We start from the raw sequence: 461373 nt of genomic DNA on the forward strand, positions 1-461373 counted from the left end.
CCGGACTATCAGCAAGGCAACAGCTTTCGCATCATCTATATTCACGTGCCTGCCGCGATGCTCGCTCAGTCGATCTACGTGATGCTCGCGGTGTGCGGTGTGGTCGGGCTGGTGTGGAAAATGAAACTGGCCGACGTCGCCCTGCAATGCGCCGCACCGATCGGCGCGTGGATGACCGCCGTGGCGCTGGTTACCGGGGCGATCTGGGGCAAACCGACCTGGGGTTCGTGGTGGGTCTGGGACGCGCGCCTGACCTCGATGCTGATTCTGCTGTTTCTGTATTTCGGCGTGATCGCGCTGGGCAATGCCATCAGCAACCGCGACAGCGCCGCCAAGGCCTGCGCGGTGCTGGCCATCGTCGGCGTGATCAATATCCCGATCATCAAATACTCGGTGGAGTGGTGGAACACTCTGCACCAGGGCGCGACCTTCACCCTCACGGAAAAACCGGCGATGCCGGCGGAAATGTGGCTGCCGCTGTTGCTGACGGTACTGGGCTTCTACTGCTTCTTTGGCACCGTGCTGCTGTTGCGCATGCGCCTGGAAGTGCTCAAGCGCGAAGCCCGCGCCAGTTGGGTGAAAGAAGAAGTGCAGCACAGTCTGGAGGCCGCTCGATGAGTTTTGCTTCATTCGGCGACTTCCTCGCCATGGGCCATCATGGCCTGTATGTCTGGTCGGCCTACGGCATCTGTCTGGCGGTGCTGATCCTCAACGTGGTGGCGCCGATTGCGGCCCGCAAGCGCTATTTGCAACAAGAGGCGCGTCGTCTGCGCCGGGAGAACGGCAAGTGAATCCGCTGCGCAAGAAACGTCTGATCATCATTCTGGCCATTCTGGTCGGGGTCGGCGCTGCCGTCGGCCTGGCCCTCAGCGCCCTGCAGCAGAACATCAATCTGTTCTACACCCCGACCCAGATCGCCAACGGCGAAGCGCCGCAAGACACGCGCATCCGCGCCGGTGGCATGGTCGAGAAGGGTTCGCTGCAACGTTCGCCGGATTCGCTCGACGTCAAATTTATCGTTACCGACTTCAACAAATCCGTGACCATTACTTATCGCGGCATCCTCCCGGACCTGTTCCGCGAAGGGCAGGGTATCGTCGCCCTTGGCAAGCTCAATGCCAACGGCGTGGTGGTGGCCGATGAAGTGCTGGCCAAGCACGACGAGAAGTACATGCCACCGGAAGTGACCAAAGCCTTGAAAGACAGCGGTCAATCCGCACCAACGCCTGCGAAGGAGGGTTGATCGATGACGTCGACGATTTTTATTCCTGAGCTCGGTCATCTGGCGATGATTCTGGCATTGTGTTTCGCGCTGGTGCAGGCCGTGGTGCCGTTGGTTGGCGCCTGGCGCGGTGACCGTTTCTGGATGAGTCTGGCGCAGCCAGCGGCGTGGGGCCAATTTGCCTTTCTGCTGTTCGCATTCGGTATTTTGACCTACGCGTTCATGACCGATGACTTCTCCGTCGCGTATGTGGCGAACAACTCCAATACCGCGTTGCCGTGGTATTACAAATTCAGCGCGGTGTGGGGCGCCCACGAAGGTTCGTTGCTGTTGTGGGCGTTGATCCTCGGCGGCTGGACCTTTGCCGTGTCGGTGTTCTCGCGGCAGTTGCCGCAAGTCATGCTCGCTCGTGTACTGGCGGTGATGGGCATGATCAGCACCGGTTTCCTGCTGTTCCTGATCCTCACGTCCAACCCGTTCAAACGCATCCTGCCGCAAATGCCCAGCAATGGCGCTGACTTGAATCCGTTGTTGCAAGACATCGGCCTGATCGTCCATCCGCCGATGTTGTACATGGGGTACGTTGGTTTCTCGGTAGCGTTCGCCTTTGCCATCGCCGCGTTGATGGGCGGTCGTCTTGATGCGGCGTGGGCACGCTGGTCGCGTCCTTGGACCATCGTCGCCTGGGCGTTCCTCGGCATCGGTATCACCCTCGGTTCGTGGTGGGCGTATTACGAACTCGGCTGGGGCGGCTGGTGGTTCTGGGACCCGGTGGAAAACGCCTCGTTCATGCCTTGGCTGGTCGGAACCGCGCTGATCCACTCGCTGGCGGTCACGGAAAAACGTGGCGTGTTCAAGAGCTGGACGGTGCTGCTGGCGATTGCCGCGTTCTCGTTGAGCCTGCTCGGGACCTTCCTTGTGCGTTCCGGCGTGCTGACCTCGGTGCACGCGTTTGCTTCGGACCCTGAGCGCGGCGTGTTCATTCTGATCTTCCTGTTGTTCGTTGTGGGTGGCTCGCTGACGCTGTTCGCCCTGCGTGCGCCAGTGGTGAAGAGTCAGGTTGGTTTCAACCTGTGGTCGCGGGAAACCCTGTTGCTGGGCAACAACCTGGTGCTGGTCGTCGCCGCTTCGATGATCCTGCTCGGCACCCTTTACCCACTGATTCTCGATGCCCTGAGCGGCGCGAAGATGTCGGTTGGCCCGCCGTACTTCAACGCGCTGTTCATTCCGTTGATGGCGTTGCTGATGCTGGTCATGGCGGTCGGCGTGATCGTCCGTTGGAAGGACACTCCGGTGAAATGGCTGGCCGGCATGCTCACGCCAGTGCTGCTCGGCAGCGTCGCGCTGGCGGTGGTGGCCGGTGTCGCTTACGGCGATTTCAACTGGGCAGTGATCGCGACTTTCCTGCTCGCGGCGTGGGTGTTGCTTGCCGGTGTGCGTGACATCGTCGACAAGACTCGCCACAAAGGTCTGATCAAAGGCCTGCCGACGCTGACTCGCAGCTACTGGGGCATGCAGATCGCCCACCTCGGCATCGCCGTGTGCGCCTTGGGCGTGGTGTTGTCGAGCCAGAACAGTGCCGAACGCGACCTGCGTCTGGCGCCGGGCGAGTCGATGGACCTGGCCGGTTATCACTTCATCTTCGAAGGCGCCAAGCACTTCGAAGGACCGAACTTCACCTCCGATAAAGGCACCATTCGGGTGATTCGCGACGGCAAGGAAATCAGTGTGCTGCACCCGGAAAAACGTCTGTACACCGTGCAGGGTTCAATGATGACCGAAGCCGGCATCGACGCCGGTTTCACCCGTGACCTTTACGTTGCCCTCGGCGAGCCGCTGGACAACGGCGCGTGGGCGGTGCGCGTGCACGTCAAACCGTTTGTGCGCTGGATCTGGTTCGGCGGTTTGCTCACCGGCTTCGGTGGGTTGCTGGCGGCGCTGGATCGGCGTTATCGGGTCAAGGTGAAAGCCCGTGTGCGTGAAGCGCTGGGCATGACGGGAGCGGCTGCATGAGACGTTGGTTGATGCTGGTGCCACTGGCGATTTTCCTGCTGGTGGCGGTGTTTCTTTATCGCGGTCTGTACCTTGATCCTGCGGAGCTGCCGTCGGCGATGATCAACAAGCCGTTCCCGGAGTTTTCCCTGCCCAACGTGCAGGGCGACAAGAGCCTGACCAAGGCTGACATTCTCGGCAAACCGGCGCTGGTCAATGTCTGGGGCACCTGGTGCATTTCCTGCCGGGTCGAGCATCCGGTATTGAATAAGCTCGCCGAGCGCGGCGTGGTGATCTACGGCATCAACTACAAGGACACCAACGCCGATGCCTTGAAGTGGCTGGCCGAGTTCCACAATCCGTATGTGCTGGATATCCGTGACGACGAAGGCTCGCTGGGCCTGAACCTCGGCGTCTACGGCGCTCCGGAAACCTTCTTCATCGACGCCAAGGGCATCATCCGCGACAAATACGTCGGGGTGATCGACGAGCAGGTCTGGCGCGAAAAACTCGCGGCCAAGTATCAGGCGCTGGTCGACGAGGCCAAACCATGAAGCGCTTTCTGGCTACGCTGGTTTTGGGCTTGAGTCTGGTCGGTGTGGCTCATGCGGCCATCGACACCTACGAGTTTGCCAAAGAAGGTGATCGCGAGCGTTTCCGCGAGCTGACCAAGGAACTGCGCTGCCCCAAGTGCCAGAACCAGGACATCGCCGACTCCAACGCACCGATTGCCGCTGACCTGCGCAAAGAGATTTTCCGCATGCTCGGCGAGGGCAAGGACAACCAGCAGATCATCGACTTCATGGTGGATCGCTACGGTGATTTCGTCCGCTACAAACCGGCGCTCAACACCAAGACCGCACTGCTGTGGTTCGGCCCGGCCGGTCTGCTGCTCGGTGGTGTCGTGGTGATCGCAGTGATCGTCCGCCGTCGTCGCGGCCAGCGTGCCGAAACTCCGCAAGCGCTGTCCATCGAAGAGCGTCAGCGCCTCGACCAACTGTTGGATAAAAACCAAGAATGATTGATTTCTGGCTTGCCGCAGGGCTGTTGCTTCTGGTCGCCCTGAGTTTTCTGCTGATCCCGGTTTTGCGTGAGCGTCGCGCCCAGCGTGAAGAGGATCGGACTGCCCTGAACGTCGCGCTGTATCAGGAGCGTGTCGCCGAGTTGCAATCGCAACAGGCTGAAGGCGTGCTCGACGCCGCGCAAATGGACAGCGGCCGCGCCGAGGCGGCGCGTGAATTGCTGGCGGATACCGAAGGGGTTGCCGCGCCGCGTGTGTCGAAACTGGGTAAACCGTTGCCACTGTTGGCAGCAGTCTTGGTGCCGGTGTTGGGTCTGGGTCTGTATATGCACTTCGGCGCTGCCGACAAAGTCGAGCTGACCCGCGAATTTGCCCAGGCACCGCAGTCGATGGAAGAGATGACCCAGCGTCTGGAGCGCGCCGTCGCGGCGCAACCGGATTCTGCCGAAGGTCTGTATTTCCTCGGCCGGACCTACATGGCGCAAGAGCGCCCGGCGGACGCGGCGAAGATGTTTGAGCGCGCTGCCAATCTGGCCGGTCGCCAACCGGAACTGCTCGGCCAGTGGGCTCAGGCGCAGTATTTTGCTGACGGCAAAAAGTGGTCGGCGAAGATTCAGGCGCTGACTGACGAAGCACTGAAGGCGGATCCGAAAGAGGTCACCAGCCTCGGTCTGCTTGGCATCGCCGCGTTTGAGGGCGAGCGTTATCAGGAAGCCATCGATTACTGGAACCGTTTGCTGGCGCAATTGCCGCCGGACGACAATTCCCGCGCCGCGCTGCAAGGCGGGATCAAACGCGCTGCCGAACGTCTGGAAGCCAGCGGCGGTAAGGTTGCTGCGGCCCCGGTCGCCGCGAAAGCCGCGCTGTTGAAAGTCAGCGTCGATCTGGCCAGCGAACTCAGAGGCAAAGTGCAACCGGGCGACAGCGTGTTCATCTTTGCCCGCGCCACGTCCGGCCCACCGGCACCGCTGGCGGCCAAGCGCCTGACCGTGGCCGATCTGCCGGTGACCGTCGAGCTGGGTGACGCCGACGCCATGATGCCGCAGTTGAAACTGTCGAACTTTCCTGAAGTCCAACTGGTTGCGCGCATCTCACGGGCTGGTCAACCGACCACCGGTGAGTGGGTCGGTCGCAGCGGCCCGCTGGCCAGCAGCACCACCGCGCTACAGAAACTGACCATCGACAGCCCGGACAAATAACCGGACACAACAGGAAAGCACCGCCATGCACACCATCGCCCGAATCACAGTCCTCACACTGGCCCTGGGCTTGAGTGCATGTGCGGTGCAACGACCGGAACCGACCACCAACCTGCCGCCGATCCCGCCGTCACAGCCGAGCCCGACCCCGTCGACCTCACCGACACCGGGCAAAAGCATCCCCGCCAAACCGGCCAAACCGGTTCCTCGCACCTCGGCCAGCTTCGCCCCGCCACCGGGCGGCAACAGTCACTGGGACCAGAAACTCGGCGTCTACGTCCTCGACGATCAGACCAACACCTTCTACCGCCAGCGCACCTACTATCGCTGGAACAACGGCTGGAGCCGCTCGATCAGCCCTAACGGCCCGTGGGAAGACACCAACATCCACGGCGTACCGCCGGGGTTGGGCAAGCAATTCGGGCAATGAATGAAAACGGCGATCTTTGGATCGCCGTTTTGCTGTCTGTCGTTTGTGCTGAGAGCTTCAGAGAATGGCGCGATAACCTTCAAGCGCTTGGACCGACTGGGTCAATCCTTGTCTTTGCAGTAAGCGCAAAAACGACTCGACATCCATCGCTGGCGTTTTCAGTTGTTTTCGCTGCTTTTGGGCGGCAGAGACAACTGCTGCCGAATCAAGATGGAACAGGTTTTCGACGAACTCATCGGGATGCTGTGCTTCGATACCAAAAGGGGCGAGCTGCGTATCGGGAAAGTCTTTCAAGTTGAACGTCACGATGACGCCTGCGCCACAGCGAATGGCTGCCGCCAGTACATGACGGTCATCCTGATCGGGCAATGACAGTCCGTTGACCAGTTCTTCGTAGTCGCAGACGCAAGCTTCGGGGATCGCGCGGTCCATCAATTCAGACGTACGATCCAGTTGTTCCATGGTCAGGTCAGTGCGGTTCTTCAATAGATTGCGTTTCCATTCGCTGTGAATCTCCTTGCTCCATCGCGCCCGGAACCGCCCCGAGAGGGCAAGCCACATCAGGAAGTCTCTCAAAGGGGCGGGGTACAAAACACATGCATCGTATACAGCTGTGAAAGAGGAATGCCTCACTCGTATCCTGTCCTTAATGCCTGAGCCTGCTCTGCGAGTAGCGCCATCGCCTGTTCGCTGGCAGTCTCTCGCCGGGTCTTATAGTCCATCAAATCGGCAAAGCGCACACGTCGGTGCTTGCCGGTTTTGTGGTAGGAAATCTCGCCACTTTCCAGCAGTTTAATCATGTGCGGGCGTGAGACATTGAGCAGGTCAGCGGCTTCCTGAGTGGTCAGTTCGGCATGAATCGGCACGACCTTGACGGCATTGCCTTCAGCCAATGCCGCGAGAATGTCGGTGAGAAGTCGCAAGGCCGAGGTGGGCAGTTCGATGCTGTGAGCTTCGTTTTGCTCATCGAAAATCTGGATGTGCTGAGTTTCAAACTGAGTCGCGAGGTAAGCGGCCAAGGCGCGTTGGCCTTCGATGGCGGCTTTGACTTCGCGCTCTACAGGTAGGTTGATTGGTGAATGGGTAATGATCGACATGAGGGAGTTCCGACATTCTCAATAGGGATGTCAGGAAGTTATTCGAATTAAACGAAAATCGCAATAAACGAAACATGAGGCCTCAATGTTCGCTGACGAACAACCCCTGAACATACTCAACAAACGCCCGCGCCTTGGCGCTGGCCATCCTTCCCGTTGAAACACTGACCCTCGCCCGGTTATGTGATTCAGCGCATCGATCGTTATGTGCGCGAACACAACATCAAAAGCCGCTCCTCCTTTCTGGCGGATGCGGCAATGGAGAAACCGGTTCGGTATTGAGTGTTCTCGCTCCCTCAGGTCAGCGAATACCCTGTGGGAGCGAACCTGCTCGCGAAGCTTTTGACGCCTTATGCCGTCGCCAATGAACCACGCTGCGAAACACTCAAAAACCGCAACAACGCCAGCAGCGGAAACGCACTGCCGACAATCACGATCCACAACCAGCCGCCATGTTCATACACCGCACTGGCCACCGATGAGCCGAATGCGCCGCCGATAAAGATGCTGGTCATGTACAGCGCGTTCAGGCGACCGCGGCTTTTGGCGTCCAGCGAATAGACCGCGCGTTGGCCAAGCACCATGTTCATCTGTACGCAGAAGTCCAGTACCACGCCGGTCACGGCCAGGCCGATGACGCTGTAGGCCGGGTGAATGAAGGCAGGCAGGAAGCTAAGGCTGGCGAACAGCATGGCCAGCAGCGAGGCGATGCGGGTGTGACCGGCGTCGGCGAGACGGCCACTGATCGGCGCGGCGATGGCACCGATGGCGCCGACCAGGGCGAAGATGGCGATCTCGCTCTGTGACAGGCCATGGTTGCGCGCCAGTTCCAATGGCACGGCGGTCCAGAACAGGCTGAAGGTAGCGAACATGCAGCCTTGATAAAACGCGCGCTGGCGCAGTACCGGTTGCTGGCGCAGCAGCGTCCATAACGAGCCGATCAATTGACCATATGTAGCGCTGTGATCAGGCTGACGCTTGGGCACGGTCAACGCCAGCACCACGCTGATTGCCGCCATCAGTGCAGCGGCAATCATGAACATTGCGCGCCAGCCCAAATGGTCGGCCACCACACTCGACACCGGCCGCGCCAGCAGGATGCCCAGCAACAAGCCACCCATGATCCCGCCGACCACGCGGCCACGGGATTCTTCCGGCGCCAGATGCGCGGCCAGTGGAATCAGAATCTGCACCGACACCGAACTGAAACCCACCAGGAGCGAGATCAGCAGGAACACATTCGGCTGATCGGTAAACGCCGCCGCCAACAGGCTGGCAATCGCCACCACGGTGGTGATGATCATCAACCGGCGGTTCTCCAGCAGATCACCCAGCGGCACCAGAAAGAACAGGCCCAGCGCATAACCGATCTGCGTCAGCGACACGATAAAACTGGCCATGGTGTCGGAGAGACCAATGTCCGGCGCGATCAGGCCGATGATCGGCTGTGCGTAGTAGATATTGGCAACGATGGCGCCGCAGCAAAAAGCGAACAGCAGAACCATGCCCCGGGTCATTGCGTGAGTTGTGGCGGTCATAAGAATTCTCGATCCAGCGAAAGGGAGTGCAGTGAGGCTATGGGACAAACCGGCAGGGCAGAAGACGCCGTCGGTTGATATCAGTTATTCCATTGCGCAATTAACAGGAGCGCTCGGCATGTCATCCATCGGCGAACCTTGCGTCCGACCGTTGCGGGTCGATGATACATTCACTTACATCCTGCTCGATAGCGTGCTTATGTTTGCATTGGCTTGTTCAACATTCATGACCGGAGGATTGCAATGTTTCGTCAGACGCTTCGCCATACCGCAACGATTGTTCTGATCAGCCTGCTGAGCGCAACGAGCGTGCAGGCCGCCGATGCCCCCGGAATGCGCATTGGCGTGCGCGGCGAGATCACCGGGGTCAGCGCCGACACCCTGAAAGTCCACGTCAACAGCGGCGAGAACGTGGTGATCCAGTTGACTGGCGAGACCAAGGTCCGCGCCGTAACCCTGGCCAATATCGAAGACATCAAACCCGGCAGCTACATCGGTTCGGCGGCGATGCCGCAGGAAGATGGCACGCTCAAGGCGCTGGAAGTGCATGTGTTTCCGCCGGAGCTGGCGGGCAGCGGTGACGGCCATCGGCCGTTCGATCTGGCCAAGGGCAGCAGCATGACCAATGGCAGTGTCGGTGATCTGGTGGTGAGCAACGGGCGGGTGCTGACGGTGAACTACAAGGGTGGGCAGCAGAAGATTCTGGTGCCGGAGGATGTGCCGATCGTTAATCTGGTGCCGGGGGATCGAAGCTTGCTGAAGGTTGGGGTGAAGATCGTTGCGTTCGTCACGCAGAGTGCGGACGGCACGCTGACGGCGCAATCGATTTCCGCCGGTAAGGATGGGGTGACGCCACCGATGTAAAAGCCCCTCACCCTAGCCCTCTCCCAGAGGGAGAGGGGACTGATTGGGGGATGCATGAGAGGTACGCCGACCTGAACTTGCTGTGGTGAATCCATAATCGATAAGGTCTTTCAGGTCGATGTAACTCGCCAGACACCTCGGTAGGCTCCCTCTCCCTCCGGGAGAGGGCTGGGGTGAGGGTAAAGCGGTCACAAAAAAAGGCGACCTTAGTGGGTCGCCCTTTCGTATCTGCTTAAACCTTACTGCCCACTGTAAATCTGATCGAAAACCCCACCATCATTGAAGTGCGTCTTCTGCACCGTGCGCCAGTCACCAAAGGTCTTTTCCACCGAAAGGAAATCAACTTTCGGGAAACGATCGGTGTACTTCGCCAGCACCGCCGGATCACGCGGACGCAGATAGTTCGCCGCGGCAATCTCCTGACCTTCCGGCGACCACAGGTATTTCAGGTACTCATCCGCCGCTGCACGCGAACCTTTCTTGTCGACCACTTTGTCGACCACGGAAACCGGTGGCTCGGCTTCAGCGGAAACGCTCGGGTAGATCACTTCGAACTGATCGCGACCAAACTCGCGAGCAATCATTTCCGCTTCGTTTTCGAAGGTCACCAGCACGTCGCCGATCTGGTTGGTCATGAACGTGGTCGTCGCCGCACGGCCACCGGTGTCCAGTACCGGCGCTTGCTTGAACAGTTTGCCAACGAAGTCTTTGGCTTTGTTCTCGTCACCACCGTTCTTCAGCACGTAACCCCACGCCGACAGGTAGGTGTAGCGGCCGTTACCCGAGGTTTTCGGGTTCGGCACGATCACTTGCACGCCGTCCTTGAGCAGATCCGGCCAGTCTTTCAGGGCTTTCGGGTTGCCCTTGCGGACGATGAACACGGTGGCCGAGGTGAACGGCGCGCTGTTGTTCGGCAGGCGCGTGACCCAGTTTTCCGGCACCAGTTTGCCGTTGTCGGCGAGGGCGTTGATGTCGGTGGCCATGTTCATGGTGATGACGTCAGCCGGCAGGCCATCGATCACCGAGCGCGCTTGCTTGCTCGAACCGCCGAAGGACATCTGCACGGTGATGTTTTCGTTGTGCTCGGCTTGCCAGTGTTTCTGAAACGCAGTGTTGTAGTCCTTGTAGAAATCGCGCATCACGTCGTAGGAAACGTTGAGCAGCGTCGGGGCTGCCTGAGCGATGTTGGCCAGGGCCAGGCCGGCGGCGAGAAGTGAGGCGCCAAAGAGTTTTTTCACTGCGCATTCCTTGTTGTCTATGTATGTGCAGGAGCTGCCGCAGGCTGCGATCTTTTGATCTTGAGCTTATAAAACCAACATCAAAAGATCGCAGCCTGCGGCAGCTCCTACAGGGGGGTGATGTTCAATTGCCACTGACTATAACGGCGCGCGCATAGTCGTTTAAAGATTAAAAAGCTCTTTGCTTATTCCAGTTTCTTAAACAGCGCATTGCCGCAACGCGAGCAAAACGCGGCGCCATGTTCATGGCTGTTTTTCTTGCACACCGGGCAGTCGTGTTGCAGTTGTTCACCGCGCATGGCGTTCGCCAGCTCGGCGGTGAAAATACCCGTGGGGACAGCGATGATCGAGTAACCGGTGATCATCACCAGCGACGAAATCACCTGACCCAGCGGCGTCTTCGGCACGATGTCGCCAAAGCCCACGGTGGTCAACGTGACGATAGCCCAATAGATGCCTTTGGGAATGCTGGTGAAGCCATGTTCCGGGCCTTCGATCACGTACATCAAGGTGCCGAACACCGTCACCAGCGTGCAGACGCTGACCAGAAACACAACGATCTTCTGCTTGCTGCCACGCAGTGCCGACATCAAGTAATTGGCTTGCTTGAGGTACGGGCTGAGCTTGAGCACACGGAAAATCCGCAGCATGCGGATGATCCGGATGATCAGCAGGTACTGCGCATCGCTGTAATACAGCGCAAGGATGCCGGGCACGATTGCCAGTAAATCCACTAGCCCGTAAAAGCTGAAGGCATAGCGCAACGGCTTCGGTGAGCAATACAGACGCAGGATGTACTCGCCGAGAAAGATGATCGTGAAGCCCCACTCGATGTACGCCAGCACATCGGCGTAGTTGCGGTGAACGCTGTCGATACTGTCGAGCATCACGATCACCAGACTGGCGAGGATGATCAACAGCAAGATGCCGTCGAAGCGCCGCCCGGCGAGGGTGTCACTCTGGAAAATCATGACGTAAAGCCGTTCACGCCAGTTGCTGCTGCTGTCCATGGAAAACGCCTGAATCAAAGATCAGCGCAGCCTAGGTTGATTCTCCCCGTGAGCGCAAGGCGTACGCTCGACCGTGGCCTTGCCGAGCATCTGGAACCCGGCGCGGATCAGCCAGCCGGCGAGGATGAAGGGCGCGGTCAGGGTCGCAAGGCCAACCGCTGCGAACAACGGCGTAACCAGCAACGCGAGAACGATGCCAAGCAGCGGCAACCACGGTTGTTGACGTTGTGAAGAGAAGGCGAGGGCGGCGAGCACGGCGTTGTAGCTACCGAGGCCAAATAGCGCAGCACTGGTTTCGTGGTGCAGCAGGCTGGAGCCGAGGCCGATCGCCGACGCCAGCAGCGCCCAGCAAAACGCGCGGCGATCAGCGATCAGCAAACCGATGGCGATCAGGGCGCCGGCCAGTGGGTGCCCCAGAAACATCACCTGGCCCAGGCCCCGCAGTTCGGCTGCGAGCAGGTTCAGCGTGCTCATTTCGATAGGTGCTATCGGCGCGGACGGTTCGGCGAACATCAACAGAACCCAGCTCATGGCCACAAACGGCGAGGTATAGGCCGGAATCGATCGGCTGCTGTAGACATGTTTGAGCCATTGCTGGGTGACCATCGCGCTCAAGCCGCCGGCGGCGAGAATCAGCGGCGGCAGCATCGGCGACCACGGGAAGTACAGGCTCAGCAGCAGGCCGAGCAGCACGCCGTTGTAGCTGAACAGTCCGGCCTGGCGATCAGCCTTGGCGTAGTTGCGCCGTTGCGCGGTGAGCAATCCGGCGACGGCACCGAGCAGCGCTCCGGCGAACAGCACGGGCGCCGTCAGCAGAATCGCCAACAGGCACAACAGGCCGCACAGCGGATGGCGTTGGAGGAATATTTGACTGAAACCGTTGAGCAAAGCCTCGGCCCAGTCGGGGCAGTGGGTGTTGAAATGATTGGCAGGCATGTTGAGAAAATCTGGGCAGTTGGAAAATCAAAAGGTCTTGCAAATAACTGTGGCGAGGGAGCTTGCTCCCGCTGGGTCGCGTAGCGGCCCCAAAATGGGTTGATGCGGTTCTTCTGTGAAAACCGTCATGCCCTAAAAGCGACGACTGCTGTGCAGTCGAGCGGGAGCGAGCTCCCTCGCCACAGGTTGTGTAGCTTTCTTTAGATCAACGTTTCGATACGCAGCGAGTTAGTCGAACCCGGCTGGCCGAACGGCACTCCCGCAGTGATCAGCAGCGTGTCGCCACGCTCGGCCATGCCTTGGGCCTGGGCGATTTCCAGCGCCGTCGAGCAGACTTCGTCGACCTGACGCAGGCGATCGTTGACCACCGAATGAATGCCCCATGCCACGCTCAAGCGCCGCGCGGTCTGCAGGTTCGGCGTCAGGTTGAGGATCGGCGCTTTCGGCCGTTCCCGCGAAGCACGCAAACTCGAGGCACCCGACTCGCTGTAGTTGACCAGCACCGCCACTGGCAGCACGTTGCTGATGCGGCGGATCGCGCAACTGATCGCATCGGACACAGTCGCTTCAGCCTTCGGCCGGCTGACATCAAGCTGAGTCTGATAATCCGGGCCGTTTTCCACCTGGCGGATGATCTTGCTCATCATCTGCACGGCTTCCAGCGGGTATTCGCCGGAGGCGGTTTCCGCCGACAGCATCACCGCATCGGCCCCTTCGGCCACGGCGTTGGCAACGTCGGTCACCTCGGCGCGGGTCGGGGCAGGGGAGAAGCGCATCGACTCGAGCATCTGCGTCGCCACCACCACCGGTTTGCCCAGTTCGCGGCAGGTGGTGATGATGTTTTTCTGGATCTGCGGCACGCTTTCGGCCGGCACTTCGACGCCGAGGTCACCACGGGCCACCATGATCGCGTCGCTCAGTTCAGCGATTTCACGCAGCTGTTCAACGGCCGAAGGCTTCTCGATTTTCGCCATCAAAAAGGCTTTGTCGCCGATCAGTGCGCGGGCTTCGATGATGTCTTGCGGACGCTGCACGAACGACAGCGCGACCCAGTCCACACCCAGCTCCAGACCGAAGCTCAGGTCACGGCGATCCTTGGCGGTCAGCGGGCTGAGGTCGAGCACCGCTTGCGGCACGTTGACGCCTTTGCGGTCCGACAGTTCGCCGCCGTTGAGCACGGTGGTGTCGATCGCGTCAGCGTATTTGGTCACCACCCGCAGACGCAGTTTGCCGTCGTCGAGCAGCAGATCCATGCCCGCTTCCAGCGCGGCGATGATCTCCGGATGCGGCAGGTTCACTCGGCGCTCATCGCCCGGCGTTGCGTCCAGATCCAGCCGGAACGCCTGACCGCGATGCAGCTGCACCTTGCCGTCAGCGAACTTGCCGACGCGCAGTTTCGGCCCCTGCAAGTCCATCAGAATGCCCAGCGGGTAGTTGAGCTGGCGCTCGACTTCGCGGATCCACTGATAGCGCTTGGCGTGGTCGGCGTGATCGCCGTGGCTGAAGTTGAGGCGGAAGATATTCACCCCGGCCTCGACCAGTTCACGGATGTCTTCGATGCCATCGACAGCAGGCCCGAGGGTGGCGAGGATTTTGACCTTTTTATCAGGCGTCATGATTTGCAGCTCTCAAGGATCAGAATGGCGCGGAAGTCGTTGACGTTGGTGCGGGTCGGCTCGGTGACGATCAGCGCATCGAGCGCCTCGAAATAGCCGTAGCCGTTGTTGTTATCCAGTTCATCGCTGGCGCTCAGGCCGAGGGCGGCGGCGCGGGCGTAGCTGTCCGGGGTCATGATCGCACCGGCGTTGTCTTCCGAGCCGTCGATACCGTCGGTGTCACCGGCCAGGGCGTAGACGCCGGGCTGGCCTTTGAGGCTGTCGGTGAGGCTGAGGAGAAACTCGGCGTTGCGTCCGCCACGGCCATTGCCGCGCACGGTCACGGTGGTTTCGCCGCCGGAGAGAATCACGCACGGCGCTGCCAATGGCTGGCCGTGATTGATGATCTGCCGGGCGATGCCGGCGTGGACCTTCGCCACTTCGCGCGACTCACCTTCGAGGTCGCCGAGGATCAGCGTGCTGAAACCGGCCTGGCGGCATTTCACCGCGGCGGCATCCAGCGATTGCTGCGGGCGGGCGATCAACTGAAAGTGGCTGCGCGCCAAGGATGGATCACCGGGTTTGACGGTTTCCGACTCAGGGCTTTGCAGCCAGGTGCGTACCGACGCCGGGATCTCAATGCCGTAGCGTTTGATGATCGCCAGGGCTTCGGCCGAGGTGCTCGGGTCGGCCACGGTCGGGCCGGAAGCGATGACCGTGGCGAGGTCGCCCGGTACATCGGAAATCGCGTAGGTGTACACAGTGGCCGGCCAGCAGGCCTTGCCGAGGCGGCCGCCCTTGATCGCCGAGAGGTGCTTGCGCACGCAGTTCATCTCGCCGATGGTCGCGCCGGATTTGAGCAGGGCTTTGTTGATCGATTGCTTGTCGGCGAGGGTGATGCCTTCGGCCGGCAACGCGAGCAGGGCAGAGCCGCCACCGGAGAGCAGGAAGATCACCCGGTCGTCTTCGCTCAGATTGCTGACCAGTTCCAGCACGCGTTTGGCCACGGCCAGGCCGGCAGCGTCCGGCACCGGATGGGCAGCTTCGACCACTTCGATTTTTTCGCACGGGGCGCCGTGACCGTAGCGGGTCACTACCAGGCCTGTGACTTCACCTTCCCAGCAGCGTTCGACCACTTGCGCCATCGCGGCGGCAGCTTTGCCGGCACCGATGACGATCACCCGGCCGGTACGATCGGCAGGCAAATGGGCTTCGAGGACCTGGTTCGGATGGGCCGCGTCGATGGCTGTGGCAAACAGCTCGCGCAGCAGTTGTTGCGGATCGACCGACATGGCGGGCTCCCGGAATTCTTGTTATTCGAAAGGACAACTCAGATCCCTTGTGGGAGCGAGCCTGCTCGCGAAGAGGTCCTGACATTCAACATCCATGTTGGCTGACACACCGCTTTCGCGAGCAGGCTCGCTCCCACAGGATTTTGTGCAGGCTTTATTTGTTGTCGCGAATCGAGAAGTTGGCCATGTGTTCCAGACCTTTGATCAGCGCCGAGTGGTCCCAGTTGCTGCCACCGATGGCTGCGCAGGTGCTGAACACTTGCTGGGCGTTGGCGGTGTTCGGCAGGTTGATGTTCAGCTCCTTGGCGCCTTGCAGGGCCAGGTTCAGGTCCTTCTGGTGCAGGCTGATGCGGAAGCCTGGATCGAAGGTGCCTTTGATCATGCGCTCGCCATGCACTTCGAGGATCTTCGAGGACGCGAAGCCGCCCATCAGTGCTTCACGCACCTTGGCTGGGTCGGCGCCGTTTTTCGAAGCGAACAGCAGGGCTTCAGCGACGGCCTGAATGTTCAGGGCAACGATGATCTGGTTCGCGACCTTGGCCGTTTGACCGTCGCCATTGCCACCGACCAGGGTGATGTTCTTGCCCATGGCCTGGAACAGCGGCAGTGCGCGTTCGAAGGCATCGGCGTCGCCACCGATCATGATGCTCAGGGTCGCGGCTTTGGCGCCGACTTCACCGCCGGACACTGGCGCGTCGAGGTATTGCGCGCCTTTCTCATTGATCTTGGCAGCGAACGCTTTGGTGGCGGTCGGCGAGATCGAGCTCATGTCGATGACGATTTTGCCTTTGCTCAGGCCAGCGGCAACGCCGTCGGCGCGGAACAGTACGTCGTCGACCTGTGGGGTATCCGGGACCATGACGATGATGAATTCAGCTTCCTGCGCGACTTCGCGCGGGTTGGCCAGGGCGACGGCGCCGGCGGCCACCAGGTCGGCTGGAGCGGCGTCGTGGTGCGCCGACAGGAACAGGCTGTGACCGGCTTTCTGCAGGTTCGAAGCCATTGGGTGGCCCATGATGCCGGTGCCGATAAATCCGATTTTAGCCATGAGAAAATCCTCTTGTTTTTGTATGTCTCCCTGTAGGAGCTGCCGCAGGCTGCGATCTTTTGATCTTGATCTGTAAAAACAAGATCAAAAGATCGCAGCCTTCGGCAGCTCCTACAGGGTCATGTATTTGTCAGATTGCGTTGTGGGTCTTCAGCCAGCCGAGGCCTGCTTCAGTGGTGGTCAGCGGCTTGTATTCGCAGCCAACCCAGCCCTGATAACCGATGCGATCGAGGTGTTCGAACAGGAAGCGGTAGTTGATTTCGCCGGTGCCTGGTTCGTTGCGCCCCGGGTTGTCCGCGAGCTGCACGTGGTTGATCTCGCCCAGGTGCGATTGCAGGGTGCGGGCCAGATCGCCTTCCATGATTTGCATGTGATAGATGTCGTATTGCAGGAACAGATTGGCGCTGCCGACCTGCTCGCGAATCGACAGGGCTTGCGCCGTGTTGTTCAGGTAGAAGCCCGGGATGTCACGGGTGTTGATCGCTTCCATCACCAGTTTGATGCCCGCCGCTTGCAGCTTGTCGGCGGCGTATTTCAGGTTGGCGACGAAGGTCTTTTCCACGGTGGCATCGTCGACGCCTTGCGGGCGAATACCGGCCAGGCAGTTGACCTGGGTGTTGCCCAGCACTTGTGCGTAGGCAATCGCCAGATCGACACCGGCGCGGAATTCTTCGACCCGATCCGGCAGGCACGCGATACCGCGCTCGCCCTTGGCCCAGTCACCGGCCGGCAAGTTGAACAGCACTTGGGTCAGACCGTTGGCGTCGAGCTTGGCCTTGATTTCAGCGGAGCTGAAGTCGTACGGGAACAGGTACTCGACACCGCTGAAACCGGCCTTGGCGGCGGCGTCGAAACGGGCAAGGAAATCCTGTTCGGTGAACAGCATGGACAGGTTGGCTGCGAAACGCGGCATGGTGGTCTCCTAATAGCGGATGTGACACGGTTGGTCAGACTGAACGCGATCAGTCCCCTCTCCTGGGGGAGAGGGTTAGGGTGAGGGGAAATCTTGAGTTTGATCCCGATTTTGCGGTGCTCGCAAAACCTTTCCTCACCCCAGCCCTCTCCCAGAGGGAGAGGGAGCTAAAAGCGATCAATCCAGCAGCGAAATCGCCGTTGGCGCATCGTTGCCGACCAGCGCCAGGTCTTCGAATTCGTTGACGGCGTTGATCTCGGTACCCATGGAGATGTTGGTCACACGCTCCAGAATGATCTCGACGATCACCGGCACCTTGAACTCTTCGATCATCTGTTCGGCCTTGCGCAGGGCAGGGGCGATTTCCGACGGTTCGAACACACGCAGTGCCTTGCAGCCGAGGCCTTCGGCCACTGCGATGTGGTCAACCCCGTAACCGTTGAGTTCCGGCGCGTTCAGGTTATCGAAGGACAGCTGCACGCAGTAGTCCATTTCAAACCCGCGCTGTGCCTGACGGATCAGACCCAGGTACGAGTTGTTCACCACGACGTGAATGTAAGGCAGTTTGAACTGAGCGCCGACCGCCAGTTCTTCGATCATGAACTGGAAGTCATAGTCCCCCGACAGGGCCACGACTTTGCGGCTCGGATCGGCCTTCACCACGCCCAACGCTGCCGGAATGGTCCAGCCCAACGGGCCTGCCTGGCCACAGTTGATCCAGTGACGCGGTTTGTAGACGTGCAGGAACTGCGCGCCGGCAATCTGCGACAGACCAATGGTGCTGACGTAGCAGGTGTCTTTGCCGAACACCTGGTTCATTTCTTCGTAAACGCGCTGTGGTTTCACCGGCACGTTGTCGAAGTGGGTCTTGCGATGCAGGCTGGCTTTGCGCTGCTGGCAATCCTGCAACCAGGCGCTGCGGTTTTTCAGCTTGCCGGCGGCTTGCCATTCACGAGCGACTTCGATGAACACGGTCAGTGCTGCAGCAGCGTCGGAAACGATGCCCAGATCCGGCGTGAACACACGACCGATCTGCGTGCCTTCGATGTCAACGTGAATGAACTTGCGGCCTTCGGTGTAAACGTCAACCGAACCGGTGTGACGGTTGGCCCAACGGTTACCGATACCCAACACGACGTCGGATTTCAGCATCGTGGCGTTGCCGTAGCGGTGCGACGTCTGCAGACCGACCATGCCGACCATCAACGGGTGATCGTCCGGGATGGTGCCCCAGCCCATCAGGGTCGGGATAACCGGGATGCCGGTCAGCTCGGCGAACTCAACCAGCAGATCGCTGGCGTCGGCGTTGATGATGCCGCCACCGGCCACCAGCAATGGACGCTCGGCCTGATCGAGCAGGGCCAAGGCCTTCTCGACCTGCAAGCGGGTCGCGGTCGGCTTGGCCAGCGGCAGCGGCTGGTAAGCGTCGATGTCGAATTCAATCTCGGCCATCTGCACGTCGAACGGCAGGTCGATCAGCACCGGGCCTGGACGGCCGGAGCGCATTTCGTAAAAAGCTTTCTGGAACGCGTAAGGCACCTGGCCCGGTTCCAGAACAGTGGTCGCCCACTTGGTGACTGGCTTGACGATGCTGGTGATGTCGACCGCCTGGAAGTCTTCCTTGTGCATACGGGCGCGGGGTGCCTGGCCGGTAATGCAGAGGATTGGAATCGAGTCGGCCGAGGCGCTGTAGAGCCCGGTGACCATGTCGGTACCGGCAGGGCCGGAAGTCCCGATGCACACGCCGATGTTGCCGGCCTTGGTGCGGGTGTAGCCCTCGGCCATGTGCGAGGCGCCTTCAACGTGGCGAGCAAGGACGTGATCGATGCCACCGACTTTCTGCAAGGCGGAGTACAGCGGGTTGATGGCTGCGCCCGGGATGCCAAAAGCGGTATCAACCCCTTCACGGCGCATCACCAGAACGGCGGCTTCGATTGCTCTCATTTTGCTCATGGTTTTGTGCCTCTTTACGTTTTGTAATTGTATACAAGTGGCTTTGCGCAGAGTGTATTCACGGCGGACGGCGCAGGTCAATCCATTTTCTCAAGCGCCTGTTTCATTCGTCGGAAGCCTCTGTGACTGTGGCTTTTCGTCGCATGTGGCGCTTTTCGAGAATTATTGTATACAAAAAAATAATTCATTGTGTTCTATTTGTTGCATCGGCCTGCGGCACGAAACCGCAGTCCCACGACTTTCCCTATAACAAAATGAGGACGGCACCATGAGCGCTTTAACCTTGAAAGTCGCAGTCAACCTGGTCAACGAAGCCATCAGCGCCGGGCGAGGCATCAATGCCGCGCCGCTGACCATCGCGGTACTCGATACCGGCGGCCACCTGATCACCCTGCAACGCGAAGACGGCGCCAGCCTGCTGCGCCCGCAAATCGCCATCGGCAAAGCCTGGGGCGCCATCGCCCTGGGCAAAGGCTCACGCCTGCTGGCGCTCGACGCGCAACAACGGCCGGCGTTTATTGCTGCGCTGAACAGCATGGGTCAGGGCAGCGTCGTGCCGGCACCGGGTGGTGTGTTGATTCGGGATCAGGCGGGGAACGTGCTGGGCGCGATCGGGATTAGCGGCGATCTGTCGGATATTGATGAGCAGGTGGCGATCAAGGCGGTGGAGGCGTTGGAGTTGCGGGCGGATGCGGGGGTGGCGGCTTGATCTGTAGCGTCTGATTAACCGCCTTCGCGAGCAGGCTCGCTCCCACATTGGATTTGTGCTCAGACACAAAATGTCTGAATACCCCAAGCCCCCTGTGGGAGCGAGCCTGCTCGCGAATACGATCTCAAAAACACATCTTCCTAAAAACCTGACACTTGCTCCCACATTCACAGAACTAACCTTTTCATGATCAGGATATGAAAAGGCAAAGGAATGCGGGATCTATCTGCTTCAAATCGTTTGCGCATCGGTCGTTACTCCGAACACAACCGCATCTACCTGCTGACAACCATTACGGCGGGAAGGCAGCCTGTTTTCAGCGACTTTGCACTGGGTCGATTGGTCGCCAGCCAATTTCACGTCGCAGAGGAAATGGGCATTGCCAGTACGTTGGCCTGGGTAGTCATGCCAGATCATTTTCATTGGCTGATTGAATTGAAGCGTGGTTCGCTTGGCGAATTGATGCAGCGAACCAAATCTCTAAGCACCAAAGCCGTGAAACTCGCGACCGGTCGACAGACCAGCCTTTGGCAATCAGGCTTTCATGATCGTGCATTGCGCAGAGAGGATGATCTGGTGAAGTTGGCTCGGTATGTCGTGGCTAACCCGTTGCGGGCTGGTTTGGTCAAGAAGCTTGGCGACTATCCGCTGTGGGATGCGATTTGGGTTTGAGCGTTATTCTGTGTTGCCGCCATTCGCGAGCAGGCTCGCTCCCACAGGGGATTTGTGAACGCCACAGATCCAATGTGGGAGCGAGCTTGCTCGCGAAGCGGTTACCGCGGTGTTTCAGTCCGGCTCACACCCCTTCAGCACCAACCGGATAATCGTCTGTGCCGCCGCTTCATAATCCGCCTCGTCCAGCTTGTCCTTCCCCGTCACGGCAGAGATCTGCCAGTCGAAGTCGGCGTAGGTCTGGGTTGCGGCCCAGATGCTGAACATCAGGTGATTAGGGTCGATCGGGGCGATCTGCCCGCGGTCGATCCAGCTCTGGATGCAGTCGATGTTGTGTTTGGCCTGGCCGTTGAGCTGCTCGACCAGGTCGGCGCTCAAATGTGGCGCGCCGTGCATGATTTCGCTGGCGAACACTTTCGAGGCGAAGGGCAGGTCGCGGGAGATGCGGATTTTCGAGCGGATGTAACCGCTCAGCACTTCGCTCGGTACACCGTCCGGATTGAACGGGGTGGAGGCCTGCAAAATCGGCACGATGATGCTTTCCAATACCTCGCGGTAGAGGTTTTCCTTGGACTTGAAGTAGTAGTAGACGTTGGGCTTGGGCAATCCCGCCTTGGCGGCGATGTCGCTGGTTTTGGTCGCAGCGAAGCCCTTGTCGGCAAACTCCTCACTGGCGGCACGCAGGATCAGTTCTTTGTTGCGCTCGCGGATTGTGCTCATAAACCCGGTGGTTCCTTGCCTGTTCTGGCGGTTGCGCATGGTAGCACCGGCCTCGCGCAGCGCTCAAGAATGCCCCGTGTGGTCTGTGGTCGCGTTATGCTTCGCACCATTCATACATAAAAGGAAACAGGATTCATGGCAGGAAGCAGTTTGCTGGTGCTGGTCGACGATATTGCCACCGTGCTGGATGACGTGGCGTTGATGAGCAAAATGGCCGCCAAGAAGACTGCCGGCGTACTCGGCGATGATCTGGCGCTCAATGCCCAGCAGGTCTCCGGGGTGCGTGCCGAGCGGGAAATCCCGGTGGTCTGGGCGGTGGCCAAGGGCTCGTTCGTCAACAAACTGATTCTGGTGCCGTCGGCGCTGGCGATCAGTGCGTTCGTGCCGTGGCTGGTAACACCGTTGCTGATGGTGGGTGGTGCGTATCTGTGTTTTGAAGGTTTCGAGAAGCTCGCGCACAAGTTTCTGCACAGTGCGGCCGAAGATGAGGCCGGACATGCGCAACTGACAGAAGCGGTAGCCGATCCGGCGACCGATCTGGTGGCGTATGAAAAGGACAAGATCAAAGGCGCGATCCGCACCGACTTCATTCTCTCGGCAGAAATCATTGCCATTACCCTGGGCACGGTGGCCGATGCCTCGTTGACTCAGCAGGTCATCGTGATGTCCGGCATCGCGATTGTGATGACGGTGGGTGTTTATGGTTTGGTGGCCGGCATCGTCAAGCTCGACGACCTCGGTCTGTGGCTGACGCAAAAGCCTGGGCAGATGGCCAGGAAAATCGGCAGCGGCATCCTCAGTGCAGCGCCATACATGATGAAAACCCTTTCGGTGGTCGGTACGGCGGCGATGTTTTTGGTCGGCGGCGGCATCCTCACTCACGGTGTGCCGGTAGTGCATCACTGGATTGAAGGTGTTGGCGCAGCGGCGGGGAGTGCCGGGTTTGCGGTGCCGATGTTGCTCAATGGTGTGGCGGGGATCATCGCTGGTGCGGTGGTGTTGGCGGTGGTTTCCGTCGTCGGCAAAATCTGGAAGGCCCTGAAAAACTAACCAACAACACGAAACCTTTGTAGGAGTGAGCCTGCTCGCGATAGCGGTGTGTCAGTCGCACAATCATGACCTGACACACCGCTATCGCGAGCAGGCTCACTCCTACAGTTTGATCTTTGTGGTGCCATGAAAAAGGGCCATTCGACTCGCATCGAATGGCCCTTTTTTGTACCCGCCGAAATTACTCGGCAATCTGCAACTTGCGCGCCTCGGTGTACACGTAACGCACTTTCTCGTACTCGAACGGCGAATTCATCTGGCCGTAGCGGAAGCTGGTCTGATAACGCTTGTCGACCGCACGCAACGCCCAGATTTCCGGGTGGTTGGAGCTGACTTCCGAGACGTTGAGGAAGTTGATCGCCGATTCGGCGGTGTAGTCCACGGCCAGGCCTGCGGTGTCGCGGATATTCGACGGGCCGAGAATTGGCAGTACGAAGTAGGCGCCGCCCGGTACACCGTAGAAGCCCAGGGTCTGACCGAAGTCTTCGCTCTGGCGCGGCAGGCCCATGGCGGTGGCCGGGTCCCACAGGCCGGCGATGCCGATAGTGGTGTTGAGCAGCAGGCGCGCCGTGGTTTCCATCGAGCGCTGGCCCTTGAACTGCAACAGGCTGTTGACCAGGTTCGGCACGTCACCGAGGTTGTTGAAGAAGTTGCTCACCCCGGTGCGCACGAAGCTTGGCGTGATGTAGCGGTAGCCATCAACCACCGGCAGGAACACCCACTGGTCGAAGCGGTAGTTGAAGTGGTAAACCCGGCGGTTCCACGACTCCAGCGGATCGTAGACGTTCAGCGCATTGAGCGTCGAGCGCTCGAATTCGCGTTGGTCCAGCCCCGGGTTGAATTTGAGTTTGGACAGCGGCTCCTTGAAGCCGTCGCTGTCGACGACTACCGGCGCGTTGGCTTTACTGTTGTCGGCCTGGGCCACGCCTGCGCAGAGCAGCGCTGCCATCAGCAGGAGATATTTAGCCACGGAAGAACTCCAGCATGGCGTCGCTGTTGACGCGGTAGTTAAGGTTGCCGCAATGGCCGCCCAGAGGGTAAACGGTCAGGCGATCACCGAAGGTCTTGCGCAGGAAACCGAGGTCGCCCGGGCCGAGGATCACGTCGTCGGCGTTGTGCATCACGGCGATTTTCGGGCTGTCGTGCAGGTAATCCTTGAGCGCGTACAGGCTGACCTGGTCGATCAGTTGCAACAGGCTGCCGCCGTCGGTGCGCGCACGCCACATCGGAATCACCTGATCGGTCAGGTAGCAGTCGAAGTCGCACTGCAGCGCTCGCTTGAGGAATGGCGTGAGGCTGGTGCCTTCGGTGATCGGGAATTTCGGTGGCGTGATCAGGCCACGGCGGTTGATCAGGTCGGACGTGAAGGCAATGTCGGCCGCCGAGAAGCGGAAGGAGGTGCCGATCAGCATCGCCATCTGTTCGTTGGTCAGGTGTTGCTTGGACTGCTGGAAGTCGTAAAGCAGCGCGTCATTGAGGTCGATGTAGCCTTTCTGCTGGAAGTAGCGGGTCAGCTTGGACAGTACCAGCTCATAAAATGTCGTGCTGTTGTTGATGCCTTTGACTTCGGTTTGCACCAACTTGTCGAGGTTGGTGATCGAGGTGTAGAGGTTGACCGGCGGATTGAGCAGCAGAACTTTCTTGAAGTTGAAGCTGCGGCGCGTTTCGTCCAGGTGCGCAACGAAGGCGGCATCGAGGGCGCCGAGGCTGTAGCCGGTCAGGTAATACTCGGTGACGGGCAGCTTGGGATTCTGCGCGCGTACGGCCTGCATCACCCGGTACATGTCTTCGGCGTCTTCCTTGGTCACGCCCGGGGTGGCGAAGCGCGAGGCGGCGCTGATGAAGTCGAAACTGGTTGGCGAAGACAGCTGCACGACGTGGTAGCCGGCCTTGTAGTAGAGCTTTTTCAGGTACTCGTTGAGCGTGCTGTCATAGCGTGCGCCGGTGCCGGCGATCAGGAAGATCAGCGGGGCCGGTTTGTCCTGGGTGGCGATGCGGTAGGTGAGCTTTTTCACCGCCCAGAAGTTGTCCGGCAGGATGAACTCGCGCTCCGGGCGCAACGTCAGGCTGCGGTCCGACTGATTGATGTCGTCGTCGAGCGGCAATTCCGGGCGCAAATCCGGCGGCGTCGTGGCGATGGTCGCCTCGAACGGGTTGGTCAGGGGGTAGCCATAACTGGCGGCATCGATATCTACCGCCAGTGCGGACGCACTCAAAATAAGGCCGCTGAACAGCGCGGCGAAGCGCAAGGAACGGAGCATGACTAGATCCCTTAGAGGAAGGTGCCGAATGAAGTTCGCAGGCTATGACCACCGGGGTTGCGCCAAAGTGCCATGCTGCGGCACCAAACAGGCAGAATTCGGAGTAATAGTAGCTGGACGATACACGTTGCACGCCCTGAATGAACAGTTAACAGTTGTTAGTTCTTGCACACGGCTGGCGGCAGATTAAGCTGGCCGCCGATTTCCGAAGATTGGAGTGTTTCATGTCCCGCCGTTTGCCCGTGATTTTGCTGCTCGTTCTATTGCCGTTGTGGCTGGCCGCCAGTTATGGCGCGCGTTATGGCTTTATGGAAGACGGAAAGTGGGTGGGCATCTGCGTCGACGAGGCCAGCCGTTGGGAGTGTCAGCTGCGCTCGAACCTGGGGCTGATGATTCACTTCAAGGTGCTGGGCTGGACGGCGCTGGGCGCGGCACTGCTCGGTTTTGCTGTGCCGGGGCGGGCAGGGTGGTGGCTGGCGGTGCTGGCACTGGTGTTCGGAGTGCCGGCGCTGGCGTTGTACAACACCACGTTGGCGGTGTTTGCGCTGGTGATTGCCGGGTTGCGGTTGGTCCGTAAGTCCCGCAGCGTCTGATCGTCAGCTATCGCGAGCAGGCTCACTCCTACAAGGGGAACGCATTCCAACCTGTAGGAGTGAGCCTGCTCGCGATTAAGCATTTCAGCCAATGAATATTAAATCTTGTGAACGCGCAGGCAGCGCCACAACGCAACCACCATCAACCCACTAACCAACGCCCAACCCCACGCCTGCTGATTCTGCAACCCTTCCTCATACAACTGCGGCGCAATTCCCGCACCGATGATAAAGGTCAGCAGAGCAATCTCGCGACGCGGCACGCTGACCGGCCGGCACAGGTAAACCAGCGCCGGCAGCACAAACGCCATGCTCGCAAAGCTGCGATAACGCGCATCGAACACCATTTCCAGCATCATCACCGCCGCTGCAAAACCGGCGGCTACCACCAGCCACCCGGCACGACGCTCAAGCAGGTTGAAGGCTTTTTCACGCCAGCCAGTACGAGCGCTCAATGTCAGCGCGGCATGTGCAAGCACCAATAGATTCAGTGCCGTCAACAACCCGACCCACAGCCACTCGCTGGCAAACCGTGTGGTGACTCGCGCCAGATCGCCCCAGGCGCCAATCGAACAAGCGGCGAGGGCGCCCAGCAGCGGCAAGATCAGTGCCGAACGGGTCGTGCGAACCCGGCCGCCGAGCATCAGCGTGCCAAGGAAGATCAACCCCCCGACCGCCAGCCATTCCTTCCAGTACGGCACATTGGTCACCGGCCCGGCCAGCACACCCTTGTCCTGACGATCGGCGTCAAACAAGCCCCAATACCCACCGACCGCGCCTTCACTGCCGCGCTTCCACGGCTGGTCAAACGCTTCGATCAGGTTGTAATGCCAGCCTTCCTTCTCGGCCATCGCGACAAAACCACGAATGAACTTGGCCTCGTTGACCCGGCTCGGCAGGGCGGTCTCGCGCTGGCGGCCTTCGCTCGGCCAGCCGGTTTCGCCAATCATCACGTCTTTCGGTGCGAATTTATTGCCGAACACCTGACGCACATCCGCGACATGTTGCAGGGCGACATCAATGTTCGACGGATCATCCTCCCAGTACGGCAGCAGGTGGATAGTCAGGAAATCCACCGCTGGCGCGACTTCCGGATGCTTGAGCCAGAACTCCCAGACATCGGCATAGGTGACCGGTTGCTTGACCTGGCTCTTGACCTTATTGATCAGCTTCGCCAGTTGCGCGCCCGTGACTTCCTTGCGCAGCAGCGCTTCGTTGCCGACGATCACCGCGCTGACCACGTCCGGGTTGGCGTTGGCCGATTTGATCAGCAGGTCGACTTCTTTCTCGGTGTCCACCGGGTTGCTGTTGACCCATGCGCCGATCATCAATTTCAAACCGTGTTTGCGCGCCAGATCCGGCAGTGCTTCCAGGCCTGTCATCGAATAAGTGCGAATGCACTCAAAGCGTGTCGTCAGCAATGCGAGGTCGGCGTCCATGCGCTCCGGACGCAGCTTGAAGGGCACGTCGAACGGCGACTGGTCTTTGTCGAATGGGGTGTAGGAGGCGCATTGCAGCTTGTGCGTCGGGGTCGCTGCGTCCGGCAGGATCACCGGTTGGCCGAGGCCGTACCAAAAGCCAGCGAGTGCAAACAGCCCTAGCAGGCAGGCGAAGAGATAAGGCAAGAAAGGGAAACGGGAAGTCGCGGACATGGTCAGGCCGAGTGGCTGCAAAGCGACGCATGTTACCTGCATTTATAGAGGGGTTGGTGGCCCGCATGATTTTGACATGCAAAGTTCGGGCGGATTGTCTGGCGCCAAATATCCGCACGCAGTTAATGGCCTTCTGATGTCGTTTCTCGTTGTCTTGAGGTCGCTGACAGAGCAGGTCGCGTGCGGCGTGAGGTTGATGATCAAAGCGTCAGCACTCCACTGATGTTCCAGCGAGTTTGCGGTCAGGCGTGATGGGGGCGCTGTGCACCATAACAATACGTTGATACCGCCCGTCATCCGTCGGGCGCAGCATTTCGGGGAAGTAACGATGAAGATGCGACGACTTTTAAGCGCAGGTGCCGCTCTGGCGCTTGCGATGGGCGCAACACTGGCCAGCGCGGAAACCAAGACCCTGAACATCGGTTACGTTGACGGCTGGTCCGACAGCGTTGCGACCACGCACGTGGCAGCCGAGGTCATCAAGCAGAAACTCGGCTACGACGTGAAGCTGCAAGCCGTCGCCACCGGGATCATGTGGCAGGGCGTTGCCACCGGCAAACTCGACGCCATGCTCTCGGCCTGGCTGCCCGTGACCCACGGCGAATACTGGACGAAGAACAAGGATCTGGTCGTCGATTACGGCCCGAACTTCAAGGATGCAAAAATCGGCCTGATCGTGCCGGAGTACGTCAAGGCCAAGTCGATTGAAGACCTGAAAACCGATGACACCTTCAAGAATCGCATCGTCGGCATCGACGCCGGTTCAGGCGTGATGCTCAAGACCGATCAGGCGATCAAGGACTACGGTCTCGACAAATACAGCCTCAAAGCCAGTTCCGGCGCCGGCATGATTGCCGAGCTGACCCGTGCCGAGAAGAAAAACGAATCCATCGCTGTCACCGGTTGGGTGCCGCACTGGATGTTCGCCAAGTGGAAACTGCGCTTCCTTGACGACCCGAAAGGCGTGTACGGCGCAGCAGAAACCGTAAACAGCATCGGCAGCAAAGAACTCGCTACCAAAGCACCGGAAGTGGCCAAGTTCCTGAAGAACTTCCAGTGGGCGTCGAAAGACGAGATCGGCGAAGTGATGCTGGCCATTCAGGACGGTGCCAAACCTGAAGCAGCGGCCAAGGATTGGGTGGCCAAACACCCGGATCGCGTGGCTGACTGGACTAAATAACCGCCACACCGCCATACCCCTGTAGGAGTGAGCCTGCTCGCGATAGCGTCCTGTCAGTTGATGAAAATGTCGACTGATCAGACGCCATCGCGAGCAGGCGCACTCCTACAGTTGTTTTGGGGTGTACCGGAGAATGGCAAATACGTCATGGCGTTCTACTACTAAGGTCGTCTGTTACCGCTCTCGCAGCCGCATACATTAGCTATGTTCCAACAATAATCTGTGCTGCGAGGATAAAAACAATGAACGACAGCATTTACCTCTCGATTCAAAACAGTCCCCGATTCAAGGAGCTGGTCAAGAAAAGGGAACGATTCGCCTGGATTCTCTCGGCAATCATGCTCGGGCTGTACTCCGCATTCATTCTGTTGATCGCATACGGGCCGCAAGTGCTCGGGGCGAAACTCAGTCCTGGATCTTCGATTACCTGGGGCATTCCGATCGGTGTCGGCCTGATTATCTCGGCCTTCGTCCTGACCGGTATCTACGTGCGCCGTGCCAATGGCGAGTTTGACGACCTGAACAATGCGATTCTCAAGGAGGCTCAGCAATGATCCGGCGTCTACTGGCTCTTCTGAGCATCTCGGCGTTTGCGCCAGCCGTCTGGGCCGCTGACGCCCTGACCGGCGAAGTCCATAAACAACCGCTCAACGTCGCTGCGATCGCCATGTTCGTGGTGTTCGTCGGTGCAACCTTGTGCATCACTTACTGGGCGTCCAAGCGCAACAAGTCGGCTGCCGACTACTATGCGGCGGGCGGCAAGATCACCGGTTTCCAGAACGGTCTGGCGATTGCCGGTGACTACATGTCGGCGGCGTCCTTCCTGGGGATTTCCGCGCTGGTGTTCACCTCCGGCTACGATGGCCTGATCTACTCGATCGGCTTCCTGGTGGGCTGGCCGATCATTCTGTTCCTGATCGCCGAGCGTCTGCGTAACCTGGGTAAATACACCTTTGCCGACGTCGCGTCCTACCGCCTCGGGCAAACCCAGATCCGCACGCTGTCGGCCTGTGGTTCGCTGGTGGTGGTGGCGTTCTACCTGATCGCGCAAATGGTCGGTGCCGGCAAGCTGATCCAGCTGCTGTTCGGTCTCGATTACTACGTGGCGGTGATTCTGGTAGGGATCCTGATGTGCATGTACGTGCTGTTCGGCGGCATGCTGGCGACCACCTGGGTGCAGATCATCAAGGCGGTGCTGTTGCTGTCCGGTGCCTCGTTCATGGCGCTGATGGTGATGAAGCACGTCAACTTCGACTTCAACATGCTGTTCTCCGAGGCGATCAAGGTTCACCCGAAAGGTGAGGCGATCATGAGCCCCGGCGGTCTGGTGAAAGATCCGATTTCGGCGTTCTCGCTGGGCCTGGCGCTGATGTTCGGTACAGCTGGCCTGCCGCACATTCTGATGCGCTTCTTCACCGTAAGTGACGCCAAAGAAGCGCGTAAGAGCGTGCTCTACGCCACTGGCTTCATTGGTTACTTCTACATCCTGACCTTCATCATCGGCTTCGGCGCGATCCTGCTGGTCAGCACCAACCCGGCCTTTAAAGATGCGGCGGGCGCTCTGCTCGGTGGCAACAATATGGCGGCGGTGCACCTGGCTGACGCGGTGGGCGGCAGTATCTTCCTTGGCTTTATTTCGGCGGTAGCGTTTGCGACCATTCTGGCAGTAGTGGCGGGTCTGACCCTGGCCGGTGCTTCGGCGGTGTCTCACGACCTGTATGCCAGCGTGATCAAGAAGGGCAAGGCCAACGAGAAGGATGAGATTCGCGTTTCGAAGATCACCACGATTGCGCTGGGTGTGTTGGCTATCGGCCTGGGCATTCTGTTCGAAAGCCAGAACATTGCGTTCATGGTGGGTCTGGCGTTCTCGATCGCGGCTAGCTGTAACTTCCCGGTGTTGTTGCTCTCCATGTACTGGAAGAAATTGACTACCCGTGGCGCGATGATTGGCGGGTGGTTGGGGCTGGTGAGTGCGGTGGGGCTGATGATTCTTGGCCCGACCATTTGGGTGCAGATTCTGCATCATGAGAAGGCGATCTTCCCTTACGAGTATCCGGCGCTGTTTTCGATGATCATTGCCTTTGTCGGGATCTGGTTCTTCTCGATTACTGACAAGTCGGCGGCTGCGGATAACGAACGGGCGCTGTTCTTCCCGCAGTTTGTGCGTTCGCAGACGGGGTTGGGGGCGAGTGGGGCGGTTTCGCATTGATGGTTTGATGGTTTTGTAGTGTTGTGCTGAATGCCCCGGTTGAGAGATCGGGGCATTTTTTGTGGGCGGTTATCGAGCAGGCTGTGTTTTTTGTGCGGATCGTGTGCATATCCGTTGCTGCGGTAACGGCTTCTTAGGGTTCCGCCCTTACGGCGGGTCACTTTTTACAGACGCCGAAAAAGTAACCAAAAAGGCTTGCTCCTACGTGCGGCCCGCTCGCTAGGGCTCGGGGTCCCTTCGCTCCGGGATCGATCCGGGCGCAGCGCCTACGGTTTGCTTCGCTGCACCTCCTCTCGCTGTGTTTGGCTTCGCCAAACGGTCGCTGCGCTCCCACACCCGGATCAATCCCTTCACTCAGCCTTCCGACGTCGCCTTACAGATCAAAAGCTGCAGCCGAGCTAACGCTCATCCTGTTGAGTGGTGAAGAGCGGGTGTTCGGCTTTGGTTTTGTGGTGGATTCGCCCCTCATCGGAACGCCGCCCGCCCAGCCCTCTCCCGAGGGAGAGGGAGCCGATTTGTGGGCTTTTCAAGATCTGAGTTCAACGCGGTATCGCACGTCGGCGTATCTCCCCAAACACCGCGATCAGTCCCCTCTCCCTCCAGGCGTGGGAGTGGGAGGGCGGGCCGATTTGTGTGCTTTTCAAAACCTGAGTTCAACGCGGTATGGCACGTCGGCGTAGCTCCCCCAAACACCTCGATCAGTCCCCTCTCCCTCGGGGAGAGGGCTAGGGTGAGGGGCTCTTGATCTGGCTTGTGATCTTGCTTTGGCTTTGGCTTTTGACTTTTTGCCCCATCGGCAGGCCGAGCGAAGGTGTTCATCCGGGGGGTAGGCGCGCAGCGCCGTGCGGCGCAGCCGCATACATCGAGAGGAGGTGCAGCGAAGCAAACCGTAGGCGATGCCCCCGGATGGACACCGTAGCGAGGGAACACTGAGCCTCAGCGAAGTGCCGTACGCCAGGGGCATGAACGGGACAACCACATAGATAACAGTTAAGTTCAGGCACATGGGTAACACCTGATCACTTATTTTTGATTACTTTGAGCGTCAGATAACCATCCTTAGCGTCTCGTTCATCAACACGTCCCAGTAGAACAGGCCCAAAGATGATGTCCCAAACACCCTCGCTGATGCTCTCCAATCCGACTATCTGATGTTTCAGGACATAGCCCACATAGATTCTGAGCCTTCCTTTGTTCACTACGCCGTTGGAGTCCGTTCGGTATGCCTCAACATGGCTGGGGTATTTCATCTCCGGCAACTTTCTCGGAAATACCCGTGAAGAGCTGATGTAGCAAGAGGCCGGGGTTTTCTGCCCCAATGCCTCATGAAAACGCTCATGATTATAGTGCTGCATGAACAGATCAAAATGCTTCTGCTGAGCTCCCCACTCAATTTCCGGCGGTCTTGGCAATGTACTTTTAAGCGTGCGGTGCATGCGTTCATGCCGTCCGTTTTGCTCAGGTCGCCCAGGTTGAGTCCGCTCATGAATGATGCCTAGACGAGCCCACCAAATGGATAATTGTGATAACCCCGCACGCCCGCCGCTGGCAAAAGGGACACCGTTATCAGTGCGGATCCGCTCAGGCATCCCATACGTCTTAAATAACCGTTCGAAGGTGGCTTTGGCGTCCTTGAAAGTCGTGCTCGGCATACTTTCACAAGCCAGTAAAAATCGACTGGCGTGATCCATTACCGTCAACGGGTAACACCAGACACCGTCTCCTGTCAGGTATTGGCCTTTGTAATCAGCGCTCCAGAGCTGATTAGGAAGGTCGGCTTTCTGGAGTGGTTTTGGATAGACAGCGACACGCTGACGCAACCGTCGAGACACCACTAGCCCCGCTTTTTTAAGCACGTTGTAGATCGTGGTTTTGGAGGGCGGCGGCTGATCTGGAAACCGCTCTTGCAGGGCTGTCTGGATCTTTTTCGGGCCCGGCGTGGTTTGACCTTGGCGCCGCAGCTCAAGAATGGCTTCTTTGACCGCAAACGGCACAGCCTGTGCTTGAGAATGACGCTTGCGACTGCACTCCGCCAAGCCATTGATGCTGTCCGCGTTGTAGCGGGCCACCCACTTGTAGCCAGTCTTGCGACTGATGCTGTGAGCCGCACAGAGTTGACTGAAGTTGAGCCGACCGGACAGATAGTCGGCGATGAACATCACTTTAAGGTCCATAGGTTTCAGCTCTCGCCACGGCATGGTCAGATCCTCGGAATCGACCAGTGCCAGTTAAAAACTGTTACCTATGTGCTTGAACTGTTTTGTTACCTATGTGGGTGAGTCATACCGGCAAAGCCTTTTGGTTCCTTTTTGGCGTTTGAAAAAGGGACTCGCTGTAAGAGCGAAACCGCCAGCGGCAGCACCCGCAGCAACGGATATGCCCCCAAACCCCGAAAGCCAGTCGGCCCACAGGCCGCTGAGACCCCACAAACAAAAACGGCCTCCATATAAATAGAGGCCGTTCTCGTTACAAACTTAAGACGTCATCGCAAGACAAGTCTTATTTGCGGTCTTCCAGCTTGGTAATGTCACGCGACTCGTAACCAGTGTACAACTGGCGCGGACGGCCAATCTTGTACGGGCTGGAGAGCATTTCCTTCCAGTGGGAGATCCAGCCAACAGTACGTGCCAGTGCGAAAATCACCGTGAACATACTGGTCGGAATACCGATCGCCTTGAGGATGATCCCCGAGTAGAAGTCGACGTTCGGGTACAGCGAGCGTTCGATGAAGTACGGGTCAGTCAGCGCGATCTCTTCCAGGCGCATGGCCAGTTCGAGTTGCGGATCGTTGTTGATGCCCAGTTCCTTCAGTACTTCGTCGCAGGTCTGCTTCATGACAGTCGCGCGCGGATCGCGGTTCTTGTAAACGCGGTGACCGAAGCCCATCAGTTTGAACGGATCGTTCTTGTCCTTGGCCTTGGCGATGAACTTGTCGATGTTCGAAACATCACCAATCTCGTCAAGCATGGTCAATACGGCTTCGTTCGCACCGCCGTGGGCAGGGCCCCACAGTGCAGCGATACCGGCGGCGATACAGGCGAACGGGTTGGCACCCGAAGAACCTGCCAGACGCACGGTGGAAGTCGACGCGTTCTGCTCGTGGTCGGCGTGGAGGATGAAGATCCGGTCCATGGCCTTGGCGAGTACCGGGCTGATCGGTTTGATCTCGCACGGGGTGTTGAACATCATGTGCAGGAAGTTTTCCGCGTACGTCAGGTCGTTGCGCGGGTACATCATGGGTTGGCCCATGGAGTACTTGTAAACCATCGCTGCCAGGGTCGGCATCTTGGCAACCAGACGGATCGCGGAGATTTCGCGATGCTGCGGGTTATTGATGTCGAGGGAGTCGTGGTAGAAGGCCGAGAGGGCGCCGACTACACCGCACATGACGGCCATCGGGTGGGCGTCGCGACGGAAGCCGTTGAAGAAGGTTTTCAGCTGCTCGTGAACCATGGTGTGGTTTTTCACGGTGCTGACGAACTGGGCCTTTTGTTCTGCGGTCGGCAGTTCGCCGTTGAGCAGCAGATAGCAGGTTTCCAGGTAGTCCGATTTTTCAGCCAGCTGTTCGATCGGGTAGCCGCGGTGCAACAGAATGCCGTTGTCGCCGTCGATATAGGTGATCTTCGACTCGCACGAGGCGGTCGACATGAAGCCTGGGTCGAACGTGAAGCGGCCCGTGGCCGTCAGGCCCCGAACATCGATTACATCGGGACCAACGGTGCCGGTTAAAATGGGCAGCTCGACGGGGGCTGCGCCCTCGATGATCAACTGCGCTTTTTTGTCAGCCATGTGGCCTCCTATTTATGCTTGAACCATCAGACAGACCCCCCACGCAGGGCCCGCACCACTATAGTGAGATAAATTCGAATGTCAATTTGCCTAAAGTCTTGCTCCAGAAGGCTTTAAGCGCACTTTTTCCTCGAAATTGACTGCCATTTACGCCTTTTATACGACTTGTGCAATCAGCTATTTGGGGTAGGTGATTGCGTTGTCATTAGTAACCTAACTGTCTATACTCGGCCACCGACCGCCAAGGGCTTTTGGGCCAGCTTTGTTGGGGGTCGCATCCCTGGGTGGTGGTTACCTGACCAGTGCACTCCCCAACAACTTTGCCCTGATTGTTAGGGGCTCTTCAGTGTGAAAAAAAAGCCGTGAAAAGCCAACGACCTGTAAACCTAGACCTAAGGACCATCAAACTCCCCATCACCGGCGTTACGTCGTTTCTTCACCGTGTTTCCGGCATCATCCTCTTCCTGGGTATCGGCTTCATGCTTTATGCATTGGGCAAATCTCTGGGTTCCGAGGAAGGTTTTGCCGAAGTGAAGGCATGCTTGACCAGCCCGCTGGCCAAGTTCGTAGCATGGGGCCTCCTGTCCGCTCTGCTGTATCACCTGGTAGCCGGTGTGCGCCACTTGATCATGGACATGGGCATCGGTGAGACGCTGGAAGGCGGCCGCCTGGGCTCGAAAATCATCATCGCCATTTCCGTGGTGCTGATCGTTCTGGCAGGAGTTTGGATATGGTAACCAGCGTTACGAACCTTTCGCGTTCGGGCCTCTATGACTGGATGGCGCAACGTGTGTCTGCGGTTGTTCTCGCGGCTTATTTCATCTTCCTGATCGGATACCTTGCAGCGAATCCGGGCATTGGCTACGACCAGTGGCATGGCCTGTTCGCTCACAACGGGATGCGTATTTTCAGTCTGCTGGCCCTCGTTGCCCTTGGCGCTCACGCCTGGGTCGGCATGTGGACCATCGCGACCGACTACCTGACGCCAATGGCGCTGGGCAAGTCCGCGACTGCAGTACGTTTCCTTTTCCAGGCAGTATGCGGCATCGCGATGTTCGCTTACTTCGTCTGGGGTGTGCAGATTCTCTGGGGTATCTGAGTCATGGCTAACATTCCAACGATTTCTTTCGACGCCATCATTATTGGTGGTGGCGGTGCCGGCATGCGCGCTGCGCTGCAACTGGCGCAGGGCGGTCACAAGACTGCCGTGATCACCAAGGTTTTCCCGACCCGTTCGCACACTGTGTCCGCCCAGGGCGGCATCACGTGCGCAATCGCGTCCGCTGACCCGAACGATGACTGGCGCTGGCACATGTACGATACCGTCAAGGGCTCCGACTACATCGGTGACCAGGACGCTATCGAATACATGTGTCAGGAAGGCCCGGCTGCGGTTTTCGAGCTGGACCACATGGGTCTGCCGTTCTCGCGTACCGAGCAAGGCCGTATCTACCAGCGTCCGTTCGGTGGTCAGTCCAAGGACTACGGCAAGGGCGGTCAGGCTGCACGTACTTGCGCCGCGTCCGACCGTACCGGTCACGCACTGCTGCACACCCTTTATCAGGGCAACTTGAAAGCCGGTACCACGTTCCTGAACGAGTACTACGCTGTCGACCTGGTGAAAAACCAGGAAGGCGAATTCGTCGGTGTGATCGCCATCTGCATCGAAACCGGCGAAACCACCTACATCCGCGCCAAGGCCACCGTACTGGCTACCGGCGGTGCAGGGCGTATCTACGCGTCCACCACCAACGCCCTGATCAACACCGGTGACGGCGTCGGCATGGCTCTGCGTGCTGGCGTGCCGGTACAAGACATCGAAATGTGGCAGTTCCACCCGACCGGCATCGCCGGCGCCGGTGTACTGGTTACAGAAGGTTGCCGTGGTGAAGGTGGTTACCTGATCAACAAGCACGGCGAGCGTTTCATGGAGCGTTATGCTCCGAACGCCAAAGACCTTGCCGGTCGTGACGTGGTTGCCCGTTCGATGGTTAAAGAAATCATCGCCGGCAACGGTTGCGGTCCGAATGGCGACCACGTAATGCTCAAACTCGACCACTTGGGCGAGGAAGTGCTGCACAGTCGTCTGCCAGGCATCTGCGAACTGTCGAAGACGTTTGCTCACGTTGACCCGGTTGTTGCGCCGGTTCCGGTTGTTCCGACTTGCCACTATATGATGGGCGGCGTTGCCACCAACATTCACGGCCAGGCGATCACCCAGAACGCCGAAGGCGTGGATCAGATCATTCCTGGTCTGTTCGCGGTAGGTGAAGTGGCTTGCGTATCGGTGCACGGTGCCAACCGTCTGGGCGGCAACTCGCTGCTCGACCTGGTGGTATTCGGCCGCGCTGCCGGCCTGCACCTGGAAAAAGCCCTGACCGACGGCATCGAATACGACGACGCTACCGAAGCCGATATCGAAGCTGCCCTGTCGCGTCTGAACGCGCTGAACAGCCGTACTGATGGCGAAGACGTAGCAACCCTGCGTCGCGAGCTGCAAAGCTGCATGCAGAACTACTTCGGCGTATTCCGTACCGGCGAATACATGCAGAAAGGTATCGCTCAGCTCGCTGACCTGCGTACCCGCATCGCCAACGTGAAGATCAACGATAAGTCGCAGGCGTTCAACACTGCCCGTATCGAAGCGCTGGAACTGCAAAACCTGCTGGAAGTGGCTGAAGCTACCGCCATCGCTGCCGAAGTCCGTAAAGAGTCGCGCGGCGCTCACGCCCGTGAAGACTTCGAAGATCGTGACGACGAAAACTGGCTGTGCCACACCCTGTACTTCCCGGGTGACAAGCGCGTCACCAAGCGTGCCGTGAACTTCTCGCCGAAGACTGTTCCGACTTTCGAACCTAAAGTCCGGACTTATTAAGGGTGACCGCCATGTTGCAAGTCAGTGTTTATCGCTACAACCCTGATCAGGACGCTGCGCCGTTCATGCAGGAATTCCAGGTCGATACCGGTGGTAAAGACCTGATGGTGCTGGACGTGCTGGCCCTGATCAAAGAGCAGGACGAGGGTTTCTCCTACCGTCGCTCTTGCCGTGAAGGCGTCTGCGGCTCCGACGGCATGAACATCAACGGCAAGAACGGTCTGGCGTGCATCACGCCGCTGTCCGCCGTTGTAAAAGGTAACAAGTTGATCGTTCGTCCGCTGCCAGGTTTGCCGGTTATCCGTGACCTGGTCGTCGATATGAGCATCTTCTACAAGCAATACGAGAAGGTGAAGCCTTACCTGCAGAACGACACGCCGGCTCCGGCCATCGAGCGTCTGCAGTCGCCAGAAGAGCGTGAAAAGCTCGACGGTCTGTACGAGTGCATCCTGTGCGCTTGCTGCTCGACCTCTTGCCCGTCCTTCTGGTGGAACCCGGACAAGTTCCTGGGTCCAGCTGCGCTGCTGCAAGCTTATCGCTTCCTGGCAGACAGCCGTGACACCAAGACCAACGAGCGTCTGGCTTCGCTCGATGACCCGTTCAGCGTCTTCCGCTGCCGGGGCATCATGAACTGCGTCAACGTATGTCCGAAAGGCCTGAACCCGACTAAGGCCATCGGTCACATCCGTAACATGTTGCTTTCGAGCGGCGTGTGATTCAGCTGCTGTAACCGCTGTACCGTAGAGGCTGTGGCGCGGGCTTCAACCCGCGTCATGGCTATAACCAGAGCAGTAGCCACAAGCTGCCGCTCTTATTTTGAAGAAATGAGACAAGCAGGGGCATCCGGGCTGGTACCCGGACTATCAGTGTGATCCTAAGTGGCTTGTTTTAGTCGCTGCATTCGGACTTCTGCAAGTTTGCTCGGTGTCGACATCGATGGTGTTCCCCTAACCGAGGGTGACCAAGCATGCAAGAAAGCGTGATGCAGCGCATGTGGAACAGCGCCTACCTTTCAGGTGGAAACGCTGCCTATGTGGAAGAGCTTTACGAGCTCTACCTGCACGACCCTAACGCTGTGCCAGAAGAGTGGCGCACCTACTTTCAGAAGTTGCCTGCCGACGGCAACTCTGCCACTGATGTTTCGCACTCCACAATTCGCGATCATTTCGTGCTGCTGGCAAAGAACCAGCGCCGCGCTCAACCGGTTTCCGCCGGGAGCGTGAGCAGTGAGCACGAGAAGAAGCAAGTTGAAGTGCTGCGATTGATCCAGGCCTACCGTATGCGTGGCCACCAGGCAGCCCAGCTTGACCCGCTGGGGCTGTGGCAGCGTCCTGCACCTGCAGACCTGTCGATCAATCATTACGGCTTGACCAATGCCGATCTTGATACGACCTTCCGTGCCGGCGACCTGTTCATCGGCAAAGAGGAAGCGAGCCTACGCGAAATTCACGAAGCGTTGCAGCAGACATATTGCCGCACCATCGGCGCTGAATTTACGCACATCACCGATTCCGAGCAGCGCCAGTGGTTCCAGCAGCGTCTGGAGAGCGTGCGTGGTCGTCCGACGTACTCCGCCGACATCAAGAGCCACCTGCTTGAGCGCGTGACTGCCGGTGAAGGCCTGGAAAAATACCTGGGCACCAAATACCCGGGCACCAAGCGTTTCGGTCTGGAAGGCGGCGAAAGCCTGATTCCGATGCTCGACGAACTGATCCAGCGTTCCGGTTCCTACGGCACCAAGGAAGTCGTCATCGGCATGGCCCACCGTGGTCGTCTGAACGTGCTGGTCAATACCTTCGGCAAGAACCCGCGCGAGCTGTTCGACGAGTTCGAAGGCAAGAAGAAGGTCGAGCTGGGTTCCGGTGACGTTAAATACCACCAGGGCTTCTCGTCCAACGTGATGACCGCCGGCGGTGAAGTTCACCTGGCCATGGCGTTCAACCCGTCCCACCTGGAAATCGTTTCCCCGGTGGTAGAAGGTTCGGTGCGCGCCCGTCAGGATCGTCGTAACGACCCGACCGGTGAGAAAGTTCTGCCGATCTCCATCCACGGTGACGCTGCATTCGCAGGTCAGGGCGTGGTCATGGAAACCTTCCAGATGTCGCAGACCCGCGGTTTCAAGACCGGCGGTACCGTGCACATCGTGATCAACAACCAGGTCGGTTTCACCATCAGCAACCCGCTGGACTCGCGCTCCACCGAGTACGCCACCGACGTTGCCAAGATGATCCAGGCGCCGATCCTCCATGTGAATGGTGATGATCCGGAAGCCGTGTTGTTCGTGACCCAGCTGGCCATCGATTACCGCATGCAGTTCAAGCGTGACGTCGTCATCGACCTGGTCTGCTACCGTCGTCGCGGCCACAACGAGGCCGACGAGCCAAGCGGCACCCAGCCTCTGATGTATCAGCAGATCACCAAGCAGCGCACCACCCGTGAGCTGTACGCTGATCGTCTGACCCAGGGCGGTGTTCTTGACGCAGAGCGTGTTCAGGCGAAAGTCGACGAATACCGCAACGCGCTGGACAACGGTCTGCACGTAGTGAAATCGCTGGTCAAAGAGCCGAACAAAGAGCTGTTCGTGGACTGGCGTCCGTATCTGGGCCACGCCTGGACTGCGCGTCACGACACTCGCTTTGATCTGAAGACCTTGCAAGAACTGTCCGCCAAGCTGCTGGAAATTCCGGAAGGCTTCGTGGTTCAGCGTCAGGTCGCGAAGATCTACGAAGACCGTCAGAAGATGCAAGCCGGCGGCCTGCCGATCAACTGGGGTTACGCCGAAACCATGGCGTACGCGACCCTGGCGTTCGAAGGTCACCCGATCCGCATGACGGGTCAGGACATCGGCCGCGGTACGTTCTCGCACCGTCACGCTGTGTTGCACAACCAGAAAGACGCGGGCACCTACATTCCGCTGCAGCACCTGTACGACGGTCAGCCACGCTTTGACCTGTACGACTCGTTCCTGTCGGAAGAAGCGGTACTGGCATTCGAATACGGTTACTCGACCACCACGCCGGATGCGCTGGTGATCTGGGAAGCCCAGTTCGGCGACTTCGCCAACGGTGCACAGGTTGTCATCGACCAGTTCATCACCAGCGGCGAGCACAAGTGGGGCCGTCTCTGCGGTCTGACCATGTTGCTGCCACACGGTTACGAAGGTCAGGGCCCTGAGCACAGCTCGGCACGTCTTGAGCGTTACCTGCAATTGTGCGCCGAGCACAATATTCAGGTTGCCGTACCGACCACGCCAGCACAGATCTACCACTTGCTGCGTCGTCAGGTGATTCGTCCGCTGCGCAAGCCGTTGATCGTGCTGACGCCGAAGTCGCTGCTGCGCCACAAACTGGCCATCTCGACCCTGGAAGATCTGGCCGAAGGTTCGTTCCAGACCGTGATCCCGGAAATCGATGCACTGGACCCGAAAAAGGTCGAGCGCGTTGTTCTGTGTAGCGGCAAGGTCTACTACGACCTGCTGGAAAAACGCCGTGCCGAAGGCCGTGAAGATATCGCCATCGTGCGTATCGAGCAGCTGTACCCATTCCCTGAGGACGACTTGAAAGAAGTCCTGGCTCCGTACACCAACGTCAAAAATGCCGTTTGGTGTCAGGAAGAGCCGATGAACCAGGGCGCCTGGTACTGCAGCCAGCACCACTTGCGTCGCAGCATCGGGAACCTCGACAAGTCTCTCGTACTTGAGTACGCGGGCCGTGAGGCTTCTGCTGCCCCAGCTTGTGGTTACGCATCGATGCACGCCGAGCAGCAGGAAAAACTCCTGCAAGACGCGTTTACCATTTAACGCCTTCGCGCACCTGAAACCGAATTTAAGGAACCACAGATAATGGCTATCGAGATCAAAGCCCCCACTTTCCCGGAATCGGTTGCCGATGGCACCGTTGCCACCTGGCACAAACAGCCGGGCGACGCTGTCAAGCGCGACGACCTGATCGTCGACATCGAAACCGACAAAGTCGTACTGGAAGTTCTGGCTACCGCTGATGGCGTGCTGGGCGCAATCGTCAAGAACGAAGGCGACACCGTTCTGTCCGACGAAGTCCTGGGCTCCATCGAAGCGGGCGGCGCTACTGCCGCTGCTCCAGCCGCCGCTGCTGCTCCGGCTGCTGCAGCCGCCGCTCCGGCTGCCGCTGAAGGCGAAGATGATCCTGTTGCTGCACCGGCTGCGCGCAAGCTGGCTGAAGAAAACGGCATCAACATCGCTTCCGTTGCCGGCACCGGCAAAGGCGGTCGTGTGACCAAGGAAGACGTGGTGGCTGCCGTTGCTGCCAAGAAAGCCGCTCCGGCTGCCGCGCCTGCCAAGGCTGCTGCTCCTTCGGCTGCCGCTCCTGTGTTCGCCGCTGGCGACCGCATCGAGAAGCGCGTACCGATGACCCGCGTTCGTGCCACCGTGGCCAAGCGTCTGGTTGAAGCACAGTCGAACATGGCGATGCTGACCACTTTCAACGAAGTCGACATGACTGAAGTCATGGCTCTGCGTTCGAAGTACAAGGACCTGTTCGAGAAGTCCCATAACGGCGTACGCCTGGGCTTCATGTCGTTCTTCGTGAAAGCCGCTACCGAAGCGCTGAAACGCTTCCCGGCTGTCAACGCGTCGATCGACGGCGGCGACATCGTTTACCACGGCTACGCGGACATCGGCGTTGCCGTTTCCAGCGACCGTGGCCTGGTTGTTCCGGTTCTGCGTAACGCCGAGCTGATGAGCCTGGCTGAAATCGAAGGCGGCATCGCCACTTTCGGCAAGAAAGCCCGTGACGGCAAATTGTCGATGGACGAGATGACCGGTGGTACCTTCACCATCACCAACGGTGGTACCTTCGGTTCGATGATGTCGACCCCGATCGTCAACCCGCCGCAGGCAGCGATTCTGGGCATGCACAACATCATCCAGCGTCCTATGGCCATCAACGGTCAGGTCGTTATCCGTCCGATGATGTACCTGGCACTGTCCTACGATCACCGTCTGATCGATGGCAAAGAAGCTGTGACCTTCCTGGTGACCATCAAGAACCTGCTGGAAGATCCGGCGCGTCTGTTGCTGGATATTTGATAGAAGCAGCTGCAAGTCTCAAGCTGCAAGCTGCGAGTAACCGCAGTTTGGCTTGAGGCTTGCGGCTTCACGCTTGCTGCAAAAAAGAGGATTTTTGAATGTCGCAGAAATTTGACGTAGTAGTGATCGGTGCTGGCCCTGGTGGCTACGTGGCGGCCATCAAGGCGGCGCAGCTGGGGCTGACCACTGCCTGCATCGAGAAGTACACCGACGCCGAAGGCAAGCAAGCCCTGGGCGGCACCTGCCTGAACGTCGGCTGCATTCCTTCCAAGGCGCTGCTCGACAGCTCCTGGAAATACAAGGAAGCGAAAGAAAGCTTCAACGTTCACGGTATCTCGACTGGCGAAGTCAAAATGGACGTCGCTGCGATGGTTGGCCGCAAGGCTGGCATCGTCAAGAACCTGACCGGCGGCGTTGCGACCCTGTTCAAGGCCAACGGCGTTACTTCGATTCAGGGCCACGGCAAACTGCTGGCTGGCAAGAAAGTCGAAGTCACCAAGCCAGACGGCTCGGTTGAAGTCATCGAAGCTGAAAACGTCATCCTGGCGCCAGGTTCGCGTCCGATCGACATTCCACCGGCTCCGGTTGACCAGAAAGTCATCGTTGATTCGACTGGCGCTCTGGAATTCCAGACCGTACCTAAGCGTCTGGGCGTGATCGGCGCTGGCGTGATCGGTCTGGAACTGGGTTCGGTGTGGTCGCGTCTGGGCTCCGAAGTCGTTGTTCTGGAAGCGCTGGACACCTTCCTGATGGCAGCGGACACCGCTGTTTCCAAGGAAGCACTGAAAACCCTGACCAAACAAGGTCTGGACATCAAACTGGGCGCTCGCGTAACCGGCTCGAAAGTGAACGGCGACGAAGTCGTTGTGAACTACACCGATGCCAACGGCGAACAGACCATCACGTTCGACAAGCTGATCGTAGCCGTTGGTCGCCGTCCGGTGACCACTGATCTGCTGGCTGCCGACAGCGGCGTGACCCTCGACGAGCGCGGTTTCGTGCACGTTGACGATCACTGCGCGACCACCGTACCGGGCGTTTTCGCCATCGGTGACGTGGTTCGCGGCATGATGCTGGCTCACAAGGCATCCGAAGAAGGCATCATGGTTGTCGAGCGCATCAAGGGCCACAAAGCCCAGATGAACTATGACCTGATCCCTTCGGTTATTTATACTCACCCGGAAATCGCGTGGGTTGGCAAAACCGAGCAGGCCTTGAAAGCTGAAGGCGTTGAAGTTAACGTCGGCACCTTCCCGTTCGCCGCTTCCGGCCGTGCCATGGCCGCCAACGATACCGGTGGTTTCGTCAAGGTCATCGCTGATGCCAAGACTGACCGCGTATTGGGCGTGCACGTGATTGGCCCGAGCGCTGCAGAACTGGTTCAGCAGGGCGCGATCGGTATGGAATTCGGCACCAGCGCTGAAGATCTGGGCATGATGGTTTTCTCCCATCCGACCCTGTCTGAAGCCTTGCACGAAGCTGCTTTGGCTGTGAATGGCGGCGCCATCCACATTGCCAACCGCAAAAAGCGTTAACAGACAATAAGAAACCACGGCGGTAACGGCCCGTCGTGAGCCTTGCGAGCAAGTCTCACCGCGGAATGTCCGCTGGACGCAGTCTTGCGTAGCTCAGCTACGCAAGCAGCAGTCACAGGTGGCGCGGCACTCAAACGAGCGCAGCGCCGAATGCGCAGTACCTAACGAAGACGGTAAAAAGCATGAATCTTCACGAGTATCAGGGTAAGCAGCTGTTCGCTGAATACGGCCTGCCAGTTTCCACTGGTTACGCAGTAGACACCCCGGAAGCAGCAGCAGAAGCTTGCGACAAAATCGGCGGCAGTGAGTGGGTTGTCAAAGCCCAGGTCCACGCCGGTGGTCGCGGTAAAGCGGGCGGCGTCAAGCTGGTTCGCAGCAAAGAAGACGCCAAAGCCTTCGCACAGCAGTGGCTGGGCAAGCGTCTGGTGACTTACCAGACTGACGCCAATGGCCAGCCAGTCACCAAGATCCTGGTTGAATCGTGCACTGATATCGCTAAAGAGCTGTACCTGGGCGCTGTCGTTGACCGTTCGAGCCGTCGCATCGTGTTCATGGCTTCCACCGAAGGTGGCGTGGACATCGAGAAAATCGCTCACGACACTCCAGAAAAAATTCTCAAAGCCACTATCGATCCACTGGTTGGCGCTCAGCCATTCCAGGGTCGCGAGCTGGCATTCCAGCTGGGTCTGGAAGGCAAGCAGGTTGCTCAGTTCGCCAAGATCTTCGTAGGTCTGGCCAAACTGTTCAAGGATCACGACCTGGCTCTGCTGGAAGTGAACCCGCTGGTGATCAAGGCTGACGGCGATCTGCACTGCCTGGACGCCAAGATCAACATCGACGCCAACGCAATGTACCGTCAGCCTAAGCTGAAGACTTTCCACGATCCGTCGCAAGACGATCCGCGCGAAGCGCACGCTGCCAAGTTCGAACTGAACTACGTAGCTCTGGAAGGCAACATCGGCTGCATGGTCAACGGTGCTGGCCTGGCCATGGGTACCATGGACATCGTCAACCTGCATGGCGGCAAGCCAGCCAACTTCCTCGACGTAGGTGGTGGCGCTACCAAAGAACGCGTAACTGAAGCGTTCAAGATCATCCTGTCCGACACCAACGTCGCTGCAGTACTGGTCAACATCTTCGGCGGCATCGTTCGCTGCGACATGATTGCCGAAGGCATCATCGGCGCTGTGAAAGAAGTCGGCGTGAAAATCCCGGTTGTTGTTCGCCTTGAAGGCAACAACGCTGAGCTGGGCGCTAAAGTACTGGCAGAAAGCGGTTTGAACATCATCGCTGCTACCAGCCTGACCGACGCTGCTCAACAAGTTGTCAAAGCTGCGGAGGGCAAATAATGAGCGTCCTGATCAATAAAGACACCAAAGTTATCTGCCAGGGTATTACCGGTTCGCAAGGTAGTTTCCACACCCAGCAAGCCATCGAATACGGCACCAAGATGGTTGGCGGCGTAACTCCTGGCAAAGGCGGCACCGAGCACCTGGGTCTGCCAGTGTTCAACACCGTCAAAGACGCAGTAGCGGCCACTGGCGCTACCGCCAGCGTGATCTACGTTCCGGCTCCTTTCTGCAAAGATTCGATCCTGGAAGCGGCATTCGGCGGCATCAAGCTGATCGTCTGCATCACCGAAGGCATTCCTACCCTGGACATGCTGGACGCTAAAGTTAAGTGCGACGAGCTGGGCGTAGTCCTGATCGGCCCTAACTGCCCAGGCGTGATCACCCCAGGCGAATGCAAGATCGGCATCATGCCAGGTCACATTCACTTGCCAGGCAAGGTCGGTATCGTTTCGCGTTCCGGCACCCTGACCTACGAAGCTGTTAAGCAAACTACTGACGCCGGTTTCGGTCAGTCGACTTGCGTCGGCATCGGTGGTGACCCGATCCCGGGTTCGAACTTCATCGACATCCTGAAGCTGTTCCAGGAAGACCCGAAGACCGAAGCGATCGTGATGATCGGCGAGATCGGCGGTTCGGCTGAAGAAGAAGCGGCTGCCTACATCAAGGCACACGTGACCAAGCCGGTTGTTTCCTACATCGCTGGTGTGACTGCTCCTCCGGGCAAGCGCATGGGCCATGCTGGCGCAATCATCTCTGGCGGCAAAGGCACTGCAGACGAGAAATTCGCTGCGCTGCAAGACGCGGGCGTGAAAACCGTGCGTTCGCTGGCAGACATCGGCAAGGCCCTGGCCGAGCTGACCGGTTGGGCTGTCAAGTAAGCCTCGCGCTTAGCTGACGCTTTACCAAACAAAGGCCACCTTCGGGTGGCCTTTGTCGTTCAAGAGCAGCTGCAAGCCGCAAGTTTCAGGCGACAAGCTTTTTTCTTGCAGCTTGAAACTTTCAGCTTGCAGCTGCTTTTCATACATAAACGCGACACAGAAACGTCGCGTATCGGATAGTTCGCCCTCTAACAGTGCGTTTGCAGGCCAAATTCGTTAGGCTAGCAGCCATTTTTGCGTCTGCCGCCCACAAGGCATGCAACGCGCTTTAAGGGTCAGTCCCATACGGATCGACAGCATTTCCCTAATTACACAGGGCAATCCCCCTCTAAATTCCGATTCAGTAGTGTGGTATTACCTTAATGAAAGTTTTGAAAGGTCAGGACATCCTGGCACTTGGCTTTATGACATTTGCCCTGTTCGTTGGGGCTGGCAACATCATCTTCCCGCCTATCGTTGGCTTGCAGGCCGGACCTCACGTCTGGATGGCCGCGCTGGGCTTCCTGATCACTGCGGTGGGTCTGCCGGTGATCACCGTCGTTGCACTGGCCAAGGTCGGTGGGGCGATGGATGCGCTGAGCAGCCCGATCGGCAAGATCGCCGGCGGCATACTGGCGGCTGCCTGCTACCTTGCGGTCGGTCCGTTGTTCGCCACCCCGCGTACCGCGACCGTGTCGTTTGAAGTGGGCCTGGCACCGTTGACCGGCGAAAGCCCGTTGGCACTGTTCCTCTACAGCTCGGTGTACTTCCTGCTGGTGTTCTTCATCTCGCTCTACCCTGGGCGTTTGCTGGACACCGTCGGCCGTTTCCTCGCGCCGCTGAAGATCATCGCGCTGGCTGTGCTCGGCATCGCCGCATTCGCCTTGCCGGCAGGTGACATCGGCCACGGCACGCCGGAATACGTGGCGGCACCGTTCTCCCAGGGCTTCATCAATGGTTACCTGACCATGGATACCCTCGGGGCGCTGGTGTTCGGTATCGTTATCGTCAACGCGATCCGCTCCCGTGGTGTCGAATCGCCGGCGCTGATCACCCGTTACGCGATCATCGCTGGCCTGATTGCCGGTGTCGGCCTGGCGCTGGTGTATGTCAGCCTGTTCCGCCTGGGTTCCGGCAGCCACGAAGTAGCTGCGGGCGCGACCAATGGCGCGGCGGTATTGCATGCTTATGTGCAACACACCTTCGGTTCGCTGGGCAGCGGTTTCCTCGCGGTGTTGATCTCGCTGGCGTGTCTGGTGACGGCGGTCGGTCTGACGTGTGCGTGTGCCGAATACTTCAGCCGGGTGCTGCCACTGTCCTACAAGACCCTGGTGATCATTCTGGCGGCGTTCTCCCTGCTTGTGTCCAACCTGGGCCTGACCAAGCTGATTGCCTTCTCGATTCCGGTGCTGACCGCGATCTATCCGCCGTGCATCGTGTTGGTGGCACTAAGCTTCTGCAAAGACTTCTGGCATGAGCACGGCCGTATCCTCGGTCCGGTGATGTTGGTGTCGTTCATCTTCGGCACCATCGACGCGCTGAAAGGCGCCGGTCTGGCCGGCTGGATGCCATCGCAGTTGTCCAACCTGCCGCTGAGCGAGCAGGGTCTGGCGTGGCTGGTGCCGTGCGTGATGACGCTGGTGGTTGCGGTTGTTTGTGATCGCATGCTCGGCAAGCGTAGCGAAGCGGTTGCCTGACGTTGCCTGACTCGCCAAAAGCGGGTCTTCAACGCTTAAACAGAAATGCCCCGTATCAATCGATACGGGGCATTTTTTATGCGCGTCAGGCAGTGTCTTTTTCCCTGACCTGACGTCGAAGGGTTGCCGAAATCTTAATGTGGGTTTCCGATTTACCGCTGCTCATCACAAGGAATTGCATGTCGTTCATCCAAGCCAACCTGATCCACCTGCTCGCCGCCGTCTGGTTTGTCATCTGCTGGGGCGGATACACCCGTTATGCCGGCTGGAAGGCCCGCGACACCGCGTGCCTGGCCAGCGTCCTGCATCTGTACCGCGAAGACTGGATGCGCCGCATGTTGCTGCGTGACAACCGCATCGCCGACGCCAGTGTGATCGGTAATCTTGAGCGCAACGCCTCGTTCTTCGCCTCCAGCACACTGATTATTCTCGCCGGCATTCTCACCGTACTTGGCGCGTCAGAGCGCGCGGTGTCACTGCTGGCGGATATTCCGATGGTGCAACAGGCGTCGCAGGGCATGTCGGAAATCAAGTTGCTGTGTCTGGCGATGGTGTTTGTTTACGCGTTTTTCACCTTCAGTTGGTGCATGCGCCAGTACAACTTTGCCGCCGTACTGGTGGGATCGGCGCCAATGATCGGTGAGCGGCAAGTTTCCGAGCAGGAGCGTAAAGCCTTCGCGTTGCGGGCGGCGCGGGTGATTTCGATGGCGGCCAACCAATTCAACTTCGGGCTGCGCTCTTACTACTTCGGCATGAGCATGCTGGCGTGGTTCGTCAGCCCGTGGCTGTTCATGCTGATGAGTGCCGGTGTGGTCGTGGTCTTGTATCGCCGCGAGTTTCATTCCGACGTTCTCGATGTAATGGTCTATACCCCTACAGAGGCGCCCATCCCCGAGGCGAACAAAGAGGTCGTTTGATGAGTATTCCGTTCTGGTGTGTGTTTATCAGTGCGCTGTTGATTTACATCGCGCGTATGCCGGTGGGCAAGGCGATGAAAGAGCAGGGCGGTTACAACAACCACCTGCCGCGCCAGCAGCAGGCGCAGCTGACCGGTTACGGCGCACGGGCGCTGGCGGCGCATCAGAACAGCATCGAAGCGTTCATCCTGTTCGCCGTGGGTGTGCTGATGGCGTACACCACGCAAACACAAGGATGGTTGATCGACGCCTTGGCGATCATCTTTGTGATCGCGCGAATTCTCTACCTGTGGTTCTACCTGGCTGATATTCCGAAACTGCGCAGTCTGGTCTGGCTGGTCGGCTTAGTGTGTTCTCTGCTGCTGATGATTAGTCCGACTTTTAGAACGGTCTTGCTCTAAGTCGGTATGAGCGTTAAATCGCAGGCAAAAGAAAACCCGCACTTGGCGGGTTTTCTTTTTCTGCATCAAGTCGCAATTATTGCTTCTTGGCAGCTTCTTCCTGAGCAGCTTGATTCGATTCAGCCTGAGCTTTGGCAGCTTCGGCGTTTTCTTTTGCTGCGTCGTTCACTTTATCCTGAGCTTTGTTCATGTCTTGCTGAGCTTGTTCAGCATGTTGGTTGGCATCTTGAGCTTTGTCCTCGGATTTTTTATCGCAGGCAGCGAGACCGAGGGAAGCGGTCAACATCAAGGCAATAGCAAAAGTCTTACGCATGGGGTGTTTCTCCTTATGGAAAATAACTACTGGCCTTAAGAACTCGGCGCTGAGGGTTAAGTTCCTCATTTCTTTCAGATATATAAGTTTGTTTTTCAGTGGAACTTTTGCGCCATTTCTTACTACTGGCAAAAGGCTCTAACGAGAGTAATTATCAAATGGTCGAAAACCCCGTTTTTGAGCGTGCGACGCGATTTCTATCAGCATTGCGTCACTGTCAGGTACTCGGATTGCGCGTGCACAGTGCGTCCAGCGAAGGGCTTACGGTGATCCTCCCGTACAGCACGAAAATTGTCGGTAATCCACAGACCGGCGTGATCCACGGCGGCGCGATTACTTCGTTGATGGATACCGCCTGCGGGATGTCGACGCTGTGCGTTTTGCCGGAATTCGAGGTCTGCCCGACGCTCGACCTGCGCATCGACTACATGCATGCCGCCGAACCCAATAAAGATGTGTATGGCTTCGCTCAGTGCTACCGGGTGACCACCGACGTGATCTTCGCTCGCGGTTTCGCCTATCAGGACGATCCCGAGCAGCCGATCGCCCATGTGGTCGGTACGTTCATGCGCATGGGCAAGGGCCTCAAAGGCACCAAAGGCTTTGGCGGCGCAATCAAGGGAGAAGGGCAATGAGCGATGACCTCAAACAGCAATTGCTCAAGGCTCACGCGCAGGGCGATTACGCGCCGCTGTTGCAGTTGATTCCCTACGCCGGGCTGATCGGCATCGAATGCTCACGCGTCGGCGATGAATTGCTGTTCAAGCTTCCTGCGAACAAGGACAACATTGGTAACCCTTTATTGCCGGCGATTCACGGCGGGGTGATTGCCGGGTTCATGGAGCTGGCTGCCGCCCTGCATCTGTTGATTTTCACCGGTGCGCCCGGGGTGCCGAAGATTATCGACTTCTCCCTCGATTACCTGCGTGCCGGGCAGTTTCGCGATACTTGGGCCAAATGTCAGGTCTGCCGCCAGGGGCGTCGCGTCGCCAACGTCGCCATCACCGCTTGGCAAAGCACCGAAAGCGAACCGATTGCCACCGCGCGTGCGCACTTCAAAATCGATGAGCCCTTGAAATCCTGAACAGCGCCCCAAACTCACAAGACAACCCGCCGCCGACCATTTCGGGTCGCGGCCACTGCCATCTGATTGGAGTTTGATGACCATGAGTGTGGAAACTCAAAAGGAAACCCTGGGCTTCCAGACCGAGGTAAAGCAGCTGCTGCACCTCATGATCCATTCGCTGTATTCCAACAAGGAAATCTTCCTTCGCGAATTGATCTCGAACGCCTCTGACGCTGTCGACAAGCTACGCTTCGAAGCCCTGGCCAAGCCAGAATTGCTCGAAGGTGGCGCTGATTTGAAAATCCGTGTGAGCTTCGACAAGGACGCCAAGACCGTCACCCTCGAAGACAACGGTATCGGCATGAACCGTGACGATGTGATCACTCACCTGGGGACCATCGCCAAATCGGGCACCGCCGATTTCATGAAGAATCTCTCGGGCGATCAGAAAAAAGATTCGCACCTGATCGGCCAGTTCGGTGTGGGCTTCTACTCTGCCTTCATCGTTGCCGACCAGGTTGACGTGTACAGCCGTCGCGCCGGCACTCCAGCCAGCGAAGGCGTGCACTGGTCGTCGAAAGGCGAGGGCGAGTTCGAAGTCGCCACCATCGAAAAACCTGAGCGCGGCACCCGTATCGTCCTGCACCTGAAAGCTGCTGAAGACGAGTTCGCCGATGGCTGGCGTCTGCGCAACATCATCAAGAAGTACTCCGACCACATCGCTTTGCCGATCGAGCTGCCGAAAGAAGCAACCGCAGCCGAAGGCGAAGAGGCTCCTGCCGTTGAATGGGAAACCGTCAACCGCGCCAGCGCCCTGTGGACCCGTCCGCGCACTGAGGTGAAGGACGAGGAATACCAGGAGTTCTACAAGCACATTGCTCACGACTTTGAAAACCCGCTGGCCTGGAGCCACAACAAAGTCGAAGGCAAGCTCGAATACAGCTCGTTGCTGTACGTTCCGGCCCGTGCACCGTTCGACCTGTACCAGCGTGAAGCGCCGAAAGGCCTGAAGCTCTACGTACAACGCGTGTTCGTGATGGATCAGGCCGAGTCGTTCCTGCCGCTGTACCTGCGCTTCATCAAAGGCGTGGTCGATTCCAACGACCTGTCGCTGAACGTGTCGCGCGAAATTCTGCAGAAAGACCCGATCATCGATTCGATGAAGACCGCGCTGACCAAGCGCGTGCTCGATATGCTGGAAAAACTGGCGAAAAACGAGCCTGAGCAATACAAAGGCTTCTGGAAGAACTTCGGTCAGGTCATGAAAGAAGGCCCGGCAGAAGACTTCGCCAACAAAGAGAAAATTGCCGGTCTGCTGCGTTTCGCATCGACCAATGGCGACGACGGCGAGCAGATCGTCGGTCTGGCCGACTACCTGGCACGCGCCAAGGAAGGTCAGGACAAGATCTACTACCTCACCGGCGAAACCTACGCGCAGGTCAAGAACAGCCCGCACCTGGAAGTCTTCCGCAAGAAAGGCATCGAAGTGTTGCTGCTGACCGATCGTATCGACGAGTGGCTGATGAGCTACCTGAGCGAATTCGACGGCAAGACTTTCGTTGACGTGGCACGTGGTGATCTCGATCTGGGCAACCTGGACTCGGAAGAGGACAAGAAAGCCGCGGAAGAAGTCGCCAAGTCCAAAGAAGGTCTGGTTGAGCGCCTGAAAACCGCGCTGGGCGATTCCGTAGCTGAAGTGCGGGTTTCCCATCGTCTGACCGATTCGCCGGCCATTCTGGCCATCGGCGAGCAGGATCTGGGTCTGCAAATGCGTCAGATCCTCGAAGCCAGCGGGCAGAAAGTGCCAGATTCGAAGCCGATCTTCGAATTCAACCCGAGCCACCCGCTGATCGAGAAACTCGATGGCGAGCAGAGCGAAGAGCGTTTTGGCGACCTGTCGCACATCCTCTTCGATCAGGCAGCCTTGGCTGCCGGCGACAGCTTGAAGGATCCGGCGGCTTACGTACGCCGTCTGAACAAGCTGCTGGTTGAACTGTCGGTTTGATCACGTTGTAGGAAAAACCCGCTTCGGCGGGTTTTTTCATTCTGGTGTTTTACAAATCAGGAGTCAGAAATGAGCCAAATCACTGTACGTTCCGTGGTCTATCAGATTGATGGCCAACCTTATGAAGGTCGTCTGGCGTTCGACGCCGAGCAGAAAGGCGCGCGTCCGGGTTTGTTAATGGCGCCAAACTGGATGGGCGTCAGCGCCGGTGCCGAAGAGATTGCCAAGTCGGTAGCGGCCAAGGGTTATGTGGTGTTGATCGCTGACGTTTACGGCCAGGCCGTGCGCCCGCAAAACGCTGATCAGGCCGGCGCGGCAATGATGCCGCTGAAGAATGACCGTGCGTTGTTGCGCAAGCGTATGCAGGCAGCGTTCGAGCAGTTGCAGAAGCAGGGCGAAGCGGCGGTCGATACCTCGAAACTGGCGGTGTTCGGTTTCTGCTTTGGCGGTTGCTGTGCGCTGGATCTGGCGCGTACCGGTGCGCCGGTGAAGGCGGCGGTGTCGTTCCACGGCACGCTGGACTCGCCGAACCCGGCGGATGCGCAGAACATCAAAGGTTCGGTGCTGGTGCTGCACGGTGCTGCCGACCCGTTGGTGCCGAAAGAGCAACTGCCGGCGTTTGAAGACGAAATGAACGCGGCGAAGGTCGATTGGCAGTTGCTGAGCTACGGCGGTGCGGTGCACTCGTTCACTGACCCGCATGCCAATGTGCCGGGCAAGATGATGTACGACGCGAAGACTGCCAAGCGCGCGTTCAAGTCGATGCATGACTTGCTGGATGAAGTGTTCAAGGGCTGAAAAGCGAAAAGCCCCTCACCCTAACCCTCTCCCGGTGGGAGAGGGGACTGATCGGGGGATGCTTGAGAGTTACGCCGACCTGAAAGGGCTGTGCTGAATCCATAATCGCCAAGACTTTTCAGGTCGATGTATGACGGCAGACACCTCGGTCGGCTCCCTCTCCCTACGGGCGGTACGACGTTTCGGGAGGGCTGGGGTGAGGTTCGCTGTTCAGCGCGGCAATTCAATCCGTTCTCTTTCCCCCGGCACCGTCGGCCAATCCCCGGCCGCCCATTTGCGCCGTGCCTCATCGATCGCCGCCGGATCGCTCGCCACAAAATTCCAGTTGATCCGCCGCGGCCCGTCCAGAGGCGCACCGCCGAACACCACGGCGTGCACATCGCTTTCGGCAAACAGGCTCATTTCTTCCCCGGCCGGCAACACTACCAGCGCATGCGGCTCAATCGCTTCGCCATTCAACTGCGCGTCCCCGCTCAACACATACACCGCCCGTTCTTCATGCTCGGTCGGGATCAGCAGGGTGGTCGCCGTTTGCATCTTCACTTCGGCATACAACGTAGGAGAAAGCACCGGTACCGGCGATTCGAGGCAAAAGCCTGACCCGGCAATCATGCGAATCTGTACGCCGAGGTTATCGCTGACCGGCAACGTCGCCGCCGGGTGATGGCTGTAGTGTCCGCGGCCTTGTTCGTGATCCTTGGGCGATGCCAGCCAGATCTGCAAACCGTGCATTGTGAAGCTCTGGTCCCACAACGGTTGCGGCGTGCGCTCGACGTGTGCAATCGCGCTGCCGGCGGTCATCCAGCTGACGTCGCCGGCGCTGACCACCTGATCCGAGCCAAGGCTGTCCTTGTGCTGGATCTGCCCTTCGAACAAATAGGTGAGGGTCGACAGACCAATGTGCGGGTGCTGTCGGATGTTCATGCCTTTGCCCGTCGGATAAACCGTCTCGAGCATGTGATCAAAAAACACGAAGGGCCCGACACTGCGGCATTTGGCTGACGGCAGCGGGCGCAGAATCGGCTGGCCTTCGACGTCTTCGGCGCGCGGGCGGATGATCAGAGGTTGCGTGTCCATGGTGCATTCCAGGCTGAGCGGGCGATGCCAGAAGCATAACCCGCCGCTGGCATGAGGAGGATTACTGGCTGTCGAAGCCTTGCGGGGCGTGGGTTTCGATGGTGACTTCGCTGGTGGTCATCAGCTTGTGGATCGGGCAACGGTCGGCGACACGCAACAATTCCTCGCGCTGGGCGTCAGTCAGTACGCCTTTGAGGGTGAGGGTGACGTGCAGGACGTATTTACCTTTCTGCTCTTCGCTGTTGTCGCGTTTGACGTCGACCCCGACGCCGGTCAGCGGGATGTCTTTCTTCTTCGCGTACATCTTCAGGGTCAGTGCCTTGCAGGCGCCGAGGGCTGCGTCGAAGTAATCGTGCGGCTCAGGTGCCGAGCCTTCGCCGCCGGCCGACTTCGGCACATCGGCAAACAGTTCGTGGTCATCAATCTGTACGGTGTGACGAAAACCTTCAGCGGAGACGGTATTGACGGTAACGGTCATGGGAACCTCACTGGCAGTAGGAAAAGTCGTTCGATCAAAAAAGACCTTGCAGTTATAGAGCATTCCCACCGGCACGCGTTCCACTTTCCTGCGGGATGAACCCTTGTCGTCAGGGCGGGGTCTAGGCTATGCCTACTTGCCGGAGATTACTTGTGTCCCTGTATCGTTTGAGTCTTGCCTGCCTTCTGCTGTTTGCCGGTAACGTCAGCGCGCGCGAATACACCTACAGCGATGCGCACCTGCATTACGTGGATTTTTTCCAGGAAAGCGCAGGCATGGCGAAACTGCTGACGGCGATGAAGGACGGTTCCGTCGAACATGTGATGATTTCTGGCATTCCGGTGGCGAAAAAGTGGCACGAGGACGAACCCAAGCGTCCGCGTTATTACGCCGGGGATGACGCCGATGCCTATTGGTACAGCGCAACCGACGTGATCGTTGCCGATGCGGTGCAAAAGCTGTCAGCCGAGCAGCGCCCGTACTTTCATCCCTTTCTCTCGGGCTTCAACCCCAACGACAAGAACTCCGCCGCCCATATCCAGCGCATGCTCGATCTGTATCCGGGGCTGTGGCAGGGCATTGGCGAGGTGTTCACTCGGCATGATGACCTCACGGCGCTGACGTCCGGCGACACGCCGCGCGCCAACAACGAGGCGATGACCAGGATCTACCATTTGGCCGCCGAGAACGATCTGCCGGTGATGCTGCATTCCAACATCACCTCCAAGCGTGAGAAAAATCCGCTGTACCTGAAGGAAATCGAAGAGCCGCTGCGTAATCACCCGCACACGCGATTTATCTGGGCGCACGCCGGGACCAGCGCTGAAATCCATCGCCATCAAACGCAGCTGAAGTTCTTGCTGCCCACCCTGACGCGCATGCTCGAGGCGTATCCGAATCTGTTCATCGACCTGTCATGGAGCATGCTCACGCCGTATTTGCTGGATGAGCAGGGCAAGCCTCGTGCGGAATGGCTGGCGCTGGTCGAGAAATACCCGCAACGCTTCATGCTCGGCTCCGACGTGGTAGGGCGATTCAACAAACTCGGTGAGGAAATGCGCAGCTTCAAGCCGTTCCTTGATGCGTTGCCCGAGGACGTTGCGAAAAAAGTCGCTCGGGATAACTTCCTGGCGATCTTGCCGCGAACAGAGCTCAAGTCCGGCAAAACCACGCTGAATCGTTAATGCCGACGGTTCGAAGGATCAAGGCCTTTTGATATCGCCTTTTCGTCTTACGCATTTTTCCGCCGGGCCGATACCTTCTTAAGCAACCAGCTGCAGGGTTGATGCAGCGCTTTTGGAAGGAACCAGAGCAATGAGTATCCGTAGTCTCAATATTGCCCCGCGCGCCGGCCTCGGTTTTGGGCTGTTGGCGCTGATGGTGTTTGCCCTCGGGGCGTTCGCTTTGCTGCAAATGTCGAACATGCGTGCGCAGTCCGACGAGGTCGACAACAATTGGCTGCCCAGCGTGATGGCTGTTGGCGAGATGAGTCAGGACATGCTGCGCCTGCGCGCGCTGACCATGCGGCTTTTGCTCAATCGCGATCCGCAGGCGCTGGAGCAGAATGTGGTCAAGCTCAATGAGCTGCGCGGGGTGCTAAGTGAGGCTCAGCAGCGTTACGACGTGCTGATCGTACTGCCCGAAGAGCGCAAGCTGTTTGATCGCTTCAAGGTTGCCGAGCATCAGTATCTGGAGTTTCAGGCGCAGGTCATGCAGTTGTCTGCGCAGAACCGCGTGGAAGAGGCTGCAACAATCCTCAACGGCCAGATGAGTCCGCTGGCCGACGAAATCGCGGTGGTGCTGCGCGAACTGGTCGAACTGAATAAACACAACGCCAATCTCGCCACTGAAGCGGCGCGAATGGTTTTTATCAATTCACGGGTGTGGGTCGGGGTGATGATCGGCGTGACCGCGCTGATCACCATCGGCCTGGCCCTGTTGCTGACCCGCAGCATCGTGCTGCCGCTGGCGCAGTCATTGGGCGTGGCCGAGGTGGTCGCCGGTGGCGATCTGACGGGTGATATCAGCATCAGCGGCAAGGACGAACCGGCGCGCTTGTTACAGGCGCTCAAGAGCATGCAGCACAACCTGCGCGACACGATCCGGCAAATCTCCGAGTCTTCCAGCCAATTGGCCTCGGCGTCAGAGGAGCTGAGTTGCGTCACGGAAGACGCCACGCGCGGGCTGCATCAGCAGAGTCTGGAAATCGAGCAAGCGGCTACGGCGGTTAATCAAATGACGGCAGCGGTGGAGGAGGTGGCAAGCAATGCCGTGGCCACGTCCGAGGCCTCTCGTGAATCCGACCGCATTGCCCAGCATGGCCGCGAACAGGTACATCAAACGGTGTTGTCCATCGAATCGCTGGCCGATGACGTAACGGCCAATGCGAGCCAGGTGGAGGATCTGGCGCAAAAGGTCTACAGTATCAGCAAAGTCCTGGAGGTGATTCGTTCGATTGCCGAGCAGACCAATCTTTTGGCGCTGAATGCTGCGATTGAAGCCGCGCGGGCCGGTGATGCCGGGCGTGGGTTTGCGGTTGTCGCGGATGAGGTGCGGGCGTTGGCCCATCGCACGCAGCAGTCGACCCAGGAAATCGAGCAGATGATCGGCGGAATTCAGCAGGGCACCGATTCGGCGGTCAGTTCGATGCAGCAGAGTAATGTGCGCGCGCGTTCGACACTGGAGTTGGCCAAGGCTGCCGGGACTGCACTTGAAGAGATCGCTTCGGCGTTCACGCTGATCAATGAGCGCAATCTGGTGATCGCCAGTGCCTCGGAGGAGCAGGCAGCGGTGGCGCGCGAGGTGGATCGCAATCTGATGAATATTCGTGATCTGGCGATGCAGACCTCGGCGGGGGCGAATCAGACGAGTGCGGCGAGTCAGGAGTTGTCGCGGTTGGCGGTAGATTTGAACAATATGGTGGCCAAGTTTTCGGTTTAAGTTTTGTCTTCAAAGCCCCTCACCCTAGCCCTCTCCCCGGGGGAGAGGGGACTGACCGTGGGGAATTAAAGAGCTACGCCGACCTGATATTTCTTTGGAGAATCCATAATCGACTCGATCTTGCAAGTCGATGCATAGCGCCAGACACCTCGGTCGGCTCCCTCTCCCTCGGGAGAGGGCTGGGGTGAGGGGCAAGGTTGGCACAAAAAGTCGGGCTAAAGCAGACAAAAAAAGCCCCGCATTTCGCGGGGCTCTTTGTTCTGGCGGCGGATCAGCTGCCTTTAACGGTTTTGCCGTTGACGGTGCCTTCCTGGAGCATGATGTTGTACTCCTTGCCGTCGGTTTCAACCTGTTGCAGGCGAACCAGCAGGTAATCCCAATCCTTGGCGAACCACAGGACGGTGATGCGCTTGCTTTGTGTCGGGTCGCGTACGCGCTCGACCTTGATCGCATCGATCTTGCCAGCCTTGGTCTCGACTTTTTCCGAACCCAGCACGCGGAAGTCATAGGTATCGACTTCGCCGTCATCGACCACTTGATAGCTCATGGTCTTTTTGCCAGCAGCCACATCATGTTGCAGCGCCAGTTGATAGGTGGACTTGTCGACCATGCCACGGTTCAGCGGGATTTTCACCGCGTCGCCACGGTCGGTGCCGGTGACCATTTTGCTGTTCCAGTCGAAATCCAGATCAGCCTTTTTCGCTTTGCCCAGACCGCCACGTTCAAAGTGGTAGGACTGCGGCAGCAGGGTATCCTTGTCCAGGGTCAGGGTGCTTTCTTCCGTCAGGCTGGCGATCATCATCGAGGCCTTGAAGCTGAGCTTCCAGGCGCCGTTGGCTTCCTTGACCAGACTGCGCTCGGCGGTACCGCTCATGGGCAGTTGCTTCCAGTCGGCGGTATAGCTGGCGGAGAACGGTTGAAGGTCCGCTGCCTGCGCGAAAGGCAGGGCGAGCAGAGCGCAAGCGAAGAGCAGGGCGCGACGCATAAAATCTCCTAGTGTCGAATCAAGTGGCCGCTGGCCGCGAGTAACTGGCCATCCAGTAAAGCACCGTCTTCCCCGAGTGCCAGCCTGCCTTCGGCAAACCAGCGAACTGCCATCGGGTAGATCAGGTGTTCCTGAACATGAACTCGCTGCGCGAGACTCTGCGGCGTGTCGTGCAACTCTACCGGTAATACTGCCTGTACGACCAGTGGTCCGCCATCGAGTTCCTCGGTGACGAAGTGCACGGAGCAGCCGTGCTCGGTGTCTCCGGCCTCCAGCGCGCGCTGATGAGTGTGTAACCCTTTGTATTTGGGCAGCAGCGACGGGTGGATGTTGAGCAGGCGACCCTGGTAGTGGCGAACGAAATCAGCGCTGAGAATGCGCATGAAGCCGGCCAGCACCACAAGTTTCGGATTGAATTCGTCGATCAGTTCGATCAGGGCAGCATCGAAGGCCTCGCGGCCTTCAAATGCCTTGTGATCCAGCGAGCGGGTAGCGATACCCGCATCACTGGCGCGTTGCAGGCCGTAGGCGTCGGCGCGATTGGAAATCACTGCAGCGATGCGGACCGGGTTGTCGCCGGTCCGCGTGCTGTCGATCAGAGCCTGCAAGTTACTGCCGGTGCCGGACAACAGCACCACGACATCACAGGTTGCGGACATTAATGAGCCTTAAGGTTCTGCAGATCAACCTGAGCAGCGCCTTCGGCAGCGGCAGCGATCTGACCGATGACCCAAGGCTGTTCGCCGGCGTCACGCAGGGTCTTCAGCGCCACTTCAACGTGTTCCTGAGCCACACAGATGACCATGCCAACGCCGCAGTTCAGCACGCGGTGCATCTCGGTTTCGTCAACGTTGCCTTTTTCCTGCAGCCAGTCGAATACGGCCGGGCGAGTCCAGCTAGCCACGTCAACCACGGCCTGAGCGCCTTTTGGCAGAACGCGCGGGATGTTGTCGAGCAGGCCGCCACCGGTGATGTGGGCCATGGCTTTGACGGCACCGGTTTCTTTGATCAGCTTGAGCAGCGGCTTCACGTAGATGCGGGTCGGGGCCATCAGCAGGTCGGTCAGCGGTTTGCCGTCGAGCTGGATGTTTTCGATGTCGGCGCCGGACACTTCGATGATCTTGCGGATCAGCGAGTAGCCGTTTGAGTGCGGGCCGGACGATGGCAGAGCGATCAGCGCGTCACCGGTGGCGACTTTCGAGCCGTCGATGATTTCAGCTTTTTCCACGACGCCGACGCAGAAGCCGGCCAGGTCGTAGTCTTCGCCTTCGTACATGCCAGGCATTTCAGCGGTTTCGCCGCCAACCAGCGAGCAACCCGACAGTTCGCAGCCAGCGCCGATGCCGGTCACCACTTGGGCCGCGGTGTCGACATTAAGTTTGCCGGTGGCGTAGTAGTCGAGGAAGAACAGTGGCTCGGCGCCGCAAACGACGAGGTCGTTCACGCACATGGCAACCAGGTCGATGCCGATGCTGTCGTGCTTGTTCAGGTTCAGCGCCAGACGCAGCTTGGTGCCGACGCCGTCGGTGCCGGAAACCAGTACAGGCTGCTTGTAGCCGGCCGGGATTTCGCAGAGGGCGCCGAAACCGCCCAGGCCGCCCATGACTTCCGGGCGCGCAGTGCGCTTGGCGACGCTCTTGATGCGTTCGACCAATGCTTCACCGGCGTCGATGTCTACACCGGCGTCCTTGTAGCTCAGGGAGGGTTGCTTGCTCATGATCCAGGCCTTTAGGGGAGGGGATTCAGGGGTAACGACCGAGTTCAGCGGGAACTTCGAAATCGACGGGGCGATGGCCTCACGCGAGTTTCGAGGTGCCCGGCTGTTGCCGGTCTGCGAAGGCGCGCGATTTTATCAGGCTTGAGGGGCAGCGGCCATCCTCGCACCGACGGGCAGGGCCATATCAGCGGAAATTTTTTGCAATTGAGGCGTATGAACGCCTGTATAAAGTGTGGCGATTAACCGTCTATCGTTATCACTGTGCAAAAACTTACCGCTGTCGTGTGAATGTTTGGTGCTGGCAGATTGTCACAGCCTTGCTTAACCGGTTCACGCGGCCTGTTCCAGCCGCTCCTGTCGACGGGAATTTTCCATGCGTTTTTGTAAATTGTTGTTTGTGGGTTGTTTGTCTCTGATCAGCCTGGCGAGTCACGCCGAAAACCTCAAAGGCCTCTATCAAGTACGTGAGCCGGTCAACGGCCAGGCACCGGAAGAGCGTGATCGCGCCACGCAGGCGGCGCTCGATACGCTGGTATTGCGTTTGACTGGCGATCCGAAGGCTCCCCAAAACCCGGGGCTGGCGGCGATTCGCAAGGATCCGCAGCAAATTATCAGTCAGTTCGGTTTTGATGCCGGGCCACCGGAGGTGCTCAAGGTTGATTTTGATCCGGCGACCACCGAGCAGGCGCTGCGGCGTGCCGGGTTGTCGGTGTGGGGCGCGAGTCGCCCGTCGATTCTGAGCTGGTGGCTCAACGATTCGGCTGAAGGTTCGAGTCTGGTCGGTGACGGTCAGGCCTCTGCCGCGCCGTTGCGCACGGCCGCTCAACATCGCGGCTTGCCGCTACGTTTGCCACTGGCTGATCTGAGTGAACAACTGGTCGCCACTGCGCCAGCGCTGGAAGGCACGGATCCGGCACCGTTGCGCGGCGCCTCTGAACGCTACAACGCTGATGCCTTGCTGGCAGTGCATGCCCGTGAAGAAGGCGGGCAGTGGCAGGCCAAGTGGCATTTGTGGCTGGGCGATCAGAAAGAGGCGGGCAGTGTGCAGGGCGCCGATCAGGCTGCGGTCGCTGACGCGGTGATGCTGGCGGTGGCCGAGCGGCTGGCGCCACGGTTTGTTGCCAAACCGGGCGCTGCGGGACAGCAGACTCTGGAAGTGCAGGGCATGACCCTGGAGCATTACGCGACGCTGTTGCGGTTACTCGAACCGTTTGGCGTGCGTCTGCAAAGTGTCGATGGCGATCGCATCGTCTATCGGGTCAATGGCAGTGCCGATCAAATGCGCGCGCAATTGTCGCTGGCGAAGTTGCAGGAGTTGCCGGCTGAAGCGCCGGTGCCGGTCCCGGCACCACAACCTGCGGTTGCGGGCGCAGCCCCTGTCGTGGCTCCGGCCCCGACACCGGCAGCACCTTCGTTGCGGTTTCGCTGGTAAGTCTTTCCTTATATAGAAGCATCAGGAGTGGTACATGGCCGATACGCGGCGTTGGTTCTGGCTCGGTGGGGTAGTCCTGCTGTGCGCGTTTGTATGGTTGTTGCACCCGATCCTCACGCCGTTTCTGGTGGCGCTGTTGCTGGCTTATCTGTTCGATCCGCTGGTGGATCGCCTGGAAAAACTCGGGCTGTCGCGCACGTGGGGCGTCATCGCGGTATTTGCCTTGTTCACCCTGATCGTCACCGCGCTGTTACTGGTGTTGGTGCCGATGCTCGCCAAGCAGTTGCTGCGCTTGTACGAACTGGCGCCGCAAATGCTCGACTGGCTGCAACACACGGCGTTGCCGTGGGCGCAGGCGAAGCTGGGTCTGTCGGATGGTTTCTGGAAGTTCGACAAGGTCAAGGCAGCGATCAGCGAACACATGGGCCAGACCACCGACATCGTCAGTGTGGTGCTGAGTCAGGCGACGGCGTCGAGCCTGGCGCTGATTGGCTGGCTGGCGAATCTGGTGCTGATCCCGGTGGTGAGTTTCTACCTGCTGCGTGACTGGGACGTGATGATGGCCAAGATCCGCAGCCTGCTGCCGCGCGATCGAGAAGAGCGTGTGGTCGCGTTGGCGGGCGAATGTCATGAAGTGCTGGGCGCGTTCGTTCGCGGGCAGTTGCTGGTGATGCTGGCGCTGGGTGTGATTTATGCGGCGGGCCTGATGATTGTCGGACTGGAGCTCGGGCTGTTGATCGGTCTGATCGCGGGCCTGGCAGCGATCGTGCCGTACATGGGCTTTGTGATCGGCATCGGTGCTGCGTTGATTGCCGGGTTGTTCCAGTTTGGCGGCGACCTGTACCCGATGGTAGGCATTGTCGCCGTGTTCATGGTCGGTCAGGCACTGGAAGGCATGGTGCTGACGCCGTTGCTGGTGGGTGATCGCATTGGTCTGCACCCGGTGGCGGTGATTTTCGCGATTCTGGCGGGCGGCGAGCTGTTCGGTTTCACCGGTGTGCTGCTGGCGTTGCCAGTGGCGGCGGTGATCATGGTGCTGGTGCGCCATGTGCACGACTTGTATAAGGACTCCGAGATCTACAGTGGCGTTGACGATCCGCAACTGTAAGGGCGAAGGGTGACCCGGCGAATAGCCGGGTTGGCCCGTGTCCTGCAGGCGCTGGCGCCAAAGAATCTGTCATAAAACCAGTGCATTAACGCAAACCTTTGATTTTGCTTGGACTCTGTCGCATTGTGCGCTCAGCTTCACGGGTATAAACTTCGCAAACTTTACACAGAGGCCACTAACGGTTCCTTGAGAACTGTTCAGTCAGCATGAAACCGATTCAGCTGCCCCTAGGTGTGCGTCTGCGTGACGACGCCACCTTCATCAACTACTACCCAGGCGCCAATGCCGCTGCACTCGGCTATGTCGAGCGTCTATGCGAAGCCGACGCCGGTTGGACAGAAAGTCTGATCTACCTGTGGGGTAAGCACGGCGTAGGGCGTACGCATCTGCTGCAGGCGGCGTGTCTGCGATTCGAGCAGATGGGGGAGCCGGCGGTGTACTTGCCGCTGGCCGAGTTGATGGATCGCGGTGTCGAAATCCTCGACAACCTCGAACAGTACGAACTGGTATGCCTGGACGACTTACAGGTGATCGCCGGCAAGGCTGACTGGGAAGAGGCGATGTTTCATCTGTTCAACCGTCTGCGTGACAGCGGTCGGCGTCTGCTGATCGCCGCTTCCACTTCTCCGCGTGAATTGCCGGTCAAACTGGCTGACTTGAAATCGCGCCTGACCCTGGCGCTGATCTTTCAGATGCGCCCACTCTCTGATGAAGACAAATTGCGCGCCTTGCAATTGCGCGCATCGCGTCGCGGTCTGCACCTGACCGATGAAGTCGGGCATTTTATTTTGACGCGCGGCACTCGCAGCATGAGTGCGCTGTTTGACTTGCTTGAACAGCTCGATCAAGCCTCGTTACAGGCTCAGCGCAAGCTGACCATTCCCTTCCTGAAAGAAACGCTGGGCTGGTAACGGCGCGGCTTTCAGCGTGTTTTGGCATATTTCAGGCGCCAGAAAATTCGCTTTCCTGCACGGTATGCAGGCCGCGTATCGGTTCAAATGGGCTTAAGCGCTTAGATGTAAACGAGAAACCGAGAAGTCACAAAAAGATCGATTGAATTTGCAAATGAGGCTGATAGCGGGCATAGTCTCGGCTTCTTTACAACTATCAGCCACGGTCGTGCCCATGCTAAAGCGCTTCGCACCCCTCGTGCCTCTCGCACTCGTCACCCTGTTGTACGGTTGCGCTGCTCATTCTCCAGTTCAAGAGCAGCCTCAGCAGGTTAAAAATTCTGCCACGGCCCAGTCTTCCGTTATTTACCAGGAAGAGCTGGACACCGAAAAAGAACTCAACGAATTCAATGGCAAGAAGCCTTATCAGCTTCCTGTTCTGGCTGACAGCATCCTTGAACGCGGCATGTCCCTGATCGGTACCCGTTACCGTTTCGGCGGTACCTCTGAAGCCGGTTTCGATTGCAGCGGTTTCATCGGCTACCTGTTTCGCGAAGAAGCTGGCATGAACCTGCCGCGCTCGACACGCGAAATGATCAACGTGGATGCGCCGCTGGTCTCGCGCAGCAACCTTGAGCCGGGCGATCTGCTGTTCTTCGCCACCAACGGTCGTCGCGGTCGTGTCAGTCACGCCGGGATCTACCTCGGTGACAACCAGTTCATCCACTCCAGCAGTCGTCGCAGTGGCGGTGTTCGCATCGACAGCCTGGGTGACAGCTACTGGAGCAAGACTTTCATCGAAGCGAAACGCGCTCTGGCCAACGCTCCGACTGTCGTCACTGCTCGCAAGTAATTCCCCCGTTGTCGCTGCGTTCGCGGCGACAATCTGGCTTCCGGCAACGGAGTAGACCTAGACTTTACAAGGTGAAGTTAAAGTCTTACTTGAAGTTTGCCGCGTAGCCGCTAGAATCCTGTATCTATATTGATGGCAAACCGCCTGCGTGCTCACGCAGGCGGTTTTGTTTTCTGTCCTCCGGCAGAAAAAGCCGCAGCCAGATCAGGATGTTCTGCTTATGACGATGTCGGCCCGCCTCACTTTGATCTTCTTCGCAGCGCTGCTCAGCGCCTGCGCCAGTCGCACACCGCCTCCTGCGCCAGTGGTTCGCGCGCCGGTCGTGTTCGGCCCCTCCCAAGCTTTTTCGCCTGCGGCTGAAGACGTGCTGTTCCGCGCGCTCGGCCTGGTCGGCACACCTTATCGTTGGGGCGGCAACACGCCGGATTCGGGTTTTGATTGCAGTGGGCTGATCGGTTTTGTCTACCGTGATGCGGCGGGCATCTCGCTGCCACGTTCGACGCGCGAGATGATCGTCATGCAGGCACCGAATGTCGGCAAGGAAGGTTTGCAGACCGGCGATCTGATCTTCTTTGCCACCAATGGCGGCTCGCAAGTCAGTCATGCGGGGATTTACGTCGGTGAGGGGCGGTTCGTGCATGCGCCGGCCACGGGCGGCACGGTGAAGCTCGACAGTCTGTCGAAGGCGTATTGGCAGAAGGCGTATCTGAGCGCCAAGCGGGTGCTGCAGCCGGAGCATCTGGCGCATAACCCTTAGGCCCGGTTGCACAAATCCATTGTAGGAGTGAGCCTGCTCGCGATAGCGCCGTATCAGTCGACATCATCATTGACTGATACGGCGCTATCGCGAGCAGGCTCACTCCTACAGTTGTTATGTGTCAGGCGGAAAGTTATTTGGCAGAAGACACCCGCCACACCTTGTTGCCGACATCATCCGCCACCAGCAAGCCACCCTGCTGGTCGATCACCACGCCCACCGGACGACCGAGTGCATTCTCGTCCTTGTCGAGGAAGCCGGTCAGCACATCCACCGGTTTGCCACTAGGCTTGCCACCGGTAAACGGCACGAAAATCACTTTGTAGCCACTGTGCGGTTTACGGTTCCATGAGCCATGCTGGCCGATGAACGCGCCTTCCTTGAACTGCGCCGGCAGGTTATTGCCCTCGGCGAACGTCAGGCCCAATGACGCGGTGTGCGGCCCGACCGCGTAATCCGGCGCAATGGCTTTGGCCACAAGGTCCGGATTTTGCGGCGACACACGCACATCGACATGCTGACCGTAGTAGCTGAACGGCCAGCCATAGAAACCACCGTCCTTCACGGAAGTGATGTAGTCCGGCACCAGATCACTGCCGATTTCGTCGCGCTCATTCACCGCTGTCCACAGTGCACCGCTGGCGGGTTCCCAGGCCAGGCCATTGGGGTTGCGGATGCCTGAGGCGAAGATGCGGTGATTGCCGGTCGCCCGATCGACTTCCCAGATCGCCGCGCGGCCTTCTTCTTTATCCAGACCGTTTTCGCCGACGTTGCTATTCGAACCGACCGTGACGTACAGCTTGCTGCCGTCCTTGCTGGCGATGACATTTTTGGTCCAGTGATGATTCAGCGTGCCGCCCGGCAGATCGACTACCTTGATCGGCTGCGACTTGATTTCGGTGGCGCCCGGTTCGTAATGGAAGCGCAGCAGGCGATCCGTGTCGGCGACATACAGATCGTTGCCGACGAGGGTCATGCCGAAGGGCGAATTGAGGTTCTGCAAAAACACCGTGCGGGTTTCCGCGACGCCATCGTGATCGGCGTCGCGCAGCAGGGTGATGCGGTTCGGGCTCGGCACGCCGGCGCCGGCCTTGCCCATGACCTTTTTCATTACCCAGCCACGAATGCCACTGCTATCGTCAGGTTTCGGTGGGGCGTTGGTTTCCGCCACCAGTACATCGCCGTTGGGTAACACATACAGCCAACGGGGATGATCGAGTCCTTCGGCGAACGCTGCCACCTGAGTGCCGGCCGCCGCTGTCGGTTTGCTGCCCTCGGGCCAGCCGATCGCGGGGGCGATGTTCACCGTCGGGATCAGGGTTTTGTTCGGTTCGGGCAACTTCGGTGACGGGCCGGTGCCGTCGGAGACTTGCAGGCTGGAGGATTCACCGCAGGCGGCGAGCCCTCCGGCGAGGGCGATGATGAAAACGAGCTGGGGCTTGCGCATTGCTGATCTTCCCTATGAATGCATTCCTAATCATAGAGGAGGGCGCAAGCCCGATGGTTCAACTGCTCAGCCGCGGGCTTCCTTGAATAGCACGGCGATGCCCGGGTGATAATTGCCCGCCTCGCTGCGCAACTTGCGGTAGGCGTAAGGGAAATACCAGGCGACCGCGCAGGTGTGTTCCTTTTGCAGGTCGTCGACCATGTCCTGCAGCTCTTCGGGGCTGGCGCTGTGCTGGGCTTTTTGCGGTGCGACGAACAGGCAGCCGAGCTTGAGATCGCTGGCATAGCTGATGCGCCTGGCGTCGTTGGTGATGTCGAGCAGGGCTTGGGTCAGGTTGAGATTGGTAACCCGTGGCCAGCGCTGAGTGGCCTGAATAAAGGCGCGGTCTTCGGCGCCGGCGAGAAACAGATCGGCGCGGGCATTGCGTTCGCCCTCTTCGTTCTGTTTGCGCGTGGCAGTGTCGTTCAGCGTGACCAGCTCGGCCATCCACGCCGCCGCTGTGAGCAATCCGAGATTGGCTTTCTCGTCATGCCAGTAAGGTGTGTCGCTGTCGCCGCGCACGGTGTTGTAACGGTCGATACAGTCAAACCAGCGTTCAAGCACCGGGCGCAGGAATTCCAGGCGCGGGTTGCTGATGATCATGCCTTGCATCGTCATCATCCTTTATTGTTGTGGTGGGCTTTTCGGGAAAAGCATGGCTCTTTGATATCATTTGTATCAGTGTGGCACAAGATTGGCGTCAGATAGTTGATCGACGGCAGTTATTCGCCCGATGGCCCCCTCTTCAATTGACGCTCCACCCCCAACCCTCTAACCTTCGCGGCTTGTTTCAGGTGCTCTGTGACCTGCGTCGACAGAGTGAAACAGGGAAGCCGGTGAGGGTTGTCTTCAAGCGAAGATCGACCACGATCCCGGCGCTGCCCCCGCAACGGTAAATGAGTGAACACTGCGTCAAATGCCACTGCTCAAAGCGGGAAGGCGCGCAGTCTGGCGAACGCCGCTCATGAGCCCGGAGACCGGCCTGATCCATCCAGCGGCATCACGGTGGGCGATGCCAGGCTTTTTGCCGTCTATTCTTGTGCCTGCCCGCCGTTATCCAGCCTCAACGGAGAGCTCCCCCATGACTGATTCCCCCGAGCGCGACGAACGCCATCTGGCGCGTATGCAGCGCAAAAAAGCCGTGATCGACGAACGCATCGCCAACTCGCCTGACGAGTGCGGCCTGGTGCTGGTGCTGACCGGCAATGGCAAAGGCAAAAGCAGCTCGGCGTTCGGCATGCTCGCCCGCGCCATGGGCCACGGCATGCAGTGCGGTGTGGTGCAGTTCATCAAGGGCCGCAACAGCACCGGCGAAGAGCTGTTTTTCCGCCGCTTCCCCGAGCAGGTGCGCTTCCATGTGATGGGCGAGGGCTTCACCTGGGAAACCCAGGACCGCCAGCGTGACATCGCCGCTGCCGAAGCCGCGTGGGCAGTCTCTCGCGAGCTGCTGCGTGATCCATCGATCGGTCTGGTGGTGCTCGACGAATTGAACATCGCCCTCAAGCACGGTTATCTCGATCTCGATCAGGTGCTCAGCGATCTGCAGGCGCGTCCGCCGATGCAGCACGTGATCGTCACCGGTCGCGCGGCCAAGCCGGAAATGATCGAGATGGGCGACACGGTCACCGAAATGGGCATGCTCAAACACGCCTTCCAGGCCGGCATCAAAGCGCAGAAAGGCGTTGAACTTTGAATCAACCACGTCACTGCCCGGCGGTCCTTATCGCCGCGCCGGCCTCCGGTCAGGGCAAGACCACCGTCACCGCCGCGCTCGCCCGTTTGCATCGCAATCAGGGGCGCAAGGTGCGCGTGTTCAAATGCGGCCCGGACTTCCTTGATCCGATGATTCTCGAGCGCGCCAGCGGTGCGCCGGTGTATCAACTGGACATGTGGATGGTCGGCGAGCAGGAAAGTCGTCGTCTGTTGTGGGAAGCCGCCGCCGAGGCGGACCTGATTCTGATCGAAGGCGTGATGGGCCTGTTCGATGGCACGCCGTCCAGCGCCGATCTGGCGCGGCACTTCGGTGTACCGGTGCTTGGCGTGATTGACGGGACGGCCATGGCGCAGACCTTTGGCGCGTTGGCGCTGGGTCTGGCGAAGTATCAACCGGATCTGCCGTTTGCCGGTGTGCTCGCCAATCGCGTCGGCACCTTGCGTCATGCGCAATTGCTCGAAGGCAGTCTCACGGAAGGGCTGCGCTGGTACGGTGCGTTGTCCCGCGAAACGGGTATCGAACTGCCGAGTCGCCACCTCGGCCTGGTGCAGGCCAGTGAACTGAATGATCTCGATGTGCGTCTCGACGCTGCCGCCGATGCACTGGCCAGCAGTTGCGAGGTAGCGCTGCCACCGGCCGTTGGGTTCGCAGCGCCGGACGTCATTGCGGTAGAGCCGCTGCTGAAGAATGTGCGGATCGCCGTCGCCCGTGATGAGGCGTTTGCCTTTACCTATGGCGCAAGCCTCGATTTGTTGCGCGCGATGGGGGCTGAGTTGAGCTTTTTCTCGCCGATCCGCGATACGCAATTGCCTGAGGCGGACAGTCTGTATTTGCCCGGTGGGTATCCGGAATTGCACCACGTTGCGCTGTCGCAGAACACCGCGATGCTCGACGCAATCCGTGCGCACCATGCGGCGGGCAAACCGTTGCTCGCCGAGTGTGGCGGGATGCTGTATCTGCTCGATTCTTTGACTGACGTTGAAGGTGCGCGCGCCGAACTGGTCGGGTTGCTCAAGGGCGATGCGGTGATGCAAAAACGTCTGGCGGCGTTGGCGTTGCAAGCTGTGGATCTGGCGGAAGGGTCGTTGCGCGGGCACACGTATCACCATTCGCTGACCACGACCGACTTGACCCCGATTGCGCGTGGCTTGAGCCCGAATGGTGGGCGCGGGGCTGAGGCGGTTTATCGGGAAGGGCGGATGACGGCGTCTTATGTGCACTTTTACTTTCCGTCGAACCCAGTGGCTATCGCAGCGCTGTTTGCGCCTGACTCCGACGCCGCCTTCGCGAGCAGGCTCGCTCCCACAGTTGAAGCGGTGGTGACTGAAGAAATGCGATCCCTTGTGGGAGCGAGCCTGCTCGCGAAAGGGCCATGACCGACAACGCATTTACTGAGGCCGAGCGCCAAGCCGTCTATCGAGCCATCGCCGAACGCCGCGACATGCGCCACTTCACTGGCGGCACAGTCGAGCCCGAATTGCTGCGCCGTTTGCTCGAAGCCGCCCATCAGGCCCCGAGCGTCGGTCTGATGCAGCCCTGGCGTTTCATCCGCATCAGCGATCGCAACCTGCGCCAGCAGATCCAGCATCTGGTGGAAGAAGAGCGCGTGCGCACAGCCGAAGCCTTGGGCGAGCGCAGCGACGAGTTCATGAAACTCAAGGTCGAAGGCATCAACGATTGCGCCGAAGTGCTGGTCGCCGCGCTGATGGATGATCGCGAAAAGCACATCTTCGGTCGCCGCACGCTGCCGGAAATGGACATGGCCTCGCTGTCCTGCGCGATCCAGAATTTGTGGCTGGCCTCGCGTGCCGAAGGCTTGGGCATGGGCTGGGTCTCGCTGTTCGAACCGCAAGCACTGGCCGATCTGCTGAAGTTGCCGCAAGGCGCCAGGCCCTTGGCCGTTTTGTGTCTGGGCCCGGTCAAGGAATTCTATCCGGCGCCGATGCTGGTACTCGAAGGGTGGGCGCAGGCGCGGCCGCTCAATGAGTTGCTGTATGAAAATTATTGGGGAGTGAGTCAATGAGTGTGGCGTTGTTGAGTGTCGCCGCAGTGGCGCTGGATGCGCTGTTGGGTGAACCGAAACGCTGGCATCCGCTGGTGGCGTTCGGCAATTTCGCCGGGCGCATCGAGCAACGCTTCAACGCTGGTGGGCGGGGCTGGCGCAGCCATGGCGTCACTGCGTGGGTGATCGCGGTGCTGCCGCTGACCTTGCTCGCCACCGCGTTGTCCTGGGCGCCGTACGTGGGCTGGGTCGTCGAGATTTTTGCGCTGTATTGCGCCCTCGGCATGCGCAGCCTCGGCGAGCATGTGGCGCCGGTAGCCGCCGCGTTGCGTGCGGACGATCTGGACGAGGCGCGCAAGCGTGTCGGCTATCTGGTCAGCCGCCAGACCGATGAACTCGACAGCACCGCCGTCGCCCGCGCCGCCACTGAGTCGGTGCTGGAAAACGGCAGTGATGCGGTATTTGCCGCGCTGTTCTGGTTTGTCGTCGCCGGTGCGCCGGGTGTGGTGCTCTATCGCTTGAGCAATACGCTGGATGCGATGTGGGGTTATCGCAACGAACGCTTCGAGCGTTTCGGCTGGGCGGCGGCGAAAATCGACGACGTGCTGAACTACATTCCTGCGCGTCTGGTGGCGTTGACCTACGCACTGCTGGGCAAAACCCGACTCGCCTTGAAATGCTGGCGTGCGCAGGCACCGAAATGGGACAGCCCCAACGCAGGCCCGGTGATGGCTGCCGGGGCCGGTGCCTTGGGCGTGGAATTGGGCGGCCCGGCGATTTATCACGGCGAGCTTCACGACCGTCCGCAACTTGGCGAAGGGCAACCGGCCGACGCCGATTCCATCGACCGTGGCTGGCAATTGGTCCAGCGCGGCGTATGGTTATGGCTGCTGATTCTCTGCGTGGGGGCCGAATTCTATGCTTGAGCACGGTGGCCGGCTGCGCAAGGCTGCACTCGATTACGGCATCGCCGAGGCGGACTGGCTCGACCTGTCCAGCGGCCTCGCGCCGTGGCCGTTCCCGATCCCGGATATCCCGCTGCGCGCCTGGGCACGCTTGCCGGAAACCGATGACGGGCTTGAGCAAGCTGCGTGTGATTACTACGGTGCCGCGCAAGTGCTGCCGGTTGCCGGTTCGCAGATGGCCATCCAGTTGCTGCCGCGTTTGCGTCGCGCCGGCAAGGTCGGTGTGTTGTCGCCGTGTTATGCCGAGCATGCCGAAGCGTGGCGGCGCAGTGGCTATATCGTGCGCGAAGTGCTGGAGCAGGAAGTCGAGTTCTTTCTCGACAGCCTCGACGTACTGGTGGTGGTCAACCCGAACAACCCGACCGGCCTGAGCCTGACCCCGGCACGCCTGCTCGACTGGCATGCGCGGCTTGCCCGGCGCGGTGGCTGGCTGGTGGTCGATGAAGCCTTCATGGACAACACGCCGCAGTTGAGTCTGGCGCCGCATGCCCATCAAGTCGGGCTGATCGTGTTGCGTTCGTTCGGCAAGTTTTTCGGTCTGGCCGGGGTGCGTCTGGGCTTTGTCCTGGCCGAGCGCAAGTTGCTCAAGCTGCTCGCCGAACAGGTCGGGCCTTGGGCGGTGAGCGGACCGACGCGGGTGCTCGGGCAGGCGTGTCTGCAAGACACCGAAGGACATACACGCCAACGGATTCGCAGCGATGAAGCCAGTGAGCGACTGGCAGCGCTGCTTGAACGCTACGGTTTCAAGCCGCAGGGCGGTTGCGCGCTGTTCCAGTGGCTGATCACCGAGCATGCCGAAGCGATGCACGGGTTCATGGCCCGTCGCGGCATCCTCCTGCGCATCTTTACCCACAACAGCAGCTTGCGCTTTGGCCTGCCCGCCAATGCAGCTGAAGAGGCGCGTCTGGAACACGCTTTAAGCGCTTTTGCCAAGGATCACCCATGACCACCCTGATGGTGCAAGGCACCACCTCCGATGCCGGTAAAAGCACACTGGTGACGGCGCTGTGCCGCTGGGCGACGCGTCAAGGCGTGGCGGTCGTACCGTTCAAGCCGCAGAACATGGCGCTCAACAGCGCTGTGACTGCCGACGGCGGTGAGATCGGCCGCGCGCAAGCCGTGCAGGCGCAAGCGGCATTTCTCGAGCCGCACACTGACATGAACCCGGTACTGCTCAAGCCCAACAGCGACACCGGCGCGCAAGTGATCATCCATGGTCGCGCGGTGACGTCGATGAATGCCGTGGCATATCACGACTACAAAGCCATCGCGATGAAAGCGGTGCTCGCGTCCCACGAGCGGCTCAGCGCTGCGTATCCGCTGGTGATGGTCGAAGGCGCGGGCTCGCCGGCGGAGATCAATCTGCGCGCCGGCGACATCGCCAACATGGGTTTTGCCGAAGCAGTGGATTGCCCGGTGCTGCTGATTGCCGACATCAATCGCGGCGGGGTTTTCGCGCACCTGGTCGGCACCCTGGAGTTGCTCTCGCCGAGTGAACAGGCGCGGGTCAAAGGTTTCATCATCAACCGTTTTCGCGGCGACATCGCCTTGCTGCAACCGGGCCTCGACTGGCTGGAACAGCGCACCGGAAAACCGGTGGTTGGCGTGCTGCCCTATGTGATGGATCTGCATCTGGAGGCCGAGGACGGCATCGATCAGCGCCAGACCGACAAGGCCGAACAAGTGCTGAAAGTGGTGGTGCCGGTGCTGCCGCGCATCAGCAATCACACTGACTTCGATCCGCTGCGTTTGCATCCGCAGGTCGATCTGCAATTTGTTGGCCCGGGACAGGCGATTCCTGCCGCCGACCTGATCATTCTGCCGGGGTCGAAGAGTGTGCGTAGCGATCTGGCCTACCTGCGCGCCAATGGCTGGGATGCGGCGATCTCTCGGCATTTGCGTTACGGCGGCAAACTGCTGGGGATTTGTGGCGGTCTGCAGATGCTCGGTGAGCAGGTGCATGATCCGCTCGGCCTCGAAGGTGCGCCGGGCACGAGTGCCGGTCTGGGCTTGCTGGCGTTCGACACCACGCTTGAAGCCGAGAAGCAGTTGCGCAATGTGCGCGGACGATTGGCACTGGAAGATGCCGACGTCAGCGGCTATGAAATTCATGCCGGCGTGACCAGCGGACCGGCCTTGGAAAACGCGGCGGTGCATCTGGATGACGGCCGTTGCGACGGCGCGCAGAGTGCCGACGGACAAGTGTTCGGCACGTATCTGCATGGCCTGTTTGAATCGCCGACGGCGAGTGCGGCGTTGCTGCGCTGGGCCGGGTTAAGCGATGTGCAGGAGGTGGATTACCACGGCTTGCGCGAGCGCGATATCGAGCGGTTGGCGGATCTGGTGGAGAAGCATTTGGACAACGATCTGTTGCGGCAGCTCTGTGGGATTTGAATTGCTTGTGCCGGCTTCTTCGCGAGCAAGCTTGCTCCCACAATGGACCTGTTGCTCTTAGATTTTGTTTACACCCCATAACCCTGTGGGAGCGAGCTTGCTCGCGAAGGGGCCAATTGTTTCAACACATAATTCTGTGGATGAACCCATGCTCCAACTGATCCTCGGCGGCGCCCGCTCCGGCAAAAGTCGCCTGGCGGAAAAACTCGCCAGCGATAGCGGCCTGGCCGTGACCTACATCGCCACCAGCCAACCCCTCGATGGCGAGATGAGCGACCGCGTCGCCCATCACCGCGCCCGCCGTCCCGCCGACTGGGCACTCATCGAAGAACCCTTGGAACTGGCCCGGGTCCTGCGCGAATCCGCCAGCGCCGAGCGTTGCCTGCTGGTCGATTGCCTGACCCTGTGGCTGACCAATCTGCTGATGCTCGACGACGCCGAACGCCTCGCCGCCGAGCGCGAAGCCTTGCTCGATTGCCTGGCGTCCTTGCCGGGTGAAATCATTTTTGTCAGCAACGAGACCGGAATGGGTGTCGTGCCGCTGGGCGAATTGACTCGCCGCTACGTCGATGAAGCCGGTTGGCTGCATCAAGCTCTGGCCGAGCGCTGTCAGCGTGTTGTCCTGACCGTCGCCGGCCTGCCCCTGACTCTGAAAGGACCTGCGTTATGACTCAAACCTGGTGGCTGAACCCGTGCAAACCGGTCGACATTAATGTCGTTGAACAAGCGGCGGCGCGGCAGCAGCAACTGACCAAACCGGCGGGTTCGCTCGGTCGACTGGAATCGGTAGCGGTGCAACTGGCCGGTCTGCAAGGCCGGGTCAAACCGACGCTGGCGCAGGTGTGGATCGCGATTTTTGCCGGCGATCACGGCGTGGTGGCTGAAGGGGTTTCGGCGTTCCCGCAAGAAGTCACCGGGCAGATGCTGCTCAACTTTGTCAGCGGTGGCGCGGCGATCAGCGTGCTGGCGCGTCAGCTCGGCGCGCAGCTGGAAGTGGTCGATCTGGGGACGGTGAATCCATCGCTGAACCTGCCGGGTGTGCGCCATTTGAACATCGGCGCGGGCACGGCAAACTTCGTGCAGGGCGCGGCGATGACTCAGGCCCAGGGCGAGCTGGCCTTGCAGGCCGGTCGCGACAGTCTGCTGCGAGCGAAAGTGGCGGGCGCGCAGTTGTTCATCGGTGGCGAAATGGGCATTGGCAACACCACGGCGGCGAGTGCCTTGGCCTGCGCCTTGCTCGATTGCCCGGTGGCACACCTGACGGGTCCCGGCACCGGACTGAATGCCGAAGGTGTCAGCCACAAGGCGCAAGTGATCGAACGTGCATTGGCGTTGCATGCAGCGCAGCGTGGCGATGCGTTGCAGACCCTGTTCAACCTGGGTGGTTTTGAAATCGCCGCGCTGGTCGGTGCGTATCTGGCGGCGGCGCAAGAAGGCGTGGCGGTGTTGGTCGACGGCTTCATTTGTACGGTCGCCGCGTTGGTCGCCGTGCGCTTGAATCCGGGCTGTCGCGAGTGGCTGTTGTTCGGTCACCGGGGCGCCGAGCCGGGCCATCGCCATGTGCTGGAAACCCTGCAGGCTGAGCCGTTGCTGGAACTCGGCTTGCGTCTGGGCGAGGGCAGTGGCGCTGCGCTGGCGGTGCCATTGTTGCGTCTGGCCTGCGATCTGCACGGGCAGATGGCGACATTCGCCGAAGCAGCGGTGGCGGATCGTCCGGCATGACATTGCATCTGGATCTGCTGCGCCACGGTGAGACTGAACTGGGCGGTGGCCTGCGTGGCAGTCTCGACGATGCGCTGACCGAAAAGGGCTGGGCGCAGATGCGTGCGGCGGTGGTCGAGAGCGGGCCGTGGCAGAGGATTGTCAGTTCGCCGTTGCAACGTTGTGCGCGGTTTGCCGCTGAATTGGGCGAGCAAATCAACCTGTCCGTGCATCTCGACAAGGATCTGCAAGAGCTGCATTTCGGCGCGTGGGAAGGGCAGAGCGCAGCGGCGTTGATGGAGACGGATGCCGAGGCCTTGGGGCTGTTCTGGGCCGATCCGTATTCCTTCACGCCACCGCAGGGTGAGCCGGTCAGCGAGTTTTCCTCCCGAGTGTTGGCGGCCGTTGCACGCCTGCACAGCGCCTATGCGGGTGAGCGAGTTCTGCTGATCAGTCACGGCGGGGTGATGCGTTTGTTGCTGGCGCAAGCACGAGGGTTGCCGCGCGAACAACTGCTCAATGTCGAGGTTGCTCATGGTGCACTGTTTGCGCTGACGATCGAGGCCGACGGTTCACTCAAGGAAGGTTGCTGACATGTTGCCGTTGTGGATCGCCCTGCAATTTCTCAGCAGCCTGCCGATTCGCTTGCCGGGGATGCCCGAGCCGGAACAGCTTGGCCGTTCGCTGCTGTTTTATCCGCTGGTGGGGCTGCTGTTCGGGGCGATCCTGTGGGCGTTGAATCTGGCCTTGAGCGGCGCGCCGTTGTTGCTGCATGCAGCGTTGCTGTTGACGGTTTGGGTGCTGCTCAGCGGTGCGCTTCACCTTGATGGTCTGGCCGACAGCGCCGATGCCTGGCTTGGCGGTTTTGGTGATCGCGAGCGTACGCTGACGATCATGAAGGATCCGCGCAGCGGGCCGATTGCGGTGGTCACGCTGGTGTTGGTGTTGCTGCTCAAGTTCGCGGCGTTGCTGGCGCTGATCGAGCAAGGGCATGGGCTGGCGTTGATCATCGTGCCGTTGCTCGGGCGGGCGGCATTGTTGGGGTTGTTTCTGACCACGCCGTATGTGCGCGCGGGCGGGTTGGGGCAGGCGTTGGCGGATCATTTGCCGCGCAAGGCCGGGTGGTGGGTGCTGGGCTTGAGTGCGCTGGCCTGCGTGTTGATCGCCGGATTCAGTGCCCTCGTTGCGCTGCTGATCGCTGTCGGGGTGTTTGTCTGGTTGCGGCAGGTGATGATGCGGCGGTTGGGCGGGACGACGGGGGATACGGCGGGGGCGTTGCTGGAATTGCTGGAGATGCTGGTGTTGGTTGGATGGGTTTTGGTCTGAAGTCTTTTATCGGCCATGCTGGCCCCTTCGACTTGCTAACGAAGGCAGCCACGCCGGCAGCAAATGTTATGGGTAAATTCATCTGTAACTTGATTTAACATAGTCGCGGGTATATACACGCATCATGCTTCCTTCTCAGTGTTTGTGCACTAACCTGCGTCGCGCCGCTCGTGGCGTCAGCAGGCATTACGACGGCGCTCTCGACGGCTTCGGGATCAACGTTGCCCAGTATTCTTTGCTGTGCAACCTGCAGCGTCTCGATCAACCCAGCATCTCGGAACTCGCCGAGGCGATGGGCCTGGACCGCAGCACCCTCGGACGCAATCTGCGCGTGCTGGAAGGCGAGGGGCTGGTGGCACTGGCCGAAGGCGAAGACATGCGTAACCGCATCGTCAAACTCACCGAGACCGGCGTGCAACGCCTGGCAGCGGCACTGCCAGCCTGGGAAGCGGCGCAACAACGGTTGATCGACCGGCTCGGCGCCGAAAAGCGTGAAACCTTGCTCAGATTGCTGGATGAACTGGCCTGAGGCCGGTTTTTTCCAAACTCAAGCGGGTATATACCCGCAAGCGGAGAACAACAATGACATCGATGTGGCGTACGTGCGGTTGGGTATTGGTGGGGAGTGCGCTGATCCTGGCGTTGTCATTGGGCGTGCGGCACGGTTTTGGCTTGTTCCTGTCACCGATGAGTGCGCAGTTCGGTTGGGGCCGTGAGGTGTTCGCCTTCGCCATTGCTCTGCAGAACCTGATCTGGGGTCTGGCGCAGCCCTTCACCGGCGCACTGGCTGACCGTTTCGGCGCGGCAAAAGTGGTACTCGTCGGTGGGATTCTCTACGCGGCGGGCCTGGTGTGCATGGGCCTGTCTGATTCGGCGGTGACGCTGTCATTGAGTGCCGGTCTGCTGATCGGTATCGGTCTTTCGGGCACTTCGTTTTCGGTAATTCTGGGTGTCGTGGGTCGTGCCGTGCCGCCAGAGAAACGCAGCATGGGCATGGGTATCGCCAGCGCCGCCGGTTCGTTCGGCCAGTTTGCCATGTTGCCGGGCACGCTGGGCCTGATCGGCTGGCTCGGCTGGTCGGCCGCGCTGCTGGTGCTGGGCCTGCTGGTGGCGCTGATCGTGCCGCTGGTGAGCATGCTCAAGGACAAGCCGCTGCCGGTGCTCGGCCATGAACAAACCTTGTCCGAGGCCCTGCGCGAAGCCTGTTCGCATTCGGGTTTCTGGTTGTTGGCGTTCGGCTTTTTTGTCTGCGGTTTTCAGGTGGTGTTCATCGGTGTGCACTTGCCAGCGTATCTGGTCGATCAGCATCTGCCCGCCAGTGTCGGCACCACGGTGCTGGCGTTGATCGGGCTGTTCAACATTTTCGGCACTTACACCGCCGGCTGGTTGGGCGGGCGCATGTCCAAACCGCGTCTGCTGACCGCGTTGTACCTGTTGCGCGCGGTGGTGATTGTGCTGTTTCTGTGGCTGCCGGTGACGACCACGTCGGCCTACCTGTTTGGCATGGCAATGGGTTTCCTGTGGCTGTCGACGGTGCCATTGACCAACGGTACGGTGGCGACCTTGTTTGGCGTGCGCAATCTGTCCATGCTCGGTGGCATTGTGTTCCTGTTTCATCAGCTCGGCTCGTTCCTGGGCGGCTGGCTGGGCGGGGTGGTGTATGACCGAACCGGAAGTTATGACTTGATCTGGCAAGTGGCGATTCTCTTGAGTCTGCTGGCGGCCGCGCTGAACTGGCCGGTTCGCGAACGACCGGTCGCCCGCCTGCAAGCCGCTGCGAGCGCCACATGAGTCGACTCTGGCCGCGTATCGTCATCATCGCACTCGGCGCCGCATTGCTGGCGCTGGTGTGGTGGGGCTGGCATCAGGGCGGTCTGGCGCTGATGCAGTTGGGCATGAGCATTTGCTAGAACGAGGCGTGGCGAGTAACGTCGAAGTCTGACGATTGCTCAAGGATGTTCGACATGCTGATGCGCTGGTGTGCTGTTCCCGCGTTGCTGATGGCATTGACTGGCCTGGCCCAAGCGGCGGACTGTCCCGAATTGCTGCAAGGCTCGTTGCCCAAGCTGCGAGCCAAGGATTCCATTGATCTGTGCCAGCAGTACGCCGACAAGCCGTTGGTGGTGGTCAACACCGCCAGCTTCTGCGGTTTTGCCCCGCAGTTTGAAGGCCTTGAAGCGCTGCATAAGCGCTACGAAGGGCAAGGGCTGGAAATGCTCGGCGTCCCCTCCAATGACTTCAAGCAGGAGTCCAAGGACAGCGCCGAGACCGCCAAGGTTTGCTACGCCAACTATGGCGTGACGTTCAACATGACCGAGCCGCAAAAGGTTCGTGGCGATGACGCTACGCATCTGTTTCAGGTGCTGGCGGCACAGAGCAGCGCACCGAAGTGGAATTTCTACAAATATGTGGTCGATCGCCAAGGCAAGGTGATCGCCAATTTCTCCAGCCTGACCAAGCCGGATGATCCGGAGTTTATTGCCGCGATCGAAAAGGCTATCGCCTCGAAACCGCTGAAACCCTGATCTCTAGGAGCGGCGGCACGCTGCGATCTTTTGATTTTAAAAAAACAGATCAAAAGATCGCAGCCTCGTTGCATTTGACAGCTCCTGCAGATCGCACAAATTTCAGGCATAAAAAAGCCCCGCCTCTGTAAAGAGCGCGGGGCTTTTTTGTCGGCGAGGGGTTAGCCTCGCCATGCAGCATCAGAAGCGGTAGGTCGCGCCGACACCGAAACCGTTTGCCGAGTTTTCATACTTGGCGTCGTAGGTCTGGCCACGATCGTTTTCGTTGCGGATCTTGACCGACTCTTCCTTCAGGTACGAGTAGGCAACGTCGATGGTCAGGTCTTCGGTCGGGCTCCAGCCGGCACCGATGCTGAAGATGGTCCGGTCGCCGGTAGGAATACGTGGCGAACGGTCGACGTTGTTGGTCGGCGACTGGTCGAAAGTCAAACCGGTACGCAATACCCATTCCTTGTTCAACTGGTACGAAGTGCCCACGGCGTAAGCCCAGGAGTCGTGCCAGTTCTGGTCTTCGGTGATTTCACCGAACTGACCGGCCAGCAAAGGCTGTACACCAGAGTTCTTGACGGTGATTTTTTCCAGTTGGCTCCAGCGGGTCCAGGTCGAACCGGCGTAAACGTTCCAGCGATCGTTGATCGCCTGGGTGACCGAGAAGTCGATGGACTCAGGCGTGGTGATCTTCAGCGAAGCGTCGTACTTCTGGTTGGCGCCCAAGCCGATTGCACCCAGCACACCGTAGTTGACCTTGGTGTTGCCTTCGAGCTTGTAGTCGACTTTCGAGTGGTAAGTCAGGCCCAGGCGAGTGGTGTCAGTGGCTTGTACCAGCACACCGATGTTGTAGCCCAGCGCAGTGTCGTCACCCTTGATCTTGACCTTGCCATCCGGCGCGGCCTGAGTGATCGACAGGTTGGATTCCAGCGTGCCGTCGATGCGGTTGATGGTCGGACCGAAACCGATCGATACCTTGTCGTTGAAGGCGTAGCTGACGGTTGGCTGGAAAGTGATCACTTGTACTTCGGATTTGCTGCCGAAGTAACGGCCGGCAAAGCCTTTTTCGTAGTCGGTAATCAGACCGAACGGCACGTAGACGCCGAGGCCGAATGCCCAATGATCATCGATCGGTTTGACGTAGAAGCCCATAGGTACAGAGGTGAAGGGCACCATGTCGCCTTTGTTGCTGCCGCCGTTAGGGCTGGAGCTGGCATCGCTGATATCGGTTTTTGCATCGAGGAATGCAACGCCGCCAGTGACTTGTTCGCGCTTGAGGCGCGACATGCCGGCAGGGTTGCCATAAACAGTGCTTGCGTCGTCGGCAGAAGAGGATCGCCCAGCGTAACCAGTGCCCATCCCGCTGATGCTGTGTTCGTTGATGGCAAAGCCAGCTGCGAAGATCTGGGTGGATGCCATGGTAACGGCGAGGCTAAGGGTGGTTTTGAGCATGACTTTTTTCATTATTAGAACTCCTGGTGATCACCGGGGCGAAAATTACCAACATTTTCGTCCCAGCGCTATAGTCCGTATGCCTTGAGTTAGAGCGGTTTTGTAGGACAATCCGACCAGATTCGCGACCTGTTGGCAGATCTTCTGCAACCTGGCAGTCAACAAGCGACCTGATTCACCGTTGAAACACAGGTGTGCCAGGCATAAGTGAAGTCGCGTAGACGACCTTGGGGTTGAAAGGTCTGGCGCCAGATACGCGCCATTCCCAGCAAATCGTTGGAATCGGGGAGGGTGGGGTTTTGTTCTTCCACCAGCAGCCAGGCGATGGCCGTGGCGTAACGCAGATTGACCGTCAGTTCCAGGTGTGGACCGCTCAGGAAAGCGTGTTGACTGGCGAGGCCGCGCACCAGGCTGGCGCGTTCCGGGTCGAGCGCCAGATAATCATCCCAAAGGGCCTGATGGCGATGCTCGGCAATGCGGTAGAGGCCGTGCCCACGGCGGTCATGCAGGGCGGAACCCAGGGCTGACTGGCTGGCGGCGATGCCCAGCAGCAAAGATTCGGCAGTCGCGCTGTGACGTCCCAGGTAGATCAGCGTAGGACGGATCACGTAGCGGCACAGTTCGCTGGCAGCGATACCCATAAAACCCTCGGTTCTTGTTATTAATGGCGAGTCCTGAAGGGGGGGCTTGGCAGCTGTGGATCGGTTCAGGCTCGCCGCAAGCGGATCACGCCGCTTGAGTTGAAGTGTAGTGTCATATTCGCGACGTAAAGGCCTGTTTTTAAAATATTTCCCGCTGCAGGGAATATCCGTTATATCCGATGGTGCTTAGCCGTTGAGGGGTAAAAGCGAAACATCGGGCAATAAAAAGCCCCGCATTTTGTGCGGGGCTTTTGCTTTTGCAGCCTTTTCGGCTTTCAGGCAACCAGTGCCTGACGGGTACGATCGATCACGGCCTGCAGCGGTTCGGCGCTGGAGTACTGATCGGGGTACAGACGCTCGCTGTGGCGGGCGATACCGTGTTCGTTGACCAGTGTGAAGCTGAAGCAGCCTTTGCGAGCGGCCATGATCAGGCAGTTCATTGGTGCAAAAGCGTTGGTTAGGGTGCGAATGGCATCCTGAGTATGGATTTGAGTAGACATAGTTATTAGGTGTTCCTACAAATGACACGGATAAGAACCGTGCAACGTTAAAACGTTCCAGTAACGTCGACCACCATTGGTCGAACGAAGAACCCGACTGGAACAAAGCAGCCAGTTTGAAGCGCTGATAAGTTGGCGCGCTTGGGCTGGCAGGTAGGTACTTAGGAGGGCAGGCATCACAACGAGGGCAAAGGTTCTGGGCCCGGGGTGAAGATCCTGATCAATTTGCAGGTTGGTTCGGTCAGAGTAAGTGCTCTTGGTAACACCCTTCGCAATTCGAAGGCAGTGTCGTCGCAAGATTTACCTGGAAACCATCGAGGGGTCGTTCCCGCTTTTTTCGGTACGGCTTCTTGGTAGAAGGCTGACCGTGGGGATGTGTTCGACCAGAATTGACTTTCAGCTTGGTACTAACGCCGCGGATACTAACGGATCGAAACGGGTAAAGCAAACTTCGTGTAGAAAAACATGGCGGCCACCGAATGAGTCTGCCTGGCCGGTTTACTGACGTGCCCCGTAATGGGCGCATTTTTTGACCGTCGGTCGGTGAAGATATTTTCATCAAGGCGCGCGCCAGACGGGTTTATCCCCAGACCGACTGCCAAAACGACCCGAAAAAGCGCAGCGATATAACCAGGTAACAGGTACTTGTGCACATTAGTTGCGCAGGCTGTAACAGCGCTGTCATACCAATCCTGACCCCGGTGGCTGCCTGCAACGAAAGTTTAAGTCAATGAAAAACATCGCTTTTTTTTGTTGGTGAAAAAATCGTCAGTTTGACTGCGAGCCCCATTCCATAAGGCTTTGCGAGGGTTGGAGGGCGGTTGTCCACTGAGTTATCCACAGCTTCTGTGGATTGTCCCGAGCGCTTGCTCTAGGACGGGCGTGCCGGGTTGTTTTTCGACTTTACCTGTAAGAAAAAGAGAGTAGAGTGGCGCGCCTTCCGATTCGTCCCACAGTGCTTTATGAAGTTTCGCTCAGTATCAGACTCTGTTACCTCACAGCCTTCTCCTGTTACCCCGCCCAAACGCTTTTCCGTTCGCGTTGCCGAATGGCTGCTCGACAGCCCGCGCCTGAGCGACAGTCACAATGCCAAACACCTCGCTGGCCGCCTGCTCAAACAACCGGCGCGTGATGGCGTGGTGGTTGCGCAAAGCCGTCTCGGTCAATTGATGTGCCGCGAATGCGGTAACGCACGGGACCGTCGCATCGGTCAGGATCTGCTGCGCCAGGCCGCCCGCGCCGGTGATCGTCGCGCGCAGCAGGAACTCGGTCTGCTCGAAGACTGAGCTGTCCAAGACCTGACACCTTGGTTAACCTTCAGGCTTTATAAGATCGGCGGGAGTGGCTATGGCTATGGACTTGACCAGCGTATTGCTGGGGCTTGCAGCGGCGGGATTACCACTGCTGGTGCTGGCCTGGCAGCTGCAACGCCGGGCGAGCAATGGGCAGGCCGAGGTGGCTCTGCTCGAAGAGCGTCTGGCCATGGCGCAACTGGCACAGGACGGGCTCAACGCGCAGCTCGACGCCAGTCGCGATGAAGTCGCCGATCTCGGTCAGGCCAATGCCGCCAAGCAGGCTGATCTGGCGGCTCTGCGCCGGGAAGTCGAGCTGCTGCAGATCGAACGCGACGACGCTCGCGATGCCTCCCACGCCTGGAACCTCGAACGTGCGAACAAGGAAGCCGAGCTGCGCCGCCTCGACGCACAGGCCGCCTCACTGAACGCCGAACTGCGCGAGCAACAGGAAAGTCACCAGCAACGCCTCAACGACCTGCAAGGCTCGCGCGATGAGCTGCGTGCGCAGTTTGCCGAGCTGGCCGGGAAGATCTTCGATGAGCGCGAGCAGCGTTTCGCCGAGACCAGTCAACAACGGCTCGGTCAGTTGCTCGATCCGCTCAAGGAACGCATTCAATCCTTCGAAAAACGTGTGGAAGAAAGTTATCAGGCCGAGGCCCGCGAGCGTTTCTCGCTGGCCAAGGAGCTGGAGCGCTTGCAGGCGCTCAACCTGCGTCTGAGCGACGAAGCCACCAACCTGACCCGTGCCCTCAAAGGCCAGAAAACCCAAGGCAACTGGGGCGAGTTGATTCTTGAACGTGTGCTCGAACACGCCGGTCTGGAGAAGGGCCGCGAGTACCAGACCCAGGTCAACCTCAAAGGCCCGGATGGCGAGCGCTTCCAGCCTGACGTGATCATTTACCTGCCGGGCGACAAGCAAGTGGTGGTGGACTCCAAGGTGAGTCTCACCGCGTATCAGCAGTACGTGGCTGCCGACGACGACACTCTCGGGCAGATCGCGATCAAGCAGCACGTCCTGTCGTTGCGCAATCACGTCAAAGGCCTGGCCGGCAAGGATTACAAACGTCTGGAAGGCCTGCACAGCCTTGATTTCGTTTTGCTGTTCGTGCCGATCGAAGCGGCGTTTTCGGCGGCGTTGCAGGCTGAGCCATCACTGTTTCAGGAAGCCTTTGACCGCAACATTGTCATCGTCAGCCCGACCACATTGTTGGCGACTTTGCGCGTGATCGACAGTCTGTGGAAGCAGGAGCGGCAGAGTCAGAATGCTCGGGAAATCGCCGAGCGCGCCGGGTGGCTGTACGACAAGTTCGTGCTGTTTATCCAGGATCTCGACGAGGTCGGCAATCGACTGCAACAGCTGGATAAAGCCTACAGTTCAGCGCGTAACAAGCTGACAGAGGGGCGCGGCAATCTGGTCAGTCGCAGCGAGCAACTGAAATTGCTCGGTGCGCGGGCGAGCAAGAGCTTGCCGGCGGACTTGCTGGAGCGAGCGATGACCGATGTCGATGGCCTCGTCGAACTCCCTGAATAAAAATCAAAAGATCGCAGCCTGCGGCAGCTCCTACCGGATGTACGCGATCCCAATGCAGGCGCTGCCGGAGGCTCGGGCCGCGTTCGGACGATCTTTTGCTTTTATAGCGGCAAATACCGGCTCAACAACGCCCGCAGCGCCGCCGGCTTCACCGGTTTAGGCAAATAATCCAGCCCCGCCGCGTGCACCTGCGCGATCATCTCCGGACGCCCGTCAGCACTGATCACCACCCCCGGCACCGGTTCGCCGAGACGCGTGCGCAACCACGCCATCAACTCGGTGCCGGTATCCCCGTGATCGAGGTGATAGTCGACCAGCGCCAGTTGCGGTCGCACGCCGTCACTCAGCAGTGCCGCACATTCTTCACGATTGCGCGCCGTCCACACCTGACAGCCCCAGCGGCTCAGCAGGCTGTTCATGCCGATCAGAATGCTGTCTTCATTGTCGATGCACAGCACCTGCGCGCCGCTCGGCAACTTGCCATTCAATTCAGCGGCGGCGCTGGCCGGCACGACTTGCGAGCGAGCCAGCGGCACGCTGACGCTGAACACACTGCCGCGCCCCGGCCATGAGCGCACACGCAGGGTATGGCCGAGGACACGGCACAAACCATCGGCAATCGCCAGGCCCAGCCCGAGGCCTTTTTCAGCGCGGGTCTGATGGCTGTCGAGGCGTTTGAACTCCTCGAAAATCACCTGCTGTTTATCTTCCGGGATCCCCGGCCCGCGATCCCACACTTCCAGGCACAGCTCGCCGCCGCGTCGGCGCACGCCCAGCAGCACCGGACCTTTGGCATAGCGGAATGCGTTGGTGAGAAAGTTCTGCAGAATCCGTCGCAGCAATTTGATGTCGCTGTCGATGCGCAAATGACTGCCACGCACGCGGAAGGTCAAACCTTGTTCCTGTGCCAGCGCCTTGAACTCGGCGCCGAGAATGTCGAACAGCTCATTGACGGCGAAAGGCTTGCGGTCGGGGTTGATCTTGCCGTTTTCCAGTCGGGAGATATCCAGCAGATCGCTGATCAGATCCTCGGCCGAGCGCAACGAGCTGTCGAGGTGCTGCACCAGTTTCTGCGCCTCGCTGCTCAAGCCATCATCCTGATGCGAGAGGGCGGCAGAGAACAGTCGGGCAGCGTTCAGTGGTTGCATCAAGTCATGGCTGACTGCCGCGAGGAAACGGGTTTTCGACTGGTTGGCCGCCTCGGCAGTACCCTTGGCTTCGGTCAACGCGAGGTTGAGCTGCGACAGTTCCTGGGTGCGTTCGCTGACCCGTTGCTCCAGCCCTTCGTTGGCCTCGGTCAGCGCCTGTTCGGCCTCGCGGAACGCGGTGATGTCGGTGAAACTCATGACAAAACCGCCACCTGGCATCGGGTTGCCGATCAACTCGATCACCCGGCCGTTGGGGAACAGCCGCTCAGACGTATGCGCACGGCCCTGACGCATCCAGTGCAGGCGCCGGGCAACGTGGACTTCCGCTTCACCGGGGCCGCACAAACCGCGCTCGGCGTTGTAGCGAATGATGTCGGCAATCGGTCGGCCGACGCTGATCAAACCGTCGGGGTAGTTGAACAGTTCCAGATAACGCCGGTTCCACGCCACCAGTTTCAGCGACTGGTCGACGACGCTGATGCCCTGGGTAATGTTCTCGATTGCACCCTGCAACAGGGCGCGGTTGAACTGGAGGACCTCCGACGCTTCATCGGCGATTCGGACTACATCCTCCAGTTGCATTTCCCGACCTTCGATGGCGGCTTTTACCACGGCGCGCGTCGAAGAAGCGCCAAGCACACCGGCCAACAAACGCTCGGTGTGGGCGATCCATTCGCCGTCGGCATTCTGGTTCGGGTTGAAGCCTTTGCCCTGGCGATAGGCGAAGCGGATAAAGCTTTGGCGCGCACGTTCTTCACCGACAAAGCGCGCGGCCAGTTGCAGCAAGTCGTCGATCTGCACCGCCAGCATCGAGCGTGCACTTGGCCGTGCGCTGATCTCCTGTCCGATGAAGCGCCCGGCCTGCCAATGCTCCGACACGCGCGTGCGTGACAACACCGAAACCCAGGCAAACAGTGTGAAGTTACCGGCCAGCGACAGCACTACACCTTGGGTCAGCGGCGTAATCGGCAGGTTCAGCGGATTGCTGTGCAACCACGCAAGGCCGGGGAAGCTGCTCAGCGACCAGCCCAGGCTGTGCGCGGCAATCGGCAGGATCAACGTGTAGAACCACAGAAAAGTACCGGCGGCCAGACCTGCGAAAACACCACGACGGTTGGCCTGTTTCCAGTACAGCGCGCCGAGCATCGCGGGTGCCAGTTGGGTCACCGCAGCGAAGGCAATCTGGCCGATGGTCGCCAGACTGGCAGTAGAGCCGAGCAAGCGATAGCTGACGTACGCCAGCAACAAAATCACCACGATGCTCACGCGCCGCACGGACAACATCCACTGGCGGAACACTTCAAACGGGCGCTCGGCGTTATTGCGGCGCAGCAACCACGGCAACAGCATGTCGTTGGAGACCATGGTCGATAACGCCACGCTGGCGACAATCACCATGCCGGTCGCCGCTGACGCGCCACCGATAAACGCCAGCATCGCCAGTGCCGGGTGCGCCTGAGCCAGTGGCAGGCTGATCACGAAGGAGTCGGGCAGTACGTCACTCGGCAGCATCATCTGACCGGCTAAAGCGATCGGGACTACAAATAAAGCAGCCAGTGCGAGATACGCTGGAAACACCCATTTGGCCAGGCGCAGATCCTGCGGATCAATGTTCTCCACCACCGTGACGTGGAACTGCCGGGGCAGGCAAATGATCGCCATCATCGCCACACCGGTCTGCACCACCATCGACGGCCAGTTGATGGTTTCTTTCCAGTATTCCTCAAGCCGCGGGGCGAGCATGGCCTGATTGAACAAGTCATCGAAACCGTCATACAGGCCATAGGTGACGAAGGCGCCGACGGCGAGAAACGCGAACAGTTTGACCAGCGATTCGAAGGCAATCGCCAGCACCATGCCACGGTGGTGTTCGGTGGCATCGAGGTTGCGCGTACCGAACACGATGGTGAACAGCGCCAGCACCAGCGACACGATCAGCGCGGTGTCCTGGGCGCGGGTGCCCATGGCGTCGGCACCGGCACCGATCAACAGGTTCACGCCGAGGACAATGCCTTTGAGTTGCAGGGCGATATAAGGAAGGACGCCGACCAGACAGATCAACGCAACGACCACCGCCAGCGATTGCGATTTGCCGTAACGCGCGGCGATAAAGTCAGCGATGGAGGTGATGTTCTCCTGCTTGCTGATCATCACCATCTTCTGCAGAACCCACGGCGCGCCCACCAACAGCAGGATCGGCCCGAGGTAAATCGGCAGGAATGACCACAGTTGTTCCGCCGCCTGACCGACTGCGCCGAAGAACGTCCAACTGGTGCAGTAAACCGCCAGCGACAGGCTGTACACCCAGGCACGCATGCGCGGCGGCAACGGCGCGCTGCGACGGTCGCCGTAGAAGGCGATGGCGAACATGATGGCCATATAGGCCAGGGCGACGGCGGCGATCAGCCCGGTGGACAGCGACATGCAACACTCCCGACAAAAGACTCCCCGGCACTCCTGCCCGGGCGGACAGTCTCGCATGCGCGGGGCGGTTAGTCAGTGTCGACCAAGGTCGTGGCGTGGCGGGGTGTCGCAGGAGGAGAGTCGGGTGGTTTTTGCGGTGACGTTGCCGAACACAAAACCCTGTAGGAGCTGGCGAGTGAAACGAGGCTGCGATCTTTTGATCTTTGCCATCAAGATCAAAAGATCGCAGCGTGCCGCAGCTCCTACATGGAAATCGGTGTCAGTCCTGTTTCAGTGCAATATCGATCAGACGATGAAGCTCATCCACCTCGAGCGCGGCTGCAGAAAACAGAATCCGGAACACCACCGGCGCCACCACCAGATTGATCAGCCGATCAACACTCGGCGCCGCTTCATCCGGATGTCGCTCGATGATCGTCTGCAACTGCGCGCCAAGGATCGTCACGCAATACCCCGGCGTCGCGCTCGCTTGCACGTCACGCATCATGTTGCGACCGGGCTCGGAGCTCATTTCGTCGAGATACTGCTCGGCCCACGCACGAATATCACTGCGCAAGCTGCCGGTCTGTGCCGGTTCGCTATCCGGGCGCATGCGGGCGAGGGCGACGTCGGCCAATAACGCCGACAGATCACCCCAGCGCCGGTAAATCGTTGACGGTGTAACGCCTGCGCGCGCGGCGATCTGCGGGACGGTCACGGTCGAGCGCTCCTGCTCCTGCAGAAGTGCGCGAACTGCCGAATGAATTGCATCTTGCACCCGGGCACTGCGGCCACCGGGGCGTAAACCTTCTTTAATAGCCATGCGGCAGACCTTAACACAAAGAATTTGCTTTAAGCGTGGGGCAGTAGCACACTCCGCAAAAGCAAAAAATTAGCTTTTGCGGAGTGTGCACATGAACAACCTTGCTTCCAACCGTTCCAGCCTGTGGTTTCTGGCGATCACCTTACTCAGTTTTCTTGCCGCATCCACTGCACCGACGCCGTTGTATCACCTGTATCAGGATCAACTGCACTTCTCGGCCGCCGTGCTGACGCTGATCTTTGGCGTGTATGCGCTCAGTCTGTTGGCCGCGCTCTTAACGGTGGGCTCGCTGTCCGATCACCTCGGACGCAAGCCGGTGATCTTCACCGCCGTGCTGCTCAACGCGTTGGCGATGCTGCTGTTTATCTACGCCGACAGTGTGACCTGGCTGATCAGTGCGCGTGTACTCCAAGGTTTTGCTACCGGCATGGCCACCGCCGTTTTAAGCGCGACGTTGCTCGACACCGACCGTCAGCAAGGCCCGTTGATCAACAGTGTGGCGCCGTTGCTCGGTATGGCCCTGGGCGGCATGGGCTGCGGTTTGTTGGCCGAGTTTGCGCCGGCGCCGTTGCAACTGACCTACTGGTTGCTGCTCGCCCTGTTTGTGTTGCAAGGCATTTATGTATGGCGCTTACCGGAAAGCGTCACTGCGCAAGCGGGGGCGTGGGCCTCGTTGCGGCCGACACTGCACGTACCGATTCAAGCGCGGGCCACCTTGTGGCGCGTGTTGCCGCTGAATACGGCCACGTGGGCGCTCGGCGGTTTCTACGCCTCGTTGGCACCGTCATTGGTGCGCACCGCCACCGGTTCGACTTCCAATCTGATCGGCGGCGCAACCGTGGCGGCCCTGACAGTGACCGGAGCATTGATGATTTTCACGCTGCGCAATCGTCCCGCGACCAGGGCGTTGCAGTTGGGGGCGAGCCTGTTGCCAATCGGCCTGGTGTTGATTCTGCTGGGTGTGCACAGCGCCAGTCTGTCGTTGTTTTTCCTCGGCACGCTGGTGGCCGGTTGCGGCTTTGGATCGGGATTTCTCGGTGCGGTGCGCAGCCTCGTGCCGCTGGCCTTGGCCCATGAGCGCGCGGGGTTGATGGCCGCGTATTACGTGCTCAGTTATCTGGCGTTCTGCCTGCCGGCGTTGCTCGCCGGGCACTTGTCGCGCAGCTACGGTTTGCTGGCGACCACCGATGGTTACGGGGCGATTTTGATCGTATTGGCTGTCGGCGCGTTGTTGCTCAGCCTGCGTCCTGCGCCAGCCAAAGTGTGCCGCGCTCCATAACCGGCGCGCTTTCGGTTAGCCTTGCCCGGCCTTCTTTTCACGGATCGACTCATGAAGATTATTCGCAGTAAAACCTTCACCGCCGAGCGCGCCTGGGGCGCGCTGGACATCGCCACCATGAACGGCATCACCACGCGCCTGCACTGGACCGATCAGCCGTACAAATGGCACGTCAACGACGGCGAGGAAGTGTTTGTGGTGCTCGATGGCCAAGTGCTTATGCATTACCGCGAGCAGGGCGAAGAAAAACAGGTGCAGCTAGATGTCGGCGACATCTTCTACGCGAGCGTTGGCACCGAGCACGTCGCCCATCCGCAAGGCGCTGCGCGGATTATGGTGATCGAGAGCGAAGGCAGCGTCTGACTGCTTATTGGTAAAATAGATAACAGTTAGAGAAATTACCCGTTATATAGATATTCGATTCGGTTCTACCATGGACTCAACCTCACCAGAGGAGAGGAGTTCATGATGATTTGCCCCAACAGTGCCAAACCCGGTATCAAGCCGTTCAGCCAGCTTCAGCATCCGCGCGAAGTGATCCGCCAGTTCACCCCGAACTGGTTCGCCGCCACCATGGGCACCGGTGTGCTGGCGCTGGCGCTGGCGCAACTGCCGTTGGCCATTCCAGGCCTGCATGCCATCGCCGAAGGTTTGTGGTTGTTCAACATTCTGTTGTTCACCCTGTTTACCGCTGCCTACGCCGCGCGCTGGATCTTGTTCTTCGATGAAGCGCGACGGATTTTCGGCCACTCCACGGTATCGATGTTCTTCGGCACGATTCCCATGGGCCTGGCGACGATCATTAACGGTTTTTTACTGTTTGGCCTGCCGCGCTGGGGCGACGGCGTGATTCATCTTGCCGAAATGCTGTGGTGGATCGATGTGGCCATGTCGCTGGCCTGCGGTGTGTTGATTCCGTACATGATGTTCACCCGTCAGGAACACAGCATCGACCAGATGACCGCCGTTTGGCTGCTGCCGGTCGTGGCGGCAGAAGTGGCGGCGGCCAGTGGTGGTTTGCTCGCACCGCATCTCAGCGATGCTCACTCGCAACTGGTGGTCCTGACGACAAGTTACGTGCTTTGGGCTTTTTCCCTACCGGTAGCGTTCAGCATTCTGACGATTTTGCTGCTGCGCATGGCCCTGCATAAACTGCCCCACGAAAACATGGCCGCCTCGAGCTGGCTGGCCCTCGGCCCGATCGGCACCGGTGCGCTGGGGATGTTATTGCTCGGTGGTGATGCGCCAGCGATCTTCGCGGCGAACGGTCTGCCGGGGATTGGTGAAATCGCTGCGGGTCTGGGTCTGGTGGCCGGTATTACGCTGTGGGGCTTCGGTCTGTGGTGGATGTTGATGGCGTTGCTGATCACCGTGCGTTACCTGCGCGACGGCATCCCGTTCAACCTCGGTTGGTGGGGCTTCACGTTCCCGTTGGGGGTGTATTCGCTGGCGACGTTGAAGTTGGCAAGCACCCTGAACCTGACGTTTTTCAGCGTCGTCGGCACGGTGCTGGTGATGTTGCTGGCGGTGATGTGGCTGATTGTCGGCAAACGCACCGTGCAAGGTGCCTGGCGTGGCGAGCTGTTTGTCTCGCCGTGCATCGCAGGTTTGAAGAAATAACCTGAAAAGTTTAGGTAAGGTGTGGCCTGGATCGCGGTTCGAGAATCCAATAAGCAGTATCCAGGCCTCTCTACCTTACACATCAGGGAAACACGGAAGATGAGTCACCCCTCACAGTTCAACCTGCTGCGCACGCGGCGCTTCTTGCCGTTTTTCATCACGCAGTCACTTGGCGCGTTTAACGACAACGTGTTCAAGCAATCACTGATCCTCGCGATTCTCTATCGGCTGACCATCGAGGGTGACCGTTCGATCTGGGTCAACCTTTGCGCGCTGCTGTTTATCTTGCCGTTCTTTCTGTTCTCGGCATTGGCCGGGCAGTTCGGGGAGAAGTTCGCCAAGGACGCGCTGATCCGTCTGATCAAGCTCGCGGAAATCGCGATCATGGCCGTAGGATCGGTCGGTTTCCTCTTTGATCACTTGTCGCTGATGCTGGTGGCGCTGTTCGCCATGGGCACGCACTCGGCGCTGTTCGGGCCGGTGAAATATTCGATCCTGCCGCAGGCGCTGCGTGAGGATGAATTGGTCGGCGGAAACGGCCTGGTGGAGATGGGCACGTTTCTGGCGATTCTCGCCGGGACCATCGGCGCCGGGGTGATCATGTCATCGACCCATTACGCACCTCTGGTCTCGACCGCCATTGTCGGTATCGCCGTGCTGGGTTATCTGGCGAGCCGCAGTATTCCTCGTGCCGCCGCTGCGTCGCCAGAGATGCGCCTGAACTGGAACATCTTCAGCCAATCCTGGGCCACGCTGAAACTCGGTCTGGGCCAGACGCCCGCCGTGTCGCGCTCGATCGTCGGCAACTCGTGGTTCTGGTTTGTCGGGGCGATTTACCTGACGCAGATTCCGGCCTATGCCAAAGAGTGGATGCACGGTGATGAAACTGTTGTAACGCTGATTCTCACGGTGTTCTCGGTCGGTATTGCACTCGGCTCGATGCTGTGCGAGAAGCTGTCCGGGCGCAAGGTCGAGATCGGCCTGGTGCCGTTCGGCTCGTTTGGTCTGACCGTGTTCGGTTTGTTGCTGTGGTGGCATTCCGGTGGAATCCCCGATAGCGTCACCGGCCATAGCTGGATTGAAGTGTTGGGCTTCGTGCACACCTGGGCGGTGCTGATCGATATCCTTGGCCTTGGCATCTTCGGTGGTTTCTACATCGTGCCGCTGTACGCATTGATTCAGTCGCGCACTGCCGAGAACGAGCGGGCGCGGGTGATTGCCGCCAATAACATTCTCAACGCGCTGTTTATGGTGGTCTCGGCCATCGTCTCGATCGTGCTGCTGAGTGTGGTCAAGTTGTCGATCCCGCAATTGTTCCTGGTGGTGTCGCTGCTGAACATCGGTGTCAACGCCTACATCTTCAAGATCGTCCCCGAGTTCAGCATGCGCTTCATGATCTGGCTGCTCAGCCATTCCATGTACCGCGTCGAACACCGCAACCTTGAGGCGATTCCGGACGAGGGTGCGGCGCTGCTGGTGTGCAACCACGTGTCGTTTGTCGATGCCTTGCTGATTGGCGGTGCAGTGCGTCGGCCGATTCGCTTTGTCATGTACTACAAAATCTACAACTTGCCGGTGCTGAACTTTATCTTCCGCACGGCGGGGGCGATTCCGATTGCCGGGCGTAATGAAGACATCCAGATTTACGAAAAGGCTTTCACCCGTATTGCTCAGTATCTGAAGTACGGTGAGCTGGTGTGCATCTTCCCGGAAGGAAAATTGACTGCCGATGGCGAGATGAACGAATTCCGGGGCGGGCTGACGCGGATTCTCGAGGAGACGCCGGTGCCGGTGATTCCGTTGGCGTTGCAGGGGTTGTGGGGGAGTTTCTTCAGTCGCGATCCGAACAAGGGCGTGTTTCGCCGGTTGTGGTCGCGGGTGACGCTGGTGGCGGGTGCGCCGGTAGGCGTTGAAGTGGCAGAGCCGGCGCAGTTGCAGGCGTTGGTCGGGGAGTTGCGCGGGGCAGTTAGATAATCTGTGACTGTGTGGGCCTCACTCCTACATTTGAAATGCGATTCCCTGTAGGAGTGAGCCTGCTCGCGATTGCGGCAGATGCCTAAGCGCTGACCTTGAGGCCAATCAACCCGGTAATGATCAACGCCACACTGGCCAGCCGAATCAACGCCATCGACTCGCCAAACAGAATGATCCCGGCAATCACCGTACCCACCGCGCCGACACCGGTCCAGATCGCATAAGCCGTACCCAGCGGCAGTTCCTTCATGGCAAGACCCAGCAGGCCAAGGCTGATGGCCATGGCCGCAACGGTCAGTACGGTGGGCAGCGGGCGGGTGAAGCCGTCGGTGTATTTCAGGCCGACGGCCCAGCCGACTTCGAACAGGCCGGCGAAAAACAGAATGATCCAGGACATGCAAGACCTCCATCGATAGACGGGGTCGTCCCCAGATTAATGACTCGATCGAGCCGCAGGGGCGTCCCCGCGTTGCGCGCTAGTTTGACGAGCATCAACCCGAGGATCAAGTTCCGAGGTCAGTCGGCCGCTTGCTGCGCCAGAGCCTCGCGATCTTCCTTTTCACTCATGCGCCGGAAGTACGTCGACAGCAAAGCTCCGGAAATATTGTGCCAGACGCTGAACAGCGCGCTCGGCACCGCCGCCAAGGGCGAAAAATGCGCACTGGCCAAGGCCGCGCCCAGTCCAGAATTCTGCATGCCAACCTCCAGCGCCAGCGACTTGCGCTGGGCCAGCGGCAATTTGAACAGGCGCCCGGTGAAATAACCCAGCAGGTAACCGAAGCTGTTGTGCAGCATCACCACGGCCATGATCAACAGACCGGATTCGGCGATTTTTGCCTGACTGGCCGCCACTACGGCGGTGACGATGATCACGATGCTGACCACCGACACCAGCGGCAACACATCCACCGCATGGCGCACCTTGTCACCCAGCAAACGCTGGGCAACCACACCGAGAATGATTGGCAGCAACACCACTTGCAGGATCGACCAGAACAGCTCCATGAACGACACCGGCAGCCATGACGAAGCCAGCAGCCAGATCAGCGCCGGGGTCAGCAGCGGGGCGAGGAGGGTGGTGACGGCGGCGATGGCCACCGACAACGCCAGATCGCCACGAGCCAGCCAGGTCATCACGTTGGACGAAGTGCCACTCGGGCAGCAACCGACCAGAATCACCCCGACGGCGATTTCCGGCGGCAGGTGAAACACCTGGCAAAGCAACCACGCCACACCGGGCATGATCACGAAATGTGCAACCACGCCCAGCGCCACGCGCCACGGATGGCGGGCGACGGCAGCGAAGTCGTCAAGTTTGAGGGTCAGGCCCATGCCGAACATCACCAGGCCCAGCAGCGGCACGATTGCGCTCTTGAGGCCGAGGAACCACGCCGGTTGCAGGAACGCAATCACGGCGAAAATCAGAACCCAGTAAGCGAAGGTATTGCCGACAAAGCGGCTGAGTGCAGCCAGTGCGCGCATGGCTTGTTCCTTATTATGTGAAAGCGTTAGGAAGCTAAGCATACGGTGCTTGCAAAAAGATCGCAGCCTTCGGCAGCTCCTACAGGAAAATGCATTCCATCTGTAGGCGCTGTCGAAGGCTGCGATCTTGGCTTTTCAGGCACCCCCTATAAAGAAGAGGGCACCTGCTTAAGGTTTTAGATACCTTGCGGAGTCTCTTCCCCACCCAACGCTTCCACCAGCGCCGGCAGGAAATCGCCGAAGGTCAGCATCATCAGGGTGAAGCTGGCGTCCAGTTGCCCCAGCGCCTCATCGCCACCGTCCTGCTCCGCCTGATCCTGCAACAGATCTTCGAACTTCAGACGTTTGACGGTCATCTTGTCATCGAGCATGAAGGACAGCTTGTCCTGCCAGGCCAGCGACAACTGCGTAACCACTTTGCCAGTGCTCAGGTGCAGCTGGATTTCTTCGCTGGTCAGATCCTGACGCTTGCAACGGACGATGCCGCCGTCTTCGTGGGTGTCGCGCAGCTCGCATTCGTCCAGAACATAGAAGTCGTCGGCAGCTTTCTGCGTGGTGACCCATTCGGTCATGGTCGCGGTTGGCGACATTTTTACGGTCAGCGGACGGACGGGCAGGGTGCCGATCACTTCACGCAGGGTCGACAGCAGGTCTTCGGCGCGTTTCGGGCTGGCCGAGTTGACCAGGATCAGGCCCTGTTTCGGCGCGATGGCGGCGAAGGTCGACGAGCGACGGATAAAGGCGCGCGGCAGGAACGCCTGGATGATTTCATCCTTGATCTGATCGCGTTCCTTCTTATAGACCTTGCGCATCTGCTCGGCTTCGATCTCTTCGACCTTCTCCTTGACCGCGTCGCGCACGACGCTGCCCGGCAGAATGCGTTCTTCTTTACGCGCAGAAATCAGCAGGAAGTCACCGCTGACGTGCACCAGTGGCGCATCTTCGCCTTTGCCGAACGGCGCGACGAAACCGTAGGTGGTCAACTCCTGGCTTGCACATGGACGCGCCAGTTTGGTGGCCAGTGCAGTTTCCAGCGCCTCGGCATCGACAGGCAGGTCTTGGGTCAGGCGATAGATAAGCAGGTTTTTGAACCACATGGGGTGAGTCTCTCCTTTATACAAAGGGGGGCATTATTGTCTTCGCCGTCTCATAGGCCAACCCTTCTCTAAGCCTTTGGAAGGCCTGAGAAAATTATTTAAAAAAGTGCTTGCCAGAGGTAGGGTCGCTCCGTAGAATGCGCGCCACACCGAAGCGAAGGGTGATTAGCTCAGCTGGGAGAGCGTCTGCCTTACAAGCAGAATGTCGGCGGTTCGATCCCGTCATCACCCACCATTCGTTTCAAGTGTTTAGCGCAGCGGTAGTTCAGTCGGTTAGAATACCGGCCTGTCACGCCGGGGGTCGCGGGTTCGAGTCCCGTCCGCTGCGCCATATTCGGTAACCTGGAACACTGAACGCCAGGTCACCACGGAAAAACCCGCCAAGGCGGGTTTTTTTCTGCTCCAAGGTTGTACCCGCGGGATGTGTCGTTTTACCGGTTTTCGGATTTATTTGAAAAAAACTTCAATTAAATCAACACTTTACGAAAACTTGTGGCATAATGCGTCCCGTAACGAAGCGAAGGGTGATTAGCTCAGCTGGGAGAGCGTCTGCCTTACAAGCAGAATGTCGGCGGTTCGATCCCGTCATCACCCACCATTCGTTTCAAGCGTTTCGCGCAGCGGTAGTTCAGTCGGTTAGAATACCGGCCTGTCACGCCGGGGGTCGCGGGTTCGAGTCCCGTCCGCTGCGCCATATTCGGAATCTGGAACACTGAACGCCAGATTCCACAGAAAGCCCGCCTAGTGCGGGCTTTTTGCTGTCTGGCATTTGAGTATTTTTTGCTGCATATATCTATGTAGTGCCTGCCAGCCAAGCCGCTTTCGGACAATGGCAACGTTGTTCATGACTCATTTCGCGTCATGAACCCGTTCAATTGCTTACCGAGAGACTGAATTCATGAGTGATCCCCTTCCAGCAAAACCTGCCGAAAAATCGGTGGACTTAGCGTTTCTGGCTCGTAAACCGACATTCCTTGAATGTGATGACGCCGCCGCCTTTCTCCATGGCATGAAGTTCGAGGAAAACACCGAGGTTCTCTGGTTTATCCTGAAAAATAGCCAAGGACGGTATGTTTGTGCCGAGTTCTTGAAATCAGACGCACCGGAAGTGAGTAACGACAGCGACCCACTCGAAGATCCACTTTTCGTGTCCAAGTGTGCGAGGGGGCAATTGTGCGTTCCTGTCGGATATACCGTCGTCGCCAGTTTCCATTTACATCCACGCGCAAAGCCGGGCCCGACCGAAACATCGGCGGAGTTTTCTTATCGCAATCGCTTTTTTTCGTGGTCCGATCTGTGGGCCGTAATGAACCGACGGCGCCAGTACTCCAGGTGCTATCTGTCCACAGGCGAGGACGGTCTTATTTCATACACTTCAAATGCATCGGATTTTGAGGCTGACCTGGCCCGGCAGATTGCGAAAAATACAGACAAAAGCGCCGGTTTGATTCAGCGCTTGTATGAAGGAGGCACTTTTCCGGCCAGCATCTGGATTCTGCTGGCTATCGGGGCCGGTGAACTCCAGGTGGTAGTCAATTGCGTCGCTAAAAGCGCGTTATGGTTTCGCCGAGGCGCATTGAATGCCAATTGGAAATGGTACGTTGACCCAAATAATCGGAAAAAGAAGCGCTCGATCGAATTGATGCCGATTTTCAGCCCCGTGTTCCATGACATCGCAGGCGTTGCGTCCTACTGGCGTATCAGGCAGCCCAATTCATCCGAGGGGCAAACAGTGGGTGTGATTCTCAAGCATAACCACCGGGATGAGTTTATTGCCACCGCTGCCCATTTCAGTGATTACGTAACCTTTGACTTGCCTATGCTCTTCCCCAAGGATCGGCACGGCAACCTCCAGTTTCCCGAGGGGTTCCGGGTCTATGGTTTCTATCATTCGAGCAAGCCGTCGCTTCCAGACCTTTTGCCCGCAGCGGACACCGAACGCTTCAAGAACTTTTTTTCCCCTGCCGATATGAAAGTCGGACTGGATCGATTGGTCGCGGCTCCTCATCACCACTTGTTCATGATCACGCCTGATGAGGCGGTCTTGAGCTTTTCGCAACCCGGTATTCCAGTCAGAGCGTTGATTGTTGAGTTGACGACGGACTTTGAACGGAAGTTGGTCTCGGGTGAAACCACCACACAGATGTATGTCGACAAAGTCGCGGCGGCCGGAAACCTGAGCGTGCTCTCGCCGAGCAAGACATGGCCGACTGTCGGTAGGGTCAGGCCGTCTGCCGAGTTGATAGCGCGGATTCCCGAGCCTGCAGAGTAATCAATCGCCATTACGCTGGTGACGATAGTCGCTGATCGCTTCGTACACAGCCTTGCGCAGTCGGTTGATCCCACCGATCGGGCGGTGCGCTTCAATGCCAAACCACGGGTTGAACGACAGGTTATCGCATTGCAGATTCAACGCGGGGGTATCGAAATCCTGCGGCGGCAGGGTGATCCGCGCGACCGTTTCGAAGGGCGAGTCCTGCTCGCGCCATTCGATGCTCGTGTCCTCGATCGGCATGTATTTGTGGGCATCCTGGCGCTGGATCTGCAGCACGAAACAGGCCGGCACTCGATCCGTCGACAATTGCTGATTCAACGCGCTGCGCAGGAAGTTCGGCAGGTCGTGGTTCTGTTTGGGTAATGTGTACGCGGGGCAGTTATCCGGATCGGGTGCTACGCGAAACTTTGCATTCGCCTCGCCGAATTTGTAGGGCGAAACCGAAAAGTACGTCGTCGTGGTCGGGCTGTCCGGCGGTGGCGACAAGGTTGCCAGCGCGATAAACAAATGGCGGATTTGCCAGGTGCGCGGGTCCCATCCGGGGAAAAACGCCATGACCTTCTTGCCGTCAGCCTGCGCCGCCACATTCTGACGATACTCGGCGACATCGCTGACAAAGAAGTTCGGGTGGCTGAACATCACGAAATCCTGTTCAGACTGTGCCTGGCGGTTGCCGAGCAGTTGCTTTCCCGGAACGTCCAGCAGTTTGATCGCCATGCCTCGGGCGTCGCGGATGCTGTCGAACTGTGGGTAGGCATTGCCGTTGGAGAGGCGAATCATCGCTTGCCAGGTTTTGCCTGGTTCACTGAACACGCCTTGTCGCAGCGACTGCGCCAGTTCCGGCAACACCTGTACCTGAGCTTTTACACAACCATGCGCCTTGGCATGGGCGTCGCGCAGATACCGTGTGCTTTCACGGTGTTGATCGACGATGCGTACGGCGGTCTGGATCACGTCCTGGGTCAGCGCCGCTTCGCCGGTGGGAATCTGCTCCTGCGCCGACACCGGGCCACGGTGCTGCCAGGCAAACCATGCCGTGGCAATGGCCCAGCAGAGCAGGCCGATGGCGAGCATTATCAACAGGGCCTTGCCCAGCAAACGTCCCAGCCACAACCAGATTCTGCTCAGCAGCGACTGTTCTTTCTTGAAGGTCGAGATCATGGCAATTGCGCCTCCAGTGGGCCGCCGAGGACTTTCAGGTACTCGAGCAACGCCCAGCGTTCTTCGGGCTGCAACAGCCGGCCAATCACGCCGTTGCCGCGTTCGCCGGCGCGGAACTCATGGCCGCTGTTGTGGTTGCCGGTGATGCGCGTGTCGAACAGGAAGCCATTGGTAAATGCTTCGGTGCGATAGCCCAGATGTCGCGGATCGTATTCAAAGGTGCCTTTGAAGAAGGTGGTGGCGCGTTCATCCTGCGGCGACAGCAACTGATAAATGCTCGGCACTGAACCGTTGTGCAGAAACGGCGCGGTGGCCCAGACACCGGCCAGCGGGCGAGCCTTGTAAGCGATTTTTTCGCGAACGCCGATCGGCAGGCCAAAGCCGTCCATGCGTGGTTTTTCCTGTAGCGTGACGTTGGCTTCGCGGTAGGCGCGGTCTTCGACAAAAGCGGTGACGTAAGCCAGCCCCTTGGCCACTGACAACTGGCTCAGATCCAGTGGCTCCTTGGGTGTCGGATGCAGTTTGACGTCCATTTTTTCCAGCTCCTTCAGATCCCACTGCAGGGCGGTCAGGTCGAAACGATGGCTGGCGATATTGTTGGCGGCGGTCGGGTCGGTGCCGATGACATCCACCGGCAGCATGTGCAAATGCTGCACCCAGCGCTCACCTTCCTGCGTCTGGCGCGGTATGTGACAACCGGCGCAATTCTCGGTAAACAGCGTGCGCCCTTTGGCTGCCAAAGGCTTGTCGATGACGCCAAACAGATCTTCTGGCCAAGTGGGCGGCTTGAGCTTTTGCAGGGTTTCTTCGATCTTGTGCAGATCGCGCACGCGCACGCTGGAGGCATAGCGAGCAGCGCCTTGCAGCGGCTGGCCGTTGCCATCAAAGAAGTTCAGGGTCGCGCCAACGCCCAATGCCTCGCCGATATTGCGCGCCATCGGCTGCTGCGCCGAACCGTTCCACTGCACCCAGTCGAACGTCCACATGTCCCAGAGCTGCGGGTAATCCACCGGGGCATTGGCCACGCGGTAGTTGGCGGGGGAAATCGCATCGCCAAACGTTGCGTTGGCTATGCGTCCGAAGGCATCGGCGCGACCGGGGCCTTCTTCGGTTGGATAGAGACCGCGATGGGTATCGTTCCAGGCGACCTTGAGGAATGTGTTCAGAGAGGTTTTGAAGTCTTTGCGCAATTGCTCGTGGCGGGCGTCGTATTCGTCGCCCAGTACGGTTCTGGCGAAACGCTCGAATTTCCATGGGTTGTAGTAAGTCGCGGTCAGACTTGCCACCAATGCCTGTCCGAAACTGCCGCCGCGCAAAGTAGGAACACTGGAAGGCAGCACATGTTGCGCGGTCCCGCCGTCAATCCGTACGGCCTGACCTTTGAAACGCAATTCGCCGGTGTGGCAGGCGGCGCAAGTGATGTCCAGATATTGCTCGGTGCTGCCGGGATTCTGATGTCGGGCAAACCCTACGGGGAGGTTGCCGGGGTTGTTCGTTGTGGCTTTCTGTTGTGGATCGATCAGAAAACCAAAACGCGCCAGGTAATCGGGCGAGGCAAAACGTTGCGCCGAGAAGGGCAGTTCCAGCGCCTGGAACCACTCATAGCGCAGGCCTTTGACCTGCGTGCCCTGTGGCGTGAAATAGTAGGTTTGCCGATCTTCATCACTCCATTGATTGAGGTAATGCACCTGCCCGGCGGGCGTGTAGAAGGGCAATTTCGGGTTGGCGACGTAGTACAGCACCACTGCGAGAACGAGTCCCAGCAGCACGACGATCAGGGTCAGCACACGGAATAGAAGGCGCAAGATAAACATCCTTGTCGAATTGTTCCGCTGTTATGCCTGAGCACGGCCCCATGCGGCAAGTGGCCATTACGCCAGATGATGCAAGAAGGAACGAGGCTGATTGTCGGGACAAGATGACAGAAGCTTCATCGTCGCTTCGCCTCAATGCGTTTTAATCCCTGAACTTATCGGAAGATTCCTGCTCTCATGCCGGTAGCCATTGGTCGTGGCGGCCTGATAAGCTCGCGGCTTTACTCGATTGCCCTTTCGGCGCATGAACAAGGAAATAGCATGAAACAGCATCGGTTGGCGGCGGCGGTTGCCCTGGTTAGCCTGGTCCTCGCGGGTTGTGATTCGCAGACCAGCGTAGAGCTGAAAACCCCGGCGCAAAAAGCTTCCTACGGTATCGGCCTGAACATGGGCAAGAGCCTGGCTCAGGAAGGCATGGATGATCTGGACTCCAAAGCGGTAGCCCAGGGCATCGAAGATGCCGTCGGCAAGAAAGAACAGAAGCTGAAAGACGAAGAACTGGTCGAAGCCTTCGCCGCGCTGCAAAAGCGTGCTGAAGAGCGCATGGCCAAGATGAGCGAAGAGTCGGCAGCCGCCGGCAAGAAATTCCTCGAAGAAAACGGCAAGAAGGCGGGTGTAACGACCACTGCTTCGGGTCTGCAGTACGAAGTGGTCAAGAAAGCCGACGGCCCACAGCCTAAGCCGACTGACGTAGTGACTGTTCACTACACCGGCAAGCTGACCAACGGCACCGTATTCGACAGCTCCGTCGAGCGCGGCAGCCCGATCGATCTGCCAGTGAGCGGCGTGATTCCGGGTTGGGTTGAAGGTCTGCAGCTGATGCACGTTGGCGAGAAGTACAAACTGTACATCCCTAGCGATCTGGCTTACGGCGCCCAGTCGCCAAGCCCGGCAATCCCGGCCAACTCGGTTCTGGTCTTCGACCTGGAACTGCTGGCCATCAAGGATCCAGCCAAAGAAGCTGCTGCTGCCAAGTAATCGGTAACGGCTCGACAACAACGCCTCGCTTATGCGGGGCGTTGTTGCATCTGGAGTCTGGCAAGGGTAAACAGAGCGAACCGATGGCGGTCGGGAGAGTCATAGCCAGTGAGGCTGCCCGCGCTAGCCGCCCTGAGCAGCCAAGTCAATGAAATATTGGTGTTTTTTATGTGAGTAAAAAACGCCCGATCTGAGCGCAGCCCTTATGAAACGGGGCTTGCAGCGCTGAAATGCAGCTCTGTTCACAAGGTTATCCACAATTTGTGTGGATAACATTTCAACGGGAGGAATAGATGAAAGCTCCGTGGAATTTCGCTCGATTCCTGCCCTTGGCCGGCCGCCTGCTGGCGCGTGGACGTTTGCCGACCTTATTGTTTGCGGTCGCCAGCAAAGGCGCCGCGCAAGGCAATCGCCTTGGTAAACTCAAGGACGATTTACGTTTGCTCCAGGCACTGTGCCTGGCCTACTGGCGCGGCGAGTATCGGGCCATCAGCGGCAAGGCACTGGTTTCGGTCGTGGCGGGTTTGATGTACTTCCTCAGCCCGGTGGATGCGATTCCGGATTTTATCCCCGTGTTCGGCATGCTCGACGACATCGCGGTTCTCGCCTGGCTGATGAAAACCCTCGACGATGAGCTCAATGCTTTTCGCTTGTGGCGCAATCGTCAACAGCCGGAAAAACTGGCAGTCGTCGAACGCCTGCCGGATACCCCCGAGCAACTGCAACTTCAGGGGCCGAAAAAGCCCTGATTCATTAAGTCTTCCTGTAGATAGATACCCCCCGCGACCTTGGCCGCTGTTAGGATTACACTTCTAGGGAAAAGTGCCGACTCGCTAAGTGTTGTTGTCCTACGGGGTAGTCATGGATATTCAGATAATTGCACGCGATGGCGAACCCGAATACGCGGTTCTGCCGTGGGCTCAGTATCAGGCTCTACTAAAAGCAGCAGGCATCAACGAAACACCGTCGCGTCCGGCCCCCACGCCGCTCGCGGCGACACCAGACCCGATTCTTCCAGGTCTGGATCAACTACGCAGTTTGCGCGAAGGGAAGGGCATCGCCATTGAGGCGCTGGCCCGCACGGTAGGCATCAGCCCGTCTTATCTGGCCATGATCGAAAGTGGTGAGCGTCAGCCCGACGCCGCGATTCGCCGCAGCCTGGCCTGGGAACTGACGGTGCCAGGGTGGAGGGATGAATCGTGAGCGTACGCATCAGTCGTCAACATTGGGACGGATTGCTGGGAGAACTGGATCAGGCGCGCCGGCAGCGCCATCTGCTGACCTATCGGGCGCTGCTCGAGCGGTTGCAATTGCCGACACCGGCAATGCAAACCTTGACCGCCGCGCTTGAACATCTGGCGGCACTCGACGCCAAAGCCGAACAACCGTTGCGCAGCTCGCTGGTGATCAGCCAGGGCGCCAGTCGTTTGCCGCGCACCGGTTTCTTTGAGTGCGTTGAACGTCTGGGGCGTTTTTCCGGGCCGTCCGATGGCGTTGCCGCAGCCTCTTGGCATGCCTCGGAAGTCGTTCGCGTTTTCGAATACGAGTACCCGGAATCGGCGGAGGCCTGAGTGTTTTTACGACTCAAGGCGCGGGCCAGTTACTGGCTGGCCCGCAGGCTGTTTCACTGGTCATGGTTCGTTCGACAACCGCGTGGCTGGCGCTGGCTCGAAGGTCAGTTTGCGCGCATGGCCAACCTTGGCGATGTCGGCGCGCAGAGCTTCTATGGGCACATCCTGACCTTTCGCGGTGTCGGCCTGGGCGCGCGGGAAGAAGGCGTGCGACTGTTGCGTCTTGCGGCATTGGCCGGCGATGGCAAAGCGGCTTATCAGGTCGGCGTGATCAGCCTGGCCGGGACACCAGGCAAATCGCCGGACCCTGTCGAAGCCGCCCGCTGGTGGAACATGGCTGCCAAGGCCGGGCACCCGTTGGCTGAGCTCAAATTGAAAGAGCTGAGCGCTGGCGACTCAACACTGTAAATCCATTTATGTCCGCTCAAATAAACGCGGCGTGAGGTTTTCCTCACGCCGCGTTTGCGTTTTCGCGCACATGTTTATTTCTTGTCGACGCTTTACAGATAAGTCCTACAGTCATCGCCTACTTGCCTGACTTCTTTCCTGATTGATCCCCCGCACAGTTCCCGCGCCTAATTTTTTTGCGCGAGGGAACGCTCATGTTTGACCCGCTTATTCAGTCCACTTCGCACACTCGCGTGCGCTGATGGAAGCCGTCACTCGCATCGAGCAAGCACTCGACAGCTTTCCCGACACCCTCAGCCTTTACCGCGAACAGCTCAAGCATTGGGCCAGTCGCGCGGCGGACGAGGTCAGTCACGCTGCAGATCTGCCGTCGCTGATGGGCATGGAGCGGATCATTCGCTTCGGTTCCGCCAGCACTGCCGTCAGCAGCAGCGACAACGAATTTTTCTCCGGAGTCGTGCAGTGCCCCGAGAGCGGCCCGATGCTGATCGAAAGCAAATTCGAGTCGGTGTACGACATCCCGCTCGGCAACATCGTGGTCGATGTGATCGCCATGGACGGTGGCGAAACCACGCCCATCACCCTTGATGCGCAAGGCAAGGGCTCATTCAACGGAATACCTGGCAAGTTCTACCGGGTGCTGGTGCACGGCGATGTCACTCCGGATCAGGTCGAGGATCTTTTCAAAGCCTATAACGGCCTGACCGCTGTGCTGGATGGCTGGCTGCGCAGTGAATGGCAGGGTTTCAAGCCGCAGTGGTCGCAGTCGGTGGTGACGGCGGTGGGCAACGGCATGCTCGCCGGGAGCTGGGCCGCCATCGAGGGGGTGTGGGACAGCATCGGTTTGCTCTCGGACATTCTCAAGGATCCCGGCAAGTTTGCTGAGCGCTTGGGCAGTGGCGCGGCGGATCTGATCGAACTGGCGAAAACTGCGCCCGAGGTCATGGAGAAGCTGCAACTGCTGGTCAGTGACGAAGCAGCACTGTGTTTATTACTGCGCACTGCCAGCCTTTGGCTGGAGATGCTCCCGCCCAGCGAAGTCGCCGGCAAAACCGCTGAAGCGGCGTCGATGATGATGGTGCAATTGCTCATCGATGTGCTGATCAGCGTCGTTTTGACGTTCGTCAGTGGTGGTGCAGGCATCGCTTATCTGACGCTGCGTCTGGCGGACCGCGCCGTTCAATTGCTGTCGGCGGTGAAACGTCTGGTGAAGGCGATGTTCGGCATCGTCGAAGGGTTCATCAAATACGTCGATCAATACAAAACCGTTGCCGCCCGTGGCATCGCCGCCGGGGTGAGAAAGGGCCGGATGCAATTGCGCTGGGATGCGCAGCGCAACACCTTGCTGAAGAAAGACGAGCATCACGACGATTCGCCGGATCAGGCGAAAAACCCCAACGGCGACAGCGCCGATTGCGTGCCGCTGACTTGCACCAACGGTTGCCCGGTGTCGATGGTCACCGGTGAGGAATTGCTGACCCTGACCGATGCGGTGCTCGATGGCGTGTTGCCGTTTGAGTTCACTCGGTTGTATCGCTCCAGCGCCGTCGAGATCGATGTTGGACTGGGGTTTGGCTGGAGTCATTCGCTGGCGCATCGGCTGGCGTTTGAGGGCGACTTTGTTGTCTGGGTCGACCATGAAAACCGCCGCACTCGCTTTCCGTTACCGAGTAGCGAGCGACCGGCGATCCACAACAGCCTGTCGCGGGCGGCGATCTTTCTGGGTGATGAGCCGGAAGAGCTGATCCTCGCGCTGGCCGGTGAAACGGCGCGGTTCTATCACTTTCGTGCGGGGCGGCTGACGGCGATCAGTGATGCCTATGGCAACCGTCTGACGGTGCAGCGCGATCGGTCTGACCGGGTGCAGCGACTGGACAACGGCGCCGGGCGTTCGCTGCTGTTGCGGTATGAGCGGACGCAGTTGCTGGGTGTCGATTACCAGGTGTTTCGCGATGGTGCCTGGAGCACCGAACAAGCGCTGGTCAGTTACCGCTACGACGCTTATCAGCACCTGATCGAGGCGACCAATGCCGTCGGTGACAGCGAGCGCTACGACTACGACGACGCCCACGTGATCCTGCAGCGGCAACTCGCTGGCGGCGCGAGTTTCTTTTGGGAGTGGGAGCGTTCCGGCACGGCTGCGCGTTGTGTACGCCACTGGGCGTCGTTTTCGCAGATGGACACGCGCTACGTCTGGAACGATGACGGCAGTGTCGCGGTGCATTACGTCGACGGCACCGAAGAGGTTTACGTTCACGACGAGCGTGCGCGGCTGGTGCGCAAGGTCGAGGCGGATGGCGGTGAGCAGCTCAAAGCCTATGACGACGCGGGGCGCTTGATCGCCGAGCAGGATGCGTTAGGCGCGATCACCGAATACCGCTACGACGAGGTCGGACGACTGATCGCGCTGATTCCACCGGATGAAGCGCCCACGTCCTACGAGTATCGCAACGGTTTCCTGCACAAACGCTCGCGTGGCGACGCGGTGTGGATCTACCGGCGCAATGCCGAAGGCGATATCACCGAAGCGGTCGACCCCGAGGGTCAGGTCACCCATTACTACTACGACACTCGGGGCCAGTTGCTGTCGATCCGCTACCCGGACAGCAGTCGGCATCGGCTGGTCTGGAATAGCCTTGGCCAGTTGACCGAAGAAACGCTGCCCGACGGTGGCGTACGGCGTTTTTCCTACGATGCGCTGGGGCGGCGGACCACCACCGCCGATGAACACGGTGCGGTCACGCGTCAGCATTGGGACGCCGTCGGCCGACTGATTCAGACGACATTTCCTACCGGCAGCACCCGCGCCTACAGCTACGGCGCCTACGGTCAGGTCACCGCCGAGCGTGATGAGCTGGGGCGCATCACCCGTTATGAATATGACGACGATCTGCATCTGGTCTCGCGGCGGATCAACCCCGACGGCACGCAGGTGCAGTACCGCTACGACCATGCGCAACTGCTGCTCACCGAGATTGAAAACGAATCGGGGGAAAAGTATCGGCTGGACTACACGCCGACCGGGCTGATTCGTCAGGAAGTTGGTTTTGACGGTCGCCGTACCGCGTACGCCTACGACCTCAACGGCCATCTGCTGGAGAAGACCGAGTTCGGTGATGACGGCTCGCAATTAGTTACTGCGTATGTGCGCGATGTGGCCGGGCGTCTTCTGGTCAAAACCCTGCCCGACGGCATCAAGGTTTCTTATCAATACGACCGCCTCGGCCGTTTGATTGGGGTCGACGACGGCCAGCAACATCCGTTGGCCTTCGAGTACGACCGTCAGGACCGCTTGATCACCGAACATCAGGGCTGGGGCACTCTGCGCTACCGCTACGACGCCTGCGGCCAGCTCAAGCGCATGCGCCTGCCGGACAACAGTCTGCTCGACTACCACCACGCCAAGGGCGGCGCGCTGACCGGCATCGACCTCAACGGCGCACCGCTGACCCGCCACGTCTACCAGTGCGGACGCGAACTGCAACGCCAGCAGGGTTTGCTGCTCAGCGAATATTCGTACGACGAACAGGGACGATTACTCGCCCACGCCGTAGGCCATCAGCGCGCTGCGCTGTATCGCCGCGATTATGCCTACAACGCCAACGGCAATCTCGCCCACATCGCCGACAGCCGCCACGGCCAGCGCACCTACGGCTACGACGCCCTCGACCGCCTCATCCGCGTACGCCACTCGCGCGACGAACTGCCGGAATCCTTCGCCCATGATCCGGCCGGCAACCTGCTGATGCAGGACCGCCCCGGCCCAAGCCAGATCCAGGGCAACCGCCTGCTGATGCAGGGCGACCGCCACTACGACTACGACGCCTTCGGCAACCTGATCCACGAACGCCGCGGCCGCGCGCAAACCCTCATCACCGAATACCGCTACGACTGCCAGCACCGCCTGATCGGCCTGACCCGCCCCGACGGCCAGACCGCCAGTTATCGCTACGACGCCTTCGGCCGGCGCATCAGCAAAACCGTCGACGGCGAAACCACCGAATTCTTCTGGCAAGGCGACCAACTCGTCGCCGAAAGCAGCGAACGCGAATACCGCAGCTACATCTACGAACCCGGCACCTTTCGCCCCCTCGCGTTGCTCGACGGCAAAGGTCCGCAAAAAGCCTGCCCCTTCTACTACCAACTCGACCACCTCGGCACCCCGCAGGAACTCACCGACTACAGCGGCGACATCGCCTGGTCCGCGCAATACGACGCCTACGGCAAAGTCGCCACGCTGACCCTGGCCGGCGAGGACTACCTGAACCAGCCGCTGCGCTTTCAGGGGCAGTATTTCGATGGCGAAAGCGGACTGCATTACAACCGCCATCGGTATTACGACCCGAGGCTGGGGCGGTATCTGACGCCGGATCCCGTCAAGTTGGCGGGTGGGTTGAATCAGTACCAGTACGTGCCGAATCCGACGGGGTGGGTGGATCCGTTGGGGTTGACGTCGAACTGTCCGCCACCGAATAAGCCTGGGTGTGAGGTGCCGGGTGGGATTGGTGGGGCTAAGGTTGATGAGGGTGAGCCAGCGCTGCCGAAGATGACGGTGCAGGAGCGTAGGGCGAGGATTGACGAGTTAGCGGAGGAAAATGCTCATAGGCGTTTGGATGAAATGGAGAAGTCTTCACAAGGCGCACATTTTTTAGAAAAACATGGCAAGCAGACCACGCTGGCTTCTCAGCAAGAACGTTCAGTTACTGGACGAAATCCCACAACGGGAGTTATTGAAGTTTATACCAAGGGGAAAAAAGCTGGGCAGCCCAAAGTCCCCAGTGCGGCTACTCATTTTTTAAGTCATAGAGACCAGTTAAACGCCATTCATCGTGCACAACTTATTTTCAGGCGCACTGATTTGATGACGTCAAGAAACCCCATGAATATGGGTAAAATTATAGGAGAGGGGTATAAAAAAGGAGGCGTGATCTATGGGCGACAGACACACGCTGTTGTTGTTTTAAACAGTCAAGGGCAGCCTTTTACATCTTATACGGAGTTTCTAAAATGAAGCGCAAGCCAGAAATGTATGTTGTGCGTAGTCTGCTTTTTATATTTGATATAGATTATCCTTGTGATGAGGCGCGCGAGAGTTTTATCGTATCCAAGAATGTCAACGATGAGAAAGAGCTTACTGAGCTTTTCGATGAATTTATGAAAGGTGAGTTTCTTATCTATACCTCGCCTGAAAGGGAGTGGTGTATTGAAACGCTACGTTATTTTTTAGACTTGGATGATGATTTTGATGAGGTGTTTTCAAGAATTACAACCTATTTTGATGATGATGTAATTGAGCCTAAAAAGTTCATGAAGACATTGCTGGATTGTTTGATTCGGTATCACGTCGAAAGCTCAACAAGTGAAGTGCATGATGGTTGAGGTTGTAGGCGGAAGGTGGATCTACGAAGAAGTTGTTTTATGGTTTTTTGAGGTTTTTTTGCTTCGGTCGAGATCTGCTATTTGGTTCTCTAAAACTTTAAGTATTGAAAAACGTGGTAGTCGGCATTAGAAGCAGAACCTAGAGTGTCTGTACTGACTTCTTCGCGAGCAAGCCCGCTCCCACAGAAATTTTGTTGTGTTGGGATATCAGCGTTGGCCCATAAGTTTTGGGGTATGGAGGTCAGGAGCGGCGAGACTATCAATCACATGCACGCTATACCCGGGAACATTCTTCGCATGATGCTTCGCCTGCGATGCCATTTCCGCGAGTTGACTGGCGTCGAGTTGTGCGCAGGCCTCAGGGTGTAGATGCACCACGCCGATGGACAGTGACAAAAGCGGAAACTCCTGCCGCACGCCCTGGCGATTCGGGGCGATGAAGCATCCAGCCTCAAGATGCTCGGGGCGGTAGAACCGTCGGCATTGGCTCTGGAAATCATCAAGCAATTGATTGAGTCGTTTGCGCCAGTCTTCCGGGCCAAGAACGAGGAGGAAGTCGTCCCCGCCGATATGGCCGACGAAGTCGCGGCTTGGGTCGACGCGTTCGTTGAGGCATTGCGCCAGGCACAGCAACACTTCGTCACCACGCCCATAGCCGTAGATATCGTTGAAAGGTTTGAAGCTGTCGATGTCGACGTAGCAAATGACAGACTCACGCCCCTGCTGCAGCAACCGCGTCAGGCATTGCTGAATCGGCACATTACCCGGCAGCAAGGTCAGCGGGTTGGCATACCGAGCCTGCTGGATCTTCAGTTCGGTGATCAGTTTGAGCACGTCGATCACCCGGCCAAGACCCAGGTAGCCTCCGTTAAGGGTGATGATGAAGTCTTCCTCGATGCGCTGGCGGGCGCGGCTGGTGATCAGGCGGCTGACCTGTTGCAGCGACTGGCTCATTTCCACGGCGAGGAAGTCGTCGTTCATCAAACGGCTGATCGGTTTGCGCGCGAACAGGTCGGTGGCGAACGGTTTGAGCAGGGCATCCGACAACGAATGGCGGTGGACGATGCCGCAGGGTTGGCCTTGTTCGTCGAGTACCGCCAGTGAGTTGAGGTTGGCCTGACGGCGGAAAGCCTCCAGTACGTTGGCGGTGGGTGTGTCGCGATGCACGGCCGGTTGGTCGTTGAGCAGGGCGCTGAGGTCGCTGCCTTCGTCGTTCAGCGCAACGCTACTGCTGTCGTGTTTGGGCATCAAGGCGCGGGCATCGCGGGGCGGATGTTCTTGGGGACGGCTGAGCAAGTAACCCTGCACCAGATCGACACCCATTTCAGTCAGCACCGCGAGTTCTTCCGGCAGCTCGATGCCTTCGGCGATGACTTGCGCGCGAGAGGCTTTGGCGATTTGCAGGATCGAGCCGACGAACTCGCGCTTCAGCGCGTCCTGATGAATGCCATCGATGAAGTGCCGATCGATCTTCACGTAATCCGGGCGCAGTTCCGACCATAACCGCAGGCTGGAATAGCCGGCACCGAGATCATCCAGCGCAATGGAAAACCCCATCGCCCGGTAGTGATGCAAGGCGGTTTGCAGCAACTGGAAATCGTCGATGGGCGTCTGTTCGGTCAGCTCGATGACCACCTGACTCGGCGGAATGCCGAAATCCTGCAGCAACTGTAACGTGCGCCCCGGTTGATGCGCGGCTTCAAGCAAGGATTCCGGCGAGACGTTGAGAAACAGTTTGCCCGGCAGTTGCTGTTCGTTGAAGCGACGGCAAGCGCTTTGCCGGCAGGCGATCTCCAGTTCGCTCAATCGCCCGGCCTGACGTGCCACAGCGAACAGCGCGATCGGCGAGTGAAGAGGGCTGTTGGAAGGGCCGCGCGTGAGGGCTTCGTAGCCGAGAATGCGGCGTTCGGAGAGAGAGATGATCGGTTGGAACAGGCTGTGTAATCCGCTTTGAGTCAGGATCGAGCTCAAGGCACTCAGCTGTTCGGTCGTGGTCATGGCAATCTCTGGCGATAAAAAAAGGACTGGGAGCGCTCTCGATGAAGAGAGTGGCTCCCAGTCCTTTATTGCACGACAGAATGATGACTGTTTGATGACGATCCGGGGATCGTCAGCATTAAATTGCCATCACCTTACTTCTTGGCCACCTGATTGCTCAGCTTCAGGTAATCCAGCAATACGCGCCCGGTTTCGCTCAGGTAGGCATCGTCTTCTGGTTTGACCTTGTCCGGCTCGGCGGCCGCGAGGGCGTCGTCGTCTTCTTTCTTCAGCTCTTTGAGCGGCTCTTCGCCTTTGGCCTTGCGACGGATGTTTTCCATCGTCAGCTGTTTGGCGTCGATGTCGGCGTGCTGGGCACGACGATCGGCTTCGTTGAGGCTGACGGTTTTTTCTTCCATCAGTTTCTGCGCCAGAGCCAGCTTGTCACGAATGAACACGAACTCGGCATCTTTGGCGGTGCGCGTGTCATGCTCGGACTTGAGCTGAGCCAGGTATGGCTTGAACGGATCGGCCGCCGGTTTGATGGCCGCGCGGATGGTGTCCCACGGCATGGCTTCCGGCAGGGCGCTTTCGCCGATTTCCTTGGTGTCGATCAGCGACGGGTAGTCGATGTCCGGCAACACGCCCTGATGCTGGGTGCTCTGACCGGAAACCCGGTAGAACTTGGCCAGGGTCAGTTTCAGTTCGCCATGGTTCAGCGGCTGAATGGTCTGCACGGTGCCTTTACCGAAGGTCTGGCCACCGATGATCAGTGCGCGGTGGTAATCCTGCATGGCGCCGGCGAAAATCTCCGAAGCCGAGGCGGACAAGCGGTTGACCAGGAGTGCCATCGGACCTTTGTAGAACGCGCCCGGGTTTTCATCTTCGAGTACGTCGACACGGCCATCGGCATTGCGTACGAGTACGGTCGGGCCTTTGTCGATGAACAGGCTGGTCAGCTCGGTGGCCTCCTGCAGGGAACCGCCGCCGTTGTTGCGCAGGTCGATGACCACGCCATCGACTTTGTCTTTCTGCAGCTCGGTGAGCAGCTTCTTGACGTCGCGGGTGGTGCTCTTGTAGTCCGGATCACCGGCACGGAACGCCTTGAAGTCGAGGTAGAAGGCTGGAATCTCGATCACGCCGAGCTTGTAGTCCTTGCCGTCCTGTTTCAGGTTCAGGATGGACTTTTTCACGGCCTGGTCTTCGAGCTTCACCGCTTCACGGGTGATCGGCACGATCTTGGTGGTCTGGTCGTTCGGGGCATTACTGGCCGGAATCACTTCCAGACGCACCACGGTGCCTTTCGGACCACGGATCAGTTTGACCACTTCGTCCAGACGCCAGCCGACCACGTCGACCATTTCTTTGTTGCCTTGGGCAACGCCGATGATCTTGTCAGCCGGGGCAACTTGTTTGGTCTTGTCGGCCGGGCCTGCCGGCACCAGACGCACGACTTTCACCTGGTCGTTGTCGCTCTGCAACACGGCACCGATGCCCTCGAGGGACAGGCTCATGTTGATGTCGAAGTTTTCCGCGTTATCCGGCGACAGATAGTTGGTGTGCGGATCGTACGACATGGCGAAGGTGTTGATGTACGCCTGGAAGATGTCTTCCGGACGGGTCTGGTCCAGGCGCGCCAACTGGTTCTTGTAGCGCTTGGTCAGGGTTTCCTGGATCTGCTTCGGCTCTTTGCCGGCGATCTTCATCCGCAGCACTTCGTCCTTGACGCGTTTGCGCCACAGGTCGTCGAGTTCAGCGGTGGATTTGAGCCAAGGGGCGTCCTTGCGATCGATCAGCAAGGTTTCCTTGGTGGTGAAGTCCATCTTGTCGACGCCTTTGTTCAGCTCGCCAAGGGCGAAGTCCAGACGCGACTTGACGCGGTCCAGATAGCGCTTGTAGATGGTGAACCCGGCGTTGAGGTCGCCGCTTTTGAGGAAGTCGTCGAACTGGGTCTTCCACTTGTCGAATTCGGTGATGTCGCTGGCCATGAAGTAGCTGCGCGACGGATCCAGCAGCTTGAGGTAGCTGTCGTAGATGATCACCGAGCGCGCATCGTCGAGCGGCGGCTTGCTGTAGTGATGACGCTTGAGCAACTCGACGACGTTCAGGCTGGCGATGACTTCATCGCGATCAGGCTGCAATTTGTCCCAGCTGTTGGCTGCGAATGTATTGCCCGACACCGGCAACAAACCGATACCGATGAAAAGAGCGAGGGCGGTGCTGGGGAGCAAATGCTTCATGCTGATTCGACGCGGGGACAATTGATAACGCATATTAGGCCGTCTTTGAAGTCGCCGGTTCTACGAGAGCCGGTCGCATAATGCAAAAAGCCCGGCGCTACAGCTTCGGGCTCAGTCCAGACTCACTATGGAGGCACTGTGAAGGCATTGCAAGGCGTTGACGGTCAAGTGGCATGGGTTGAAGAGCCGAGTCCTACGTGCGATGTAGGACAAGTCCGCATCCGAGTGGCGGCAGCGGGCCTCAATCGCGCCGATTTATTACAGAAAGCAGGGCTCTATCCGCCACCGCCAGGGGCCAGCCAAGTGCTCGGTCTTGAGTGTTCCGGGGTGATCAGCGAGGTCGGCGCGGGCAGTGCGTGGCAGGTCGGCGATCGGGTTTGCGCCCTGCTGGCCGGGGGTGGCATGGCCGAAGAGGTGGTCGTCGACGGGCGGCACGTGCTGCCGGTTCCCGAAGGCGTCTCACTTATTGAGGCCGCGGCATTGCCCGAGGTTTATGCAACAGTCTGGCTGAATGTGTTTCAACTTGCGGCGCTCAAACCGGGTGAGAAAGTTCTCTTGCACGCCGGCGCAAGTGGAATCGGTTCAGCCGCCATTCAGTTGTGCAAGGCGTTCGGTAATCCCTGCTGGGTCAGCGTCGGTTCGGCCGAGCGTTTGGCCTACTGTGAGGCGCTGGGCGCGCAGGGCGGGGTAGTGCGCACGGATGATCTGGAAAGTCTGCGCGATTTCGGGCCGTTCGACGTAATCCTCGATCCGGTCGGTGGCAATTATTCGGCGCTGAACCTCAAGTTGATGGCGCTGGACGGGCGTTGGGTGTTGATTGGGCTTATGGGCGGTCGCGAGGCGAAACTGGATCTGGCGCAGGTGTTGGCCAAGCGCGTGCAGTTGCTCGGCTCGACACTGCGTAGCCGTGACGATCAGTTCAAGGCGGATCTGTTCAGCGACCTGAGCCAGCATGTCTGGCCGCTGTTTGCCGAAGGGCGGATGAGTCCGCAGTTGGCCAAGGCTTTCCCGGTGAAAGACGCCGAGGCGGCGTTTGCCGAGCTGGCGAGCAATACCGTTTCGGGGAAACTGGTGTTGGTGATTGACGACAGTCTGAGCTGAAAGAAAGACCAGATCAAAAGATCGCAGCCTTCGGCAGCTCCTACAGTGGAATGTGTACACCCTGTAGGAGCTGCCGAAGGCTGCGATCTTTTGCTTTTACTTCCAGAGATGAATTGGCCAGCCGGCTTTTTCGGCGTGCTCAAGCAGCACTGGATCCGGGTTGACCACGTGCGGAAAATCCACCTTCAGCAACAGCGGCAAATCATTGCGTGAGTCGGAATAGAAACTCGCGCCTTCCAGATTTTCTTCCTCGGCATCCAGCCATTCCAGCAATCGGGTGATCTTGCCTTCGCGGTAGGTCAGGGTGCCGACGGTGTGGCCGCTGTAAACGCCATGGGCGACTTCAAGTTCGATGCCGAGAATTTCATCAATGCCCAGTCGATCGGCAATCGGTTTGACCAGGTGCGTGCCGGACGCCGAGATCACCAGAATCCGGTCTCCCGCCTTGCGATGGGCGGCGATCGTCTTGGTGGCATCGCTGAAGATGATCGGCTCAATGAAGTCTTCCACCCACGGGCCAACCAGATGCTCAACTTCTTCCGGCGTGCGGCCGATGAGCGGTTCGAGGCTGAACTCCATGTAGTCTTCCATGCGCAATTTGCCATGGCTGTAGGCGTCCATCAGTTCGTTGTTCTTGCGCATGAACGATTCAGGATCGACCCAGCCCAGGCGCCCCATCTGCTCGCTCCAGAGGGTGGCGCAGTCGCCGTGGATCAACGTTTCGTCCAGATCAAAAATTGCCAGGGCCATCAGTTCTCTCCGAGAACAGCTGCGAGCTACAAGCTTCGAGCTGCAAGAATTGGAATCAGCTGCGCCGCAGTCTACAACTTGAAGCTTGTAGCTCGAAGCTTGCAGCTGCTTTTAAGCGACTTCACACAGGGCCGTCGGATCGATGGAAAGCGCCAGACGCTGACCGTCGGGATGCAGATCGGCTGCCGAGCGGTTGAGCACATCCACCACCAGTTCCACGCCACGGGCTTCGATCCGGTAACGGATGACGTTGCCGAGCAGGCTGTGGCTGCGGATCTGCGCGTCGAGTTCGCCGTCAAGGCTCAATTCGATGGCTTCCGGGCGAATGGCGATGCGGTGGTTGATCGGGCGCTGCAACAGCTTCGATGCGTCTTCGGCATCGAGCAGGTTGTAGTTGCCGATGAAGCCGGCGGCGAACACATCGACGGGTGCGGTGTAGAGGGTTTCGGCGTCGCCGCTTTGTACGATTTTTCCCTGATTCATCAGGAAAATGCGATCAGACATGGTCAGCGCTTCTTCCTGATCGTGGGTGACGAAGATCGTCGTCAGGCCGAGTTCGCGTTGAATCTGACGGATCTGTTCGCGCAGGTGTTTACGAATCCGTGCGTCGAGCGCCGACAGCGGCTCGTCCAGCAGCAATAGACGCGGGCGGGTCACCAACGAGCGGGCGAGGGCAACCCGCTGGCATTGACCACCGGATAACTGATGCGGATAGCGGTTGGCGAAGTCGTTCAGTTCAACGAGTTTCAACACCTCCGAAACGCGTTTATGGCTGTCGTCGGCATTGACTTTCTGCATGCGCAAACCGAATGCGACGTTCTGCTCCACAGTCATGTTAGGAAACAGCGCATAACTCTGGAACACCATGCCGATCCCGCGCTTTTGCGGACTCAACGGCACGATGTCGACGCCGTCGAGCAGGATTTTGCCGCCATCGACTGGCGTCAGACCGGCAATGCAGCGCAACAGGGTGGATTTGCCGCAACCGGACGGGCCGAGCAGGGTGACGAACTCGCCTTTATTGATTTCACAATTGATATCGCTGAACACCGTGGTGCCAGCGTAGTTTTTCTGCAGATGTTGGACGCTGACATAGCTCATTCGCTTTTGTCCTTGTTCAAGATGTTGGCGATCCAGGTCAGGACCAGCACGAAAAAGAAATACGAGATGACCAGCGCGCTGGTGAAGTGACCGCTGCTGTTGCGCATGTTGTTCAGGTAAACCTGCAGGGTTTCGTAACGCGTGCCGACGAGGATGTTGGCAAAGACGAACTCCCCGAACAGGAACGAGAACGACAGCAGCAACGCGACCATGAGGCCTTTGCGCAGGTTGGGCAGCACCACCAGAAACGCCGCCTGAAAGGTGCTGGCGCCGAGCAATTGCGCGGCGTCCATCAGGTCGCGCAGGTTGATTGCCTGCAAATTGTTGGTGATCGCCCGGTACATGAACGGCAGCGCCACGGTGAAGTAGCAACCGATCAGGATCCACGGCGTGCCGACCATCGCCATCGGCCCGGAACCGTAGAGCTGCAACAGACCCACCGAGGACACCACCGGCGGCACTGCGAAGGGCAGCAGGATCAGGATGTTCATCAGCGCATCGAGCTTCGGGAAGTGGTAATGCACCACGAACAGCAGCGGCAAAATCAGCACCACAGACAGCACCAGCGCACCGACGCAGACCAGCAATGACTGGCCGAAGGCGTGAAGGAAGCGCGGGTCGCTCCACAACTGGATGTACCACTTGAAGGTGAAACCGCTGGGCAGGACGGTCGCCGACCAACTGCTGGCGATCGAGTAGACCAGCGTGCCTGCCAGCGGCAGCAAGAGGATGGCGAACAGCAGATAAACCACGACGCGGTGGTAGAGGCCGGCCGGGCCGGAGTCAGCGCGAGACATGGTAACTCCTCTTCAACAGCAGTTGATGCACGACGGTGACGATGGTCATCAGTGCCACCAGCACCACGGCCAACGCGCTGGCCAGATTCGGATCAAGGGAAATGTCGCCGGAGACCATTGCCGCAATACGGATCGGCAGCACGTTGAAATTGCCGGTGGTCAGCGCATAGACCGTGGCGTAAGCGCCGAGGGCGTTGGCCAGCAGAATCACGAACGTCCCGAGCAACGCAGGCGTCAGCACTGGCAAACCAATATGCCGCCAGAACTGCCAGCCATTGGCGCCGAGCAATGCGGCGGACTCGCGCCAGTCTTCACGCAAAGCGTCGAAGGCGGGGTAGAGCAGCAACACGCCGAGGGGAATCTGGAAGTAGGTGTAGAGGATGATCAACCCGGTTTTCGAGTACAGGTTGAAGTCCTGAATGATCCCCGATTGCTTCAACATGATGGTGATGCTGCCGTTGAAACCGAGCAGGATGATGAATGCGAACGCCAGTGGCACGCCGGCAAAGTTGCTGGTCATGTTGGCGAAGGCGTTCACAAAGTTGCGCAGTTTCGAGTCGACCCGACGCAGGGAATACGCACCGAGTACGGCGATGATGATACCGAACACGCTCGACCAGAAGCTGATCTCGAGGCTGTACTGGATCGCCTGCAAATAGAATTTCGAGCTGAAGATCTTGCTGAAGTTGGCGAAGCCCCAGCCGAACTCTTCCGATTGCAGGCTGTTGATCATCACCCAGACCAGCGGGGCAATTTCAAAGACGATAAAGAACAGCGCAAAGGGCACCAGGCACAGCGCCGCCAGCCATTTGCCGCGAGTCATCGAGTTCACTTGAGTAACCCCCGGCATACAGGTTTGTCGTGGGGCGCGCCGAGCAGTTCGCAGACGATGCCGCAGATTTCCGTCTGTTTCGGCGCGGCATCGGCGTCGAGGCTGAAGGCGTCACCGAGGACGAACAGCGGCACCTGACGTTCTTCCGGCAACAGGCCGTTATGCGAGCGATCGTTGTTCATGCCGTGGTCGGCAGTCACCAATACCTGATAGCCAGCGTCGAGCCAGTTTTGCAGATAGTCGGCAAGGATGATGTCGGCGAAGCGCGCGCTGTTGCGATATTGCGAGGAGTCGAGGCCGTGCTTGTGCCCGGCGTCGTCGATGTTCATCGGGTGAATCAACAGGAAGTTCGGATCGTGGCGCAGGCGCAGGTTTTCCGCGTCGGCGAACAGGTGCGAATCCGGGTAGTGATCGCTCCAGTAGAAATGCCCGTGCTGGATCGGCAGTGACAGATTGTCGGTGTGACGGTCGCGTGCGGCTACGAACGGAGAGCGGTTGTACAACTCGCTGACCCAGTGATACGCCGCAGCAGCGGTTTTCAAACCGGCATCGCGGGCGTAGTGATAAATGCTGCGCTGGTTGGACAGGCGCGAGACATTGTTGTGAACGATGCCGCTGTCGATCGGCGGCACGCCGGTGAGGATGCATTCATAAAGCGGTCGGGACAGGGCCGGCAGCTCGCACTCCAACTGGTAGAGCGCGGCGCGTCCTGCGCCAACATAAGCCTGCAGATGCCCCATGGCGTGACGCGCGACCTCGTAATTGAGGCCGTCGAGCACGACAAGGATGACGTTGTGCTTCATAGGGGCAAAAACTCCGAAAACAAAACTGGAACCAACCCCTGTAGGAGCTGCCGCAGGCTGCGATCTTTTGATGTTGCTTTAAAGGGCAAGATCAAAAGATCGCAGCCTGCGGCAGCTCCTACAGATGAAGGATTACTTCATCTCTACGATGACTTCTTCGTTCCACTGCTGTGGCAGGGCTTTGGAAGTCTTTTCCCAGGCATCGGCATCCTTGATCGGGGTGACCTTTTTGTACTGCTCGTTCGGCAGCAGTTTGGCCTTCACGTCTTCCGGCAGTTGCAGGTGCTCGGCGCGGATCGGACGGGCGTTGCCACGCGCCAGGTTGGTCTGGCCGGCGTCGCTGAAAATGTATTCGCGGGTCAGCTTGGCGGCGTTAGGGTTTTTTGCGTACTTGTTGATGATCGTGGTGTAGCCGGAAATCACCGAACCGTCGGATGGGATCAGCACGACGTAGTCATCCGGGTTGGCCATCTTGGCTTTGTAGCTCAGGCCGTTGAAGTCCCAGACCACGCCGACTTCGATCTCGCCTTTTTCCATGGTGGCGATGGTCGGGTTGGCCATCGACAGGCGACCTTGCTTGGCAATGTCTGCAAACAGCAGCAGGGCGGGTTTGATGTTTTTCTCGTCGCCACCGTTGGCCAGTGCCGCCGCGAGAACGCCGTTGGCCGCTTGAGCGGCGGTGCTCACGTCACCGATCGAGACCTTGTATTTGCCGCCCTTGAGGTCAGCCCATTTGGTCGGTACTTCGGAACCGTGCAGCAGCTTTTTGTTGACGATGAACGCGATGGTGCCGGTGTAGGCCAGTGCCCAGTTGCCGTCCTTGTCCTTGGCCCAGTCCGGAACCTGATCCCAGGTGCTTGGTTTGTACGGTTGCACCACGCCTTGCTTGACCGCGATCGGGCCGAAGGCGGCACCGACGTCGCCGATGTCGGCGGTGGCATTGTCTTTCTCGGCGGCGAACTTGGCGATTTCCTGAGCCGAGCTCATGTCGGTGTCGATGTGCTTCAGGCCGTAGGTCTTGGCCAGGTCTTCCCAGGTGCCTTTCCAGTTGGCCCAGTCATCGGGCATGCCGACGCTGTTGACGGCGCCTTCCGCTTTCGCAGCGGCTTCGAGGGTTTTCAGATCGGTGCCGGCCGCCATGGCGGAGGTGCACATTGCAATGGTCGAGCCTAACAGTGTTGCCAGGAAAAGCTGTTTCATTCCGAAGCTCCTTGGTCGTGTTCAACGCTGCGATTGCGGTGTGTGTTGGTCTAGGTCAGCAATACCTGAGCCAATTTAAGGGGGGTGGATGACACTTTGATGTCGGCGGCCTTGCGGCGGGCCTTTTATTTGCCCGGTATTAGCGGCTGCCAGATAAGCGTAGACCATGCTCAAAGGCCCGGAGCGCAAGGGACTTGGCCGATGTATTGCAAGTCGTGAAGACGACCGTTGGGGAGTTTTGTCATCTCTCGGTCATCTGCACTGCCTAGGCTTGCAACATCAGGAAGCGGCGCGATTGCCGTGCGGTTTTGCCCCGAAACAGTGCTGGTCTAGTCCAGATAGGTAACGTTGATGCGCGATGAGGCAACAAAAGCGGTGACAGCGATTGGCCAGGTGTTGCAGGAACAACTCGATCACGGGTTGTTGGCAGCGGGCAGCAAGTTGCCGGCCGAGCGCAAGCTCAGTGAGTTGTTCGGCACCACACGGATTACCGTGCGGGAGGCGTTGTTGCAATTGGAGGCGCAGGGGCAGATTTATCGTGAGGAACGGCGGGGCTGGTTCGTGTCGCCACCGCGTCTGGCCTACAACCTGATGCAGCGCAGTCACTTTCACGCGATGGTCAGTGCGCAGGGGCGGGTGCCGTCGACCGAAGTGATTTCTGCGCGGTTGCAGCCGGCTTCGGCTGCGGTCTGTGCCTGGTTGCAGTTGCCGGCGTTGTCGAGTGTGATTCAGATTTGCCGGTCGCGGCGCATTGATGGGCGGTTGGTGTTGTACGTGGAGCACTATTTGAATCCGCAGTTTTTTCCGGGGATTCTTGAGTTTGATTTGAATCAGTCGATCACCGAGTTGTATGCGCGGCATTACGATTTGCACTATGGGCGGGTGCGCTTTGAGATTGTGCCTACGTCACTGTCTGTGGATGCGGCGGCGGCTTTGCGGGTGTCGGTGGGGAGTCCGGGGTTGAGGATTGCTCGGGTTAATTATGATCAGCATGAGCGGTTGATCGATTGTGATCTGGAGTTTTGGCGGCATGATGCGATTCATGTCGGGGTTGATGTTGTTTGAGCTTTGAGCTTTGGGCTTTGGGCTTTGACCTTGGCGGCCTGTGGGCCGACTAGGTTCTTGGGGTTTTGGGTGTATATCCGTTGTTTCGGGTGCTGCCGCTGACGGTTTCGCTCTTACAGCGACTCACTTTTCCAGACGCCGAAAAGTAAGCAAAAGGCTGGGCCCCGGCGTTCGGCCCGCTCGCTGGGGCTCGGGGTTCCTTCGTTACGGGATTGATCCGGGGGCAGCGCCTACGGTTTGCTTCGCTGCACCTCCTCTCGCTGTGTTTGGCTGCGCCAAACGGTCGCTACGCTCCCACCCCCGGATCAATCCCGGAACGAAGCCTGCCGATGGGGCCGGCACGGCAAGATCAAGAGCTGCAGCCGAGCTAACGCTCATCCTGTTGAGTGGTGAGGGGCAGAAGCGGTGCGGGGTGGACGCTGCTTTGCTTTTGCTTTTCTGTGGGCTTGCCAGCGATGGCGGCCTGACAGCCGACCTGTTTCTGACAGGCTGCTCACGGTCCAAACGTGGGAGCGAGCCTGCTCGCGAAGGCGCCCCCACAGTCACTTCAAGTTTATTTGCCTGTCCCCGCATTGGCATACAGATAATCCGTCGCCAACGCAGCCAATGTCCTCACGCCTACCACCAGCGCCGATTCATCCACAAAGAACCCCGGATTGTGATTCGGCGCGGCCTTGCTCATGTCTTGATCCCGCGGCGTTACGCCCAGAAATACAAACAGTCCCGGCACTTCCTTGGCATAGAACGAAAAGTCTTCCGCGCCCCCCACCAGCGGGGCATTGACCACGTCGTCCTTGGCTGCCCACTTCAATGTCGGCAGCATTTTTTCGGTGAGCGCCGGGTTGTTAATTGTCGGGTCGTATTTTTCGATGATGGTCACATCCGCTTTCGCGCCACCACTTTCGGCGATTTTTTCCACGGTCTGGCGTACGTCGGCATGCAGTTTCTGGCGAATGCCATAGTCGTAGGAGCGGATCGTCCCGGTCATGTCGACGGATTCGGGAATGATGTTGTAGCGCGTGCCGCCGTTGATGGTGCCGATGCTGACGACTGACGGATAAGACGAAATATCCGTGCGGCGGCTGACCACGGTTTGCAGGCCAACGATGGTTTGTGCGCCGACGGTGATCGGGTCGATGCCGTCCCAGGGGCGGCCGGCGTGGGTCTGTTTGCCGAGGATTTTGATGCGCAGGTCGTCGGAGCTGGCGAGGGTGGCGCCGGGGCGGTAGGCGATCTGGCCGGCGGGGACGCCGGCCCAGACGTGCAGGCCGAAGACGGCGTCGGGTTTCGGTGATTTCATCACGCCTTCCTCGACCATCATTTTCGCGCCCCAGGTGTTTTTGCCGTCGGGGATGAAGTCGCTTGGGCCTTCTTCGGCGGGCTGGAAGTAGAACACCACGGTGCCGGGCAAGGTGTCGCGCATGCCTGTGAGAATTTTCGCCGTGCTGAGCAGGATCGCGGTGTGCGCATCGTGGCCGCAGGCGTGCATGACGTCGACTTCTTTGTCGAGGTAGCGGCCTTTGGCTTTCGAGGCAAATGGCAGGTCCGAGACTTCCTTGACCGGCAGCGCATCCATGTCGGCGCGCAAGGCCACGGTCGGGCCGGGCAGGGCGCCTTTGAGAACGGCGACGACGCCGGTGCGGGCGACGCCGGTTTTCACTTCAAGGCCCATGGCCTGCAACTGCTTGGCGACCAGTTCGGCGGTGCGTTTTTCGGTGTTGCCAAGTTCCGGGTGGGCGTGGATGTCGCGGCGGGTTTCCAGCAGTTGCGGTTCCAGCTTTTGGGCCTGTTCGGCGATCGTGGTACGGGTGCTTTCCAGCGTTGCGGCGCCGGCGTGGCTGGCGAAGCAGCTGAGCAGAACGGCTTGGGCAATGCGCGTCAGTTGCATCGGGTTCTCCTTGATTATTGTTGTTCGGGCTTCCTTGCCTGTGACTGCAACCGCGCGCGTGAGTGCTATTCCTTCGGTTGTCCGCCACCGGCAGTGATCACTTGCACGCTCATGCGCGGCGTTGCCAGATCCAGCCCGGCTTCGTCCAGGTGACGTTTGAGCGACAGGTTGAAGGCCCGCGAAACTTCCCACTGTTTGATCGGCGCGGTCTTGAAGCGCGCGCGCAGGATCGCGCTGCCGGATTCGAAACTTTCCACGCCCTGAATCTCCAGCGGCGACCAGATGTTGCGCCGCTGCAACGGATCGGTGCGCATCTTCTGCCCGACTTCGCGCATCAGTTTGATCGCGTCGTCGATTTCCATGTTGTACGGCACCGCGACGCGGAAGATCGCGTAGCCGAATTCCCGTGAGTAGTTCTTGATGCTTTTGATTTCGCTGAATGGGATGGTGTGCACGATGCCGTCGATGTCGCGCAGGCGCACGGTGCGGATGGTCAGGCCTTCGACGGTGCCGAGGTGGCCGCCGACGTCGACGTAGTCGTCGATGGCCAGTGAGTCTTCGATGATGATGAACAGGCCGGTGATCAAGTCTGCGACCAGCGACTGAGCACCGAAACCGATGGCCAGACCGATCACACCGGCACCGGCCAGCAGTGGCGTGACGTTCATGCCCATGTTCGCCAGGGCGACGATCAGCGCGATGATGAAGATCGCCACGAACAGCACGTTGCGGATCAGCGGCATCATCGTTTGCGCACGGGCATTTGCCAGGCCTTTGCGTGAGCGGGTGAGGGCGTGGTGCACGGCGGTGTCGGCGAGGATCCAGATCAGCCAGGAGAAAATCAGCGTGCCGATCAGGCTGAACAGTTTGACGCTGACATCATGCCCTTCGCCCTCGGCAAAACCGATCAGCGACTCGCCCCACACGCGCAGGCCGAGTTCGATAAAGACCAGCCAGACCACCAGGTGTGCGAGGGTGTAGAAAAAGCTTTTCAGGCGTTCGGAGTAGAGCGCGTGGCGTTTTGGCCCGCGTTGCGGCTTCAAGGAGTGCCGGCGGACGAGGCCGTTGATCACCATGCACATCACCAGCAGCACGGTGCAGATCAGCGATTGGCGCAATGCTGTGCTGGTGTCGCCGGCGGAAACGAACGTGGCGAACAGCGAGATGCCGACCAGTACCAGCGCCGGCACGTACCAGAAGGTGCCGAGGATTTCGATGGTGTCGCTGAGGGCGCGGCGGGTCAGGCGTCGCGACAGCGGCTGGTTGCGAATCAGATGCGCAATCGGTCGGCGGAAGCGCAGGATAAACAGGCCGGTCGACAATGCGGCGAGGACATTGGCGATGGTTGCAGCGGTGTGGGCCAGATGCACGCCGAGGCTTTCGCTCAGGCGCGGATCATTCAGCGCTTCACCGAACGCGGCGAAGCTGCCGATCAGCCACAACGGCCGGAAAGCCTGATGCCGCAGGATGTACAGCGCACGATGGCGGTGCGGGCCATCGAGCAGGGAAAACGCGATCACGCAGATTGCCGAGAAACAGGTGCCGACCACCAGCGCATAAGCCAGCACCATCGCCAGGCTTTTACCCAGTGACGACGGCAGCGCGTAGCTCATGTAGACGGTCATCACCAAGGCGATCAGCCACGGCCCGAGCTTGCGCAACGCAAAGCGCAACATGTCGAGGGCCTTGGGGTGTTGCGGCAGTTCTTCGGTGAGACCGAAGCGCATGCGCACCCGATGGCCGAGCCAGATCAGCGCGGCGGCGAGCAGGCTCCAGACCATCAGGATCATGGCGAAACCGAAAATGATCGGCAGCCACTCGTTGGCCGGCAGCATCATGCCGCTCAGTTCGTCCTTGGCCAGTTCGAACTCGTCGCCCCAGCGGTTGAGCGGGCTGTCGGCGCCGGTGAATTGTTTTTCGAAGTTGGCAAGGGTGCCGCCGATCAAGCCCAGTACGCCTTCTTCGGGACTGGCTTGGGCTTTTTTGGTGGCATCGCGCAGCTTCTTCAGATCGGTCAGCAACTGTGCGCGTTGCTTGTCGTTTTCCAGCGACTTGATGACTTCGTCGAGGGACTGGCCGAGCGGTTCCTGGGCTTCGGGTTGCGCCTTGTTGGTATTAAGCAGACCGGGCAAGCCGACCGCGTGGGCGGGCGCCAGCGGCAGCAGCGTCATCAGGCAGACGAGGAACAGACTGGGCAAAGCAAAAAGACGAGCAAACACTAGGCGGTCAACCTCGCAAGGGGCGGATTCGCTGGAGTGTACGAGGCCCACTAACGCAATGCGAGCCGGGCGCGGATTTATTCGTTGAGTTTGGCGAGGATCTTGTAGACCACGGTGGCGAGGATCATCAGCATGCCGATCCACATGGCCAAGACGCCAGCGTTCTTGTCGCGGAAGTTGAAGCCGATGGCCAGCAGGATCATCCCGCTCAGGATCGGGACGAGCATGGCGTGGAACGAAGACATCGAGATCATGGAGACTGCCTTGTCGAAATGATTGATGTAAGTCTAGGCCGGTTTGGGCTGACCGGTATTGATCTGAGTAGGAGCTGCCGCAGGCTGCGATCTTTTGATCTGGCTTTTGATTTACAAAAAACAAAGATCAAAAGATCGCAGCCTGCGGCAGCTCCTACAGGGGCGTTACGGCAGTTCGCGGCTTGCGTAGAACGCGCTCAGCACTTTCACCAGATGCGCCAGGTCGTGGCTGCCGCACAGTTCGCGGATCGAGTGCATGGCGAAGGTCGGCAGGCCGATGTCGACGGTGCGCACGCCCAGGTGGCTGGCGGTGATCGGGCCGATGGTCGAGCCGCAGCCCATGTCGCTGCGCACCACGAAGCTTTGCACCGGCACTTCTTCGGCCATGCACAGATGGCGGAAGAAGCCTGCGGTTTCGCTGTTGGTGGCGTAGCGCTGGTTGCTGTTGACCTTGATCACCGGGCCGGCGTTGAGTTTCGGGCCGTGGTTGGCGTCGTGCTTTTCCGCGTAGTTGGGGTGTACGCCGTGGGCGTTGTCGGCCGAGACCAACAGGGATTTCTGGATGGTGCGGACGAACTCGTCACCTTCCGGCAGCAGGCGACGCAGGGTCTGTTCGAGCATCGGGCCGTCGGCACCGCAGGCCGAGCAGGAACCGACTTCTTCGTGGTCGTTGCACACCAGCACGCAGGTTTCTTCGGTTTCGGCGGTGAGCAAGGCTTGCAGGCCGGCGTAGCACGACAACAGGTTGTCGAGGCGCGCACCGGCAATGAAGTTGCCATTGAGGCCAATCACTGCAGCACTTTGCGTGTCGTAGAAACTCAGCTCGTAATCCAGCACGACGTCGGCGTTCAGCCCATGTTCGCGGGCCAGTTGATCGGTCAGCACGGCGCGGAAATCGACGCGCTCGTCACCGGCAAATTGCGCGAGGATCGGCGGCAGCTCGGTCTGCGCGTTGATCGCCCAGCCTTGATTGGCTTCACGGTTGAGGTGAATGGCCAGGTTGGGAATGATGGCGATCGGTGCCTTGAAGTCGATCAACTGGCTTTCGACTTTGCCGTCGCGACGGAAAGTGACGCGGCCGGCCAGCGACAGGTCGCGGTCGAACCACGGTGCCAGCAGCGCGCCGCCGTAGACTTCAACGCCCAGCTGCCAGAAGCCCTGACGCTGCAGCTCCGGTTGCGGCTTGACCCGCAGGCACGGGCTGTCGGTGTGCGCGCCGACCAGACGGATACCGCCGTGCAGTGGCGAAGTGCGGCCCATTTTGATCGCGACGATCGAGGAGTCGTTACGGGTGACGTAATAGCGGCCGTTCGGCTCGGTGGTCCATGGCTCGCGCTCGTCGAGGCGCACGTAACCGGCGGCCTCCAGACGCTGAACCAGACTGGCAGTAGCGTGGAACGGGGTAGGGGAGGCCTTGAGGAAGTCGATCAGGCCTTGGTTCAACTCTTCGCGCATAAGAAACTCCAGACAGCAATGGGCGGGAGTTTAACGCATTGAACAGGGAATTGGATCTGAACCGGGTTCCTGTAGGAGCTGCCGAAGGCTGCGATCTTTTGACCCTGTGTTTCTTTACATCAAAAACAAGATCAAAAGATCGCAGCCTTCGGCAGCTCCTACAGAGGCAATGTCAGAACGGTGCCGGGCACTCGAAGCGCAGGCGTTCGCCGGTTTGCGGATGGGTGAAGCTGAGCATGCTCGCGTGCAGGCACAGGCGTGGCCATGCCGCCAGCGCCTGCTCATGGGCGTAGAGCCCGTCACCGAGCAGCGGATGCCCGATCGACAGCATGTGCACGCGCAACTGGTGCGAACGGCCGGTGATCGGCGTCAACTCAACGCGACACCAGTCGCCGCAACGCTCCAGCACGCGCCAGAAGGTCAGCGCATGTTTGCCGAATTCGTGATCGACCACATGGCGCGGTTTGGTCGGCGGGTCGTAACGCAGCGGCAAGTCGATGCTGCCACTGTCGAGTTCCGGCTGACCCCAGGCCAGCGCGGTGTAGGCCTTTTCGGTTTCGCGGTCGTGAAACTGGCGCGACAGTTCGCGATGTGTGTCGGCGTCACGGGCGAGCAGAATGATGCCGGAGGTTTCCCAGTCCAGGCGATGAACGATGCGCGCTTCCGGGTAGCCGTTTTCCTGCAGGCGGGTGATCAGGCAGTCCTTGTTGTCGTCGGCCCGACCGGGCACCGAGAGCAGCAACGTCGGTTTGTCGACCACCAGTACGGCGGCGTCCTGATGGATGATGCGGATGTTGGACAACGGCATTAAAACAGCCTCGTAACAAATGCCAACGGCGGCTCGGGACTGTTGATAACCCTGCAGGAGCTGCCGAAGGCTGCGAGATCAAAAGATCGCAGCCTTCGGCAGCTCCTGCACGAGCATCAACAGCCCGAGCCGCCGTAGCGACTACCGGATCGACTCAGCGATCAGGCAGGGTGATGTTGAGTTCCAGAATCGAGCAACTGCCCTGGCTTTCCAGTGCAACATGTACGTCGTCGTTGCCGATGTTGACGTACTTGCGGATCACGTCGACCAGTTCCTTCTGCAAGGCTGGCAAGTAATCCGGCGTGCTGCGCTGGCCGCGCTCATGCGCCACGATGATCTGTAGACGCTCTTTCGCTACCGAGGCGGTACTTGGCTTTTTGTTGGCACGAAAGAAGTCAAAAAGGTTCATTACCTACCTCCAAACAGGCGCTCGAAGAATCCCTTCTTCTCGACATCGAGGAAACGGTGGGCTTTTTCTTTGCCCAACAGGCGGTCGACGGTATCGCTGTAAGCCTGACCGGCATCGCTCTGGTCGTCGAGAATCACCGGCACGCCCTGGTTGGATGCCTTGAGCACCGCCTGGGATTCCGGGATCACGCCGAGCAGGGTTACCGAGAGGATTTCCTTGACGTCTTCAACGCCAAGCATCTCGCCCTTTTCCACACGCTCTGGATGGTAGCGGGTGATCAGCAGGTGTTCCTTGATCGGGTCTTCGCCACGTTCGGCACGACGCGATTTGCTCGCCAGCAGGCCGAGCATGCGGTCCGAGTCACGTACCGAGGACACTTCCGGGTTGGTCACGACGATCGCTTCATCAGCGAAGTACATGGCCAGGTGGGCGCCTTTCTCGATGCCGGCCGGGGAGTCGCAGACGACGAACTCGAATTGTTCCTTGAGCTCCATCAGGACTTTTTCCACGCCTTCGACAGTCAGCGCGTCTTTGTCGCGGGTCTGACTGGCGGCCAGTACGTAGAGGTTTTCCAGGCGCTTGTCTTTGATCAGCGCCTGTTGCAGGTTGGCTTCGCCGTTGACCACGTTGACGAAGTCATACACCACGCGGCGCTCGCAACCCATGATCAGGTCAAGGTTACGCAAGCCCACGTCGAAGTCGACGATCACTGTTTTGTGGCCGCGCAGAGCGAGGCCGGTACCGATAGCGGCGCTGGTGGTGGTCTTACCCACACCACCCTTGCCGGATGTAACCACGAGAATCTTGGCCAAGGTGTTTCACCCCTAAGGAAGAAGGACTTTTTAGCCCCTGAAAAACATCTCTTGAAAACTACTGCAGTCGGACAGCCTTGGCTGGAATTCGGCGTTGAGCCTTTTTCCTACTTCGTTTGAGCCGTTTTCGCTACGTTTTAGAGATGCTTGGAAAATGCGGCAGTATCCGTTAAAGCCGAATGATGTTCAACACGTCGCCCGACAGGCTGACCTGTACGCCCGAGCCCCACATCGGGTCGCGGCGCAAATCTTCGGAAACCTTGTAATGGCCGGCGATGGAGATCAGTTCAGCGCTCAATTGCTGACAGAAAATCCGTGCCTTGGTATCACCCTTCACGCCGGCCAGCGCACGGCCACGCATCGGGCCGTATACATGGATGTTGCCATCGGCGAGAAGTTCCGCCCCCGGGCTGACCGAAGACACCACGACCAAATCGCCACCCTGGGCATATATCTGTTGGCCACCACGCACTGGCGTAGTGATGACACGGGTCGGTTTGATGGTCGGTTCAGGCGGTTTTTCCGGCTTCTTTTTAACTTCGGCTTCCGGTGTTTCCAGCGGTCGCTCACGGGCACCTGACGGCGGCAACACCGGAATGTCGATGGCAATGGCGGCGGCGATATCTTCGATGCGGCTGGCGCGTATCGCCAGGGTGCGCAGGCCATGTTGACGGCAGACGCGCATCAGGCCCGGCAGATCGACGGCGCCTTCGCTCGGCGGCAGTTTGTCCAGCGCCAGAACCAGTGGCGCGTTGCTGAAGAAGTTCGGCGCCTGGGCGACTTTGGCGGCCAATTGCCGATCGAGGCTTTCGAGGTCGTTACGGGCCAGTTCCAGCACAGTAATGGCCAGCATGCTGCCCTTGAGCTGGAATACGGGATCTTGGTCTAACGGTTCGGTTTGGCTCATGTCGGCATACAACGGCTTGTCACTAAAAGTGCCGAGACTTATAACGAGAACGCCCGCGAGCCGCAAGCCGGGTCGAACGATGTAGAATGCGCGGCCACTGTATTTACGGAAGCTTTAATGGATCGCCCGCGTTTTCGAAAAGCATTTTTATCGCCACGCTTCTGGCCGCTCTGGTGCGGTCTGGGGCTTTTGTGGCTGATCGTGCAGTTGCCGTATCCGGCCTTGCTGACCATCGGTCGAGTTTTAGGCGCTTTGATGTATCGCGTGGCCGGCGACCGGCGGCGCATTGCCAAGCGCAATCTTGAGCTGTGCTTCCCGGAAAAGTCGGCCGCCGAGCGCAAACGCCTGCTCAAGGAAAACTTCGCCTCCACGGGCATCGCCTTTTTTGAAATGGCCATGAGCTGGTGGTGGTCGCGCGAGCGCCTGGCCAAACTGGCCCACGTCGAAGGTCTGGAGCATTTGCAAAAAGCCCAGCGTGAAGGCAAAGGCGTGATCCTGATGGCGGCGCATTTCACCACGCTGGAAATCGGCGCGGCGTTGCTCGGTCAGCAGCACACCATCGACGGCATGTACCGCGAACACAAAAATCCGCTGTTCGACTTCGTCCAGCGTCAGGGCCGCGAGCGGCACAACCTCGATTCGCTGGCGGTGGAGCGCGACGACGTGCGTGGCATGCTCAAATTGCTGCGCTCCGGTCGCGCGATCTGGTACGCACCGGATCAGGACTATGGCGCCAAGCAGAGTATTTTCGTGCCGCTGTTTGGCATTCAGGCGGCGACCGTGACGGCGACGACCAAATTCGCCCGGCTCGGCAAGGCGCTGGTGGTGCCGTTCACTCAAGAACGTCTGGCCGACGGCAGCGGTTATCGCTTGGTGATTCACCCGCCGCTGGAAGACTTCCCCGGCGAAACCGAAGAAGCCGATTGCATCCGCATCAATCAGTGGGTCGAAAGCGCCTTGCGTGCCTGCCCCGAGCAATACCTGTGGGCGCATCGCCGCTTCAAGAGCCGGCCACCGGGCGAGCCGAAGCTGTACGCAAAACGCGGTTGATTCCCCCATCCTTTTGAGCACCATGGAGTGTTGCGATGAGCCCAGCTGAACCGGTCACAGGTTTGATTCTTTCCGGCGGCGGGGCTCGAGCGGCATATCAGGTGGGGGTGCTGGCGGCAATTGCCGAGTTGCTGCCGTTGGGCGCCGACAACCCGTTTCCGGTAATCGTCGGCACCTCGGCCGGGGCGATCAACGCCGTCAGCCTCGCCAGTGGCGCCAGCGATTTTCGCGCCGCCATCGAACGTCTGACCTTGTTCTGGCAGGGCTTTCGCAGCCATCGCGTGCTGCGCAGTGACTGGCCCGGCGTTATCCGTCAGGCCAGCCGCTTTGTCAGCCACAGCCTGCTCGGCCTCGGTCGACAGTTGCCGGTGGCGCTGCTCAACAGTTCGCCGCTGCGCGATCTGCTCAATGAAAAACTGCACATGCCCGGCATCGCCGAATCGATTGCGCGCAAGCAATTGCACGCGGTGGCAGTGACCGCGTTCGGCTACGAGTCGGGGCAAGCGGTGACGTTCTATCAGGGCGGCGGCAAGATCGATTCATGGCTGCGACATCGACGTATTGGTGTGCCGACGCAGTTATCGGTTGAGCATCTGTTGGCCAGTTCGGCGATTCCGTTGTTGTTCGCGCCGGTGAAAATCGGTGATGAATATTTTGGCGATGGCGCGGTGCGGCAATCGGCGCCGATCAGTCCCGCATTGCACTTGGGCGCGAGCCGGGTGCTGGTGGTGGGCGTCAGCGGCAACCCGCGCGGGTTTGATCCGCAGCAGCCGCTGGAGCGTGCCTACACGGGGCAACAGCCGACGTTGGCGCAGATTGGCGGACACATGCTCAACAGTACGTTCATTGACAGTCTCGAAAGCGATATCGAGTTGCTGCAGCGTCTCAACCAGTTCAGCCATCTGATGCCCGCCGGCACGCCAACGCGCGAGTTGGGTGTGGCGCCGGTGGAGGTCTTGGTGATCTCGCCGAGTCAGCCGATCGATGAGATTGCGGCGCGGCATCGCCAGGAGTTGCCGGCGGCGTTGCGTTTGTTTCTGCGTGGGCCAGGGGCGACCAAGACGAGCGGGGCAGGGGTGTTGAGTTATCTGTTGTTCGAGGCGGGGTATTGCAGCGAGTTGATTGATCTGGGACGGCGCGATGCGTTGGCCAAGCGTGAGGAGTTGCGCCGGTTTTTGGGCTTAACTTCCTAAAGGCGAAAGATCGCAGCCTGCGGCAGCTCCAACATTGGAATGCGCTATCCCTGTAGGAGCTGGCGAAGCCTGCGATCTTTTGATCTTTATCAGAAGTGGAACTTCACCAGGAAGCTGGTCACGTTCTGATTGGTGGTGAACGCACGGGTGTCGTCGATCCCGTATTTGTCTTTCCAGTAGTCGTACTCAACACCGACGTACAGCTGCTTCTCGCCGAAATTCAGCGCCTTGCCCAAGTCGTATTTGACCTGTGGGTTGAAGTGCAGGTTGGCGTGGTATTCGCCACGGTTGTTGACGTCGTTGTCGACGACCCAGTCCATGTAACCATCGATCAGCACGTTCGAGTCGCCAACCGGGATGGTGTAGGACCAGACCGGGGTGATCTGCCAGACGTTGTCACCCGGGCGCGAGCCTTCGGTGTGGCGCTGGTAGAAGTTCAGCTGGAAGTAGTCGAAACCCGGGATGGCCAGGTCGAAGCCTGGACCGATCAGGTAGGACTCGGTGTCACCCTCGCCGAACTCGTAGGTCATTGCCAGCAGGACGTCTTTGATCGGGCCGAACTCGATCTTTTGATCGAGCACCTTGCCCAGCGAGATGCGTGGCTGGAACTCGCCGTAGTAGGTGTTCGGACCATTGTTGAAGTCCTTTTCACCGTTGTAGAAGATCTTGTCGACGAACAGGAAGTTATCCCCGTACTTCCAGGCATCGGCGTGCTCGAAGGTGACGGTCTGCTGGATCGCAGGGTTGACCTTGAAGTCTTTACCGTAGAGATAGGTCAGGCTGTTGTTCTGCCACTGCAGCAGACCATCGGCCATGGCCTGGCCGCCGGCCAACATCGATCCCGCGAGCATCAGGCTGGTGCACATACGTTTCATTCGGTTGCTCCCAAAGTAGGTGTTCCACGTTTATTTTTTTTAAGATCGGCGCTCTGGTGTGGCGCCTTTTTTCGTTGCTGCAAAAAGTCATCCGATCGGTCAGCTTCGTTGCTGTTAGCAAGAGCTGAGCCAAGGCTTTCGAAAAGCAAAAAAACGCCCTCTCGGCTGCTGAAAAACAGTCGATTGAGCGTGTTTTCGGGATGCCTCGGTACTGACCGGGGCCGGGATAAGTTGGCCCGTCGGTCAGGAATTAAATCCGGGCTTTTTTTTAGACCGAATTCAGGTGGCCGCGGAGAATACTGACTCAACGGCCAGGTCTCAAGTGCCCCGCAACAGAGCACCGACGACAGGCATGGGGCACGGTTGCGGGCCATCTTAGAAATGCACCTTGACCAGCAGGCTGGCGGTGTTCTGGTTGGTGTCGAAGTTGTGGGTGCTTTCGACGCCGTATTTGTTTTTCCAATAACTGTATTCGGTGCCCACATACAGCTGCTTCTGGCTCCAGCCCAAGGCTTTGCCCAGGTCATATTTGATCTGCGGGTTGATGTGCAGGTTGGCGTGGTAGGTGCCGCGCGCGTTCTCATCGTTGTCGACGACCCAGTCGAGGTAGCCGTCGATCAGCACATCGGAATTGCCCAGGGGAAAGCTGTAGGACCAGCCGGGGGTGATTTGCCAGACGCCATCGCCGGGGCGCGGGCCTTCGGTCTGGCGGCGGAAGATATTCAGGGTGACGTAGTTGAAGCCGGGCACCTTGAGGTCGAAGCCGGGGCCGATCAGGTAGGCCTCGCTGTCGCCTTCGCCGTACTCGTAAGTCATCGCCAGCAGCACGTCCTTGATCGGGCCGAACTCGAGCTTCTGGTCGAAGATCTTGCCGAACGAGAAGCGCGGGGTGAATTCGCCGTAGAAGGCGTGGGGGCCTTTGTTCGTGTCTTCTTTGCCGTTGTAGAAGATCTTGTCGACGAACAGGAAGTTGTCGCCGTACTTCCACTTGTCGGCGTGCTCGAAGGTCAGCGTCTGCTGGATCGACGGGTTGATCGCGAAATTCTTGCCGTACAGGTAGCTGAGGCTGTTGGTCTGCCACAGCAGTAAATCGCCGGCCATGGCCTGACTCGCGGCCAGCAGGCCGCCACTCAACAGAACATTGGTTTGCGTGCGAATCATCTGTTGCTCCCTCTTGTTTTTATTGTTTGAGGCGCAGAACTGTTGCGTGCTCTTGTGGGAGCGAGCCTGCTCGCGAAGAGGGTGTGTCAGTCGCCATCACTGTTGAATGACACACCGCTTTCGCGAGCAGGCTCGCTCCCACAAGGTTTTGTGGTGACTTCGTTAGTGCTGGTGCGCGTGACAGTCGTTGATCGCTGCGCGCTCTTTGCCGCCGAGAATGTTGAACAGCAGGTTCAGCGTCAGCGCACTGAGCGTGGCCATCGCGATGCCGCTGTGAGTAATCGGGCTCATCCACAACGGCAGATGCGCGAAGAACTCCGGACGTACCACGGGGATCAGGCCCATGCCGATGCTCACCGCCACCAGCAACTGGTTGCGCCGGTCACCGATGTCGGCTTCCTGGAGAATCTTGATCCCGGTCGCGGCAACCATGCCGAACATCGCAATCGCCGCGCCGCCGAGTACCGCCGGTGGAATCGACGCCACCAGAAATGCCGCTTTAGGCAACAGGCTCAGAACGATCAGCAGGCCACCGGCGACGATGGTCACCGAGCGGCAGCGCACGCCGGTCATCTGCACCAGACCGATGTTCTGGGCGAACGAGGAGTGGGTGAAAGTGTTGAAGAAACCCGCGACAAACGAGGCGCCGGCATCACACAGCAAGCCGCGACGCAGCATGCGCGGGCAGACTTCCTGACCGGTGATCTTGCCCAGCGCGAGGAACATGCCGGTGGATTCGACGAAGATGATTACCACCACCAGACACATCGACAGGATCGGTGCCAGTTCGAATTTCGGCATGCCGAAATGCAGCGGGGTGACGAACTGAATCCATGGCGCGTTGGCCATGCCGCTCAGGTCGACCATGCCGATCGCACCGCACAGAACGTAGCCGATGCACATGCCGATCAACACGGAAATATTCACCCAAAAACCGCGCATGAAGCGGTGAATCAGCAAAATGGTGCCCAACACCAGGGCGGCGATGGCCAGATAAACCGGTGAACCGAATTGCGCCGCGGCGGCACCGCCACCGGCCCAGTTCACGGCCACGGGGAACAGCGACAAACCGATCGAGGTGATAACCGTGCCAGTTACCAGCGGCGGAAAGAAGCGCACGACCTTGGACATGAACGGCGCGATGAGCATGCCGAAGAACCCGGCGGCGATCGTCGCGCCGAAGATGCCTTGCAGGCCGATACCGGGCATGCCAGCCATGGCGACCATGCTGCCGACCGCGGCAAAACTGGCGCCCATCATCACCGGCATGCGAATGCCCATCGGGCCGATGCCCATCGATTGCACGATGGTGGCGACACCCGCGACCAGCAGGTCGGCGTTGATCAGGAAGGCAATTTCTTCACGACTCAGGCCAGCGGCCTGTCCAATGATCAGCGGCACCGCGATGGCACCACCGTACATCAGCAGAACATGTTGCAAACCGACCAGAATCAGTTGCAAAAGGGGCAATCGCTGAATGGCGGGTGCGTCGGGGATGCGCGCTTTGGACAGCTCGGACATGCAACACCTCGGATCTTTTTATTCTTGTGATTGAACAGCTGCCGGGTTGCTCACAGCTGTTTCTGTGCATCAGGTAAAACCGCGTCAAGGCGATTCGCGAGCAGGCTCGCTCCCACAGGAAATGCGCGATCTCTGTGGGAGCGAGCCTGCTCGCGAAGCTTTGTTGCTTAGTTGGTCTGTGCTCCCTGGGCGATCCATGCACCGATCAGGTCACGTTCCTGCTGGGTCATCTGCGTGATGTTGCCCAGTGGCATGATCTGCGTGGTGATGGCTTGCGCCTGGATGCGCGCCGCGTTCTGGCGGATCTGCTCGGGGGTGTCGAACATCACACCCGCGGGTGCAGCGCTGAACAACGGGCTGGTCGGTTTGGCCGAGTGGCAAACCGCGCAACGCTCTTGAATCACGTTGTGCACTTTGTCGAAGGCCGGACCTGCATTGGAGGCTTGCGCCGGTGCTGCGGCAGGCGCTGCGGGTGCAGCAGGTGCCGCCGCTTCAGCCGGTTTCGCGCCACCACCCAGTGCCGTTTCCGGCAGCGGTTGGTACTCGATTTTCGCTGGCGCCTTGGCCACTTCCGGAGCGGTCGACATCGGTGCAGGACCGGTGACGTACGCCAGAGTGATCATGCCCACCGCTGCCACCGGCAACGTCCAGGCAAACTTGTGGCTGTCGTGACGGGTGTTGAAGTAGTGACGCACCAACACTGCCAACACTGCGATCCCGGCCAGGATCAACCAGTTGTACTGGCTGCCATAGGTGCTCGGGAAGTGGTTGCTGATCATGATGAACAGCACCGGCAGGGTGAAATAGTTGTTGTGACGCGAACGCAGCAAGCCTTTGGCGGGCAGCGCCGGGTCCGGCGTACGGTTTTCGGCAATCGCCGCGACCAGTGCACGCTGCGCCGGCATGATGATGCGGAACACGTTACCGACCATGATGGTGCCGATGATCGCGCCGACATGCAGGTACGCACCACGACCGCTGAACACTTTGCTGAAGCCATACGCTGCGCCGATGATCAGCACGAACAGGATGAAGCCGAGCAAAGCAGGGCGTTTGCCCAAGGCCGAGTCGCAGAGGAAGGAGTAGATGAACCAGCCGAGGAACAGCGAGCCGATACCGATGGCCACGCCTTCAGGGCCGCTCAGTGTGCTGCCCGGAGCCAGCAGGTAGAGCGTTGGATTGGAGTAGAACACTACGCACAGCAGCGCGATACCCGACATCCAGGTGAAGTAGGCTTCCCATTTGAACCAGTGCAGGTTCTCCGGCATCGACGGCGGGGCCAGTTTGTATTTTTCCAGGTGATAGATACCGCCGCCGTGGATCGCCCACAGATCACCGGCCAGACCGGTTTTCGGATTGACGCGGTTGAGGTTGTTCTCCAGCCAGACGAAGTAGAACGACGCGCCGATCCAGGCCACGCCAGTAATCATGTGAACCCAGCGCACGCTCAGGTTCAGCCATTCCAACAGATGTGCTTCCACAGTCTTTACCTCTCGCCTGTCACTCTTGTTGTCGAGTGATCAGACCTTCTCTTATTGGTGGGGGGCGAGGATCAAACGCTCATCCTCTTTGAAAAAATGCTCATCGCAGTTATTGCCTGTGCCACTGCGATCAACCACCAGGAAGTCATCCCGCTTTTCGATCGTCAGCACCGGGTGGTGCCAGACGCCGCGATGGTAATTAATGCCCTGCCTGCCGTTGGTGACGAAGGCGCGGACCAAGCCTGATACAGGTTCATCGCCAAGTGGCGCGACCACGATCAGAAAGGGGTTGCCGAGCAGCGGTATGAAAGCCTGGCTGCCCAGCGGATGGCGTTCCAGCATGCAAACGGTCAGCGGCATGTCCTGCGCGTCGGCGCGGAAGATGCTGATGATCGCGTTGTCCTCAGGCTGAGCGGTTTCGACCGTCGCCAGTTTATGGAAGCGCATGGTCGAACCGTTGTTGATCATGAAGTGATCGCTGCCGTCGGTTTCGATCACGTCACCGAAAGGGGCGAAGGCTTCTTTGGTCAGCGGTTCAATCTGTAGTGTGCGCATGCTGTTCTTCTTATCCGAATTCGTTGTCTGTTCACTGCATTTCTCTGTAGGAGCTGGCGAAGCCTGCGATCTTTTGACCTTGCTTTTAAAATCAAAATCAAAAGATCGCAGCCTGCGGCAGCTCCTACAGACTCAGCATTACTTCGCGACCTTGCCCAATACGCGCAGGCGACTCACACCACCATCCGGGAACACGTTCAGGCGGATGTGGGTGATCGGGCCCAATGCCTTGATCTGCTCGACGAAGGTGTGTTCAGCGTGCATTTCCAGCTTCTGGCTCGGCAGCAGTTCACGCCAGAACAGCGACTGGGTTTCGATCTGGCTGTCAGTACCGCCCTTGACGAACGCGCCCTGGATCGAGCAGGTGTCCGGGTAGTTGCCTTTGAAGTGCAGGGTGTCGACGACGATCTTCTCGATCTCGCCCGGGTGGCCCAGCGCGACGATGACCCAGTCATTGCCCGGCGTGCGACGACGTGCAGTTTCCCAGCCGTCGCCCATGTTGATGCCACGGCCCGGGTTGAGGATGTTGCTCATGCGGCCGAAGTGTTCGTCGGAGCAGGCGAGGGCGCGGCCACCATTGAGGGCTGCTGCCAGATCGACTTGCTCGTTGTCGCCAACCGCCGACCAGTCGCGGAACGGAATGCCGTACACGCGCAGACGGGCGACACCGCCGTCCGGGTAGATGTTGAAGCGCAGGTGGCTGAACGCTTGGTCGTTGCTGATTTCATGGTAGTGGTGGCTGTTGCCCTGCAGCTCGACGGCCGACAGCACTTCAGTCCACTGGGTGTTTTCATCAGGCTCGCCCGAGGCCAGGAAGCACGCTTCCAGAGAGGCCGATGGCGGGAAGTTGCCGGTGAAGAATGAAGTGTCGATGTCCACGCCTTTGATCGAGCCCGGTACACCCAGACGGATTACGGCGCTGTCGAAGCCTTCGAAGCGCTTGCGGCGCGACTCCCAGCCGTCCATCCACTTGCCGTTGTCATCGAACACGCCCTCCTTCCACACGGCCGGGGTCGGCTGAAACAGACGATTGGCGTCTGCGAACCAGTCATCGGTGACCGAGATGATTTTGGTGCCCAGACGGGCATCGGCCAGGTTGACGAACTTCTCGAAAGGTACGGCGTAAGCTTTCATTCTTCTTGTCTGCCTTTAATAAGTTGGCTGGGGATGCTTGCTAGGCCCTGGGCATTCTCCGCGTCTGACATGCTCGGGCCAGGCTTGCTAAAGAGTCAGTAAACGGAACAGGGCGATCTTGTTGATCTCCGCCAGCGCGCATTTGAATTCGGTGTCGACCGAATTGTGAATGCGCGTTTCGAACGCCGCGAGGATCTGATGCCGGTTGCTGCCTTTTACCGCCATGATGAAGGGAAACTTGAACTTGGCTTTATAGGCGTCGTTCAGCTCGGTGAAGCGCGAAAACTCTTCGGCCGTGCATTGGTGAATACCGGCGCCAGCCTGTTCATTGGTGCTGGCTTCGGTCAACTGGCCCTGGACGGCAGCTTTGCCGGCCAGGTCCGGGTGAGCGTTGATCAGGGCAAGCTGGCTTGCATGATCGGCGCTCAACAGGATGTCGCTCATGCGCTGGTGCAGGGTTTCGATCTCGTCGATCGAAGCGTCCACACCCAGGTCGTAGGCCTTCTCGGCCACCCATGGCGAATGTTCGTAGATGTCGGCGAAGGCTTTGACGAAAGCGTCGCGGCTCAGGGTCGACGGTTGCAGAGTTTGAAAGCGGCTCATTTGGCGGCCTCTTGGTACGGGTGGGTTTCGTGCCAGTGACGCGCGATGTCGACGCGACGGCTGAACCACACCTGTTCATGACTTTTGGCGTATTCGATAAAGCGCTTGAGCGAAGCGAGGCGACCCGGACGGCCGATCAGGCGGCAGTGCAGACCGATCGAGAGCATTTTCGGCGCTTCGGCACCTTCGGCGTAGAGCACGTCGAACGCGTCTTTTAGGTACTCGAAGAAGTCGTCACCCTTGTTGAAACCCTGCACTTGGGTGAAGCGCATGTCATTGGTGTCGAGGGTGTACGGGATCACCAGATGCGGCTTGCCGGTCGGGTTGTTCGGTTCCCAGTAGGGCAGGTCATCGTCGTAGGTATCGCAGTCGTAAAGAAAACCACCTTCTTCCATGACCAGGCGACGGGTGTTCGGGCCGGTGCGACCGGTGTACCAGCCCAGTGGGCGCTCGCCGGTGATTTCGGTGAGAACGCGGATCGCTTCGAGCATGTGCTCGCGCTCCTGCGCTTCATCCATGTACTGGTAGTCGATCCAGCGGTAGCCGTGGCTGCAGATCTCGTGGCCGGCATCGACCATCGCGCGGATCACGTCAGGGTGACGCTGGGCGGCCATGGCGACGGCGAAGATGGTCAACGGAATGTCGAATTCCTTGAACAGTTTCAGGATCCGCCAGACACCGGCACGGCTGCCATACTCGTAAAGCGATTCCATGCTCATGTTGCGCGCGCCTTGCAGCGGCTGAGCGGCAACCATCTCGGACAGGAAGGCTTCGGATTCTTTGTCGCCGTGCAGGATATTGCGCTCGCCGCCTTCTTCGTAATTGAGTACGAACGACAGGGCGATGCGGGCATTACCCGGCCAGTGTGGGTGAGGAGGGTTACTGCCGTAACCGATCAGGTCGCGTGGGTAGTCAGCGCTCACTGCAGTCTTCCTTCTTATTCGTTGACAGATTTGTGTGGCGGCCTGGCAGGCTGGCGTCACAGCGATGGACTGATTGTATACAACTTTATTCGCAATTTGTAAGCCTGAATTTTCGCATTTTTCACCGACTGTCATCTTTTGCTGCTATTGGCGTCAGCCTGCAAGAAACCTGCCTGACCAGTCAGCTAATGGATAGGAGGTTCAATGAATAGGCGTGTTGCTGGCAGAACACGAGGAAACCCCCGAATGGCGGGGGTAAGGTGAAAAATGTCGTTTTTATTGTGTACAATTTTTTTGAAAAGTGTCTTAATCAATCGCTCGCCGCAGCTTTTCGTGCTCCGAATCGGTGCGGTCTCCTTTTCAACTGACTTCGGGAGGCGCGAAGTCTGACTGCTTCCACGCAGGCAGGCGCGCAGAATCAATGGGACGTTTGACAACACACGTTTTGGACGCTGCACACGGTTGCCCGGGCAGTTCGATCAAGGTCGAGCTGTACCGCGTTGAAGGTTCGCACCTGGAATTGGTCGCCAGTGCGGTCACCAACAGCGATGGCCGGGTCGATGCACCGCTGCTGCAAGGCGATGACTACCGTACCGGCGTTTATCAGGTTCAGTTCCATGCGGGCGACTACTACCGCGCCCGTGGCGTTCAGTTGCCGGAACCGGCGTTTCTGGACGTGGTCGTGCTGCGTTTCGGCATCTCTGCCGAACAGGATCACTACCACGTACCGTTGCTGATCTCGCCTTACAGCTATTCCACGTACCGGGGCAGCTGACCCCCAAGCAGCTGCCCCCACCGGGAAGCGACTGCGCATATAGCTTCTTTGGTCTTTCGCCCGCTCACACTGCGGGCTTTTTTTCGTCCGGCAATTCTTTAGAATTCCCGCACTACAATCACCCCAGGTGCCGAGCCCGGTGGTTGTTCCTTGGCGCCGATCAGGTAAATGACGCTTTTCTGGTCGATATGCTTGAGGAGCAACTGTTTGTCGGCAGAGCCCAACTGCCGCAAGAAGGCTTCCCGGCGAACACTCTGACTGGGAGGCCCGAAAGGTCCTCGGGCAATGGCATCATTTTGAATATCCGCGAATCGCATGAGGTAAATCGATTCGGAGCCTTCTCGAGAAAACAGCAGCCAGTCTTTCTCTGAGGTGCGGAATGTCTCTGAAACCTTGTAGCCGTCACGCCTCAAGGTGCCGTTGAACACATCCCACAGGTTGAATGTTGCAGGCGAAGCAGAATGCTGCGCCCACTCCAGAGGAAAGTGCTGCGGGTCATAGCTTAGGCGGCTGCTGCGGGATGACGTGCGGGTCACCTTCTCCAGCCGGTGGGGTTTTTCCAGGATCAGCAACATGGGGTCCAGCAAGTCCGGGCGCGGCGAGAGTTGGCTGTTCTTGTAGGTCCAGTGATGGAAAACTTCAAACAACGTATGCAGCCCCATGCTGTGCACCAGATCCCCCGAATTCGCCTCACGGAACATGCGCCTGGCGACGGTATCGACGGAGTCGGCCGATAAGGACGGGTACGTGTCGGCGACGTAGCGGGTAAACGATTTTTCAAACGGCAGGCGATTGTCCAGCACCGTCCAGTTGCCGTTGTTTTTGACCACCCCCATTGGCTGCCGTTGTGGTGTGGTTTGCAGCATCTGTTCGAAGTCGTTGTAACTCGTCGGGCTGTAGTCTGGATGCTCAATAAAGGCGAGGTGATGATCCGATTCCATCCACTGGCGGACGATCTGGTAATGCTTGCCGTCTATTTCGATCGACTCTCCCCATGGCTTGCTGTCTTTTCCCCACGCTCGCCATTGCCGGGTATCGAGGTGTGGCGCAGGATCATTTTCTGCTTGCAGACGGGGCCGTTTACTCGGACCCGCTATTGGCTCCTGAGGCTCGGGAGCGGGGCGCCGAGTGTTCTGCGACGCAGGCTCCTGAGGCTTGATTCGCCAGAGCGAGGTTTGCGCAATCCGCTCGAAGCGTATGTGGGGTGAGTCAAGCCCGTTCGCAGAGGCCTGGTGATACCCTTCCGGGTCTTTACGCACCATCACGGTTCCGTCTGCCGTGTCGACAAAGGAATGTTTCAGTTTGTTGTAGCGAATGGCATCCGGCGAAAGCTCCGGTCTGGAAAGTCTGGCGGCCAGCTGCGGTTCGAGAAAGGTGGGTGTTTGCAGGGGGGCGGGCTGCGTCGAATACCAGTCTGCCTCGACCTGCCAATGTGGCTGGCCTGCGACTTTTTTCAACAACGGCGCCGTCACGCCCGGGACGGCAGGCCAGGGAATCTGATAATCGCCATGGCTGTCGAGTTCGGCCCTTACATACCTGCCTTCCTCCAGAAAGGCATAAATCCGCCCCTTGGCATCTACATGAAACCCCTCAATGGACGCGTGTGGCTTTAGCAGGTGCGCCTGCTCAACCGGCCAGGAAATTTCCTGCAGGTTTTTTGCTGCCAACGATGCAACAGAATCACTGATAACTCTGACTTCCATAGTGGGCTGGACAGCGCTTTCATTGTGTAAAACAGTGGTCGGAGGTATACCGACAGGTGCGTTTGTATCCGGTAGAAAGACGCCGGAGGTGCCCGGTCTTATCCTGTTCGAGCCTGGTAACTCCGGGGTGCTTCTTATTGTTGCAGACGTATCGACAACGGTTGTGCCCGAAGATACTTTCGGTGGTTTGGCCATTTTTTCTTCATCCATTAAGTAAAAAACAGTGGGTTCGGGGGAGAACATCAATATCAGTTATCAGGCAATGACAGCTTGAACATGTCCGGCGCCTGGTGGTTGCAACGGCCCACAACTTTCAGTTGGTCATAGGTAATATCCCGGTATTTGTTGCTGTCCAGCATCCACTTGCGGTTCGGCATGCTGAACTTAAGCCGCCCTCGAGTGCCATCGCGCATCACAATATTTTTGACATCGAGTTCTCGGTGCTTGATGTCGGAAAACTCTTCGGGCAAAGCCAATTCCAGAAAAAACGAATGACCTTGTTTGCCTCAAAATGTTTTCGCAGGGCGATTTTTCATTAATTTCAACTTTGGTTGAAAAGCAACTGAATGTTCTCCCTGAGCATTCAGGGAGAACAAGCTCTGGATCAGTTTGTTTCTTCTGGTTCAACTTTACTGGTGTTTTCAGTCAGTGTCGGCTTGAATAAGCCCGCTGTCATGTGGTCACAGCGCCCAACGATATGCAATTGTTGGTAGGTGATGTCCCTGGAGGTCGTTGTACCTTGCGGCGTGGTACTTTGCACCGTCCACTTGCGGGCTGGCATGTTGTACTTCACCACCCCTCGGGTGCCGTCGATCATTACGATATTTCTGACTTCGAGCGTCATATCGGCAATGGCGGAGAATTCGCCCAGTGCACTATCTTTGGCATTGGCGGGCGGCTCAAAATACCGGGCATCCAGATAGGAAATATCAACCGTATCAACGGAAAGATTCACACGTTTAACCACACCCTTGGGCCCAATCACGAAAACGTCATCGACAATATCGTCCGGCCCGTACTCAGGAACAAAGATCATCGCTGTTCCCACGTACAACGTATTGTTCGCCAGTGTGATGCTGGAATCTGCCAGGTGCGAAGCGTCGAGCTGCCAGGTGGAGGCGCGGTTCAGCCTGTCCGCGGAGGTCGCCATGCCGCGCGGTGTGACAATTCGCAAGATCCTTTTTTCGCGCAAATGAACAAGACAGACTCCTCCACCGCCGTGCAGGGTATCAATAGCGGTTTGCGCGGGGAGCAGCGTCGGGAGGATGCACGTCGGAACTTGATCCAGCTTGACCGCTGCAGTATGGGGCAGTTCAAAAACGGCATTGTGATCCATTCGCAGGTATGGAATGGGGAAAAAATGTCTGCAGGTCATGCTTTTAGTTACGTTATGTTTGTAGCCTTGCGGAGGCGTGGAATACTGCTCTTCAAGGATAAGTGTGTGGGCTTTGCCGTCCCGGAATACCAACATGTAGCCATGAGTGGAAACATTGGCTGCGATATTTTTCAGTGCAGACTCTAGCGTCGTTTCTTTGTATTCCCCAACGCCTTCGATTTCAATCCATCTGTCAGCGCCAAAGTGAAATACAAATTTGCAGGAGACATCAACCTTGTCTTTGTCTGCCGCGTTGTTCAATTTAATGGAGGGGACCGTGCGAAACGCTGCATGCGCCAGGGTCAACTCGGAGGAATCATAGTCCAGAAATATTCGAGTGCCGTAAAATGAGTCGGGGTTGCTCCCGGTCAAGAATTGGACGTGCTTATTGACTCGCGGCACATAATAGTGAGTGTTCTGGTTGGTGGGTACTTGGCATACCATGTCGTAAACCATGGTTGTGTGTTCTGGATGACCGTCGCCAATGATATCGGCCTTTATCCTGACGACTCCGTCATGTTCTATTTTTTCAGGAAGGTCGAGTCTTAAACGATAGCGATCCCTGGTCACGATGATGATTTTGTTATTGACGCAGACACGTTGATTGTCAGATTTCTTGTAGACGTCCTCAATACATATGGTGCTTCGACGTCCATAATGAAAATCAAAATTCAAACAAATATGGAGTTGATGCCTATGTAACTCGATTTTTTCGATGTGGTCCATTCGCCAGTTCAGCGAGATGTAACTTTCGTCAACGCCATCTTCCGTAATGGTGACCCACCCCTGTGGTATTGCGACATAGTACCAATCCATTCCAGGTCCGCCTGAAGCCTGGGCCCCTTGGTGAAGCAGATTAATCGTGTCGTTGCCCGCGCCGGCGTCGATCTTGTCCCTGCCTCTTGATGTGATCACATTGGCTTCAGCGGTGCCGGTGACAATACTGTTTCCGTCAGTATGCGTCTCGACGTTTTCAATACTGTCGAGCACTGCCTTGGTGGAATACTGTTGTCCGTCGTCAATCCACGGATCCGGGCGAGGTGAGTAGACTTGCAAAGTGCCCGCCTCCAGATCGATAGCATAACTTCGGTCCCTGGCGAGAAAGGTTTGTTTGCCCGCCAATACCAGCGTATCGCTGCCGGCGCCACCCTTCAATTTTGAGAGTTCGGTGATCCCGTAATTGTTATCGATGTCAGTTGCCGCGTTCTGGGCAACGAACTTGTCATTTTTTTCCCCCCCGGTCAGATCTTTTACGCCTTCCCCGTAATAGAACGTGTTGGGTTTTTTCGCGTCACCAATGATCGTGTCCTTGCCTTCGCCAATCATCCACATGACACCCTTGTCTTTACCGGGGGTGCCAAGCACTGCACCGGGTGTGTCCGCCGTGACACCATCGCGCGCATCAATCGTATCGTCCAGTCCCACAACTTCAGGGATGTGCACGATTGGCATGGTCATAACGCCAAAACGTTCTACGGGTACTCTTCTTTTTTTCAGTCTGTTCTTGAAGCGACCGTGTACAACGGCTTCTATAGTGTCCTTGTGCGTTTCGTTGAGTATTGTGTTGGACATCTTTGCCAGCCAGTTTACGGTTTCGACTCTGGCCTTTTCGATTTCGGCTTTCGTCTTGGCGGCTTCATAGCGATCCTTGATGTCTTTATCGATGTCGAAAAAAAAGCTGAACGCTTCCAAACCAGTGCGTATACGTTCCCAAATGGTGAGTTCAATGTAGTCGTCGATTTCATCGACCATACGTACTGCGCCGTAGATCTGTGACCCCACAATCATCACCAGACCGATGATCAGACCGACCGGGCCTGCCTGGGCGACCCCTGCCATGGCGGCAGCCCCGAGTAATACGGTCATGGCGGCACTGGCGACGTTCAAGCTACCGGCGACGTAATGATCCATGGCTTCTTTGCCGGTTGTATTGCTGGCGGCAGTGAACTCTCGGTGAGCGCTGTAGACATCGAAGGGAATTGTCAGAATTCCGCCGACAAGTCCGCCTGAACGACCCAGCCTGATGCCGACTCGGGTCCTGGCGAAATCTCTCATCGCGCCATTGGCGGCACTGATCATGTGCTGGCCGGCTTTGGTGACGGCGACGTCGATGGCAATCGAACCGAGTTCCGTACCGACACCTACGCCGTTGTAAATGACTTCAACCGCGTCATTGTTTTTCACCGCATCCAAAATGCCCCTCAAACCCATGAATATTCCGAAACCCTGCATACCCAAACCTGCACCGGTCATGACATTGGGTGAAATCCAGAGAGGAGGCTTCTTTTTCGAATAACTGGTACGTAAATCAAGCTGTTGTGCCGAATTCAACAGACGCGTCATCTTCTTGTAGTACCCGCCTTCATCCACCTGCACTGTGCTTTCTTCTCTTATCACCGGAGGGGCGGCAGGCGGACGTATGCTCGACATCTCGAACAGCAGGGAAGGCAGACGATAGTCATCGCCGAAAGTCGACACCTTCATGCGCTTTTCAATTTCGGGGTAGCTCAACTGCAGGGCATTGATGAACGATCGGCTGGGTGTCCGAAAATTAGTGTTATGGCCGGTCAACGGTTGACCATCAATGGTTGCCCCCAATGCATCCAGGCCTCGGCGAGTGATGGTATAGGGGCCGATTTTCAGCGGGCCATACAGGTCGTCGAGTATCTTGAGCTGGCCGGGTTTGCGTTGGCTGCTTTGTGCAGTTTCAGTTTTTACTGAGTCATCGACGGATTCTGTTTCGAAGTCGATGGTCTCGGAAGTACGTTCGTTGGAATGAAACCCGATGTCAGAGACTACGAGGGTGTCAGCCTGTATATGGCTGGATTCAACAACTGAGGGTGTAGACATCTAAACTTCCTTGTTTGGTGTCGGAGCGCTAGAGCGCAGAAGGTTTATTAAAATCAGGTTGTGTATGTTTTGTCAGACTTTTGGAAGGGTGCTGCTTTTTAAACGGCTCACTGTATTCTGCTGATAACAAAATTGCCCTCGCTGAGCGTATGCGCATCCACGTCACCATTTAAATAAATGATCCTGTTCTGGGCGAGATGTTCTTTCAGTAACGTCTTGTCGTGAGGCTCGATTATGTTCATAAAAGCCCTTTTCTTGAGCCATGTCGTCGGGTCGATACTATGTGATTTTCCCGAATTGAAAGCTTTAAAAAACATTATGAATACGGTGTTGAGCCCTCGACGCTGAATCATCAACGCATCTTTCTGGTTTTCACGAAAAGAGTGAGAAACCTGGTAGCCTTCATGACTCAGAACATCTCTGAATGATTCGCGACGTTGGTAGGAAGTACTGATCACTGATTCTTTCCACTGCTCGGGAAAACGTCGTGAATCGAAATCTATTCGTTGTAGTCCTTCGGCGAAAGCCGGTGGCAGGATCATATAGTTGTCTGCATCCTTCGCCAGCGGACTCAGCAACGAAAAGGGATCTAGCAGATCCTGCCGGCTGGGTTTCTCACCCCCGATATGTTTGTGCCGCGTTGACCAGTATTGAACAGTGTCAAATAAATCATTGAAGCCATAACCATTGAGCTCTTCGGCGTGATTGGCCCGGATGAACATGGCGCGTGCAACCTTGCTCGCTGAGTGATCCGCCATGTAGGGGAACGTGTCGGCGACGTATTGAGTCAATGTTTTCTTGAATGGCCGTTCACCCAGGATTTGCCACTTGTCACCGCCAAGGCCTGTCCATTGGTTCGTCAACTTCACCGCGCCCCGTGGTTGCAATTGCGGGGTAGTGAGCAACATCTGCTCGAAAGCCTCAAAACGATCGGCGGAATACTGGGGATGTCTTATGAAGGCCAGTGAGTCATTCGCGTAGTTCTGCTGAGTGAGGATTGGATAGTGCTTGCCGTTGATTTCGATCGTGTCGCCGGCTTGCGGTTTTGTCGCGGTTCCCCAGGATTGCCAGTTTCCGAAGTGTTCAAGGGGAACGACGGGATCGGCGTCGGTTTGTGCGTCCAGCCGTGGACGCTTACTCGGATTTGCGGCAGATTCGTCGGCATCCCTGGGCGGGCGACGATTGCCTGAAAGCGTGGTTTCTTGTGTGTTCGCGCCGTCCTGCGACTTGAGGCGCCAGCGTGGGGTTCGTGGAATCCGCTCAAAGCGGATGTGTGGTGAGTCAGGCCCTGTTGCGGACGCAAGGTGATACCCAGCCGCGTCCTTACGCACCATGACGGTTCCGTCGGCCGTGTCGACGTAAGCATGCTTCAATTTGTCATAGCGGATTGCATCCGGCGAATGCACCGGCCAGGAAAGTGCAGCTGCCAGTTGCGGATCGAGAAAGGGCAGTGTTTGCGCTGTTGTGAGCGTTGCGGTGGTTGTCGAACTGCCAGGTGCGGGCTGCGCCGAGTACCAGGCGGCCTCGGGACGCCAACGAGCCTGGCCTTCGACTTTTCTCAATATCGGGGGTGTCACGCCCGGAGCCTCGGGCCAGGGAATCTGGTAGTCACCGTTGCTGTTGAGCTCGGCTCGGTAATAGCCACCTTCTTCCAGGTGGGCATAGATTTCATTTTTGGGGCTCAGGTACAGGCCTTCAACAGATTCATGGGGGCGCAGCAAGTGAGCCTGCAGGCCCGGCCAGGAAATTTCACGGAGTCGCGAATTGAGTTCCGTGATCACAGGATCTGTTATGCGCGTCACCGTGACATTCGGCTCAGGAAGGGCATTCCCCGGCACACTGAGCGTGGAGAGGCCGGGTAGATCGATGCCGGGTGTAATCGTGTCGGAGCCGCCTACATTCCAACGGATGCCCGGCGACGGACCCGGCAAAGACGAGGAGGGGGTGTCCGACGTGGAGTGGGGGGTGTCCGTCGTGGAGTGGGAACCTACCCTTTTTGGTGGTTTGGCCATTGAAGTTGTCTCAAGTTATGTATCGTTTAAAAGAATAATTAAGGTGTTGAAATAACTGTCAGGGTGTTTTTGTTTGTTGTTAGTGTTTGGTTGTAACTTGACGGGTGCTGGCGACTACGGCAGTTAAAGCGTATGGATAGACGAAGAGCAGCGCGTCCGTAGCCGCGTACGCTGTTTATTTATTAAGTAATCTGGAGCTGTGTAACAGAAGTCAGGCGCTGTGATCGTTAACTATTTCGATTGCTGCTCAATATTGTTCAGCTCTCCCTGAAAACAAAGAGAGTGGTCTGCCCCAGCGCATCCGTTTGCACGCCCCCCAGCAGATAAACAACTTTGTCAGCAATCAAGTAGCTGACCAGCGGCTGCTGTTGCTGGCCGATCAAAGTCTGCAACACGGGACCGGTAAGTTCCGCACCCGGCTGTTCGGAACGATGTAGCCTGCCGTTGATGAGGGGAGGAAGTTTCAAGACGAATACCGCGTCAATGGTTTTCCGGTGAAACAGCAGGGTGTCCTCACCGAGCGTATGCGATGCGGAACTTATGACGTAGCCATCGTCTTCCAGCACATCGCTGAACATCTTTCGCAGGTTGGGGAGCGTTGGAGCCGTTGCATATTTATTCCAGTGATAGGGGAATCGCCCGGGGTCGAGATCCAGGCGCTGCAAGCCTTCTCCCACTGATAAGGGAATCGTTGATGTGTCCCGTTCGCCGGAAAGATTGCGCAAGGTTAATAACGGGTCGGCGAGTTCTGCACGTGGGGGCTGTTGGTAGTTCCTGGCTTTCCAGTAACGAAACGTCTGAATCATCACCGACAATCCATGACCGGTGATGACCTCGGACCTGTTCGCCTGATTGAACAAGGCTCTGGCCAAGGAGCTGACGGATGAGTCGGATAAGTGTCGGAACGTTCTGGAAACGTATTGAGTAATGGGCATTTCGAAGGGGAAGCCACTGTCCAGAACCGTCCACTGATGTTCGATTTTAATCGCCCACTTCGGCTGCAATGACGGGTTGTCTCGAAGCATGTATTCGAAGGCGTCATACAGTGCAGGCGAAAACAATGGATGTTGCACGTAGACGAGGCGCGAGTCGGCATCCAGGAGCTGTGGCACGATGCGGTAATGAAGCCCTTCTATTTCAATATGCTGGCCCAGTGGTGACTGGAGAGTTTTGCCCCAGTTTCGCCACAGCCCATAAGACAGATTGATCGCTTGCGGGTTGGCGGAAAGCAGGTTCTCGGTCAACGTTTGTGCAGTGTTCGGATCATTTTCCAGATGGCCTCGTTTACTTGGGCCTGGGGTTGGTTCGTCAATGTCGTGGGGGGGACGGCGCTTGCCCTGTTGCGACCTGTTTTTTATGTGAACGACTTGCAGGGTTTTGCGTCGCCAGAGTTTTGTCCTGGGGATCTGCTCAAAAAAAACGTTGGGTGAGTCCGTCGCCGTCGCCAAGGCTTGTTGATATTCCCCGTCGGCGTTTCTGCGCACCATGACCGTTCCAAAAGCCGTATCGACATAGGTTTTGCGGTGCTTGTCATAGCGGATTCCGTCCAGCGTATTCTTCGCTGGCGAGAGCTGGGCAGCGTCCGCCGGGTCAAGATATATCGGTGCTTCTACGGGCGCGGGTTCGGTGGTTCGGGAAGATGGCGTGTCGGACTTTGCTTCTTGTGTCAGCCAGTCTGGACGCTCGAAAGTCCAGGTTGCCTGGCGCTCTGATTTGTTCAGGAAAGGGCCAGGCAATTGCGGGGTGTCATCAAAAGGCACCTGAAAACGGCCATCGCGCTGGCGTTCGACCCGCAGATGTCCCGCATTTTCAATGTGCGCATAGAGCGCGCCATCGGGACTGGTGAACAGGCCGCTGTCGGATCCGAGAGGATGCAACATGTGCACGCGATCGGCGGGCCAGGTCATTGAGTCCATCGCGGCTTGCGCTGTAACAGGCTCCCGACCCGGTATCGCGCTGACCAGCACAGACGGCAGGCGCGAAACATCCGCCGACACATCCTGCGAAGAGTCCGGGCGCTGTCCACTACCCTCCGGGAACCTCCCTGGGAGATCGATATTCAGGCGGTTACCTGTTGGTGTGACCTGTGAGGGGGGTCTGGTTGTCGTTGACGTATCCGGTAAGTTGATACCCGATCCTTGCTTCGGTGGTTTGGCCATTTATAGATCCTCGTATTTAAAATATTGGGGTATGCACTGCACGATGCGCTGGTGATGAGTTGTGGCAAGCGCCGATCAGCAACCGGTCAAAATATTCGGCGCACGTTCAACCTTCTCTAACGATGAACAGTAAGTTGTGTTCGGCAGAGAGTTGCTGAAGGCCGCCGACTAAAAACACAACGTTGCCGGGCTCGAGTATTTGCTTCCATTTTGACCTCGCGACCACGGTTCGGAAGGCTGGAACAGTTAATCCGGAGTCGGGATCCCATTGGCGATGCAGCGTTCCGTCTGGATTGGTCTGCCGAAATCGCAACATGAATACGGCGTCCAGACTTTCCCGTTTAAACAGCAAGGTGTCGTCGCTGAACATGCGGCTGGTGCGATCCACGACGTAACCGTTGTGTTCCAGAATGTCGCTGAACACTTTGCGCAGGCTGACCCCCGGTGTGTTCAGTGCTGCGGTCCATAGCTGATTGAAACGGCGGGTGTCGAAATCGATGCGCTGTAGTTCCCGGCCAAACGGCGATGGAAGGGTAAGGCTGTGCCCCAGCAGATCCGCGTTGAGCTGTGCTGGCAGGACAGGCAAAAGCATCAACGGATCGGCCAGGTCACGTGCCGGTGGCCGGGACGTGCTTCGGTTTTCCCAGTGGTAAAGCGTGTCGTACAACACTTGCAGGCCAATACCGTTAATGACGCTGGAATCGTTTGCCCGATTGAACGCGGCTCTGGCAATGGCGGTGGCAGTTTGCTCCGACAGCAACTTGACGGATCTGGCGACGTATTGAGACAGGGGGGCCTCAAAAGGGCGGGTGTCCACGACGGTCCATTTGTCAGCGCTTTTTACCGCCCACTTCGGTTGCAAAACCGGCGTGTCGTTCAGCATTTGTTCGAAAGCGTCAAAGCGGTCAGGGGTAAACTGCGGGTTTTCCAGGAAGACAACGCGCGTATCGGCCTGAACGCGTTGAGGCACGATCGCGTAGTGAAGCCCTTCTATTTCTATGGAGTCGCTCCACTGCAGCGGTGCAGGTTTCCCCCAGTTTTTCCAATCCCCGATTGAAGAATCGGCCGCAGTGGTCTGGCCCGGCGCCTGTTCGCCCGGTGAATACGGTGCAGTGGATTCGCTGTCTGGCGCCAGCCGCGCACGCTTGCTCGGGCCAGGTCCATCGGATTCGACAATCGGGTCAAGTCGTAGGGTCGGGTCAGTCGGGTGGGGAGGGGCCGTCGGTTTGATTCGCCACAGTGGGCGGTCGGGAATCTGTTCGACCGGCATGAGCGGCACGTCGAGTTGATGCGGGGAACCCAGTTGATAACTCCCGTCCGGGCGTTTACGTACCCGATACGTCCCCCCGTCTTCCATGTCGACGTACAGGCCTCCCAGTTTGTCGTAACGAATCCCGTCGCGGGTCTCGTGCCCTGTCTTTAACCTGCCAGCTTGTTGTTCAGTCAGAGGCCGTAGCCAGTCAATCGGCATCGTTGCCGCGTCGGCGGCTGACTGACTGTCAGCGGCTGCACGTTGTTCTGGCCGGGTTGGGCCCAGGGAGCGCCAGTGGGGTTGCCCCTCAACCCGGGTCAGCAACGGACCCGACTCGCCTAGAGCGGCAGGCCAGAAAATCCGATAGCGGCCGTCTGGCTGATGAACGACCCGAAAATAGCCTTCGTTCGCGATGTGGGCATAGGTATCACCCTGCGGACTGATGAACAGTCCGGTCTGGGTGTCGAGCGCAGTCAGCAGATGGCTATTTTCGACGGGCCAGGTTATCGCCTTCAGATGTGTTTCCAGCATCTCGGAGATGAGGGCAGGCAGGGCGCGGACTTCTACGGATGGCAGAGGCTCACTGCCCGCCTGCATCCTCTGCGTCGGGTGAACCTCTGAGGGGCCGGGCAGCGCCAGATCGGTACTCTGCGTGTGCACACGAACAGCGGCAAACTCCAGTGGCGAGCGTCTGGTCGTTGCCGAGTCTGTATCGGCTGACGTCGTGAGAGACGTTTTTTTGGGTGGTTTAGCCATCAGTGGTCTTCCCGTGAATCCCTTGGACTGATTAGTTGAAGTACGCCAACGGTCATCCTTCCCTCACCATGAAGAGCGTCGGGGTGCCGATGGATGCCAGTTGAACGCCCCCGACCAGGTTGATGACCTCGCCCCGTGCCAGATGACTGTTGAGCTTTTCTTTCTCCGCCGCACTAAAACGGTTCAGGAACTCGGCACTGGTGACTTCCGAGCCGACGATGGATTTGCGAAGGACGGTGTCGCCGGTGATGCGCGGAAGTCTCAGCACGAAAATCGCGGCAACGCCCTGGCGATGAAAAATCAACGCCGCTTCTTTGTGCTGGCGCGGGGTCGGATTGACGCTATAACCGTTGTGTTGCAGGACAGTGCTGAACAGGGTGCGCAGGCTCGCAGCGGTTGGCGCCGCTGTGTACACCCCCCATTCCAGAGGAAAGCGTTGTGGATCGAAGTCCAGACGTTGCAGAGGAACCGAGTCACGAGGGGGGAGTGTGAGTATTCCGCCAGCTACCAAAGGGTCAGGCTGAACAGGCAGCCTCGGCAGCATCACCAGCGGGTCGGAAAGATCGCGCATGGGGCTCTCGTTATTGACCCGATCAAGCCAGTGGCGAAATGTCAGGGCCATCGTCGAGAGTCCATCACTGTTGATCCCGTCAGGCAGGCTGACGCGGTCGAATACTGCCCTGGCGATGGCAGCCGTCGAATGATCCGACAAATAGTTGAATGCAGTGGAAACGTATTGGGACGGTGGCATTGCAAACGGCGGGATTTCCAGAACCTTCCATTGGCCATCCCGTTTCAATGCCCACTTCGGCTGGCGATCGGGTTCCTGGCGCAACATTTGTTCGAATGCATCGAAGCGATCAGGTACGAATCCTGGATGTTGCAAATAGACCAGTTCGGTTTCCGGGCGTAAATCCTTGGGTACGATCAGGTAGTGTTTGCCTTCTATCTCTACTGACTCGCCCGATTCCGGCTTTTGCGTTCTTGCCCAGTTTTTCCACTGCCCTGCGGACAGATCGATTGCGCTCGATTGTTGGGCGTAAAGGTTTTCCACCAGTGCGTTTGCTTCGTTCGTGACGTGGCTTTCATCCGACAGGCGCGCGCGCTTGCTCGGCCCTGTCGTAGCCTCGGATTCTGGTTCAGCCGCGAGGTCAGCGTCCGCTCGCGAGCGTTTCGACGGGGCGTCATCAGTGACGATTTGTCGCCATAGGTGTGAGCCGGGAATCTGTTCAACCGGATCTCCCGTCGGACTCGGTTCCTGGGCGTGTGTCTGCCGATATCCGTCCCGGCCTTTGCGAACCATGACCATGCCGCCCTCCATCTCGACATAAGCCTTTTTGTGTTTGTCGTAGCGGATACCTTCCGAGGTGCCCGGGTACACTTTCAGTCGGTTGGCCAACTCGGCATCGATGAATACCGGATGCTGCACCGCGTCGTCGACTGACGTATGGAGCATCGATGCTTGTGGGGGGGCTGGCGTGTCTTGCGTTCCTTGCCCTGTAGCAGCGTGGCGTGTGGATGAGGGGCCTTGCGGGTCCCGCATAACGCTGACGATAACGCTGGGGCGCTGGTGGGACGGCCCTGGCAAGGCGTCCGGTGTAAAGACCCCTGGATCTGTTCCGGTAATGCCCGGGATGGAATGCCCCATGTCGCTGTGGGAGCTCGCATGCGTATCCGGTGTCAGTCTGGACGTGGATGTGGACGTGGACGTTTCGGGTGAGGTTGAGCCAGAAACTTTCTTGGGTGGTTTTGCCATTGCATTGCTCCGATGAATTGCCAGTTCAGTCATCTGAAAGGCGGCGCCACGTGATCAGGCGCAAGGCCTGACAGCGCTTCAAAGAAGTGATATTCGGAAAAAGGGCGGCGTCGTGTGCGGTATATATGTCTTGAGCCAAAAACAAACGATACAAGGCATTGCGGCGCTGACAGGCGTGTGCCGAGTACCGGATAAACCCTCGCCGGCTGGCCGGCAAGGGTAGGCTGCGGTCAACGTTCTCTGATGATGACCACGAACTCTGGATTCGACTTGACTTTCACCACTCCACCGATCAGCCAGACCACTTTGTTCCGGGCCTTGGCGGTGGTCAGGGCGAGGAGGGCGTCGTCGCCAATCCTGCGCGGCAGTGCCGGATCGACCAGTTCATTGCCGGGTGTGTGGGAGAGGCCGGGATCGCCCAGTTTGAGGAAAAACACTTCTTCGTGATGGGTGCGTCTGAACACCAGCGTGGGCATGTTATGTTCGTGGGTCAGCGGAAAGACGTCGTAGCCACTGCGAACGAGCAATGCCCCGACGAGGCGTCTGAGATTCAGATCCGTCGGCGCAGCCAGATAGTGATGCCATTCCAGTGGAAAACGCTTCGGATCGAAGGTGAGTCGCTGCAAATCTCCGTCGAGCTGTGCGCTCCACGGGAAGAGTCTTTTTCCTCCGACATCAATGGGTGTCGTTATCGGAAGCATATTCATCGGGTCGGCATAGGCCGGTGTCGTGGGGAAAGGCTTCTGGTTCCACTGATGCAAAACGGCCTGAATGTTTACCAGTCCGGTGCCGGTGATGGTGGTCGAGTTGTCCGCGAGTTCGAACAGTTTTCGGGCAACGGCCCGCGAAGTGAGGTCAGAGAAGGCAGGGAAGGTATCAGTGACAGACTGCGAGAGGGGCTTTTCAAAGAACCGTTTACCGGGATGTACTTCCCCCGGCTCGGTACCGATACGAAACGTTGCCACGGGCTGAAGTTCGGGGGTTGTTTGCAGCATGTGCTCAAAGGCGTCGAAGCGTGCTGGCACAAATTCCGGGTGCTGCAGGAAATAGACTTGGGGCAGGCGGTGAGGTGCCGATCCGATGGGCACGATTGGATAATGGAGCCAGCCCAGCAGGACGGAGTCTCCCGATGGCGGCGGGTTCAGATGCCCCCAGGGCAGCCAGAAATAGGGTGTCCGCGTTACTGAGGCAGCGCTGTCAGGTGTCAACGTTAACCTTGCCTCGGGCGCATCAAGCCGTGGGCGTTTGCTTGGGCCGGGTGTCGGGTCGTCGGGTGCGGCGTGCAGGTGAGGACGTTCTGGCGGGGGGCTTTCTTGAAGGCTCGTGTCCTGCACTTTGCGGCGCCAGACCTTGGTTCCCGGAATGTTTTCGACCTCCATGCCATTGGGGGAGCTGTCGCCGGCCGACGTCTCACGATAGACCCCCTTATGTTTGCCAATCATGACAGTTCCTTCTGCCATATCGACGTAGGTTTTTTTGTGTTTGTCGTAACGGATTCCATCCGCGGACAGTTCGGCTCTGGTCAGTGAGCCTGCCTGTTCTGGCGACAAGTAAGCGGGCGGTTGCGGCGCTATATCAACAGGAAGCGAGGCCTCTGTCGATTGCCAGCCAGGTCGCTCGATGCGCCAACTGGCTTGACCTTGAATTTTCGCCAGAACCGGGCCGGGAACACCGGGCGCAAAGGACAGTGGAACGAAGTAATTCCCCTGCGGATTTTGCTCGACAACGAATCGGCCTTCAGTGCCGATCTGGGCGTAGGTGCGCAGATCGGGACCAGTGAACAGTCCCGTGTTGTCTCCGATGGGAATTAACTCGTTGAAGCGGCTCTGAGGCCACGCAATCTCACTGCGCGCGGGAGTGTAAGTATCGAAAACATCGCTCGGCATTCGCGACACTGTGACGCTGGGCGCACGTGGGACAGAGCCTTGCGAGACATCTGTTGCGAGCAAGCCGGACAGCATGTCGACACCGTGCACGGGCAGGTCAGGTAAATGGCCCGTACCGCGGTGGCCTAGCAACGCTCTCCCGGTTCTGGTGGTTGTCGTCGATGTATCGGGTGCATGAGTTACAGCAACTATTTTGGGTGGTTTGGCCATACAGGATGACTCCTTCAGGTGAGCTTGTTTAAAAACGGAACAGGCCGTTTTTTGGTGTTTTTCAGGCGTGCTCGACCGCGGCTCAGAAAAATCTGGCGGGCATGCAAGAAATGGTTGGATTGGACTTCGGTATTCGCGTGTAACGGCGCGAACTAATGGAGCTGACTTGAGGTGGACGCAAGCGGTACTTGATGAGCGCAGCGGTTCAAGACTCTCAGTTGGGTAACATCGATAACTTCGCTGTCCAGCAGCCAGCGACGGGTCATGAAGCTATACCTGAGTATTCCGGCACGGTGTTCGATCAGGGCGATATTCCTGACCTTGACGTCTTTGTCGGCCAGCTCGGCAAATGCCTCGGGCAACGCCTGCGCCTGAGGAGCCGGCGGGTCGAAAAACCTCGCATCGAGGCCGTCGAAATAGATTCTGTCGACGGAGAGGTTGACAGTTTGGACAACGCCTTTCGCGGTGATGACGCGCACCCGGTCGATAAGGTCGCCACTGTCGTATTTCGGCAGATGAATCGTGCACGTTCCAATCTGCAGTTGATTTTTTTCCAGTCCGATTTCGACATCGCCCAGTGCGCTGGCGTCGAATTCCCAGGTGGATGAATAGCGCAATCCGTGGCTGGTGTCGGCCATGGCGCCCGGTGTTGCGATCCTGATTGTCATGTCCGCCGCGAGATGGATCAGGTACGTAGCACCTTGCCCGAGCAGATTTTCCATGGCGGTTTGCTCGGGGTAGGAGGACAGCAGAGCGCATGCCGGGGCAGCGCCCAGTTGATAGGCTTCGTTCTCGGCAAGTTCAAACAGGTAAAGCCCGCTGCGGTATTCCCATGGAAGGGACATGCGGGTTTTCCACGTTGTGAAAGCGTACATCTGATAGCTCGCAGCTACAGGTGGCGTGTCGATTTCGGATGTGAGACGGGCATTGAAGGCGACGCCATCGCTGAATATCAGCACGTACTTGTGCTTGGGATACGCCGCCATGGTTCTGAGGATTTTCACGCTGTTCATCGGGTCGTTTGCGCCCCGTGCCTGGGCAAAGAGTTTGAAGGTCAGCGTCTTTTTCCCAAAGTGGTAGGTCAGATCACATCCGATCAACAGGTCATGGTTTTTGTCCGATATTCTTGCCAGAAAACGGGCTTCGGATCGGGTCAGTTCATCGCTGGTGTAATCCAGATAAATCCGCGTGACCGCATCGCGGTGCTCTGCTGCATGGATTCTGCTGTGTTGCAGTGTTCTGGGCAGGTAATAACTGGCGTCATGGTTGTGCGCGATAGTGAAATCGGAGGCGTAGAGAATGATCGGTCTTTGCGTTTGGCCTTGTCGGGTGATGACCACCTCGACATCGACGGCTCTTGGGCTGTTGAGGCATTCAGGAAGCTCGGGCGCCAGGTAAAAGCCATCGCTGGTCATGAATTCGAGCTTGTTGTTCTTCAGCCGGTATTCATCCCCGACCTGTTGGTAGACGTCCTGGATGACAACCACACTTTTGGGGCTGTCGTGAAATTCGAACGTCGACGTGATGATCAGCGCGCACTTCTCGATGATCCAGCTTTCAATCAGATCCATCCGCCAATTCAAGACGATGACGCTTGGCTCTTTCCCGTCTTCGATAATGGAAATGCGGCCCGCCTCATGGGCCACGAAATACTCGTCCGCTCCGGCCTCACCTGATGCGCTCGCACCGCGGTGAAGCAAATGAAGCTGGTCGTCTCCGGCGCCTGCCTTGAGGGTGTCGAAGCCGCGGGATTTTATGATGTTGCGTTGGGCGGTGCCGGTGACTGTGCTGGCCGCTTGCGCTACGGTTTCAACATTCTCGATGCCTTCGATCAGGCTGCGGAACGTATAGGTTTTTCCATCTTCGGCCGATGAGTCGGGAGTCACGAGGTGGAGCGTGCCCGCCGGCAAGTCGATGTCGTAGCCGGGTGGGTTGGCGGCGCGCAAGTTGTAAAGTCCACCCAGGGACAACGTGTCGTTGCCCGCACCGCCCTTCAACTTTGAATAGTCAGCCACTCGGGAGGGATCCTTGAGCAAGTCTGCAGCTCCTTCGAAGACGAAGCGGTCGTCCTTTTCCCCCCCTGTCAGGTCTTTTCTTCCCGTCTTGTAGAGGAACGCGTTCGGCTGTTTCTCGACCCCTTTGATCGAGTCATTACCGTCGCCCAGTAACCACAAGACCCCTTTGTGCGCTGCCGTCGTTCCCAATTGCGCGCCTGGCGTGGCGTCGGTCACCCCGGCGCGGGCGTCAATGGTGTCGTCTGCGCCGGTAATCCGGGGCAGCTTGAGGTTTTCCCATCGGTATTGTCTGGTCCACCAGTTCCGTGTCCATTTGCGCGTCGGTTCGAGATGGACCTCAAAGGATCCATGAACGATGGCTTGCGTGGTGTCCTTCAACGCGCCATCCAGCCAGCGTTTGGCGTTTTCCTTCAATTGTCTTGAGTATTCGATCCGGGCTTTGGCAACCGTGTAGCGATCCATTACTTCATCGTCAGGGTCCATGAAACAGAACGCAAACCAGCCTGTGCGCCATCGCTCATGAGTGGTGAGTTCGATGTAGTCGTCAATATCGTCCACCATTCTTACAGCGGCATAAACTTGCGCCCCGAGGGCCAGCATCGCTCCGGCTGCGAGTCCGACCGGTCCGGCGAAGGAGAAGCCAGCCATGGCGGCTGCGCCGAGCAGGACCGTCATGGCGGCACCTGTAAGGCTCAAGCCAGCGCTGACGTAATGATCCATGGCCACTTTGCCGGTTGCATTTTCAGCGTCAGTCAACGATTTGACCGCAGCGTATAGATCGAAAGGCAACGTCAGTGCGCCCCCGATCAAGCCGCCGGAACGACCGAGCCTGACCGCGAATCGGGTCTTGGCGAAATCCTGATAGGCAAGGTGGCTGACCCTGATCATTTGCGTAGCGATGCGCGTCACGGCAATGTCGACGGCGATGGAAGCAAATTCTGCAGCGATGCTTGCGCCATTGAATACGGCTAGGGTGGTGTCGTCGTTTTTGACGGCGTCGACCACTCCGCGCAGGCCCATGAATATTCCGAAACCCTGAATCCCGACACTGGAGCCGAGCATCCAATGGCTCTTGACGGCCACCCAGAGCAGGTTGTTTTTCGGCAGGGAGGCGTGACGTAAATCGAGCTTCTGCGCCGAGTCCAAAAGTTTCGCCAGTTTGGCGTGATACACGCCTTGTGCTGCATCGCCTGCGAAATGTTTGCCAAGCACGGGGGGAGCGTCCAATGGACGTCGGCTGGCGATTTCGAACAGCAGCGACGACAGCAGATAACCTTGCGTGACCGTTGCCGATTTCATCCAGGTTTCGATGGGGAACGAGCTGAACTGTAACGAGTGGAGGAAGGATCGCCTGGGTATTCGAAAGAAGGTGTTCTGACGATTCAGGCGTTTGCCGGCAATGCTTGCGCCCAAGGTGTCAAGGGCTACGCGGGTGATCGAAACGGAGCCAATTTGCAGTGGCCCAAACAGCGCATCGACGTTTTTCAGCCTTCGCGTCCTGCGCCGGCTCTTGCGCTCTGTCTCGGCAGCGGCGTTGGCAAAATCGAGGGTCGAGGCCGTGTAAGCATTGGCCTGCAAGCCTATGTCGGTGATGACGACGGGATCATGTCGCGGGAAATAACCCGGACCAAAAGTGGCCATTTGAACATCCTTGTTCTGCCAGATTATGGGGCGAATAACGTCGTTATCTTAGGTTTGGCTTCCAGGCGATGTACATCGGTGGGTTGTTGCGGTGTATGTCGCCCGTCCCGCTCTTTGGGCCAAGCGATCAGTGGCTGCTGAGCAAAGAGGCAGCGCCTGCACCGCCAAACAGACCGGCACTGATCCGGTTGAACCAGCTCTGGCCTTTACCGCTGCGCAGATAACGCGCCGCTCCGTGGGCGCCAAGTCCATAGGCCAGCTTGCACAGCAGATCCAGCATCGTCCAGGTCGCGATCATCACCAGCAACTGCGGCAGGAACGGTTGTTGCGCGCTGAGAAACTGCGGCAGAAATGCCGCGAAGAACAGGATGTCTTTCGGATTGCTGGCGCCCAGCACAAAGGCGCGGCCAAACAGCGCCCGAAAACGTGGCGCGGGCGCCGCTTGCGGTACTTCGGCGCCGGTTGCTGGCTGGCGCGATTGCTGCCAGCTCTGCCAGGCGAGGTAGAACAGGTACAGTGCGCCGACGATCTTCAGGGCACTGAAGAGTTTTTCCGAAGCCAGCAGCAGGGCGCCCAGACCCAGGGCCGATGCACTGAGCAAGCAGATCGAGGCAATCACGCCGCCGAGAAACGCCGGGTAAGAGCGGCGCAAACCGTAATTCAGGCTGTTGCTGATCATCAACAGCGACAGTGGTCCCGGAATGAGGATCACCACCAATGCCGCGCCGCTGAACAGCAGCCAGGTTTCCAGACTCATCACTTTGCTCCTTTTTTATTGGTATCGAGAATGTGCAAAAGCCCCACCCGCAAGGGGTGAGGCTGTGTTGAAGCTTGAACCGCGTAGCGCTTACAAGAAGATGAACTTGGCGATGAAGATCGCGCAGAGCACCCACAGGCTGACGGAAATTTCCTTGTACTTGCCGGTACCGGCCTTCAGTGCCACGTAGGTGATGAAGCCCAGCGCGATACCGTCGGCCACCGAAAAGGTCTGCGGCATCATGATCGCGGTGACGATCGCCGGGATGGCGTCAGTGGCTTCGTCCCATTCGATGTGGGCCATGCCGCCCATCATCAGCATCGCCACGTAGATCAATGCACCGGCGGTGGCGTAAGCGGGAATCATGCCGGCCAGCGGTGCGAAGAACATCGCCGCTATAAATAGCACACCTACGGTGACTGCGGTAAGACCAGTCCGACCACCAGCGGCCACGCCGGCAGCACTTTCTACATAGCTTGTTACCGGAGGGACACCGACCACGGCGCCGAAGACGCTGGAGGCACTGTCGGCTTTCATGGCGCGAGAGAGGTTTTCGATGCGCCCGTCAGCGTTCACCAGATTGGCCCGCTGGGCAACGCCCATCAGGGTGCCGGCGGTGTCGAACATGTGCACAAAGAGGAAGGCCAGCACCACGCTGATCATGCTGACGTTGAACACGCCGGCGACGTTCATGGCCATGAACGTTGGCGCCAGGCTCGGCGGGGTCGACATGATTCCTTCGTAATGCACGATGCCCAGGCCCCAACCGGCCAGGGTCACGGTGATGATGCTGATGAGGATCGCGCCGAAGACTTTGTGATAGCTGAGGATCGCAATCATCAGAAAGCAGATGGCCGCGAGCAGTGGGCCAGGTTCGCGCAGGGAGCCGAGTTTGATCAGAGTGGCCGGGCTATCGACGACGATGCCAGCGGTTTTCAAGCCGATCAGTCCGAGGAACAGACCAACGCCGGCGCCCATGGCAAAGCGCAGACTGACCGGAATACTGTTGAGCAACCACTCACGAATCCGCGAAAAGGTCAGGATCATGAACAGTACACCGGAGACAAACACCGCACCGAGCGCGGTCTCCCAGTTGTAGCCCATGGTGCCGACCACGGTGTAGGTGAAGAAGGCGTTGAGGCCCATGCCCGGTGCCAGACCGACCGGCCAGTTGGCGTACAGGCCCATCAACAGGCAGCCCAGCGCAGCGGCGATACAAGTGGCGACGAACGCCGCACCGTGATCAATCCCGGCATCGGCCATGATGTTCGGATTGACGAAGATGATGTAAGCCATGGTAATGAAGGTTGTCAGACCGGCAATCAGCTCGGTCTTCACCGTGGTGCCATGCAAGCTGAGTTTAAACAGACGTTCCAGCAAGCCACTGCGTAATGGCGGCGAGAGGTCCAGCGTCGATGCTTCGGATTTGCGGCTTTCCACAGCGAGTACTCCTCAAGAGTTTTATTGTTATTTCCAGGGCCGGACCCATGAGGGGTGGCAGCGGCCCTTTGAGGCATACGCGAATTTGTTGACCATGCGGTCAGGAACTCGCACGCTGTGGATTATGCTTTTGTGTACAAATAAAGCAAATATTGTTTTTGGTTTTGTTTACGAAAGTTCCGTCGATCGCGATATATCGCTTCTGGCGGCCCCTTCGCCAGCAAGCTCGCTGCCACATTCGAAATGCGTTCCCCTGTGGGAGCGAGCTTGCTCGCGAAGAGGCAGTCCCATTCAATCGAGAGCCGTCTGACTTTTGCCCAGCGCCATATTCACCGCCAACCATCCGTTCACTGCCGCTTCCCCAGCCTCGGCAAACACCCGCTCCAGCAATTTCACCTGCTCGCGCCGCAACGCCTGCTCGAACTTCGCGCCTTCCGCCGTCAACTCCAGCAGGCGTTTACGCTTGTCAGCTTCCGAGGCGACGCTGTCGACCAGATGCATTTCCTGCAACTGCCGCAACGGCATGTTCAATGCCTGCTTGCTCACCCCGAGCAACCCCAGCAGTTCCTTCACGCTCAAATTCGGATAACGCGCGATGAAAAACACAATGCGCTGGTGCACCCGCGACAGGCCACGGCGCTCGAGCATTTCATCAGCTTTCGCAGTGAACGCCTGATAGCCGAAGAAAAACGCTTCCATCGCCTGTTGCTGACTGGATGGGTTTTTAAGGTCAAGCATATTGACGTACTCGCTTAAGCTGTCGTAATTTCAGTCAATAAGTTTGACTCATTTTTCGCATCCCTCGCTACCGGTGACCGCCATGGCTTTTTCCAAACGTGTCTCGCGCCTTAAAAGTTCTTTGATCCGTGAAATCCTCGCCGCAGCGCAGCGCCCGGAGGTGATGTCGTTCGCCGGCGGCTTGCCGGCCGAAGCCATGTTGCCGAAAGTCGAATGGGCCGACATGCCGCTGTCACTCGGCCAATACGGCATGAGCGAAGGCGAGCCGGCGTTGCGCGAAGCGTTGGCGGCGCAGGCGAGGGCGCTGGGGCTGGAATGCGAGGCGAGCCAGGTATTGGTGGTCAGCGGTTCGCAACAAACCCTCGATCTGGCGGCCAAGCTGTACATCGACCAGGGCACGGAAATTCTGCTGGAGGCGCCGACCTATCTCGCCGCGCTGCAAATCTTTCAGCTGTTCGGCGCCGATTGCCTGACCGTAGCGCAAGAGTCCGACGGCCCGAACCTGGCGCAGTTGCGCGAGCGCCTGGAACAACATCGCCCGGCGTTTATCTATCTGATTCCTACGTTCCAGAACCCGTCTGCCGTGCGCTACAGCGAAGAAAAGCGTGCAGCGGTCGCGGCTTTGCTCGACGAGTTCGGCGTCACGCTGATCGAAGATGAGCCTTACCGCGAGCTGACGTTCGATGGCGGCAGCGCCAAACCGATCGCCGGACGTCTGAAAAAATCCAGCTGGATCTACACCGGTACGGTTTCGAAAACATTGCTGCCGGGTCTGCGTGTCGGCTATCTGATCGCCAGCAAGGATCTGTTTCCGCACCTGCTCAAACTCAAGCAATCGGCAGATCTGCACACCAACCGCATCGGTCAGTGGCAGGCGCTGCAATGGATCGGCAGCGACAAGTATCAGCAGCATCTGAGCCAATTGCGCGGGTTCTACCGGCAGCGGCGCGATGCCTTCCAGACGGCGCTGGAAACGCACTTTGCTGATCTTGCCGACTGGAACATGCCACAGGGCGGGCTGTTTTTCTGGCTGACGCTGAAGCAACCGCTGGACACGCGAACGTTGCTCAATGAAGCGTTGGCCAATGATGTGGCGTTTATGCCAGGGGAGCCGTTTTTCCCGGAGCCGGACAATCACCACGGGCATTTGCGTTTGAATTTCAGCCACATCGACCCGGCGCGGCTGAATGAAGGATTGAAGCGATTGGCGGCGGTGGTGCGCCAGGCGCAGATGGATAAAGCGGCCTGAAAACAAATAAACCGGCTCGATGGCCGGTTTATTTTTGTCTGAGATTTTGAGTGCCTGTAATGGCCCTATCGCAAAATCATCAGGCCGCCGCAAACCGCTTATCCAGATAATCAATAATCACCTTGGACTCATACATCCACGTCGTCTGCCCATTCTCTTCAATGCGCAGGCAAGGCACCTTGATCCGGCCACCTTGTTCCAACAGGGCCTGACGATCCTGCTCATTGTTCTTCGCATCCTTCAGCGCCACTGGCACATTCAGGCGACGCAGTGTACGACGGGTTTTCACGCAGAACGGGCAGGCGTGGAACTGATACAGCGTCAGATCCTTCGCGGCGGCATCCACTTGCGCCTGAGCAGCGGCGGGGCGTTTTTTCTTGCCCGGACGGGTGATGAAGTCGATGAAGATAACCAGTTGGCCGAGGCCGACACGAAGCGCTTTGACGAACACGATGAAGCCTCACGGTGCACATTGAGAAAGGCGCGCAGCTTACCCGATTTTTCACGGACGAAAAAAAACCGGCGATGAATGCCGGTTTTCTTCGTGCTGCAAATTACTTGATCAGGCTGAGAAACTCGCTGCGGGTCGCCGCGTTTTCACGGAACTCACCGAGCATCACCGAGGTGATCATCGACGAATTCTGTTTCTCGACACCGCGCATCATCATGCACATGTGCTTGGCCTCGATCACCACGGCAACGCCCAGCGCGCCGGTGACTTGCATCACCGCATCGGCGATCTGGCGGCTGAGATTTTCCTGAATCTGCAGGCGGCGGGCGTACATGTCGACGATCCGCGCGACCTTCGACAGGCCCAGCACTTTGCCGCTCGGGATGTAGGCGACGTGCGCCTTGCCGATGAACGGCAGCAGGTGGTGTTCGCACAACGAGTACAACTCGATGTCCTTGACCAGCACCATTTCGCTGTTGTCGGAGCTGAACAGGGCACCGTTGGTGACCTCTTCGAGCGTCTGTTCATAACCGCGGCAGAGGTACTGCATGGCTTTGGCGGCACGCTTTGGCGTGTCGAGCAGGCCCTCGCGGGACACGTCCTCGCCCAATTGGCCGAGAATCGCGGTGTAATTCTGTTCCAGTGTCACAGAGGCTGATTCCATAAGGGTTTCAGAGGGGTACTGTTTCTGTCTGTACCAATTTTGTACCAATCAAGCTGTTTTCGAGCTTTCCGAGTTCACCCCAGTCAGTGCTGGAGTTGATCCATCGGGCTTAGGTCGATAGCAACATCTGAACGCTATGACCGAGCTGAGTGGCAATAAACGCAGGGTTCATACCCGCCATGAGGCACATGGTAGCGTAAGTGTGTCGGCAGTTGTATTGCCGGCGGGCGCGAATCCCAATTCGGTCAGTGCGGCCTGGAAGTGTTTATCGGTCGCGCTCGACTGTTGAATGAACTCGAAGTTCTTCGTTGGTGGGAATACGTAGCCTGATTCGGTGCGTTTGCGCCGGCTCTGCGAGGCACGTTGTTGCGCTACCAGCTCGGCTTGCTTGATGGCGTGCAGTGCGCGACTGTTGAGCATGACCTGGCGCCCGTTACGGGTTTTGGTACGCTCCTCGATCTTATAGTCCGCGACGATTCGACACACGTTGACCAGCCGCTTTTCCTTGTCGACCTCTTCCCAGCGCAGCGCCGCGATCTCGCTGGGGCGCATGTCAGTGTAAAAGGCGAACTCGAAGTACGCGGCGTAGATCCGCATCGAATGGGTCAGCGTCTTATATAGGTGGTCGATGATTTGGTTGGCTTCGCCAACCGTGAACGGATCGATGGGCTTTTTGGCCTTCACCGGCAGTTCGATGGACTCCACCGGGTTACGGTTGATCAGACCATCTTTTACCGCAGTGCCGAACACCGTGGTCCGGCGCTGGATTGCCGCACGCTTCACGCCCGGCGTCGGCCATTCTGTATTGGCTACCGCGCTCTTGATGTCGGAAGAGCACTAGTGCACGCGTTGATTGATCAACTGAGCGCCCAAGAGCCGGTCGATTGGCTTTGCGCAGTCTTTGATGCCACTCGTTCGTGTTACTACGCCCACTGCCTCAGGCGCCGAACTCCAAGCGTTGAGCCGCTTCGTTGCGCAGTCGGGTCAACGAACTGTTTACGCAAAGTCGAAGCGCTGCCGGTAGCCGCAGCATCGTGTCGATGATGCAGGAAGACGGCGAGCAAATCGGGCGGTTCAAAGTGCGTGGTCTGATGCGGGAAATGGTATTAGTCAGCAAACAACCTGGATCACATGCCTACAAACAAGCGACGGTTGAGCGGCCTGACATCTCGAACATCTTGAATCGAGAGTTTGATGTGCCGGCGCCGAATCAGGTCTGGTGTGGCGACATCACCTACATCTGGGCTCAAGGGAAATGGCATTACCTGGCTGTCGTTATGGATCTTTACGCGCGCCGAGTGGTGGGCTGGGCGCTGTCAGGCGTAACGCTGTGGCTAAAACCAATCAGGCGGCACTGTTTTTTATTTGTTAGTCGTAAAATCTCCCAGTCATAAATATTCAATAGTAAAGTTCAATTCAGCATTAGCCGTGCCGGGCTTTAATTCTTCATTTTGTATGCGGTAGTATGCGGCATTCATGGGAATTGTATAGCTTGCACCGCCCGAGCCGAATAACCCAATGGATCGTTTAGAAGTGCCGTCGATTATAGCCGGTGCGTTATCGAAATGTTTAATCTGAATACCAACACCTTTCGCCGTGGAACTGGAATTCAATCTGATGACGCCATTTCGGTAATCATAAGTCTCGCCGACTCTCTGGAAGCTATAATTAACGGTATTAATACCTTTCGGGCAGTTATTTAAATTTATGCCAAAAGCAACAGGCGCTGCAGTGCTTCCCGGTGCACTCCCAATGTCGCTGAGCGTGTAAGTGCCCATTCGGAGATCGATATTCGGCGTTTCGCAGGAGGCCGTTATGACGGTGGCGCCGTTCGTCTGAATAGATAATGGAAATAAATCCCCAGTTTGTAGGTAACCGAGAACACCAGATGGAATAACCGTGCCCCCTTTCACATCACCGACTTTGACTAATTCCAATCGAAAACGAGTTCCGGAAAATCCGTAACTACCACGAGAAAACATGTTATTTGGATCTAAGTATCCTCGAAGACTTTTTCCAGTGCTGCTATAATAGAGTTTCCAGGCAATCCCCGTAGCGCCAATCGGAAACAGTTCTGATTCCGGTGTTGAAGTACCCACATTATTTTTGATGGCTGCGGAAAAAGAGGTTGTGCAGCTAAACCAGCTGTCAGTTATTCCCACGGTAAATTCACCCTGAAATATCACGGTTCCATTTAAAGCGTCTCTGGGTATTGTAAGGTTCGAAGGGATCTGGTAATTCATGGGGGATTGTTGCTTGTATGTGTCAAACGTGCATGTTGCTGCTGCATTAATTGACCAACTTAACAGTACTACCAATAGGCCGATGTATTTCACCTTCATCAATTATCACCTTCATTTTTACGCTGGAGTTCTGACACGTATAGAGTGCTGGGTTTTGAATGCCTTATGAGAAAGTGCGCTGTAGTGCTTCGTAATCTACATTTGTGGAGAAAGAGTGGTTCTATAAGGTGAATTTTGAAGATCCGCGCTGGCTGTGAAAATAAGAAAAGTCTTATTCTCTTTGGCGTTCGATAGACGGTAGTTGCTGTGGATGAAAGGTTTGTGCCAGGGCGTGGATGTACGATCCAGGTTATGCAGTCAGCCGTTTCGCCAACATTTGCAGCGGGTGACTGTCCGATGGTCGACAGAAATCTTCAGTTGATCAATCAGCGCGTGCGTTCGTGCTCTTCCGACATCAAGAGCGCGGTAGCCTTTTTTAAAATGGATTTCTCCTGCTCAAGGCGAGCAATCCGAGCTTCCAACTCCTGAATCTTCTGCTGCTCGGGCGTCAACGCTTTTGTCTGCGGAGTAACACCGCTGCGCTCCTGCTGGGTTGGTTCACCCTGCGACGCAACGCGGAATCGACCACCTTGAGTGACCGCCAGGCCTCGATATGGCTTTAGCCTTGATCGAGCACGAGAGCTGCGGCTTCGCGTTTGAATTCAGCGGAAAAGGAACGACGTTGCTTGGTCATCTGACACTTCTATCTGGCGAGCATTCTCGCCTAAATGGGTGTCCGGTTTCATTAGACCACTAACGAAGTACTTCAAGTGTCGTAATTCCATGGTTCTAATCCATGCTTTTTAAGCATCTTGTCAGCCCTCATATGTATTGGGCGACGTGCCCGAGGCGGAGTTACTATAAGTTCCGATATTGCAGGATAAGGCCGCCAAATTAGGGGGCGTCATGCGACTGACGCCGTTAATCTCAGTCATGCCTAGAATGCATCCACCAGTGAGCCCGCCAAACCTTATCATTATCCCGGTGGAACTTTCTGGCGTTCTTACATTTAGAGCAAGGAACAGATATGAGTACAAACCCTTTCGAATATGCCGGCAAAACTGTGTTGATCACAGGTGCCGCGACCGGTATCGGTCGAGCCACCGTGCTTGCCTTTGCGAGCAACGGCGCCTAGGCGATGTCGATTTACGCGCCGATGACACTTGTCAAATTGATTGAAGAACAAGGAGGGGGCGCTATGTTCATTGAAACCGACGTCTCCAAAGCCGCTTCCGTCGAAGCCTTAGTGATGTCCGACGTAAAGCGTTTCCGCAAGATTAATGCGGCGTTCAACAACACCGGGGTTTTGCCGCCCACCGCACCCTTGGCCGAACAAAGTGAAACTGACTTTGATAGGGGCTTGAACGTCGACCTCAAAGGCGTGTTCCTGTGCCGGAAGTTTCACATCCAGGCCATGTTGCAAACGGGCGGCGGCGCCATCGTCAGCCTCTGTCGCCGGTGTGCTTGCGGATCCTGGCATGGCGCCCTATGTGGCGGCCAAGCATGGCGTGGTCGGCTTAAGTCGTGCAGCTTGCACTGGATTACTCCCGTGCGGGAATTAGGGGCAAAGCCTTGGTTCCCGGCCTAGTGGCAACGCCGATGACCGAGCACTGGCTCAGTGACCCCGTCTTCAAACAGGCTTTGATGAACAACAGGCCAATCGGCCGACCGGCTCAACGGGAGGAAATGAGCGGCATGGTGCTGCTCCTGTGTTCGCCCGCCGCCAGCTTCGTGACCGGTCAGGTCTATCTGGTGGATGGTGGCCAGACGGCGCATTGATCACCAAACGTTGGCCATCATTGTGAACAATTTATTACTTTATCGCACGCAACCACGTGTGTGATCACGACCCGCAGGAGAGCATCGCCCATGACGTCAGTCACGCCTGAAACTTCTACCGTAGAAAAGCCAGCTCCGCTTAAATTCAAAGTCTTCAATGGCGGCGAAGCCCATATGGGTTTCGGCGTCAATTCGACGATCATTTACGGCGAGCGCGAGGCGCTGGTCATCGATACCCAATTCACTCTGTCCAATGCGCACCGCCTAGTAGCCGACATCCTCGAGACCGGCTGCGATCTAACCTACATCTATATCACGCACTTCCATCCAGACCATTTCCTGGGGCTGTGCGTGGTTCATGATGCATTTCCCACTGCGAATGTCGTGTCACTTCCGGAGATCGCCCAGTCGGTGAATGACGCCTTCGACTTCAAGATTCGTTACTGGGGCAATGAAGTGCTCGGCGTTAACGGCGCCAAGAAGTCTGTGCACGTTAATCCATTGCAAGAACCGCTGATGCTTATCGACGGACAGAAGGTCGAGGTTATCGGTCCGCTGCGCGGTGACTCCGACTTGCAATCGGTGGTGTGGGTGCCCTCAATCAGAACCCTGGTGGCCGCGGATACAGTGTTCGCCAACGCTCATGTCTGGGTTGCCGATGACAAAACCCCGGAAATGCGACAGGAATGGTTCGATGTCCTTGATCAGTTGGAGGCGCTCGCTCCGCTGGTAGTCGTGCCTGGCCATGCACCGTCTGCGGACTTCACCTCGCCGGATGCCATCGGGTTTACCCGGGAGTATCTGATCGCGTTCGTCGAAGAACTAAAAAAGTCCGATGACAGTACTCAGATCATGGCAGCGATGGAGCGGCGCTATCCCGGGCTGGCTACGCACATTTGCCTGGAGTACAGCGCCAAGATCCTCAGGGATGAGTACCAGTGGGCAGGGGAGTGGCCGCAAGCGTTACGCGACTTGAAGCCTATATTCTGACGTGTAACATCGACTGATTTGCGTTTAAACCCTCCCTAGCGCCATCTTCAGGGAGGGTTTGGCCGCCTTTACTGGCTTTAAGTTATCAAGGCCGAAGGATCTGCAGCTTAGCCATAGACCGCCTAGACACCTCAGCAACAGCTTTATTACCAGCACTCAGGATCCTCGCAGCCCAGACGGACGGCGAACCTCACGAGGCCACTGAGACTTTTCGATTGTGGTGCAGTGCCTCGCCTAACAGATCGAAGGAGCTACTTGCTCTCGTCGACTCTGGAGAGCTGGATGTCTGCGACTTCTACAGCTTGCACATTGCCATTCACAACGGCCTAAAAGCGGATCTGCCTTACTTCTCTGAGCGGGCGTATGCACTGATTGATAGTGGCACGGCTGTTGAGAAGGCTCAGGTTATCCAAACTTTTATCCTCCCCGCCATTTAACGATGACGCCCAATGGCGCCGGGTGCCAAACCAAAGGCAGCACTCTGATTCCGCTCCTGATGGCTTGGGCAACATCGCAAGACGAAACTAAGATAACCAGAGAATTCGTAGGTTCCGCTAATAAGTCTCTCAAGCATTGCACCATGCGGGCCTGGTTGCCAAGGGAGACTAGTGAGGAGACGTTGTATAGAGATATATCACGGCATGGCCTAGCGCTCACTGACATTCCCGTAACTGCGGACGGCGCGGCGGCGATCAAAATGCTCAACGCCGAGGTTTCGAGAGATGGTCATCTCATGACGCTGTCAGCTGTCAAACACGAGCACTGGCCAATCCTTGTTATGGCGTGCAGGCACTTCCGGATACCGATGCAGGTATTTGAGCTAAGTCATTGATTTTAATGATCCTGGCTGCCTAGAAAAACTTCAAAACATGGCGGTGTAATTCTGTTCCAGGGACATGAAACTACCTGTGGGGATTTTCGCAAAGGGCAAGGGTACGGTGGCGGACACAACCCTGCAAGTTCGGTGTAACGGGATTATTCGTCGCGGCCTTCCATCATGGTGCGTTTAAGCATCACGTAAACCGCGCCGGCACCGCCATGTTTGGCCTGGCACGAGCAGAAGCCGAGCACCTGTGCGTGTTGGCGCAACCAGGTGTTGACGTGGCTTTTGATCATCGGTCGCTTGCCGTCCAGGCGCACAGCCTTGCCGTGGGTGACGCGCACGCAGCGGATTTCGAATTTGGTCGCTTCGGCAAGGAAGGCCCAGAGGGTTTCGCGGGCCTTTTCCACGCTCATGCCATGCAGGTCGAGGCTGCCTTCGAACGGGATCTGGCCGACCTTGAGCTTGCGCATCTGACTTTCCTGCACGCCATCGCGGGACCACATCAACTCGTCTTCCGGGCCGACGTCGATCACGAACTGATCGGACAGGCCATCAACGGTAGCGGTGTCGGTACGCACGGTGGCGGACTGGCGCAGCTTGGCGATCTGTGCGCGGTCAGCCTTGGGTTTGCCGGTGTCGGCGCGATCGTGCTTGATCGGCTTGACGCCTTGGATCGCACTTTTGAACAGGGAAAAATCGTCGTCTTGCATGTCAGCCTCCGCGAAGGGCGGCCAGTTTACCCAAGTCGAAACAAAACGGCCCGGCAAAAAGCTAGGCCGGTGAGTCAGTCGTGTTTTTTCATCAGGTGTGGGGACATGTTCAGCTCCCGCGATTGCCGTGCGCGACGGCGGCAGCGGCGCCACAGGGCGACACCGAAATACAGAAACAGCAAGCCGACAGCCAGAATGATCGCCGAGCCCATCGGCGTAGCGTTCAAATCACCGAGCGCCGGAGGGCGCCCGAGCAGGCTGGCGGCCCCGGCCATCGCCAGCAGCACACCGAACGTGGCCAGAATGGCCGCAATCGCCGCGCCAAATCGAAAACGCCAGTTGCTTTGGCCTTTGGGCCGCAAGCGGCGTGCGTCAAATCCATCGGATAACTTCATTCCGACCTTCCTCAATGGGTATCGGCCCTTCGACCGGGAGTTGACCGGGTTGTTCCTGAGGCTATGGCATTTGCGGCAAATGAGAGGATTTTGCGGATGAGCGGCGCCGTGAGCCGCTCATCAAAGCAGATCAGATCAGGTCTTGCGTCAACGCGAGGGTGGCGAAGTTGTCCGCCATGATCGCCATCTCAGCTTCCTGCACCACGGCGGCGCTGAGCACGCGGCCCTTGAACGGCAAGTCACGGGTCGCGCAGGCGTCTTCCACCAGGGTGCAACGGAAGCCCAGGTTTTTCGCTGCACGTACGGTGGTGCTGACGCTGGAGTGGCTCATGAAACCGCAAACGATCAAATCCAGCGAGCCGAGGTTTTGCAAACGGTCGAGCAGTTCGGTGCCATGGAAGGCGCTCGGCAGCAGTTTGCCGATGATGGTTTCATCGCCTTGTGGCTCGAGGCCCGGGATGAATTCGCCGCGTTCGCCCTGCGGGTCGAACAGGCCGCCGACGGTGCCGAGATGACGCACGTGCACGATCGGCCGACCGGCTGCACGGGCTGCGGCAACCACTTGTTTGATGTTCGCGACGGCCGCGTCCATGCCGCTCAGGGCCAGCGGGCCACTGAGATATTCTTTCTGGGCATCGATGATGACCACGGTGGCATGGCTCAGTGTGGCCGCTGCGTAACCGCGACCGCTGAGTTGAAACATCGTTTTTGGAACGGACATTCTGGGGCTCCTTGGGGTGGGGCTTTTGCGACATTGTCCTCTGGCTGAGCGGTTCTGTGAATCGCTACCATCGTAGGCACCGTCGTTATTGGCCTGCAGCCTTGTCAAGTTACACGTTCTGTTCAATAGCCGATGCAAAAAACAGAAAACTCCTACCGTCGTCCGGATGATTTTCCTGCGTCGTCGTGGCGCGTTTTGGCTGGTAGAATTGCCAGTCGTTTTTTCTGGAGTTCTGCCCCGTGATCACTTCCCGACTTCGTACCCTGCGCGACCACATTCGTTGGGCCGTCAGCCGCTTCCATGGGGAGGATCTGTTTTTCGGCCATGGCACCGACAATGCATGGGACGAAGCGCGGCAACTCGTACTCGGCGCATTGCACCTGCCGTGGGAAATCGCCGACAGCTACCTCGATTGCGCGCTGGAAGACGATGAGTTGGTGAATCTGCAACGCCTGCTCAAGCGTCGTATCGAGGAACGCATTCCGACCGCTTACCTGTTGGGCGAGGCGTGGTTCTGCGGTATGTCGTTCATCGTTGACGAGCGCGTGTTGATCCCGCGTTCACCGATTGGCGAACTGATCGAAAATCACTTTGCGCCGTGGATCGGCACCGAGCCGGCGCGGATTCTCGACCTGTGCACCGGTTCCGGTTGCATCGGTATTGCCTGCGCCTATGAGTTCCAGAACGCCGAGGTGGTCCTGGCCGATTTGTCGTTCGAGGCGCTGGAAGTGGCCAACCAGAACATCGAGCGTCATGGCGTTGATGAGCGTGTGTACACCGTGCAGGGCGATGGTTTTGATGGTTTGCCGGGTCAGCGTTTCGACCTGATCGTGTCGAACCCGCCTTACGTGGATGCGGAAGATTTCGCCGACATGCCGGACGAATACCAGCACGAACCGGAGCTGGGCCTGGCGTGTGGCGACGATGGTTTGAACCTGGTTCGACGCATGCTCGCTGAAGCGGCCGATCATCTGACCGAGAAGGGCCTGTTGATTGTCGAGGTCGGCAACAGCCAGGTGCACGTTGACGCGTTGTACCCGGAAGTCGATTTCGCCTGGCTCGAATTCGAGCGCGGCGGGCATGGTGTGTTCATGCTGACGGCGGAACAGTGCCGCGATCATCAGGCCCTGTTCGCTTCCCGCGTCTAAAGGCTAAAGGCAAAAGATCGCAGCCTTCGGCAGCTCCTACATTGGGATTTGTGTACACCCTGTAGGAGCTGCCGAAGGCTGCGATCTTTTGATCTAGCGGTGTGTGGCAATCCAGATCAACAACCCCGCCTGAAACACCGCAAACGCCACCAGACAGGTAATCGTAAAGCGCAGTCCGGCATCTTCACGCTTGAACTTGCTGACCTTGTCTTCCTGCTTCTTCAGCTTCACTTCCTGCTCGGCCAGATTCTGCTCGGCCTGCTGAAGCATCTGCGCCGCTTCGAGAATCTCGACGTTCTGCAGCTTTTCGCTGTTCCAGTCGCCGAGCAAGTCACCGACCTTCACTTGCTTGACGCTACCCTTCAAATGCTGGGCATCGGCGTACACCACATCAAACCCGTGGACCCGCAGGAAATGATCGCGACGCAGACGCGTGTCTTCATTCAGCGCGTCCTTGTTGTTCAAGTCCATGCCGTCGACGGTGTACGTCGGCCAGCGCTTTTTCGCCCAGTTGATGCCTTGCGCGGCCATGAAGCGACCGATGCCACGGTTCAACGGTTCGATCTGCAGGCCACTGTCCGGGCCGAAATGCACACGCTTGGTCGTGTGATTGACCCACACATCGAGATGATTCTGTTCTTTGCGCACGCGCTGGCCAGGCAGCTTGATTTCCATGCGCATCAGGCTGTGTTCTTTGCTGTTGCGCTCGGCATAGCCGAACTCGACAAAGCGTAGCGGCCGGCCACCGGTGTGACGATCGGTCTGCAACGGGGCCAGGCGGAGCATCTTGTGGTGCTCGACATGGACATCCGCCCACGGCAGCTCGACCGCTGGCGGTGCGTCTTTTTCAGCGGTGGTGTCGGGTGAAGTCGGGGTATCAGTCATAACGGCGAGATCCTGTCCAAGCCCTGCTTGCCGCCAGCCATTGCGCTGGCGACAAAGGCTTATCGGCCGTTTTTTGCAGGACTGGAGGGCTAACAACGGTTAACGGGTGCGAAGTCCGTCAATAAACTCGATGATTTTGCTACCCAGCTCCGCCGCCAGCGGCAAATTCGGATCCTTGTATGAGGCCAATTGCCGCTTCATGTCGTTGTGCACGATGCGCATGACGTGGTTCATGCCTTCGATCACCACCAATTCGGCGTCCGGTTTGGCGGCTTTGAGCCGCTTTGCGTCCTCGGTGCCGACCTGGATGTCGTTGCTGCCCTGAACAATCAGCGCCGGCATCTGCAATTGCGCAAACGCTTTCGCCGGATCCTGACGGAACAGTGAAATCAGATATGGCTGCACGCTTGGGCGGAAAATCACCTGCAACGGCTGCGGCACATTGTCGTCGGTCTGGCCGGCCTTGAGGCTATCGAGCAGCTCGTTACTGCGCAGCATCAGCGGTGGCGGCAGGCTGCGAGCCAGTTGCTCGCGGATGACCTGATCGACCGGGCGGGCGCTGCCGGACAAGGAAATCACCGCCGCCGCATCGACTTTCGGCGCGGCGAGGCTGGCAATCAGCGCGCCTTCACTGTGGCCCAGCAGGATCAGCTTGCCGAAACGTGGATCGGCCTTGAGCTTGCGCCCCCACGCCACCGCGTCCGCCGCGTAGGCCTCGACCGACAAATTGCGCTCATCAGGCGTCGCCGCCAGGCTCGCCGCAACACCGCGTTTGTCGTAGCGCACGCTGGCGATATTGTGTTTGGCCAGCACCCAGGCCAAGCGCTTGAGGCTGTCATTACGCCCGCCGTCGGGGTTGTTTCCGTCACGGTCCGTAGGACCCGAGCCAGAAATAATCAAGACAACCGGCACCGGGTTGTCAGATTTTGGCAGCAGCAGCGAACCGAAAAGTTCGCCAGTGCCGGTATCCAAAGTGACCGGGCGTTGTAGGACCGTCGCCTGGGCAAAGCCAGTAAAGAGGGTAAGACTCAAGATCAAAACTCGCAGCATCATCACGCCATCATTCGCCAAGGTGCCGGTTGGACTCGCCAGCACCACTAAGGTTCGAGGATGAACTACTCGGTTAGCCTGCGTATACTGGCGCGCATCACGAATTTGGGTTTGATTTCACGGAGCGTCCTGCATGTCCGGCAATACCTACGGCAAGTTGTTCACTGTCACCACCGCTGGCGAAAGCCATGGTCCGGCGTTGGTCGCCATTGTCGACGGCTGCCCGCCGGGCCTGGAGATCTCCCTCGAAGACTTGCAGCGCGACCTCGATCGCCGCAAGCCGGGCACCAGCCGCCACACCACCCAGCGTCAGGAAGCCGACGAAGTCGAAATCCTCTCCGGCGTGTTCGAAGGGCGCACCACTGGTTGCTCGATCGGCTTGCTGATCCGCAACACCGACCAGAAGTCCAAGGACTACTCGGCCATCAAGGATCTGTTCCGCCCGGCCCACGCCGACTACACCTACCACCACAAATACGGTGAGCGTGATTACCGTGGCGGTGGCCGCAGCTCGGCGCGGGAAACCGCGATGCGCGTGGCGGCCGGTGCGATTGCCAAGAAATATCTGGCCAGCCAGGGCATCGTCATCCGTGGCTACATGAGCCAGCTCGGCCCGATCGAAATCCCGTTCAAGACCTGGGATTCGGTGGAAGACAACGCTTTCTTCAGCCCGGATCCGGACAAAGTCCCGGAGCTGGAAGCCTACATGGATCAGTTGCGCCGCGATCAGGACTCGGTCGGGGCGAAGATCACTGTCGTTGCCGAAGGCGTGATGCCGGGTCTGGGCGAGCCGATTTTCGACCGTCTCGACGCTGAACTGGCCCATGCGCTGATGAGCATCAACGCGGTCAAAGGCGTGGAAATCGGCGCCGGTTTCGCCTGCGTCGCCCAACGCGGCACCGAGCATCGCGATGAGCTGACCCCGGAAGGTTTCCTCAGCAACAATGCGGGCGGCATCCTCGGCGGTATCTCGTCCGGTCAGCCGATCGTTGCCCATTTGGCGTTGAAGCCAACGTCGAGCATCACCACCCCGGGCCGTTCGATTGACATCCACGGCAACCCGGTCGACGTCATCACCAAGGGCCGTCACGACCCATGCGTCGGCATTCGCGCCACGCCGATTGCCGAAGCGATGATGGCCATCGTGCTGATGGATCACCTGCTGCGTCACCGTGGCCAGAACGCCGATGTACGCGTGAGCACGCCGGTGCTGGGTCAGCTTTGATGGCAGGCCTCAAGGCCGTCGCGGCATAACCGGCGTGGCGGCGCTCCCTTACTGGCGGCTGTCCAGTTTCTATCTGTTCTATTTCGCCTTGCTCGGTTCGACAGCGCCGTTTCTGGCGCTGTACTTCGATCATCTCGGTTTCAGTCCGGCGCGGATCGGTGAACTGGTCGCGATCCCGATGCTGATGCGCTGCGTGGCGCCGAACATCTGGGGCTGGCTGGGCGATTACACCGGCAAACGCCTGGCCATCGTGCGTTTCGGCGCGGTGTGCACGCTGCTGACCTTTTCGTTGATCTTCGTCAGCAAGACCTACGCCTGGCTGGCGATGGTCATGGCCTTGCACGCGTTCTTCTGGCACGCGGTGCTGCCGCAATTCGAAGTGATTACCCTGGCGCATTTGCAGGGGCAGACCTCGCGTTACAGCCAGATCCGTCTGTGGGGTTCGATCGGGTTCATCATCACCGTGGTCGTGCTCGGTCGTCTGTTCGAATGGCTGAGCCTCGATATCTACCCGGCGGCGCTGGTGTTGATCATGGCCGGTATTGTCCTCAGCAGTCTGTGGGTGCCGAACGCGCAACCGCCACAAGGCAATCGACCGACCGGCGAGGGTTTCCTCAAGCAACTGGGTAATCCCGGCGTGCTGGCGTTTTATGGCTGCGTGGCGCTGATGCAGATGAGCCACGGCCCGTATTACACCTTTCTGACCTTGCACCTTGAACGACTCGGCTACACGCGCGGCACCATCGGCATGCTCTGGGCCGTGGGTGTCGTTGCCGAAGTGCTGATGTTTATGGCGATGAGCCGGATTCTGGCGCGGTTTTCCCTGCGTCGGGTGTTGATGGCGAGTTTTCTGCTGGCGGCGCTGCGGTGGTTGCTGCTAGGTTCGTTCGCCGAGTTTCTCTGGGTGCTGTTGTTCGCGCAGGTTCTGCATGCGGCGACCTTCGGCAGTTTTCACGCCGCTGCCATCGCTTTCCTGCAACGTAGCTTCGGCGCGCGCCAGCAAGGGCAGGGCCAGGCGTTGTACGCCGCACTGGCCGGCACCGGCGGTGCGCTTGGTGCGTTGTATTCCGGTTACAGCTGGAATGCCCTCGGCGCGACATTGACCTTTAGTATTGCCAGTCTCGCGGCACTTGCCGCTGCCGTTATCATTGCCACACGTATGCAAGAGGACAGGCCATGAGCCTTACGCGTGAACAACTCGCCCAGCAAATCGTCGACGCCGGGCGTTTTTTGTATGGCCGCGGCTGGTCGCCGGCCACCAGTAGCAACTACTCGACGCGCCTGTCGCCGAGTGAAGCGTTGCTGACCGTGTCCGGTAAGCACAAGGGCCAGTTGGGCCTGGACGATGTGCTCGCCACTGACTTGTCCGGCAACAGCCTGGAACCGGGCAAGAAGCCGTCCGCCGAAACCTTGCTGCACACGCAGCTGTACAGCTGGCGGCCGGAGATCGGCGCGGTGTTGCACACCCATTCGGTCAATGCCACGGTGCTGTCGCGCCTGACCCCGCAAGACTTTATCGAGTTCGAAGACTACGAACTGCAAAAAGCCTTCAGCGGTATTTCGACCCACGAATCGCGGGTGCGCGTGCCGATTTTCGACAACGATCAGGACATTGCGCGCCTCGCCGCCAAGGTGCAGCCTTGGCTCGACGCCCATCCCGATTGCGTCGGTTATCTGATTCGCGGCCACGGTCTCTACACCTGGGGCGCACAGATGAGCGACGCGCTGCGGCAGATCGAGGCCTTTGAATTTTTGTTTGAATGCGAGTTGAAAACCCGCAGCGTCATGAACCGCCAAGGCTGACTTCACCAGAAGTAGCCCGTTTGCCTGATGAAATGCTGTGCCCGACCGGTCTGCAAGAACCGGACGGCAAGGCCGATACCGAGGAATTGCCCCAATGAGCAGCCTGTCCGTCTATCACGTTTCCAGCCCCGATATTCCCAACAAAGTGCTGACCCACTTTGAAGACATCGCCTCGACCCTGGCCGAGCAAGGCGTGCGCTTCGACCGCTGGCAAGCCGCTGCGAAGATCCAGCCCGGCGCAACCCAGGAAGAAGTGATCAGCGGCTATAAAGAGCAGATCGACAAATTGATGACCGAGCGCGGTTACATCACCGTCGACGTCATCAGCCTGAACAGCGATCACCCGCAAAAAGCCGAATTGCGCGCCAAGTTCCTTGAAGAACATCGCCATGGCGAAGACGAAGTCAGATTTTTCGTCGCCGGCCGTGGGCTGTTTACCCTGCACATCGACGATTACGTCTACGCCGTACTCTGTGAGAAGAATGATCTGATCTCGGTACCCGCCGGCACCAAGCATTGGTTCGACATGGGCGAGCATCCGCACTTCGTGGCGATTCGTCTGTTCAACAACCCGGAAGGCTGGGTTGCCAACTTCACCGGCGAAGACATCGCCGGCCGCTTTCCGCGTCTGGAGGACTGATTCGATGTCGATCAAAGCCATTGTCACTGACATCGAAGGCACCACCAGCGCGGTGAGTTTCGTCTTCGACGTGCTGTTTCCGTATGCGGCCAAACACCTGCCGGATTTCGTCCGTCAGAACGCCGAACGCGCCGATGTTGCCGAGCAGCTCGATGCCGTGCGCCGTGACAGCAACGCGCCGCAGGCCGATGTCGAACGGGTTGTCGAGATTCTCTTGAGCTGGATTGAGGAAGACCGCAAAGCCACGCCGCTCAAGGCTTTGCAAGGCATGGTCTGGGCCCAGGGTTATCACGCCGGGCAATTGAAAGGGCATGTTTACGCGGATGCGGTGGAAGCGTTGCGGCGCTGGCATGCTGCCGGTTATCAACTGTTTGTGTACTCGTCGGGCTCGATCCAGGCGCAGAAGCTGATTTTTGGCTGCTCGGAGGCGGGCGATCTGACGCCGCTGTTCAGCGGGTATTTCGATACCACGTCGGGGCCCAAGCGTGAGGCGCAGTCGTACACCAATATCCAGCAGGCCATCGGCGTAGAGCCGGCGGAGATCCTGTTCCTCTCGGACATCGTTGAAGAGCTGGACGCTGCGCAAGCCGCCGGCCTGCAAACCTGTGGTTTGGCCCGCGAAGGCGGGGAGTTGGGAAGCCACGTCACCGTCGAGACGTTCACCGCCATCGAACCTGAAGCTTTCTAATTCACACCTACCCCTGTAGGAGCTGCGGCACGCTGCGATCTTTTGATTCTGATCTTTAAAAACAAGATCAAAAGATCGCAGCGTGCCGCAGCTCCTACAGTGAGTCCGCGATGAAATAGAGATCGCGCACAAAAAAACAGGCCGTGTAGCGAAAGCTCCACGGCCTGTTTTGTTTAAAGCGCTTTAAAAATTACAGCGAGTGATACGTCGGCAGAGCAAAACGCTGCTGGCTTTGCAGCATTGCAATTTGCGGCAACTCACTGGCTTGTTCAGCCAGGTCACGGCGAATGGCACTGATCGCCCACGACAGTTGGTCGCCGGCATGCAGTTGTTGATAAGTCAGTGCGCGTTTGAACACTTTGCCGTCGCTGCTGCGCAGTGTCAGCAGGATCCCGCCATCGGGACGTGGCGCAGTGGTGACGTCGAAGTTGGAGAACAGGGAGGTAAATTTTTCTTGAATCAGGCTCATGTCTTTCAGCTCCGTATGCACTTGAATGGCAAGCATGCAGAGGAGGTTGCAGCGATTGTGCCAGCATTTGAAAATAAAATAATCGTTATAAATCAACTACTTAAAAACAAGGAAAATTGAACGGGTCGTGCAAACTGCATGAATGGCCATCGTGCATCCTGCATTTTGCGGGATCGTTGTCGATTCGACGGAACCAATCGTCGATCCGCAGATCAGCACCGATCCCCAAAGATCAGCGGATACAAAACATTGCAAAAACCGCGTGTACAGCGCGAGAAGCGCTGACGTATTTTCGATCTCGACCCGCGCTCGAATGTGCCGGTTGCTTCAAGCCAAAGCCCGAAAAATAAAAACATCGACCTGTACGCCAAGGTCGGACGGGGAGCTTCCATGAGTCACGCGCCAAGCGACACGATTACCTGGGGCATGATGCTCCGCAAACTGCCGATGATCGCCAAGGCCATCCCACGGGTGGTCAAGGGCATGAAGGTGGCCAACGTCACGGATCCGACCCAAAGCTGTGGCCTTGGCTGGACGTTTGAGCAAGCGACGCTGCGCAACCCCGAGGGGCCGGCGCTGTTACAGGGCGATGTGCGGCTGACCTATGCCCAAGTCAACCAGTGGGCCAACCGCATCGCTCACTATCTCAACGGGCAGGGCATCGGCAAGGGCGACGTGGTGGCGGTGTTCATCGAAAACCGCCCGGAGCTGCTGGTCACCATTCTGGCGCTGGCCAAGGTCGGCGCTGTCAGCGCGCTGCTCAATACCTCACAAACCCGCGACACATTGATCCACAGTGTGAACCTGGTGGCGCCGGTGGCGATTGTCGTGGGCGAAGAACTGGTTCCAGCGTATGCGGCCATTCGCGATCAAGTGACGATTGCCGCGCCACGTACCTGGTTCGTGGCAGATCAGGACACTTACAGCCATCCGGGCATTGCGCCCGAGGGCTACGTCAATCTGATCAGCGCCAGTGCCGACGCTTGCAGTGAGAATCCGCCGAGCAGTCAGCAGATCTTCTTCGACGATCCGTGTTTCTACATCTATACCTCGGGCACGACCGGCCTGCCCAAGGCCGGGGTGTTCAAGCATGGGCGCTGGATGCGCAGCTCCGCCAGTTTCGGCATGATCGCCCTCAACATGGGCCCCGACGATGTCGTCTATTGCACCTTGCCGCTGTACCACGCCACGGGTCTCTGCGTGTGCTGGGGCTCGGCGGTCAACGGCGCTTCGGGTTTCGCGATTCGCCGCAAGTTCAGCGCCAGTCAATTCTGGAACGACGTGCGCCGTTATCGGGCAACCACCCTCGGTTACGTCGGCGAGTTGTGCCGTTATCTGGTCGATCAACCGGCCAGCGCCGATGACAGCCGTCACGAGGTGCGCAAGATGATCGGCAACGGCTTGCGCCCCGGCGCCTGGGCCGAGTTCAAAACGCGTTTCGCCGTCGAACACATCTGTGAGCTGTACGCGGCGAGCGACGGCAATATCGGTTTCACCAACATTCTCAACTTCGACAACACCATTGGTTTCTCGCTGATGGCCTGGGAGTTGGTGGCCTACGACCACGACAGCGGCGAACCCATCCGCAGCGGCGACGGCTTCATGCGCAAGGTAGGCAAGGGCGAGCAGGGCTTGCTGCTGGCGCGCATCGACGAGAAGGCGCCGCTGGACGGCTACACCGATCCAAAAAAGACCGCCAAGGTCGTGCTGCAAGACGTGTTTACCAAGGGCGATCGCTTTTTCAACACCGGCGATCTGCTGCGCAACATCGGTTTCGGCCACGCACAATTTGTTGATCGGCTCGGTGATACCTATCGCTGGAAGGGCGAAAACGTCTCGACCACTGAAGTCGAAAACCTCTTGCTGCAGCACCCGCACATCTCCGAAGCGGTGGCCTATGGCGTGGAAATCCGCAACACCAATGGGCGCGCCGGCATGGCGGCGATCACGCCAGCAGAATCCCTTGCGACGCTGGATTTCGCCGAGTTGTTGACCTTCGCCCGGGAGCGCATGCCGGCCTATGCCGTGCCGTTGTTCCTGCGAGTGAAGGTCAAAATGGAAACCACCGGCACCTTCAAATACCAGAAAACCCGACTGAAAAATGAAGGCTTCGACCCCGGCCAGTCGGGCGATGACCCGATCTACGCGTGGCTGCCCGGCACGCAGACTTACGTTCGGGTCACCGACGAAGTGCTGGCAGAAATTCATCAGGGCAAATATCGCTATTGAATCTGGCTATGGGGCGGCTTGAGAAAAAGGGGGTGACAGCCACGGTCGCGCTCGGGAAACTGTCGGCTTTCCGATATATCGAAAATGGAGTTGCCCCATGTCCGACCAAAGCCGCCAGATGACCCCTGAAGAAGCTGCCGAATTCACCGAGCAGGTTTTCAACAAGGCGCGCGACGGTGATGCCGAGATGCTTGATCGCCTGGTCACGGCCGGTTTGCCGGTGAACCTGAAGAACAGCAAGGGCGACACGTTGTTGATGCTGGCCAGCTATTACGGCCATGTCGATGCAGTGCAAGTGCTGCTTAAACACAAGGCCGATCCGGAAATGCGCAATGGCAACGGCCAGAGTCCGATTGCCGGTGCGGCGTTCAAAGGCGATCTGGCGGTGGTCAAGGCGTTGGTTGAGGCGGGCGCCGAGATTGAAGGCTCGTCGTTTGATGGTCGTACGGCGCTGATGATGGCGGCGATGTTCAACCGTGTGGAAATCGTTGATTACCTGATCAGCAAAGGCGCAAATCCGCAAGCCAAGGATGCCAATGGCGTCACGGCGCTGGACGCGGCCCGCACGATGGGCGCGGTTGATACCACCGCGCAGCTGGAAAAACTGTTGGGTTGATAAGATCAAAAGATCGCAGCCTGCGGCAGCTCCTACATTGAACGCGTTGGCCGTCCATTTCGTGGACGAACGCTGAACGTTCAGGCGCTGCCGAAGGCTGCGATCTTTTGCTTTGTGCGCTATCCTCCGCGCCCTCAAATTTCACCTTCCACAGGATCCGCCCTCATGAAAGCCGCACTCGTCGAACTCATCAGCAAAATCAGCTCTGGCTGCATGGGCGAGGACGAGATCCTGAAAGTGGCCGATGAAGCCGCGCAAGCCTACGCCGATGCCGATGCTTTTCTGACCGCCAATCCGGACATCAACTACGACGACACTTTCCCGATTCCGCTGGGCGAGTGGGTCGTCGTCGGCAGCCTGCCGGAAACCGTGCTGTTCCAGGCTGACACCTACGTCGACCTGTTTGCACAGATCGTCGCCTCGTTCGGCCCAGGCGTGGAGTTCAATCTCAAGCCCAAGCAACTGGCCAAAACCGAAGCCTTGACTGCACTGAATCGTATTCAGGTGCAAATGAGCAGCATGAACAAGGAAAACGGCGGTTACACACTGATGAACTTCAGCCAGTTACTCGACGACGAATTGCAAATGGTGTTGGTCTTCGGCAACGACGTGCCACGGGTGCTGGAACTGTGCGCCGGAGTCGGCATCGCCGCCGCGCCCTCGCTCGAAGCCTTGAAGATCGCCGTTCACGTCTGAGAGCAATAAAAGGGAACCCTGCGCGCGACCGTCTATCCTAAAAGTGCATGCCACTATTCTGGAGCGACACCATGGGTTCCACGTTCAACGGTCTGATCGGTCTGATCATCCTTGCCCTCGACATCTGGGCCATCATCAATGTGCTGAAAAGCGGCGCGACCACCGGGATGAAAATCGTCTGGGTGTTGCTGATCATCCTCCTGCCTGTGCTGGGCCTGATCATCTGGGCAATCGCCGGACCGCGGGGCAACGTGCGGATCTGATCACACTGCAATACCCTGTAGGAGCTGCCGAAGGCTGCGATCTTTTGATCTTGTATTTTTTACAATCAACATCAAAAGATCGCAGCCTTCGGCAGCTCCTACAGGGATTGTGGTTGTGAGGTTCGACCTGTCATCTTCGGCAACGTAGAATGCGCGCCTTTCCCGGGCAATCGTCCCCACGATAGGCGCCCGCGCATTCATCGGAGCACTTCACCATGACCGTCACCAAAACCAGCGAGTATCTGGAAACCCTCTACGAAGGCTACGGCCAGCGTTTTCGCATGGAAAAACTGCTGCACGAAGTGCGCACCGAACACCAGCATCTGGTGATCTTCCAAAACCCGCGCATGGGCCGGGTGATGGCGCTGGACGGCGTGATCCAGACCACCGAAGCCGACGAATTCATCTACCACGAAATGCTCACCCACGTGCCGATCCTCGCCCACGGCAGCGCCAAGCGCGTGCTGATCATCGGTGGCGGTGACGGCGGCATGCTACGCGAAGTGACCAAGCACGCCGGCGTCGAGCACATCACCATGGTCGAGATCGACGGCACCGTGGTCGACATGTGCAAAGAGTTCCTGCCAAACCACTCCAGCGGCGCGTACGACGACCCGCGTCTGAACCTGGTGATCGACGACGGCATGCGTTTCGTCGCCACCACCACGGAAAAATTCGACGTGATCATCTCCGACTCCACCGACCCGATCGGCCCGGGTGAAGTGTTGTTCTCGGAAAACTTCTATCAGGCGTGCCACCGCTGCCTGAACGAGGGCGGTATCCTCGTGACCCAGAACGGCACGCCGTTCATGCAGATCGACGAAGTGAAAACCACCGCCGGTCGCCTGAACAGCCTGTTCCCGGACTGGCACTTCTACCAGGCGGCCGTACCGACCTACATCGGCGGCTCGATGACCTTCGCCTGGGGCTCGACCAACCCGGCCTACCGCAAGCTCAGCCGTGAAACCCTGCAACAGCGCTTCATCGGCAGCGGTATCGTCACCCGCTACTACAACCCGGAAATCCACATCGGCGCGTTCGCCTTGCCGCAATACGTGTTGCAAGCGATCAACAAGCCGAGCAACGACTAAAAGAACGCTGCAATACCCCTATGGGAGCCGAAAGCGCACTGACAGCATCGTTCCCACGCTCTGCGTGGGAACGCAGCCAGGTACGCTCTGCGTCACGGAAGATCGCAGCCTTCGGCAGCTCCTACGGTAGATGTCGTTTTTTTCATGTTCGCGCGCTGCAATCCTTTTGAACGATCAATCCGGCGAAAAGTCGAGATAGAGGTAAGCCCATTTGCGGGTTTGATCGAGGAGGCACCGATGCAAAAGTGGAAAGTCACTTTCGTGGACGATCATGGTGAAATTGTCGATGAGGTGTTCGAACGTGCCGAATGCCCCAGCGATGACGAGGCCGCTCGACTGATCAAGGAACGGCTCCTGCCCGTTGCCGCCGAACTGGATCTGAACGATCTGGAAGGGCGCACCGCCGATGCCGGCGTGAAAAACCTGAAAACCCAGAACAGCATCGAAATCCGCAGCATCACGCCAATCTGAAATTCTTCCTGTCACTTGAAGCACCAGGCCTTGGCAGCGGCTCTATCTTGGGGCTACTCTGCAAGCGAGATCAGCGAACGGATCGCTAAGGTCTGGTCTTGTCAGCTACATGCTTGTTCCCGCGTGCAACCACGTTGCCGTCGTACTTTGGCCTGAGGCCCGGGGCGGGAATACGGAAAGTCTATCCATCTATGCGAGGGGGACGATTCATGAGCACAGCCTATCAAGAAGACATCAGCAGCAATGTTCTGCGCCGCATGAAAGAAGGCGGTTTCGATTTTTCCCGATTCCATCCCATCGAGTTCTACGCCATTTTCCCGGACGAGGAGCGGGCGCGCAGGGCGGCAGGCAAATTTCGCGGTGAGTCCATCAATGCCCAGGTCAGCGTGCGTGATGATGGCGCATGGGCACTGGAATTGAGCAAGGTGATGTACGCGACGTATGACGATATCGGCGACTTCGAGCAGGGTTTCTCTGCCGTGGTCGAACCGCTGGGAGGCATCATCGAGGGTTGGGGCGTCAAGCAGGAGGTGCGCAACCGCCACCGTTTGAACTGATCTCATGCACATTTAGAGTTGAGCAACGGCTGACCCTCGGGTTGGCCGTTGTTTATTCAACGATCAAAAGATCGCAGCCTGCGGCAGCTCCTGCACAGATTCATGTAGGAGCTGCCGCAGGCTGCGATCTTTTGCTTTTGCTTTCAAAACATTTCCAAAAGGCAAAAAAAAGCCACCGGAGAAGGTGGCTAAAAGGGAAGACCGATAAGCAGAGGAAACCGGTCAGGGTTAAGCGGGGCGGGCTGCGACGGCAGTCCAGAGCAGTTGAGCCGAGTCTTTCGTGGCGCAGTGGCCGATGAAGTTTTGCAGCGAATGCGCGGATTATCCGCAGCCTGCGCCGGGCAGTGAAATCAACTCTGACTATGCTGGTGATAGGCGATGCAGTGCGTCGCAATGAAGCGGGGGCAATCCGGTTGGGGCAATTGCCGCACAGGAATGGTGCGGTGCCTGCGGCGTGTATTTCCAACCGATTGAAATCAAAGCGTTTATGCCGATGGCACGGGCCTTGCGAAGGCCTGTATGTCCGGGTGACAAGGAGTACGGCATGATCCGCACCTATTTTGATGAGATGTACGACGCCGGCGGCCAGGTTCGCCCGCATTACCGGGAGTTTGCCCGCTGGCTGGCCGACACGCCTGACGAACTGCTGGCGCAACGGCGACGCGAGGCTGACTTGCTGTTCCATCGCGCCGGGATCACTTTCACGCTCTATGGCGACGAGCAGGGCACCGAGCGCCTGATTCCTTTTGACACCATCCCGCGCAGCATTCCCGCCAGCGAGTGGCGAATCGTCGAGCGCGGCTGCATCCAGCGGGTCAAGGCGCTGAACATGTTCCTCGCCGACCTCTATCACGAGCAGCGCATTATCAAGGCCGGGATCATTCCTGCCGAACAGGTGCTGGCCAACGAGCAATATCAGTTGGCGATGCAAGGCCTCGATCTGCACCGTGATATCTATTCGCACATCTCCGGCGTCGATCTGGTGCGCGACGGCGACGGAAGCTATTACGTGCTCGAAGACAATCTGCGTACGCCGAGCGGCGTCAGCTACATGCTTGAAGACCGCAAGATGATGATGCGGCTGTTCCCGGAGCTGTTCGCCGCCCAGCGCATCGCACCGATCGATCACTACCCGAATCTGTTGCTCGACACCCTTAAAAGCTCCAGCCCGATCGACGACCCAAGCGTCGTGGTGCTGACGCCGGGGCGCTTCAACAGTGCGTTTTTCGAACACGCGTTTCTCGCTCGGGAAATGGGCGTTGAATTGGTCGAGGGTGCGGATCTGTTTGTGCGTGACGACAAGGTCTTCATGCGCACCACCGATGGCCCGAAAGCGGTGGACGTGATCTACCGCCGCCTCGACGACGCGTTCCTTGATCCGTTGGCGTTCAACCCGGACTCAATGCTCGGCGTGCCGGGGCTGCTGTCGTCCTATCGCTCCGGCAACGTGGTACTGGCCAACGCCATCGGCACCGGGGTGGCGGACGACAAATCGGTGTACCCGTTCGTCACCGACATGATCCGTTTCTACCTCGATGAAGAGCCGATCCTGAAGAACGTGCCGACCTGGCAGTGCCGCAACCCGTCTGAGCTTTCCCATGTACTGGCCAATCTCCCAGATCTGGTGGTCAAGGAAACCCAAGGCTCTGGCGGTTACGGAATGTTAGTGGGACCGGCGTCGACGAAGGCGGAAATCGATGCCTTCCGCGAACGCATCAAGGCCAAGCCCCACGCGTACATCGCGCAACCGACGCTGTCGCTGTCGACCTGTCCGACCTTTGTCGAAAACGGCATCGCGCCGCGCCACATCGACTTGCGCCCGTTTGTCTTGTCCGGGCGCGAAACCCGCGTGGTGCCCGGTGGTTTGACCCGTGTGGCACTGCGTGAAGGCTCCCTGGTGGTGAATTCATCACAGGGCGGCGGTACCAAGGACACCTGGGTGGTCGAGGATTGAAGGAAGCTTGCCATGTTAAGTAGAACTGCCTCGGATCTGTATTGGATGTCGCGTTACCTGGAGCGGGCGGAAAACCTCGCACGGATGCTCGACATCAGTTATTCGCTGTCGCTGATGCCGCAGGACGGTCGCGGCGACGGTCTGCACGAATTGGCCATGCCGCTGCTGATCACCGGCACCCTCGACGATTACCTGGAACGTCACGGCGCGTTGCATGCCGAACGGCTGCTGCACTTCTTCGCTCTCGATGCTGCCAATCCGGCGAGCATCTACAGCTGCCTCGGTGCCGCGCGGGCCAGTGCGCACGCGGTTCGCGGACGCATCACGGCGGACATGTGGGAGAACATCAACGCGACGTGGCTGGAGATTCGCGGGATCGCCGAACAGGGTCTCAGCCGCTATGGCATGAGCCGTTTCTGCGAATGGATCAAGGAACGTTCGCACCTGTTCCGTGGTGCGTCGTACGGCACGATCATGCGTAACGATGCGTTTCGTTTTATTCGTCTCGGGACCTTCATCGAACGTGCGGACAACACGCTGCGGTTGCTCGATGCCCGCTATGAAATGGCCGGCGATCAAGCTGAAGCGGTCAGCGACGGTACGGCCCACGCCTATTACCAGTGGAGTGCCTTGCTGCGCGCCTTGTCTTCGTTCGAGGCCTACACCGAAATCTACCGTGATGCGCCGGGCGCCCGGCATGTCGCCGAGTTGCTGCTGTTGCGTGCCGACGTACCGCGTTCACTGCGTGCCTGCACCGAAGAGATCGATCAGATCCTCGCGCAACTGCCCGGCGCCAACGGCCGCCCGGCTCAACGTCTGGCGGCAGAAATGGACGCGCGCCTGCGCTACACCGGCATCAACGAAATTCTCGAGGAAGGCCTGCACGCCTGGCTGACCGAATTCATCCCGCTGGTGCGCCAGTTGGGTAACGCCATACACAGTTCCTACCTGGAGGCTGCATGAGACTTTCCATTAGCCACGAGACCACCTATCACTACGAAGATCAGGTGCGGGCGAGCATCCAGTACCTGCGACTGACCCCCCACGACAGCGAGCGTCAGCACGTGTTGAGCTGGCAACTCGATTTGCCGCGCCCGGTGCGCGCGCAGCTCGATCCGTTCGGTAATATTCTGCATGTGCTGACCATGGACGAACCGCACGAGGCGATCATCATCGGTGCGCGAGGTCAGGTTGATATTGATGAGCTGCGCGAGGCTGAGCATGAGAGCCAGTCGGCGCTGCCGTTTCTGCGCTTTACCCGGTTGACCGAGGCGGACGAGGCCTTGCGCGCGTTTGCCGAGAAATCCTGCAAGCAACGGCGCGATCGCACAGCGCTGATTGATTTGATGCACGGTTTGAATCAGCACATGACCTACACGCCGGGCTCCACCGAAGTTGACACAAGCGCCGCTGAAGCCTTCGCCGGGCGTGCCGGAGTTTGCCAGGATCACGCTCACGCATTTCTGGCCTGCGCGCGTAGTCTCGGGATTCCGTCGCGTTATGTATCCGGGTATTTGTACAGCGAAGATTGCGAGCATCTGGCCAGCCATGCCTGGGCGGAAGCATGGCTGGATGACGCCTGGTACAGCTTTGACGTGACCAATGAGCTGGCGCGGCCGGAGCGGCATTTGAAGCTGGCGGTGGGCCTCGATTATCTCGATGCCTGCCCGGTACGCGGCATGCGCCGGGGCGGTGGATGCGAGCAGATGCATGCGAAGGTATTTGTCTCGCCGACGCCGGTCATCTCCGTCCAGCAACAGTAAACGCGATCCCCGGTAGGAGCGGCGGCACGCTGCGATCTTTTGATCTTGTTGCTAAAAACACAATCAAAAGATCGCAGCCTCGTTTCACTCGACAGCTCTTACAGGGTTTGGATTGAAAAGATAATGTGTCGCGCGAAACTCAGGGCTTAACCTTGCGACCGGCCATGTGTTTCAAATATCCCACCAACATCTGCAAATCCCCATCCGGCAAAACCTCTGCCGAAAACCCCGGCATCTTCGCCTGCGGCCACTGCCGCAGGCTCTGCGGATCACGAATGTAACGCTTCAAGAAATCCGCGCCGAAATACTCGGTCGGGTTATACGGAATATTCAGATCCGGCCCGAACTGCGCATCCCCCGCGCCGTTCAACCGGTGACACGCCAGGCAGTTTTTCTGAAACAGCGCAAACCCCAGATTCACCGGGTCATTCGCCTTCAAGGCAGGGTCAGGCAGGAGGGCAGGGAAGCGTTCGGCCACCGGTGCCATGCGCTTGATGCTCGCGACTTCGAATGGCCATTGCTCCGGGCTGATATTGCCGGCCTGCGGATCGGTCCAGACCAGATAGAACGGCCCGGCACTGTGTTTGCCCTCAGACAGCGCTGGCCAAGGCTGAGCCGGATCCTCAATGGCCAGCCAGGCCCGTGCGCCTTTTGTATTGAGCAGCGGCGCAGCGGCCAGCTCGGCGGCGAACCCGTCCAGTGCCACCGCTTGCAGGTGATCTTGCGGTTTGATCCCGGTCAGCAGCACAGCCACGGGCACGGCGCGATAGGTCATGTCCTTCTTGTAGGACACATCGTTTTTGATGGTGAGGGTTTGTACCTGAGGATGCTTGAGTAATTCCTCGGTCTGCCAGGTGCGACTGGTTGCGCCCAGTTGCAGATCCAACTGTGCGGCAGACAAGGGCATGCTCAGCAGCATGGCCCCGAATACGATGAGCGCTTTCAAATGATCGCCGTCCATGTCGTGGGAGTGCGCAAAGGTTGGCACAGCCACGCTGGCCCGGGTAGCGGGCCAGTCACATTTTCAGTGGCGATAGCCAGCACCTGCCGCTCGATTCAGCCGATGACCTTGGTCAAATTCGGCAAAATCAACAACAGCGTCGTGGCGAAAAGAATGAGTCCTGCTTGACGAACTTTCGGTTGTTTGAACATGGCTTGACCGCCTTTATTGTTATTTCCTGATGCCTGCCTGCATATCCATGACGGCAAGCGGTGCACTTCCTGTTGAAGAACGTCGGCCTCGGCAAAACCCGACGACCCTGACGTACATGTACTACCTTAGGGCCCGCGTCACGCTTGGCTTAGATCCATTTCATATGGAATTGCTGCGAATTGCGATTAAAAAGGCATGAGGCTTTTTGCCAGCTTCTTTGCCGCCCGCTGGCTAGACAACTCGCTGACCTGAACCGGTTCACCTGGCCTCTGGTGACCGTCCGTCTGAGCGTGTGGGTCAAGCGCATTGAGCGCTGCGGTCATTGAATACATGAGCGCTCGGACCAACAGTGGAGGCACAAGAAATCACTCCCCGCACAGGTTCGAGGACGCCATGACCCAAGCTTTGATATTCGACGCGTTACGCACGCCACGCGGCAAAGGCAAGCCTGACGGTGCCCTGCACAGCGTCAAACCGGTGAATCTGGTGGCCGGTCTGCTGACCGCGCTGCAAGCGCGCACCTCGCTGGACACCAGTCAGGTCGATGACGTGGTACTCGGCTGCGTGACGCCGATTGGCGATCAAGGCTCGGACATCGCCAAAACCGCCGTACAAGTGGCCGATTGGGACGTCAGCGTCGCGGGTGTGCAGATCAACCGTTTCTGCGCGTCGGGCCTCGAAGCGGTCAATCTCGGCGCGATGAAAGTGCGCTCCGGGTTTGAAGATCTGGTGGTGGTCGGCGGCGTCGAGTCGATGTCCCGAGTGCCGATGGGCAGCGATGGCGGTGCCTGGGCGCTAGACCCGCAGACCAACCTGCACAGCCATTTCACCCCGCAAGGCGTCGGTGCCGACCTGATCGCCACGCTTGAAGGCTTCAGCCGCCAGGACGTCGATGCCTACGCGCTGCACTCGCAGCAGAAAGCCGCACGGGCGCGAGCTGACGGCTCGTTCAACAAGTCGCTGGTGCCGGTGCAGGATCAGAACGGGATCATCCTGCTTGATCACGATGAATTCATTCGTGCCGAATCGACCCTTGAAGGTTTGGGCAAGCTCAAACCGAGTTTCGAAATGATCGGGCAGATGGGCTTCGACGCAACGGCGCTGCGGGTATACAGCCATGTCGAGCGGATCAATCACGTGCACACACCGGGTAACAGTTCCGGGATCGTCGACGGTGCGGCGCTGATGCTGATCGGCTCCGAAGCCAAGGGTCGCGCGCTGGGCCTGCAACCGCGGGCGCGCATTGTCGCCACAGCGGTCACCAGTACCGACCCGACCATCATGCTCACCGGCCCGGCACCGGCGACGCGCAAGGCACTGGCCAAGGCCGGGTTGCGCGTTGAAGACATCGACCTGTTCGAGGTCAACGAGGCGTTTGCTTCGGTGGTGCTGAAGTTCATCAAGGACATGGCCGTCGACCCGGACAAGGTCAACGTCAACGGCGGCTCCATCGCCATGGGGCACCCGCTGGGCGCCACCGGTTGCGCGATCCTCGGCACCCTGCTCGATGAACTGGAAGTGCGGCGCCTGCGTTATGGCCTGGCGACACTATGTGTCGGCGGCGGCATGGGCATTGCCACCATCATCGAACGCCTCTGAGCCCCGAAATCAAGGAACCTTGTTATGAGCGAAGCCATTCGTTACGAAAAAGGCCAGGACGCTATCGTCGTCCTCACGATCGACATGCCGGGCCAGAGCGCCAACACCATGAACGCCGTGTACCGTGAGGCCATGGCCGCGTGCGTCGCCCGGCTGGTGGCGGAAAAAGACAACATTGCCGGGGTGATCATTACGTCGGCAAAGAAAACCTTCTTTGCCGGCGGCGACCTTAATGAGCTGATCAAGGTCGGCAAGCCTGAAGCCAAAGCCTTCTATGACATGGTGCTGACCCTCAAGGGGCAACTGCGCAGTCTGGAAACCCTCGGCAAACCGGTGGTCGCGGCGATCAACGGCGCGGCGTTGGGCGGCGGTTGGGAAATCTGCCTCGCCTGCCATTACCGCGTGGCGCTGGACGATGCCTCGGTGCAACTCGGTCTGCCGGAAGTGACCCTCGGCCTGCTGCCGGGCGGCGGCGGAGTGGTGCGCATGGTGCGCATGCTGGGCATCGAGAAGGCGCTGCCGTATCTGCTCGAAGGCAAGAAAGTCCGTCCGCAACAGGCGTTGCAGGCCGGTTTGATTGATGAGCTGGCAGCGGATCGTGAGGAGTTGCTGGCCAAGGCGCGTGCGTGGATCGTGGCCAACCCGACGGCGGTGCAGCGTTGGGATGTGAAGGGCTATCAGATTCCTGGCGGTACGCCGTCGAATCCGAAAGTCGCGCAGATGCTGGCGATTGCGCCGTCGATTCTGCGCAGCAAGACCCAAGGGACGCTGCCGGCGCCGGAGAAGATCCTCTGCGCAGCGGTGGAGGGCGCTCAAGTCGATTTCGATACCGCGCACTTGATCGAAACCCGATACTTCACCGAACTGACCACCGGGCAGATTTCGAAAAACCTGATCGGCACGTTCTGGTTTCAACTCAATGAGATCAATGCGGGTGGCTCGCGGCCGCAGGGCTTTGCGTCTTATGTTACGCGCAAGGTCGGCGTGCTCGGCGCGGGGATGATGGGCGCGGGGATTGCGTTTGTCAGTGCTTCGGCGAGTATTGAAGTGGTGCTTAAAGATATCAATCTCGCTGCAGCCGAGAAGGGGAAGGCGCATTCGTCGGCGTTGCTGGACAAGAAAGTCACCCGTGGCCAGATGGATGCTGCGCAGCGCGAGGCTGTGCTGGCGCGGATCCACACCAGTGAAAACGATGCAGATCTGGCGGGTTGCGATCTGATCATCGAAGCGGTGTTCGAAGACCGCGATCTCAAGGCCAGGGTCTCTGCTGCAGCCCAGCGGGTTGTTGGCGCCGAAGCCGTCATCGCGTCCAATACTTCGACGTTGCCGATCACCGGGCTGGCGGCTGCCGTGCCTGATCAAAGCAAATTCATCGGCCTGCATTTCTTCAGCCCGGTGGAAAAAATGCCGCTGGTGGAAATCATCAAAGGCGCACAAACCAGCGATGAAACCCTCGCCCGCGGTTTCGATTTCGTCCTGCAAATCAAGAAAACCCCGATCGTGGTCAACGACAGTCGCGGCTTCTTCACCTCACGCGTGTTCGGCACCTTCACCAACGAAGGCATCGCCATGCTCGGCGAAGGCGTGAGTGCGCCGATGATCGAGACCGAAGCGCGCAAGGCCGGGATGCCGGTCGGGCCACTGGCGATCTCCGACGAAGTTTCCCTCAGCCTGATGAGCCATATCCGCCAGCAAACCGCCAAGGACCTACAGGCAGAAGGGAAAACGCTGATTGAGCACCCCGCCTTCGCCGTGATTGACTTGCTGCTCAACGAATACAAGCGCCCGGGCAAAGCGGCGGGTGGCGGTTTTTACGATTACCCGGCCGGCGGACAGAAACATTTGTGGCCCGAACTGAAGACGCGATTCGAGAAGGTCGACGGGCAAATTTCGTCCAAAGACGTACGTGATCGGCTGCTGTTTGTACAAGCCATTGAAACCGTGCGCTGTGTGGAGGAGGGCGTGCTGACCTCGACAGCGGACGCCAATGTCGGCTCGATCTTCGGTATCGGTTTTGCGCCGTGGACGGGTGGGGCGTTGCAGTTCATCAACCAATACGGGGTGAAAGATTTCGTCGCTCGCGCACAGTATCTGGCTGAGCAATATGGCGAGCGTTTTGCGCCGCCCGCGATGCTCCTGGATAAAGCGGCAAAAGGTGAAATGTTCTAAGGGCAACGAGCATCCCGGGGCTTGCCTTGCCAGGGTGTTTCAAGGCAGGCTCTGGGGTGTTCATTATTCCCATCACGTGTCAGGTATTTTTTATGTCGCTACGCATCTGCATTCTGGAAACCGACATCCTGCGTCCGGAACTGGTCGATCAATATCAGGGTTACGGGCAGATGTTTCAGCGCCTGTTCTTGCAGCAACCGATTGCCGCCGAGTTCACCGTCTACAACGTGATGCAGGGCCAATACCCGAGCGACGACCAGACGTTCGACGCGTACCTGGTCACCGGCAGCAAGGCCGATTCGTTCGGCACTGATCCGTGGATTCAGACCCTCAAGGAATACCTGCTGACTCGTTACGAGCGCGGCGACAAACTGCTCGGCGTGTGCTTCGGCCATCAACTGCTGGCGCTGCTGCTCGGCGGCAAGAGCGAGCGCGCAACGCAAGGTTGGGGTGTGGGCACCCATAAATACAAATTGGCGGCGAAGGCGCCTTGGATGAGCCCGGTGCGTGAGGAACTGACGCTGCTGATCAGCCACCAGGATCAGGTCACCGCGCTACCGGAAAACGCCACGGTGATTGCTTCCAGCGATTTTTGCCCGTTTGCGGCTTACCACATCAACGATCAGGTGTTGTGCTTCCAGGGCCACCCGGAATTCATCCACGATTACTCGCGTGCGCTGCTGGATCTGCGTCAGGAAGCGTTGGGCTCGCAGATTTACAGCAAAGGCGTGGCGAGCCTGGAGCAGGAGCACCATGGCACCACGGTTGCCGAATGGATGATGCGCTTTGTGGCGCACAAGCCAGAGGCCGCTTAACAGCGGAGCAAAAGATCGCAACCTTCGGCAGCTCCTACACTGAAACCCTGTAGGAGCTGCCGGAGGCTGCGATCTTTTGTTTTTCTACAGCCACCCGGACTTCTTGAAACTCGCCCACAAACTCACACACCCCACGGTAATAAACCCCAGCACACCGAAATAGCCGTAGTGCCAACTCAACTCCGGCATGTTCTGGAAGTTCATCCCGTAAATCCCCGCCACCGCCGTCGGAAACGCCAGAATCGCCGCCCAGGCAGCGAACTTGCGTTGCACCACGCTTTGCCGTGATGCCTCGAGCAACACACCAATCTCGATAGTCTGGCTGGCGATATCGGCCAGAGTGGTCAGGTCTTCCATTTGCCGCGTGACGTGGATCTGCACATCGCGGAAGTAAGGGCGCATGTTCTTGTCGATAAACGGGAAGCTCAGCTTCTGCAGTTCCTCGCCAATTTCCACCATCGGCGCAGCGTATCGGCGCAGGCGCACGACATCGCGGCGCAAGCCATGCAGCTTCTGAATGTCGCGTTCATTCAACGCGCTACACAGTACGTTGCGTTCAAGTTCATCGATTTCGGCATGAATGGCTTCGCCCACCGGTTGGTAGTTCTCGATGACGAAATCGAGCAGCGCATACAGTACGAAATCTTCCCCGTGTTCCAGCAAGAGCGGGCGTGCCTCACAACGTTGGCGGACATGGGCGTAGGACGCCGAGTGACCGTTACGTGCTGTGATGATGTAGCCCTTGCCCGCGAAGATGTGTGTTTCGATGAATTGCAGAACGCCGTTTTCACGGATGGGTGAGTAGGTGACGATAAACAAAGCGTCGCCAAAGGTTTCCAGCTTCGGTCGGCTGTGTTTTTCCAGGGCGTCTTCAATGGCCAGTTCGTGCAGGTTGAACTGGCGTTGCAGATTGGACAGCTCCTGAGCATCCGGCTCTTCAAGGCCGATCCAGACAAAGTGACCGGTTTTCGCGGCCCAGGCGGCGCCTTCGTCGAGGGTAATATTGGTGACTTTCTTGCCTGCGCTGTACACCGCAGCAGCAACAACTCGACCCATGGTGGTGATTCACTTCTTCTTGGCAGGTGGCAGGGAATACAAGGCTTCAGCTTAGCCGTGTCGCTGCTTGAGAGTCAGTGAAATCTGTACAGTTCACCGGGCAAAAGAAAACCCGCACAGGGCGGGTTGTCTTTTCAGGCGGCTTGCAGTTGCCGATCCATCGACTCAATGCACTCGCGCATCTGTTCGCGACACTGATTGATCAGCATGGGCATGTCATCCATGGTCAATCCGACTGTAGGAATCGCCGGCAGCGAGCGTATGAGGATTTTCCCGCTGCGCCAGCGATTCAGGCGCATGTGCTTGATGTAACTGCTGACGCAAACCGGAACGATCGGCACGCCGGCGGCAATCGCCATCTGGAACGCACCTTTCTTGAAGGGCAGCAATTCTTCGCCCAGGTTGCGCGTGCCTTCCGGGAACACCCAGATCGAGGTGTCTTCGTTTTGCAGGGTGTTGGTGGTGGTGAGCATCGATTGGCGCGCCTTGTGCGCATTGCCACGGTCGATCAGCACATTGCCCGCCAGCCAGAACAATTGCCCGAACAGCGGTACCCATTTAAGACTTTTCTTGCCGATGCAGACGGTACGGCGCGGTACTACGTTGCCGAACACGAACAAGTCATAGTTGGACTGATGGTTGGCGATGATCACGCAGCTATCGGGTTTGTTCATCAAACCACTGACGTCTGACTTCACCCGTAAACGTAAAATACACATGGCTGGTAGCGCGTAGAGGCGGGCGCACAGACGGCTGTTGTCCGGATTGAACGGGCGGCAGATTCCGAGAATCACGCCGAGCACGCCGGCCAGAATAAAGTGCAGGCCCATCAATAACATACGAAACACGAACAGCATTTTCAGGCCCCACCGGGACAAAAGGTGGCGCAGTGTACGGATGTGCACTGTTTTCGGCAATTGCCACTATAGAGTCCGGAGATAGCCGATGTTTAAGCGCATGTTTCCGAATTGATTGTCAGACCTGTCCTAGAGCTGTTACAGCTTTTTAAACCGGACGTGCAAGAAAAAGCCCGACACGACGGTCGGGCTTTTCTTTAAGGCCTGGGCCAGGGCTTAACCCAGATGCTCCTGATCCTGGATGATGGCGTTATCAAGGGTTTCCAGCAGTGCCTTACGCACCTTCAACTTGGTGTTCTTGTGCGCGAGCATATTGATTTTCTTCAACTGGCGGGCAGCGGCGAGGGCGGCACCTTGCAGCTCTTCGGCGGCAACCACCTTGTCGAGGAAACCGGCGTCCACCGCGCTTTTCGGATCGAACATCTCGCCATTGATCACCGAGCGGTGGAACGCCGAACGACGCAGACGATCACGCGCCAGCTCGATACCGGCGTGGTGCATGGTCATACCGATCTGCACTTCGTTCAGACCGATGCTGAACGGGCCGTCGACACCGATACGGTAATCCGCAGACAACAGAATGAAAGCACCCTTCGCCACGGCATGACCCGGGCAAGCGACGATCACCGGAAACGGGTGAGAGAGCAGGCGACGCGCCAACGTCGAACCGGCAGTGACCAGCGCCACGGCTTCTTTAGGGCCGGCAGTCATCACTTTCAGGTCATAGCCGCCGGACAGAATTCCTGGCTGACCGGTAATAATCACGATGGCACGATCAGCCACCGCCTGATCCAGCGCCGCGTTGAATGCCGCAATCACGTCCGGAGAAATGGCATTGACCTTGCCATTGCTCAAAGTCAGGGTCGCGATACCGTCTTCGAGGTGGTAGGAAATCAACTCACTCATGACGCTATTCCTTGTAAGAAAGATGGGCAGACGTTACCCACCGCCGCAGGCCAGGTAAAGCGCCGTGACTGACCCGCCAGTCACCGTTTCACGCCCCATCCAGCGTGGCGAGGCGTTCTTCTTCTATATAGAAGGGCCGCGCCCACCGAAGATTGGCCGGTTTGCCATGGGCCGTCAGCGGGCGAAATGACTTTTTCTCTTAACCGCATGAAAATTCTGAAAAAAAGTTTGCCATCGGAAAAGCTTTCGACTACATTAGCGCGCCTCGACAGACAGAACATGTTTGAAGAGATACGGTGAAGTGTCCGAGTGGCTTAAGGAGCACGCCTGGAAAGTGTGTATACAGGAAACTGTATCGAGAGTTCGAATCTCTCCTTCACCGCCATATTCAGTACGCAAAACCCCTGATTTCGAAAGAAGTCAGGGGTTTTGTGGTTTCTGGCGTCTGGATTTTATTGGCAGCGGCGTGAAGTCCGCTTTGAGCCATTACAATCGCGAATTTATTCATCCGTAAAGGGACGACATCCATGATCATTTCCACCACTCACGCCATTGAAGGCCGGCAGATCACGGCGTATCTGGACATCGTCAGTGCTGAGTCAGTGCAGGGCGTCAATGTGATCCGTGACATGTTTGCCGGTATGCGCGATTTTTTCGGTGGGCGTTCGCAGACGCTGGAGCGGGCTTTGAAGGAGGCTCGTATTCAAGCGACCGAAGAAATCAGGGAGAGGGCGCGTGCTTTGCAGGCGGATGCGGTGGTTGGGGTGGACTTTGAGATCAGTATGCCCGGCGGGAAGGGCGGGATGGTTGTTGTGTTTGCAACGGGTACGGCGGTGAAGTTGCGTTGAGTTTTGGTCCATAGGCTTGTGAGCCCATTCAAAAGTCGAATGGGCTCTTGGTCGGCGATTAGCCCTGCGGCTTGAGGATCACCAGGCCTTTATCGTCATACGTCAGCGGCGTGTCGATGGCGACAAGCGGCGGCGTGTCGGAGGGTTGACTCGGTTGCACCGGCTGGCTCGGATGGTAAATGACGCCAGGCTGCAAAACTGGCGTATCCGGGCCCGGATTCTTAATGGTGATTTCACCGGAAGCGATCTTGTCCTTAAGTTTTTCCGCCCCGGCTTTGCCGGCTGCGATTTGTTCGTCCGTGAGCTTTACGACGGGTAGATTCGGGAATCCATTGATTTGCATGTTCTCTCCATGAGGTTCATTTGCATGAGAAAGGGCAACGGCCTGTCTCCAGGATTCTTTAGCGATAGGGGACTAACGGTTCATCGAGGTGTTTAATTTTTGTCGGCCATTCGTCGGGCATTGGCGGATCTGAATCACAAGTCCACTAATGACCGGCTAGTCTCAAAAGCCTTGGAGGTCGATATTTTTTCAGGCAAAAGGGTTTTGCCGGTGTTGACCTGTTGCGAAGGGGCGAGGGTATGACTGAGCCGTATATCGAAGATGATGGTGCTGAATTTTCCTTCAATAACTGCGTACGGTGCGGCCAGACCGAGTATCAGGCAGGCTTTGGCGAGGATCCGGTGCAGACCGGCAAGATCAAGTCCACGGCACCTAAAGGACCAAAGGCAAAATTTTTGCCCAGGGTCACCACGCGATCCAGAAAATAATCGTTCTCTGAAAACCCCGTTATCCAGCGGGGTTTTTTATGGCTCAACGATCAAGGAAATGTCCTACAGAAGCTTGTGTGGATGTCTCTGGTTTTCACAAACTTTTCACGTCCGTCGAAGTAGGGTGAAGCCATCCGTTAGAAAGCAAGTCTCCAGCCCGTCTCCCCAGCGGGCTTTTTTTTGCCTGTTGTCTCGTCCTGGATAAGGTTTACACCTTCTGGCTTTTTATCAGGAAGGTGCAATGGATACGGGCGCAAAACGTAGTCAGCGCGATTACACGCTGACTTTTAAATTGTCGGTTGTCGACCAAGTAGAAAAAGGCGAGTTGAGTTATAAAGAGGCTCAACGGCGTTATGGGATTCAGGGTCGATCGACGGTGTTGGTCTGGTTACGCAAGCATGGTCGACAAGATTGGAGCCAAGGCGCCTCCATTCGTACGCAGAGGACTCGACCGATGGACGAGCCAACTTTGCCTTTGACCCCCGAGCAGAGAATCAAAGAGCTTGAGGAGCAACTGGCACTAGCAAATCAGAAAGCCAAATTCTTTGAAGATGTGGTTGATGTCTTGAAGAATGACTACGGCGTATCCATTGTAAAAAAGCGGCCCGGCAAGTCGTTGCGCAAACCCAAACCCTGAGTGTCAGCAGGGCTTGCCAGTTTATGGGGATCAGTCGCCAAGCCTTTTACAAGCGTGATCGCGTCTATCGGGCGCGAGTCGATCAAGATCAGAAACTCATCAAGTTTGTGCAGGCAATCCGAGTGCGCCAACCCTGCATTGGCGCACGCAAGCTCCAGTCATTGATGCACGCGGAGCGTGAGAAACCTGAGTTGCATGTTGGCCGGGATCGCTTGTTTGAAGTGCTGCGCGAGCACCGGCAGTTGGTTCGCAGGAAACGGGCCTATCACAAGACGACCGACAGCCATCATCACTTTCGCTGCCATCCCAATCTGCTAAAGCCAGGTCCGCAGCAAGTCGTTGCAACCGGTCCGGAACAGGTCTGGGTGGCCGATATTACTTACCTGTCCACCCAGCGTGACGATCCGGTCTACCTGAGCCTGGTCACAGATGCCTTCTCAAGAAAAATTGTCGGTTATCACGTGCATGGCAGCCTGCATGCCGACTCGGTGGCCCAAGCCTTACGCATGGCGTTAAAGGCACGTCGAACACGTCAGAAACTGGTCCATCACTCGGATCGAGGAGTCCAGTACTGCTCGGCGCTGTATCAAAAGCTCCACGCCAAGCATGGCATCACGTGTTCGATGACGGATGGCTACGACTGCTACCAAAACGCCTTGGCAGAGCGGGTCAACGGCATCTTGAAAACAGAACTATTACTCCACCGGCCGACAGACTTGGCGCAAGCGGAGCAAATGGTGCGACAAGCGATCCTGATCTACAACCAGGAACGCCCGCACCTGTCCTTAAAATACAAAACGCCCGATGCGGTGCATCGGGCGTTGGGGTGAAACAGGTGTAAACCTATTTCAGGACTAGACATGTCATAAAACCTTTTCCAGAATCGCTGTCCAATCGGCGCCGAGTGCGCGAGGGCCTCTGATTTTGGCTGGACTTTTGCGCGGCGCCGGCATTAAATCCCGGCCCTTTTTGTCATCCCAATTGTTGAGGTTTTCGTCATGCGTTTAACACTGCCCGCTCTGGTTCTGGGGCTTCTGGTTGCTCAAGGTGCAATGGCTGCCGGTGATGGCACCGCTGCGCTGGGCGGTGGTCTGGGTGGCGCGCTGGGGAATGTCGTCGGCCAGAAAATGGGCGGCAGCACGGGCGCAGCCATTGGCGCTGGCGTAGCAGGCGCGGCGGGCAGCGCAATGGCTGCGCGCAAGGGTAGCCGGACTAAAGCGGCCATTGGCGGCGGTGTCGGTGCAGCCGGTGGTTCGGTGATCGGCAACAGCCTGGGCGGCAGAACCGGCGCCACCATTGGTGCAGGCTTGGGCGGTGCGGCTGGTGGCGCAGTGGGCAGCAATTTGTCCAAAGGTCACAAGCGTCACTGAGACTGATCGTTTGTCAGAAAAAGCCCGGCTTGATGTCGGGCTTTTTCATGGCTGAACGTTTTTCCCGTTCGCGTCTCCAATCTCACATAGGCCCTTGTCAGGGCAGACTGTCCCGCTTTGGGAACTGTGAGGTTCATATGCGCTTGTCATTATCTGCACTGTTTTTCGGTTTGCTGGTAGCACAAGGGGCGATGGCCGCCGGGGATGGTACCGCCGCTGTGGGTGGCGGCTTGGGCGGCGCGCTCGGCAATGTGGTCGGTGGACAACTCGGTGGCAGTACTGGCGCGGCGGTAGGTGCGGGTGTTGGCGGCGCGGCCGGCAGTGCCGTCGGGGCGAATAAACGCAATCGAACCGAAGCCGCCATTGGCGGTGGTCTCGGCGCGGCGGGCGGCTCGGTCGTCGGCAACAGCCTCGGCGGCTCTACCGGTTCGACCATAGGCGCAGGCTTGGGTGGTGCGGCGGGTGGTGCGGTCGGCAATAACCTGGGTGACGATGGTGGCTCTCATTCGGGTGGTGGTCACAAGCACAAGAACAAGCATAAAAACCGCCATCATTGATGGAGGGTTAAACGGAAACCCGGCGTTTTGCCGGGTTTTTTGTATTTGCTCGTCAGACTCTGGAACGATTGGCTGTAGGGCTTTTCGAACGTCATACACTCCACGAGATCACGAGGTTTGCCATGACTCCCGAAACTGAAGGCAAGGAAGAGAAGGGCCCGAGTGGACTGCCGTATATCAATGATCCGGGGAATGAAGATCCGGGGTCGTTGATGGATGATGCGACAGTGCCGTTGAATGATTCGGATGAGGCGGATATGGAGTATGAAGAGGATGAGGATGAGCAGTGAACGATGGGCAGCACCAGTTTTTATCACACGCATTTAGTATTTTCTGGGCCTAAATTTTTAGGCCCTTTGAACGGCGCTAGACCAGTGCTGGCTCAGAATAAGACATCAATTCTCTGCGCAGTGATCTTCACGAACTGCCCATTGAGATGCGGATAATCGAAGTGAATATCCTGATCTGAAAATTCAATAATTGAACGGAAAATGTCGTCTTCCATGTAACCGTAAATGTCACACGAAAAACCCTTGTCGAGCATTTCGATACGGGCTTCTTCATTCTCTATTTTTACGATATCTAATTCTTCAGGTAAGACCATTTCGAACTCAACCTCGTAGTTTTTGCCAACTTCAATGACAGGCGGGCAGTAACCTGCGAAACATTTGATGTTGACGCCTTGAATGTTGAGCACGATCAGCTCTTCGATGATTGGGTCAATTTCAATAATTTGTACGAGATATTTCTTAGTCATACGCCGGTCTCACTGTTTTATCTTGTCCCTGACCATTTATGGTTCGCCAAAATTCTTTACCGCTCTTGGAGTGCAACGTTGTAATTTCGTTATCCTTGTTAGTCCCTACAAAAGCGAATTTTGCATCTCCTTTTCGATTATTTCCCATAAAAAGAAAAAAGCCTGAACGACGTTCTCCCTTGTAAGAATATTCCACACGAGTCCCCTGACTGACAACGTCGCGAGCTATCTGTAAATACTCCTCTTTATGCTCAGCCCTGAACTCGGCACCGTGTTTTTCAAAATGCCCAGCAAGCTTCTCGTCACTACCAAAATCCTTTGGCAGTGTTTTTGGCGCCGGGACCTTGGGCTCTCCTTTATCAACAACCGAGTCTTTAGCGGCACCCGGCACCTCACAACCCGGCTTATTCGGCGGCGGACAGTTCGACGTCAACCCCAACGGATCCACCCACCCCGTCGGATTCGGCACGTACTGGTACTGATTCAGCCCACCGGCCAACTTGATCGGATCCGGCGTCAGATACCGCCCCAGCCGCGGGTCGTAATACCGATGGCGGTTGTAATGCAGCCCGCTTTCCCCATCGAAATACTGCCCCTGAAAGCGCAGCGGCTGGTTCAGGTAGTCCTCGCCGGCCAGGGTCAGCGCGGCGACTTTGCCGTAGGCGTCGTATTGCGCGGACCAGGCGATGGCGCCGCTGTAGTCGGTGAGTTCCTGCGGGGTGCCGAGGTGGTCGAGTTGGTAGTAGAAGGGGCAGGCTTTTTGCGGACCTTTGCCGTCGAGCAGCGCGAGGGGGCGAAAGGTGCCGGGTTCGTAAACGTAGCTGCGGTATTCGCGTTCGCTGCTTTCGGCGACGAGCTGGTCGCCTTGCCAGAAGAATTCGGTGGTTTCGCCGTCGACGGTTTTGCTGATGCGCCGGCCGAAGGCGTCGTACTTGTAAGACGCGGTCTGGCCGTCGGGGCGGGTCAGGCCGATCAGGCGGTGCTGGCAGTCGTAGCGGTATTCGGTGATGAGGGTTTGCGCGCGGCCACGGCGTTCGCGGATCAGGTTGCCGAAGGCGTCGTAGTCATAGTGGCGGTCGCCCTGCATCAGCAGGCGATTGCCTTTGATCTGGCTGGGGCCGGGGCGGTCCTGCATCAGCAGGTTGCCGGCCGGGTCGTGGGCGAAGGATTCCGGCAGTTCGTCGCGCGAGTGGCGTACGCGGATGAGGCGGTCGAGGGCGTCGTAGCCGTAGGTGCGCTGGCCGTGGCGGCTGTCGGCGATGTGCGCGAGATTGCCGTTGGCGTTGTAGGCATAATCGCGGCGGTACAGCGCAGCGCGCTGATGGCCTACGGCATGGGCGAGTAATCGTCCCTGTTCGTCGTACGAATATTCGCTGAGCAGCAAACCCTGCTGGCGTTGCAGTTCGCGTCCGCACTGGTAGACGTGGCGGGTCAGCGGTGCGCCGTTGAGGTCGATGCCGGTCAGCGCGCCGCCCTTGGCGTGGTGGTAGTCGAGCAGACTGTTGTCCGGCAGGCGCATGCGCTTGAGCTGGCCGCAGGCGTCGTAGCGGTAGCGCAGAGTGCCCCAGCCCTGATGTTCGGTGATCAAGCGGTCCTGACGGTCGTATTCGAAGGCCAACGGGTGTTGCTGGCCGTCGTCGAGGCCGATCAAACGGCCCAGGCGGTCGTATTGATAAGAAACCTTGGTGCCGTCGGGCAGGGTCTTGACCTGCAGGCGCCCGGCAGCATCGCGCTTATAAGCGGTGACCAAACAAGAGCCGTCATCACCGAACTCGGTCTTTTCCAGCAGATGGCCGTTGAGGTCATAGGCATACGCGGTACGGCGGCCATCAAAACCGCTTTCCTGACGAATCAGCCCGGTCGGCGTGTAGTCCAGCCGATACTTTTCCCCCGATTCGTTTTCAATCTCGGTGAGCAGCAGTTGCGCATGGTCGTAGCGGTACTGCACTTGCGTGCCGTCAGGGTTGATCCGCCGCGAGACCAGGTGCAGGTCATCGTCATATTCATAACGAGTAATGCGCCCCAGCTCATCGCGCTCGGCAGTGACCTGACCGTAGGCGCCGTAGCTGTAGGCGCGGGTGCTGCCGGTAGGAAATGTCGTCTGAATCAGTCGGCCGACGGCGTCCCAATGCTGACGGGTGACCGCACCGTGTTCATCGGCGGTGGTGGTCCGCCGCCCCAGCGCATCGTAGGAAAAACGCCGTACGCCTCCGTCGGGCAAGGTCTCTTCAATGAGTTGGCCGAGGGCATTCCAGACCAGCCGATGGCGACTGCTGTCCGGATAGCGGATCGACAGCAACTGGCCACGGGTGTCGTAGTAGTAATGGGTGACCTGACCCTCGGGGTCGACCGCTTCGGTGACATCGCCTTCGGCATTGCGCCGGTAGATCCACACCGCGTCGCCACGCGAACGCCGATGCAGGAAACCGTTGCGATACTCGTAGGACGTGGGCGCGTCCTCCGGTGGAATCAGCGCGATCAGCCGTCCGACCTCGTCATAGCGGTACTCGGTGACCGCGCCCAAGGCATCCTGCTCGGCGATCAAACGCCCCGAGGAGTCATAGGCCTTGAGCTGTTCGCCGCCATCCGCCTCGACCTTGCGCACCAGCCGCGCACGCTCGTCGTGAACGTAAGTTTCTTCGGTGCCATCGACGTAATGCACCACGACACTGCCGTCATCGTTCCAGACGTAGCGCGTGTCCATCTGCGAAAACGACGCCCAGTGGCGCACGCGACGCGCAGCCTTGCCGGTACGCTCCCACTCCCAAAAGAAACTCGCGCCGCCAGCCAGTTGCCGCTGCAGAATCACGTGGGCGTCGTCGTAGTCGTAGCGCTCGCTGTCACCGACGGCGTTAGTCGCTTCGATCAGGTGCTGATAAGCGTCGTAGCGGTAACTGACCAGCGCTTGTTCAGTCACCCACTCCGCGTGCTGAAAAACCTGGTAATCGACACCAACCAACTGCGCCCGGTCATACCGCAACAGCAGCGAACGCCCGGCGCCGTTGTCCAGTCGCTGCACCCGGTCAGACCGATCGCGCTGCACCGTCAGACGGTTGCCATAGGCATCACTGATCGCCGTCAGCCGTCCTGCGCGAAAGTGATAAAACCGTGCCGTATCCCCAGCCAGCGCGAGGATCAGTTCTTCCGGTTCATCACCCAGAAAGATCGCCGCCCGCGACAAACTGTTGTGAATCGCCGGTCGCTCGCTACTCGGCAACGGAAAACGGGTGCGGCGGTTTTCATGGTCGACCCAAACAACCTCATCAGCGAAAAATTCCAGCCGATGCGCCAGCGAATGACTCCAGCCAAACCCCAACCCGACATCGATCTCGGCGGCACTGCTGCGATACAACCGGCTGAACTCAAACGGCAACACGCCATCGAGCACCGCATCGGTCAGGGTCAGCAGTTCTTCGCCGGTGACCATCGACACCGGACAGCCGTTGGTGCAAGTCAGCGGCACGCAATCGGCGCTGTCGCCGTTGGGGTTTTTCGCCTGATCAGGCGAGTCGTCGTGAGGCTCGTGCCGTTCCAACCGGCTCGAACCGCCAGGCTTGTCCCGCACCACAGGCGCCGGATTCGGCACCGTCAACACCCGCGAATCGGCCTGGCGAATGTTCAGCGGTATCGACGGTGTCGGTTTCAACTCAACGTCACGCGCGTGAAACATCAGCGGCTTCAACGCGCGCGCGTGTTTGTTCAGTTCCGGCGCTGACGTCAGTTCCGCGAGTCGCAACGCTGAAGCCGCCAACCATTGCCGAGCGCGCGGCGACTTGATCTTCGCCAGCACCTTGCTGCTCAAGCGCAGTGGCACGCCGACGCCGCCAGACAATCCCGTCAGCAGAAAGCTGATCAGCAGTTCGACCCGCACCTCGGCCACCACTTCGGCCAGGTATTGCGGCGGCAGCATCTTCAGCCAACTGCTGAACGCGGCCAGATGAATGAACAGCAACGGTTCGTCACTGAGGATCAGCAGACCGTTGGCGATGGCGTCGCTGGACGCCTGTAGTAGCGCTTCCAGTTCAGCGTCGCTGAGGTACTCCAGCAATTTTTCACTGTTGGCCTGCAAGTCGGCGAGGAGGGCAAAGAGCTGCTTGATGTCATCCCAGACGCCGTTCAGGGCTTTCTCGAACCCGCGCCAGTCGGCCTGTTGCAACTGACCGTAACGCTCAAGAAACCCGGCGCTGGAAAACTCCGTCCACTGTGGTTGAAACCCTGCCCACTCAGCGCGCAGCCAGCCTTCCAGGCCTGCAATGACGCCCTCATAAGAGGCATACAGAGCACGCACATGGTCGGTGGACACATCGGGAAAGAAGGTGATGCGATAACGCTGGCCCCGCTCGCAGTCAGTCACCTCCAGAATGCCGCTGGGGCCGATGATGTGGTGCAGCGCTTCGCCAAAGGCCAGCACACCGCCGACATCGGTTATCACCGGTTCGAGCGTCACCGGCGTGTCGCCGATCGGCACGAACCGCGCGGCGTCGAACATGTGCACCAGCGTCAGCGACCCGCTGGCCGGGCACATGACCACCGATGAACTGAGCGGTTGGCGCGACTTGATCGGCGCGCTGAGGCGCACGTCGTTGCCGACGGTGAAGACCTGCTCGACATCCAGCGCGGTTCCTGTCCAGAACTGCTCGGCCCAGACCTCGTAGTTGTTCAGGCACAGGCGGAACTCGCGGATCAGGTGTTCGAAGTCCGGCTCATCGGGATTCAGGGCGGCAACGACCAGCAGGCCGATGCTGTTGTTCAGAGCCAGAAGCCGATCGGGTTGAAACATTGGCAGGCACTCGCGCACAGGAAAAAAGAGGTGCGCGGACTTTGCGGGGGATCAAACAGGAAAGAAGTCGGGCGAGTAGGCGTTATCTGTAGGATGTTTCGCTAAATGTCTGCGAGTAGTTCATCACCCAACAAACATTGCCCGTTGCTCAATGTCCGTCGTGCTCGTTATGCTGCTGAACCCTTTAATCAGATCCGAGCAGCGGCGTCACCTGCCGCCTGGGATGTCTTTGTTAACGGATCCGATGATGAATGCACCGCTAAAGGCGTTCGGCCCGATCAAGGCCGTGATTTTCGATATGGACGGTTTGCTGCTGGACACCGAGGGCATTTACACCGAAGTCACCTCGCTGATTGCCGGGCGCTACGGGCGAACCTTCGACTGGAGCATCAAGCAGAACATCATTGGTCGCGGGGCCAACGATCTGGCGAACTACGTGGTGCAGGCACTGGATCTGCCGATCACCGCTGAAGAGTTTCTGGTCATCCGTGAACCGCTGATGCGTGAGCGCTTCCCCACCGCGCAAGCGATGCCGGGGGCCGAGGAACTGATCCGTCACCTCAAGGCGCACAATATTCCCATCGCCGTGGGCACCAGTTCGTCGCGGCAATCGTTCGGGCAAAAAACCACACTGCACCGCGACTGGTTCGCGCTGTTCGACTTCATCGTCACGGCAGACGATCCGGAAGTCGGCGCGGCGAAACCGGCGCCGGATATCTTCCTGACCGCTGCCCGCCGTCTGGGTGTGGCACCTGAGGACTGCCTGGTGTTCGAGGATTCGCCGTTTGGCGTGACCGCAGCAAAAGCGGCGGGCATGACAGCTATCGCCATCCCCGATGCCGCCATGGCCGATGAAAAGTACGCACACGCTGACGGGATTCTTCGTTCCCTGAAAGCGTTCACGCCGAGTGCCTGTGGGTTGCCGGCGCTGGAATGGGCGTAAGCATCTGAGACAAAAAAACGCCGCCCCTGTGTAAAAAGAGGGGCGGCGTTTTTCGTTCAGTCGACTCAGATAAATCAGGCGCCGAAACCACCGTCGATGGTCAGGCTGGCACCGGTGATGTAACCGGCTTCCGGACCTGCCAGATAGGCAACGAAACTGGCGATTTCTTCGGCTTTACCGTAACGACCGACGGCCATCAGCGGAATCAGGCTTTCGGCGAAATCACCGTGCGCCGGGTTCATGTCGGTATCAACCGGACCTGGTTGCACGTTATTGACGGTGATGCCGCGTGGGCCGAGGTCGCGGGCCAGGCCTTTGGTCAAACCGACCAGCGCCGATTTGCTCATCGCATACACACCGCCACCGGCGAAGGGCATGCGGTCGGCGTTGGTGCTGCCGATGTTGATGATGCGTGCGCCTTCGCCCATGTGTTTAGCGGCTTCCTGGGAAGCGATGAATACGCTGCGAATGTTGATCGCCACGGTCTGGTCGAAGTCTTCGAGTTTGAAGTCTTCCAGTGGTGCAACGGCCAGTACACCAGCGTTGTTGACCAGAATGTCGACTCGGCCAAAAGCTTCGACGGTAGCGCTGACGGCGTGGCGGATGGCGCCGGCATCGGCGCTGTCGGCCTTGATTGCCAAAGCTTTGCCGCCGTTGCCGGTAATGCTGTTCTGCAATTCTTCGGCTTTGGCGGTGGAGCTGACGTAGGTGAAGGCTACAGCGGCGCCTTCAGCGGCCAGGCGTTTGACGATGGCAGCGCCGATACCACGGGAACCGCCTTGAATCAGAGCGACTTTACCGCTGAGGTGTTGAGTGGTCATGTTCGATCTCCAAAGTGTTCAAGGCGGGAATGCCTTGGTGTTGGTGGCGAGTATCGGCGCGCTATCGACAACTGTGTAGACCATGATTGCTATAGTCTGTGTAAACCAAAAGTTTATAGTGGCGACCATGGAAACTTTCAGCAGCATTGAATGCTTCGTGCGCAGTGCCGAAGTCGGCAGCTTTGCCGAGGCCGCACGACGTTTAAGTCTGACCCCGGCGGCCGTCGGCAAGAGCGTCGCCAAACTCGAGGTGCGGCTCGGCGTGCGGCTGTTCCAGCGTAGTACACGCAGCCTGACACTGACTGAGGCCGGACAACTGTTTCTGGATCAAGTCAGCGGGAGCCTGACCACCATTCAAAATGCCGTGGCCAACTTGTCCAGTGTCGAAGGGCTTCCGGCGGGGACGCTGAAAGTCAGCATGGGCGCCGCGTTTGGTTGCCTGCATATCGTGCCGATGCTGGGTGAGTTCCTGCGGCGCTATCCCGCGATCAATCCGGACTGGCATTTCGATAATCGACAAGTCGACCTGATCGGGCAGGGCTTCGATGCGGCCATTGGTGGCGGCTTCGAATTACCGCCAGGCGTGATCGCGCGCAAGCTGAGTCCGGCGCACCGGGTATTGGTCGCTTCCACCGACTATCTACAGGCCAATTCGCCGATCATCGAGCCGGACGACCTTAATCATCACGACGGTATTCTGATCCGCTCGCCGCAAACCGGGCGCGTGCGTTCCTGGCAACTGGTCGGGCGCAATCCGCAAAACTGTCGGCCGTTGATGCTGAAGGCACGGATGACCATGAGTGATTCCGAGGCCGCTTGCAGAACGGCAGCACAAGGTTTGGGCATCGCGCTGGTGAGCATGCCGTTTGCGGTGGGGTATCTGCAGGCGGGGACGTTGCAGCGGGTGCTGCCGGACTGGTTCGTCGATGACGGCAACATTTCGATTTACTACGCCGAGCATAAATTGTTGCCGGGCAAGACGCGGGCGTTTGTCGATTTTGTGATTGAGCAGTTTGCCGAGCGGGGGTTGGCGCGGCGGTTTAGTGCGATTTGAGCATGGCTCCAGACCGAGTCGCTGCTTTCGCGAGCAAACTCGCTCCCACAGGTTTTGGTGTTGTGCACAAAATCTGTGGGCAACTCAGTACCTGTGGGAGCAAGCTCGCTCGCGAAGAACGATAACGCGGTCTACCGGGCAAACCGCCCCGGCCAGCCAATGATGTTCTTCGGCCGTGGCGTCGCATAAGTCCGCACCTTCGACGTCGACAAGCGCAACCGCACCAGCGATTCCGCAATGGTCACCGCCGCCGTCACCCCGTCCACCACTGGCACGCCAGTGCGTCGACGAATCTGCTCATCCAGCCCGGCCATGCCGCCGCAACCCAGGCAAATCACCTCGGCTTTGTCCTGGGTCACCGCCAGTTCAGCCTGATGCACGATCGCTTCCAGCGCACGCTGCGGTTCGTGCTCCAGCTCCAGAACGGCCAGTCCACTGGCCCGTACCGAGGCACAACGATCCCACAGGCCTGAGAGTTTCAGCCGATCCTCGATCAGCGGCACGGTGCGATCCAGAGTAGTCACCACCGAATAGGCATGGCCGAGAAACATCGCCGTACTCGCTGCCGCATCGGTGATATCCACCACGGGCACATTGAGCAATTCCTGCAAACCTTCACGGCCGTGTTCGCCATAACCGGCCTGGATCACCGCATCGAACGGTTGATCGTAGGACATCACCCGGTCCATCACCGCGATGGCCGCCAGATAGCTTTCAAAGTTGCCTTCAATCGAGTCGGCACCGAAGTACGGCGTCAAACCGACGATTTCGGTACCGGGTGAGGCAACAGCCTGCGCCGAACGGGCGATGGCCTCGGTGATGGATTCGGTGGTGTTGACGTTGACCACGAGAATGCGCATGGGGAAATCCTTATAGCGGGCAGTTCTGCGGCCCGAAGTCCGGGCCGCGAGGGAGTTAATGGCAGACGTTGTCGACAGCGATCGATTCGCCGCTGATGTCGGCGTAGTGCGGTTGGCGTTTTGCGATGATCAGATAAAGCATTCCGGCGATCCCGGCGCCGATCAGCCAGGAGAATGGCGAGACGCTGTGGAAGCCCGGGACCAGCGCCAGGACGATGGCAATCAACGCCGCAGGAATAAAAGCCGCCACCGCGCGGAAATTGACGCCTCGGCTGTAGTAATAAGCGCCGTTGGGATCTTCGCTATAAAGCTGCGGGACATTGATCCGGCCTTTGCGGATCAGCCAGTAGTCGACCATGATCACGCCGTACAACGGGCCGAGCAGGGCGCCGAGGCCAGACAGGAAGTACACGATCACCAACGGGCTGTTGTAGAGATTCCACGGCAGGATCAACACGGCGATGGTGGCGCTGATCAGCCCGGCGCGGCGGAAGGTCAGGTACTTCGGCGCCAGGTTGCTGAGCACGAAGGCCGGGGCGACGAAGTTGGCCATGATGTTCACCGCGACAGTGACGATCAGGAATGCCAGGCAACCGAGCACGAGGAAGAAGGTGTTGGGAATTGAGGCGATGATCTCGGTCGGGCTCTCGATGATCCGGCCATTGATCTGAAATTGCGCACCACACAGCAGAACAGTAATCGCAGCGAACACCAGAATATTCACCGGCAAACCCCAGAAGTTTCCTACCTTGATGGTCTTGCGGCACGGTGAAGAGCGGGCGAAGTCGCAGAAATTCAGAATCAGCGTGCCGTAGATCGCCAGCCACAGCGCGCCGCCGGCAAAGATGTTGCGCCACATCTCGCCACCGCTCAGCGGTTCGCGGATCGACCAGGCGATGGTCGCGTCGGCCTGCAAGTACATCCACGCGGCGAGGGCGGCCACGGTCAGCAGAATCACCGGCCCGGCAAACGCTTCGTAACGGCGAACCATCTCCATGCCATAGGCCAGAATCGCCAGTTGCACGAACCAGATCGCCACGAAGCACACCCAACCCAGCGTCGACAGGCCAAGAATCGAGTTGTGGTCATATTCGGCGAAGCCCGGATGCACGGCAGTCAGCAGTACGCGGAACACCACTGACGCCAGATACGTCTGAATCCCGAACCAGGCAATGGCGATAACTGCCCGGATCAGTGCAGGAATTTGCGCGCCGTGAATGCCGAAACTGATCCGGCTGATCACCGGAAACGGCACGCCGGTTTTCTGCCCCATGTAACCGGACAGGTTCATGAAGAAATACACCAGCGCTGCGCCGATCCCCAGCGACAGCAGAATCTGCCAGCCGCCCAGACCCAAGGCGTAGAGGCCGATGGCGAATGAGTAGTTGGCGATGTTGTGCACGTCATTCGTCCACAGGGCGAAGATGCTGTATTTGCCCCAGCGCCGACCTTCGGCCTTGGTCGGCGCGAGATCGCTGTTGTGCAGGCGCGGACTGAGTTGCAACGGCTCGCTCAGACCGTCATGAGGTAACGGTTGAGCGGGGGCAGAGGCGGGCAGATTCAGCGCGATGTTGTTGGAGAGACTTGTACGCATTCCGGCAGGCTCCTGATGTTCAAGGCTGCGATGACTGTGCGTAAGCCGTCAGGCTCGACAAATCTTCGTCGCAGCAGTGAAAACATCACTGGTTACGGGGCATCTGCAGCCTGTACGGGATAGGGCGCTTCAGGCTTGCGGATCGAAAGTGGTTTTATGTTTTGCAGTTTTGTATACAAAACATGTATGCACTAAAGCCAGATTTGTGCCAGTTGCAGATCTATAGGCGGCCGTATTCATTTCGAATAGTTATCGAAGTGCGCTAAGTGTCTGAAACTAAGTGGTTAAAAATTGACCGTTTGAACAGGTATTTATTTCAGGCGGGGAATTTTGTCGGCAGACGCCGAGACAGGATTTTCAGGAGAAATGTAACTTTTCAGGGCGTGGAAACAAAAAAGTGCACACATAAATGGCACCGATGGTGACATTTGTGTGTACACATTTTTTGAGTCGCTAGAAACCCCTGTAGGAGTGAGCCTGCTCGCGATAGCGGTGTATCAGCCAAAAAATTCATCGACTGAAACACCGCTATCGCGAGCAGGCTCACTCCTACAAGGGGAGATCAGCGTGGCATGGGTTTACGCCTTGCTGATGATGTTCCCGGCATGCAACCCGCACTCTTTCTGCGTCGCCTCCTCCCACCACCAGCGGCCTTCGCGCTCGTGCTGGTTCGGCAGGACAGGGCGGGTGCACGGTTCGCAGCCGATGCTGATGAAACCGCGCTCATGCAGGCTGTTGTACGGCAGCTCGAGCATACGGATGTAACCCCAGATCTCTTCGCTGGTCATCTGCGCCAACGGGTTGAACTTGTACAGGGTTCGCTCGGCTGTGGAGAACGCGGTATCGATTTCCATCACCGCCACGGCACTACGAGTGCCCGGGCTCTGGTCGCGACGCTGGCCGGTGGCCCAGGCTTTGACGCCGGACAGCTTACGCCGCAGCGGCTCGATCTTGCGGATACCGCAGCATTCACCGTGGCCGTCCTTGTAGAAACTGAACAGGCCTTTTTCCTTCACGAACGGTTCCAGCTTCGTGTAGTCCGGCGACACCAGTTCGATGTCGATCTTGTAGTGCTCGCGCACCTGATCGATGAATCGGTAGGTCTCCGGGTGCAGGCGGCCGGTGTCGAGGCTGAACACCTTGACGTTCTTGTTGAGCTTCCAGGCCATGTCCACCAGCACCACATCCTCGGCGCCGCTGAAAGATATCCACAAGTCATCGCCGAACTCGGCAAACGCGAGTTTGAGAATGTCCTGAGCGGATTTATTGGCATAGGTCGTGGCGAGTTCCACGACGTCGAACGTTGCACTCATCAGGGCGGCTTCCTACAGGTCGGTGGCGCTGGGCGCTCTATATGGCGGCGATCTTAACAAAAAGCTGCGTCTGGCGGGGCTTGCTGTGCGTTGCGCAGGCGCGGGTGAGCCGCTAGAGTTCGGCCTCGCTCGACTCAAATAATCAATACAAACGGGAGTGTCTTGTGGAAATTGCTTGCCTGGATCTTGAAGGGGTGTTGGTGCCGGAAATCTGGATCGCCTTCGCCGAAAAAACCGGAATCGAATCCCTCAAGGCCACCACCCGGGACATTCCCGATTACGACGTGCTGATGAAACAGCGTCTGCGCATCCTCGATGAGCACGGCTTGAAGCTGTCGGACATTCAGGAAGTGATCGCCACACTGAAGCCGCTGGACGGCGCGGTGGAGTTCGTCAACTGGCTGCGCGAGCGCTTTCAGGTGGTGATTCTGTCGGATACGTTTTACGAGTTCTCACAGCCGCTGATGCGCCAGTTGGGCTTCCCGACATTGCTTTGTCATCGCCTGATTACTGACGAAACCGGGCGGGTGACCAGCTATCAGTTGCGCCAGAAAGATCCCAAGCGCCAGTCGGTGCTGGCGTTCAAGAGCCTGTATTACCGGGTGATTGCGGCAGGGGATTCGTATAACGATACGACAATGCTGGGCGAGGCGGACGCGGGGATTCTGTTCCATGCGCCGGAGAATGTGATTCGCGAGTTTCCGCAATTTCCGGCAGTGCACAGCTTTGCCGAGTTGAAGCAGGAATTCCTCAAAGCTTCCAATCGCGACCTCAGCCTCTAATTCCAATCCTTGTAGGAGCTGCCGAAGGCTCGGGCCGCGATCGGACGATCTTTTGACCTGGTTTGTCAGGATGAAGATCAAAAGATCGCAGCCTTCGGCAGCTCCTACAGGGAAATGTCAGAGGTTCTGCAGGGTTTCGAGGAGGATTCTGACTTTGGTAATCGACTCCTGATACTCGGCCTGCCAGTCCGAATCGGCAACAATCCCGCCACCCCCCCAGCAACACACCTGTCCATCCTTGACCAGCAGACTGCGGATTGCGATGGAACTGTCCATCTCGCCGCGCACGTCCAGGTACAGCAACGACCCGCAATACAACCCGCGCCGGGTTGGCTCCAGCTCATCGATGATCTGCATCGCGCGAATCTTCGGCGCACCGGTGATCGAGCCGCCGGGGAAACTGCCGGCGATCAAATCCAATGCATCGCGGCCATCGGCCAGTTCGCCGGTCACGCTGCTGACCAAGTGATGCACGTTCGGATAGCTTTCCAGACTGAACAGCTCCGGCACCCGCACCGAACCGATGCGGCAGGTGCGCCCGAGGTCGTTGCGCAGCAGGTCGACGATCATCAGGTTTTCCGCACGATCCTTGGGGCTGGCCAACAGTTCGGTGGCGTTGGCGGCATCTTCGGAGGGTGTCAGGCCACGCGGGCGAGTACCTTTGATCGGACGGGTTTCAACCTGACGCTGGCTGACTTTGACGAAGCGCTCGGGTGACAGGCTCAACACGGCGCCGCCATCGGGCAGACTCTGGAATCCGGAAAACGGTGTCGGACAGGCTTCGCGCAATTTGCAGTACGCCAGCCACGGATCACCCTGGCACGCAGCGCGGAAGCGCTGGGCGAAGTTGACCTGATAGCAGTCGCCGGCCTGGATGTAATGCTGAATGCGTTCGAACGCCTGGCGATAATCCTCGGGCGAGAGGTCGGCGGTCATCGGGTTGTTCAGTTTGAACGGTACCAATGTGTCAGCGTGTGGCTGAGTGAACAGCGCGATCAGCCGTTGCTTCTCGCTGTCGTTCACGCAAGGGTGGAACACCAATTGGCTGGTAGCCGTTTGGTGATCGCTGATCAGCGCCCAGTCGTACAGACCAAAACGTGCATCCGGCAACTGCAAATCATCGCGGGCCCGGCTCGGCAGGTCTTCCAGGTGCCTACCGAAGTCGTAGCTCAGGTAACCGATCAAGCCGCCGGCGAATGGCAGTGCGAAACCCGCTGGCAAATCAGCTTCGCCCAGACGGCGCAAATTGTCGCGCAGACGTTGCAGGAAATGACTGCCGCTCTCGTTCGGCAACACTGCCAGTTGTTGCAGCGGCCAGGCGCTGAGCAAGTCATAACGGCCACGGTCGGCACTTGGCCGGCCACTGTCGAGCAGCACGGCGCCGGGGGCACTGCGGATGGCCGCGAAGTAGTCGGCGGAATTGGCGCGGTAGGGCAGCGGGTGTACGGAACAGGTCAACATGGGCGGGGCAGATCGGCCGTTGAGGCGGGGTGGGGATTGTAGTCCTCTCTCGGCTGTCAGATCAAAATCAAAAGCCCCCCCCTCACCCCAACCCTCCCGAAACGTCGGACCGCCCCCAAGGGGGCGAGGGGGAAAGGGAGCAGATTTTCATGCTTTTCAAAGCCTGAGTTCGACTCGAAATTTCGGGAGGGGCGCCGATCTTCATGCTTTTCAAGGCCTGAGTTCGACTCAAGGCTTTCAGGTCGGCGTACCTCGAACATCCACCTCGGTCAGTCCCCTCTCCCTCTGGGAGAGGGTTAGGGTGAGGGGCTTTTCAGCCCTCGACCGCAGGAATATGCCCAAACATTTCCTGAGTAAACGCCACGCGCTCTTCAGCCGTCTCCGTCACCCCACGCGCCTTCAGCTCTTCCAGCCGCGCTTCGACCGCGTGCGTACGCAACGTCAGCCCGCAGTCGTTGGCGATCTGGATATTCAGCCCCGGCCGCGCATTCAGCTCCAGAATCAGCGGACCTTTCTCCTGATCGAGCACCATGTCCACACCGATATAGCCCAACCCGCACAGCTCATAGCAGCCAGCGGCGAGTTTCATGAAACCGTCCCAGTAGGGCAGTTGCACGCCATCCACCGCGTTGGTGGTGTCGGGGTGTTTGGTGATGATGTTGTTCAGCCAGGTGCCACGCAACGTCAAACCGGTCGCCAGATCCACGCCGACACCGATGGCGCCCTGGTGCAGGTTGGCCTTGCCACCGGACTGGCGGGTTGGCAGGCGCAGCATCGCCATCACTGGATAACCCATCAGCACAATGATGCGGATGTCCGGCACGCCTTCGTAGCTGATGCTTTTGAAGATCTGATCCGGGGTCACGCGGTATTCGATCAGCGCCCGATCACGGTGGCCACCCAGCGAATACAGGCCCGTGAGGATGCTCGAAATGTGATGCTCAAGCTCTTCGTGGGCGAGGATTTTGCCCGATACCGTGCGATAGCGGCCCTCGAAGCGGTCGGCAATGACGATGATGCCGTCGCCACCCGCGCCCTGCGCCGGTTTGATCACGAAGTCGTTGCGCCCGCCGATGATCTCGTCGAGCTTGTCGATTTCCTTCTCGGTAGAAATCACGCCATACAGCTCAGGCACGTGAATGCCGGCCTTGATGGCGCGCTCCTTGGTGATGATCTTGTCATCGACGATCGGGTACAGGCTGCGCTTGTTGTACTTGAGCACGTAGTCGGCGTTACGCCGATTAATGCCCATGATGCCCCGCGCTTCCAGCGCCTTCCAGGTCTTCCAGAAACCGAACATCAGGCGTCTGCCTTCTTCAGGAACGCCTTGAAACGCACCAGTTCGGTCAGGCGGTAACCGCGATAACGCCCCATCGCCAGCATGAAGCCGACCAGAATCAGCAGGATCGCCGGGAAGGTGAACACGAAGTAGACCAGCTCAGGGACGGTCATGATCAGGTGCGCCAGAGAAGCGGCGAACAGCGTGCCAATCGCAACCTTCAACGCATGGCTCGCACCCCGTTCTTCCCAGGTGATCGACAGGCGTTCGATGGTCATGGTCAGAATCACCATCGGGAACAACGCAACAGACAAGCCGCGCTCCAGGCCGAGCTTATGGCTGAACAGGCTGATCGCCGCGATCAACACCACGACAAAGGTCAGCACCACCGACAATCGCGGCAGCATTTGCAGCTTCAGGTGTTCCAGATACGAACGTAACGACAAGCCCAGCGCGGTGATCACGGTAAACAGCAGAATGCCGAAGCCCAGCTGCGTTTCACGGAAGGCGAGGGCGATCAGCACCGGCGTGAACGTGCCGAGGGTCTGCAGGCCGATCAGGTTGCGCAGGATCAGGATCACCAGCACGCCAATCGGGATCATCACCATGATCATGAACGTCTGCTGGGTCTGCAGCGGCAAGCCGTACAGCGAGTATTCGAGGAAGTTGGCGTCGGTGTTTTCGTCGGTCAGCTTGGCCAGACGAATGGCGTTCATCTCGCTGTTATTGAGGCTGAAGGTCACGTTGGCTTTCTTGCCACCGTCGACGGTGATCAGGTTTTCGTCACCGGTCCACCACAGCAGGCGGTCGGTTGGCAGGCCTTGCTCGCCGGTTTCCGGGTTGAAGTACAGCCAGTCGTTGCCGTTGAAGCTGCGCAGCCACAGTTCAGGCGTTTGCGGCTGGTCGGCGACGAGGCGGATGGTGTGGACCTTTTCCACCGGCACGTGGGCGATGGACAGCAGCAGTTCGACGATTTTGGCTTTGTGCGGCGTCGACGGATCGCCCGCCAGTAGCAGTTTGACGTTGTCATCGTTGACGTTGTTGACGCGTTTGATCGCCTCGCCAATAAACGTTTCGACGTCGGCCGAATGCTGACGGATCGGCGCGAGCAGGGCTTCGGCGGCGATTTTCTCCGGGCCTTCGATGGCCATGCTGTCGCGGAAGGTCGGGCCTTTGACCTTGGATTTTTCGGCGGTGTAACGCTTGGTCAGCACCAAACGGTAATAAAGCGTCTGGTTGCCCTTGGCCCGGCGTGCCGACCAAGTGACCTTGCGATTGCCGTCGACGCGGTTGACGGCGACGCCGTAGTTATTGGAGATAAAGCTTTCGTTGAGGCTGACGTAATCGCGGCTCAACGGTGGCACGAACATCTGGATCTTCACCGGGTCTTTGGTGCTGGCGACGAACTCGACCTTGGCGTCGATGTTCCACAAGTCGTCGGTCGCATCTTCGGTTACCGGGATGCCGAGCACGAAAATCTGATAGGCCGTAACCGAAACGCCCAGGAGCACCAGAATGGTGATCAGGATTTTCAGGTGGAAGGTTAGAGAACGCATGGAAATTACTCGGCGGTATGAGCGGCGATGGTGCAGGCGGGTTTGCCGGCAGCGTATTTAAGACTGGGGTCGACCAGCGCGTCGAAGCGTTTCAGCGCCTCGGAGCCAATCAAAAGCGGGTATTGGAACGCACTTCGGTCGGTCAGGTTCACTTCGATGCTGCGCAGCGCCGTACCCATGCAGATATCCAGCTCGATCACCGGACGGGCGGTGTACTTCTTGCCTTCCTCCGGGTCGTAGTCACCGGCGCGGCGCTTGATCTTGCTGACCCGGGCCAGCGGCCGTTCGATCGGGTGCGAGTGCGCGGCGTCGATGGCCAGGTAGAAGCGCACCCAGGATTCACCGTTGCGTTTAAAGCGTTTGATGTCGCGGGCACTCAGCGAGGCGGTTTTCGCACCCGTATCGAGTTTGGCCGCGACTTCGAGATTGATGCCGTCAAGCGAAGCGTATTCGTTGAGGCCGTACACGGTTTTTTCCCCCGCGGCGGCGAGGCCGGGCAGGCAAAACAGGGCAAAGAATGTGGGAAAAGGCTTGAGTCTCATAAATCCTGGTGCGCAGCGTTCCGTTTTCGGTTCAGGTCCTTGGCAAAACTTGCGCAAGGCCCTTCGTGTGCCTATCAGCTTTTTATGACAAGCCGTACAAATGGCCAGCAAATGCGGGCGGCATTCTAGCACGGTGGTTTTATGGCGCCAGCGCCGGGGCCGGTCCAGGCAAGATCAAAAGATCGCAGCCTGCGGCAGCTCTGCATTGATCCGTGTAGGAGCTACCGAAGGCTGCGATCTTTTAAGGTTATTAGACGATTGTCGACAATACCCATTTATCCTTTGACTGATGCGGGCGAATTGGCTAGTTTTTGCCGCATTGGATTTAAAGGTGTCGACAATCATGCTGGATCAACTCGATCCCCCGGTTATCAGCGGCGACGATTCCGAGACACTCTCGGAAAACGTCTTCCGGCGCATTCAGGCGGCCATCGTCAAAGGCGAGATCGCCCCGGGCAGCAAGATCTCCGAGCCGGAACTGGCGCGCACCTACGGCATCAGCCGTGGGCCGTTGCGTGAGGCGATTCATCGGCTGGAAGGTCAGCGCCTGCTGGTGCGCGTGCCGCACGTCGGCGCACGGGTGGTCTCGCTCAGCCATGCCGAATTGCTCGAACTCTACGAAATCCGCGAATCCCTCGAAGGCATGGCCTGCCGTCTGGCGGCCGAACGGATGAGCGTCGAAGAAATCGACGAACTGCGCCGGGTGCTGGAAACCCACGAGCGCGACGCGGCGTTTCAGGCCGGTGTCGGCTATTACCAGCAGGAAGGTGATTTCGACTTCCACTACCGGATCATCCAGGGCAGCGGCAACCGCACGCTGACGCAGATGCTTTGCGGCGAGCTGTATCAATTGGTGCGCATGTACCGCATCCAGTTCTCCACAACGCCGAACCGTCCACGCCAGGCCTTCGCCGAACACCACCGGATTCTCGATGCCATTGCCGACCGTGACGGCGAGCTCGCGGAATTGTTGATGCGCCGTCACATCGGCGCCTCGAAACGCAACATCGCCCGTCATTACCAGGACGGCGCCCACAATAAGACAGCCACTGAACGAGGTGAGTCATGAGTTCCAACCCGAACACTCCCGGCCAGCGTTTCCGCGATGCGGTCGCCAGCGAGCACCCATTGCAAGTGGTCGGCGCGATCAACGCCAACCACGCGTTGCTGGCCAAGCGCGCCGGTTTCAAGGCGATCTACCTGTCCGGTGGCGGGGTGGCCGCAGGTTCTCTCGGCGTGCCGGATCTGGGCATCACCGGTCTGGATGACGTGCTGACCGACGTACGCCGCATCACTGACGTTTGCGATCTGCCGTTGCTGGTCGACGTCGACACCGGTTTCGGCTCGTCGGCGTTCAACGTGGCGCGCACGGTCAAGTCGATGATCAAGTTCGGCGCGGCGGCGATTCACATCGAGGATCAGGTCGGCGCCAAGCGCTGCGGCCACCGTCCGAACAAAGAGATCGTCAGTCAGCAGGAAATGGTCGACCGCATCAAAGCCGCCGTCGACGCGCGTACCGATGACAGCTTTGTGATCATGGCGCGTACCGATGCGCTGGCGGTGGAAGGTCTGGAATCGGCACTTGATCGCGCCGCCGCGTGCATCGAGGCCGGCGCCGACATGATCTTCCCGGAAGCCATCACTGAACTGGAGATGTACAAGTTGTTCGCCAATCGCGTGAAAGCGCCGATCCTGGCCAACATCACCGAGTTCGGTTCGACACCGCTGTACACCACCGAGCAACTGGCCGGCGCCGACGTGTCGCTGGTGCTGTATCCACTGTCGGCGTTCCGCGCGATGAACAAGGCTGCCGAAAACGTTTACACCGCGATCCGCCGCGACGGCACGCAGCAGAATGTCATCGACACCATGCAGACGCGCATGGAGCTTTATGATCGCATCGATTACCACACGTTCGAGCAGAAGCTCGACGCGTTGTTTGCCGCGAAAAAATGAAGATCAAAAGATCGCAGCCTCGTTTCACTCGTCAGCTCCTACAGGAACGCGGTCGATGTAGGAGCTGCCGAAGGCTGCGATCTTTTGAGAACGACACCGTAATTGCAGATTCCCTAACAAATTCAAGATTGGAGACAGCAATGGCCGAAGCAAAAGTACTCAGTGGCGCCGGGCTCCGTGGCCAGGTTGCCGGGCAAACCGCACTGTCCACCGTGGGCCAGGCCGGTGCCGGGCTGACCTATCGCGGCTACGACGTGCGCGAATTGGCAGCCGACGCACAATTTGAAGAAGTCGCGTACCTGCTGCTGTACGGCGAGCTGCCGACCCAGGCGCAACTCGACGAATACCAAGGCAAACTGAGCAAGCTGCGCGACCTGCCGCAAGCACTGAAAGAAGTGCTCGAACGCATCCCTGCCGACGCCCACCCGATGGACGTGATGCGCACCGGTTGCTCGTTCCTCGGCAACCTCGAACCGGAGAAAGACTTTTCCGAGCAGCGCGACAAGACTGACCGTCTGCTCGCCGCGTTCCCGGCGATCATGTGCTACTGGTATCGCTTCAGCCACGATGGCAAACGCATCAATTGCGTGAGCGACGAACCGACCATCGGCGGCCACTTCCTGCACCTGTTGCACGACAAGAAGCCGAGCGAACTGCACGTCAAAGTCATGAACGTGTCGCTGATTCTTTACGCCGAGCACGAATTCAACGCCTCGACCTTCACCGCCCGCGTTTGCGCCTCGACCCTGTCCGATCTGTATTCCTGCGTCACTGCCGCGATCGGTTCGCTGCGTGGCCCGTTGCACGGCGGCGCCAACGAAGCAGCGATGGAAATGATCGAGCGTTTCTCGTCGCCGGAAGAAGCGGTCAAAGGCACCCTCGGCATGCTTGAGCGCAAAGACAAGATCATGGGCTTCGGCCACGCGATCTATAAGGACAGCGATCCACGCAACGAAGTGATCAAGGGCTGGGCGAAACAGCTTGCTGACGAAGTCGGTGACAAGGTGTTGTTCCCGGTCTCGGAAGCCATCGACAAGACCATGTGGGAACAGAAAAAACTCTTTCCCAACGCCGATTTCTACCATGCCTCGGCGTACCACTTCATGGGCATCCCGACCAAGCTGTTCACACCGATCTTCGTTTGCTCGCGCCTGACCGGCTGGGCCGCGCACGTGTTCGAGCAGCGCGCCAACAACCGCATCATCCGTCCAAGCGCCGAATACATCGGCGTTGAACAGCGCAAGTTCGTGCCAATCGAACGTCGCTGAATGGTGGGGGCCAGCCACAAAGCGCAATCTCTGTAGGAGCTGCCGAAGGCTGCGATCTTTTGATTTTGTTTTTTAAGATCAAGATCAAAAGATCGTCCGATCGCGGCCCGAGCCTTCGGCAGCTCCTACAGGTGATCGGCGTGGAGGCCCCCACCCTTTGCAACCACCGTGACCCGAGTCCTGACCCGATGAACACAGAATTTCGCAAAACCCTGCCCGGCAGCCCTCTGGATTATTTCGACGCCCGTGCGGCTGTCGAGGCGATTCAGCCCGGTAGCTACGACACCTTGCCGTACACCTCCCGCGTGCTGGCGGAAAACCTCGTGCGTCGCTGCGACCCGGCCACGCTCACCGATTCCCTCAAGCAACTGATCGAACGCAAACGCGACCTCGACTTCCCGTGGTTCCCGGCGCGTGTGGTCTGCCACGACATTCTCGGTCAGACCGCGCTGGTCGACCTCGCCGGCCTGCGCGACGCCATCGCCTTGCAGGGCGGTGACCCGGCGCAAGTCAACCCGGTGGTGCCGACGCAGTTGATCGTCGACCACTCGCTGGCGGTGGAGGCGGGCGGTTTCGACAAGCAGGCGTTCGAGAAAAACCGCGCCATCGAAGACCGTCGCAACGAGGACCGTTTCCACTTCATCAACTGGACCAAAAAGGCCTTCAAGAACGTTGATGTGATCCCGCCGGGCAACGGCATCATGCACCAGATCAACCTGGAGAAAATGTCTCCGGTGATTCAGGTGCGCGAGGGCGTGGCGTTCCCCGATACCTGCGTCGGCACCGACAGCCACACTCCGCACGTCGATGCGCTGGGCGTGATTGCCATCGGCGTTGGCGGCCTCGAAGCCGAGAGCGTGATGCTCGGTCGTGCGTCGTGGATGCGTCTGCCGGAAAGCGTCGGCGTCGAACTGACTGGCAAGCTGCAACCGGGCATCACGGCCACCGACATGGTGCTGGCGTTGACTGAATACCTGCGTAAACAGAAGGTCGTCGGCGCGTGGCTGGAGTTCTTCGGCGAAGGCGCCGCGGCGCTGACCCTCGGCGACCGCGCGACCATCTCCAACATGGCCCCGGAATACGGCGCTACTGCAGCGATGTTTTACATCGATCAGCAGACCATCGATTACCTGAAACTGACCGGTCGTGAGGACCAGCAAGTGCAGTTGGTCGAGCAATACGCCAGGCTCACCGGCCTGTGGGCCGACAGCCTGAAAGGCGCGCAATACGAGCGTGGTCTGACTTTCGACCTGTCCTCGGTGGTGCGCAACATGGCCGGCCCGAGCAACCCGCACGCTCGCGTTGCAGTGGCGGATCTGGCGGCCAAAGGCATCTCCGGCCAGTGGGATGATGTGCCGGGGCAAATGCCTGACGGCGCCGTGATCATCGCTGCCATCACCAGTTGCACCAACACCAGCAACCCGCGCAACGTTATCGCCGCCGGCCTGATCGCGCGTAATGCCAACAAGCTCGGCCTGACCCGCAAGCCGTGGGTGAAATCCTCGCTGGCACCGGGTTCGAAAACCGTCGCGCTGTACCTCGATGAAGCGGGGCTGACCACTGAACTGGAACAGCTTGGTTTCGGTGTCGTCGCGTTCGCCTGCACCACCTGCAACGGCATGTCCGGCGCGCTCGATCCGCTGATCCAGCAAGAGATCATCGACCGCGATCTGTATGCCACCGCCGTGCTCTCGGGCAACCGCAACTTCGACGGACGCATCCACCCTTATGCCAAGCAAGCGTTCCTCGCTTCGCCGCCATTGGTGGTGGCTTACGCCATCGCCGGGACCATCCGTTTCGATATCGAAAAAGACGTACTCGGTGTTGTGGACGGCAAGGAAATCCGCCTGAAAGACATCTGGCCGAGCGACGAAGAAATCGACGCCGTGGTGAAGTCTTCGGTCAAGCCCGAGCAGTTCCGTCAGGTCTACATTCCGATGTTCGCCGTCCATGAAGACACCGGCCCGAAAGTCACGCCGCTGTACGACTGGCGCGAGATGAGCACCTACATCCGCCGTCCGCCGTACTGGGAAGGCGCACTGGCCGGCGCGCGGCCGCTGAAGGGCATGCGCCCGCTGGCGGTGCTGCCGGACAACATCACCACCGATCACCTGTCGCCATCCAACGCGATCATGCTCGACAGCGCCGCTGGCGAATACCTGGCGAAAATGGGCCTGCCGGAAGAGGACTTCAACTCTTACGCGACCCACCGTGGCGACCATTTGACCGCGCAGCGCGCAACCTTCGCCAACCCGAAACTGTTCAATGAAATGGTCGTGGAAAACGGCAAGGTCAAACAGGGCTCGCTGGCGCGTGTCGAGCCGGAAGGCAAGGTCATGCGCATGTGGGAAGCCATCGAAACCTACATGGAGCGCAAGCAGCCGCTGATCATCATTGCCGGCGCCGATTACGGTCAGGGTTCGTCCCGTGACTGGGCGGCGAAAGGCGTGCGTCTGGCCGGCGTCGAGGCGATTGCCGCTGAAGGTTTCGAGCGCATTCACCGCACCAACCTGGTGGGCATGGGCGTGCTGCCGCTGGAGTTCAAAGCAGGTACCGACCGTCACACGCTGGCCATCGACGGCAGCGAAACCTACGACGTGATCGGCGAGCGCAAACCGCGTGCGGACCTGACGCTGGTGATCCACCGCAAGAATGGCGAGCGCGTTGAAGTGCCGGTGACTTGCCGTCTGGATACCGCTGAAGAAGTGTCGATCTACGAGGCTGGCGGCGTGTTGCAGCGCTTCGCTCAGGACTTCCTCGAAGAGTCGGCGGTTGCCGTTTAAATCAACTGATGTGGGCAGGGGATTTTAAGTCCCGTGCCTTCGGTAAGGAGCATCATGGCTCACGCAGCTACTTTCGCACCGCAGATCAAAATCCCCGCGACCTACATGCGCGGCGGCACCAGCAAAGGCGTGTTCTTCAGTCTCAAGGATTTGCCCGAAGCGGCACAGATTCCAGGTCCGGTTCGCGACGCTTTACTGCTGCGCGTGATCGGCAGCCCCGACCCGTATGACAAGCAAATCGACGGCATGGGCGGCGCGACTTCGAGCACCAGCAAAACCGTGATCCTGTCGAAAAGCATCAAGGCGGATCACGACGTCGATTACCTGTTCGGTCAGGTCTCCATCGACAAGCCCTTTGTGGATTGGAGCGGCAACTGCGGCAACCTCTCGGCAGCGGTCGGTTCGTTCGCCATCAGCAATGGCCTGGTCGACGCCAGCCGCATTCCGCACAACGGTGTCGCGGTGGTGCGCGTGTGGCAGGCCAACATCGGCAAAACGATTATTGCCCACGTGCCGATCACCAATGGCGAAGTGCAGGAGACCGGCGACTTCGAACTCGACGGCGTGACCTTTCCAGCCGCCGAAGTGCAAGTGGAATTCATGGACCCGGCGGCGGAAGAAGAGGGCGGCGGTGGCTCGATGTTCCCTACCGGCAACCTGATCGATGAGCTGGAAGTGCCGGGTGTCGGCACTTTCAAGGCGACCATGATCAATGCCGGGATCCCGACGATTTTCGTCAACGCCGAAGACATTGGTTACACCGGCACCGAGTTGCAGAGCGCGATCAACAGCGATCCGAAAGCGCTGCAAATGTTCGAGACGATCCGTGCTTACGGCGCATTGCGCATGGGGCTGATTGCCAATCTGGACGAGGCGGCGAAACGGCAGCACACGCCGAAAGTCGCGTTTGTGGCCAAGCCTGCGGATTACGTCGCGTCCAGTGGTAAAGCGATTGGCGCTGGTGACGTGGATTTGCTTGTGCGCGCATTGTCGATGGGCAAGTTGCACCACGCGATGATGGGCACGGCGGCGGTGGCGATTGGCACGGCGGCAGCCATTTCCGGCACGTTGGTAAACCTTGCCGCTGGTGGCGTTGAACGTAATGCCGTGCGCTTCGGGCATCCGTCCGGGACGTTGCGTGTTGGCGCCGAGGCCAGCCTGGAAAACGGCGAGTGGATCGTCAAAAAAGCCATCATGAGCCGCAGTGCTCGGGTGTTGATGGAAGGCTACGTGCGCGTCCCCGGTGATTCTTTCTGATTCGAGAACTTCTACCCTCACCCCAGCCCTCTCCCGGAGGGAGAGGGGGCCGACCGAGGTGTCTGGGGTTGTACGCCGACCTGAGCGATCGAGTCGATTATGGATTCGCTAAAAAGCGTTCAGGTCGGCGTAACTCTTGAGTATCCCCCAATCAGTCCCCTCTCCCTCTGGGAGAGGGTTAGGGTGAGGGCATTACCCCTGAAGAAACACATCAAAGCAGGCACCAACGATCTGCTCTAAAAAAACCAATCGGCCCCTGAGGAAGACCACACCACTCATCATTCCCGCACAGGAGAACCGCAATGAGCGCCAACGTCGACCTGAACAACCGCCCCGACTACGACCGTGTCCTGCAGGACATCGCCGATTACGTCCTCACCTTCAAAGTCACCTCTGCCGAAGCCCTCGACACCGCCCGCAACTGCCTGATGGACACGCTGGGCTGCGGCTTGCTGGCACTGCGCTTTCCGGAATGCACCAAACACCTTGGCCCGATCGTCGAAGGCACCGTCGTGCCGTTTGGCGCACGAGTCCCGGGCACCTCATTTCGCCTCGATCCGGTGAAAGCCGCGTGGGACATCGGCTGTATCGTCCGCTGGCTCGACTACAACGACACTTGGCTCGCCGCCGAGTGGGGCCATCCATCGGACAACCTCGGCGGGATTCTCGCGGTGGCTGATCACCTCTCGCAAAAACGTCTGGCCAATGGTGAAGCTCCGCTGATGATCCGTGATGTGCTCGAAGCGATGATCATGGCCCACGAGATCCAAGGCGTGATCGCTCTGGAAAACTCCTTCAACCGGGTAGGACTCGATCACGTCATTCTGGTGAAAGTGGCTTCAACCGCCGTCACCGCCAAACTCATGGGCGCCAATCGTGAGCAACTGCTGTCGGCGTTGTCCCATGCGTTTGCCGACGGTCAGGCCCTGCGCACCTATCGTCATGCGCCAAATGCCGGCTCGCGAAAATCCTGGGCAGCGGGGGATGCGACGAGTCGTGGTGTACGTCTGGCCGACATCGCCATGCGTGGCGAAATGGGCATTCCCGGAGTGCTGACTGCGAAACAGTGGGGCTTTTATGACGTGCTGTTCAGCCACACCAATAGCGATCTGGCGCTGAAACCGGAAGATAAACGTGCTTTCAGTTTTTCGCGGCCGTTCGGCAGTTACGTGATGGAAAACGTGCTGTTCAAGATCAGCTTCCCCGCCGAATTCCATGCGCAAACCGCGTGCGAGGCTGCAGTGACACTGCACCCGCAAGTGCGCAATCGCCTGCACGAGATCGACCGTATCGTCATCACCACCCACGAATCTGCGATCCGCATCATTTCCAAGGTCGGGCCGCTGGCCAACGCCGCTGACCGTGACCACTGCATTCAGTACATGACCGCCGTGCCGCTGGCCTTCGGCAATCTGATCGCCGAGCAATACGAAGACGATTTCCACCGGGCGCACCCGATCATCGATGTGCTGCGCGAGAAAATGGTCATCGTCGAAGAACCGCGTTTCACCCGCGAATACCTGGAGCCCGACAAGCGCTCGATTGCCAACGCCGTGCAGGTGTTTTTCAAGGACGGCAGCAGCACCGAAAACGTCGTGGTGGAATACCCGATCGGTCATCGCCGGCGTCGTGCCGAGGGCATTCCATTGCTGGAGGACAAGTTCAAAGCCAATCTGGCCACACGTTTCACCGGCCAGCGTAGCGGCGAGATCTTCGCGTTGTGCAAGGATCAAACCCGGCTGGAGTCCACCCCGGTCAACCGCTTCGTCGACTTATTCGTGAACTAACGCAGCGCCTACACGGACGATTTGCGCCATTTTTCGATGGGCAATTTGGTGATCGCAAACCCGCTCAACAAAATCGCCGAATAGATCATCAGCTCCCGGGACAGGGTTTGCCCTTCGTACCAGGCGCCGATGATCACGGCGAACACCGGAAAAATGATAAACACGAACGATAGAATGATCGGGCTCAGACGTTTCAGCAGCAAAAAATAAACGATGAATCCACCGACCGACGCCACCAGTCCAAGGTAGAGCAGGGCGCCCCACGAGCGTGTGGTCACATCGCTAAATACCGGCGCTTCAACGCTAAAGCCGACAATAAATAACATCGCTCCGGCAATGCCGATCGGCAGCGTGTTGTAAGTGATCACGCTGATCGCGCTGCCGTGTTTTTTTGTTACCACGTAGCACAGCGCATGCATCACCGCCGCACACATAATCGCCAGCACCCCCCGCCATTCCGCCTGATCCAGATGCAGGCCCTGGCTGCGGATGATCATGAACAGACTGCCGAAACCGATAGCGATGCCGAGCATTTGCGACGGGTAGATTTTTTCGCGCAGGAACAACGCCGAGAACAGCAGGATAAACACCGGCATGCAACTGAACAGCAGCGCGGTCAGGCCGGAGGAAACGTGCATCTCGCCGTAGTTGAGCAGGTAGTACGGCAGGCTGAAGTAGGTCAGCGTGACGAAGATAAAAAACCAGCGGCTTTTGCGCGGAAACAGCAGCGGTTCCTTGCGCAAAAGCGCGAAGCTGAGGAACAGCGGAAATGCGATCAGAAAGCGCAGGCCGGCGGCGGTCAGTGGCGGCACGCTTTCGACAGCAATCTTGATCCCCAGCCATGTCGTGCCCCAGCTCAGGCAGACGATCAGAAACAGCACGCTGGTGAGCAATCCGGCGAGCCAAGGCTTGCTGATGTTGATGGGTGTGCTGACGGCGGTCGACATGATTGCATGCTCCGAGCGGGTGGAATTGACCTGATCAATAAAAAGGTTTATTGCTGATTGAACCTGTTTTAAACACGCTATTCGGGGTGACAATGACTGTCAAAGTAAGTATTGCCATGGTGTCAATCCTCCGTGACGGCCTCGTCAACGGCGTCGGTGTGAAGTACAAGCGCCTCGCCGACGGCGTCGCGCAGGCGATTGATGAAGGCGTGATCGATGTCGGCTGCAAGCTGCCTCCGCACCGGCTGTTGGCCGACAGTCTCGGCGTGACCATTGGCACCGTCAGTCGTGCTTACGGTGAGCTGGAGCGTGTCGGCCTGGTCGTCGCTCGCGTCGGCGACGGCACTTATGTGTCACAGCGCGGGATGGAGCGGCCGCAGGACAAAGGCTTTCGTAACGTCAGCGATGAGCCACCCACCTGCTTCGACATGAGTCGGAATCAGCCGATTCCGGGGCAGGAAACCACCTTCATGAGCCAAAGCCTGCAGGACCTCGGCAATGAGCCGGGTGTGCTGCGGCAATTGACCGGTTACACCGCCGAGGGCGGCATGGCGCGGCATCGGGTCGCGGGGGCGGTCTGGCTCAGCCATGGCGACTTCGTGCCGCACGCCGATCAGGTGCTGTGCGTCAACGGTGGTCAGCATGGTTTGCTGTGCGCGCTGATGGGGCTGCTCAAGGCCGGCGACACCGTTGTTACCGAGCATTTGTCCTACCCGGGATTGATCAGCGTCGCACGTCAGCTCGGGATAAAACTCATCGGTGCCGCGATGGATGACGAAGGCCTGTTGCCGTCAGCGCTGGAAGACATTTGCCGTCAGCATCGGGTTTCAGCGTTGTATTGCACGCCGACCATTCAGAATCCCACGGCGGCGATGATGTCGGTGCCACGTCGTGAGGCGATTGCCGACGTCTGCCGCCAGCACAATCTGTTGATTGTTGAAGACGAAGCCCACGCTGTACTCGACCGCCAGCGGCCGCTGCCACTGAGTTATTTCGCGCCGGAGCGCTCGGTGTTGATCGGCAGCCTGAGCAAGGCGGTTTCCGCCGGATTGCGCGTGGGTTATGTGCATGCGCCGCAAGCGTTGATCGGGCGGATCAGTTCAGCCATCCGCAGCACCTGCTGGATGGCCAATCCGTTATCGATGGAAGTGGCGAGCCTGTGGATCGAAAACGGCATGGCCGGGCATTTGCTGGATGAGCAGATCAGCGAGATCGCCCGGCGCAAGGCGTTGGTCGCTCCGGTGCTGGCGGGCCTGAATTACAAGACTCACACCTACAGCCCGCATTTCTGGATAGAAGTGCCTGAGCTGTGGCGGGCGTCGCAGATTGCGGCGGAATTGAAGGAGAACAACTATCTGGTAGCCACCGCCGAGGCGTTTGCGGTCGGGCATGCAGCGGTGCCGCAGTTTATTCGGGTGAGTGTGTGCAATGCGGTGGGGGATGATCGGTTATTGCTGGCGGGGTTTGAAGCTCTGGCCAAGGCATTAACAGACACCGTGTAATCGTTCTTCGCGAGCAAGCTCGCTCCCACAGGAGTCGGGGTGAATGCAAAATGTGCAGACACCCGAGAATCCTGCGGGAGCGAGCTTGCTCGCGAAGGCGTCAGCCCAGACACCGCAAATCTACTTGAACCGCCGCTCCACACCTTTCTCCACCAGAATCTTCGCCGAAATCTCTTCCACCGAAAAATGCGTGGAGTTGATGTTGGGAATGTTCTCGCGGCGGAACAGGTTTTCCACTTCGCGCACTTCGAACTCGCACTGGGCGTAGCTCGAATAGCGGCTGTTGGGCTTGCGTTCGTTGCGAATCGCGGTGAGGCGGTCCGGGTCGATGGTCAGGCCGAACAGCTTGTGCTGATGGGCGCGCAGCGCCGTCGGCAGGGTCAGGCGTTCCATGTCGTCTTCGGTCAGCGGATAGTTGGCCGCGCGGATGCCGAATTGCATGGCCATGTACAGGCACGTCGGCGTCTTACCACATCGCGACACGCCCACTAGTATCAAGTCAGCCTTGTCGTAATAGTGCGTGCGCGCGCCGTCGTCGTTGTCGAGGGCGAAGTTTACCGCCTCGATGCGTTCCATGTAATTGGAGTTGTGCCCGATTGAGTGGGACTTGCCGACGGTGTAGGAAGAATGCTCGGTCAGTTCCTGCTCGAGCGGGGCGAGGAAGGTCGAGAAAATGTCGATCATGAAACCATTGGACGTTGCGAGAATCTCACGAATGTCCTGATTGACGATGGTATCGAAGATGATCGGACGAAAGCCGTCGGTTTCAGCGGCTTTGTTGATTTGTTGTACCATGGCCCGCGCTTTTTCAACGCTGTCGATGTACGGTCGCGTGAATTTGCTGAAGGTAATGTTTTCGAACTGCGCCAAGAGGCTTTGACCCAGGGTTTCGGCGGTGATGCCGGTGCCATCGGAGATAAAGAAAGCAGATCGTTTCATTTGCACCTTGGGCCTTAAGTGAGTGTCCTGTATCACAAATGCGTACCTTTTTGGCGGCGCTTGTTGTCGCCATACTGCGTTGCCGCTCCTCGCCATAGCCAGCTATGACTTGTCGCGGCGCCTTGTCTGGCAACAACAGTCACTCGCCAAAAAGGCACGCATCTGCGACACAGGACACTTGTGAGCATTCTTGGATATGATAGGCGCGATTTGCCGGCCGCCATTGGCCCGCATTCTCACTTATTTTCCAGGTCCAGGCCATACAACCGGCCAACGCTCCCCCGAGCTGCCGGTTTCTGAGCTTTTCCAACACAGTTAGTGGAGAGATCACCTTGGTAGAGTACGTAGTTTCCCTCGATAAGCTCGGCAAACACGATGTTGAGCATGTGGGGGGCAAGAACGCATCCCTGGGCGAGATGATCAGTAACCTGGCTGGCGCCGGTGTTTCGGTCCCCGGCGGCTTCGCCACGACGGCTCAGGCCTATCGTGATTTCCTCGAGCTGAGCGGCCTCAACGACCAGATCCACAAGGCCCTCGACGCGCTCGACGTCGACGACGTCAACGCCCTGGCCAAGACCGGCGCGCAGATCCGTCAATGGATCATGGAAGCCGAATTTCCGGAAAAACTGAATGCCGAGATCCGCACCGCGTTTGCCGCGCTGTCGGCCGGCAACCCTGATGTGGCCGTGGCCGTGCGTTCTTCCGCCACCGCCGAAGACTTGCCGGACGCATCCTTCGCCGGCCAGCAGGAAACCTTCCTGAACATCCGTGGTGTGGAAAACGTCATCCGCGCCGCCAAAGAGGTGTTCGCTTCGCTGTTCAACGACCGTGCGATTTCCTACCGCGTGCACCAGGGCTTCGACCACAAACTGGTCGCCCTGTCGGCTGGCGTGCAGCGCATGGTGCGTTCGGAAACCGGCACTGCCGGCGTGATGTTCACCCTCGATACCGAATCCGGCTTCCGTGACGTGGTGTTCATCACCGGCGCTTACGGCCTGGGCGAAACCGTCGTTCAAGGCGCGGTCAACCCGGATGAGTTCTACGTGCACAAAGGCACGCTGGAAGCCGGGCGCCCGGCGATCCTGCGTCGCAATCTGGGCAGCAAAGCGATCAAGATGATCTACGGTGACGAGGCCAAGGCTGGTCGTTCGGTCAAGACCGTGGATGTCGACAAGGCTGAGCGCGCACGTTTCTGCCTGACGGACGCTGAAGTCAGCGAACTGGCCAAGCAAGCGATGATCATCGAAAAGCATTACGGCTGCCCGATGGACATCGAATGGGCCAAGGACGGTGACGACGGCAAGCTGTACATCGTGCAGGCACGTCCGGAAACCGTGAAAAGCCGCACCCAGGCCAACGTCATGGAGCGTTACCTGTTGAAAGAAACCGGCACCGTGCTGGTTGAAGGTCGCGCGATTGGCCAGCGCATCGGCGCCGGTAAAGTGCGCATCATCAAAGACGTCTCCGAGATGGACAAAGTCCAGCCGGGTGACGTGCTGGTTTCCGACATGACCGACCCGGACTGGGAACCGGTGATGAAACGCGCCAGCGCCATCGTCACCAACCGTGGCGGCCGTACCTGCCACGCAGCGATCATCGCCCGTGAACTGGGCATCCCGGCAGTCGTCGGTTGCGGCAACGCCACCCAACTGTTGAAGGATGGCCAGGGCGTGACCGTGTCCTGCGCCGAAGGCGACACCGGTTACATTTTCGAAGGCGAACTGGGCTTCGACATCAAGAAGAACTCCGTCGACGCCATGCCGGAGCTGCCGTTCAAGATCATGATGAACGTCGGCAACCCGGACCGCGCCTTTGACTTCGCACAACTGCCGAACGCCGGTGTGGGCCTGGCCCGCCTGGAATTCATCATCAACCGTATGATCGGCGTCCACCCGAAAGCGCTGTTGAACTACGATGGTCTGCCGCAGGAAATCAAGGACAGCGTCGACAAGCGCATCGCCGGTTACGACGATCCGGTCGGTTTCTACGTCGAGAAACTGGTTGAAGGCATCAGCACCCTCGCGGCTGCGTTTGCACCGAAGAAGGTCATCGTGCGTCTGTCGGACTTCAAGTCCAACGAGTACGCCAACCTGATCGGCGGCAAGCTGTACGAGCCGGAAGAAGAGAACCCGATGCTGGGTTTCCGTGGCGCCTCGCGTTACATCAGCGAATCGTTCCGTGACTGCTTCGAACTCGAATGCCGCGCGCTGAAACGTGTGCGCAACGAGATGGGCCTGACCAACGTTGAAATCATGGTGCCGTTCGTCCGTACCTTGGGCGAAGCGAGTCAGGTCGTCGATCTGCTGGCCGAAAACGGCTTGAAGCGCGGCGAAAACGGTCTGCGCGTGATCATGATGTGCGAACTGCCATCCAACGCGATCCTTGCTGAAGAGTTTCTCGAATTCTTCGACGGTTTCTCGATCGGTTCCAACGACCTGACTCAGCTGACGCTGGGCCTGGACCGCGATTCCGGTATCATCGCGCACCTGTTCGACGAGCGTAATCCGGCGGTCAAGAAACTGTTGGCCAACGCGATTGCCGCGTGCAACAAGGCCGGCAAGTACATCGGTATCTGCGGTCAGGGTCCTTCGGACCACCCGGATCTGGCCAAGTGGCTGATGGAGCAGGGCATCGAAAGCGTGTCGCTGAACCCGGACACCGTGCTGGAAACCTGGTTCTTCCTCGCCGAAGGCCAGGCGCCGGCCTGATCAGTATGTAAGCGGCCCGTTCCCCTTGTGGGAGCGGGTTTTGAGATTTGAGTAGGGCGGGCTCCTGTGGATGCCGCCCTTTTTTGTGCAAGAGCATTATGCAAAGCAGCAGCAACCTATTTCCTGTCGCCCTGATCAGCGCCGAGCGGCGCGGCGATCTGAGCGAAGACGTTTATCGATTGAAGCCCGGCAACAGCCCCGACTGGTCCGTGGAAATCGCCGTGACCCGTTTGGGTATGGCCGATGACTCGGCCCCTCGCGGTGTGCCGGTCATTTTGCTGCACGGCAGCTTTTCCAATCGGCGCTTCTGGTTTTCCCCCAAGGGCCTGGGTCTGGGCGCCTATTTGACGCGTCTGGGTTTCGACGTGTGGATTCCAGAGATGCGCGGCCACGGTTTGTCGCAACGCAACGAGGAATACCGCCGCAACCGTGTCGCCGACTATGCCCGTTACGATCTGCCGGCGATTGCCGCGTTCGTGCGTGAGCAGAGCGGGCAGGTTCCGCACTGGATCGGCCATTCGCTGGGCGGCATCACCCTGGCGGCTGCGCTCGGTGGCGAATACCTTGGCGAGCCTGCCGTGGCGTCGGCAGCGTTTTTTGGCACCCAAGTCAGTCGTACCTACTGGCCGCTGAAAATCCCGCCGGTGGAGTGGAGCGGACGTTTCATTCTCAAGCGCTTCGCGCAGCTGTCGGGTTCGCGCCTCAAACGTGGCCCGGAGGATGAGCCGATCGGTCTGGCGCTTGAAAGCATGCGCTGGTACGGCTTGTTCGGCCGCTTCGGTGACAAGGACAAGGATTGGTGGGCGGGCCTTGCCGACGTCAAGGTGCCGGTGCTGGCAGTGTCGGCGGCGGGGGATCACCAGGATCCGGCGTGGGCCTGTCGCAAACTGTTCGAGCAGATTGGCTCCGAGCACAAGCAATTCATCAATCTGGGACGCGAGCAGGGCTTCAACGATAATTTCGGCCATGTTGAAATGTTGGTGAGCAAAGCGGCGCAGACTGAAGTGTGGCCGTTGGTGGCGCGCTGGTTGAACGATCAGCAGGCGCCGTTGCTGGGTGAGAAGCCGGATCTGGCTGCTGCGGTCTGAGATGAGGTCTGGGTAAAGGGCATTTCGTTCGGGTCGGCTTGCGGCTAAGATATGACGAATTGTGCGGTTCTGGTCATATTCGGTGACTGTTTAGCGATTACGTTTCAGCGTTTGTTCAGGTTCATTCAGCGAACATTCAATGAGCTAAGGTAAACAGCGACCAGCGGAACTCGTCTCTTCAGAACGCGGCATCCTTGATCGTCTTCCTTTTTACAGGAGTTTTTCGATGAACCATTACCTTACGCCTGACCTGTGCGACGCCTATCCGGAGCTGGTGCAGGTGCTGGAACCGATGTTCAGCAATTTCGGTGGCCGTGATTCGTTCGGCGGCGAAATCGTGACCATCAAATGCTTCGAAGACAACTCGCTGGTCAAGGAACAGGCTGAGCTGAAGGGCAATGGCAAAGTGCTGGTGGTCGATGGCGGTGGTTCGCTGCGCCGTGCATTGCTGGGTGACTTGATTGCCGAGAAGGCCGCGAAAAACGGTTGGGAAGGGCTGGTGATCTACGGTTGCATCCGCGACGTCGACGTCATCGCGCAGACCGATCTGGGCGTGCAGGCACTGGCTAGCCACCCGATGAAAACCGAAAAACGCGGCCTCGGTGACCTCAACGTCCCGGTGACGTTCGCCGGTGTGACGTTCCACCCGGGCCACTTCATTTATGCGGATAACAACGGCGTGATCATCTCGCCGAGCCCGCTGCAGATGCCTGAATAAGATTTTCGACAAAGGGATGCGGATGTTCGAGGAAGAAAACGCGCAGTGGGGGCTGGTGCATGCCCTGGTGCTGGACGGAAAAGGCGGTGCGCGTTCGATAGCCCGGACTGAGCTCGACGATTTGCAGCTGCAGGCCCATGAAAGCCTGTGGCTGCATTGGGATCGCAGCCATCCGCAAACCCAGACCTGGCTGCGCAAATCCAGCGGTCTCAGTGAATTCACCTGCGATCTGCTGCTGGAAGAGAACACCCGACCGCGCCTGTTGCCGTTGCCCGATTCCGAGCTGCTGCTGTTTTTGCGTGGGGTCAATCTCAATCCGGGCGCCGAGCCAGAAGACATGGTTTCGGTACGGATTTTTGCCTCGGCCCAGCGTGTGATTTCGCTGCGTTTGCGTCCGTTGCGTGCCACTGATGAACTATTGGTGCAATTGGCGGACGGTAAAGGCCCGAAAACGGCCTCTGAACTCATCCTTTATCTGGCGCAGTTCCTCACCAACAAAGTGCAGGATCTGGTCACTTGCCTCTCGGAAATCGCCGACGAGGAAGAAGAAAAGATGGATGCCGACGAACGGTATACTCCTGAGCATGGCGCCATTTTGCACATCCGCCGCAGGGCCGCCGGGCTGAAGCGTTTCCTTGCGCCGCAGCGGGATATTTTCGGCCAGCTGACGCGGATAAAACTGCCGTGGTTTGTCGATGACGATGCCGATTACTGGAACGAATTGAACAACAGCCTGACCCGCTATCTCGAAGAACTCGAATTGACCCGAGAGCGCGTGGGGCTTGTGCTGGAGGCTGAAGACCGGCGTTTGAGCGAGCGCATGAATCGCACGATGTACCGCTTCGGGATCATCACCTGCATCTTTTTGCCGATGAGTTTCATCACCGGTCTGCTGGGCATCAACGTTGGCGGAATTCCGTTCTCCAGCAGCCCCTATGGTTTCCTGATTGCCTGTTTGACGGTGCTCGCTCTGGCCTTCGGTCAGTGGTGGTTATTCCGTCGTTTGCGCTGGGTATGAAGATGGCGCATGTGACCCGACCAAATCTGCCCGCGTCTTTCACAGACATCACGAGAGGTGCGTATGCACGATCCGTTTGAACAGTCTTTGCGCGACATGCTCAACGCCTCGCCGTCCAGCCGCGACGACGATGCGTGCCTGGGCCGCGTACTCAAAACCGCCAACCGCCAGGTCGGCGCCGGTGATCTGTTTAGCCTGCTGGGCCGCTGGCTGCCCGCGCTGATGATCGCCCTGAATAACGGATCGGCCCATGTCTCGCCGGTTTCCCGTCTTCGTAAACCTACCGCTCGCACTGCTGATAAGGCTGATTGAATATGGAACTCGACCTCTGGACTCAGAGCCTCGTCACTGCAATGACTGCGTTGTGGACCAAAGTGGCCAATTTCATTCCGAACCTTTTCGGCGCACTGGTCGTGCTGCTGTTGGGTTTCGTCGTGGCCAAGCTGCTTGATACCTTGCTCTCCAAGTTGCTCGCCAAACTGGGCCTTGATCGCCTGATGGGCGGTACCGGGCTGACCAAATTGCTGTCCCGTGCGGGACTGCAAGTTCCGATTTCAACGCTGATCGGTAAAATCGTTTACTGGTTCGTCCTGCTGATTTTTCTGGTTTCTGCAGCAGAATCCCTTGGCCTCGAGCGAGTTTCGGCTACGCTGGATATGTTGGCGCTCTATTTGCCGAAAGTATTCGGCGCGGCGCTGGTGTTGCTGGTTGGCGTTTTGCTCGCGCAACTTGCCAACGGACTGGTACGCGGGGCGGCAGAAGGCGTAGGCCTGGACTACGCTTCGGGGCTTGGGCGAATTGCCCAGGGGCTGGTAATCATCATCAGCATCTCGGTCGCGATCAGCCAGCTTGAGGTCAAGACCGACCTGCTGAACCATGTAATTGTCATCGTTTTGATTACCGTTGGTCTGGCCGTTGCGCTGGCCATGGGGTTGGGAAGCCGGGAAATTGCCGGTCAGATTCTTGCGGGAATCTATGTGCGTGAGTTGTATCAGGTTGGGCAACAAGTGCGTGTTGGCGAGGTCGAAGGGCAGATCGAGGAGATCGGCACGGTGAAAACCACATTGCTGACCGATGAGGGTGAGCTAGTCTCTCTTTCCAATCGGATCTTGCTTGAACAGCATGTGAGTAGCCGCTAATCCGGCAAACCCTGCTAATGTATGCCGCCGCAAAATGCCAGCTGATGCTGGTTGCGGTGGACATTGACCTGACTGTCGGCACGACTTGTTTTGAATAAAGCCCAAACGCTATCCACGCGCTACGACCCCCGCGAGCTCTCTGATGAGGAGTTGGTCGCGCGCTCGCATACCGAGCTGTTTCACGTAACGCGCGCCTACGAAGAACTGATGCGGCGTTACCAGCGAACATTATTTAACGTTTGTGCGAGATATCTTGGGAACGATCGCGACGCAGACGATGTCTGTCAGGAAGTCATGTTGAAGGTGCTGTATGGCCTGAAGAACTTCGAGGGCAAATCGAAGTTCAAAACGTGGCTGTACAGCATCACGTACAACGAATGTATTACGCAGTATCGGAAGGAACGGCGAAAGCGTCGCTTGATGGACGCATTGAGTCTTGACCCCCTCGAGGAAGCGTCCGAAGAAAAGGCGCCAAAACCCGAGGAGAAGGGCGGGCTTGATCGCTGGCTGGTGTATGTGAACCCGATTGACCGCGAAATTCTGGTGCTTCGATTTGTCGCAGAGCTGGAATTTCAGGAGATCGCAGACATCATGCACATGGGTTTGAGTGCGACAAAAATGCGTTACAAACGTGCTCTAGATAAATTGCGTGAGAAATTTGCAGGCATTGCTGAAACTTAGTTCAGCGCAAATATCTCTTACGTGTAGGCAAGTTCTGATAGACTTGCCGCCGAGTTGTCCCCCGGTTTGCGGGACTGCTTCACAATCACCAGATGGGGATTTAACGGATGAAACTGAAAAACACCTTGGGCTTGGCCATTGGTTCTCTGATTGCCGCCACTTCGTTCGGCGCTCTGGCACAAGGCCAAGGCGCAGTTGAAATCGAAGGCTTCGCAAAGAAAGAACAATTCGACAGCGCTCGTAACTTCAAGAACAACGGCAACCTGTTCGGCGGCTCGATCGGTTACTTCCTGACCGACGACGTTGAACTGCGTCTGGGCTACGACGAAGTGCACAACGTGCGTTCCGACGACGGTCGTAACATCAAGGGCGCGAACACCGCTCTGGATGCTCTGTACCACTTCAACAACCCAGGCGACATGCTGCGTCCATACGTATCGGCTGGTTTCTCCGATCAGAGCATCGGTCAGAACGGTTCCGGCGGTCGTGACCGCTCCACCTTCGCCAACGTTGGCGCTGGTGCCAAGCTGTACTTCACCGAGAACTTCTACGCCCGTGCCGGCGTTGAAGCTCAGTACAACATCGACCAGGGCGACACCGAGTGGGCTCCTAGCGTTGGTATCGGTGTGAACTTCGGTGGCGGCTCCAAGCCTGCTGCTGCTCCAGTTCCAGCACCAGCTGAAGTCTGCTCCGACAGCGACAACGACGGCGTTTGCGACAACGTTGACAAGTGCCCGGACACCCCAGCCAACGTAACTGTTGACGCTGACGGCTGCCCAGCAGTTGCTGAAGTTGTTCGTGTTGAGCTGGACGTCAAGTTCGACTTCGACAAGTCGGTTGTGAAGCCAAACAGCTACGGCGACATCAAGAACCTGGCTGACTTCATGAAGCAGTACCCATCCACCACCACTACTGTTGAAGGTCACACTGACTCCGTCGGTCCTGACGCTTACAACCAGAAACTGTCCGAGCGTCGTGCAAACGCCGTTAAGCAAGTTCTGACCAACCAGTACGGTGTTGAATCGTCCCGCGTTCAGTCTGTTGGCTACGGCGAATCCCGCCCAGTTGCTGACAACAAAACTGAAGCTGGCCGCGCTGTAAACCGTCGCGTAGAAGCGCAGGTTGAAGCTCAAGCTAAGTAATTAGCTGCCGCTCTGAGAAAAGCCCGGCTTAGGCCGGGCTTTTCTTTGCCTGCGATTTGGCTTTGAAGCTTAAAAGATCGCAGCCTGCGGCAGCTCCTACAGGACGTATGCAGATTTCATGTAGGAGCTGCCGCAGGCTGCGATCTTTTGATCTTCACCAACAGCCGCCACCGCACCAATCACCAGAATCGCCGGGCTTTTCAGTCCAAACGCACACGCATCCTCTCCCATGCCCCGCAGACTGCTCCGGCATTCGCGCTGCTCTGGCAATGACGCATTCTCAATCATCGCCACCGGCGTATCCGCCGCCATCCCGCCCGCCAGCAACTGATCGCGAATCTCGCCCAGCTTGGCCACGCCCATATAAACCACGAGCGTCGTACCGCCCTGCGCCAGTGCCTGCCAGTTCAATTGGCTGTCGTCCTGCGTGTGTGCTGTCACCAGCGTCACCCCACGCGCGACCCCACGCAACGTGAGGGGAATATCGCACTGCGTCGCCCCGGCCAGCCCAGCGGTGATGCCATTGACCAGTTCCGCCTCGACGCCACGCTCACGCAACCACTGCGCCTCTTCGCCCCCTCGGCCGAAAATGCACGGATCGCCACCCTTGAGCCGCACCACACACTTGCCGTGGCGGGCATAGCGCAGCATCAGTCGATGAATGAACGCCTGCGGTGTCGAGCGGCAACCACCGCGTTTACCCACGGCAATGATGCGCGCGCCAGGGCAGTGTTCCAGCACCGCGTGGTTAACCAGATCATCGATCAGCACCACATCGGCCTCGCGCAGGGCGCGCACCGCTTTGAGGGTGAGCAATTCGGGATCACCAGGACCTGCACCCACCAGCCAGACTTTTGCACTCATGGTGTTTTCCTCATCAGATGACGGCAACTGGCAGCACATCGGCAGCCAGCAAGCGTTTTATTTCCGGGACACACGAGCCGCATTGCGTGCCGCAACCCAAATTGTTTTTCAAACCTTGCAAATCCAGGCCTTGGCGAATGCCAGCGCAGACCGCGTTGAGGCTGACGTTGTTGCAGTTGCACAGGGTTTTATCCGCAGCGATCTGCGCCCCGGCACTGCCCGGAGGAGCACTCATCGGTGCCAGCAACCAGCGCCGCAGTTGTTCGTCCGCACGTCCTTCCAGCCACAACCCTTGCAGCCAATGCCGGGCGAGGGTTTCGCCGGCCAGGCGGATCGCGGTGATCCGGCCGTTTTCAATGCGCACGCGCTTGCCAATGGCCCGGCGTGGATCGTCGTAAGCCAGTACCGGGCCGTCGATCAGTGACAGGCATCGGTCGATTTCACTGAGCAATTGCGCATCCGGTGCCTCGCTGCTGGCAGCGCGTATCAGCAATGCCGATCGTTCACGTCCGACAAGGCTGAGGCTCACGTAGGAAAATGCCTCACAGAGCGGTCGCAGCGTCTCGAAATGCTGTTGAACATCGCCCTCGATCAGTGCGAAAAGTTGCCACGGCAGATGGATCGGTTCCAGACGCACACCGCTGTGTTTGAGTTCCGGTTGTTTCGACAATGGATCAAAGGCCGGCAGGGTCAGACTGTTTACGCCGCCCTTGAGAAAACGGTCACCCCAGTGCATCGGCAGAAACGCTTGTCCCGGACGCACGCTGTCATCACTGCCGACCGCGACGATCACCGCACCGCGACGACTTTTAAGGTTGACCAGATCACCCGGCTGCAAGCGATGCCGGCGCAGTTCGTCCGGATGCAGGCCCAACACCGCTTCGCTGACATGCCCGAACAATTGCGCAGCCGTGCCAGTGCGGCTCATACCGTGCCATTGATCGCGCAAGCGGCCAGTGATCAACGTCAGTGGAAAGCGTGCATCACGCTGTTCCTTGGCGGCGCGATACGGGTCGGCCACGAATTGCGCGCGTCCGTTGGCGGTTGGGAAAATCCCGTCTTCGTACAGTCGTGGTGTGCCTTTGCGGGCACCGACGGGGAAGGGCCATTGCTGCGGCCCGATCTCGTCGATCAGCGCATGACTGATCCCGGACATATCCAGATCACGGCCGCGCGTCAGGCCTTTGAATTCATCGAACAACTGCGCAGGTTGGGTGAACGCAAACAGGCTCGGTTCAGCGGGACGCAGATGTTTCTCCAGGCGCTGTGCGAAATCCACCGTGATCGCCCAGTCCGGCCGCGCTTCGCCCGGTGGGAGGATGGCTTTGCGCACGTGGGAAATGCGCCGCTCGGAGTTGGTGACAGCGCCTTCTTTCTCGCCCCAACTGGCGGCGGGCAGCAGCAGATCGGCAAACGCAGCCGTTTCGGTGGTACGAAAGGCTTCTTGCAGAACCACAAACGGGCAAGCCTCCAGCGCTGCTCGCACCGAATGTTGATCCGGCATCGATTGCGCAGGGTTGGTGCAGGCGATCCACAACGCCTTGATCTTGCCGCCGCGCACCTGCTCGAACAGTTCGATGGCGCTGAGCCCTTGGCTTTCCGGCAACTGATCGACGCCCCAATAAGTCGCCACTTGCGCGCGATGCTCCGGGTTGGCCGCGTCACGATGGCCCGGCAACAGGTTCGACAAGCTGCCGGTTTCTCGCCCGCCCATGGCATTCGGCTGACCGGTCAGGGAGAAAGGTCCTGCACCGGGGCGGCCGATTTGCCCAGTGGCCAAGTGAAGGTTGATCAACGCACTGTTCTTCGCGCTGCCGGCGGTGGACTGGTTCAAACCCATGCACCACAGCGACAGGAAACTCGGCGACGTACCGACCCATTCAGCGCACTGCTGCAGTTGCTCGACGCTGATCCCGCACAGTTGCGAAACCATTGGCGGGGTGTAGTCGCGCACCAGGTTCTTCAGTTCGGCGAGGCCATCGGTGTGCGCTTTGAGAAAGTCGCGATCGATCCAGTCTTCCCACAACAACAGGTGCAAAATCCCATGGAACAAAGCGACATCGGTGCCGGGCAGAATCGCCAGATGCAAATCAGCGAGGTCGCAAGTGTCGGTGCGCCGTGGATCAATGACGATGACTTTCATCTGTGGGCGGCGGGATTTTGCCTCTTCCAGTCGACGGAAAAGTACCGGGTGGGCGTAGGCCATGTTACTGCCGACGATCATCACGCAATCGCTGAGTTGCAGATCCTCATAGCTGCACGGCGGGGCGTCGGCGCCGAGGCTGCGCTTGTAGCCAACCACCGCTGAAGACATGCACAGGCGGGAATTGCTGTCGATGTTGTTGGTGCCGACCAGAGCCCGCGCCAGTTTGTTGAAGGCGTAGTAGTCCTCGGTCAGCAACTGCCCGGAGATGTAGAACGCGACGCTGTCCGGGCCGTGCTCGGCAATGGTCTCGGCGAACACGTTGGCGGCGTGTTCCAGCGCGGTGTCCCAATCCGTGCGGCTGCGCGCCAGACCTTTGCCCAGACGCAGTTCCGGGTACAACGCGCGAGCCGCGAGGTCGCCGGTCAGGTGCAGGGTCGAGCCTTTGCTGCAGAGTTTGCCGAAGTTGGCCGGATGCGCCGGATCGCCGCTGACGCCGAGGATGCGCTCGCCGTCATGCTCGATCAGCACGCCGCAGCCGACCCCGCAATAGCAGCAGGTCGAGGCGGTCGTCTGGCGGTTCATCAGACGGCATCCCGCAAGGCCAGTTGCACGCGGCCATTCTCTACCCGCGCCGGGTGATGATGCGCACAACCGATGTCCGGCGCCTGGGCTTCGCCGGTTTGCAGGTCGATTTGCCAGTTGTGCAACGGACAGGCGACGCGCTTGCCGTAAATCAATCCTTGCGACAGTGGCCCACCCCTGTGTGGGCAGCGGTCGTCGAGGGCGAAAACCTCATCGTCGCTTGTACGAAAAATCGCGATGTCACCTTTCGGCCCGGCAATGATCCGCGAGCCGAGCGCATTGATCTCGTCGAGGGCACAGATATCGAGCCAGTTCATGCCGGCACCTCCAGGTTTTTCACAGGGATCACATCGAATTCTTTCTTCAGTTGCGGCTGCGCCAGGCGTTCCTTCCACGGATCCTGTTCGAATGACAGGGAGAATTGCAGGCGCTCATTCAGGGCCTTGCGGCGCTCTGGGTCTTCCAGCACGGCTTTCTTGATGTGCTCCATGCCGACCCGTTGCAGGTAGTGCACGGTGCGTTCGAGGTAGAAGGCCTCTTCGCGGTAGAGCTGCAGGAACGCGCCGTTGTATTCGCGGACTTCCTCGGCGGTTTTCAGCTTGACGAAGAACTCGGCGACTTCGGTTTTGATCCCGCCGTTGCCACCGATGTACATCTCCCAACCGGAGTCGACGCCGATGATTCCTACATCCTTGATCCCCGCTTCCGAGCAGTTGCGTGGGCATCCGGAGACGGCGAGTTTCACTTTGTGCGGCGACCACATGTTGAACAGGTCGTGCTCAAGCTCAATGCCCAGTTGCGTCGAGTTTTGCGTGCCGAAGCGGCAGAACTCGCTGCCGACGCAGGTTTTAACCGTGCGGATGGATTTGCCGTAGGCATGCCCGGACGGCATGTCGAGGTCCTTCCAGACGCCGGGCAAGTCCTGTTTCTTGATGCCGAGCAAATCGATGCGCTGGCCGCCGGTGACCTTGACCATCGGCACGTTGTACTTGTCGGCCACGTCGGCAATCCGTCGCAGCTCGGAGGGGTTGGTCACACCGCCCCACATCCGTGGCACCACTGAGTAGGTGCCGTCCTTCTGGATGTTGGCGTGCGCGCGTTCGTTGATCAGGCGCGATTGCGGGTCGTCCTTGGCTTCGCCCGGCCAAGTGGAAATCAGGTAATAGTTGAGGGCGGGGCGGCACGTTGCGCAGCCGTTCGGAGTGCGCCAGTTGAGGTAGCTCATGGTCCCGGCGATGGTCAGCAGGTGCTGTTCGCGGATGGCCTGACGGATCTGGCCGTGGTTGAGGTCGCTGCAACCGCAGATGGCTTTTTCGCTTTTCGGTTTGACGTCGGCCGCGCCACCGACGGTGTTGATCAGGATCTGCTCGACCAGCCCCGCGCAGGAACCACAGGAACTCGCGGCTTTGGTGTGTTTCTTCACCTCATCGACACTGAACAGGCCGTGCTCCTGAATCGCCTTGACGATGGTGCCTTTGCACACGCCGTTACAGCCGCAGACTTCAGCGGTGTCGGCCATGCTCATGGCTTTGTCCTGGCCCTGATGTCCTACATCGCCTAAAGCGTTTTCTCCAAACATGAGGTGATCGCGGATCTCGCCGATGTCGTGATTCTCACGAATCTGCCGGAAATACCAACCGCCATCTGCCGTATCGCCGTACAGACAGGCGCCGACCAGTACGTCATCCTTGATCACCAGTTTTTTGTACACGCCGCCGATCGGGTCGGAGAGGGTGATGGTTTCCGTGCCTTCGCCGCCCATGAAATCACCGGCGGAAAACAGGTCGATGCCGGTGACTTTCAATTTGGTCGAGGTCACCGAACCCTGATAACGGGCAAAACCCAATTGTGCGAGGTGGTTGGCGCAGACCTTGGCTTGTTCGAACAGCGGCGCGACCAGACCGTAGGCAATGCCGCGATGGCTGGCGCACTCACCGATGGCATAGATGCGCGGGTCGTAGGTTTGCAGGGTGTCGTTGACCAGAATCCCGCGATTGCACGGGATGCCGGCCTTTTCCGCCAGTTCGGTGTTGGGCCGTATGCCGGCGGCCATCACCACCAGATCGGCCGGGATGATGTCGCCGTTCTTGAACTGCACCGAACCGACGCGGCCATTGCCGGCGTCGTGCAAAGCTTGGGTCTGTTCGCACAGGCGAAAGTGCAGTCCACGGGATTCGAGGGCGGTTTGCAGCAGTTGGCCGCTGGTTTTGTCCAGTTGCCGCTCCAGCAGCCATTCGCCGATGTGCACCACGGTGACGTGCATGCCGCGCAGCATCAGGCCGTTGGCGGCTTCAAGGCCGAGCAGGCCCCCGCCGATGACCACTGCGTGTTTGTGGGTTTTCGCGGTGTCGATCATCGCCTGCGTGTCGGCGATGTCGCGGTAACCGATTACGCCCTGCAAAGTATTGCCGGGGATTGGCAGGATGAACGGGGTCGAGCCGGTGGCGATCAACAGGCGATCATATTCGGCTTCGGTGCCGTCCTCAGCGATCACCCGGCGTTTGACCCGGTCGATCTCCACCACTTTGCGGTTGAGCAACAATTTGATGTGGTTTTCCAGGTACCAGTCGAGGTCGTTGAGCACGATCTCCTCGAAGGTTTGCTCACCGGCCAGTACCGGCGAGAGCAGGATGCGGTTGTAGTTGGTGTGCGGTTCGGCACCGAAGACGGTGATGTCGTACAGCTCGTTACTCAGCTTGAGCAGTTCTTCGAGGGTACGAACCCCGGCCATGCCATTGCCGATCATCACCAGTTTGAGTTTTTTCATCAGGTTCTCCGGAGAGCTTCGGCTGGCCTCATGTGGGCAGTCAGGCCTTGCTCGACAAATTTTGCGCGAACAAAAAAAGGCGTCCCGCTAGTTGCCTAGCGAGGACGCCTTTGTCCTGGTCCCGTTCTCTCGGGAAGCGCAGCGTTCGTCGTTGAAGGCTGGGCTTTACGTGTGTGTTGAGTGGGCTAATGCAGTGGTTGTGCCAAGTGGGGGAATGGCGTGTTTATTAGGCGGGACGGTTATTGATGGGGATTTTTTGCACCGAATCGACGCGGGTTGCTCGTTTGTGGGGCGTTCAGGCAGACAGAATTGTTGTGATTGGGCTGGCCTCTTCGCGAGCAGGCTCGCTCCCACAGTGGATCGGTGTCGTTCACAAAACCCCTGTGGGAGCGAGCCTGCTCGCGAATGACGCGACGCGGTCTCAGCTGTGAAACAACAACACCAGCAGCACCAGATTCCCCAGCAGAGCCAGCAACGCCATCGTCCGCCACACCTTCAACGGCTCCCGCTCAAGTAAAGGCCTGGGCCTTACACTCAAACTGCGCCGCTCGCCCTGTTCCAGCACCAACAACCACTCTTCAGCCGTTTCAAAGCGCTGCTGCGGATCCGCCGCCACCCCACGTTCCAGACTCTCCGCCAGCCATTCCGGCAAATCAGGCCGATATCGACTGGCACTCACCGGCAGACCAAATCGGGGCCGTTGAAACGCTTCAATCTCGCCATAAGGGAAATGCCCGGTCAGCAGGAAATACAGGGTCACACCGACCGCGTACAAATCCTGCCGCGCACTCGGCGGATCACCGCGAAACGCTTCCGGGGCGATATAACTTGGCGTACCCGGCAGCGTCGATGGCGCGTCTTCGGACAAGCCCGGGCAATACGCCAAACCAAAATCCAGCAGACGTAACTCGCCGTCGTCACCCCAATGCAGGTTTTGCGGTTTGATGTCCCGGTGCAGAATCTGCCGCCGATGCAAAAGCCCCACCGCACGCAGCAGGCGCTCGGCGATATCCTGCCATTGCGCCAGGGATAGAGGCCCGAGTTGTGCCAGCGTCTTCCCGGAATATTCGCGCATCACGTAGTACAAATGCTGACGCTGATTGCAGCCATGGACTTCAGGGAAATGCCGCCCGGCGACACGTTTCAGAAACCATTCCTCGGACAGCAACGCTTGCCCCGCGCAGGAATCATCGGCGGAACGCGCAGGCAGGGTTTTCAGAAGCCATGTCTGACCTTGTCCATCCATTACTCGATACAGCAATGATTGCTGGCTCTGCGCGACGATGTCTTGCACCTGCCAGCCTTCAAAGGACTGAGCGGATTTCAGTGGCGGCGGCAGTGGCCATTGCTGCAAATGCATCAGCGCGTCACCAATGTTCGCCTCGCCGACCGCATCGACGCGCACCAGCAAAGCACTGGCGTTGTCCTGACTGCCGGCTCGATGCGCGGCGTTCACCAAGGTGTGTGCGGCGCGGTCGAGATCCGGCTGATCACGCACAATTGCCGCAATCGCGGTATCTCCGAGTATCGACCAGACCCCGTCGCTGAGCAGTACGAAACACTCACCCTCGCGCAGTTCACCGTCGAGAAAATCCAGCACCAGATGCTGATCCAGGCCCAGCGCGCGCTTTAGTACGTGCTGCATGCCCGGCTGATCCCAGACGTGATCTTCACTGATCCGTTGCAAGCTGTCGGCGTACCAGCGATACACCCGGCAATCGCCTACGTGAGCGAGGGTAAAACGCCGACCGCGCATGACCAAAGCACTGACCGTGGTGAGCAATGGCTGGCCACCGCCATTGGCCTGCAACCAGCGATTTTGCGCGAGCAGCAGACGCTCCAGCGCCTGTGCCACGCTCCAGGTTTGCGGTGTGGCGTAGTAGTCGAGTGCCAGCGCCTGCAAGGTCGAACGCGCAGCCAGTCCGCCATCGGCACACTGGCTGACGCCATCGGCGATGGCGAACAGATAACCCTTGCTCGCCGCCAATACCGGAGCGGGCGTCACCAGACGCAAAGCGTCCTGATTCTCCGCACGCGGGCCGGTGGCGCTGGCTTCGGCAAAACTCAGTTGCAGGGCCATGAAGGTCTCAGACCCGCGCCGCCGTCACGGCTGCCGAACCCCAGGTGGTTCTCCAGCGGCGCTTGACGCCGTGCAAGCCAAACCACGCCAGCACGCCAAGGCTGGCAAACAACCACAGCGCCAGTTGATAGCTGCCGGTGCTCTGTTTGATCGCACCCATGCCGGCGGCCAGGGCAAAACCACCGATGCCGCCAGCCATGCCGATCAGTCCGGTCATCACGCCGATCTCCAGACGAAAACGCTGCGGCACCAGTTGGAACACCGCGCCGTTGCCGGCGCCCAGACCGAGCATGGTGCAGACGAAAAGTGCCAGCGCGGCGTAGGAGCTTGGCAGGTTGAAACCGACCGCAGCGATGCAGATAGCGGCGACGGTGTACATCGCCAGCAATGTGCGGATACCGCCAAAGCGATCAGCCAGTGCGCCACCCAACGGTCGCATCAAACTGCCGCCGAACACACAGGCAGCGGTGTAGTAACCGGCCGTCACCGGGCTCAGCCCGTATTGATCGTTGAAGTAACCGGGCAGGGCGCTGGCCAGGCCGATGAAGCCACCGAAGGTGACGCTGTAGAAAAACATGAACCACCAGCTGTCGCGGTCGCCCAGGGCTTTGAAGTAGTCAGCCATGGCTTTGGCTTTCGGCCGCTCAGGGGCGTTTTTTGCCAGCCAGGCGAACAGCACCAGCGTCAGGATCAGCGGGATCAGGGCGAAGCCGAAGACATTGCTCCAGCCGAACGCGGCGGCGAGCACCGGCGCGAGCAGCGCCGCGAACACAGTACCGGAGTTGCCCGCGCCGGCGATGCCCATGGCTTTGCCCTGATGCTGCGGCGGATACCATTGCGAGGCCAGCGGCAGGGCCACAGCGAAAGACGCGCCGGCCATGCCGAGGAACAGACCGAGTATCAGCGCTTGCTCATAACTGTGAATGCCGAGTTGCCAGGCACCGAACAGCGCACCAATCACAATGACCTGACCGATCAGCCCGGCGGTTTTGGGTGACAGTCGATCGGCGAGCATGCCCATGATGAAGCGCAATACGGCACCGGCGAGGATCGGCGTGGCGACGACGAGACCGCGTTGTTGGGTGGTCAGGTGCAGGTCGGCGGCAATTTGGACGGCCAGCGGGCCGAGCAGGTACCAGACCATGAAGCTCAGGTCGAAATACAGGAAGGCCGCGAACAGGGTCGGGGTGTGGCCGGATTTCCAGAAGCTTGAATTCATTGCGCACCTCAGCTGAAAAGAGTCTCGGAAGGAGTCATGCAACAGCAAGTGGGGCGCCGCCACGGCCGCACCACCGGCCCCGGTCTGTGGGGCCAAAACGCAAAAACGCCGCTACCTGATGCGCCGGTTGGGCGAACGGGTGAGCGACGTCTTTGTCGTGGGTGGGGCAACCGCCGTTGGTTACCTGTGCGTTTTACATAGCGAGATTTGTGCCAACAGCCGGAAAATCAAAAGCCCCTCACCCTAGCCCTCTCCCGGAGGGAGAGGGGACCGACTGTGGGATGCTCAAAATCTACGCCGACCTGTGAGACCGTGCTGAATGCGATATCGAATTCAACTGAGTCTTTGAGACTATTGCATTCACCTCAAACAACTCGGTCAGTTCCCTCTCCCTCCGGGAGAGGGTTAGGGTGAGGGGCTTTTGATTTTTGGTAACGCAGGCTCAGCAAAACCTCAGCCCAGCAACTCACTCATGGCAATAATCTGCTCCGCCACCTGTATCAGCTTCTGCTGCCGGCTCATCGCCTGCCGCCGCATCAGGGTGTAGGCCTCTTCCTCATTGCAATCCTTCATCTTCATCAACAACCCCTTGGCCAGCTCAATACGCTTGCGCTCGGCCAGTTGTTGATCGCGGGCCTGAAGCTGCGCGCGCAACGCCTGATCGCTCTCGAAACGCGCCATCGCCACATCCAGAATCGGCTGCAGACGCTGTGCATGAATGCCTTCAACGATGTAGGCACTGACCCCGGACTTGATCGCCTGACGCATCACCCCCGGATCATGTTCGTCGGTAAACATCACAATGGGCCGTGGCTGGTCGCGGCTGACCAGGACCACTTGTTCCATGACATCGCGGCTCGGTGACTCGGTATCGATCAGGATCACGTCCGGGCGCACTGTTTCGACGCGTGCAGGCAGGTCGATGGTCAGGCCGGACTCGTCGATCACCTCGAAACCGGCCTCGGTCAGTGCCGCTTTCAGGCGTCCGACTTTTTTCGCTGTGTCGTTGATCAACAGAATACGCAACATGTTCGCGGTCTCCTGTCAGCGGCGGGCGAGAAGAGGGACGTTGTCGCTCAGCGCATGCAGTTTGAAGCTGCGCGCGTAAGCGGCCGGGTCGCTGCCGTCCCAGACTTTGCCGTCGAGCAACTGGCTGCTGCGCATGTCGGTGCCCCACGCGGCGACGCCGACCGCGGTGGCGGCGTCGCGGTAGACGTCCAGTTGCTGAACCTGGCGGGCGACGGCGAGGTAATCCGGGTCTTCGCGCAGTAAGCCCCAGCGGCGGAACTGGGTCATGAACCACATGCCGTCCGACAGATACGGCAGATTCACCTCGCCGTTGCCGTGAAAACGCAGCGCGTGCGGGTCTTGCCAGCGATGGCCAAGGCCATCGGCATAGTCACCGAGAAAACGCGGTTCGATGCACGACACCGGCGCATCGAGGTACTCCGGCGCGCTGAGCAACTGTGCGGTGCTGCGGCGGTTTTCCGGGCTTTGTTCGATGAAACGGCTGGCTTCGAGGATCGCCATGACCAATGCGCGTGCGGTGTTGGGGTATTGCTCAACAAATTCGCGCGTGCAGCCAAGGACTTTTTCCGGGTGATCAGGCCAGATGGTCTGGCTGGTGGCGAGGGTGAAACCGAGATCCTGCTGCACCGCGCTGGCGGCCCACGGTTCGCCGACACAAAAGCCATCGATGCGCCCGGCTTGCAAGTGCGCGACCATTTGCGGCGGTGGCACGACCACGCTATCAACATCTCGCAATGGATGAATGCCCTGACTCGCCAGCCAGTAATACAGCCACATCGCGTGAGTGCCGGTGGGGAAGGTCTGCGCGAAGGTGAGTTTTGCGCGGCTTTGGTGCACGTGGCGGTCCAGCGCTTCAGGACTGGTCACGCCCAGATGTTGCAGGCCGTGTGACAGGTTGAGGCTTTGCCCGTTCTGGTTCAGGCCCATCAGCACCGCCATATCGGCCGGGGTGACGCCGCCGATGCCCAGGTGCACGGCGTAGATTAGGCCGTACAGACTGTGGGCGGCATCCAGTTCGCCACTCACCAGTTTGTCGCGAAGGTTGGCCCACGAGCTCTGGCGCTTGAGGTTCAGGGTCAGCCCGTAAGGCTGGGCGAAGCCCTGTGTGGCCGCGACGACGAGCGGAGCGCAATCGCTCAGGGCCATGAAACCGAGGTTGATTGCACGCTTTTCCGGGGCATCGCTGCCATTGACCCAGGCCAGTGGCCCTGGCGAAGGTTCGTTCATATAAAGCCATCTCGAAAAAAAACGCCGTCCCGGTCTTTGCCAAGGCAAATCCCGAAGACGACGCCATTGTCCTTGCCCGCCTGCCGTCATTGGCCGACGCACTGATAGCCAGGAGGGTGCAAGGCATATGCCAGTGCCAGTGATTTGCGCATGCGCCTCGCGCCGCAGGTCGATGCCCGGCTATAATCGCCGCCTCTTTTCGCCGCCCGAGTCATCGCCGCCCATGTACACCCTGGCCCGTCAGCTGTTGTTCAAACTTTCCCCGGAAACCTCCCACGATCTGTCGCTGGATCTGATCGGCGCGGGCGGGCGTTTGGGCCTCAACGGCTTGCTGTGCAAGGCGCCGGCGAAGAAACCGGTGACGGTCATGGGCCTCGAGTTTCCGAACCCGGTGGGGCTGGCGGCGGGTCTGGACAAGAACGGCGCGGCCATCGACGGCTTCGCGCAGCTGGGTTTCGGTTTTGTCGAAATTGGTACCGTGACCCCGCGTCCGCAGCCAGGCAACCCGAAACCACGGATTTTCCGATTGCCGGAAGCCGAGGCGATCATCAACCGCATGGGTTTCAACAACCTCGGTGTCGATAACCTGCTGGCGCGGGTCGCTGCGGCGAAATACAAGGGCGTGCTGGGCATCAACATCGGCAAGAACTTCGACACGCCGGTCGAGCGCGCGGTCGACGACTACCTGATCTGCCTGGACAAGGTGTATGCCCACGCCAGCTACGTGACGGTCAACGTCAGCTCGCCGAACACCCCTGGCCTGCGCAGCCTGCAGTTTGGCGATTCGCTCAAGCAATTGCTCGCTGATCTGGCCACGCGCCGCGCCGAACTGGCCTTGCGTCATGGCAAACATGTGCCGTTGGCGATCAAGATCGCGCCGGACATGACCGATGAAGAAACCGCGCAGGTCGCGCAGGCGCTGATTGAAACCGGCATGGACGCGGTGATCGCAACCAACACCACCCTGAGCCGTGTCGGCGTTGAAGGCATGGAGCATGGCGACGAGGCGGGCGGTTTGTCCGGCGCGCCGGTGCGTGAGAAGAGCACTAACACCGTGAAGGTGCTGGCGGGTGAGTTGGCTGGGCGTTTGCCGATCATTGCGGCTGGCGGCATCACTGAAGGCAAGCATGCGGCCGAGAAGATTCTTGCCGGTGCGAGCCTGGTGCAGATCTACTCGGGCTTCATCTATAAAGGCCCGGCGCTGATTCGCGAGTCGGTCGACGCGATCGCCGCCCTGCGCACATAACCCCAGGCTGACTTGGCCCACGTAGGAGCTGCCGGAGGCTGCGATCTTTTGATTTTGTTTTTAAGAGTCAAAAGCAAGATCAAAAGATCGCAGCCTTCGGCAGCTCCTACATGAGATGTATGTCAGGCATAAAAAAGGGCTCCTCGAAGGAGCCCTTGGGCCGCAGCCCGCCGTCCGGGAAGGACGTGCATGGTAAGTCGTTACATATTCAGATTGTCGTGTCGGAATAAATGCCCTGTGTCAGCCGACGGCGTGAAGTTCGTTGAGTCTGTGGATTCCCGCAGTGCCGGTCATACCGTCCCAGTTGTCGCCGCGTCCTTCTCGCCAGCCGTTGATCCAGGCTTGACGTACCGACGGTAGAGTAAATGGGCAAAGCTCACGGGATTTGCCACCAACGCCATATTGATATCCGCGCAAAAATGCTCTTTCCAACGGATCACGCTTAAGTCTTCTCATAGGGTGTTTCCCTCACTTGTTGACTGTTTGTGTCGCGTTGACCTCAACCGAGGTCGGGCAGAAAACCACCTGCCATGGTGCGGCTCGCTGCCGGCGTGGCGAGCCAAGGTGTTGACGCCGTTGCGACGTCAACCTGTGTTCAGTTCTAACCAATGAGTCACAGCGATGGAATGACCGTTTTGTCATAAGGACGTAACGAAAAGGATGCTATAGCGATAAGTAACGGCGTATTTTTTGAACGTTTATTGAGCAAACCCCGGTATGATCGGCCCCGCGCTGGATGATGGGCTTAATCCTTTAGTGAGAATGACCCACGTTTGCGCTGGGGTATAAAGCGACGAAGGGTCGCTTTAAGACTTTTTGTTTCATCAACTTTTTTATCTGTCCCGGCATCTAAGCTCTTTTAACCCGAGCAGCGGGGATGGAACGGCACACCTTCGTGCCACGCGGGCGTTCTTTTAGAAAAGCGCCTGATTGAAAACCGGATCGGCAATGCGTTGCCGATTCACTAGCCAAAGGCTCTGGAAATACCATGTCCGACCGTTTCGAACTCTTCCTCACTTGCCCTAAAGGCCTTGAAGGCCTGCTCATCGAGGAAGCCGTCGGGCTTGGCCTTGAAGAAGCGCGCGAGCACACCTCCGCTGTGCGTGGCATGGCCACCATGGAAACCGCTTATCGCCTGTGCCTCTGGTCGCGTCTGGCCAACCGCGTGTTGCTGGTGCTCAAGCGTTTCCCGATGAAAGACGCTGAAGACCTCTACCACGGTGTGCTCGACATCGAATGGCAGGATCACATGCTCAGCGACGGCACCCTGGCTGTGGAATTCAGCGGCCACGGTTCAGGCATCGACAACACCCACTTCGGTGCCCTGAAAGTCAAAGACGCCATCGTCGACAAGCTGCGCACGCCGCAGGGCGACCGCCCAAGCATCGACAAGCTCAACCCGGACCTGCGCATTCACCTGCGTCTGGATCGCGGCGAAGCGATTCTCTCCCTCGACCTGTCCGGCCACAGCCTGCACCAGCGTGGCTATCGTTTGCAGCAGGGCGCGGCACCGCTGAAGGAAAACCTTGCCGCGGCGATCCTGATCCGTTCCGGCTGGCCGCGCATTGCCGCCGAAGGTGGCGCGCTGGCTGACCCGATGTGCGGTGTCGGTACGTTCCTCGTCGAAGCGGGGATGATCGCCGCCGACATGGCGCCGAACCTGCGCCGTGAGCAGTGGGGCTTTACCGCGTGGCTCGGTCACGTCCCGGCACTGTGGAAAAAACTCCACGAAGAAGCCGTTGAACGTGCCGCCGCCGGTCTGGCCAAGCCACCGCTGTGGATTCGCGGTTACGAAGCCGACCCACGGCTGATTCAGCCGGGCCGCAACAACGTTGAACGTGCTGGCCTGAGCGAGTGGATCAAGATCTACCAGGGCGAAGTCGCGACCTTCGAGCCGCGTCCGGATCAGAACCAGAAAGGTCTGGTCATCTGCAACCCGCCGTACGGCGAGCGTCTGGGTGACGAAGCCAGCCTGTTGTATCTCTACCAGAACCTCGGCGAGCGTCTGCGTCAGGCTTGCCTGAACTGGGAAGCGGCAGTGTTCACCGGCGCGCCGGATCTGGGCAAGCGCATGGGCATCCGCAGCCACAAACAGTATTCGTTCTGGAACGGCGCGCTGCCGTGCAAGCTGCTGTTGATCAAAGTGCTGCCGGACCAATTCGTCACCGGCGAGCGTCGCACTCCGGAACAGCGTCAGGCCGAGCGCGAGCAAGCGGCTTACGACCAGACCCCGGATGAGCCGCAAGAACGCAAGTTCAACAAGAACGGCAACCCGATCAAACCGACGCCAGCCCCGGCACCGGTGATCGAGCAGCCGCGCCTGAGCGAAGGCGGGCAGATGTTTGCCAACCGCCTGCAAAAGAACCTCAAGGCGATGGGCAAGTGGGTCAAGCGCGAAGGCATTGATTGCTACCGCGTCTACGATGCCGACATGCCTGAATATGCGATGGCCATCGACCTGTATCACGATTGGGTGCACGTCCAGGAATACGCCGCGCCGAAGTCGATCGATCCGGAAAAAGCCTCGGCGCGCATGTTCGATGCCCTGGCAGCCATTCCGCAGGCGTTGAATGTCGACAAGAGCCGCGTGGTGGTCAAACGCCGCGAGCGCCAGAGCGGCACCAAGCAGTACGAGCGTCAGGCTGCGCAAGGCAAGTTCAATGAGGTCAGCGAGGGCGGCGTGAAGTTGCTGGTCAACCTCACCGACTACCTCGACACCGGTCTGTTCCTCGATCATCGGCCGATGCGCATGCGCATTCAGAAGGAGGCGGCCGGCAAGCGCTTCCTCAATCTGTTCTGCTACACCGCGACCGCCAGTGTGCACGCGGCCAAGGGCGGCGCGCGCAGCACCACCAGCGTCGACCTGTCGAAAACCTACCTCGACTGGGCGCGCCGCAACCTGTCGTTGAACGGCTTCTCCGACAAGAACCGTCTGGAGCAGGGCGATGTCATGGCGTGGCTGGAAAGCAGCCGGGACGAGTACGATCTGATCTTCATCGATCCGCCGACCTTCTCCAATTCCAAGCGCATGGAAGGCATCTTCGACGTGCAACGTGATCAGGTGCAGTTGATCGACCTGGCCATGGCTCGTCTGGCAACCGGTGGCGTGCTGTATTTCTCCAACAACTTCCGCAAGTTCCAGTTGGAAGAAAACCTCGCCGAGCGTTACGCGGTCGAGGAAATCAGCGCGCAAACCATCGATCCGGACTTCGCCCGCAACACCAAGATTCACCGCGCCTGGAAAATCACGGCTCGTTGACGCTTTGCAAAATTGGATCCACAGAGCCTTGATTTTTAAAGGCTCCGTGGATCCTGCCGCGCTAGCTAAATTAGTGGCTAATAGCTATAACTCACACACGGTCAATGGGGTTTTCCCGTAAATGCTGGCGTAGTGAGTTGTCCTTATGTCGTTGCACCCCGTGCGCCCAAAGATTCTGGGTTTTATCAGCGAAGACGTCTCGGCCTGGCTGGTCGCGGTGCTGGTATTGCTCGCCGGCGGGATTCTCACGGGGCTGCTCGCCTGGGCCACTCTCAATCAGTTTCAGCAACAAACCCGTCAACGTTTTCAGTTGCTGGCCAACGAACGTTACAGCCGCATCGAAGAACGCTTTCAGGATCAAGAGCAACGCCTCGACGGCCTGCGCCGCTTCTTCGCCAATTCTGAATCGGTGTCCCGCGCCGAATTCGACGGTTACACCCAACCCTTATTAATGCGTACCCAGGCCTATTCGTTTGCCATCAAGGTCAGCGGTGCCGAGCGCGCTGCGTTCGAGCAACGGGTGCGTGACGAAGGCCTGAGTAACTTCACCCTCCGTGAATTGAACGCGCAGGGCGAGCTGCAACTGGCGGGGGTGCGCGATCAATACGTGGCGGTGCTCTACAGTCAGACGCAAAGTCGGCTTGGCTCGCCGTTGGGTTATGACTTGCTGGCGCAACCCTTGCGCCGTGACACCCTGCAACGCGCCGACAAGCTTGGCGGGCTGGCGGTATCGCAACCGATGCATCTGGTCAGCATCGAACCGTCCTATGCACGCGGGGTGCTGCTGGTGGCGCCGGTGAGTCGCAATGGCGAGCGGCAGTCGTTTGGCTACGTGATGGCGGTGATCAGCATGCGCCAGTTACTGGCCGACGGTTTACCGGACGCGTTCCATGACTACCTGTCGGTGCGCATTCTCGACATGTCGACCAATGATCAGCATGAAGTGTTGTTCGAGTCGACCAACGAGGCGGCACCGAGTGAGCTGTCCGCAACGCGTCTGGTGCGCATGGCCGATCATGATTATCAGGTCGATATTCTGCCGAGCGACGCGTTCGTCCAGGCCAATCACTCGTCGGTCGGCAGCGTAATCATTCTAGGTGGCTTGCTCAGTCTGCTGCTCAGCGCCTTGCTCTACGTGTTGGTCAGTCAGCGTCAGCGCGCCTTGCGCATGGTCGAGCTGCGCACGCAGGAGTTGCATGCCAGCGAACAGGAGCTGCGCGGCACCCACGGTCAGTTGCGTGGCGTGCTGAACGCGGCGACGCAAGTGGCGATCATCGCCACCGATCTGCGTGGCGTCATCAACACCTTCAACCCCGGTGCCGAACAAATGCTTGGCTACACCAGTGCCGACGTGGTTGGCCACATGACCCTGGAAAACCTGCACCTGCCCCGCGAGTTGACCGCCCGCGCCGCCGAGCTGAGTGCGCGTTACGGTAAAACCATCCCGACCTGCCACGCGATGCTGGTCGAGGGCGGCGAAGTCGGTGGCCACGAGGCCCGCGAGTGGACGCTGGTGCGCAGCGATGGCAGTCATCTGCCCGTGAACATGCTCGCCACGCCGGTACTGGATGAGCAGGGTTTGTGGGTCGGGCATCTGGCGATCTGTATCGACATCACCGAGCGCAAGCGCGTGCACGAGGTGCTGGCGGCGCGGGATGTGTTGCTCAAGAAGCTCAGCGCACACGTACCCGGCGGCATCTATCAGTTCAAGATGGAATTCGACGGGCGCTTCAGCGTGATCTACGCCAGCGACGGTATCCGTGAGATCTACGAACTCGAACCGGACGTGTTGCTGTTCAACGCCGAAGCGATCTTCACGCGTATTCATCCGCAAGACATTACCCGCGTACGCTCTTCGATTCGCGCCTCGGCGGACAACCTTAGTCCATGGCGCGAGGAGTATCGCGTGCAACTGCCCGAGCGCGGCCTGCGCTGGGTGCGCGGCGAAGCGACGCCGGAAGAGTTGCCGGGCGGCGGGGTGCTGTGGCACGGCTATATTTCGGATATTTCCGATCTCAAGCGAGTAGAGGAAGAATTGCGTGCTCTATCGGTGACCGACTCGCTGACAGGGATTCATAACCGCCGCTACTTTCAGGAGCGCCTGACCACCGAAATGGCCCGGGTCGAGCGCGGCGGTGGCGAACTGTCGGTGATCATGCTCGACATCGACCACTTCAAACGCATCAACGATCAGTATGGCCATGCCGTGGGTGACCGGGTGTTGCAGGCAGTCTGTGAGCGGATTGGTCATCGTCTGCGGCGCACCGATGTCTTCTGTCGCTTGGGTGGCGAGGAATTCATGGTGCTGTGCCCGGACATCGACGGTGAGCATGCGCACACGCTGGCGGTTGAGTTGTGGCAGGGTTTGCGCAGTACGCCGGTGGATGTGGTCGGTGTGGTGACGGCGAGTTTCGGTATCGCCAGTTGGCGACCGGGGGAGGGCGCGGATGCGCTGTTGCTCAGAGCGGATTCGGGTGTGTATATGGCAAAGCAGCGCGGGCGCGATCGTGTCGAACAGATGAGTTAGACCCTGCCACCCAACCAATGTGGGAGCGAGCCTGCTCGCGAAGGCGGTGTATCAGTCAGCACATTTATTGACTGACCTGACGCCTTCGCGAGCAGGCTCGCTCCCACAGGTTTTTGTGGTGTTGCCTGAACGGCGTTACAGGACCGAAGCGGTCTGCGGCAGTTTCGGCTGTTTGTAGAGATCCAGCAGCACCTGATCCAGCACCGACGATGCACCGAACGGCGCCTTGTCGTTGAGGATCGCCACCACCGCCCAGGTATTGCCATTCACGTCGCGGCTGAAACCGGCAATCGCCCGCACGGTGTTCAACGTACCTGTCTTGACGTGCGCCTCACCGCGCATCGCCGTGGTTTTCAGGCGCTTGCGCATGGTGCCGTCGGTACCGGCGATCGGCAGCGAGCTGATGTACTCGGCGGCGTACGGGCTGTGCCAGGCGGCTTGCAGCATGCTCGCCATCTCGCGGGCGCTGACCCGTTCGGCGCGCGACAAGCCAGAGCCGTTCTCCATCACCAGGTGCGGCGCGGTGATGCCCTTTTTCGCCATCCACTGACGGACCACACGCTGCGCTGCCTTGGCGTCGTCGCCGTCGGCGTCATTGCGGAATTTCTGCCCAAGACTCAGGAACAACTGCTGAGCCATGGTGTTGTTACTGTATTTATTGATGTCGCGGATGATCTCCGCCAGATCCGGCGAGTAAGCACGGGCCAGCAGCTTGGCGTTGCCCGGCGTCGAGGCCAGACGATCCTTGCCTTGAATGCTGCCACCCAGTTCTTTCCAGATTGCGCGCACGGCCCCAGCGGTGTAGGTCGCGTGGTCGAGCAGCGACAGGTAGGTTTGCGAGCTGCAGCCTTCGCCCAACTGGCCGGCCACTGTCACGGTCACGCTGCCATCGGCTTGTGGCACGGGGTTGTAGCGCACGCCGCCGGTGCATTGCTTGGAGGGCAGCGCCTTGACGGTGTTTTCGATGCGCACGCTGGCGATTGGCGGCTCAACCGAGATCAGCACCCGGCCATTGTCGTTGCGGGCAACAAATCGCAGGGCTTTGAGGTTGACCAGCAGCGAATCCGGTTTGACCAGGAACGGCTTGTTCTCGTCATTGCCGTCATCGTTGAATTCCGGCAGCACTGGCTGCACAAAGAAGTTGCGGTCGAGGATCAAGTCGCCGGTGATTTGGGTCACGCCGTTGGCGCGCAGGTCGCGCATCAGCAGCCAGAGTTTTTCCATGTTCAGTTTCGGATCGCCGCCACCCTTGAGGTAGAGGTTGCCGTTGAGAATGCCGCCGTTGAGGTCACCGTCGGTGTAGAACTCGGTCTTCCACTGATGGTTCGGGCCGAGCATTTCCAGCGCCGCGTAGGTGGTGACCAGTTTCATGGTCGAGGCCGGGTTGACCGACACGTCGGCGTTGAACACGGTCGGCGTGCCCGGGCCGTCGAGCGGCACCATCACCAGCGACAGCGCGCTGGGCTGCAATTTGCTCGCCTTGAGGGCTTTTTCGACGTTCGGGGTGAGGGAGGTGTTGATGGTGGCAGCAGAAACATTCAGGGCCAGTGGAAGAAGAAGGCCGGCGAGAAACAGTGGACGCAACGATTTGATCATATGAAATAAAACCCTACAGCCGAGGGGAAAAAAGACGAGGACATGGATGAAAAGGTCCTCAGTGGTCACGAAAGTGTCGGCATTATGCCCCAAGGTGTAAGCGATTGTGCCGTCCTCGGGGTGTCGATTCGTTGATTTTTTTACAGGCGGTCGGTCGCTGTGTCCAGAGAGGCGGGCAATCGATTGCTTAAACTGGTAAAGTGCCCGCCGTATTTACTTAAGAGGATTGTTCCAATGGCGACTAACCGTTCCCAGCGTCTGCGCAAAAAACTGTGCGTTGATGAATTTCAAGAGCTGGGTTTCGAACTGAACCTGGACTTCAAAGAAGACTTGTCCGAAGAAGCCATTGACGCTTTCCTCGAAGCATTCATCAAAGAAGCCATGGAAGCCAACGGTCTGGGTTATGTTGGCGGCGACGACTTCGGTCTGGTTTGCCTGCAGAAGCGTGGCTCGGTCAACGAAGAGCAGCGCGCTGCCGTTGAAGCCTGGCTGAAAACCCGCTCCGAGCTGACCAAGTACGAAGTCAGCCCGTTGCTGGACGTGTGGTATCCGGAAAAGCCGATCAACGCGGCTAAGTGATACTGAAAAAAACGGCGACCTGAGGGTCGCCGTTTTTTTTCGTCTGGTGTTTGAGTGTTCGGTTTGGGATTTGTGGTGCGTCTGCCCCTCATCGGAACGCCGCCCGCCCAGCCCTCTCCCCCTGGAGAGGGAGCCGATTTATTGGCTTTTCAAAATTTGAGTTCAACTCGGGATTACGTGTCGCTATAACTCCCGCATCCAACGCGGTCAGTCCCCTCTCCCTCCGGGAGAGGGCTAGGGTGAGGGGCTTTTGACCTTAAGCTTTGCGCCAGTTCAAAATCAGCAGCGTCAAAACCCCCGCGACAATCCCCCAGAACGCCGAACCAATGGAAAACAGTGTCAGCCCCGACGCCGTGACCATAAAGGTAATCAGCGCCGCCTCACGCTCCTTCACCTCGGTCATGGCAATGCTCAAGCCATTGATGATCGAACCGAACAGCGCCAATGCTGCAATCGACAGCACCAGCTCCTTCGGCAATGCCGCGAACAACGCCGCCAATGTTGCGCCGAACACCCCGGCAATCCCGTAGAAAATCCCGCACCAGACCGCAGCGGTGTAGCGCTTGTTGCGATCTTCATGGGCGTGCGGCCCGGTGCAGATCGCCGCGCTGATGGCCGCGAGGTTGATGCCATGGGAGCCGAACGGCGCCAGCAACAGCGAGGCGATGCCGGTGGTGGTGATCAGCGGTGAGGCCGGGACGTTGTAGCCATCTGCGCGCAGTACGGCGATGCCGGGCATGTTCTGCGAGGTCATCGCGACCACGAACAGCGGAATGCCAATGCTGATCGTCGCGGCGAGCGAGAAGTGCGGCGTCGTCCACACCGGCGTCGCCACTTCGAGATGAAAACCGCTGAAATCCAGCAGCCCCATGAAGCCAGACAGCGCGGTGCCGATCAGCAGCGCGGCGAGCACGGCATAACGCGGCGACAGACGCTTGACCACCAAATAAGTGAAGAACATCCCCAACACCAGCCCGGTACGGTGCTGCGCGGCGACGAAGATTTCGCTGCCGATCTTGAACAGAATCCCTGCCAGCAATGCGGCGGCGAGCGAGGCCGGGATCTTTTTCACCAGCCGTTCGAAGCTGCCGGTCAGCCCACAGATCGTCACCAGCACCGCGCAGGTGATGTAAGCACCAATGGCCTCGCCGTAGCTGACACCGCCAAGACTGGTGATCAGCAGGGCCGCGCCGGGCGTCGACCAGGCGATGGTGATCGGCGTGCGATAGCGCAGCGACAGCCCGATCGAACACACCGCCATGCCGATCGAAATTGCCCAGATCCACGAAGAAATCTGCCCGCTGGTCAGGCCCGCCGCTTGTCCGGCCTGGAACATCAGCACCAGCGAGCTGGTGTAGCCGGTCATCATCGCGATGAACCCGGCGACGATGGCCGAGGGTGAAGTATCGGCCAGCGGGCGCAGTTGAGTGTGGGTGGCGTCGTTCATGACGGCGGTGTTCCTTATACCAATGAAGATGTCCGCCATGACGCAAGCCCTGTAGGAGCTGCCGAAGGCTGCGATCTCTTGATCTTGCTTATTAAAATCAAAGTCAAAAGTTCGAAGCCTTCGGCAGCTCCTACAGGGTAGGTGGTGTTCTGGCGGCGGATTCTGCGATCAAGCCTAAACTCAATCGTAACGGATCGTTGCAATACAGCCGAAGTCACAAACAGCCGTACAGTCGTGTTGCCACCTTCCATTGTGTACAATCGCGCTGTTTTTTACGCGATACTTGCCAGCGACCTACTGTGCCGTATTACAGTCACGGTCAATTCGCCGCAGTTCTCCCGACTCGAGTGCCCATGAACGAACAGTTGCAACCCCTCAAGAAACAACCGCGAGCAGGCAAAGCCGGCCGCAGCGGAACCCAGGACGATATTGTCTACGCGCATATCTTCGAGGCCATCCTCGAACAGCGTCTGGCGCCCGGCACAAAATTGAGCGAAGAAGCGCTGGGGGAAATCTTCGGGGTCAGCCGCACCATCATTCGCCGCGCGCTCTCGCGTCTGGCCCATGAAGGCGTGGTGCTGTTGCGGCCGAACCGTGGCGCCGTGGTCGCCAGCCCGAGCGTTGAAGAAGCCCGTCAGGTTTTTCTCGCCCGTCGTCTGGTCGAACGTGCGATCACTGAGCTGGCGGTACAACACGCCACCGCCGAGCAGATCGCCGAGCTGCGGCAGATGGTCAACGACGAACGCGACAGTTTCTCCCGTGGCGATCGCGGCGCCGGTATTCGTCTGTCGGGCGAGTTCCACCTGAAACTGGCGGAAGCGGCAATGAATGCCCCGTTGATCAGCTTCCAGCGCAGCCTCGTTTCGCAGACCTCGCTGATCATCGCCCAGTACGAGAGCGGCAACCGCTCGCACTGCTCGTACGACGAACATACCCAGTTGATCGACGCGATCGAGAAACGTGACGGTGAGTTGGCGGTGAATTTGATGATGCATCACATGGATCACATCGACAGCAAGCTCAACCTCGACGAGGAAGGCGCATCGGATGATCTGCATGCGGTGTTCTCGCATTTGTTGCAGACCAAGAAGCCGGGGCGTCCAGCGGCCAAGCTCTAAAGTAGACCGAGTCGCTCCCTTCGCGAGCAGGCTCGCTCCCACAGGGGAATGCATTTCAAATGTGGGAGCGAGCCTGCTCGCGAAGGCGTACTGACAGGCAATAAAAATCCCCCGGGGTGAACACCACCGGGGGATTTTTTATGCCTGAAAAACTTAGCGCTGATGCACCAACGCACCCGCCGCATACGTCTGCTGCACCGTGCGGTCATCGCCCAGCGTCATCAATACAAACAGCGTTTCGGCAATGTTATTGGCCTGCTTCAAGCGATAGCTCAGCAGCGGTGTAGCGTTGTAATCCAGCACCAGGAAGTCGGCATCCGAACCCGGTTGCAGATTACCGATCTTGTCTTCCAGGCGCAGTGCCCGCGCACCGCCCAGCGTCGCCAGGTACAGCGACTTGAACGGGCTCAGTCGTGCCCCTTGCAGTTGCATCACTTTGTACGCTTCGTTCAGCGTCTGCAGCAGCGAGAAACTGGTACCGCCGCCAACGTCAGTGCCCAGGCCGACATTCACTTTGTGCTTCTCGGCCATCGGCAGATTGAACAAGCCGCTGCCGAGGAAGAAGTTCGAGGTCGGGCAGAACGAGATCGCCGAACCGGTCTCTGCCAGACGCGCGCATTCGTCGTCGCACAGGTGCACACCGTGGGCAAACACCGAGCGCTCGCCGAGCAGTTGGTAGTGATCGTAAACGTCGAGGTAGCCCTTGCGCTCCGGGAACAGTTCCTTGACCCACTCGATTTCCTTGAGGTTCTCGCTGATGTGGGTCTGCATGTACAGATCCGGGTATTCGGTCAGCAGTTGCCCGGCGAGGGTCAGTTGTTCCGGGGTGCTGGTCGGTGCGAAACGCGGGGTGACCGCGTAGTGCAAGCGACCCTTGCCGTGCCAGCGCTCGATCAGCGCCTTGCTCTCGATGTAGCTCGATTCTGCGGTGTCGGTCAGATAGTCCGGGGCGTTGCGGTCCATCATCACCTTGCCGGCGATCATTCGCAGGTCGAGCTTTTCGGCCGCTTCGAAGAACGAGTTCACCGACTGCGGGTGCACGCTGCCGAATACCAGTGCGGTGGTGGTGCCGTTGCGCAGCAGTTCCTTGATGAAGATGTCGGCGACGTCATCGGCGTGGGCCTTGTCGCCGAACTGGCTTTCGCACGGGAAGGTGTAGGTGTTGAGCCAGTCGAGCAGTTGCTCGCCGTAGGCACCGACCATGCCGGTTTGCGGCAGGTGAATGTGCGTGTCGATGAAGCCCGGGGTAATCAGCGCGTCTTGGTAGTGCTCGATTTCGATGTCCGCCGGCAGGGTCGGCAGCAAATCACTGGCGTGGCCAAGGGCGCTGATCTTGCCGCCATCGACCACCAGCAGGCCATCCTCGAAATATTCGTAGGAGGCTTCGATCCCGACTTCGGCGGGGTCGGCGATGCTGTGCAGGATGGCGGCGCGGTAGGCTTTGCGAGTCAGAGGCATGAGGGTTCTCTAATCAGTTTGAGGCTTTGAGTTTGGTGGCTTGACTGCGCCGCGAAACCGGCAGCAGTTTGGCAATCGGTTCGGCGCTGGCAGTCTGCTGGCCGAAGTTGGCGTTATAGGTGGCGATGATTTCGCCGGCGATGGAGATGGCGATTTCCACAGGCAGTTTGCCTTTGACTTCGCCGATGCCCATCGGGCAGCGCATGCGTTGTACGACGCCGCTGTCGAAGCCGCGATCACGCAAACGGTGTTCGAACTTGGCGCGTTTGGTCTTTGAACCAATCAGCCCGAAGTAGGCAAAGTCGTTGCGCTTGAGGATCGCAGCAGTGAGTTCAAGGTCGAGCTGATGGTTGTGGGTCATGACGATGCAGTAGCTGCCGACGGGCAGCTCATCGATTTCATCTACCGGCTCTTCGGCGACGATTTTACGCACGCCGTGAGGGATCTGTTCGGGGAATTCGGTCTCGCGCGAATCGATCCAGCGTACCCGGCAGGGCAGGCTGGCGAGCAGCGGCACCAAGGCGCGGCCAACGTGACCGGCACCGAACACAGCGATCTGCGCCTGCACCTGGCCCATGGGTTCGAACAGCAACACGGTGGCGCCGCCGCAGCACTGGCCAAGGCTGGCGCCGAGGCTGAAGCGCTCCAGATGGGTGTCCTGCTTACCGCTGGCGAGCATGTCGCGGGCGATCTGCATGGCTTTGTATTCCAGATGCCCGCCACCGATGGTGTCGAAGCTCTGGTTAGCGCTGATGACCATTTTCGAGCCGGCATTGCGTGGCGTCGAGCCGAGTTCTTCGATGATCGTCACCAGCACACAGGGTTCGCCCTGGTTTTGCAGGTCGGCGAGGGCGTCGATCCAGTTGTACATAGTTCACCCCTACAACATCGTTGTCTGTCCGGGCCTCTTCGCGAGCAGGCTCGCTCCCACATTTGGAATGCATTCCCCTGTGGGAGCGAGCCTGCTCGCGAATGGCCGCGCCTCGGTCCTAGAGCGGAGCCAGCTCGGTCTCAGCTTCAACGGCTTTCACCGTCTTCAACTGACGCATCTGCTCGCACCCCCACAACACCCGCTCCGGCGTTGCCGGCGCATCGATCTGCGGCTGATGCTTGTAGTCACCGAGGCTCGCCACCGCATCCTTGATCGCACACCACGAGGCAATCCCGAGCATGAACGGCGGTTCACCGACAGCCTTGGAATGGAACACCGTGTCTTCCGGGTTCTTGCGGTTCTCCACCAGTTTCACCCGCAGGTCGAGCGGCATGTCCGCCACGGCCGGGATCTTGTAGCTGGCCGGGCCGTTGGTCATCAGCTTGCCTTTGTTGTTCCAGACCAGCTCCTCCATGGTCAGCCAGCCCATGCCCTGGATGAAGCCACCTTCGACCTGGCCGATGTCGATGGACGGGTTCAGCGAGGCGCCGACGTCGTGAAGAATGTCGGTACGCAGCATTTTGTACTCGCCGGTCAGGGTGTCGACGATTACCTCGCAGCACGCCGCGCCGAAGGCAAAGTAGTAGAACGGACGGCCGCGGGCCTGGCTGCGGTCATAGTAGATTTTCGGGGTCTTGTAGAACCCGGTGCTCGACAGCGAAACCTGATTGAAATACGCCTGCTGGATCAGCGCTTCAAAGGTCAGGATGTGGTCACGAACGCGCACATGACCGTTGTGGAATTCGACGTCTTCTTCAGTGACTTTGAAGTGACGTGCCGCAAATTCGATCAGGCGTTTCTTGATGATTTCCGCCGCGTTCTGCGCCGCTTTACCGTTCAGGTCAGCGCCGCTGGACGCCGCCGTCGGCGAGGTGTTTGGCACCTTGTCGGTGTTGGTCGCGGTGATCTGCACACGATCGATGTCAACCTGGAACACTTCGGCCACGACCTGCGCGACTTTGGTGTTCAGGCCCTGACCCATTTCCGTGCCGCCATGGTTCAGGTGAATGCTGCCGTCGGTGTAAATGTGGATCAGCGCACCGGCCTGGTTCAAGAAGCTCGCGGTAAAGGAAATGCCGAATTTTACCGGCGTCAGCGCCAGGCCTTTTTTCAGGATCGGGCTGTTGGCGTTGTAGCGACGGATCGCTTCGCGACGCTCGTGGTACTGGCTGCTTTCTTCCAGTTCGGCGGTCATCTCTTCGAGCATGTTGTGCTCGACGGTCTGGTAGTAGTGGGTGACGTTGCGCTCGGTCTTGCCGTAGTAGTTGGCCTTGCGCACAGCGAGCGGATCGAGTTGCAGGTGACGGGCAATCGCGTCCATCACTTCTTCGATCGCGACCATGCCTTGCGGGCCACCGAAACCACGGTAAGCGGTGTTCGACGCGGTGTTGGTCTTGCAGCGGTGACCGTGAATGGTCGCGTCACCGAGGTAGTACGAGTTGTCCGAGTGGAACATCGCGCGGTCAACGATGGAGGCGGACAAGTCCGGTGAGCAGCCGCAGTTGCCGGCCAGGTCCATGTTGATCCCGTGCAGGCGCCCGGTGCTGTCGAAGCCGACGTCGTACTCGACGTAGAACGGGTGACGCTTGCCGGTCATCAGCATGTCTTCGACGCGCGGCAGGCGCATTTTGGTCGGCTGACCGGTGAGGTGCGCAACCACCGCGCACAGGCACGCCGGGCTGGCAGCTTGCGTTTCCTTGCCGCCGAAACCGCCACCCATGCGACGCATGTCGACGACGATTTTGTTCATCGACACGTCGAGTACTTCGGCGACCAGTTTTTGCACTTCGGTCGGGTTCTGCGTCGAGCAGTAGACGATCATGCCGCCGTCTTCGGTGGGCATCACCGAGGAGATTTGCGTCTCCAGGTAGAAGTGTTCCTGACCGCCGATGTGCAGCGTGCCCTGAATGCGATGTTCAGCGGTCGCCAGCGCCGAGACCGAATCGCCGCGCTGGTGAGTGTGGCTGTCGAGCACGAAGTGGCGCTTGCGCAGGGCTTCGACCACGTCGAGCACTGGCTCGAGATCTTCGTATTCGATGATCGCGGCCATCGCGGCTTTGCGCGCGGTTTCCAGATCCTTCGCGGCAACGGCAAGCACCGGTTGACCGACAAATTGCACGTCATCGATGGCCAGCAGCGGGTCGCCCGGCATCAATGGGCCGATGTCTTTCAGGCCCGGCACGTCTTCGTGGGTGATGGCGATGCGCACGCCTTCGAAGGCGTAGCACGGCGAGGTGTCGATGCTGATGATTTTCGCGTGGGCGCGGTCCGACATGCGTGCATAAAGGTGCAGCTGGTTGGGAAATTCCAGGCGGTCATCAATGTACTGCGCTTCACCGGACACGTGCTTGGCGGCGCTGTCGTGTTTGACGCTGCGGCCGACACCGGAGGTCAGATCCTTGGCGAACAATTCAGCCAGTTCAGCTTGAGTTTTCTCTACGCCGTGATGGTTAGACATAAGCGGTCACCCGAGTCTCGATGTGCGGTGTTTGCAGTTCGATGAAGTATTTGCGCAGCAGGTTCTGCGCGCTGAGCAGGCGATATTCCTTGCTGGCGCGGAAGTCCGAGAGCGGTGTGAAGTCTTCGGCCAGTGCGGCGCAGGCACGTTCGACCACGGCGTTGTTGAACGGCGCACCGATCAGCGCGGCTTCACAATGGGCGGCGCGTTTCGGGATCGCAGCCATGCCGCCGAACGCCATGCGCGCATCGGTGATCACGCCGTTCTCGACGCGCAGGTTGAACGCGGCGCAGACGGCGGAGATGTCGTCGTCCAGGCGCTTGGAGACTTTATAGGCGCGAAACAGCTGCTCGGCCGTGGCGCGCGGCACGATGATCTTCTCGATGAATTCACTTTCCTGACGGGCAGTGACTTTGTAATCGATGAAGTAATCTTCGAGGTTCAAGGTACGGCGGGTTTCGCCTTTGCACAGCACGACCTGCGCGCCGAGGGCGATCAGCAGCGGCGGCGAGTCGCCGATTGGCGAGGCGTTGCCGATGTTGCCGCCGAGGGTGCCCTGGTTGCGGATCTGCAGGGAGGCGAAGCGGTGCAGCAGTTCGCCGAAGTCCGGGTACTCGGCGTTCAGCGCTTCGTAGCAGTCGGAGAGGGCGGTGGCGGCGCCGATTTCGATGCGGTCTTCAAAGGTGTCGATGCGCTTCATTTCCGCGACGTTGCCGACGTAGATCATCACCGGCAAGGTGCGGTGGAACTGGGTGACTTCCAGGGCCAGATCGGTACCGCCGGCGAGCAGGCGCGCTTGTGGATACGCGTCGTAGAGGTCGGCCAGATCAGCGACAGTCAGCGGCACCAGGCAGCGCTTGTCGCCGCTGTTGAGTTCGCCGATATCGGTCGGGGCGATGGCTTTCAGGCGCGCGATGGTGTCTGCTTCGCGTGCATCGAACTGATCCGCTTGCTTGCCACAGCAGGATTGCTCGGCAGCCGCCAGAATAGGGCGGTAGCCGGTGCAGCGGCAGAGGTTGCCGGCCAGCGCTTCGTGGGCCTTGGCGTGATCCGGTGCATCGCTGTTCTTTTGCAGGGCGAACAGCGACATGACGAAGCCGGGGGTGCAGAAACCGCACTGCGAACCGTGGCACTCGACCATGGCTTTCTGCACGCTGTGCAGTTCGCCTTTGTGCTTGAGGTCTTCGACGCTGATCAGTTGTTTGCCGTGCAGCGACGATACAAAGGTCAGGCACGAGTTGAGGCTGCGATAGCGAATGTATTCGCGGCCATCGTCATCCGTTTGCAACTCACCGACCACCACGGTGCAGGCGCCGCAGTCACCGCTGGCACAACCTTCTTTGGTGCCCGATTTACCGACGTGTTCACGCAGGTAATTGAGCACAGTCAGATTCGGGTCCAGGGCGTGCTCGCTACGGAGTTCCTGGTTAAGTAAAAACTGGATCACGGAAGGCCTCGCAGACTCATTATTGTTGTTAACCGACGTGAACCGAATTTAGCAGGTCTGACTTTTCGGTCAATGGTTTTCTGACTTAAAGGTCAGGAAAATGCATTTCGTCGATCAACAACGTGTCTATTCAGTATTGACCCTCATCGGTCACCCCGCTTTTTTGCGGGATTCGTGCCAAAAACCGCTGAGAGGGCACTCCGCCATGACCGTGCTTATGCGCTACACTGCGCCGCTTGTGCAGATCGATAGAGTTTGAAGGACAACCATGACGTTCAAGGCGCCGGACAGCCTCGCCGAGCAAATCGCTCACCACCTCGCCGAACGCATCATTCGTGGCGAAATGAAGCCGGGAGAGCGCATCCAGGAACAGAAGGTCACGCTGGCACTGAATGTCAGCCGCGGCTCCGTCCGCGAAGCCTTGCTGATCCTCGAACGCCGCCACCTGATCGCGATCCTGCCGCGCCGTGGTGCGCACGTCACCGAACTGACGCCGCACAAGGTGCAGAGCCTGTGTACGCTGATGAGCGAGCTGTACATCCTGCTCGGTAACTCGGTGGCCAATGGCTGGCAAGTGCAGTCGGACATGGCGCCGTTCGTGCAGATCCAGCAGCGCCTGACCGCCAGCTACGAGCGTCAGGACATCCGCAGCTTTGTCGACGACAGCTTCAGCGTGATGCGCGCCGCTTATCCGTTCGCCAACAACCCGTACCTGCAAGAGACCGTCGAGAACCTGCAACCGGCGATGAGCCGTGCGTACTTCCTCGCCCTCGAACAGCGCAAGGCCTCCATGAGCGAGTTCCTTGAACTGTTCGAACGCTTGCTGGCCGCCGTGCTTGCCCGTGATTTACCGCAGATCCGCATCGTGCTGACGGCATACGCCCAGCGCAGCTGCGATCTGGTGGTGTCCGCCCTGACGGTTGCCTAAGCGTGCGGCTCAAGTGCATCAAACTGGCGGGATTCAAATCCTTCGTCGACCCGACCACGGTGAACTTCCCCAGTAACATGGCGGCGGTCGTCGGGCCGAACGGTTGCGGCAAGTCGAACATCATCGACGCCGTACGCTGGGTGATGGGCGAAAGTTCGGCGAAGAACCTGCGTGGCGAATCGATGACCGACGTCATCTTCAACGGTTCGACCAGTCGCAAACCGGTGAGTCAGGCCAGTATCGAGCTGGTTTTCGACAACTCCGACGGCACCTTGCTCGGCGAATACGCGGCCTACGCGGAGATTTCGATTCGCCGCAAAGTCACCCGCGACAGCCAGACCACTTATTACCTCAACGGCACTAAATGCCGGCGTCGTGACATTACCGATATCTTCCTCGGCACCGGTCTGGGCCCGCGCAGCTACTCGATCATCGAGCAGGGGATGATCTCCAAGCTGATCGAATCCAAGCCCGAAGACCTGCGTAATTTCATCGAAGAAGCGGCCGGCATCTCGAAATATAAAGAGCGCCGCCGCGAGACCGAAAACCGCATCCGCCGCACCCACGAAAACCTCGCGCGCCTGACTGACTTGCGCGATGAGCTGGAACGTCAACTCGAACGCCTGCACCGTCAGGCCGAAGCGGCGAAGAAGTATCAGGAATTCAAAGCCGAGGAGCGTCAGCTCAAGGCGCAACTGTCGGCCCTGCGCTGGCAGGATCTTAACGATCAGGTCGGCCAGCGCGAGTCGATCATCGGCACCCAGGAAATCAGTTTCGAAGCCTTGGTCGCCGAGCAGCGCAATGCCGACGCGGCCATCGAGCGCCTGCGCGACGGTCACCATGACCTGTCCGAACGCTTCAATCTGGTGCAAGGTCGCTTTTATTCGGTCGGCGGCGACATCGCCCGGGTCGAGCAGAGCATCCAGCACGGCCAGCAACGTCTGCGGCAGTTGCAGGACGACTTGAAAGAAGCCGAGCGCGCCCGCCTGGAAACCGAATCGCATCTGGGCCACGACCGCACGTTGCTGCTGACCCTCGGCGAAGAGCTGGACATGCTCACCCCCGAGCAGGAAGTCACCAACGCTGCCGCAGAAGAAGCCGCCGCTGCGCTGGAAGATTCCGAATCCGTCATGCATGGCTGGCAGGAGCAGTGGGACGCCTTCAACCTGACCTCCGCCGAACCGCGCCGTCAGGCCGAAGTGCAGCAGTCGCGCATCCAGCAGCTGGAAACCAGCATGGAGCGCCTCGCCGACCGGCAAAAACGTCTCGGTGAAGAACGCGCGCTGCTCTCGGCAGATCCCGAAGACGCGGCGATCATGGAACTCAACGAGCAGCTCGCCGAATCCGAAGCGACTCTGGAAGATTTGCAGACCAGCGAAGAAGCACAGGTCGAGAAACTCGAACAACTGCGTCAGGAATTGCAGCAAGCGCTGACCGCGCAGCAGCAGGCACAGGGGGACTTGCAGCGCCTCAACGGTCGCCTGGCGTCCCTTGAAGCCTTGCAGCAAGCAGCACTGGATCCGGGCACTGGCACCGCCGAATGGCTGAAGGAACATAACCTCGCCGAACGTCCGCGTCTGGCCGAAGGCCTGAAGGTCGAGGCCGGTTGGGAATTGGCGGTGGAAACCGTGCTCGGCGCCGATCTGCAAGCGGTGCTGGTCGACGATTTCAGTGGCTTCGATTTGTCCGGGTTCACGCAGGGCGATTTGCGCCTGCTCAGCCCGGCCAGCGATGGCGTGCGGGTCGCCGGCAGCTTGCTCGATAAGGTCGACGCGCAGATCGATCTGTCGCCGTGGCTCGGTCAGGTCAAACCGGTCGACAGCCTTGAGCAGGCCTTGGCCTTGCGCGGGCAGTTAAGCGCCGGCGAGAGCCTGATCAGCCGCGATGGTTACTGGGTCGGCCGACACTTCCTGCGCGTACGTCGTGCCAGCGAAGCGGAAAGCGGCATGCTCGCCCGTGGCCAGGAAATCGAAGCGCTGCACCTTGAACGCGAAGAGAAAGAAGCCACGGTCGAGGCCATGGAAACTCGCTTGCAAACCCTGCGCGCGCAACAGCGTCAGCAGGAAAACGGTCGCGAACATTTGCGCCGTTTGCTGCAAGACGAAGCGCGCCAGCAGGGCGAGTTGAAAGCGCAGCTGTCCGCCGGTAAAGCCAAGGCCGAACAGCTGACCTTGCGCCGTACCCGTCTCGATGAAGAGCTGGTCGAACTCGGCGAACAACGCGAGCTTGAGCACGAACAAGTCGGCGAAGCGCGCATGCAGTTGCAGGAAGCCCTCGATGCGATGGCACTGGACACCGAGCAGCGCGAGTTGCTGCTGGCCCAGCGCGACAGCCTGCGCGAACGCCTCGACCGTGTGCGTCAGGAAGCGCGCCAGCACAAGGACCACGCGCACCAGTTGGCCGTGCGTCTTGGCTCGTTGCGCGCGCAGCACGACTCCACGCGCCAAGCCCTGGAGCGTCTGGAAATGCAGGCCGAGCGCCTGACCGAAAAGCGCGAACAGTTGAGTCTGAATCTGGAGGAGGGCGAGGCGCCGCTGGAAGAGCTGCGCCTGAAACTCGAAGAACTGCTCGACAAGCGCATGACCGTCGACGAAGAACTCAAGACTGCGCAGATCGCTCTCGAAGATGCCGACCGCGAATTGCGCGACGCGGAAAAACGCCGGACTCAGGCCGAGCAGCAATCGCAGCTTATTCGCGGTCAGCTCGAGCAGCAGCGCATGGAATGGCAAGCCCTGACCGTGCGCCGCAAGGCCTTGCAGGATCAATTGCTCGAAGACGGCTACGATCTCAACGGCGTGCTCGCGACATTAACCGCGCAAGCCAGTGAACGCGAAGCCGAAGAAGAACTCGAACGCATCAGCGCGCGGATTCAGCGCCTGGGTGCGATCAACCTCGCGGCCATCGATGAATACACGCAACAGTCCGAGCGCAAGCGTTATCTGGATGCGCAGGATGCCGATCTGGTCGAAGCGCTGGAGACCCTGGAAAACGTTATACGCAAGATCGACAAGGAAACCCGTAATCGCTTCAAAGATACCTTTGATCAGATCAATGGCGGTTTACAGGCACTTTTTCCAAAAGTTTTCGGTGGCGGACGGGCGTATTTGGAACTGACGGGCGAAGATCTACTCGATACAGGGGTAACGATCATGGCGCAGCCACCAGGGAAGAAGAACAGCACCATCCATTTGCTCTCCGGCGGGGAAAAAGCCCTGACCGCGCTGGCACTGGTTTTTGCGATCTTCAAGTTGAACCCGGCGCCGTTCTGCATGCTCGATGAAGTTGACGCGCCGCTGGATGACGCTAACGTTGGACGCTACGCACGTTTGGTCAAAGAGATGTCGCAGACCGTGCAGTTCATCTATATCACCCACAACAAGATCGCCATGGAAATGGCCGAGCAGTTGATGGGCGTAACGATGCATGAGCCGGGTTGTTCGCGACTGGTGGCCGTGGATGTCGAGGAGGCGATGGCGATGGTGGACGCCTAGCGGCGCAGCTTCGAGCGATAAGCTGCAAGCTGCAAGAGAAGAGCTTGTGGCTTGAAGCTCGCGACTTGCAGCTGAGCTGCGCAAAGATGACAACAGACTGACTATTTGAATGAAAGTGGCAAATCGACACAATTTGCGCAGCGATTTCGACAGACGGTGTAAAGTTGTCTTTGGTCGTGCTAGTTTAATGTCAATTTTTCGTATACGTGGGCAAAACGCCTGTCAGAACATAGAGTTGGCGCCACGTTTTAAAGCGGTTTGCACAATGTAAACCCCTTATTTTTCAGCATTTTTTATAGAGGCACGGGATTACATGGAAATCGGTCTGCGCGAGTGGCTGATCGTCATCGGCATCATTGTGATAGCCGGTATTCTTTTCGATGGCTGGCGCCGTATGCGCGGCGGCAAGGGAAAACTGAAATTCCGTCTTGACCGAAGTCTGTCCAACCTGCCGGACGAGGACACCAGCGCCGAGCTGTTGGGCCCGGCCCGTGTTCTGGACAACCATAAAGAACCACAGCTGGACGAACACGATCTGCCGTCGGTGAGCATGCCGGCCCGCGAAGCACGCGAGCCTCGCGAATCCGGTTCGAAACGTGGCAAACGTGGCAGCAACGGTCCGGCGCAGGGTGACCTGAACCTCAACCTCGATCTGGATGACGGCCCGAGCTTCAGCAGCCGTGACGACGACTTCGTAGAAGACACCAAGCCGTCGCCGGCCGTGGTCGACAAGGATCAGCCGCAAGCTGAAGAAGTATTGGTCATCAGCGTGATCTGCCGTGATGCCGCTGGCTTCAAAGGCCCGGCGCTGTTGCAGAACATTCTCGAAAGCGGTCTGCGTTTCGGTGAGATGGATATCTTCCATCGCCACGAAAGCATGGCCGGCAACGGTGAAGTGCTGTTCTCCATGGCCAATGCGGTCAAGCCGGGTATCTTTGATCTGGACGACATCGACCATTTCAGCACCCCGGCGGTGAGCTTCTTCCTCGGCCTGCCAGGCCCGCGTCATCCGAAGCAAGCCTTCGACGTGATGGTGGCGGCAGCCCGCAAGCTGTCGCAGGAACTGAACGGCGAACTGAAAGATGACCAGCGCAGCGTGCTGACCGCGCAGACCATCGAGCACTACCGTCAGCGCATCGTCGAATTCGAACGCCGCGCCTTGACCCAGAAGCGCTAAAGGCCAAGATCAAAAGATCGCAGCCTTCGGCAGCTCCTACAGAGGAACGCGATCCCTGTAGGAGCTGTCGAGTGCAACGAGGCTGCGATCTTTAAATGATGAAACTGGAGCAGCCTCGGCTGCTCTTTTGCTTTATGAGAGAACACCCATGACCGCCGCCAAAAACCGCATACTCGAGCTGCGTGCTGAACTCGATCAGCACAACTACCGTTACCACGTCCTCGACGAGCCGAGCATTCCGGACGCCGAGTACGACCGGTTGTTCCACGAGCTCAAGGCGCTGGAAGCGGCCAACCCGGAACTGATCACCAGCGATTCGCCGACCCAGCGCGTCGGCAGCGTGGCGCTGACCGCGTTCACTCAGGTGCGTCACGAAGTGCCGATGCTCAGCCTCGGCAACGCCTTCGAAGAAAGCGACATGCGCGAGTTCGATCGCCGCGTCACCGAAGGTCTGGATCTGCCGGCGGGCGATCTGTTCGGCGGCGGTGCGGCGGTGGAATACAGCTGCGAGCCGAAACTCGATGGCCTGGCGGTCAGCCTGCTGTATCAGGACGGCGTGCTGGTGCGCGGCGCCACGCGCGGCGACGGCACCACTGGCGAAGACATCAGCGTCAACGTACGCACCGTGCGCAACATCCCGCTGAAGCTGCACGGCGAGGGCTGGCCGGCGACGCTGGAAGTACGCGGTGAAGTGTTCATGTCCAAGGCCGGTTTCGAGCGGCTCAACGCCTCGCAACTGGAAGTCGGCGGCAAGACCTTCGCCAACCCGCGCAACGCCGCGGCCGGCAGCTTGCGTCAGCTCGATTCGAAGATCACCGCTAACCGTCCACTGGAATTCTGCTGCTACGGCATCGGCCAGGTCTCCCACGATATTGCCGACACGCACATCGGCAACCTCAAGCAGTTGCAGAAGTGGGGCATGCCGATCAGTCATGAACTGAAGCTGGCCAAGGGCATTGGCGAATGCCTCGATTACTACCGCGACATCGGCGCGCGCCGTAATTCGCTGGCCTATGAAATCGACGGCGTGGTGTTCAAGGTCAACAGCATTGCCGATCAGCGCGAGCTGGGCTTTCGCGCCCGCGAACCACGCTGGGCGATCGCGCATAAATTTCCGGCGATGGAAGAACTCACCGAGCTGCTCGACGTCGAGTTTCAAGTCGGTCGTACCGGCGCTGTCACTCCGGTCGCTCGTTTGAAACCGGTCAAGGTTGCCGGTGTCACCGTGGCCAACGCCACGCTGCACAATATGGATGAAGTCGCGCGTCTGGGCCTGATGATCGGCGACACCGTGATAATCCGTCGCGCCGGTGATGTGATTCCGCAGGTGGTGCAGGTGGTTCTGGAACGTCGCCCGGAAAACGCACGGCCGGTGGCGATTCCCGAGAGCTGCCCGGTCTGCGGTTCGCACGTCGAGCGCACGCAACTGATCAAGCGCAGCAAGGGCAAGGAAACCGTCAGCGAAGGCGCGGTGTATCGCTGCGTCGGGCGACTGGCCTGTGGTGCGCAACTCAAGCAGGCGATCATCCACTTCGTCTCGCGCCGGGCGATGGATATCGAAGGCCTTGGCGACAAGAGTGTCGAGCAACTGGTCGACGAAGGTCTGGTCAGCTCGCCGGCCGATCTGTATGCATTGAAGTTCGAAGACATCGTCGATCTGGAAGGTTTCGCCGAAGTCTCCAGCAACAAGCTGCTGGCGGCGATTGAAGACAGCAAGAAGCCGGGGCTGGCGCGCTTCATCTATGCGCTGGGCATTCCCGATGTCGGCGAGGAGACCGCCAAGGTGCTGGCGCGCTCGCTGGGCTCGCTTGCGCGCGTGCAGCAGGCGCTGCCGCAAGTACTGACCTACCTGCCGGATGTGGGGCTGGAAGTGGCGCACGAGATTCACAGCTTCTTCGAAGATGCGCATAACCAGCAGGTGATTACCGAATTGCTCGGTCATGGTTTGCAGATTCAGGATCAGGGTGAGCTGGGCGCCGAATTCGCGGCCAGCACCACGTTGGGTGGCTTGCTCGACAAGCTGCACATTCCTTCGGTCGGCCCCGGTGGCGCGCAGAAACTCGCAGACAAGTTTGGCTCGCTGGAAGCGGTGATGGATGCTGACTGGCTGGATATGCGTCAGGCATTGCCGGAGAAGCAGGCCAATTCGGTTCGCGAGTTTTTTGCGTTGCCTGAGCATCGGCAGCTGGCTGAGGCAGCCGAACAGCAATTGCGCGATTTCGGCATGCACTGGCAAAGCGAGAAGAAAGTCGTCGAAGGCCTGCCGCTGTCCGGCGAGACCTGGGTGCTGACCGGCAAGGTCGAGTTAATGAGCCGTGATGTCGCCAAGGAACACTTGGAAAGCCTTGGCGCCAAGGTTGCCGGTTCCGTGTCGGCGAAGACTCACTGCGTGGTCGCAGGCCCCGGCGCCGGTTCCAAGCTGACCAAGGCCAATGAACTGGGCGTGAAGGTGATGGATGAAGAGGCGTTTATCGCCTTCCTGAAAGGACATGGGATCAGCGCTTAACAGATCGTTCCCACGCTCCGCGTGGTAACGCATCCCGTGACGCTCTGCGTCACAGCGGACGCGGAGCGTCCGGGGCGGCATTCCCACGCAGAGCGTGGGAACGATCTATGCGCGGCAATGATCTAGTCTTGGCAAGCCCCAGGGAGAGATCGCCATGCACCGCTTTTTCGAGCAGCTCAGTTCCCGCATCATCGCGCCGTTCATGGGCGAATCCTCACGCAACAGCAAGGTCTGGCCGTGCCGCTGCGGCCAGTCGCTGTTCTTTCGCAACAGCCAGTGCCTGGCCTGTAACGCCTTGCTCGGTTATCAACCGGAAGAAAGTCGCCTGACTTCGCTGCAACCGGGGCCATACGAAGGCACCTGGACGCTCGACGCCGATCCCGACGCCGGACTGTTCCGTCGTTGCGCCAACCTCGACACGCCTGCCGCGTGCAACTGGCTGCTGCCGGCCAACGACCACGACAGCCTGTGCATTGCTTGCAGCCTCAACCGGACCATCCCCGATCTGTCCGATCCGGACAACCCAGAGCGCTGGCGCAAAGTTGAAATCGCCAAGCGGCGACTGGTCGCGCAGCTGATCACCCTCGGCCTGCCCGTCATTCCGAAAACCGTGAATGAAAACACCGGGCTGGCTTTCGATTTCATCGGCGTCGACCTTGAAGGCAACGCACCGATGACCGGCCACGCCAACGGCCTGATCACCCTCGACATCAAAGAAGCCGACGACGCCCACCGCGAGCAGGTGAGGGCGGCGATGCATGAACCCTATCGCACACTGCTCGGGCATTTTCGCCATGAGGTCGGCCATTACTACTGGGATCGCCTGATCGCCAACGGCCCATGGCTTGATTCATTCCGCAGCCTGTTCGGCGACGAACGCGCCAGTTACGCCGAGGCGCTTGATCGCCATTATCAACAAGGCGCACCGCTGGACTGGCCGCAACACTATGTCAGCGCCTACGCGACCATGCACCCTTGGGAGGACTGGGCAGAAACCTGGGCGCATTACCTGCACATGATGGACGCCGTGGACACAGCGCTGGGCTTTGGCATGAGCGCACGGGAAATGGATTTCGACTACCAGCCGTTTCCGACCAGCACCTTGTATGACCCCGAGCACCCCGGCGGCGAGGCGTTCCTGTCGTTCGTCAACGCGTGGATCGAACTGGCCGGCATGCTCAATGAGCTGTCACGGAGCATGGGCCAGCCGGATTTCTACCCGTTCGTGTTGCCGGCACCGGCGATTGCCAAGCTGCACTTCATTCATCTGGTGATCCAGCAGGCCGGTGGCAAGGCGGATGAGGTACTGGCCCTGTAGCGGCAAAAGATCGCAGCCTTCGGCAGCTCCTACATGGATCCGCGCTCTCCTGTAGGAACTGCCGCAGGCTGCGATCTTTATGTCCTTGAAGCTATTCATATTTTTAATCTGCAACCAACGGTTGTAACTTCATCTCAGATAGGTACAATGGCGCGGCTCGCCGACAGGCAAGCGTCGTTATGGTGACCCCATCGGTCCCCCCGCAACGATTACCCGTGAACCTGGTCAGAGCCGGAAGGCAGCAGCCACAGCGGGAACATTGTGTGCCGGGGTGTGGCTGGTGGGGTTACCACCTTAACGAACAATCGAACGCTTCAAACAGAACTGCATGGGTTTCGCCCACTGCGGTTTTTTTGTGCCTGTCAATCTTCCGCTTCATTCTTTGCTGTTGCCAGGAGGCCACTCATGTCATTTCCAAAACTCTTCCTCTGCCTGTTGGCATCGACGCTGCTCGCAGCCTGCGCCACGCCGCTGACGCCCGAGCAGCAGAAGGCTCAGGATGCGCAAACCGCGGCGGCCCGCGACTACTTTTCGCGCAAGGTCGAACTCACCGATGACGGTGGCGACTCGGCGGGTTACACCACGCTGGAACTGAAGAACTCCACCGAGGGTTACATTCTGGCCTACTACGGCGCGGATAAGATGACCCCGCTCTACACCGAAGAAGTCACCAAGTGCGTAGGCACGACGGGCGCCTTTCCGTCGCTCGATTGCGAGCTCTACGACGGTGTTCATCGTTGGGCCGGTTTTTCTTACACCGTGGCGTCTGAAGATACCGTCGTAAAGGATCCCCGACTGATTCCGATGCAAAGCCGGATCAATGTCAAAAAAGGCGATCTGATCGTGATGACGCGCCACTCGCCGCAACACTGGCGATTTGCCGGGCGCTTTGTGCAACCGTAAGGGTTCAGCCAAACGCGCTGTTGGCTCGCAAAAAAAACCACCTGTACAGGTGGTTTTTTATTTTGTCTTTGCCGTGCTCTCGGCATCCGGCTCGAGGCGTCCGGTATACAAGCGGATAATCTCATCAATCTCCCCCGACATTTTCATCCGCAACAACGTGCGCAAAATCCGCTGCACCGGCACTTTTGGGTCATTGCGCACATAGCAACCGACCTTTTGCTCCTGTAACACGGCGACACCTTGCAGTTGCTGCTCAGGCATCAATCGCTGGTTAAACCAATCCAGCGTCCACTGATTGCTCACCGCATAGCGATAGCGCCCGGCCAGCAATTTCTCCAACACCTGCTCCTGATTACGCGCATCTTCGCGTTGCAACCGATCAGCGTCGAACAACGGTTGCAGAGTCGGGTAGGTGTAGCCCAGCACGGTGCCGATGGATTGGCGGGGCAGGTGAGCGGGATCGGCGCTGGCCGCTTGATCCTTGCGGCTGATCAGCAGGTCACGTTGAAACAGCAACGGAAGACTCCAGATGTAATCCCCCGACTGATTCGGCAGCCACGACTGCGCGGCATAGCAGCGCACGTCGATCTCGCCGTGTTCCATGGCGCCCTGGACCCGGGCACGCGGCAGAACGTGAAACTCGGCCGGTACCCCCACCTGCGTGGCCAGGCTGAGCATCACATCGTAAAGGATGCCCTGGGTCGGGCGGCCGCGTTCGAATTGCACCATCGGCATGGCCCAGCTGTCGGGCATGGCGAAGCGCAACGGGGTTTCCGCTGCCGTCACGTTCAGGCTGATTCCCAGCAACGCCCCCACGGCCCACCGCATAAACGCTCCGGTAATTCCCGATCCCGAGCCGATAAAAGCCTCTGCTGATGCAGCTTAGCCATATTAGACGAGGACACCGGATGCAATTTTGCCCTTGCTCCGCTAGCATTAGCCGCTTCAGCTTCCTTCGTTGCGACGGTTTTCGATGAGTTATCAGGTTCTTGCACGTAAATGGCGTCCGCGCTCGTTCCGCGAAATGGTCGGCCAGACCCATGTGCTCAAGGCTCTGATCAATGCCTTGGACAGCCAGCGGCTGCACCACGCGTACCTGTTCACCGGTACGCGCGGGGTGGGTAAAACCACGATTGCGCGGATCATTGCCAAATGCCTGAACTGTGAAACAGGTATCACTTCCAGCCCGTGCGGCGAGTGCTCGGTGTGCCGGGAAATCGACGAGGGCCGATTCGTCGACCTGATCGAGATCGACGCCGCGAGCCGCACCAAGGTCGAAGACACCCGCGAACTGCTCGACAACGTGCAGTACGCGCCGAGCCGTGGGCGCTTCAAGGTCTATCTGATCGACGAAGTGCACATGCTCTCCAGCCATTCCTTCAATGCGCTGCTGAAAACCCTCGAAGAACCGCCGCCGTACGTCAAGTTCATCCTGGCGACCACCGACCCGCAGAAACTTCCGGCAACGATTTTGTCGCGCTGCCTGCAGTTCTCGCTGAAGAACATGACGCCTGAGCGTGTGGTCGAGCATTTGACCCACGTTCTCACTGCCGAAAACGTGCCGTTCGAAGACGATGCCCTGTGGCTGCTCGGTCGCGCTGCTGATGGTTCGATGCGTGATGCCATGAGCCTGACCGATCAGGCGATCGCTTTCGGTGAAGGCAAGGTGCTGGCCACCGACGTGCGGGCGATGCTCGGCACGCTGGATCACGGTCAGGTCTACGACGTCCTGCATTCATTGATCGAAGGCGACGCCAAGGCGTTGCTCGAAGCCGTGCGTCATCTGGCCGAGCAAGGCCCGGACTGGAATGGCGTGCTCTCGGAAATTCTCAATGTGCTGCACCGCGTGGCCATCGCTCAGGCGTTGCCGGAAGGTGTCGACAACGGCCATGGCGACCGCGATCGCGTGCTGGCACTGGCGCAAGCCTTGCCGGCCGAAGACGTGCAGTTCTATTACCAGATGGGCTTGATCGGTCGCCGCGATTTGCCGCTGGCACCGGATCCACGCGGCGGTTTCGAAATGGTCCTGCTGCGGATGCTGGCCTTCCGGCCCGCGGATACGGCGGACGCCCCGAGGCAGCCGCTAAAGCCAGTGGGGATCAGCCAGGCCACAGTTGATTCCGCAAACTCCGTGGCTGCCGCGCCCAAACCTGCGCCGGTAGTCGCTGCGGCTGTTGTGCCGATACTAACACCAGCGCCAACTCCTGTGGTTGCGCCGGCACCGGTTGCCGAGCCTGTGGTCGCGGCTGAGCCGCAACCTGCGCCAGAACCAGTACCAGTACCAGTACCTGAGCCAGTTGCCGTCGAAGCAGTGGTCGACCTGCCGTGGAACGATCCGGTGGAACCTGAGCCCGAGCCCGCGCAGCAACCTGCCGTCGAGCCCGTGCTGGAAACCACCGCCGAGCAACCCGAGTTGCCGCCGATGCCGCTGCCGACCCCGGACAGCGTCGTCCCGGAGGCGCCTGAGTGGGCTGCCGCACCGATTCCCGAGCCGTCGGTTGCCGACGTCGATGCCGCCACACCGGGCATGGATCTGGACGACGAGCCGCCGCTGGACGAGGATTACATCGAGCCGGACATGGATTCGGCTTACAGCTACCTCGACGAACTGGCCAGTGAGCACGCCGCCGAGCCTGCCCCGGAACCCGAGCCGGAACCGGCTGCGGCACCAGCCACAGGTCTGGCGCTGCAATGGCTGGAGCTGTTCCCGAAACTGCCGATCTCCGGCATGACCGGCAGCATTGCCGCCAACTGCACGCTGATTGCGGTCGATGGCGATCATTGGCTGATGCACCTCGATCCGGCGCACAGCGCGCTGTTCAACGCTACGCAACAGCGGCGTCTGAACGATGCGTTGAATCAGTTCCACGGCCGCACGCTGGGCCTGACCATCGAACTGATCAAGCCCGAGCAGGAAACCCCGGCCCAGGCCGCGTCCCGTCGGCGTGCCAACCGTCAGCGCGAGGCGGAGGAGTCGATTCACGGCGATCCGTTCATCCAGCAGATGGTTCAGCAGTTCGGCGCGGTGGTGCGACACGATACTATTGAACCTGTCGATGCCTTGGTCGCCCAAGGCTAATAACTGAAGGTGCTCGGCTAATCTTCGCCGGGCGCTGTTTTGATCCAAGTACTTTTGAGGTGATTCCCATGATGAAAGGTGGCATGGCCGGCCTGATGAAGCAGGCGCAGCAGATGCAGGAAAAGATGGCCAAGATGCAGGAAGAACTGGCCAACGCCGAAGTCACCGGTAAGGCCGGCGGCGATATGGTCACCGTGGTGATGACCGGTCGTCACGACGTGAAGAGCGTCAGCATCGACCCTAGCCTGGTTGAAGGCATGAGCGAAGACGACAAAGAGATGCTGGAGGCGGTGATCGCTTCCGCCGTCAATGACGCTGTGCGCAAGATCGAAAAGAACAGCCAGGATAAAATGGGCAACATGACCGCCGGCATGAACCTGCCAGCCGGTATGAAACTGCCATTCTGATTCGCCAATCGGCGGCAGATGAGCTACACAAAATGCCAGGCATCGCGCCTGGCATTTTTGTTTCTGCCTGATCGTTGACTGATCGTTCCCACGCTCTGCGTGGGAATGCAGCCCGGGACGCTCCGCGTCCCAAGTCCAGAGCCGAACGCTAAGCGCCCGTTGAGGCATTCCCACGCAGAGCATGGGAACGATCAATTCCCGTCACCTGAATAAACATCGAACGCGCAAAAGCCTCAACGGTCTGCTCCCTATACCCGCTGAATTCACACTTCACAGGAGACGCTGACATGTCCGACCCTCTCACGCTCAACCAACGTTTCGTCCTCGCCTCACGCCCGGTCGGAGCGCCGACCCCGGAAAACTTCCGTCTCGAACGCGAAGCGCTGCCGGATCTTGCGGACGGTGAGGTGCTGCTGAAAACCCTCTACCTGTCGCTGGACCCCTACATGCGCGGACGCATGAGTGACGCGCCGTCCTACGCCGCGCCGGTGCAAATCGGTGAAGTGATGACCGGCGGCGCAGTCAGCCGTGTTGAGGACTCGCGTCATCCGAAGTTTCACAAAGGCGATCTGGTGGTTGGGGCCACCGGTTGGCAGAGCCACAGCATCAGCGACGGCCGCAACATCATCCCGATCCCTGCCGGGCTGCCGAGCCCGTCGATGGCGCTGGGTGTGTTGGGCATGCCGGGCATGACCGCGTACATGGGTTTGATGGACATCGGTCAACCTAAGGAAGGCGAAACGCTAGTTGTAGCCGCTGCATCCGGAGCGGTGGGCTCGGTGGTCGGCCAGGTGGCCAAGATCAAAGGCCTGCGCACTGTCGGTGTGGCCGGCGGGGCGGAGAAGTGCAAGTACGTGGTCGAAGAACTGGGTTTTGACGCCTGCATCGATCACAAGGCTGCGGATTTCGCTGAACAGTTGGCCAAGGCTTGCCCCAATGGCATCGACATCTACTACGAGAACGTCGGCGGTCATGTGTTCGATGCCGTGATGCCGTTGCTCAACCCCAAGGCGCGGATTCCGCTGTGTGGCCTGATCGCCGGTTACAACGCCTCCGAAGCACCGCAAGGCCCGGATCGCCTGCCGCTGCTGCAACGCACACTGTTGACCAAGCGTGTGCGTATTCAGGGCTTTATCGTGTTCGACGACTACGGCGATCGTCAGCCGGAATTCATCAGCCACATGGTGCCGTGGGTGCGCGACGGCAAGGTGAAATTCCGCGAGGACGTGGTCGAAGGCCTGGAGCAGGCGCCCGAAGCTTTCATCGGTCTGCTGGAGGGGCGCAATTTCGGCAAACTGGTGGTGCGGGTTGCGCAGGACTGAGTATTTGACGCTGGCCAGAGGCGCGGGTATAAACCGCGTCTCGTTGTTTTGTCGGACTTTTTACCCATGAGCTTCAGCCCTTTGATTCGCCAACTGATCGACGCGCTGCGCACCTTGCCGGGCGTGGGTCAGAAAACCGCTCAGCGCATGGCGTTGCAGATGCTCGAGCGTGACCGCAGCGGTGGCTTGCGTCTGGCCCAGGCCCTGAGCCAGGCCATGGAGGGGGTCGGCCACTGCCGCCAGTGCCGCACGCTGACCGAAGACGATTTGTGCCCGCAATGCGCCGATACACGCCGTGACGACACGTTGCTCTGCGTGGTGGAAGGACCGATGGACGTGTATGCGGTCGAGCAGACCGGCTTCCGTGGCCGCTATTTCGTGCTCAAGGGGCATTTGTCGCCGCTCGATGGTCTGGGGCCTGAGGCGATCGGTATTCCGCAGTTGATGACGCGCATCGAAGAGGCCGGCACGTTTACCGAAGTCATCCTTGCGACCAACCCGACCGTGGAAGGTGAGGCGACGGCGCATTACATCGCGCAGCTGCTGAGCAACAAAGGCCTGATCGCTTCGCGGATTGCCCACGGCGTGCCGTTGGGTGGCGAGCTGGAGCTGGTCGATGGTGGCACGCTGGCGCATTCGTTTGCCGGGCGTAAACCGATTTCTCTCTGATAAAAATCAAAAGATCGCAGCCTTCGGCAGCTCCTACAGGGAAACGCGTATTTCCAATGTAGGAGCTGCCGAAGGCTGCGATCTTTTGATCTTCTGCATCTTGTAAACCAAGCAAGCGCTCGGTTAAGTTCGGCGAACCCTTCCGTGGAGCTCGCCCATGCCTGCCTTTCAGGAATACTTCGACCCCAGCCACCAAATGGTCCGCGACAGCGTCAGACGCTTCGTCGAGCGCGAGATCCTGCCCGACATTGACCAGTGGGAAGAAGCCGAGAGCTTCCCCCGTGAGCTGTACCTGAAGGCCGGCGCGGCCGGCATTCTCGGCATCGGTTACCCCGAAGCGCTGGGTGGCAGCCATGAAGGCGATCTGTTCGCCAAGGTTGCCGCCAGTGAGGAGTTGATGCGCTGCGGCTCTGGCGGCCTGGTCGCGGGGCTGGGGTCGCTGGATATCGGTCTGCCACCGATCGTCAAATGGGCGCGCCCCGAAGTGCGTGATCGCGTTGTGCCGCAAGTGCTCAGCGGCGAAAGGATCAGCGCCCTGGCGGTCACCGAACCCGGCGGCGGCTCCGACGTCGCCAACCTGCAAACCCGTGCCGTGCGCGACGGCGATGTGTATCGCGTCAGCGGCAGCAAAACCTTTATTACCAGTGGCGTGCGCGCCGATTACTACACCGTCGCGGTGCGCACCGGTGCGCCGGGTTTCGCCGGCATCAGTCTGTTGTTGATCGAAAAGGGCACGCCGGGCTTCACCGTTGGCCGTCAGTTGAAAAAAATGGGCTGGTGGGCGTCGGACACCGCTGAATTGTTCTTCGACGATTGCCGGGTGCCTGTGGGCAATCTGATCGGCGCCGAGAACATGGGCTTCGCCTGCATCATGGGCAACTTTCAGAGCGAGCGGCTGGCGTTGGCATTGATGGCCAACATGACCGCGCAGCTTGCACTGGAAGAAAGCCTGAAATGGGCACGCGAGCGCCAAGCGTTCGGCAAGCCGATCGGCAAGTTTCAGGTGATCAAGCATCGTCTCGCCGAGATGGCCACGGCGCTGGAGGTCTCGCGGGAGTTCACTTACCGGCAAGCGGCGAAAATGGCGGCGGGGCAGAGTGTGATCAAGGAGATTTCCATGGCGAAGAACTTTGCCACGGACACCTCGGACCGGATCACCACGGAGGCGGTGCAGATTCTCGGCGGCCTGGGTTACATGCGCGAGAGTCTGGTGGAGCGGCTGTATCGGGATAACCGCATCTTGTCGATTGGCGGCGGGACGCGGGAGGTGATGAACGAGATCATCAGCAAGCAGATGGGGCTTTAAAGTCAAAAGATCGCAGCCTTCGGCAGCTCCTACAGGGAAACGCACATCCCAATGTAGGAGCTGCCGAAGGCTGCGATCTCTTGATCTTGATTATTTATCAGTCAACGCAAACTGCGTCAGGCAGAACGTCGGGATGCCCATGTCCTCAAGACGCTGCGACCCACCCAATTCCGGCAAATCAATAATCGCTGCCGCCTCATGCACCCGCGCGCCCATGCGGCGAATCAGATTGGCCGCCGCAATCAGCGTGCCGCCCGTGGCGATCAAGTCATCGAACATCACCACCGAATCGCCTTCGCACAGGCTGTCGGCGTGCACTTCCAGAAACGCTTCGCCGTACTCGGTCGCGTAACCTTCGGCCAGCACGTCTGCCGGCAATTTACCTTGCTTGCGGAACAGCACCAGCGGCTTGTTCAACTGATAGGCCAGCACCGAGCCGATCAGGAAACCGCGCGCATCCATTGCGCCGATATGGGTGAAATCGGCTTCCACATAGCGGTGGGCGAAACTGTCCATCACCAAGCGCAGCGCCGTTGGCGATTGAAACAGCGGGGTGATGTCGCGAAAGATCACGCCCGGTTTCGGGAAGTCGATCACTGGGCGGATAAGCGATTTGATGTCGAAGGAGTCGAAGACCATCGTCGAGGTGTCCTGGCAGGGCTGCAAACGGCGCAGTATACCCGCGGCTGAAACGCTTCGCTCAACCGCGGATCGAGATCAGCCTTCGATCGAGCCACCGGCCAGCGCGCAGAGCTGGATCGGGTCGAGGATATGAATCTCCTTGCCTTCGGCGGCGATCAGTTCGTTCTGCTGGAAACGGGTGAACACCCGGGACACGGTTTCTACCGCCAGACCGAGGTAGTTGCCGATTTCATTGCGCGACATGCTCAGGCGGAACTGATTGGCGGAAAAACCGCGAGCGCGGAAGCGTGCCGAGAGGTTGACCAGAAACGTGGCGATGCGCTCGTCGGCGGTTTTCTTCGACAGCAGCAACATCATTTGCTGGTCATCGCGGATTTCCCGGCTCATCACGCGCATCAACTGGCGGCGCAGCTGCGGCAGTTGCAGGGCCAGCTCATCGAGGCGTTCAAAAGGGATTTCGCAGACCGAGGTGGTTTCCAGTGCCTGGGCGGAGACCGGGTGTTTCTCGGTGTCCATGCCAGACAGGCCGACCAGTTCGCTCGGCAGGTGGAAACCGGTGAGCTGTTCTTCGCCGCTGTCGCTCAGGCTGAAGGTCTTCAGGGCGCCGGAGCGTACTGCATAAACGGAATCGAACGTGTCGCCCTGGCGGAACAGGAACTCGCCCTTTTTCAACGGGCGGCCGCGTTTAACGATTTCGTCCAGCGCATCCATGTCTTCCAGATTCAGAGAAAGTGGCAGGCAGAGAGGGGCCAGGCTGCAATCCTTGCAATGGGCCTGGTTGTGAGCGCGCAGTTTAACTGGCTCGGACATTTCTTAAATCCTTGTGGGAAAACACACATAAGCCGTAAGGGTAACCCACGGGAGGACATTCAGGCCAGTCTGAGGCGACTTTGCCCTACAGCCATAAAGCCGCAGGGCCGGCAGCCGATAAACAGGTATCAACATGCATACAAGGAACGATTCGATGACCGCTATTGGCACGCTGGGCCCCGGTAGCAGCGATGTTGCGGCCGTGCCGGAAGCGTTTAAAACTGCGTCGGGCAATGCCCGCGAACCAGGTTCGAGCGAAGAGGCAACCCCGACCTTGGTCGAGGGCGTCAAAGTGTCGCTGTCCGGTGCATCGATCGAAAAGTCCGCCGGTGTCGGTGGCAAAAACAGTGACATCGACGACAGCGGGCTGCCTGAGAACATCCAGCAATTGCTGAAAATGATCCGCAAGCTGCAAAAGCAGATTGCCGAGAAAAAGGCGCTCATCGAAGCGGTCATGGCCGACAAACGCCTTTCCATTGAAGAAAAGATCAATAAGGTCGCTGCTCTGCGCGGCGCCATTGCCGCATTGAATACGGGTCTGATCACCGCCAACCTGGCCTTGTCCAAAGTGGTGGGGCAGTCGGGCCTGACGGCGGATCAGAATATGAAAGTCGGTTCGCTGCTGATGAAAAACTAAATCACCCGCGAAAAACGCTGGCGGTTCTGCTGTTCCAGATACGCATCGAACACCATGCACACCGATCGCACCAGCAAACGTCCCGCCGGCAACACTTCAATCCGCTCGCGACCGAGTTCGATCAAACCATCGCTGGCCATGCCTTGCAGCTGCGGCCACAGTGCGCCGAAGTAACCCTGAAAGTCGATGTTGAACTGCTGCTCGATCGCGGCAAATTCCAGGCTGAAATTGCAGATCAGTTGCTGAATCACCGCACGCCGCAGACGATCATCGGCGTTGCACACCAAGCCCCGGCTGGTCGCGAGTTGCGCGGCGGCGAGGGTGTTCTGGTACGCGTTGAGGTCGCTGCTGTTCTGGCAGTACAGGTCACCGATCTGGCTGATGGCCGACACGCCCAGGCCGATCAAGTCGCAATGACCGTGCGTGGTGTAACCCTGGAAGTTGCGTTGAAGAGTTTCCTCTTCCTGGGCAATGGCCAGCTCATCATCAGGCAAAGCGAAGTGATCCATGCCGATGTAGCGATAGCCGGCGGCGGTGAGCTGTTCGATGGTGCGCTCGAGCATTTCCAGCTTCTGCGCAGGCGCCGGCAACTCATTGCCATTGATCCGCCGCTGCGGCATGAAGCGCTCCGGCAGGTGCGCATAGTTGAACACCGAGAGCCTGTCCGGTTGCAGGCTGATGACTTCCTCGACGGTGCGGGCGAAGTTTTCCGGGGTCTGCTTGGGCAAGCCGTAAATCAAGTCGATATTGATCGAGCGAAATTGCAGGGTGCGCGCGGCATCGATCACCGCGCGGGTTTCCTCCAGACTTTGCAGGCGATTGACCGCGCGCTGCACCGCCGGATCGAGGTCTTGCAGGCCGATGCTGACCCGGTTGAAGCCGAGTTCGCGCAGCAGGCCCATGGTCGACCAGTCGGCTTCGCGCGGGTCGATCTCGATACCGTAGTCGCCGGAATCGTCCTCCAGCAGATTGAAATGCTTGCGCAGGTGCGCCATCAGCTGACGCAGTTCGTCATGGCTGAGAAAGGTCGGGGTGCCGCCGCCAAAGTGCAGTTGCTCGACTTTCTGTGCCGGATCGAGGTGGCAGGCGATCAACTGGATTTCCTGCTCCAGGCGCTGCAAGTACGGCAGCGCGCGGCCGCGATCCTTGGTGATGACCTTGTTGCAGGCGCAGTAGTAGCAGATGTTCGCGCAGAACGGCACATGCACATACAGCGACAACGGCCGCAGGGATTTGCGGCTGTCGCGCAGGGCATGGAACAGGTCGAAAGTGCCGACCTGACTGTGAAATTGCACAGCGGTCGGATAAGAGGTGTAGCGCGGCCCCGCCAGGTCGTAGCGGCGGATCAAATCGGTGTCCCAACGAATGGCGTCGAGCATGCGGGCATTCCCCCGGATAGGCTGGCAGTGTGAGCGAGTCTATCGGGGTGCGGCCATGGGGCTGTTGATTTGCATCAACAGCATAAGATCAAAAGATCGCAGCCTGCGGCAGCTCCTACAGGGGATCGCATTTCGATGTAGGAGCTGCCGAAGGCTGCGATCTTTTGCTTTTAATGGCCCATCAGCCAATGCTGATGTGGGCCGGGCAGGGTCCAGAGGCCAAACAGAATCACCAGCAATCCACCGGCCATGCGCACGCTGCGTTTGCGCAAAAGGGCGGTGACGCGTTCTGCCGCAAGACCTGTGGCGAGCAACACTGGCCAGGTGCCGAGCCCAAACGCCAGCATCAACAACGCACTGTCCAGCGCATTGCCCTGACTCGCGCTCCACAACAGCGTGCTGTAAACCAGTCCGCACGGCAGCCAGCCCCACAACGCGCCAAGCAATAGCGCGCGAGGCAAACTCGACACCGGCAGCAATCGGTTCGCCACTGGCTGGATATAGCGCCACAGCCCGCGCCCCAGACTTTCAATGCGCGTCAGCCCGCTCCACCAGCCGGCCAGATACAAACCCATGGCAATCAACAACAACCCGGCCAACACACGCATGAACAGCGCCGCCGGACTGTTCGCCACCGCCCACCCCGCGAGCCCGATCAGCAAGCCCGCCGTGGCATAACTGAGAATCCGCCCAAGGTTATACGCCAGCAGCAAACGAAAGCGGCGGCTGCGCTGTTCCTTGGGAATCGCCAGGGTCAGCGCACCCATCAAACCGCCGCACATGCCCAGACAATGACCGCCACCGAGCAGGCCGAGGATCAATGCCGATACCAGCAAGGGCGCCAGTTCAAGCATGGGGTGGCGCCTTGTCGTCCGGTTTTTTGGGGTTGGCTTCGTCCACCGCCGCCGTGTGGTTCGGATCCTGATCGTCGAAGAGGATGCTGTGCGCCGGGCCGTCCAGGTCGTCGTACTGACCGCTGTCCACCGCCCAGAAAAAGATGTACACGGCGATGGCCACGATCAGCAGCGCGGCCGGAATCATCACGTAGAGAGCTGGCATCTGTACTCCAGACGCCCGCGCGGCTCAGGCCGGCAGCGGGCGGGTTTGCGATCGGGTGCTGGCGGGCGGCGGACTCGGCAAGCGAGTCAGGCGCAAGGCATTGAGCACCACGGTCAGCGAACTGATCGACATGCCGACGGCAGCCCACACCGGAGTGATCCAGCCGAGGGCGGCGAACGGCAACATGAGGCCATTGTACAGCGCCGCCCACAGCAGGTTCTCGATGATTACCCGACGGGTGCGGCGCGCCAGCGTGAAAGCCTGGACCAGCGCGTCGAGGCGGTTGGACAGCAGCACCGCATCAGCACTGGTTTTCGCCAGATCGGTGGCCGAACCCATGGCCACACTGATGTCGGCCGCCGCGAGCACCGGCACATCATTGACGCCGTCGCCGAGCATCAGCACTTTGCGACCTTCCTTGTGCAGTTGCTGCAGGACTTGCAGTTTGTCATCCGGGCGCAAGCCACCACGGGCTTCGTCGATACCGAGTTCAGCGGCAACGCTGGCGACCATCGGCGAGCTGTCGCCGGACAACAGCAATGTGCGCCAGCCGCGTGCCTTGCAGGCGGCGAGCAGGGCAGGGGCATCGTCGCGCAGGCGATCATCGAGGACGAACCAGGCCAGCGGCCCTTGAGTGTCGCCGAGCAGCAACCATTGGCCCGCCTCGTCCGGCATCGACGGCGCCGTAGCGCCGCTCAGGGCGCAGACAAATTCCGTCTGGCCAATGCGCAAGCGCTGCCCGCCGACCAGCCCTTCGAGGCCAAGCCCCGGCGTGCTGTGGACGTCTTCAGCGGCCAGCGGCGCACGGCCGAAGGCGCGGGCAAGCGGGTGCTCCGAACGGTTTTCCAGGGCGGCGGCGAGGCTCAGGCATTGCTCGCTGTCGCACGCGCCAAGGGGGCGAATCGAGCGCAGCACCAGTCGTCCTTCGGTGAGGGTGCCAGTCTTGTCGAAGATCACTGTGTCGATCTGATTCAGGCCTTCCAGCACATGGCCACGGGTCAGCAACAAGCCGAGTTTGTGCAGGGTGCCGGTGGCGGCAGTTAGCGCGGTTGGTGTCGCCAGCGACAGGGCACACGGACAGGTGGCGACCAGCATGGCAAGGACGATCCAGAACGCCCGGGATGAATCCAGCTCCCACCACAGCAGGCCAATGGCGGCTGCGGCGATCAGTGATAACAGCAGGAACCATTGCGCGGCGCGGTCGGCGATTTCCGCCAGTCGCGGTTTTTCTGCCTGGGCGCGGTCGAGCAGACGGACAATGGCCGACAGGCGCGTGTCTTGCCCCAGCGCCTGCACTTCCACGGTCAGCGCGCCCTCGACGTTGAGCGTGCCAGCGGTGACTGCATCGCCGGGCACGCGGGGTTGTGGCAGGTATTCGCCGGTCAGCAGTGATTCGTCGATGCTCGACTGGCCGTCGATGATCTTGCCATCCGCCGGCAGGATCGAGCCCGCCTGCACCAGAATCCGGTCGCCGAGGCGTAGCTCGTTGAGCAGGATGCGTTCGCTCTGGCCGGCTGCATCAAGACGCAGGCACGACGGCGGCAGCAGATTGACCAGTTGCGCCGTCGCGGCGGCAGTGCGCTCGCGGGCACGACGCTCCAGATAGCGCCCGGCCAGCAGGAACAGCGCAAACATCCCGACCGCGTCGAAATACAACTCGCCGACGCCGGTGATCGACGTCCAGATCCCGGCGATGTAGGCACTGCCGATCGCCAGTGACACCGAGACATCCATGGTCAGGTGGCGCGTGCGCAGATCGCGCATTGCGCCTTTGAAGAACGGCGCGCAACTGTAGAACACGATCGGCGTGGTCAGGAACAGTGCGACCCAGCGCAGGATTGTGTGCAGCTCCGGGCTGAGGTCGATATTGAACTCCGGCCAAGTGGCCATGGTTGCCATCATCGCCTGAAACCACAGCAAACCGGCCACGCCGAGCTGGCGCAGGGCGAGGCGGTTTTCGCTGGCCAGTTGTTCGCTGGCGCGATCGGCCTGATACGGGTGGGCGGCATAACCGATCTGGCGTAGCTCGGCGAGGATCTGGCTCAGCGGCAGTTGCGCGTCGGCCCAGCGCACGTGCAGGCGATGGTTGGATAGATTCAGGCGTGCTTCGGCCACGGCGGGCAGCGTGCGCAGGTGCTTTTCGATCAGCCAGCCGCACGCGGCGCAACTGATGCCTTCCATCAACAGCGTGGTTTCGGCCAGATCGCCTTCGTGGCGGACGAAGGGTTGCTGCACATCGGCGCGGTCGTACAGCGCCAGTTCGTCGGTCAGTTGCACCGGCAATGCTTCAGGGTTGGCTGACGCTTCGCTGCGGTGTTGGTAATAGCTTTCCAGACCACCGGCGACGATGGCTTCAGCCACGGCCTGACAGCCCGGGCAGCAGAATTCGCGCGATTGCCCGAGTACGACAGCGGTGAAGCGGCTGCCGGAAGGGACGGGCAGGGCGCAGTGGTAGCAGGGGAGTGGGGTGGTCATGGCATCGTTGAGGGGGTAAGCCCTTGTATGGGGGTTGTCCGCTTGCCCTCACCCCAGCCCTCTCCCTGAGGGAGAGGGAGCCGATCGGTGTGAGCCGGAAAAACAGGTTCAGTCGCCGCAATCTTCAAAGCCATACACAAAGCGCGCAAGCACTCGAGATCAGTCCCCTCTCCCTCTGGGAGAGGGCTAGGGTGAGGGGCTTTTGAAGTTGTTTACTTCTTCAGATCTTCCGCGCCTTGCAGCGGTTCATCACCCAGCAACAGATCCTTGTCATGGCTGACCAGTTCTTCTTCGAACATGCGCCAGACATGATCATCCTGACTGCCCAGCAATTCGACAAAGCGACGACCTTCAACTTTATCGCCGAGTTGACCAATGTAGCGCCCGGTTTCGCTCTCGCTGCGAGTCAGGACAATCTTGCGATCCTTCTCCGGCTGCGTCGGCGAGATCAGGTTCAGTTCCAGCGTTTTCGGCTGACTGTCGCCGCTCAAACGCAAATCCACTTCGCCAGTGACGTCATCCAGATGCACGGCAGCGCGCATCTTCAGATTCTGCGCCAACAGTTCACGGTCCAGCGAACGGTTGATGCCTTTGCCGGCCTCGTAGTAGTTGTCGTTGACCAGGTTGTCCGGGTTGTTCACCGCGATGGTCACCATGGACAGGGTCAGGGTCACCGAACAGGCCAGAATCCCGATGATGATCCATGGCCAAAGGTGCTTGTACCAGGGACTTGCGGCGTTTGCTGCGGGCATGTTCAGTTCTCTCAACGGATTTGTGGGCCGATGAATCGGCTCTTGGCTTCAACGTGGACGCTGTCGTCATCGGCATCCTTGAGGCGGAATTTCACCTCGTTGGTGCTCGACGGCAGTTGTTCCGGCGCGCTCGACAACTCGACCGGCATGCTGACGATGTCGCCGGCCGCGACTTTGATCTCGCGCTTGCCTTGCAGGCGCAGGTCCGGCAAACCGCTGGCTTCCAGCACATAGGTATGGTCGCGCTGGTCCTTGTTCATGATCTTCAGGCTGTAGACGTTTTCGATCCGGCCTTCAGCATTTTCGCGGTACAGCACGCGGTCCTTGCTGACGTCGAAACCGACCAGCGAGCGCATGAAGAATGCGCTGACCAACAGGCTGATCATTGCCAGCAACACCACGGCATAGCCGATCAGGCGCGGGCGCAGTTTATGGGTTTTCTGCCCCGACAGGTTGTGTTCGGTGGTGTAGCTGATCAGCCCGCGCGGGTACTCCATTTTGTCCATGATGCTGTCGCAGGCGTCGATACACGCGGCGCAGCCGATGCACTCGATTTGCAGACCATCGCGGATGTCGATACCGGTCGGGCAGACCTGCACGCACATGGTGCAATCGATACAGTCGCCCAGGCCCAGAGCCTTGTAATCGACGCCTTTCTTGCGCGGGCCTCGGCTTTCACCGCGACGCGGGTCGTAGGAAACGATCAGCGTGTCCTTGTCGAACATCACGCTCTGGAAGCGTGCATACGGACACATGTAAATGCACACCTGCTCGCGCAACCAGCCGGCGTTGCCGTAGGTGGCGAGGGTGAAGAAGCCGACCCAGAAATACGACCAGCCATCCGCCTGGCCTGTGAAGAACTCAAAGACCAGTTCGCGGATCGGCGAGAAATAGCCGACGAAGGTTATGCCGGTGACGAAACCGATCAGCAGCCACATCGAGTGTTTGGCGGCTTTGCGCAGCAACTTGTTGGCGCTCATCGGCGCCTTGTCGAGCTTGATGCGCTGGTTGCGGTCGCCTTCGGTGACCTTCTCGCACCACATGAAAATCCACGTCCACACGCTTTGCGGGCAGGTGTAACCGCACCAGACGCGCCCGGCATACACGGTAATGAAGAACAGGCCGAAGGCGGCGATGATCAGCAGGCCCGACAGCAGAATGAAATCCTGCGGCCAGAAGGTCGCGCCGAAGATGAAAAACTTGCGCTCCGGCAAATTCCACCACACGGCCTGATGGCCACCCCAGTTCAGCCAGACCGTGCCGAAATACAGCAGGAACAAGGCGGCGCCGCCCATCATGCGCAGATTGCGGAACAGGCCGGTGAAGGCACGGGTGTAGATTTTTTCTCTGGAGGCGTAAAGGTCAACGCTGTTGTTCGCGTTTTTGCTCGGTGGTGTGACGTCGTGTACCGGAATCTGATTGCTCATCATTGCATCCCACGGCAGTGGAAAAATGCCTCGGTCGATACGTGCCAACCAAGGTCAAAAAGGGGCGTAGCAGTGGCGCAATGATACGCCGGTCGCTCTGGCTCAAGGGTGCGACCTTTGGTCGCGTTGGGTAAAAAACCTGAATGGTGTAGCGAATGCAGCAAAGCCTGATGCAGGTCAATTGACTTGTTGAGTATGGACGGTTTTGGCGTAGCGGCTAATCCATCGTTGTTCAGGGGGGATCGGTTCGACGCTAATGCCACTGCAAGCCTTGAAAAAACTGGACCGAGTTGAGGGTGGCGGGCACGGACGATGCCATCTTCAGGTTTTCAACTGCAGGAGTTATCGAAATGAATAGTTCAAGGCGCAACTTTAAACATTGCTTTTTGCATCAGGGCTTGTTGTGATTTTTTTGTGCCTGAAATATATCCACTTGATTGTTCTGAATGGGTGCTTTGAAGTTTTCTGTTTTTTCTAATAAGTTCTGTTTTCGCGAAAACTTGTTCGCGTTTATTTGATTAATTTAAATGGAATTTCAAGTATGACTTTTAATAAGTTTGCAAGCATTGTGCTGGGCGTTTGTTTATGGGCTTCGCTTGCCTCCGCTCACGCAATGACTGGCACCCCGAAACACATGGTGTTTGCCTCGGATACTCAATATCCCTGGACCGACAAGACCGATAACCGTGATCCCGAATCCGACTCGGAATTCGAAGTTCGCTCCAAGTGGCTGGTCGACAGTCAGCTTGCGAGTATTGCTGATTTCAGAAACCAACATGGTTCGCAAGCCCAGGTGCCGCTGATGATCAATGGTGATATAACCGCTTTTGGTCGTGGCTGGCAGCGGTCTTTTATGAAGGATATGTTGTACAAGCACTTTAAGGGTGAGTACTTGTACGGTTTGGGTAATCATGATTATGAAAACAATGTTGATGATTGTTTTACCAATAGCTGTGCGACGGGAAGTATCGTCGAATTCAAGGAACATCATGAAGGCAAGGTGGACAGCTTTGATCTGAATATCAGCGGTGGATTTCTCGGCAAGACGTACTCCGGCAGTCTCGCCTATTCTAAAAATATAGGCGAAGTTCATATGGTGCAGCTCAATAACGAGCCGACTTACACCACACGGATCTCTCATCCACTGAACCCGACGACGTTTGAAATCAACGATGCACTGGACTGGCTCGAAACGGACCTCAGACTGGCCCGGGTAAGTGGTTACGCCATCATCATCAACATGCATAAACCGTTTAAGCATAAGGGTAATCAGGCACAACAGAGACGCTTTAGTGACATGGTCAACAAATATCAGGTGACGGCCATCTTTGCCGGTCATTTGCATAAAGACGGCGGTGATGCCTACTGGGAGGGGAGCGTGCCGATGTATCTGAGTGGCAGTACGTCTCAGCAAACCTATCTGACTGCCAGCTTTACCGAGGACCGCAAGCAGTTGCAGGTCTATCTGGTGAAGGACAATCAGTGGCGCAATCGAACGCTGATCGATACCACGCCGGTGCATTCAATCTTTGCCAACAAACCATAAAAAAACCCGCCATTGATGTGGCGGGGCTTTTGCGATTAGTGATTGGCGGTTGCCCCTGTCAGGGCAATCTGCCGCCGCCGAGGCCGTCAAGACCGCCACCGTTACCTGGGTTGCTCAAGGTATTTGCCGTATTGGAATGTGCGGGTTGTACAGGCGATTGTGCGGGTTTTGCTTCATCGCCAGGTCGGGGTTGAGGCTGATTTGGCAGTGTGCTTTGGTCATTCTTTGGCATGTAGGCTTCATCCTTGAAGGTTGGCCCGATGCAGCTCATCGGGGTGGGGAAAACTTACAAGGCACCGTTCCTCAGGTCTATTGAGCAAACGTTTCAAGTCGTGAATGCCAGGATGAAAAAAGGCCCCGCCAATCAATATTGGCGGGGCCTTTTTTTGCTTCAAGCGTTGGCCTTACTCGGCGTTCGCTTCCGGTGCTTTTTCACCGTGGGACAGGCTGTAAACATACGCCGCCAGCAGGTGAACCTTATCGTTGCCTTGCAATTGTTCCTGCGCTGGCATCTGGCCCTGGCGGCCGTAACGGATGGTCTGCTGCAATTGCGCGAAGCTCGAGCCGTAGATGAACGCAGCCGGGTGGGTCAGGTTAGGCGCGCCCATGGCCGGGGTGCCTTTGCCTTCCGGACCGTGGCACGCCACGCAGTTGGCGGCGAACAGTTTCTGGCCGTTGGCCGGGTCAGCCTTGGTATCTTCCGGCAGCTTGCGGCCGTCGAGTTGGGTCACGACGAATGCCGCGACATCGGCAACGCCTTGCTCGCCAATGACTTCAGCCCAGGCCGGCATTACCGCGTGGCGACCGCCCATGATGGTGGTCTTGATGGTTTCCGGCTCGCCGCCCCAGCGCCAGTCGGCGTCGGTCAGGTTAGGAAAACCGTAGGCGCCCTTGGCGTCGGAACCGTGGCAGACCGAGCAGTTGGAGGCGAACAGGCGGCCACCCATCTTCAGTGCTTGCGGATCCTTGGCGACTTCTTCGATTGGCATGGCCGCGAACTTGGCGAAGATCGGACCGAACTTGGCGTCCGAGCGAGCCATTTCCTTTTCCCACTCGTGCACGCCGGTCCAGCCGGTCTGGCCGTTGGCGAACGCGGTCTGCTTGTCGTTATCGAGGTAGTTGTAGCCCGGCAGCAGACCTTTCCAGTTGCCCAGACCCGGGTACAGCACCAGGTAACCCAGGGCAAAAACGATGGTGCCGACGAACAGCATGAACCACCATTTCGGCAGTGGGTTGTCGTACTCCTCGATCCCGTCGAAGGAGTGCCCGACGGTCTCGTCCGTCTGTTCGCTGCGCTGGCCCTTGCGGGTCGACAGCAGCAGCCAGGTCAGGGAAAAGATCGTACCGAGACTGAGGACTGTGACGTACAGACTCCAGAATGTAGTCATTCTTTGTTACTCCTAGAAGCTTGCTCGACGTGCTTGATGGCTTCGGGATCATCCGCAAAAGGCAACAAGGTCGCGTCTTCAAACTCCGACTTGCGCTTGGGGCTGAACACCCACAACGCCAGACCGATGAAGGCCACCATCACAACAACGGTGCCCAGGCCACGAATCATCCCGATATCCATCTAGATCACCGTTTGCTTTTGATGATGGTGCCCAGGCCTTGCAGATAGGCCACCAGCGCGTCCATTTCGGTTTTGCCCTTTACGGCAGCCTGTGCACCGGCGATGTCTTCGTCGGTGTAAGGGACGCCGAGCGTGCGCAAGACCTCCATTTTCTTGGCGGTTTCCTTGCCGTCGAGCTTGTTTTCCACGAGGAACGGGTAAGCCGGCATTTTCGACTCAGGCACCACGTTGCGCGGGTTGTACAAGTGCGCACGGTGCCAGTCATCGGAGTAACGACCGCCGACGCGGGCCAGGTCCGGGCCGGTACGTTTGGAGCCCCACAGGAACGGGTGATCCCAGACGCTTTCACCGGCAACCGAATAGTGGCCATAGCGTTCGGTTTCCGCACGGAACGGACGGATCATCTGCGAGTGGCAGCCGACACAGCCGTTGGCGATGTAAACGTCGCGGCCTTCCAGTTCCAGCGCCGAACGCGGCTTCATGCCTTCGACCGGCTTGTTGGTGACGTCCTGGAAAAACAGCGGAACGATTTGGGTCAGGCCGCCAACGCTGACGGCGATGACCATGAAGAAGGCCAGCAGGCCAATGTTCTTCTCGACAGCTTCATGCTTCATCAGTGAGCTCCAACGACAGCGATCTGGGCAGCGGCTTCGGCTTCAGCCGGGTTCGAGGCGCGCACGGTGCGCCAGACGTTATAAGCCATCAACAGCATGCCGCTGGCGAAGAATGCACCGCCCAGCGCACGGACGATGTAGCCCGGGTGGCTGGCTTGCAGCGCTTCAACGAACGAGTAGGTGAGGGTGCCGTCGTCGTTGATTGCACGCCACATCAGGCCCTGAGTGATGCCGTTGACCCACATCGAAGCGATGTACAGCACGGTGCCGATGGTCGCGAGCCAGAAGTGCGCGTTGATCAGGCCGACGCTGTGCATCTGCGCACGGCCGAACAGTTTCGGGATCATGTGGTAGATCGCGCCGATCGAGATCATTGCCACCCAGCCCAGAGCGCCGGCGTGTACGTGGCCGATGGTCCAGTCGGTGTAGTGCGAGAGCGAGTTGACGGTCTTGATCGCCATCATCGGACCTTCGAAAGTCGACATGCCGTAGAACGCCAGCGATACCACGAGGAAGCGCAGGATCGGGTCGGTGCGCAGCTTATGCCAGGCGCCCGACAGGGTCATCATGCCGTTGATCATGCCGCCCCAGCTTGGTGCCAGGAGGATGATCGACATCGCCATGCCCAGCGATTGGGCCCAATCCGGCAGGGCGGTGTAGTGCAAGTGGTGCGGGCCGGCCCAGATGTACAGGGTGATCAGTGCCCAGAAGTGCACGATCGACAGGCGATAGGAGTAGATCGGACGTTCAGCCTGTTTCGGCACGAAGTAGTACATCATCCCGAGGAAACCGGTGGTGAGGAAGAAGCCCACCGCGTTGTGGCCGTACCACCACTGAATCATCGCGTCGGTTGCGCCCGAGTAGGCGGAGTAGGACTTGAACAGACTGACCGGCAGCGACATGTGGTTGACGATGTGCAGCATGGCGGTCACGACGATGAACGCGCCGTAGAACCAGTTACCGACATAGATGTGCTTGGTTTTACGCTTGGTGATAGTGCCGAAGAACACCAGACCGTAGGAGATCCAGACAATGGCCAGGAGAATGGCGATCGGCCATTCCAGTTCCGCGTATTCCTTGGTGGTGGTGTAACCCAGCGGCAAGGTAATGATCGCGCCGACGATTACCGCTTGCCAGCCCCAGAAGGTGAAGGCCGCGAGGCTGTCGGAGATCAGTCGCGTCTGGCAGGTTCGCTGCACGACATAGTAGGAAGTGGCAAACAGTGCACAACCACCGAAGGCGAAAATCACCAGGTTTGTGTGCAACGGGCGCAGGCGTCCAAAGCTCGTCCACGGCAGACCGAAGTTCAATTCCGGCCAGACCAGTTGCGAGGCGATGAAGACACCGAGCCCCATGCCAAGGATCCCCCAGACCACCGTCATGATGGCGAACTGGCGGACTACCTTATAGTTATAAGCAGTCGGACTGATTGCTGTGCTCATTCTAAGGTTCCACGGTTTAGGTGTTTTATTAGGATTAAAATCGGCCGCAAGTATGCAGAGAGCAGGGGGTCATTGCAACGCGCCATGACCTGGGTCAATGCTTTCCAACGCTGATTCTGCGGCCTTTCCATGCGCCGCGTAAGGTCAAAATTGGCCTCGGACAAAATGTCGCAGCGGACGAAAAAAGCGAGGGGTTCAGGTCACTTGTAACGAGGTGTGTTTGAACGGCCAGTTCTGCTGATGAATGGCAATCGGCACGACAGCCGGTATCTACCGGCCTTTGCGGCGAGTCTGTCAGCCAATTCATCGAACACATCGCTCGGGGTCGACCTGGAACCGGCACGGGCCAGTCCGCATCGAGCAAGCGTAGACCCGAATCCGGGGAACCGAAAGGTGAGGGTGTGAAGGGGTGCGACAATGCGTCGCAAAGGGGCGGGATGATGCCGCACCGAGAACGGTGCGGCAGAGGTGTGTGCAATGATGACTATCTTATGTCTTCAGTAATCAGTTTTTCTGTATTCAATCCGTGCGACAGGCTGTACACATAAGCGGCCAGCAATTGCACTTTATCGTTGCCCAACAGCTCGTTCTGCGCCGGCATGTGACCCTGACGGCCGTGGCGAATGGTTTGCTCAAGCTGCGTCAGGCTGGTGCCATAAATAAATCCGGTCGGGTGCGTCAGATTCGGCGCCCCCATGGCTTCAGTGCCGTGGCCGGTTGCCCCATGACAGGCTACGCAAGTGGTGCTGAACGCTTGCTGTCCCGCTTGCAGGTCAGCCTTGTTGTCGGCAGGCAGTGGCAGACCGGCCAACTCGTGACGCACATAAGCGGCGACGTTTTTCACTCCGGCCTCGCCGAGCACTTCGCCCCAGGCCGGCATCGCCGCCATCCGGCCACCCATGATGGTGGTCTTGATGGTGTCGGCGTCACCGCCCCAGCGCCAGTCGCTGTCGGCCAGGTTAGGGAAGCCGAAGGCGCCTTTGGCGTCCGAGCCGTGGCACACCGAGCAGTTGGAAGCGAATAGGCGGCCACCCATTTTCAGCGCCTGCGGATCCTTCGCCACTTCTTCCACCGGCATCGCGGCGAACTTGGCGAAGATCGGCCCGAATTTGGCGTCGGCCTTGTTCATCTCCTTTTCCCACTCGTGGACGCCGGTCCAGCCATCCTCGTAACCGGGCAGGATGCCTTTCCAGTTACCCAGGCCCGGATACAGGATCAGATAGCCCACGGAAAACACCAGCGTGCCGGCGAACAGCATGAACCACCACTGCGGCAGCGGGTTGTCGTACTCCTCGATGCCGTCGAAGCTGTGGCCCATGGTCTGGTCGACACTGCCCTTGGTCTCGCCCCGGCGGGTGCCGATCAGCAGCCACGTCAGGCCGATCAGGCTGCCGATGGTCAGTACGCAGATCCACGTACTCCAGAAGGTGGTCATGGCCGGGTACTCCTTGTCTCATTTGCTGGGGTTGTTTCGGCTTGCGGTTCGTCGGCGAATGGCAGCAGACGTGCTTCGGCAAACTCCGGGGTGCGCTTGCGGTTGAACACCCACAAGGTCAGGCCGACGAAGGCGACGAACACCACGACCGTGCCGAGGCCGCGAATCAGGCCTGCACTCATTTCAATGATCATCGTGCTCACCTCTTGCTCTTGATCGCAGTGCCGAGCACTTGCAGGTAGGAGACGAGGGCGTCCATTTCGCTCTTGCCCTTGAGGCTGGCCACTGCGCCGCTGATGTCGTCGTCGGTGTACGGCACGCCGAGGGTGCGCATGGTCTTGAGCTTGGTTTCGGTGTGACTGCTGTCGACCGCTTGTGTGACCAGCCATGGATAGGCCGGCATCTTCGACTCAGGCACGACGTTGCGCGGGTTGTACAAGTGCGCGCGGTGCCAGTCATCCGAGTAACGCGCGCCGACCCGGGCCAGGTCCGGACCGGTACGTTTCGAACCCCACAGGAACGGGTGATCCCACACGCTTTCGCCTGCTACCGAGTAGTGCCCGTAGCGTTCGGTTTCGGCACGGAACGGCCGGATCATCTGCGAGTGGCAGCCGACGCAGCCTTCGCGGATATAGATGTCGCGACCTTCCAGTTGCAGCGCCGTGTAGGGCTTCATGCCTTCCACCGGTTTGTTGGTGACGTCCTGGAAGAACAGCGGGACGATCTGGGTCAGGCCGCCGATGCTCACGGCAAACACCATGAGCAACATCAACAGGCCGACGTTCTTTTCAATCGTTTCGTGTTTCATGGCGGACTCCTCAGGCCATCTGCGCGGCGGCAACGACGTCAGCAGGCTGCGAGGCCCGCACGGTGCGCCAGGTGTTGTAAGCCATCAGGAACATGCCGCTGAGGAAGATCGCGCCACCTACCAGCCGTACGACGAAGCCTGGGTGGCTGGCCACCAGGGTTTCGACGAAGGAGTAGGTCAGCGTGCCGTCCTCGTTCACTGCGCGCCACATCAGGCCCTGAGCGATGCCGTTGACCCACATCGAAGCGATGTAGAGCACGGTGCCGATGGTCGCGAGCCAGAAGTGCGCGTTGATCAGGCCGACGCTGTGCATCTGCGCTTTGCCGAAGATTTTCGGGATCATGTGGTACAGCGCACCGATGGAAATCATCGCTACCCAGCCCAGAGCGCCGGCGTGTACGTGGCCGATGGTCCAGTCGGTGTAGTGGGAGAGGGCGTTAACGGTCTTGATCGCCATCATCGGCCCTTCGAAGGTCGACATGCCGTAGAACGCCAGCGATACCACGAGGAAACGCAGGATCGGGTCGCTGCGCAACTTATGCCAGGCGCCCGAGAGGGTCATCATGCCGTTGATCATGCCGCCCCAGCTCGGTGCCAGCAGAATCAGCGACATCACCATGCCCAGCGACTGTGCCCAGTCCGGCAACGCGGTGTAGTGCAAGTGGTGCGGGCCGGCCCAGATGTACAGGGTGATCAGTGCCCAGAAGTGCACGATCGACAGGCGATACGAGTACACCGGACGTTCGGCCTGTTTCGGCACGAAGTAGTACATCATCCCGAGGAAACCGGCGGTGAGGAAAAAGCCTACGGCGTTGTGGCCGTACCACCATTGCACCATGGCGTCGGTTGCACCGGCGTACACCGAGTAGGACTTGGTGAAACTCACCGGCAACTCAAGGTTGTTGACGATGTGCAGAATCGCCACGGTGATGATGAACGCGCCGAAGAACCAGTTGCCGACATAAATGTGCTTGGTCTTGCGCTGCATGATCGTGCCGAAAAACACGATGGCGTAGGCGACCCAGACGATGGTGATCAGGATATCGATCGGCCATTCCAGTTCGGCGTATTCCTTGGAGCTGGTGTAACCCAGTGGCAGGCTGATCGCCGCCAGCAGGATCACCAGTTGCCAGCCCCAGAAGCAGAACGCGGCGATTTTCGGTGCAAACAATTGCGTCTGGCAGGTGCGTTGCACCGAGTAGAACGAACTGGCGAACAGCGCACAGCCACCGAACGCGAAGATCACCGCGTTGGTGTGCAGCGGGCGCAGACGGCCGAAACTGGTCCAGGGCAAATTGAAGTTGAGTTCAGGCCAGACCAATTGGGCCGCGAGAAAAACCCCGAGGCCCATGCCGACGATGCCCCACACCACCGTCATAATGGCGAATTGGCGGACCACCTTGTAGTTGTAGGCGGTACTGATAGAAGTGTTCATGGTTCCCCATCCACGGTTCAGCCGAAGTGAGCGCGCGCACAACACGCGGCGAATCCTTCGTCTGGAGTTATAGGCAGACTAAAAGCGAGGCAAGCATGGACAAACAGCACAAGGCCAGTATTGACGGGGATCAATGGGCGCAGTGCGTGCTCGAACATGGATGGCTTTGGAATGCCGCTGAGGGCAGGGCTTCGGTGACGTTGATACTTGCGCATGGGGCGGGGGCGCCGATGGATAGCGACTGGATGACAGATATGGCTGAGCGCCTTGCCGGGCTTGGGGTGAATGTGTTGCGGTTTGAGTTTCCGTATATGGCGCAGCGGCGGGTTGATGGCGGTAAACGTCCGCCGAACCCGGCGCCGAAACTGCTTGAGTGCTGGCGTGAGGTGTATGGCTTGGTGCGACGTCATGTCACTGGGGCTTTGGCCATTGGCGGTAAGTCGATGGGTGGGCGGATGGCCAGTCTTTTGGCTGACGAATTGGGCGCCGATGCGCTGGTTTGTCTCGGGTATCCGTTTTATGCGGTTGGGAAACCGGAGAAGCCGCGGGTTGAGCATTTGGCGGGGTTGAAGACGCGGACGCTGATTGTGCAAGGCGAGCGGGATGCGTTGGGGAATCGCGAGGCGGTCGAAGGTTATTCGTTATCGCCGGAAATTGAAGTGTTTTGGCTGGTGGCCGGAGATCATGATTTGAAGCCGCTTAAGGTTTCCGGGTTTACCCATGAACAGCATTTGTCCAGCGCCGCGCAGAAAGTAGCCGAGTTTCTCAGCAGCTGACCGAGCTGGTCTGAGATTTTGAACTGCATGAAGATCTGCTCCCTTTCCCCTCGCCCCCATGGGGGAGAGGGCTGGGGTGAGGGGGATCGATTTCAGTCACGATATATTTTTTGGGTACATATCCATTGCTGCGGTAACGGCCCCTTAAAGTTTCGCCCTGACGGCGACTCACTTTTTTTACCGAAACGCCTAAAAAAGTAAGCAAAAAAACGCTTGCTCCAACGTTCGGCCCACTCGCTAAAGCTCGGGGTTCCTTCGCTCCGGGATTGATCCGGGCGCAGCGCCTACGGTTTGCTTCGCTGCACCTCCTCTCGCTGTGTTTGGCTGCGCCAAACGGTCGCTGCGCTCCCACCCCCGGATCAATCCCTCCGCTCAGCCTTCCGAAGTCGCCCGTGGATCAAGATCAAAAGCGGCAGCCGAGCTAACGCTCATCCTGTTGAGTGGTGAGGAGCACAGCGGGTCGGCTTTGGATTTGTGGTGGATTTTCGATTTCCCCCTCATCCCAGCCCTCTCCCGGAGGGAGAGGGGGGGCCGATTTGTGTGCTTTTCAAAGCCTGAGTTCAACGCGGTATCGCACGTCGGCGTACTTCTGCCAAGCACCTCGGTCAGTCCCCTCTCCCTCTGGGAGAGGGTTAGGGTGAGGGGCAATTTCGCTGAAACGAGAAAAAACTGGAAGCGCTCGCTGTCCAGTATTTCCTGTGCGTAAACATGATTTTGTGAGCTCGTTTAAAGTACACGAACCGTTACGCCATAACGGCTACAACACCTTGCGCCGTTACCTACGCGTACGCCAGAATCCGCCGGCTTACACGGCTATAGGGCTGGCTATATCGTTTCCCCGTCACTGAAAACCAGTGATCGGGTTTGGTAGCCCGTCTGTAATAGCCGTGTGGCAACACCGTATGCAGTCCCTTCTTGGTACTCGGTTTTATGGTGGTCATGCGTGGGGCTCACTCGTGAGCGCCGGGTTCCTATTGCAGCCGGTCTACCAACCCGCGTATGGCCACCACCCACTCGTTTGGTAGCGAGAGTGATGGCTCCTTAAACTGCGATAGGAGTTTCATCCATGTTCAAAATCACGCCAAATCCACCGCCCACAGATCCAATCCCCCACGACCCCGCGCTTAGCCCGCAAAAGATCAAAGAAGCAACCGACCGCGCCCTCGACTACTACCTCAAACCCGAAGACCTGGCCGCCCCGCCAAACTCGCCCAAGTTTCGCCCCGTCTATCTTGTCGACCCCACGCTGGATGACGAAACCCTGCTGGTCGAGGCGAGCGAGTCGCTGTCATACGCCCACGCCATGGCCGGTAACATCGCCAACTCAATCGGCGGCCCGGAGCGCAAGCCGCTGCTGGCGCTGCAACAGGTGATCATGCTCAACGAGCTTTTGGTCAATCGACTGCTGGATAAGCTGAAGTTGCCTCAGTAATTTCGCTGGCTGTTATGGCCTGCTCGCGATGGCGGTCTGCCAAGCAACATCGATTTCAACAGGCAGTAAAAAACCGAAAACTTTTGCCGTCCCGGCTTTCTGAATTAAAAGATCGCAGCCTGCGGCAGCTCCTACAGTGACCGGTGTAGGAGCTGCCGCAGGCTGCGATCTTTTTGATTTACTTGGTAATGGGAAGCCTGCCAGTGATCACAAATTCATCGAACACTTTCTGCCCATCACGCGCGGCTTGCCGAACATCAAGGAATGTCAGTTCATCACGAACTTTCTGTTTTGCGGGTTTTCGGGTGGAGGTTGTATTCATGCTGGCCGGTCTGCGTGATTGAATAGCGACCGGCAAACGATAGAACCTGGCCTCAACAAGCACCAGTCGGCGCATTCTGACGCAATTGTAGGCAACGTCTGCATTGCTTGAGTGAGATCGTCCTCGGTAGTGATAGCGCTCATCTCGAGCGGGGAACACGCTGAGTGGCTAAGTGCTCTGAGGGTAATGTTCGCTCAGCTCTATCGCCACTCCGTATTTTTTCTTCAAACCAGCATCGTGAGTGACAATAATTAAACAGGGTATGTTGGCGGCGAGCCACTCAATGATTTTGTAAGCCGTTATATCATCAAGTGAAGAGGTCGGTTCATCTAATATTAATGTATGTTTATCTCTTAGAATCGCTCGGCCAATAGCAATTCGTTGTTTTTCTCCCCCACTGAGTTCGCTATTCGCGGCGCCAATTACGGTAGCTAATAATTCCTCTATTTCAGAGCTATCTTGTGAAAACCCCAGAAGTTTAATGACCCATCTTAGCTTTTGCGGTGAGACATTTTTCGATCCATAAAGCAGGTTATCTTTAAGGGTACCTGCTACGAGTATAGGTTGCTGCGGCGCGACGGAAACCTCAGAGAGTATGAATTCACTCATAGTCTCGTTGATCAAGTGCCCTTTGTAACATACTGCTCCAGTATAGTTTTCTTCGAGACCTAATAGAGTATTGATGAGTGTCGTTTTTCCTGCGCCAGAACTCCCCGCTATAACATTTACACCTTGTTTGAATTGGTAGTTGACTCTGGAAAATATAACGTTATTGTCTTTGGTGAGTGAAAGCTCTTTAAGAACAAAACCTTGTTCGGTCTGAGAGGTGCTTGGGTAATATGAGGTGTTGGTTTTTTCTTCGATGTATTTAACGCCGTCATCCAGGGAGACAAGGTTTCCCTGAAGATTTATCAGTGTTCCAGCCAGTAGGTGTAGCTGCATCGTGAACATTGTGATATAGCTCGTGATCATGATGAAATCACCCGAAGTAAATATTAAATGATAATTAACTCCTGACAAAATTACGAAAAAAGCCAGCACAGTTCCAATTGCTAATCCTTGGGCGGCGACACGTATGCCCATATGAAGATTGGCTTTTCTGATTGTCTTGACATAGTTATCAAAAAAGCTTTTGCCTGCATGGGATTCTTTGAGTTGCGTACTATTAAGCCTTATGTCGTAAGTGCGGCCAAGTCTTTCGACTGTATAGCTGGACAATTTGGCGTCTGCCTCAAATAATTCCCGATGAATGCTCGAGCTAGACTTGGCAACGTAAACTGATATGCATATCAGTACTAAGGAGGAGAGAAGGAACAAGATTGCGTAGGCAGGCCCCATGATCGCGTACAGTACACTTATGGCGATGATGATTTCCACAGCAATAGGGGTAATTGTCCAAAACACGCCTATAGTTATCATGCTGAAACTGCTTGCGGATCTGTTTATGTCGGCTACAACAAATCCGGGGTCCAGTTTTTTTTGCTTTTTATATGGGTACTGAAAAATTCTGTTAATGATTGTTTCGTAGATTGTAGTATCACATTTTGCGAGTATCCATGCTGATAATATTCCACGTATATTCGACAGAACCTGCGAAAGAGTCCATATCGCCGAATAAGATGCCGCAAAAAACAGAAACTGTGTTTGCATGCTATTTGATTCGTGAATGGAATTGGCAGCGTTTCTCAATATAACCGGGAGGAGGGAATTCAGGGCGCTGCATAGGAGAAATATTGCTGATATTCCGACAAAGCTGGCTGTAAACCAGCGATAGTTGTTTGAGATTATTTTAAAGATTTTTATGTATTGATGGAGCCAGTTCATTTTTTGAGCAGCCTTATATTGTTAGTATTTTTGGGAGCTTGCGTGATAGGTGTGGATCATCGGCAATGACTTTTCCATTTATTTCGATCCACGCGTGCGAAAGGAAGTCATATAGTTGAACGCCAATAAAGAAGTCACAATTTTTATTGTTTCTCATGGCGTGTTTGAAGAGGCAGATAGAAGACTCGAGGCACTTGACCTTAAATGGCAATATAAGTGAAGCGATGCGAATGCCTTGCGCGTAGCTTTCAATACTTTCGTGCCAAGCCGATACGGGGTTTCCTGAGAGAGCTTTTTTTGATGCTCTCATGCTATTTAGGCAGGTTTCCAAGCCACCGAATGCGATTGTTACCTTTAAATTCAGGAGATCCAGGCATGCTCGTATTGTTGGTAGCAATTTAACGGGTTGACGCGGGTTTTGCCTTTTTATTCTCCACGTATAGTTATCAATACCTTCATAGTCTTCCTTCGCTTTTGTTAGAGGGTTGGAGTTGTGAATTAAATCAGTGATGATGTTTAGAGAGGTGAGTTCTTGTCGAATCTCTTTATATGCGTCGCAGTCCTTGTCGCCTTTATTCAGTATCGTGGTTTGTGATTCGCTAAAAATTAAGTAGGTGTCGAGCTTTTCATCAAGGATGATAAGTTGGTTATCTATCAAGATGGGGTGTGCGTGAGGCTGAAAAGTAAAATCCATTTTGTCTTTTTTCCTTTAAGTGTTTTTAATTAAGGAGGCGCATATAATTTGCAGTAGATATTTTTCGATGCCGCCAAATCCCATTGCCGAGCGATTTATAGAGTTTTCAATGTTAGGCATGTTAATTATGTTTTCTCGGCTCATCCAACTGCTGCGGAGTTTGCTAATAATATTTTTTTGATGAAATTTTAATGCTTTTTGATAGGCGCCTTTTATATGCCCCTTGTCACGCCGAAGTAGTATGTTCGGGTGTTTTTTTCTGAAGGCTCGCTTTATTGGGAGTCTGGTTTCATTTTCATCGAACATGCTGTATGGGTCTTGTGTGAGTGCATATTCAATGATTTTTTGGCTTGTGAATGGATAAATTATGTTGGCGAACTTGTTAAGAGTCGAACTTATTGCGTTCTGAAAAACGGCCTGTGCTATAGCTTGTACATGTTCCTCGGCTAGGCTCTTAGGTTTTTCTGCACCTCTTCGCGGCAAAAACTGCGAGTTAAAAAAATAACTTAACTGGTCAGTCTCGTTGTTTCGTTGTCGCCTGTTTTGAGTAAGGGTTTGGTAGAGGTTTGATCCTGTCAGTTTGGAGATCGTTGCAGCTATATTAAATCCCTTGAAAAATCTCTTTTCTCTAATTAAATGTTGGAATGCAACGACGGGGACTGGGTCTAAAAATAAGTGATCGCCTCCATGTCCATCCAATACAATGTATTCGTCTCCTAGTTGGGAGAAGATAAAGTCTCTTTCTTTCTTGAACACCTGCTCAGAAGCCATGCTGGAGTTGATATGGAAATGATCAGCCGGATTAACGTCCTGGAAGAAGTCTTCTGGTTCGAGCTTGAATAATATGTGGTTTACGTCAAGTGTGTTGCATAAAACGGTAGCTGTGTTTCTATCATTATTTGCGCTGGATTTTTCGTCGAACCAAGTGATGGCGGTAACGTGATCTTTCCCAGCGACTTCGATCGCTGCAAGCAGTAAGCACGTTGAATCGACACCTCCCGAAAAACGCACTACAAGCTTTCGATAGTTGTTTTTATTATGTTCTTTGGCGATGTAATCAATTATTAATTCAAAAGGGTCTTGATTTGCGAATAGAGGTTGGTCTTGAAAGTGGGTGAGGTTGGTCTCAATTGTGCTGGTCTTCAGTTTGGTATCGTATGTGTATGTATGGGAGGGTGGGAGCATTATGAGCCCCTGCCAATAAGTGGCCGTTGAGACAGGGTCGTCTTGGGTGAGTTGGCGAATTATTTGAAACCTGTCCGGTTCTTTGTTGAATATGGATTGCTCGAATTTACCACTCATAATGCTACCGCTACTATTGTCGATTACTATCAGCTTGCAGGATGATAAGGGGTTTACGTGCACTATTTTTTCTGCGGTGGAGTGTTGTTGTGCTGAATTACGGTTGCGCGTTTGATTGCGCTTTCCTTTGTTGTTCATGGCCACTCCTTGGCTTTATGTGAGCTTGACCGATTATTGAGCGCCCTATAGGGGCGCTCAATAATAACGTTTAGGAATTACCTCGGGCTTGGAATTCTAGGGCCGCCGCAATCTGGCCGAAAAATGAAGTATTTGCCTTCTAAGACGCAGCCTCCACCATAGCCATTTATTGTTGGGGTCGCTTTGAACATCAAAGGGCGGCTAGTTTTATCGAGAGTGACGCATTTGTTTCTTTTGAACATGATCCAATCCTCTTTTCTAAGTTTTATGCCTGAATAAGCTGTGGAAGATTTTTAAGATTTACGTATTGAGTAACGGGGCAGATTAAAAACGTTCTGTAGAACAGGCATTCCTCTGAGGAAAACTATTCTCCAAATCGTTTCGCGTTTTTTTGTAACAAGGTCACGATAGAGTCCGTGCGCCAGGCGTACAAGCCAGCGGATTCTGTCGTTGATGTAGGCGATGGCGAGAGGATCTGTAGGCTTATGGTGATTCTGCAATGCGTGTTTTAAACGCATTCTGGGTTGATCTTAAACGCCTTCCGCGAAATGACTTGATCGTCTAGATTCCTGCATGGCCAGCGCTTGTTGCGAAAGCGGCCTGCCCAACAACGTCCATTTCATACAGGCAACAAAAAACCCGGAAGCTCTCGCTCTCCGGGTTTTTTGTTACCGCCAGTTCAATCAGCGATTAAACCGCTCCACCAACGAGTACTGAGTATTCGCCGTCTTCGTCAGCTCTTCACTCAGCAACGCCGAGTTTTGCGCCTGTTCCGAAGTTTGATCCGCCAACTCCGAAATATTGCTGATGTTGCGACTGATCTCTTCAGCCACCGCACTTTGCTCTTCGGTCGCCGCAGCGATCTGCGTGGTCATGTCGGTGATGTTGGCCACCGCTTCACTGATCCCGACCAGCGCCTGATCCGCTTCCAGCACCCGCGCCACACCTTCTTCCGCCTGGCGATGCCCGGCTTCCATGGTCTGCACAGCGCTGGACGCAGTTTGCTGCAACTTGGCGATCAGGGCATGAATCTGCCCGGTCGATTCGCTGGTGCGTTGCGCCAGTTGACGAACTTCGTCCGCCACCACCGCAAAACCACGGCCCATCTCACCGGCACGTGCCGCTTCGATCGCAGCGTTCAGTGCCAGCAGGTTGGTCTGGTCGGCGATGCCTTTGATTACGTCGACCACGCCGCCGATTTCGTCGCTGTCCTTGGCCAGTTGAGTGACGGTCAGGCCGGTTTCACCGACGACTACGGACAGGCGCTGAATGGCTTCGCGGGTTTCCCCGGCGATGTCGCGGCCGCGACCGGTCAGGCGATTGGCTTCCTGAGTCGCGTCAGCAGTGCGCTGTACGTGGCTCGCCACTTCCTGCGTCGTTGCGGCCATCTGGTTGACGGCGGTGGCGACCTGTTCGGTTTCCACGCGTTGACGTTCCAGGCCGGTCGAGCTGCTGTGTGCCAGGGCGTCGGACTGCTTGGCCTGATCGGTCAAGTGTTCGGCGGTGTCCTGCAGACGGGTCAGGCAGGTTTTCAGGCGCGCTTCCTGGCTGAGGATCGACATTTCCAGACGCGCCTGCGCACCACGGCTGTCGGTGTACATCTGCGCGATCAGCGGGTCGGACGTGGTCTGTTCGGCCAGACGCAGCAGGCGCTTGAGCCCGCGTTGCTGCCATTGCAGGCCCATCAGCCCCAGCGGCACCGACAGACCGGCCGCCAGGGCGAAGCCCCAGTGCGAGTTGAGGGTCGCGCCGATCACGAAGCTCAGTTGGCTGACCAGAATGAACGGCAGCCAGTCTTGCAGCACCGGTAGCCATTTATCGCTGGAAGGGATTGCCGACTTGCCTTGGTTGATGCGTTGGTAGAGCGCTTCGGCACGGCGGATCTGTTCGGCGGTGGGTTTGATCCGCACCGACTCGTAACCGACCACCTGATTGCCTTCAAACACCGGTGTCACATAGGCGTTAACCCAGTAGTGGTCACCGGACTTGCAGCGATTCTTGACAATGCCCATCCATGGCAAGCCTTGTTTCAATGTGCCCCACATGTGCGAAAACACCGCCGCCGGGACGTCGGGGTGACGCACCAGGTTGTGCGGCGCACGGATCAGCTCTTCACGCGAAAACCCGCTGATCTCGACGAAGGCGTCGTTGCAGTAGGTGATCACGCCCTTGGCATCGGTTGTGGAAATCAACCGCTGCTGAGCCGGGAAAGTCCGTTCGCGTTGTGTAATGGGCTGGTTGTTACGCATGGTTTTTCAATCCGCAAGGCTTTGAAAGGTTGTCGGCGGTGACAGCTTTTTATTGAAATTTTTTTTCAATAATCAGCACAGCGTCGCAAAACGGCGCTTGCTTCAGCCGGCGAGCATCGGATAAGTGAACAAGCCAAAATGCAGCAGGTTCAGCCCGAAGTGCGTGGCGATTGCCGCCCCGAGTCCGCCAAAACGGTAGGCCAGACCATAGCCGACACCTGCCAGACCCGCCAGCAACACCCACGTCCAGCCTGCGCCAATATGCGCCAGCCCGAACAGCGACGAGGCCAGCAATAAGGCAAGATTTTCGCCGTACGGCAGGTGTTTGAAACGCCGGCTCAGGCCGCCCTGTATATAGCCGCGAAACAGTGCTTCCTCGACCAGGGTCACCAGCAGCAGATTGTTCAGCACCCACAGCCATGCCTGATCCGGCCACTTCGGTGCCCAGGCGATCACGCCCAGCAACAACGCGCCACCGAGGGCCAGAACTGCGCTCAGCGTCAGGGCGAGGGCAGTGGCGTACACGCTCAGACGCAACGCACGTCGCCCGACAATCCACGGGCAGACCAGCAACAGCCAGAAGCCAATCAGCGGTTTATCGAGGTTCAGGTACATCGAGAACGGCACGGCGTTGTCGGTAAAACGCTGCGGGTCGATGGCGCGACCATTGGCGAATCCCGGCAGCCAGTGCAGGGCCAGCGCCAAGGCCAGCACGATGAACAGGCCATGACCGAGAAAACGTGCGACCGGCACCTGTTGTTGGCGCACCGCAAAGCCTGCGAATACCAGCAACCCAATGGAAATCAGCGCCAGCCAACCGAGATGGCCGTAGCTCAGCGCCAAACCGTAACCGAGGCTGAGAAGTGCCAGGTAGAGCCATGGCAAAGCCTTCATTGAAAGTCCTTGTGCAGATTTTGTGGAAGGGCTTTCTACACGGACGAGCGGCGGGGGACAAGTGACGGTGCGGCGAGAAACGGGGACAGCCCACAAACCTGTGTGCCAACCCGGTCCCCTGTAGGCGTGAGCCTGCTCGCGATAACGGTATACCAGCCAACGTCTATGTTGACTGACACGCCCTCATCGCGAGCAGGCTCACTCCTACAAGATTTTGTATCTGGCTTGAGATCAGCGCAGGTTGAGTTTTGCCGCCGCGCGCTCAGTGATTTCCGTGCGCAGCTTCAACGATGGCGCGGCACGCAGACGGGCTTCATCGACAATCGCCCCCGGCGCAGTCACCGGGCTGCCCGAGTTGAACGGCGGCGCCGGCGCATACTCGAGTTGCAATTGCACCAGTTGCGCCGTGTCGGCATCGAACAGTTCAGCCGCCAGCACCAAGGCAAAATCGATCCCCGCCGTAATCCCGCCACCGGTAAACAGATTGCCGTCACGCACCACCCGATCCTTCACCGCAATCGCGCCCAGCGTCGGCAGCAATTCGTGATACGCCCAATGCGTGGTCGCGCGTTTGCCTTGCAGCAGGCCTGCCGCGCCGAGCACCAGCGAGCCGGTGCACACCGATGTCACGTACTTCGCCTGAGCAGCCTGACGCTTGATGAAGTTCAGCGTCACCTCGTCTTCCATCAACGCCCCAACGCCACCACCGCCGGGCACACAGATCACATCCAGATCCGGGCAATCCTCGAACGTGGTGGTCGGTTTCAGCAGCAGGCCGGTGCTGGCGGTCACCGGCATCAGATCCTTCCAGATCAGATGCACTTGCACGCCCGGCAACGAGGCGAGCACGTCGTACGGCCCGGTCAGGTCGAGTTGCTGAACCTGTGGAAACAACAGAAAACCGATCTGCAGCGTCATCGTTCTTGCTCCATGAAAAGGGGTGGACGGCCTCACTGTAGGCGCGTAGGTTCTGGCGCATACGCCAATCACCCCACGAATTACGCCAAATGCCCAAAGCCATCCATGTACTCGCGTTTGCCAATATGCAGATCCTCGACGTCACCGGGCCGTTGCAGGTGTTTGCTTCGGCCAATGACATCGCCCGTCAGCGCGGGTTGCCCATTCCGTATGCGCCGTGCGTGATTGCCAGCGGCGGCGGGGCGGTGATGTCCTCGGCAGGTTTAGCTGTGTTGGCCGAACCATTGCCGCAAGAACCCAGCGATACGCTGATCATCGCCGGTGGCTGGGGCATTTATCCGGCGGCGGAAGATGTGCCGCTGGTGGATTGGGTGCGCGAACACGCAGCGAAATGCCGGCGCGTGGCTTCGGTATGTACCGGCGCATTTCTGCTCGCCGCCAGCGGCTGGCTCGACGGCCGCCGCGTGGTCACCCACTGGACCCGCTGCGAACAACTGGCGCAGCAGCACCCAAAACTGCAAGTAGAAGCCAATCCGATTTTCATCAACGACGGCCCGGTGTGGACGTCTGCCGGTGTCACCGCCGGCATCGACTTGGCACTGGCAATGATCGAAGAGGATCTGGGCAGCGACATCGCGCTGGACGTCGCCCGGCATCTGGTGGTGTTCCTCAAACGCCCGGGCGGGCAGTCACAGTTCAGCGTGACGTTATCGCTGCAGAATCAGGGCAATCGTTTCGACGACCTGCACGCGTGGATCGCCGAAAACCTGACCTGCGATCTCGGCATCCCGACCCTCGCCGAGCAGGCTGGCATGAGCGAACGCAGTTTCGTCCGCCACTACCGCGCTGATACTGGCCAGACTCCGGCGCGGGCGATCGAGTTGATCCGTGTCGAAACGGCTCGACGCTTGCTCAGTGACACAGGGTTGCCGGTCAAACGCATCGCCGCCAATTGCGGGTTTGGCAGCGAAGAGACGCTGCGCCGTAGTTTCCTGCGGGCGATTGGCGTGACGCCGCAGGCCTATCGTGAGCGTTTTTCGGCCAGCGCTGCAGCAGATTCCGCAATGCCTTGAGGGTTTCCTCGGGAATTGAGGCTGAACCTGCGGCGAGGGAGCCAGCTCCCTCGCCGCACAAGCATTATTCTTTGGATGTATCAGATCTCGGCTTCCGCCACCTGATTGAAATACTTCGTTCGATCCGGGGTAAACGTCACCCGCATCTTTGTGCGCGAACAGGTCAGCGAACGTTCTTCGCTCAAGTCAATGTCCAGATTTTCTCCGCGCAAGCCCTGCCACTGCGCCAGATATTTCAGCGAGCCGTATTTTTCGTTTTTCTTCAGGCTGCGACTGACGCCTCCCTTCCAGCCGAGCACTGGCAGTTCGCCGGCGAGGCATTTTTGCGCGAGGTCGGGGAAGCGTGCGGCGCGCTGTCGGCCGACTTCCCAGCATTTGATCAGGCCCTGGTCGGCGGCTTCCCAGAGCTGGGTGCGGGTCAGGCCGCTGCGAAGGGGCGTGTCGATACTGCGCTGGACGTGCTGGGTCATTCTGGTTCCTTGAATTCGGGTTTTGTTGGACAGCTCCGCTGTGCCCGTTGCGGTGGATGGTAGGGGCGGATGTAACCGCTGGCAACAAGGTATTTCGGGGTGTAAGCGCAAGTTGCGGGGAAGGGACGGATCAGTCTTTGTTGTGGATTTGTAGTCCCTCGCCGGAGGGACTGGGTTTCTAGCCTTCAGGTCTAGGCTTGCGTCCTACATCAAGCATTTTGTGGGGGATATTTCCTACATCCTCCGCTGACTTTACGGCTGCCACTCACTCTTTTCCCCACTCAACCGTCGATCGAGAAAACTCGCCGCACTGATCAACGCCAGATGCGTCAGCGCCTGTGGGGTATTGCCCAGATGCCGGCCGTGGCTGTCGAACTCTTCGGCATACAGCCCCAGCGGATTGGCGTAGCGCAGCAGTTGTTCAAACTCCAGATGCGCCTTTTCCACCTGGCCGGCGCGGGCCAGGCATTCGACGTACCAGAACGAACACGCGGCAAACGCGCCTTCGGTGCCGGACAAGCCATCGATACCCGCGTCGTCGTTGCGATAGCGGTAAACCATGCCGTCACGCACCAGATGTTTCTCGATGGCTTCCAGCGTCGCCAGCCATTTCGGATCCTTGGCGCTGACGAAACGCACCAGCGGCATCAGCAGCATCGAGCCGTCGAGGGCCGTGCCGCCCTTGTACTGGACAAAATGCCCGCGCTCTTCATTCCAGAAGTTTTCCCAGATATCGGCGTAGATCGCCTGGCGGGTTTGATCCCATTGGGCGAACGGTGCCGGCAACGAGCGTTTTGAAGCCAAACGAATCGCCCGATCCAGCGCCACCCAGCACATCAGCCGTGAGTGCAGAAAGTGATGCTGCTCACCGCGCATTTCCCAAATGCCTACGTCGGTGGTCTGCCATGTCTCACACACTTGATCGACTACTTCGCGCACGTGTTTCCAGCCTTCGTGGGAAATCGCGTCGCCGTACTTGTTGACCAGATACACCGCGTCCATCAGCTCGCCGAAGATATCCAGCTGAATCTGGTCGTAAGCGCCATTGCCGATGCGCACCGGTCGGGCGCCGCCATGCCCGGACAGGTTGGCCAGTTCGGTTTCCGGCAATTCCTGTCGGCCGTCGATGGCGTACAGAATATTCAGTTTCATCGGCTGGCCATGACAGTCGCTGACCCGTCCGCGCAGCCAGCGCATGTAGTCGTTGGCTTCGCCGACGAAGCCCAGACGCATGAACGCGTAAACCGTGAACGAGGCGTCGCGGATCCAGGTGTAGCGATAATCCCAGTTGCGTTCGCCGCCGGGGGTTTCCGGCAGGCCGAAGGTCGCGGCGGCGAGGATCGCACCGTGTTTGCGTGAGGTCAGCAGCTTGAGCGCAAGGGCCGAGCGGTTGACCATTTCCCGCCAGCGTCCGCGGTAAATCGACTGGCCGATCCAGTCACGCCAGAACTTCAGCGTGCGCTCCATGCAGAACTCGCCGGCGCCTTCGGCAAACCGTGGATCGTCCGTGCCACCGAGCATGAAGGCGGCCGTCTGATCCTGCTTGAGGGTAAAACGGGCAATCGCCGCTGCAGCGTCAACCTGCAAGGGCTGATCGGAAGCCAGGCGCAGCGTCGGTTGCCCGGTGGCGCTGAACACCACGTCGTTCTGATCCAGCGCTGCGCGAGTGTCGGCACGGGCATAGTCGTGGCGTACGGCGCAGCGCATGTGGAAAGTTGCTTCGCCGCTGACCACCCGCACACGGCGCATCAGCAGTGGCAAATCATCTTCGCTGTCACCCACCGGCAGCATGTCGGTGATTTCCACCACGGCATCGTCACTGAGCCAACGGGTTTGCAGGACGTTGGTGTCCGGCAGGTAAATCTGCTCGCGGCGGGCATCGGGCAAGTCTGGCGCCAACTGGAAAATCCCCGCGTCGGGGGTATCCAGCAATGAACAGAAAATCGACGGACTGTCGAACTCCGGCCAGCAGAAAAAATCCACGCTGCCCTTATCGTTGACCAGTGCCGCACTGCGCATGTCGCCGATGATGCCGTGGGCGTCGATCGGGCTCTGTCGTTCTGGATGATGCTCAGCCATTGCCGCGAAACTCCGGATAGAGGCTCATGCCGCCGTCGATGAACAGGGTGGTGCCGACGATGTAATCGGCGGCGTCGGAGGCGAGGAAAACCACCGCATTGGCGACATCTTCAACGTCGCCGATGCGGCCGTAGGGAATCAGGTCGAGCAGCTTTTCACCGGCGGCGCCTTCGGTGGCTTCTTTATTGATCGCGGTGCGAATCGCCCCCGGTGCAATGCCGTTGATGCGAATGCCCTGATGGCTGACTTCCTGGGCGAGCGTCTGCATCAATTGATCGACACCGCCCTTGGACGCCGCGTAATTGACGTGCCCGGCCCACGGAATGCGTTGGTGCACCGAGCTCATGTGGATGATCTTGCCGGCGGCGCGGGATACGCCTTCGCGAATGCCTTGGCGATTGAAGATCCGCAACGCGGCGCGGGCGCAGAGGAACTGGCCGGTGAGGTTGACGCCGATCACCGCGTTCCAGTCATCCAGCGACATATCCACAGCCGCCGCGTCTTTTTGCAGGCCGGAGTTGGCCACCAGAATGTCCAGTGAGCCGAAGGCGTCGAGGGTCTGGGCGAACAGTTTTTCAACCTCGTCTTCCTTTGATACATCAGCGCCAATGGCCAGCGCCTGGCCACCGTCGGCAATGATCTGCCGGGCAAGTGCTTCGGCGGGTTCGGCCTGGCGGTTGTAGTTGATGACTACGGCGGCACCGGCCGCGGCCAGGGCTTTGGCGGCGGCGTGGCCGATGCCGGAGCTGGCGCCGGTGATGAGGGCCACCTGGCCGGCGAGGGAAATGTGCATTGGGGAGGCGCCTGGGTTGAGGGCTTAATCAGCTGACCGATGGCTTGGTGTGAGAGTTCATCTTCAAGATCAAAGATCGCAGCCTTCGGCAGCTCCTACACCAGAATTCGGACCCTTGTAGGAGCTGCCGAAGGCTGCGATCTTTTGATCTACAAAGCCTTCACATTCCACCAACAATTCCCCGCGCGCTGGTGGATGCCTTCGGCGCTCGCAGTGGGTTCTGGCTGGCGATTGCCGCAGGCGCGCTGGTGCTGGGCTCGGCAATACAGAGTTTGCGCCATCTCAAGTAGGCGCTGCGGCACGCTGCGATCTTTTGATCTTGATCGTTAAAGTCAAAGGATCGCAGCGTCGTTTCACTCGACAGCTCCTACAAAGTGGAGGTGGCAGCTGTTTACCAGCCCCGTCCCGAATTCACCCAGAAATTCACCGACAGTGAAGTCGACACCGACTCCACCTGATGGAACCAGCCCTCCGGCAGGAACAGCAGATCCCCAGCCTCCAGCGTTACGCGCAGGAAGGTCACGTCCCGAGCGGCGGGGAAGCGCTCGTAGTCCGGCGCATCGGGGTTGAAATCACAACCGTCCAGCCCGCCCTTGGGCGCTGTGGACCAGGTGCCCAGTGCTTGACGATGATGCGGTGCAGCGAGGGTGAATTTCTTCTGCCCCCAGACCTGCGCGAAGAGGTTGTCGGTGTCGTCACGATGCAACGGCGTCAACGTGCCTTTCGGCCCGATCCAGATACGCGGCGGGATGAACAGCGACGCATCGAAGTAGGGCGGGTACTTGATCTGCTGCATCAATTGCGCCGGCAGAATGTTGTTGCCCATATAGGCCGGCGGTTCGCCGTTTGCGCCTTTGACCGCCGGTTGATCCAGCGAAGCGATGAATTCAGCCATGGAGGTGGAGCGGAAGTCACGCTCGGTGGAAAAGGTTTTCTTCACGTAGTCACCATGGCGGGTGATGCCCTGCAGCTCGGCGAAATGCACCAGCGATTCTTCACGGCTGAGCTTGAACAGTGGCCAGTCCTGCAGTGCATTGCTGATCACTACGGGAATACCGTTGGGCAGATAGCGGCTTTTGAACTCGGTGACCGACAGTTCGCTGCGCGCAAGGCGTTCGATGCTGCTTTGGGTCGGCAGGCTGGCCGTGAGTTTTTCACTGAAGCGCGGCGGGGTCGGGTAGCGCTTGTTCATGTCGACTTTTTCCGCCACGGCGCCACCGTGCATCGCATGCTCGATGATTTGTGGCAGCAACGTCGCCAGGCCCATGTTGCCGCCGATCTTCAGGCGACCGCTGGCGAACAGTTCTTCGACATTGGCCATACCGCCCATGATCCCGAGAAAGTCCCGTTCGGCGACTTCAATGGTCACGTCGGGACTGGCGTGGCGTCCGGGCGCTGTGCGGCTGCTTGCCTTGACCTCGGACCAGTAGGCCTGCTGCGGGCCGAACACGAATTGGAAAACGCCTTCGATGCCGACGGCACCGGCATTGGCGAACAGTTTGCCCAGGATGCTCTGCAGGTCCACGGTGATGCCCTCGTTATTGGTTTTGGCCTGAACAGTTAACGAGCACCCATTTGGGGAATTTACGGCTCGGTGACTAATTTGCCCGGCGCGGGATCCGTTTCTCTCTACAGAATGAATTTTTCGAGGAAAGCGTGGTGACCAAGCTGACCCTGCTGTGTCTGCCGTACTCTGGCGCCAGTGCCATGGTCTACAGCCGCTGGCGGCCGAAGCTGCCGCAGTGGCTGCAGTTGCAACCGGTTGAGCTGCCGGGGCGTGGCGCGCGCTTTGGTGAGCCGCTGCACACCGACATGCGTGGGCTGGCGATGCAGTTGGCCAAGGAATTGCGGCCGACACTCAACGCCCCTTATGCGCTGTTCGGCCACAGCCTGGGCGCGTTGCTGGCCTGCGAAATCGCGCACGCCCTGCGTGCGCTGGGTTGTCCGGAGCCGGTAGCGCTGTTCGCTTCGGGTACGGCAGCGCCGACGATGCGCGCCGATTACGATCGCGGCTTTGCCGACCCCAAGACCGACGCCGAGTTGATCGAACAACTGCGCACGCTCAATGGCACCCGCGAAGAGGTGCTGGCCAACGAAGAGTTGATGAGCCTGACCTTGCCGATCCTGCGCGCGGATTTTCAACTGTGTGGCAAGTTCGAGCCGCTGGCGCGACCGCTGCTCAACTGCCCGGTGCATGTGCTCGGCGGCAAGGCTGATCGCGCCACCACTGAGCAATTGATCGGCTGGAGCAAGGAAACTCGCGGCAGTTTCTCGGTGGACATGCTCGCCGGCGGGCACTTCTTCATCCATGAGCATGAAGCGAAGGTATTGAAGGTGATCAAGGATCAACTCGACGGCCATCATCGCCGGCATGCCATAGCCGCAACCGCCTGACCACTGCGCGGTGCCCTCCTGTAGGAGCTGCCGCAGGCTGCGATCCTTTGATCCTGGGTTTTAAAACGGGATCAAAAGATCGCAGCCTCGTTTCACTCGTCAGCTCCTACAGGGGGTTGTGTCGACGACAGATAACCCTCGTTATACCTCCCGCCTGACAGTTGTTCTCATTCGCTAATTTTTCCGGTCTGCATTCGTTTTATAGGGATGACGTGCCTTTGTGCTTCCTGCCTACTGATCCGGATGCTGAGAAATGAATGCTGAAGACTCCTTGAAACTTGCTCGCCGGTTTATCGGGTTGCCCCTGGAAAAGCGCCAGATGTTCCTCGCGGCGCTGCAAAAGGAGGGCGTGGATTTCGCCCGGTTTCCGATCCCGGCCGGGATCGAAGCCGAGGATCGCCAGGCGTTGTCCTACGCGCAGCGACGCATGTGGTTTCTCTGGCAACTGGATCCGCAGAGCGGCGCCTATAACCTGCCGGGCGCGGTGCGCCTGAGCGGTCGCCTCAACCTCGGCGCGCTGGAGCAAGCCTTCGCTAGCCTGGTCGAGCGTCACGAAACCCTGCGCACGGTGTTCCAGCGCCAGGCTGACGACAGTCTGTTGCAGGTGCCGGCCAGGGCGCCGCTGATGATCAGCCATGCAGATTTCAGTGCATTGCCGGCCAACGAACGTGAGCAGGCCGTGGTGCAGGCCGCCGAACAGCAATCGGTGTTGCCGTTCGATCTAGCCGTCGGCCCACTGCTGCGGGTGACCTTGCTCAAGCTCGCCGAGCAGGAACATGTCCTGCTGCTGACCCTGCATCACATCGTTTCCGATGGCTGGTCGATGAACGTGCTGATCGACGAGTTCATTCGTTGCTACGACGCTTTCGATGCCGGCCAGCCACCACAGCTGAGCGCGCTGCCGATCCAGTACAGCGACTATGCCTTGTGGCAGCGCCGCTGGCTGGAGGCGGGCGAGCAGGCGCGGCAGCTCGATTACTGGCAAGCGCAACTGGGCGACGAACACCCGGTGCTGGAGCTGCCGCTGGATCATGCCCGCCCGGCGATGCCGAGCTATCGCGGCACCCGTTACGAATTCGCCATCGATGGGCAATTGGCCGAGCAACTGCGCAACACCGCGCAGCAGCATCAGGTCACCCTGTTCATGTTGCTGCTCGGTGCTTTCAACGCGTTGCTGCATCGCTATACCGGTCAGACCGACATCCGTGTCGGCGTGCCGATTGCCAACCGCAACCGTGGCGAAATCGAAGGGCTGATCGGCTTTTTCGTCAACACCCAGGTGCTGCGTACCCGGCTGGATGGCCAGACGCGAGTCGATGATCTACTGCGGGCGATCAAGGAAACCGCGCTTGGCGCTCAGGCGCATCAGGATCTGCCGTTCGAGCAACTGGTCGAGGCACTGAAACTGGAACGCAGCCTCAGTCACACGCCGCTGTTCCAGGTGATGTACAACCACCAGCCGCAAGTCGCCGATATCGCCACCCTCAGCACGGCGTCCGGGCTGGTGCTCGACAGCCTCGACTGGCAGAGCCGTACCACCCAGTTCGACCTGACCCTCGATACCTACGAGAAGGGCGGCAAGTTGCATGCCGCGCTGACGTACGCCTGCGACTTGTTCGAGGCTTCGAGCATCGAGCGCATGGCCCGCCACTGGTTGCGCTTGCTCTCGGCCATGGTCGCCGATCCGGCGCAACGCATCGGCGAATTGCCGTTGCTGGCAGCGGATGAACAACACACGCTGGTGCATGACTGGAACAACGTCCACGCGGTCTATCCGACTGAAACACCCATACACCAACTGATCGAAGCGCAGGTGGCGCGCACGCCGAATGCGCCGGCGCTGGTGTTCGGCGAGCAGACCCTGAGCTACGCCGAACTGGATGCCCGGGCCAACCGCCTGGCGCATCTGCTGCGTGAGCAAGGCGTGCAGGCCGACAATCTGGTCGGTGTGTGCGCCCTGCGTTCGGTGGAAATGGTCGTAGCGCTGCTGGCGACTCTCAAGGCCGGTGGCGCCTACGTGCCACTCGATCCGGAGTACCCGCAGGACCGTTTGGCTTACATGATCGAGGACAGCGGCATCACCTTGCTGCTGACCCAGGATGCTTTGCTGGCAGCGCTGCCGACTGACGGCGTGCAGGTCATCACGCTGGATCAACCGGGTCTGCTCGACGGCTACAGCGACAGCCGTGTTGAAGTCCGCGTCGATCCGCTGAACCTGGCCTATGTGATTTACACCTCGGGCTCTACCGGTAAACCGAAAGGCGCCGGCAACAGCCACGCCGCGCTGGTCAACCGTTTGTGCTGGATGCAGGACGCCTACGGGCTCGACGCCAGCGATTCGGTGTTGCAGAAAACCCCGTTCAGTTTCGACGTGTCGGTCTGGGAATTCTTCTGGCCGCTGCTGACCGGCGCGCGTCTGGTGGTTGCTGCGCCAGGTGCGCACCGCGATCCGCTGCAATTGATCGACATCATCAACCGTCACGGCATCAGTACGCTGCACTTTGTGCCGTCGATGTTGCAGGCGTTCATTCACGAGGCGGGCGTCGACAGCTGCGTGGGCCTCAAGCGCATCGTCTGCAGCGGTGAGGCACTGCCGCTGGATGCGCAACTGCAAGTCTTCGCCAAACTGCCGAACGCCGGCCTCTACAACCTCTACGGCCCAACCGAAGCAGCGATCGACGTGACCCACTGGACGTGCGTCGACGAAGGCGCCGACAGCGTGCCGATCGGCCGGCCGATCGCCAACCTGCGCACCCACGTCCTCGATGCCGAGCTGTTGCCGGTACCGAGCGGCGTGACAGGCGAACTGTACCTGGGCGGCGCCGGGCTGGCGCGCAGTTATCACCAGCGCCCGGCGCTGACTGCCGAGCGTTTTGTACCGTGCCCGTTCCACGACGGCGCGCGCCTGTACCGCACCGGTGACCGTGTGCGCCAGCGTGTCGACGGCGTGATCGAATACCTCGGTCGTCTCGACCATCAAGTGAAACTGCGCGGTCTGCGCATCGAGCTGGGCGAAATCGAAACCCGCCTGATGCAGCATCCGCTGGTGCGCGAAGCGGTGGTGCTGGTGCAGGGCGGCAAGCACCTGGTGGCTTACGTTGTGCTGGAACAGGCTCAGCCGGACGAGCAGTGGCAGCAGGACGTCAAGGCGTGGCTGCTCGGCAGCCTGCCGGAATTTATGGTGCCGACCTACCTGATGACGCTGGCCAGACTGCCGGTCACCGCCAACGGCAAACTCGACCGTAAAGCCTTGCCGCAACCGGATGCGGCGCCGCAACAAGCCTTCGTCGCCCCACAGGATGCGCTGCAAAAAGCCCTGGCGGCGATCTGGGAGGACGTGCTCGGCCTTGAGCGCGTGGGTCTGGAAGACAACTTCTTCGAACTGGGCGGTGACTCGATCATCTCGATTCAAGTGGTCAGCCGTGCGCGGCAGGCCGGGATTCGTCTCAGCCCGCGCGACCTGTTCCAATACCAGACTGTGCGCAGCCTCGCGCTGGTTGCCACGCTGGACAGTCAGACCTCGGTAGACCAAGGACCGGTGACCGGTGCCGCCGTGCTCGGGCCGATCCAGCAGCATTTCTTCAGCCGCGCGATGCCGCTGCGTGAACACTGGAACCAGTCGCTGCTGCTGACCCCGCGCGACACCTTGAATGCACAGTGGCTTGATGCCGCGCTGGCGCAGGTGATCAATCATCACGATGCCTTGCGCCTGCGCTTTGTCGAAAGCGCTGAAGGCTGGCAGCAAAGCCATGGCCCGCTGGTCGACAGTGCTGAGCTGTGGTTGCGTGACGCCGCGTCCGCTGAACAATTGCAGACGCTGTGCAACGAAGCCCAGCGCAGCCTCGACCTGCAGAACGGTCCGCTGCTGCGTGCATTGCTGGTGACGCTGGCCGATGGCTCTCAGCGCCTGGCCCTGATCATTCACCACTTGGTGGTGGACGGCGTTTCCTGGCGGGTGCTGCTGGAAGATGTTCAGCAGGCGTACGTGCAATTGGCGGCGGGCGGCGGCATGCAATTGCCGGCCAAGACCAATGCCTTGCAGAACTGGACCGCGCGCCTCGAAAGCGCCGCTTCACGCTTCGACGAACAACTGGGTTACTGGAAAACCCAGCATCAGGGCGCGACGGACCTGCCGTGCGAACGTCCCGATGGCAGCCTGCAAAACCTGCACGGCGAGAAAATCGAATGGCGCCTTGATGCCGAGCGCACCCGTCAGTTGCTGCAACAGGCACCGGCCGCGTATCGCACGCAGGTCAATGATCTGCTGCTCACCGCATTGGCGCGCACCATCAGCCGCTGGACCCGGCAGCCGGGCACGCTGATCGAACTGGAAGGGCATGGTCGCGAAGACCTGTTCGATGACATCGACCTGACCCGCACCGTGGGTTGGTTCACCAGCCTGTTCGCGGTCAACCTGACGGCCGCCAATGATCTCGACGGTTCGATCAAGTCGATCAAGGAGCAACTGCGCGCCGTGCCGGACAAAGGTCTGGGTTACGGCGTGCTGCGTTACCTGGCGGCGCCGTCGGTGCGCGCCGAACTGGCCGAGCTGACGCCGCCACGCATTACCTTCAACTACCTTGGCCAGTTCGATCGTCAGTTCGACGAAGCCGCGCTGTTCGAACCGTCCGCCGAAACCAGCGGCATCGCGCAGGATCCGGCGGCGCCACTGGCGAACTGGCTGACCGTGGAAGGTCAGGTGTATGGCGGTGAGCTGTCGATGAGCTGGGGCTTCAGTCGTGAAATGTTCGACAGCGCGACCGTGCAGGCACTGGTGGATCAGTACGCCATCGAGTTGCATGCGCTGATCGAGCATTGCTGCACGTTGCAAGCCGCGCAAGCGACGCCGTCGGACTTCCCGCTGGCCCGTGTGACCCAGGCACAACTGGATGCGTTGCCGGTGCCGGCAGGTTTGCTCGACGATGTTTATCCACTGTCGCCGATGCAGCAGGGGCTGCTGTTTCACACTCTCTACGAACAAGCGGCGGGCGAGTACATCAACCAGTTGCGCGTTGACGTACAAGGTCTCGATCCCGAGCGTTTCCGCGCTGCGTGGCAGGCCACCGTCGATGCGCAGGACATTCTGCGCAGCGGATTCGTCTGGCAGGGTGAGTTGGCGCAGCCGCTGCAGATCGTCCACAAGCAGGTGCAACTGCCATTCAGCACGCTGGACTGGCGCTACCGCGACGATCAGCCCGCAGCGCTCGCGGCGTTGGCCGATGCCGAGCGTCAGCAAGGTTTCGATCTGAGCCGTGCACCCTTGCTGCGACTGCTGCTGGTGCAGACCGGCGCCGAGCAATGGCACCTGATTTACACCCATCACCACATCCTCATGGACGGCTGGAGCAACGCGCAGTTGCTCGGCGAAGTGTTGCAGCGCTACAGCGGGCGCACGCCGGCGAATGGCGGCGGGCGTTATCGCGATTACATCGCCTGGCTGCAACGCCAGGATGGCCAATTGAGTCAGGCGTTCTGGAGCGGTCAATTGGCCGCGCTGCAAGAGCCGACCCGACTGGCGCGCGCAGCCACCGCTGGCGAGATTGCCAGCGGTCACGGCGATCATTACCTGACGCTGGATGTGCAGCGCACCCAGGCGCTGGAAAACTTTGCCCGCCAGCAAAAAGTCACCGTCAACACCTTGGTGCAAGCGGCGTGGCTGCTGTTGCTGCAACGCAATACCGGCCATGAGGCCGTGGCGTTCGGTGCGACCGTGGCCGGGCGTCCGGCGGATCTGCCGGGCATCGAGCAACAGGTCGGTCTGTTCATCAACACCTTGCCGGTGATCGGCGCACCGCGTCCGGATCAAAGCGTTGGCAGCTGGCTGCAAGCGGTACAGGCGCAGAACCTCAGCCTGCGCGACTTCGAACACACGCCACTGGCGGACATCCAGCGTTGGGCCGGGCAGGGCGGTGAGGCGCTGTTCGACAACATTCTGGTGTTCGAAAACTACCCGGTTGCCCAGGCGCTGAGTCAGGCCGGGCAAGGGCTGACATTCGGTGATGTCGGCAACCTCGAGCAGACCCATTACGCGCTGAGCGTGGCGGTCACGCTTGGCCGGCAACTGGCGTTGCACTACAGCTTTGATCGCGGCCAGTTTGCCCGTGAGGTGATCGAAAGCATCAGTGCGCAATTGCTGCAATTGCTTGAGCAGTTCGCCGTGTCGGCCGAGCGCAACCTCGGTGAAATCGCTTTGGCCAGTGTTCAAGAGCAGGCTCGCCAGCAAGCCGAAAACCACCCGCAGCCGTACCCGGTGAACATCGGCGTGCATCAGCGCATTGCCGCATTGGCTGCGCAGAATCCGCAGCGCACAGCGGTGATTTTCAATGATCAGCGTTTCAGCTACGGCGAAATCGACCAGCGTGCCAATCAACTGGCGCATGCACTGATCGCCCGTGGCGTCGGTGCGGAAACCCGCGTTGGTGTAGCGCTGCCGCGCAGTGAGGCGGTGATCGTCGCGCTGCTGGCCGTGCTCAAGGCCGGAGGCGCTTATGTGCCGCTGGACACCAGCTACCCGCGCGAACGTCTGGCCTATCTGATCGAAGATTCCGGGCTGGCGCTGCTGATCAGCGACTCGTCGGTGTCGGCGCAATTGCCGGCCGATGAATCGGTGCCGCTGCTGGAACTGGATCGTCTCGATTTACGCGAGTTGCCGATCAAGGCACCGCACGTGCAACTCGATCCGCACAACCTCGCCTACGTGATCTACACCTCCGGTTCCACCGGCAATCCAAAAGGCGTCAGCGTCGCGCACGGCCCGTTGGCCATGCACTGCCAGGCCATCGGTCAACGCTATGAAATGCGTGACAGTGACTGCGAATTCCACTTTATGTCGTTCGCCTTCGACGGTGCCCACGAGCGCTGGCTGACCAGCCTGACCCACGGCGCGTCGCTGCTGATTCGCGACGACACCTTGTGGACACCGGAGCAGACCTACAACGCCATGATCAAGTACGGCGTGACCGTGGTCGCGTTCCCGCCGGTGTACTTGCAACAACTGGCCGAGCACGCCGAGCGCGTTGGCAATCCGCCGAAAGTGCGCATCTATTGCTTCGGCGGTGATGCGGTGCCGAACGCCAGTTTCGAGCGGGTCAAGCGCGCACTCGATCCGGACTACATCATCAACGGTTACGGCCCGACCGAAACCGTGGTCACGCCGCTGATCTGGAAGGCCGGTCGCGAGGTGCCATGCGGCGCTGCGTATGCGCCAATCGGCAGCCGCATCGGTGACCGCAGCGCCTACGTGCTCGACGCCGATTTGAACCTGCTGCCGCAAGGCATGGCCGGTGAGTTGTACCTCGGTGGCACGGGGTTGGCGCGGGGGTATCTGAACCGTCCTGGGCTGACCGCCGAGCGCTTCGTCGCGGACCCGTTCAGCACCAGCGGTGGCTTGCTTTATCGCACTGGCGACCTGGTGCGTCAGCGTGCCGATGGCACGTTCGACTATCTGGATCGCATCGACAATCAAGTGAAAATCCGCGGTTTCCGCATCGAGCTCGGCGAAGTCGAAGCGGCGCTGCAAGCCCTTGACGGCGTGCGTGAAGCGGTGGTCGTGGCGCAGGAAGGCAGCGCCGGTAGCGGCAAGCGTCTGGTCGCCTATGTGGTAAGCGATTCTGACCGCGCGGACTTCACCGAAGACCTGCGTGCGCAGCTCAAGGCTACCCTGCCTGCGCACATGGTGCCGGCGTATGTGTTGCGTCTGGAGCGCATGCCGCTGACACCGAACGGCAAACTCGATCGCAAGAACCTGCCGAAACCGGACGTCAGCCAACTGCAGCAAGCTTACGTTGCACCGCAAAGTGCGCTGGAGCTGCAACTGGCAACGATCTGGCAGGACGTGCTCAAACTTGAGCACGTCGGCAGCAGCGACAACTTCTTCGAACTGGGTGGCGATTCGATCATCTCGATTCAAGTGGTCAGCCGTGCGCGGCAGGCCGGCATTCGCTTCACACCCAAAGACCTGTTCCAGCACCAGACCATTGCCGCGCTGGCGTTGGTGGCGCAGACCGGCGAAGCGTTGCAATTGATCGATCAGCAACCGGTGACTGGCAGCACTGCGCTGCTGCCGATTCATCAGGAATTCTTCGCCCAGGCGATTCCGGATCGTCATCACTGGAACCAGTCGGTGATGCTCAAGCCGAATCAGCCACTGGATGCTTGCGTGCTGGAGCAGGCGCTGGATGCGTTGGTGCTGCATCACGACAGCCTGCGTCTGGAATTTGTCGAGCAGGCTGAGGGCTGGCTCGCGCAATACCGCGACGTTGTCACCCAGGCCGGCGAGACCATCCTCTGGCCAGTCGAGGTGGCTGATCTCGACGCTTTGCAAGTCCTGGGCGACAAGGCTCAGCGCAGCTTGCAATTGAGCGGTGGAACGCTGATTCGCGCGGTGCTGGCGAATCTCGCCGACGGCAGTCAACGTTTGTTGCTGATCGTGCATCACCTGGTGGTTGATGGTGTGTCGTGGCGGATTCTGTTCGAAGATTTGCAAAACGCTTACCGGCAGATTCTGGCAGGTAATCCGGTGCAACTGCCGGCCAAGACCAGCGCAGTCAAAGCCTGGGCAGCGGCATTGCAGGACTACGCGGCAAGCCCTGCGTTGCAGACTGAGTTGAGCTTCTGGCAGCAACAGTTGCGAGGCGCTTCGGCTGCCTTGCCTTACGACCATCCGCACGGCGGGCAGCAACACGATCAGGCGCTGACAATCCGCAGCAAACTGGACAAATCCCTGACCCGGCAACTCTTGCAGGATGCACCGCAGGCCTATCGCACGCAGGTCAACGATCTGCTGCTGACAGCACTGGCGCGAGTGATGGTGCGCTGGACCGGTGCTGACAACGCGTTGGTCCTGCTTGAGGGCCACGGTCGCGAAGACCTCTTCGACAGCATCGACCTGACTCGCACCGTGGGCTGGTTCACCAGTGTGTTCCCGGCGCGCCTGTCGCCGGTGGCTGAACTGGGGGCTTCGCTGAAACAGGTCAAGGAGCAACTGCGGGCGATTCCGCACAAAGGCATCGGTTTCGGTGCGCTGGCACATCTGAGCGATGCGCAGGCTCGCGAGGCACTGCAAGGTTTGCCGGCGCCGCGCCTGACCTTCAACTATCTGGGCCAGTTCGATGGCAGTTTCGATGCGGCCGACCAAGCCTTGTTCGCACCGACCAGCGAATCCGCTGGCGCTGAAGTCAACATGCAAGGCCCGCTGGGCAACCCGTTGGCGCTGAACGGCAAAGTCTTCGGCGGCGAACTGGACCTGAGCTGGACTTACAGCGGCGCGATGTTCGACGCGGCGACCATCCAGCGTCTGGCCGATGACTATGTGCAAGAACTCACCGCGCTGATCGGCCATTGCTGCGACACCGGCAACCGTGGCGTGACGCCGTCGGACTTCCCGTTGGCGCAACTGTCGCAAGCGCAACTGGATGCGCTGATTCTGGAACCGCAAGGCATCGATGACATTTACCCGTTGTCGCCGATGCAGCAGGGCATGCTCTTCCACACCCTGCTCGAACATGGCAGCGGCGATTACATCAACCAGATGCGTCTGGACGTCGAGGGTGTCGATCCGCAGCGTTTCCGCGCCGCCTGGCAAGCCGTGGTCGATGCCCATGACATCCTGCGCAGCGGCTTCTTCTGGCAGGGCGACTTGCCGCAGCCGGTGCAAGTGGTGCAGCGCTCGGTCGAAGTGCCGTTCAGCGTCATTGACTGGAACGGCAAGGCTGATCTGGAAACGGCGCTGCAAACCCTCGCTGACGAGGAGCGCGCACTGGGGCTGGACTTGACCTGTGCGCCACTGCTGCGTCTGGTGCTGGTGCGCACGGCGATTGATCGTCATCACCTGATCTACACCAATCATCACATTCTCATGGACGGCTGGAGCAGCGCGCAGTTGCTCGGCGAAGTGCTGCAGCACTATCGCGGCGAAGCGGTGCCGCGTCCGGCGGGTCGCTATCGCGATTACATCGGTTGGCTGCAACGTCAGGATGCAACGGCGGCTGAAGCCTACTGGCTGGCGGCGCTGGCCCCTCTGCACGAGCCGACGCGTCTGGCCAATGCGCTCGCGCGGCCAGTCGATGGTTTGCCAAGTGTCGGTTACGGCGACCATTACCAAGTACTGGACGCTGATCTGAGCGTGCGTCTGGGTGAATTTGCCCGGGCCTCGAAAGTCACCGTCAACACGCTGGTGCAAGCCGCTTGGCTGTTGCTGTTGCAGCGCTACACCGGCAAGGACTGTGTGGCATTCGGCGCGACCGTGGCCGGGCGTCCGGCGGATCTGCCGGGAGCCGAGGAGCAGATCGGTCTGTTCATCAACACCTTGCCGGTGGTGGCGGCGCCACAAGCGCAGCAGAGTCTGGCCAGTTGGCTGCAAGCCGTGCAGGTGCAGAACCTCGCTTCACGCGAGTTCGAACACACGCCGCTGGCGGACATTCAGCGCTGGGCCGGGCAGGGCGGTGACGCACTGTTCGACAGCCTGATGGTGTTCGAGAACTACCCGATTGGCGAAGCGCTGGAGCGCGGTGCGCCGCAGGGTTTGCGTTTTGGTGCAGTGGTCAATCAGGAACAGACCAACTATCCGCTGACCTTGCTGGTGAGCATGGGCGCGCAACTGTCGGTGCATTTCAGTTACCAGCGCGACAGTTTTGCGGCGGCCAGCGTGGCGCAGTTGGGCGCTGGCCTGCAGCGTTTGCTGACGCAGATGGCGGCAGCAGGTGAACGCTCGTTGAGCGAGTTGCAACTGATCGAAAACCGCCCGAGTGTCGACACCGACTTCGTCACCGACCTGTGCATTCATCAAGCCATCGCTCGCCAAGTGGCGGCAACCCCGGATGCGCTGGCGGTGACCTTCGCCGATACACGACTGACCTACGCCGAACTGGACGCGCAGGCCAATCGTCTGGCGCACAAGCTGATCGAACTCGGTGTCGGTCCTGAAGTGCGCGTGGGCGTGGCGATGCCGCGTTCCGAGCAGTTGCTGATTGCCTTGTTGGCGGTGCTCAAATCCGGTGGCGCCTATGTGCCGCTGGACCCGGATTATCCGGCTGATCGCGTTGCCTACATGCTTGAAGACAGCCGTGCGCGGGTGTTGCTCACCGAGCAAGCGGTCGCTGCGACGCTGAGCGTTCCGGGCGATACGCAAGTACTGCTGATGGATCAGGTTTCCCTGAGCGGTTACTCGGCTGTCGCACCTCTCACAGCGGTGCAGCCGGACAACCTCGCCTACGTGATCTACACCTCCGGTTCCACCGGCAAGCCGAAAGGTGTGGCCATCGCCCATCGCAACGTCATGGCGCTGATCGACTGGTCGGCCAAGGTTTACAGTCGTGACGACATCCAAGGCGTGCTGGCCTCGACTTCGGTGTGCTTCGACTTGTCGGTGTGGGAGCTGTTTGTCACCCTGGCCAATGGTGGTTCGCTGATCATCGCGCGCAACGCGCTGGAGTTGCCGAACCTGCCGGCGCGTGATCAGGTCCGCCTGATCAACACCGTGCCATCGGCCATCGCTGCACTGCAACGCGCCGGGCAGATTCCCGCGAGCGTGCGCATCGTCAATCTGGCTGGCGAGCCGCTCAAGCAAGGGCTGGTCGACGCGCTGTATCAACAGCCCACCGTTGAGCATGTCTACGACCTCTATGGCCCGTCGGAAGACACTACCTATTCGACCTGGACCCGCCGCGTTGCCGGTGGTCAGGCGCGCATTGGTCGTGCCCTGAACTACAGCGCCAGCCATCTGCTCGATGCCGACTTGCACGTTGTGCCCCAAGGCGTTTCGGCGGAGCTGTACCTGTCCGGCGCCGGCATCACGCGCGGTTATCTGGGGCGCGCGGCGATGACCGCCGAGCGCTTTGTGCCGAACCCGTTCGTCGGCAATGGCGAGCGCATGTACCGCACCGGCGACCTGATTCGTGAACGCGAAGAGGGCGAGCTGGAGTACATGGGCCGGATCGACCATCAGGTGAAAATTCGTGGATTCCGCATCGAACTGGGGGAGATCGAGGCGCGATTGCTCGCGCAACCGGCGGTCACCGAAGCGGCGGTGCTGGCCATCGAAAGCGAGGCGGGCGCGCAACTGGTGGCCTACGTGGTCGCCCCGCAACTGGAGCTGTACGACGGCGAAGCGCAGCGGCAACTGCGCGACGGACTAAAGACTGGCCTCAAGTCTTCGTTACCTGACTACATGATTCCCGCGCACCTGCTGTTCCTTGAGCAGTTGCCACTGACCCCCAACGGCAAACTCGACCGCAAGGCCCTGCCCGCGGTGGATGCCAGCCAGATGCAGGCCGCGTACGTCGCGCCGCAGAGTGAGCTTGAGCAGCAGGTCGCGGCGATCTGGCAGCAAGTGCTCGAGGTTGAACGCATTGGTCTGAACGATCACTTCTTCGAACTGGGCGGGCACTCGCTGCTGGCGGTCAACGTGGTGTCGCGCATGGCCCTTGAACTGGGCCTGACGCTGACCCCGCAACTGTTATTCCAGCACCCCGTCCTGAGCGACTTTGTCGCTCGACTCGATACAGGAGGCGGGGCAATCAACGAACAGAAACTGAGCAAGCTGGAAGCCCTGCTTGACGATATGGAGGAAGTCTGATGGACAAGAGTGTTGCTTTGAGGGTAGCCAAGCGCTTTATCACTCTGCCGCTGGACAAACGTAAGCTGTACCTGGAAAAGATGCTCGAAGAGGGCGTCTCTCCGGCCAACCTGCCGATCCCGGAAACACGTTCCGGGTTTGCCGCCATTCCTCTGTCGTACGCTCAGGAGCGTCAACTGTTCCTTTGGCAAATGGACCCACACAGCACCGCGTATCACATTCCCAGCGCCTTGCGCCTCAAGGGCCAGCTGGACGTGGCGGCGCTGGAGCGCAGCTTCAATGCGCTGGCTGCGCGCCATGAAAGTTTGCGCACCACGTTCGCCGAGCACGGCGAAACCTTCTGCCAGGTGATTCACCCGCAATTGCCCCTGAGCATCACCCTGGCGCCGCTGCCCGAAGGGCTCGACGGCGCTGGCGCAGAGGCGGCGATCAAGGCGTTTGTCGAAAGCGAAACCGCGCGCCCGTTCAATCTGCAACAGGGCCCGCTGCTGCGCGTGGCATTGCTCAAAGTCGCCGATGATGATCATGTGCTGGTGTTGATCCAGCACCACATCATCTCCGATGGCTGGTCGATCAAAGTACTGGTCAACGAGCTGATCCAGCATTACGCCGCCGACACGGGCGGGCAGCCACTGGCATTGCTGGAACTGGACGTGCAATACGCCGACTACGCGATCTGGCAGCGTCACTGGCTGGAAGCGGGCGAGCGTGAGCGGCAACTGGCTTACTGGATCAAGACGCTGGACGGCGAGCAGCCGGTGCTGGAATTGCCCATCGATTTTCCGCGCCCGGCGGTGCAAAGCCTGCGCGGTGCACGTCTGCAACTGGACCTGCCAGCCGCCCTCGGCGATGCGCTCAAGCAATTGGCCCAGCGCGAAGGCGCCAGCCTGTTCATGGTGTTGCTGGCGTCGTTTCAGGCGTTGCTGCATCGCTACAGCGGCCAGGCGCAGATTCGCGTCGGCGTGCCGACCGCCAACCGCAACCGGGTCGAGACTGAAGGCCTGATCGGCTTCTTCGTCAACACCCAGGTACTCAATGCCGAGGTGAATGGTCAACTGCCGTTCAACCAGTTGCTGGCGCAGGTCAAGCAAGCGGCGATGGCCGCGCAGGCGCATCAGGATCTGCCCTTCGAGCAGTTGATCGAAGCGCTGCAACCGGAACGCAGCCTGAGCCACAGCCCGGTGTTCCAGGTGATGTTCAACCACCAGACCCGTCGTGACCAGAGCCGTGGCGCAGTGCAACTGCCGCAACTGAGTGTCGAGGATGTGCAGTGGGAAGGGCGCACCGCGCAATTCGACCTGACCCTCAATACTTACGAATCGAATGACGGTTTCGCCGCCGAACTGACCTACGCCACCGATCTGTTCAAGCCGGAAACAGTCGAGCGTCTGGCGCGTCACTGGCAGAACCTGTTGCAGGGCATCATCGCCGCGCCAACCCGGCGTGTCGGCGAACTGCCGCTGCTGGACAGCGCCGAACACGGCGTGTTGTTGCAGGACTGGTTCCGCGTGGCCGATCACCGCGCGCAGGCCGAATGCGTGCAGCAGGACTTTGCCTTGCAGGCGCAGTACAACCCGCAGGCCACGGCGCTGATCATCGGCGACGACGTACTGACGTATGGCGAACTGGATGCCCGGGCCAATCAACTGGCGCATCACCTGATCGAGGCCGGTGTCGGCCCGGATCAGTTGGTCGGCATCGCGGTCGAGCGCAGCGTCGAAATGATCGTCGGCCTGCTGGCGATCCTCAAGGCCGGCGGCGCGTATGTGCCGCTCGACCCGGCGTATCCCGAGGATCGTCTGGCTTACATGATCGAGGACAGCGGCCTGCAATTGCTGCTGACCCAAACGCATTTGCAAACGCAGTTGCCGATCCCGGCGGGTGTGCAGACCCTGTTGCTCGATCAGCCAGATGACTGGCTGGCGGCTTATCCACAGACCGCGCCGAGCGTGGCCGTCAATGGCGAGCATCTGGCTTATACGATCTACACCTCCGGCTCCACCGGTAAACCGAAAGGCGTGATGGTGCGCCACGCGGCGCTGCGCAACTTTGTTGCGAGCATGATCAAGCAGCCGGGGATTGCCGCTGCGGATCGCATGTTGTCACTGACCACGTTCTCCTTCGATATTTTCGGCCTGGAAATCTACGGCCCGCTGCTCGCGGGTGCCTGTGTGGTGCTGACCGGCAAGGACGTGCATCAGGACCCGCAAGCGGTGCTCGAGCTGATCGCGCGTCACGCCGTCAGCGTGCTGCAAGCCACGCCATCGACCTGGCGCATGCTGCTCGACAACGAGCACGCGGCGATTCTCAATGGCCGCACGTTCCTCTGTGGCGGTGAAGCGCTGCCGCAGGAACTGGCCCAGCGCATGCTGGCGCTGACGCCGAGCGTGTGGAACCTCTATGGCCCGACCGAAACCACGATCTGGTCGGCGCAACACGCGTTGAGCGCGGACAACAGCCGGCCGTTCCTCGGCACGCCGATCGACAACACCGCGCTGTACATTCTTGGTAGCGACCTTGAGCTCAATCCGCTCGGCGCACCCGGTGAATTGCTGATCGGCGGTGACGGTCTGGCGCGTGGTTACTTCCAGCGCCCGAGCCTGACCGCCGAACGTTTTGTGCCGGACCCGTTCGCGAAAAACGGCGCACGTCTGTACCGCACCGGCGACCTGACCCGTTATCGCGCAGAAGGCGTGATCGAGTACATCGGGCGCATCGACCATCAAGTCAAAATCCGTGGTTTCCGGATTGAATTGGGCGAGATCGAAGCGCGTTTGCTCGCGCTGGACAGCGTGCGCGAAACCGTAGTGGTCGCGCAGGACGGCCCGACCGGCGCGCAACTGGTCGGCTATGTGGTGCCATCCGCCAGCACTGTCGATGAAGTTGAACTGCGCGCTGAATTGAAAGCCAGCCTCAAGGCTGAGCTGCCGGAATACATGGTGCCGGCGCACCTGTTGTTCCTCGCGCAACTGCCCCTGACCCCGAACGGCAAGGTCGACCGCAAAGCCTTGCCGGCACCTGACGCCAGCCAGTTGCAATCAACCTATATCGCTCCGCAGACCGCTACTCAACACACTGTCGCCGAGATCTGGCAAGCAGTGCTCAAGCTTGAGCGTGTCGGCCTGAGTGACAACTTCTTCGAACTGGGCGGTCATTCGTTGCTGGTGACCCAAGTGGTGTCGCGTGTGCGTCAGACGCTGAACGTTCAGGTGCCGCTGCGCACGCTGTTCGAACACAGCACGCTGGAGGATTTCGTTGCCGCGCTGGGTGTCGATCAGGCCTCTCGGGAACCGGCGATTGTCGCGTTGCCACGCCTGCAACCGCTGACGCTTTCCTATGCGCAGGAACGCCAGTGGTTCCTTTGGCAACTCGACCCGACCAGCACCGCTTACCACGTTCCGGCCGCACTGCGTCTGCGTGGTGAGTTGAATCTGCCGGCGTTGCAGCAAAGTTTCAATGCGCTGATCGAGCGTCACGAATCTCTGCGCACCTGTTTCGTCGAAGAGCAGGGCCAGACCCTGCAAGTGATTCAGGCCCACGGCACGCTCGACCTGCAAGTGCAGGAGCTGGCGGGGCTGGACGACGCGGCGCTGCAAGCGCTGGTCGCTGAAGAAACCCTGCACCTGTTCAACCTGCAGCAAGGCCCGCTGCTGCGGGTGAAACTGCTGCGTCTGGCCGCCGATGATCACGCGCTGGTGATCACCTTGCACCACATCGTCTCTGACGGTTGGTCGATGAACATCATGGTCGATGAACTGGTGGCGTTGTACGCCGCGTACAGCCAGGGGCAGACCGCGACATTGCCGACGCTGCCGGTACAGTACGCCGACTACGCCGTGTGGCAGAAACAGTGGATGGACGCTGGTGAACGCGAGCGTCAATTGAGCTACTGGACGGCGCAACTCGGCGATGGCGATCAACCGTTGCTGGAGCTGCCGACCGACCGTCCGCGCCCAGCCGAGCAAAGCTATCGCGGTGCCCGTCGCGACATCCCGCTGAGCCTCGAACTGGCCACTGCCCTCAAGCAGGTCGCGCAGCGTGAAAACGTCACCCTGTTCGCGCTGTTGCTGGCCTCGTTCCAGACCTTGTTGCACCGCTACAGCGGTCAGGCCGACATCCGTGTCGGTGTGCCCGTGGCCAACCGCAATCGGGTGGAAACCGAAGGCCTGATCGGCTTCTTCGTCAACACTCAGGTGCTCAAGGCCGAGTTCGACAGCCAACAGACCTTCCGCAGCCTGTTGCAGCAAGTGAAAAACACCGTGCTCGGCGCTCAGGCGCATCAGGATCTGCCGTTCGAGCAACTGGTCGACGCGCTGCAACCGGAGCGCAGCCTCAGCCACAGCCCGCTGTTCCAGGTGATGCACAACCACCAGAGCCAGGCGCGTCAGGCACAGGGCGCGACACGCCTGCCGCAACTGCACATCGAGGGCCTGCCTTGGGCGTCGAATACCGCGCAGTTCGACCTGACCCTGAACACCTTCGAATCGACCGACAACGTCTGGGCTGAGCTGACCTACGCCACCGACCTGTTCGACGTCGAAACCATCGAGCGCCTGTCGCAACACTGGACGAATCTGCTGCAAGGCATCGTCACCGACAGCGGCCAGCGTATCGCTGAACTGCCGCTGCACGACGCCGCCGAACGCGCGGCGACCCTGCGGCAATGGAATCCGGCGGTGGCCGATTTCCGCAACGAGCAGTGCCTGCATCACTTGATCGAAGCCCAGGTCGCCCGTGCACCGCAAGCGGTTGCCGTGACGTACGCCGAACAGTCCCTGAGCTACTTTGAACTCAACAGCCGCGCCAACCAGTTGGCCCACAAGCTGATCGCCAGTGGCGTCGGCCCTGACGTGCGCGTCGGTCTGGCGGCCGAACGCAGTCTCGACATGCTCGTTGGCCTGCTGGCGATTCTCAAGGCGGGCGGCGCGTATGTGCCGCTGGACCCGAGCTACCCCGAGGAGCGTCTGGCCTACATGATCGGTGACAGCGGCATCGGCCTGCTGTTGACCCAAAGCCATCTGCTCGATCGTCTGCCGGTGCCGGATTCGGTGCGCAGCCTGATGCTCGATCAGGATCGCGAAGACCTCGAAGGTTACAGCGACAGCAATCCGCACATGAGCATGAGCGCCGACAATCTGGCGTACGTGATCTACACCTCGGGTTCGACCGGCCAGCCCAAGGGCACCTTGCTCGCACATCGCAACGTGCTGCGCCTGTTCGAGGCCACCGCAGCGTGGTTCGATTTCGGTGCGCAGGATGTCTGGAGCCTGTTCCACTCCTATGCGTTCGACTTCTCCGTGTGGGAGATTTTCGGTGCGCTGCTGTACGGCGGTAAATTGGTGGTGGTGCCTTACGAGGTCAGCCGTGCGCCGGACGATTTCTTTGCCTTGCTGTGCCGCGAAGGCATCACCGTGCTCAACCAGACGCCGTCGGCGTTCAAGCAGTTGATGCAAGTCGCCTGTGCCCCGGAGCACGCCGCGCAACAGCTGGCGCTGCGTTACGTAGTGTTTGGCGGTGAAGCGCTGGAAGTGAAGAGCCTGCGTCCATGGTTCGAGCGTTTCGGCGATCAGACGCCGCAACTGATCAACATGTACGGCATCACTGAAACCACCGTGCACGTGACCTATCGGCCGTTGTCGATGGCCGATTTGCAGCGTGACGCGAGCAGCCCGATCGGCGAGCCGATTGCCGACCTGTCGTGGTACCTGCTCGACGGCGACCTGAATCCGGTAGCCAAGGGCTGCATCGGTGAGCTGTACGTCGGCCGCGGCGGTCTGGCGCGCGGTTATCTGAACCGTGCCGACCTGACCACGCTGCGCTTCATTCCCGATCCGTTTGCCGCTGACGGCGGCCGTCTGTACCGCACCGGCGACCTGGCGCGTTATCGCGCTGACGGCGTGATCGAATACATCGGGCGGATCGACCATCAGGTCAAGATTCGCGGTTTCCGTATCGAACTGGGCGAGATCGAAGCGCAGCTGCTCGAACAAGCCGCCGTGCGCCAGGCGGTGGTGCTGGCGCAACCAGGCCTGAGCGGTCAACAACTGGTCGCCTGGCTGGTACCAAGCGACGCTACGTTGCTCGATGCCAGCCCGGCAGAACAAGCGCAGTGGCGCGACCGCGTGCGTGCCGAGCTCAAGGACAACCTGCCGGATCACATGATCCCGGCGCACCTGTTGTTGCTCGCGCATTTGCCGCTGACGGCCAACGGCAAACTCAACCGCAGCGCGTTGCCGTCGCCGGATGCGAGTCAGGCGCAGCAAGCCTATCAGGCGCCGCAGAGCGAGCTGGAACAGCGCTTGGCGGCGATCTGGCAGGACGTGCTGAAACTGCCGCAAGTGGGTCTTAACGACAATTTCTTCGAACTGGGTGGCGACTCGATCATTTCGATTCAAGTGGTCAGCCGCGCACGGCAGGCCGGCATTCGCCTGAATCCGAAAGACCTGTTCCAGCACCAGACTATTCAGCGACTGGCACTGGTCGCGCAGTCAGGCGACGACGAATCGGGCATCGACCAGCAAGCGGTGACCGGCGCGGCGTTGCTGCTGCCGATCCAGCAGCAGTTTTTCGTAGACGATATCCCTGAGCGTCATCACTGGAACCAGTCCGTGCTGCTCAAGCCGCGTCAGCCGCTGGACGCGGAGAAAGTCCAGCAAGTATTGCGCGCGCTGGTCGCGCATCACGATGCCTTGCGCCTGAGCTTCACTCAGCACAATGGCGTGTGGCGGGCCGAGCACCGCGCGGTTGAAGATCAGTCGCACAACCTGCTGTGGCAAGAAGAGGTCGCCGATGCAGTTGCACTGGAAACTTTGGGCAACCGCGCGCAACGCAGCCTCGATTTGCACAACGGGCCGCTATTGCGCGCCGTGCTGGCGAATCTGGCCGATGGCACGCAGCGCTTGCTGTTGGTGATTCATCACCTTGTGGTAGACGGCGTGTCGTGGCGGATTTTGCTGGAAGACCTGCAAAACGCTTATCAGCAATTGCTCGATGCGCAGCCACTGAGCCTGCCGTCCAAGACCAGCGCCTTCAAGGACTGGAGCGAGCACTTGCAGCGCTACGCCAACAGCGCGGCGTTGCAACAGGAACTGGCTTACTGGCAGGCGTGCCTGAGTGATGTCGGCAGCGATCTGCCGTGCAAGCGGATCGACGCCGGTCAGCAGAATAAACTGGCGCAGACGGTACAGACCAGACTGGGCGCGGAGCTGACCCGACAACTGCTGCAAGAAGCCCCGGCGGCGTATCGCACTCAGGTCAACGACCTGTTGTTGACGGCACTGGCGCGGGTGATCGGGCGCTGGAGCGGGCAGACGTCGACGCTGATTCAGCTCGAAGGCCATGGTCGTGAAGAGCTGTTCGACGGTGTCGATCTGACCCGCACCGTGGGCTGGTTCACCAGTCTGTTCCCGGTGCGTCTGACCCCGGCGGCTACGCCGGGCGAGTCGATCAAGCAGATCAAGGAACAACTGCGTGCGATCCCCGACAAGGGCATCGGTTTCGGTGCACTGCGTCACCTTGGCGATGCTCAGGCACAACAGCGCCTGCGTGCCTTGCCGACGCCGCGCATCACCTTCAACTACCTCGGCCAGTTCGACGGCAGCTTTGAGGGCGATGACGGCGCGCTGTTCGCTCCGGCGCCGGACAATGCCGGTCTCGACCAGAGCCCCGATGCGCCAATGGGCAACTGGCTGACCCTCAACGGTCAGGTGTATGGCGGTGAACTGCGCGTGGGCTGGACGTTCAGCAGCGAGCGTTTCGACAACGCCGTGATCGAAGCACTGGCGGCGGATTACGCCGAAGAACTGGCGGCGTTGATCGACCATTGCCTGACCCCGGGCGTTGAAGGCTTGACGCCGTCGGACTTCCCTTTGGCGACGCTGACCCAGGCACAACTCGACGGCTTGCCTTTGCCGGCCCGGCAGATTGCCGATGTCTATCCGCTGTCGGCGATGCAGCAAGGCATGCTGTTCCACAGTCTCTACGAACAGGCCACCGGTGATTACATCAACCAGGTCCGTCTCGACGTCGAAGGCCTCGATCCGCAGCGCTTCCGGCAGGCCTGGCAAGCAGCGGTGGATAACCACGACATCCTGCGCACCAGTTTTGTCTGGCAAGGTCAGCTGGCACGCCCGCTGCAAGTGGTGCACAAGCAGCTGGACATGCCATTCAGCGTGCTCGACTGGCGCGAGCGGGGCGACTGCCGGACTGAACTGGACACGCTGGCCAGTGCCGAGCAGGCGCAAGGTTTCGACCTGAGTCAGGGGCCGCTATTGCGTATGGTCGTGGTGCGCCTGGACGATCAGCGCTGCCATTTGATCTACACCAACCACCACATCCTGATGGATGGCTGGAGCAACTCGCAGTTGCTCGGTGAAGTGCTGCAGCGCTACAGCGGCATTGCCCAGCCGACGCTGGCCGGGCGTTATCGCGATTACATCGAATGGCTGCAGCGTCAGGACGTGCAGGCCAGCGAACATTACTGGACCGCGCAACTGGCTGACCTGGAAGCGCCAACCCTGTTGGCGCAAGCACTTCAGGCGCAGCGTGGCGACGCTCCACGGGACGGCCATGGCGAGCACTTCTGCGTGCTCGACGCGGCGCAAACCCGGCAGTTGGGCGAGTTCGCCCGGCAGCAGAAAGTCACCCTCAACACGTTGATTCAAGCGGCCTGGTTGCTGCTGTTGCAGCGCTTGACCGGTCAACAGAACGTCGCATTCGGCGCTACGGTGGCGGGGCGTCCGGCGGAACTCAAAGGTGTCGAGCAGCAGATCGGTCTGTTCATCAACACCTTGCCGGTGATCGCCAGCCCACGTTCGCAATTGAGCGTAGGCGAGTGGCTGCAGAGCGTGCAGGCGCAGAATCTGACGCTGCGTGAGCATGAGCACACGCCGTTGTTCGACATTCAGCGTTGGGCAGCGCGCAACGGTGAAGCGTTGTTCGACAACATTCTGGTGTTCGAAAACTACCCGGTATCCGAGGCGCTGGAGCAGGGCGCGCCGCAGGAATTGCGCTTCGGCGAGATCAACAACCATGAACAGACCAACTATCCGCTGACGCTGCTGGTGCATTTGAGCGACGAATTGTCGATGCACTTCAGCTACCAGTGCGACAGCTTTGCGGCGCACAGCGTTGTGCAGCTCGGCGGGTTCTTGCAACGCTTACTCGGACAGATGAGCGAATCGGGCGAGCGCACGCTCAGCGAGTTGAACCTGATCGACAACGGCCCGAGTGTCGACACCGACTTCGTCGCCGACCTGTGCATTCATCAAGCCATCGCTCGCCAAGTGGCGGCAATCCCGGATGCGCTGGCGGTGACCTTCGCCGATACACTGACCTACGCCGAACTGGACGCGCAAGCCAACCGTCTGGCGCACAAGCTGATCGAATTGGGTGTCGGCCCGGAGGTGCGCGTGGGCGTGGCGATGCCGCGTTCCGAGCAGTTGCTGATTGCCTTGTTGGCGGTGCTCAAATCCGGTGGCGCCTATGTGCCGCTGGACCCGGACTATCCGGCCGATCGCGTTGCCTACATGCTCGAAGACAGCCGTGCGCGGGTGTTGCTCACCGAGCAGGCCGTCGCCGCGACTTTGAGCGTGCCAGCCGATACGCAAGTCGTGTTGATGGATCAGGTTTCGCTGAGCGGCTATTCAACTGTGGCGCCTCAAACGGCGGTGCAACCGGACAACCTGGCTTATGTGATCTACACCTCCGGTTCCACCGGCAAGCCGAAAGGCGTGGCGATTGCCCACCGCAACGTCATGGCTTTGATCGAATGGTCGGCGAAGGTCTACAGCCGCGACGACATTCAAGGTGTATTGGCCTCGACTTCGGTGTGCTTCGACCTGTCGGTGTGGGAGCTGTTTGTCACGTTGGCCAATGGTGGTTCGCTGATCATCGCGCGCAACGCGCTGGAGTTACCGAACCTGCCGGCGCGTGATCAGGTCCGCCTGATCAACACCGTGCCGTCGGCCATCGCTGCACTGCAACGCGCCGGGCAAATTCCCGCGAGCGTGCGCATCATCAATCTGGCCGGCGAGCCGCTCAAGCAAGGGCTGGTCGACGCGCTGTATCAGCAGTCGACGGTCGAGCACGTCTACGACCTCTATGGCCCGTCGGAAGACACCACTTACTCGACCTGGACCCGCCGCGTTGCCGGTGGTCAGGCGCGCATTGGTCGTGCCCTGAACTACAGCGCCAGCCATCTGCTCGATGCCGATCTGCACGTCGTGCCCCAAGGCGTTTCGGCGGAGCTGTACCTGTCCGGCGCCGGCATCACGCGGGGTTATCTGGGGCGTGCGGCGATGACCGCCGAGCGCTTTGTGCCCAATCCACTCGCCAGCAACGGCGAGCGCATGTACCGCACCGGCGACTTGATTCGTGAGCGCGAAGAGGGTGAGCTGGAGTACATGGGCCGGATCGACCATCAGGTGAAGATTCGCGGTTTGCGGATCGAACTCGGTGAAATCGAAGCGCGTCTGGTGGCGCATGCCGAGGTGCGCGAGGCGGTGGTCGTGGCCAGCGAAGTGGCGGGCAGCCAGCACTTGATCGCCTACCTCGTGCCGGCCGATCCAGCCGTGGTCGATGCCGGCGCTGAGCAGCAACGCCTGCTGGATGACCGCCTCAGTGACTGGCTGAGTGCAACCCTGCCGGATTACATGGTGCCGAACCATCGACTGTGGCTGGCGCAGATGCCGCTGACCCCCAACGGCAAGATTGATCGCAAGCGTTTGCCGACGCCGGAGCTGACGGCTGCGCAACAACACGTCGATCCGGTCAATGCGACCGAACAGACGCTGGTGGACATCTGGAAAGACGTGCTGGGGCTGGCGCAGGTCAGCACCACCGACAGCTTCTTCGCCCTGGGTGGCGATTCGATCATCTCGATTCAAGTGGTCAGTCGCGCCCGTCAGCAAGGCCTGGAACTGAGCCCGAAAGATCTGTTCCAGCACCCGACCATTGCGCAATTGGCCCTGCGTGTCGAAGCCTCCTGCGATAAGCCGGTGGCAGCACTGATCGAGGTGCCGCTGCATGGTCTGAATGAGGTGCAAGTCGCGCAATTGCCGCTGCCGCAAGATCAGTTGGCAGGTCTTTATCGTCTGTCGCCGATGCAGCAGGGCATGCTCTTTCTCGGCCTCAACGCGCCGGAGTCGGATCTCTACATCAACCAATTGTGCATTCCGGTGCAGGGCCTCGACCCGGCGCGGTTGAAAGACGCCTGGGCAACCGTCAGCCGACGCCACGATATCCTGCGCACCGGTTTTCTCTGGCAGGACATGGCCGAGCCGCTGCAGTTTGTACTCGCCGATCCGCAACTGCCGATCAGCCTGCTCGACTGGCGCCAGCAGGATCACTCGGCCGAAGCGCTGCAAGCGTTGGCGGATGCCGAGCGAGCCAAGGGCTTCGATCTCGCTCAGCCTCCGCTGCAACGCCTGACGCTGGTGCAGGTGGGCGAGGACAGCTATCAACTGATCTGGACCTACCACCACATCCTGATCGACGGCTGGAGCAGTTCGCAGTTGATCGGTGAGGTGTTGAGCCAGTACTCCGGCAAGCCATTGGCCGACGCTGTGCCGTACCGCCGCTATATCAACTGGCTGCAACAGCAGGACGGCAACGCCAGTGAAGGGTTCTGGCGTCAGCACCTGAGTCAGCTCGACGAGCCGACTTATCTGGCCGACGCCGTGGCGCGCACCGGCAGCGGTCGTGGCCACGAGGCGTTGTACAGCCGCCTGGGCGAAGAACGTACCGAACAACTCAAAGCCTTCGCGCAAGCACAGCAAGTCACCCTCAACACCTTGGTGCAGGGCGCGTGGCTGGTGCTGCTCAGCCGTTACAGCGGCCAGCGCTGTGTGGCGTTCGGCGCCACGGTGGCGGGGCGCCCGGCGAGTCTGCCGGCGTCGGAATCGATCCTCGGTCTGTTCATCAACACCTTGCCGGTGATCAAGGACGTTCCGGCCGAGCAGTCGGTCGGCGAGTGGCTGCGCGACTTGCAGGACTTCAACCTGGAAATGCGTGAGCGCGAATACACTCCGCTCACCGACGTGCAGCGCTGGGCCGGACGGGCCGGGCAATCGCTGTTCGACAGCATCATCGTGTTCGAGAACCACCCGATCGACCAGGCCTTGCGCGAGTGGCGCGATGACTCGCTGAAGTTTGGCGAGATCAGCAACGCCGGCCTGACCAACTTCCCGATGGACTTGATGGTCACCCTCGAAGAGGGGCTGGTGATCGAGTACATGTTCCTGCGTGAGCATTTCGACCGGGCGACCGTCGAAGGCATCCGCAGCAACATGGAAGGCCTGCTTGCGGCGTTGGCACAGGATGCGGCGCAACCGCTGGGGCGCATTGGTCTGCCAACCGGTCAGGCGGCTACCGCACAGGTTGTGCCGGCCGTTTCGCAAGCACCGGCCGTGCATCAGCGTATCGCTCAATGGGCGACGCAGCGTGGCGAGCAGACGGCGCTGGTGTTCGATGGCCAAACCTTCAGTTACGGGCAGATCGACGCCCGCGCCAACCGTCTGGCCCATGCGTTGATCGCTGAAGGCGTCGGTCCGGAAGTGCGCGTCGGCGTGGCACTGCCACGCAGCGAAAACATGATCGTGGCGCTGCTCGCGGTGCTCAAGGCCGGTGGCGCCTATGTGCCGCTGGATGCGACCTATCCGCGTGAGCGCCTGAGCTATCTGATGCGCGATTCAGGTATTGCCTTGCTGCTCAGTGATTCGAGCCTGCGTCAGATCATGCCGGCCCAAGACAACCTGCATGTGCTCGAGCTCGATCAACTGGATCTGAGCGCGCAATCCGACCGCGCACCGGATGTCGCCGTGCAGCCGGGCAACCTCGCGTACGTGATTTACACCTCCGGTTCGACCGGCCAGCCGAAAGGCGTTGGTGTCGCTCACGGCCCGTTGGCGATGCACTGCGAGGCGATCGGTCAGCGTTATGAAATGAGTCAGGCCGATTGCGAACTGCACTTCATGTCGTTCGCCTTCGACGGCGCTCATGAGCGCTGGCTGACCACCTTGACCCACGGTGCGCGTCTGCTGATCCGTGACGACAGCCTGTGGACCGCCGAGCAGACCTACAACGCTCTGCATGATTACGGCGTAACCGTGGCCGCGTTCCCGCCAGTGTATTTGCAGCAACTGGCAGAACACGCGCAACAGCACGGCAATCCGCCAGCGGTGCGCATCTATTGCTTCGGTGGTGATGCCGTGCCGGTGGCGAGTTTCGAACTGGCCAAACGTGCGCTCAAGCCGCAGTACATCATCAACGGTTACGGGCCGACGGAAACCGTGGTCACGCCGCTGATCTGGAAGGCCGGCACTGACGATCAGTGCGGTGCGGCCTACGCGCCAATCGGCAGTGTGGTCGGCGAGCGCAGCGGTTACGTGCTCGACGCTGACCTCAATCCATTGCCCGCGGGCGTTGCCGGTGAACTGTACCTGGGCGGCGCGCTGGCCCGTGGTTATCTGGGCCGTGCCGGCGGCACCGCTGAGCGTTTCGTCGCCAACCCGTTCAGCACCGATGGCAGTCGTCTGTACCGCACCGGCGACCTGGTGCGCCAGCGCGAAGACGGCACTGTCGACTACCTGGGACGGATCGATCATCAAGTGAAGATCCGTGGTTTCCGTATCGAGTTGGGCGAAGTCGAAGCGCGCCTCAAGCAACAGCCGGGTGTGCGCGACGCCGCCGTGGTGGCGCGCGAGGGCGTCAGCGGCAAGCAGTTGCTCGGTTATGTGCTGGCCAATGCCGATACGCAAACCGACGGTTTGTGTGAACGCCTGCGCGAGCAGCTCAAGGCCAGCCTTCCGGACTACATGGTGCCTGCGCACCTGATGTTGCTCGAACGCATGCCGCTGACGCCGAACGGCAAGCTTGACCGCAAGGCGCTGCCGAACCCGGATGCTGAACAGCGTCAGGATTACCTGGCACCGCGCACCGAGCTTGAAAAAGCCCTGGCGAAGATCTGGCAGGAGGTGCTGAAGATCGAACGCGTCGGCCTCACCGATAACTTCTTCGAACTGGGCGGTGATTCGATTCTCAGCCTGCAAGTGGTGGCCCGTAGTCGTGTGCTCAAGGCTCAGGGTCTGAGCCTGAAACTGCGCGACCTGATGCAGAAACCGAGCATCGCCGAACTGGTCGCCAGTGTGCAGGGTGTCGCCGAAAAAGCTTCCGGGCTGTTGGCGATGAACGCAGAGGTCGAGGGCGTTGCGCCGCTTTTCTGTGTCCATGCAGGCTTCGGCACGGTGTTCGACTATGAGCCGTTGGCGCGCCGTTTGAGCGGTCGTCGTCAGGTGTTGGCGATTCAGTCGCGGATGCTCCTGGATCCGGCGTTCAACGAAGTCTCACTGCAAAGCATGGCCAGCGCTTACGTAGCGCAGATTCGCGAGAAACAGCCACACGGGCCGTATCACCTGTTGGGGTGGTCGCTGGGCGGGACGCTGGCGATGTTGATGGCCGCGCAACTGGAACAGGCCGGTCAGACGGTCAAGTTCGTGGGTCTGGTGGACAGTTTTGTGCCGTCGGCCAAGGTCAACGAAGGCGCGGTGGATGACTGGCAGGCTGATCTGCGCGCTTTCCTGCGGGTGACCCTGCCGGATGCCGCACCGGATTTGCACATCGTTGGTGAAGAAACAGCGCAAAACCTGCGGGCACTGTTCGTCGGCGCCATGAGTGCCGAACGTGGGGCTTCGACCTATGTGGCACTGGGCGCCGATGAACTGGCCCATGTGTTCAGCGTGGCGCGCCGGCTCAAGCAATTGTCGTTACAGCTCGATGGCTGTGCACCGCTGGCGGTCAAGCCGATCTGCTGGTGGACACTGGGTCGCGAAGAGGAGGCCGGGGAACTGGCGGCGCAACTCGCGCAGCCGGGCATGGGCGGCGAATGGCTCGATTGTGGGCACTTCCAGATCCCGCGCGATGAAACTTTCCTGTCCGAGGCTGAAGAAATGCTCGGCGAGATCGTTGAACCAGTAGCCATGTCCTGAACTGTGTTCTGAACCTGAAAAAAACGGTCGGGCGCCTTTATGGCGCTCGACCTGTCTGGAGAGATACGAATGTCGTTGAACCCTGATATCGCCGCGTTCCTGCAACTGGTCGGCAACGGCCGGGCCAGTGGCAAGCGCGTTGGCATGCATGAGCTGAGCCCGACAGAGGCGCGCGAACAGTTTGATCAGTCGTCGTTGTTGATGGACGCCGGCGGGGAAGCGCTTGAGGTGGTGGACGCGCTGCAATTGCCCGTGCGTGATGGCGCGCGTCTGAACGCGCGGATCTACAGCAATCAGCCTTTGAGTAGCGGTGCCGGGCGTCCGGCGCTGTTGTATTTCCATGGTGGCGGTTATGTGGTCGGCAGCCTCGATTCCCACGATTCTCTGTGCCGGGCGTTGGCCGCGATGGCCGATTGTGTGGTGTTGTCGGTGGCTTATCGACTGGCGCCGGAGTTTCGTTTTCCGACGGCAGCCAATGACGCCCGCGATGCCTGGGACTGGCTGGTGGCCAGTGCTGCGGATCTGGGCATCGATGCCGCGCGCCTGGCGATTGCCGGTGACAGCGTCGGAGGCAGCCTGACCACGGTGCTTGCTGCGCAACTGACGGATGCCGCTGTGCAGCCGCGCTTGCAGGTGCTGATCTATCCAGTCACCGATGCCAGTCGCAGCACGCCTTCCATCGAGCAGTTCGGGGAAGGGTATCTGCTGGAGAAGGCTTCGCTGCAGTGGTTCTACGAGCACTATCAGCGTGAGGCCAGCGATCGTCTCGATCCACGTTTCTCGCCGTTGCTGGCTGAGGTCAACGCTAACGTCGCGCCGGTGCTGCTGGTCTTGGCCGAGTGTGATCCGTTGCACGATGAGGGCGTGGCGTATGCGCGTCACTTGCAGGCGGCGGGGGTTACGGTGGAGCTGAAGGTTTATGAGGGGATGACCCACGACTTCATGCGCATGGGGGCGATTATTGATGAGGCTGAAGAGGCGCAGGAATATATTGCCGGGCGCTTGGTAGAGGTATTTGCTTTGGCTTGACGGGGTGGGGGGGGGTGAATATCCGTTGCTTCGGGTGTTGCTGATTAGGGGTCCGCCCTTACGGCGGGTCACTTTTTCCAGACGCCCGGAGTGCCGGCCCAGAAAAAAGTAACCAAAAAGGCTTGCTCCTACGTGCGGCCCGCTCGCTAGAGCTCGGGGTTCCTTCGCTGCGGGATCGATCCGGGCGCAGCGCCTACGGTTTGCTGCGCTGCACCTCCTCTCGCTGTGTTTGGCTGCGCCAAACGGTCGCTGCGCTCCCACGCCCGGATCAATCCCTCCGCTCAGCCTTCCGATGTCGCCCGTAGATCAAGATCAAGAGCAGGCGAGCTGACACTCGGCCTATTGAGTGGTGAAGAGCGGGTGTTTGGCTTTGGTTTTGTGGTGGATTCGCCCCTCACCCCAGCCCTCTCCCCAAGGAGAGGGAGCCGATTTGTGAGCCTTTCAGAACCTTGGTTCGACTCGGTATTTCATGTCGGCGTATCTCTCCCAAACACCTCGAACAGTTCCCTCTCCCTCCGGGCCTGGGAGTAGGAGAGGGGGGCCGATTTGTGTGCTTTTCAAAGCCAGAGTTCAACGCGGTATCGCACGTCGGCGTAGCTCCCCCAAACACCTCGATCAGTCCCCTCTCCCTCCGGGAGAGGGCTAGGGTGAGGGGCTCTTGATCTGGCTCTTGATCTTGCTTTGGCTTTTGATTTTTTGCCCCATCGGCAGGCCGAGTGGAGGTGTTCATCCGGGGGGTAGGCGCGTAGCGCCGTGCGGCGCAGCCGCATTCATCGAGAGGAGGTGCAGCGAAGCAAACCGTAGGCGATGCCCCCGGATGGACACCGTAGCGAGGGAACACTGAGCCTCAGCGAAGTGCCGTACGCCAGGGGCATGAACGGGACAACCACATAGGTAACAGTTAAGTTCAGGCACATGGGTAACACCTGATCACTTATTTTTGATTACTTTGAGCGTCAGATAACCATCCTTAGCGTCTCGTTCATCAACACGTCCCAGTAGAACAGGCCCAAAGATGATGTCCCAAACACCCTCGCTGATGCTCTCCAATCCGACTATCTGATGTTTCAGGACATAGCCCACATAGATTCTGAGCCTTCCTTTGTTCACTACGCCGTTGGAGTCCGTTCGGTATGCCTCAACATGGCTGGGGTATTTCATCTCCGGCAACTTTCTCGGAAATACCCGTGAAGAGCTGATGTAGCAAGAGGCCGGGGTTTTCTGCCCCAATGCCTCATGAAAACGCTCATGATTATAGTGCTGCATGAACAGATCAAAATGCTTCTGCTGAGCTCCCCACTCAATTTCCGGCGGTCTTGGCAATGTACTTTTAAGCGTGCGGTGCATGCGTTCATGCCGTCCGTTTTGCTCAGGTCGCCCAGGTTGAGTCCGCTCATGAATGATGCCTAGACGAGCCCACCAAATGGATAATTGTGATAACCCCGCACGCCCGCCGCTGGCAAAAGGGACACCGTTATCAGTGCGGATCCGCTCAGGCATCCCATACGTCTTAAATAACCGTTCGAAGGTGGCTTTGGCGTCCTTGAAAGTCGTGCTCGGCATACTTTCACAAGCCAGTAAAAATCGACTGGCGTGATCCATTACCGTCAACGGGTAACACCAGACACCGTCTCCTGTCAGGTATTGGCCTTTGTAATCAGCGCTCCAGAGCTGATTAGGAAGGTCGGCTTTCTGGAGTGGTTTTGGATAGACAGCGACACGCTGACGCAACCGTCGAGACACCACTAGCCCCGCTTTTTTAAGCACGTTGTAGATCGTGGTTTTGGAGGGCGGCGGCTGATCTGGAAACCGCTCTTGCAGGGCTGTCTGGATCTTTTTCGGGCCCGGCGTGGTTTGACCTTGGCGCCGCAGCTCAAGAATGGCTTCTTTGACCGCAAACGGCACAGCCTGTGCTTGAGAATGACGCTTGCGACTGCACTCCGCCAAGCCATTGATGCTGTCCGCGTTGTAGCGGGCCACCCACTTGTAGCCAGTCTTGCGACTGATGCTGTGAGCCGCACAGAGTTGACTGAAGTTGAGCCGACCGGACAGATAGTCGGCGATGAACATCACTTTAAGGTCCATAGGTTTCAGCTCTCGCCACGGCATGGTCAGATCCTCGGAATCGACCAGTGCCAGTTAAAAACTGTTACCTATGTGCTTGAACTGTTTTGTTACCTATGTGGGTGAGTCATACCGGTCAAGCCTTTTGTGTTACCTTTTCGGCGTCTGAAAAAGGGACTCGCTGTAAGAGCGAAACCGCCAGCCGCAACACCCAAAAAAACGGATATACACCCAAACCCCCAAGAGCCTGGTCGGCCCACAGGCCGCCAAGCCCCAACCAGCCAAAAAAAAACGCCAGCAAATGCCGGCGTTTCAGTGAGAGCAAAACGTATTACCAGTTGTAGGTCACGTCAGCAGTCATGGTACGGCCTTCGCCGTAGTAGCAGTCGAGGGTACCGTTACACGCGGCGACGTATTTCTCGTCGGTGAGGTTCTGCAGGTTAGCCTGCAGCTTCACACCTTTGACATGCAGCGGCGATTTTTCCAGATCGTAGGAAACCATCGCGTCATACACGGTGTACGACGGCACCTGGAAGGAATCCGACTCGTAGTCCGAGCCGTAGCTTTGTTGTACGTAACGAGCACCCAGGCCCATGCCGAAACCGGCCAGAGCAGTGGAGATGTCGAAATCGTAGTTGATCCACGCCGAGGCAGTCAGCGGCGGTGTCATCGCCACGGTGCGACCTTCGCGACCGTCGTTGGCGCTGTGCCACTTGGTCTGGTTACGCGACACGGCAGCCAGTACGCGCAGGTTCTGCGTGACATTGACCTTGCCTTCCAGCTCTACCCCACGCGAACGCACCGTACCGCTCTGGACGCTGAACCCCGGGTTGTTGAGGTCGGTGGTCAGCATGTTGTCCTGGTCGATCTGGTAAGCCGACAGCTGAATGAAACCGTCGACGAAGGTCGGTTCGTACTTGATGCCGACTTCGTACTGCTTGCCGGTGGTTGGTTCGAACGCACCGCCGCTCATGTCGGTACCGGTTTGCGGCAGGAACGATTCGGCGTAGCTCACGTATGGCGTGATGCCGTTCTCGAACTCGTAGCCCAGGCCGGCGCGACCGGTGAACTTCTCGTCTTTCTGGTTGCTGTGGCCACCGGACAGTGGCTGCTTGTTGTCGGTTTCGGCGAAGTCGTAACGACCGCCGAGGGTCAGGAACCACTGGTTCCAGCGCAGTTGGTCCTGAGCGTACAGGCCGGTCTGGGTGATGGTGTTGTCCCACTTGTACGGCTGGCGGAAGTTGATTGCGCTGCCATACACCGGGTTGTACAGGTCGATACCCGGAGCGGTGCGGTCATACAGGCCGAGGAACTTCGAGTTGAAGTGGTAGTAGTCCACGCCCAACAGCACGGTGTGGTCGATGTCGGCTGTCTTGAACTTGGCCTGGGCAATGTTATCGAGGCCGTAGACCTTGTTGTGCTGCGACCAGTCCACGGCGTAGCGGCTCTGGAAGCTGCTGTCGTTGAGGCCGGTGACCGGGTTGGTCGGGAACGAATAGCCGTGCAGCGGCGCGACGTACTGGTCGTTGACGTCGGCGTAACGGGCATTCTGCTTGAAGGTCCAGACGTCGTTGAGTTCGTGAGCGATTTCGTAACCGACCACAAACTGCTCGCGATGGTACTTGTTCACGTCCGGCTCGCCGATGAAGCGGCTGCGGCTGATGCGACCGTTGGAGGTGCTCTTGACCGTGCCGAACGCTGGCAGGCCCTGGGCTTCCGGTACGTCGTGGTCTTTCTGGTACTGACCGAACACGGTGATGGTGGTGCGGTCGTTCGGCAGCCAGGTCAGGCTTGGCGCGAGCATCATGCGGTTCTGGCTGGCGTAGTCGATTGCCGAGTTGCTGTCGTTGACCACACCGGTCAGGCGATAGAGAAATTCACCCTGATCGTCAATCGGGCCGCCGAGGTCGAAGGCACCGTAGGCGCGGTCATAGCTGCCGCCACCGATCTTCACTTCGTGCAGCGGGGTGGCGGTCGGACGCTTGCTGACCATGTTGACGATGCCGCCAGGCTGGTTCTGACCGTAGAGCACCGACGCCGGGCCCTTGAGCACTTCGATGCGCTCGAGGGTGTACGGGTCGATCTGCAGCGAACCGCCGGTGCTGCCGCCGCCATAAGGCATGTGCAGGCCATCGAGGTACAGCGGAGTAGGGGAGAAGCCGCGCGAGGTTGGCTCGTCGAAAATCTTCACCCGGTCGGCGAAACCGCCGCCGGTGATGCCCGGGGTGTAACGCAGGGCTTCGGTGACCGATTGCGAACCGCGCATCTTGATTTCGTCTTGGGTGACGACGTTGATCGTCTGCGGAATGACCTTGATCGCCGTATCGGTCTTCGACCCCGTGGCACTGCGCTTGGCGACGATACCGTCGACCGGACCCCAGGCCGATTCCGCAGTGGCGGAGATGTTGGTCGGTGCCAGATCGAGGCTGGCGCCGCTGTTGCTGCGAGAGCTCAACGCGACGTTATTGCCTTCCACGCTGTAAGCGATGCCGGTGCCTTTGAGCAACTGTGCGATCGCTGCAGTCGGCTCCAGGTTGCCGCTGACGGCGCTGCTGCGCAGACCACTCACTTCATCCGGACTGTAAAGCACTTGAAGGTTGGTCTGGCGACCGAATTCCTGCAAAGCACTCCCCAGCGACTGGGCAGGAATATCGAGCGCCACGGCTGCGGCCTGCGCCTGACCGATCATCGGCAAGGTCAGGGCCATGGCGCACAGCGCTGGCAGTGTGGAACGCAAGGAGCGGCGGATCAGCAGAGCCTTGGCGAGCGGGTGGAGTCCGTGCGGTGCGGGCATTATTCTTCTACTCTTCAAAGTGTTGACTGAGAACGATTTCTATTAACTGTAAATAAGACGTTGACCCTTCCGAAAACCGGAAAGGCTCAACGCACTTTTTTTACAAATTTTTCACAATCAGGCGGATTGAAGCTCGGTGACCACTTTGCCGGCGCTCATGCGCACCAATTGGTCGGCGACATCGAAGTAACGATCGTCGTGGGAAATGACGATGATGGTTTTGCCCAGACGCTTCAGATCAGGCAGCAACTCGGTGTAGAAAATACGGCGGAAGGTCGGGTCCTGGTCGGCGGCCCATTCATCGAACACCAGCACCGGGCGCTCTTCCAGCCACGCGTTGATCAGCGCCAGGCGCTTGCGCTGGCCCGTGGACAGGTCGGTGGTGGTGAACGAGCCATCACGCACGCTGACCTTGTGCGCGATCTCCAGACGCTGCAGATATTTATTGGCGTCTTCCGGGATGTGCGTATCGCCCTGGACCACATCGTCGAACAAGTAATAGTCGGCGAAGATCGTCGTGAACAACTGGCGGTAATCGTCGCGGGTCGCGGCGTCGATGATCTGCTCGTTGAGGCGGATCTGACCTTGATGCGGCGCATACAGGCCCAGCAGCAGTTTGATCAGGGTGGTCTTGCCGCAGCCGTTTTCACCGACGATGAAAATGATGTCGCCCTGTTCGATTTTCAGGTTCACAGGCCCCAGACGAAATGGCGCCGCGCCTTCCACGGTCGGGAAACTGTACGACACGTCGGTCAGTTCCAGACTGAGCACGACTTTGCTTTTCGGGCCTTGCTCGCTGAGCAGCAGGTGCGGTTCGGGCGAGGAAAATTGTTCGGACAGATCAGCGATGCGGCGGAAGGCGATCTGCGCGCGGCTGACGATAGGCAAGGTACTGATCAGGTGTTCCAGCGGGCCCTTCATGTACAGCAGCACGAGCACGAAGCCGCTGATCACCGCTTTGTCGGCGCTCGGCCACAGCGATTGCAGGCCCAGCGCCAAACCGATGACTACGAAAAACAGCATCGAACCCAGGGTTTTGGCGATGACGAAAATATTCACCGAGCGCACCTGGGTGTCGCAGATCTTGTTCGCCGTACCTTCAATGCCGGAAACAAACATGCGGTGCCGGCGCGGACGGTGGATGCGCAGTTCTTTCGCGCCCTCAGCGACGGCGTGGTAGTTCTTCTGCAATTCGTCTTCGTAGTCGCGGGCTTTCATGAATCCTTGCATGCCGCGCCCACGGGCAATGTACTGAATGATCGTGCTGAGCAGGATCGCGACCACCACCATCAGGAACATCGGCCATGACAACATCGCCAGATAGCCCATGCAGCCCAGGGTGACGGTCATGGAAATCGCCAGCGGGGCGAAAGCGAAAGCGAAGTCGCTGATGGTGTCGACATCGTGGGTCAGCACCGGGATCAGACGATGGCTGCGATAGCGCTCGATCTGCTCGATCGGTGCCGAGAGGACTTTTTCGCCCAGTTCTTTACGCAGTTTGGCGATGATGTGCTGGCCGACATAGTTGGTGCCGATGTCGGAGAAAATCGAACTGGTAAGGGCCAGCAGGCACAACCCGGCGAACAGCGCGACCATGGTGTTGCTCAGGTCGCCTTCGGTGTGCAGCACGCTGTTGATGGTCGCCAGCAACGCGGTGACACTCAGACCGCCGACCATGCCGAGCAGGGTCGAGACGGTCACAATCAGCCGAAAGGGTTTGAGCAGGGCGAACAATTCATTGATCACCCCGCGTGTTGGTTTGCTCATGGAGGTTCCCTGCTGGAAAAAGCGGCGAAGGCCGGCATGGTTCGCGGACTTCGCCTGGATGACGTAGAGGGCGGTGGCGCACCGTGTCGGTTCGCGCTCACCTGTAAAACGACTGGCAGGATGGCTAATTTAGCCGGGCGATGGCGTTACAGATCGCGGGCGACGCGAAAGCCGATCCAGTCACCGCGCGTGTCGGTATAGGTGGCATTGCGGTTGCCGGAGCGGGAGAACACCGGCGCTTCGCCCCAATCGTTGCCACGGATACGGCGGATTTCACATTTGCCGCTCAGCCAGGCACTGCCGTCGCTCGGTGCGCCGACGTAGTTTTCGTTGTAGCAGTCGGCGGTCCATTCATAGATGTTGCCGTGCATGTCGTACACGCCGAAGGCATTGGCTGGAAAGCTGCCGGCCGGCGCGGTGAAGTTGTAGCCATCGGCGGCGCCATAGGTGTTGGCGTGTTTGGCGATGCTGTATTCCTTGCCTTCATCGAACGGGAAGGGAAACGGCCCGCTGCTGCCGCCACGGGCGGCGTATTCACGCAGGGATTCGCTGACCAGTCGGTATTGTTTGCCGGTCTTTTTCGACAGCCACGCGACGTACGCCTCGACTTCAGGGAAGTCCATGCACACGGCTGGATGCTTGTCGGTGTACTGCTTGCGCGGATCGCTGCCCTGATAGTCAGGGATGCCGGCCTTGCACGCACGCCCGGGGCGGGTGTCGCCGTCGGGCATTGTGTAGCCGGTGTCCTTGAGGTACGCATCCCACTCGCCACGCAGCACCTGAAAACGGCTGATCGCCAACGGTTTGGCAAATGTCACCGGGTGCATCGGGCCTTCGTCAGGCTCACGGCCTACCTCGTCATCCGGGGTGCCCATGGTGAAGGTGCCGGTGGGCAGCACGACCATTTCCGGGCAGTCCTTGCAGTCCTTGAACACCTTGCCGGGGGCCGGCGGCGTGGCGGCCTGGGCAGCGCCAGGCAGCAGGCCGGCAGCGAGGGCGGTGAGCACCAGCGCCGGCAGGGTCTTGAGGGGGAAACGACGCAGTTCACTGTTCATGGCGGGTCTCGCTAAAAGGAAAAGGGATCGCTCAAAGGGCCTGGTCGAGCACGGCCAGCAGGCGGTCGATTTGTGCTTCGTCGTTGAGCAGCCCGGGGGCGGTGCGGATCACCGGGCCGACATCACGGTGGACGGCATCGGCGATCACGCGGTTGGCCATCAGGTGCGCAGCGATCTTGTCGCTGTCCTTGCCCTTGACCCGGAAGAACGTGAAGCCGGCGGACAACTCTGGACTCGACGGCGTGACGAGTTCGATTGGCGAGCGTTGTTGCAAGTGCTGTTTGAGGTAGCTGTTGAGCGCGTGAATGCGCGCTTCGACCTCAGCCTTGCCCAGTTGCAGGTGCAACTTGAACGCCTCGTCCAGCGCCCAGCGGTGCTCGAAGGAGTGGTAGCCACCCGGCGTCATGGTGGTGGAAAAAGCGGTGGCTTCGGAGAAGGTCGGAATGATCGGCGTGACGTACCTGACCTGTTCAAAACGGCTGCAAATGATCCCGGTGCCGCGCGGGCCGAACATCCATTTGTGCGTGCCGGCAATGAAGAAGTCGCAGTTCATTTGCGCGAAGCTCAGGTTGTCGACGCCGAAACCATGCACGCCGTCGACCACGTAGACGATGCGGTCAGCATCACGGCGGCCGCGATTGTGCTTGTCGACGATTGCGCCGATCTCGCCGATGGGCAGTTTCAGGCCGCTGCCCGAATGCACCCAGCACATGCCCAGCACCCGGGTTTCGGGGCGGATGGCGTTGTCGATGCTGGCGAGGATTTCGGCTTTGCTGGCGCTGTACACATCCTTGAACAACGCAATCTTGCGCACCCGCGTGCCATCGCGCTCGGTGCGCAGGGCGAGGATGGTGTGGGTGGCGTAATGTTCGTGGACGGTGGTGAGGATTTCCTGATCAGGGCGCACATGCACGCCGCCATAGATCGTTGCCAGGCCTTCGGTGGTGCTGCCGGTCAGTGCAATTTGCTTCGCGTTGGCTTGCAAGTAGCGACCGGCCCAGACCCGCACGTTTTCCTCGCGCTGTTCGATCACGCCCAGATCCCAATCCATCGCCAGACCGGGATTTTTGTCGAGGGCCGCGCGATGCTGTTCAATCGCCTCGCGCACCGGTTTGGGGTGCGAGGTGATCAGAAAATTGGAGAAGTGCAGGTAGTCCGGATCCTGATTGAACAGCTGTTGCAACTGCGCCCACTTGTTGCGCGGCAGCGGTGCAGCGGCTGAAGCACTGGCGAGCGTGGGCAGGCTCGCACCCAGTGGCAGCGCCGCAGCCAGTATCCCGGCCTGCTTGAGAAAATCGCGACGATTGCTCATGGCTTGGCGGTTCCCGGCGCGCTGGCCAGTGCCGGTTTCGCGGCTTTCTCGACCTGATCCCAGACCCGCAGGAAGTTGCCGCCCCAGAGCTTGGCGATATCCGCCTCGGAATAACCGCGCGAGATCAACTCGGCGGTGACGTTGCGGATCTCACCGACGTTCTCGAAACCTTTGACGCCACCGCCCTCGTTGAAGTCGGAACTGATGCCGACATGGTCGATGCCGATCTTGCGTACCGCGTAATCGATGGCGTCGCCCAGGTCCTTGAGGCTGGCTTTCGGCTCCTCTTCGAGGATGCCGTAGAGGCGACTGGCGTACTGGCCGAACTTCTGCTCGGACCACGCCGCAATGATCGGGTCGCCGGGCATCAACGCCATGGCCAGATTCGGCAGTGGCGGCAGATCGAAGTCCTTGCGCATCTCATTGAGTTTGTCTTGCGTGGTCTGCGTCAGTGGGCGCAGGTATTGCGAGAACGCGACAATCTGCACCACGCCACCGCTGTTCTTGATCAGCTGCATTTCCTTGTCGCTGAGGTTGCGCGGGATGTCGACCATTGCGCGTGGCGCCGAGTGCGAGGCAATCAGCGGCGTACGGCTCAGTTGCGCGACCTGCTCAAGGGCCTTGGTCGACATCTGCGAAACGTCGATGATCACGCCCAGATCGTTCAGGCGCTTGACTGCTTGCCTGCCCAGATCCGAGAGGCCGTCGAGGGCATCCGGTGAGTCGTTGAGGAACGGCAACGGACGCGATGAATCAGCCCAGTCGTTATTGCCGATGTAGCTGAAGCCGAACATGCGCATGCCGCGCGCCGTCCACATGTCCAGCAGGCTCAGGTCGTGGCCCAGCGGGTAGGCGTTGAGCATGCTGATGAAAATCGCGAATTTGCCTTCGCCGTGCAGACGACGGAAATCATCCGGGGTGTAGGCGATGGCAACCTGATTGGGATAGTCGCGGACCATCCCGGAAATGATCTTGTAGCGAATTTCCTGCTGGTTGCGTGCCTCGTCGACGAAGCCGGGGGTTGGCTTGTGCGGTGCGTTCGGACCGTTCCACATTTCCGGCCAGCCGAAGATGGTCAGCGCCGCGCCGGACAGGCGTCCACGATTGGCCTTGGCCAGGTCGAACTGGCCGTCACCGTCCTTGTTGGCTTCGTGGCCGTCGGTGCCGAAGTTCTGCGTCAGGCTGACATGGCTGTCGAAAGAGAGCATGCGTTCGTGCAGCTCATCCGCCTGTTTCATGATTTTGCCCGGGTAGCCGAGGTCGTCCTTGAACCAGTGCTGCCAGACGGCAAAGCCTGCGCCGGCGCTGATCGCCAAGGCTAAGGGGAGGCCGATGAATAGAGCCTTTTTCGAACGTGGTTTTGTCATTGCCATCTCGGTCGGGTTCGCCATTGAGGTGCAGGCGCGGAGGCCTTTGCTATCTGGGAAGAACGAGTGGATGGCCGTGGAATTTAGGTGGCCAGGTGAAAAGATCGCAGCCTTCGGCAGCTCCTACAGGGATATACATTCCATGTAAGAGCTGCCGAAGGCTGCGATCTTTTCAAACCCACATAAATTTACCTGCGCAACAAACGTTCTAGCTTGGATAAAGCCTGCTTCATGGCTGACACAGGTAGGGCAATGAAGATTTCTCGACGATGGTTCATGGCAGGCCTGGCGCTGACTGGCGCTGCCGTGCCGGCGGCTTACTTCGGGCATCGTCAATGGACGAAGCCGGATCCGACGATCACGCCGGGCGAGGCGTCATTTGATGTAGCGGACATGGCCGGTCAGCGCTTGGCGAACGCCTTGCGCGGGGTCTGGGACATACGTTTCGAAGGGGCGGACGCGGGCCTCGAAGGCTTGCCACCGAAAGGTCTGCAAGTGTTTCTCGACATCGGTCATAAAGGCCGGGGCGTGTGCGGTTTTCTCGATACGCCGGAGCGTTTGCGCTCTGGCGAAATACCTCGTTACCGAATTCTCGGTGATCTGGCCAAGGCCGATGCCGCGAAATTGAGTTGGCGGATGATCGGCGCCGACGGTCAGATCAGTTACGAGCTGGACATGATCCTCGATGAGGTCTGGGCCGACTTCGGCAATGCCGGCAGCGGCACCCTCAGCGGCAAGGCGCTGCGCCTCGACCGGCCGTTGAATCTGCCTGCCCAGGACAACCGCTTCGTCGCGGTCAAGCAGCTGTTTCCCGAAGCCCGCGAGCGCACGCCGCTGAACCCGACGCTGCTGGCGTGGCTGATTTCCCCCGAGCATCGCCTGTTCCACCAGTTGTGGCATGCGACCCGGGACAAATGGCACAAACTGCCTGAGGACAAGCGCGAGGCGCTGCGCGGGATTGGCTGGCAGCCCGGGCCGCGCGACAAGGAGCGTGATGCCCGGGGGCCGCGCAAGGATCGCAACGGTTCGGGAGTGGACTTCTTTTTCATGCACCGGCACATGCTCGGTACGGCGCGTTCCATGCAGGACCTGCCGTCCTGGGAGTTTTTTCCGTTGCCGCAGCCGGAATTGATCCGCGACCGTATCGGTTTCGCCCGCTACTTCGACAACCACGACGGCACGGCTTTGCCGCCAACGTGGACGGCGGCGGGCGACGATGAGTTCAGTCAGTGGGTCAGCGACATCAAGACTGCCGAAACCTATGAAAGTAACTTCCAGGTCTGGGAGTCGCAATACCGCGATCCGGCGTATCTGGCCAGGCTCACGTTGGGGCAGTTTGGCTCCGAAGTGGAGCTGGGCCTGCACGACTGGCTGCACATGCGTTGGGCCTCGGTGCCGCGCGATCCTTCCAATGGTCAGCCGGTGCCGTTTGCACGGGATCCGGCAGACTTTGCCGCGCGTTGGTACAACGCTGAAAACGACTTCCTCGGTGATCCTTTTTCATCCCACGTCAACCCGGCGTTCTGGCACTTCCATGGCTGGATCGATGACCGTATCGAAGACTGGTTCCGCGCCCATGAGCGTTTCCATCCGGGTGAGGTCAGTCGGCTTGAAGTCAATGGCGTGCAGTGGTTTGCGCCGGGGCGTTGGGTCGAGGTCGATGATCCGTGGCTGGGACCTATCACCCATGGCTGCAGCACCACCCCGGGCCTGCAGGTCGGCAAGTCGGTGGAGATGGATCCGGAAACCATGAAACTGGCCTTGCGCATCACCTTCATCACCGACGAAGAAAAACTCGCCGGGCTGTTCCGCCGTGTACCGCAACGACCGTGGTATGCGCGCAATCTGAAGGCCAAAACCAGCCCGACTTGAGGGCTGCGTCATCGTTCATTCGCGAGCAGGCTCGCTCCTACAGAATCAGGTGTTGCTCGCAGATTGCGCAAACACCGCCATTGATTGTGGGAGCGAGCCTGCTCGCGAAAGCGGTCTGTCAGGCAAAGCTATTGCCGCGCCTGCCAGCCACCGCCCAGGGCCTTGTACAGCGCAATGCTCGCCTGCACTCGTGACAGCCGCAGTTGCGCATTCTGGTCCTGCGCGGCATACAGCGTGCGCTGGGTCTCCAATACCGTGAGCAAGTCTTCGGCGCCAGCCTGGTAACGGCTTTGGGCGATGTTGAAAGCGCTCTGCGCCTGATTCAATTCTTCGTTCTGCCACAACCGCTGCTCATCCAGGCGACGAATACTGTTGAGGGCTTTTTCCACATCGGCGAAACCGTTGATGATCGCGCCACGGTAGGTTTCCAGCAGCTCTTGCTGGCGCGCCGTGGCCTTGTCGCGTTCAGCGCCGAGGCGACCGTTATTGAAAATCGGTGCGACCAGCCCGGCGGTCAGGTTGTAGAAAGGGCTGCGAATCAAATCGTCGAACTGATTGGCGCCTGAGCCGAGCTGGGCGGTCAGGGTCAGTGCCGGCAACATCGCCGCGCGGGCGACTTTGACGTCAGCTTCGGCGGCGGCCAGTTGTGCTTCGGCGCGCGCGATGTCCGGACGATGAGTGAGCAACTCGCTGGGCACGCCGGCGGCGATGTCTGGCCATTGCAGGTGATCGAAGGACTCTGTCGGCGATAGTTGCTGCACCGGTCGGCCAAGCAGGGCGGCGAGGCTGATCAACGCTTCCTGGGCTTGCTGTTGCGCGCGCGGCAATTGCCATTGCTGGGCGGCGACCAGGCTCTTTTGTTGCGCCAGTTCCAGCGCAGTTGCCGAGCCTGAATCAAACCGCGTCTGCACCAGTTTCAGTACGCTTTGTGCGTTGGCCAGATTGAGTTCGGCGATGCGGCTCTGCTCGCGTAGCGACAAGGTTTGCGCATACGTGCTGGCAACGCCGCTGAGCAATGTCAGCTCGACGGTTGCCCGGTCGAATTCGCTGGCCTGCAAAGCGAACTGCGCACTGTCGCGCGACGCGCGTTTGCCGCCCCAGAAATCGATTTCGTAAGTGGCGCTCAGGTTGCTATCGAAATAGTCCACAGCCTTGTTGCTGCTGTCGGCATCGAGTTGGCTGTAGCCATTGCCGCGCAGCAGTTTCTGCCGATTGGCATTCAGTCCGGCCTTGACCTCCGGCAACAGTGAGCCGCCGGCGATGACGGTGCCGGCCTGCGCCTGACGCACTCGAGCAACGGCGGCCGCGAGGTCGAAACTGCCGACGCGAGCCTGTTCGATCAGGCGATCCAGTTCCGGGCTGGCAAATTGCGTCCACCACTGTGGGTTGTTGCGGGCAACGCTGGCGCTATGGGGCGACTGCCAGGCTGCGGGCGCTTGTACGCCACTGTCGGGTCGCTGAACGGGACTGCCGCATGCGCTGAGGATCAGGCACACGGTCAACAAGCTGAGGCGCGGTTTCATAGATCGATCATTCACTGGTAAGGGCCGTGACCGGGTCGAGCCGGGCAGCTTTGCGGGCCGGCATGAAGCCGAAGACAACACCGGTGACAAGGGCGCAGCCGAAAGCGCCGAGCACTGCCATCAACGAGAACGCGACGGCAACTTCGCTCAGAATCAGCACGCCGCCAACGATCAACGCCAGGGCGATGCCGGCGATGCCGCCGACCACCGAGAGCATCACTGCCTCGGTGAGGAACTGGCGCAAAATGTCACGCTGGCGGGCGCCGGTGGCCATGCGAATGCCGATCTCGCGGGTACGTTCGCGCACGGTCATGAGCATGATGTTCATCACGCCGATGCCGCCGACCAGCAGGGAAATCGCGGCTATCGAGCCGAGCATCAGCGACAGGGTGTTTTGCGTGCGCGCTTCGGCCTGGATCATGGCGGCATTGTTGGTCAGTTCGAAATCCTTCTTGCCGTTGTGCAGACGCAGCATCAGTTGTTCGATGGCCTGTTCAGCATCCTTGACCTTGCGGGCGTCGGTGGCGGCGATGGCCACGTATTCAGGATCGCGTGTGCCGAACAGCCTGACGCTGGCGGCCGAGTAGGGGATAGCGATGCGGTTGTCGCTGTCGGAGTCGCCAGAGCTGGCACCTTTTTCCGCCAGCACACCGACGACCTGGAACGGTACGTTCTCGATCAGGATGTATTGGCCGATCGGGTTGATCGCGTCCTTGAGCAGTTTGGTCCGGACTTTGTGGCCGATCACCGCCACTGCGGCAGCGTTCGCCTCGTCGGCCTCGGTGAAGTAGCTGCCTTGCACCACCGGCCAGTTGAAGATCGCCGGGAATTGGGTGTCGTTGCCGCCGACGTAACTCAAATGGTCGGCATTGCCGAACCGCACACCCGCTTCGGCGCCGTTGACCGGCATGATCCGCTGTACCTGTGGCAGGCTCGCCAATGCGTGTACATCATCAAGGGTGACGATCCCCGGTGGTGTGCGCGGATTGGGCGCCGAGCCGCTGAGGTAAATGATGTTCGAACCGAACGCGCCCATCTGCGCCATGACCTGACGCTTGCTGCCTTCGCCGACCGCAAGCATCACCACGACCGAGGCTACCCCGATGATGATGCCGAGCAGGGTCAGCGCGGTGCGGAAGCGGTTGATCCACATGACCCGCCAGGCGGCGTGCAAGGCGTCGACCAGTTCGCCTTTCCAGGCGCCAGTGGCTTCGGCGCCTTCGACCAGGCGCTTGCGCAGATCGACGGCTTGCAAGGCGCCGGGGTTGGCGCTGGTCTGGGCTTCGGGGTTGTCCTTGGCGCTGTCACTGATGATCAGGCCGTCGCGGATTTCGATGATGCGTTTAGCCCGCGCCGCCACTTCGCGATCGTGGGTGATGAGAATGACCACGTGGCCCTGACTCGCCAGTTCGTCGAGCAGCGCCATGACCTCTTTGCCGCTGTGGCTGTCGAGGGCGCCGGTCGGTTCGTCGGCAAGAATGATATGGCCGCCGTTCATCAAGGCGCGGGCAATCGACACCCGTTGTTGCTGTCCGCCGGAAAGCTGATGCGGGCGGTTGCCGGTGCGTGAGGCCAGGCCGAGGCGGTCGAGCAGGGCGGCGGCGCGGGCGTGGCGCGCGGCGGCCGGAGTGCCGGCATAGATCGCCGGCATCTCGACGTTTTCCTGGGCCGAGCCGGACGGAATCAGGTGATAACCCTGAAACACGAAACCAAAGGCTTCGCGGCGCAGCCACGCCAGTTCGTCGCTGTCGAGGCCGGCGACGTTTTCCCCGGCGAAACGGTATTCACCGGACGTCGGGCGGTCGAGGCAGCCGAGGATGTTCATCAGCGTCGATTTGCCAGAGCCCGAAGCGCCGACAATTGCCACGAATTCGCCGGCGTGGATCGACAGGTCGATGCCGCGCAGCACGTGAACTTCAGGCGCGTCACCACCACCGTAGGATTTGCGGATGTCCTGCAGGTCGATCAGAGGCGTTTGCATTTAACCCCCGTTGCCGTCAGCCGGGCCGATCAGCAGATGATCGCCTTCACTCAGGCCATCGAGAATCTGCACCTTCAGCCGATCGCTGATACCGGTGCGCACTTCGCGGGATTCGATTTTGCCGTTGGCGGCGACCACCTGCGCGGTTTGCAGGTTCGTCGTCGCGCTGCCTTGCAGGGCTGCCAGCGGGGCGGTGAGAACATCCTTGGCCTGATTGGCCACGAAGAATACCTGGGTGGTCATCTCCGCCATCAGTGCGTTGTCGGCGTTATCGACGTCGAGCAAAACCGTGTACAGCACGACGCGGGCGCTGCCGCTTTTGCTGCTGCTGGCCGGACTGCCGCCACCCTGGCTGGTCTGATCGAGCGGTTTTGGCGGCACCGGCAGGATTTGTCGCACGCTGCTGCTCCAGCGGCGATTGCCGCCACTGAGGGTGGTGAAGTAAGCGCTCATACCCGGTTTGACATGGCCGATATCCGCCTCGGAAACCTCGGCCCAAACGGTCATCGGTGACAGCCTGGCGATGCGCAGAATCAACGGCGTCTGCTGTTGCGCGTTGAGGGTCTGGCCTTCGCGAGCATCGAGGGCGACTACCGTGCCGGCCATTGGCGCATAGATCCGCGTGTAGCCGAGCTCGGCCTGATCGCTGCGCAGGCTGGCTTCGGCCTGACGGATCTGCGCCTGGAACATATCGATGCGCGCTTGCGTCGCCTTCAGTTCGGCACGGGCGGTCTGGACGTCTTCTTCGCGAGTCGCGCCGCCGGCCGCCAGATTCTGCTGGCGCTGATATTTCTGTTGCGCCAGCTGATGTTGGGCGCGTTGTTCCTGCAATTGCGCCTTGAGGTTCTCGATCGAGAAGCGCCCGGCATCGAGCTTGGCTCTTTGTGTCGACGGGTCGATTTCCACCAGCAGTTGGCCTTCCTTGACCACATCGCCGACTTCCACATGGATTTTCTGAATCTGCCCGGAGGCCTGCGCACCGACGTCCACGTAACGACGCGGTTGCAATGTGCCGAGCGCGGTGACGCTGCTTTCGATATCGCCACGGGTCACTGGCACGGTGGCGAATTTATCCCGGCCCGGCGGCATGATTTGCCACGCGGCATAAGCGACAACGGGGATCAGGCAAAGCACTACGAGCAGGGCGCGTCGGGCGGGGCGGGGACGTTTCATGCAGGGTTCCGGCCAGTGAAAATCGGCCCGTCGTTCGGCTGGCACACGGATTGGGGCAGCGCTGAACGCTGTCGCAGGGCGGCGACAGACACGGGGAGCTGTCCTGTAAACGATGAATGCGTGGGGGAATTTAAGCGCGGACACATGAAGTAACAGCTATAGAACAGCACTATTTACCGGGCAACGACAAACACCACTTTAAATCTATATGAGAATTACTATAAATTACGCACCTCAAGTTGCCACTATCTTGCTACTGCGTTTTGCGCAGGGGTCTATCAGTGAGCTCAAGGACAGAACCCGCAGGTTTGCGGCCGGGAGTCATGTTGGAAAACTACTATCGCGAGCTGGTGTGTTTCCTGAACGCCAAGCTCGGCAACCGTCAGGTTGCCGAAGATGTGGTGCATGACGCCTATCTGCGAGTGCTGGAACGTTCCAGCGACACACCGATCGAGCAACCCCGCGCGTTTCTCTACCGGACCGCGCTGAATCTGGTCATCGACGACCATCGCCGCAACGCTTTGCGCCAGGTCGAATCGCTGGACGTGCTCGACAGCGAAGAGCGCTATTTCACCCCGTCTCCCCATAACAGCCTCGATCATGGCCAGCGGCTGGGTATGCTTCAGCGTGCGCTGGCAGAGCTGCCACCCCTGTGTCGGGAAAGTTTTCTGCTGCGCAAGATCGAAGGTCTGTCCCATCCGGAAATCGCCCGGCAGCTGGGCATTTCCAAGGCTCTGGTGGAAAAGCACATCGTCAATGCCATGAAACATTGCCGGGTGCGGATCAAACAATGGGATGCCCATTGAGCCATCGCCGTTAAATTTTATTTCTCTGTCCTCGTTCCTACTCAACAGACGACCTGCTGTCCTGCTCAAGGCCGGTCAGGTCACTTAGGCTCTCCTTGCCCCTTGTTGAGGGGTTCATCCAGAGGACACTGGAAATGACTCAGGCAATTGCATCGCCCATCGTTCACGACCTGATCGGCGTCGGTTTCGGCCCTTCGAACCTGGCACTGGCCATCGCTCTGCAAGAGCGCGGCCCGACCCAGGGCGAGCTGGATGTACTGTTCCTCGACAAACAGGCGGATTACAGCTGGCACGGCAACACCCTGTCGACTCAAAGCGAGTTGCAGATTTCCTTCCTCAAGGATCTGGTGACCCTGCGCAATCCGACCAGCCCGTATTCGTTCGTCAACTATCTGAAATACCACGGCCGTCTGGTCGACTTCATCAACCTCGGCACCTTTTATCCGTGCCGCATGGAGTACAACGACTACCTGCGCTGGGTCGCCGGGCAGTTCGCCGAGCAGAGCCGGTACGGCGAAGAAGTGCTGACCATCGAGCCGGTGCTGCACAACCATCAGGTTGAAGCGCTGCGCGTGATTTCCCGTGGCAGCGATGGCCAGCAGCATGTGCGGACCACCCGTTCGGTGGTGGTCAGCGCCGGCGGCACGCCGCGCATTCCGGAGGCGTTCAAGGCGCTGAAGGGCGACACCCGTGTGTTCCACCATTCGCAGTACTTGTCGCAAATGGCCAAGCAGCCGTGCGTGAACAATCAGCCGATGAGCATCGCGATCATCGGTGGCGGGCAGAGCGCGGCGGAAGCCTTCATCGACTTGAACGATTCGTTCCCGTCGGTGCAGGTCGACATGATCCTGCGCGGCTCGGCCCTGAAGCCTGCCGACGACAGCCCGTTCGTCAACGAAGTGTTCTCGCCGGAATTCACCGACCTGGTGTTCCAGCAAAACAGCGCCGAGCGTGAGCGTCTGGTCAACGAGTACCACAACACCAACTACTCGGTGGTCGACATCGACCTGATCGAGCGCATCTACGGCATCTTCTATCGCCAGAAAGTGTCCGGGATTGCCCGTCACGCCTTCCGCACCCTGACTACTGTCGAGAAAGCCACCGCCACCGACAACGGTATCGAACTGGCCGTGCGCAACAACGCCACCGGCGAAGTTACCGTGCGCAATTACGACGCGGTGGTCCTGGCCACCGGTTACGAGCGGCAGATGCACCGCAAACTGCTCGCGCCGCTGGAAGAGTACCTGGGCGACTTCGAGGTGGATCGCAATTACAAACTGATCACCGACGAGCGCTGCAAGGCCGGCATCTACATGCAGGGCTTCTGCCAGGCCAGCCATGGTCTGAGCGATACGCTGCTGTCGGTGTTGCCGATTCGTGCGGACGAGATTGCCGGCTCGCTGTATGAGCATGGCAAGCATCGCGGACATCGTTCGATGGCGGATTTGTTGTTGGCAACTGCCAGCTAAATTATCGGCGCCTGATACACCGCCTTCGCGAGCAGGCTCGCTCCCACACTGGATCTTCATTCAACACCACGTCTGTGTTCGCTGGAGGTCCCCTGTGGGAGCGAGCCTGCTCGCGAAGGGGCCATTTGAAGCACCACAAATCCTGATTTCTGAACCCTTCCTGAACATCCCCCACATTCCCCGGCACACTGCCTTTTGCGGGTTTACTCTCCAGACATCGGGGCGTAAGCTTCGCGCGTTTTCATCAATAGCGGAGACCCACAGTGGGTACTTGTTCGAGTGACAGTTGTCGGCCGGTCTCGGTAACCGGCAGATTCTCGGCAAGATAACGCGCAGACTTTCTCTGTCGTTGTCTCGCCGTAAAAGCGAGCAGCGGCATCCCGTGCATGACCCGTCCGTGGTCATGTCTGGACGTTCCTTCTCATCGACGCTGAACAGAGCGTGATTGCGACTTAAGTGTGGTGATCGCAGCCCTATCGACACGCCTGTCTTTTCTGACCGGCGCGCCAGGCCTTGCCGTGCCGGTTTTTCCGGCGAACGAGGCGCGGCCGTACCTGCTTGACGGTTTCCCGGCTGACCATAGGGGCAACAGCCATGAAACTTACGCTCAAGGAATTCTTCGCAGGTTTTCTGCGGACTCGCCACATCGCCCGGCACTTCCGTCGCCTGGCGCTGCTGGAATCGATCAACGACACCACGGTCAGCCGTGAAGTCCCGCCCACATTGGCCAACACCTTGGTCGATGCCGCGCATTGCGACAGCGGTGTATTGCTGTCGTCACTCGGCACGCATTCCGATGGCCTGACCGATTTCGAAGTCGATGCACTGCGTGCGCAATACGGCCTCAACGAAGTCGAACACGAGCAGCCGCTGCCCTGGTGGATTCACCTGTGGCACTGCTACAAAAACCCGTTCAACCTGCTGCTGACCCTGTTGGCGGTGATCTCGTGGCTGACCGAAGACCTCAAGGCCGCTGTGGTGATTTTCTCCATGGTGGTGTTGTCGACGCTGCTGCGCTTCTGGCAGGAAAGCAAATCCAACCAGGCCGCCGATGCGCTGAAAGCCATGGTCAGCAACACCGCGACGGTGATGCGCCGTGACGCGCCGCGCAGCGAATTGCCGATCAAACAACTGGTGCCGGGCGATCTGATCGTGCTGTCGGCCGGTGACATGATTCCTGCCGATTGCCGGGTGCTCAGCGCCAAGGACCTGTTCGTCAGCCAGGCGGCGATGACCGGTGAATCGATGCCGGTGGAGAAGTTTCCACGCCAGGCTGATCGCGAGACACGCAATCCGCTGGAGCTGGACAACATCCTGTTCATGGGCACCAACGTCGTCTCCGGCACCGCGGTGGCGGTGATTCTCACCACCGGCAACAGCACCTATTTCGGTGCCTTGGCTCAGCGTGTCGGCGCGACTGATCGCGCAGTGACTTCGTTCCAGCAAGGGGTGAACAAAGTCAGCTGGCTGTTGATTCGCTTCATGTTCGTGATGGCGCCGCTGGTGCTGTTCATCAACGGTTTCACCAAGGGCGACTGGACCGAAGCACTGCTGTTTGCGCTGTCGATTGCCGTCGGCCTGACCCCGGAAATGCTGCCGATGATCGTCACCTCGACGCTGGCCAAAGGCGCGGTGTTTCTGTCACGCAAAAAAGTCATCGTCAAACGTCTTGATGCGATCCAGAACTTCGGCGCCATGGACGTGCTGTGCACCGACAAGACCGGCACGCTGACCCAGGACAAGATCTTCCTCGCACGCAATGTCGATGTCTGGGGTGCAGACTCCGATGACGTGCTGGAAATGGCTTACCTCAACAGCTACTACCAGACCGGCCTGAAAAACCTGCTGGATGTCGCGGTGCTGGAACACGTGGAAATCCACCGTGAGCTGAAAGTCGGCACGGCGTTTCGCAAGGTCGATGAGATCCCGTTCGACTTCAATCGTCGGCGCATGTCGGTGGTGGTCGAAGGCCGGGGTCAGCCGCACCAATTGATCTGCAAAGGTGCGGTAGAAGAAGTCTTGGCGGTGTGCAGCCGCGTGCGTCACGGCGACGTCGATGAAGCCTTGAGCGATGAATTGCTGACCCGGATTCGTCAGGTCACTGCAGCATTCAACGCTGAAGGCTTGCGCGTGGTGGCGGTGGCCGCTCGCTCGATGCCCGAAGGTCGCGACACTTACAGCCTGGCTGATGAAAATGAACTGACGCTGATCGGCTACGTGGCGTTCCTCGATCCACCGAAGGAAAGCACCGCGCCAGCGCTCAAGGCCTTGGCCGAACATGGCGTGGCGGTAAAAGTGCTGACCGGCGACAACGAACTGGTGACCGCGAAGATCTGCCGCGAAGTCGGTCTGGCGCAACAAGGCCTGCTGCTGGGCAACGACGTCGAGCGCATGAGCGATGCCGAACTGGCGGTGGCCGTAGAGACCACCAATGTGTTCGCCAAACTGACGCCGTCGCACAAGGAGCGCATCGTGCGCATCCTCAAAGGCAACGGCCATGTGGTCGGCTTCATGGGCGACGGCATCAACGACGCGCCAGCATTACGCACCGCCGACATCGGTATCTCGGTGGACAGCGCGGTGGACATCGCCAAGGAAGCCGCCGACATCATCCTGCTGGAAAAGAGCCTGATGGTGCTGGAGGAGGGCGTTCTCGAAGGGCGCCGGACCTTCGCCAACATGCTCAAGTACATCAAGATGACCGCCAGCTCCAACTTCGGCAACGTCTTCTCGGTGCTGGTCGCCAGTGCGTTTATTCCGTTCCTGCCGATGCTGCCGATGCATCTGCTGGTGCAAAACCTGCTCTACGACATTTCGCAGATTGCGATTCCGTTCGATAACGTCGATGAGGACATGCTGAAAAAACCACAACGCTGGCAGCCGGGCGACGTCGGGCGCTTCATGCTGTTCTTCGGCCCGATCAGTTCGATCTTTGACATCACCACGTTCGCCTTGATGTGGTACGTATTCGATGCCAACACCCCGGATCACCAGACGCTGTTCCAGTCCGGCTGGTTCGTGGTCGGGTTGCTGACCCAGACGCTGATCGTGCACATGATCCGCACGCCGAAGATTCCGTTCCTGCAAAGCCGTGCAGCCATGCCGCTGCTGGTGATGACCGGGATCATCATGGCGGTCGGCATCTTCCTGCCGATGGGGCCGCTGGCGCATTACTTCAAATTGCAGGCGCTGCCGTCGCTGTACTTCGTGTTCCTGCCGGTGATTCTGCTGGCGTACATGGCGCTGACCCAGGCGGTGAAAGGGTTCTACATCCGCCGGTTCGGCTGGCAGTAATGCTGACCCTGTAGGAGCTGCCGCAGGCTGCGATCTTTTGATCTTGTTTTTAAAAGGCAAAAGCAAAAGATCGCAGCCTGCGGCAGCTCCTACAGGGGGGGGCGTTTCAAGTGAATTTCAAGCAGGCCCGACGAAGGGTTTTTGTGTTTTCAGGGAGATGACGATGCAAGCCATCAACAACCTCAACCTCGATTCGCTGCTCGACACCCTCGTCAGCCTCAGCGCCGCGTTCATTCTCGGTGGCCTGATCGGTTTCGAGCGCCAATACCGGCAACGTACCGCCGGCCTGCGCACCAACGTTCTGGTCGCCGTCGGCGCGGCAATTTTCGTCGACATGGCCAACCGTCTCGCGGGCGCCGAAGGCGCAGTGCGCGTGGTTGCCTACGTGGTCTCCGGCATCGGCTTTCTCGGTGCCGGGGTGATCATGCGCGAAGAGGGCAACGTCCGTGGCCTCAACACCGCCGCGACCCTGTGGACATCTGCAGCGGTCGGCGCCTGTGCCGGCGCCGATCTGCTTGCCGAAGCGGTGCTCGGCACGCTGTTCATTCTCGCCGCCAATACCTTGCTGCGGCCGATCGTCAACAACATCAATCGCCAGCCATTGGACGTGGTTTCGGCGGAAGTCACCAACATCGTCTACGTCATCGCCCGACGCTCCCAGCAAACCGCCGTGTTCGCCTTGCTCGAAGCCGAACTTGAGCGCAGCAACTACCCGGCCAGCGATGTCGATGTGCACGCCTTCGGCGCCGATGAAATCGAAATCGAAGCGACGCTGGCGACCACATCGGTCGATGGGGATGAACTCGACGCACTGGTGGCGCGGATTTCCACATCGGCGCTGGTGGTGCAAGCGTTCTGGAGTCCCAGTACCACTGAATGATCATTCTCGGTTGCTGAGAATTGTTCCTTTGGTGAGTCCGGTTGCCACGTCGGATCCTTCTGACGTGGCTTTGTTCTTGAAGGGGCATCGGAGCTTTCTGGGTGTTTTTTCAGACTTGTCCTACATGCTTTGGCGACGCTTTTGCCTAGTGTGTCGCCTCTTATGCCACGAGCGGCGACCTTTCCCTCACCGTCGAAACCCATGTCCTACAAATGCTGGCGAATTTTGATTGCTGACGAGCAGCCTGCGCTGCACGCCCGAATCGGCAAGACTTTTAAAGAACTGGGCTGTCGCGAACTGACGCGGGTGCACTCGTTTCGTGAACTGTTGGGCGTGACCCATTACTCCAGCGAGCCCTTCCAGCACTTTGACCTGATGATCATTAACGCTGAGTTGATCGCCGCCGCTGGCGTGGATTGGGTACGGTTCTTTGCAAGCAATGCACAGATTCGCCACGGCGTGATTCATGACAGCGTTCGCGGCCAGCCGCAGGCTCAGACGATTTATGCCAACTACCGACGACAGTTGATGCTGGTCCGTATCCCGGACCGGCAAACCCTTGGCCCTCTGCTGGAGCACCTCGATGTTCAGGAACAATCCCACAAACTTTGAGGCATCTGCTGGCGGGTCGAATGCGCGATTGGCCAAGGCAGACCGTGTTCCCGGCATCGATGATTCAATCGCCGTGCCTGCTCTGCCGCTGCGTGTGCTGGTGTTGGAAGACCATGCATTCCAGCGCTCGGTGGCGGTCAACATGCTGCGTACGCTCGGTTGTCGCGAGGTCTTCGAAGCCAGTGACGGCGCTGAGGCGCTGGCGCTCTTGCAGGAAGTCGGTACGGTCGATGTCGCCCTGTGCGATTTGCAGATGGAGGGGATGGACGGGCTGGAGTTTCTGCAGCGGGTGGGGGCGTCGGGGCAGGTCAAGTCGGTGATCATCAGTAGTTCACTGTCGGCAGACCTGCGTCGCGCGGTGCATCAGATGGTGGCGTTGCTTGGCCTGGAACTGCTGGGTGATGTCGGCAAACCTTTGCATGTGCAGGTGCTGGCGAATCTGCTGGGCAAATCCCTCGACAGGCCTGCTCTGGCGCAACCAGCGGCCGCTGCCGTGACGCTGGCCAGTGAGGCGGCGGTTCGCCAGGCGTTGGCGCAGCGGCAATTGCAGGCCTGGTATCAGCCCAAATTCAACCTGCAGACCGGTCAGGTCTGTGGCGTAGAGGTCCTGTGCCGTTGGCTTCATCCGACTCAAGGCATTCTTTCTCCCGCGCTGTTCATGCCTGTGCTGGAGCGTTGTGGGTTGCTCGACGAGCTACTGTTTACGCAGATCGAACAGGCGCTGGTTGTGCAACAAAGTGCCCGTGCGCAGGGTCTTTTCCTGAATATCGCGTTCAATCTGCACGCTGTGCAGTTGGCCAACGCGCAGCTCACCGTCACGTTGAAAAAACTTCTGGCGCACCATGGTGCTTGCGGTGCAGGTCTGACTTTCGAATTGACTGAAAGCGGTCTGCTCGAAGCGCCGGCCACCAGCCTGGAAAGCCTCGTCCGCCTGCGAATGATGGGCTGTCGTCTGTCGATTGATGACTTCGGCGCCGGCTTCTCATCATTGCAGCGCTTGTGTCAGTTGCCGTTCAACGAGATCAAGCTCGACGCCGAATTCATCCGCAATCTTGAGCACGAACCGCGATGCCGGGCGGCGATCAGCAGCACGCTGGCGTTGGGTGAAACCCTCGGCATGAGCGTGGTGATCGAAGGAATCGAGACCGATGCACAGCGCCGTGAACTGTTGGCCTTGGGGTGTTCTCAAGGGCAGGGCTACTGGTACGCGTGGCCGATGGCCGGGGCTGATTTGTTGCTTTGGTTGCAGCAGCACAGTGATCGGCGGGACTCGGATGAGTGAACCTTTTTTTAAGAAAAGTCCTACAGAACCTGCCGCGAAGCTTGCGTAGTCTTGCCGCACCCAGAAACCGTGACACCGGGAGATTGACCATGATCAATAAAGCCCTGCGCATCCTGATTGCCGACTCGCAGCATTTTCACCGGATGAAAATCGAACGTCTGTTCAATAGCCTTGATTACTACCGCGTGGCCCCGGTGCAAAGCCTCACTGAGCTGTTGACGCTGGTGGACTACGGTTGCGAGCCGTTCGATGTGGTGGTCATCAATGCCGAACTGGCGGCAGGCTCGCTGGATCTGCTGGGGTTTTTCCTCGATAACCCGCAGATTCGTCAGGCGTTGATTTACAACGAAGGCACGGCGCCGTTGCAGCCGGCTTCGGGATTCGCTCAGGAAAATGTCCAGGTCAGCCATTTGCCACTGCCCTCAAAGCAGTCGATCCGTCAGCTGATGGCGCTGGTCGATGCGCCTGCCGGGCCGCATGAGTTGACCGCGCGCCAGCCATACCCGCCGATGCAAAGCGCTGCTCATGCATAAAAAAACACTGGCCGCAACTGTCAGACCTGACAGGTGATTTACGCGGCATTGCATGTAACAGTCCCTGTGCAGCCACTGACTCTGGATCAGCCCCCACCGGTGGCCTGCCCGTCAGACTTTGCACCGGGAGTGGCCATGAAGTCAGCGCTGATCGTCGACGATCATCCGGTGGTGCGCGCTGCCATCCGAATCGTGTTGCAAACCGAAGGATTCAAACAGATATACGAGGCGTCCCAAGGCAACGAGGTGGTGTCGCTCATTCGTGAGCACGAGCCTCGATTGGTCATACTCGATCTGAATTTGCCGGTACTCGACGGGCTGGAAGTCATGGCTCGGATCAAGACCAATGATCTTCGTTGCCGAGTGCTGGTTTTCAGTACCCATGAACCCATGTTCTATCAGGAACGCTGTGTGCGTGCCGGGGCCATGGCCTATGTGACCAAAACCAATCAATTGGAGCAGTTGCGCAATGCCATTCGGGCGGTGATGTCGGGCCATACCTATTTTTCCTCGCTCCCGGACAGTTCCAGCACGCTGAATGCCGTGCAAACCACAGAAAAACAGATGATCGATCAGCTCTCCGACCGGGAGTTGAGCATTTTCCGGCAACTGGGGCAGGGCAAATCCAACAAGGCGATTGCAGAGGACATGCACTTGAGCCACAAAACCGTCAGCACTTATAAAACCCGTCTGATGAAAAAGCTCGGGGTTTGCTCAGCGGTACTCTTGCGCGACTTCGCCAAGCGCAATCATGTGATCTGAGCGAGCGGACATGAGGCGGGGACGCTGGACTGTCTGGCTGGGGCTGAGTCTGGGGCTGAGTCTGATCGCCACCTGCTGGGCGGATGACACCCCGCAAGTGCTGCAAGTGCTGAGCCGGAGCGGGCTGGAAAACGTCCAGTTGCGCCTCGACGAACAGGACCAGCAATGGCTGCGCCAGCACCCGGTGCTGCGCATGGGGATATCGGGGCCGGATTACCCCCCGTTCGAGATCACCCGCAATCAACAGGAACTCGAGGGGCTGACCGCCGATTACGCCGACCTGCTGGCGCGGTTGCTGGGTGTGCGTATTGAAGTGCGACGGTTTGCCAACCGCGATGCCGTGATGGCGGCGCTCAAACGCGGCGATCTCGATCTGCTGGGGACCTCCAACAGTTTTGAGGCCGCCGACCCGGACTTCATCCTGTCCCGACCCTACGCCGAAGATCAGCCGATGCTGGTGACCCGGCTCGAAGATCAATTGCCAAGCGATCTGGCCGGCAAGCGCCTGGCCATGGTCGAGGACTATCTGCCGCTGGCGAGCGTGCAAGCGTTTTATCCCCACGCCCGCGTGCAGCGTTACCCTTCGGCGATGGATGCGCTCGGAGCGGTGGCCTTCGGCGCGGATGATGTTTATCTGGGCGACTTCATCAGCGCCAACTACCTGATCAACACCAATTATCGTAACGACCTGCAGTTGGCCGGCCCGGCGGGACTGGACGCCAATTCGTTCGGCTTCGCCCTGTTGCGCAGCGATGGGCGCCTCAAACGCATGGTCGACAAGGCATTGACCGCCATTCCCATGGAACGTCGCCAACGCATCGAGCAACGCTGGAGCGTCGGCCTCGCCGATATGGCTGAACAGTCGCGGGTGCAGCTCAGTGCAAATGAGCAGGAGTGGCTGGACCAGCATCCAGTCGTCCGGGTCGGCGCCATCGAAGATTTCGCACCGCTGACTTTTTTTGATGCCGATGGCCGTTTCAGCGGGTTGTCGGCGCAACTGCTGAGCTTGATCAGCCAGCGCAGCGGGCTGAAGTTCGACATTGTGCGCGGAGCGTCACTCGATCGCCAGATTGAACAGCTCAAGGCCGGTGAGCTCGATGTATTGCCGGTGGTGACGCCGAGCAGCGAGCGCGAAACCGAACTGCAATTTACCCGCGCCTATCTGAACAATCCGTTTGTGCTGGTCAGCGCAATCACTGCACAGGGGCCGCTCGACCTTGATGACCTGGCAGGCAAGCGGCTGGCCATTTATCGCGGTCATCCGTTACGCAGTTATCTCTTGGGGCGTGTGCCGCGCATCCATCTGACCGAAGTCAAAAGCCCTGCTGAAGGCATGGCATTGATTGCCAAAGGTCAAGTTGACGTTACGGTGAGCTCGCTGCTGGTGGCGCGTTTTCTGATCGCACGGCATTACCGCGAGCGTCTGCGCATCATTGGCACCGTCGGCGATCAACCGGCACGTATCGCGTTGGCGACGGCCCCGCAAATGACAGCTCTGCATTCGATCCTGAACAAGGCGCTGTTGAGCATCGCCCCGCAACAGATGGACGAACTGGTGGAGCGCTGGAGCCACGATGTGGTGGTGGAAGGCAGCTATTGGCTACAGCACCGCCGCGAGATTCTCCTTGGTTTTGTCGGTGCGGCGGTGTTGCTGGCGCTTGCACTGGCCTGGATCGTTTTTCAGCGCCAACAGATTCGCCGCCGCCAGCAATGGTTGCAGCAATTGCAGGAAGCCAAGGACGCGGCGGACGATGCCAATCGCGCCAAAACCACGTTTCTGGCGACCATGAGCCATGAAATCCGCACGCCAATGAACGCCTTGATCGGCATGCTCGAACTGGCCTTGAAGCGCGCCGAGGAAGGCGTGACCGACCGCCTGGCGATTCAAGTGGCATCCAACGCCGGCCAACAGTTGCTGGCGCTGATCGGCGACATTCTCGACATCGCGCGGATCGAGACCGGGCATTTGTCCCTCGTGCCCGAGCGCGCCAACCTGCGTGAGCTAGTGGTGTCGGTGTGTCGGGTATTTGAAGGGTTGGCGCGGCAGAAGCGCTTGTTGTGGCACATCGAACTCGATGCTCGCAGCGATGTTGACGTGCTGATTGATCCGACGCGCTTCAAACAAGTGCTGTCGAATCTGCTGAGCAACGCGATCAAGTTCACCGAAGAGGGCGAGGTCAGTCTACGGCTGACGGTGACCACCGCGACGGCGGAACGCCTGAGCGTGAAAGTGCTTATTGAAGACAGCGGGGTGGGGATCAACTCCGACGACCGACGACGACTGTTTAACCCTTTCGTGCAGGCGGGCCATGACTCGCAATCGGCACGCAGCGGTTCCGGACTGGGCTTGGTCATCAGTCGCAGTCTCTGCGAGATGATGGGCGGCACGCTGCGGCTCGACAGTGCACCGGGTGAAGGCACGCAAGTCGAGGTCAGTCTTGAACTGCCGCTGTTGGCCGCCGTCGCTCAGAGTGCAATCCCGGAAACAAAAGTCGCCGCAACCTGTTCACTGAGTGTTCTGGTGGTGGACGATCATCCGGTGAACCGTTTGCTGTTGTGCTGGCAATTGACTGAACTGGGCCATCAAACGGTCGACACCGAGAACGGTGATGAGGGCCTGCAACGGTGGCGGACTCAGGCGTTTGATGTGGTGATCACCGATTGCAACATGCCGCGGCGCAACGGTTATCAACTGGCGCGGGCCATTCGTGATGAAGAAGCAATGGCTGCTCGCGAACCCTGTCTGATCCTCGGGTTTACCGCCAACGCTCAGGTCGAGGAGCGGACGCGCTGCCTGAGTGCCGGTATGAACGACTGTCTGTTCAAACCGATTCGTTTGCACGATCTGGCACAGGCATTGACGGCGGCCAGTCATTGCAACATCGCGGCTGCCCCCCGCGAAACGCCGGTGTTGGCGGAAATCGACCTGAGCACCCTGGAGCAAATGGCCGGGGATGATCGTGCTCTGATCGAACAGTTGCGCAAGGAAGTGTTGAACAGTTTGCAGCTCGATCTGCAACGCCTTGATGATTTGCAGTCTGAGCAGGATCGCGCAGGATTGCGTGAGCTCACTCATCACATCAAGGGCGGGGCGCAGATGGTGGGCGCGGCGCGTGTGGTAGCGGCCTGCGTTGAACTGGAGCAGGCAAGCCACCGGGCGCAAGCGGCAAGCCTGGACATGGCGGTCGAGGCGTTGCGCAAGGCCATGGCTGGTCTGGCGCAACGTCTGCAGGCCTGAACAGCCAATATCGTCAGGTCAGTCCCAGTGCGGCGCGATGCCTTTCGGGCTGGTCAGGCGATGGCCGCGATCGAGCGTGGCAATCAGCGTCATATCGGCGTCGCTCAGTGTCAGCGCCGTGGCGGCAAGGTTGCTTTGCAGGTTGGCGCGTTTGGTCGACGACGGAATCACCGCGTAGCCCGACTGCATGGCCCAGGCCAGCGTAACTTGCGCCGGGGTGGCGTGCAGGCGCTCGGCGATCTGCTGGATCAGTGGGTCCTTCAGCACTTCGCCGTAAGCGAGGGTCATGTATGAGGTGATGTGGATGCCTTGGCTTTGGGCGAACTCCACCACTTTGCGGTTTTGCAGATACGGGTGCAGTTCGATCTGGTTGGTGGCGATGTTTTCGCCACCGACGGCCGCAATCGCCTGTTGCATCAGGTCGATGGTGAAGTTGGACACGCCGATCTGCCGGGTCAGGCCCAGACGTTTGGCTTCGAGCAGGGCGCCCATGAATGCCTCGACCGGGACCTGGTTTTCCGGCGACGGCCAGTGAATCAGCGTCAGGTCGAGGTAGTCGGTCTGCAATTTCTGCAGACTCTCCTTGAGGCTGTCGATCAGGCGATCCTTGGCGAAGTTGGCGACCCAGATCTTGCTGGTGATGAACAGTTCTTCGCGCGGGATGCCGCTGGCAGCGATGGCCTGGCCGACGTCGGCTTCGTTTTCGTAGATTTGTGCGGTGTCGATGACGCGGTAGCCGAGTTCAAGGGCGGTACTGACCGAATCGATGACAACCTGACCTTGCAGGCGAAACGTACCAAGACCGAAAGCAGGAACAGACATGCAGGACTCCAGGGGTTGCAGTGACAATGGGCAGGAGTATCCGCGTCTGCATCCATGAGAAAAACCGTCGGTGGGGCAAAGCACCTTTGAGCTCAGGTCATGAATCTTTTCCGGGAACTGTGCTGTCCGCGAGCGCACTGTTCTTCACATAGAACGCTGAAGCCGATTTTTGCCGTCTAGTGCGTTAATCGTCATGGATTTAAGCTTAATCCATTGCGTCACTCACTGATTTGGAGCCCACCATGAAAAACCTCATCGGTATCTACACCAGCCCGCGCGGCCACTGGGTCGGCGATGGTTTTCCGGTTCGCACGCTGTTTTCCTATGACAACCTGGGCAAACACATCAGCCCGTTTCTGTTGCTCGATCACGCCGGGCCTGCCGAATTCACCCCGACCACCGAACGCCGTGGCGTAGGTCAGCATCCGCACCGGGGTTTTGAAACCGTGACGATTGTTTATGACGGTGAAGTACAGCACCGCGATTCCACCGGCAGTGGCGGCGTTATCGGTCCTGGCAATGTGCAATGGATGACCGCGGCTTCCGGGATTCTGCATGAGGAGTTCCACTCGGAACGCTTCGCCAAAACCGGCGGCAAACTGGAAATGGTCCAGCTGTGGGTCAACCTCCCGGCTAAAGACAAAATGGCCGCGCCGGGCTACCAGACCATTGTCGACAGCGACATTCCAAGCATCGCGCTCAAGGACAACGCCGGCAGCCTGCGCTTGATCGCCGGTGAGTTCGATGGCCACACCGGCCCGTCGCGCACTTTCACGCCCATCGATGTGTGGGACCTGCGGTTGAATGCCGGCAAGTTGCTGACGCTGGATCTGCACGAGGGGCGCAATACTGCACTGGTGGTGCTCAGGGGGTCGGTGCAGATCAATGGACAGCAATCGGCGGAGCAAGGGCAACTGGCGTTGTTCGAGCGCGATGGTCGGCAACTCACCCTCCAGGCGAGTCAGGATGCGCTGGTGTTGCTGCTCAGCGGCGAGCCGATCGACGAACCGATTGTCGGCCACGGCCCGTTCGTGATGAACACCGAACAGGAAATCCATCAGGCGTTCGCCGACTTCCAGTCCGGCCGCTTTGGCCGGATGCACGGCTGATACCAACCCCTGTAGGAGCTGCCGCAGGCTGCGATCTTTTGACTTTGTTTTTAAAGATCAAAAGATCGCAGCCTGCGGCAGCTCCTACAGTTTTTTTGTTGCCAGTGAGAGTGTGTTCATCCGCTGAAATCAATTGCTCCTACACTTGCTCAATCTGTGCGATCTTCTCGCGATTGGCCCCCGTCGGAGTTGTTTGATGCTGTCTCTGCTGACTGAACATCCGTTGTTCTGCGCGTTGATCCTGATCCTCCTCGATCTGGGCCTGTGGCGCCTGATCAGCTCCCATGGCAGCGAGTGGAAGCTGCTGGTGCGGGTGCTGATTTTCAGCTTGTTCAGCGTCCTGCTGTTCAATGAAGGTCTCAACCCGATGGAGCCGGCGCCGTGGGCCGACAATGTGCCGCTGCATTTAGCCGCGACCGGGTTGCAGATCGGCTGGTGGCTGTTCGGCGCGCGCACCCTGACGGTGTTGATCGGCGCGGTGATGATGCAACGGGTCGGCCACACCGGGCGGCTGTTGCAGGATTTGCTCGGCGCGGTGATTTTCCTCATCGCGATCATTGCGGCACTGGCCTACGTGCTGGATCTGCCGGTCAAAGGCGTGCTGGCCACCTCCGGGGCGTTGGCGATCATCGTCGGTCTGGCCTTGCAGAGCACGCTCAGCGATGTGTTCTCCGGGATCGTCCTCAACACCACCAAGCCTTATCAACTGGATGACTGGATCTCCATTGACGGCACCGAGGGGCGGGTTACCGACATCGATTGGCGCGCCACGCGCCTGCAAACCAGCCAGGGCAGCATGGCGGTGATTCCCAACTCGCTGGCGGCCAAAGCCAAAATCATCAACTTCAGTCGGCCGAGCAATATGTTCGGTGTCGCGGTCAGCGTGCAGGTCAGCCCGCACGCGCGGCCCAATTCAGTGATCGATGCGCTGGAGCGGGCGATGCAGGGCTGTCGTCAGTTGCTCGACACGCCTGCGCCGAACGTCGCACTGAAAAGCTCCGGCAGCAGTGGCGCGGAATACGAAATTAGTGGTTTCGTGGCGTCAATGGGCGAGAAGCGCGTGGTGCGCAATCAGCTGTTCGATCTGGCCTATCGGCACTTGCAGGCGTCCGGGGTGAGTTTGCTATCGAGCAATGAAACCGGTGCGCCGGCCAACCTTTCGCGGCCCCGGGCATTGCTCGACAGCTCGCCGATTTTCTCGACGTTGCGCCAGGAAGAGAAAGAAACCTTCAGCCAGAACATGACCCTGCAAACCTTCCGTGCCGGTGAAACCATCCTTGAGGCGGGGGAGGTCAGCGATCACTTGTTCATTATCGAATCAGGTGTGGTCACGGTGACGTTGAGCCGTCATGGCGCGCCGTTCGAGTCCGGGCGTATGGGCCCCGGCGAGGTCATCGGTGAGGCGGGGATTCTTTCCGATTCCTCGGTGCCGGCGAAGTTTGCCGCGAAGACCTTCTGCGCCTTGTACCGCATCGAGAAGACTTACCTGAAGCCGTGCCTCGATGCCCGCCATGACATCAGTGACGCGATGAAAACCTTGCTCGATTACCGCCTGCACAAAGCACAATCCCTGACCGAGGATGTGCCGGTAGTCGTGCCGAAAAAGGGTTTCTTGCAGTGGCTGCGCAATCGCGCCTGAGCATTATGCGTAGGCGGCGAGTTTCTGTTCCAGATGCAGGCGCACTTGCGGCCACTCGTCGTCAATGATGCTGAACCGCACCGAGTTGCGCTTGCGTCCGTCCGGCATGATCCGCTCGTGGCGGACGATGCCTTCCTGTTGCGCGCCTAGACGCAGGATCGCCTGGCGTGACTTCTGATTGTTTTCGTCGGTGGTGAACTGCACGCGCACGCAATCGAGCACGTCGAAGGCGTGGCATAGCATCAGGTATTTGGCTTCGGTGTTGACGAAGGATTTCTGCCAGCTCGCCGAGATCCAGCTGCTGCCGATTTCCAGCTTGCGATTGAGCGAGTCGATCTTCCAGAAGCGCGTGGAGCCGATCACTTCGCCAGTGTCTTTCAAGACAATGACGAACGGCATCACGGTACCGGCTTCACGGCCATCGAGGGCTTTTTTCAGGTAGCTGTCGACGGTGCTCGCCGACGGCACGACCGTGACGGTGAGGTTCCACAATTCGCCGTCAGCGGCCGCGTGGAGCAGGGCAGCGGCATCTGAATACTGGAGCGGGCGCAAGAGGATGCGCTGACCTTGCAGCGTGGTTTGCATGGGATTCAGGTCTCGGCGGAGCGGGCGAATGACGAGCGCCTATTACGCCGCACCGAGTGGATCCGATGCAACCGGCGCGATGTTCACGAGGTCACAATTTTCACAGCCCATGGGCAGGAGCCTCAGTTGATGAAAAACCTGCGGATTGCCACCTACAACGTCAACGGTTTACGCGCACGTTTGCCGAATCTGCTGGATTGGCTCAAACGCGAGCAACCGGACATCGCCTGCCTGCAAGAACTCAAGTCTGTCGACACGGCATTCCCCGCCGCAGAACTGGAAGCCGCCGGTTACGGCGCGATCTGGCAAGGACAGGCCTCGTGGAACGGCGTGGCGATTCTCGCCCGTGACGCGCAACCGCTGGAGAGCCGGCGCGGTTTGCCCGGCGACCCTGATGACAAGCACAGTCGCTACCTGGAAGCGGCGGTGCACGGCGTGCTGGTCGGTTGCCTGTACTTGCCCAACGGCAACCCGCAACCGGGGCCGAAATTCGATTACAAGCTGGCCTGGTTCGAACGGCTCATCAGCTATGCAAAAGACCTGCAAAGCAGTGATCACCCGGTGGTGCTGGCCGGCGATTACAACGTCGTGCCCACCGACAGGGACATCTACAACACCCGCTCATGGCTCAAGGATGCGCTGCTGCAACCGGAAAGTCGCGAGTGTTATCAACGATTGCTGGACCAGGGCTGGACCGATTCGCTGCGGCATCTGTATCCCGAAGATCGCCTCTACACCTTCTGGGATTACTTCCGCCAACACTGGCAAAGCAATTCCGGCCTGCGCATCGACCATCTGCTGCTCAACCCGGCCCTGAGTCCGTATTTGCACGAGGCCGGAGTCGACGCCTGGGTGCGCAACGAACCGCACGCCAGTGACCATGCGCCGACGTGGATTCGTATCGGTTCACGCAAGAAACGCTAGCAGGCGATTGGCGAAATCAATTGTCGAAAACACTGCCCGATCCCGTATACATGGCGACCATCAACGCAGTGACCTGCGGCCCCATGCATAAGGATCGAGCAATGAGTGAGCCACGCCTGACGAATCTGAAGCTGTACCTGCAACGTCTGGGTTTTGAAACGCCACCGGAACCGACACTGGCGACCCTGCGCCTGCTGCAATTGCGTCACACCGGCGTGTTTCCTTTCGAGAATCTGGCGACGATTAGCGGGGCGCCGGTACCGATTGACTTGCCGTCGATTGAAGAGAAGGTCCTGCTCGGTGGGCGCGGTGGTTACTGCTATGAACTGAATAACTTGTTCTTCGCCCTGTTGCTGGAACTGGGGTTTGACGCTCGGGCCATCAGCGGCCGCGTGGTGATGAATCAGCCCGAAGGCAGTTGGACAGCGCGTACGCACCGTTTGAGCCTGCTGACTATCGACGACGTGCGCTACATCAGCGATGTCGGCTTCGGCGGCATGGTGCCGACCGCGCCGCTGCTCCTCGACACCGAGACTGAGCAAGCGACCCCTCACGAACCTTACCGGATTGAAAAACAGGCCGACGGCTACATGCTGCAGGCCAAGGTGGCGGGTGAGTGGCGGCCGATGTATCTGTTCGATCTGCAGCGCCAGGAAGACATCGATTACACCATCGGCAACTGGTATGTCTCGACGCATCCGCAATCACCGTTTACCCAGCGTCTGATGGTCGCGCGTACCGGCGATGGCTTGCGCAAGACCCTGAACAACGGCAGTTTCGCTATCCATCGCATGGGCGCCAGCAGTGAGCGGCGTGAAGTAGCGGACGTCGATGAACTGATTGCATTGCTGGAGCAGGAGTTCGATCTTCACTTGCCCGAGCAGCCGCATGTACGCGGCGCTTTGGCTCGGGTGATCGCGCCTGTTTCCGTCTAGGGCTTGGCGTCGGGCTCCAGCACTCGGCGGATTTCCCCGACCGCTGCCGACAGCTTTTTCTCGAGGCTCTTGAGTTCGGCGGCGGTGATACCTTTCTTGAATTGCCCGGTCGATTCGACTGGCTCCGGTTTCGCAATCGCATCGAGCAGGGCATGACGCAGGGTGTTATTGAAAAAAGAGCAAGACTGTACCGTCGGTCGCCATGAACGGTTCAGCGTAGTGGGGCTGGGCGAGGACACCGGAGGGGATGTGTTGCCGGATTTGTGGGGAATGGGAGCACCGGGCTAGAAGCTTGGGTGGCTACCTATCCATTTTGTGACTGGCAAGTTGTATACAACTCTATGGACATTTGTCACGAGTATTGAATACAGTGTGCGCATAACAAAAACCAGGGAACTCCCCACCATGAAAACGCCCCATGTTTCACACCAACGGCCCGAGGACGAAAATCTCGGGGTCGGCGCGAATATGGCTTACGGCCTGCAACATGTTCTGACCATGTACGGCGGTATCGTTGCGGTGCCACTGATCATCGGCCAGGCGGCCGGCCTGTCGCCGGCGGACATCGGTTTGCTGATTGCTGCTTCATTGTTTGCGGGGGGGCTGGCGACACTGCTGCAAACCCTGGGTCTGCCGTTTTTTGGCTGTCAGTTGCCGCTGGTGCAGGGCGTGTCGTTCTCCGGTGTGGCGACCATGGTCGCGATCGTCAGCAGTGGCGGGGAGGGCGGCTTCCAGTCGGTGCTCGGCGCGGTGATTGCCGCGTCCTTGATCGGGTTGCTGATCACACCGGTGTTCTCGCGTATCACCAAGTTCTTCCCGCCATTGGTGACCGGCATTGTGATCACCACCATCGGCCTGACGCTGATGCCGGTGGCCGCACGCTGGGCCATGGGCGGCAACAGCCATGCGCCGGACTTCGGCAGCATGCAGAACATCGGCCTGGCGGCGGTGACGCTGATGCTGGTGTTGCTGTTGAGCAAGGTCGGCAGCTCGACCATCTCGCGTCTGTCGATCCTGTTGGCCATGGTGATCGGCACGGTGCTGGCGGTGTTTCTCGGCATGGCGGACTTCTCCAGTGTCACCACCGGGCCGATGTTCGGCTTCCCGACGCCGTTCCATTTCGGCATGCCGACTTTCCACTTCGCCGCGATCCTGTCGATGTGCATCGTGGTCATGGTGACGCTGGTGGAAACCTCGGCGGACATTCTCGCGGTCGGTGAAATCATCGGCACCAAGGTCGATTCCAAGCGTCTGGGCAATGGCCTGCGGGCGGACATGCTGTCGAGCATGTTTGCGCCGATCTTCGGTTCGTTCACTCAGAGTGCCTTCGCCCAGAACGTCGGGCTGGTGGCGGTGACCGGGATCAAGAGCCGTTACGTGGTCGCCACTGGCGGCGTCTTCCTGGTGATTCTTGGCTTGCTGCCGTTCATGGGGCGGGTCATCGCGGCAGTGCCGACGTCGGTACTCGGCGGCGCCGGTATCGTGCTGTTCGGCACGGTGGCGGCGAGTGGTATTCGCACGTTGTCCAAGGTTGATTACCGCAACAACGTCAACCTGATCATCGTCGCCACCTCGATCGGTTTCGGCATGATCCCGATTGCCGCACCGAACTTCTACGATCACTTCCCGAGCTGGTTCGCGACCATTTTCCACTCGGGCATCAGTTCGTCGGCGATCATGGCGATCCTGCTCAACCTGGCCTTCAACCACTTCACTGCCGGCAACTCGGATCAGCAGTCGGTGTTTGCGGCGGCGGAAGAGCGGACCTTGCGTTATCGCGATCTGGCGGCCCTGCGCGAAGGCGACTACTTCAGCGACGGCAAGCTACATGACTGCGATGGCAAGGAAGTGCCGGTGATCGAGCCTGATGATCACGACCACGGACATGGCGCGCCGAAAGCGCAGGTGAAGAGCAGCGAACACGTCTGACGGCTGCGACTGAATAGAAAAAGGGCCGATCTGTTTGGTACAGATCGGCCCTTTTTCATTTCAAGATCAAAAGATCGCAGCCTTCGGCAGCTCCTACAGATTCAGCGTTCATCCTCAGAATCAGCGGAGTATGAGATCTGTGCAGGAGCTGCCGAAGGCTGCGATCTTCTGATCTTTTCCAGCGCCCACAAAAAAGCCCCTGAATCTTTCGATTCAGGGGCTTTGCTATTTGGCTCCACAACCTGGACTCGAACCAGGGACCCAATGATTAACAGTCATTTGCTCTACCAACTGAGCTATTGCGGAATTGGTGCGTATGTTACTGATTCAAAAAGAGAAGTCAAGCGTCGGTTGTAAAAAATACTGAGTCCTCGGGACGAACGGTGACTTGTCAGCGATTGGCGGTTACCAGAACCGCAGCAGAGGTCTACCATGGTCGCCCGGAAGTGGTCACACGCGCTGCCGGCCATTCGCCGAAAAAGGTCCGCGTCATGAACCGTTTGTCCTGTAACAGCGAGGTGTTCGCATGAGCATCGCGCAAATCAGCCTGCCCAAAGGCGTCGGCCCCCACGCCGAAAAACTCTTTGATGCAATCACCCAGGCCAGCAGCCCTGAAGAATTGAACCGTGCCGGTGGCAAGGCTGAAGGTTTTGTCCTGGGCCTGGAAAGCACCAAGGCGATCAAAAGCCAGGTCGCCGAATCGCTGTACGTCGTTTATGACGACGCTGCGAGTCAGCGTGCGGCCGAACTGGCTTAACTGCCGAAGGTGATGGTGCCCATCATCAGTTTGGCGTAAGCCGCGGTGGCGGCCAGTTGCACCAGCCACAGGACCAGGCCACCGAGGAAGACGCCCGTGGCAACTTGCAATACCAGGCTTTTTTCGCGTTTGGCCGAGGCGCGGGGGATGAAATCATCCAGATCGTCACGGTCGGCGCGCAGGTTGTCGTTTTTCATATCGGCTCTCACAAAATTTGCGGATGTACACAAAACCTGTAGGAGTGAGCCTGCTCGCGATAGCGCTGTGTCAGGTAATGAAGCTTCGGCTGACACGACGCTATCGCGAGCAGGCTCACTCCTACAGTTGGAATATGTGTGCAGTCTAGAGGGTGTGCGGCGTGTTTCGGGACAAATAAAAAACGGGAAGCCCCAAGGCTTCCCGTTTTTCATCACGCAGCGAAATCAGATGACCTGAACAATCGCGTCCGTCACAGCCTTGATGTTGCTCTGGTTCAGAGCAGCCACGCAGATGCGGCCGGTGTCCAGGGCGTAGATGCCGAACTCGTTGCGCAGGCGATGAACCTGCTCAGTGGTCAGGCCGGAGTAGGAGAACATGCCGCGCTGACGACCGACGAAGCTGAAGTCGCGGCCCGGGGCTTTCTCTGCCAACAGGGCAACCATCTGCTCACGCATGCCGCGAATGCGCAGACGCATTTCCGCCAGCTCGGCTTCCCACTGCGCGCGCAGTTCCGGGCTGTTCAGTACAGCCGCAACGATGCTTGCACCGTGAGTCGGCGGGTTGGAGTAGTTGGTGCGGATCACGCGTTTGACTTGCGACAGCACGCGCGCGCTTTCTTCTTTCGATTCGCTGATGATCGACAGCGCACCAACGCGCTCGCCGTACAGCGAGAACGACTTGGAGAACGAGCTCGAAACGAAGAAAGTCAGACCGGACTCAGCGAACAGGCGCACAGCGGCGGCGTCTTCGTCGATGCCGTCGCCAAAACCCTGGTAAGCCATGTCGAGGAACGGCACGTGACCTTTGGCCTTGACCACTTCCAGCACGTTATTCCAGTCCGCCGGGGTCAGGTCGACGCCGGTCGGGTTGTGGCAGCAAGCGTGCAGGATAATGATCGAGCCGTTCGGCAGGGCGTTGAGGTCTTCGAGCATGCCGGCACGGTTTACGTCGTGGGTGGCGGCGTCGTAGTAACGGTAGTTCTGCACCGGGAAACCGGCGGTTTCGAACAGCGCGCGGTGGTTTTCCCAGCTCGGGTCGCTGATCGCTACAACGGCGTTCGGCAGCAGTTGCTTGAGGAAGTCGGCACCGATTTTCAGTGCGCCGGTCCCGCCGACGGCCTGAGTGGTGATGACACGACCGGCGCTGATCAGTGGCGAGTCGTTACCGAACAGCAGCTTTTGCACGGCCTGGTCGTAGGCGGCGATGCCATCGATCGGCAGATAACCGCGCGAAGCGTGTTGAGCAGCGCGAACGGTTTCGGCTTCGATCACGGCGCGCAGAAGTGGAATTCGCCCCTCTTCGTTGCAGTACACGCCAACGCCCAGGTTGACCTTGGTGGTCCGGGTATCGGCGTTGAATGCTTCGTTGAGGCCCAGGATTGGATCGCGGGGTGCCATTTCGACAGCGGAGAACAGGCTCATTATTGCGGCGGCTCTGAATGGAGAATGGAGGGACGTGTCGCGCTCCAGCCGGATGCACTAGAGCGGTGCACAAACGGGGAGCTAGTATAGAGGCCATTACTGAACAATGGCGACAGGCGAATCGGCTTTTCCGGTAAGTTTTTCCGATTATTTCTTGACCGTTAGTCGACTGGGCGTGTCAGAGTCTTTAGCGGATGTAGGACGTTTGCCTTGAAAGGTGAGGCAATCGCCACCACATTGAGCACAATCCAGGTTTTTTCTTGCGCGACACCGGTCGCTTGCGGTCGTCCCCGCGGTGCTCCGCTTCGCTCGGAATGCCGCGATCCCAGAGGTGTATATGTCCGAATTCCAGCTCGTCACCCGCTTCGAGCCCGCCGGCGATCAGCCAGAAGCCATTCGCCAATTGGTCGAAGGTATCGAAGCCGGGCTGGCGCACCAGACGCTGCTCGGTGTGACCGGCTCGGGCAAGACCTTCAGCATCGCCAATGTCATTTCGCAAATACAGCGCCCGACGCTGGTGCTGGCGCCGAACAAAACCCTCGCCGCGCAGTTGTACGGTGAGTTCAAGGCGTTTTTCCCGAATAACGCAGTCGAGTATTTCGTTTCCTACTACGACTACTACCAGCCTGAAGCGTATGTGCCATCGTCCGATACCTTCATCGAGAAGGATGCGTCGATCAATGACCACATCGAGCAGATGCGTTTGTCCGCGACCAAAGCCTTGCTGGAGCGCAAAGACGCGATCATCGTCACCACGGTGTCGTGCATTTACGGTCTCGGTAGTCCGGAAACCTATTTGAAGATGGTGCTGCACGTCGATCGCGGCGACAAACTCGATCAGCGCGCCTTGCTGCGGCGTCTGGCCGACCTGCAATACACCCGCAATGACATGGATTTTGCCCGCGCGACCTTCCGCGTGCGCGGCGATGTGATCGATATCTACCCGGCGGAATCCGATCTGGAAGCGATCCGCATTGAGTTGTTCGACGACGAAGTTGAAAGCATTTCCGCGTTCGACCCGCTGACCGGCGAAGTCATCCGCAAGATGCCGCGCTTCACGTTTTACCCGAAAAGCCACTATGTGACGCCCCGGGAAACCCTGCTCGACGCCATCGAACACATCAAGGTCGAATTGCAGGAACGCCTCGAATACCTGCGCAGCAACAACAAACTGGTCGAGGCTCAGCGTCTGGAACAGCGCACCCGTTTTGATCTGGAAATGATCCTCGAGCTGGGTTACTGCAACGGCATCGAAAACTACTCGCGCTACCTGTCCGGGCGTCCGGCCGGTGCCGCGCCGCCAACCCTTTACGATTACCTGCCGGCCGATGCTTTGCTGGTGATCGACGAATCCCACGTCAGCGTGCCGCAGGTTGGCGCGATGTATAAGGGCGACCGTTCGCGTAAGGAAACCCTGGTCGAATACGGCTTCCGCCTGCCGTCGGCGCTGGACAACCGACCGATGCGTTTTGACGAGTGGGAAGGGGTCAGCCCGCAGACCATTTTCGTCTCGGCGACCCCGGGCAATTACGAAGCCGAACACGCCGGGCGGGTGGTCGAGCAAGTGGTGCGGCCGACCGGTCTGGTCGACCCGCAGGTTGAAGTGCGTCCGGCGCTGACTCAGGTTGACGATCTGCTCTCGGAAATCACCAAGCGCGTGGCCGTCGAGGAGCGGGTGCTGGTGACCACGCTGACCAAGCGCATGGCCGAAGACCTTACCGATTACCTCGCCGACCACGGCGTGCGTGTGCGTTATCTGCACTCGGACATCGATACCGTTGAGCGCGTCGAGATCATCCGCGACCTGCGTCTCGGCACCTTCGATGTGCTGGTGGGGATCAACCTGCTGCGTGAAGGCCTGGACATGCCGGAAGTGTCGCTGGTGGCGATTCTCGATGCGGACAAGGAAGGTTTCCTGCGCTCCGAGCGTTCGCTGATCCAGACCATTGGCCGTGCGGCGCGTAATCTCAATGGCCGGGCGATTCTGTATGCCGATCGCATGACCGGTTCGATGGAGCGGGCGATTGGCGAGACCGAGCGCCGTCGCGACAAACAGATCGCCTTCAACCTGGAAAACGGCATCACTCCGCGCGGGGTGATCAAGGACGTCGCCGACATCATGGAAGGCGCCACCGTGCCGGGCTCGCGCAGCAAGAAGCGCAAAGGCATGGCCAAGGCTGCCGAGGAGAACGCCAAGTACGAAGCCGAACTGCGCTCGCCGAGCGAGATCACCAAGCGCATTCGTGCGCTGGAAGAGAAGATGTATCAACTGGCGCGGGATCTGGAGTTTGAAGCGGCGGCGCAGATGCGTGACGAGATTGCCAAACTGCGTGAGCGGCTTCTGGCTGTGTAAGGAGGATCGTTCCCACGCTCTGCGTGGGAATGCAGCCCCGGACGCTCCGCGTCCGCTGTGACGCAGAGCGTCACCGGAGTCATTCCCACGCGGAGCATGGGGACGATCAGTTGCAGTTAGTGGGACTCCCCAGCCTTCAGCCCCTCTGGCAGCTTCTTGGTCAGCAAAATCGCCAACATGCTGATCCCCAGCGCAATCCCGACAAAGTGAAACGCATCGTTGTAAGCCATGATTGCCGCCTGCTGATGGACGATCTCACTCAGCTTGCCCAACGCTGCCGTATCACTGCCAAACCGATCGCTCATCGACGCCAGGCGCTCCGCCACTTGCGGGTTGGTCGGCACCACCGCCTCACGCAAATAATCGAAATAAGTCTTGGTGCGCGCATCCAGTAACGTCGCCAGCAAAGCAATTCCGATCGCACCGCCGAGGTTACGCAGGATATTGAACAGACTCGACGCCGACCCCGCGTCCTGCGGCAGGATGTACGCCGTGGCAATCAGCGAAATGGTCACCATGATCAACGGCTGCCCCAGCGCGCGAATGATCTGAATCTGATTGAACTGCGGCCCGGCAAAATCCGGGTTAAGCACTCCCGAAGAAAAACTCGCCAGCCCGAACAATCCGAAACCTATCGTGCACAGCCATTTCGGCGAGACAAACTTCATCAGCTTCGGCACCAGCGGAATCAGAAACAGCTGCGGCACGCCCATCCACATGATCACTTCGCCGATCTGCAGGGCGTTGTAGTTCTGGATCTGCGCCAGGTACAGCGGTAGCAGGTAGATCGAACCATACAGCCCGACACCCATGCCCAGGCTGGAAATACTCGACAAGCCAAAATTGCGATTACGCAGAATCCCGAGGTTGATCAGCGGATTCGGTTTGGAAATCTGCACGATCACAAAAGTGATCAGACTCAGCAGGGCGATGCTGCCCAGCGTCACGATCAGGCTCGATTCCAGCCAGTCCTTGCGATGGCCTTCTTCGAGAAAAACCTGCAAGCAGCCGAGGCCAATCCCCAGCGTGAGGATGCCGGTGTAATCGGTGCTTTTCAGCAGCTCCCAATGAGCTTCCTTCTTCTCCAGTCCGTACAGCAACCCGGCGATCATGATCAGCCCCGGCGGGATGTTGATGTAAAAGATGTATTCCCAGCCCCAATTCTCAGTGAGCCAGCCGCCCAGCGTCGGGCCGATGGACGGCGCGAACGTGGCGGTCATAGCGAACATGGCCATGCCTTTCGCTCGATGGTGTTCCGGCAGTTTGATCAGGGTCAGGGTGAACGCCAGCGGGATCAGCGCGCCGCCGGTGAAACCCTGCATGGCGCGAAAGACGATCATGCTCTCCAGGCTCCAGGCCATCGAGCACAGCAACGACGAAGCCAGAAAACCCAGCGATACCCACACCGCCAGACGCCGCGCCGACAGCAACTGCACCAGCCACGCGGTCAGCGGGATCATGATGATTTCCGCGACCAGATACGAGGTGGAAATCCACGAACCTTCTTCCAGCGTCGCCGACAAGGCGCCCTGAATATCTTTCAGTGACGAGTTGGTGATCTGGATGTCGAGCACGGCCATGAAGGCGCCGAGCATCACGCTCATCACCGCAATCCAGTCGCGCCGGGTCGGTTCGCCGACCGGGCGGATCAGCGAATCACCGGCCATTGTCCGGGGCGTCTTTGATATTCACGGTGGCGGTGACGGACATGCCCGGACGGATCTTGCCGCGCAGCGGGTTATCAGCCTTGAAGGTCAGTTTCACCGGAATCCGCTGCACGACCTTGGTGAAGTTGCCGGTGGCATTGTCCGGTGGCAGCAGGCTGAACTGTGCGCCTGAGGCCGCGAACAGGCTGTCGACCCGCGCTTCGATTGGTGTGTCGCCGTAGGCATCGAAGGTCAGCTCGGCTTTCTGCCCTGGTTGCATGTGGCCGATCTGGGTTTCCTTGAAGTTGGCCTGCACCCAGATGTCTTCGTCCGGGACGATCGACAGCAGGTAGGCGCCGGCCTGCACCACTTGGCCGTTACGGGCGGCGCGCTGGCCGACCAGGCCGCTGATCGGCGCGTGGATTTCGCTGCGGGTCAGGTTGAGTTCGGCTTGCGCCAGATCGGCGCGGGCGTTGGCGATCTGCGCGTCGAGGCGTTTGATCTCGGCGTTCAGGGCGTTGACCTGTTGGCGTTGACCCTGCGCGTCGGCCTGGGCCTTGGCCACTTGCGAGCGAGCAATGTGGGCGTCGGCGGAGAGGGTGGTCACGCGTTCTTCGGACACATAACCGGGTTTGCGCAGGGTTTCGGCGCGGGACAAATCCATCTGAGAGCGGCCAAGTGTCGCTTGGGTGGTCGCCACTTGCGCATCGCTGGCGGCGATCAGGCTCGATTGCTGGGTCAATTTGCTTTGCGCCTGCAGGCGCTCGGCTTCGCGGGTGGCGAGGGCGGCATTAGCGCGGTCGATGGCCAGGCGGAAATCGTTCGGCTCGAGGCGCACCAGCAACTGGCCTTTTTCCACGTGTTGATTGTCTTGCACCAGTACTTCATCGATGCGCGCGCTCAATTGGCTCGACACACGGGTAATTTCGCCCTGGACATAGGCGTTGTCGGTGCTTTCATAAAAGCGTCCCTTGAAAAACCAATGGGCGAAAAAGCCCCCGGCGATCAGCAGGACGAGCAGCAGGAAAATCAACAGGCGACGCTTGAGTTGGGCAGGCATGGGCAAACTGTAGTCGAGGAATTGTAAGGAAAGTTATCAGCAGGCGAATCTGGCATACAGTCGATAAACGGTAAATGCCATCCGCTGATATTTGCCCATTCACTACGGCTTACGGGCGTTCCAGACGCAAACTTGGCTTAAATGCCCTGCCCGCTGGAGCGGGGCGGGTGTCGCCTGTTACCATTCGCCGCTTGATCGTTTTGCTTTTCATTCTTTTCGAGACATGCCATGACCACCGTCCGCACTCGCATCGCGCCATCGCCTACCGGGGATCCCCACGTAGGTACCGCTTACATCGCATTGTTCAACTACTGCTTTGCCAAGCAGCATGGCGGTGAGTTCATCCTGCGCATCGAAGACACCGATCAGTTGCGTTCGACCCGCGAGTCCGAACAGCAGATCTTCGACGCCTTGCGCTGGCTGGGGATCGACTGGAGCGAAGGCCCGGACGTTGGCGGCCCGCACGGTCCATACCGGCAGAGTGAGCGCGGCGACATCTACCAGAAGTACTGCCAGCAACTGGTCGACATGGGCCATGCGTTCCCGTGCTTCTGCACCGCTGAAGAACTGGACCAGATGCGCGCCGAGCAAATGGCGCGCGGCGAAACCCCACGCTACGACGGCCGCGCGCTGCTGCTGTCGAAAGAAGAAGTCGCGTCCCGTCTGGCGGCTGGCGAACCCCACGTGATCCGCATGAAAGTGCCAAGCGAAGGCGTTTGCGTAGTGCCGGACATGCTCCGTGGCGACGTCGAGATTCCGTGGGATCGCATGGACATGCAAGTGCTGATGAAGACCGACGGCCTGCCGACGTACTTCCTCGCCAACGTCGTCGATGACCATCTGATGGGTATCACCCACGTCTTGCGTGGCGAAGAGTGGCTGCCATCGGCACCAAAACTGATTCTGCTGTACGAATACTTCGGCTGGGAACAACCCGAGCTGTGCTACATGCCGCTGCTGCGTAACCCGGACAAGAGCAAGCTGTCCAAGCGCAAGAACCCGACCTCGGTGACGTTCTACGAGCGTATGGGTTTCATGCCGGAAGCGATGCTCAACTACCTCGGTCGCATGGGCTGGTCGATGCCGGACGAGCGCGAGAAGTTCTCGCTGCAGGAAATGGTCGACAACTTCGACCTCAAGCGTGTCTCCCTCGGCGGGCCGATCTTCGACATCGAGAAGCTGTCGTGGCTCAACGGCCAGTGGTTGCGTGATCTGCCGGTGGAAGAGTTCGCCAGCCGCTTGCAGACCTGGGCGCTGAACCCGGAATACATGATGAAGATCGCGCCGCTGGTTCAGGGTCGCGTTGAAACCTTCAGCCAGGTTGCACCGCTGGGCGGGTTCTTCTTCGCCGGTGGCGTCAATCCGGATGCCAAGCTGTTCGAATCGAAGAAGCTTTCGGGCGATCAGGTTCGTCAGTTGATGCAGTTGATCCTGTGGAAGCTGGAAAGCCTGCGTCAGTGGGAGAAGGACAACATCACCGCGACGATTCAGGCCGTCGTCGAATCGCTGGAGTTGAAACTGCGTGATGCGATGCCGCTGATGTTTGCCGCGATCACCGGGCAGGCGAGTTCGGTGTCGGTGCTCGATGCCATGGAAATCATCGGCCCGGACCTGACCCGTTTCCGTCTGCGCCAGGCGATTGACCTGCTGGGCGGTGTGTCGAAGAAAGAAAACAAAGAGTGGGAAAAACTGCTGGGCGCCATCGCCTAAACGCTTGGCCCCTCTGTAGGAGCTGCCGCAGGCTGCGATCTTTTGATCTTGATCTTTAAACAGCAACGTCAAAAGATCGCAGCCTGCGGCAGCTCCTACAGGTCTTTGTGCTATCCCGAGTGCCGGATTTTCGGGGGGAGGGCGGTAAGTGATTGTTATGCCGACAAAAAACTTTGAAATATTTTAAAAATAAGTTTGACAGCCCTCCGATACGCCCTTAAGATTCGCCCCGTCCTCAGCGATGACATCAACGATGAGGGGCTATAGCTCAGCTGGGAGAGCGCTTGCATGGCATGCAAGAGGTCGACGGTTCGATCCCGTCTAGCTCCACCAATTTACACTTCGAAGCCTGGCCACACCGGCTCCGAAGCGATCAACACTCAGCGTTGATCAGTTGTATAGAAGGGTTTGCGTCCCCTTCGTCTAGTGGCCTAGGACACCGCCCTTTCACGGCGGTAACAGGGGTTCGAGTCCCCTAGGGGACGCCAGTTTTACAGAAGCGATGTTGCAAAATATCGCTCCGCCGCGAGGCGAAAAATCCGGGGCTATAGCTCAGCTGGGAGAGCGCCTGCATGGCATGCAGGAGGTCAGCGGTTCGATCCCGCTTAGCTCCACCAATTTTACAAGTTCAAGGTCTGGCCACACCGGCCTTGAATCGATCAGCTCTCAGCACTGATCAGTTGTATAGAAGGGTTTGTGTCCCCTTCGTCTAGTGGCCTAGGACACCGCCCTTTCACGGCGGTAACAGGGGTTCGAGTCCCCTAGGGGACGCCACGATTACCCGCTCTGCGGGATTTTATAAGGGTCATTCAATTATTGAATGGCCCTTTTGTTTGTCTGGCGTTTGGCCAATTCTCTTTTTTCCTTACACTGTGCTTCAGACCAGCGGTCATATCCTTGACTTGCAGAATATTATTATGCGAATAATATTCTAGTCGTAATATTCGGAGGCAACGATGAACGATAAAAAAGCTCAAACCCGCGAACGCATCCTCAAGGCTGCCAGCGCTGCACTGATTCAGCGCGGCCCGGCGGACCCTAGCGTGGGCGAAGTGATGGGCGCGGCCGGCCTCACGGTCGGTGGCTTCTATGCGCACTTCGAAAGCAAGGACGCGATGATGCTTGAGGCGTTCAAGCAGTTGCTCGGCCGCCGCCGCGACCTGATTGCCGACATGGACACCGAACTCACCGGCGAAGAGCGGCGAGCGCTGGTCGCTGCGTTCTACCTGTCGCGCAAGCATCGTGATTCCAGTGAGGCGGCATGCCCGATTCCGGCTTCTATCGGCGAATTGGGTCGTTTGCCTGAATCCTTCCGCATCGCGCTGAACGAACACCTGGAGTTGATGATTGCGCAGTTGGCGTCCAGTCCCGAGGACACCGACAAAGCCCTGGCCGACGTGGCCTTGATGGTGGGTGGTCTGGCGCTCGCCAGGGCGCTGGGCCCGGGAGATCTATCCGATCGATTGCTGCGCGCTGCCAAGTCGGCGGTGCGTTGACCTGAAGGCAACACGCCTGAGGAGAGAGCGATGAACACGTTGAAGTGGGTTCGTGGCGTTAATGGCACCTTGGGCTGGATTGCACCTAAACGGGTGGCGAGCAAAATGCGTCTGGCGTTCATGACGCCACGGTCGCTACCGCTAAGGGATTGGGAGTTGCCACTGCTGACCAGTTCCGAGCGCATCACCTTGCGCTTCGGTCTCTCCGCGCTGCGCTGGGGCCAAGGCCCGACCGTGCTGCTGATGCACGGCTGGGAAGGGCGGCCAACCCAGTTCGCCGCGCTGATCACGGCACTGGTCGATGCCGGTTACACCGTCGTCGCACTCGATGGTCCGGCTCACGGTCGTTCGCCGGGGCGTGAGGCCAATGTCGTGTTGTTCGCTCGGGCAATGCTCGAAGCCGCTGCCGAATTGCCGCCACTGCAAGCGGTTATCGGCCACTCCATGGGCGGCGCCAGCGCCATGCTCGCTGTACAACTGGGCTTGCGCACCGAAACCCTCGTCAGCATCGCCGCGCCTGCGCGAATTCTTGGGGTGCTGCGCGGTTTCGCGCGCTACGTCGGTATGCCGCCGCGAGCCCGTTCCGCCTTTATCCGCCAGGTCGAACAAGACGTTGGCATGCGCGCCGCTACGCTCGACGTTGCCCACTACCAACTGGATATGCCCGGCCTGATCGTGCATGCCGAGGACGACAACTTCGTCTCCGTCAAAGAGTCGCAACTGATCCACGAGTCCTGGTTCGACAGTCGCTTGCTGCGGCTTGAGGGCGGCGGCCATCAGCGTGTGCTGGCCGACCCTCGAGTGGTTGATGGCGTGTTATCACTGCTGGCAGGCCGCAGCCTGCAGGCGCGCCAATCGGCGTGAGCATCCGTTACACTGCCCCGGTTGAATAAATTGACCGGGAGTGGGGCATGGGCTGGGATCGGGCAACGCCGTTTACCATTGATCTGCAAGTAGGCGCCGAGGACATTGATGGGCTGGGCCACGCGAACAACGCGGTGTACGTGACCTGGCTGGAGCGTTGCGCATGGCGCCACTCGCAGCGTCTGGGCCTGGATCTGGTCGAGTATCGGCGACTGGATCGGGCGATGGCCGTGGTCCGTCACGAGATCGATTATCTCGCTGCGGCCTATGAAGGCGACGAACTGCAACTGGCGACCTGGATTGTCGATTGGGATCAGCGCCTGAAAATGACCCGACATTTCCAGCTCAAGCGCCCCAGCGACAACACCACGCTGTTGCGCGCGCAAACCACGTTTGTCTGCATCGAACTGTCCACGGGCAAGCCCAAGCGCATGCCGGCCGAGTTTATCGAAGGCTACGGCCCGGCAATCCTGACTCCAGCCTGACTCGATCCCTACAAGGTTTCTGCGAATTCTTGCGATATCCAGTAAACTGCCGCACGTTTTTCTTCAAGTAGTGTTTCCCCATGCAAATTGCTCTGGCGCCCATGGAGGGGTTGGTCGACGACATCCTCCGCGACGTGCTGACCCGCGTTGGCGGCATCGACTGGTGCGTGACCGAATTCATCCGGGTCAACGATCAGTTGCTCACGCCGGCCTATTTCCACAAGTTCGGTCCGGAACTGCTCAACGGCGCCCGCACCGCATCCGGTGTGCCATTGCGCGTGCAGTTGCTCGGTTCCGACCCGGTGTGCCTGGCGGAAAACGCGGCGCTGGCCTGTGAGCTCGGTTCTGAGGTCATTGACTTGAACTTCGGCTGCCCGGCCAAGACCGTTAACAAATCCCGTGGTGGTGCGGTCCTGCTCAAGGAGCCGGAACTGCTCAACCAGATCGTCGAACACGTGCGCCGTGCCGTGCCGGCGCATATTCCCGTCACCGCGAAAATGCGCCTGGGCTTCGACAGCCCGGACGGTTCGCTGGTCTGCGCCACGGCGCTGGCCGAGGGCGGCGCCGAACACATCGTGGTTCACGCCCGCACCAAAATGGATGGCTACAAACCGCCGGCGCATTGGGAATGGATTCCGCGCGTGCAGGACGTGGTCAAAGTCCCGGTGTTCGCCAACGGTGATATCTGGAGCGTGGACGACTGGCGTCGTTGCCGCGAAATCAGTGGTGTGGAAGACATCATGCTCGGTCGTGGTCTGGTGTCGCGCCCGGATCTGGCCAGGCAAATCGCTGCTGCTCGCGCCGGTGAAGAAGTGGTCGAGATGACCTGGGCCGAGCTGATGCCGCTGATTCAGGACTTCTGGCTGCAAGCCAAAGCGCAGATGACCGCGCGCCAATCGCCGGGCCGCTTGAAGCAATGGCTGGCCATGCTGACGCGCAATTATCCCGAGGCGACCGAGCTGTTTACCGTGCTGCGTCGCGAGACAGAACCGGATCACGTCTCGCGTTTGCTCGGTCTGCCGGTCTCCGAAGCGGCCTGAAAAAAATCTGCAAATACGCTCTTGAAATCATTTCAGCGGTCCCTATCTAAGGGTTACGCGATGCCGAATTCGGGTCGCGGAGACAAAAAAACTTGCTGATTTGTTTTCAGGAGATTTGAACCATGAGTACTGCATTTTCCCTCGCGCCACTGTTCCGTTCTTCGGTTGGTTTCGACCGTTTCAACGACCTGTTCGAAACCGCCCTGCGCAACGAGCCAGGCAGCACCTATCCACCTTACAACGTGGAAAAGCACGGTGATGACCAATACCGCATCGTCGTAGCGGCAGCCGGTTTCCAGGAAGAAGACCTGGAACTGCAAGTCGAGAAGGGTGTGCTGACCATCAGTGGTGGCAAGCGTGATGCCAACGAAGGCGTGACCTTCCTGCACCAGGGCATCGCCCAGCGTGCTTTCAAGCTGTCCTTCCGTCTGGCCGATCACATCGAGATCAAGGCTGCGGATCTGAAAAACGGTCTGCTGAGCATCGATCTGTTGCGAGTGATCCCGGAAGAAGCGAAAGCCAAACGCATCCCGATCAACGGGGTGGAGAAGCCGGTTCTGCAATAAGACCGAGCAATGAGAAGGGCGCCACTGGCGCCCTTTTTTGTGCCCGTCATTCGAGTAACACTTTTAGATCCTCCAGCGCTACCGGTCGACTGTGCAGATAACCCTGATACAAGTGACAACCCAAACCTTGCAGGAACGCGAGCTGCTCCGGCGTCTCCACGCCCTCGGCAATCACCTCCAGCTCCAGACTGCGCGCCATGGCAACAATTGCGCGGATAATCTCCGCGTCGTTCGGGTCGGTCGTTGCATCGCGGATAAACGACTGATCGATTTTCAGCGTGTCGACCGGCAGACGCTTGAGGTAAGTCAGCGACGAATAACCGGTGCCGAAGTCGTCCATGGCGAAACTCACGCCGAGCTTTTTCAGCCGGCGCATTTTGCTGATGGTGTCTTCCAGGTTCTGGATGACGATGCCTTCAGTGATTTCCAGTTTCAGCAGCGAGCAGGGCAGGCCGTGGCTGGTCATGCTGTGCTCGATGCGTTCGACGAAGTCGTTCTGGCGGAACTGCCGTGGACTGATGTTCACGCACAGGCTGAAATTCAGCGGGTCGACCCGTTTCTGCGCGATCAGTTGTTTGAAGGCATTGCAGGCTTCGTCGAGGATCCAGGTGCCGACTTCGAGAATCAGGCCGCTGTCCTCCAGCACTTTGATGAACTCGGTAGGGGACTGCGCGCCCAGTTCCGGGTGATTCCAGCGCACCAGGGCTTCGGCGCCGATGATGCGGTTGTCGCGGGCATCGACCTGCGGCTGAAAGTGCACGTTGAATTCACCACGCGACAGCGCCAGGCGCAGGTCGGTCTCCATGCGCAGCCGTTCGCTGGCCGCTTTCTGCATGGTGTTGTGGTACATCTGCGTGGTGTTGCGCCCGGAATCCTTGGCCCGGTACAGGGCAATGTCGGCGCGTTTGAGCAGGTCGGTCGGCGTTGAGCCGTGATCGGGGATCAGCGCCACGCCGATGCTCGGCGTCACTTGCAGGCGCTGGCCGTCGAGGAACATCGGTTCCGAGAGTAATTCGCGCAGGGTGTCGGCCAGATTGCGCACTTGTGCGCTGACGTCGTTGCGCGAGCCTTCAAGGCCACTGAGCAGCACGACAAACTCATCGCCACCGAGGCGCGCGACCGTGTCTTCCATGCGCACGCTGGCTTCGAGCCGCGCGGTGATGATTTTCAGTACCGTGTCGCCGACCGGATGGCCGAGGGAGTCATTGATGTGCTTGAAGTGATCGAGATCGAGAAACAGCAAGGCACCGCGCAGGTTGTGGCGCTTGAGCAGGGCGATCTGCTGGCTCAGGCGATCCATCAGCAAGGCGCGGTTGGGCAGGTTGGTCAGCGGGTCGTGATAGGCGAGGTGACGAATCTGCGCTTCGGCGTTTTTCAACAGACTGACGTCGCGCGCGGTCAGCAGCAGGCACGCCGTTTCATTGAGGGTGATGGGTTCCACTGACACTTCCACAGTCAGCAACTCGCCGCGCTTGTTGCGTCCGAGCATTTCCTGATGGTGCACGCGGCCCTTGATCTGCAGTTCAGCGAGTAACGCCGAGCGCTGTTTTTCCTCGGCCCAAATACCCACCTGATAAACGGTTTTGCCCACCACGTCCTCGGCGCGATAGCCGGTCAGACGGCAGAAGCCGTCGTTGACTTCCAGATAACGCCCGGTGTCGCGCTCGGTGATGGTGATCGCGTCGGGGCTGGAGTGAAACGCCTTGGCGAATTTTTCTTCACTGGCTTTCAGTGCCGCTTCCGAACGCTGCTGCTGGGTGATGTCCCGCAGGGTGGTGACGATGCACGGCTGATCGCCGACGCTGATCTGGCGGCTGGAGATTACGCAGGTCAGCGATTGGCCATCCTTGTGCTGAACGATGATCGCGACGTTGCTCAGGCCCTGTTCGCGAATCACTCGTTCAATGCGTTGCAGGCTTTTTGCCGAGGCGTCCCACAGGCCGATTTCTTCGGCGGTGCGGCCGATGACGTCGGTGGCGCTCCAGCCGAAAGTCTGGGTAAAGCTGTTATTGATTTCGATGAACTCGCCACTGTCCTGGCGGGTTACGCAGATCGGGTCGGGGCTGACCTGGAACAGCGTGGCGAATTTCTCTTCCGAGGCCACCAGCCGCTGTTCGCGTTCGACTTGGTCGGTGATGTCGAGCAGCGTGCCGGCCATGCGCAGCGGCGCGCCATTGTCGTCACGGTAGAGGCGGGCACGGCTTTCCAGATACCGTGAGCTGCCGTCCGGCAGTTGCACGCGATAGGTCAGCTGATAATTGCCCGCCGGGCCTTCGCGCAGGCTGCGGTAGGCGTCGCGCATGCTGTCGCGTTCCTCACCGGGCACGCCTTCGAAAAACTCTTCGAACGACTCATGAAACGGTTTCGGCTCCAGACCGTGCAGTTGCGCGGCCCGTGCCGAGCCGTAGAGCATGCCGCTGGGAATGTGCCAGTCCCAGGTGCCGAGCTGCGCCGAGTCCAGCGCCAGATCGAGGCGTTCCTGGCTGTCCTTCAAGGCGTGTTCGGCGGCTTTGCGTTCGGTGGTGTCGAGGAAGGTGCTGAGCAGATACGGCTGGCCTTCGAGCTCAACTTTCTGCGCACTGAGAATGCCATCGTGAATCTGCCCGTTACTGGCGCGAAACTGCACCTCCATGCTGATCAATTCGCCCTTGGCCTTGGTCTTCTTGACCAGTTCGCCGCGTTGCTCCGGATGCACCCACAAGCCCAGTTCCAGCGTGGTACGCCCGATGGCGCTCTGTACCGGCCAGCCAAACAGGCTTTCAAAATATTGATTGGCTTCGCTGATCAAGCCGTCTTCCTGACGGGTCAGCAAGACCATGTTCGGACACAGGTGAAAAAGTGTCGCGAAACGTTTCTCCGAGCTGCTCAGGGCCTGTTCGCGTTGGCGCTGGTGGGTGATTTCACGAATCACCCCGATCATTCGGGGGCGGCCGTTTTTATCCGGCAACAAGCTGCCGCTGATCTCCAGCCAGTGCAGGCTGCCGTCAGGCCAGCGGATACGGTGGTGCATCGCTTGTTCCAGCGGCGCCCCGGCAATCACCGCGTGGAAGGCGCGAACGGTTTTCGCCCGGTCTTCCGGCGGCAGCAGGTCGAGGTATTCCAGGTCTTCGGGCAGCGGTTGCCGAGGATCGAAGCCGAACAATGCCTGGGTGCCGCGTGACCAACTGATCTGCCCACGCTCGATATCCCAATACCAGGCGCCGAGCCGTGCGCCGTTGAGTGCTGCCAGCAATTGCGGCGCACTCTCCCAGCTCTGCTCGGAATGTCGCGGGTCAATCGCCTGAATACGCGGCATCGGCGGAATACGGTCAACAGATTTCGGCATTGTGGACAGGCCTTGAGCTGATGGTGGCGTTAGGCACAGGGGTAGCGGCTCTATAGGAGTAGCACAAGTTGGCCTTAAGTCCCTGGCAGATCGATTTGTGCATCCAGCAAGGCCATAAACGCTCTTGCCGCATTCGATAGCGTCCGTTCAGTGTGCAAGATATAGCCTAGCTGGCGACTGAGCTGTATGCCCGGCAATACGATGCTCGCCACCTGTTCGTCGAGCATGGTGCGTGGCAAAACACTCCAGGCCAGACCGATGGAGACCATCATCTTGATGGTTTCCAGGTAGTTGGTGCTCATGGCGATGTTCGGCGTCAGTCCCTGGGCCTCGAACAAGCGTTGGACAATATGGTGGGTAAAGGTGTTGCCGCCGGGGAAAACTGCCGGATGACCGGCAATGTCCGCCAGACTGACGGCACCGTTATTGATCAGCGAATGCTCGGGGGCGACCACGAAATCCAGCGGGTCGTCCCACACGGGCGTGGCTTTGACCAGTGCGTGAGGCTCCGGCGCCAGGGTGATGACCGCCAGTTCAGCGCGGCCATGAAGAATTTCTTCGTAGGCCACTTCCGAATCGAGGAACTGAATATCCAGCGCCACCTGTGGGTAGCGGCGGGTGAATTCCCTTAATAACGGTGGCAAACGGTGCAAACCGATGTGGTGACTGGTGGCCAGCGTCAGCCTGCCGCTGACTTCGCCGGTCAGATTGGTCAGGGCACGACGGGTGTCATCCAGTACGTTGAGAATTTGATAAGCCCGCGGCAGCAGGGCGCGGCCGGCCTCGGTCAGGCCGACTTCACGACCGAGTCGATCGAACAGGCGCACCTTCAATTGCTGCTCCAGCCCGGCGATGCGTTTGCTGATCGCCGGCTGTGTCAGGTGCAAGCGTTCGCCGGCGCCGGAGAAGCTGCCGGTCTCGGCAATCGCGATAAAAGCGTTGAGATTGGCCAGATCCATGTTCGTATTCCAGTTGGTTATCCAAAGCATAAAAAATATGAATTTGAGTTATTTAATCTAACCCCATAGGATCGGCCTCACAAGCCAAAGGGTTATTGAAAAGCCCAGGGCATAGAAACAAGCTGATGAGGAACCGTCTGATGGCCGGCAAAACGCTCTACGACAAGCTCTGGGATTCGCATTTGGTCAAGCAGCGCGACGATGGCTCTGCGTTGATCTACATCGATCGTCACATCATCCACGAAGTGACCTCGCCGCAAGCCTTCGAAGGCCTGCGTCTGGCCGGGCGCAAGCCTTGGCGCATCGATGCCAACATCGCGACCCCGGACCACAACGTACCGACCACGCCAGAGCGCAAGGGCGGCATCGAAGCCATTGCCGATCAGGTTTCGCGTTTGCAGGTTCAGACCCTCGACGACAACTGCGATGAATACGGCATCGTCGAATTCAAGATGAACGACGTTCGCCAGGGCATTGTCCACGTGATCAGCCCGGAGCAGGGCGCGACCTTGCCAGGCATGACCGTGGTCTGCGGCGACTCGCACACCTCGACCCACGGCGCGTTCGGCGCTTTGGCTCACGGTATCGGCACTTCCGAGGTCGAGCATGTGCTCGCCACCCAGTGCCTGGTCGCCAAGAAAATGAAAAACATGCTGGTGCGCGTTGAAGGGCAATTGCCGTTCGGCGTGACCGCCAAGGACATCGTCCTCGCGGTGATCGGCAAGATCGGCACCGCCGGCGGTAACGGCCACGCCATCGAATTCGCTGGCAGCGCGATCCGCGACTTGTCCGTCGAAGGCCGCATGACCATCTGCAACATGTCCATCGAGGCCGGCGCCCGCGTTGGCTTGGTCGCAGCGGATCAGAAGACGGTCGACTACGTGAAGGGCCGTCCATTCGCCCCGAAAGGCGCGGAGTGGGACATGGCCGTCGAAGCCTGGAAAGATCTGGTTTCCGACGCTGATGCCAAATTCGACACCGTGGTTGAACTCGACGCCGCACAGATCAAGCCGCAAGTCAGCTGGGGCACTTCGCCCGAGATGGTTCTGGCCGTTGATCAGAACGTGCCGGACCCGGCCAAAGAGATGGATCTGGTCAAGCGCGACTCGATCGTCCGCGCCCTGAAGTACATGGGTTTGACCGCCAATCAGGCGATCACCGACATTCAGCTGGATCGCGTGTTCATCGGTTCCTGCACCAACTCGCGGATTGAAGATTTGCGCGCTGCAGCCGTGATTGCCAAGGGCCGCAAAGTTGCCTCGACCATCAAACAGGCGATCGTGGTGCCGGGCTCGGGTCTGGTCAAGGCGCAAGCCGAAGCCGAAGGCCTCGACAAAATTTTCCTTGAAGCCGGTTTCGAATGGCGTGAGCCGGGCTGCTCGATGTGCCTGGCGATGAACCCGGACCGTTTGGAGTCCGGCGAGCATTGCGCCTCGACCTCCAACCGTAACTTCGAAGGCCGTCAGGGCGCCGGTGGCCGTACCCACCTCGTCAGCCCGGCCATGGCGGCAGCGGCAGCGGTGAACGGTCGTTTCATCGACGTTCGTGAATTGATCTAAAGGAGCGCAGCATGAAAGCTTTTACCCAGCACACTGGTCTTGTCGCGCCTTTGGATCGTGCCAACGTCGACACCGACCAGATCATTCCGAAGCAGTTCTTGAAGTCGATCAAGCGCACCGGTTTCGGTCCGAACCTGTTCGACGAGTGGCGTTACCTCGATGTCGGCCAGCCGTATCAGGACAACTCCAAGCGTCCGCTGAACAAGGACTTCGTCCTCAACGCCGAGCGTTATCAGGGCGCCAGCGTATTGCTCGCCCGCGAAAACTTCGGTTGCGGCTCCAGCCGTGAACACGCGCCGTGGGCGCTGGAAGAATATGGTTTCCGCAGCATCATCGCGCCGAGCTATGCCGACATCTTCTTTAACAACAGCTTCAAGAACGGTTTGCTGCCGATCATCTTGAGCGACGCTGAAGTCGATGAGTTGTTCAAGCAGGTCGAGGCCGAGCCGGGTTATCAACTGCAGGTCGATCTGCAGGCGCAGACCGTGACCCGCCCGGATGGCAAGGTGTACAGCTTTGAAATCGATGCGTTCCGCAAGCACTGCTTGTTGAACGGTCTGGACGATATCGGCCTGACCTTGCAGGACGGCGATGCGATTGCCGCGTTTGAGGCCAAGCATCGGGTGAGCCAGCCGTGGTTGTTCCGCGACGCGTGATTTGTGTATGGCGAATGACGCCATCGCGAGCAGGCTCACTCCTACATTTGAAATGCGTTCCCCTGTAGGAGTGAGCCTGCTCGCGATGAGGCCCTCAAAAAGCACCACAAGACTCACCCCAAAAAGGAAGTCCCCATGACCAGCACCGCCCAGCACACTCAGGTCGTACAAAAGCAATTCGGTGAACAGGCCGCCGCCTACCTGAGCAGCGCCGTTCACGCGCAAGGCACTGAATTCGCACTCCTACAAGCTGAGTTGGCCGGGCAGGGCGAGGCGCGAGTTCTGGATCTGGGTTGCGGTGCCGGTCACGTCAGTTTCCATGTCGCACCGCTGGTCAAGGAAGTGGTGGCTTATGACCTGTCGCAGCAGATGCTCGACGTGGTCGCCGCCGCTGCCGTTGATCGCGGCATGAGCAACATTGCCACAGTCAACGGCGCCGCCGAGCGTCTGCCGTTTGCTGACGGCGAGTTCGACTTTGTGTTCAGCCGTTATTCGGCGCATCACTGGAGCGATCTCGGTGTGGCCCTGCGTGAAGTGCGCCGGGTGCTGAAACCGGGTGGGGTGGCGGCGTTCGTTGACGTGTTGTCACCGGGCAGTCCGTTGTTCGACACTTACCTGCAAAGCGTCGAAGTACTGCGCGACACCAGCCATGTCCGCGATTATTCTGCCGCCGAATGGCTGCGTCAGGTCAGCGAGGCCGGTTTGCACGTGCGCAGTACCACGCGGCAGCGCCTGCGTCTGGAGTACAGCAGTTGGGTTGAACGCATGCGCACGCCTGAAGTGTTGCGCGCGGCGATCCGCCAGTTGCAGCAGTCGATGGGCAACGAAGTGCGCGAATATTTTGAGATTGATGCCGATGGCTCGTTCAGTACAGATGTCATCGTGCTGATGGCCGAGAAATAACAAATTTTCCGGGCGTGCCGGTAAAGGCGCACCGACTGAAGACACGAGGAAAGCATGAGCAAGCAGATTCTGATTCTCCCAGGTGACGGTATTGGTCCGGAAATCATGGCCGAAGCGGTCAAGGTGCTGGAACTGGCCAACGACAAGTACAGCCTGGGCTTCGAGCTGAGCCATGACGTGATCGGTGGCGCCGCCATCGACAAGCACGGCGTGCCGCTGGCCGACGAAACTCTCGACCGTGCCCGCGCTGCCGATGCCGTGCTGCTGGGCGCCGTCGGTGGCCCGAAATGGGACACCATCGAGCGTGACATCCGCCCTGAGCGCGGCCTGCTGAAAATCCGCGCGCAACTGGGTCTGTTCGGCAACCTGCGCCCGGCGATCCTGTATCCGCAGCTGGCCGACGCTTCGAGCCTGAAGCCGGAAATCGTTGCCGGTCTGGACATCCTGATCGTCCGTGAGCTGACCGGTGGCATCTACTTCGGCGCGCCGCGCGGCACGCGTACCCTGGAAAACGGCGAGCGTCAGTCCTATGACACGCTGCCGTACAGCGAAAGCGAAATCCGCCGCATCGCCCGTGTCGGTTTCGACATGGCCATGGTTCGCGGCAAGAAGCTCTGCTCGGTGGACAAGGCCAACGTGCTGGCGTCCAGCCAACTGTGGCGTGAAGTGGTCGAACAAGTTGCAAAAGACTATCCAGAAGTCGAACTGAGCCACATGTACGTCGACAACGCTGCGATGCAACTGGTGCGCGCACCGAAGCAGTTCGACGTGATCGTCACCGACAACATGTTCGGCGACATTCTGTCCGACGAAGCGTCGATGCTCACCGGTTCCATCGGCATGCTGCCGTCGGCCTCGCTGGATTCGAACAACAAGGGTATGTACGAGCCTTGCCACGGCTCGGCGCCGGACATCGCCGGCAAAGGCATTGCCAACCCGTTGGCGACCATTCTGTCGGTGTCGATGATGCTGCGTTACAGCTTCAATCTGCACGACGCCGCCGATGCCATCGAAAAAGCCGTCAGCGTTGTGCTTGATCAAGGTTTGCGCACCGGCGACATCTATTCGGCCGGTTGCACCAAAGTCGGTACGCAGGAAATGGGCGACGCAGTAGTCGCCGCGCTGCGGAATCTGTAATCTCTCGGGCCCGCTGCGAAATTCAATACAAAGCAGCGGCCCACTTTTCAAGAAGGTGTAGTTGCGATGAAACGTGTAGGTCTGATCGGTTGGCGCGGGATGGTCGGTTCCGTGCTCATGCAGCGGATGCTGGAAGAGCAGGATTTCGATCTAATCGAGCCGGTGTTTTTCACCACCTCCAACGTCGGTGGCCAAGGCCCGTCCGTGGGCAAGGACATTGCTCCGCTCAAGGATGCTTACAGCATTGACGAGCTGAAGACCCTCGACGTGATTCTGACCTGCCAGGGCGGCGACTACACCAGCGAAGTGTTCCCGAAGCTGCGCGAAGCCGGCTGGCAGGGTTACTGGATCGACGCGGCGTCGAGCCTGCGCATGAACGATGACGCGGTGATCATTCTTGATCCGGTCAACCGCAAGGTCATCGACCAGCAACTCGACGCGGGCACCAAAAACTACATCGGCGGCAACTGCACCGTCAGCCTGATGCTGATGGGCCTGGGTGGCCTGTTCGAAGCCGGTCTGGTCGAGTGGATGAGCGCCATGACCTATCAGGCGGCCTCCGGTGCCGGCGCGCAGAACATGCGTGAACTGATCAAGCAAATGGGCGCAACCCACGCCGCTGTCGCCGATCAACTGGCTGATCCGGCCAGCGCGATCCTCGACATCGACCGTCGTGTGGCCGACGCCATGCGCAGCGAAGCGTACCCGACCGAAAACTTCGGCGTACCGCTGGCCGGCAGCCTGATCCCGTGGATCGACAAGGAACTGCCGAACGGCCAGAGCCGCGAAGAGTGGAAAGCTCAGGCCGAGACCAACAAAATCCTCGGTCGCTTCAAGAGCCCGATCCCGGTCGACGGCATCTGCGTGCGCATCGGCGCCATGCGTTGCCACAGCCAGGCGCTGACCATCAAGCTGAACAAAGACGTGCCGATCGCCGATATCGAAGGGCTGATCAGCCAGCACAACCCTTGGGTCAAACTGGTACCGAACCAGCGCGAGATCAGCATGCAGGAGCTGAGCCCGACCAAGGTCACCGGCACCCTGAATGTTCCGGTAGGTCGTCTGCGCAAGCTGAACATGGGTTCGCAATTCGTCGGTGCCTTCACCGTCGGCGACCAACTGCTGTGGGGCGCGGCCGAACCGCTGCGCCGCATGTTGCGGATTTTGCTGGAGCGTTGATCGCTTGAAGCAATGAGAGAGCCCGTGCCTTGTGAGAGGTGCGGGTTTTTTTATGCCTGAAATTTTTCGGGTGACTGTGCCGGCCTCTTCGCGAGCAGGCTCGCTCCCACTTTGAAATGCATTCCCCTGTGGGAGCGAGCCTGCTCGCGAAGAGGCCGGTACAGCGACCACAAATGCTGGGCAGAAATTGCCTGTGCGGCAGTCACCCGGTAAAGTGCCGCTCCCCCCGTTTCGCCAGAGGCTCGCACCATGACCCAGACCCTAGATATTGCCGTGATCGGCGCCACCGGTACTGTCGGCGAAACCCTCGTACAGATTCTCGAAGAGCGCAGCTTCCCGGTCGGCAACCTGCACCTGCTGGCCAGCAGCGAATCTGCTGGCAGTTCGGTGCTGTTTCGCAACAAGAACGTACGCGTGCGTGAAGTCGACGAGTTCGACTTCAGCAAGGTCAAACTGGTGTTTTTTGCCGCCGGCCCGGCGATCACTCTGAGCTACGCCGCGCGTGCCCACGCCGCCGGTTGCTCGCTGATCGACCTGTCCGGCGCGCTGCCGGCCGATCAGGCGCCGCAAGTGGTGCCGGAAGCCAACGCCGCAGTACTCGCCAGTTTGAAAGCACCGTTCCAGGTCAGCAGCCCAAGCCCGTCGGCCGCCTCGCTCGCCGTGGTGCTGGCGCCGCTGCTTGAGCTGATCGATCTGCAATACGTGAATGTCACGGCCAATCTGGCCGTTTCCGCGCAGGGGCGTGAGGCCGTTGCCGAACTCGCGCGGCAAACCGCCGAGCTGCTGAACATGCGCCCGCTGGAACCGACCTTCTTTGATCGGCAGATGGCTTTCAACCTGCTGGCGCAGGTCGGCACGCCCGACGCACAGGGCCACACGCTGCTGGAAAAACGTCTGGTGCGTGAGTTGCGCCAGGTGCTGGCTTTGCCTTTATTAAAGATTTCCGCAACTTGCGTTCAAGCCCCGGTGTTTTTTGGCGATAGCTTTAGCGTGACCTTGCAGTCAAAGAGCGCCGTCGACCTGGTCAAGGTCAACGCTGTACTCGAAGATGCGCCGGGTATCGAACTGGTCGAGGCCGGTGATTACCCGACTGCAGTCGGTGACGCGGTAGGGCAGGACGTTGTCTATGTCGGTCGCGTGCGCAGCGGTGTCGACGACCCGGCGGAACTTAATCTGTGGCTGACGTCAGATAACGTACGCAAAGGCGCGGCCCTTAACGCTGTGCAGGTGGCTGAGTTGTTGATAAAAGACCTGCTGTAAAAGATACTTGGCAACAATTTGTCGACTGATTCTAGGTGAGCGCTATGCTTGCCCAGATTGCTCGATAACGTGTCACCCTCCGGGACATTCCGGGGCATCAAAGAAATGATCGCGCGCGACATCTGTCGTCGTCGCGCGCAATGCCTTACGGCAGCGGTATTCAACATCTTCTCGCTGGCCGAGGAACGTTCAAACAAAGGATGAGGCTATGGTTCAAGTTCGCAAACTGGTGTTAGCAATAGCGGCCGCCTCGGCGCTGTCCTCCGGTATGGCGCATGCCCTCGGGCTCGGGGAGCTGACCCTGAAGTCGACCCTGAACCAGCCGCTGGTGGCTGAAATCGAGCTGCTCGACGTCAAGGATCTCACCGCTGCCGAAGTGGTGCCGAGCCTGGCTTCACCCGAAGACTTTGCCAAGGCCGGTGTTGATCGCCAGGCCTTCCTCAATGATCTGACCTTCACCCCGGTGCTCAACGCCAGCGGCAAAAGCGTGCTGCGCGTGACCTCGAGCAAACCGCTGTCGGAACCGATGGTGAAATTCCTCGTCCAGGTGATGTGGCCGAACGGCCGTCTGCTGCGCGATTACAGCGTGCTGCTCGATCCATCGAAGTTCTCGCCGCAGACCGCTGATGCCGCCGCGCAACCGGCGCCGTCGCAGACCATCGCTGCGCCGACCACGGGCGCCACGCACCCGACGCAATACACCACCACGCCGCGCGATACTCTGTGGGAAATCGCCGCGAAGGCACGCAGCGGCGGCTCGGTGCAGCAGACCATGCTGGCCATTCAAGCGCTCAACCCGGATGCGTTCATTGGCGGCAACATCAACCGTCTGAAAACCGGCCAGGTGTTGCGTCTGCCGGATTCAGTGCAAAGCACCGCGCTGCCGCAATCGAAAGCGATTGCCGAAGTGGCGGCGCAAAACGAAGCCTGGCGTCAGGGCCGTCGTTACGTAGCCAAACCGGGCAGCGGCCAACAGCAGCTCGACGCGACCAATCGTGGACGCGGCAATACCGGTGCTGCACAGAACGCCCAGGACAATCTGAGTCTGGTCTCCGCCGAAAGCGCCAAGGCGCGCGGCAAAGGCCCGGCGGGTGATGCCAAAGCCTTGAGCAACAAACTTGCGGTCACTCAGGAAAGCCTCGACACGACCCGTCGTGATAACGAGGAGCTGAAAAGCCGCATGTCCGATCTGCAAAGTCAGTTGGACAAGCTGCAAAAACTGATCGAGCTAAAGAACAATCAGCTGGCGAAACTGCAGGCCGAAGGAGCGGGCGCCGCGCCGGCTGCCAATCCTGCTGCGCCGGCAGTGCCTGCAATCACTGCTGAACTGGCCGCCACGCCGCCAGCGACCCCGGCAGAAGCGGCGCCGACGCCAGAGTCTGCCATTGCGCCGCCGGCTGAAACGCCAGTTGAGCCGGTGGTCGCGCCCAAACCGCCCGTCGATGAAGAGAAAACCTTCAACGAGCTGCTGACCAATCCGATCCTGCTGGGTCTGATTGGTGGCGGTGCTGTGGTTCTGCTGCTCCTGCTGTTGCTGCTGGCCCGTCGCCGCAAGGCCCAGCAGGAAGCCGAGAAACATCTGCGCATGGCCCGTGCCCTGTCGGAAGAGCAAGAGTTCTCTGCCGAGCAGGATCTGCCGGAAAGCAGCTTCGAAGGTCTGGAAACCCCGGCGGCGAGCGTCAAGCTCAACACCCCGGCACCTGCACCTGCTCCGGCAGCGGTAGTGGCTCCGGTTGTCGCGCCGATCGTGATGGCTGAACCGATTGCCGCGCCTCTGGTGGCGCCGGCCGCCGAACGCTCCGACGATGTGCTCGACAAGGCGCAGTCGCACATCAACGCCGGTCGCCTGAATCAGGCTGCCGCGCTGCTGGAGGAGGGCGTCAGCCTCGAGCCACAGCGCAGTGATCTGCGTCTGAAGCTGATGGAAGTTTACGGTCAGCAGGGCGACCGCGATGCGTTCGTCGGTCAGGAGCGTCAACTGGTGGCCAATGGCAACAACTTCGCCAAGGTCGAAGAGCTGAAAAGCCGCTTCCCGGCCATGGCCGTGGTCGCTGCGGCGGGTCTGGCCGCTGCTGCCGTGGCTGCCGAACTGGACGCGCAGTACGTCAAGGATTTGCTCCTGGATGAGCCTGAAGCACCTGCGCCGGCACCGCTGGAAGACGATCTGGACAGCGCGTTTGATCTGAGCCTGGACGATCTCGACAACATCACGCCGGTAGAACCTGCGCCCGTGGTTGAGCCTGAAGCACCGGTCGAGCTGGACGAATTCCCGTCCGACGATGACCTGAGCTTCGAGTCGGTGCTGCAACAGCAGACAGAGATCAAAGAAAATCTCGATGATCTGTCGGACTTCGACCTCGATCTGGACCTGGGTGCCGAACCGGCTCCTGCGGTTGACTTGGCGGACGATGACTTCCTGCTGGATCTGGACGAAGGCGTGAAAGATCTGGCGCCGGCAGAACCACCGGTCGTGGCTGACGTGCCGCAGGATGATCTGGAGTTGCCGGCCGATTTCGACCTGTCGCTGGCAGACGAAATGGACAGTAACCCGGCGGCTGAGCCTGATGCATTTGCAGCCGAACTGGATGACGTCAATGCCGAGCTCGATCGCTTGTCGCAAAGCGTTGCCGAGCCGACCTTCACCGAAGCTGACGCGGCAATCGGTGGTGATCTGGGGGAAGATGATTTCGACTTCCTGGCTGGCACCGACGAGGCTGCCACCAAACTCGACCTGGCCCAGGCCTACATCGACATGGGCGACAGCGATGGTGCGCGCGACATCCTCAACGAAGTGTTGACCGAGGGTGACGAGAAGCAGCGTGGCGAAGCCAAAGACATGCTGTCGAGCCTGTAGTCATTCCGGCAGTAAACAAAAAACGGCAGCCCAGTGAGGCTGCCGTTTTTGTTTGTCTTTTTTGTATCAAAAGATTGTCCGATCGCGGCCCGAGCCTTCGGCAGCTCCTACATGAGATCGCGTTCCCCTGTAGGAACTGCCGAAGGCTGCGATCTTTTGATCTTGAAACTGGCATCCCCGGTCCACAGCCTTATAATGCCCGCCTTTGCACAAACAGCAGGCTGTCCCACCTTGGCAAACATAGATAACCCGGTCGCCGAAATGGCCCCTGACGGCTTTTACCGCGTCGCGTTGGGCGTTGAGTACAAAGGCTCGCGCTACAGCGGCTGGCAGCGTCAGTTGACGGGTGTGGCGACGGTACAGGAAGAGCTCGAAAAAGCCCTGTCGAAAGTCGCCAACTCACCGGTGTCGCTACAGTGCGCCGGTCGCACTGACGCGGGCGTGCATGCCTGCGGACAAGTGGTGCACTTTGATACGACGGTCGATCGTTCGCTGAAAGCCTGGGTGATGGGCGCCAACATCAATCTGCCCCATGACATTAGCGTCAGCTGGGCGCGGGTGATGCCGGCGCATTTTCATGCGCGGTTCAAAGCCATTGCCCGGCGTTATCGCTACGTGATCTACAACGATCAGATCCGCCCGGCACATCTCAACGAAGAAATCACCTGGAACCATCGTCCGCTGGATGTCGAGCGCATGGCCGAGGCCGCGCAGTACCTGATCGGTACTCACGATTTCAGCGCGTTCCGCGCCGGCCAGTGCCAGGCCAAGTCGCCGATCAAGAAGATGCATCACCTGCGCGTGACCCGTCACGGCAAGATGATCGTGCTCGACATCCGCGCCAATGCCTTCCTGCATCACATGGTGCGCAACATTGCCGGCGTATTGATGACCATCGGTGCGGGTGAGCGTCCGGTCGAGTGGATGAAGGAAGTCCTCGAAAGCCGCGAGCGCCGCTCCGGTGGGGTGACCGCGCATCCGTACGGCTTGTATCTGGTGCAGGTCGAGTACCACGACGAATTTCCGTTGCCCGAGCGTTTTATCGGGCCACATTTCCTTACGGGTTTCTCCGAACTTGACGGCTGACGCCCTCGAACGCTTTTGTTACCATCCGGGACTTTCCCGGATTTTGCCTTGGAGTTTTTCTCGACATGTCAGCCGTTCGCAGCAAGATCTGCGGGATTACCCGCATGGAAGATGCGCTGGCCGCCGTCGAGGCCGGGGCGGATGCGATCGGGTTTGTGTTCTATGCCAAGAGTCCGCGTGCGGTAACCGTGCAGCAGGCGCGGGCGATTATCAAAGCGTTGCCACCGTTTGTGACGACCGTGGGCCTGTTCGTCAACGCCAGCCGCTGCGAGTTGGGGGAAATCCTCGATGCCGTGCCGCTGGATCTGCTGCAGTTCCATGGCGACGAAGCCGCTGAAGATTGTGAAGGCTGGCATCGTCCGTATATCAAGGCGTTGCGGGTCAAGGCCGGTGATGACATTGCGGCAGCGGTCGATGCCTACCCGAGCGCCAGTGGCGTGCTGCTCGACACCTACGTTGAAGGCGTGCCCGGCGGAACCGGTGAGGCTTTTGACTGGTCATTGATTCCGCAAGGTTTGAGCAAGCCGTTGATTCTGGCCGGTGGTTTGACCCCGGAGAACGTTGCAGACGCGGTGGCTCGGGTGAAACCGTACGCGGTAGATGTCAGCGGTGGGGTAGAGGCGAGCAAGGGCATCAAGGATCACGCAAAGATTCACGCGTTCATCAACGCGGTACGCAAAGCGCCATATTGATGTGACGGCTGGCAGTCTGCCGCCGTCCATCAATGCACTTGCACAAAGCAGGCGCGGCTGAGGGTTTCTGGAGGGCACGCAGGTCATGTTTCGCGCTGACCGTGGTCACCCAGCCACCATCGCCACACACATGAATTTAGCTGAAGGGCATACGCGGGGCTGCGAACCAGAGCGTTCGGGCCGCCGGTACTGGAGAAAGAAAGCATGAGCAACTGGCTAGTAGACAAACTGATCCCTTCGATCATGCGTTCCGAGGTCAAAAAGAGCTCGGTGCCTGAAGGTCTGTGGCACAAATGCCCGTCCTGCGAGGCCGTGCTGTACCGTCCCGAGCTGGAAAAAACCCTGGACGTTTGCCCTAAGTGCAACCATCACATGCGTATCGGCGCACGTGCGCGCATCGACATCTTTCTCGATGCCGAAGGTCGCAACGAACTGGGCGCTGATCTGGAACCGGTTGACCGACTGAAATTCCGCGACGGCAAGAAGTACAAGGATCGCCTGACCGCTGCACAGAAGCAGACCGGCGAAAAAGATGCGCTGATCTCCGTCAGCGGCACCTTGCTGGGCATGCCAGTGGTGGTCTCGGCCTTTGAATTCGCCTTCATGGGCGGTTCCATGGGCGCCATCGTCGGTGAGCGCTTCGTGCGCGCCGCCAACTACGCGCTGGAAAACCGCTGCCCGATGATCTGCTTCGCCGCTTCCGGCGGTGCACGCATGCAGGAAGCGTTGATCTCGCTGATGCAAATGGCCAAGACTTCGGCGGTGCTGGCGCGTCTGCGTGAAGAAGGCATTCCGTTCATCTCCGTACTGACCGACCCGGTCTACGGTGGTGTTTCGGCGAGTCTGGCGATGCTCGGTGACGTGATCGTCGGTGAGCCGAAAGCCCTGATCGGCTTCGCCGGTCCGCGCGTTATTGAACAAACCGTGCGTGAAAAACTGCCGGAAGGCTTCCAGCGCAGCGAATTCCTGCTGGAGCACGGTGCGATCGACATGATCATCCACCGTCAGGAACTGCGCCCGCGTCTGGGTAACCTGCTGGCACAGATGACTGGCAAGCCGACGCCGAAATTCGTCGCCGCGCCAATCGAGCCGATCGTGGTTCCTCCGGTACCTGCTGGCCTATGACCGAGCGCACCCTTGGCGAATGGCTCGCCTACCTTGAGCAGTTGCATCCGTCGGCCATTGACATGGGCCTGGAGCGTTCACAACAGGTAGCGTCCCGCATGGGGCTGGGCCAGCCGGCGCCTCGGGTGATCACGGTCACCGGCACCAACGGCAAGGGGTCGACCTGCGCTTTCGTGGCTTCATTGCTGCGCGCGCAGGGCCTGAGCGTTGGTGTCTACAATTCCCCGCACCTGCTGCGTTATAACGAGCGGGTGCAACTCAATGGCGTCGAAGCCACCGACGCGCAGCTGTGCGAAGCCTTCGCTGCGGTCGAGGCGGGGCGCGGCGACACTTCCCTGACTTACTTCGAAATGGGCACCCTCGCGGCGTTCTGGCTGTTTCAGCAGGCCGGGCTTGATGCTGTGGTGCTGGAAGTCGGCCTGGGCGGGCGTCTGGATACGGTCAATGTGGTTGACGCCGATATCGCGCTGGTCACCAGCATTGGCGTCGATCATGCCGACTATCTGGGCGACACCCGTGAGTCTGTGGCTTTCGAGAAGGCCGGCATTTTCCGTCAGGGCAAACCTGCCTTGTGCGGCGATCTGAATCCTCCGCAACCATTGCTGGACAAGGCGCGTGAGCTGGCCTGTCCGTTTTTCTTGCGTGGGCGTGACTTCGACCTCGGCATCACAGATCAGCACTGGCAATGGCGCGGCACTGATGCGCAGGGGCATGTGGTTGAGCTGCGTGACTTGCCGCTGCTTGATCTGCCGATGGAAAACGCCGCACTGGCGCTGCAGGCGTATCTGTTGCTCGGTTTGCCGTGGGATTCGCAACTGATTGTGGCGGCGTTGCAGGCGACTCGCGTGGTCGGTCGGCTGGATCGCCGCTCATTCGAGTGGAACGGCAAGCGTCTGAATCTGTTGCTGGATGTTGGACACAATCCGCATGCCGCCGAGTATCTGGCCCGTCGTCTGGCCTCGCGGCCACCGGTCGGCAAGCGACTGGCGGTGTTCGGTCTGCTGTCGGACAAGGATCTGGATGGTGTTGTTGGCGAATTGAATGCTAGTGTCGAGCATTGGGCGGTAGCGCCGCTGGATTCACCGCGTGCTCGCCCGGTGAGTGAGTTGCATGCGGCCCTGCAGAACCTTGGCGCGTCCGTCACGTCTTACGACAGTGTCGCTGCCGCGCTGGAAGGGCAGTGCGCGGTAGCCACCAGCGACGACGAGATTCTGTTGTTCGGATCATTTTATTGTGTCGCCGAGGCCCTTGAATGGCTGGCCCGGCGCTCCACGGAGGAAGCGGCAAATGGCTTTGCTGGATAAAGCTTACAAGCAGCGCATGGTTGGCGCTTTGGTGCTGGTTGCGCTGGCGGTGATCTTTCTGCCGATGCTGTTTTCCCGTCAGGATGAGCAGCGTCAGGTAACGGTCGAAGCACCCGCCGCGCCGCAAGCGCCTGCCGTGGCACAAGTGCAGATGGAAACGGTGGCCGTTCCCGAGCCGCAAGCCTTGCCGCAAGAGCCGGTGCCGACTGACGAAGAAGTCGCAGAAGACACGGCGCCTGCTACACCGGTTGCGCCAGCACCGGCACCGACGGCGCCCATTTTGATCGCCAAGCCGGCCGCGCCGCCTGCGGTGGCCAAGCCGATTCCGGCACCTGCCCAGCCGATCACTTCGGCGTCGAGCAAGCCGGACACCACGCAAAGTCGCGTCGATGCCAACGGCCTGTCGGTGAGCTGGTCGGTGCAACTGGCCAGTCTGTCGAGCCGCGCCAGTGCCGAAAGCCTGCAAAAAACCCTGCGCAGTCAGGGCTATAACGCCTACATCCGCTCGGCCGATGGCAAGAATCGGGTGTTTGTCGGCCCGCTGATCGAGCGTGCCGAGGCTGATCGTCTGCGTGATCTGTTGGGGCGTCAGCAGAACCTCAAGGGTTTTGTCGTGCGTTTCCAGCCTGAGCGCGGCTAAAAACTATCACCTCGATTGAAATGCACTGACAATCGCAGCTTACCGAGAGGCATGCGCTCTGCTAAAATGCGCCGCCTTATCCGTCTGTAGGCTGCACTGTGCCATTTACCTGGGTTGACTGGGCGATCGTTGCAATCATCGCCATCTCCGCTTTGATCAGTTTGAGCCGCGGCTTCGTCAAGGAAGCATTATCGCTGGTGACCTGGATCATCGCAGGAGTCGTCGCCTGGATGTTCGGTGGCTCATTGTCCGAGTACCTCGCCGGATACATCGAAACCCCATCGGCTCGCGTGATCGCGGGCTGTGCCATCATGTTTGTCGCCACGCTGATCGTGGGCGCAATGATCAATTATCTTATCGGCGAGTTGGTTCGCGTCACCGGGTTGTCCGGGACCGACCGATTCCTCGGCATGGCCTTCGGCGCAGCGCGTGGCGTGTTGCTGGTGGTCGTGGCGGTCGGGCTGTTGAGCCTGGGGCCGGTACAGCAGGACGGGTGGTGGAAAGAATCACAGCTCGTGCCAAAGTTTCTATTGGTCGCCGACTGGTCCAAAAACCTGATCCTCGGGTGGAGCAGTCAGTGGCTTGCCAGCGGAATCAGCGTACCCGCTGATATTCCGTTCAAGGAGCAACTCTTGCCGTCGGCGAAAACGCCTCAGTGAGTGTTGTTCAGTTCAGATCCATTAAGTAGGGGTTGCGTCGCATGTGTGGCATCGTCGGTATCGTCGGTAAGTCGAACGTCAATCAGGCGCTGTATGACGCGCTAACCGTGCTCCAGCACCGCGGCCAGGACGCTGCCGGTATCGTGACCAGCCATGATGGCCGGTTGTTCCTGCGCAAGGACAATGGCCTGGTGCGTGACGTGTTTCAACAACGTCACATGCAGCGTCTGGTCGGCCACATGGGTATCGGTCATGTCCGTTACCCGACCGCGGGCAGTTCGACTTCGGCCGAAGCCCAGCCGTTTTACGTCAACTCGCCTTACGGCATCACCCTGGCGCACAACGGTAACCTGACCAACGTTGAACAGTTGGCCAAAGAGATCTACGAATCCGACCTGCGTCACGTCAACACCAGTTCCGACTCGGAAGTGCTGCTCAACGTGTTCGCCCATGAGCTGGCCCAGCGCGGCAAGCTGCAACCGACCGAAGAAGACGTGTTTGCTGCCGTGACCGACGTGCACAACCGTTGCGTCGGTGGTTACGCCGTCGTGGCGATGGTTACCGGTTATGGCATCGTCGGCTTCCGCGACCCGCACGGCATCCGTCCGATCGTTTTCGGCCAGCGTCACACCGACGAAGGCGTCGAGTACATGATCGCGTCCGAAAGCGTTTCGCTGGACGTGCTCGGTTTCACCCTGATTCGCGACCTGGCACCGGGCGAAGCGGTCTACATCACTGAGGACGGCAAGCTGCACACCCGTCAGTGCGCGACCAACCCGTCCCTGACCCCGTGCATTTTCGAACACGTCTACCTGGCGCGTCCGGATTCGATCATCGATGGCGTGTCGGTCTACAAGGCCCGTCTGCGCATGGGTGAGAAGCTCGCCGAGAAGATCCTGCGCGAGCGTCCAGAGCACGACATCGACGTGGTTATCCCGATTCCGGACACCAGCCGTACGGCGGCACTGGAACTGGCCAACCACCTGGGCGTGAAATTCCGCGAAGGTTTCGTCAAGAACCGTTACATCGGCCGTACCTTCATCATGCCGGGCCAGGCCGCACGCAAGAAGTCGGTGCGCCAGAAGCTCAACGCCATCGAGCTGGAATTCCGCGGCAAGAACGTGATGCTGGTCGACGACTCGATCGTGCGCGGTACCACGTGCAAGCAGATCATCCAGATGGCCCGCGAAGCCGGCGCGAAAAACGTCTACTTCTGCTCGGCCGCTCCGGCGGTACGCTTTCCGAACGTCTACGGCATCGACATGCCAAGCGCGCACGAACTGATCGCACACAATCGTTCGACTCAGGACGTGGCGGATCTGATCGGTGCTGACTGGTTGATCTATCAGGATCTGCCTGACTTGATCGAAGCGGTCGGCGGCGGCAAGATCAAGATCGAGAACTTCGATTGCGCAGTGTTCGACGGCAAGTACGTCACCGGCGACGTCGACGAGGCGTACCTGAACAAGATCGAACAGGCGCGTAACGACTCCTCGAAGATCAAGACCCAGGCGGTCAGTGCGATCATCGATCTGTACAACAACTGAGTTTCTACCGGCCCTGAGGGGCCGGTTTTGTATCTGACTTTCAATTTTCACGAACAGGGCAAGGAGTGACAGCATGAGTCAGGAATGGGATGCCGGTCGGCTGGACAGCGACCTTGAAGGCGTAGCGTTCGATACCCTGGCCGTACGTGCCGGTCAGCACCGTACGCCGGAAGGTGAGCACGGTGATCCGATGTTCTTCACCTCCAGCTACGTGTTCCGTACTGCCGCCGACGCGGCCGCACGGTTTGCTGGCGAAGTGCCGGGCAACGTTTACTCGCGTTACACCAACCCGACTGTGCGCGCGTTTGAAGAGCGCATCGCTGCGCTGGAAGGCGCCGAGCAAGCCGTTGCCACCGCAACTGGCATGGCCGCGATCATGGCGGTAGTGATGAGCCTGTGCAGTGCCGGCGATCACGTGCTGGTTTCGCGCAGCGTATTCGGCTCGACCATCAGCCTGTTCGAGAAGTACTTCAAGCGTTTCGGTGTGGAAGTCGATTACGTGCCTTTGGCCGATCTGTCGGCTTGGGATGCGGCGATCAAGTCCAACACCAGACTGCTCTTTGTCGAGTCGCCTTCCAATCCGCTGGCCGAGCTGGTCGATATCACCGCACTGGCTGAAATCGCACACGCCAAAGGCGCGATGCTGGTGGTCGATAACTGCTTCTGTACGCCTGCCTTGCAGCAGCCGCTGAAAATGGGTGCTGACATCGTTGTGCACTCGGCAACCAAGTTCATCGACGGCCAGGGTCGTTGCATGGGCGGCGTGGTTGCCGGTCGCAGCGAGCAGATGAAAGAAATCGTCGGCTTCCTGCGCACCGCCGGGCCGACCCTGAGCCCGTTCAACGCGTGGATCTTCCTCAAAGGTCTGGAAACCCTGAACCTGCGGATGAAGGCGCACTGTGCCAACGCCCAGGAACTGGCCGAATGGCTGGAGCAGCAGGATGGTATCGAGAAAGTCCATTACGCCGGTCTCAAGAGCCATCCGCAGCACGAGTTGGCCCAGCGTCAACAGAAGGGCTTCGGTGCGGTGGTGAGTTTTGAGGTCAAGGGCGGCAAAGAGGGCGCGTGGCGCTTCATCGATGCCACTCGCCTGATTTCGATCACGGCCAACCTCGGCGACAGCAAAACCACGATTACCCACCCAAGCACCACCTCTCACGGCCGTCTGGCGCCGCAAGAGCGTGAAGCGGCGGGCATCCGTGACAGCCTTATCCGCATTGCGGTCGGTCTGGAAGACGTGGCCGACCTGCAAGCCGACCTGGCGCGCGGCCTGGCGGCGTTGTGATCGAGTTGTCCACTCCGACAGCGGGTACCCATGGCCGTGTTGCATTGGTCACGGGGGCCGCGCGTGGCATCGGTCTGGGGATTGCGGCGTGGTTGATCAGCGAAGGCTGGCAAGTGGTGCTGACCGATCTGGATCGTGCGCGCGGTTCGAAAGTGGCGAAGGTGCTGGGCGAAAATGCCTGGTTCATCGCTATGGACGTTGCTGATGAGGCTCAGGTTGCGCTGGGTGTCGCTGAGGTGTTGGGGCAGTTTGGTCGTCTCGATGCACTGGTGTGCAACGCGGCGGTCGCTGACCCGCACAACATCACGCTCGAAAGTCTCGACCTGGCTTACTGGAATCGCGTGCTGGCGGTAAACCTCAGCGGGCCGATGTTGCTGGCCAAGCACTGTGCGCCGTATCTGCGCGCGCACAATGGTTCGATCGTCAATCTGGCCTCTACGCGTGCGCGACAGTCGGAGGCGGACTCCGAGGCGTATGCGGCGAGCAAGGGCGGTTTGTTGGCGCTGACGCATGCGCTGGCAATCAGTCTGGGGCCGGAGATTCGCGTCAACGCCGTCAGTCCGGGCTGGATCGATGCGCGTGATCCTTCTGCACGTCGAGCGGAGCCTCTGGCGGATGCCGATCATGCTCAGCATCCGGCGGGCAGGGTAGGGACGGTCGAGGACGTAGCGGCGATGGTCGCCTGGCTGCTTTCGAGGAATGCCGGGTTTGTCACCGGGCAGGAATTCGTCGTCGATGGCGGGATGACCAAGAAGATGATTTACGAGCAGTGAGTGCCAGCTGCAAGCGTCGAGCTGCAAGTTGAAGCGAGATCGCGGTGTGTGCTTTGGATGTTTATGCTTTTGCTTGCAGCTTGAGACTTGCCGCTAAAAACTGTTTTTGAAAAAAACTTCAATCCTGCTATTGACTTAGGTCCGCTACCTGCGTAAATTTCGCGGCCTCGGAGATGCAAACGGGTGATTAGCTCAGCTGGGAGAGCGTCTGCCTTACAAGCAGAATGTCGGCGGTTCGATCCCGTCATCACCCACCACTCCCGAGATACTTGCGTAAGCAAGAGCGTAGGCTGAAAGTGCCTGCACCGACGCGCAGCGGTAGTTCAGTCGGTTAGAATACCGGCCTGTCACGCCGGGGGTCGCGGGTTCGAGTCCCGTCCGCTGCGCCATATTTTACGAGTCAGACATGTCTGGTTCGTGATTGCAAAGCACCGAAGCTTGCAGTCAACACGAGTTACTTGAGCGCAAGCTCAAAGCGATACGCAGCGGTAGTTCAGTCGGTTAGAATACCGGCCTGTCACGCCGGGGGTCGCGGGTTCGAGTCCCGTCCGCTGCGCCATATCTGCTTCAAGGACCACTGAACGCCTTGAAGCACCGAAGTCAGCCTCGCTGAGTCGGATCCGATAGCAAAGACCCTGGTCGAAAGACCGGGGTTTTTTGTGTCTGAAATTTGACCTCCGATCCCATCACGTAACCCGGCTCCCTGTAGGAGCTGCGGCACGCTGCGATCTTTTGATCTTGATTGAAAAAAGCAGGATCAAAAGATCGCAGCCTCGTTTCACTCGTCAGCTCCTACATGAGTATGGCGTGGGGCAATTGGACTCATGCGGTCCCACGTCGCATTGATTTTCTGATCCTTTAGTCAAATTTTTGTAACTGGTTGTTTGCTGCGAGCGCAGAAACCTTTAAAGTTAACCTTTCGGTCAGCTTTGCACTGTCATCATGCCCTTCGTTTAGCCAAGAAGGGCTTCTGCAAGACTCGAGATTCCCCAGTAGATAACCAGAAGGGCGGACGTATAACCGCCCAGAGGATGATCCATGTCCAACCGTGAAATATCCCGGCGCTCGTTCCTCCAGGGCGGGCTGGTGGCGGGTGTGAGCGTCACGCTCACGCCGCTCAGCAGTCAGGCGCTGGCTGCCTTGATGGAAAACACTGTCACCGTGCCTTCCGAGAAGTGGCTCGGTAACAACGGCAAGGCGCGTCAGCGTAACGATGCACTGTCCAAGGTCTGCGGCAGCAAAGTCTTTGCTCGCGACATCCGTTCCAAGGACATGCCGGGCTGGCCTGAGCAGCAAGGCCATGCCATGTTGCTGAAAACCATCAAGGCTGACCGCATCTACGCCGGCTACGACCTGTCGTGGCTTGGCGCCGATTTGCAGCCGGACCGCATCGTCACCGCCGCCGACCTGGACAAGGACGGCATCGTCTTCCCGGAAGAGCATGCGCCGGATCCGCTGCTGCCAGAAGGCAAGGTGCCGATGTTCATCGGTCACCCGGTGGCGATCCTGATCTGGAACGATTTCGAGCGTTTCCGCCAGGCCAAGAACAAACTCAAATTCAATGACAAAGCGATTCGTTACGGTGCCCAAGTGCCGTTCTACGAAGGCGATCCGTACGGTAGTTTCCGCTATGTACGTGTGGGCGGCCCGACCTCGGCCGACGAAGACGAATTCGCCAGCCTCAAGGACTCGATCCTGTTCCCGATGCTGAAGAACCGTCGTCCGGTATGGAATTCCCAGCCGAACCTGCACGGCAACCTCACCGAGCGTGGCCTGTTCTACGCCGACCGCATGAAGAAAGAGATCGATACCCCGCCGGACAACTGGCTGGTGTTCGACGAGCGCTACAAAACCCCGTCGATCGAGCCGGCCGCCATGGAGCCGGACAACGGCAACGGCTGGTACGATCCGAAAACCAAGACCCTGCACTTCGTGGTAGCTACTCAGTGCCCGCTGGAAGCTGCGACCGAGACCGCGAAAATGATCGCGCCGTCGCGTTTCGGCCTGGCCAACCTGAACATGCACCCGGGTTACACCGTCGGTTACGGTTCCAAAGACCACAACATCTTCGTCTACTACGCTGCCCTCGCGGCGCTGTATGGCGCGGGTGTGCCGATCCGTTTGGCCAACGACCGCTACGAGCAGTTCCAGAGCGGCATCAAGCGCCACCCGTTCGACATCCGCTACCAATTGGCCGTGGACAAGAACGACTACAGCTTCAAGATTTTCCGTGCCGAAATGAGCGTCGACGGTGGTGGCCGGATCAACTACAGCCCGTCGGTAGCGGCCGTTGGCGCCACGGCGGCGCAGTCGATCTACTACATGCCGCAGAACGACCTGCAAGTCACCGCTTACCACTCGCGTGGTGTTGAGGCCGGTTCGATGCGCGGTTACGGAACCCTGCAAAGCATGGCGTCGACCGAAATGATGGTCGATGAAATCGCCAATCGCCTCGGTGTCGATGCCATCGACCTGCGTCGCAAGAACGCCCTGCGTTCCGGTATGAAAAACACTCAGGGCGCGATTCCGGCCGGTGCTTTGCGCCTGCACGAAATTCTCGACAAGGCATCGGTGCACGAAGTCTGGAAAAACCGCGACGCAATCAAGAAACAACGCGAAGCCGCAGACCCGGACAACTGGTACGGCGTGGGTTTCGCCATTTGCCAGAAAGACTTCGGCACCGGTTCGGAAGCGCCGATGGCCAGCATCGAATTCACTGCCGACGGTCGTATTACCCTGCGACATATCGGTATCGAAATCGGTACCGGCATGTCCACCTCGCAAGCCCTGGTTGTTGCCGATTTCCTCGGCAGCCCGGCGCACGAAGTGAAGACTGGCGAAACCGAATGGAAGGAAATGCAGCTGATCACCAGCGGCAACCCTTACATCATGAGCCAGGCCGAGCAGGACAATCTGCTGCGCAACCCGCGTTGGGTCGGCAAATTGGCCTCGGCGTCGTCGGCGACCAACTCGGCTTACTACTTCAGTCACGCCACCCGTGAAGCCGCGCGCGTGCTGTTCAACAACGGGTTGTGGCCGGCGGCCATGGAAATCTGGCGTCAAGGTCCTTATGGCGGTCAAGCCAACCCTTACGTTGTACGTCGCGAAGATGCGCACTGGGTCGACGGCAAACTGACTGCCAACGGCATGCAACCACTGAGCTTCGAAGAGCTGGCCAAACACGCTCACGAGCGTGGTCTGGTGACCGGCGCCACCGTTCACGCGTTCAACCGCTGGAGCTGGGCGGAGGCTGAGTACAGCATCGACGGCGTGCGCGAACGCCTGCCGCTCGACGGTCTGGCGGTGAAATATGGCGATGGCGCGCCGAAGGCGAAGAAAGCGTTGATGAGCACGGCGGGTTTCCACCTGTTGGATCGCCAGAACATCAATTACCCGGTTGTGCAGTTGAACAACGCTGCCGTGACCTACTACAGCCCGGTCGCCACGCTGGTCGAGCTGAAGGTCAACAAGGGTTCTGCCGAAGTCGAAGTGCTCAACCACCATTCGTGGGTCGAGTGCGGTCGTGTGTTGGTCGAAGAATTGGTCAAGGGCCAGCTCGAAGGCGGTATCGCCATGGGCATCGGCCACGCCTTGATGGAAGAGATGCCGCTGTATGAAGGCGGGCCGGGGGAGGGTGACTGGAACTTCAACCGTTACCGTCTGCCGATGGCGCGTCACGTTGCCGTGTGGAAACAGACGTCGGAGATTCTCCCGGCGCTGTCGCCAAGCGATCCGTCCAAAGGCATCGCTGAAGTGGTGATGATCCCGATCGTCGGGGCCATTGGTAACGCCGTGGCGCATGCCATCGGTAAACGTGTTCGCGATCTGCCAATCACTGCTGCGCGCATCAAGGAGGCCCTCAATGGCTAACCGTCCGTTTCAACTGACCCTCAATGGTCAATCCGTCGGCCCGGTGGACATCCCTGATGACCTGCCGATGATCGACTACCTGCACGAATACAAAAACCTCACCGGCTCGCGACTGGGCTGCGGCCAGGGCATCTGCCACGCCTGCGTGGTGATCGTCGACAACCCGGACGGCACTAGCGAAGAAGTGCGCACCTGCATCACCGGCGCGCATTACTTCGAGGGCAAGAAAGTCCGCACCATCGAAGCGCATGCCAAGCGCGACGAGTCGGGCCAGGTCACTGAGTTGAACCCGATCCAGCAGCGCTTCGTTGACGAGTTCGCCTTCCAGTGCAGCTACTGCGCGCCGGGCTTCGTCAACGCTGCAACCGTGCTGGTGGAAAAGCTGCAGCGTCAGCCGACCGTGCAGAGCAAGCTCGAACAAGTCATCGAGGACAGCCTCGGCCATCACGTCTGCCGTTGCACCGGGTACGTGCGTTATTACAACGCCACTCGCAACGTGCTGACCGATCTCGGCCTGGTCAAAGAGGGTTAAACATGAAGCTTTTTCTGACCCGCCTGACCCTGGCGGTCGGCCTCGCGGCGCCGGTGGTGTTTGCCCACGCCGATGATCAGGTCAAGCGCGGCGAGTATCTCGCTCGCGCCGCTGACTGCATGGCTTGCCATACCGCTCCGGGTGGCGCGCCATTTGCTGGTGGACTGCCGATCGTCTCGCCGTTCGGTACGATCTACGGCACCAATATCACGCCGAGCAAAGAACACGGCATCGGTTTGTACAACGATGACGAGTTTTTCGCTGCGCTGACCGAAGGCAAGCGTCGTGACGGCGCGAACCTCTATCCGGCGATGCCGTACACCTCCTATCACCTGATGCCGCGTGAGGATTCGGATGCGATCCATGCGTACCTGAAAACCATCGAGCCGATCGAGCGCGCAGCACCGGTCACCAGCCTGAGCTTCCCGTTCAACGTGCGTCCGGGCCTGATCGGCTGGAACATGATGTACGGCAAAGCGCTGAAGCTGGAGCCGGCAGAAGGCAAAAGTGAAGCCTGGAAGCGCGGCCAGTACATGGTTGAAGTGCTCGGTCACTGCGGCGAATGCCACACGCCACGTGGCCTGCCGGGTGCGATGCAGCTGGACAAGCGACTGACCGGCGGCATCCTCAATGGTTATCTGGCGCCGAGCCTGCTGGCCACTGATCTGGCCGCTCGCGGCTGGAACGAGCAGGATCTGGGCACGTTCCTCAAACACGGCATGAGTGCGCAGGGGACGATGTTCAATGAGATGTTCCCGGTGTTCCACAACAGCACGCAAGGCCTGAACGATACCGATCTGGCGGCGATGGCGACGTTCCTGCTCGGCGATAAACCGCCGGCAGCCAAGGCCCTCGTTGAAGTGCCAGTCGAGAAACTCAGCGCCAGCGCCCAGCGCGGCCAGCAGGAATACCTGAACGTCTGCGCCGGTTGCCATGCGGTCGGTGGTGAAGGCAAGCCGCACATCGCGGTGGCCATGCGCGGCAATACCACGCTGCGCCTGGAAGACCCACGCAACCTGTTGCGCGTGATCGAGGATGGTATTGGCGAACAGAAGTTCTCCGGGTTCGAGCACATGCAACCGATGCCGGGTTTCGCTGACAAGCTCAGTCCTGAACAGCTGACCGATCTGCTCAACTACCTGCGTCAAGGGTGGGGCGGGCAGTCCGCCGAGTTGGCAGTGAGCGAAGTGCAAAAGCTGAAAGACGACGCACCGTCCATCGAGCACAAGGCCCACTGATATGCAGCATCTCGATCTACAAGTGGTGCGCCGGGCGCTGGAGTGGTCGGTGGCGGGGCAGCGCATCTGGCTCTGCACCGTGCTGACGACTTACGGTTCGGCACCGCGTGCGCCGGGTTCGCTGCTGGCAGTGAATGATGGCGGACAGTGGATCGGCTCACTGTCGGGTGGTTGCGTCGAGGAAGATTTCCTTGAGCGCGTCGCCGAAGGCGCTTTTCTCGATGCGGTCAACGTCGTGCGTTACGGCGAAGGCGACGATCCGCGTTCGCGGGTCAGCCTGCCCTGTGGTGGCATTCTCGATGTACTGGTAGAGAAATTTGACGCCGGCTGCGAAGTGCAGGCGCATCTGCGTGAATTGGAGTCGGCGCTACTTGGGCTGCGCCGCTTGATTCGTGAGGTCGATCTGGCCAGCGGTGCGCGCAGTCTGTTCGCTGATCGCGAGCAGGGCGCACGGATCGAGCGCGAGATTGATCGAGTGCGGATTCGCGTTGGTGCGGCGCAGCGCTTGTTGCTCGCCGGTTATTCCAGCGTGGCGCAGGCGTGCGCCGAGTTTGCCGTCGGCCTCGGCTTTGAGGTGATTCTCTGTGATCCGCGCGATGAAGTGCTCGAAGGCGTGGTGCTGGATGGCGTGGAGATTCGTCGGCAATTGCCGTCGGTGTTCATTGCTGATGGTGGTAGCCATCGCGATACGGCGGTCGTGGCGCTGACCCACGATCCGCGTATCGACGATCTGGCGATGATGGAAGCGGTGCGCACTGAAGCGTTCTACATCGGCGTGATGGGATCGCAGCAGACGTCGCAGAAGCGCTTCGAGCGTTTACGTCGGATTGGCGGCTTGGGTGAGGCTGAGCTGGCGCGGATTCATGCGCCGATCGGTCTTAACCTCGGCAGCAAGACGCCGGCGGAGATTGCCTTGGCGGTGCTGGCCGATATTCTGCGGATCCGTAGCGGGATTGCTCGGGATCAGCTCTGAGTGCTGTGTTTAATAAAAAGGGCCGCTATCAGCGGCCCTTTTTTTACATCCCGAATTTATCGCGCAGTCCGTAATACCATGCGCCCAGTGCAGCAAACGGCGTACGCAGCATCTGCCCGCCCGGGAACGGGTAGTGCGGCAAATCCGCAAACGCATCAAAGCGCTCAGCCTGACCGCGTAAAGCTTCAGCCAATACTTTGCCCGCCAGGTGCGTGTACGTCACACCGTGGCCGCTGCAACCCTGCGAGTAATAGATGTTGTCGCCCAGGCGCCCAACTTGTGGCAGGCGCGACAAGGTCAGCAGGAAATTTCCGGTCCAGGCGTAATCAATCTTCACATCCTTGAGCTGCGGAAAGGCCTTGAGCATTTTCGGACGGATGATCGCCTCGATGTTCGCTGGATCCCGTGCGCCATACACAACGCCTCCACCGAAAATCAGACGCTTGTCGCCCGTCAGGCGGTAGTAGTCGAGCAGGTAGTTACAGTCTTCCACACAGTAATCCTGCGGCAACAATGCTTTCGCCAGCTCGTCACCCAGTGGCTCGGTGGTGATCACCTGGGTGCCGCACGGCATCGATTTGGCTGCCAGTTCCGGTACCAGATTGCCGAGGTAGGCATTGCCCGCAACGATGATGAACTTGGCCCTGACCTTGCCTTGCGGCGTATGCACAACAGGGTTGGCGCCGCGCTCGATGCGCACGGCGGGTGACTGTTCATAGATAGTACCGCCGAGGGATTCGACCGCCGCCGCTTCGCCGAGCGCGAGGTTCAGCGGATGGATGTGGCCGCCGCTCATGTCGAGCATGCCACCGACGTATTGATCGCATGCCACCACTTCGCGGATGCGGCGTTGATCGAGCAGTTCGAGTTGTGTATGGCCGAAACGCTCCCAAAGGCGCTTCTGCGATTCGAGGTGGCCCATCTGCTTGGCCGTCAGCGCGGCGAACACGCCGCCGTCCTTCAGGTCGCACTGGATGTTGTACCTGGCCACACGCTCGCGAATGATCCGGCCGCCTTCGAACGCCATCTGACCCAGCAATTGCGCTTGCTTGGGGCCGACGCTGCGCTCGATCACGTCGATATCACGGCTATAACTATTAACGATCTGCCCGCCATTACGCCCGGAGGCACCGAAACCGACCTTGGCTGCTTCCAATACGGTGACGCGGAAACCGTTTTCCAGCAGGAACAGCGCCGAGGACAGTCCGGTATACCCGGCGCCGATCACACAGACGTCCGTCTCCACATCATCCTGCAAGGCAGGGCGGGGCGGTACGGCGTTGGCGGACGCAGCGTAATAAGACTCTGGGTAAGGGGTGTTCGCCATCCTGCAGCCTCTGTTTAATATATTTTACGAGTGCGTCGATCCTACCCGAGTTGAAAAACCTCCGCCAGCCACCGGAAAATCTTCGTCGACGACCCGAAATTAAATATTTTGCATATTCATAGGGTTAGGTGAAAAAAAGGTGTTGACACCCCTCCGGAATTCCGTAGAATGCCGCCTCACAGCAGGCACGTAGCTCAGTTGGTTAGAGCACCACCTTGACATGGTGGGGGTCGTTGGTTCGAGTCCAATCGCGCCTACCAAACAAAATCCGCTCTGCTGGGCGGTCTAGAAGGGCTCACCGAAAGGTGGGCCCTTTTTTGTTGTCTGCGATTTGCAAAACTTTTGCAAAACTTTTGCAAAACCCCCACCTTCACTTCGCGCTTAATCGATCTCAGGGCATTTGAAATTCCATGAGTAGACCTTCATGGTTTTGATGTCTTCGCCCACGGTTCCTATCCATGAGGGTAGAAATGCTGATGCGATTCTTGCTGGGGCAGTTCTTGCGAATTTATCGTTAGGGCGTTGTAGCGAGGGTTGCTGACAGACTTCATCGTTTTATGGCTCTTGCTGATTTGCGTGCGAATGGTTCTGTCGGGTGCTAGTCATGTCAACCAGGCAGCACAGGTCAGCGAAAGGATTCACCGTTCGTCGCCAGTTGCCCTTAAAAAAGTGTGGATATTGAATAGGTTACGATTGTTACTAACCAACCAGTTATCAAAAAAACGTTGTTACTGTTGGTGGAATTAAGTAACATCCGTCCCGCGTTCACCACCACGGTTTATGCATTTTTAAATCCCAAGCTTCCATCAGCTGCTTGGGATTTTTTTTGCCTGCGATTTGGCATCTGCAAATTCTCCTCGCAATGCCTTATCGCGCCCGGCGATTGCGCCGCAAGCAAATCCCTGCTTTTTCGACTACTACTGACTGGCCGATTTTCAACTCTTTGCGATGAGGGTGTATCGATGCTGGTTCACTGGTTTCTTGCAGCTATTCATCTATTGGCTTTTGCCTTGGGCTTTTGGGCGGTTCTGACGCGAGGGACGGCATTTAGTCGCCTCGCTGCCGGTTCAGGCGAGGCCAGGCGCGTTTTGCTGGCCGATAACCTCTGGGGTATTTCTGCGCTGATTCTGCTGGTGACAGGCGGGATGCGGGCTTTTGGCGGGTTCGAAAAAGGCACTGACTATTATCTTCACCAGCCACTGTTTCATCTGAAGATGACCCTGTTTGTGCTGATTCTGATTGTAGAACTCGCCCCGATGATCACGTTGATCAAGTGGCGGATTGCATCCGCGCGCGGCACGGTACTCGATACCGGGCGCGCAAAGTTATACGCGCGAATCAGTCATGTCGAGGCATTGCTGCTGGTGCTGATGGTTATCGCAGCCACAGGCATGGCGCGGGGAGTGACATTCGGTTAGGAGGGCAAATTCTCTGCGCTCTATCGGAAACGTCCGACAGCCAGCCTGGGGGATGGCAGGTAGTATCGGGCGGCAAGGCAATAGAAGGGGGAAGTACAATCGGCTTGTCGTGTCAGGCGCCGTGCCCAGCAGAGTGGGGAGCGGATGGCAATACGGCGCGTGAATCTCTAGCCAGTCATTCCACAAGGTAAACGGACTGGCTACTGCTGCGAGGCGGCTCAGGGAGTTTGTGGCTTGTCCGGGGCGGTCAGGCCAGCCTGAATGCGCTGGTAAATCTCTTCACGGTGCACGGCAACGTTTTTCGGAGCGTTGATACCAATGCGGACCTGTTGGCCGCTAACGCCCAGAATGGTGATGGTGATGTCATCACCAATATTTATGCTTTCACCGACTTTGCGGGTGAGTATCAGCATGGTCTTCTCCTTGATTGCTTTGTAGGGCACCTGATTCAGACAGTGCAGAGGTCGGTGGTACGTATAGATTAGTGCGAAGTCTCACGGTTTGGGTGCCTCTTTCTGACGCGCAGAAGCGGCATTAATTCCCAGGGCGTAACTATACAGAGGCAGCAAGCATCAATCTCGTTGTTTTGTGCCCATTTTGCAGGGCTCGCGAAGTATTTTTGAATGATAAGATCGCGGCTTTGAGAATTTCGAGGAAAGCGTTGTGCGCAAATTGGTTTGGGTAGTCGCGGCACTGGTGTTGGCAGGGTGTGGTGAAGGCAAGAATGTAGACGCACCAAAACCACAATCGGCTGCACTGACGGCGCCGGCGGCGGCCGCTGCACCACAATGGGATCTCGAAGTGCGCGGCGAAACGCCACAAGCTGTCAGCGACTTGAGTGGCTGGTTGATCGAACACGCCTTCGTACCTACGGTGATCAAGGATAGCAGCGGCAAAACGCGGATTCTGATTGGCCCGTTCAACTCCCAGGCAGAAGCAGAAGCTCGCAAGGTGCAAGTGGACGCGGCGTTGGTGAAGGCCAAGAAACAGAATGTTGAATCGGTGTTGGTCGAGCATCCGCTCACGCCGTAAATGCCCAGTCGGCGGAATCTCCTAAAGGCGCTCAAACGTGACTCGTTCCTATTGAAGTCACTGATGATTTCCAGAAGGAGTTCCCCATGGCCTCCGCCAATCCTTACAAGTTGTTCGATGTAACCTTGCATCGAAAAACGCAGTTGAGCCCGCACATGATGCGGATCACGTTCGTGGGTCCTCTCGTCAACGAGATGGCCACCTGGGCGCCGGATCAGCGGGTGAAGCTGTTTTTCCCTGCGGCCAATGGTTCGCCCGCAAAACTCTCTCAAGAGGATGGCTGGTACGCTCGGTTTCGCGCCATGCTGGCAGACCATCGTCCCGCCATCCGCACCTACACCATCCGGCATTTGCGCGTGGAACAAGGTGAAGTCGATATTGATTTTGTCCTGCACGGTGATACCGGTCCGGCGTCCCGTTGGGCGCTGCATTCGCAACCGGGCGATTCGATGCAGATCCTTGCGCCCGATCGCCATTTCTCGGCGAAGGAGGCTGGCGGTTTCGAGTGGAAGCCGCCACAGGCGCTCAAGCAGGTTTTACTCGTTGCAGATTCGACGGCGTTGCCAGCAGCCATGGGCATTCTGGATGAGCTGGCGCTGCTCGCCGAGCCTCCGCAAGTCCAGGCATTTTTCGAAGTGGACAGCGTTCAGGACATGCTTGCCGTTCCTGATTGGCCGGTGCTGTCGGTGCATTGGTTGATCCGGGATCAGGCAGGCGAAACCGTTGCCGGAGCTCTTATGGTGGACGCGGTGAGGGCGGCTACTCTGCCAGTTCATATTTCTTCAGTCGGGCAGGCAGTCGAGCTGGCCGACGTCGATATAGAAAAGGAACTTCCTTGGGAAGTCGCCGATGCCGCCATTGAAGGGTTTTACGGCTGGATCGCCGGAGAGTCCGCGGCGGTGATGAGTTTGCGCAGATACCTGATCAAAGAGTGTGGCATCCCTCGTGAGTCGCTGAATTTGATGGGCTACTGGCGACACAACAAACCGGCCAATTAGCCATCAATCAAAAAGGCCTTGAACATAGCGTTCGAGGCCTTTTGTTTTTTGTACTGATATCAGCCGCAGGCTTTCATATTTACCGGGCCGACAAATTCATTGCCACGCCCCATCACGCACGCCACGCTCTGATTACGCTGACGCTCCCAGTCTTGCACCGGATAAGTCTTGTCCCACGCTTCATACAATTGTCGATCCTGCTTCGACAGGCGCAGGCCGTACTGCTTGCTCATGTAGAAGTAAGTGCGGGCGATCATGCCGCGAATCGAAGGGCGCGGCATGACCTTCTTCGCTTTGAAATCGACTTGGGTCAGGCACGAGCCATATTGGCCGGATTGCACCGGTAGCCAGCCATAACTGAAGTTGCTGCGATCGCCATTGACCTCGCCAATGCTCGGCACCAGGTTATGCAGATCGGCTTCGGCCTTCTGATAGCTTGGGTCGTAACGTGTGCAGTTCTTGCGTCCGCCTTCCTGCCAGCATTGGCGCTGATGACCGAACTGCCAGGCGGGCACAATGTGTTCCCACTCGATACGTGACGCACGCTTGGCATTCTTGCGCGGTACGTAACCGCAGGCTTTCAGATCAACCTTGTTGCCGGTGTATTTACACCCGCAGTAAAACTCTGTGGACTGTGGCGCGTACAGTTTCCAGGCGACCTTCTTGGCTTCGGTAAATGTGCGGGGTGCACCAGCCTGGGCACCCACGGTGATAAACAGCAGCAGCAACGCAAAACAACGGACACTCATTGAATCAATCTTCCTTCGGCACAACCCAAAAAATCTGCACGCCACCGTCGTCGCGATAGGCGAGGGTGACGTTGTCGTTCTCGTCGATTTCCTCGAGCAGGCGCTCCCAGTCGTCCATCGGCTCGTCGGGCAAGCGGAAGATCAGTGCGGCTTTGGCTTTCTGTGCGGTGGGGGAATTGATGATTTTCTGAACGCGCATACCCATGCGTTCGTAAGCGTCAGGAGCATCAGGGGAAGTGGCCACGAGGTTATCCTTATTAAGCTGTACGTGCATACAGTATTTAACTGTAGGCATTTTCGCAACTGCTTAAAATTCAAGAAAATCCTCTGACAGCGGTTTTCCGATTTTGGTGTAGGTCGTGTGAATGTTTTTGTGGGAAAAGTGCGAGAGCGTTGTGAGCGAAGCACCACCCGCCCTTCAGGCGAGTGGTGCAGGGTGTCCAATCAAGAATTGATCGGGCGAGGGCCTATCAGTATTCCCAGAACATCCGTTGCAGTTCTTTGCTGTCGTTGGTTTTGGTCAGTGCAACCATTGCCAGGATGCGGGCTTTCTGCGGGTTCAGGTCGTGAGCGACAACCCAGTCATACTTGTCGTCCGGCTGTTCGGCGTTACGCAGAACGAAGCCGCCAGCGTTGACGTGGGAGGAGCGAATGATTTGCACGCCATCCTTGCGCAGCGCTTGCAGGGTCGGAACCACGCGGGAGGATACCGAGCCGTTACCTGTACCGGCATGGATAATGGCTTTAGCACCGGATTGTGCGAGGGCCTTGTAGGCGGTATCGCTCACGTTGCCGTAGGAATAAGCGATTTCTACATCAGGAAGGCTCTTGATGTTTTTGATGTCGAATTCCGAATCCATGGTGTGACGCTTGGCTGGCAAGCGGAACCAGTAGGATTTGCCTTCTACCACCATGCCCAGCGGGCCCCAGGCACTTTTGAAGGCTTCGGTCTTGATGTTGATCATCTTGCTGACGTCGCGACCGGACTGGATTTCATCGTTCATGGTCACCAGTACACCTTTGCCGTAGGCTTCTTTGCTGCTGGCCACGGCAACGGCGTTGTACAGGTTGAGCATGCCATCGGCGGACATGGCGGTACCCGGACGCATCGAGCCGACGACGATGATTGGCTTGTCGGTTTTTTCCACCAGGTTGAGGAAGTAAGCGGTTTCTTCCAGGGTGTCGGTGCCGTGGGTGATGACGATGCCGTCGACGTCTTTGCTATCGGCCAGTTCGGCCACGCGACGGCCCAGTTGCAGCAGGTTTTCGTTGGTGATGCTTTCGGAGGCAATCTGCATGACTTGTTCGCCGCGCACATTCGCCAGTTTGCTCAGCTCGGGAATGCCGGCGATCAATTGTTCGACGCCAACCTTTGCCGCCTGATAGGTGGCGCTATTGGCGGCGCTCGCGCCGGCACCGGCGATGGTGCCGCCTGTGGCAAGTACCACAACGTTCGCGAGCTTGGTCTGGGATTCGACTTCTTTCGCCTGAAGGGCGGAGGGCAGGAGCAGGAGTAGGGCCAAAGCGCCCGGAACCAAAGTGTTGAAAGCAGACTTCATTATTTTTCTCTCTAGTAGTGAGACGGTGCTGATGCAGGTTCATCTAGATGCGCCCCAGGCCGATCTGGATGCCCGGGGTGCGATGAAGGGAGCAGGATCTGTACCAGCCGTACTTTGCGCTAGAGAAATGTTTAACCTGATGATTTAAATCAAGTTTTTATGATTCTGAAAAGTGTGTGGTGAATCGTTTATCCGGGTTTCCGAACGCTGGGCGCTTTCGCGTTCGGCTCACCGAAAAGGACTACGGCTTCTGTCGAATGGATCGAGTTGTCGATTCTGGATTTCCTGCTAAAGAATCCTTTGCGCAGGCCGATGGGTGTTCAAGGAAACTGAAATTTAGGGAGTTCACATGTCACTGACGATCGGTATTTCAAATCCCGGTGCTGTCACCATTGGCGGTAAGACCGCAGCGACGATCAATGCAATAAATGAAGCCGAAGCGCAGGCCTCCGCGGAGGCGCTGGGCACCGAGAAAGAAGAGAGTAATCAAGTCAGAACCGGTGGTCCCGCGCAGGAAGAGAGTAAGACTGAAAGCAGCGACAATCTCAGCATTACCGTCAAGATGCTGCTCAAGCGCATGCGGGAATTGCAAAAGCAATTGCAGGAGCAGCAACAGCAACTCGCTGCCGCGCAGGCTGCGAGCTATCCGACGCCTGAGGCCAAATCGCAGGCGGTCATGTCGATTCAAGGGCAGATCGCGCAAACCAGCGGCGAAATGATGGAGGTCTCGGCGGCGCTGCTGAAAGAGATGTCCCAGGGTTCCACCAGCGGTAACCTGGTCAGCACCACGGTATAAATAGCGACGGGGACGGATCGGCAGATTCGCCCTACAACAAATGACGATTTCTGATTGTTGACAAATGTCGGCGGGATTCGCATAGTTCGGTCTACGCAAACGTTTGCGCGGCTTTCACGGCGCTGTATGGCCCGGGAAGAACGCCAAGTAGCTTACGCCAGCGCGAGCGTTGCTCACAATAATCATAAGATCGGAGTGAACCCATGAAGCTGCCATTCGCTGGACGTCTTCTTGCTGTCGCTATGCTGGCTGCCACAGCCGCCGCACTACCTGTCTCTTCGGCATTCGCCGAATCTGCCGAGAAACCCAAAGTCGCGCTGGTCATGAAGTCACTGGCCAACGAATTCTTCCTGACCATGGAAGACGGCGCCAAGGCCTACCAGAAAGAACACTCCGCCGATTTCGACCTGATCTCCAATGGCATCAAGGACGAAACGGATACTGCCGGTCAGACTCGCATCGTCGAGCAGATGATCCTGGCCAAGGTCAATGCACTGGTCATCGCCCCATCTGACTCCAAGGCCATGGTGCCGGTCATCAAGAAAGCCGTCGATGCCGGCATCACCGTGATCAACATCGACAATCAGCTCGATCCGGCCGTCGTCAAAAGCAAAAACATCAGCGTGCCCTTCGTAGGCCCGGACAACCGTAAGGGCGCGCGCCTGGTCGGTGAATACCTGGCCAAGCAGCTCAAGGCCGGTGACGAAGTCGGCATCATTGAAGGTGTGTCCACGACCACCAACGCCCAGCAACGTACCGCTGGCTTCAAGGATGCGATGGACGCTGCGCAGATCAAGATCGTTTCCCTGCAATCCGGTGACTGGGAGATCGACAAGGGCAACAAGGTTGCCGCGTCGATTCTCAGCGAATACCCGGACGTCAAGGCGCTGCTGGCCGGCAACGACAGCATGGCCGTCGGCGCCGTTTCCGCAGTACGTGCCGCAGGCAAAGCTGGCCAGGTACAGGTCGTCGGTTACGACAACATCAATGCCATCAAGCCAATGTTGAAGGACGGCCGCGTGTTGGCCACGGCTGACCAGTTCGCTGCCAAACAAGCGGTGTTTGGCATCGAAACCGCGCTGAAAATCATCAAGGGCGAGAAAGTCGACAGCGGCGCCAATGGCGTGATCGAAACACCGGTCGAGCTGGTCACCCAGTAAGTCTTCTGGCGATACAACGGCGCTCGTCCGTCCGGGCGAGCGCATGGAGAGTTTTTATGTCAGTTTCCGCCCCGAACGCTGTCCTCTCGGTCAGCGGTATCGGTAAGACCTATGCGCAACCGGTGCTTACCGGCATCGACTTGACGCTGATGCGCGGTGAAGTGCTGGCGCTGACCGGCGAGAATGGTGCCGGCAAAAGCACCCTGTCGAAGATCATTGGCGGACTGGTCACTCCGACCACCGGCCAGATGCAATTCCACGGCAAGGACTATCGTCCGGGCAGTCGTACCCAGGCGGAAGAGCTCGGCGTGCGTATGGTCATGCAAGAACTCAATCTGTTGCCGACACTGTCGGTCGCGGAAAACCTGTTTCTCGACAATTTGCCAAGCAATGGCGGCTGGATCAGCCGCAAGCAATTGCGCAAGGCCGCTATCGAAGCCATGGCGCAAGTCGGCCTCGACGCGATTGATCCGGATACGCTGGTCGGCGAGTTGGGAATCGGCCACCAGCAAATGGTCGAAATCGCCCGCAACCTGATTGGCGATTGCCACGTGCTGATTCTCGATGAGCCGACCGCGATGCTGACCGCACGTGAAGTCGAAATGCTCTTTGAGCAGATCACCCGGTTGCAGGCACGCGGCGTCTCGATCATCTACATTTCCCACCGCCTCGAAGAACTCGCCCGAGTGGCACAGCGCATTGCCGTGCTGCGTGACGGCAATCTGGTCTGCGTCGAGCCGATGGCCAATTACAACAGCGAGCAACTGGTGACGCTGATGGTCGGTCGTGAGCTGGGCGAGCACATCGACATGGGCCCGCGCAAGATCGGTGCCCCTGCACTGACGATCAATGGCCTGACCCGCTCCGACAAAGTGCGCGACGTTTCATTCGAGGTACGCGCCGGGGAGATCTTCGGGATTTCCGGATTGATCGGGGCAGGGCGCACGGAACTGCTGCGGCTGATCTTCGGCGCGGATGTCGCCGACAGCGGCACCATTGCACTCGGCTCGCCAGCCAAAGTGGTCAGTGTGCGCTCGCCAGTCGATGCGGTGCGCAATGGCATCGCGCTGATCACTGAAGACCGTAAAGGTGAGGGCCTTCTGCTCAGTCAATCGATCAGTGCCAACATCGCGCTCGGCAACATGCCGGAAATTTCCAGTGGCGGTGTCGTCAACAACGGCGACGAAATCGCTTTGGCGCAGCGTCAGATTGACGCCATGCGTATCCGCAGTTCGAGCCCGACACAATTGGTCTCCGAGCTGTCCGGTGGCAACCAGCAGAAGGTCGTGATTGGCCGCTGGCTGGAACGTGATTGTTCGGTGCTGCTGTTCGACGAGCCGACCCGTGGCATCGACGTCGGCGCCAAGTTTGACATTTATGCCCTGCTCGGCGAACTGACGCGCCAGGGCAAAGCGCTGGTGGTGGTGTCCAGTGACCTGCGTGAGCTGATGCTGATCTGCGACCGGATCGGCGTGCTGTCGGCAGGGCGGCTGATTGACACCTTCGAGCGCGACAGCTGGACCCAGGATGACTTGCTTGCCGCCGCGTTCGCCGGCTACCAAAAACGTGATGCGTTGCTCAACGAAGCGGCGCCTAGGGATCTCCCATGAAAACTGCATCTCCTGCCGGCAAACGTAGTGGCAACTTCTACGGTCTGGGCACTTATCTGGGCCTGGCCGGTGCCTTGCTGGCGATGATTGCGCTGTTCTCGGTCTTGAGCAGCCACTTTTTGTCCTATAACACCTTCAGTACGCTGGCCAACCAGATTCCTGATCTGATGGTGCTGGCGGTCGGCATGACTTTCGTTCTGATCATCGGCGGCATCGACCTTTCGGTGGGCTCGGTGCTGGCACTTGCCGCTTCGACCGTCAGCGTCGCCATTCTCGGCTGGGGCTGGGGCGTGTTGCCGTCGGCGTTGCTGGGTATGGCTGTGGCGGCACTGGCCGGTACCGTCACCGGTTCTATCACGGTGGCCTGGCGGATTCCATCGTTCATCGTCTCCCTGGGCGTGCTGGAAATGGCTCGGGGCCTGGCGTATCAGATGACCGGATCGCGCACCGCGTACATCGGTGATTCGTTCGCCTGGCTGTCGAATCCGATCGCGTTTGGCATCTCGCCATCGTTCATTATTGCCTTGCTGGTGATCATCATTGCCCAGGCGGTTCTGACCCGCACCGTGTTTGGTCGCTACCTGATCGGCATCGGCACCAACGAAGAGGCGGTGCGGCTCGCGGGGATCAATCCGAAACCCTACAAGATTCTGGTGTTCAGCCTGATGGGCCTGCTAGCCGGTATCGCTGCGCTGTTTCAGATTTCCCGTCTGGAAGCTGCCGACCCGAATGCCGGTTCCGGTCTGGAGTTGCAAGTGATCGCGGCTGTGGTCATTGGCGGCACCAGTCTGATGGGCGGGCGCGGTTCGGTGATCAGCACGTTCTTTGGTGTGTTGATTATCTCGGTACTGGCGGCGGGTCTGGCGCAGATCGGTGCAACCGAGCCGACCAAACGCATTATCACCGGTGCGGTGATTGTGATCGCGGTGGTGCTTGATACTTATCGCAGTCAGCGCGCCAGTCGCCGGGGCTAAGACATGGCAACGATCAAGGACGTGGCAGCTCTTGCAGGGATTTCCTACACGACGGTGTCGCACGTGGTGAACAACACCCGACCTGTCAGTCAGGAGGTGCGGCTGAAAGTCGAGGCGGCGATCAAGAGCCTCGACTATGTGCCGAGTGCGGTAGCGCGCTCGCTGAAGGCCAAGACCACTGCAACCATTGGCCTGCTGGTGCCGAACAGTCTCAACCCGTACTTTGCGGAATTGGCCCGGGGCATCGAGGATTATTGCGAGCGTAACGGCTACTGCGTGATCCTCTGTAACTCCGACGACAATCCCGAAAAGCAGCGCAGCTATCTGCGTGTGTTGCTGGAGAAGCGCATCGACGGTTTGATCGTCGCTTCCGCTGGCGGTGACAGCGGTTTGGCGCAGGGGCTGGCGGGCGTGAAAACGCCGATGGTCATTGTCGACCGTGGTCTGGACGGTGTCGATGCGGATCTTGTGCGCATCGACCACGAATATGGCGCTTACCTGGCAACCCGGCACTTGCTGGAATTGGGTCACCGCGACATTGCCACTATCGGCGGTCCGGCCAGTACCAGCGTGGCGCAGATGCGTCTGGCCGGATATTGCCGAGCGCTGAAAGAGGCGGGCATAGAAGTCCGACCGGAGCGCATGCTGGAAAGTGATTTCACCAGTACGGGTGGATACAGCGCAGCGGCGATTCTGCTTGAGGGGAATCCGCCGAGCGCGATCTTTGCCGGTAACGACATGATTGGTATCGGCGTGCTGCGTGCCGCGGCAGAGCGCAATGTTCGCGTGCCGAGCGAGTTGTCGGTGATCGGTTTCGACGATATCCAGATGAGCCGTTACGTGTATCCGGCACTCACCACCGTGGGGCAGTCGATCCTGCAGTTGGGCGAGATGGCGGCCGAAGTCCTGCTGCGAAGGATCGCTACGCCGAATCTGGGCACTGATCAGCGGATCGTGACTCCGAGTATTGTGTTGCGCGAATCGACCGCACCGTTGTCCGGCGTGTTCACTGAATATCGCTGAAACCGAATTGACGAGTAATGATGTATGCCAGCAAATGTAGTGGTAATAGGCAGCCTGAACATGGATCTGGTGACCCGGGCGCCGCGGCTGCCCGTCGGCGGTGAAACGCTGATCGGTCATTCGTTTGCCACGGTTTCCGGCGGCAAGGGTGCCAATCAGGCGGTGGCGGCCGCGCGTTTGGGTGCGCAGGTCGCGATGGTCGGTTGCGTTGGCAATGACGACTATGGCGTGCAATTACGCAACGCCTTGTTGGCCGAACAGATCGATTGCCAGGCAGTGAGCGCCGTCGATGACTCCAGTGGTGTGGCGCTGATCGTGGTCGATGACAACAGTCAGAACGCCATTGTCATCGTCGCTGGCGCCAACGGCGCAATGACCCCCGCAGTGATCGACCGTTTCGATGCGGTTCTGCAAGCCGCAGAGGTGATCATCTGCCAGCTCGAAATTCCCGATGCCACGGTGGGACATGCGCTCAAGCGTGCGCGTGCGCTGGGTAAAATCGTCATCCTCAATCCGGCGCCGGCCAGTCGCCCGCTGCCGGCAGACTGGTTTGCCGCAATCGACTATCTGATTCCCAACGAGAGTGAAGCGAGCGCATTGAGCGGGTTGCCGGTGGACTCGCTGGAAACCGCCGAACGTGCAGCCAGCCATCTGATCGGTATGGGGGCGGGCAAAGTCATCATTACTCTCGGTGCTCAAGGGTCGCTGTTCGCCAATGGCGAAAGTTTTGAGCATTTCCCGGCGCCGAAGGTGAAGGCTGTCGACACCACGGCGGCAGGGGACACCTTCGTCGGTGGTTTCGCCGCCGCGTTGGCCAATGGCAAATCCGAGGCCGAGGCGATTCGCTTTGGTCAGATTGCCGCTGCGCTGTCGGTTACCCGCGCCGGTGCTCAGCCTTCGATTCCAACCCTGTCCGACGTAAAGGCCTTTAAACCCGCATGAAAAAGACTCCTCTGCTCAATGTTGCCCTGTCACGACTGATTGCATCTTTGGGGCACGGCGACATGGTCGTCATCGGTGACGCCGGGTTGCCGGTGCCGCCGGGTGTCGAGTTGATTGATCTGGCGCTGACCCACGGCGTCCCGGATTTCATCAGCACCCTGAAGGTCGTGCTCAGCGAGATGCAGGTGGAAAGCCATGCACTGGCCAAAGAAATCTTCGACAAGCAACCGACGGCGCTGAATACGCTGGACGAGTTGAATGAAGAGGGCGCTCTGGGCCGTCGCGATCTGCTCAGTCACGAGCAATTCAAAGTTCTCAGCCGACAGGCTCGGGCGATTGTTCGTACAGGTGAATGCCAACCCTACTGCAACATCGTTCTGGTCGCCGGGGTTACGTTCTGATTTTCGATTCCACATGCACAAGGAATGCGCCATGCAACGCTATGCTCAGAAACTGTATCAAATCATCCGGAGCCTGCTGCTTTTGTCCGTAATAACTGCGACCGGCGCTCAGGCGGCGGAGAAAATCGACCTGATTATCGACACCGACCCGGGTGCCGACGATGTGGTTGCCTTGCTGTTCGCCCTGGCCTCGCCGGACGAGCTGAACATTCGCGCGCTGACCACCGTGGCCGGCAATGTGCGCCTCGACAAGACTTCACGTAACGCACGACTCGCTCGCGAGTGGGCTGGACGCGAAGATGTACCGGTTTACGCCGGTGCGCCGAAGCCGCTGATGCGCACGCCGATCTACGCCGAGAACATCCATGGCAAGGAAGGCCTGTCGGGTGTCGCCGTGCACGAACCGAAAAAGGGGCTGGCTGAAGGCAATGCCGTCAACTACCTGATCGACACGCTGAAAAAAGCCAAGCCGCACAGCATCACCATTGCCATGCTCGGTCCGCAGACCAACCTGGCGCTGGCGCTGATCCAGGAGCCGGAAATTGTTCAGGGCATCAAGGAAGTGGTGATCATGGGCGGTGCGCACTTCAACGGCGGCAACATCACGCCGGTGGCCGAATTTAACCTGTTTGCTGACCCGCAAGCGGCTGAAGTGGTCCTGAAAAGCGGCGTGAAACTGACCTACCTGCCGCTGGACGTGACCCACAAGATTCTCACCAGTGACGCGCGCCTGAAACAGATCGCAGCACTGAACAACAACGCCAGCAAGATTGTCGGTGACATCCTCAACGAGTACATCAAAGGCGACATGGAACACTACGGTATTCCGGGTGGCCCGGTGCATGACGCTACCGTTGTGGCTTATCTGCTCAAGCCGGAACTGTTCACCGGTCGTTCGGTGAATGTTGTGGTGGATAGTCGTGAAGGGCCGACTTTTGGTCAGACCATCGTCGATTGGTACGACGGCCTGAAGGCGCCTAAAAATGCGTTCTGGGTGGAAAATGGCGACGCGCAAGGCTTCTTTGACTTGCTGACCGAGCGTCTGAAACGCTTGAAGTAAGGCTGAAACCCGCAGGTGCCAATCTGCGGGTTTTTATTCTCTCTCGGTATCATGTGCGACCTTGTGGTCATGCTGATACCGCTCGAACACTTGAGCGATAAACGTTTGTGCGCCCTGTGTTCCCATCGTCTTGACCAGCAGGTCTATGCTGATCAACGCCAGCTCCTCCGGACTGCCCGGGCTATATGAGCTGTGCCCCTTCGGCCACAGGACTCTGATGTCGGCGGTGATGCTTACGGTGCTCATGAGTGCGCTCGAAAAGTCGGGAATGTATGGCAGCGAGTTAACCATTTTGTCGGGCGTTTGGCACTGCGACTTAGGCATGGACGGAGCGCTATGCGACACTTGGTCTTTTAAGGCTTTCCAAGGATCGTGCTGTGCAGATCGATTTGAACACCCCTGACGGGCTCACGCTCGACGCAGTGCGCCGGTTGCTCGCTTCGGCCAGTGATGACGAACACACGCAACTGCGCGTGACCAAGGGCGGGATCGCTTACATTTCTTCCGGCGTTACCGGTGGGCAGGATATCGACGGTTTGCTGTTTCGCCTGGAAACCTGGGCCAAGGGTTCAGGGTACGTGGGCAATGTCGCGGCCAGCGACGAGGTGTGGGTGATGCAGATTTTCAATGCCCTGAAAGACAACTGGCCGAATCCGCCGTATGACTACATCGACGTTTACTGAGCGCCGTTAATATTCAGTCACGATTGATTGCTGAAGTGGCGCGTGCCGCTCAGGCACACTCGGCGTTTTTCCGGTCGTGGGGCAGGGTGATGGCCTTGGCTGTGAAACCAAACGCCGGAATGGCGGTCGCACGATCTCAGCTTAACCATTTTGAAAACAAGGAGGCTTCATGCCTTTGAAGTTCGCGACACTGGGTGCACTTATGGCCGCTGCCATGTTGGCCGGTTGCAGCACGACCTCCAGCGAGTCGGCAAAGGAATCTGCGGCGACCGAAGCCGGTCACAGCCGCTGTGAAGCAACGGCGGCGGAGTTCGCCATTGGCAAGAAAGCTTCGCCAGAGTTGTTGGAGCAGGCGCGCACCAAAGCCGGAGCGCAAAATGCCCGCTTCCTCAAGCCGACCGACATGATCACGCTCGAGTACCGCTCTGATCGCCTGAATCTGAACACTGACACCAATCTGGTGGTCACTCGCGTCAACTGCGGCTGATCGCTCACCGCTTTTGTTGCAGGCATAAAAAACCCCGTCACATGGACGGGGTTTTTTTAGTGCGCGCAGAAATTACTCTGGGCGAACCTGTGCAGCTTGCATACCCTTTTGGCCTTTCTCAGCCACGAAAGAGACGGTCTGGCCTTCTTTCAGGCTTTTGAAACCGTCGGATTCGATAGCTTTGAAGTGTACGAACAGGTCGTCACCGCCACCTTGAGGAGTGATGAAGCCGAAGCCTTTTTCATCGTTGAACCACTTAACGGTGCCGGTTTGGCGATTAGACATGGTGTATCTCCAAGAAACATATATTTTTCAGTACTGTGCTGCTCAGGCCAACTGGGCACACCCGGGTATCATAGTCGAAATGTTCGCTTTGGTAGCCCCCCGGACGTGCTGTTTGCCAATCGGTCGTGTTTTCTTTACTGCCTGATTCCGCTGGAAGCCCCGGTTTACAAGGCTTTTGGCAGAACGTAAAGACAATAAAAAAACCTGTAAAACCTGCATAAATCGTCTGAAAAGGCTCAAAATCAGCCCGTTTCAGGGGCGCTGAGCCGACTCAAAAGGTTTTTTCGATCACTTTTTCGCCGGTGTGTTTGCCTTGCATTTGGCAATCTGGCCCAGTGCTTTCTGCTGCAGTTCAGGGGTGGCCTTGTTGTCCATCAGGGCCTGGATGTCGGCAGCAGGATAAGACTTGATGGCATCAGCGCCACAAGCGCAGTGCGATTTGGCCGCAGCAGCGCCAATTTGCGGAGTTGCCGCTTGAGTGCACTGCGCCATGTACTTCTCACGCTCGCCCTTCGGCCAGTCGGCGTGGGCGCTCAATGGCAGCAGCATAACGATAGGGGCGACGACGGCGAACAGGGTATTCAGACGCATGCGAGGATGCTCCTTGTGGGTCAATGTCTTGTTATCTGAGGGCTGAAGAGGCCATCAAGTTCAGCACTCTGGCATAAAAACAGACGATTTGCCTTGTGATCAAACAGAGGCATAAGTGACCGCTCATCTGTGCTAGGATGCCGGGCTCAAGCGTTCTCAGGCTCCGGATGACCTTCAGTCCCGACATCGGTCAACGTGCGAATATTTTGATTTGAATCCCAGTCACTCTGGTTCGGTTTTCCGGTTGGCCGCAAGGCTCCTGCCGCTGTAAGGCAGGCGTTCGTCATTGAATGGCCTGGATCGGATCTTGTACTGGCTCATCCCAACCCACGTGACCTTTGGTAGGGGTCACCACTAGGAGAGGAGGCGCCATGCCAACTATTACTCTTCCCGACGGCAGTCAACGTTCATTCGATCACCCGGTTTCCGTAGCCGAGGTCGCCGCATCCATTGGTGCCGGTCTGGCCAAAGCCACTCTGGCCGGCAAGGTCAATGGCCAACTGGTCGACGCCAGCGACATCATCAGCAGCGACGCGACCCTGCAAATCATCACGCCAAAGGATGAAGAGGGGCTGGAGATCATTCGTCACTCTTGCGCCCACCTGGTTGGCCACGCGGTCAAGCAGCTGTACCCGACTGCGAAAATGGTCATCGGGCCGGTCATCGACGAAGGCTTCTATTACGATATCGCCTTCGAGCGTCCTTTCACGCCGGACGACATGGCCGCTATCGAACAGCGCATGCAGCAGCTGATCGAAAAAGATTACGACGTCATCAAGAAAGTCACTCCGCGCGCCGAAGTGATCGAAGTGTTCAAGGCTCGCGGCGAAGACTACAAGCTGCGTCTGGTCGAGGACATGCCGAACGAGCAGGCCATGGGCCTGTACTATCACGAAGAATACGTCGATATGTGCCGCGGTCCGCACGTGCCGAACACACGCTTCCTGAAATCCTTCAAGCTGACCAAGCTGTCGGGTGCCTACTGGCGCGGCGACGCCAAGAACGAGCAATTGCAGCGCGTTTACGGCACCGCTTGGGCAGATAAAAAGCAGCTGGCGGCTTACATCCAGCGCATCGAAGAAGCTGAAAAACGCGATCACCGCAAGATCGGCAAGCGTCTGGGCCTGTTCCACACCCAGGAAGAATCCCCGGGCATGGTGTTCTGGCACCCGAACGGCTGGACTCTGTACCAGGTGCTTGAGCAGTACATGCGCAAGATCCAGCGCGATAACGGCTACCTTGAAATCAAGACCCCTCAAGTCGTTGACCGCAGCCTGTGGGAGAAATCCGGGCACTGGGCCAACTACGCCGACAACATGTTCACCACTCAGTCGGAAAATCGCGACTACGCCATCAAGCCAATGAACTGCCCATGCCACGTGCAGGTGTTCAACCAAGGCCTGAAGAGCTACCGCGAGCTGCCGATGCGTCTGGCCGAGTTCGGTGCCTGCCACCGTAACGAGCCTTCGGGTGCGCTGCACGGCATCATGCGTGTACGTGCGTTCACTCAGGACGACGCCCACATCTTCTGCACCGAAGAGCAGATGCAGGCCGAATCCGCAGCGTTCATCAAGCTGACCATGGACGTTTATCGTGACTTCGGCTTTACCGATGTCGAGATGAAGCTGTCCACTCGTCCGGAAAAACGCGTCGGTTCCGACGAGCTGTGGGATCGCGCTGAGGCTGCACTGGCTGCAGCCCTTGATTCTGCGGGCCTGCCGTACGATCTGCAGCCAGGCGAAGGTGCGTTCTACGGTCCGAAGATCGAGTTCTCGCTGAAAGATTGCCTCGGTCGCGTCTGGCAATGTGGTACCTTGCAGCTCGATTTTAACCTGCCTGTCCGTTTGGGCGCTGAATACGTCTCCGAAGACAACAGCCGCAAACACCCGGTGATGTTACACCGTGCGATCCTCGGTTCCTTCGAGCGTTTCGTCGGGATTCTGATCGAGCACTACGAAGGTGCGTTCCCTGCCTGGCTGGCGCCAACCCAGGCAGTGATCATGAATATCACTGATAAACAGGCAGATTTTGTTGCTGAAGTTGAAAAAACTCTCAACGAAAGCGGATTTCGTGCCAAGTCCGACTTGAGAAATGAAAAGATCGGCTTTAAAATCCGCGAGCATACTTTGCTCAAGGTTCCCTATCTTTTGGTTATCGGAGATAAGGAAGTCGAGATGCAGACTGTCGCTGTGCGTACTCGTGAAGGTGCTGACCTGGGCTCGATGCCCGTCGCCCAGTTCGCTGAGTTTCTCGCGCAAGCGGTTTCCCGGCGTGGTCGCCCAGATTCGGAGTAATTATTATTAAGCGTGAAATGAGACAAGATAAACGAGCTGCACCGAAAGCCCCGATCAACGAGAATATCTCGGCACGCGAGGTTCGGTTAATTGGCGCTGATGGCGAGCAGATTGGCATCGTCTCGATTGATGAAGCGCTTCGTATTGCTGAAGAAGCAAAGCTTGATCTGGTGGAAATCTCCGCAGACGCAATCCCACCGGTTTGCCGTGTGATGGATTACGGCAAATCGATCTTCGAAAAGAAGAAGCAGGTTGCCGCGGCGAAGAAGAATCAGAAGCAGATTCAGGTAAAAGAAATCAAGTTTCGTCCAGGGACGGAGGAAGGGGATTACCAGGTAAAACTGCGCAACCTGGTACGTTTCCTGAGTGATGGGGACAGGGCCAAGGTATCCTTGCGATTCCGCGGCCGTGAGATGGCCCACCAGGAGCTGGGGATGGAACTCCTCAAGCGGGTTGAAGCTGACCTGCTCGAGTACGGTTCGGTCGAACAGCATCCTAAGATGGAAGGACGCCAGCTGATCATGGTCATCGCCCCGAAAAAGAAGAAGTAATCAACAGGGCACGGCAGGCCTTCTGATTATGTTTATCAACTGAATGCGGAGTATCCGAACATGCCAAAAATGAAAACCAAAAGTGGTGCTGCTAAGCGGTTTCTGAAAACTGCTAACGGTATCAAGCACAAGCACGCTTTCAAGAGCCACATCCTGACTAAAATGTCGACCAAGCGTAAGCGTCAACTGCGCGGTAGCAGCTTGCTGCATCCGTCTGACGTGGCAAAAGTCGAGCGCATGCTGCGCCTTCGTTAATTTTAGTCAAGAATAGAGGAAGTAACTCATGGCTCGTGTAAAGCGTGGCGTCATTGCCCGTAAGCGTCACAAAAAAATTCTGAAACTTGCTAAAGGCTACTACGGCGCACGCTCCCGCGTATTCCGTGTTGCCAAGCAAGCGGTAATCAAGGCAGGCCAATACGCCTACCGTGACCGTCGTCAGAAAAAACGTCAGTTCCGCGCTCTGTGGATCGCTCGTATCAACGCTGGTGCTCGTGTTAACGGTCTATCCTACAGCCGTTTCATCGCTGGCCTGAAAAAAGCGTCCATCGAGATCGACCGTAAGGTTCTGGCTGATCTGGCAGTGAACGAAAAAGCGGTGTTTGCTGCGATTGTCGAGAAAGCTAAAGCCACCTTGGCTTAAGTACCCCCGACAATCACCCGGCCTCACTTCCGTGGGGTCAGGTGGTAAACGTCTTAAATAGGGGAAGAGCCTTCAAGCTCTTCCCCTATTTTGTATCTGGAGTCTGTACATGGAAAACCTGGATGCGCTGGTCTCTCAAGCACTAGAGGCTGTGCAAAGCGCTGAAGATATCAATGCCCTGGAGCAAATCCGGGTTCAATACCTTGGCAAAAAGGGTGAATTGACTCAGGTGATGAAGACCCTGGGGAATTTGCCGGCAGAAGAGCGTCCGCAAGTCGGTGCGCTGATCAACGTTGCCAAGGAACGTGTTACAGGCGTTCTCAATGCGCGCATGGCTCTGTTTGAAGAAGCCGAACTGGCTGCCAAACTGTCTGCCGAATCCATTGACGTGACATTGCCGGGCCGTGGCCAGACCTCCGGTGGTCTGCATCCGGTGACCCGGACTCTGGAACGTGTAGAGCAGTTCTTCACCCGTATCGGCTACGGCATTGCCGAAGGCCCTGAGGTCGAAGACGACTATCACAACTTTGAAGCGCTCAACATCCCAGGCCACCACCCGGCCCGGTCGATGCATGACACCTTCTATTTCAATGCCAACATGCTGCTGCGCACCCATACCTCGCCGGTACAAGTCCGCACCATGGAATCGAAGCAGCCGCCGATCCGCATCGTCTGCCCAGGCCGTGTGTACCGCAGCGACTCCGATATCACCCACTCGCCGATGTTCCACCAGGTCGAAGGCCTGCTGGTCGATCGCGACATCAATTTTGCCGACCTCAAAGGCACCATCGAAGAATTCCTGCGGGTGTTCTTCGAGAAAGAGCTGGCCGTGCGTTTCCGTCCTTCGTACTTCCCGTTCACCGAGCCATCCGCTGAAGTCGACATGGAATGCGTGATGTGCAGCGGTAAAGGCTGCCGTGTCTGCAAGCAGACCGGCTGGCTGGAAGTGATGGGCTGCGGCATGGTTCACCCGAACGTGCTGCGCATGTCTGGCATCGATCCGGAAGAGTTCTCCGGCTTTGCTTTCGGCATGGGCGTCGAGCGTCTGGCCATGCTCCGTTACGGCGTGAACGACTTGCGTCTGTTCTTCGACAACGACTTGCGGTTCCTCGCGCAATTTCGCTAGTCGTAACGAATTCTTAGGAGAGCAGGATGAAATTCAGTGAACAATGGCTGCGTGGCTGGGTTAGCCCGCAGGTAGATCGCGACGAGCTGGTTGCTCGTCTGTCGATGGCTGGCCTTGAGGTCGATAGCGTGACCCCGGCTGCCGGTGTTTTCAGCGGCGTGGTGGTGGGCGAGGTGCTGAGCACTGAGCAACACCCTGATGCCGACAAGTTGCGCGTGTGCCAGGTGAGCAATGGCGCGGAAACTTTCCAGGTCGTGTGCGGTGCGCCCAACGTGCGTCCGGGCCTGAAGATTCCTTTCGCCATGATTGGCGCTGAACTGCCAGGCGATTTCAAGATCAAGAAAGCCAAGCTGCGTGGCGTCGAATCCAACGGCATGCTCTGCTCGCAAGCCGAGCTGCAGATCGGTGAAGGCAATGACGGCCTGATGGAGCTGCCGGCCGATGCGCCGGTGGGCGAAGACTTCCGTGTGTACCTGGATCTGGAAGACGCCAGCATCGAGGTCGACCTGACCCCGAACCGCGGCGACTGCCTGTCCCTGGCCGGTCTGGCCCGTGAAGTCGGCGCACTGTACGACGCGCCGGTTACTCGTCCGGTCGTGATGACCGTTCCAGCCGTGCACGACGAAGTGCGTTCGGTAGACGTGCTGGCGCCAGCCGCGTGCCCACGTTACCTGGGTCGCGTTATCCGTAACGTCGATCTGTCCCGGCCAACGCCGCTGTGGATGATTGAGCGTCTGCGTCGCGCTGACGTGCGCAGCATCGACGCTGCCGTCGACATCACCAACTACGTGATGCTCGAGTTGGGTCAGCCGCTGCACGCCTTCGATCTCGCCGAAATCAATGGCGGGATCCGTGTGCGCATGGCGGAAGAGGGCGAGAAGCTGGTGCTGCTCGACGGTCAGGAAGTCAGCCTGCGTAGCGATACGCTGGTGATCGCTGACCACTCCCGCGCCCTGGCGATTGCCGGTGTGATGGGCGGCGAGCACAGCGGTGTGTCCGCGACGACTCGCGACGTATTCCTGGAAAGTGCGTTCTTCGACCAGATCGCTGTTGCTGGCAAGGCCCGTTCCTATGGCCTGCACACCGATGCGTCACACCGCTACGAGCGTGGCGTCGACTGGCAACTGGCCCGTGAAGCCATGGAGCGCGCCACTGGCCTGCTGCTGGACATCACTGGCGGCGAAGCCGGCCCGATCATCGAGACTGTCAGCGAGCAGCACCTGCCGTCGATCGCGCCGATCACCCTGCGTTCCCAGCGCATCAGCCAGATGCTTGGTATGGAAATGGATTCGGCCCAGGTCGAGCGTTTGCTCGGCGGCCTGGGTCTTGGTATTACTGCCGACGGTGAAGGCCAGTGGCGCGTAGAAGTACCAAGCCACCGCTTCGACATCAGCCTGGAAGTCGATCTGATCGAAGAGCTGGCCCGTCTGTACGGCTACAACCGTCTGCCGGTTCGTTACCCGCAAGCGCGTCTGGCGCCACAAGCCAAAGCTGAAGCGCGTAGCGATCTGCCGGAACTGCGTCGTCTGCTGGTAGCGCGTGGTTATCAGGAAGCGATCACTTACAGCTTCATCGATCCTCGTCAGTTCGAACTGTTCAATCCGGGCGTCGAGCCGCTGTTGCTGGCCAATCCGATCTCCAATGACATGGCTGCCATGCGCTCGTCTTTGTGGCCGGGTCTGGTTAAAGCGCTGCAGCACAACCTCAACCGTCAGCAGGATCGCGTGCGACTCTTCGAAAGCGGTCTGCGCTTCGTTGGGCAGCTTGAAGGTCTGAAGCAAGAGCCGATGCTGTCTGGCGTGGTTTGCGGCAGCCGTCTGCCGGAAGGCTGGGCACAAGGTCGCGATACCGTCGATTTCTTCGACGTCAAGGCTGACGTGGAAGCGGTGCTGGGCTTCGCCGGTGCACTGGATTCGTTCACTTTCGCTCCGGGCAAACACCCGGCGCTGCACCCGGGTCAAACCGCGCGCATCGAGCGAGAAGGGCGTGAAGTCGGTTTCATCGGCGCCATTCACCCGGAATTGTCGAAGGCGCTGGGTCTGGACCGTCCAGTCTTCGTTTTCGAGCTGGTTCTGGCTGAAGTGGCACTCGGTAAAATGCCGAAATTCCATGAGTTGTCGCGCTTTCCTGAAGTGCGTCGTGACCTTGCACTGATTGCGCACAAAGACGTCGCGTCCGCAGCCGTACTGGACGTAATCCGTGAAAATGCAGGCGAATGGCTCACAGATCTCAGGCTGTTTGACGTGTATCAGGGTAAAGGTATTGATCCTGATAGAAAAAGCCTTGCAGTTGGCTTGACCTGGCAGCATCCATCGCGCACTCTTAATGACGATGAGGTGAATTCGACGACGCAAAATATCCTCACCTCGCTCGAACAAAGGTTGAACGCCACGTTAAGGAAGTGACGTATGGGGGCTTTGACGAAAGCTGAGATGGCGGAACGTCTGTATGAAGAGCTGGGCCTGAACAAGCGGGAAGCCAAGGAATTGGTCGAACTGTTTTTCGAGGAAATCAGGCACGCTCTTGAAGACAACGAGCAGGTCAAATTGTCCGGTTTCGGCAATTTCGACCTTCGGGACAAACGCCAGCGGCCTGGCCGCAACCCGAAAACGGGGGAAGAAATCCCGATCACGGCTCGCCGTGTGGTCACCTTTCGTCCAGGGCAGAAGTTGAAGGCCCGAGTTGAGGCTTATGCTGGAACCAAGTCATAACGACGAACTACCCGTCATCCCGGGCAAACGCTACTTCACCATCGGTGAAGTCAGCGAGCTGTGTGCCGTAAAGCCACATGTGCTGCGCTACTGGGAGCAGGAGTTTCCTCAACTCAACCCCGTCAAACGCCGCGGAAACCGCCGGTATTATCAGCGCCAGGACGTGCTGATGATCCGGCAGATCCGCGCGCTTCTTTACGATCAAGGTTTCACCATCGGCGGCGCACGCTTGCGTCTGTCCGGTGATGAAGCCAAAGACGACACGACCCAATACAAGCAGATGATTCGGCAGATGATTGCCGAGTTGGAAGATGTACTGGTGGTTCTCAAGAAATAAAAAGCAGCGTTTGAATACTTCCAGTTTTCAAACGCTTGCGCTATATTCTTGAGCGTTCTTCGAGATGAAGAACGAGTTGCAAAACCAGTCGGGGCGTAGCGCAGTCCGGTAGCGCACTAGCATGGGGTGCTAGGGGTCGAGTGTTCGAATCACTCCGTCCCGACCATTATTCCTGAGTAAAATCAGACACTTAAGCCGATCATCTAGATCGGTTTTTTTGTGCCTGCGCAAAACCCGCGCAAAACTTGCGCAAAACTACCCGATGATTTCGCTGATATTGAGGTCTGGAATTGCTTCCGACCAGACAATCTCGGCGTGGTCCTTCTGATAGTTCTTGGTCATGGTTTCGCTGGCGTGGCCGGCGATCGTCTGACCGTCCTTTCCTGCTTTCTTGTATAGGTGCAGCGACAGCGCCCGCACTTCATGGAAGCCCGGCATTTCCTCTTCCTTCCATCCTTTGTAACAACCCGCCGCTTCCCGGGCCTCCTTGAAGGCTCGCGTCAAATATCGCTCTTCGACCTGAGTCCAGTGGTCCTTCGTCTGCGCCTGCTTCTGTTTTTTGCGGTCTGGCCGGCGGTGGATCAGGTAAGGTGAGACGATGTCATCCCGGCACCGGCTGATTACCGCCTGGAGTTCTTCGGTCACTTTGAACCGGATCCACGCCGCATCACTGGCTTTGGCCGTCTTCTGCTGCACCACATACAAAAAACCTTCCCGAACACCATCGAATCGCATATTCAAGATGTCCGTCCGGCGCTGTGCGGTGATCAGTGCCAAGTCGATAGCGTTCTGCAGCCAGAACGGCGACTTCTTCCGGATGGCTTTCAGGCCTTCGATGGTATGGCGCTTGCGTTGCTTCTTCTCGATCCGGTTGATGGTGCTGGCCGCTGGGTTGTCTGGGCAAAGGCCTTTGGCCGCTGCGTGGTTGAAGATGTCGATCAGCAGGGCGCGGCACTGGTTGGCAGTGCGCGGCGTGAGGGC

At 59.1% G+C, this 461373-nt stretch carries 377 protein-coding genes, 15 tRNA genes, 1 other RNA gene, 5 pseudogenes and 1 riboswitch (2 of these 399 cut by a window edge); of the genes and pseudogenes, 226 read left to right on the forward strand and 172 right to left on the reverse strand.

The window, feature by feature from the left end; genetic code table 11:
* The 8 genes in view from P3G59_RS08560 to P3G59_RS08595 are tightly spaced (at most 25 nt apart) and all read left to right on the forward strand, a layout consistent with a single transcriptional unit that may run on beyond the window.
* On the forward strand, positions 1-618 hold the 3' portion of the coding sequence (locus P3G59_RS08560; RefSeq protein WP_123452759.1) for a heme ABC transporter permease. Its footprint begins 138 nt before the window's first position; the window shows 618 of its 756 coding nt (coding positions 139-756); the start codon falls outside the window, past its left edge; the stop codon is at positions 616-618.
* Entirely contained in the window at positions 615-791 is a 177-nt protein-coding gene (gene ccmD, locus P3G59_RS08565) for a heme exporter protein CcmD (RefSeq protein WP_003222944.1), read from the forward strand. The genes P3G59_RS08560 and ccmD overlap by 4 nt, the downstream gene beginning before the upstream one ends.
* Positions 788-1243 carry a cytochrome c maturation protein CcmE gene (gene ccmE, locus P3G59_RS08570; RefSeq protein WP_277761219.1) on the forward strand — a complete coding sequence of 152 codons (456 nt, stop codon included), beginning with the start codon at positions 788-790 and terminating at the stop codon, positions 1241-1243. The genes ccmD and ccmE overlap by 4 nt, the downstream gene beginning before the upstream one ends.
* Positions 1244-1246: 3 nt before the next feature.
* Entirely contained in the window at positions 1247-3235 is a 1989-nt protein-coding gene (locus tag P3G59_RS08575; RefSeq protein ID WP_277761220.1) for a heme lyase CcmF/NrfE family subunit, read from the forward strand.
* Positions 3232-3768: a DsbE family thiol:disulfide interchange protein gene (locus P3G59_RS08580; RefSeq protein ID WP_016987490.1), complete on the forward strand. Its 537-nt coding sequence runs from the start codon at positions 3232-3234 to the stop codon at positions 3766-3768. Before P3G59_RS08575 ends, P3G59_RS08580 begins: the two co-directional genes overlap by 4 nt.
* Positions 3765-4235: a cytochrome c-type biogenesis protein gene (locus P3G59_RS08585; protein ID WP_277761221.1), complete on the forward strand. Its 471-nt coding sequence runs from the start codon at positions 3765-3767 to the stop codon at positions 4233-4235. Before P3G59_RS08580 ends, P3G59_RS08585 begins: the two co-directional genes overlap by 4 nt.
* A complete protein-coding gene (gene ccmI, locus P3G59_RS08590) occupies positions 4232-5434 on the forward strand; it encodes a c-type cytochrome biogenesis protein CcmI (protein ID WP_277761222.1) in 1203 nt (400 codons plus the stop codon). The genes P3G59_RS08585 and ccmI overlap by 4 nt, the downstream gene beginning before the upstream one ends.
* Before the next feature lie 25 nt (positions 5435-5459).
* Entirely contained in the window at positions 5460-5864 is a 405-nt protein-coding gene (locus P3G59_RS08595; protein WP_158830025.1) for a hypothetical protein, read from the forward strand.
* A gap of 57 nt (positions 5865-5921) precedes the next feature.
* On the opposite strand, the gene P3G59_RS08600 is transcribed toward P3G59_RS08595, so the two are convergent.
* Together P3G59_RS08600 and P3G59_RS08605 are read right to left on the reverse strand one after the other, a co-directional pair.
* Positions 5922-6497: a PIN domain-containing protein gene (locus tag P3G59_RS08600; RefSeq protein WP_277761223.1), complete on the reverse strand. Its 576-nt coding sequence runs from the start codon at positions 6495-6497 to the stop codon at positions 5922-5924.
* Entirely contained in the window at positions 6494-6961 is a 468-nt protein-coding gene (locus P3G59_RS08605; protein WP_277761224.1) for a helix-turn-helix domain-containing protein, read from the reverse strand. Before P3G59_RS08605 ends, P3G59_RS08600 begins: the two co-directional genes overlap by 4 nt.
* Before the next feature lie 174 nt (positions 6962-7135).
* Between P3G59_RS08605 and P3G59_RS08610 the strand changes: the two are divergent.
* A pseudogene (locus tag P3G59_RS08610) lies at positions 7136-7243 on the forward strand (type II toxin-antitoxin system HicB family antitoxin); the annotation flags it as partial.
* Between the two features lie 68 nt (positions 7244-7311).
* Here P3G59_RS08610 and P3G59_RS08615 read toward each other — a convergent pair.
* A complete protein-coding gene (locus P3G59_RS08615; RefSeq protein WP_277761225.1) occupies positions 7312-8499 on the reverse strand; it encodes an MFS transporter in 1188 nt (395 codons plus the stop codon).
* A 243-nt stretch (positions 8500-8742) separates the two neighbouring features.
* Between P3G59_RS08615 and P3G59_RS08620 the strand changes: the two genes are divergently transcribed.
* Positions 8743-9363, forward strand: a complete 621-nt coding sequence (locus P3G59_RS08620; RefSeq protein WP_277761226.1) for a DUF5666 domain-containing protein — start codon at positions 8743-8745, stop codon at positions 9361-9363.
* Positions 9364-9602: 239 nt separating this feature from the next.
* Here P3G59_RS08620 and P3G59_RS08625 read toward each other — a convergent pair whose 3' ends face one another.
* The 8 genes from P3G59_RS08625 to gcl form a co-directional block, all read right to left on the reverse strand.
* A complete protein-coding gene (locus P3G59_RS08625) occupies positions 9603-10601 on the reverse strand; it encodes a sulfate ABC transporter substrate-binding protein (protein WP_034151535.1) in 999 nt (332 codons plus the stop codon).
* A 185-nt stretch (positions 10602-10786) separates the two neighbouring features.
* The gene (locus P3G59_RS08630; RefSeq protein ID WP_103306818.1) at positions 10787-11611 is read right to left on the reverse strand and encodes an ion transporter; all 825 of its coding nucleotides are present in this window, start codon (positions 11609-11611) and stop codon (positions 10787-10789) included.
* A gap of 21 nt (positions 11612-11632) precedes the next feature.
* Positions 11633-12547, reverse strand: coding sequence for an urea transporter (locus P3G59_RS08635; RefSeq protein WP_277761227.1), 915 nt, complete (start codon positions 12545-12547; stop codon positions 11633-11635).
* A 200-nt stretch (positions 12548-12747) separates the two neighbouring features.
* Positions 12748-14163 (reverse strand): pyruvate kinase, encoded by a 1416-nt coding sequence (pyk, locus tag P3G59_RS08640; protein WP_277761228.1) that lies wholly within the window; start codon positions 14161-14163, stop codon positions 12748-12750.
* The gene (locus tag P3G59_RS08645) at positions 14160-15434 is read right to left on the reverse strand and encodes a glycerate kinase (RefSeq protein ID WP_277761229.1); all 1275 of its coding nucleotides are present in this window, start codon (positions 15432-15434) and stop codon (positions 14160-14162) included. Before P3G59_RS08645 ends, pyk begins: the two co-directional genes overlap by 4 nt.
* 154 nt (positions 15435-15588) lie before the next feature.
* On the reverse strand, positions 15589-16482 hold the full coding sequence (locus P3G59_RS08650) for a 2-hydroxy-3-oxopropionate reductase (protein WP_007919937.1): 894 nt from the start codon (positions 16480-16482) through the stop codon (positions 15589-15591).
* Between the two features lie 130 nt (positions 16483-16612).
* Entirely contained in the window at positions 16613-17395 is a 783-nt protein-coding gene (hyi, locus tag P3G59_RS08655; RefSeq protein ID WP_025111893.1) for a hydroxypyruvate isomerase, read from the reverse strand.
* Positions 17396-17572: 177 nt separating this feature from the next.
* Positions 17573-19348 (reverse strand): glyoxylate carboligase, encoded by a 1776-nt coding sequence (gene gcl, locus P3G59_RS08660; protein WP_277761230.1) that lies wholly within the window; start codon positions 19346-19348, stop codon positions 17573-17575.
* A 268-nt stretch (positions 19349-19616) separates the two neighbouring features.
* On the opposite strand from gcl, the gene P3G59_RS08665 reads away from it, so the two are divergent.
* Both P3G59_RS08665 and P3G59_RS08670 read left to right on the forward strand, forming a co-directional pair.
* Positions 19617-20057 (forward strand): heme-binding protein, encoded by a 441-nt coding sequence (locus P3G59_RS08665; RefSeq protein WP_277761231.1) that lies wholly within the window; start codon positions 19617-19619, stop codon positions 20055-20057.
* Positions 20058-20270: 213 nt separating this feature from the next.
* Complete coding sequence (locus P3G59_RS08670; protein WP_277761232.1) at positions 20271-20729, forward strand: transposase; 459 nt, start codon at positions 20271-20273, stop codon at positions 20727-20729.
* A gap of 114 nt (positions 20730-20843) precedes the next feature.
* On the opposite strand, the gene P3G59_RS08675 is transcribed toward P3G59_RS08670, so the two are convergent.
* Positions 20844-21449, reverse strand: coding sequence for a TetR/AcrR family transcriptional regulator (locus P3G59_RS08675; RefSeq protein WP_007919931.1), 606 nt, complete (start codon positions 21447-21449; stop codon positions 20844-20846).
* Positions 21450-21584: 135 nt separating this feature from the next.
* On the opposite strand from P3G59_RS08675, the gene P3G59_RS08680 reads away from it, so the two are divergent.
* Complete coding sequence (locus tag P3G59_RS08680) at positions 21585-22499, forward strand: DUF808 domain-containing protein (protein WP_277761233.1); 915 nt, start codon at positions 21585-21587, stop codon at positions 22497-22499.
* 181 nt (positions 22500-22680) lie between these two features.
* Here the strand turns inward: P3G59_RS08680 and P3G59_RS08685 are convergent, their stop codons facing one another.
* On the reverse strand, positions 22681-23469 hold the full coding sequence (locus tag P3G59_RS08685) for a VacJ family lipoprotein (protein ID WP_034151542.1): 789 nt from the start codon (positions 23467-23469) through the stop codon (positions 22681-22683).
* The gene (locus tag P3G59_RS08690; protein ID WP_277761234.1) at positions 23462-24760 is read right to left on the reverse strand and encodes a serine/threonine protein kinase; all 1299 of its coding nucleotides are present in this window, start codon (positions 24758-24760) and stop codon (positions 23462-23464) included. The genes P3G59_RS08685 and P3G59_RS08690 overlap by 8 nt, the downstream gene beginning before the upstream one ends.
* Before the next feature lie 224 nt (positions 24761-24984).
* On the opposite strand from P3G59_RS08690, the gene P3G59_RS08695 reads away from it, so the two are divergent.
* The gene (locus P3G59_RS08695) at positions 24985-25353 is read left to right on the forward strand and encodes a hypothetical protein (protein WP_277761235.1); all 369 of its coding nucleotides are present in this window, start codon (positions 24985-24987) and stop codon (positions 25351-25353) included.
* Positions 25354-25451: 98 nt separating this feature from the next.
* Here the strand turns inward: P3G59_RS08695 and P3G59_RS08700 are convergent, their stop codons facing one another.
* Positions 25452-27047, reverse strand: coding sequence for a beta (1-6) glucans synthase (locus tag P3G59_RS08700; protein WP_277761236.1), 1596 nt, complete (start codon positions 27045-27047; stop codon positions 25452-25454).
* A gap of 286 nt (positions 27048-27333) precedes the next feature.
* Between P3G59_RS08700 and P3G59_RS08705 the strand changes: the two genes are divergently transcribed.
* The 3 genes from P3G59_RS08705 to P3G59_RS08715 all read left to right on the forward strand — a co-directional run bounded on the left by P3G59_RS08705 (position 27334) and on the right by P3G59_RS08715 (position 30394).
* Positions 27334-28185, forward strand: a complete 852-nt coding sequence (locus tag P3G59_RS08705) for a glycine betaine ABC transporter substrate-binding protein (RefSeq protein ID WP_277761237.1) — start codon at positions 27334-27336, stop codon at positions 28183-28185.
* Positions 28186-28427: 242 nt separating this feature from the next.
* A complete protein-coding gene (locus P3G59_RS08710; RefSeq protein WP_277761238.1) occupies positions 28428-28739 on the forward strand; it encodes a DUF485 domain-containing protein in 312 nt (103 codons plus the stop codon).
* Positions 28736-30394, forward strand: a complete 1659-nt coding sequence (locus P3G59_RS08715; RefSeq protein WP_277761239.1) for a cation acetate symporter — start codon at positions 28736-28738, stop codon at positions 30392-30394. The genes P3G59_RS08710 and P3G59_RS08715 overlap by 4 nt, the downstream gene beginning before the upstream one ends.
* A gap of 1019 nt (positions 30395-31413) precedes the next feature.
* Here the strand turns inward: P3G59_RS08715 and P3G59_RS08720 are convergent.
* Together P3G59_RS08720 and gltA are read right to left on the reverse strand one after the other, a co-directional pair.
* Complete coding sequence (locus tag P3G59_RS08720) at positions 31414-32592, reverse strand: IS481 family transposase (RefSeq protein ID WP_277758418.1); 1179 nt, start codon at positions 32590-32592, stop codon at positions 31414-31416.
* 301 nt (positions 32593-32893) lie between these two features.
* The gene (gltA, locus tag P3G59_RS08725; protein ID WP_003222994.1) at positions 32894-34183 is read right to left on the reverse strand and encodes a citrate synthase; all 1290 of its coding nucleotides are present in this window, start codon (positions 34181-34183) and stop codon (positions 32894-32896) included.
* Between the two features lie 362 nt (positions 34184-34545).
* On the opposite strand from gltA, the gene sdhC reads away from it, so the two are divergent.
* The 12 genes from sdhC to P3G59_RS08785 all read left to right on the forward strand — a co-directional run bounded on the left by sdhC (position 34546) and on the right by P3G59_RS08785 (position 48882).
* Positions 34546-34920, forward strand: coding sequence for a succinate dehydrogenase, cytochrome b556 subunit (sdhC, locus tag P3G59_RS08730; protein WP_038363944.1), 375 nt, complete (start codon positions 34546-34548; stop codon positions 34918-34920).
* Positions 34914-35282 (forward strand): succinate dehydrogenase, hydrophobic membrane anchor protein, encoded by a 369-nt coding sequence (sdhD, locus tag P3G59_RS08735; RefSeq protein WP_007919900.1) that lies wholly within the window; start codon positions 34914-34916, stop codon positions 35280-35282. The genes sdhC and sdhD overlap by 7 nt, the downstream gene beginning before the upstream one ends.
* A 3-nt stretch (positions 35283-35285) precedes the next feature.
* Positions 35286-37058 carry a succinate dehydrogenase flavoprotein subunit gene (sdhA, locus tag P3G59_RS08740; protein ID WP_007919889.1) on the forward strand — a complete coding sequence of 591 codons (1773 nt, stop codon included), beginning with the start codon at positions 35286-35288 and terminating at the stop codon, positions 37056-37058.
* Positions 37059-37069: 11 nt separating this feature from the next.
* Entirely contained in the window at positions 37070-37774 is a 705-nt protein-coding gene (locus tag P3G59_RS08745) for a succinate dehydrogenase iron-sulfur subunit (protein WP_038364054.1), read from the forward strand.
* A gap of 251 nt (positions 37775-38025) precedes the next feature.
* On the forward strand, positions 38026-40857 hold the full coding sequence (locus P3G59_RS08750) for a 2-oxoglutarate dehydrogenase E1 component (RefSeq protein WP_016987865.1): 2832 nt from the start codon (positions 38026-38028) through the stop codon (positions 40855-40857).
* Positions 40858-40899: 42 nt separating this feature from the next.
* The gene (gene odhB, locus P3G59_RS08755; protein ID WP_277761240.1) at positions 40900-42123 is read left to right on the forward strand and encodes a 2-oxoglutarate dehydrogenase complex dihydrolipoyllysine-residue succinyltransferase; all 1224 of its coding nucleotides are present in this window, start codon (positions 40900-40902) and stop codon (positions 42121-42123) included.
* Positions 42124-42221: 98 nt separating this feature from the next.
* Positions 42222-43658 (forward strand): dihydrolipoyl dehydrogenase, encoded by a 1437-nt coding sequence (gene lpdA, locus P3G59_RS08760; RefSeq protein WP_102356807.1) that lies wholly within the window; start codon positions 42222-42224, stop codon positions 43656-43658.
* A 182-nt stretch (positions 43659-43840) separates the two neighbouring features.
* Positions 43841-45007, forward strand: a complete 1167-nt coding sequence (gene sucC / locus P3G59_RS08765; RefSeq protein ID WP_007919879.1) for an ADP-forming succinate--CoA ligase subunit beta — start codon at positions 43841-43843, stop codon at positions 45005-45007.
* The gene (sucD, locus tag P3G59_RS08770; RefSeq protein WP_007919877.1) at positions 45007-45888 is read left to right on the forward strand and encodes a succinate--CoA ligase subunit alpha; all 882 of its coding nucleotides are present in this window, start codon (positions 45007-45009) and stop codon (positions 45886-45888) included. Before sucC ends, sucD begins: the two co-directional genes overlap by 1 nt.
* A gap of 362 nt (positions 45889-46250) precedes the next feature.
* A complete protein-coding gene (gene brnQ, locus P3G59_RS08775; RefSeq protein ID WP_277761241.1) occupies positions 46251-47564 on the forward strand; it encodes a branched-chain amino acid transport system II carrier protein in 1314 nt (437 codons plus the stop codon).
* A gap of 179 nt (positions 47565-47743) precedes the next feature.
* Positions 47744-48481: a DUF599 family protein gene (locus P3G59_RS08780; RefSeq protein WP_277761242.1), complete on the forward strand. Its 738-nt coding sequence runs from the start codon at positions 47744-47746 to the stop codon at positions 48479-48481.
* Positions 48481-48882: an MAPEG family protein gene (locus tag P3G59_RS08785; RefSeq protein WP_277761243.1), complete on the forward strand. Its 402-nt coding sequence runs from the start codon at positions 48481-48483 to the stop codon at positions 48880-48882. The genes P3G59_RS08780 and P3G59_RS08785 overlap by 1 nt, the downstream gene beginning before the upstream one ends.
* Positions 48883-48958: 76 nt before the next feature.
* On the opposite strand, the gene P3G59_RS08790 is transcribed toward P3G59_RS08785, so the two are convergent.
* Complete coding sequence (locus tag P3G59_RS08790) at positions 48959-49195, reverse strand: hypothetical protein (RefSeq protein ID WP_102900808.1); 237 nt, start codon at positions 49193-49195, stop codon at positions 48959-48961.
* A 158-nt stretch (positions 49196-49353) separates the two neighbouring features.
* Here P3G59_RS08790 and P3G59_RS08795 point away from each other — a divergent pair, with 158 nt between their 5' ends.
* The 4 genes from P3G59_RS08795 to P3G59_RS08810 all read left to right on the forward strand — a co-directional run bounded on the left by P3G59_RS08795 (position 49354) and on the right by P3G59_RS08810 (position 53064).
* Positions 49354-49830 carry a PaaI family thioesterase gene (locus P3G59_RS08795; protein ID WP_277761244.1) on the forward strand — a complete coding sequence of 159 codons (477 nt, stop codon included), beginning with the start codon at positions 49354-49356 and terminating at the stop codon, positions 49828-49830.
* Positions 49827-50279: a PaaI family thioesterase gene (locus P3G59_RS08800; protein ID WP_007919863.1), complete on the forward strand. Its 453-nt coding sequence runs from the start codon at positions 49827-49829 to the stop codon at positions 50277-50279. Before P3G59_RS08795 ends, P3G59_RS08800 begins: the two co-directional genes overlap by 4 nt.
* A gap of 82 nt (positions 50280-50361) precedes the next feature.
* Positions 50362-52266 (forward strand): molecular chaperone HtpG, encoded by a 1905-nt coding sequence (gene htpG / locus P3G59_RS08805; RefSeq protein WP_277761245.1) that lies wholly within the window; start codon positions 50362-50364, stop codon positions 52264-52266.
* Positions 52267-52335: 69 nt separating this feature from the next.
* Positions 52336-53064, forward strand: coding sequence for a dienelactone hydrolase family protein (locus P3G59_RS08810; protein ID WP_277761246.1), 729 nt, complete (start codon positions 52336-52338; stop codon positions 53062-53064).
* Positions 53065-53274: 210 nt separating this feature from the next.
* Here P3G59_RS08810 and P3G59_RS08815 read toward each other — a convergent pair whose 3' ends face one another.
* Both P3G59_RS08815 and P3G59_RS08820 read right to left on the reverse strand, forming a co-directional pair.
* Entirely contained in the window at positions 53275-54141 is an 867-nt protein-coding gene (locus P3G59_RS08815; protein ID WP_277761247.1) for a pirin family protein, read from the reverse strand.
* A gap of 61 nt (positions 54142-54202) precedes the next feature.
* Complete coding sequence (locus P3G59_RS08820; protein WP_008082948.1) at positions 54203-54619, reverse strand: OsmC family protein; 417 nt, start codon at positions 54617-54619, stop codon at positions 54203-54205.
* Positions 54620-54771: 152 nt separating this feature from the next.
* On the opposite strand from P3G59_RS08820, the gene P3G59_RS08825 reads away from it, so the two are divergent.
* Together P3G59_RS08825 and P3G59_RS08830 are read left to right on the forward strand one after the other, a co-directional pair.
* The gene (locus tag P3G59_RS08825) at positions 54772-55803 is read left to right on the forward strand and encodes an amidohydrolase family protein (protein ID WP_277761248.1); all 1032 of its coding nucleotides are present in this window, start codon (positions 54772-54774) and stop codon (positions 55801-55803) included.
* Positions 55804-55933: 130 nt separating this feature from the next.
* The gene (locus tag P3G59_RS08830; RefSeq protein ID WP_277761249.1) at positions 55934-57559 is read left to right on the forward strand and encodes a methyl-accepting chemotaxis protein; all 1626 of its coding nucleotides are present in this window, start codon (positions 55934-55936) and stop codon (positions 57557-57559) included.
* Positions 57560-57830: 271 nt separating this feature from the next.
* On the opposite strand, the gene P3G59_RS08835 is transcribed toward P3G59_RS08830, so the two are convergent.
* The 3 genes from P3G59_RS08835 to purM are packed head-to-tail and all read right to left on the reverse strand — an operon-like array spanning position 57831 to position 60261.
* Positions 57831-58544 (reverse strand): DUF3108 domain-containing protein, encoded by a 714-nt coding sequence (locus P3G59_RS08835; RefSeq protein WP_277761250.1) that lies wholly within the window; start codon positions 58542-58544, stop codon positions 57831-57833.
* Between the two features lie 8 nt (positions 58545-58552).
* Positions 58553-59203: a phosphoribosylglycinamide formyltransferase gene (purN, locus tag P3G59_RS08840; RefSeq protein WP_277761251.1), complete on the reverse strand. Its 651-nt coding sequence runs from the start codon at positions 59201-59203 to the stop codon at positions 58553-58555.
* Complete coding sequence (gene purM / locus P3G59_RS08845; protein WP_277761252.1) at positions 59203-60261, reverse strand: phosphoribosylformylglycinamidine cyclo-ligase; 1059 nt, start codon at positions 60259-60261, stop codon at positions 59203-59205. The genes purN and purM overlap by 1 nt, the downstream gene beginning before the upstream one ends.
* Positions 60262-60634: 373 nt before the next feature.
* Here purM and P3G59_RS08850 point away from each other — a divergent pair, with 373 nt between their 5' ends.
* From P3G59_RS08850 to P3G59_RS08870, 5 genes are all read left to right on the forward strand, one after another.
* Positions 60635-61693 (forward strand): DUF2066 domain-containing protein, encoded by a 1059-nt coding sequence (locus P3G59_RS08850; RefSeq protein WP_277761253.1) that lies wholly within the window; start codon positions 60635-60637, stop codon positions 61691-61693.
* Positions 61694-61727: 34 nt separating this feature from the next.
* A complete protein-coding gene (locus tag P3G59_RS08855; protein ID WP_277761254.1) occupies positions 61728-62801 on the forward strand; it encodes an AI-2E family transporter in 1074 nt (357 codons plus the stop codon).
* 206 nt (positions 62802-63007) lie between these two features.
* Positions 63008-63712: a DnaA regulatory inactivator Hda gene (gene hda, locus P3G59_RS08860; RefSeq protein WP_007919828.1), complete on the forward strand. Its 705-nt coding sequence runs from the start codon at positions 63008-63010 to the stop codon at positions 63710-63712.
* A 214-nt stretch (positions 63713-63926) separates the two neighbouring features.
* The gene (locus P3G59_RS08865) at positions 63927-64544 is read left to right on the forward strand and encodes an NlpC/P60 family protein (RefSeq protein ID WP_007919826.1); all 618 of its coding nucleotides are present in this window, start codon (positions 63927-63929) and stop codon (positions 64542-64544) included.
* 220 nt (positions 64545-64764) lie between these two features.
* Positions 64765-65301: a C40 family peptidase gene (locus tag P3G59_RS08870; RefSeq protein WP_034156233.1), complete on the forward strand. Its 537-nt coding sequence runs from the start codon at positions 64765-64767 to the stop codon at positions 65299-65301.
* Between the two features lie 133 nt (positions 65302-65434).
* Here P3G59_RS08870 and P3G59_RS08875 read toward each other — a convergent pair whose 3' ends face one another.
* The gene (locus P3G59_RS08875) at positions 65435-66748 is read right to left on the reverse strand and encodes a sorbosone dehydrogenase family protein (protein WP_277761255.1); all 1314 of its coding nucleotides are present in this window, start codon (positions 66746-66748) and stop codon (positions 65435-65437) included.
* Between the two features lie 66 nt (positions 66749-66814).
* Positions 66815-67399, reverse strand: coding sequence for a hypothetical protein (locus P3G59_RS08880; RefSeq protein ID WP_277761256.1), 585 nt, complete (start codon positions 67397-67399; stop codon positions 66815-66817).
* Positions 67400-67562: 163 nt separating this feature from the next.
* Positions 67563-67788: riboswitch (cobalamin riboswitch) on the forward strand.
* 80 nt (positions 67789-67868) lie between these two features.
* On the opposite strand from P3G59_RS08880, the gene cobO reads away from it, so the two are divergent.
* From cobO to P3G59_RS08950, 14 genes are all read left to right on the forward strand, one after another.
* Positions 67869-68480 (forward strand): cob(I)yrinic acid a,c-diamide adenosyltransferase, encoded by a 612-nt coding sequence (gene cobO / locus P3G59_RS08885; protein ID WP_003223053.1) that lies wholly within the window; start codon positions 67869-67871, stop codon positions 68478-68480.
* Entirely contained in the window at positions 68477-69877 is a 1401-nt protein-coding gene (locus P3G59_RS08890) for a cobyrinate a,c-diamide synthase (RefSeq protein ID WP_277761257.1), read from the forward strand. The genes cobO and P3G59_RS08890 overlap by 4 nt, the downstream gene beginning before the upstream one ends.
* Positions 69874-70524, forward strand: coding sequence for a 5,6-dimethylbenzimidazole synthase (gene bluB / locus P3G59_RS08895; protein ID WP_277761258.1), 651 nt, complete (start codon positions 69874-69876; stop codon positions 70522-70524). Before P3G59_RS08890 ends, bluB begins: the two co-directional genes overlap by 4 nt.
* Positions 70521-71429 carry an adenosylcobinamide-phosphate synthase CbiB gene (gene cbiB, locus P3G59_RS08900; RefSeq protein WP_277761259.1) on the forward strand — a complete coding sequence of 303 codons (909 nt, stop codon included), beginning with the start codon at positions 70521-70523 and terminating at the stop codon, positions 71427-71429. The genes bluB and cbiB overlap by 4 nt, the downstream gene beginning before the upstream one ends.
* Entirely contained in the window at positions 71422-72414 is a 993-nt protein-coding gene (gene cobD / locus P3G59_RS08905; protein ID WP_277761260.1) for a threonine-phosphate decarboxylase CobD, read from the forward strand. The genes cbiB and cobD overlap by 8 nt, the downstream gene beginning before the upstream one ends.
* Positions 72411-73862: a cobyric acid synthase gene (locus P3G59_RS08910; protein ID WP_277761261.1), complete on the forward strand. Its 1452-nt coding sequence runs from the start codon at positions 72411-72413 to the stop codon at positions 73860-73862. The genes cobD and P3G59_RS08910 overlap by 4 nt, the downstream gene beginning before the upstream one ends.
* A gap of 148 nt (positions 73863-74010) precedes the next feature.
* Positions 74011-74532: a bifunctional adenosylcobinamide kinase/adenosylcobinamide-phosphate guanylyltransferase gene (gene cobU / locus P3G59_RS08915; protein ID WP_277761262.1), complete on the forward strand. Its 522-nt coding sequence runs from the start codon at positions 74011-74013 to the stop codon at positions 74530-74532.
* Positions 74529-75584 carry a nicotinate-nucleotide--dimethylbenzimidazole phosphoribosyltransferase gene (gene cobT / locus P3G59_RS08920; RefSeq protein WP_277761263.1) on the forward strand — a complete coding sequence of 352 codons (1056 nt, stop codon included), beginning with the start codon at positions 74529-74531 and terminating at the stop codon, positions 75582-75584. Before cobU ends, cobT begins: the two co-directional genes overlap by 4 nt.
* Positions 75581-76156, forward strand: coding sequence for an alpha-ribazole phosphatase family protein (gene cobC, locus P3G59_RS08925; RefSeq protein ID WP_277761264.1), 576 nt, complete (start codon positions 75581-75583; stop codon positions 76154-76156). The genes cobT and cobC overlap by 4 nt, the downstream gene beginning before the upstream one ends.
* Position 76157: 1 nt before the next feature.
* Positions 76158-76889 carry an adenosylcobinamide-GDP ribazoletransferase gene (locus tag P3G59_RS08930; RefSeq protein ID WP_277761265.1) on the forward strand — a complete coding sequence of 244 codons (732 nt, stop codon included), beginning with the start codon at positions 76158-76160 and terminating at the stop codon, positions 76887-76889.
* A gap of 124 nt (positions 76890-77013) precedes the next feature.
* Positions 77014-77418, forward strand: coding sequence for a MarR family transcriptional regulator (locus P3G59_RS08935; RefSeq protein WP_007919794.1), 405 nt, complete (start codon positions 77014-77016; stop codon positions 77416-77418).
* A gap of 53 nt (positions 77419-77471) precedes the next feature.
* The gene (locus P3G59_RS08940) at positions 77472-78680 is read left to right on the forward strand and encodes an MFS transporter (protein ID WP_277761266.1); all 1209 of its coding nucleotides are present in this window, start codon (positions 77472-77474) and stop codon (positions 78678-78680) included.
* A complete protein-coding gene (locus P3G59_RS08945) occupies positions 78677-78799 on the forward strand; it encodes a hypothetical protein (protein ID WP_277761267.1) in 123 nt (40 codons plus the stop codon). Before P3G59_RS08940 ends, P3G59_RS08945 begins: the two co-directional genes overlap by 4 nt.
* Before the next feature lie 54 nt (positions 78800-78853).
* Positions 78854-79414 carry a glutathione peroxidase gene (locus P3G59_RS08950; RefSeq protein WP_277761268.1) on the forward strand — a complete coding sequence of 187 codons (561 nt, stop codon included), beginning with the start codon at positions 78854-78856 and terminating at the stop codon, positions 79412-79414.
* Positions 79415-79594: 180 nt separating this feature from the next.
* Here P3G59_RS08950 and P3G59_RS08955 read toward each other — a convergent pair whose 3' ends face one another.
* The 3 genes from P3G59_RS08955 to P3G59_RS08965 form a co-directional block, all read right to left on the reverse strand.
* The gene (locus tag P3G59_RS08955) at positions 79595-80866 is read right to left on the reverse strand and encodes an outer membrane protein transport protein (protein WP_034156220.1); all 1272 of its coding nucleotides are present in this window, start codon (positions 80864-80866) and stop codon (positions 79595-79597) included.
* Between the two features lie 146 nt (positions 80867-81012).
* On the reverse strand, positions 81013-81495 hold the full coding sequence (locus P3G59_RS08960) for a hypothetical protein (protein WP_007919783.1): 483 nt from the start codon (positions 81493-81495) through the stop codon (positions 81013-81015).
* Positions 81496-81770: 275 nt separating this feature from the next.
* Positions 81771-81995 (reverse strand): hypothetical protein, encoded by a 225-nt coding sequence (locus P3G59_RS08965; RefSeq protein ID WP_003214941.1) that lies wholly within the window; start codon positions 81993-81995, stop codon positions 81771-81773.
* 962 nt (positions 81996-82957) lie between these two features.
* On the opposite strand from P3G59_RS08965, the gene P3G59_RS08970 reads away from it, so the two are divergent.
* Positions 82958-83281: a hypothetical protein gene (locus tag P3G59_RS08970; protein WP_007919780.1), complete on the forward strand. Its 324-nt coding sequence runs from the start codon at positions 82958-82960 to the stop codon at positions 83279-83281.
* A gap of 175 nt (positions 83282-83456) precedes the next feature.
* A complete protein-coding gene (gene rmuC, locus P3G59_RS08975; RefSeq protein WP_176091711.1) occupies positions 83457-84821 on the forward strand; it encodes a DNA recombination protein RmuC in 1365 nt (454 codons plus the stop codon).
* Positions 84822-84922: 101 nt separating this feature from the next.
* Here the strand turns inward: rmuC and P3G59_RS08980 are convergent, their stop codons facing one another.
* Positions 84923-88393 carry a PAS domain-containing hybrid sensor histidine kinase/response regulator gene (locus tag P3G59_RS08980; RefSeq protein ID WP_277761269.1) on the reverse strand — a complete coding sequence of 1157 codons (3471 nt, stop codon included), beginning with the start codon at positions 88391-88393 and terminating at the stop codon, positions 84923-84925.
* Positions 88394-88652: 259 nt separating this feature from the next.
* A complete protein-coding gene (locus P3G59_RS08985; RefSeq protein ID WP_277761270.1) occupies positions 88653-89195 on the reverse strand; it encodes a TetR/AcrR family transcriptional regulator in 543 nt (180 codons plus the stop codon).
* Between the two features lie 91 nt (positions 89196-89286).
* Here P3G59_RS08985 and P3G59_RS08990 point away from each other — a divergent pair, with 91 nt between their 5' ends.
* The 4 genes from P3G59_RS08990 to P3G59_RS09005 all read left to right on the forward strand — a co-directional run bounded on the left by P3G59_RS08990 (position 89287) and on the right by P3G59_RS09005 (position 94068).
* Positions 89287-90474: an MFS transporter gene (locus P3G59_RS08990; protein WP_277761271.1), complete on the forward strand. Its 1188-nt coding sequence runs from the start codon at positions 89287-89289 to the stop codon at positions 90472-90474.
* A 51-nt stretch (positions 90475-90525) separates the two neighbouring features.
* Complete coding sequence (locus tag P3G59_RS08995; RefSeq protein WP_277761272.1) at positions 90526-90837, forward strand: cupin domain-containing protein; 312 nt, start codon at positions 90526-90528, stop codon at positions 90835-90837.
* Between the two features lie 105 nt (positions 90838-90942).
* Complete coding sequence (locus tag P3G59_RS09000) at positions 90943-92094, forward strand: TDT family transporter (RefSeq protein WP_277762123.1); 1152 nt, start codon at positions 90943-90945, stop codon at positions 92092-92094.
* 99 nt (positions 92095-92193) lie between these two features.
* Complete coding sequence (locus P3G59_RS09005) at positions 92194-94068, forward strand: MFS transporter (protein WP_277761273.1); 1875 nt, start codon at positions 92194-92196, stop codon at positions 94066-94068.
* A gap of 82 nt (positions 94069-94150) precedes the next feature.
* Here the strand turns inward: P3G59_RS09005 and sugE are convergent, their stop codons facing one another.
* From sugE to rdgC, 3 genes are all read right to left on the reverse strand, one after another.
* Entirely contained in the window at positions 94151-94465 is a 315-nt protein-coding gene (gene sugE / locus P3G59_RS09010) for a quaternary ammonium compound efflux SMR transporter SugE (protein WP_003223093.1), read from the reverse strand.
* 119 nt (positions 94466-94584) lie between these two features.
* Complete coding sequence (locus P3G59_RS09015; protein ID WP_277761274.1) at positions 94585-95550, reverse strand: bile acid:sodium symporter family protein; 966 nt, start codon at positions 95548-95550, stop codon at positions 94585-94587.
* Positions 95551-95726: 176 nt separating this feature from the next.
* Positions 95727-96647 carry a recombination-associated protein RdgC gene (gene rdgC / locus P3G59_RS09020; protein WP_007919763.1) on the reverse strand — a complete coding sequence of 307 codons (921 nt, stop codon included), beginning with the start codon at positions 96645-96647 and terminating at the stop codon, positions 95727-95729.
* Between the two features lie 159 nt (positions 96648-96806).
* Here rdgC and P3G59_RS09025 point away from each other — a divergent pair.
* The 5 genes from P3G59_RS09025 (at position 96807) to P3G59_RS09045 (ending at position 98919) form a co-directional block, all read left to right on the forward strand.
* Positions 96807-96882: transfer RNA gene (locus P3G59_RS09025), tRNA-Val, on the forward strand.
* Positions 96883-96901: 19 nt separating this feature from the next.
* A tRNA-Asp gene (locus P3G59_RS09030) sits at positions 96902-96978 on the forward strand.
* A 191-nt stretch (positions 96979-97169) separates the two neighbouring features.
* A tRNA-Val gene (locus P3G59_RS09035) sits at positions 97170-97245 on the forward strand.
* A gap of 19 nt (positions 97246-97264) precedes the next feature.
* Positions 97265-97341: transfer RNA gene (locus tag P3G59_RS09040), tRNA-Asp, on the forward strand.
* 204 nt (positions 97342-97545) lie between these two features.
* Entirely contained in the window at positions 97546-98919 is a 1374-nt protein-coding gene (locus P3G59_RS09045) for a hypothetical protein (protein ID WP_277761275.1), read from the forward strand.
* On the opposite strand, the gene P3G59_RS09050 is transcribed toward P3G59_RS09045, so the two are convergent.
* Both P3G59_RS09050 and P3G59_RS09055 read right to left on the reverse strand, forming a co-directional pair.
* Entirely contained in the window at positions 98920-100083 is a 1164-nt protein-coding gene (locus P3G59_RS09050) for a catalase family protein (RefSeq protein WP_277761276.1), read from the reverse strand.
* Positions 100080-101888, reverse strand: a complete 1809-nt coding sequence (locus P3G59_RS09055) for a di-heme-cytochrome C peroxidase (RefSeq protein ID WP_277761277.1) — start codon at positions 101886-101888, stop codon at positions 100080-100082. The genes P3G59_RS09050 and P3G59_RS09055 overlap by 4 nt, the downstream gene beginning before the upstream one ends.
* Before the next feature lie 270 nt (positions 101889-102158).
* Between P3G59_RS09055 and P3G59_RS09060 the strand changes: the two genes are divergently transcribed.
* The 7 genes from P3G59_RS09060 (at position 102159) to P3G59_RS09090 (ending at position 110233) form a co-directional block, all read left to right on the forward strand.
* Positions 102159-102875, forward strand: coding sequence for an FKBP-type peptidyl-prolyl cis-trans isomerase (locus tag P3G59_RS09060; protein ID WP_007919751.1), 717 nt, complete (start codon positions 102159-102161; stop codon positions 102873-102875).
* A 293-nt stretch (positions 102876-103168) separates the two neighbouring features.
* On the forward strand, positions 103169-103624 hold the full coding sequence (locus tag P3G59_RS09065) for a YkvA family protein (protein WP_077571749.1): 456 nt from the start codon (positions 103169-103171) through the stop codon (positions 103622-103624).
* A 112-nt stretch (positions 103625-103736) separates the two neighbouring features.
* The gene (locus P3G59_RS09070) at positions 103737-104078 is read left to right on the forward strand and encodes a helix-turn-helix transcriptional regulator (protein ID WP_277761278.1); all 342 of its coding nucleotides are present in this window, start codon (positions 103737-103739) and stop codon (positions 104076-104078) included.
* Complete coding sequence (locus tag P3G59_RS09075) at positions 104075-104446, forward strand: hypothetical protein (RefSeq protein ID WP_003223109.1); 372 nt, start codon at positions 104075-104077, stop codon at positions 104444-104446. Before P3G59_RS09070 ends, P3G59_RS09075 begins: the two co-directional genes overlap by 4 nt.
* Positions 104447-104854 carry a sel1 repeat family protein gene (locus tag P3G59_RS09080; RefSeq protein ID WP_277761279.1) on the forward strand — a complete coding sequence of 136 codons (408 nt, stop codon included), beginning with the start codon at positions 104447-104449 and terminating at the stop codon, positions 104852-104854.
* Between the two features lie 241 nt (positions 104855-105095).
* Positions 105096-109865 carry an RHS repeat-associated core domain-containing protein gene (locus P3G59_RS09085; RefSeq protein ID WP_277761280.1) on the forward strand — a complete coding sequence of 1590 codons (4770 nt, stop codon included), beginning with the start codon at positions 105096-105098 and terminating at the stop codon, positions 109863-109865.
* A complete protein-coding gene (locus tag P3G59_RS09090; RefSeq protein WP_277761281.1) occupies positions 109862-110233 on the forward strand; it encodes a hypothetical protein in 372 nt (123 codons plus the stop codon). The genes P3G59_RS09085 and P3G59_RS09090 overlap by 4 nt, the downstream gene beginning before the upstream one ends.
* A gap of 207 nt (positions 110234-110440) precedes the next feature.
* Here the strand turns inward: P3G59_RS09090 and P3G59_RS09095 are convergent, their stop codons facing one another.
* Both P3G59_RS09095 and P3G59_RS09100 read right to left on the reverse strand, forming a co-directional pair.
* Entirely contained in the window at positions 110441-112231 is a 1791-nt protein-coding gene (locus P3G59_RS09095) for a bifunctional diguanylate cyclase/phosphodiesterase (protein WP_277761282.1), read from the reverse strand.
* Positions 112232-112365: 134 nt separating this feature from the next.
* The gene (locus P3G59_RS09100; protein WP_277761283.1) at positions 112366-114450 is read right to left on the reverse strand and encodes a carboxy terminal-processing peptidase; all 2085 of its coding nucleotides are present in this window, start codon (positions 114448-114450) and stop codon (positions 112366-112368) included.
* Between the two features lie 138 nt (positions 114451-114588).
* Between P3G59_RS09100 and P3G59_RS09105 the strand changes: the two genes are divergently transcribed.
* Positions 114589-115551, forward strand: coding sequence for a zinc-binding dehydrogenase (locus P3G59_RS09105; protein WP_277761284.1), 963 nt, complete (start codon positions 114589-114591; stop codon positions 115549-115551).
* Between the two features lie 96 nt (positions 115552-115647).
* Here the strand turns inward: P3G59_RS09105 and P3G59_RS09110 are convergent, their stop codons facing one another.
* From P3G59_RS09110 to P3G59_RS09135, 6 genes are all read right to left on the reverse strand, one after another.
* Entirely contained in the window at positions 115648-116301 is a 654-nt protein-coding gene (locus P3G59_RS09110) for an HAD family hydrolase (protein WP_064391179.1), read from the reverse strand.
* A 111-nt stretch (positions 116302-116412) separates the two neighbouring features.
* The gene (locus P3G59_RS09115) at positions 116413-117402 is read right to left on the reverse strand and encodes an ABC transporter ATP-binding protein (RefSeq protein ID WP_277761285.1); all 990 of its coding nucleotides are present in this window, start codon (positions 117400-117402) and stop codon (positions 116413-116415) included.
* Positions 117399-118199, reverse strand: coding sequence for an ABC transporter permease (locus P3G59_RS09120; RefSeq protein ID WP_277761286.1), 801 nt, complete (start codon positions 118197-118199; stop codon positions 117399-117401). Before P3G59_RS09120 ends, P3G59_RS09115 begins: the two co-directional genes overlap by 4 nt.
* The gene (locus P3G59_RS09125) at positions 118186-119022 is read right to left on the reverse strand and encodes an ABC transporter permease subunit (protein ID WP_172604543.1); all 837 of its coding nucleotides are present in this window, start codon (positions 119020-119022) and stop codon (positions 118186-118188) included. Before P3G59_RS09125 ends, P3G59_RS09120 begins: the two co-directional genes overlap by 14 nt.
* A 5-nt stretch (positions 119023-119027) precedes the next feature.
* Positions 119028-119834, reverse strand: coding sequence for an alkaline phosphatase family protein (locus P3G59_RS09130; RefSeq protein WP_277761287.1), 807 nt, complete (start codon positions 119832-119834; stop codon positions 119028-119030).
* 132 nt (positions 119835-119966) lie between these two features.
* A complete protein-coding gene (locus tag P3G59_RS09135; protein ID WP_007916337.1) occupies positions 119967-121034 on the reverse strand; it encodes an ABC transporter substrate-binding protein in 1068 nt (355 codons plus the stop codon).
* Positions 121035-121385: 351 nt separating this feature from the next.
* On the opposite strand from P3G59_RS09135, the gene P3G59_RS09140 reads away from it, so the two are divergent.
* Positions 121386-122099, forward strand: a complete 714-nt coding sequence (locus P3G59_RS09140; protein ID WP_064121017.1) for a UTRA domain-containing protein — start codon at positions 121386-121388, stop codon at positions 122097-122099.
* Positions 122100-122652: 553 nt separating this feature from the next.
* Here the strand turns inward: P3G59_RS09140 and P3G59_RS09145 are convergent.
* The 8 genes from P3G59_RS09145 to minC all read right to left on the reverse strand — a co-directional run bounded on the left by P3G59_RS09145 (position 122653) and on the right by minC (position 130851).
* Complete coding sequence (locus P3G59_RS09145; RefSeq protein ID WP_277761288.1) at positions 122653-123987, reverse strand: amidohydrolase; 1335 nt, start codon at positions 123985-123987, stop codon at positions 122653-122655.
* 65 nt (positions 123988-124052) lie between these two features.
* Entirely contained in the window at positions 124053-126206 is a 2154-nt protein-coding gene (locus tag P3G59_RS09150) for a mechanosensitive ion channel family protein (protein ID WP_277761289.1), read from the reverse strand.
* A gap of 77 nt (positions 126207-126283) precedes the next feature.
* Entirely contained in the window at positions 126284-126460 is a 177-nt protein-coding gene (locus P3G59_RS09155) for a hypothetical protein (protein WP_277761290.1), read from the reverse strand.
* 165 nt (positions 126461-126625) lie between these two features.
* Positions 126626-127915, reverse strand: coding sequence for a M18 family aminopeptidase (locus P3G59_RS09160; protein WP_277761291.1), 1290 nt, complete (start codon positions 127913-127915; stop codon positions 126626-126628).
* 172 nt (positions 127916-128087) lie between these two features.
* A complete protein-coding gene (locus tag P3G59_RS09165) occupies positions 128088-128723 on the reverse strand; it encodes an RluA family pseudouridine synthase (protein WP_007960625.1) in 636 nt (211 codons plus the stop codon).
* Between the two features lie 154 nt (positions 128724-128877).
* Complete coding sequence (gene minE / locus P3G59_RS09170) at positions 128878-129132, reverse strand: cell division topological specificity factor MinE (protein WP_003223146.1); 255 nt, start codon at positions 129130-129132, stop codon at positions 128878-128880.
* On the reverse strand, positions 129132-129944 hold the full coding sequence (gene minD, locus P3G59_RS09175; protein WP_007913953.1) for a septum site-determining protein MinD: 813 nt from the start codon (positions 129942-129944) through the stop codon (positions 129132-129134). Before minD ends, minE begins: the two co-directional genes overlap by 1 nt.
* A gap of 169 nt (positions 129945-130113) precedes the next feature.
* A complete protein-coding gene (gene minC / locus P3G59_RS09180) occupies positions 130114-130851 on the reverse strand; it encodes a septum site-determining protein MinC (RefSeq protein WP_038367080.1) in 738 nt (245 codons plus the stop codon).
* Positions 130852-130968: 117 nt separating this feature from the next.
* Here minC and P3G59_RS09185 point away from each other — a divergent pair, with 117 nt between their 5' ends.
* Both P3G59_RS09185 and P3G59_RS09190 read left to right on the forward strand, forming a co-directional pair.
* On the forward strand, positions 130969-131901 hold the full coding sequence (locus P3G59_RS09185; RefSeq protein WP_277761292.1) for a lipid A biosynthesis lauroyl acyltransferase: 933 nt from the start codon (positions 130969-130971) through the stop codon (positions 131899-131901).
* A 35-nt stretch (positions 131902-131936) separates the two neighbouring features.
* On the forward strand, positions 131937-133094 hold the full coding sequence (locus P3G59_RS09190) for a patatin-like phospholipase family protein (protein ID WP_277761293.1): 1158 nt from the start codon (positions 131937-131939) through the stop codon (positions 133092-133094).
* Between the two features lie 89 nt (positions 133095-133183).
* Here P3G59_RS09190 and P3G59_RS09195 read toward each other — a convergent pair whose 3' ends face one another.
* From P3G59_RS09195 to puuE, 8 genes are all read right to left on the reverse strand, one after another.
* Positions 133184-133969: an outer membrane protein OmpK gene (locus P3G59_RS09195; protein ID WP_277761294.1), complete on the reverse strand. Its 786-nt coding sequence runs from the start codon at positions 133967-133969 to the stop codon at positions 133184-133186.
* A gap of 375 nt (positions 133970-134344) precedes the next feature.
* Positions 134345-135130 carry an outer membrane protein OmpK gene (locus tag P3G59_RS09200; protein WP_277761295.1) on the reverse strand — a complete coding sequence of 262 codons (786 nt, stop codon included), beginning with the start codon at positions 135128-135130 and terminating at the stop codon, positions 134345-134347.
* A 162-nt stretch (positions 135131-135292) separates the two neighbouring features.
* On the reverse strand, positions 135293-136651 hold the full coding sequence (locus tag P3G59_RS09205; protein WP_277761296.1) for a nucleobase:cation symporter-2 family protein: 1359 nt from the start codon (positions 136649-136651) through the stop codon (positions 135293-135295).
* A gap of 167 nt (positions 136652-136818) precedes the next feature.
* A complete protein-coding gene (locus P3G59_RS09210) occupies positions 136819-138132 on the reverse strand; it encodes a urate hydroxylase PuuD (RefSeq protein WP_277761297.1) in 1314 nt (437 codons plus the stop codon).
* 51 nt (positions 138133-138183) lie between these two features.
* On the reverse strand, positions 138184-138687 hold the full coding sequence (locus P3G59_RS09215) for an ureidoglycolate lyase (protein ID WP_007913973.1): 504 nt from the start codon (positions 138685-138687) through the stop codon (positions 138184-138186).
* A 138-nt stretch (positions 138688-138825) separates the two neighbouring features.
* Positions 138826-139821, reverse strand: coding sequence for an allantoicase (alc, locus tag P3G59_RS09220; protein WP_007913974.1), 996 nt, complete (start codon positions 139819-139821; stop codon positions 138826-138828).
* 87 nt (positions 139822-139908) lie between these two features.
* A complete protein-coding gene (gene uraD / locus P3G59_RS09225) occupies positions 139909-140424 on the reverse strand; it encodes a 2-oxo-4-hydroxy-4-carboxy-5-ureidoimidazoline decarboxylase (RefSeq protein ID WP_123533285.1) in 516 nt (171 codons plus the stop codon).
* The gene (puuE, locus tag P3G59_RS09230; protein ID WP_093441662.1) at positions 140421-141347 is read right to left on the reverse strand and encodes an allantoinase PuuE; all 927 of its coding nucleotides are present in this window, start codon (positions 141345-141347) and stop codon (positions 140421-140423) included. Before puuE ends, uraD begins: the two co-directional genes overlap by 4 nt.
* A gap of 421 nt (positions 141348-141768) precedes the next feature.
* Between puuE and uraH the strand changes: the two genes are divergently transcribed.
* Positions 141769-142122 (forward strand): hydroxyisourate hydrolase, encoded by a 354-nt coding sequence (uraH, locus tag P3G59_RS09235; protein WP_007913983.1) that lies wholly within the window; start codon positions 141769-141771, stop codon positions 142120-142122.
* 98 nt (positions 142123-142220) lie between these two features.
* Here uraH and P3G59_RS09240 read toward each other — a convergent pair whose 3' ends face one another.
* The 12 genes from P3G59_RS09240 to P3G59_RS09295 all read right to left on the reverse strand — a co-directional run bounded on the left by P3G59_RS09240 (position 142221) and on the right by P3G59_RS09295 (position 164672).
* Positions 142221-144068: a hypothetical protein gene (locus tag P3G59_RS09240; RefSeq protein WP_277761298.1), complete on the reverse strand. Its 1848-nt coding sequence runs from the start codon at positions 144066-144068 to the stop codon at positions 142221-142223.
* Between the two features lie 5 nt (positions 144069-144073).
* Positions 144074-144295, reverse strand: coding sequence for a hypothetical protein (locus P3G59_RS09245; protein WP_277761299.1), 222 nt, complete (start codon positions 144293-144295; stop codon positions 144074-144076).
* 134 nt (positions 144296-144429) lie between these two features.
* A complete protein-coding gene (locus P3G59_RS09250; RefSeq protein WP_277761300.1) occupies positions 144430-148050 on the reverse strand; it encodes a calcium-binding protein in 3621 nt (1206 codons plus the stop codon).
* A gap of 107 nt (positions 148051-148157) precedes the next feature.
* Positions 148158-150062 carry a hypothetical protein gene (locus P3G59_RS09255; RefSeq protein WP_277761301.1) on the reverse strand — a complete coding sequence of 635 codons (1905 nt, stop codon included), beginning with the start codon at positions 150060-150062 and terminating at the stop codon, positions 148158-148160.
* A 257-nt stretch (positions 150063-150319) separates the two neighbouring features.
* Positions 150320-152221 (reverse strand): hypothetical protein, encoded by a 1902-nt coding sequence (locus P3G59_RS09260; protein WP_277761302.1) that lies wholly within the window; start codon positions 152219-152221, stop codon positions 150320-150322.
* A gap of 106 nt (positions 152222-152327) precedes the next feature.
* The gene (locus P3G59_RS09265) at positions 152328-154229 is read right to left on the reverse strand and encodes a hypothetical protein (RefSeq protein ID WP_277761303.1); all 1902 of its coding nucleotides are present in this window, start codon (positions 154227-154229) and stop codon (positions 152328-152330) included.
* 52 nt (positions 154230-154281) lie between these two features.
* Positions 154282-155685 carry a hypothetical protein gene (locus P3G59_RS09270; RefSeq protein ID WP_277761304.1) on the reverse strand — a complete coding sequence of 468 codons (1404 nt, stop codon included), beginning with the start codon at positions 155683-155685 and terminating at the stop codon, positions 154282-154284.
* Positions 155686-156215: 530 nt separating this feature from the next.
* Complete coding sequence (locus P3G59_RS09275) at positions 156216-158081, reverse strand: hypothetical protein (protein ID WP_277761305.1); 1866 nt, start codon at positions 158079-158081, stop codon at positions 156216-156218.
* Between the two features lie 152 nt (positions 158082-158233).
* On the reverse strand, positions 158234-161737 hold the full coding sequence (locus P3G59_RS09280; protein WP_277761306.1) for a calcium-binding protein: 3504 nt from the start codon (positions 161735-161737) through the stop codon (positions 158234-158236).
* A 127-nt stretch (positions 161738-161864) separates the two neighbouring features.
* On the reverse strand, positions 161865-162494 hold the full coding sequence (locus tag P3G59_RS09285; protein ID WP_277761307.1) for a LysE family translocator: 630 nt from the start codon (positions 162492-162494) through the stop codon (positions 161865-161867).
* A 90-nt stretch (positions 162495-162584) separates the two neighbouring features.
* Complete coding sequence (locus tag P3G59_RS09290; RefSeq protein WP_277761308.1) at positions 162585-163934, reverse strand: NCS2 family permease; 1350 nt, start codon at positions 163932-163934, stop codon at positions 162585-162587.
* Positions 163935-164225: 291 nt separating this feature from the next.
* The gene (locus tag P3G59_RS09295; RefSeq protein WP_277761309.1) at positions 164226-164672 is read right to left on the reverse strand and encodes a MarR family transcriptional regulator; all 447 of its coding nucleotides are present in this window, start codon (positions 164670-164672) and stop codon (positions 164226-164228) included.
* An 82-nt stretch (positions 164673-164754) separates the two neighbouring features.
* On the opposite strand from P3G59_RS09295, the gene P3G59_RS09300 reads away from it, so the two are divergent.
* Entirely contained in the window at positions 164755-165921 is a 1167-nt protein-coding gene (locus P3G59_RS09300) for a PLP-dependent aminotransferase family protein (protein WP_277761310.1), read from the forward strand.
* Between the two features lie 79 nt (positions 165922-166000).
* On the opposite strand, the gene P3G59_RS09305 is transcribed toward P3G59_RS09300, so the two are convergent.
* The 3 genes from P3G59_RS09305 to P3G59_RS09315 form a co-directional block, all read right to left on the reverse strand.
* The gene (locus P3G59_RS09305) at positions 166001-166372 is read right to left on the reverse strand and encodes a glutathione S-transferase N-terminal domain-containing protein (RefSeq protein ID WP_277761311.1); all 372 of its coding nucleotides are present in this window, start codon (positions 166370-166372) and stop codon (positions 166001-166003) included.
* A gap of 103 nt (positions 166373-166475) precedes the next feature.
* Positions 166476-167021, reverse strand: coding sequence for a GTP cyclohydrolase I FolE (gene folE, locus P3G59_RS09310; protein WP_019826593.1), 546 nt, complete (start codon positions 167019-167021; stop codon positions 166476-166478).
* A 183-nt stretch (positions 167022-167204) separates the two neighbouring features.
* Complete coding sequence (locus P3G59_RS09315; protein ID WP_277761312.1) at positions 167205-167819, reverse strand: tyrosine-type recombinase/integrase; 615 nt, start codon at positions 167817-167819, stop codon at positions 167205-167207.
* A gap of 24 nt (positions 167820-167843) precedes the next feature.
* Here P3G59_RS09315 and P3G59_RS09320 point away from each other — a divergent pair.
* Positions 167844-168355, forward strand: a pseudogene (locus P3G59_RS09320) (DDE-type integrase/transposase/recombinase); the annotation flags it as partial.
* A 69-nt stretch (positions 168356-168424) separates the two neighbouring features.
* Here the strand turns inward: P3G59_RS09320 and P3G59_RS09325 are convergent.
* Positions 168425-169378 (reverse strand): fimbrial protein, encoded by a 954-nt coding sequence (locus P3G59_RS09325; RefSeq protein ID WP_277761313.1) that lies wholly within the window; start codon positions 169376-169378, stop codon positions 168425-168427.
* Positions 169379-169690: 312 nt separating this feature from the next.
* Positions 169691-170012 (reverse strand): annotated as a pseudogene (locus P3G59_RS09330) (transposase); the annotation flags it as partial.
* A gap of 462 nt (positions 170013-170474) precedes the next feature.
* Here P3G59_RS09330 and P3G59_RS09335 point away from each other — a divergent pair.
* The 3 genes from P3G59_RS09335 (at position 170475) to P3G59_RS09345 (ending at position 172087) form a co-directional block, all read left to right on the forward strand.
* Positions 170475-170906, forward strand: a complete 432-nt coding sequence (locus P3G59_RS09335; protein ID WP_277762124.1) for an SDR family NAD(P)-dependent oxidoreductase — start codon at positions 170475-170477, stop codon at positions 170904-170906.
* Entirely contained in the window at positions 170906-171097 is a 192-nt protein-coding gene (locus P3G59_RS09340) for an SDR family oxidoreductase (protein ID WP_277761314.1), read from the forward strand. The genes P3G59_RS09335 and P3G59_RS09340 overlap by 1 nt, the downstream gene beginning before the upstream one ends.
* Positions 171098-171187: 90 nt before the next feature.
* A complete protein-coding gene (locus tag P3G59_RS09345) occupies positions 171188-172087 on the forward strand; it encodes an MBL fold metallo-hydrolase (RefSeq protein ID WP_277761315.1) in 900 nt (299 codons plus the stop codon).
* 975 nt (positions 172088-173062) lie between these two features.
* Here the strand turns inward: P3G59_RS09345 and P3G59_RS09350 are convergent.
* The 3 genes from P3G59_RS09350 to P3G59_RS09360 all read right to left on the reverse strand — a co-directional run bounded on the left by P3G59_RS09350 (position 173063) and on the right by P3G59_RS09360 (position 174736).
* Positions 173063-173620: a Smr/MutS family protein gene (locus P3G59_RS09350; RefSeq protein WP_038366959.1), complete on the reverse strand. Its 558-nt coding sequence runs from the start codon at positions 173618-173620 to the stop codon at positions 173063-173065.
* A gap of 74 nt (positions 173621-173694) precedes the next feature.
* Positions 173695-174015 (reverse strand): hypothetical protein, encoded by a 321-nt coding sequence (locus tag P3G59_RS09355; protein WP_007914024.1) that lies wholly within the window; start codon positions 174013-174015, stop codon positions 173695-173697.
* A gap of 130 nt (positions 174016-174145) precedes the next feature.
* Positions 174146-174736: a cysteine hydrolase family protein gene (locus tag P3G59_RS09360; protein ID WP_007914026.1), complete on the reverse strand. Its 591-nt coding sequence runs from the start codon at positions 174734-174736 to the stop codon at positions 174146-174148.
* 239 nt (positions 174737-174975) lie between these two features.
* Between P3G59_RS09360 and prmB the strand changes: the two genes are divergently transcribed.
* A complete protein-coding gene (gene prmB / locus P3G59_RS09365) occupies positions 174976-175884 on the forward strand; it encodes a 50S ribosomal protein L3 N(5)-glutamine methyltransferase (RefSeq protein ID WP_007914027.1) in 909 nt (302 codons plus the stop codon).
* A 93-nt stretch (positions 175885-175977) separates the two neighbouring features.
* On the opposite strand, the gene P3G59_RS09370 is transcribed toward prmB, so the two are convergent.
* Positions 175978-176769: a hypothetical protein gene (locus P3G59_RS09370; RefSeq protein ID WP_277761316.1), complete on the reverse strand. Its 792-nt coding sequence runs from the start codon at positions 176767-176769 to the stop codon at positions 175978-175980.
* 99 nt (positions 176770-176868) lie between these two features.
* A complete protein-coding gene (locus tag P3G59_RS09375; RefSeq protein WP_277761317.1) occupies positions 176869-177822 on the reverse strand; it encodes an alpha/beta fold hydrolase in 954 nt (317 codons plus the stop codon).
* Positions 177823-177952: 130 nt separating this feature from the next.
* On the opposite strand from P3G59_RS09375, the gene aroC reads away from it, so the two are divergent.
* From aroC to mtnC, 5 genes are all read left to right on the forward strand, one after another.
* Positions 177953-179044 carry a chorismate synthase gene (gene aroC, locus P3G59_RS09380; protein ID WP_277761318.1) on the forward strand — a complete coding sequence of 364 codons (1092 nt, stop codon included), beginning with the start codon at positions 177953-177955 and terminating at the stop codon, positions 179042-179044.
* Between the two features lie 34 nt (positions 179045-179078).
* Positions 179079-180224, forward strand: a complete 1146-nt coding sequence (locus tag P3G59_RS09385) for an MFS transporter (RefSeq protein WP_277761319.1) — start codon at positions 179079-179081, stop codon at positions 180222-180224.
* Positions 180221-180847: a methylthioribulose 1-phosphate dehydratase gene (locus tag P3G59_RS09390; RefSeq protein ID WP_007959997.1), complete on the forward strand. Its 627-nt coding sequence runs from the start codon at positions 180221-180223 to the stop codon at positions 180845-180847. The genes P3G59_RS09385 and P3G59_RS09390 overlap by 4 nt, the downstream gene beginning before the upstream one ends.
* A 94-nt stretch (positions 180848-180941) precedes the next feature.
* Positions 180942-181487, forward strand: a complete 546-nt coding sequence (locus P3G59_RS09395; RefSeq protein WP_277761320.1) for an acireductone dioxygenase — start codon at positions 180942-180944, stop codon at positions 181485-181487.
* A gap of 4 nt (positions 181488-181491) precedes the next feature.
* Positions 181492-182175, forward strand: a complete 684-nt coding sequence (gene mtnC / locus P3G59_RS09400; RefSeq protein WP_277761321.1) for an acireductone synthase — start codon at positions 181492-181494, stop codon at positions 182173-182175.
* A 190-nt stretch (positions 182176-182365) separates the two neighbouring features.
* On the opposite strand, the gene P3G59_RS09405 is transcribed toward mtnC, so the two are convergent.
* The gene (locus P3G59_RS09405; protein WP_008080936.1) at positions 182366-182644 is read right to left on the reverse strand and encodes a DUF3509 domain-containing protein; all 279 of its coding nucleotides are present in this window, start codon (positions 182642-182644) and stop codon (positions 182366-182368) included.
* A gap of 390 nt (positions 182645-183034) precedes the next feature.
* Between P3G59_RS09405 and P3G59_RS09410 the strand changes: the two genes are divergently transcribed.
* From P3G59_RS09410 to P3G59_RS09455, 10 genes are all read left to right on the forward strand, one after another.
* The gene (locus P3G59_RS09410; RefSeq protein WP_277761322.1) at positions 183035-184873 is read left to right on the forward strand and encodes a long-chain-acyl-CoA synthetase; all 1839 of its coding nucleotides are present in this window, start codon (positions 183035-183037) and stop codon (positions 184871-184873) included.
* 97 nt (positions 184874-184970) lie between these two features.
* Positions 184971-185489 carry an ankyrin repeat domain-containing protein gene (locus P3G59_RS09415; protein WP_123374706.1) on the forward strand — a complete coding sequence of 173 codons (519 nt, stop codon included), beginning with the start codon at positions 184971-184973 and terminating at the stop codon, positions 185487-185489.
* A 165-nt stretch (positions 185490-185654) separates the two neighbouring features.
* Entirely contained in the window at positions 185655-186185 is a 531-nt protein-coding gene (locus P3G59_RS09420; protein ID WP_277761323.1) for a hypothetical protein, read from the forward strand.
* A 71-nt stretch (positions 186186-186256) separates the two neighbouring features.
* A complete protein-coding gene (locus P3G59_RS09425) occupies positions 186257-186448 on the forward strand; it encodes a PLDc N-terminal domain-containing protein (protein WP_007914053.1) in 192 nt (63 codons plus the stop codon).
* A 215-nt stretch (positions 186449-186663) separates the two neighbouring features.
* A complete protein-coding gene (gene speE / locus P3G59_RS09430) occupies positions 186664-187539 on the forward strand; it encodes a polyamine aminopropyltransferase (RefSeq protein WP_016982904.1) in 876 nt (291 codons plus the stop codon).
* Between the two features lie 237 nt (positions 187540-187776).
* The gene (locus P3G59_RS09435; protein ID WP_103303809.1) at positions 187777-188010 is read left to right on the forward strand and encodes a hypothetical protein; all 234 of its coding nucleotides are present in this window, start codon (positions 187777-187779) and stop codon (positions 188008-188010) included.
* Positions 188011-188219: 209 nt separating this feature from the next.
* Entirely contained in the window at positions 188220-188567 is a 348-nt protein-coding gene (locus tag P3G59_RS09440; RefSeq protein WP_007914059.1) for a ribonuclease E inhibitor RraB, read from the forward strand.
* Between the two features lie 544 nt (positions 188568-189111).
* Positions 189112-190521 (forward strand): circularly permuted type 2 ATP-grasp protein, encoded by a 1410-nt coding sequence (locus tag P3G59_RS09445; protein WP_277761324.1) that lies wholly within the window; start codon positions 189112-189114, stop codon positions 190519-190521.
* Between the two features lie 12 nt (positions 190522-190533).
* On the forward strand, positions 190534-191484 hold the full coding sequence (locus tag P3G59_RS09450) for an alpha-E domain-containing protein (RefSeq protein WP_007914063.1): 951 nt from the start codon (positions 190534-190536) through the stop codon (positions 191482-191484).
* Positions 191481-192284 carry a transglutaminase family protein gene (locus P3G59_RS09455; protein ID WP_122597650.1) on the forward strand — a complete coding sequence of 268 codons (804 nt, stop codon included), beginning with the start codon at positions 191481-191483 and terminating at the stop codon, positions 192282-192284. The genes P3G59_RS09450 and P3G59_RS09455 overlap by 4 nt, the downstream gene beginning before the upstream one ends.
* A gap of 139 nt (positions 192285-192423) precedes the next feature.
* On the opposite strand, the gene P3G59_RS09460 is transcribed toward P3G59_RS09455, so the two are convergent.
* Positions 192424-193245 carry a cytochrome c gene (locus tag P3G59_RS09460; RefSeq protein ID WP_277762125.1) on the reverse strand — a complete coding sequence of 274 codons (822 nt, stop codon included), beginning with the start codon at positions 193243-193245 and terminating at the stop codon, positions 192424-192426.
* 585 nt (positions 193246-193830) lie between these two features.
* Between P3G59_RS09460 and P3G59_RS09465 the strand changes: the two genes are divergently transcribed.
* The 3 genes from P3G59_RS09465 to P3G59_RS09475 all read left to right on the forward strand — a co-directional run bounded on the left by P3G59_RS09465 (position 193831) and on the right by P3G59_RS09475 (position 198020).
* Positions 193831-195036, forward strand: a complete 1206-nt coding sequence (locus P3G59_RS09465) for an acetyl-CoA C-acetyltransferase (protein ID WP_277761325.1) — start codon at positions 193831-193833, stop codon at positions 195034-195036.
* A gap of 24 nt (positions 195037-195060) precedes the next feature.
* Entirely contained in the window at positions 195061-197205 is a 2145-nt protein-coding gene (locus P3G59_RS09470) for a 3-hydroxyacyl-CoA dehydrogenase NAD-binding domain-containing protein (RefSeq protein ID WP_277761326.1), read from the forward strand.
* A 92-nt stretch (positions 197206-197297) separates the two neighbouring features.
* Positions 197298-198020 (forward strand): amidotransferase, encoded by a 723-nt coding sequence (locus P3G59_RS09475; RefSeq protein ID WP_277761327.1) that lies wholly within the window; start codon positions 197298-197300, stop codon positions 198018-198020.
* A gap of 84 nt (positions 198021-198104) precedes the next feature.
* On the opposite strand, the gene P3G59_RS09480 is transcribed toward P3G59_RS09475, so the two are convergent.
* The 3 genes from P3G59_RS09480 to P3G59_RS09490 form a co-directional block, all read right to left on the reverse strand.
* Positions 198105-199076 (reverse strand): magnesium and cobalt transport protein CorA, encoded by a 972-nt coding sequence (locus P3G59_RS09480; RefSeq protein WP_250603924.1) that lies wholly within the window; start codon positions 199074-199076, stop codon positions 198105-198107.
* 134 nt (positions 199077-199210) lie between these two features.
* Entirely contained in the window at positions 199211-199933 is a 723-nt protein-coding gene (locus tag P3G59_RS09485; protein WP_277761328.1) for a 1-acylglycerol-3-phosphate O-acyltransferase, read from the reverse strand.
* 216 nt (positions 199934-200149) lie between these two features.
* Positions 200150-200839 (reverse strand): crotonase/enoyl-CoA hydratase family protein, encoded by a 690-nt coding sequence (locus tag P3G59_RS09490; protein ID WP_277761329.1) that lies wholly within the window; start codon positions 200837-200839, stop codon positions 200150-200152.
* Positions 200840-200903: 64 nt separating this feature from the next.
* Between P3G59_RS09490 and P3G59_RS09495 the strand changes: the two genes are divergently transcribed.
* The 3 genes from P3G59_RS09495 (at position 200904) to P3G59_RS09505 (ending at position 201687) form a co-directional block, all read left to right on the forward strand.
* On the forward strand, positions 200904-201029 hold the full coding sequence (locus P3G59_RS09495) for a hypothetical protein (protein WP_277761330.1): 126 nt from the start codon (positions 200904-200906) through the stop codon (positions 201027-201029).
* A 105-nt stretch (positions 201030-201134) separates the two neighbouring features.
* Positions 201135-201224 (forward strand) — tRNA-Ser (locus tag P3G59_RS09500).
* 142 nt (positions 201225-201366) lie between these two features.
* Positions 201367-201687 (forward strand): YbjQ family protein, encoded by a 321-nt coding sequence (locus P3G59_RS09505; protein WP_016985528.1) that lies wholly within the window; start codon positions 201367-201369, stop codon positions 201685-201687.
* 58 nt (positions 201688-201745) lie between these two features.
* Here P3G59_RS09505 and P3G59_RS09510 read toward each other — a convergent pair whose 3' ends face one another.
* Positions 201746-202030, reverse strand: a complete 285-nt coding sequence (locus tag P3G59_RS09510) for a hypothetical protein (protein ID WP_008080979.1) — start codon at positions 202028-202030, stop codon at positions 201746-201748.
* A 239-nt stretch (positions 202031-202269) separates the two neighbouring features.
* Here P3G59_RS09510 and P3G59_RS09515 point away from each other — a divergent pair, with 239 nt between their 5' ends.
* From P3G59_RS09515 to P3G59_RS09535, 5 genes are all read left to right on the forward strand, one after another.
* On the forward strand, positions 202270-202458 hold the full coding sequence (locus P3G59_RS09515; protein WP_277761331.1) for a hypothetical protein: 189 nt from the start codon (positions 202270-202272) through the stop codon (positions 202456-202458).
* Positions 202459-202699: 241 nt separating this feature from the next.
* Positions 202700-203925 (forward strand): IS3 family transposase gene (locus P3G59_RS09520; protein ID WP_277761332.1). Its coding sequence is split into 2 segments (ribosomal slippage): positions 202700-203051 and positions 203051-203925, totalling 1227 coding nucleotides; the frame shifts between segments, so codons are not numbered across the junction.
* A gap of 168 nt (positions 203926-204093) precedes the next feature.
* Positions 204094-204465, forward strand: coding sequence for a glycine zipper domain-containing protein (locus P3G59_RS09525; RefSeq protein ID WP_016983669.1), 372 nt, complete (start codon positions 204094-204096; stop codon positions 204463-204465).
* A 137-nt stretch (positions 204466-204602) separates the two neighbouring features.
* Entirely contained in the window at positions 204603-205022 is a 420-nt protein-coding gene (locus P3G59_RS09530; protein WP_007914081.1) for a YMGG-like glycine zipper-containing protein, read from the forward strand.
* A gap of 122 nt (positions 205023-205144) precedes the next feature.
* Entirely contained in the window at positions 205145-205312 is a 168-nt protein-coding gene (locus tag P3G59_RS09535; RefSeq protein ID WP_277761333.1) for a hypothetical protein, read from the forward strand.
* A 92-nt stretch (positions 205313-205404) separates the two neighbouring features.
* On the opposite strand, the gene P3G59_RS09540 is transcribed toward P3G59_RS09535, so the two are convergent.
* From P3G59_RS09540 to P3G59_RS29460, 4 genes and pseudogenes are all read right to left on the reverse strand, one after another.
* Positions 205405-205779, reverse strand: a complete 375-nt coding sequence (locus tag P3G59_RS09540) for a hypothetical protein (protein ID WP_277761334.1) — start codon at positions 205777-205779, stop codon at positions 205405-205407.
* On the reverse strand, positions 205772-207805 hold the full coding sequence (locus P3G59_RS09545; RefSeq protein WP_347276973.1) for an RHS repeat-associated core domain-containing protein: 2034 nt from the start codon (positions 207803-207805) through the stop codon (positions 205772-205774). Before P3G59_RS09545 ends, P3G59_RS09540 begins: the two co-directional genes overlap by 8 nt.
* A 1-nt stretch (position 207806) precedes the next feature.
* Positions 207807-207908: a hypothetical protein gene (locus P3G59_RS09550; RefSeq protein WP_277762127.1), complete on the reverse strand. Its 102-nt coding sequence runs from the start codon at positions 207906-207908 to the stop codon at positions 207807-207809.
* Between the two features lie 191 nt (positions 207909-208099).
* Positions 208100-210559 (reverse strand): annotated as a pseudogene (locus P3G59_RS29460) (DUF6531 domain-containing protein); the annotation flags it as partial.
* Positions 210560-210806: 247 nt separating this feature from the next.
* Between P3G59_RS29460 and P3G59_RS09560 the strand changes: the two are divergent.
* A complete protein-coding gene (locus tag P3G59_RS09560; protein ID WP_277761335.1) occupies positions 210807-211502 on the forward strand; it encodes an HAD-IA family hydrolase in 696 nt (231 codons plus the stop codon).
* A 74-nt stretch (positions 211503-211576) separates the two neighbouring features.
* Here the strand turns inward: P3G59_RS09560 and P3G59_RS09565 are convergent, their stop codons facing one another.
* Positions 211577-212323 carry a 3-oxoacyl-ACP reductase family protein gene (locus P3G59_RS09565; RefSeq protein WP_277761336.1) on the reverse strand — a complete coding sequence of 249 codons (747 nt, stop codon included), beginning with the start codon at positions 212321-212323 and terminating at the stop codon, positions 211577-211579.
* 127 nt (positions 212324-212450) lie between these two features.
* Here P3G59_RS09565 and P3G59_RS09570 point away from each other — a divergent pair, with 127 nt between their 5' ends.
* Positions 212451-213377, forward strand: a complete 927-nt coding sequence (locus P3G59_RS09570) for a LysR family transcriptional regulator (RefSeq protein WP_277761337.1) — start codon at positions 212451-212453, stop codon at positions 213375-213377.
* A gap of 131 nt (positions 213378-213508) precedes the next feature.
* On the opposite strand, the gene P3G59_RS09575 is transcribed toward P3G59_RS09570, so the two are convergent.
* The 3 genes from P3G59_RS09575 to P3G59_RS09585 all read right to left on the reverse strand — a co-directional run bounded on the left by P3G59_RS09575 (position 213509) and on the right by P3G59_RS09585 (position 217144).
* Positions 213509-214237 (reverse strand): aspartate/glutamate racemase family protein, encoded by a 729-nt coding sequence (locus P3G59_RS09575; protein ID WP_007916448.1) that lies wholly within the window; start codon positions 214235-214237, stop codon positions 213509-213511.
* Positions 214238-214292: 55 nt separating this feature from the next.
* The gene (locus P3G59_RS09580) at positions 214293-215831 is read right to left on the reverse strand and encodes an NCS1 family nucleobase:cation symporter-1 (protein ID WP_277761338.1); all 1539 of its coding nucleotides are present in this window, start codon (positions 215829-215831) and stop codon (positions 214293-214295) included.
* Between the two features lie 578 nt (positions 215832-216409).
* Positions 216410-217144, reverse strand: coding sequence for a phosphoadenylyl-sulfate reductase (locus P3G59_RS09585; RefSeq protein WP_277761339.1), 735 nt, complete (start codon positions 217142-217144; stop codon positions 216410-216412).
* Between the two features lie 164 nt (positions 217145-217308).
* On the opposite strand from P3G59_RS09585, the gene thrH reads away from it, so the two are divergent.
* On the forward strand, positions 217309-217926 hold the full coding sequence (gene thrH / locus P3G59_RS09590; RefSeq protein WP_122842767.1) for a bifunctional phosphoserine phosphatase/homoserine phosphotransferase ThrH: 618 nt from the start codon (positions 217309-217311) through the stop codon (positions 217924-217926).
* A gap of 117 nt (positions 217927-218043) precedes the next feature.
* Here thrH and pabB read toward each other — a convergent pair whose 3' ends face one another.
* The 4 genes from pabB to P3G59_RS09610 all read right to left on the reverse strand — a co-directional run bounded on the left by pabB (position 218044) and on the right by P3G59_RS09610 (position 222764).
* The gene (gene pabB, locus P3G59_RS09595) at positions 218044-219387 is read right to left on the reverse strand and encodes an aminodeoxychorismate synthase component I (protein WP_277761340.1); all 1344 of its coding nucleotides are present in this window, start codon (positions 219385-219387) and stop codon (positions 218044-218046) included.
* 313 nt (positions 219388-219700) lie between these two features.
* Positions 219701-220687, reverse strand: coding sequence for an alpha-L-glutamate ligase-like protein (locus tag P3G59_RS09600; RefSeq protein WP_277761341.1), 987 nt, complete (start codon positions 220685-220687; stop codon positions 219701-219703).
* Positions 220687-222222, reverse strand: a complete 1536-nt coding sequence (locus P3G59_RS09605) for an inactive transglutaminase family protein (protein WP_277761342.1) — start codon at positions 222220-222222, stop codon at positions 220687-220689. The genes P3G59_RS09600 and P3G59_RS09605 overlap by 1 nt, the downstream gene beginning before the upstream one ends.
* A 5-nt stretch (positions 222223-222227) precedes the next feature.
* Positions 222228-222764: an ATP-dependent zinc protease gene (locus P3G59_RS09610; protein ID WP_008081000.1), complete on the reverse strand. Its 537-nt coding sequence runs from the start codon at positions 222762-222764 to the stop codon at positions 222228-222230.
* A 346-nt stretch (positions 222765-223110) separates the two neighbouring features.
* Between P3G59_RS09610 and P3G59_RS09615 the strand changes: the two genes are divergently transcribed.
* From P3G59_RS09615 to prpD, 6 genes are all read left to right on the forward strand, one after another.
* On the forward strand, positions 223111-223833 hold the full coding sequence (locus P3G59_RS09615) for a GntR family transcriptional regulator (RefSeq protein ID WP_172828118.1): 723 nt from the start codon (positions 223111-223113) through the stop codon (positions 223831-223833).
* Complete coding sequence (gene prpB / locus P3G59_RS09620; RefSeq protein ID WP_166222290.1) at positions 223830-224720, forward strand: methylisocitrate lyase; 891 nt, start codon at positions 223830-223832, stop codon at positions 224718-224720. Before P3G59_RS09615 ends, prpB begins: the two co-directional genes overlap by 4 nt.
* A gap of 140 nt (positions 224721-224860) precedes the next feature.
* Positions 224861-225988, forward strand: coding sequence for a 2-methylcitrate synthase (gene prpC, locus P3G59_RS09625; protein ID WP_277761343.1), 1128 nt, complete (start codon positions 224861-224863; stop codon positions 225986-225988).
* Positions 225989-226176: 188 nt separating this feature from the next.
* On the forward strand, positions 226177-228771 hold the full coding sequence (gene acnD / locus P3G59_RS09630) for a Fe/S-dependent 2-methylisocitrate dehydratase AcnD (protein WP_277761344.1): 2595 nt from the start codon (positions 226177-226179) through the stop codon (positions 228769-228771).
* 54 nt (positions 228772-228825) lie between these two features.
* Positions 228826-230028: a 2-methylaconitate cis-trans isomerase PrpF gene (prpF, locus tag P3G59_RS09635; protein ID WP_277761345.1), complete on the forward strand. Its 1203-nt coding sequence runs from the start codon at positions 228826-228828 to the stop codon at positions 230026-230028.
* A gap of 302 nt (positions 230029-230330) precedes the next feature.
* Positions 230331-231815, forward strand: coding sequence for a 2-methylcitrate dehydratase (prpD, locus tag P3G59_RS09640; RefSeq protein ID WP_277761346.1), 1485 nt, complete (start codon positions 230331-230333; stop codon positions 231813-231815).
* An 8-nt stretch (positions 231816-231823) separates the two neighbouring features.
* On the opposite strand, the gene P3G59_RS09645 is transcribed toward prpD, so the two are convergent.
* On the reverse strand, positions 231824-232762 hold the full coding sequence (locus P3G59_RS09645) for an EamA family transporter (RefSeq protein WP_277761347.1): 939 nt from the start codon (positions 232760-232762) through the stop codon (positions 231824-231826).
* Positions 232763-232854: 92 nt separating this feature from the next.
* Here P3G59_RS09645 and P3G59_RS09650 point away from each other — a divergent pair, with 92 nt between their 5' ends.
* Positions 232855-234264, forward strand: coding sequence for a PLP-dependent aminotransferase family protein (locus tag P3G59_RS09650; protein WP_277761348.1), 1410 nt, complete (start codon positions 232855-232857; stop codon positions 234262-234264).
* Between the two features lie 120 nt (positions 234265-234384).
* Here P3G59_RS09650 and P3G59_RS09655 read toward each other — a convergent pair whose 3' ends face one another.
* Positions 234385-235203: a pyruvate, water dikinase regulatory protein gene (locus P3G59_RS09655; protein WP_034152875.1), complete on the reverse strand. Its 819-nt coding sequence runs from the start codon at positions 235201-235203 to the stop codon at positions 234385-234387.
* Between the two features lie 332 nt (positions 235204-235535).
* On the opposite strand from P3G59_RS09655, the gene ppsA reads away from it, so the two are divergent.
* The 8 genes from ppsA (at position 235536) to P3G59_RS09695 (ending at position 243697) form a co-directional block, all read left to right on the forward strand.
* Entirely contained in the window at positions 235536-237911 is a 2376-nt protein-coding gene (gene ppsA / locus P3G59_RS09660; RefSeq protein WP_277761349.1) for a phosphoenolpyruvate synthase, read from the forward strand.
* A gap of 98 nt (positions 237912-238009) precedes the next feature.
* A complete protein-coding gene (locus P3G59_RS09665; RefSeq protein ID WP_277761350.1) occupies positions 238010-238999 on the forward strand; it encodes an alpha/beta fold hydrolase in 990 nt (329 codons plus the stop codon).
* A gap of 226 nt (positions 239000-239225) precedes the next feature.
* Complete coding sequence (gene rraA, locus P3G59_RS09670) at positions 239226-239717, forward strand: ribonuclease E activity regulator RraA (protein WP_277761351.1); 492 nt, start codon at positions 239226-239228, stop codon at positions 239715-239717.
* A 22-nt stretch (positions 239718-239739) separates the two neighbouring features.
* Positions 239740-240735: a zinc transporter ZntB gene (locus P3G59_RS09675; protein WP_277761352.1), complete on the forward strand. Its 996-nt coding sequence runs from the start codon at positions 239740-239742 to the stop codon at positions 240733-240735.
* A 63-nt stretch (positions 240736-240798) separates the two neighbouring features.
* On the forward strand, positions 240799-241047 hold the full coding sequence (locus P3G59_RS09680) for a hypothetical protein (RefSeq protein ID WP_008076827.1): 249 nt from the start codon (positions 240799-240801) through the stop codon (positions 241045-241047).
* Positions 241048-241049: 2 nt separating this feature from the next.
* Positions 241050-241874: a mechanosensitive ion channel domain-containing protein gene (locus P3G59_RS09685; RefSeq protein WP_008048604.1), complete on the forward strand. Its 825-nt coding sequence runs from the start codon at positions 241050-241052 to the stop codon at positions 241872-241874.
* Positions 241875-241964: 90 nt separating this feature from the next.
* Entirely contained in the window at positions 241965-242555 is a 591-nt protein-coding gene (sigX, locus tag P3G59_RS09690) for an RNA polymerase sigma factor SigX (protein ID WP_011333251.1), read from the forward strand.
* A 107-nt stretch (positions 242556-242662) separates the two neighbouring features.
* Positions 242663-243697, forward strand: a complete 1035-nt coding sequence (locus P3G59_RS09695; protein WP_103303880.1) for an OmpA family protein — start codon at positions 242663-242665, stop codon at positions 243695-243697.
* A gap of 96 nt (positions 243698-243793) precedes the next feature.
* Here the strand turns inward: P3G59_RS09695 and cobA are convergent, their stop codons facing one another.
* The 8 genes from cobA to P3G59_RS09735 form a co-directional block, all read right to left on the reverse strand.
* Positions 243794-244561: a uroporphyrinogen-III C-methyltransferase gene (gene cobA, locus P3G59_RS09700; protein ID WP_277761353.1), complete on the reverse strand. Its 768-nt coding sequence runs from the start codon at positions 244559-244561 to the stop codon at positions 243794-243796.
* A gap of 13 nt (positions 244562-244574) precedes the next feature.
* On the reverse strand, positions 244575-247289 hold the full coding sequence (locus P3G59_RS09705) for a nitrate reductase (protein ID WP_277761354.1): 2715 nt from the start codon (positions 247287-247289) through the stop codon (positions 244575-244577).
* Complete coding sequence (nirD, locus tag P3G59_RS09710) at positions 247289-247606, reverse strand: nitrite reductase small subunit NirD (protein ID WP_277761355.1); 318 nt, start codon at positions 247604-247606, stop codon at positions 247289-247291. The genes P3G59_RS09705 and nirD overlap by 1 nt, the downstream gene beginning before the upstream one ends.
* Positions 247603-250056, reverse strand: coding sequence for a nitrite reductase large subunit NirB (gene nirB, locus P3G59_RS09715; protein ID WP_277761356.1), 2454 nt, complete (start codon positions 250054-250056; stop codon positions 247603-247605). Before nirB ends, nirD begins: the two co-directional genes overlap by 4 nt.
* A 421-nt stretch (positions 250057-250477) precedes the next feature.
* A complete protein-coding gene (locus P3G59_RS09720; RefSeq protein WP_277761357.1) occupies positions 250478-252136 on the reverse strand; it encodes a bifunctional protein-serine/threonine kinase/phosphatase in 1659 nt (552 codons plus the stop codon).
* A gap of 7 nt (positions 252137-252143) precedes the next feature.
* Positions 252144-253355, reverse strand: a complete 1212-nt coding sequence (locus P3G59_RS09725; protein WP_277761358.1) for a nitrate/nitrite transporter — start codon at positions 253353-253355, stop codon at positions 252144-252146.
* A gap of 453 nt (positions 253356-253808) precedes the next feature.
* On the reverse strand, positions 253809-254384 hold the full coding sequence (locus P3G59_RS09730; protein WP_007916390.1) for an ANTAR domain-containing protein: 576 nt from the start codon (positions 254382-254384) through the stop codon (positions 253809-253811).
* Positions 254385-254399: 15 nt separating this feature from the next.
* A complete protein-coding gene (locus tag P3G59_RS09735) occupies positions 254400-255611 on the reverse strand; it encodes a CmpA/NrtA family ABC transporter substrate-binding protein (RefSeq protein ID WP_277761359.1) in 1212 nt (403 codons plus the stop codon).
* 223 nt (positions 255612-255834) lie between these two features.
* On the opposite strand from P3G59_RS09735, the gene P3G59_RS09740 reads away from it, so the two are divergent.
* On the forward strand, positions 255835-256857 hold the full coding sequence (locus tag P3G59_RS09740; protein ID WP_095124891.1) for a quinone-dependent dihydroorotate dehydrogenase: 1023 nt from the start codon (positions 255835-255837) through the stop codon (positions 256855-256857).
* Positions 256858-257097: 240 nt separating this feature from the next.
* Here the strand turns inward: P3G59_RS09740 and P3G59_RS09745 are convergent, their stop codons facing one another.
* Positions 257098-257313 carry a ribosome modulation factor gene (locus P3G59_RS09745; RefSeq protein WP_003223300.1) on the reverse strand — a complete coding sequence of 72 codons (216 nt, stop codon included), beginning with the start codon at positions 257311-257313 and terminating at the stop codon, positions 257098-257100.
* 532 nt (positions 257314-257845) lie between these two features.
* Here P3G59_RS09745 and rlmKL point away from each other — a divergent pair.
* Both rlmKL and P3G59_RS09755 read left to right on the forward strand, forming a co-directional pair.
* Complete coding sequence (gene rlmKL / locus P3G59_RS09750) at positions 257846-260116, forward strand: bifunctional 23S rRNA (guanine(2069)-N(7))-methyltransferase RlmK/23S rRNA (guanine(2445)-N(2))-methyltransferase RlmL (protein WP_186623443.1); 2271 nt, start codon at positions 257846-257848, stop codon at positions 260114-260116.
* A 145-nt stretch (positions 260117-260261) separates the two neighbouring features.
* The gene (locus P3G59_RS09755) at positions 260262-262643 is read left to right on the forward strand and encodes a diguanylate cyclase (RefSeq protein WP_277761360.1); all 2382 of its coding nucleotides are present in this window, start codon (positions 260262-260264) and stop codon (positions 262641-262643) included.
* 20 nt (positions 262644-262663) lie between these two features.
* On the opposite strand, the pseudogene P3G59_RS09760 reads toward P3G59_RS09755, so the two are convergent.
* Positions 262664-262750 (reverse strand): annotated as a pseudogene (locus P3G59_RS09760) (metal ABC transporter ATP-binding protein); the annotation flags it as partial.
* Between the two features lie 28 nt (positions 262751-262778).
* Entirely contained in the window at positions 262779-264239 is a 1461-nt protein-coding gene (dacB, locus tag P3G59_RS09765) for a D-alanyl-D-alanine carboxypeptidase/D-alanyl-D-alanine-endopeptidase (RefSeq protein WP_277761361.1), read from the reverse strand.
* 234 nt (positions 264240-264473) lie between these two features.
* Between dacB and P3G59_RS09770 the strand changes: the two genes are divergently transcribed.
* The gene (locus P3G59_RS09770; RefSeq protein ID WP_007916365.1) at positions 264474-264818 is read left to right on the forward strand and encodes a YggL family protein; all 345 of its coding nucleotides are present in this window, start codon (positions 264474-264476) and stop codon (positions 264816-264818) included.
* A 256-nt stretch (positions 264819-265074) separates the two neighbouring features.
* On the opposite strand, the gene P3G59_RS09775 is transcribed toward P3G59_RS09770, so the two are convergent.
* Positions 265075-266265, reverse strand: a complete 1191-nt coding sequence (locus tag P3G59_RS09775; protein WP_108226635.1) for a benzoate/H(+) symporter BenE family transporter — start codon at positions 266263-266265, stop codon at positions 265075-265077.
* A 353-nt stretch (positions 266266-266618) separates the two neighbouring features.
* Here P3G59_RS09775 and P3G59_RS09780 point away from each other — a divergent pair, with 353 nt between their 5' ends.
* Positions 266619-267383: a GntR family transcriptional regulator gene (locus P3G59_RS09780; RefSeq protein WP_007918375.1), complete on the forward strand. Its 765-nt coding sequence runs from the start codon at positions 266619-266621 to the stop codon at positions 267381-267383.
* A 153-nt stretch (positions 267384-267536) separates the two neighbouring features.
* Here the strand turns inward: P3G59_RS09780 and guaD are convergent, their stop codons facing one another.
* From guaD to xdhA, 4 genes are all read right to left on the reverse strand, one after another.
* Positions 267537-268841, reverse strand: a complete 1305-nt coding sequence (guaD, locus tag P3G59_RS09785) for a guanine deaminase (protein ID WP_277761362.1) — start codon at positions 268839-268841, stop codon at positions 267537-267539.
* A gap of 13 nt (positions 268842-268854) precedes the next feature.
* Positions 268855-269712, reverse strand: coding sequence for a xanthine dehydrogenase accessory protein XdhC (gene xdhC / locus P3G59_RS09790; RefSeq protein WP_277761363.1), 858 nt, complete (start codon positions 269710-269712; stop codon positions 268855-268857).
* 118 nt (positions 269713-269830) lie between these two features.
* On the reverse strand, positions 269831-272230 hold the full coding sequence (gene xdhB / locus P3G59_RS09795) for a xanthine dehydrogenase molybdopterin binding subunit (RefSeq protein WP_277761364.1): 2400 nt from the start codon (positions 272228-272230) through the stop codon (positions 269831-269833).
* Positions 272223-273677: a xanthine dehydrogenase small subunit gene (xdhA, locus tag P3G59_RS09800; protein ID WP_277761365.1), complete on the reverse strand. Its 1455-nt coding sequence runs from the start codon at positions 273675-273677 to the stop codon at positions 272223-272225. Before xdhA ends, xdhB begins: the two co-directional genes overlap by 8 nt.
* 268 nt (positions 273678-273945) lie before the next feature.
* On the opposite strand from xdhA, the gene P3G59_RS09805 reads away from it, so the two are divergent.
* The 7 genes from P3G59_RS09805 to P3G59_RS09835 all read left to right on the forward strand — a co-directional run bounded on the left by P3G59_RS09805 (position 273946) and on the right by P3G59_RS09835 (position 284000).
* Positions 273946-274605: a GntR family transcriptional regulator gene (locus P3G59_RS09805; protein WP_038365421.1), complete on the forward strand. Its 660-nt coding sequence runs from the start codon at positions 273946-273948 to the stop codon at positions 274603-274605.
* Positions 274606-274607: 2 nt separating this feature from the next.
* Positions 274608-278096 (forward strand): chromosome segregation protein SMC, encoded by a 3489-nt coding sequence (gene smc / locus P3G59_RS09810; protein WP_277761366.1) that lies wholly within the window; start codon positions 274608-274610, stop codon positions 278094-278096.
* Between the two features lie 313 nt (positions 278097-278409).
* Positions 278410-279273, forward strand: coding sequence for a cell division protein ZipA (zipA, locus tag P3G59_RS09815; RefSeq protein ID WP_201148233.1), 864 nt, complete (start codon positions 278410-278412; stop codon positions 279271-279273).
* Between the two features lie 148 nt (positions 279274-279421).
* On the forward strand, positions 279422-281779 hold the full coding sequence (ligA, locus tag P3G59_RS09820) for an NAD-dependent DNA ligase LigA (RefSeq protein WP_277761367.1): 2358 nt from the start codon (positions 279422-279424) through the stop codon (positions 281777-281779).
* Positions 281780-281933: 154 nt separating this feature from the next.
* Complete coding sequence (locus P3G59_RS09825) at positions 281934-283097, forward strand: putative zinc-binding metallopeptidase (protein WP_277761368.1); 1164 nt, start codon at positions 281934-281936, stop codon at positions 283095-283097.
* A 189-nt stretch (positions 283098-283286) separates the two neighbouring features.
* An RNA gene (gene ffs, locus P3G59_RS09830) (signal recognition particle sRNA small type) lies at positions 283287-283383 on the forward strand.
* 119 nt (positions 283384-283502) lie between these two features.
* A complete protein-coding gene (locus tag P3G59_RS09835) occupies positions 283503-284000 on the forward strand; it encodes a hypothetical protein (RefSeq protein ID WP_277761369.1) in 498 nt (165 codons plus the stop codon).
* 57 nt (positions 284001-284057) lie between these two features.
* On the opposite strand, the gene P3G59_RS09840 is transcribed toward P3G59_RS09835, so the two are convergent.
* Positions 284058-284828, reverse strand: a complete 771-nt coding sequence (locus tag P3G59_RS09840; protein ID WP_277761370.1) for a transporter substrate-binding domain-containing protein — start codon at positions 284826-284828, stop codon at positions 284058-284060.
* 145 nt (positions 284829-284973) lie between these two features.
* Between P3G59_RS09840 and dnaX the strand changes: the two genes are divergently transcribed.
* The 5 genes from dnaX to P3G59_RS09865 all read left to right on the forward strand — a co-directional run bounded on the left by dnaX (position 284974) and on the right by P3G59_RS09865 (position 290783).
* Complete coding sequence (gene dnaX, locus P3G59_RS09845; RefSeq protein ID WP_277761371.1) at positions 284974-287079, forward strand: DNA polymerase III subunit gamma/tau; 2106 nt, start codon at positions 284974-284976, stop codon at positions 287077-287079.
* Between the two features lie 68 nt (positions 287080-287147).
* A complete protein-coding gene (locus tag P3G59_RS09850) occupies positions 287148-287486 on the forward strand; it encodes a YbaB/EbfC family nucleoid-associated protein (protein ID WP_016984747.1) in 339 nt (112 codons plus the stop codon).
* 287 nt (positions 287487-287773) lie between these two features.
* The gene (locus P3G59_RS09855) at positions 287774-288808 is read left to right on the forward strand and encodes an NADP-dependent oxidoreductase (protein WP_277761372.1); all 1035 of its coding nucleotides are present in this window, start codon (positions 287774-287776) and stop codon (positions 288806-288808) included.
* Between the two features lie 66 nt (positions 288809-288874).
* Entirely contained in the window at positions 288875-289477 is a 603-nt protein-coding gene (recR, locus tag P3G59_RS09860; RefSeq protein WP_007918335.1) for a recombination mediator RecR, read from the forward strand.
* Positions 289478-289634: 157 nt separating this feature from the next.
* A complete protein-coding gene (locus P3G59_RS09865) occupies positions 289635-290783 on the forward strand; it encodes an acyl-CoA dehydrogenase family protein (protein WP_277761373.1) in 1149 nt (382 codons plus the stop codon).
* Positions 290784-290873: 90 nt separating this feature from the next.
* Here P3G59_RS09865 and P3G59_RS09870 read toward each other — a convergent pair whose 3' ends face one another.
* Positions 290874-291422, reverse strand: a complete 549-nt coding sequence (locus P3G59_RS09870) for an adenine phosphoribosyltransferase (protein WP_027921719.1) — start codon at positions 291420-291422, stop codon at positions 290874-290876.
* Between the two features lie 78 nt (positions 291423-291500).
* The gene (fnr, locus tag P3G59_RS09875; protein WP_007918332.1) at positions 291501-292235 is read right to left on the reverse strand and encodes a fumarate/nitrate reduction transcriptional regulator Fnr; all 735 of its coding nucleotides are present in this window, start codon (positions 292233-292235) and stop codon (positions 291501-291503) included.
* A gap of 154 nt (positions 292236-292389) precedes the next feature.
* Here fnr and P3G59_RS09880 point away from each other — a divergent pair, with 154 nt between their 5' ends.
* Positions 292390-292872: a hypothetical protein gene (locus P3G59_RS09880; RefSeq protein ID WP_277761374.1), complete on the forward strand. Its 483-nt coding sequence runs from the start codon at positions 292390-292392 to the stop codon at positions 292870-292872.
* Here P3G59_RS09880 and hemN read toward each other — a convergent pair.
* The 6 genes from hemN to ccoG form a co-directional block, all read right to left on the reverse strand.
* On the reverse strand, positions 292869-294251 hold the full coding sequence (gene hemN, locus P3G59_RS09885) for an oxygen-independent coproporphyrinogen III oxidase (RefSeq protein WP_277761375.1): 1383 nt from the start codon (positions 294249-294251) through the stop codon (positions 292869-292871). The two genes, P3G59_RS09880 and hemN, sit on opposite strands and share 4 nt — an antisense overlap.
* 170 nt (positions 294252-294421) lie before the next feature.
* Positions 294422-295105 carry a sulfite exporter TauE/SafE family protein gene (locus tag P3G59_RS09890; RefSeq protein WP_065259711.1) on the reverse strand — a complete coding sequence of 228 codons (684 nt, stop codon included), beginning with the start codon at positions 295103-295105 and terminating at the stop codon, positions 294422-294424.
* Positions 295098-295310: a cbb3-type cytochrome oxidase assembly protein CcoS gene (ccoS, locus tag P3G59_RS09895; protein ID WP_123448575.1), complete on the reverse strand. Its 213-nt coding sequence runs from the start codon at positions 295308-295310 to the stop codon at positions 295098-295100. Before ccoS ends, P3G59_RS09890 begins: the two co-directional genes overlap by 8 nt.
* Positions 295311-295334: 24 nt before the next feature.
* Positions 295335-297785, reverse strand: a complete 2451-nt coding sequence (locus tag P3G59_RS09900; protein WP_277761376.1) for a heavy metal translocating P-type ATPase — start codon at positions 297783-297785, stop codon at positions 295335-295337.
* Between the two features lie 212 nt (positions 297786-297997).
* Positions 297998-298537: a FixH family protein gene (locus P3G59_RS09905; RefSeq protein ID WP_034152840.1), complete on the reverse strand. Its 540-nt coding sequence runs from the start codon at positions 298535-298537 to the stop codon at positions 297998-298000.
* Between the two features lie 11 nt (positions 298538-298548).
* The gene (ccoG, locus tag P3G59_RS09910) at positions 298549-299964 is read right to left on the reverse strand and encodes a cytochrome c oxidase accessory protein CcoG (protein WP_277761377.1); all 1416 of its coding nucleotides are present in this window, start codon (positions 299962-299964) and stop codon (positions 298549-298551) included.
* 541 nt (positions 299965-300505) lie between these two features.
* Here ccoG and P3G59_RS09915 point away from each other — a divergent pair.
* Positions 300506-301510 (forward strand): metallophosphoesterase, encoded by a 1005-nt coding sequence (locus P3G59_RS09915; RefSeq protein ID WP_277761378.1) that lies wholly within the window; start codon positions 300506-300508, stop codon positions 301508-301510.
* 404 nt (positions 301511-301914) lie between these two features.
* Here the strand turns inward: P3G59_RS09915 and ccoP (P3G59_RS09920) are convergent, their stop codons facing one another.
* The 8 genes from ccoP (P3G59_RS09920) to ccoN (P3G59_RS09955) all read right to left on the reverse strand — a co-directional run bounded on the left by ccoP (P3G59_RS09920) (position 301915) and on the right by ccoN (P3G59_RS09955) (position 308814).
* The gene (ccoP, locus tag P3G59_RS09920) at positions 301915-302898 is read right to left on the reverse strand and encodes a cytochrome-c oxidase, cbb3-type subunit III (protein ID WP_277761379.1); all 984 of its coding nucleotides are present in this window, start codon (positions 302896-302898) and stop codon (positions 301915-301917) included.
* Positions 302895-303080: a CcoQ/FixQ family Cbb3-type cytochrome c oxidase assembly chaperone gene (locus tag P3G59_RS09925; RefSeq protein ID WP_003175465.1), complete on the reverse strand. Its 186-nt coding sequence runs from the start codon at positions 303078-303080 to the stop codon at positions 302895-302897. The genes ccoP (P3G59_RS09920) and P3G59_RS09925 overlap by 4 nt, the downstream gene beginning before the upstream one ends.
* A 5-nt stretch (positions 303081-303085) precedes the next feature.
* Positions 303086-303694, reverse strand: a complete 609-nt coding sequence (gene ccoO, locus P3G59_RS09930; protein WP_277761380.1) for a cytochrome-c oxidase, cbb3-type subunit II — start codon at positions 303692-303694, stop codon at positions 303086-303088.
* Positions 303694-305136, reverse strand: coding sequence for a cytochrome-c oxidase, cbb3-type subunit I (ccoN, locus tag P3G59_RS09935; RefSeq protein WP_277761381.1), 1443 nt, complete (start codon positions 305134-305136; stop codon positions 303694-303696). The genes ccoO (P3G59_RS09930) and ccoN (P3G59_RS09935) overlap by 1 nt, the downstream gene beginning before the upstream one ends.
* Before the next feature lie 484 nt (positions 305137-305620).
* Positions 305621-306571, reverse strand: coding sequence for a cytochrome-c oxidase, cbb3-type subunit III (gene ccoP, locus P3G59_RS09940; protein ID WP_277761382.1), 951 nt, complete (start codon positions 306569-306571; stop codon positions 305621-305623).
* On the reverse strand, positions 306568-306765 hold the full coding sequence (locus P3G59_RS09945) for a CcoQ/FixQ family Cbb3-type cytochrome c oxidase assembly chaperone (protein ID WP_277762128.1): 198 nt from the start codon (positions 306763-306765) through the stop codon (positions 306568-306570). Before P3G59_RS09945 ends, ccoP (P3G59_RS09940) begins: the two co-directional genes overlap by 4 nt.
* 5 nt (positions 306766-306770) lie before the next feature.
* Positions 306771-307379, reverse strand: coding sequence for a cytochrome-c oxidase, cbb3-type subunit II (gene ccoO / locus P3G59_RS09950; protein ID WP_277761383.1), 609 nt, complete (start codon positions 307377-307379; stop codon positions 306771-306773).
* Positions 307380-307389: 10 nt separating this feature from the next.
* Entirely contained in the window at positions 307390-308814 is a 1425-nt protein-coding gene (gene ccoN / locus P3G59_RS09955) for a cytochrome-c oxidase, cbb3-type subunit I (RefSeq protein ID WP_277761384.1), read from the reverse strand.
* A 95-nt stretch (positions 308815-308909) separates the two neighbouring features.
* Here ccoN (P3G59_RS09955) and P3G59_RS09960 point away from each other — a divergent pair, with 95 nt between their 5' ends.
* On the forward strand, positions 308910-309590 hold the full coding sequence (locus P3G59_RS09960; protein ID WP_277761385.1) for an alpha/beta family hydrolase: 681 nt from the start codon (positions 308910-308912) through the stop codon (positions 309588-309590).
* A gap of 1066 nt (positions 309591-310656) precedes the next feature.
* Positions 310657-311022 carry a hypothetical protein gene (locus tag P3G59_RS09965; RefSeq protein ID WP_277761386.1) on the forward strand — a complete coding sequence of 122 codons (366 nt, stop codon included), beginning with the start codon at positions 310657-310659 and terminating at the stop codon, positions 311020-311022.
* Between the two features lie 490 nt (positions 311023-311512).
* Here the strand turns inward: P3G59_RS09965 and P3G59_RS09970 are convergent, their stop codons facing one another.
* The 6 genes from P3G59_RS09970 to inhA all read right to left on the reverse strand — a co-directional run bounded on the left by P3G59_RS09970 (position 311513) and on the right by inhA (position 319363).
* Positions 311513-313168, reverse strand: coding sequence for an ABC transporter ATP-binding protein (locus P3G59_RS09970; RefSeq protein ID WP_277761387.1), 1656 nt, complete (start codon positions 313166-313168; stop codon positions 311513-311515).
* A 13-nt stretch (positions 313169-313181) separates the two neighbouring features.
* The gene (locus tag P3G59_RS09975; protein ID WP_277761388.1) at positions 313182-313862 is read right to left on the reverse strand and encodes a lasso peptide biosynthesis B2 protein; all 681 of its coding nucleotides are present in this window, start codon (positions 313860-313862) and stop codon (positions 313182-313184) included.
* Positions 313863-313877: 15 nt separating this feature from the next.
* A complete protein-coding gene (locus P3G59_RS09980; protein WP_277761389.1) occupies positions 313878-315302 on the reverse strand; it encodes an asparagine synthase-related protein in 1425 nt (474 codons plus the stop codon).
* A gap of 683 nt (positions 315303-315985) precedes the next feature.
* Positions 315986-317551 (reverse strand): PAS domain-containing methyl-accepting chemotaxis protein, encoded by a 1566-nt coding sequence (locus P3G59_RS09985; RefSeq protein ID WP_277761390.1) that lies wholly within the window; start codon positions 317549-317551, stop codon positions 315986-315988.
* A gap of 102 nt (positions 317552-317653) precedes the next feature.
* Entirely contained in the window at positions 317654-318445 is a 792-nt protein-coding gene (locus tag P3G59_RS09990) for a CPBP family intramembrane glutamic endopeptidase (protein ID WP_277761391.1), read from the reverse strand.
* Between the two features lie 231 nt (positions 318446-318676).
* The gene (gene inhA, locus P3G59_RS09995; RefSeq protein ID WP_277761392.1) at positions 318677-319363 is read right to left on the reverse strand and encodes an isonitrile hydratase; all 687 of its coding nucleotides are present in this window, start codon (positions 319361-319363) and stop codon (positions 318677-318679) included.
* A gap of 89 nt (positions 319364-319452) precedes the next feature.
* On the opposite strand from inhA, the gene P3G59_RS10000 reads away from it, so the two are divergent.
* Positions 319453-320436, forward strand: coding sequence for a GlxA family transcriptional regulator (locus P3G59_RS10000; RefSeq protein ID WP_277761393.1), 984 nt, complete (start codon positions 319453-319455; stop codon positions 320434-320436).
* Positions 320437-320516: 80 nt separating this feature from the next.
* On the opposite strand, the gene P3G59_RS10005 is transcribed toward P3G59_RS10000, so the two are convergent.
* The 4 genes from P3G59_RS10005 to P3G59_RS10020 all read right to left on the reverse strand — a co-directional run bounded on the left by P3G59_RS10005 (position 320517) and on the right by P3G59_RS10020 (position 325303).
* Complete coding sequence (locus tag P3G59_RS10005) at positions 320517-320906, reverse strand: hypothetical protein (RefSeq protein WP_277761394.1); 390 nt, start codon at positions 320904-320906, stop codon at positions 320517-320519.
* Positions 320907-321158: 252 nt separating this feature from the next.
* The gene (locus P3G59_RS10010) at positions 321159-322985 is read right to left on the reverse strand and encodes a glycoside hydrolase family 15 protein (RefSeq protein ID WP_277761395.1); all 1827 of its coding nucleotides are present in this window, start codon (positions 322983-322985) and stop codon (positions 321159-321161) included.
* A complete protein-coding gene (locus P3G59_RS10015; RefSeq protein WP_277761396.1) occupies positions 322978-323778 on the reverse strand; it encodes a glucose 1-dehydrogenase in 801 nt (266 codons plus the stop codon). The genes P3G59_RS10010 and P3G59_RS10015 overlap by 8 nt, the downstream gene beginning before the upstream one ends.
* A gap of 391 nt (positions 323779-324169) precedes the next feature.
* Complete coding sequence (locus P3G59_RS10020; RefSeq protein WP_277761397.1) at positions 324170-325303, reverse strand: cupin-like domain-containing protein; 1134 nt, start codon at positions 325301-325303, stop codon at positions 324170-324172.
* Positions 325304-325434: 131 nt separating this feature from the next.
* Between P3G59_RS10020 and P3G59_RS10025 the strand changes: the two genes are divergently transcribed.
* The 4 genes from P3G59_RS10025 (at position 325435) to P3G59_RS10040 (ending at position 354759) form a co-directional block, all read left to right on the forward strand.
* Complete coding sequence (locus tag P3G59_RS10025) at positions 325435-326172, forward strand: alpha/beta fold hydrolase (protein ID WP_277761398.1); 738 nt, start codon at positions 325435-325437, stop codon at positions 326170-326172.
* Between the two features lie 253 nt (positions 326173-326425).
* Positions 326426-338746 carry a non-ribosomal peptide synthase/polyketide synthase gene (locus P3G59_RS10030; protein ID WP_277761399.1) on the forward strand — a complete coding sequence of 4107 codons (12321 nt, stop codon included), beginning with the start codon at positions 326426-326428 and terminating at the stop codon, positions 338744-338746.
* On the forward strand, positions 338746-353730 hold the full coding sequence (locus P3G59_RS10035; protein ID WP_277761400.1) for a non-ribosomal peptide synthase/polyketide synthase: 14985 nt from the start codon (positions 338746-338748) through the stop codon (positions 353728-353730). Before P3G59_RS10030 ends, P3G59_RS10035 begins: the two co-directional genes overlap by 1 nt.
* 69 nt (positions 353731-353799) lie before the next feature.
* On the forward strand, positions 353800-354759 hold the full coding sequence (locus P3G59_RS10040) for an alpha/beta hydrolase (protein WP_277761401.1): 960 nt from the start codon (positions 353800-353802) through the stop codon (positions 354757-354759).
* A 930-nt stretch (positions 354760-355689) separates the two neighbouring features.
* On the opposite strand, the gene P3G59_RS10045 is transcribed toward P3G59_RS10040, so the two are convergent.
* The 6 genes from P3G59_RS10045 to pvdM form a co-directional block, all read right to left on the reverse strand.
* Positions 355690-356868 carry an IS481 family transposase gene (locus tag P3G59_RS10045; RefSeq protein ID WP_277758418.1) on the reverse strand — a complete coding sequence of 393 codons (1179 nt, stop codon included), beginning with the start codon at positions 356866-356868 and terminating at the stop codon, positions 355690-355692.
* A gap of 286 nt (positions 356869-357154) precedes the next feature.
* On the reverse strand, positions 357155-359617 hold the full coding sequence (locus P3G59_RS10050) for a TonB-dependent siderophore receptor (protein WP_277761402.1): 2463 nt from the start codon (positions 359615-359617) through the stop codon (positions 357155-357157).
* Positions 359618-359734: 117 nt separating this feature from the next.
* Positions 359735-361384, reverse strand: a complete 1650-nt coding sequence (locus P3G59_RS10055; protein WP_277761403.1) for a cyclic peptide export ABC transporter — start codon at positions 361382-361384, stop codon at positions 359735-359737.
* Between the two features lie 146 nt (positions 361385-361530).
* Positions 361531-362439 carry a formylglycine-generating enzyme family protein gene (locus tag P3G59_RS10060; RefSeq protein ID WP_277761404.1) on the reverse strand — a complete coding sequence of 303 codons (909 nt, stop codon included), beginning with the start codon at positions 362437-362439 and terminating at the stop codon, positions 361531-361533.
* A 31-nt stretch (positions 362440-362470) separates the two neighbouring features.
* Positions 362471-363751, reverse strand: a complete 1281-nt coding sequence (locus P3G59_RS10065) for an aminotransferase class V-fold PLP-dependent enzyme (protein WP_277761405.1) — start codon at positions 363749-363751, stop codon at positions 362471-362473.
* Positions 363748-365118 carry a pyoverdine-tailoring dipeptidase-like protein PvdM gene (gene pvdM / locus P3G59_RS10070; protein ID WP_277761406.1) on the reverse strand — a complete coding sequence of 457 codons (1371 nt, stop codon included), beginning with the start codon at positions 365116-365118 and terminating at the stop codon, positions 363748-363750. Before pvdM ends, P3G59_RS10065 begins: the two co-directional genes overlap by 4 nt.
* A gap of 252 nt (positions 365119-365370) precedes the next feature.
* On the opposite strand from pvdM, the gene P3G59_RS10075 reads away from it, so the two are divergent.
* On the forward strand, positions 365371-366990 hold the full coding sequence (locus P3G59_RS10075; protein WP_277761407.1) for a PvdJ/PvdD/PvdP-like protein: 1620 nt from the start codon (positions 365371-365373) through the stop codon (positions 366988-366990).
* Positions 366991-367118: 128 nt separating this feature from the next.
* On the opposite strand, the gene P3G59_RS10080 is transcribed toward P3G59_RS10075, so the two are convergent.
* Genes P3G59_RS10080 through P3G59_RS10090 form a run of 3 tightly spaced genes read right to left on the reverse strand, consistent with a single transcriptional unit; the run spans position 367119 to position 371667 of the window.
* A complete protein-coding gene (locus P3G59_RS10080) occupies positions 367119-368513 on the reverse strand; it encodes an efflux transporter outer membrane subunit (protein ID WP_277761408.1) in 1395 nt (464 codons plus the stop codon).
* 7 nt (positions 368514-368520) lie between these two features.
* Positions 368521-370494, reverse strand: a complete 1974-nt coding sequence (locus tag P3G59_RS10085; protein WP_277761409.1) for a MacB family efflux pump subunit — start codon at positions 370492-370494, stop codon at positions 368521-368523.
* On the reverse strand, positions 370495-371667 hold the full coding sequence (locus tag P3G59_RS10090; protein ID WP_277761410.1) for an efflux RND transporter periplasmic adaptor subunit: 1173 nt from the start codon (positions 371665-371667) through the stop codon (positions 370495-370497). It lies immediately after the preceding gene.
* Between the two features lie 323 nt (positions 371668-371990).
* Here P3G59_RS10090 and P3G59_RS10095 point away from each other — a divergent pair, with 323 nt between their 5' ends.
* The 9 genes from P3G59_RS10095 (at position 371991) to P3G59_RS10135 (ending at position 384543) form a co-directional block, all read left to right on the forward strand.
* Entirely contained in the window at positions 371991-372473 is a 483-nt protein-coding gene (locus tag P3G59_RS10095) for a sigma-70 family RNA polymerase sigma factor (RefSeq protein ID WP_277761411.1), read from the forward strand.
* Positions 372474-372607: 134 nt separating this feature from the next.
* Entirely contained in the window at positions 372608-373942 is a 1335-nt protein-coding gene (locus P3G59_RS10100) for a SidA/IucD/PvdA family monooxygenase (RefSeq protein ID WP_277761412.1), read from the forward strand.
* Between the two features lie 594 nt (positions 373943-374536).
* A complete protein-coding gene (gene mgtA / locus P3G59_RS10105) occupies positions 374537-377236 on the forward strand; it encodes a magnesium-translocating P-type ATPase (RefSeq protein WP_277761413.1) in 2700 nt (899 codons plus the stop codon).
* Between the two features lie 163 nt (positions 377237-377399).
* A complete protein-coding gene (locus P3G59_RS10110) occupies positions 377400-378116 on the forward strand; it encodes an MgtC/SapB family protein (RefSeq protein ID WP_007913384.1) in 717 nt (238 codons plus the stop codon).
* Positions 378117-378317: 201 nt separating this feature from the next.
* Positions 378318-378728, forward strand: a complete 411-nt coding sequence (locus P3G59_RS10115; protein WP_277761414.1) for a hypothetical protein — start codon at positions 378318-378320, stop codon at positions 378726-378728.
* Positions 378729-378756: 28 nt separating this feature from the next.
* Complete coding sequence (locus tag P3G59_RS10120; RefSeq protein ID WP_277761415.1) at positions 378757-380010, forward strand: EAL domain-containing response regulator; 1254 nt, start codon at positions 378757-378759, stop codon at positions 380008-380010.
* An 89-nt stretch (positions 380011-380099) separates the two neighbouring features.
* Positions 380100-380543: a chemotaxis protein CheY gene (locus tag P3G59_RS10125; protein ID WP_277761416.1), complete on the forward strand. Its 444-nt coding sequence runs from the start codon at positions 380100-380102 to the stop codon at positions 380541-380543.
* Between the two features lie 135 nt (positions 380544-380678).
* Positions 380679-381305 (forward strand): response regulator transcription factor, encoded by a 627-nt coding sequence (locus P3G59_RS10130; RefSeq protein ID WP_277762129.1) that lies wholly within the window; start codon positions 380679-380681, stop codon positions 381303-381305.
* 10 nt (positions 381306-381315) lie between these two features.
* Entirely contained in the window at positions 381316-384543 is a 3228-nt protein-coding gene (locus tag P3G59_RS10135; protein WP_277761417.1) for a transporter substrate-binding domain-containing protein, read from the forward strand.
* Positions 384544-384561: 18 nt separating this feature from the next.
* Here the strand turns inward: P3G59_RS10135 and dkgB are convergent, their stop codons facing one another.
* Positions 384562-385365: a 2,5-didehydrogluconate reductase DkgB gene (gene dkgB, locus P3G59_RS10140; RefSeq protein WP_277761418.1), complete on the reverse strand. Its 804-nt coding sequence runs from the start codon at positions 385363-385365 to the stop codon at positions 384562-384564.
* A gap of 242 nt (positions 385366-385607) precedes the next feature.
* Here dkgB and P3G59_RS10145 point away from each other — a divergent pair, with 242 nt between their 5' ends.
* Both P3G59_RS10145 and P3G59_RS10150 read left to right on the forward strand, forming a co-directional pair.
* Positions 385608-386474, forward strand: a complete 867-nt coding sequence (locus P3G59_RS10145) for a pirin family protein (protein ID WP_277761419.1) — start codon at positions 385608-385610, stop codon at positions 386472-386474.
* 196 nt (positions 386475-386670) lie between these two features.
* A complete protein-coding gene (locus P3G59_RS10150; protein ID WP_277761420.1) occupies positions 386671-388113 on the forward strand; it encodes a mechanosensitive ion channel family protein in 1443 nt (480 codons plus the stop codon).
* Positions 388114-388116: 3 nt separating this feature from the next.
* Here P3G59_RS10150 and P3G59_RS10155 read toward each other — a convergent pair whose 3' ends face one another.
* The gene (locus P3G59_RS10155; RefSeq protein ID WP_277761421.1) at positions 388117-388698 is read right to left on the reverse strand and encodes a GNAT family protein; all 582 of its coding nucleotides are present in this window, start codon (positions 388696-388698) and stop codon (positions 388117-388119) included.
* A gap of 129 nt (positions 388699-388827) precedes the next feature.
* Between P3G59_RS10155 and xth the strand changes: the two genes are divergently transcribed.
* On the forward strand, positions 388828-389622 hold the full coding sequence (gene xth / locus P3G59_RS10160) for an exodeoxyribonuclease III (RefSeq protein WP_277761422.1): 795 nt from the start codon (positions 388828-388830) through the stop codon (positions 389620-389622).
* Positions 389623-389723: 101 nt separating this feature from the next.
* On the forward strand, positions 389724-390557 hold the full coding sequence (locus P3G59_RS10165; protein WP_277761423.1) for an arylamine N-acetyltransferase: 834 nt from the start codon (positions 389724-389726) through the stop codon (positions 390555-390557).
* On the opposite strand, the gene P3G59_RS10170 is transcribed toward P3G59_RS10165, so the two are convergent.
* Positions 390554-390796, reverse strand: a complete 243-nt coding sequence (locus tag P3G59_RS10170) for a hypothetical protein (protein WP_277762221.1) — start codon at positions 390794-390796, stop codon at positions 390554-390556. The genes P3G59_RS10165 and P3G59_RS10170 overlap by 4 nt on opposite strands.
* Positions 390797-390962: 166 nt before the next feature.
* Here P3G59_RS10170 and P3G59_RS10175 point away from each other — a divergent pair, with 166 nt between their 5' ends.
* Positions 390963-392486 (forward strand): nucleobase:cation symporter-2 family protein, encoded by a 1524-nt coding sequence (locus tag P3G59_RS10175; RefSeq protein ID WP_277761424.1) that lies wholly within the window; start codon positions 390963-390965, stop codon positions 392484-392486.
* A gap of 230 nt (positions 392487-392716) precedes the next feature.
* Here P3G59_RS10175 and P3G59_RS10180 read toward each other — a convergent pair.
* A tRNA-Asn gene (locus tag P3G59_RS10180) sits at positions 392717-392792 on the reverse strand.
* Positions 392793-393012: 220 nt separating this feature from the next.
* Between P3G59_RS10180 and P3G59_RS10185 the strand changes: the two genes are divergently transcribed.
* Complete coding sequence (locus P3G59_RS10185) at positions 393013-393243, forward strand: hypothetical protein (RefSeq protein ID WP_277761425.1); 231 nt, start codon at positions 393013-393015, stop codon at positions 393241-393243.
* On the opposite strand, the gene P3G59_RS10190 is transcribed toward P3G59_RS10185, so the two are convergent.
* The gene (locus tag P3G59_RS10190) at positions 393240-393440 is read right to left on the reverse strand and encodes a hypothetical protein (RefSeq protein ID WP_277761426.1); all 201 of its coding nucleotides are present in this window, start codon (positions 393438-393440) and stop codon (positions 393240-393242) included. The genes P3G59_RS10185 and P3G59_RS10190 overlap by 4 nt on opposite strands.
* A gap of 225 nt (positions 393441-393665) precedes the next feature.
* Positions 393666-394862, reverse strand: a complete 1197-nt coding sequence (locus tag P3G59_RS10195; RefSeq protein ID WP_008083015.1) for an amino acid aminotransferase — start codon at positions 394860-394862, stop codon at positions 393666-393668.
* 337 nt (positions 394863-395199) lie between these two features.
* On the opposite strand from P3G59_RS10195, the gene uvrB reads away from it, so the two are divergent.
* On the forward strand, positions 395200-397215 hold the full coding sequence (gene uvrB / locus P3G59_RS10200) for an excinuclease ABC subunit UvrB (RefSeq protein WP_095123435.1): 2016 nt from the start codon (positions 395200-395202) through the stop codon (positions 397213-397215).
* A 116-nt stretch (positions 397216-397331) separates the two neighbouring features.
* On the opposite strand, the gene P3G59_RS10205 is transcribed toward uvrB, so the two are convergent.
* Together P3G59_RS10205 and P3G59_RS10210 are read right to left on the reverse strand one after the other, a co-directional pair.
* Positions 397332-398822 carry an MDR family MFS transporter gene (locus tag P3G59_RS10205; protein ID WP_277762130.1) on the reverse strand — a complete coding sequence of 497 codons (1491 nt, stop codon included), beginning with the start codon at positions 398820-398822 and terminating at the stop codon, positions 397332-397334.
* Between the two features lie 49 nt (positions 398823-398871).
* Positions 398872-399921 (reverse strand): HlyD family secretion protein, encoded by a 1050-nt coding sequence (locus tag P3G59_RS10210; protein ID WP_277761427.1) that lies wholly within the window; start codon positions 399919-399921, stop codon positions 398872-398874.
* Positions 399922-400149: 228 nt separating this feature from the next.
* Here P3G59_RS10210 and gltX point away from each other — a divergent pair, with 228 nt between their 5' ends.
* From gltX to P3G59_RS10260, 10 genes are all read left to right on the forward strand, one after another.
* The gene (gene gltX / locus P3G59_RS10215; RefSeq protein WP_242208497.1) at positions 400150-401631 is read left to right on the forward strand and encodes a glutamate--tRNA ligase; all 1482 of its coding nucleotides are present in this window, start codon (positions 400150-400152) and stop codon (positions 401629-401631) included.
* Positions 401632-401888: 257 nt separating this feature from the next.
* Positions 401889-401964 (forward strand) — tRNA-Ala (locus tag P3G59_RS10220).
* A 79-nt stretch (positions 401965-402043) separates the two neighbouring features.
* Positions 402044-402119 (forward strand) — tRNA-Glu (locus P3G59_RS10225).
* A 53-nt stretch (positions 402120-402172) separates the two neighbouring features.
* A tRNA-Ala gene (locus P3G59_RS10230) sits at positions 402173-402248 on the forward strand.
* 81 nt (positions 402249-402329) lie between these two features.
* A tRNA-Glu gene (locus tag P3G59_RS10235) sits at positions 402330-402405 on the forward strand.
* 182 nt (positions 402406-402587) lie between these two features.
* Complete coding sequence (locus P3G59_RS10240) at positions 402588-403127, forward strand: TetR/AcrR family transcriptional regulator (protein WP_201227177.1); 540 nt, start codon at positions 402588-402590, stop codon at positions 403125-403127.
* Between the two features lie 30 nt (positions 403128-403157).
* Positions 403158-403991, forward strand: coding sequence for an alpha/beta fold hydrolase (locus P3G59_RS10245; RefSeq protein WP_277761428.1), 834 nt, complete (start codon positions 403158-403160; stop codon positions 403989-403991).
* Positions 403992-404038: 47 nt separating this feature from the next.
* Positions 404039-404476 (forward strand): thioesterase family protein, encoded by a 438-nt coding sequence (locus P3G59_RS10250; RefSeq protein ID WP_277761429.1) that lies wholly within the window; start codon positions 404039-404041, stop codon positions 404474-404476.
* 80 nt (positions 404477-404556) lie between these two features.
* Entirely contained in the window at positions 404557-405516 is a 960-nt protein-coding gene (locus tag P3G59_RS10255; RefSeq protein WP_277761430.1) for a tRNA-dihydrouridine synthase, read from the forward strand.
* A 122-nt stretch (positions 405517-405638) separates the two neighbouring features.
* Entirely contained in the window at positions 405639-406082 is a 444-nt protein-coding gene (locus P3G59_RS10260; protein WP_277761431.1) for an Hsp20 family protein, read from the forward strand.
* Positions 406083-406128: 46 nt separating this feature from the next.
* On the opposite strand, the gene P3G59_RS10265 is transcribed toward P3G59_RS10260, so the two are convergent.
* Together P3G59_RS10265 and P3G59_RS10270 are read right to left on the reverse strand one after the other, a co-directional pair.
* Entirely contained in the window at positions 406129-409407 is a 3279-nt protein-coding gene (locus P3G59_RS10265) for a PAS domain S-box protein (protein ID WP_277761432.1), read from the reverse strand.
* A 74-nt stretch (positions 409408-409481) separates the two neighbouring features.
* Positions 409482-410366 (reverse strand): LysR family transcriptional regulator, encoded by an 885-nt coding sequence (locus tag P3G59_RS10270; RefSeq protein WP_220558417.1) that lies wholly within the window; start codon positions 410364-410366, stop codon positions 409482-409484.
* Positions 410367-410506: 140 nt separating this feature from the next.
* Here P3G59_RS10270 and leuC point away from each other — a divergent pair, with 140 nt between their 5' ends.
* The 23 genes from leuC (at position 410507) to P3G59_RS10385 (ending at position 435638) form a co-directional block, all read left to right on the forward strand.
* Entirely contained in the window at positions 410507-411925 is a 1419-nt protein-coding gene (leuC, locus tag P3G59_RS10275; protein WP_016984527.1) for a 3-isopropylmalate dehydratase large subunit, read from the forward strand.
* A gap of 11 nt (positions 411926-411936) precedes the next feature.
* Complete coding sequence (gene leuD / locus P3G59_RS10280) at positions 411937-412581, forward strand: 3-isopropylmalate dehydratase small subunit (protein WP_250607291.1); 645 nt, start codon at positions 411937-411939, stop codon at positions 412579-412581.
* A gap of 135 nt (positions 412582-412716) precedes the next feature.
* Positions 412717-413484 (forward strand): class I SAM-dependent methyltransferase, encoded by a 768-nt coding sequence (locus tag P3G59_RS10285; RefSeq protein WP_277761433.1) that lies wholly within the window; start codon positions 412717-412719, stop codon positions 413482-413484.
* Between the two features lie 54 nt (positions 413485-413538).
* Complete coding sequence (leuB, locus tag P3G59_RS10290; protein WP_003226430.1) at positions 413539-414621, forward strand: 3-isopropylmalate dehydrogenase; 1083 nt, start codon at positions 413539-413541, stop codon at positions 414619-414621.
* Between the two features lie 66 nt (positions 414622-414687).
* On the forward strand, positions 414688-415800 hold the full coding sequence (asd, locus tag P3G59_RS10295) for an aspartate-semialdehyde dehydrogenase (RefSeq protein ID WP_007913448.1): 1113 nt from the start codon (positions 414688-414690) through the stop codon (positions 415798-415800).
* Positions 415801-416049: 249 nt separating this feature from the next.
* A complete protein-coding gene (locus tag P3G59_RS10300) occupies positions 416050-417060 on the forward strand; it encodes an aspartate-semialdehyde dehydrogenase (protein WP_277761434.1) in 1011 nt (336 codons plus the stop codon).
* 208 nt (positions 417061-417268) lie between these two features.
* Positions 417269-419914, forward strand: a complete 2646-nt coding sequence (locus tag P3G59_RS10305) for a FimV/HubP family polar landmark protein (protein ID WP_277761435.1) — start codon at positions 417269-417271, stop codon at positions 419912-419914.
* Between the two features lie 261 nt (positions 419915-420175).
* Positions 420176-421000 (forward strand): tRNA pseudouridine(38-40) synthase TruA, encoded by an 825-nt coding sequence (gene truA / locus P3G59_RS10310; RefSeq protein ID WP_034152768.1) that lies wholly within the window; start codon positions 420176-420178, stop codon positions 420998-421000.
* Positions 421001-421065: 65 nt separating this feature from the next.
* On the forward strand, positions 421066-421692 hold the full coding sequence (locus P3G59_RS10315) for a phosphoribosylanthranilate isomerase (protein ID WP_277761436.1): 627 nt from the start codon (positions 421066-421068) through the stop codon (positions 421690-421692).
* A gap of 204 nt (positions 421693-421896) precedes the next feature.
* Positions 421897-422817: an acetyl-CoA carboxylase, carboxyltransferase subunit beta gene (gene accD, locus P3G59_RS10320; protein WP_007913458.1), complete on the forward strand. Its 921-nt coding sequence runs from the start codon at positions 421897-421899 to the stop codon at positions 422815-422817.
* Positions 422814-424121: a bifunctional tetrahydrofolate synthase/dihydrofolate synthase gene (gene folC / locus P3G59_RS10325; protein ID WP_277761437.1), complete on the forward strand. Its 1308-nt coding sequence runs from the start codon at positions 422814-422816 to the stop codon at positions 424119-424121. Before accD ends, folC begins: the two co-directional genes overlap by 4 nt.
* Positions 424105-424761 (forward strand): SPOR domain-containing protein, encoded by a 657-nt coding sequence (locus P3G59_RS10330; protein WP_277761438.1) that lies wholly within the window; start codon positions 424105-424107, stop codon positions 424759-424761. Before folC ends, P3G59_RS10330 begins: the two co-directional genes overlap by 17 nt.
* A gap of 98 nt (positions 424762-424859) precedes the next feature.
* Positions 424860-425420 (forward strand): CvpA family protein, encoded by a 561-nt coding sequence (locus tag P3G59_RS10335; protein WP_007913461.1) that lies wholly within the window; start codon positions 424860-424862, stop codon positions 425418-425420.
* Between the two features lie 41 nt (positions 425421-425461).
* Positions 425462-426967: an amidophosphoribosyltransferase gene (purF, locus tag P3G59_RS10340; protein WP_007913462.1), complete on the forward strand. Its 1506-nt coding sequence runs from the start codon at positions 425462-425464 to the stop codon at positions 426965-426967.
* A gap of 73 nt (positions 426968-427040) precedes the next feature.
* On the forward strand, positions 427041-428252 hold the full coding sequence (locus P3G59_RS10345) for an O-succinylhomoserine sulfhydrylase (RefSeq protein WP_277761439.1): 1212 nt from the start codon (positions 427041-427043) through the stop codon (positions 428250-428252).
* Positions 428249-429025: an SDR family oxidoreductase gene (locus tag P3G59_RS10350; protein ID WP_122592463.1), complete on the forward strand. Its 777-nt coding sequence runs from the start codon at positions 428249-428251 to the stop codon at positions 429023-429025. The genes P3G59_RS10345 and P3G59_RS10350 overlap by 4 nt, the downstream gene beginning before the upstream one ends.
* 181 nt (positions 429026-429206) lie before the next feature.
* A tRNA-Val gene (locus P3G59_RS10355) sits at positions 429207-429282 on the forward strand.
* A 55-nt stretch (positions 429283-429337) separates the two neighbouring features.
* Positions 429338-429414 (forward strand) — tRNA-Asp (locus tag P3G59_RS10360).
* 93 nt (positions 429415-429507) lie between these two features.
* A tRNA-Asp gene (locus P3G59_RS10365) sits at positions 429508-429584 on the forward strand.
* A 479-nt stretch (positions 429585-430063) separates the two neighbouring features.
* Positions 430064-432895: a xanthine dehydrogenase family protein molybdopterin-binding subunit gene (locus tag P3G59_RS10370; protein WP_277761440.1), complete on the forward strand. Its 2832-nt coding sequence runs from the start codon at positions 430064-430066 to the stop codon at positions 432893-432895.
* Positions 432888-433427, forward strand: a complete 540-nt coding sequence (locus tag P3G59_RS10375) for a (2Fe-2S)-binding protein (RefSeq protein WP_277761441.1) — start codon at positions 432888-432890, stop codon at positions 433425-433427. The genes P3G59_RS10370 and P3G59_RS10375 overlap by 8 nt, the downstream gene beginning before the upstream one ends.
* Positions 433428-433429: 2 nt before the next feature.
* Complete coding sequence (locus P3G59_RS10380) at positions 433430-434665, forward strand: cytochrome c (RefSeq protein ID WP_277761442.1); 1236 nt, start codon at positions 433430-433432, stop codon at positions 434663-434665.
* 1 nt (position 434666) lies between these two features.
* A complete protein-coding gene (locus P3G59_RS10385; protein ID WP_277761443.1) occupies positions 434667-435638 on the forward strand; it encodes an XdhC family protein in 972 nt (323 codons plus the stop codon).
* Between the two features lie 43 nt (positions 435639-435681).
* Here P3G59_RS10385 and P3G59_RS10390 read toward each other — a convergent pair whose 3' ends face one another.
* Positions 435682-436965, reverse strand: coding sequence for an FAD-binding oxidoreductase (locus tag P3G59_RS10390; RefSeq protein ID WP_277761444.1), 1284 nt, complete (start codon positions 436963-436965; stop codon positions 435682-435684).
* Between the two features lie 183 nt (positions 436966-437148).
* On the opposite strand from P3G59_RS10390, the gene P3G59_RS10395 reads away from it, so the two are divergent.
* Both P3G59_RS10395 and P3G59_RS10400 read left to right on the forward strand, forming a co-directional pair.
* Positions 437149-437225 (forward strand) — tRNA-Val (locus tag P3G59_RS10395).
* Between the two features lie 702 nt (positions 437226-437927).
* Positions 437928-438383 carry a DUF2214 family protein gene (locus tag P3G59_RS10400; RefSeq protein ID WP_277762131.1) on the forward strand — a complete coding sequence of 152 codons (456 nt, stop codon included), beginning with the start codon at positions 437928-437930 and terminating at the stop codon, positions 438381-438383.
* A 218-nt stretch (positions 438384-438601) separates the two neighbouring features.
* On the opposite strand, the gene csrA is transcribed toward P3G59_RS10400, so the two are convergent.
* Positions 438602-438796, reverse strand: coding sequence for a carbon storage regulator CsrA (gene csrA, locus P3G59_RS10405; protein ID WP_003179932.1), 195 nt, complete (start codon positions 438794-438796; stop codon positions 438602-438604).
* Between the two features lie 250 nt (positions 438797-439046).
* Here csrA and P3G59_RS10410 point away from each other — a divergent pair, with 250 nt between their 5' ends.
* Both P3G59_RS10410 and P3G59_RS10415 read left to right on the forward strand, forming a co-directional pair.
* On the forward strand, positions 439047-439415 hold the full coding sequence (locus P3G59_RS10410) for an SPOR domain-containing protein (RefSeq protein WP_277761445.1): 369 nt from the start codon (positions 439047-439049) through the stop codon (positions 439413-439415).
* 86 nt (positions 439416-439501) lie between these two features.
* Positions 439502-440413 (forward strand): siderophore-interacting protein, encoded by a 912-nt coding sequence (locus P3G59_RS10415; RefSeq protein ID WP_277761446.1) that lies wholly within the window; start codon positions 439502-439504, stop codon positions 440411-440413.
* Between the two features lie 59 nt (positions 440414-440472).
* Here P3G59_RS10415 and P3G59_RS10420 read toward each other — a convergent pair whose 3' ends face one another.
* The 3 genes from P3G59_RS10420 to P3G59_RS10430 form a co-directional block, all read right to left on the reverse strand.
* Complete coding sequence (locus P3G59_RS10420; protein WP_277761447.1) at positions 440473-441162, reverse strand: endonuclease I family protein; 690 nt, start codon at positions 441160-441162, stop codon at positions 440473-440475.
* 4 nt (positions 441163-441166) lie between these two features.
* Positions 441167-441457, reverse strand: coding sequence for a DUF1654 domain-containing protein (locus P3G59_RS10425; protein ID WP_277761448.1), 291 nt, complete (start codon positions 441455-441457; stop codon positions 441167-441169).
* A 175-nt stretch (positions 441458-441632) separates the two neighbouring features.
* On the reverse strand, positions 441633-442721 hold the full coding sequence (locus P3G59_RS10430; protein WP_277761449.1) for an asparaginase: 1089 nt from the start codon (positions 442719-442721) through the stop codon (positions 441633-441635).
* A 349-nt stretch (positions 442722-443070) separates the two neighbouring features.
* Here P3G59_RS10430 and P3G59_RS10435 point away from each other — a divergent pair, with 349 nt between their 5' ends.
* The 8 genes from P3G59_RS10435 (at position 443071) to P3G59_RS10470 (ending at position 450687) form a co-directional block, all read left to right on the forward strand.
* Positions 443071-443517, forward strand: a complete 447-nt coding sequence (locus P3G59_RS10435) for a hypothetical protein (protein WP_277761450.1) — start codon at positions 443071-443073, stop codon at positions 443515-443517.
* A 203-nt stretch (positions 443518-443720) separates the two neighbouring features.
* The gene (locus tag P3G59_RS10440; RefSeq protein WP_277761451.1) at positions 443721-444677 is read left to right on the forward strand and encodes a sugar ABC transporter substrate-binding protein; all 957 of its coding nucleotides are present in this window, start codon (positions 443721-443723) and stop codon (positions 444675-444677) included.
* Positions 444678-444733: 56 nt separating this feature from the next.
* Complete coding sequence (locus P3G59_RS10445) at positions 444734-446287, forward strand: sugar ABC transporter ATP-binding protein (protein WP_277761452.1); 1554 nt, start codon at positions 444734-444736, stop codon at positions 446285-446287.
* Positions 446284-447261 (forward strand): ABC transporter permease, encoded by a 978-nt coding sequence (locus P3G59_RS10450; protein WP_007913478.1) that lies wholly within the window; start codon positions 446284-446286, stop codon positions 447259-447261. Before P3G59_RS10445 ends, P3G59_RS10450 begins: the two co-directional genes overlap by 4 nt.
* A 3-nt stretch (positions 447262-447264) precedes the next feature.
* Entirely contained in the window at positions 447265-448284 is a 1020-nt protein-coding gene (locus P3G59_RS10455; protein ID WP_277761453.1) for a LacI family DNA-binding transcriptional regulator, read from the forward strand.
* 24 nt (positions 448285-448308) lie between these two features.
* A complete protein-coding gene (gene rbsK, locus P3G59_RS10460) occupies positions 448309-449226 on the forward strand; it encodes a ribokinase (RefSeq protein WP_277761454.1) in 918 nt (305 codons plus the stop codon).
* Positions 449223-449627 carry a D-ribose pyranase gene (gene rbsD, locus P3G59_RS10465; protein ID WP_160057167.1) on the forward strand — a complete coding sequence of 135 codons (405 nt, stop codon included), beginning with the start codon at positions 449223-449225 and terminating at the stop codon, positions 449625-449627. The genes rbsK and rbsD overlap by 4 nt, the downstream gene beginning before the upstream one ends.
* Before the next feature lie 31 nt (positions 449628-449658).
* Positions 449659-450687 (forward strand): nucleoside hydrolase, encoded by a 1029-nt coding sequence (locus P3G59_RS10470; protein ID WP_277761455.1) that lies wholly within the window; start codon positions 449659-449661, stop codon positions 450685-450687.
* Between the two features lie 33 nt (positions 450688-450720).
* Here the strand turns inward: P3G59_RS10470 and P3G59_RS10475 are convergent, their stop codons facing one another.
* Entirely contained in the window at positions 450721-450933 is a 213-nt protein-coding gene (locus tag P3G59_RS10475; RefSeq protein WP_277761456.1) for a hypothetical protein, read from the reverse strand.
* Between the two features lie 131 nt (positions 450934-451064).
* Here P3G59_RS10475 and P3G59_RS10480 point away from each other — a divergent pair, with 131 nt between their 5' ends.
* Positions 451065-451370 carry a hypothetical protein gene (locus tag P3G59_RS10480; RefSeq protein WP_277761457.1) on the forward strand — a complete coding sequence of 102 codons (306 nt, stop codon included), beginning with the start codon at positions 451065-451067 and terminating at the stop codon, positions 451368-451370.
* 169 nt (positions 451371-451539) lie between these two features.
* Positions 451540-451857 (forward strand): I78 family peptidase inhibitor, encoded by a 318-nt coding sequence (locus tag P3G59_RS10485; RefSeq protein ID WP_277761458.1) that lies wholly within the window; start codon positions 451540-451542, stop codon positions 451855-451857.
* Positions 451858-451929: 72 nt separating this feature from the next.
* Here P3G59_RS10485 and P3G59_RS10490 read toward each other — a convergent pair whose 3' ends face one another.
* On the reverse strand, positions 451930-452142 hold the full coding sequence (locus P3G59_RS10490) for a cold-shock protein (protein ID WP_003179963.1): 213 nt from the start codon (positions 452140-452142) through the stop codon (positions 451930-451932).
* A gap of 288 nt (positions 452143-452430) precedes the next feature.
* Positions 452431-452733: a hypothetical protein gene (locus P3G59_RS10495; RefSeq protein WP_093432157.1), complete on the reverse strand. Its 303-nt coding sequence runs from the start codon at positions 452731-452733 to the stop codon at positions 452431-452433.
* A 371-nt stretch (positions 452734-453104) separates the two neighbouring features.
* Here P3G59_RS10495 and thrS point away from each other — a divergent pair, with 371 nt between their 5' ends.
* The 9 genes from thrS to P3G59_RS10540 all read left to right on the forward strand — a co-directional run bounded on the left by thrS (position 453105) and on the right by P3G59_RS10540 (position 460558).
* Positions 453105-455027, forward strand: coding sequence for a threonine--tRNA ligase (gene thrS / locus P3G59_RS10500; protein ID WP_007913488.1), 1923 nt, complete (start codon positions 453105-453107; stop codon positions 455025-455027).
* Positions 455027-455578, forward strand: coding sequence for a translation initiation factor IF-3 (infC, locus tag P3G59_RS10505; protein ID WP_171057393.1), 552 nt, complete (start codon positions 455027-455029; stop codon positions 455576-455578). Before thrS ends, infC begins: the two co-directional genes overlap by 1 nt.
* A gap of 60 nt (positions 455579-455638) precedes the next feature.
* Complete coding sequence (gene rpmI / locus P3G59_RS10510) at positions 455639-455833, forward strand: 50S ribosomal protein L35 (RefSeq protein ID WP_002553160.1); 195 nt, start codon at positions 455639-455641, stop codon at positions 455831-455833.
* A gap of 28 nt (positions 455834-455861) precedes the next feature.
* Entirely contained in the window at positions 455862-456218 is a 357-nt protein-coding gene (gene rplT / locus P3G59_RS10515; protein WP_007913489.1) for a 50S ribosomal protein L20, read from the forward strand.
* A 109-nt stretch (positions 456219-456327) separates the two neighbouring features.
* Positions 456328-457344: a phenylalanine--tRNA ligase subunit alpha gene (gene pheS / locus P3G59_RS10520; protein WP_003226365.1), complete on the forward strand. Its 1017-nt coding sequence runs from the start codon at positions 456328-456330 to the stop codon at positions 457342-457344.
* Positions 457345-457370: 26 nt separating this feature from the next.
* Positions 457371-459749, forward strand: a complete 2379-nt coding sequence (gene pheT, locus P3G59_RS10525; RefSeq protein WP_277761459.1) for a phenylalanine--tRNA ligase subunit beta — start codon at positions 457371-457373, stop codon at positions 459747-459749.
* Between the two features lie 3 nt (positions 459750-459752).
* Positions 459753-460055, forward strand: a complete 303-nt coding sequence (gene ihfA, locus P3G59_RS10530) for an integration host factor subunit alpha (RefSeq protein WP_002553164.1) — start codon at positions 459753-459755, stop codon at positions 460053-460055.
* Entirely contained in the window at positions 460036-460392 is a 357-nt protein-coding gene (locus P3G59_RS10535) for a MerR family transcriptional regulator (RefSeq protein WP_003179985.1), read from the forward strand. The genes ihfA and P3G59_RS10535 overlap by 20 nt, the downstream gene beginning before the upstream one ends.
* Positions 460393-460481: 89 nt before the next feature.
* Positions 460482-460558: transfer RNA gene (locus tag P3G59_RS10540), tRNA-Pro, on the forward strand.
* A gap of 89 nt (positions 460559-460647) precedes the next feature.
* Here P3G59_RS10540 and P3G59_RS10545 read toward each other — a convergent pair.
* Positions 460648-461373: the 3' portion of a tyrosine-type recombinase/integrase gene (locus tag P3G59_RS10545; protein WP_277762132.1), read on the reverse strand. 387 nt of this gene lie beyond the right edge of the window; the window shows 726 of its 1113 coding nt (coding positions 388-1113); its start codon lies off the right edge, out of view; its stop codon occupies positions 460648-460650.

Origin of the sequence: Pseudomonas sp. A34-9, assembly GCF_029543085.1 — a bacterium.
Classification (GTDB): domain Bacteria; phylum Pseudomonadota; class Gammaproteobacteria; order Pseudomonadales; family Pseudomonadaceae; genus Aquipseudomonas.

Bases quoted from the DNA above. Each gene is read 5' to 3' on its own strand.
- P3G59_RS08790 (WP_102900808.1), bottom strand. From the start codon at position 49,195: ATGCGTAAGACTTTTGCTATTGCCTTGATGTTGACCGCTTCCCTCGGT.
- P3G59_RS09280 (WP_277761306.1), bottom strand. From the start codon at position 161,737: ATGGCCACTTTTGGTCCGGGTTATTTCCCGCGACATGATCCCGTCGTC.
- P3G59_RS10005 (WP_277761394.1), bottom strand. From the start codon at position 320,906: ATGACCCAGCACGTCCAGCGCAGTATCGACACGCCCCTTCGCAGCGGC.
- P3G59_RS10265 (WP_277761432.1), bottom strand. From the start codon at position 409,407: ATGCCGAAATCTGTTGACCGTATTCCGCCGATGCCGCGTATTCAGGCG.
- P3G59_RS10385 (WP_277761443.1), top strand. From the start codon at position 434,667: ATGCAGCATCTCGATCTACAAGTGGTGCGCCGGGCGCTGGAGTGGTCG.
- ccoO (WP_277761383.1), bottom strand. From the start codon at position 307,379: ATGAAACACGAAACGATTGAAAAGAACGTCGGCCTGTTGATGTTGCTC.
- P3G59_RS09890 (WP_065259711.1), bottom strand. From the start codon at position 295,105: ATGCTTGAACTGGCGCCCTTGCTGGTATCGGCATTGATCCTCGGCCTG.
- acnD (WP_277761344.1), top strand. From the start codon at position 226,177: ATGAACACAGAATTTCGCAAAACCCTGCCCGGCAGCCCTCTGGATTAT.
- leuC (WP_016984527.1), top strand. From the start codon at position 410,507: ATGGCCGGCAAAACGCTCTACGACAAGCTCTGGGATTCGCATTTGGTC.
- bluB (WP_277761258.1), top strand. From the start codon at position 69,874: ATGACCGACAACGCATTTACTGAGGCCGAGCGCCAAGCCGTCTATCGA.
- P3G59_RS08715 (WP_277761239.1), top strand. From the start codon at position 28,736: ATGATCCGGCGTCTACTGGCTCTTCTGAGCATCTCGGCGTTTGCGCCA.
- P3G59_RS08965 (WP_003214941.1), bottom strand. From the start codon at position 81,995: ATGTCTACTCAAATCCATACTCAGGATGCCATTCGCACCCTAACCAAC.
- ccoN (WP_277761384.1), bottom strand. From the start codon at position 308,814: ATGAACACTTCTATCAGTACCGCCTACAACTACAAGGTGGTCCGCCAA.
- pheT (WP_277761459.1), top strand. From the start codon at position 457,371: ATGAAATTCAGTGAACAATGGCTGCGTGGCTGGGTTAGCCCGCAGGTA.
- P3G59_RS08580 (WP_016987490.1), top strand. From the start codon at position 3,232: ATGAGACGTTGGTTGATGCTGGTGCCACTGGCGATTTTCCTGCTGGTG.
- prpD (WP_277761346.1), top strand. From the start codon at position 230,331: ATGAGCGCCAACGTCGACCTGAACAACCGCCCCGACTACGACCGTGTC.
- P3G59_RS08960 (WP_007919783.1), bottom strand. From the start codon at position 81,495: ATGGGTATCGCTGCCAGCGAACTGTGCCGCTACGTGATCCGTCCTACG.
- P3G59_RS09275 (WP_277761305.1), bottom strand. From the start codon at position 158,081: ATGGCCAAACCACCCAAAATAGTTGCTGTAACTCATGCACCCGATACA.
- P3G59_RS10240 (WP_201227177.1), top strand. From the start codon at position 402,588: ATGAACGATAAAAAAGCTCAAACCCGCGAACGCATCCTCAAGGCTGCC.
- hda (WP_007919828.1), top strand. From the start codon at position 63,008: ATGAAACCGATTCAGCTGCCCCTAGGTGTGCGTCTGCGTGACGACGCC.
- P3G59_RS09325 (WP_277761313.1), bottom strand. From the start codon at position 169,378: ATGAAGGTGAAATACATCGGCCTATTGGTAGTACTGTTAAGTTGGTCA.
- P3G59_RS08635 (WP_277761227.1), bottom strand. From the start codon at position 12,547: ATGCCTGCCAATCATTTCAACACCCACTGCCCCGACTGGGCCGAGGCT.
- P3G59_RS09475 (WP_277761327.1), top strand. From the start codon at position 197,298: ATGTCGCTACGCATCTGCATTCTGGAAACCGACATCCTGCGTCCGGAA.
- P3G59_RS10185 (WP_277761425.1), top strand. From the start codon at position 393,013: ATGAGCATCGCGCAAATCAGCCTGCCCAAAGGCGTCGGCCCCCACGCC.
- ccmD (WP_003222944.1), top strand. From the start codon at position 615: ATGAGTTTTGCTTCATTCGGCGACTTCCTCGCCATGGGCCATCATGGC.
- P3G59_RS08835 (WP_277761250.1), bottom strand. From the start codon at position 58,544: ATGCGTCGCGCCCTGCTCTTCGCTTGCGCTCTGCTCGCCCTGCCTTTC.
- P3G59_RS09840 (WP_277761370.1), bottom strand. From the start codon at position 284,828: ATGCGGTGGGCCGTGGGGGCGTTGCTGGGAATCAGCCTGAACGTGACG.
- P3G59_RS09185 (WP_277761292.1), top strand. From the start codon at position 130,969: ATGGATCGCCCGCGTTTTCGAAAAGCATTTTTATCGCCACGCTTCTGG.
- P3G59_RS09160 (WP_277761291.1), bottom strand. From the start codon at position 127,915: ATGCGCGAAGAGTTGAACCAAGGCCTGATCGACTTCCTCAAGGCCTCC.
- P3G59_RS08780 (WP_277761242.1), top strand. From the start codon at position 47,744: ATGTCGTTCATCCAAGCCAACCTGATCCACCTGCTCGCCGCCGTCTGG.
- P3G59_RS09480 (WP_250603924.1), bottom strand. From the start codon at position 199,076: ATGGGTCGAGTTGTTGCTGCTGCGGTGTACAGCGCAGGCAAGAAAGTC.
- minE (WP_003223146.1), bottom strand. From the start codon at position 129,132: ATGAACCTTTTTGACTTCTTTCGTGCCAACAAAAAGCCAAGTACCGCC.
- P3G59_RS09370 (WP_277761316.1), bottom strand. From the start codon at position 176,769: ATGACTGATACCCCGACTTCACCCGACACCACCGCTGAAAAAGACGCA.
- leuB (WP_003226430.1), top strand. From the start codon at position 413,539: ATGAGCAAGCAGATTCTGATTCTCCCAGGTGACGGTATTGGTCCGGAA.
- P3G59_RS09655 (WP_034152875.1), bottom strand. From the start codon at position 235,203: ATGAAACGATCTGCTTTCTTTATCTCCGATGGCACCGGCATCACCGCC.
- P3G59_RS10095 (WP_277761411.1), top strand. From the start codon at position 371,991: ATGTTGGAAAACTACTATCGCGAGCTGGTGTGTTTCCTGAACGCCAAG.
- guaD (WP_277761362.1), bottom strand. From the start codon at position 268,841: ATGCCTCTGACTCGCAAAGCCTACCGCGCCGCCATCCTGCACAGCATC.
- P3G59_RS09465 (WP_277761325.1), top strand. From the start codon at position 193,831: ATGACCCAAGCTTTGATATTCGACGCGTTACGCACGCCACGCGGCAAA.
- P3G59_RS09470 (WP_277761326.1), top strand. From the start codon at position 195,061: ATGAGCGAAGCCATTCGTTACGAAAAAGGCCAGGACGCTATCGTCGTC.
- P3G59_RS09265 (WP_277761303.1), bottom strand. From the start codon at position 154,229: ATGGCTAAACCACCCAAAAAAACGTCTCTCACGACGTCAGCCGATACA.
- P3G59_RS09880 (WP_277761374.1), top strand. From the start codon at position 292,390: ATGACCGCTATTGGCACGCTGGGCCCCGGTAGCAGCGATGTTGCGGCC.
- gcl (WP_277761230.1), bottom strand. From the start codon at position 19,348: ATGAGCAAAATGAGAGCAATCGAAGCCGCCGTTCTGGTGATGCGCCGT.
- dacB (WP_277761361.1), bottom strand. From the start codon at position 264,239: ATGATCAAATCGTTGCGTCCACTGTTTCTCGCCGGCCTTCTTCTTCCA.
- P3G59_RS09580 (WP_277761338.1), bottom strand. From the start codon at position 215,831: ATGCGTACAAGTCTCTCCAACAACATCGCGCTGAATCTGCCCGCCTCT.
- P3G59_RS08720 (WP_277758418.1), bottom strand. From the start codon at position 32,592: ATGCCGTGGCGAGAGCTGAAACCTATGGACCTTAAAGTGATGTTCATC.
- cobT (WP_277761263.1), top strand. From the start codon at position 74,529: ATGACTCAAACCTGGTGGCTGAACCCGTGCAAACCGGTCGACATTAAT.
- P3G59_RS10345 (WP_277761439.1), top strand. From the start codon at position 427,041: ATGAGTCAGGAATGGGATGCCGGTCGGCTGGACAGCGACCTTGAAGGC.
- alc (WP_007913974.1), bottom strand. From the start codon at position 139,821: ATGAAAGCTTACGCCGTACCTTTCGAGAAGTTCGTCAACCTGGCCGAT.
- P3G59_RS09450 (WP_007914063.1), top strand. From the start codon at position 190,534: ATGTTAAGTAGAACTGCCTCGGATCTGTATTGGATGTCGCGTTACCTG.
- P3G59_RS09705 (WP_277761354.1), bottom strand. From the start codon at position 247,289: ATGAACCGCCAGACGACCGCCTCGACCTGCTGCTATTGCGGGGTCGGC.
- recR (WP_007918335.1), top strand. From the start codon at position 288,875: ATGAGCTTCAGCCCTTTGATTCGCCAACTGATCGACGCGCTGCGCACC.
- P3G59_RS10055 (WP_277761403.1), bottom strand. From the start codon at position 361,384: ATGAGCAAACCAACACGCGGGGTGATCAATGAATTGTTCGCCCTGCTC.
- P3G59_RS09355 (WP_007914024.1), bottom strand. From the start codon at position 174,015: ATGAAGTTATCCGATGGATTTGACGCACGCCGCTTGCGGCCCAAAGGC.
- P3G59_RS09145 (WP_277761288.1), bottom strand. From the start codon at position 123,987: ATGCAACTGACGCGCATTGCCCAAGCCGTTCTGCTCAGCTGCTTCGCC.
- P3G59_RS09490 (WP_277761329.1), bottom strand. From the start codon at position 200,839: ATGAGTGAGTTGATTTCCTACCACCTCGAAGACGGTATCGCGACCCTG.
- P3G59_RS08675 (WP_007919931.1), bottom strand. From the start codon at position 21,449: ATGAGCACAATCCGCGAGCGCAACAAAGAACTGATCCTGCGTGCCGCC.
- P3G59_RS09485 (WP_277761328.1), bottom strand. From the start codon at position 199,933: ATGCTGTTCGTGTTTCGTATGTTATTGATGGGCCTGCACTTTATTCTG.
- P3G59_RS09015 (WP_277761274.1), bottom strand. From the start codon at position 95,550: ATGCGCGCACTGGCTGCACTCAGCCGCTTTGTCGGCAATACCTTCGCT.
- P3G59_RS09780 (WP_007918375.1), top strand. From the start codon at position 266,619: ATGAACGAACAGTTGCAACCCCTCAAGAAACAACCGCGAGCAGGCAAA.
- P3G59_RS09645 (WP_277761347.1), bottom strand. From the start codon at position 232,762: ATGTCGACCGCCGTCAGCACACCCATCAACATCAGCAAGCCTTGGCTC.
- P3G59_RS08645 (WP_277761229.1), bottom strand. From the start codon at position 15,434: ATGTCGGTCGATCCGCAACAACTGCTGCGCGAGCTGTTTGCCACAGCC.
- cbiB (WP_277761259.1), top strand. From the start codon at position 70,521: ATGAGTGTGGCGTTGTTGAGTGTCGCCGCAGTGGCGCTGGATGCGCTG.
- rdgC (WP_007919763.1), bottom strand. From the start codon at position 96,647: ATGTGGTTCAAAAACCTGCTTATCTATCGCCTGACCCAAGACCTGCCT.
- P3G59_RS08855 (WP_277761254.1), top strand. From the start codon at position 61,728: ATGGCCGATACGCGGCGTTGGTTCTGGCTCGGTGGGGTAGTCCTGCTG.
- sucD (WP_007919877.1), top strand. From the start codon at position 45,007: ATGAGCGTCCTGATCAATAAAGACACCAAAGTTATCTGCCAGGGTATT.
- ccmI (WP_277761222.1), top strand. From the start codon at position 4,232: ATGATTGATTTCTGGCTTGCCGCAGGGCTGTTGCTTCTGGTCGCCCTG.
- brnQ (WP_277761241.1), top strand. From the start codon at position 46,251: ATGAAAGTTTTGAAAGGTCAGGACATCCTGGCACTTGGCTTTATGACA.
- truA (WP_034152768.1), top strand. From the start codon at position 420,176: ATGGCCCCTGACGGCTTTTACCGCGTCGCGTTGGGCGTTGAGTACAAA.
- P3G59_RS10050 (WP_277761402.1), bottom strand. From the start codon at position 359,617: ATGCCCGCACCGCACGGACTCCACCCGCTCGCCAAGGCTCTGCTGATC.
- P3G59_RS08800 (WP_007919863.1), top strand. From the start codon at position 49,827: ATGAGCGATGACCTCAAACAGCAATTGCTCAAGGCTCACGCGCAGGGC.
- P3G59_RS09390 (WP_007959997.1), top strand. From the start codon at position 180,221: ATGAGCCTTACGCGTGAACAACTCGCCCAGCAAATCGTCGACGCCGGG.
- P3G59_RS10195 (WP_008083015.1), bottom strand. From the start codon at position 394,862: ATGAGCCTGTTCTCCGCTGTCGAAATGGCACCCCGCGATCCAATCCTG.
- P3G59_RS08665 (WP_277761231.1), top strand. From the start codon at position 19,617: ATGAGCGCTTTAACCTTGAAAGTCGCAGTCAACCTGGTCAACGAAGCC.
- P3G59_RS10155 (WP_277761421.1), bottom strand. From the start codon at position 388,698: ATGCAAACCACGCTGCAAGGTCAGCGCATCCTCTTGCGCCCGCTCCAG.
- P3G59_RS09850 (WP_016984747.1), top strand. From the start codon at position 287,148: ATGATGAAAGGTGGCATGGCCGGCCTGATGAAGCAGGCGCAGCAGATG.
- pvdM (WP_277761406.1), bottom strand. From the start codon at position 365,118: ATGACAAAACCACGTTCGAAAAAGGCTCTATTCATCGGCCTCCCCTTA.
- P3G59_RS09410 (WP_277761322.1), top strand. From the start codon at position 183,035: ATGAGTCACGCGCCAAGCGACACGATTACCTGGGGCATGATGCTCCGC.
- P3G59_RS10245 (WP_277761428.1), top strand. From the start codon at position 403,158: ATGAACACGTTGAAGTGGGTTCGTGGCGTTAATGGCACCTTGGGCTGG.
- P3G59_RS09250 (WP_277761300.1), bottom strand. From the start codon at position 148,050: ATGTCTACACCCTCAGTTGTTGAATCCAGCCATATACAGGCTGACACC.
- P3G59_RS09685 (WP_008048604.1), top strand. From the start codon at position 241,050: ATGGAACTCGACCTCTGGACTCAGAGCCTCGTCACTGCAATGACTGCG.
- P3G59_RS09975 (WP_277761388.1), bottom strand. From the start codon at position 313,862: ATGGATTTTACTTTTCAGCCTCACGCACACCCCATCTTGATAGATAAC.
- P3G59_RS08910 (WP_277761261.1), top strand. From the start codon at position 72,411: ATGACCACCCTGATGGTGCAAGGCACCACCTCCGATGCCGGTAAAAGC.
- speE (WP_016982904.1), top strand. From the start codon at position 186,664: ATGACCGTCACCAAAACCAGCGAGTATCTGGAAACCCTCTACGAAGGC.
- prpC (WP_277761343.1), top strand. From the start codon at position 224,861: ATGGCCGAAGCAAAAGTACTCAGTGGCGCCGGGCTCCGTGGCCAGGTT.
- P3G59_RS10210 (WP_277761427.1), bottom strand. From the start codon at position 399,921: ATGCCTGCCCAACTCAAGCGTCGCCTGTTGATTTTCCTGCTGCTCGTC.
- P3G59_RS09395 (WP_277761320.1), top strand. From the start codon at position 180,942: ATGAGCAGCCTGTCCGTCTATCACGTTTCCAGCCCCGATATTCCCAAC.
- rpmI (WP_002553160.1), top strand. From the start codon at position 455,639: ATGCCAAAAATGAAAACCAAAAGTGGTGCTGCTAAGCGGTTTCTGAAA.
- ccoO (WP_277761380.1), bottom strand. From the start codon at position 303,694: ATGAAGCATGAAGCTGTCGAGAAGAACATTGGCCTGCTGGCCTTCTTC.
- P3G59_RS08705 (WP_277761237.1), top strand. From the start codon at position 27,334: ATGAAGATGCGACGACTTTTAAGCGCAGGTGCCGCTCTGGCGCTTGCG.
- P3G59_RS09415 (WP_123374706.1), top strand. From the start codon at position 184,971: ATGTCCGACCAAAGCCGCCAGATGACCCCTGAAGAAGCTGCCGAATTC.
- P3G59_RS09440 (WP_007914059.1), top strand. From the start codon at position 188,220: ATGAGCACAGCCTATCAAGAAGACATCAGCAGCAATGTTCTGCGCCGC.
- P3G59_RS09405 (WP_008080936.1), bottom strand. From the start codon at position 182,644: ATGAGCCTGATTCAAGAAAAATTTACCTCCCTGTTCTCCAACTTCGAC.
- P3G59_RS09565 (WP_277761336.1), bottom strand. From the start codon at position 212,323: ATGACCACTCAACACCTCAGCGGTAAAGTCGCTCTGATTCAAGGCGGT.
- P3G59_RS09335 (WP_277762124.1), top strand. From the start codon at position 170,475: ATGACACTTGTCAAATTGATTGAAGAACAAGGAGGGGGCGCTATGTTC.
- P3G59_RS09720 (WP_277761357.1), bottom strand. From the start codon at position 252,136: ATGGCCCTGCAACTGAGTTTTGCCGAAGCCAGCGCCACCGGCCCGCGT.
- P3G59_RS10125 (WP_277761416.1), top strand. From the start codon at position 380,100: ATGATCAATAAAGCCCTGCGCATCCTGATTGCCGACTCGCAGCATTTT.
- P3G59_RS10090 (WP_277761410.1), bottom strand. From the start codon at position 371,667: ATGAAACGTCCCCGCCCCGCCCGACGCGCCCTGCTCGTAGTGCTTTGC.
- P3G59_RS10380 (WP_277761442.1), top strand. From the start codon at position 433,430: ATGAAGCTTTTTCTGACCCGCCTGACCCTGGCGGTCGGCCTCGCGGCG.
- P3G59_RS09675 (WP_277761352.1), top strand. From the start codon at position 239,740: ATGTTCGAGGAAGAAAACGCGCAGTGGGGGCTGGTGCATGCCCTGGTG.
- P3G59_RS10270 (WP_220558417.1), bottom strand. From the start codon at position 410,366: ATGGATCTGGCCAATCTCAACGCTTTTATCGCGATTGCCGAGACCGGC.
- gltA (WP_003222994.1), bottom strand. From the start codon at position 34,183: ATGGCTGACAAAAAAGCGCAGTTGATCATCGAGGGCGCAGCCCCCGTC.
- P3G59_RS10130 (WP_277762129.1), top strand. From the start codon at position 380,679: ATGAAGTCAGCGCTGATCGTCGACGATCATCCGGTGGTGCGCGCTGCC.
- ccoP (WP_277761382.1), bottom strand. From the start codon at position 306,571: ATGACCACCTTCTGGAGTACGTGGATCTGCGTACTGACCATCGGCAGC.
- P3G59_RS09525 (WP_016983669.1), top strand. From the start codon at position 204,094: ATGCGTTTAACACTGCCCGCTCTGGTTCTGGGGCTTCTGGTTGCTCAA.
- P3G59_RS08930 (WP_277761265.1), top strand. From the start codon at position 76,158: ATGTTGCCGTTGTGGATCGCCCTGCAATTTCTCAGCAGCCTGCCGATT.
- P3G59_RS10115 (WP_277761414.1), top strand. From the start codon at position 378,318: ATGTCCTACAAATGCTGGCGAATTTTGATTGCTGACGAGCAGCCTGCG.
- P3G59_RS09005 (WP_277761273.1), top strand. From the start codon at position 92,194: ATGAGTCACCCCTCACAGTTCAACCTGCTGCGCACGCGGCGCTTCTTG.
- P3G59_RS09870 (WP_027921719.1), bottom strand. From the start codon at position 291,422: ATGGTCTTCGACTCCTTCGACATCAAATCGCTTATCCGCCCAGTGATC.
- P3G59_RS08820 (WP_008082948.1), bottom strand. From the start codon at position 54,619: ATGACCGTTACCGTCAATACCGTCTCCGCTGAAGGTTTTCGTCACACC.
- prpB (WP_166222290.1), top strand. From the start codon at position 223,830: ATGAGTTCCAACCCGAACACTCCCGGCCAGCGTTTCCGCGATGCGGTC.
- P3G59_RS10300 (WP_277761434.1), top strand. From the start codon at position 416,050: ATGACCCAGACCCTAGATATTGCCGTGATCGGCGCCACCGGTACTGTC.
- P3G59_RS10250 (WP_277761429.1), top strand. From the start codon at position 404,039: ATGGGCTGGGATCGGGCAACGCCGTTTACCATTGATCTGCAAGTAGGC.
- cobU (WP_277761262.1), top strand. From the start codon at position 74,011: ATGCTCCAACTGATCCTCGGCGGCGCCCGCTCCGGCAAAAGTCGCCTG.
- P3G59_RS09345 (WP_277761315.1), top strand. From the start codon at position 171,188: ATGACGTCAGTCACGCCTGAAACTTCTACCGTAGAAAAGCCAGCTCCG.
- P3G59_RS08695 (WP_277761235.1), top strand. From the start codon at position 24,985: ATGTCCCGCCGTTTGCCCGTGATTTTGCTGCTCGTTCTATTGCCGTTG.
- P3G59_RS09120 (WP_277761286.1), bottom strand. From the start codon at position 118,199: ATGTCTCGCGCTGACTCCGGCCCGGCCGGCCTCTACCACCGCGTCGTG.
- P3G59_RS10080 (WP_277761408.1), bottom strand. From the start codon at position 368,513: ATGAAACCGCGCCTCAGCTTGTTGACCGTGTGCCTGATCCTCAGCGCA.
- leuD (WP_250607291.1), top strand. From the start codon at position 411,937: ATGAAAGCTTTTACCCAGCACACTGGTCTTGTCGCGCCTTTGGATCGT.
- P3G59_RS09260 (WP_277761302.1), bottom strand. From the start codon at position 152,221: ATGGCCAAACCACCGAAGCAAGGATCGGGTATCAACTTACCGGATACG.
- P3G59_RS10305 (WP_277761435.1), top strand. From the start codon at position 417,269: ATGGTTCAAGTTCGCAAACTGGTGTTAGCAATAGCGGCCGCCTCGGCG.
- dkgB (WP_277761418.1), bottom strand. From the start codon at position 385,365: ATGTCTGTTCCTGCTTTCGGTCTTGGTACGTTTCGCCTGCAAGGTCAG.
- P3G59_RS09990 (WP_277761391.1), bottom strand. From the start codon at position 318,445: ATGAAGGCTTTGCCATGGCTCTACCTGGCACTTCTCAGCCTCGGTTAC.
- P3G59_RS09515 (WP_277761331.1), top strand. From the start codon at position 202,270: ATGACTGAGCCGTATATCGAAGATGATGGTGCTGAATTTTCCTTCAAT.
- P3G59_RS09300 (WP_277761310.1), top strand. From the start codon at position 164,755: ATGGCTTTTTCCAAACGTGTCTCGCGCCTTAAAAGTTCTTTGATCCGT.
- P3G59_RS09420 (WP_277761323.1), top strand. From the start codon at position 185,655: ATGAAAGCCGCACTCGTCGAACTCATCAGCAAAATCAGCTCTGGCTGC.
- P3G59_RS08935 (WP_007919794.1), top strand. From the start codon at position 77,014: ATGCTTCCTTCTCAGTGTTTGTGCACTAACCTGCGTCGCGCCGCTCGT.
- P3G59_RS09270 (WP_277761304.1), bottom strand. From the start codon at position 155,685: ATGCTCCATACGTCAGTCGACGACGCGGTGCAGCATCCGGTATTCATC.
- odhB (WP_277761240.1), top strand. From the start codon at position 40,900: ATGGCTATCGAGATCAAAGCCCCCACTTTCCCGGAATCGGTTGCCGAT.
- P3G59_RS08795 (WP_277761244.1), top strand. From the start codon at position 49,354: ATGGTCGAAAACCCCGTTTTTGAGCGTGCGACGCGATTTCTATCAGCA.
- P3G59_RS08680 (WP_277761233.1), top strand. From the start codon at position 21,585: ATGGCAGGAAGCAGTTTGCTGGTGCTGGTCGACGATATTGCCACCGTG.
- P3G59_RS10065 (WP_277761405.1), bottom strand. From the start codon at position 363,751: ATGAGCAATCGTCGCGATTTTCTCAAGCAGGCCGGGATACTGGCTGCG.
- P3G59_RS08950 (WP_277761268.1), top strand. From the start codon at position 78,854: ATGCTGATGCGCTGGTGTGCTGTTCCCGCGTTGCTGATGGCATTGACT.
- P3G59_RS09980 (WP_277761389.1), bottom strand. From the start codon at position 315,302: ATGAACAACAAAGGAAAGCGCAATCAAACGCGCAACCGTAATTCAGCA.
- cobA (WP_277761353.1), bottom strand. From the start codon at position 244,561: ATGAGTGCAAAAGTCTGGCTGGTGGGTGCAGGTCCTGGTGATCCCGAA.
- P3G59_RS09925 (WP_003175465.1), bottom strand. From the start codon at position 303,080: ATGGATATCGGGATGATTCGTGGCCTGGGCACCGTTGTTGTGATGGTG.
- ccoS (WP_123448575.1), bottom strand. From the start codon at position 295,310: ATGCCAGCTCTCTACGTGATGATTCCGGCCGCGCTGCTGATCGTGGCC.
- P3G59_RS09855 (WP_277761372.1), top strand. From the start codon at position 287,774: ATGTCCGACCCTCTCACGCTCAACCAACGTTTCGTCCTCGCCTCACGC.
- P3G59_RS09680 (WP_008076827.1), top strand. From the start codon at position 240,799: ATGCACGATCCGTTTGAACAGTCTTTGCGCGACATGCTCAACGCCTCG.
- rbsK (WP_277761454.1), top strand. From the start codon at position 448,309: ATGCCAGCAAATGTAGTGGTAATAGGCAGCCTGAACATGGATCTGGTG.
- P3G59_RS09065 (WP_077571749.1), top strand. From the start codon at position 103,169: ATGAAAGCTCCGTGGAATTTCGCTCGATTCCTGCCCTTGGCCGGCCGC.
- mtnC (WP_277761321.1), top strand. From the start codon at position 181,492: ATGTCGATCAAAGCCATTGTCACTGACATCGAAGGCACCACCAGCGCG.
- pabB (WP_277761340.1), bottom strand. From the start codon at position 219,387: ATGTTGACCTGTTCCGTACACCCGCTGCCCTACCGCGCCAATTCCGCC.
- ccoN (WP_277761381.1), bottom strand. From the start codon at position 305,136: ATGAGCACAGCAATCAGTCCGACTGCTTATAACTATAAGGTAGTCCGC.
- P3G59_RS10415 (WP_277761446.1), top strand. From the start codon at position 439,502: ATGGCCTCCGCCAATCCTTACAAGTTGTTCGATGTAACCTTGCATCGA.
- P3G59_RS09540 (WP_277761334.1), bottom strand. From the start codon at position 205,779: ATGACTAAGAAATATCTCGTACAAATTATTGAAATTGACCCAATCATC.
- gltX (WP_242208497.1), top strand. From the start codon at position 400,150: ATGACCACCGTCCGCACTCGCATCGCGCCATCGCCTACCGGGGATCCC.
- accD (WP_007913458.1), top strand. From the start codon at position 421,897: ATGAGCAACTGGCTAGTAGACAAACTGATCCCTTCGATCATGCGTTCC.
- purN (WP_277761251.1), bottom strand. From the start codon at position 59,203: ATGTCCGCAACCTGTGATGTCGTGGTGCTGTTGTCCGGCACCGGCAGT.
- cobO (WP_003223053.1), top strand. From the start codon at position 67,869: ATGACTGATTCCCCCGAGCGCGACGAACGCCATCTGGCGCGTATGCAG.
- rraA (WP_277761351.1), top strand. From the start codon at position 239,226: ATGAACCATTACCTTACGCCTGACCTGTGCGACGCCTATCCGGAGCTG.
- P3G59_RS09605 (WP_277761342.1), bottom strand. From the start codon at position 222,222: ATGCGTTCTCTAACCTTCCACCTGAAAATCCTGATCACCATTCTGGTG.
- P3G59_RS09115 (WP_277761285.1), bottom strand. From the start codon at position 117,402: ATGAGCTATGTCAGCGTCCAACATCTGCAGAAAAACTACGCTGGCACC.
- thrS (WP_007913488.1), top strand. From the start codon at position 453,105: ATGCCAACTATTACTCTTCCCGACGGCAGTCAACGTTCATTCGATCAC.
- P3G59_RS09535 (WP_277761333.1), top strand. From the start codon at position 205,145: ATGACTCCCGAAACTGAAGGCAAGGAAGAGAAGGGCCCGAGTGGACTG.
- P3G59_RS08990 (WP_277761271.1), top strand. From the start codon at position 89,287: ATGAACAACCTTGCTTCCAACCGTTCCAGCCTGTGGTTTCTGGCGATC.
- P3G59_RS09240 (WP_277761298.1), bottom strand. From the start codon at position 144,068: ATGTTCTCCCCCGAACCCACTGTTTTTTACTTAATGGATGAAGAAAAA.
- P3G59_RS09805 (WP_038365421.1), top strand. From the start codon at position 273,946: ATGACGTTCAAGGCGCCGGACAGCCTCGCCGAGCAAATCGCTCACCAC.
- P3G59_RS10285 (WP_277761433.1), top strand. From the start codon at position 412,717: ATGACCAGCACCGCCCAGCACACTCAGGTCGTACAAAAGCAATTCGGT.
- P3G59_RS08745 (WP_038364054.1), top strand. From the start codon at position 37,070: ATGTTGCAAGTCAGTGTTTATCGCTACAACCCTGATCAGGACGCTGCG.
- P3G59_RS09510 (WP_008080979.1), bottom strand. From the start codon at position 202,030: ATGCAAATCAATGGATTCCCGAATCTACCCGTCGTAAAGCTCACGGAC.
- hemN (WP_277761375.1), bottom strand. From the start codon at position 294,251: ATGCTCGACGCCATTCGTTGGGACACCGATTTGATCCGCCGCTACGAC.
- P3G59_RS10145 (WP_277761419.1), top strand. From the start codon at position 385,608: ATGAAAAACCTCATCGGTATCTACACCAGCCCGCGCGGCCACTGGGTC.
- xth (WP_277761422.1), top strand. From the start codon at position 388,828: ATGAAAAACCTGCGGATTGCCACCTACAACGTCAACGGTTTACGCGCA.
- P3G59_RS10330 (WP_277761438.1), top strand. From the start codon at position 424,105: ATGGCTTTGCTGGATAAAGCTTACAAGCAGCGCATGGTTGGCGCTTTG.
- P3G59_RS10400 (WP_277762131.1), top strand. From the start codon at position 437,928: ATGCTGGTTCACTGGTTTCTTGCAGCTATTCATCTATTGGCTTTTGCC.
- P3G59_RS09085 (WP_277761280.1), top strand. From the start codon at position 105,096: ATGGAAGCCGTCACTCGCATCGAGCAAGCACTCGACAGCTTTCCCGAC.
- P3G59_RS08985 (WP_277761270.1), bottom strand. From the start codon at position 89,195: ATGGCTATTAAAGAAGGTTTACGCCCCGGTGGCCGCAGTGCCCGGGTG.
- P3G59_RS09505 (WP_016985528.1), top strand. From the start codon at position 201,367: ATGATCATTTCCACCACTCACGCCATTGAAGGCCGGCAGATCACGGCG.
- P3G59_RS09915 (WP_277761378.1), top strand. From the start codon at position 300,506: ATGACTTTTAATAAGTTTGCAAGCATTGTGCTGGGCGTTTGTTTATGG.
- P3G59_RS08750 (WP_016987865.1), top strand. From the start codon at position 38,026: ATGCAAGAAAGCGTGATGCAGCGCATGTGGAACAGCGCCTACCTTTCA.
- P3G59_RS09050 (WP_277761276.1), bottom strand. From the start codon at position 100,083: ATGATCTCGACCTTCAAGAAAGAACAGTCGCTGCTGAGCAGAATCTGG.
- P3G59_RS09350 (WP_038366959.1), bottom strand. From the start codon at position 173,620: ATGCAAGACGACGATTTTTCCCTGTTCAAAAGTGCGATCCAAGGCGTC.
- P3G59_RS08670 (WP_277761232.1), top strand. From the start codon at position 20,271: ATGCGGGATCTATCTGCTTCAAATCGTTTGCGCATCGGTCGTTACTCC.
- P3G59_RS08850 (WP_277761253.1), top strand. From the start codon at position 60,635: ATGCGTTTTTGTAAATTGTTGTTTGTGGGTTGTTTGTCTCTGATCAGC.
- P3G59_RS08955 (WP_034156220.1), bottom strand. From the start codon at position 80,866: ATGAAAAAAGTCATGCTCAAAACCACCCTTAGCCTCGCCGTTACCATG.
- P3G59_RS08595 (WP_158830025.1), top strand. From the start codon at position 5,460: ATGCACACCATCGCCCGAATCACAGTCCTCACACTGGCCCTGGGCTTG.
- P3G59_RS09735 (WP_277761359.1), bottom strand. From the start codon at position 255,611: ATGAACGAACCTTCGCCAGGGCCACTGGCCTGGGTCAATGGCAGCGAT.
- P3G59_RS09215 (WP_007913973.1), bottom strand. From the start codon at position 138,687: ATGCGCACACTACAGATTGAACCGCTGACCAAAGAAGCCTTCGCCCCT.
- P3G59_RS09905 (WP_034152840.1), bottom strand. From the start codon at position 298,537: ATGCCCGCAGCAAACGCCGCAAGTCCCTGGTACAAGCACCTTTGGCCA.
- P3G59_RS08615 (WP_277761225.1), bottom strand. From the start codon at position 8,499: ATGACCGCCACAACTCACGCAATGACCCGGGGCATGGTTCTGCTGTTC.
- P3G59_RS08700 (WP_277761236.1), bottom strand. From the start codon at position 27,047: ATGCAGGTAACATGCGTCGCTTTGCAGCCACTCGGCCTGACCATGTCC.
- P3G59_RS08870 (WP_034156233.1), top strand. From the start codon at position 64,765: ATGACGATGTCGGCCCGCCTCACTTTGATCTTCTTCGCAGCGCTGCTC.
- P3G59_RS09745 (WP_003223300.1), bottom strand. From the start codon at position 257,313: ATGAGAAGACTTAAGCGTGATCCGTTGGAAAGAGCATTTTTGCGCGGA.
- P3G59_RS09945 (WP_277762128.1), bottom strand. From the start codon at position 306,765: ATGATCATTGAAATGAGTGCAGGCCTGATTCGCGGCCTCGGCACGGTC.
- purM (WP_277761252.1), bottom strand. From the start codon at position 60,261: ATGAGCAAGCAACCCTCCCTGAGCTACAAGGACGCCGGTGTAGACATC.
- nirB (WP_277761356.1), bottom strand. From the start codon at position 250,056: ATGAAAAAACTCAAACTGGTGATGATCGGCAATGGCATGGCCGGGGTT.
- P3G59_RS10100 (WP_277761412.1), top strand. From the start codon at position 372,608: ATGACTCAGGCAATTGCATCGCCCATCGTTCACGACCTGATCGGCGTC.
- P3G59_RS09730 (WP_007916390.1), bottom strand. From the start codon at position 254,384: ATGTTGCGTATTCTGTTGATCAACGACACAGCGAAAAAAGTCGGACGC.
- P3G59_RS08815 (WP_277761247.1), bottom strand. From the start codon at position 54,141: ATGGACACGCAACCTCTGATCATCCGCCCGCGCGCCGAAGACGTCGAA.
- P3G59_RS09060 (WP_007919751.1), top strand. From the start codon at position 102,159: ATGAAACAGCATCGGTTGGCGGCGGCGGTTGCCCTGGTTAGCCTGGTC.
- P3G59_RS10150 (WP_277761420.1), top strand. From the start codon at position 386,671: ATGCTGTCTCTGCTGACTGAACATCCGTTGTTCTGCGCGTTGATCCTG.
- P3G59_RS10015 (WP_277761396.1), bottom strand. From the start codon at position 323,778: ATGCACATTTCCCTCGCCGGCCAGGTGGCCCTCATCACCGGCGCCAGC.
- P3G59_RS09200 (WP_277761295.1), bottom strand. From the start codon at position 135,130: ATGATTCGCACGCAAACCAATGTTCTGTTGAGTGGCGGCCTGCTGGCC.
- P3G59_RS10030 (WP_277761399.1), top strand. From the start codon at position 326,426: ATGAATGCTGAAGACTCCTTGAAACTTGCTCGCCGGTTTATCGGGTTG.
- P3G59_RS09740 (WP_095124891.1), top strand. From the start codon at position 255,835: ATGTACACCCTGGCCCGTCAGCTGTTGTTCAAACTTTCCCCGGAAACC.
- P3G59_RS09725 (WP_277761358.1), bottom strand. From the start codon at position 253,355: ATGAATTCAAGCTTCTGGAAATCCGGCCACACCCCGACCCTGTTCGCG.
- P3G59_RS10260 (WP_277761431.1), top strand. From the start codon at position 405,639: ATGAGTACTGCATTTTCCCTCGCGCCACTGTTCCGTTCTTCGGTTGGT.
- P3G59_RS10035 (WP_277761400.1), top strand. From the start codon at position 338,746: ATGGACAAGAGTGTTGCTTTGAGGGTAGCCAAGCGCTTTATCACTCTG.
- folC (WP_277761437.1), top strand. From the start codon at position 422,814: ATGACCGAGCGCACCCTTGGCGAATGGCTCGCCTACCTTGAGCAGTTG.
- P3G59_RS10470 (WP_277761455.1), top strand. From the start codon at position 449,659: ATGCAACGCTATGCTCAGAAACTGTATCAAATCATCCGGAGCCTGCTG.
- P3G59_RS09195 (WP_277761294.1), bottom strand. From the start codon at position 133,969: ATGAAACGTATGTGCACCAGCCTGATGCTCGCGGGATCGATGTTGGCC.
- P3G59_RS08630 (WP_103306818.1), bottom strand. From the start codon at position 11,611: ATGGACAGCAGCAGCAACTGGCGTGAACGGCTTTACGTCATGATTTTC.
- hyi (WP_025111893.1), bottom strand. From the start codon at position 17,395: ATGCCGCGTTTCGCAGCCAACCTGTCCATGCTGTTCACCGAACAGGAT.
- P3G59_RS09360 (WP_007914026.1), bottom strand. From the start codon at position 174,736: ATGTCCGTTCCAAAAACGATGTTTCAACTCAGCGGTCGCGGTTACGCA.
- rbsD (WP_160057167.1), top strand. From the start codon at position 449,223: ATGAAAAAGACTCCTCTGCTCAATGTTGCCCTGTCACGACTGATTGCA.
- P3G59_RS09755 (WP_277761360.1), top strand. From the start codon at position 260,262: ATGTCGTTGCACCCCGTGCGCCCAAAGATTCTGGGTTTTATCAGCGAA.
- fnr (WP_007918332.1), bottom strand. From the start codon at position 292,235: ATGTCCGAGCCAGTTAAACTGCGCGCTCACAACCAGGCCCATTGCAAG.
- xdhB (WP_277761364.1), bottom strand. From the start codon at position 272,230: ATGTCTAACCATCACGGCGTAGAGAAAACTCAAGCTGAACTGGCTGAA.
- P3G59_RS10425 (WP_277761448.1), bottom strand. From the start codon at position 441,457: ATGCCTACAGTTAAATACTGTATGCACGTACAGCTTAATAAGGATAAC.
- purF (WP_007913462.1), top strand. From the start codon at position 425,462: ATGTGTGGCATCGTCGGTATCGTCGGTAAGTCGAACGTCAATCAGGCG.
- P3G59_RS10010 (WP_277761395.1), bottom strand. From the start codon at position 322,985: ATGGCTGAGCATCATCCAGAACGACAGAGCCCGATCGACGCCCACGGC.
- P3G59_RS08810 (WP_277761246.1), top strand. From the start codon at position 52,336: ATGAGCCAAATCACTGTACGTTCCGTGGTCTATCAGATTGATGGCCAA.
- csrA (WP_003179932.1), bottom strand. From the start codon at position 438,796: ATGCTGATACTCACCCGCAAAGTCGGTGAAAGCATAAATATTGGTGAT.
- P3G59_RS09090 (WP_277761281.1), top strand. From the start codon at position 109,862: ATGAAGCGCAAGCCAGAAATGTATGTTGTGCGTAGTCTGCTTTTTATA.
- P3G59_RS10175 (WP_277761424.1), top strand. From the start codon at position 390,963: ATGAAAACGCCCCATGTTTCACACCAACGGCCCGAGGACGAAAATCTC.
- P3G59_RS10110 (WP_007913384.1), top strand. From the start codon at position 377,400: ATGCAAGCCATCAACAACCTCAACCTCGATTCGCTGCTCGACACCCTC.
- P3G59_RS08940 (WP_277761266.1), top strand. From the start codon at position 77,472: ATGACATCGATGTGGCGTACGTGCGGTTGGGTATTGGTGGGGAGTGCG.
- P3G59_RS10390 (WP_277761444.1), bottom strand. From the start codon at position 436,965: ATGGCGAACACCCCTTACCCAGAGTCTTATTACGCTGCGTCCGCCAAC.
- ccoP (WP_277761379.1), bottom strand. From the start codon at position 302,898: ATGACTACATTCTGGAGTCTGTACGTCACAGTCCTCAGTCTCGGTACG.
- P3G59_RS10490 (WP_003179963.1), bottom strand. From the start codon at position 452,142: ATGTCTAATCGCCAAACCGGCACCGTTAAGTGGTTCAACGATGAAAAA.
- sugE (WP_003223093.1), bottom strand. From the start codon at position 94,465: ATGTCCTGGATCATTCTGTTTTTCGCCGGCCTGTTCGAAGTCGGCTGG.
- pyk (WP_277761228.1), bottom strand. From the start codon at position 14,163: ATGACGCCTGATAAAAAGGTCAAAATCCTCGCCACCCTCGGGCCTGCT.
- P3G59_RS09190 (WP_277761293.1), top strand. From the start codon at position 131,937: ATGAGCCCAGCTGAACCGGTCACAGGTTTGATTCTTTCCGGCGGCGGG.
- P3G59_RS10430 (WP_277761449.1), bottom strand. From the start codon at position 442,721: ATGAAGTCTGCTTTCAACACTTTGGTTCCGGGCGCTTTGGCCCTACTC.
- ligA (WP_277761367.1), top strand. From the start codon at position 279,422: ATGACCGCCGCCAAAAACCGCATACTCGAGCTGCGTGCTGAACTCGAT.
- P3G59_RS10440 (WP_277761451.1), top strand. From the start codon at position 443,721: ATGAAGCTGCCATTCGCTGGACGTCTTCTTGCTGTCGCTATGCTGGCT.
- P3G59_RS10370 (WP_277761440.1), top strand. From the start codon at position 430,064: ATGTCCAACCGTGAAATATCCCGGCGCTCGTTCCTCCAGGGCGGGCTG.
- P3G59_RS09205 (WP_277761296.1), bottom strand. From the start codon at position 136,651: ATGTCCGAGCTGTCCAAAGCGCGCATCCCCGACGCACCCGCCATTCAG.
- P3G59_RS10535 (WP_003179985.1), top strand. From the start codon at position 460,036: ATGCTGGAACCAAGTCATAACGACGAACTACCCGTCATCCCGGGCAAA.
- P3G59_RS08865 (WP_007919826.1), top strand. From the start codon at position 63,927: ATGCTAAAGCGCTTCGCACCCCTCGTGCCTCTCGCACTCGTCACCCTG.
- P3G59_RS09570 (WP_277761337.1), top strand. From the start codon at position 212,451: ATGGAAACTTTCAGCAGCATTGAATGCTTCGTGCGCAGTGCCGAAGTC.
- P3G59_RS08830 (WP_277761249.1), top strand. From the start codon at position 55,934: ATGAGTATCCGTAGTCTCAATATTGCCCCGCGCGCCGGCCTCGGTTTT.
- P3G59_RS10455 (WP_277761453.1), top strand. From the start codon at position 447,265: ATGGCAACGATCAAGGACGTGGCAGCTCTTGCAGGGATTTCCTACACG.
- P3G59_RS08880 (WP_277761256.1), bottom strand. From the start codon at position 67,399: ATGCAAGGCATGATCATCAGCAACCCGCGCCTGGAATTCCTGCGCCCG.
- P3G59_RS10190 (WP_277761426.1), bottom strand. From the start codon at position 393,440: ATGAAAAACGACAACCTGCGCGCCGACCGTGACGATCTGGATGATTTC.
- cobC (WP_277761264.1), top strand. From the start codon at position 75,581: ATGACATTGCATCTGGATCTGCTGCGCCACGGTGAGACTGAACTGGGC.
- aroC (WP_277761318.1), top strand. From the start codon at position 177,953: ATGTCCGGCAATACCTACGGCAAGTTGTTCACTGTCACCACCGCTGGC.
- P3G59_RS09100 (WP_277761283.1), bottom strand. From the start codon at position 114,450: ATGAAGCATTTGCTCCCCAGCACCGCCCTCGCTCTTTTCATCGGTATC.
- P3G59_RS08575 (WP_277761220.1), top strand. From the start codon at position 1,247: ATGACGTCGACGATTTTTATTCCTGAGCTCGGTCATCTGGCGATGATT.
- cobD (WP_277761260.1), top strand. From the start codon at position 71,422: ATGCTTGAGCACGGTGGCCGGCTGCGCAAGGCTGCACTCGATTACGGC.
- P3G59_RS08605 (WP_277761224.1), bottom strand. From the start codon at position 6,961: ATGTCGATCATTACCCATTCACCAATCAACCTACCTGTAGAGCGCGAA.
- P3G59_RS09650 (WP_277761348.1), top strand. From the start codon at position 232,855: ATGACTGTCAAAGTAAGTATTGCCATGGTGTCAATCCTCCGTGACGGC.
- P3G59_RS08585 (WP_277761221.1), top strand. From the start codon at position 3,765: ATGAAGCGCTTTCTGGCTACGCTGGTTTTGGGCTTGAGTCTGGTCGGT.
- P3G59_RS09610 (WP_008081000.1), bottom strand. From the start codon at position 222,764: ATGAGACTCAAGCCTTTTCCCACATTCTTTGCCCTGTTTTGCCTGCCC.
- uraH (WP_007913983.1), top strand. From the start codon at position 141,769: ATGGGACGTTTGACAACACACGTTTTGGACGCTGCACACGGTTGCCCG.
- P3G59_RS09295 (WP_277761309.1), bottom strand. From the start codon at position 164,672: ATGCTTGACCTTAAAAACCCATCCAGTCAGCAACAGGCGATGGAAGCG.
- P3G59_RS10255 (WP_277761430.1), top strand. From the start codon at position 404,557: ATGCAAATTGCTCTGGCGCCCATGGAGGGGTTGGTCGACGACATCCTC.
- P3G59_RS10135 (WP_277761417.1), top strand. From the start codon at position 381,316: ATGAGGCGGGGACGCTGGACTGTCTGGCTGGGGCTGAGTCTGGGGCTG.
- P3G59_RS09455 (WP_122597650.1), top strand. From the start codon at position 191,481: ATGAGACTTTCCATTAGCCACGAGACCACCTATCACTACGAAGATCAG.
- P3G59_RS10060 (WP_277761404.1), bottom strand. From the start codon at position 362,439: ATGAACAGTGAACTGCGTCGTTTCCCCCTCAAGACCCTGCCGGCGCTG.
- P3G59_RS08710 (WP_277761238.1), top strand. From the start codon at position 28,428: ATGAACGACAGCATTTACCTCTCGATTCAAAACAGTCCCCGATTCAAG.
- P3G59_RS09835 (WP_277761369.1), top strand. From the start codon at position 283,503: ATGTCATTTCCAAAACTCTTCCTCTGCCTGTTGGCATCGACGCTGCTC.
- P3G59_RS09140 (WP_064121017.1), top strand. From the start codon at position 121,386: ATGCGCGATGAGGCAACAAAAGCGGTGACAGCGATTGGCCAGGTGTTG.
- lpdA (WP_102356807.1), top strand. From the start codon at position 42,222: ATGTCGCAGAAATTTGACGTAGTAGTGATCGGTGCTGGCCCTGGTGGC.
- asd (WP_007913448.1), top strand. From the start codon at position 414,688: ATGAAACGTGTAGGTCTGATCGGTTGGCGCGGGATGGTCGGTTCCGTG.
- P3G59_RS09825 (WP_277761368.1), top strand. From the start codon at position 281,934: ATGCACCGCTTTTTCGAGCAGCTCAGTTCCCGCATCATCGCGCCGTTC.
- P3G59_RS09970 (WP_277761387.1), bottom strand. From the start codon at position 313,168: ATGAACTGGCTCCATCAATACATAAAAATCTTTAAAATAATCTCAAAC.
- P3G59_RS09560 (WP_277761335.1), top strand. From the start codon at position 210,807: ATGAATGCACCGCTAAAGGCGTTCGGCCCGATCAAGGCCGTGATTTTC.
- P3G59_RS09575 (WP_007916448.1), bottom strand. From the start codon at position 214,237: ATGCGCATTCTCGTGGTCAACGTCAACACCACCGAATCCATCACCGAG.
- sdhD (WP_007919900.1), top strand. From the start codon at position 34,914: ATGGTAACCAGCGTTACGAACCTTTCGCGTTCGGGCCTCTATGACTGG.
- P3G59_RS10475 (WP_277761456.1), bottom strand. From the start codon at position 450,933: ATGAGCACCGTAAGCATCACCGCCGACATCAGAGTCCTGTGGCCGAAG.
- P3G59_RS10075 (WP_277761407.1), top strand. From the start codon at position 365,371: ATGAAGATTTCTCGACGATGGTTCATGGCAGGCCTGGCGCTGACTGGC.
- P3G59_RS09770 (WP_007916365.1), top strand. From the start codon at position 264,474: ATGGCGACTAACCGTTCCCAGCGTCTGCGCAAAAAACTGTGCGTTGAT.
- P3G59_RS10445 (WP_277761452.1), top strand. From the start codon at position 444,734: ATGTCAGTTTCCGCCCCGAACGCTGTCCTCTCGGTCAGCGGTATCGGT.
- xdhC (WP_277761363.1), bottom strand. From the start codon at position 269,712: ATGTACAACTGGATCGACGCCCTCGCCGACCTGCAAAACCAGGGCGAA.
- uraD (WP_123533285.1), bottom strand. From the start codon at position 140,424: ATGAGCCGCTTTCAAACTCTGCAACCGTCGACCCTGAGCCGCGACGCT.
- P3G59_RS08650 (WP_007919937.1), bottom strand. From the start codon at position 16,482: ATGGCTAAAATCGGATTTATCGGCACCGGCATCATGGGCCACCCAATG.
- sdhA (WP_007919889.1), top strand. From the start codon at position 35,286: ATGGCTAACATTCCAACGATTTCTTTCGACGCCATCATTATTGGTGGT.
- P3G59_RS09695 (WP_103303880.1), top strand. From the start codon at position 242,663: ATGAAACTGAAAAACACCTTGGGCTTGGCCATTGGTTCTCTGATTGCC.
- P3G59_RS09135 (WP_007916337.1), bottom strand. From the start codon at position 121,034: ATGAAACAGCTTTTCCTGGCAACACTGTTAGGCTCGACCATTGCAATG.
- P3G59_RS09130 (WP_277761287.1), bottom strand. From the start codon at position 119,834: ATGAAGCACAACGTCATCCTTGTCGTGCTCGACGGCCTCAATTACGAG.
- P3G59_RS09285 (WP_277761307.1), bottom strand. From the start codon at position 162,494: ATGAGTCTGGAAACCTGGCTGCTGTTCAGCGGCGCGGCATTGGTGGTG.
- P3G59_RS10000 (WP_277761393.1), top strand. From the start codon at position 319,453: ATGCCCAAAGCCATCCATGTACTCGCGTTTGCCAATATGCAGATCCTC.
- P3G59_RS09775 (WP_108226635.1), bottom strand. From the start codon at position 266,265: ATGAACGACGCCACCCACACTCAACTGCGCCCGCTGGCCGATACTTCA.
- P3G59_RS09985 (WP_277761390.1), bottom strand. From the start codon at position 317,551: ATGCGTAACAACCAGCCCATTACACAACGCGAACGGACTTTCCCGGCT.
- mgtA (WP_277761413.1), top strand. From the start codon at position 374,537: ATGAAACTTACGCTCAAGGAATTCTTCGCAGGTTTTCTGCGGACTCGC.
- P3G59_RS09095 (WP_277761282.1), bottom strand. From the start codon at position 112,231: ATGACCACGACCGAACAGCTGAGTGCCTTGAGCTCGATCCTGACTCAA.
- rlmKL (WP_186623443.1), top strand. From the start codon at position 257,846: ATGTCCGACCGTTTCGAACTCTTCCTCACTTGCCCTAAAGGCCTTGAA.
- P3G59_RS09600 (WP_277761341.1), bottom strand. From the start codon at position 220,687: ATGTTCGGTTTCTGGAAGACCTGGAAGGCGCTGGAAGCGCGGGGCATC.
- P3G59_RS10420 (WP_277761447.1), bottom strand. From the start codon at position 441,162: ATGAGTGTCCGTTGTTTTGCGTTGCTGCTGCTGTTTATCACCGTGGGT.
- P3G59_RS10495 (WP_093432157.1), bottom strand. From the start codon at position 452,733: ATGCGTCTGAATACCCTGTTCGCCGTCGTCGCCCCTATCGTTATGCTG.
- P3G59_RS09665 (WP_277761350.1), top strand. From the start codon at position 238,010: ATGCAAAGCAGCAGCAACCTATTTCCTGTCGCCCTGATCAGCGCCGAG.
- P3G59_RS09865 (WP_277761373.1), top strand. From the start codon at position 289,635: ATGCCTGCCTTTCAGGAATACTTCGACCCCAGCCACCAAATGGTCCGC.
- uvrB (WP_095123435.1), top strand. From the start codon at position 395,200: ATGTCCGAATTCCAGCTCGTCACCCGCTTCGAGCCCGCCGGCGATCAG.
- inhA (WP_277761392.1), bottom strand. From the start codon at position 319,363: ATGACGCTGCAGATCGGTTTTCTGTTGTTTCCACAGGTTCAGCAACTC.
- P3G59_RS09000 (WP_277762123.1), top strand. From the start codon at position 90,943: ATGATTTGCCCCAACAGTGCCAAACCCGGTATCAAGCCGTTCAGCCAG.
- P3G59_RS10375 (WP_277761441.1), top strand. From the start codon at position 432,888: ATGGCTAACCGTCCGTTTCAACTGACCCTCAATGGTCAATCCGTCGGC.
- rplT (WP_007913489.1), top strand. From the start codon at position 455,862: ATGGCTCGTGTAAAGCGTGGCGTCATTGCCCGTAAGCGTCACAAAAAA.
- P3G59_RS10450 (WP_007913478.1), top strand. From the start codon at position 446,284: ATGAAAACTGCATCTCCTGCCGGCAAACGTAGTGGCAACTTCTACGGT.
- minC (WP_038367080.1), bottom strand. From the start codon at position 130,851: ATGAGCCAAACCGAACCGTTAGACCAAGATCCCGTATTCCAGCTCAAG.
- ihfA (WP_002553164.1), top strand. From the start codon at position 459,753: ATGGGGGCTTTGACGAAAGCTGAGATGGCGGAACGTCTGTATGAAGAG.
- pheS (WP_003226365.1), top strand. From the start codon at position 456,328: ATGGAAAACCTGGATGCGCTGGTCTCTCAAGCACTAGAGGCTGTGCAA.
- P3G59_RS09965 (WP_277761386.1), top strand. From the start codon at position 310,657: ATGTTCAAAATCACGCCAAATCCACCGCCCACAGATCCAATCCCCCAC.
- htpG (WP_277761245.1), top strand. From the start codon at position 50,362: ATGAGTGTGGAAACTCAAAAGGAAACCCTGGGCTTCCAGACCGAGGTA.
- P3G59_RS09585 (WP_277761339.1), bottom strand. From the start codon at position 217,144: ATGAGTGCAACGTTCGACGTCGTGGAACTCGCCACGACCTATGCCAAT.
- P3G59_RS09255 (WP_277761301.1), bottom strand. From the start codon at position 150,062: ATGGCCAAACCACCAAAAAGGGTAGGTTCCCACTCCACGACGGACACC.
- P3G59_RS08980 (WP_277761269.1), bottom strand. From the start codon at position 88,393: ATGTCGCTGTCCACCGGGCTGATCGCCGCCGTCGCCCTGGCCTATATG.
- P3G59_RS10315 (WP_277761436.1), top strand. From the start codon at position 421,066: ATGTCAGCCGTTCGCAGCAAGATCTGCGGGATTACCCGCATGGAAGAT.
- P3G59_RS10435 (WP_277761450.1), top strand. From the start codon at position 443,071: ATGTCACTGACGATCGGTATTTCAAATCCCGGTGCTGTCACCATTGGC.
- P3G59_RS10165 (WP_277761423.1), top strand. From the start codon at position 389,724: ATGAGTGAGCCACGCCTGACGAATCTGAAGCTGTACCTGCAACGTCTG.
- P3G59_RS09045 (WP_277761275.1), top strand. From the start codon at position 97,546: ATGAGTGATCCCCTTCCAGCAAAACCTGCCGAAAAATCGGTGGACTTA.
- ccoG (WP_277761377.1), bottom strand. From the start codon at position 299,964: ATGAGCAATCAGATTCCGGTACACGACGTCACACCACCGAGCAAAAAC.
- P3G59_RS08945 (WP_277761267.1), top strand. From the start codon at position 78,677: ATGAGTCGACTCTGGCCGCGTATCGTCATCATCGCACTCGGCGCCGCA.
- P3G59_RS08995 (WP_277761272.1), top strand. From the start codon at position 90,526: ATGAAGATTATTCGCAGTAAAACCTTCACCGCCGAGCGCGCCTGGGGC.
- P3G59_RS09530 (WP_007914081.1), top strand. From the start codon at position 204,603: ATGCGCTTGTCATTATCTGCACTGTTTTTCGGTTTGCTGGTAGCACAA.
- P3G59_RS08970 (WP_007919780.1), top strand. From the start codon at position 82,958: ATGAAGTTTCGCTCAGTATCAGACTCTGTTACCTCACAGCCTTCTCCT.
- P3G59_RS09460 (WP_277762125.1), bottom strand. From the start codon at position 193,245: ATGGACGGCGATCATTTGAAAGCGCTCATCGTATTCGGGGCCATGCTG.
- P3G59_RS09375 (WP_277761317.1), bottom strand. From the start codon at position 177,822: ATGATGCTGCGAGTTTTGATCTTGAGTCTTACCCTCTTTACTGGCTTT.
- P3G59_RS09900 (WP_277761376.1), bottom strand. From the start codon at position 297,785: ATGACCACCCCACTCCCCTGCTACCACTGCGCCCTGCCCGTCCCTTCC.
- P3G59_RS09125 (WP_172604543.1), bottom strand. From the start codon at position 119,022: ATGACTCGCGGCAAATGGCTGGCGGCGCTGTGCCTGGTGCCCTTTGCG.
- P3G59_RS08690 (WP_277761234.1), bottom strand. From the start codon at position 24,760: ATGCTCCGTTCCTTGCGCTTCGCCGCGCTGTTCAGCGGCCTTATTTTG.
- P3G59_RS08875 (WP_277761255.1), bottom strand. From the start codon at position 66,748: ATGCGCAAGCCCCAGCTCGTTTTCATCATCGCCCTCGCCGGAGGGCTC.
- prpF (WP_277761345.1), top strand. From the start codon at position 228,826: ATGGCTCACGCAGCTACTTTCGCACCGCAGATCAAAATCCCCGCGACC.
- nirD (WP_277761355.1), bottom strand. From the start codon at position 247,606: ATGAACTGGCTCGATATCTGTGCCCTCGACGAGATCAATGCGCTCGGC.
- P3G59_RS10085 (WP_277761409.1), bottom strand. From the start codon at position 370,494: ATGCAAACGCCTCTGATCGACCTGCAGGACATCCGCAAATCCTACGGT.
- dnaX (WP_277761371.1), top strand. From the start codon at position 284,974: ATGAGTTATCAGGTTCTTGCACGTAAATGGCGTCCGCGCTCGTTCCGC.
- P3G59_RS09070 (WP_277761278.1), top strand. From the start codon at position 103,737: ATGGATATTCAGATAATTGCACGCGATGGCGAACCCGAATACGCGGTT.
- P3G59_RS10045 (WP_277758418.1), bottom strand. From the start codon at position 356,868: ATGCCGTGGCGAGAGCTGAAACCTATGGACCTTAAAGTGATGTTCATC.
- P3G59_RS08620 (WP_277761226.1), top strand. From the start codon at position 8,743: ATGTTTCGTCAGACGCTTCGCCATACCGCAACGATTGTTCTGATCAGC.
- sucC (WP_007919879.1), top strand. From the start codon at position 43,841: ATGAATCTTCACGAGTATCAGGGTAAGCAGCTGTTCGCTGAATACGGC.
- P3G59_RS10485 (WP_277761458.1), top strand. From the start codon at position 451,540: ATGCCTTTGAAGTTCGCGACACTGGGTGCACTTATGGCCGCTGCCATG.
- P3G59_RS08785 (WP_277761243.1), top strand. From the start codon at position 48,481: ATGAGTATTCCGTTCTGGTGTGTGTTTATCAGTGCGCTGTTGATTTAC.
- P3G59_RS09110 (WP_064391179.1), bottom strand. From the start codon at position 116,301: ATGGCCCTGGCAATTTTTGATCTGGACGAAACGTTGATCCACGGCGAC.
- P3G59_RS09960 (WP_277761385.1), top strand. From the start codon at position 308,910: ATGGACAAACAGCACAAGGCCAGTATTGACGGGGATCAATGGGCGCAG.
- P3G59_RS09445 (WP_277761324.1), top strand. From the start codon at position 189,112: ATGATCCGCACCTATTTTGATGAGATGTACGACGCCGGCGGCCAGGTT.
- P3G59_RS09435 (WP_103303809.1), top strand. From the start codon at position 187,777: ATGCAAAAGTGGAAAGTCACTTTCGTGGACGATCATGGTGAAATTGTC.
- P3G59_RS09165 (WP_007960625.1), bottom strand. From the start codon at position 128,723: ATGCCGTTGTCCAACATCCGCATCATCCATCAGGACGCCGCCGTACTG.
- zipA (WP_201148233.1), top strand. From the start codon at position 278,410: ATGGAAATCGGTCTGCGCGAGTGGCTGATCGTCATCGGCATCATTGTG.
- P3G59_RS09155 (WP_277761290.1), bottom strand. From the start codon at position 126,460: ATGATCTCGATGTCTTCGTTCCACGCCATGCTCGTCCCGATCCTGAGC.
- P3G59_RS09425 (WP_007914053.1), top strand. From the start codon at position 186,257: ATGGGTTCCACGTTCAACGGTCTGATCGGTCTGATCATCCTTGCCCTC.
- P3G59_RS10040 (WP_277761401.1), top strand. From the start codon at position 353,800: ATGTCGTTGAACCCTGATATCGCCGCGTTCCTGCAACTGGTCGGCAAC.